Raw genomic sequence first — 458,383 nt, 5'->3', positions numbered from 1 at the left:
ACAGCATGACCGTGGCGGTGGCGCCCTGGACCAGCATCAGCCGGATGCCATCCTGCTCGCCGAGGGGAGGCAGCGACAGCGCCAGCAGGATGATGAAGGTGCCGAACAGCGCGGAGGTCGCGGCGTTCAGGAACTCGACGATGCAGGTGTCGGCGACGTCGAGGTCGCGCAGCAGCAATCCGATCTCGGCCAGAAAGCCGGGCCGGGCGCTGCCGGCGGCGACCGAATCACGGACCGGCAGAAAGGACAGGCTGAACACCGCCATCAGGCCGAACAGCGCGCTGACGAGCGCGAAGCCGACGGTGACGTTGCCGCGCGCGGCGAGCAGGGCCGCCGCGGCCGGGCCGAGGATCGACAGCCCGGCGGTCAGCGATCCGCGATACCAGCCACCGCGGGTCTCGCCTTCGCCGCGAAGGCGTTCGAGGAAGGCGCTGTTCATCGACACCATCCGGAACGGGATGCAGAGGCCGATCAGCCAGCGGCCGAGCGCCAGTGCCAGCCACGATGCCGAGAAGGGCATTGCCAGGTTGACCAGCAACGGCCCCATGCTCGCCGCGAAATAGATCGAGCGGGCCCCGTAGCGGGCGATGAGGAATCCGGCCGGCACCGTGACCAGGATCATGCCCACCGACTCCATCGCCGAAACGATGCCGACCTGGAAGGGTGAAGCGCCGAGCTGCAGCGCATAGAGCGTCGTCACCACCTTGCCGAGACCGACGGTCACGCCGCTGGTCAGCGACAGCAGGATGAAGCTGGTCATGAACCGGCGGTCGTTCACGAGCGGCCGCTCCGTGCGACGCTCGTCTCGGCCGCCTGTTGCGGCTGCGGCCAATGGCCCTCGAGCTTCAGGTCGCGCAGTGCCTCGCCGGCGAAGCGGCGATCGAGCAATTTGTCGACATCGACCTTCGATCGCACCAGGCCGTTGCGGTAGGTGTAATCGGCGACCTCGCGATAATGGCCGATCACGGCCTGATCATAGAGCGGCGAGAATCGGTCGCGCCAGCGCACCCGCGGTTCGGCATATTCGGCCTCGACGACGCTGCGGGGCGTCTCGGCCCTGGCGGCGATCTCGATCACCTTGTCGCGATTGGCGGGCAGCGACGACCAGTGGGCCGCCCGAATGTAGGCTTCGGCGACGATCCGGGCGAGCTCCGGATTGGCGTCGACGAAGTCACCGCGGCCGAACAGTTCGGCGCGCATCTTCCAATCCTCGGGCGCCTGCTTGGTCGACCAGATGATGCGGCCCACACCCTTTTGCTCGAGCAGATAGGCATCGGAGAGCAGGACGACCGCATCGACGTCGCCGGACGCCAAAGCGGCGTGGCTCGCCGGCGGGTTGATGTTGACGATCCGGAAGTCGGAGAGCTTCAGCCCGTTCTGTTCGACCAGCTTGGAGAAAGGCAGCTCCCAGGGGCGGCCGCGGTGGAGGCCGATCCTCTTGCCCTTGAGATCGGCGATGCTGCGCGCCGGCAGATCCTTGCGGGCGACGAGGTAGACGTTCTGGCCGCGACCGACCGGCACCACCAGCCGCAGATCGACTCCGCCGGAGGCGGCGATGATCGCCGGGAAGTCGCCATAGCTGGCGAAATCGATCCGCTTCGCGGCGAAGCCTTCGTTGATCATTGGGCCGCCGACAGCGGTCGGGACCGGGAACCAGGCGAGCTTGATTCCGCGCTTGGCGAGCTCGGTCTCCAGCCAGCCCTGCTGCTGGATGATCGCGGTCTGCCCCTGGTAACGCTGCTGCCCCTGATGCGGGTAGGCGATGCTGGCGATGGTGAGCGTCGTCGGGGCGGCCGATGCGGACGCCGCCGACGAGCCGGCCCCGCGGAACTGGAACGCCGCAGCCGCGCTGAGCACGAGGAGGACGAGCGCCCCGATCAGGATCGAGCGCGGCTTCATGCCGGCACGCTTTCGAGGGCGCGGATCGCAGGCTGTGTCAGCAGCTCGAGCGGACGGCGGTGGACCCAGGCGGGGACGTCGACCGGTGCGGGCAGAAAGCCGCGATCGAACAGAAAGGCGGCGAAATCCGCGAGGGCGTCGATCACCGCTGGATCGAGATCGGTCTGGAGGCGGCGGTGGAGGGTGTCGCCGCCATAAGCGGAGAGGACGAACTGCTCGGGAGAGCCGGTCTCGCGGGCGATGTAGGCAAGCGTCTCGGCCGGATGCCGCTGTGCCCACTCGCCGGCGGCCCGAACGTGGCCGAGCAGCCGGGCGGCGAGATCGGGATAGAGTTCGATCGTGGCGGCGTCCACGGTCAGCGGCCGCGGCGTCCCGTTGTTGATCCGGATCCTGGGATCGGGGTGGCAGCCGGTGTCGACGACGACATGGGCGCCGCCAAGAAATGCATATTCGTGGCCGAGCGAGCCTTTGACGTGAATGGCGTCGACGTCGCCGCGAACCAGAGCGGCGAATTCGGCGGCGTAGAGCGGCCGGCCGCTCCAGCCGCGGCGGCTGTTGGCGCCGATCCGGGTCTCGCCGTCGCCGGCGGCGGGATCGCGCGCATCGACATCCACCCACTCGACCTCGTGCTCGCCGACGCCGCCGAGCGACATGCCGGCGAGAAGCGCGCGCAGCGCCGTCGCGCGGAAGATGTCGATCTTGTCGCCGTCGCGGCGCGGCAAGGCAATGCGCCGCCCCCTGAGATCCGCCGGACTCCGGATGCCGGAGCCCGGCAAGGCAAGGATCGCCTGGCTCTCGTCGACCCAGCTAAGGCCGATTACCCTTGTGTCGGCACCGGCGGCGCGGGCCCAGATCGCCGGTACGCTGCCGCCCTGCCGGAAGCTGTGGGCGAGGTGGTGATCATAGTGGCTGGCGCGGGTCTCGGGATCGCGGCTGTCCTGGAGCGAGCGCACCGTGACACCGAGCCGATCGAAATCCTCCTCGATCACGCCCTGGTTGATGGCGATGCCGAGTGGCGTCGGAACGGGGCAGCGCGTGTACCAGATTTCGCTTGGATAGGCGGTCATGAGGGCCTCCGGTGAGCAATGGGAACGAGGGTGAGCATCAGAAGCGCGCCACGAGCGCGACGCCGTAGGTCCGCGGCTCGCCCCACTGGACGGTGTCGCCGGTGATGCCGGCGGCGGCATTGGCCTGCGGCAGCGCGTGATTGCGGTAATCGACGTCGAACAGATTGTTGACGTAGGCCGTGACGGAGAAGCGATCGCCTGGCGTGTTGTAGGTGATCCGCGCGTTGGTCAGTGTGTAACCGGGCTGGTTCAGCAGATACCGGTTCACATTGTCCTGGGGCGTGATGTAATAATATTGGAGGGACTGGTAGCGCGCGTCCGCAGCAAGCTGAATCTCGCCCGTATTCGCGAGCGGGACCGTGTAGGTCGCGGCAAGGTTCAGGGTGACGTGCGGCGAGCGGACGAATTCGGCGCCGGAGAGGTCCGCACCGCCGTTGACCACCTGCAGCGCGTCATATTCGGTGTCGAGCAGGCCGATCGCGGCGTTGAGATCGAGGCCTTCGATCGGGTGCGCGGCGATCTCGAACTCGGCGCCGTCGACATGGGCGCTCCGGGCGTTCTGCAGGTACGAGGTGGTGGCACCGCCGACCGCGCCCGGATTGGGGCCGACGACGTTGATCTGCACGTCGTCATATTCATAGTGGAAGGCGGAGGCGTTGAAGGTCAGGGCACCGTCGAACCATTCCGACTTGTAGCCGAGTTCGAACGCGTCGAGCTTCTCGGGCGCGACCACCTGCAGGGCCGCAGGCAGCTGCGCCGCGGTGTTGAAGCCGCCCGATTTCACGCCGTGGGAAAATTTGCCGTAGAGCAGATGGTTGGGCGCGACCCGCCAGGACGGCGTGATGTCGTAGGTGAAGGCGTCCCAGCTGCGCTTCAGATCGCCCGAAAAGGTGCCGGCGCCGCCGAAGCTGCCCGTATAGCTCTCCCACCAGCGCGCATAATCGCTCCAGCGGGCCGCAGCGCCGTTCGGCGACGCCCCCCGGGCGAATTGGAGCTGCTTGGTCTCGCGCGTGAAGCGGGCACCGACGTTGAGGTCGAAGCTGTCGCTGAGCGCGTAACGGGCATTGGCGAAGACCGCGCCGCTCTCCGCCTCGTGATCGTAGATGGTGCGGCTATAGGCATTGGGTGCGGTGTCGCCGGGACGCGCCGGCACCGATCCGTCCGGCAAGGTCGCGGAGGCCGCGAACGAGTCGATCTTCTCGTTGAAATAATGCAGTCCGACGATCCAGCTGAACCGGCCGGTCGGGGCCGAGGCAAGCCGCAGTTCCTGGCTCCATTGGCGGCTGACCGAATCGGTGTAGCCGCGGCTGATCTCGAGCGGGGTGTAATCGCTGTCGTTGGTGCTGGTCGTCTGATAGCGCTCGTAGCCGGTCAGCGCGGTAAGGGTCAGCCCGCCGAAATCCCAATCGAGGCGGAACAAGCCGCCGACCTGCTCGGCATCGCTATTGTCGTCGGCATTGGTGTCGACGACGTCGCGGTCCGTGGATGGGACGTAGCCGTTGCGGAGCACGCCGTTTGCAGCATAGCTGGCCGTCGCCCAATAGCCGCCGAACGTCTTGTACTTGCGGTAATGGGCGGAGACGAGCGCGGTGACGTCGCCGGCCCTGCCAAGCAGCTGACCGCGGACCACGCTGTCCTCGATCGCATTGTCCTCGTCGCCGGTGAACAGGTTCCGGTAGCGGCCGTCCTTGTTCTCGATGTGGCCCGAGATGCGGGCGGCGAGGGCGCCGGGCACCAAGGCGGCGCCGACGCCGCCCTCGATGATCTTGTCGTCGAACCGGCCGTAATCGAGCTTGACGTAATTGTCGCCCGCCGCCGGATCGAGCGAGGGCCGCTTGCTGATCACGCTGATCGCGCCGCCGGTGGTGTTCTTGCCCCACAATGTCCCTTGCGGACCGCGCAGCACTTCGACGCGTTCGACGTCGAACAGCGGCAGCCCGGTCGCGCTGGCATTGCTGATGTAAATCTCGTCTAGATAGAAGCCGACGGGATTGGCGAGATCCTGCTGCTGCTGGCCGGCGCCGACGCCGCGGATCCACCAGCGCGGACGGCCGTGCTGCTGTGCGCCCGCCGACGCATTGGGAACGTAGTTCAGCACCTCGTTGGCGGAGCGGCCGACGCCGCCGAGCGTAAAGGTGTCGCCGCCGAGCGCAGTGACCGCGGTCGGCACGTCCTGGATGCTCTGCTCGCGCTTGTTGGCGGTGATGACGATCGCAGTGCCGTAATCCGCCGTCTCGCCATCGTCGGCCGCTGCCGTCGTGTCCGCCAGCGCCAGCGCCGCAGGCTTGCTCTCCTGCGCTGCCGCTCCGCCGCTGTGAATAGCGGCGAGCGACGCTGCTCCGGCCAGGTATATTCCCTTGTGCACCAAATCTTTTCCTTGTTCCCCCGCGCCGCCGGCGCCCTTCCCGGGCAGCCGGTCGGCGAATGTTCGTGTCAGGCGGCGTCGCGCGTGCGGCGGGCGAGCTCTTCCAGCGGTTGCGGATCGACCCAGTCGGCGACATCGAAGTCGGCCTCCAGGAAGCCGTGCGCGAACAGAAAGTCCTTGAAGTCGGACAGCGCATCGACCGAGTCCGGATCGAGGAAGGTCCCGAGCTTCTGCGCGGCATCGTCGCCGTAGGCGGCATGGACCCAATCGGGCGTGGAGCCGGTCTCGCGCGCGATGTAGGCCACGGTCTCGTCGGGATGGGCGCGTGCCCAATTGCCGGCGTCGACGACGCGGGCGAGGAAGCGGGCAACGAGATCGGGACGCTCCTCGATCAGCGCGGCATCGACGGTGAGGGTACGCGGCGTGCCGTTGTTGACCCGTACTTCCGGATCCGGATGGCTGCCGAGATCGCTGATGATCCGCGCGCCGATCAGCCGCGCGGTTTCGAGGCCGAGCGCGCCCTTGACGTAGATGGCGTCGACGTCGCCGCGCAGCAGGGCCAGCGTCTCCGCCTGATAGCCGTGGCGCAGGCGCCGCCGTGCGCCGTCGCCGGTGGCGATGCCGCGCGTGCCGCTTTCCGGCGTCTCACGGCTCAGCGCGTCGACCCAGTCGACATTCTTGAGGCTGAGCCCGTCGAGGCCGAGTGCGGCATGGAAGCCGCGCAGCGCCGAGGCGCGGTTGAAGTCGATCGAGATCGGATTGACCGGCAGTCCGATGCGCAGATCGCGCAGATCGCGGGCACGGTGGATGCCGCTTTCGGGCAAGGCGAGGATCGCCTGGAACTCGTCGGTCCAGGACAGGCCGATCACCCTCGTATCGCGGCCGCGCGCCCGAGCCCAGATCGCCGGAATGTTGCCGCCCTGCCGGAACGAGCTCCGCAACGTGTGATCGAAATGCGATTCCTGGACAGCGGCGTCGCTGGTTTCCTGGATCGACTTCACAAAGATGCCGTCGGGCGCGAATTCGTCGGCGATCCAGCCGCGCTGAACGGCAATGCCGAGCGCGGTCGGGACGGGGCAGCGTGTGTACCAGAGCGTATCGGTGACGGTGGACATGGGGGCTCCTTCGCGGAAGGCGGATCCGCGGGCTGGAAAACATCGGCTGGATCATCCTCGCCGGGCGCACCCCGGCCGTCCGCCAGTTGCACTGGCGGTCGCCGGTCGGCACGCCCCAAGCGTCACGCCAAAGGCGCGGGCGCGGCGATCAGGTCAGGGGACGCGGCGCACGGCCGCGGCGCTTCAACAGCAGCGACGACAGGTTGCGGGAGAAGGAAGGCGCAAGAATGGTGCTTGCAGGCTCATCGGTGTTCCTTTCGATCTGGAAACACGAGGCCGCCCGGCTGTCCGGCAAGGGCTCGTGCGCTTTAGCATTGATGACGCGGCGCAATCTGCATTCCGTCAAAAACCGCGGGTCGCGCTCGCACCCGGAAGTGCGCGGAGCCTGACCATTGCCCTCGTTCAGCAATCACAACCTAAAAGGTAGACAATCAAAGTCAAGCGGGTTGCGACGGTCCGATCGTCTTCGTCGATGAGGCACGTACTGCACGTCGAGAAGGACCATCGCGACATCGCGTTTGGGCGGTACTGCGTGGCGACTCGGGGCTTGCGGATCAGGGGGCGGAGAGGAATTGCGTGATGCACTCGGCGGCTCTCGCCCAGGCCGGCTCCGTTTCCAGAAGGATGTGATTGCGGCTTTCAAGCTGGACGAATTCGGCACCGGGAATGGCGGCGGCCAGCCCGCGACCGGCGGCGAACGGAACCACCGAATCGTCGCGGGCGTGGAGCACCAGGGTCGGCACCCGTACCTGCGGCAGCAGCGTCTCGACGTCGATATCGCCGAACGCCCGCTGCAGGCGGACGGCATTGTCGGGCGAGGTCGAGACACGCTGCAGTTCGTTGAACCAATCCGCCTCGGCCGGCGACGCGTCGGGCAGGAACAGGGTGGTGAACATCTGGCGGTAGGCGGGATTGTTCTGACCCCAGCCCTGGCGGGTGAGGGTCAGCATCGCTTCGCGCCGATCGATCTCCTCGCGCGACCCGCGACGCTTCCACCCGATCGCATAGCCGCCGTAAAGAACGAGGCGTCGCACCCGTTGCGGATGGCGCACCGTATAGGCAATCGACACGCTGCAGCCCTGCGATACCGCAAACAGATCGAAGCGCTTGAGCCCCGCGGCGTCGACGACGCTGGCGAGATCGTCAACGAAGGCATCGAAGGAGATGTCGGCGGCGTTCCAATCGGACAAGCCGTTGCCGCGCTCGTCATAACGGACGATGCGGCGATCCCTGCCGAGTTCGCGAATCCAGTGGCGCCAGAGCGGGCTTTCCCAATCATGTTCGAGATGGTTGAGCCAGTTGGCCGTCTTGACCAGAGGCGGCCCGTCGCCCGCAATCGAGTAAGCGAGGCCGGTGCCGTCGGATGCCGTGCAGAATTTGACGTGCTGAACCGGTGTCGGCGGCTCCGGTTCGACGGCCGTCGGAGCGCTGCGCAGGGCCGGCGGCACCGGCATCTCGGCCTCACCCAGCTTCTTGCTGCCGAGCGCACGCTGCTGATCGGCCTCCGTGCGGCGGCCGAGCCGATCGAGCAGATCGATCAGCGCGACCCGGGCGAGCGCGTCATAGGGATCGAGGCTGGTCCACAGCCGGGCGAGGACAAGCGCGCGGTCGGGGTCGATCGGGCGCTGGACGAGCTCGCGCAGCAAGGCGACGAAGCGCGTCCGCGCATCTTCCCGCATCGCCACCAGCCAGGACTGGTAGTCGTCACAGCGGGGCAGCTCGAGCCCCTCGAGGAAATCGCCCCAGGCGACCGTCGCCGCTTCCAACACCGGCGTGTCGATCTTCCGCAGATCCGCGGCGGCGAGGTCGCGCAAAGTGCGCCAGTCGACCGACAAGGCGCTGCAATCGATGCCGACTTCCTCGCGATCGGCGATCAGACGGCAGCCATGCTCGTCGTCGATCAGCCCGCGCAGCTTGGACAGGCTCCAGCGCAACGCGCCGCGGGGATCGTCCGGCACCTCCCAGAACATCTCGCACAGGCGCTCGCGGCGGACGCTGCGGTCGGACGCGGCAAGATAGCCGAGCAGGGCGCGAGTCTTCTTGGAGGCCGGGAGGGCTACCGGCTCTCCCGCCCGCTCGAGGGCCATCGTCCCTAGCAGATGCAGGGAGAGCGTCGCCTGCGACCCGGTCGCCATCGTGGAAATTTACCAGACACGGCCGTCCACGACAATTCACACGCGCATTCCAACGCCCCCTTCCACGCCGGGGGTGCAGATGCGGGGCAAGAGGGAAAGGCGGTGAGCAAGACGATGAGTATCAGAGTGAGCAGCATGACGGCGAGCATCGTGGCCGGGATCCTGGCGGTGATGTTCAGCACGATCGCAATGACCGGCGCGGCAGGGCCGTTCGCCTGACGGCGATTTCCACCCACCAAGGTTCAGCAGGAGCGTTCCATGTACCGGAGCTTCACCTACGACGCCATTCTCGCCTCCTCGCAGCGCGCCGCGTGGCGCATCGAGGATGTCATTCCCGAGGGCGCGGCGCTCGATTTCGGGCGGCCCTTCCTGCCCGAAGCGCTCGCCCGCACTGCGGCCGCGCCGGGCCTCTCGGCAGATGCACGGCAGGTGCTCAACCACATCCGCGCGCACGAATATCTCGGCATGTTCGAATTAGTCGAGGAATTCATCCTTCCGTTCATCCTCGACCATGTTCGCGCCGATCTGAGCCTCGACGACAACCGCACCCGCGCCTTGCTTCAGTTCGCCGGCGAGGAGGCCAAGCACATTCAGCTGTTCAAGCGCTTCCATCACGCCTTCGTCCGCGATTTCGGCAGCAACTGCGCGATGATCGGGCCGAGCGAGGCGATTTCCGCCGAGGTGCTCCGCCATCATCCGCTCGGCATCGCGCTGTTCATCCTTCAGCTCGAATGGATGACCCAGGCCCATTATCTCGACAGCATCCGCGACGATACGGATCTCGATCCGCTGATGAAGAGCCTGCTCCGCCACCACTGGATGGAGGAGGCGCAGCATGCCCGGCTCGACACCTTGATGGTCGAAGCCATGGCCGAGGCGCTGCCGCCCGAGGAGATTGCGCGCGCGTTCGACGAATATCTGGAGATCGTCGCCTTCGTCGATGCCGGCCTCGGCACCCAGGCGAAACTCAACCTCGAAGCGCTGGCAAGGGCCACCGGACGCAGCGTCTCCGAGTTCGACCGGAACGATCTGCGAGCGCAGCAACATCAATCGTCGCGCTGGACCTTCCTCGGCTCAGGAATGGCGCATGCGAACTTCCAGGCCACCCTCGCGCGCATCTCACCGAGCGCCCGCGCGAAGCTCGACCGGATCGCACCACTCTACCGATGACCCCCAGCCCAGGAGACGTGACATGACCGACACGATGTTCAAGAGCCGCGTCAACGGCCTCGATCTTTCCGCTTTGGAAGAGATGGTCGACGACGTTCGCGCGGATCCCGCCAGGGGCATCGTTCGCTTCAAGGTGAAGACCCGCTGGACCGGCCAGACCCGGAGCGAGACGATCGTCGAGGGCTATGAGCTTGGCGGCGCGCAGATCGGTCGCCGCTTCAAGGTCGTGGCCGACGAGCCTTCCGAACTGATGGGCCAGAACAGCGCGCCCAATCCGCAGGAATTGCTGATGACCGCGCTCAACGCCTGCATGATGGTCGGCTACGTCGCCAATGCGGCGCTGCGCGGCATCGAGCTCGACATGCTGGAGATCGACACCGAGGGCCAGCTCGATCTGCGCGGCTTTCTCGGGCTCGATGAAAGCGTTGCGCCCGGTTACCGCCAGCTCGATTATACGGTCCGGATCGGTGGCCCCGCAACGGCGGAACAGTTCGAGGACATCCACCAGGCGGTGATGAAGACGTCGCCCAACTTCTTCAACCTGAACCAGCCGATCTGCATGAAGGGCAGGCTCGAGATCGTCTGACTTCGGGGGCGTCCGAAACCGGGTCGGCCTGGGAGAGCCGGCCCGCGGCATGATCCGGCCGGTGACGCACCATCAAGCGTCCGGTTTGCGATCGCGGCGTTTGTGCCTACATGAAGAACAGGCATGGAGTTGGAGAAGGCGTGAATTTGGCCGCGACACGGCGCAGATGGATGATGGCGTTCTGGCTGCTGCTGGCGTCGATCCTTGCGCATGCCTTGCTGCCGGTCGGCTCGCCGCTCGCGCGGACCAGTGGATCCGCGTTCAGCGCCTCCACCGCCGATGTGTCGCTCGGCGCCTCGCGCGACGAAGCTCTGGCCGAGGCGATCGTGGTCAGCCGATCGCCGGACGGCGATGGCTTCGGCCCCGCCGCCCTGCTCCTGCTGGCGGCGGGGCTGGTCCTCGGAAGCAGGTTCGGACGCCGCGCGGCGCCGTATTCCGCTTGCCGCGCTACCGCCCCGCTGGCCGCGTCTCCCAGGCAATCGTTCGACGCGCGCGCGCCGCCGCGAGTCTGATCCGATCGGGCCGACGGCCCGCATCCTCCACAACATTCGCACGCGCTGCCTGAAGGCTTCCGTTCCGGTCGCCTGCTTGCGGGCGCCGCGCGTGCGACATTCGGATCAGACACATGGAACAGACAATGCGTAAACACGGCCTCGCCGCCGATCCCGAGCGGCTGCACCACGTTCAGGACCTCCTGGCCAATTACCCGCAGATCAGCGCGGAGGAGCGCGGCGAAGTGCTGCACTATCTGCGCAAGGCACCAGCGCTCGATGCCGGGCTGCTCACCGGCATCGACGCGATCCGGCCGCAGCTCGATCAGTTCCGCGCCGATCATCGGCAGCAACTCGGCCTGCAGCGGCGGGACTATATCGTCATCGCCGTCGTTCTGCTGGGGGTCGCGATGATCTGCGCACTGCTTTGGGATGCCGGGATCGGCTGAGGCTGGGCGCGGCGGCGCGCATTCGGACGATGCGTGCCGCCGTGCTCGTCAGGGAGGATTTTCATGCCCCATCATACGCCGCTCATCGGCACCATCGTCGCCGGCCTGGTGGTCGCGTTTTTCCTGGGCGCGCTGGCGCATCGCCTCAAAGTCTCGCCGATCGCCGGTTACCTGCTCGCCGGGGTCGTCGTCGGTCCGTTCACCCCCGGCTTCGTCGCCGATGCGGGCCTTGCTGCCGAGCTTGCCGAAATCGGAGTCATCCTGCTGATGTTCGGCGTCGGCCTCCATTTCTCGCTTCGCGATCTGCTCGCGGTGAAGAACATCGCCCTGCCCGGTGCGATCGTTCAGATCGCTGCGGCGACTCTGATGGGCATGGCTCTCGCCTGGTCTCTGGGCTGGTCGCCATTTGCCGGCTTCGTCTTCGGCCTCGCTTTGTCGGTGGCGAGCACCGTGGTCCTGCTCCGGGCCTTGCAGGGGCGCAACCTGATCGACACCGAGCGCGGCCGGATCGCGGTCGGCTGGCTGATCGTCGAAGACCTGGCCATGGTCCTCGCCCTCGTCCTGCTGCCGGCGATCGCCGGCGCGGCGGCGGGCACCCAAAGTTCCGGTGCGGTCGTGCTGTCGATGCTGGAGACCTTGCTCAAGGTCACCGGCTTCGTCGCCCTGATGCTGATCGTCGGGCGGCGGGTCATCCCCTGGGCGCTGCATTGGGTTGTGCACACCGGATCGCGTGAGCTGTTCCGGCTGGCCGTGCTCGCGATCGCGCTCGGCGTCGCGTTCGGCGCGGCTTTGGTGTTCGGCGTGTCGTTCGCGCTCGGCGCGTTCTTCGCCGGCATGATCCTGGGTGAGACCGAACTCAGCCGCCGCGCCACCGAAGAGACGCTGCCGCTGCGCGACGCCTTCGCGGTTCTGTTCTTCGTTTCGGTGGGAATGCTGTTCGATCCTTCGGTGCTGATCGAGCAGCCCGGACCCTTGATGGCAACGGTCGCCATCATCGTGCTCGGCAAGTCGCTCGCCGCCTTCCTGATCGTCCGCGCGTTCGGCCATGGCCGCGAAACGGCAATCGCAGTCTCCGCCAGCCTCGCCCAAATCGGCGAATTCTCGTTCATCCTCGCCGGGCTCGGAAGCGAGCTCGGAATCCTTCCGCAGGAAGGGCGGGATCTGATCCTTGCCGGCGCGATCCTGTCGATCCTGCTGAACCCGTTCCTGTTCGCGCTGGTCGGCGCGCGCGGCAAGAGCCGGCAGGGGGCGTCGCAGGCGGTCCGGCTGGAGGCGGAGCGTGGCCGCCAGGCGCGCCGCGAGGAGCATGTCCTGCTGGTCGGCTACGGCCGCGTCGGCAAGCTCATCGCCGCGATCCTGCAGGAGGAGCAGCGGGCATTCATCCTGATCGAGGACCAGCCCGACGTCGCCCGCGCCGCCCGTGCGGCGGGAATCGAAACGATCGTCGGCAATGCGACGGATCGCGACGTGTTGCGGGGCGCCGGCGTCGAGGACGCATCGAAGCTGCTGATCGCGATTCCCGAAGGCTTCGAAGGCGGCGTCGTTGCGGAGACGGCCCGCCGGCTCAGCCCCGATCTCCCGATCATCGCCCGTGCCCATTCCGACGAAGAAGTGGCGCTGCTCGCGCGGGTCGGCGCCCGGCACGTCGTCATGGGCGAGCGCGAGATCGCGACGCGGATGGTCGCGCTCGCGCGCGAGTTGCGGGGCGAGGCGGGCGCGGAGGCCGCCGCCTGAATGTGGCGGCGCGGCGGAACGTCCGCCGCGCTGCCGGCCCTTAATGGCTGTTCGCGGCCTTGTCGTCGTGATCGCCGACTTTCACGTCCACATCGACCCCGTCGGCGAGATCGTCAGCCTTGTCGCCGATCTTGTCGCCGGCCTTTTCGAGCTCGCCGCCCGCCTTGTCGAGCGCGTTGCCGGCGGCGTCTGCACCGGCTTCAAGCGTGTTGCCCGCGTCGTCTGCAATTGTTTCGACCGTGTTGCCGAGCGAATCCGCCGAGCTCTCGACGGCGGCTTCCGTCTTGTTGTCGACGTTGACGTTGCACGCGCCGAGGAAGCCGAAGCTCAGGATTGTTGCCGAGGTGAGAATGCGCCGCATCGCTGTGCTCCACTATGAACGAGGGTGCACTTGGTAGAGGGCGACTTGGGAGCGGGCAAGCGGTCGGGCAGGCGCGTGCACGTCGCGCAACCGCGATGAACATAGTTGCATTTGCGAACTCACCGAGCCGCACCATCTTTGGGAGGCTTCGTTCGAAGCTGTGACAATTCGAAGGTTTACGCCATGAAGAAGATGATTCCGCTCGCGCTCGCCGCTGCCACCCTGGTCGCCGTTCCGGCGCAAGCCCAGACCTCGGCCGCGAACTTTGCGGGCCCCCGAGTCGGCGCGGTGATCGGCGTTGCCGATGACGATCTGCTCGGCACCGACACGTTCACCTACGGCGCCAATGTCGGCTATGATTACGATCTCGGCAATGCGATCGTCGGGATCACAGGCGAGTATCAGAATAGCGACGACACCGGTCGCGACCTCGCGATTGTCGCGCGCGCCGGTGCGCCGGTCGGCAGCAAGGCCTTGCTCTACGGCCTCGCCGGCTATTCGAACCTCGGTACCGGAACCGGCACTCATCTCGACGGCGTGCGCGTCGGCGCCGGCGTCGAGGTTGCGGTGAGCCCCAACGTGTTCGTCAACCTCGAGCAGCGTTATTCGAATTACGAGGCCGGCGTCGACGGTTTCCAGACGGTCGCCGGGCTCGGCTTCCGCTTCTAACCTTCATACCCTCGAACCGGAGGCGCGGGAGCTCGGCTTCCGCGCCTTCGGCTTTCAGACCGGTGCGCGCAGCAGCGCGCGCACGCCGGAATGGGCCGGGTCGAAGGCGAGTTCGGCGTCAAGGCTCTTCACCATCGCCTTGATCAGCTTGGTGCCGAGGCCGGTGCCCTTGATCGATCCGTCCGTCGGCAGCCCCGCGCCGTCATCCTCGACGCTGAGCAGGAATTCATGCTCGCTCTCGCGGGAAAGCCGAATGCGCACCTCGCCCTCGGCAAGCGGCGCATAGGCATATTTGCAGGCGTTGCTGACCAGCTCGTTGACGATGACGCCGAGCGACACCGCACGGTCTGCGGTAAGGCGCACCGGATCGGCGCCCAGCGTCAGCCGCCGCGGCGCGTGCGGCGTCGACCAGGTCTGCTCGAGCTCGGCGACCAAGGCATGCAGATATTCGTCCATCGAGACGAACTCGACATCGCCCGACGAGTAGAGCCGGCGATGGACGTGGGCGATCGCCTGGACCCGCTGCTGGGTCTCCTGCAGTGCCTGCTGGGCTGCCCCGTCCTTCAGCAGGGAGGCTTGCATGTGGACGAAGGCCGAGACGAGCTGAAGGCTGTTCGCGACGCGGTGGTTGACCTCGCGCAGCAGGGTTTCGAGCCGCGCATTGCTCGCACGCAGCTCTTCCTCCACTTTTTCCTTGGCGCTGCGCAGGTGGACGCGCTCGATCGCCTGGGTGAAGGTACTTGCGAGCAGGTCGAAGAAATCGTCGCCGATCGATTTGACGACGTAATCCGCCGCTCCCGCCTTCAGCGCGGCGACGGCGACCCGGGTCTCGTCGGTTCCGGTGACGTAGACCACCGGCGGGCAATCGGGGACCGCCTTGAGCGCGGCGAGGGTGGCAAGGCCGTCCTGGCCCGGCATGTAGTGGTCGATGGCGATCAGATCGTAATCGCCCTCGCGGACCATCGCGACCCCGTCGAAGCCGTTGGCGGCGAGGCCGACCTCGAAGCCGCGCCGGCGCAGCGCGCGCTGGACCAGTCGCCGAAGACCTTCGTCGTCGTCGATGTAGAGGATCTTGGGTGGCGCCGTGTCGCTCAAGCGTGTTCGTCCACGTCGGGCACCTGGATCACGGACAGGAACAGCCCCAGCTGACGGATCGCATCGGCGAAATTCTCGTAATTCACCGGCTTGGTGATGTAGACGTTGCAGCCCAGATCGTAGCAACGCTGGATCTCGACCTTGTCGTCGGTGGTGGTGAGCACGACCACCGGTGTGCGCCGCAGCGGCCCTTCGCTCTTGATCCGGGCGAGGATGTCGGTGCCGCTCATGTCGGGCAGGTTGAGATCGAGCAGGACCAGGGCCGGCCCGTTCTTCGCCGGGCCCTCGGGCGCCTCGAACAGGTAGTGAAGGGCGGAGGTGCCGTCGGTGAAGTGGCGGATCGAATTGGAGATTCCGGCACGCCGGATGTTCTTCTCGATCAGGCGGGCATGGCCCTCGTCGTCCTCAATCATGACGATGTTTACCGGATGATGTTCGGTCATGCTGCGATGGTCCCCGCCTCGAGTTTGATCGGCACTGAAAGCCGGAAGGTGGCGCCATGGTCAAGCTGCGATCGCACGTCGATCACGCCGCCGAGGCGATAGGCGAGGGCGCGGACATGGGCGAGGCCGATGCCCTCGCCGGGCTGGTCCTGGGCGCCCGACCGACGGAACAGGTCGAAGATACGCTCGTGATCCCTCGGATCGATGCCGCGGCCATTGTCGGACACTTCGAACACGACCCGTGCGCCTTCGCGATGACCGCCGATCCGCACGATGCCGGGGCGGCCGGGCTTCAGATATTTCACCGCATTTTCAACCAGGTTGGAGAGGATCTGATCGATCGCGACGCGATCGCTGACAACGTCCGGGAGCGGGCCCGCGCTGATCTCGGCACCGGCGTCGGCGGCGCGCTGGTGGAGGTTGTCGATGATCCCTTGAACGAGCGCGTTCATGTCGAGCGGCTCGGGGGTCAGCGCCCGGCGTCCTTCCCGCGAGAGGCGAAGAATGGCATTGATCAGCCGGTCCATCTTCTGGGTCGAGGTGCGGATGAAGCCGATCGCCTCGGGAAGATCCTCGCGCACCGCCAGCCTTGTGTCTTGCGGTACCAGATCGGGTTGTTCTTCTTCCACCTTCTCGATCCAGCCGCCGATCGTCTGGCGGGCAGCGTCGAGCTCGGCCGTGAACCCCATCACGTTGACCAGGGGCGAGCGCAGATCGTGCGAGACGATGTAGGCGAAACGCTGGATCTCCTGGTTCGCGCGCTGCAATTCGCTGGTTCGCTCCTGGACGAGGACTTCCAGATCGCCGTTCAGACGGCGCAATTCGTTCCGCGAGGCGGTAAGCTGGCCGGTATAGCGGCGCATGGTGGCGAGGGTGACCGCGGCGACGAGGATCAGCAGCAATCCGGCGACCGTCAGTACGGTGTAGAAAGTCGCGAGGGTGGCGCGCTGACGCTCGTTGCGCAGCCGCAGCAACGCGCGCTCGTCCCCGCGCATGGTCTGGGCGATCGCCCGTATCTGACGGGTGAGGGCAACCCCTGGATCTTTGTTGAAGTTCGCGAAATCGGCCGTGCGACCGGCGCTCACTTGCTGGATGGTCTGCGTCTGGAGAAGTTGCTGACGGCGCAGCAGCGCGCGAAGACGTTCGGCTCGCGCCTGCTGGCGCGGGTTGTCGGCGGTCACCTTGGCAATGTCCTCCGCCAAAGCAGGCAGGCCTGCCGAGGCGCGCACGAAGATGGTCCGGAACGCCTGGTCCCCCGACAGCAGATAACCGCGCCGGCCGGTTTCGGCGCGCTCGACCAGCGTGGCGAAGTCGCTGATCTTCGCGTCGACGAGCAGGGTATGCTCGACCGCGGCCGCATTGTCCTGGTTGCGGCCCTGAAGCCATGCCGCGGCCGCAGCGGCGAGCAGCAGGGCCGCGAAGCCGAGCGCGAGCATCGGGGCAAGCACGCGGGCGACGCCGCGCTCCGCATTTTCGGGGACGAGTGGCATGCGCCGTTCCTAGAGCCTGATCGTGCGCCAACGCAAATCCCCTGGAGACGGAGCGGCTTAGCCGGCACCGCTTGACGGTGCTTGTCGCCGCCCCCGCGCCCGCTAAGGGAAGGCGCGCGACGTCCGTCCCGGCCGCTGCCGTCACCGTCTGCGAGGAGCCGAGGGCTGAGCTTCGATCTGCACTTCTTCCTGTTCGCCGTTCCGGCGGTGATCCTGATCGGATTGGCCAAGGGCGGTTTCTCCGGCCTGGGCGCCCTCGGAACGCCGTTGATGGCGCTCGGCACCGACGATCCGGTCAAAGCGGCGGCGATCCTGCTGCCGATCCTGATCGCGCAGGACGTCGTCGGCGTTGCCGCCTTCCGCAAGAGCTGGGATGGCTGGATCCTGCTGGTCATGCTGCCGGGCGCGATCGTCGGGATCGTGCTCGGCTACGTTCTTGCCGCGGCGGTGTCGTCTTCCGCGGTGATGGCATGCCTTGGCGCCGTGTCGATCCTGTTCGGCGCCTACCGTTTGTGGGCCGAACGCGGTGGGCGGATCGCCGCGTCGTCCACCTCTCCGGCCTGGGTGGGGGCGCTGTTCGGAGTCGCCACCGGCTTCACCAGCCAGATTGCCCATGCCGGCGGGCCGCCGTTCCAGATGTGGGTGATGCCGCGCAAATTGCCGCGCGACGTGTTCGTCGGCACCTCGGCCATCTTCTTTGCAGTGGTCAACTGGATCAAGGTGCCAGCCTATCTCGCGCTCGGCCAGTTCACCACGGCCAATGCGATTACCGCGGGGATCCTGCTGCCGCTGGCGATCCTGTCCAGCCTCGCCGGCGTCAAGCTGGTGCGCCGGGTCTCGCCGGAGCGCTTCTACACCATCGTCTATTGGCTGCTGATCGCCGCCGGCACCAAGCTGCTGCTCGACGGGTTCGGCATTGTCTGACCAGCCATCGCCCTCTTCTTGTGCTTAGCTGCTTACTGCGCCGAAACGACCGGCCGGCAAGGCGGCCTGATGCGCGAAACCGAGGCTCCGGGGGAACATGTCGGCCGCCTTCGCCGTATTAGTCGGGACATGAACAGTCGGCAGGCCGCGCCTTTGTCTCTGCGTCTCATTGAAGACTCTCACCTTGTCTTCGCTCAGGCACGGCTCACCCCGCAGACATGTTTCCCCGGTGGGTTCTAACCCCACCTATCCTTCGAAAAGAGGAGAATAAGATGAACATCAAGACGATTATGCTCACCGCCTCCTTGCTCGCGACCAGCGGAATGGCGGCTGCGCAAGGCAATGCTCCGGCCGCGGGGCAGCAGGGCGCCCCGCAGACGACTCCCGCCCAGCCGACCGCCGAACCGGGCACGGCCCAGGCGACTCCGGATGCCTCGAAGTCGACCACCACGTCGACCACGACCACGACGACCAGCCAGGACAGCGTCACCACCGGCGCCAGCGCGGCCGCCGATCAGGTGACGCTCGCCACCGCCGCCGACGTCACCGCCGGCGCCAAGGTCTTCGACCAGTCGGGTGGCGCGGTCGGAACGATCGAATCGGCCAACGCGCAGGGCGCGGTGGTCTCGACCGGATCGGCGCGGGTCCAGATCCCGCTCGGCAGCTTCGGCAAGAACAGCAGCGGTCTGGTGATTTCCACCAGCAAGGCCGATCTCGAAGCCGCCGCCGCCAAGGCGACGCCGAAGAAGTAAAGCTCCCAGCAGGGACGTGGACGCGGTGCCGGGCACCGCGTCCACTTTGCCATCGAGACGGGGGCGCGGTGCCAGGCACCGCGCCCCCTTTGCCATTCGGGAGGCGCGGTGCCCGGAACCGCGCCTCCATTGCCGTTCAGGGGATCAGCGCGCGCCGCCCCAGCTGTAGGTGAGGGCCAAGCCGCCCGAGAGCTGATCTCTCTTGCCATAGGCCCGGACCACCGGCGAGCGGCCGGCGTCGTCGATCAGCCGATCATATTTGGCATAGCTGTAGATGCCCCAATTCCGGCTTACCTGGAACAGCAGCCCGGCGGTGCCGCCGACGGCCTGCACACCGCCGTCGGGATCGTAGAGCGGCAGCCCGGTGGCGACGCTCTCGCGTGGGTTCACGCCGAAATAGGCCTGGTTGTAGGTCTTGTCGGAGAAGGTGACCCGCGGCCCGATCGAGAACAAATAACGATCACCATCGCGCAGGACGAAATCGGCGCCCGCGGTTCCTACCCAGCCGTCATGCCCGCCGATGCCGCGGCGGCCATCGATGCGGAGGCGGAAATTGGGCGCGACGTAAAACTGGGCGAAGGCACCGGCCTCGAAGGTGGTGTTGACCTTGTCGACCGGGGCACCGACCTTGCTCGGCTTGCGCTTGCCTTCGATGTTGACCGACGGGCCGATCTCGAAGGTGCCGCTCTTGATCAGCCCCATTCCGATCGCCTCGTCCGGCGCCTCGAACTCGAACTGATCGTCGCGGGTGTAGGAGAAATCGATCAGCGGCCGCACGCTGTGATCGTCCGAGCCCGGAAAGCTCGGCACCAGTTGCGCGCCGAGGCCGACGCGATAGCGCCGGGGCGGCTTGCTGTCCTGCGTGCTGGCACCGTCCTGGGCGGCGGCCGGTGCGGAGGTTAGCAGGAGCGGAAGGAGGAGTGCGGCGGCGGCTGCCGTCGTTCGGCGTATCGTCATTGCGTCGGAACCCCTGAAGCGTGTTCATGCCGTCTAGCCGGAAGCGGCCTTGAAGGCGATGGGACATTATGCCGTTCCGGTTCGATCCGGATCGGCGTCAGCCGCTGGAACACGCGACGGCGCATTCGGTTCATCTCCGTAATTATTTCTCCTCGGGGTGAGGCTTCAGGGCATCATGGCCGCGGGGCGGGCGCAGAGCCCATCGGATGTTGGGCCAAGGCCATACGCCGACCTCCATTCACCTCGGGCCAATCGAGCCGCCGTGCAGCCGACCGCTTGCACGCGTGGGGCGCGGCGAAATGGGCGTCCTCGCTGCCGGGTGCGTACCGTAGCGGCGAGCCGGGCATTGCCCGGGTTCGCATGTGTCCCGGTGGCTGGAAGCCTGATCGAGGTTAGTGCAGGATTGCCGCATTCGCCGGAGACTGCCGCCATGCCGAGGGACGACCGCCCTTATTATCTGGCGCGCGCGGAGTGGGAGCTCACCCGCGCGCGGGCCTCAGAGCATCCCGATGCGGCGCGTGCCCACGCTCTCCTGGCAGGCTATTATTTCGACCGCGTCTTCGGCGATCCGCCGGCAGACGGGGACGCCGGGCAACCGGGCGCGGCCGAATAGGTCAGCCGCGCTCCACGCGGCAGGCGAAGCAGCCGCGGCGCGCATGGTGCAGGTGGAGAAAGGCGACCTCGTCGCGCCCAAGATAGCGCGCGATGGTTCGGGTGAGCGCCTCTCCTTCGGCGACTTCGGCGTCGATCATCATCTCGGCATGATCGTAGGCGCGGACCGAATAGAGCCGTGAGACCATGTCCGGCGGCAGGTCGGTGCCCGCATAAGCGCCGCCGTCACCCTCGCGAACGAAGATCGGCCCCGACGAACGATAGGGTGTCTCGCCGGCAAGATGCTGGTGGGTGAGCAGCAGCACCGTGTCGCCGGGCTCGGCATCGCGCAGCGTGATCCTGCAGGGAAAGCCGGGCTTCGAATCGGCGACGATCCGAATCGCGCCATGCCGCGCCAGCACCTCGTCCGGGAGACCGAACAATTTCCGAAACGGGGCGGGTTCGAGGCCGAGATAGCGTGCTTGCATGATGTGCTCCTGTTGCGATCCAACCGCGCTTAGACGCGCCAAGCCAATCATCCGTCCCGTCGCTTGCGGCCGAACTCGACACCGCGGGGCGGCACGATAAAGGCGGCATTCGGTACAGCCGGAGGGCGGATGATGGACTCGAATCGTTACGTGTTGTTCGGGGTCAAAGGGTGGGGGTCGGCGATCACCGAAGCCCAGCTCGAGCTGTGTCAGGCGCCCTACGAACTGGTCGAGGTCGACGGCTTCGACACGCCGAGCGCCGCGCGGGACCGGCTGCTGGCCTATAATCCGCTCGCCCAGGTTCCCACCTTGGTGCTGCCGGACGGAGTGGTGATGCGGGAAAGCGCGGCGATTGCCCTGCTGCTGTCGGAGCGGCATCCGCAGGCGGGTCTCGCACCCCCGACAGGGAGCGCCGAACGGCCGTTCTTCCTGCGCTGGCTGGTCTGGCTCGTGGCCAACGTCTACCCGACCTTCACCTTCGCCGATTATCCCGAGCGCTGGGTCCGCTCCGAGCGCGAGGACTTCGCGCAGGCCGTCGGTGCCTACCGCCGCAGATTGTGGCAGCAGCTCGAGGCCGAGCTTGGGGAGGGACCCTGGACACTCGGTGAACGCTTCTCGGTTCTCGACGTCTATCTGGGGGTGATGACGCATTGGCGGCCGCGTCGCGCCTGGTTCGCCCAGAACTGCCGGCGCATTCACGCCATCGCGCTTGGCACCGATGCCCATCCCGTGCTCGGCCCGGTGCTGCAGCGGAACTTCGGAGACGCCTGAGCTCAGCCGGGCCCGGCGGCCGCTGCCTTCTCGATCAGCGGCCGCCAGTCCTCGGCGACCGGCAGTCCGAAGGTGGAGCCCAGCGCGCGCTCGATCCCGTCGGTGTCGAGCTGGATCTGCTCGGCCGCGTCTCCGGGGCGTCGGATCGTCAGCCGGCCGTCCAGGAGCGTGAAGCGTGCCTCCGGAGTCGTCTTCGCGGCGATCAGCCGATGGCGGAAGTGCGAGCTCGGGTGGGCCGACGTGAACCAGTTTCCGACTTCATAATCCGCAGATGCCGCCGGTATCGGCTGGAGCTCGTAGAGCGACTCCCAACGCGTACCCAGATGGGCCTGAAGCAGCAGTGCCGGTCCGAACGCGAACAGGCGAAACGGACCGTGCGCGGTCTCCTGCGGACCCATCACGTCCATGCGGAGCGGTGCCGGAGGGACGTTGCCGCCGAAGCCGACGTCGACGAGCCAGGGTATTCCTTCGATCGTCACCCGAAGCGCCATGTGGGTGAGCGGGCGCGGCGGATCGCCGGGCGGCAATTGCCATCGGACGCGCGCGATTAGCCCTTCGACTTCGAAGCCGAACGCCTGGAGGACGCGACGGAAAAGGTCGTTCTGCTCGAAACAATAGCCGCCGCGCCGCCCACCGATCAGCTTGGCATCGACGGCGGCAGGCGCGATGTCGATGCCGCGATCGAGCAGGACATCGATCGCTTCGAACGGTATCGACGCGATGTGATGCGCCTGCAGCGCGCGAAGCGTCTCAAGTGTCGGCACAATTGGTGCGGAATAGCCGATCCGCGCGCAATAAGCGGCAAGGTCGACCGGCACGGGATCAGGGTGCCTGATCGCGGTCAAGATCCGATGGCTGGCATCGGACGCCGAAATTTCGAGCAGTGGCAGATCCGGCCTGGCGTTGCGGAGCGCCGCCCGCAGCGGGTCACCGGCGGCCCCCGCCAGACCTCCGCCAAGAGCAACGAGATCGAAGGCCTGCACATCGAATTGCCGTATCTGACCCTCCAGGGTGCCGACCGCGTCGACCTCCGCATCGCGAAGCTCCTGCAAAACCACATCGAGTACCGCCTGGCTGCGTCCGACGAGCAGAATTCGAGCTCCGCCGGTATGCCTCTTCATCATGCGGCCTCCGAATATGGCGTTGTAAGGCGGGCGGCGCGGAGCGCCTCGGCCCACCAGAGGAGCCGTTCGAGCAGGATCGTCATGGTCCGCTCGGCGCGTGCGGGCTCACGCAGGCGACCGACGGCATCGAACTGCTCCCAAGCGAAGGGAAAGCTCAGGCTGTCGCGCAGCCCGACCGCGTGAAGCTCCGCGAAGACGGCGCGGAGATGCTCGATCGCTCGGAGCCCGCCCGAGCCCCCGCCGTAGGAAACGAATGCCACCGGCTTGGCATGCCATTCTGCGGAGACGCTGTCGATGAGCGCCTTGAGCGGGGCTGGGTAGGAATGATTGTATTCGGGGGTGACGATGATGAAGCAATCGGCCTCGGCGATCCGGGCGCGCAGCGCATCAAGATCCGCGAGGGTCGTGTCGAGAGGATCGATCGCGAGAACTTCGAAATCTCCGGCGGCTTCGACCCGCTCGCCCACCCATCGGGCGACTCGGTCGCAAAAGCGGCCGGGCCGCGTGCTGCCGTAGATCACGCCGACCTTGATCAGTGTCTGCATCGTCTCGCTCCTTGCGAATCATCGGGAAGCCTGTTCATAGAACCTCAAGATAAGTTGAGGTCAAGCGATGGCGCGCATCCGCCCCGAAGATCATGGCAGGAGCTTGACGGTCGGCGCAGTCGCCGCGCGCAGCGGCGTTGCGGTGTCCACCCTCCATTTCTACGAAAGCCGCAAGCTGATCCATGGCTGGCGCAGCAGCGGCAACCAGCGCCGCTACGGCCGCGACGTGCTCCGGCGGATCGCCATCATCAAGATTGCCCAGCGCGTCGGCATCCCGCTCGCCGAAATCAAGGATGCGCTCGCTGGGCTTCCCGACGGCCGCACGCCGACAGCCGCGGATTGGCGCGCGCTGTCCGAGCGCTGGCGCGCCGATCTCGACCGGCGCATCGCGCAGCTCACGGATCTGCGCGACAAGATCGACGGCTGCATCGGCTGCGGATGCTTGTCGATCTCGGCCTGCCCGCTGCGCAATCCGGGTGATGTCCTCTCCGAAACCGGCACCGGCGCGGTGTTGCTGGACCGGGATGAGCCTGGATCGGCCATGCCGGCGGGGTGAGGGGCGCGGCGTCCGTGCGACCGACAGGTATGCTGGTGCGACATGGCGCGTGGTGCCGAGTCGTCCGCTCGTCTAAGCGATGCGTTCAGTATCCAATCAAGGCCTCGAAGTGAGTAGTTTTCTGTTTAGTCGCCAGCCGCCCAAAGATCAGCCCGCAACCCAGAAGCGCCACAACGGCGTGCCGCCGCAACAGGATGTCGCCGCAGCGCTGCGCGGGATGATCGAAGTCCAGTCGATCACCACCTCCGCAATCTTCGCCATGCTGGTCAGCAAGGGCGTGCTCACGTCGGAGGAAGCGGCCGGCTACATGGCGCAGATCGCAGGCGTGCTCGAGCGGGACGTGGCCGCCCCGGCCGGCCCGCAGGCCGGCGCCATGCTCGATCGCTACGGCCAGGCGCTGGTCGCGGCCGGCGACTGACCGGACGGGCCCGCGCCCGTGCGGGTCCTCAGTCCGGCATCACCTCGGTAAGCGTGCACTCGACCTTGTAGTCGCTGCCGAAGCGGGCTTCGACGCGCTGGCCGGGCCGCGCGTCGTGAACGCCGCTGACCGCACCCGACGAGATCCATTGGCCCGGCTGCAGCGCGATGCCGCGCTTCGCCATCAGCTCGAACAGGAAGCGGGCCGCGCCGACCGCGCCGCTGGGGAAGTTGACCGCCTTGCCGGTGCCGACCGAGATGCCGTCGATGAAGGTTTCGACTTCCCAGCTCTCGAAGCCGCTGCTCCGCCAGTTCGGGATCTCGGCACCGATGACCAGGCCGTTATTGTTGCCGAAATCGGAAATGACGGCGGGCGGTCCGATGCGGTTGATCGGCTCCAGCGGCGAGCTGGCGACTTCGATGCCGACATGGACGGCATCGATCAGATCGGCCGTCTCCTGAAGGGTGAAGCGGCTCTGACCTTGTGGCGGCGTACGGCCGATGCGGAGCAGGAACTCGGCCTCTCCCGCGGCGAAGCCTTCGGCAAAGACCGGCATCGACGGCGCGGCACCGTCGGTGCCGCCGAGCTCGCTTGCAAAGATCGGGCCCGCGAGACGGTCGGCTCCGTAGACGTCGTCGAGCGGTGCGTTGATCCGTCCGACCTTCCAGCCGATGATCGGCTTGTTCCAGGCGGCGATCGCCTCGTCCTGAACCCGGTAAGCCGCGTCCAGCGTGTCGGGAAGGATCCCGGGATAATCGGTCAGACCGGAAGCGGCGCGACGCGCCGCAAGGAACCGGCCGGCAATGTCCGCCGGGGCATCGGAAATAAGGGTCACAGGCTCACTCTCGCTTCTATTTTGCGCAAGCGTATTGGAAACCGGTGTCATACGCAACCGTCAGCGATTGTGAAGCCTGTTCCGGCACAGCGAAGGTCAGACCGGAACGGGCTGCGAGTGTTCGGCATGCCTCTCAACCATAAGCGACGACTTCATATTCGATGCCGTCATAATCGAGAAAGTAGAAGCGTCGGCCCGGCGCGTAATCGGCATGGGCGAAGGGCTGAAGGCCGGCGGCGCTGACTCGCCCCTCAACCGCATCAAGATCGTCGACGACGATCCCGATATGGTTGAGCGGCCGGCCCTTGGCGAAGTCCTCCGGGCCGTATTGTTCGCGATCGCCGGTGTAGAGAGCGACATAATGATCCTCCGAGCCGACATGGATGCTGCGGCCGCCGTCGCGCGCGGGCCCCGACCAGCGGATCCGCCAGCCGAACAGATCGCTCATCAGCGCGGCGACTCGTTCGGGATCGGTGACGGTCACGTTGACGTGCTCGATGCGTGGCGAGGTCATCTTATCCTCCTTTGTGATCAAGCCTGAGTGTTCGGGGCGGCGCGCCAGGGGAACAGCGCCCGCAAGGCGGGATCGCGCAGCCACAGGCCACCCCACATGATCAGACCGAGATAGGTGCCGAACAATGTGTGGCTGATCATCGGGCTGCCGACCCGCAGATGCGATGCAATGGCACCGCCGAGCAGGCCCATCATGAGCACGGCGCCAAGGATCGCGGTACGTGGGATCAGGTAGAGGATGAGGCAAGCGAGTTCGATCGCGCCGATCAGCAGCAGATGACGATCATTCCAGCCGGCGACGGCCAGCGCCTCCCGGGCGACGTCGAGCTGGAGCAGCTTCGGAGTCACTGACGCGAGCAGCATGAACGTAGCGAACAACCCGGTAAGCGCCCACCCGATCCGGACCTTTGTCTTCTCCGCCATCGCCCCAATCCTTTTGCCAGCTCCACTCCCGGGTTGAGAATGGTGGTACATCGCTTATCTTGATGTCGAGATATCGGAGAATTATCTTGACGTCAAGACAAGTGCCTGTCGCTGAAGAGGACCATGTCGGCTTGCGCAGGCGGCAATGGGCTCGTGAGCTTCTGGACGCCGACACCAGGGGCATGGCGGTGCTCGGCCGGGCACGCTGGATCACGTTGGCGGCGCGGCCCGCCATCGAAAGCGTGTTCGCGCGCCACCAACTCGACACCGGCGAGTTCGACGTGCTGTCGACCCTGCTTCGTGCGGGCGCGCCCTACCGGCTGCGGCCGACCGACTTGTACCGATCGCTGATGATCTCGTCGGGCGGGCTGACCGACCGTCTAGCGCGGCTGGAGAAAGCGGGGCTGATCGAGAGGGTGACCGCGGAGAAGGACGGGCGCAGCCTGCCCGTTCAACTGACGGACGAGGGCAAACGGCGCGCCGAAGCGGCGTTCCGGGACGACATGCGCGTCGAGGCAGAGCTTCTTGGAGCGCTCAGCGAGGACGAGCAGCTGATGCTGGCGAGCCTGCTGGCCAAGCTCGCCGCATCCCTTATGAAATCTGTCGGGTGAAGGTCTTTTCCGTGCAGCCCGTCAGGCCGCTGCGCGAAGCGCGGCGGCCTTGCGGGCGCGGTGGCGGATCGTATCGGGATCGGCGGGACCCGCCGGCACCAGCCAACTGCCGCCCACGCAGGCGACCGCGTTAAGGGCCAGCCAGTCGGGCGCGGTCTCGAGGGTAATCCCGCCGGTCGGGCAGAAGCGCACGCCGCCGAACACGGCCGAGAAGCCCTTCAGCGCCGGGATACCCCCGGAGCTCATCGCCGGAAAGAATTTGAGACGGGTGAAGCCGAAGTCGAGCGCCCGCATGATGTCGCCGGCGGTGGCGACACCCGGCAGCAGCGGCACCGGCGAATCCTGAACGGCGCGGCCGAGCGTCTTGGTGAGGCCCGGCGATACGATGAATTCCGAGCCGGCCTCGACCGCCTGATCGAACTGCTTCGGGTTGAGCACCGTGCCCGCGCCGACGATGGCGCCTTCGACCTCCTTCATCGCCCGGATCGCATCCAAAGCCGCCGGGGTCCGCATCGTCACTTCGAGTACCGGCAGGCCGCCGTCGACGAGCGCACGGGCGATCGGAAGCGCGTCCTCGACACGATCGATCACTAGCACCGGAATGACGGGTGCTGCGGCCATGATGCGGTCGATGTCGGACACTCTGGTGACTCCTTCTGGTTCAGGCGATCGGCGCCAGCCGCGCGCGTGGACCTTCCTGGCGCATGGCGGCGACCGCGCTTAGCACGGCTTCGCGGAACGTCGAGTCCCCGGCAAGCTCCGCCGGGAAGACCTGGTCGAGCGCGAGCAGCCGTTCTGCTGCATCTTCCCCCACGCCGACCTCGGCCAGCCGAGGGGCGAGCGGATCGACGATCGCCGCGCCGGCGCGGGCCTGGCGCTGGACGAACAGGATCCACGCGGCGATCGGCACCGCAAGCCGTTCGACGCTGCGGCCGGCCCTGCGCGCGTCCGCGATCGTGTCGAGCAGGCGATAGGGGAGCTTCTGCGAACCGTCCCAGGCGATCTGGGCGAGCTTGTGACCGATCGCCGGATTGCGGAAGCGACCCAGGATCTCGCCCGCATAGGACTGGAGGTCGAGCGGCGACGGCTCTAGCGAGGGAATGATGTCGGTGCGGATCAGCGCTTCGACGAAACCCGACAATTCTGCATCGGCCATCGCATCGGCGACGGTTTCGTGGCCGATCAGCAGGCCCAGATACGCGAGGCTCGAGTGGGCGCCGTTCAGGATGCGGAGCTTGGCCCGCTCCCAAGCACCGACATCCTCCGCCAGAACCACCCCGACCGACTCGAAATCGGGCAAACCCTCCGGCAGGACGTCTTCGATCACCCAAAAGGTATAGGCTTCGCGGCTGACCGGAACGGCGTCTTCATAGCCGATCTCCGCGGCGACCCGGGCGCGAAGGCGATCGTCCGTTGCAGGCGTAATCGAATCCACCATCGTGTCCGGGAATACCGCTTCCGCTTCGATCCAGCGGGCGAGGCTTGGATCCAGCCGCTCGGCATAAGCCAGCAATGCTGCGCGCAGCTTCTTCCCGTTCGACACCATGTTGTCGCAGCAGAGCGGCGTGAAGGCGGGCAGGCCCGCCTCACGGCGATCCTTGAAGCCGAGGAACAGCCAGCCGACGATGCTCACCGGATCTTCCGGCGCGGCAAGATCGTGAATGATGTCGGGATGCGCGAAATCGAGGATCCCGTCGCCGGCGAGGCAATAGCCCTTTTCGGTGACCGTGCTCGACACGATGCGCACGCCCGGATCACGCAGCAGAGCGCGCACGGCGCGGCTCTCCCCCGGGCCGAAGAAGCGGTTGTGCGCGCGCAAGGTCCGGAACTGCGTCTCCGCATCGAGGATCGCCAGCGTGTACCGTCCGTCCTGCGCCTTCAGCGCCGCGACCGTGCCGGGCGAACGCAGCGCCACCGCAGCGATGCCCCAGCGCGGATCGGCCGCAAGGATCGAGTCGATGTAAGCGGCCTGATGGGCGCGGTGAAACGCGCCTGGGCCGAAATGAACAATTCCAGTCTGCATGGTGTCGCCATAAGGCGCAGCCGTCACAGCGTCACGCCCCGTTTCCAGATCGCGATCTCGCGCTCTCCGTTGCGCTCGGCGGCCGTTTCCGCGCCACCTGCGATCGCGACGATGCGATCAAGAAGGGCGTCCGCGGCACGATCGACACCATTGGTCAGCACCTGTCCGGCATCGAAGTCGATCCAGCCGCGCTTGCGCTGGGCGAGATCCGAATTGGAGGCGATCTTCACGGTCGGCACCGGGAAGCCGAGCGGGGTGCCACGCCCGGTCGTGAACAGGATCACGGTCGCGCCGGCGGCGGCGAGGGCGGTCGACGACACCGCGTCGTTGCCAGGGGCTTCCAGCAGGGTGAGGCCCTTGCGACGGACACGCTCGCCATAGCGGAGGACATCTTCCAGAGCGCTGCGGCCGGCCTTCTGCACGGCGCCGAGCGATTTCTCCTCGAGCGTGGTGATGCCGCCGGCGATGTTGCCCGGCGACGGGTTCTCGGAGACCGGCTCGCCATGGGCGAGGAAGTAGCGCTTGAAGTCGTTGACCACGCCGACGATCGCATCGAAGACATGCTCGTCCCGGGCGCGCGCCATCAACAGCCGCTCGGCTCCGAAGATCTCGGGAATTTCGCTGAGGATCGCGGCGCCGCCGGCGCCGACCACGCGATCGGCCATCCGGCCGACCAGGGGGTTGGCGGTGAGGCCGGAGAAGCCGTCGGAGCCGCCGCACTTGAGGCCGAGCACGAGCTCGGACAGCGGCACCTCCTGCCGGGTCGACAATGCGGCGGTGGCGACCAGCGCGTCGACCAAAGCCAGCCCTTCCTCGATCTCGTCCTCGGCACTTTGCGCACGCAGGGTGCGGATGCGGCCGCGAAGCGGTTCCGGCACTTCCGCAAGCAGGCTGTCGAGCTGGTTCGATTCGCAACCAAGGCCGACCAGAAGGACGCCGCCCGCATTGGGATGGCAGGCGAGTGCGGCCAGGATTCTGCGGGTGGCGCCGAGATCGTCGCCGAGCTGGGAGCAGCCGAAGGGATGGGCGAAGGCATGGACGCCGTCGATCGTCGCAGCATGACGGGCATGGGCGATGGCAGCGATCTTCTCGGCGGTGCGGCCGACGCAGCCGACCGTCGGCAGGATCCAGATCTCGTTGCGGGTGCCGACGCGGCCGTCGGCGCGCCGATAGCCGAGGAAGGTCCTGGGAGCGCCGGGCGCCACCGGCTGTTCCCGGAACGGCGCGTAGGAATAGCCTTCGACGCCGGCTAGCTGGGTCGAGACATTGTGGTCGTGAACGTGGTCGCCGGCGCGAACGGGCGCACGCAGCGCACCGATGGGCCAGCCGAACTTGTGTACCTCCGCACCCGCGTCGAGATCGCGCAGCGCAAGCTTGTGCCCGAACGGGATCGCCTCGCGAACGTCGATGACCTCGCCTTCGACCTCCAGCCGTTCGCCAGGCGCGAGCGGGCGCAAGGCGGTCGCGACATCGTCCCGCGGGTCGAGACGCAGAAGGGCGCGGGTCTGCGCCGGCGTGGCAAGAAGGCTGGAGTGGCTCATTCGATTTGCGTCACCTGGAAACCGGTGTCACATATTCGCTCCCAAGCCCATGGGCAAGGTGCGGGCGCTTTTGGCCTTTTGGCTGGGGCCGAAGCTCCGCTAAGGATGAGAAAAGGGGAGGGCTCTTTGAGCAGCAAGACGGACGACACGCCATTCGGGCGGCGCGGCACGGGCAAGCCGACGATCAACGACGTCGCGCGCCTGTCGGGCGTGTCCAAGAAGACGGTCAGCCGGGTCATCAATCGCTCTCCCTTGCTCAACGACGAGACCCGCAAGCGCGTGCTCGAAGTGATCAGCGACCTCGGCTACGTGCCCAACCCGCAGGCCCGCGCTCTGGCATTGCGGACCAACTTCCTGATCGGGCTGATCCACGACAATCCCAACGCGCAGATGGTGCTGAATGTCCAGCAGGGCATATTGGAGGCGCTGCAGGGCACCGACTTCGAGATGATCGTCAGGCCGGTCGATCGCGGCTCGGCCGCGATGCTCGACGACGTCCGCCATTTTCTCGAGCGCCAGCGGCTCTACGGCGTCATCCTGTTGCCGCCGATCTCCGAAAATGACGCGCTCGCCAAATTGTGCGACGAAGTCGGTTGCCGCTACGTGCGAATGGGCTCGGCCGAGCTCGACGACCCCGATCACATGGTCGCGTCCAACGACCGCGAGGCGGTGCGCGCCGCCACCGCCTATCTGATCGAGCAGGGGCACAAGGCGATCGGGCTGATTGCCGGTCCGCACGGCTTCCGCTCCGCGACGGAGCGCCGGCAGGGCTTCGAGGATGCGCTCGCTCAGGCCAAGATCAAGCTGCCGCGAAGCCTGATCGCCGAGGGCAATTACACGTTCGCGTCCGGCCTCGCCGCGGCCGAGAAACTCCTGGATCTGTCGCCGCGGCCGACCGCGATCTTCGCCTCGAACGACGAGATGGGCGCTGCCGTCGTTCACGCCGCACGCCAGCGCGGCATCGACGTGCCGGGTCAGCTTTCGGTGATCGGCTTCGACGATACGCCGATCTCAGCCCATATATGGCCGCCGTTGACCACCGTGCGCTGGCCGATCGTCTCGATGGCGCGCTCGGCGGCGCTGAAATTGCTGGTGTCGGTGGGAGAGGCGGCGGACGATGTTTCGGAGCCGTCGATGTTCCTGTCGACGCTGGTGAAGCGGGCCTCGGTGGCGCCGCCGGGCAAGTAAGTTCCGGCGGACGCGGGGGAAGGAATGCAGGGCCACCCCCAACCCTCCACGAAGTCGTGGAGGGGAGAAGACGCTGATGTGTTCATTAAGTCGCGGCAGGCACCAACGGCACCGGCTTCGCTCCCCTCCACGCCTTCGTGAAGGGGCCGGGGGCGGCCCTTCTGCCTCTCTTGTCCGTGAGGCCTCTGCCGTTCGCGCGATGCTCTTCGGTTGAAGACAAAGTGCCTCCCCTTCCTCGACGGACTCGCATTCGCGCCTTCATCGCGTTACCAGCGACGGGCCCTTGCACTGCTTCCTGACACCGGTTACCGGAGGATCCAGGTGGCAGCGAGATCACCCCAAGCGTTTAGGAAAGCGATGCCCAGGCCCCTCACGCTCCATCCCGACCGGCTCTTTCCCGCCGATCCCGCGACCCGCGACGTCGCCCGTGCGCTCTATGCCGAGATCGCCGACCTGCCGATCGTCAGCCCGCACGGCCACACCGATCCCTCCTGGTTCGCCGGCAACGCGAACTGGACCAATCCAACCGAGCTTCTGCTCTCGCCCGACCATTATCTCTATCGCATGCTCTACAGCCAGGGCGTGTCGCTGGAGGCGCTCGGCGTACCGAGCCGATCGGGCCCGTCTTCGGCCGATCCGCGCGAGGCATGGCGGCTGTTCGCATCGCATTATTACCTGTTCCGCGGCACGCCGTCGCGGGTCTGGCTCGACCATGTCTTCGCCGACGTGTTCGGCCTCGACGTCGCGCTCGAGCCATCGACCGCGGATTTCTATTACGATCATCTGAACGCCGCGCTGGCGACCCCAGGTTTCCGGCCGCGCGCCCTGTTCGAGCGGTTCAACATCGAACTGCTCGCGACCACTGAGGGGCCGCACGAGGATCTCGTCCACCATGCGGCGATCCGTCAGTCCGGATGGGCAGGCCGGGTGGTGACCACCTATCGCCCCGATGCGGTGATCGATCCCGAGCATGAGGAATTCGAGGTTGCGCTGAAGCGCTTCGCTGACCTGTCCGGAGAGGACGTGCTGAGCTGGACCGGCTATCTCGCCGCCCATCGTAAGCGCCGCGCCGATTTTCGCGCCGCCGGCGCCACCGCGACCGATCACGGCCATCCGACCGCCCGTACCGCCGATCTGCCCCAGGCCGAGAAGGAAACGTTGTTCGGCCGGATCGTCGGCGGCAGATGGTCGGCGGACGATGCCGAGCTGTTCCGCGCCCAGATGCTCACCGAAATGGCGGCGATGAGCATCGAGGACGGCATGGTGATGCAGATCCATCCGGGATCGTGCCGCAACCACAATCGCCGCCTGCACCAGACCCATGGCCGCGACAAGGGCGCCGACATCCCGACCAGGACCGATTACGTCCATGCCCTGAAGCCGTTGCTCGACCGCTTCGGCAACGAGACCCGGCTGTCGATCATCCTCTTCACCCTGGACGAGAGCGTCTATGCGCGCGAGCTCGCGCCGCTTGCCGGCCATTATCCGTGCCTCAAGCTGGGCCCGTCCTGGTGGTTCCACGACAGCCCCGAAGGCATGCGCCGCTTCCGCGAAATGACGACGGAGACGGCCGGTTTCTACAACACGGTCGGCTTCAACGACGACACCCGCGCCTTTCTGTCGATCCCGGCGCGCCACGACGTCGCCCGCCGGGTCGACTGCGCCTTCCTCGCCCGGCTGGTCGCGGAGCATCGCCTCCTCGACTGGGAAGCGGCCGAGCTCGCTCATGAGCTGACCTACGGTCTCGTCCGCCGCGCCTATCGGCTCGACCAGGTCCAGGCGGCGGCGGCGTGAGCGCCCAGTTCGACACCGTTTCGCCCGCCGCCGCGCGGGCCTGAATTCCACGTTTCAACGGAGATACTCATGTTCGACCGCACCTATTACGCCACCCACCCCGACATGATGGAGTGCGTGTCCAATGACGAGCTGCGTGACCGCTACCTGATCCCGGGCCTGTTCCGGGAAGGCGAGTGCGTGCTCAACTACACCCACGCCGACCGGTTCGTGATCGGCGGCGTGGCCGTCGGCACCGCCGACGTCACGCTGCCGGCGCAGACCGAGCCGGCCTCGGCCGCCGGCCACCCGTTCCTGGAGCGCCGCGAACTCGCCATCGTCAATGTCGGTAAGACGACCGGCACCGTCACCGTGGACGGCGAGGCGTTCGAACTCGGCAACAAGGATTGCCTGTACGTCACGATGGGCGCCAAGGACGTCGTCTTCTCGGGCCAGGGTGCGCGTTTCTACCTCGCTTCGTGCCCGGCGCATAAGGCGTTCCAGACCCGCAAGCTCGGCATTGCCGACGCCAATGCGCTGGAGCGCGGCAGCCTCGAGGAATCGAACGAGCGCACGATCTTCCAGCTCGTCATCCCCGGCGTCTGCGACAGCGCCCAGCTGGTGATGGGCCTGACCGTGCTGAAGCCGGGCTCCGTCTGGAACACGATGCCGCCGCACATTCACGAGCGCCGCAGCGAGATCTATTTCTACTTCGAGCTCGATGGCGAGAACGACCGGGTCATGCACTTCATGGGTGAGGGCGAGGCGATGCGGCACATCGTGCTCGCCAACGAGGAAGCGGTGATCAGCCCGCCCTGGTCGATCCACATGGGCGCCGGCACCAAGGCCTATGCCTTCATCTGGGCGATGGCCGGCGAGAACCAGGATTATACCGACATGAACGTCCTCGACATCTGCCAGCTGGCGTAAGCTCTCCACCAAGGCTCAACTTCCGTTCGGGCTGAGCCTGTCGAAGCCATCCCTTCCATGCTTCCCAAAAGAGTAAGGAAGGCCCTTCGACGGGCTCAGGGCGAACGGTGCAGGGAATCAAGCAGTGACCAATCCTTTCGATCTTACCGGGCGGGTCGCCGTCGTCACCGGTGCCAATACCGGCATCGGTCAGGGCATCGCGCTCGCGCTCGCGCAGGCCGGAGCCGACGTCGCGCTGGTCGGCCGCTCCAGCGCCGACGAGACGGCGGAGCTGGTTCGCGGTGCCGGCCGGCGCGCAATCCTGGTCAAGGCGGATCTCTCGACCACCGCGCCGGTGCAGGACGTCGTCGACCAGACCCTGGCCGAACTCGGCGGCCTCGACATCCTGGTCAACAATGCCGGGATCATCCGCCGCGCCGACGCCGTCGATTTCACCGAGGAGGACTGGGATGCGGTGATCGACACCAATTTGAAGTCGGTCTTCTTTCTCTGTCAGGCGGCCGGACGGCACATGATCGGCCAGGGCCGCGGCAAGATCATCAACATCGCCTCGATGCTGAGCTTCCAGGGCGGCATTCGCGTGCCGAGCTACACCGCGTCCAAATCGGGCGTTGCGGGCCTCACCAAATTGCTCGCCAACGAATGGGCGCCAAAGGGCATCAACGTCAACGCGATCGCGCCCGGCTATATCGCCACCAACAACACGGCGGCGCTGCAGGCGGACGAGAATCGCAACCGTCAGATCATGGAGCGGATTCCGGCGGCGCGCTGGGGCGACCCGTCCGATCTCGGCGGCGCGGCGGTGTTCCTTTCCTCCTCGGCGTCGGACTATGTTCAGGGCCATGTTCTCGCCGTCGACGGCGGCTGGCTGGCGCGATGAGCGGCGGCCGGGTCGTCTGCTTCGGCGAGATGCTGCTGCGGCTGAGCGCGCCCGGCCGCGAGCTGCTGCTGCAGAGCCCGAAGCTGGACGTGGTCATCGGCGGCGCCGAGGCCAATGTCGCGGTAGGCCTTGCCTCGCTTGGACACAGCGCCGCGATGGTAAGCCGGGTTCCCGACAATGCGCTTGGCGAGGCGGTGCGCGGCTATCTCCGGCGCTACGGGGTCGATGCCTCCGAGGTGACCACCGGTCCCGGCCGTCTCGGCCTCTATTTCCTGGCCCCCGGCGCGGGCCTGCGCGCATCCGAAATCGTCTACGACCGCGAGGCCAGCAGCTTCGCCATGTCGAGCGCGAGCGATTTCGACTGGGATCGGCTGCTTGACGGCGCTGCCTTGTTCCACATTTCCGGAATTACTCCGGCGCTTGGGCCCCAATCGGCCGAGATGGCGGTCGCGGCGGCCGAGGCTGCGGCCGCGCGCGGTGTGCCGATTTCGTTCGACGGCAATTACCGCGCGCAATTGTGGCAGCGCTGGCCAAGCGACCCGCGGACCATCCTGACCCGGCTGGTGAACAAGGCCGAGATCCTGTTCGGCAATCATCGCGACATCTCGCTGCTGCTCGGCGAGGAGTTCAGCGGCGAGGGTGCCGACCGGCGCCGCGAGGCGGCCGAAGCCGCGTTCGGGGCCTTTCCGAACCTGCGCCTGATCGCCTCCACCGCGCGTCACGTCGTCGACGCCGACACCCATCGCATCGCGGCGCGGATCGACGCCCGCGACGGCGCAGCGCAGACCGACGAAGTCGCGGTCTCCGGCATCGTCGACAGGATCGGCGGCGGCGACGCCTTTGCCGCCGGCGTGCTGCACGGCGTATTGACCGGCCGCGATCTTGACTGGACGGTACGCTCCGGGCTGGCGGTGACGGCGCTGAAGCACAGCCTGCCAGGCGATGCGAGCCTGTTCACCCCCCGCGACATCGAATCGTTCCTCGCCGGCGAGCTCGACGTTCGCCGCTGATCCACGGGAGTAAGCCATGATCGACCGACGCACGATGATCGGCGCCGGCGCGCTGCTCGGCGCCGCGGGCTTGCTGCCAGCCGCAGCGGGGGCCGCGGCCAAGGCGCCGGTGGTTACGACGCGCCAGGGGCGGCTGCGGGGACGGCTGGAGGGCGGGCTCGCCGTGTTCCGCGGCATACGATACGGTCGTGCCGAGCGCTTCAAGGCGCCGACCGCCGTGCCGCCGAGCCGCGACATCGTCGACGCGCTCGCCTTCGGCCCCTCGGCACCGCAGCGCGGCACGCGCTACGCGCCGGCGAGCGAGGATTGCCTGTTCCTCAACGTCTGGACTCCCGAAGCGAAGGCCGGCGGCAAGCGTCCGGTGCTCGTCTACATCCATGGCGGCGCCTATTCGTCGGGCAGCGTCGTCGATCCGCTCAACGACGGCCGTCATCTCGCCGCCCGCGGTGACGCGGTGGTGGTGACCGTCAACCACCGGCTGAATGCGCTCGGCTATCTGTATCTGGCGCGGCTCGATCCGAATTATCCGGACAGCGGCAATCTCGGCCAGCTCGATCTGATCCTCGCGCTGATCTGGATCCGCGACAATATCGCGGCCTTCGGCGGCGATCCCGGCCGCGTTCTGGTGTTCGGCCAATCCGGCGGCGGCGCCAAAATCGCGACGATGATGGGCATGCCGGCGGCGCGGGGCCTGTTCCACCGCGCGATCACGATGAGCGGTCAGCAGGTCACCGCGTCCGGCCCTCTCAACGCAACCGCGCGCGCGCGGGCCTATCTCGATGCGCTGAAGGCAACGCCCGCGGATCTGGCGGCGATGCCGCTCGAGCGGCTGATCGAAGGGCTGGGCGCGACCGATCCGATCCTCGGTGGCGGCGTCTATTTCGGGCCGGTGCTCGACATGAAGTGGCTCACCCGTCACCCGTTCTGGCCCGATGCCAATCCCCAGTCGAATGGGGTTCCGATGATGCTCGGCAATACGCGCGACGAGACGCGCGCCTTCATCGATCCGAAAGGGCCGAAGCTCGCCGGGCTCGACTGGTCGAACCTCGCTGAGCGAATGACGCCGGAGCTGCGCATGGACCTTCCGCCCGAATGGATCGTCGCCCAATACCGTGCCCGCTTCCCGGACTGGTCGCCGGAACGGGTGTTCTACGCCGCCACGACCGCCGGGCGCAGCTGGCCGGGCCAAGTCATCGAGGCGGACGTGCGCGCCGCCGCGGACACGCCGACCTGGGTCTATCAGGTCGACTATCAATCACCGGTCGAACCCTGGCGCGGCGCGCCGCATACGATCGACATCCCGCTCTCGTTCGGGACGCTGGACGCCGAAGGCTCGATCACCGGCACCGGGGCCGATGCGCGTGCGGTGAGCGAACGGATGATGGACGCCTTCCTGGCCTTCGCGCGTTCCGGCGATCCGAAGCACCCGGGTCTTGAGCAATGGCCACGTTATCGCCTTCCCGCGCGTTCGACGATGGTGTTCGACATCGCGACCCGCGCCATCGATGACCCCCGCAAATGGGAGCGCGAGCTATTCGCGCGGGTGCCCTACATCCAGCCCGGCACCTGACCGCCGGACGAAAGGCTTGACCTCTGTCTGCGCCGGGCTGATGTTACCGGTGTCAGAGCCCGCGAAGGTGCCTGGGAGAGGATCATGATCGCAACGCCCTCGCGCCGCGAGATTCTTCACTATGCCGGCGCTGGTACCGCCGCGGCGATGCTGCCCGCTGGGGCCTTTGCCGCCGCGACCGATCCATGGCGCCGAGCGCGCGACATCGCCGCGCGCGTGCGTCCGCCGACCTTCCGGTCGCGCACGTTCGACATCGTCCGGCACGGCGCCAGGGGAGACGGCCGGACGCTCTGCACCGCCGCGATCGCTTCGGCGATCGATGCCTGCGCCAAGGCGGGCGGTGGCCGCGTGCTGGTGCCGGCTGGACGTTTCCTGACCGGCGCGGTCCACCTGAGGTCGAACGTCGAGCTCCATCTCGCCGACGACGCGACGCTCGCCTTCAGCACCGACCCTGCCGATTACCCGATGGTGTTCACCCGCTGGGAGGGGATCGAGCTGATCAACTACTCGCCCTTCGTCTACGCGCATGGGCAGAGCAACATCGCGCTCACCGGCCGGGGCACGCTCGACGGGCAGGCCGACGCGCAGAATTGGTGGTCGTGGAAGGGAAAGTGGGGCGGCACGATCGATCACGGCTGGCGCGAGGGCATGCCGGACCAGCGCAAGGCGCGGGCGATCCTGTTCCAGATGGCCGAGAACGGTGTGCCGGTGGAGAAAAGGCGGTTCGGCGACGGTCATTACCTCCGGCCCGCTTTCGTGCAGCCTTATGCCTGCGAGAACGTGCTGATCGAGGGCGTGCGGCTGATCAACTCGCCCTTCTGGAACATCCATCCGGTGCTCTGTCGCAACATCGTTCTTCGCGGCGTCCGCGTTGAGGGGCACGGCCCCAACAATGACGGCTGCGATCCGGAATCGGTCGATCACATGCTGATCGAGGGCTGCACGTTCGACACGGGCGACGACTGCATCGCGGTCAATTCCGGCCGCAATGCCGACGGGCGCCGCCTCGCGACGCCCTCGCAGAACATCCTGATCCGCAACTGCCACATGAAGGAGGGGCATGGCGGCGTCGTCGTCGGCAGCCAGATTTCGGGTGCCGCGCGCTGGGTGTTCGCCGAGAAGTGCCGGATGGACAGTCCGGATCTCTGGTATGCGATCCGCTTCAAGAACAACGCGCTGCGGGGCGGGCTGCTCGAGAATTTCCATTATCGCGATCTCGATGTCGGCGAGGTCGGCCGCGCCGCGATCGCCTGCGACTTCAATTACGAGGAAGGCGCCGACGGCCCGTTCAAGCCGCAATTGCGCAACATCGTCGTCGAGCGGCTGCGCGCGCGCAAGGCGGTACGGGTGATCGACTCGCAGGGCCTTCCCGGCGCGCCCGTCGAGGGCATTACCCTGCGGGACTGCGCCTTCGACGGTGTGACGGAGAAAAGCATCGTTCGCCACACGAGCGGCCTTCGCCTGGAAAGGGTGCGGATCAACGGCCGGGCTGTCGACCGGCTGGAGACCGTCTGAGCGGGACGAGTGTTGCCGGCGCGCCGCACCGGCCGGGTCTCTTCATCGTCGGCCTTGACAGGCGCGCGGCACCGTTTCAGTTAGTGTCTGGATGACACCGGTTACTTAGTCGGGTCACACGGAGGGCGACCACGGCAGCAATAGCCGGGCGCTTCGCGGAAGAGGATGGTCGGAGGTCCAATCCCCAAGCCCCTCGCTCGCGCCGTATGGCACCAGCAGACGCGTCCGCGCGCCGCTTCGAGACACCGGTGTCAGCAATGGACAAGCGCCGGCCCGCGCGGCTGCGTGCACATGGAGGGAGAGACACATGCGCGATCGTCACATCGGCTCGAGAATGCGGGGCCTGCTCGGCGCCGCGTCGCTGCTCGCCATCGCCGGTTTTGCGGCGCCGGCCGGGGCGCAGGATGCTGCCGCGGATGGTCAGGCGACGGCGACAGGCTCCCAGACGGTGGACAGCGCCGATGTCGGCGAGCAGGCCGCGGACGCGGCGCCGGACGAGGAGGGCATCGTCGTCACCGGCTTCCGCCGCTCGCTCGCGGAGGCGCTGAACGTCAAGCGCGAGAGCGTCACCGCGGTGGATGCGATCGTCGCCGAGGACATCGCCAAGTTCCCCGATCAGAACCTTGCCGAATCGCTGCAGCGCATTCCGGGCATCTCGATCCAGCGCGACGCCGGCGAGGGCCGGGCGATCACCGTGCGCGGTCTCGGTGCGCAATTCACCCGGGTCCGGGTCAATGGCCTCGAAACGGTGGCGACCTCGACAGATGGCGCCAGCGCCAACCGTGACCGCGCCTTCGATTTCAACGTATTCGCGTCGGAGCTGTTCAACTCGATCGTCGTGCACAAGACCGCGGAGGCTTCGCTCGACGAGGGATCGCTGGGCGCGGTGGTCGATCTCAACACCGGCAATCCGCTCGGCGGCAAGGCCGGCTTCACCGTGGTCGGCTCAGCTCAGGGCAGTTACAACACGCTGAGCAAGGATCTCGGGCCGCGTCTCGCCGGCCTCCTGTCCTGGAAGAACGATGCGGGGACACTCGGCCTCGCCGTGTCTGCGGCCTATCAGGAAAACCGTACGCTGGAGCTCGGAAACAATACGGTTCGCTGGGTGCAGACGCCGTTCGACTCCGTGAACGGCACGCCCTGTTTCTACACCAGCGCAACCAGCACGACCCCGGTCCCCAATAGAGGGGGAGTCTATCCGGTCGGACGCAACGCCACGTGTGACTCGGCGGCGCTGGCCTTCCACCCTCGCATTCCCCGCTACGGCCAGGTCGAGCATCGCCGCGAGCGTCTCGGCATCACCGGCAGCATTCAGTGGGCGCCGAGCGATGCCACCAAGATTTCGCTCGACGGCCTGTATTCGAAGTTCAAGGCGGATCGCGAGGAGAATTGGGGCGAGGTCCTGTTCCGCTCGAACGAGCGTTCGATCGACGTCGTCAACGCGGTCATCGATCCCGAGACCAACAATTTGGTCAGCGGCACGTTCAACGATGCCTGGGTCCGCACCGAACATTATCTGAGAAAGTCGCAGACCGAATTCTACCAGGTTGGGGCGACGTGGGACCAGGACGTCTCCGACACGTTCCGCTTCACCCTGCTCGGCGGCATGTCGAAATCCGACGCATCGATCCCGGTCGAGACCACCTTCGTCTTCGACGATCGTGACGCGCAGGGTTATTCCTACGACTACACCGACTCCCGTCATCCGGTGCTGAGCTTCGGCACCAGCGTCACCGATCCGGCGAACTTCCAGCTGGCGGAGATCCGCGATCGTCCTTCGGACACCGTCAACAAGTTCCGCACCGTGAACCTGCGCACCGAGTGGGACGTGGCCGACGGCTTCACCGTGAAGAGCGGCGCCGTGTATCGCCGCTTCAGCTTCGATACCGAGGGCTTCACCCGCGATACGGTGGTCTGCGGCAATGGCGGCGTCGACCGCGTCCTCGGCACGCTCGCCTGCTCGCCGAGCACGGCCTTCGGCCCGACTGCGATCTACGGCTTCCCGGCCGCCAATCTCGGCGAGATCTTCCAGCTCCGCCGTGCGGGCCAGCCGGACGGCACCACGACCGAGTGGCTGGTGCCGAACCTCGATGCCGCGGCCGATTTCACCAAGCTCTACAGCCGTACTCCGGCAATCGATCCCGGCAACACCCGCAGCGTCGTCGAAAAGGTCACCGGCGGCTACCTCCAGTTCGACTTCAAGGGCGACATCGCCGGCCTTCGCTACGCCGCCAATGCCGGCGTCCGTTACGTCCACACCGATCAGGTCTCGCGCGGCCTGACCAGCGGCGCCGAAGTCGAGATCGAGCGCAGCTACGACGATTGGCTGCCGGCCGCGAACATCGCCTTCTTCCCGACCGACAACATCATCGTCCGCGCCGCGGTGTCCAACGTGATCACCCGGCCATCGCTCGGCAACCTGACGCCCGGCGGGTCGGTGGACGGCTTCAACTATCGCGTGAACTTCGGCAATCCGTTCCTCGATCCGTTCCGTGCCACCGCCTACGATCTTGCCTTCGAATATTATTTTGCGCCGCAGTCGATCTTCTCGGTCGCATTGTTCAAGAAGGATGTGCAGAGTTTCCCGGTGGCGTCGACGATCACGGGCACGTTCGCGTCGACCGGTCTGCCGCTCAGCGTCATCCCGCCGAGCTCGCCTGCCGCGATCAACCCGGAAGGGCAGCCTTGGACGATCAACACGATCATCAATGGCACGGGCGCCAAGTTGAAGGGGGTCGAGCTGTCGCTCCAGGCGCCGTTCCGCTTCCTTCCCGGAATCCTCAAGAATTTCGGCGGGATCGTCAACGCAACCTTCGTCGACTCCAGTGCGGATTACGGCCTTACGGGCCCGGTCGTGGTGCCGAACGGCGCGAACGTGCCCGTCACGCGGGAGGGAACCCTGTACGGGCTGTCGAAGCGCGCCTACAATGGAACGCTCTACTACGAAGACAGCAAGTTCAGCGCCCGCGTTTCAGCCAGCTATCGCAGCGGCTACCTCGACGGGGGCAGCGCCACCGGCAACCTGTTCGAGGGCTACAACTCGACGATCAACGTCGACGCCTCGATCCGCTACAAGATCACCGATCAGGTCGAACTCTCGCTTGAGGGCATCAACCTGACGGACGATTATCGCGATCGCTTCACCGACGAGGATGCGAACCGCAATTACGAGTACAACCATTTCGGCCGAACCATCCAGTTCGGCGCCCGTTTCAAGCTCTAAGGCCTGACAACACATGATCCTCAAGGCGCGCTTCCTCGCTCTCGCTCTGCTTGCCAGTGTTTCGCTCGCCCCTGCGCCGGGGGCGGCGCAGAGCCGGCCCGAAATCGAGAAGGCGATGAAGCGCGCTACCACCTTCATGGTCGAGAAGGCGTCCAGCCACGGCGGCTATGTCTGGTCCTATCTGCCCGACATGTCGCGGCGCTGGGGCGAGATCGAGGCGACGCCCAACATGATCTGGGTGCAGCCGCCGGGCACCGCGACGATGGGCCATCTTTTCCTCGATGCTTATCATGCGACGGGCGACGACTATTATTATCAGGCGGCGGAAAAGGTCGCCGGCGCCCTTGTCCGTGGCCAACACCGCTCCGGTGGCTGGCATTACTTCATCGATTTCGGCGGGCCGGCGGCGACCAGGCACTGGTACGAGACTATCGGCAAGAATGCCTGGCGGATGGAGGAATTCCAGCATTACGCGGACAATTCCACGTTCGACGACATGGGCACCTCCGAGGCCGCGCAATTCCTGCTGCGCATCTACCTCGAGAAGCAGGATCCGAAATACCGGCCGGCGCTGGAAAAGGCGGTCAATTTCGTGCTCGAGAGCCAATATCCCGTCGGCGGCTGGCCGCAGCGCTGGCCCTTCGATCCCAATTATCCCGGCTACCAGAGCTACATCACGTTCAACGACGAAGTCGCCGCGGAGAACGTCAAGTTCCTGCTGATGGCCTATCAGCATCTCGGCGACACCCGGGTGCTGGATGCGATCACGCGCGGGATGAACGTCTATCTACTCACCCAGCAGCCGGCGCCGCAAGCCGGTTGGGGGCTGCAATATACGCTCGACCTCAAGCCGGCCGCGGCGAGGACCTACGAGCCCAATGCGCTGCATACCGCATCGACCGCCGACAATGTCGAGCAGTTGATGAACTTCTATCGGATGACCGGCGACGGCCGGTTCCTCTCCCGCATTCCCGAGGCGCTCGACTGGCTCGACAGCGTTCGCCTTCCCGACAGCCAAGGCAAGGGCAATCGCCGCTTCCCGACGTTCGTCGAGATCGGCACCAACAAGCCGATCTATGTCCACCGCCGCGGCTCGAACGTGGTCAACGGCGAATATTATTGGGATTATAGTCCCGAGGCGACGCTCGGCCACTATTCGGCGTTCCGCTCTATCGACGTTCCCCGCCTGCGACAGGAATATGAAGCGCTGAAGGCGTTGCCCGTCGCCGAGGCGACGAAGGATTCGCCTCTGCTGGCGGCCAATGCGGCACCGCTGCCGCGCTTTTTCGTCAGCGGCGGAATGGTCGGCTCCGATCTCAACGCGGGCTCGGTAACGGCGACGCCGCGGGACCTGATCCGCTCGCTCAACAGCCAGGGCTGGTGGCCGACCCCGCTCAAGGCGACGAGCAACCCGTATAAGGGCGACGGTTCAGCGACGCCCGCGCCCGGCGACTTCCGCTCGACCCATGTCGGCGACGACACCGACACGTCGCCCTACACGACCGACCATCCGGTGACCGGCATCTCCACCGCCACCTACATGGCCAACATGGTCAAGCTGATGGGCGCGCTCGGCACGCAGCGCTGACCAGAGGACGGCTACGGCTTCGGCGCGGCCGTTCTCTGCTCGAGCGGGTAGGAGACGATCAGCGCCAGCGGCGCGTCGCCCAACTGGCGAATACCGACATTGGCGCCGTCGTACAGATAGGCGGTCATCCCCGGGATCAGCCGCGCCTTGACCCCGTCCGATTCGACCTCGCCCTCGCCGGAGAGGACGTAATAGACTTCGTCATGCGCGATCGGGTGGAGCCCGATCGCGGCGCCCTTGTGAAGGACGCGCTTCCTGAACTCCATCTTGCGCGCCGGTGCGGCGTCGCTGATCCGGTAGGCCGTGCTCATCCCGATCGCGCCGTGCGGCGGCGCTTCCTCGCGCACGACCTTGCGTTCGTCGATCACCACCATCGGCGGCGCTGCCGCCAGCGCGAGTGCCAGGATCAGCATGCGTCTCTCCTCGATTGGTCACCAAATTAGCCTCGACGGTAACCGTTGTCATAAGGATGTGCGACCGTCTAGGCGGCGGCGCGTTGGACGGCTGCCGAACATCATGACCGAAGGAAGATCGCCTTGAAACGAGTTCCGCTCCTGATCGCCGCCGCCCTCGCGGCCAGCCCGGCAGCGGCCGAGACGCTCGGGGCCAATCTCGAGCATTTCGATTATCCCTATCCGGTACGCTGGTTCGACACGGAATCGCAGGGCGGCGCGGTGCGCATGGCCTATTTGGACGTCGCGCCGACCGCCGCGGCGAACGGGCGCACCATCGTGCTTCTCCACGGCAAGAATTTCTGTGCCGCGACCTGGGGAGAGACGGCCCGCGCGCTGGCCGCCACCGGCTACCGGGTGATCGTTCCCGATCAGATCGGCTTCTGCAAATCCTCGAAGCCCGCCGGCTACCAATATAGCTTCCACAGCCTCGCCGAGCTGACCAGGCGACTGCTCGATCGCGCCGGGGCCGGCGCCGTCACCCTGATCGGGCATTCGACCGGCGGCATGCTGGCGGTGCGCTTCGCCCTGCTGCACCCGGACCGTGTGTCGCAGCTGGTGCTGGTCAATCCGCTGGGGCTCAACGATACGCTCGCCGAAGGCGTGCCTTATGCCGATCTCGGTACGCTGCGTGCGGAAGAGGCGAAGACCGACGCCAGATCGATCAAGGCCTATCAGCTGCGCAATTATTACCATGGCGAATGGCGGCCGGCCTATGATCGCTGGGTGGCGATGCTCGCCGGCCAATATGCGAGCCCGAACGGCGACATCGTCCGCGAGGCACAGGCGCGGCTGTCCGACATGATCCAGACCCAACCGGTGGCGGCGGAGCTGCCGCGGCTGACGATGCCGACGGCGCTGATCATCGGCCAGCGCGACCTCACCGCCTTTCGCGGCGGCACCGCACCGGATCCGGCACAGGTCCGCACTGTACCGCAGGCGGCGGAGGATGCGGTGAAGCACATCCCCGGCGCCCGCCTCGTCCGTCTGGACGGGCTCGGACACTCACCGCAGGTTGAGGACCCTGCGCGCTTTCAGCGCGCTCTGGCCGAGGTGCTTGCGCCCAGATAGCCCCTGCGTGCCGCCCAGGCCAGGAACAGGTCGGGCCAGGCGGCGGCGGGAAGGTCCTTGGTCTGGCGGATGCCGAAGCCGTGCCCGCCTTCCTCGAAATAATGGGTTTCCACTGGGACCTTGGCGGCCCGAAGCGCAGCCGCGTACAGGAAGCTGTTCTCGATCGGCACGCCGCCATCGTCATAGGCATGGACGAGGAAGGCCGGCGGGGTGTCGGCGCGTACCTGCAGATAGGGCGAGTAAGCGGCGATCTGCTGCGGCGTTGGTGACGCCCCGAGCAGCTCCTTGCGCGAGCCGGCATGGACGTGCGGCTCTGCCATGGCGATCACCGGATAGAGGAGCAGCGAGAAATCGGGTTTGGCGGAGACGGTGTCGAGCCGATCCACGGGCTGATAGACCTGGTAATGCGCGCCCGTGGACAGCCAGGCGGCGAGGTGACCGCCGGCGGAGGCGCCGAGCACGCCCACCCGCTTCGGATCGATGCCGAATTCGGCGGCGCGGCCGCGGATGATGCGGAGCGCGCGCTGCGCATCCTGCAGCGGCGCGTCGTGGCCGGCGGTCCAGCCATCGGCGGGCAGGCGGTAGAGCAGCACGAAACAGGTGATGCCCGCCTTGCTGAACGGCAGCGCGATCTCGGTTCCTTCCTTGTCGAGCACCGAATAGCGATAGCCGCCGCCGGGGATCAGCAGCATCGCAGCGCCGTTCGGCTTGGCGGGCCGATAGACCATCATCCGCGGGTCGCGGGTGTAGGCGGCGAAGCGATCGTGATAATCGGGGGAGGTGCTGCGCTCGGTCACCTCCGGAGTGACGGTCACGCGGTCTTCACCCGGCGCGCCGTTCGGCCACAAGTGGATCGTCTCGCCCGGATCGGGCGGGCGGCGATCGCTGCCCCCCTGCGCACGGGCGGTTCCTGCCGCTGCCAATCCCGCCATTCCCAATGCCATTGCGCCTCGCCGGTCGATCTTCATGCCGAACCCTTTTCCCGTGTTCCCCTGCGCTGTGGCGTCGCCGTGCGTTACGATCAAGCGCGGGTTGAGCGATGCCGGCCGGCGGGGTAGCAAGGCAGGATGAGCGCAGGCACGATCCGGGTGGGCATAGGCGGTTGGGACTACGAGCCCTGGCGCGAGACCTTCTATCCCCCCAAACTCGCCAAGACGAAGCAGCTCGAATATGCGGCGCAGCACGTCACCGCGATCGAGATCAACGCCACCTATTACAAGTTGCAGTCGCCGGCGTCGTACGAGAAGTGGGCCAAGGCGGTGCCCGACGGCTTCAAGTTCGCGCTGAAGGGCTCGCGTTATTGCAGCAATCGCCGCGTGCTCGGCGAGAGCGGCGAGGGCATCGAGCGCTTCTGCAATCAGGGCTTCACCGAATTGGGCGACAAGCTCGGTCCGATCGTCTGGCAGCTGATGGCGACCAAGAAATTCGATCCGGACGATTTCCGTGCCTTTCTCGATCTGCTGCCGCGCAAGGTCGCCGGCGTTACCTTGCAGCACGCCGTGGAGCCGCGCCACGAGAGCTTCCGCGATCCCGCCTTCGTCGCGATGATGCGGGAGGCCGGAGTCGCGATCGTGTTCGGGGACGGCGAGGAATTCCCCTGCGTTCCCGATCTCAGCGGCGACCTCGTCTACGCCCGCCTGCTCGGCGCCCGCAGCGACGAACCGCAGGGTTATGCGCCGGCGGAGCTCGATCGCTGGGCCGAGGTGGCGCGGGGCTGGGCCGGCGGCACCTGTCCGCCCGATTATCCCTACAGCGCCAAGGAGCCGGCGGCAGGGCCGCGCGATGTCTACGTGTTCATGATCAACGGCGCCAAGGAGCGTGCGCCCGCCGCCGCGATGGCGCTGCTCGAGCGGCTCTGACGCGGCCGCCAGGCCGGGGAACCTGATGAATCCGCTGTTCGCCAACACGCCGACCTCGATCTTCGCCGCGATGTCGACGCTCGCCGTCGAACACGGCGCGGTCAATCTCGGCCAGGGCTTTCCCGATTTCGGCTGGCCGGACGATGTCGTCGGCCGCGCCGCCGACGCGCTGTTGCACGAGTCCAATCAATATGCGCCGATGCTCGGCCTGCCGATGCTGCGCGAAGCGGTTGCGACGCACTATCGCGCCCATCAGCGGCTGGAGATTGCGCCAGCCGACGTCACCGTGACCTCCGGTGCGACCGAGGCGCTGGCGGCGGCGATCCTAGCCTTGGTGGAGCCGGGCGACGAGGTTTTGCTCTTCCAGCCGCTCTACGATGCCTATCTGCCGATGGTGCTGCGCGCCGGCGGGGTTCCCCGCTTCATCCGTCTGGCACCGCCCGATTGGCGGATCACGGAAGCGGCGCTGGCGGCTGCCTTCACGCCGCGCACCCGCCTGGTCATCTTCAACAACCCTCACAATCCGAGTGCGCGGGTGTTCGACGAGACCGAACTCGGCCTGCTTGCCGCAGCCTGCGTGCGCCACGATGCGGTCGCGCTGACGGACGAGGTGTGGGAACATGTCGTCTTCGACGGCCGCACACTGCGGCCACTGGCGTCGCTGCCGGGCATGGCGGAGCGCACGGTGAAGGTCGGTTCCGCGGGCAAGATCTTTTCGCTGACCGGCTGGAAGGTCGGCTGGATCGTGGCACCGCCCGATCTCGCCGTGCCGATCTCCAAGGCGCACCAGTTCCTTGCCTATGCGACGCCGCCCAATCTCCAGGCGGCGGTTGGCTACGGCCTTGGCAAGGACATGACGACCTTCGAGACGATGCGCCGGACCTTCGCCGCGTCGCGTGACGACCTCGTCGCCCGATTGACCGCCGGCGGCTTCAGCCTGCTTCCGGCGGAGGGCACCTACTTCGTCTGCGTCGACCTGCCCGCCTCCGGCATCGCGCTCGACGATGCGAGCTTCTGCGATCGGATCGTCCGCGACTTCCGGGTCGCGGCGATCCCGCTGTCGCCTTTCTACGCCGAGGATCCGGTGACCAGCATCATCCGTTTGTGCTTCGCCAAGAAGCCGGAGACGATCGCCGCAGGCGCCGACGCCCTGATCGCGGCCCGCGCCGCGCTCGCCTGATCTCTTCGGCTCTGCGGCCGACGATCTGCTCTGTTTCGGACCAATCCCCTTATTCTTGGCAGGCGCCTTCGTCGTCTATCTTGCCCCGGCCCGGCTGCCGATCGCCGCCAGGGCAGGGGGGAATCATGGTCAAGCAACGCGCATGTCTCTGGCTTGCAGGCGCCGCCGCCTGCGCTTTTGCCTGGGGGGCGCCGGCCGCGGCGCAGGACGACGATCGCCTCGTCGTCAATCCGCCTGAGCTCGGTGCCGCGCCGGACGCGCCGTCCAAATTGCTGTTGTCGCAGCCCGGCCTCGCCGGCGGCAAGGAGCGGCTGCTCAACCTCGACATCGTCTACCGCGACGGCGAGATCTTCAACCCGGCGACCGGGGCATGGGACAAGGTACATCTGCGCGCCTACGCCGATCCGACCGATCCGCCGCCGCCGCCTCGCGCAGCGTTCGTGTCGCCGATGATCGTCGCCGCGCCGGGGGAAACGGTACGGATCGCGCTCAACAACCGATTGCCGGCCGATGCGAGCTGCGCCACCGGCGACCACCACATCAACATTCCGCACTGCTTCAACGGCACCAATCTGCACAGCCACGGCCTGTGGGTGAACCCGTCCGGCAACGGCGACAACGTGCTGCTGTCGATCAACCCCGGCGTCAAATTCCAATATGAATACAACATCCCGGCCGATCATCCGGCGGGCACCTTCTGGTACCATACCCATCGCCACGGCTCGACCGCGCTGCAGGTGTCGAGCGGCATGGCCGGCGCGCTGATCATTCGCGGCGACCGGCCCCCGACATCACAGGCGAACGGCGACCTTGATACGCTGCTCAGGGACATGAAGGAGCAGGTCCTCGTCTTTCAGCAGATCCAATATTATTGCCTGAATGATCCAGCCCAGCGCGACACCAAGGCCAACGAGACCTATGATTGCCCTGCCGGACAGGCTGGACGGATCGAGAGCTATGCGCCCTTCGGGCCGGGCAGCTGGGCCGCATCCGGCCGTTTCACCAGCATCAACGGCGAAGTGCTGCCGACCATCGCCGCCGCGCAGGGCGAGATCCAGCGCTGGCGGATGATCCATGGCGGCGTCCGCGACACCATCGCCCTGCAATTCCGTGCCCTGAAACCCGGCGTGGCTCGGCCGGACCGTCTCGCCGCGCCGCAGATGGACGCCTGGGTGAAGCAGAACTGCACCGGCGCGCCGGTGCCCTACCAACTGGTCGCGGCCGACGGGTTGACCATGGCGGCGGCGCAGGAGACCAGACTCGCGACGTTCCAGCCCGGCTATCGCTTCGACGCGCTCGTTACGCTGCCGGAGTCCCGCGACTATTGCGCGTTGGACATCGAGACTCCCGAAGCCGGCAGCGTCGGCAATGACGACGTGCCGCAGCGTCTGCTCGGCATCGTCTCGGTCCGCCCCGGCACGGCCACCGGCGGTGACATCCGGGGTTACGTGCAGAAGGCGCTGATCGACCGCGCGCGGCGCCTGATGCCCCCCGACGTGCGGGACGGCGTCATCGCCGATCTCGCCGCCGACCTACGCTTTTCGCGGTTCGTCCCGCACCCCGATGTCGGCGACAAGGAGGTGACGGGCTACCAGAACCTCACCTTCAACATCGACGTCAGCACCCAGAGCACGATGTTCGAGGTCGGCAGCCAGGATTATGAGCCGCGTCCCTACGATCCGAACCGGGTCGACCGCCAGCTCAACCTGGGCGCGGTCGAGCAATGGTCGCTGCAATCGCAATTCGTCAGCCACCCCTTCCACATTCACGTCAATCCGTTCCAGATCGTCTCGATCCTCGATCCCAACGGCAAGGACGTGAGCGTGCCCGGCGCAGTCGACGACATCGGCGGCAAGCCGGCCGACCCGCAATATCCGGGGCTGAAAGGTGTCTGGAAGGACACGCTCATGATCAAGAGCCTGCTGCCCGGCTCCAGCGTCGGCAAGGCAGGCGGCGTCTACACGATCACCGTGCGCACCCGCTATCAGCGCTACATCGGCGAATTCGTGCTCCACTGTCACATCCTCGATCACGAGGATCAGGGCATGATGCAGAACGTCGCGATCGTGCTGCCCGCGGGCGAGGTCGGCGCGCCCGGCAACCAGCTGCAGGACCAGGGACCGGGCCATCATTAGGGTCCGGTCCCTGGGCGACCGGACCTGGCGGGCGTCACGCGCGACCGCCTCGATCCTCGTCGCCGGAGCTCCGCCGCGATGCCGCGGCCCGAAACAAGCCGGCCGAGATCAGCCAGAGTGCGGCCAGCCCTGCGCTGATAAGCGCGCCATGGCGGTCAGCGGGTAGACCGCCGAGCGCGATTGCAAGATGCGCTGCGGCTGCGGCGAGCATCGTCCGGGCCATTCCAGCCGCCCGCATCCGGCTCGCGATCGTGCCGAGGAGAGCGATGGCGATCGGCGCCAGGAACAGAAGGTTGTAGCGATTGTCCTCATCGCCGATCATGCCGACCGCGGCATTGGCCCACAGGATCAAGAAGGCTGCGGCAAGCGCCATCCCAGCCGCAGCCCGGTAGACGAGATCGCGCGATCGCCACACCGCCAGTTCGAGGATCAGGCCGGTGCCGCCTAGAAGCAGGCCCGCCAACAAGAAGTCGCCGGTCGTCCAGTTCACCTCCGCGCTGAACCGCATCGCCAGCATCGGCAGGATCAGGAGCAACCCTGCAAGGCTCCAGGCGGCCAGCCGCCAGGGATTCACGCGCCGCGTAGCGGCCAGATCGAATTCGCTCGTCATCCTCTGTCTCCATGCTTGTCGATCGTCCCGATGGACGCCGGACCGGGTGATCGGCATGAGCAAGTGGTGAGCTTTCGCTGAAATCGACATGTGCAGGGTGCGGCGTGGCGACAGCGGCTTCCGGCGCATGCTAGCCAGACCGGCCATGGCCCCGAACAGCTTCCAATTCGATCGCTTCCTCCTCGATCCCGGTAATCGCCGGCTCTTGCAGGAAGGCGTGCCGGTCGAACTCAACGCGCGCTATCTCGACGCGTTGATCCTGCTCGTCGGCGAGGCGGGTAAACTTATTTCGAAAGACCGCTTCCTCGATCAGGTCTGGCGCGGGGTGCCGGTGACCGACGAGGCGCTCACCCAATGCATTCGTACGCTGCGGCGGCAGCTCGGCGACGACGCGATCCGGCCGCGGTTCATCGAGACCGTGCCGAAGCATGGCTATCGCTTCATCGCTGAGGTCGCGACCGTCGAAGACGCGCCGGAGGCTGCCGTGCACGAGCAGGCAGAGGATGGCGATCGCGCAATGACGATCCGGGATGGACTGCTGCTCGCCGGTGCCGGGTCGATCGGGGCGGGCCTTGCGGGGGTGATCGGCGGTTTCGCCTACGGCTTCGCCGGTGCAGCGCAGCCGCTCGCGCCCGGAACGGGGGCCGCGTCGGTGCTGCTCGTGCTCCTGTGGCTGACCATTGCCGCGGCGCTGATGGGCGGAGCCGGCGTGAGCTGCGGGATCGCCGGCGCTCAAGTCTTCGGTGGTCCGCGCTGGAGCATTGTCGGAGGTGCACTGGGCGGCATGATCGTCGGCGGACTCGTCAAGCTGCTCGGCATCGACGGGTTCAACCTCTTGCTCGGCCGCGCGCCTGGCGACATCGCCGGCGGAGTCGAGGGCCTGCTGCTCGGCGGTGCGGTCGGCGTCGGCGCCTGGGCGGAATCGCGGAGCGGCACCGCGTCCGCGTTCCGGCGCAGCATCGCCATTGCCGCGGTGGCCGGTGGTGCCGGCGGCCTGCTGGTCGCGCTCTGCGGCGGTCACCTAATGGCCGGAAGCCTCGATCTGCTCGCGCAGGCTTTTCCGGGGTCGCGGCTGAGGCTGGATGCGCTCGGCCGCCTGTTCGGGGAAAGCGGTTTCGGCACGATCGCCCGCGTCGTCACCGCCACGGGCGAAGGCGCGCTGTTCGGCGCCGGGATCGTCGGTGCAATGGCGCTGGCACGCAGGAATCTCGGCTGCGCGTAGCGCTTTATGAGCCTTCGCGACTTGGGATCTGCTGGCTTTCGTCTTCGGCGGCGGCTTCGAACTTGCATCCTTGTTTCGCCCCCACGTCCGGCGGCGCGAGCCTCAGGCCAGGGCGGACTTGAAGGGAAGAGCCCCGTCCGGCTCTGCAACCGCCTGCGCAAAGGCGATCCCGGCCGCGGTGAGCCGATAGGCGTGGCGGGCGGGGCGGCCCGGCTGGGCCGGCGCGCGCCATTCCGCTTCGACCAGTCCCTGGTCCGTCATCCGCATCAGCAGCGGATAGAGGGTCCCCGAAAGCAGGCCGGTTTCCTTCATCAGATCATAGCCATGCCGCCATTGCTGCGACTGCGCCGCCAGCGCCTCCAGAAGGGCGAGCATCTGCTTGGATGGCCGGCGGTTGCGAGGCATGACCTCACACAACCTATGTAGACTTGCGAGTCAAGGCGCCGGGAGCCGGAGGTTGGTCGCCCCCTTCATTCGGCCGTCCCGCGGGCAAGACTGGCAGCGGCGGCCAAGTCGAGGCCGTTTGCAAGTGGATCGGCATGGCGATGGGCAAGCTGCCATCGGTCTCCGGCACGGGTATAGACGAGCGTCACCCGCAATGCCCAGGGTTGCGCGGGAAGGCCGCCGACCTGGACGTGGGTGCGCTCGATCAGCACGAGCACGATCATGCCATCGGTTGCGTAGCTTTCGACGAGTTCCTGTTCGAAGGTGCCATTCCGGAAGAAGCGGCCGATGCGATCCCAATCCTCCCGGGTGAGGTCTCGCCCGCGGCTTGGGCTGCCGCCGAACGGCGACATCAAGGTGAAGTCGTCTGACAGCGCGACGATCGCGCGATGACGATCGACGTCGCCCCGCATCAGCGCCGCATTGGCCTCGGCCGTGTCGGCGGCGAGACGCGCCACCTCTTCGGCCAGCAATGCTTGGGGGCGATCCGATGCACTCGGCGACGTGCACGCCGCCAGCGTTGCCGCACCTGCGGCGGCTGCGACAAGGGATTTCGACGACATGATCTGCGCTCCTTCTTCCGCCGGCTTTGTGCACGGGCAGCGTGGGAGCGAGCGTTGGAGTGCGCGTGTGAAATGCGGTTGCGGGGATTTCGGGCAGTTACCACGCTCGCCCAAAGGAACGCCGGGCGACGCGCAAGTGCAAAGGTGCGGCGAATCCCTAGGAGACGCTGCCATTCAGGACATCGTGGACCTGTAGGCGGGGAAACACCGTCTCGAGCGGCTTCGTATCGGGAAGCACATAGACGTAGCCGCCCTTCTTCAGGAACAAGGGCCGAAGCGTCTTGCTGTAGAAGGCGTTCGGCACGTTGATGCAGCCGAAGGTGATGCGATTGTCGTCGGGCGCGGGCGACAGCATGCGCTCCCGCCGCCGCTCCTTCTTCTTGGTGTCGGGGGGAATCGGGTGGAGGGCAACCGACGTGGCGTAATCGACCCACAGCACCTTCTGGCGCCCGGCCGCGACTCCGAACTTGGCAAGGAATCGGCCGGCCGGCGTGGTCTTTTCCGCAGGGCCGATCTCGGCAAGGCTCTTGCTGCCGATGCCGGGTGTCGCCTCGTCGCCGGTGGCGACTCCGACCAGCACCGGAACTGCGCCGAGCGACTTGCCCTTGGCATCGAACAGAAGCAGCGAGGCCGCCTGCTTGTCAATGATCGCATAGGGCAACGCTCTGTTGTCCCGCGAGGTAGCGATCCAGTCGGCAACCCGGGTCGTAGCCATGGAAGGACGCACGATCGTCTGGGCAGCTTCGGCGGCGTGGCGCGCCGGTGCAGGGCGCGATGGACGCGCCGCTCCGACTGCGGCCGAGGACACGAACAGGGACAGGGACAGGATAATCCCGGCAAGAGCCGGAAGATGGTGAATCATCTCGTTAGGCGCTCAAAAATTGGCCGTCGCCAATCAGTGCGACGGCCAATGCAGAAAATCGAACTGTGCTGCGGTGCCGGCTCAGTTGCGCGGCCGCTTCCGCTGCGCCTCGATCATGCGCTGCTCGATGCCGTCGACGCGGGCATTGAGCTGCTCGAGACGTTGGCCGTTATTCTGCGCCTGGCCGGAGGCGGCCCGCGCCTCGGCCAAAGCCGCCTTCGCGGTGCCGTCGGTCTCCTGAAGCCGTGACTCGAGCCCATCGACGCGCTGGTTCACGGTCGCGACCTGTTCGCGCACGAACCCCTTGGTGGCGCAGCCACCGAGCCCAACGGCACCGACCAGAACCATCATCGCAGGGGCAAGTTTCTTCACGGACGCCGACATCGCATTCTCCTCATGGTTAACGATCTCGCGACACAAGCCGAGGGTCGGCGTCGTAACAATATGATTCTGTTCGGCTGTGCATCGGCTCCGGTGAGTGGAAGATGCTGCCGAGCCGCGCGGCGCTTGCCCTCCGCCCATGCGCATCCTAGCCTCGGGCATGGACATGCTCCCGTGGGACGCAGCGGACGGGCCTGCGCCGGCACCGGTGCCGCCAGGCACGATCGTCCGAGACTTGGCCGCGCGCGGCGTCGCCGCCCCACCGGGCTACGCCGAATATGCCGCGGCGAACGGCGGCAAGCGCTTTCCATCGGGCCGGAACTTCGTTCGCGGCAAGATGGGCGGCGAGCCGATCGGGCTTGCCACCGTCCTGCACTTCGACCCACGCCAGCCGCGCCGATGGGCGGCGGACATCTGGGAGCAGACCGAAGACGAGCTCGGCCCCAAACTGATCCCGATCGCCACCACCTATCATGCCGGCCTCGTCTGCCTGGACTATCGCAGGGGCGAGTCGCCGGGGGTGGTCAGCTTTGATTTCGAAGCCATGGCGGGCCGCAAGATCCTTGTGCTCGCTGACAGCTTCGAAGACTTCCTCTTCCGGATCGGACCGAGAGACGCCCCAGACTAGCGGGGCGCCGGCGGCACGATCAGCCGTCGCGATTGCCGGTCGTGCGTTCGAACTCCGATTTCAGCATGTCATGATCCTCCTGCGCCAGGGCACGCACCTGCGCCTGGATCTGGTCGGCGCGCCCGGCCACCTCCCGTGCGATCGAGGTCCGATGGGCGTCGCACCATCCGGATCGGCTGCCTTCCAGCACGCCTTCCCGATCGATGCCGCGGGCAAGACGAACGCCCGCGCCAGATTGCGCCTCGCGCCTGAGGTCGATGTCCGCCCGCCAAAGGCAGCGAAGGGTTGACGGCGTGCCGGCCTTGGTGACCGAGCCGATCTGCCGGGTCACCAGCGAAACCTGGCCTCGATAGTGGATTTCGAGGCTGCGGCCGGAATGGTCCAGGCGCGTGCGATGCTCGGTGACTGGAATCGCAGGCACATCGGCCATAGCGCTCAGGGTGAGGGCCAGAATGAAGCTCATGAACATCTCCTGTTACGGATCTGTGGTCGATGGAGACCAGTCGATGCGCCGCGCTTGGCCAAGCACCGCCGGCTCCGCAACGCTGAGGAAGCGGCGGAAACACTTTGTCACAAACGGGCAAGGATCGGAGCCGCGCGCGGCTCTCGTCAGTGCCCCTGGTGCGGGGGCAGCGACAGGCGCCACTTGATCGCGGCGGCGCGCACGATGAAGCCTGTGATCGCTCCGGCCAGAGCGGGCAGCGGCGCCGCCAGCCCGGCAACGGTCAGTGCGGTGAACAGTCCCGCAGCGACGAGGGCGGCCGTGACATAGAGCTCGTGCCGCATCAGGATCGACGGGACGCCCGCGGTGATGTCCCGGATCACACCGCCGATGCATGCGGTGACGATGCCGGCGGTTGCGGCGGAGATCGGTGCCATCCCATAGTGCAGCGCCTTGGCCGCGCCGTAGACGGCGTAAGCCGCCAGGCCGACCGCGTCGAACCACTCGAGCGCACGTTCCGGCCACCAGCGCAGCGGGATTGCCCAGGCGCAGAGCGCGACCGCCAGGCACAGGATGACGGGGGTGGAATCCTGCATCCAGAAAACGGGCGCGTCGATCAGGACATCGCGCAGGGTGCCGCCGCCGGTGGCGGTGATCAGCGCGAAGAAGGCGGCACCGACGAAGTCCAGGCGCTTGCGGGCGGCGGCAAGCGCGCCGGACGCCGCGAACACCGACAGGCCGGCGATATCCAGCCACGGCAGAAAGGTCTCGAGCAACGGCGGCATATCTTCCGCATAGAAGGCTCGCGGGTGGCCGTCACGCTCTGCGCATGATGCGCTTCGGCAACGCAGCGTTATCGCTCGGTCAGCGCCCGCTGCGTGACCTGCCTCTCAAGGATCGGTTTCCCGTTCAGGACAAAGCCGCCTTGCGCAGAGCGCGTGATCAGGATCGGTGAGCCCCCGCGCCGAGCCCGGATCGTCGCGCGCGCGACAAGCGGTGTGGTCACGACGTATCGCGGCTCGCCGGGGGTCAGCGGGAACAGGCCGAGGGTGGACCAGATGTACCAGGCGGACATCGTTCCGGCGTCGTCGTCCATGCCGTCTGCAAAGCCTTGCGGGGCGAGCGCGAAGCTCTTGCCGATCCAGGGCTGGGGGCGCACGCCGGCATTGGTGTAACGGTGCGGCACCGGTTCCTCGACGTAGCGGCGGACGATGCGGTCGGTCGCGGCGCGGTCGCCCATCCAGGCGTAGAGATAGGGGACATGGAGATCGGGCTGGTTGGTGATGTTGAACAGATTGTCGCCGAAGAAGCGGTCGAGTTCGGGCTTCAGCCGGGGCCCGAGCGTCTGTGCGATCCAGTCGAGATCGAACACCGGCGCCCAGCGGTACTGCGCGAGCGTGCCCTGGTAGAGGCCGCGGGCCTGGACCACGTCGGCATCGGCACCGAGATCGCGAAACGTCGCTTGCCACATGGCGCGATAGCCGAGCGCCTGCGCGCGGAAGCGCGACGCTGTTGCCATGTCGCCTAGGTCGGAGGCGAGCTCGGCGATTGCCCAATCATCATAAGCGGCCTCGATCTGCTCGTCGGGCGTGGCGCGGGCAAGCGTGGCGCTCTCGAGGATCATGCCGTGCAGGGCTGCCTGGGCATCGAAGCCGGTAAGCCCCTTCCGGTAGAAATCGAGCAGGGCGATGCCGGCATGCTCGGTGCGGACGGTGAGGAAGGGCTCATGCGGAGTGGCCCAGCGCTGCTTGCCCGATCGATAGAGCCGGACGAGCGAGCGGGCGATCTGGGTGGCGCGCTCCGGATCGACCAGGGCAAGCAGCGGCATCTGGGTGCGGTAATTGTCCCACAACGCCCAGCTCGCATAATGCTGTTCGCCCTGGGGCAGCTGCATGATCGCGCCGTCGCTGCCGCGGAAGCGCCCGTCGGGATCGGCGATCGCGACCGGCGCCTGCATCACCCGGAACAAGGATGTGTAGAACAAGGCCTGCTGCGCCCGCGGCGCATCGATCGCGATGCGGCCGAGCGCATCGTCCCAGCCGGCGCGCGTCGCCTGCGCGATCGCCTCGAAGCTGCGCGCTCCGAGCTCGGTGTCGCGGACTGCGGCGGCCGCCTGGCGATCGACCGATGACAGGCCGGTGCGCACTTCGATCCTGTCGCCGCCGCGGACGGCGAGGAGCAGCTGTGCGCTTCCCGTACCGCCCTGCCATACACCGCTGAGCGGCTTGCCATTGAGGGTGACACGGCTCGCCGAGTGGAGGTGGTAGGCGCCCTTGTCGCAGACGGTGCCGGCGGAGAAGCTCGCCCGCACCTCGCCGTGCCTTGCGGCATCCCAGCGCGCGGCGATGCGCTTCGAATAACCCTGGTCGAAGGCGAGGCCGAGGGCGACTCGTCCGGCGCGCGGCACGGTGAAGCGGATCACGCCCGCGCCACGTGTGGCCGTCATCTCGGCGAGGATGCCGTCGGCATAAGTGACGCGGTAATAGCCGGCATGTGCCCGCTCGCGTTCCTTGTCGATCGTCGCCAGCGGCGCTGCGCCTGCATAATCGAGCGACACCCGAACGTCGCCGCCGGCACCGCTGCAGCCGACGCCGACCGCCCGCGTGTGCGAGAAGCCGGCAAGCCGGGTGGCGGCGAAGTCGTAGCCGGCATGGTTGGCCGGGCTGGTGTCGGGGCCGAGCTGCACCATGCCGAAGGGCGCCACCGCCGACGGGCTGAGCTGGCCGAAATCCGCAAGCGTCCCGACGAACGGATCGACCAGCCGAGCAAGATCGCGCGCCGATGCCGCCGCGGGCGCGAGAAGGACGAGGGCGAGCGCGAACAGGCGCGGGACGAGGCGCGTCATGGGTCGAGCGGGTCCGCGGCCTCGACGTGGAAGGCGACGGGGGAGGGGATGAAGGAAAGACTGAACGGGTTGGGACCCGGGCCTATCGTGCCCGGCTGAATTCCCATTTCGCGCAGATTGCGCGCGGCAAGATCGGGCGCGCCGATGTAGCGAATTGTCTTGTCGTCGGAGACGATCAGCGCCGCTCGGTCTGCGGGGACGCCGGCCGCGAGCAGCAGGCGGGCGCAATTGCGCAAATTGGTGGTGGTGTGGCGCGCATGCGGCTCGATGAGGATGCGATCGGCCGGGATATGGTGCTGCTCGATCAGCAGCCGCCTCATCTCGACCGCTTCGTTGAACGGGGTGCGGTTCGGGTGGACGTTGCCGCCCGAGACGATGATGAACGGGGCCAGCCCCTGCGCGAACAACTCCGCCGCGATGCGCATGCGGACATGCCCCATCACCCCAGTGCGCGACTGCGCATCCTCCGGGCCGTGCCCGAAGACGAGCAGGGCAGTGTACGGAAACTTCTGCCAAGGCGTCGTGCCGAGCGCGCGAACCGCCGCTTCGTTGTCGCCGCCGAGCAAAGGTCGATAGCTGCCCGCATCGGTGCGCTCGTTCATCTGCATCAGCCCGACCGCGTAGCGAAGCGCGGGATCGAAGACCAGGTCGCCCTCCCGCTTCAACGTCGCCGTGGCAATGCCATGCGAACCGAGCACGGTTGCGAAATCCGGTGAAAGGGGATCGAAGATCATCGCATCGATCTTGGAATAAAGCGGCGCTTCGCCCCTCGCATAGACCGCGATCACGCGGTTGATCGCCGCGGCAGCATCCGTCCAGGCCGCCGCGATGAATGCTGGATCATCGAGCGCTGCGTGGCGCGCGAACCGGCCCGAGCGGCGCATCGGTTCTGCGAGAGCCGCTGCGAGCCGGCGATCTTTCGACAGCAGGCGCAGGCGGGCGTCGACGATCGTCACATCCGCCTTCGTCCAAAGCCAGGGATCGGCGAGGCAGTGCGGTGTCGGCGTGCAGGCGTCGCCCGGCAATCGGGCGGCACGCTCGGCCGCAAGCTTGCGCAGCACGGGGTCGCGGCGGAGCGCCTCGGCCCAGCCATTCGCGGTGCGCATCATCGCGAACAGCGGAAACACCCGCGTCTCCAGCGTGTCGGGGAAGGGGGCGGCATAGCCCGCCGAATCCTGTGCAGGCGCCGCGACCGGGATGGCCGCGACACCGAGCAGGAACGTGAGCAGCGGGCGTGCCGCCTTGCGCATCGTCACCAGCTGCGGCTGACGATCAGGCGGAAATTGCGCCCGAACAGGGGCCGGCCGTAGATCGCGTCGCTGGCGCCCTGGCCGCCGAGCTGGTCGGTGCGGGGATTGCCCTCCGTCAGCCCCTTGGCGTTGGTGAGATTGTCGCCAACCGCCTGGATCCGCCACGGGCCCCGGGTCAGCGACGCGCTGGCCCCGAACGTCTGGTAGGCGGGCAGCGCCGTCAGATTGAACAGATCGACGTAGCGGCGGCCGACCCATTCGAAGCGGCCGGCAATCTCGAGTTCGCCATCGCCGACCGGGACATGCACGGCCGGCCGTAAATTGCCGAAGAACTTGGCTTCGCGGATGATCTGGTTGCCGTTGACCGCGCTCGGATCGGCCCCCGCGCTGTTCTCGAGCTTGCGATATTCGGGATCGGCCCAGGTGACCGAGCCCGTCAGATCGAACCAGCGCGTCGGCGCGATCCGGCCGTCGATTTCGACACCCTTGGCAACCGCCTCGCCGATGAACGGTACCGCCTGATCGTTGCGGCCGGTCACCGGATTGAAGGCGACGAACGAAGCGTTGAACGGATCGAACTTGGTGTAGAAGCCGGTGAGATAGAGATAGTTCGGGCCGAAATTGGCCTTAAGGCCGAGCTCGATCTGACGTGCCTTGGTCTTGACAATGGTGGGCGCGGTGCTCGTCGTCACGCCGATCTGCGGCGGCACTTCGAGATTGGAGATGCGACCGTAGGCCCCGAAATTGCCGGTGAAATCGTAGTTGAGGCCGGCCGTCCAGTTGGTTGCGGAGGGTTTGAGCTGGCGCGCGATGACCGCGCCGGTGAATGCTCGAGTGGTGTTGTCGGCAAGCGTGGTCGGATCGCCGAGATTGGCTTCCTTCGACAGCAGGGCGTAGCCGTCATAATCATACCATTCCCGCCGGATGCCCGCGTCGAGGCGCAGGCCGCGCGTGATCTCCCAGGTATCGTTGGCGTAGAGCGCGATCATCCTGGCGTCGCCGTCGCCCTGGTTAAGCGTGGTGGTGTAGCGCAGCACGCCGTCCTGGGTGACAGAGCCGAGCACCGCGCCGGTGGCGGAATAAGCAACCAGATCGATCAAACGCGGACGGCTCTGCACTTCGACCAGCATGTCCTGATACACCTGCAGGCTCGAAACACCGTAGGCCGATCCGTAGACGCCGACGCGAACGTCGTGGCTGCCGATCCCGGTTTCGAACTTGCGGGTGACGCTGAGATCGGCCTGGCCCGAATAGAAATCGGCTTCCACCGCGCGATATTGGCCGGACATGATCAGCCCGGATGCGGATGAGGGATCGTAGGCGGTCGCGCCGTTCGTGCCGGCGAGCGCATAGCCCAGCCGCGCGACGTTGGCGCCGAATGCGGTGCGCGCAGCGGCGAGATAGCCGGCGGCGAAGGTGTTGGCGTCAGCCGGGTTGGTGGTCGAATAGAACGCGTCGAAGCTGCTCTTGCCCTTGGTGTAGCCGACCTTGGCCGAGGTCAGCCAGCCGCCGAAATCGCCCTCCCAGTCGAAGCCGAGATTGAAGAAGCGCATGTGGCGGCCGTCGGCAAGATCGCGGTTCAGGGTCTGCAGCTGGTTGGTGCCGTCCAGATATTTGATGGTGACGTCGCGGAGCGCCGGCGAGTTCAAGGTGCCCTTGTGGTAATCGATGTACGGATCGAGCGAGACGTCGGGGTTGCGCGGATCGGCGGTGGGGATCGGCAGATAGAAGAGATTGTGATCGTTGACGTACATCGCCGAGATCTTGACGAAGCCGTTCTCCAGATCCTGCTTGAAATTGGCGCGGATCTGGCCGCCCTTGTCGCTGGCGAAGCCCGGATCGCGATAGCCGTCATGGTGCCGCAGGAATCCGCCGATGGCGAAATAGCTGTTGTCGTCGACCGGACCGGCCTGCATCAGATCGAGCCGGTAGAGGCCGGTGTCGCCGAGGGTGAGCTGGGCCCGGCCGCGCGGCGTCGCATCGCCCGTGACGGTGATGTTGTTGGCGATCGCCGCAGCGCTGCTGGCGAAGATCGGTGCCGGGCCGCCGCGGACAATCTCGACTCGTTCGGTCATCAGATCGAAGCGGTTCATGCCCTCGCCCGAGTTGAAGAAGGCGCCGTCGATCTCGTGGTAAAGCGGCAGCCCGTCCTGCTGGAAGATCAGATAGCCGCGATCGGTCGGGATGCCGCGGACCCGGGTGATGTTCTGGACCTCGCCGCCGGTCGCTTCGACCTGGATGCCGGGAACGGTGCCGAGCAGGTCGGCGTAGTTTTTCGGCGCGATCCGCAGCACGTCGTCCTGCTTCAAGGAATTGACCGCATAGGAAACGTCGAAGCGGCGCTGCGCCCGTGCCGTGCCGGTGATCACGATCTCGCCTTCGTCCACGGCCTCGTCCGACGCGGTCGCGGCGGTAGCGCCAGCCTCCGCATGCTGCGCCGCTGCGTCCTGGGCCGCAGCCACGGCCGGGAGCGTCGCGGCGAGCGCGCAGGCGGAGAGGAGAAGCGAACGGACGTGAGAGACGCGCATGGAATACCCCTTTTGATTTTGCCCGCGACTAGGTCCCGTTTGTGACGGGTTGGTGACTGAACCGCACAGATCCGGCATGACCGTATTCATCCCGTGCAAGCAAGGGCTCATCGAAACAGGGGCGCGGCGGGACCTGGATCGTGCAATGACGATATCCGCTTGGCGCTGCAGGAGGAATGTGTCTTGTTTTTCGACCGACCCCACGGACATTCGAGCCTTATCCTTGCTTCAGCGGCCGCAATGCTGGCTCTTGCGAGCCCGGCGGCGGCGCAGGATTTGGGGGGAGCGCTGGATCTGGGGCAATTGGGCGCGGACATCGGCGTCAACAACGCCATTCGCGCCAACGTCGCGCGCTCCCGCCCCGCGACCCGGCCGGTGCGGATCGTGCCTGGGACGGAGACGCAGCTCAGCTTTCGGCCGTCGCTGGAGCAGCGCCGCAAGAACCTCGCGCAGTTCGTCGCAAGGTCGCGGGCGCGAGATGCGGAGGGCGCGGCGCGGATGGAGGCGCTGTTTGCGTCCGGCGACGTGATCGGCCGGATCAATGGCCAGCTCGGCACCTACGGCTTCCGCACCAACCACGTCGCCGACGCATATGCGGCCTGGTGGATCAATGCGTGGCTCGCTTCGCGCGGGCGCACCGACGATCCGACCCGCGCCCAGATCGACGCGGTGCGGGCGCAGGCCGCCGACGCCATGCGGGCACTGCCGCAACTGGCGCGCGCAAGCGATGCGACCAAGCAGGAGATGGCCGAGGCCTATCTGGTGCAGACCGCGCTGATCGGATCCGCCCTCGACGCTGCCAACGGCAATCCCGAGCGGATGCGCCAGGTTGCGGCGGCGGTGCGCCAGGCCGCCCGTGCGGCCGGGCTCGACCTGGCCGCCATGAACCTCACCGATCGGGGTTTCGTACCGCGCTAGGCCGTCGCTACCTCGAGTGGCGTCGGCCGCAATGCCGTCTTTACCGCAGCCAACGCTCCGCCTTATCGTCGCTGCAAATCGGCAGCCAGGAGCCCGCCATGTGTGAACGCGACCAGATCGAAGAGTGGAATGATGGCAGGCCATCCGACTGGAGCGTCAATCGGCGGCAGTTCGGGATCGCCGGCCTGGGTGTGCTGGCCGCCTGCGCGTCCGGATCCGTCGCCGATGCGGCCGGTGGTCTTGCTGAGGACCGTGTGCGGGTGACGACGCCGGACGGGACCATGGACGCGTTCTTCGTCCGTCCGGCGAAGGGGCGGCATCCTGCGATCCTGACCTGGCCCGACATCGCCGGTCTCCGCGAAGCGTTCGAGGTCATGGCACGGCGTCTGTCCGGGCAGGGCTATGCCGTGCTGGTGGTCAATCCTTATTATCGGTCCGTGCCGGCGCCGCAGTTTCCCGATTTCGCGCAATTCCGTGCCCAGGGCGGGTTCGAGAAAGTGGGGCCTTGGCGTGCCGCTTTGACGGCCGACGCGGTCCAGCGCGATGCCAAAGCGGCGATCGCCTGGCTCGACGCGCGGTCGGAGGTCGACACGAAACGCGGTGTCGGCACGCACGGTTATTGCATGGGCGGACCCTTCACGGTGTGGACAGCCGCTGCAGTGCCGGGGCGAGTCCGCGCGGCGGCGTCGCTTCACGGCGGAGGGCTGGTCAAGGCCGACGATCCGCAAAGCCCGCATGCGCTGCTCGCCAAGACGCAGGCAGGCTATCTGTTCGCGATCGGTCAGGACGACGACGCCAAGGCGCCCGACGTGAAGACGGCGCTACGCGATGCGGCGGCGGCGGCCGGCCGATCGGCCGAAGTGGAGGTGTACGCCGCCAACCATGGCTGGACGGTGCTCGACAGCCCTTCCTACGAGGCGAAGGCGGCCGAGCGCGCCTGGGAGCGGATGAGCGCTCTGTTCAAGACCCTGTAGCGATCGCTCTCTCCGGAACGGGAGCATGGGGCGAACTACGACCGGAGAGGGGTACTTGCAATCATATGCATGCTTGTGTATATGCACGTTCATGCACATAGACGCTTTCCAGACCTTGGCCGATCCGACCCGTCGCAGGGTCGTCGACGCGCTCAGCGGCGGCGAGCGGCAGGTCAACGACATCGTCGCCGAGATTGGCATTCACCAATCCGGCGTCTCCCGCCACCTGCGCATCCTTCATGAAGCTGGCTTCGTGACGGTGCGGGCGGATGGGCAGCGGCGCCTTTATGCGCTGAAGCCGGACCGCTTCCACGAGCTGGACGAATGGCTCGCCAAATATCGAACGCTCTGGGAGGCGCGGCTGGACCGCTTCGGCGCCGCCCTCGCGCGTCAGCAGCATCGCAAATCCAAAGGGAGTTCCGGGAATGACTGACCAGATCGAGTCGAGCCTCGTCGTCGAGCGCACCTATGCGGCCACCGTCGAGGAGTTGTGGACGCTGTGGACGACCAAGGAAGGGTTCGAATCCTGGTGGGGTCCGGAGCAGTTCCGCGCCGACGTCCACACCATCGAGCCGCGTCCCGGCGGCGCGCTCCACTACGACATGGTTGCCGACACGCCTGAGGCGATCGCCGCCATGGAGCGCATGAACGCGCCGACCTCGCAGCCCTGTCGGGGCGCGTTCACCACGTTCGAGCCCTATCACCGGCTGGTTCTCACCCAGCTCATCGACTTCCTTCCCGGGGTCGAGCCCTATGACAGCAGGATCGCCGTCGATTTCTTTCCCGGTGCCGAGGGCCATGTGCGCATGGTGGTGACGTTGAGCCAGATGCACGATGCGGCAACCAGCGCGATGCAAAGGGAAGGCTTTACCAGCCAGCTTTCGAAGCTGGACCGACGTTACGGGCAGCGGGCATAGTCGCCATCTCGTGGTCGCCGATCGCGTCCGTTCGCAATGGAAGCCAAGGAATGCTGCTGTTCCTGTCCGTTGTCGCGTTGCTGGAATGGTCGAGCGGGAATGCGGTGCCGCCGCCTTCGCCACGGGATCCGGAGATCATGGTCACCGGCCAGCGGCTGAAGCGGATTCGTGTCGAAACCCGGCGGGATCCCAAGACCGGCATGGTCCGCTGCAGGGTGAAGCGGACAAGCGGCGATCCCGCGCTCGATGGACGGGTCTGCGACGCCGTGCTCACCTGTGCCAGGGTCGCGCGCAAGCCGAGCGATATGGAAGCATGCGTCACGCCGCGGCTGGCCGCGATCGGCAATCCTTCGAAGCCGCAAGCCGACGCGCCGGATTGAACGGGCGCCGGGTATAGTTGCTTGCCCCCGCCGCCCCCAGCGCATAGGACCTCTTCATTACCTTTCTAGAACCATTGAGGATCCTGATGCGCGTATCGCCCACTCGTCTTCTGTCGCTCGCTTCGGGCGCCGCGCTGGCGCTGGCCGTCCCGGCCGGCGCGCAGACCCTGCCGGCGATCTTTCCGCAGCCGGTTTCGGCGAAGCTAACGGGCAACGACCTCGCACTCGGCAGGAAAGTGGTCTTGGTGCACGCCGGCAGGCCGGACACCGAGGCCGACGCCCTCGTGCGCCGGATCCTGACCGGTGCCGGCGTCGAGCGGATCGAGACGGCCAGCCGGTTGCCCGCCCGGCTCGACGGCACCTATGTGGTGCTCGGCACCGGCGATACCGCCCTGGTGAGGAGCGCCCTGGCGCGCACCGGGACTGCGCTCCCGTCCCAGGACGAAGGTTATGCGCTCGCCAGCCGTGCGCTTGACGGCGGCACGCTGATCCTGCTCGCCGGCAAGGATGGGGATGGGCTCTATCATGCCGCCCAGACGCTGCGGCAGATCGTGCGCGGCCCGGCCGTACCGGCGCTCGACGTCATCGACTACCCTGCGATGCCCGTGCGCGGCACGATCGAGGGCTTTTACGGCAAGCCCTGGTCGATGGCCGAGCGCGCGTCGCACATCGGCTTTCTCGCCGAGATGAAGGCAAATACCTACATCTACAGCCCCAAGGACGAGCCGTTCGCGCGCGACCGCTGGCGCGAGGATTACCCGGCCGAAACGCTGAAGGCCCTCGGCGGGCTGGTCGACACGGCCAACCGCCAGCACGTCACCTTCGTCTACGCGATCTCGCCCGGACCCTCGATCTGCTATTCGAGCGCGGCCGATCTCGAGGCGATCCGCCGCAAGTTCAAGGCGCTGCGCGGTATCGGCGTGCGGAGCTTCTACGTCGCGCTCGACGATATCGAATATACCAAGTGGAACTGTCCCGGCGACGAAGCCGCGTTCGGCGCGCCCGGAGAGGCGGCGGCGGCAAGCGCGCAGGCGCGCCTGCTGAACGCGGTCCAGGCCGATCTGGTCGCCGCCGACGATCACGGCTCGCTGATCATGGTGCCGACCGAATATTACAACGTGACCGAGAGCCCCTACAAGGCGACGTTGCGCAAGGAACTCGATCCGCGCGTGGTGGTGCAGTGGACCGGCACCGACGTCGTGCCGCCGGCGATCTCCGTCGGCGACGCCCGTGCTGCGACGAAGGCGTTCGGCCGCAAGACCCTGCTCTGGGACAATTATCCGGTCAACGATTACGGCCAGTCTGCCGGCCGATTGCTGCTCGCACCTTATGCGCGGCGCGAGGCCGGCCTGTCGGCGGACCTCAGCGGCATCGTCTCCAACCCGATGAACCAGGAAGCGGCGAGCCGCCCGGCGGTGATGGGGCTGGTCGCCTTCGCCTGGAACGATCGCGGCTACGATGCCGATCGGACCTGGCAAGCGTCGGCGCGCTACCTGGCCAACGGCGATCCGCAGGTCACCGCCGCCTTGCTCGCCTTTTTCGACACGCAGCATCTCGCGCCGACCTTCGGCACCCAGCCGTGGCAGCCGCAAGCGCCCCGCCTAAAGGCGCTGATCGATCGCACCCGCGATGCCTTGGCGCTCGGCGATGCCGCCACCCAGGCCGACGCACTCGCGGCACTGGGGACTGCGGCGGACAGGCTGGCGACCGCTCCCGATCTGATCCGGGCCGGAGTCACCGTTCCGGGCTTCGTCGCACAGTCGGCCCCCTGGCTGGAGGCAACCGCGCTCTGGGGTCGCGCGCTGCAATTGACTGTCAGCGGCCTGGCCGCGGCCTTGGACGACGCCGGCGGCGGCGACACGGCCGGCCGCTTCTTCACGGAAGCTCAACGGCTCGCTGCCCAGGCGGCTGCGATCCAGCCAATCCCGGGCGCGGTTCGTCCGGAAGGACCGATCAAAGTCGCCGACGGCGTCTTGGACGTCTTCATCCAAGACGCACCAAACCTGGTTCTCGCGACCGGTAGGGCGGATTGAGGAGCGCTCCTAACCCCGCGCCTCCTGCCAATGCGGGTAAGTGACATAGGCGGTCACCGCTCCCTCCGCATGTGAGCGGATGGTGACCGCCTGGCCCTTGGGCATGTGCACGATTTCGCCTGGCCCGGCGGTAACGGTGCCGGTCTCGCTCGTGACCGACAGCTGTCCTTCGAGGACGATCATGACGTCGTCGACGGCCATGGTCTCGTCGAGGCGCTGATCGGGCCCGTAGCGGCCGAAGCCGATCGTGATCGGCGCACCGTCGCGCTGATCGATCACATTGCCGGCGAACACGTCCCCGCTCTGTCCTGGCGAGCGCTCGAACTTTGCGTCGGAAGTGGCGAATTTGCGAACGGCCATCCTGGTGTCTCCGTATCGATGATGTGCCGGTCGACGCGCGAACAGCGTGCGCGGTTCAACCAGCGATCGATCATCTGTGCGGACGGTGAGATCAGCGTCAGGGATGACGTAGAAGGGATTGGGCGCGTGTGGACGTGATGGGCGCCTGCTCTTATCATCATGGCAGAGCCGCAACGGAGCGCGAATGTGCTGAACGAGGTGCCTGCCGCCAGCGGGGTCGGTCTTCGCCTGAGCAAGGGTGAGTGCCTCCGACTGATCGACATCGACGGTGGGCAGACCGGCGATCTCGTCGCTTTTTCGACCGACGGCGGCGAGCGGCTGTCGAGCGGGCGCAGCTTCGATTATCAGGGAACCGTCCGGCTCTCCGTAGGAGACCAATTGTGGTCCGACCGGAGCCGGCCGATGATGACCATCGTTGCTGACGAGATCGGCCGCCACGACATGTTCTACGCCGCCTGCACGCGCGAGATGTATGCGCTCCAGCACGGCCTCGAGGATCATCCCAATTGCCATGACAATCTGGTTGCGGCTCTGTCTGGGCTCGGGATCGACCCGCACCCGCTGCCGCAGACGTTCAACTTCTTCCTGAACGTCGAGATCGACGCGGCAGGCCGGCTGGCGATCGTCCCACCGCACTCCCGGCCCGGCGCCGAAATGATGTTTCGGGCCGAGATGGATCTGCTGGTGGCGCTCTCCGCCTGTCCGTCGAGCACCTGCAATGGCGGTGCCGAACCACGGCCGGTCGGATATGAAGTGCTCGCCGCCCCTTCCGGGCTCGAACACAGCAGCGAGGATGCAAGCCGCTGAGTCCGCGATGATTGACGCCCTCGAACAGCCGACGACGGTCGCATCGCTCCCGCGTGACTGCTCAGCTTGGCGGAGCCGAGATCGTCAAGGTGGAAAGCATTGCGCTGGCGAGCGTCGGGTTGGTGCGGGCCTGAGCCAGGGCGGTGGCGAGTTGCGGGCGGACGCCGCGCCACGCATAATTGCGGCACGCCGATTCCACCATGAAGGTGCCCGCGGGGGTGCAGACGAAGCCGACCGCGTTGCTCACCCGTCGCATCAACCTGCGCTCGCCATCTGTTGTGGTGATGTCGAGATCGCGAAAGCTGACGATGCGGGTCAGGCGCCCGTCCTCGTCGACGATCGTACGATGTCCGGTGACGACGACCGGTGCTGCGAAGGCGGGGGATGCCGCTGCGGTGAGGAGGCCGAGGGCGCAAAGCAAAGAGAGGCTTTTCATGTCGTTTCTCCGCGACCCGAACCTGGGCCGCATCCTGCCCGGTGCGCCGAACCGCAGCCGCGCGCACCCCGGGTTCGACAAGCCCCGGCAGCGCATCGATGAAGCACTGGTTACGCCGACGAGAGCATGCTTTTCGCCGATGAACGGCAGGGAGGAAATGCGCCGCGACGACTCGCCGTCGCGCGCAGCACGGACGGCGCTTCCACGGCGACCGATCGCTGGTTAGGCTCCCCGCACCCGAGAAAGGATGAACATGCACAAATCCATCTGGTTACGAGCCGCCGCTGTCCTGACCGTCGCCATGCCGATTGGCGCGCCGCTGGCGGCGCAGGCCGCACGGGAGGCCGCCCAGGCCGCACCCGCGGCGGAGGATGCGAGGCTCTATGCCTTTCTCGACGGCGAATTCACCGAGGAGCTGCGCCAGCGGCCGCAGCTGGCGACGCAATTGGGCCTCAAGGAAGGTCAGGATCGGCTTGACGACATCAGCGATGCCGGGGCGCGGCGGCTGCTGGAGTGGCGTCGCGGCAGCGTCGCGCGGATGAAGGCGCAGTTCGATCGTGCCAAGCTCTCGCCTTCTGCCCAGACCAATTACGACATCTGGGCTCTGGAGCTCGATCGGGCCGAGCTCGCGTACCGCATCCGCAGCTATGCGCCACCTTTCTACTCGTTTCTCTATTCGGCGCACGCACGGCTACCGGATTTCCTGATCAACACGCATAACGTGCAGGAGCCGGCCGACATGCGCGCCTATGCGGCGCGCCTGCGCGCAATTCCGGCGGTACTCGACGAAGCGATCAGGCAGAGCGACGCGTCGGCCGCGACCGGGGTGCGCGTGCCTAAATTTCAGGTGGAAAGGCTGATCGCCGGCAGCCGTGCCATCGTCGCCGGAGCCCCGTTTGACGACGGCGCCGCATCGCCCTTGTGGGCCGACGCCCAGGCCAAGGTGAGCAAGCTGCAGACGGGCGGCAAGGTTTCGCCTGAGGAAGCGCAGACGCTGCTCGCCGACACCAGGGCGGCCTTGCTGTCGCTGAAGCCCGCCTATGCGCGGGTGATCGCCTGGGGCGAGGCCGCCTTGCCGAATGCGCCGAGCGGCCGTGTCGGTGCGATCTCCCTGCCGGGCGGCACCGATTATTATGCTGCCGCGCTGAAGCTCAACACCACCACCGATCTCACCGCAGCACAGATCCATCGGATCGGCCGAGACGAGGTCAAGAGGATCGAGGGGGAGCAGGATGCCCTCGCGCGGCAAGGCGGCTTCAAGGATCGGAATGCTTATTATGCCGAGCTGGAACGGCTCTACCCGCCGCAGCCATGGACCGATGCCCTCCGCGCCGATTACCTGCGCAACGCCAATGCCGCGATCGCACGCAACCGCACGTTGCTGCCCAAATATTTCGGCTTGCTGCCCGAACATCGCATGGAAGTGGTCCGCGAGCCGTCCTTCAGCGAGGTCGCAGGCGGTGCGGCTCATGCCGCGGCGCCGAGCCCGGACGGCGCCCGCCCTGGCCGAGTCTATGTCCACCTGCTTGGGGTCACCAGCGATCCTTCGCCCGCGGCGACGGTCGATCTGATGTGCCACGAGGGCGTTCCTGGTCACGTCATGCAGGGCGACATCCAGGTGCGGCAGAGCGCCGGGCCCAAATTCCGGCAGTCGGCCCGCTACGTTGCCTTCGGTGAAGGCTGGGCCCTCTATGCCGAGGCCCTGTGCAAGGAGATGGGCGCGTATCCCGATCTCGCCAGCGATTTCATGCGTCTCGATGCCGAGCTGTTCCGGGCGGCACGCCTGGTCGTCGACACCGGTATTCATGCCCAGGGTTGGACCGAGCAGCAGGCGATCGACTATATGGTCGCATCGGGCCGCGCCTCGCCCGACCAGGCGCAGTCGGAGGTGCGGCGCTACATCACCCTCCCGGGCCAGGCGACCGGCTACAAGATCGGCATGCTCAAGATCATGGAGCTTCGGCAGAAGGCCGAGCGCAAGCTCGGTGCCAAGTTCGACATCAAGAGATTCCACGATCTCCTGATCGGATCCGGTTCGCTGCCGCTGTCCATCCTCGAACGCCAGGTCGATGCCTGGATCGCCGCGCGCATGTAAGTCCGCGCAGCGATCAGGCTTTACCCTGCCGGGAGCAGCAGCGACAGATCCGCGCGGCTTGGTTCGACGAACATGTCCACGGGTGCCGGCGCGTTGAAGATGGTCACGCATTCGGCGCCGCGCCAGAGCTCGGCAACACCGTCGGACGCCATCTTCGAAGACCGTCTGATTGCGTCCAGATCATCGGCGGCGCTGAGAATGTCGGCACGTTCGATATGATCGTGCTTGTAGTGGAACAGGCGATAATCGGGCACGCGGCGCTCTCCGGGGTTGGCCGCGTGCTAGACCAAAGCAGCGTCGGCCGAAGCATGGCCATTGTGCCGTGTGTTCGGCCGGAATGCGGGGGCGCGGCTTTCCGCCGCGCCCCGCCTCAATCCTTCCGGCGCGCGTCCAGCAGCTCCGACAAAGCCTGCGAGGCTGCGATCGCGCGGGAAGCCCGCCGTGACGGTGGTCAGATAGACGATCTCCTTCAACTCCGCTTCGGAGACACCCGCATTGAGGGCGTAGCCGGCATGGACCTTGAGGAATTGGGGCTCGCCCATCGCGGCAAAGGCCGCGACGGCGGCGAGCTGGCGGGTGCGATTGTCGAGCCCCGGCCGCGCCCAGACATCGCCGAGGGCAAAGCCGCGCGTCGCGTCGGCGAGGAACGGGAAGTCGCGCCGCATTCGCTCCAGCAACGGCTGCGGTGCGCCGCGGTTGAGGCTGCGGATCACCGCATCCCCGCGCTCGAGACGCGGATCAGCGCTTTGCGCCGCCGCTGCGGCGGGGAGCGCTGCGGCCAGCGAAAGCGCCGTGGCCGCCTGGCAGAGAAATCGAGATTTCATAACAGCCTCCTTCAGCCCGCGGTTGGCCGGACGACGATGTCGCTGACGTCGACATCCTCGGGCTGCTCGATCGCGTAACGGACCGCGCGGGCGATCGCATCGGGCTTCAGTGCGATCGCGCGGTAGCTGCGCATCGCCTCGGCCGCGGTCGGGTCGGTGATCGTGTTGGCGAGCTCGCTCTCGACCACGCCCGGATAGATGCAGGTGACGCGGATCCGGTCATTCTCCTGCCGGAGCCCTTCCGAGATTGCGCGGACGGCATATTTGGTGCCGCAATAGACGGCTGCGGTGGGCACCACCGACAACGCGCCGATCGACGCCATGTTGATGATGTGGCCGCTGCCCCGCGCCGTCATCTCCGGAAGCACCGCGGCAATGCCGTAGAGCACGCCCTTGATGTTGACGTCGACCATGCGGTCCCATTCGTCGACCTTGAGCGAAGCCATCGGCGAGAGCGGCATCACGCCGGCATTATTGACGATAACGTCGATCCGGCCGAAGCGTTCGCGCGCGGCGTCGGCGAAGGCGGCGACGCTGACGCGGTCGGTGACGTCGAGCGGGCGAACCAGGGCATCGCCGCCTTCGCTCCCGATCTCGGCGGCGAGCGCCTCCAGGAGATCGGTGCGGCGGGCGCCAAGAACGAGCTTGGCACCAGCCGCACCAAGCTCGCGCGCGATCCCGGCGCCGATCCCGCTCGAGGCGCCAGTGACGAGAATGACTTTGTCGAGTCTCATGGCGAATGTCCTTTCTTCCACATGGAGGGCGGCGCTGCGGCCGTGTCGGGAAGATGGACGCTCGTGATCGTGAGGATAAGCCGCCGAATGGCGGATTGTCCGGTAAGGTCAGCTAACCAAATGTCTCAAGCAGTGGACGGTATTGCACGTTCAGTGCAGGTGTACTATGTCCATAAAACACCTTGGGAGCTCTATGCATGAAAACGTCGAAACTGGTTCGCAAGCTTGGCCGCAAACTGGCGAAGAAGCTCGCGGGAGAGGTCGCGCGCAAGCTCCACCGGAAAGCCGCGGCGTTCCGCTGACCGATATCCGTGGTCAACCAGATAAGCGCGAGCGCCCGGCGCTACCCGGCGTAACGGGCTTCGAGCAGATCGAGTTCGCGGATCAGCTTGCGCGAGACCTCGGTGCCGAGCTCACGGCGCTGGCGCATTTCGAAGATCGCCGCGCGCTCGGCGCGGACGGCAGCGAGGCGGAGTTCGCGCTCGATCCGCCACAGCTCGCGCCGTTCCTCTCTGGGCGCCTGCTCCAGCCGATCGAGACGGAGCCGATAGAGGTCCATGATCTCTGCAGCGACCGTGACGTAGACGTCGGCATCCGCACGGCCCGTAGCCATGTCGTGCTCCACCCGCTCGATCTCCGCGATGGCCGCGCGGGCGGCGGCAGTGCGGGCGCGATCTTCCTCACCCACCGCTTGCGGTTCGGCAGGCATCTTCAGGTCGCGCAGCAGCCAGGGCAGGCTCACGCTGGCGACCAGCAGCGACGTGATGATCACGCCCATGGCGAGCAGGATGGCGAGATCGCGTGCGGGAAACGGAGCGCCGTCGTTCAGCGTCAGCGGCAAGGTCAGGACGCCGGCGAGGGTGATCGCGCCGCGAACGCCCGCGCACGACATCGCCGCGACGATCTTCCAGTCCGGACGGGTGCCGCGCTCGCCCCGTCGCAGCAAGGTGAAGCGGAACGAGATCCACACCCATAAAAAGCGCAGCGCCGCCAGAGCGAGCGTGATCGCGACGACATAGACTCCCAGCCACCAGGGCGTGTGATGGCCGGTCAGACGGACGGTCTCGGCGGCGCCGGCGAGGATGAGCGGCAGCTGTTCGCCGAGCAGCACGAAGATGGTACCGTTGGCGGCGAACTGGATGATGTCCCAGACGGTGCTGCGCCGGATCCGGGTCGTCGCCAGCGCCTGGCCGCGGCCTTCGACCCAGCCCATCGTCAGGCCTGCCGAGACGGCTGCGAGGATCCCCGAACAGTGGAGATGTTCGGCAAGCAGGTAGGCGCCGAATGGAATCAGCAGGCTGATCAGGATCTGCGAGGCGCTTTCCTCGCCGAGACGCCGGCTCACCCAGTCCTTCGCCCTGGCTGCGCCCCAGGTCAGCCCCGCGCCGACGGCGATGCCGCCTGCCGCCAGCCAGAGGAAATTCAGGGCGGCATCGTGCAGCGAAAAAGCGCCGGTAAGCGCGGCGGCGATGGCGAAGCGAAGGCAGACGAGCCCGGAGGCATCGTTGAGCAGGGACTCGCCTTCGAGGATGTGCATCATGCGCTTGGGAATGGGGACACGCTGGGCGATCGCCGACACCGCGATCGGATCGGTCGGCGACACGACGGCGGCGAGGGCGAAGGCGACCGCCAGCGGCATTGCCGGCACCATCCAGTGGATGAACAGGCCCATGCCGACCACGGTGAACAGTACCAGGCCCAGCGCCAGCTCGACGATGGTGACCGCGTCCTTGAACATCTCCTCGCGCGGAATCCGCCAGCCATCCAGGAACAGCAAGGGCGGCAGGAACAGCAGGAAGAAGATTTCGGGGTCGAGAGTCACGCGCCAGTCGGCGACCGTGCCGATCACCGCACCCAAGGCGATCTGCACCAGGGGGCGCGGCAGGTTGATCGGCAGCAACCGCGAGACGATGCCGCTGAGCACCACCGCGAGCAGCAGCATGAGGACGATGGTGATGGTTTCCAGCGATATCTCTCCGGTACGGATCAGTCGCTGCCGGTTCTAGGCAGCCGCCTCGGCTCGCGCCAACCCCCTCATGGCGACGCGGCCAATGTTTCGCATGAGATCCGCTCATGGCTCCGCCGAGAATTGATGCTTTGCGCGGCGTCGGCGGACCCGGCCAAACTGCTGGCTTGCAGACGGGCCGCCCAGGTCTTCATCGCGCATCGCAGGGGGATCTGTCGTTGGACGGGCAGGGGTGGAGGGCGTTCGGATGGGGGGCAATGCTCGGTTGCGCCGCGCTCGGCAGCAGCATTGCGACGGCGCAGGGCCCGGCGCAACGCGCCGCCGGCAAGCCGCCAGCGCCGGATCCGAAGCCTGGAGCCGTAGCGGACAAGGCGGAGGAGCGGATCCTGGTCTCGGGGCGGCGCCCACCGGTGGTTCGAACGCCCGATGGGACACGCTACGATACGCGCGACAATGCCCAGGGGCAGTCGGGAAGCGCCGCCGATCTGCTCAACACGGTCCCGTCGGTCAGTGTCTCGGCCGACGGAAACGTCACCGTGCGCGGCGACGGCAACGTTCAGATACGGGTCGATGGCCGTCCCTCGGCCGGGCTCAACGGCGACAGCCGCGCCGACATGCTTCAGGGGATATCGGGCAGTGCCATCGCCAGCGTCGAGGTGATCACCAACCCTTCGGCCAAATTCGGTGCCGAGGGCGGCACCATCCTCAACATCGTCCTGAAGCGCGGCGGGAAGCAGGGCCTGCATGGCAGCGCCAGGGTCAATGTCGGGGATCGCGGCAGGAAGAATGCGGCGGTCGGTGTCGAACATGGCGCAGGCAAGCTGTCTGCGACGTTCAACGGCAGCCTTCGCGACGAGGTACGGCTCACCCGCGTCGACGACGACCGGCGACTGCTGGATGCGGACGGACGCATCAGCCGGCGCTACGTGACTTCGGCGCGCTACACGCCGACCCATGCCCGCGCCGCCAGCGCCGACGGAAGCGTGCGCTATGCTGTCAGCGACACTGCAGATCTCGCCGCGGATTTCACGGTCTGGACGGGCAGTCCGAAGAACAGGGTGTATGAGACGCACCGGGATTATCTCGGCGGAGATGAGCCTGTTGCGCTGTACGACCGGGTGCGCCGCGGCACCTATGTCGGCAACAATCTCGAGTTCGGCCTCTCCTACAGCGATCGAGGGACTGGCGGAGGTCCGACCCTCAGTCTGACCGGTCAGCACAGCCGCACGTCGCTCCGCGCCGACCGTCCGTTCACGACCTTCTACCGGATCCCGCCATCACCACCGACCGGAGAGCGGGTCTTCAACCATTCGCGCGGCGGTACCGATCGCCTGGCGATCGATCATGAGCGCCCGTTCGGCTCGAGCCTGCGGGTCGGGCTCGGCGGAGAGTGGAAGCGCGAGCGCAGTCGGTTGGAGAACGGCCGGGCTGCCTTCGATCCCAGCGGGCAAAGCCCGCCGGCTGCCTTGCCGCTGAGCCGGTTCGATGCACGCCAGCGCAGCGCCGCGCTCTACGCTACGCTGCAATTTCGGACCGGCGCCTGGACGTTGCAGGCCGGCGAGCGCTTCGAGCGGCTCGGAATCGATGTCGCGGTAGTCGGTGGGGATAGTGTCGAACGCGATCTCGCCGGCTTCAACCATAGCGCTTCCGTGACGCGCGAGATGGGCGACGACCGGCTGGTGCTGCGCCTGTCGCGAAGCCGTCAGAGGTTCGATCCGCGGGACCTCAATCCCAATCTCGTCATTGTGGACGCGCAGAACCGATCAATCGGCAATCCGGCGCTGCTGCCCCAGATCGTCACCAGCGGCGAGGTGGAATATGGCCTGAATCGAGGAAGCCTCGACGCGACGGCGACCCTCTACGCCCGTCGCACCGGCGACCTGATCGTCGACGAGACCGTTTTCCTGCCGAACAACGTCGCCTTGACCACCAAGGGCAATGGCGGCCGCTCGCAGGCGGTCGGTGGACAATTGGTCGTCTCGGACGCGGTCGGCAAGACGCTCAAATATTCGGTCACCGGGAACGTCTTCTGCGCGGAGCTTCCCGCTTTCGATCCGAGCGACGAACCGCGCCGATCGAAGCTCTCCTACACCCTGCAGGCGACGCTGGATTGGGACGCGACGACGCGCGACAAGATCCATCTCGATGCCAACCTGCAGAGCGGCACTCTGGTCGCGCAGGGGGTGCGCACCGGCACGGGCGCGGTCAATCTGGTCTGGCGCCATCGTCTCTCGCCGCAATGGACGATATCGCTGACCGCGCAGGGCCTCGTCCGCGACATCCGCGTGCGCACCATTCTGCACACGCCGACCGCGATCGGAATCAACGACCGGAGCAATGGCGCCCGGGCGCTGCTCGTCGGGATCGCGTGGACGCCGTGAACGCCCGCCGTTGGCAGTGCGCGGATCAGCCCGCTTGCGAGTGCCGGTAGAGACGGACGTGGTCGATCAGCGCGCGCAGCTTGGGGGCGAGATTGCGCCGGTCGGGGAAGTAGAGGAAGAAGCCGGGGAAAGCGGGGCAGAAATCGTCGAGCAGGGCGATCAGGTCGCCGCGGCCAAGCCACGGGCGGAAGGTCTCCTCCATGCCGCAGGTGAGGCCGCCGCCGGCGACCGCGGTGCGGATCATCATGCCCATGTCGTTGGTGGTGATCCGCGGCCGAACGTCGACGTCGAAGTCGCGCCCGTCTTCGCTGAATTCCCAGCGATAGGGCGCAACCTCCGGCGCCGGGCGCCAGCCGATGCAGACATGTTCGACGAGGTCGCGTGGGTGGGAGGGCGTGCCGTACCGTTCGAGATAGCGGGGGGCGCCGACCACCAACTGCCGCTGGTCGCCGGAAACGGGCACCGCGACCATGTCGTTGGCGAGCACTTCGCCCAGGCGGACGCCGGCGTCGAAGCCCCGGGAGACGATGTCGAACTCCTCGTCGGTCACGGTCACGTCGATCTGGATGCCGGGATTGGCCGCGGCGAAGGTCGCGATCAGCGGCCCCGACAGGAAACTCTCGGCGATCGACGAGACCGCCAGCCGCAGCAGCCCGCTCGGGCGCCCGTCGCGTTCGACGGCCATCGCCATCGCCGCGGCGACCTCGCCCACCGCCGGAGCGAGCCGATCGAACAATGCGCGGCCCGCCTCGGTCAGGCTGACGCTGCGGGTGGTGCGCTGGACGAGCGCGGTGCCGAGCCGGTTCTCGAGCGCGCGCACCGCCTGGCTGATCGCCGAACGGGAAACGCCGATCCGTTCGGCGGCGGCGCGGAAACTGCGAGTTTCGGCGACGGCGAGAAAGGCGGTGATGCCGGAAAAGTCCTGGATCATGAGGACGCGTAACGGCGCGGCCGCCGATCGACAAGATGATCGGGAGCGTGGACGGGTGTGGCGCTATTTTGTTGATGTCCCCGATTTCGCGCGCACAGGTCAGCGGGTCGGGGTGGCGGTGCCTGTGCCGGTGCCAGTCGCGCTACCGGTGCTGCCGGTGCTGCCGGTACTGCCGGTACTGACGGTGCTGCCGGCGCTGCCGGCGCTGCCGGTGCTGCCGGTACTGCCGGTGCTGCCGGCGCTGCCGGTGCTGCCGGTACTGCCGGTGCTGCCGGCGCTGCCGGTACTGCCGGTACTGCCGATGCTACCAGTGCTGCCGGCGCTGCCGGTGCTACCAGTGCTACCGGTGCTACCAGTGCTACCCGTGGTTCCAGTGCTGCCGGGGCGGGCGGGTAGGGGCGGCATCGCCGGGGGCGGAGGCGGTGTGTGGAGGGCGGTGTTGAGGTTGCCCGAACGGGCGCTGCGATCGGCGGCGCGGGCGCCGGCGGCGGCGGTCCGTTCGGCGCTGGCGCGGGCGGATTCCGCTTCGGGGTTGAGGGCGTTGACCCGGATGCGCTCCTGCTCCGGACCCCCGGCCAGGCGATCGAGCGCGACATAATCGGTGCGGAAGATCAGTTCCACCGCACTGTCGAGATCGACCGAGGTGTTCATCTCCTCGTTGGTCTGGACCCGCTCGGTGCTGACATAGCCGATCGTGTTCTGCATCTTGGCTTCCGCACCCCAGATGCCGACCTTGCCGTTCACTCCGACTTCGGTGGTGTTGCGCATGTCGAACTGGGATCCGCGATCCTCGGCCGCGGCACTGCTCGCATCGATGTGGAAGCGCATCGAGGCGTTGAGCCGGCCGCTCTCGATGACGATCCGCTGAAGCCCCATCTGGATCATGGTGGCGAGCAGCTGCTGGCGGCCGCGCGCCAGTACCTGGCGGGCGAGCGGAACGAGCGCTTCGGGGTTGCCGCCGGAGATGCTCTCCCCCTCCGGAAGTTCGAAGGCCGCGCGCAACGCCGCCTCGCTGGGCGGGCTGGCGCCGGGGCGCAGGACGAGCCGGGTCGCGGCGTCGCGCTCGGCCTGGACTTCGGCCTGGCGTTGCCGCCGCTCCTCCGGGTCGAGGCCGGAGAGATCTTCCGGTTCCTCGTCTTCGGCGCCTTCGATCGCGTAGGCGGTCGGGAATCGGTCGGCGATCCAGGCGCGCGCGCCGGCGATACCGACATTGGCGTCGGCAAACCCCTCGGTGGTCTGGGCGACGTTGCGGATGAGATCGACGAAGGCAGTCATCTGCTGCTGGTTCGAATCGTTCATCGCCTTGAACACGCCGGTGATCAGTTCGGTGACGAAGCGCGGGAACGAGACCGCGTTGAGCACCGCCTGGGTGGTTCCGGCAAGGCGATTGGTGGCGACACCGGAGAATTCGGACCCTGCGTTGAGCGCGGCTGCTGCAGGGCGCCGTGTTGCCGGCGTCCGGGCAAGCTCGTCATTGGCGAGCGCGGCCGAGCCGATCTTGACCAGCGAACCGGCGAGATCCCGCCGCGTTTCGGGATCGAGCGCGCTGAATCCCTGTTGCGCGGCAAGCAGCGACCGGACGCCGTGACGAACCTCGTTCCGTACGGCGGGCGCGTCCGCGCGCCTCGGCCGAGGAGGCGAGAGAGGCACCGCAGCGGCCATGTCAGGCGCCGAGAGCCGACCAGGGCGAGGCTGCAGGGGCGGGCGGGCGCGCAGGTTCGGCAGCAGGACCTTTGCTCTGCGCCTCGCCGATGTCGAGCGTCGCCTCGATCCAGTCGATCGCCGAACCGACCACCGGATGGCCGATCTCGACCAGCGGACCGCGACCGCCGATCTGATCCGAGATTTCGGCGAGCCAGGAGACCACGATCATCCCCGCCTTGCCGCGGCGTATATAGGGCGCCGCCGGGCTGAAGCTTTTGTGGGCGATCCGGGCGATGCCGCCGACCACCCCCCAGAGGTCACGCGCCGCGAACGCGCCGCGGAGGCTTGAATGGCCGACGATCGCGAACGCGTCCTTTAATGTGGTCACCACTTCGTTCGCGACGAAAGCGGTGCTGCCGCTGCTCGCCTCTCCGAGATTGGCGATCAGTGCGCGCGCGCCGGCGCGCACCCGTGCCTGCTGGGCAAGGCCGCCATAAGGATCGCCCGAGCCCAGCTCGTCCAGTTTGTAGAGCGCCTCGCAGAGCTCGAGCATGCGATCCTCGAACTGGAAATTGCGATCGGCGTCGGCCGCGACCGGGCTCGACGAGGTGCCGAACAGCCGCGAGAAGAAGGCGTTGCGCTCGGCTTCCGAAATTCGGTCGTTGCGGGCGCGCCACCAGGCCGCCACCAGGCCCTCGGCCGCGCCGAGATCGACCTGCAATGCGCCGGTCGCGGCGAGGCCGGCGAGGGTCTCGACGGCGGGGATGATTCCGGCCGGTTCGAGATCGGCGGCGAGGTACAGGGTCGCGAGCGCGCGGAGCTGGGCCTTGTCGATGCGGGCGGCGACGGGATCGGGGATGTCGATGTCGCCGAGCTCGTCGAGGGCGAAGGCAAGCCCGGGCGCGGTCGCCTCGGCGACCAGCCGTGCGCCGAGGCCGAGTGCCGAAGCGACGAGAGCGTCGGCAACCGGCGCGATGAGAGCCCCGGCCATGGCTCAGCCACCTCCGGCGGCGGGCGGCGGCGTGTTGGGGTTGTAGGGCGTGCTGTTGCCCTGGATCACCGACATCATCTGCGGCGTCGCCATCTTGTCCATCGGCAGATAGTCGCTTTTGAAATTGACCCGGACTTCGCCCGACAGCTTGGCCTTCACCTCGGCCTTCGACTCGCTGTTCTCGTCCAGCGCCGAGCCGACGGTGGCGACATGTTCCTGTTCGCCCTCGAACGAGGCGGAGGCGCTGTAGGGCGTGTACCAGCTGCCATATTCGGCGTTGATCTTCTCCTTGTACTTCTGCGACTCCCGATCGTGCATCGATGCGGTGTAGTGGCGCTTGGCCTTGTCGCTCGCGCGCATGTCGAAGACGACCTTGGCGGTGATCGACCCGTCGGTGACGACGATCCGGTTGATGCCCAGCATCACCATCGACGAGAGCAATTGCTGGCGCGATTTCGCCATCTGCAGGCGGGCTGCGGTTACCAGGCGAAGCTCGGCATTGGCATCGCTGAGGTCGGTAACCGGAGGATTGATGTTCATCTCGCGGCTGATCTCTGCGAGCCGGACCGCCGCGTTGTCGCCATTGGCCTGCAAACGGGGCGGCGGCTGCTCGGCGCCCTCCTCGTCGGCAAAGCCGTCGGCGGTGGTGCCGACGTCAACCGAGAGCACATCGGGATAGGCGTCGGCAAGGTAATCGCGGCCGGCCGCTTCGCCGATATTGTCGCGCATGAACTGGTCGGTGGTCTTGGCGACGTTGGCGATCAGCTCGCCATAAGCCCGCATCTGCTCGATCGAGCTCTCGACGATCGCCTGGAACACGTTCTTGATCAGGCCGCCGACGAACTTCGGAAAATCGACCTTCTGGACCATCTCGCCGAATTGCTCGACGCCCTGGCGCACCGCACCGGCCTCGAAGTCCTTGCCGGCGAAGCCAGGGCTCTTCGCGAGCTGGCGCTTGGTCGCTTCGGTCGCGCTTTCGTCCAGCGCCCGCGCCGCCGGGGCCGCTGCAAGGGCACCCGACCGCGGCAGCTCGCCGTTCGCCTCCCGCTCGGCGATCTCCGCCTGCACACCTCCCGGGTCCGTCATGTAGGAGAGGACGTGGACGGTGTCCGCCGCGATCCGCTTCCGCTCCTCGTCGGGCAGCCCGAGGAAGGCGGGGATCGCGGTCAGCAGCCGGCGCACCTCCGGCCGGGTCGCATCCAGCGCCTCGGCGCTGGTGGTCGGCGGCGGATTGGGCCGGGAGGAAAGATGGGAGGAGGCCATGCTGCGTCTCCCTTATCCTGCCGTGGTCGGCGCGGGTGCAGCGGCCGGCGCCGCCGCCGGCGTCGCGGGCGCGGTTCTCGCGCTCGGCACGACGTTGGGATCGGCCGGCGTCGCATTGCCCTGGATGGCCGCGATCATCTGCGGCGTTGCCATCTTGTCGAGTGGCAGATAGTCGCTCTTGAAGTTCACGTCGACGGCGCCGGAGAGCTGGATCTTGGTCTGCATCGCCGCATTGGAGGCTTCCGAGGCGGCCGTCTGGGCGGTGATGATCGGCTTGTTCTCATATTTATACTCGCCCTTGGCATAGTAGCTCGCGTCGTAGTCGCGGCTGTCCTTGCTCCGGCTCGAGGTGACGTCGCCGCCGGAATCATATTTGCCCTCGCCGGCATAGGTGGTCTGGACGTTGCCATATTTGTCGCGGGCGAGATCGACGGCGCTGGCGCTGCGACGCATCGCATAGCTGTCCTGCGCCTTGACGTCGTAGATGATCTTGGCACTGATCTTGCCGTCGGTGACGACGATCCGGTTGATCCCCATCAGTACGATGCTGGCCATCAGCTGCTGCCGCTGGCGGGCAAGCTGCATGCGCGCCTGTTCGATGATCGCGCGCTCGGCATTGGCGTCGCTGAGATCCAGGCTCTTGATCTGCCCGTCGGCGAATTCCAGCTTGTTGTTGACCTTCTTCAGCGCCTCGGACTCGTCGACCCCCTCGCGCAACTGGAGGCGTGGTCCGGGCTCATCCGACATGTCGTCGAAGCCGATCTCGAACAGATCGGGGAATTGGTCGACCATATGGTCGCGCCCCTGATTTTCGGAGACGTTGTCGTCCATGAACTGCTTGAGCGAGGTCGCCACCGCCGCGACCATCTTCTGATAGGCTTCCATCTGCTGGATCGAGCTGTCGGTAATCGACTGGAACACGCCCTGAATCAGGCCGGACACGAAGGTCGGGAACTTGACCTGGTTGAGCAGTTCGCCGGCGACCTTGGCGCCCTCCCGCGCGGCATTGGCTTTGAACCCGCCATCGCCGATCGCGTCCACCGCGGACTTGCGCTGGTCCCAGCTCGCCTCGCTCGCCGATTTGTCGGCCAGGCTCTGCGCCGGGGTGCCGAGGCCGCCCGGGATGCGGTTGCCCTCGATGCCTTCGGGGCGGGCGAGATAGTCGGCGATCAAGGCCGTGTTGCGCGCTATGTCCTGCTGGTCGGCCGGCGACATCCTGCGGAACGCCTCCGACTGGGTAAGCAGGCCGGCGACGCTCTGCCGGACCTCCGGCGCGGGCTGCGGCGGCAGAGGGCTCGGCGGGGGCTGGCGGGTGGGTGCTGCGGCGTACATGTCTGAAGCCCTTCGGCTCGGGGTGAGGGGGCGCGTTGATCAGGCGGCCCTGGCGACGGCCTCTGGCAGCTCGAACTCGATCGGGCGCAGATAGAGGCTGACTCGCGGCGGCGAGTTGGCGTCGGTCCGGAGGCTGACGATCGAGAAGCGTCCGGGCCAGTGCGCATCTTCCGGCGTGAACGCGCTCATCCACCGTTCCAGCGCGGCGAGCCCGCGCGGGCGCTCGGCGAGGCCCATGGTGAGCAGGCTGAGAAAGCTCGGTGGAACGTCTGGGATGGCCGAGAGGAGCACGTAGATCTCGAAATCCGGCCCCTGCGGCGTGTCTCCGAACGCGAGCAGGGCGCCATGTTCGGGCAGCTCGAAGCGTCCGCCGAGCACGAGCCCGATCAGCTGCATGATGCCGGGCAGGCGATGACCGAGGCCGAGCGCGTCGAGCACCGGCTGCAGATCGGCGAGCTTCAGGGCTTCGGTGCAGGCGAAGGTGAGCCGCTGCCCGCCCATGTCACGCTGGGCGGAGAGGGTGGTGAACAGGGGCTTCAGCCCGGGGACCAGCTGCAGCGCCGGCATGACGATGCGGTGGAGGCCGACCGGCAGATTGTCGATCCGACCGGAGCCGCCCGGCAGCTCGTAATAGACTTTGGACGCGTAGAGGCCGTTGCGGTCGAAGCTCGAGCCGAAGAAGGCGCCGTAATCGAGATTGCCGCCGCTGGCGAAACCGCGGAACGGCTCGCTCGCACGGTCGAACCAGTAGAGCGGACCGGTTCCAAGGAAGTTGCCGATCAGGCGCCGCATCTCGTGGGTCGAGGCATCGCGGCGGTCGATCGAACCCGCTTCCGGCGGAAGCGGCTCGATGGTGAAGCGGAGGTTGTTCGGCTGGGTCTCCGAAAAGCTCGGCTCGAACGGCGCCGCCATCGGCATCAGCGCATTGTTGCGATAGCGCGGATCGTCGGCCGGATATTGGAAGGTGCGCATCAACAGGTCGCGCGACGGGGCGAACGGATCGGCGGTGCCGAGCGACTGGGCTGCCGATCGCAGCCGGCGCTCGACTCTCGCCACCATTGGCTCGCTTTGTGTCTGGAACCGCATTGGATTTCTCCTGGAAGGGATGAGGCGGAGCGGGTGCGTCAATAGGCGCCGGCTTTGGCTCCGTTCCTCGCAAAGGCCGATTGCGACTCCCGCCCGAGACCGAGGCCGATGTCGCCGATGCCGTCGAGCATGTCGCGGGCGAGCGCGGGGATCGGGATCGGCTTGGAGGTCATTTGCGGAGCCTCCCGCGGCTGCGCCATTTCCTCGATCCGGCTGTCGCTGGTGGCGGTGTCCGCCAGCCACAATTCGCAGGCATTGACCAGGTCGTAATCGGTCGGGTTGCGAGTCGCCTTGTGGTTCTCGGCGACATCGGGGTTGCGCACCTGATCGATGTCGATCAGCGGGCCGGTCGTGCGGTTGATCCGGGCGACGTTGTTGGCCAGCCAGGCCGTGATGATCGTACCGCAGGTCGCCAGCGTGCGATAGCGCGAGCTCGTCTTGGCGCCGCCGAGTTCGTAGGTCGCGACCTGATCGACCACCTGCCACATGTCGCGCGCGCCGTAGGAGCCGCGGATCTCGGGATCCTGGAGCAATTCGATCATGAACTTGATCTGCGACTGCACTTCGCGCGCGGCGAAATGGGCCATGCCGTAGCCGTGCAGGGAGAGATTCGCGGCGAGGTCGCGTGCCGCCTTGCGCACCTGCTGATGGCTGATCGGGCTCGGCGTCGCCGAGCGGAGCAGGGTATCGACCTCGTTCTGGCGGATAAAGGACGAGACCGATGAGACGAAGCGCAGCCAGAGATCGTTGAACTCGCTGTTGATCATCCCGTTTGGATTGCCGCCGGGAATGCCAAGCGTGATCGCGGCGAAGTTGCGCCGCTCCTGCTCGCTCATCCGATTGGGCGCCTCCCGCCAGTAGCGGTAGAGCGCCTTGCCGGCGCGGCCGGGGCCGATCGGCAGCATGCCCTGCTGGAACTGCTCGACGATCCGATCGACGACCTGGAACACCTTCAATTCGTCGAACATCGCCGAAACGATCATCGGTCCCATCGCCCGCACATTCTCGGCGATGATATTCTCGTCGACGATCTCCTCGAGATCGGGGAGATCGATGACGCTGTCGCCGATTTCGTCGTCGCCACCGACATTCTGAACCCGATCGAGCGCCTCGTTGACCTTGCGGCGGAGCTGCGGCTCGTCGTCGCCGACATTGGCGTCGGCAAGGCCGCGCATGACCCGCGCGAACTCTTCCGCGCCGCATTGCGGGTCGGCACCGCGACGGCCGTCGGGATCGCCCTCGATCGCCAGGATGGTGAGCACCTTCTCGGCCAGCGGGAAGTAACTGCGCGCTTCGCCGAGCGCGCGGAAGAATTCGCGGGTGAAGGTCCGCGAATTGGGATGCCGCGTATCGGGGTAGAGGGTCGCGCCGTTGCCCTTCGTGCCGGCAGCAACGGTCGCGCCGGTGCGATTGGTAGACTGCGGCACGACCCTCACCGGCGGCGCCTCGGCCGCTTCGAGCATCAGCAGACCGATGCTCAGGCCGACAAGGGTAATGTCGGGATCGCCGGGATAGGGATATTCGCCGCTTCCGCTCGAGGAACTCGCAGCCTTGGTCTGGCTGCTCTGCGCCTCGGCGGTGTTGGGCTGGTCGAAGATCAGCCGTCCGTTCTTGTGCGAACGCAGTTCGGGCGCCAGCATCGCCTGCTCGTTGAGCAAGGTCCGCGCGGCGACGAACAGCGGATCGCAAACTTCGACGGCCTTGTTGTTGTTGCGCTCGCTCTTGCCGATCTCGTCGATGATCGCTTCGGCGCGCGCCTTCTCCGCCGCTTCCGCCTTGCTCAACGGACGCTTCTTCTCGACGGCCGTCAGCCGGGCAACCGTGTTGATCAGTTCGTCGAAGGCCGAGGACTCGCGCCGTGCGACATCTCGAAAATGGATTCGGCTATCGATGCTTGCCATGATGGTATCTCCTTGGAAAATCGGGGTCCGTGTGAGTCAGCGACAGGATAAGGGGTCAGCCGTCATCGGCGCCTCCCTCGGCGTCCGCCCCGTCTCCCAGAGCGCGGTCGATTTCCTCGTCGAGCGCCGCAAGCGCGGCCGCGGCATCGAGGATGCCGGCGCCGCAGCCGCCGCTGTCTCCGGCCGCGAACGGCTGCGCGGTCCGCATCAGGATGTCGCGCACGGTCAGTGCGTCGATCGGCCGGGCGCGGCGGTGGCTGCGCGCCACCAGCAGGGCCGCGGCGCCGGCGACGAACGGCGCCGCGAAGCTGGTGCCGGTGGCATGCTGATAGCCTTCGAGCGCCGTGGTATAGACCTGCTCGCCGGGCGCGCAGAGCGCGACATGATCGCCGCGGGTGCTGAAGCTCGCCGGCCGGCGTTCCGCATCGACCGCGCCGATGGCGAGCACACCCGGGTAAGCGGCCGGCCAGAAACGCGCTTCCTTGCCGTTATTGCCGCTCGCTGCGACCAGGATGCAGCCGCGGGCGAGCGCATAATCGATGACGTCGGCATGCGGCTTCGGACTGCGCGGGCTGAGCGCGGCATCGTCGGTGCCGAAGCTCATGTTGATCACCTTGGCGCCGAGGTCGACGGCGAGCTTCATCGCCATGTCGAGATCGCTGATCGCCCCCAGGCCGACGGCACTCGTCCGCCCGGGCAGGCGTGCGGCGGCAAGCGCCCGAAGCGGAACGATGCGGCAGCACCCCCCCAGCCCGGCGGGCATCGCCCGTCCGTCGGCGGCGATGATGCCGGCGCAGCCCATCCCGTGGCCGACGAAACGGTCCTCCGGATTGCCGTCGTTGCGGCGGTGGTCGCCGAGCAGCTCGACGCCGGCAGCGATGTCGCCGCTTTCGAGCCGGACGGTGTCGTAGCCGGCGCGGAAGGTGCGGGCGAACTCCGCATGATCCTTGCCGATACCGCTGTCGACCAGCCCGACGACGACGCCGTCGTCGCCCGGCTCGATCGCATGCGCCTCTGCCATGCGGACCATACGGCGCAGCGCCTCGCCGCGGTCTTCGGCACGGCCGACCGGCGTTGCGACCTCGAACGGAGTCACCGAGACATAATTCGGACTCGCGCTCTCGACGATGCTGATCTGTCCCAGCGCCTCGCACATGCTCCCGATCGGCGTGCCGGCGGGCACCCGCAGCACCAGGGTGCGGGCCATGCCGGTGGTCTGCTCGACGGCGTCATAGCCCTTGTGCGCCTGGCCAGCGGCGATCGGCGCATGGGCAGAGGCGAACAATCGGGCGGCGCGAAAGCCACCGGCGCGTTCGGAAATGATCCTGTCGATCGCACCGCCGTCGATCGAGGTCGCGGCGGGAAGGATGTTTCGGGCGACGTCCCGCACCGCCGGGATCTGCTCGGGTGCTTCGCCCAGCGCGAGCTTGAGCACGAGGCTGGTCGGCAGGCTGTATTGCCGCTCGCCTGGGGCTGCCCATGGCGTCGCGAGAGCGCGGATCGTCATTGCCACGTCTCCTGCCGCGAAGTGGGTGGAGCGATCCGGTCCGTCACCGCCGCCACCGTCACTGATGGCGGCGGCGCAAAGGCGGTTAGGTCGAAACTCATCGCGCTCGCGAGCGTGGGGGACGGTTCGACCGACAATTCGCCGGCCCATTGACCCTCGCCGGGTGCCAGCAGCAGCTCGCCCGGGGCCGAAGACAGGATCGACACCGGCCGGTCGCCGATCCGAACCTGGGGCGGCGCCCCGCGCCGGATCAGATTGCGCCCGGTGACGCGGATCAGCGGCGGCGTGTCGCCATCCCCCGGTGCCGTGCGCACCGGCTCGACCCGCTGCACCAACGGTGCCGATGCGCGCTCGAGCGCCTTGCGCAGTCGCTCGACCGGAAGGTTGGTGACCCGGCCGATGCTGCGGACGGTGCCTTTCTCCTCGGCCTCCTGAAATTGGCGCACGGTGCGAACGCCGGCCCATTCGAGCCGCTTGCGCTCGTCGGGCGTGAGTTCGTCGGCAAGCTCGTCGAGACTGTCCTCGTCCGGACCCTCCGCCAGCGCGATGGCATTCTCCTCGATCGCTGGACGGGTAATTGCGGTGAAGACCAGGTGAAAGACGCTGGCCTCCTTCTCGCCGGCGCCGGCCGGGCGGATCCGGATCTCGCTGTCGGCAAACTCGACATGGGCGCGCAGATCGAGATTGATGTCCTTGATCGCGAAGGTCAGGGGCAGGTTGAGGTTGCGCGCCTTGATCGCCATCGCCGCCTGGGCGTTGTCGAGCTGGCTCTGCACCGCCTGAATGAAATCTTCGAGCCGCAGGGTGACGTCGCGGGTCATGGCGTCGCCTCCGCCGGCACCGCGTGCCACTCGATCTGCAGCCGCGCCGGATCGGGATCGAAATCGGTGCGGGTTCGGAACAGCGGAACGTCGCCGATCACGATCGGGCCTTCGGCGGAGAGGACGAGGCGAAGATCGATCGGCAGGTCGATCGAGAGCGATCTGGCCCGCACGAAGGGGCTGTCGACGAAATCCGTCACGCCTGCGGCAAGATCGCCGAGCAGTTCGCCAAGAGCGCGGCGTCCGTTCATGGCGTCGATCCTGGGGTAACGAAGGGTGCGGGAGCAGCGACCACCGGCACAGGTGCCGCGACGACCGGCACAGGTGCCGCAACCGGCAAGGCCGCGGGCTGGGGCGGTGCCGCGACCGGGGCCGGCGCTGCGGCGGCGCGGCGGGGAGTCCGGCTGTGGCGCTCGAGCAGGCTGCGCTGCGCCTCGTCGACGAAGCGGTCGAGCGGCAGGAAGTCGGAGGCGAAGTTGATCTTCACGTCGCCGAACAATTCGGCCTTGAGTTCACTGTCCGATTGCGCGTTGACGCCGACCGTCGAAACCTTGGTGATCGCGCCTTCGCTGGCGCGGGCACCCCAGGTCGAACCGCCGCTGGTCGGATCGTTGGAGGTCGCATATTGGACCGCAGCGCGATCCGCCGCGGCGGCGCGGAAGCGCAGCCGTGCGCCGATCGAGCCGTCCTTGATGACGACTCGCTGCATGCCCATCAGCACCATGGTCGAGAGGGTAGAGAGGCGCTGCTGGGCCAACCGCTCGCGCGCCTGCGGCAGGATCGAGTCCTCGAGCAGGTCGGCGGTGAGCTCGTTGCCATCCTCCCCGAAATCCGAGAGCCAGCCGGGCATCGCCGCCTCGTCGCTGCCCGGCTGGACGAGAGGGGCGAGCCGGAACTCGCCGCCATCGTCAACCAGGGTGACGTCGCGCGGATATTGCTCGACCAGCCAGCCCCGCGCCTGTCCCGCCGTGACGTTCTCCTGCGCGAACTGGTCGAGCGGCTTCGACACCGCGGCGACCAGATCCGCATAGGCCTCCATCTGCTTGATCGAGGAATCGACGATCGCGTCGAAGGTGCCGTGGACGAGCGAGGCGACGAAAGCCGGGAAGTCGATTTCGTCGGAGAGCGCGCCGGCGCGGCGGCCGAGCGCATCGGTCGCTTTCTCCTTCGGCGCGGTCGACTGCTGACCGTTATCTCCGCCGAACGGCGACGGCTCCTGCGGCTGCCCGGGCGCGACGATCTCGCGTCCGAACGCGTCGCGGGCGAGCGCCATCGCCGGGGCGTGTCCATTGCCCCTGGCGGTCGGTGGCGGCGGGATGTAGCGGGTCATCGTCCGGGTCCTGCGCGGCGATCAGACGAATGCCGGCCGGCGAGACTGCGCCGCAGCCGGTGCGCCCCGGGACGGCGCGGCGGGCGTTTCCTCGTGCCGCACCTGGTGACGTCCGTCCCCGCCGAGCGTGACGATGCTGACCGCCACCTGGTCCTCGTCGCCCGGCCGGGAGAAGGTGGTGGTGATCCGCACCAGGAGCTCCGTCCGGTTCGGATCCGGATTGCCCGGCTCGATCTCGGCGCGGATGGTTGCGGTCCAGCCGTCCAGCATCTGCGGCTCGACCGGCGACAGGGTGATGTTGCCGACACCGCCGTCCTCATATTGCCAGTCGATCGCGATACCCGCCTTGGTGGTGCCGCTCGGCCCCGCAATATAGGGCCAGTCGTCGACGACGACCCGCTGGCCAGGCAGCGGCGGGATGCCGGAGCCGCCGGCCAGGGCATTGGCCGGACGGGCGATGCCGCCGAGCGCGGGCAGATCGTAACGTACCCCCGCTTTGTCCTCGACGGATCGGGTCAGCGAGGTGCCGAAGCCGAGACGGTCATCGTCGGCGGCATGGCCGTTGCGGCCGGCATCGAGACCCTGGGCGTAGCCTGCCGAGACGGCGCTGCCGCGGTTCGGGACGTTGCCGAAGGTGCCGCCGCTGTGGAGCAGCTGGATCCTGTCGATGTCGCCGGCCGCCTCGAACTCGGCGGCGAACGCGTCGTAGGTCATGATGTAGCGGCTGCCGGTGCTGTGGCCCGCGCCATGCGGGCCCGGCGCGCCCGGTGTTCCGACCACGCGATCCCACGGATCGGTGATCCGGACGAAATAGCGCCCGTTCTCGCGATACATTCCGGTGACGACGATGGCGTGCACGCCGGGGACCTTGGCCGTCACCCAGATCGGTCCGTTCGCCTCCAGGATCTGGCAGAAGCCCTCGGGCGTGTAGCAGGCGTTCGGGTGGACGACGAGGCCGATGGCATCGGCGAAGCGGCGCTTGTCCTCCGGCGCGAGCCCGCCTGTCAGCGAGGAATCCATCCCATTGTAGCGCGCGATCAGCGTCGGATCGACCGACTGACGATCGCGCCATCCGACGACCATCGCGGCCGCGGTCGCCCAGCAGCTCATGTCGGTCGGCTGGGCGATCTGCTGGACGTCGTCCCAATTGATCGTCCAGTCGTCGGCATCGAGCGCGGCCGCGGCGGCGCCCGAACGATAGCGGTCGGCACGGGTCCAGTCGCTGCGTGCGGAAAGGCCCTGGGCGTAGCCTGCGGCGGCGGCATTGCCGCGGTTGATCGTGTGGCCGTGCGTTCCACCGGTGTGGAGGAGCTGCGCGAACTCGGTGTCGCCTGCCGCTTCGAACTCGAGCGCGAACGCCTCGTAGGGCATGATATACTGGCTGCCGGTGACGTGGGTCGGCGGCGCATCCCCGCGGCGGCCGGCGGCATCGACCACGCGATCCCAGGGATCGGTGATCCGCACATAATGTTGCCCGTTTTCCCGGTACATTCCGGTGACGACGATGGCGTGGAGGAAGGGCACCTTGGCGGCGACCCACACCGGGCCGTTGGCCTCGATGATGGCGCGGAAGCCATCGGGTGTGTAGCAGGCGTTCGGGTGGACGGTGAAGCCGATCGCCTGCGCGAAGCGCGCCGCGCTCGACGGCGGAAGGCCGTTCTGGACCGAGAGATTGTCGAACTGGGCGATGCTGTCGATCGACACCGATTGGCGCCGCCGCCAGCCGTCGATCATCGCGGCGGCGGTTGCCCAGCAGCTCATGTTGGTGGGCTGCGGGACCAGATAGACCTCGTCCCAGTTGATCGACCAATCGTCGGCATCGAGCCCGCGTGCGGCCGGCCGTGCCGTGCTCGGAGCGGCGAGGCCCTGGGCGGCGGCGCCGGCACGGCTCGGAACCGCGATCCAGCTGGTGCTGATCTCACGATCGGTCGGCGCGACCAGGCTGTCCGGCCCGTTGCCGGCCGCCACCGGATCGTAGGTGTAGATCTGGCGTTCGTTGACGTAGAGTTCGTGGGCGGGGAAGCCGTCGTGATCGCCGACGACCATGACCTCGACGCCATTGGCGCCGCGCTTCAGGTAGATCGACACATCGGCGTCGATGTCGGGCGACGGCCAGACCAGAGGGAGCGCGCCGGCCATGCGAATGGTGACGACGGCGCTGTTGCTGGTCATCGCCAGGATGCTTCGCTGAGTCGTTCCGGCACCCTGGTAGATGCGCAGATTGTCGTCGCTGACCTGAAGCGTGCTGCGGCGGCTGGGGGTGAGCCCGGCCTGCTTGTCCAGCCACCAGTCCGGTTTGCCTTCGACATGATAGGTGTAGCTGGAATCGTAGGCCGTCGATTCCCCCCAATGACGATTGACGGTGCGCAGGTTGGAGATGCCCCCGGCTGCGTCCAGCGTGAGCGTGGCGGTGATCTCCGCCCGGCTGCTGCCGCGGTCGTAGCTGAAGCCCCGACCATCGCCGCCGAAGTCCTCGCCGCCGATCAGGCTCGGCAGGCCGATCCGGCCGGGATCGTAATCGGACGCCGGGCCCTTGATGATCGGCGAGGGGATGAAGGCGCGATACTTGATCTCCACCGTGTCTCCGCCTGCATCGAGCGCGGCTGCGGCGGCGGGATCGAGCGCAGCCATGGCGAAGCCGAGCTGGCCTGCGACGGCGTGCTGCACGCTGGTGAAGACGTCGACCGGGGACAGGCCGGCACCGACGCCGGCCTGCAGGGTGACGCCCTGGAAGGCACGATTGCCGTCGAACAGCGCCGCTGCGCCCCCCGTGATGCCCTCGCCACCCGAAATGCCTGCCGTATAGCTGACGCCGCTAAAGGCACTGACGCCGCCCCGGAGGATAGTGACCTGCAGGTTGAGCCCGATCGAGGCGATCCAGCCCGCGGTGACTTCGAACTGGCCGTAGACGCCCATCACGTTGCCGGGCGCGAAGATCAGGCCGCAGCCGAGCCCAGCACCGCCGAGCAGTCCGGCGCCGACCGACGGCCCGATGCCGATCGCGAGCCCGCCGGCCTCGGCTGCGGCGCGTGCCATCAGTACGAACGGCATCATTGCAGGGTTGGCGGCAAGCATTGCCTGGATGGCGATGCTGCGCAGTTGCGAGACCGTGTCCACCGGCGGCGCGGTGATCGGCTGCTGGTTGCTGGAAACGCTGATCGTCCCCGCATCGAGCGACACGGCGCGCAGGCGCGGCTCGCGGTAGCCGAGGCCCTGCCCGCTCGCGGGAGCCGGTAGAGACGCGGCGTAGCAGGCCGCGACCAGCTGCATGTATCGGTCCCAATCCCAGGCGCCGTTCGGGCAGGCGGTGTGGCTGGTGCCGGGATGCGCCTCGTTGTGGCCGATGATCGTCTGCCGATCCGGAACAAGGGCGTAACGCCGGCACAGATCGGCGACGAGGGCGGCGGATGCCTGATATTCCGCGTCGCTCGGGGGCAGATGGGGCAGGGTGACAGAGCCGTAGCTGGCGCCGCCCTGCTTTACCGCGACATGTTCGATGCCGATGCTGCGCCGATTGGCGCCCATCGCGTGCCAGGCGGTATCCGCCTCGGCGACGAACTGGATGACCTCGCCATTCTGGGCGACCAGATAATGAGCGCTGCTGTTGGCATCAGGACGGGTGAAGTGGCTGACGGTGCTGCCGGTGGTGTTGGCATCGGTGATGTGGATGACGATCCGGTCGATCGCCTGCCCGCTACGCCCGGGGTTGAACGCCGGCGACGGTGCGATCCGGGTCGTTCCCGCATAATCGGCGGCGTTGAGCGCGAGCGTGCCGGCTGCGGCACTGACAGAGACGTCTTCCTCGCTATAGGCCGGCCCCTCGATGCCCATCGACTCCGGATCGACCTCGAGGCCACGGGAATAGCTTTGGGCTGCCGTTGCAGGAGGCTCGACGTGCGGGGAAGGGGCTGCCGTCGCGGGTGGATTGCTCGACAGCGGCGGCAGCGGTCCGAAGCCGTCGTCATAAGGGACGTCGGCGGGCGCGGGGCCAGTCGCGGCCGGGGACGGTGCGGTCGGACGGGCAGTCTGCGTCGGCTGCTGAACCGGGCGCATCCCAGGTTGCGCCCGGTCGCCGGCCCATTCGAGCACCGCGTTCGACCCGCCATAAGCCTCACCGCCGCCGCGGCGTGCCGGGTACATCCGCACCCGGCGCAGTGAGCGATCGGTAAGGCCGCTCAGCGAAACGTAGGGGCTGCTCGCCGTCGGCAGCACGTCGACGGTCCAATCGTTGGCAGCGGGCGGAGTCGCGGTGGCGAGGCCGAACCAGAGCTGGCTGGCGGTGACGAAGCGGGCGAGCACGTCGGGCGGCACGACATAGACGGCCTCGCCGCGCGACACCGACAGCAGGCCATGCTCGCGGCTGGAGTAGAAAGTCGACGGACTGCGCCCCTCCCGCCTGGTGAACAGGGCCGGATCGGTCGCAAGCACCACCTCGGCAGCGCGAGGCGGATTGTCCGTGCGGATCGTGAAGCCCAACATGGGAAAGCGGTCCGTGACGTCCAGGCGGGTGGGGCGGAGCTGCGCAACCATGGGTCTACCTCTCGTTTGAATCGGGCTTGCCCGGGGTGCGGGCGGGATCGGCGATGGCGCGGCGTCGCGCATCGATCGCACGGCGTTCGAATTCGCTTGGGTTGGTGAGCTCGAAGTCGGCGCCGTCTTCCGCGTCCGCGGCAAGGTCCGGGATCGGCTCGAAAGCATCTTCGAACTGGTCGACGGAGCGGGCGAGCAAGCGGGCAAGCAGCTTGGCATGGACCGGGCTGACGGCGATGCGGCTCATCAGCCGGAATTCGCCGCTTTCCGGTGTGACCTGGCCGGCATCGAGCAGAAACTCGAACGCATTGTGGCCCACTTCGAAATAATTGGCGTAGCAGGCGAGCGGCGGCCGGACACGCACCGCGATCCCGTCACCATCATCGGGGATGTCGATCGGATCGCTTCGCCCTGTCGCCACGTGCCTGCCTCATTGCTCGACGCTGCCGCCAATACGGAGCAAGAGCCGGGCCAATTTGCCAAGTATCTGCAAAGTCTGGTAAAAGCCGGATCGCACGGGCTCCGCCAATGTCACACGGTACAGGTTGGGCCGTACCATGTGACAGCCGATCAGGCCGCCGGCTCGGGCGCTGTCAGATCGTATTTGGCGAGACGACGGTAGAGCGTCATCCGCGACCAGTTCATCTGCCGCGCGGCCTCCACCTTGTTCCAGTTGGTGTCGCGAAGTACCGCGATCAGCCGCTCGCGCTCGGGCTCCTGCGGCATCCTCTTGCCGGCGAACAACCGTCGGTAGGCCGGTGGCAGATCATCGAGGCGCAGGGCGCCGCCGCGGGGAGGATCGACGAACACGGCCTCCACCATGTTGCGGAGCTCGCGAACGTTGCCCGGCCAGCGGTAGCGCCGCATCAAGTCGAGCAGAGCGGAATCGGGGCGGCCGACCCGCAATGCCTGGCGGCGGTTCTGATCGTCGATGAAATGGGCGACGATTGGCGCGATGTCCTCGGGCCGCTCGCGCAGGGGCGGAAGCTCGATCCGGGCGACGTTCAGGCGGTAGAAGAGGTCGGCGCGGAAGGCCCGCCGCTCGACGAGTTCCTCAAGGCATTCGTTGCTTGCGGCGACCACGCGAACGTCGACCGGCCGCGGGCGAACGCCGCCGATCGGATGGATGCATCGATCCTCGAGGACGCGCAGCAGCTTCGCCTGGCCGGCGAGCGTCATCTCGCTGATTTCGTCCAGGAACAGGGTCCCTTTGTCGGCCTGGGCGAACCGCCCGGCGAATGCGCTGTGGGCGCCGGTGAACGCACCCCGTTCGTGGCCGAACAGCTCGGACTCGATCATGGTCTCAGGGATGGCCGCGCAATTCACCGCGACGAAGGGGCCTGCGGCGCGACGGCCAAGCCGGTGCACGGCGGACGCGACGCGTTCCTTGCCGGTACCGGTCTCACCGGTGACCAGCACGGTCGCATCGCTCCGTGCCAGTTTGCCGAGATAGCGGCGCAGCTCGTGGATCTCGGCGCTGGAGCCGAACAGGCCGTCGCTTCCAGCCATGTCCCACCCCTGGTCCAAAGCCAAACCCCTCCTTGTGGAGCGTCGCGATCCTGCAAGCACGCAAGTGCGCAGCTCGCGGAAGCGGTCCACGGTACACGTCAGGATTTTTCGAGTTCTTCGTCGGTATTTAGCGTGATTCCACGGCCCGGCTTGGTCCATGAAAGCTCGAACGGTGGATAAGGCTACTCTCTCTTGCCCGAGTCGGCAAGATGAGTGACCAGCGTCCGCCAGTCCATGCCTGTCGCGATTGAGAACGAGTTCGTTTCATCCGCTTACCCGCTAGCAGCTCGAACCCGTATCAACTCTCGAATAGCTGATGATACGCTTGGTCCGATCCGGAGATTTTTCTTTTGCCGGATTGTCGGGGCATGCTGGAGATGTTCAGCGTGCGTTCGCTCCGCCGGAAAGGTCCGGCCTGCGAAAGAGGCCGATCAACCGGGCGTGCCAGGAGAGCCGGGGCGGCGCCGGCGGCGACCAATCCGGTTGCGGACGCCGCGCCGGCTTGCGCGTGTAGAGCTGCAGTTGCGGCGGCAGGGTTTCGCGGAGAACCAGCTTCTCGCGGCCGCGAACGACATCTTCGGCTTCTGCCAGCGCGCGGACCAGATCGTCCTCCCGAAACGGCTTGGCAAGGCAACCGATGGCCAGATCCGGGAGCGGAAAGCTGGGGACCGTACCGGTGATGAAGAGACACAGCACGCCCAGATCGTGGAGCTTCGAGGCAACGTTGAAGCCGCTGCAGCTGTTGGCGAGTTGCAGATCGACGAGCGCAAGGTCCGGCCGATGCGCTTCGGCGGCGGCGAGTGCGCTCGCAAGATCGTCCGCCATGGCCGCGACCTTGTAGCGCGGGTTGAGTTCGACGAGTTGCTGCAAGGTCAGAGCGAGTTGCCGTTCGTCCTCGACGATGATGAGCTTCAGCACCTGCATCCTCCCCGCAAGTCCGCGTCTGGACTTGGGGCAGAGCTTCGCGCGAACGCGAACAGGAAGCGACGGCGCGGGAGCCGATTTGCGGCGAGCGAAACGAATTGTGGGCCAAGCCGTTGCGCAGGCGTGCCGATTCCGCGCTTGCGGTGCCGGGCGCACGCCTCGACAGCGATGCTCGCCGGCTGGTAGGGGCGGCGCTCCACCTCCGGAGCGCCCCGTTGACCCTCCAGTCTGCCGCAGAAGCCGCATCCCTGTTCGCCCGGCTCGGCATCGATCCGGTATCGGGCGACCTCGCGTCGCACTCGCCGATCGACGGGGCCGAGATCGGCCGCGTCGCCGCCGCTTCGGCCGCCGAGGTCGAGGCTGCGGTCGAACGTGCGCATGCCGCCTTCGGCGCCTGGCGCAGCGTGCCACCGCCTCGCCGCGGCGAACTCGTCCGCCTGTTCGGCGCGGTGCTGCGCGAGGAGAAGGAGAGCCTGGGCCGTCTGGTCAGCCTCGAGGCGGGCAAGATCCTGCAGGAGGGGCTGGGCGAAGTGCAGGAGATGATCGACATCTGCGATTTCGCGGTCGGCCTCTCCCGCCAGCTCTACGGCCTCACCATCGCCACCGAGCGCCCCGGCCACCGCATGATGGAGACCTGGCACCCGCTCGGTGTCGTCGGCGTGATCTCCGCCTTCAACTTTCCGGTCGCGGTCTGGGCCTGGAATGCCTGTCTCGCCTTCGTCTGCGGCGACGCCGTGGTGTGGAAGCCGTCGGAGAAGACGCCGCTCACCGCGGTTGCGGTGCAGGCCTTGTTCGCGCGCGCGGCGGCACGCTTCGGCGATGCCCCCGAAAATCTCAGCCAGGTGGTGCACGGTGGGCGCGAGGCCGGCGCGGCTTTGGTCGATCACCCGAAGATCGCGTTGCTGTCTGCGACCGGGTCGACACGGATGGGGCGCGAGGTCGCGCCGCGGGTAGCGGCGCGCTTCGGACGCACCCTGCTCGAACTCGGCGGCAACAACGGCATGGTGGTCGCGCCGACCGCCGATCTGGCACTCGCGGAGCGCGCGATCACCTTCGCCGCGGTCGGCACCGCCGGGCAGCGTTGCACGACCCTCCGGCGGCTGTTCGTCCACGACGACATCTACGACCGCCTCGTTCCCCGGCTGCAACAGATCTGGGCGGGCGTCCCGGTCGGCAATCCGCTCGAGGACGCGGTCCTGGTCGGCCCGTTGATCGATCGCGGATCCTACGAAGCCATGCAGGCGGCGCTTGCCCGCGCCCGTGCCGAGGGCGGCTCCGTGCAAGGGGGCGAGCGCCTGGGGGGCAAGGGCCGAGCTTATTATGTGCGCCCGGCGATCGTGGAGATGCCGGAGCAGACCCCGGTGACGCTGACCGAGACGTTCGCGCCGATTCTGTACGTGATGCGCTATTCGGGCCTCGATGAGGCGATCGCGGCCCATAACGCGGCGCCCCAGGGCCTCGCCTCGTCGATCTTCACCAACGACATTCGCGAAGCCGAGACATTCCTTTCCGCCGCCGGATCGGATTGCGGCATCGTCAACGTCAATATCGGCCCCTCCGGCGCCGAGATCGGCGGCGCGTTCGGCGGCGAGAAGGAAACGGGCGGCGGCCGCGAGAGCGGCTCGGATGCGTGGCGGACCTACATGCGCCGCGCCACCAACACGATCAATTACAGCCGCGACCTGCCGCTTGCGCAGGGCATCAACTTCAACATGCCCTGATGCCGAGCCTGGCCATGCTGACGCCCGATCCGGGCGATCTCCATCATGAATCGCGATGGGCGGAGGTGGTCGAGGCCAATTCCGCGCCTTTGCGCGCGGTCGGCTTCACCGTCGAACAGCGGACCTGGACCGATGCCGGGGATCTCGGCGCCTTCGATCTTGTTCTCCCTCTTCTGGCCTGGGGCTACCCGCGCGCGCATCAGCGCTGGCTGCAGGCGGTACGCGGCTGGTCGGAAGCCGGTATCCGCCTGCATAATCCTGCGTCGGTGCTGATCTGGAATTCCGACAAGCTCTATCTGGGGCGTCTCGCCGAGCGCGGCGTGCCGGTGGTGCCGACCCTTTATGCGAACCGGCTGACGCCGGAGCTGCTTGCCGAGGCCACGCAGCGTTTCGGCAGCGAGAGGCTGGTGGCCAAGCCGCAAATTTCGGCCGGCGCCTGGCAGACGATCCGCTGGTCGTCCGGCGAGCCCCTAGATGGTGGCCCAACGGGCCCCGCAATGGTTCAGCCCTACCTTCCTCAGATCGAAACCGAGGGCGAAGTGTCGCTGTTATATTTCGGCGGCCGCTTCAGCCATGCCATCGCCAAGCGCCCCCAGCCGGGCGACTTTCGAGTGCAGCCCGAATATGACGGGATCATCACCGTGCATGCGCCGACTGCCGCGGAGCACGCGGCGGCAGAGGCGGTGCTCGCTGCGATCGAGGAGCCGTTGCTCTATGCGCGAGTCGATCTCGTCGGGGGGGCGCAGGCACCGATGTTGATCGAGATGGAGCTGATCGAACCCGATCTCTATCTCGGCTACGATCCGGCGAAGGGCGCGCTGTTCGCAAAGGCTGCCAGGGAACTGATTGCGGGCTGAGCCCTTGTTGGCCCATGGGCCACGTCATCCTCCTCGGCGATTCGATCTTCGACAATGGCGTCTACGTTCCGGGTGAACCCGACGTGGTGCAGCAGCTGCGCGCGAAGCTGCCCTTCTCGTGGCAAGCCAGCCTCCTCGCCGTGGATGGCGCCGTAACCGGCAATATCCTCTCGCAGCTGACGCGACTTCCCGCCGATGCCGGGCATCTGGTGGTGAGTGCGGGCGGCAACGATGCGCTGGGCGCGTCGCACGTCCTTGGCCAGAGCGTCGGCAGCGTCGCCGAAGCGGTGTCGCTGCTGGAGGTGGCGCAGAGCCGATTTGCGGCCGACTATGCGGCCATGGCCGACGCCGTGCTCGCCCGCGGACTGCCCACCGCCTTCTGCACGATCTACGACACGCCGCCGTCCGCGCCCGATCACCGCATCGTCCGCACCGCGCTTGCCGTGTTCAACGACGTCATTACCCGGACGGCCTTCGCACGCGGCGCCACCCTGATCGATCTGCGGCTGATCTGCGATCGTGACGAGGATTACGCAAACCCGATCGAGCCTTCCGCGGCGGGCGGCAACAAGATCGCGTCCGCCATTGCCCGTTTCGCTTCGGGAACCTTCGCTGCCGACGCTCGCTGTCGCGTCGTCGCTTCGGCGGCCTGACCGCCGAGGCCCCGGCGCGTGTTGCCTGGGGGAATGCGCCTCCCGATTGCGTGCGATCCAGCGGGAGAAGTTCCGATGAATACACGTACGTTCGCTCTCGTCTTCGGCATCATCTTCCTGCTCGTCGGCGTCGGCGGTTTCATTCCCGGACTGACGACGGCTGCGAGCCCCGATCCTGGTCTGAGCGTCGTGCACGGCTATGGCCACGAACTCGGCCTGTTTCCGGTCAACACGCTGCACAATATCGTTCATCTGATCTTCGGGGTCTGGGGCCTTGCCGCCTCGCGGGCTCTTGGCGCCGGCCGTGCCTATGCGAAGGGTGTCGCAATCATCTACGCCTTGTTCACGGTCATGGGGCTGGTTCCCGGCCTTCACACCACGTTCGGTCTGGTGCCTCTCTACGGCGCCGACGTGATCCTCCATCTGCTGCTCGCCGCGATCGCCGGTTATTTCGGTTTCGTCCGCAACGATGCGGTCATTACGGATCGGGCTTGAAGCAGGGGGCGAGACACCTACCTCTCGCTGAGCCGACTATGAACATTGGCCCGAACTCTCTTGGTTCGGGCCGATTTATTTTTGTTTTTCAACGCCTGTTCGGTTCTTGATGACGAAGGCCGCTCAGGGTAAAGGACGAATGCCGAGGGGACGCGGTGCCGCCACCAGATGTGCGGCCGTCCATCGCTATTAGGGAAAATAGCCCATGTATCGCAGTATCTGCTTGCCGCTTGTCCTGTTGTCGACGGCTGCCGCCGGCCTCGCCCAGACCGCGCCCGTCCCGACCCCTGGAACGGCCCTGCCGGCGGCAAGGATTCCGGCCGCTCCCGCGCCCGGTGCAGCCGCGGCAGTTCCGGTGGCACCGATGGCGGTGCCGGCGGCGCCGGTGCTCGCAGCGGAATGGAAGCGCAAGCAGGCGCAGGAACTGCTCACCTTTATCGAGGAGATCGATGGCGAAGGGCTCGATCCGTCCGATTACAATCCCGGCCGTCTTCGCCAGGCGATCGATGCCAAGAGCGACGACCTCAGCACGATCGCGACCGACACCTTCCTCAAGGTGGCGTCCGATCTGATGTTCGGTCACGTCCGCGGCGCCGCCAGGATCGACTGGTTCGTGCAGGACGACAGCTGGACGGTGTACGATCAGCAGAGTTTGCTAACCCGCGCCACGGCCGGCGAGACGGTGAGCGACACCTTGCGCTCGCTGCTGCCGACCCACCCGCAATATGCGGCGCTCAAGGCCGCGCTCGACAAGCATCAGGGTGCCGCCCGCGACAAGATCCGCACCAATCTCGATCGCTGGCGCTGGCTGCCGCGCGATCTCGGCCAGAAATACGTGATCGTCAACGTGCCGGCCTATACGGTGGCGTTGGTGGAAGGCGGCCGCACGCTCGATCGTCGCCGGGCCGTTGCCGGTGCGGTCAAGACGCCGACTCCGTCGCTCAACGCAACGATCACGGGCGCGATTTTCAACCCGTGGTGGGAGGTGCCGGCCAGCATCTCGCGCGAAGTCGGCGGCAAAAAGGGTTATGTCTCCGTGAAGCTGCCGGGCGGCGGGGTCCGTTACCGCCAGCCGCCGGGACCATCCAACGCGCTCGGCCGGGTGAAGCTGGTGATGGGCAATCCGCATGCCATCTACCTGCACGACACCAACGCCAAGAATCTGTTCAACAAGCAGGCGCGCGCCTATAGCCATGGCTGCATCCGCACCGAGGATGCAGTCGGTTTCGCCGCCACTCTGCTCGACGGCACCGAGTGGAGCCGGGACAAGGTCGCGGCGACGGTGAAGTCCGGCAAGACGGTGCAGGCGAATGTCGCGACCCCGATCCCGGTGTACATCGTCTACTTCTCGGTCGCTGCGACCGACGAGGGTGAGCTTGCCCGGTATGACGATATGTATACCCGCGATGCCAAGGTCCTCGCGGCGCTGAACGATCGGCCGACGTCGGCGTCGCTCGCGTCCAACTGATCCGGCTATTCTGCTTCAAGAAAAGGGCATGCCACTCCGGTGGCGTGCCCTTTTGCTTGTGCGCGATCGGTGGTCACCAGCCGCATGACGGTCACGGCCACAGCCGCCGTTCGGTCGCGGACGAGCGCAAGCAGCTGATAATGCACGGGAAGTCGGATCCGGGATCCTGCTGCCGCGTTTGCGGAGTTCCTCGCATGCCTGAAAGCCTCTCATGACCACCCCCCAAATGCTTGCCTTCGCCGTTCTCGGGGGGATGATGCTGCTCTTCGTCTGGGGCCGGATCCGTTTCGATCTGGTCGCGATACTCGCGCTCCTCACCTGCCTCGCCGTCGGCATCGTCAAGCCGAAGGAGGCGTTCACCGGCTTTTCCGACGACATCGTGATCATCGTCGCGTCGGCGCTCGTCATCTCGGCGGCGGTCGAGCGGTCGGGCGTGATCGAGGTGGTGCTGTCCAGGCTCGCAGGCGGCACCACCCGTTTCGGCACCCAGCTCAGCCTGCTGGTCGGCTCCGTCACGATCCTGTCGGCCCTGGTCAAGAATATCGGAGCGCTGGCGATGATGATGCCGGCCGCGTTCCAGATGGCCAAGAAATCGAACAGCTCGCCATCCTGCATGCTGATGCCCATGTCGTTCGGTTCGCTGCTCGGCGGACTCATCACGTTTGTCGGCACCTCTCCCAACATCATCGTCAGCCGGGTCCGCGAGGAGATGACCGGGCAGCCTTTCTCGATGTTCGACTACACGCCGGTGGGTCTCGGCCTCGCCGCCGCCGGCTTCCTGTTTCTGCGGTTCGGATACCGGCTGCTGCCGGCCGGGCGGCGCGCCGCACCGACCATGGGCGAGGCGCTCGACATCGAAGATTATGCGACGGAGGCCGAGGTGCCGGCGCGATCGGCAGCGGAAGGGCTCACCGTCGGGCAGTTCCGCGACATGGTCGAAGGCGAGATCGCCGTCACCGGCATTCACCGGTACGACGGCCGCAGCGCCATGCCGCTGCCGGATGCAGTGATCAGCGCCGGGGACATTCTCACTTTGAAAGGCGATCCGGACGCACTCGAGCGGGCAATCTCGGTCGCCGGGCTCGAACTGGAAGGGCAGCATCGCCAGGCGGCGGCGACGCGCGGTTCTTCCAACGTGGGGGTGATCGAGGCGGTGGTCGGCCGCGACAGTGTTCTTGCCGGCCAGGCCGCAGGCAGGATGGCGCTGCACGAACGGCACGGCGTCAATCTGATCGCGGTATCGCGCCGCGGGGAACGGATCACGGCGCGGCTGCGCGACATCGTGCTGTGTCCCGGCGACGTGATCGTGCTGCAGGGGCCGCTCGACACGTTGCCGGAGCGGTTGCGCGAGCTTGGCTGCCTGCCACTGGCCGAGCGCCAGCTGCGCCTCGGCGCCGCCCGCCGCGGCCTGATTCCGATCGCCATCCTTGCAGTCGCGATGGCTTTGACCGCGCTCGGCGTGCTGCCGGTGGCCATCGCCTTCTTCGGAGCGGCCGCATTGATCATGCTGGCCGGGGCGCTGCCGGCGCGAGAGGCTTACGAGCGGATCGAGTGGCCGATCCTGATCATGATCGGTGCCCTGATCCCGGTGTCCGACTCGCTGCGCACCACCGGCGCGACCGATCTGATCGCCCACTGGCTCTCCGCCGCCGCGGCGACCTTGCCCGCCTGGGGGGCGGTCGGGCTGATCCTGGTGGCAGCCATGGCGGTCACGCCGTTCCTCAACAATGCGGCGACGGTGCTGGTGATGGCGCCGATCGCCGCCACCTTCGCCAGCGGGCTCGGCTACAGGCCGGAGGCGTTCCTGATGGCGGTGGCGGTCGGCGCCGGCTCCGACTTCCTCACGCCGATCGGCCATCAATGCAACACGCTGGTGATGGGGCCCGGTGGCTATCGGTTCAGCGATTATGCGCGCCTGGGCGCTCCGCTCAGCCTGATGGTGGTGATCGTAGGAGTGCCGTTGATACTCGCAGTGTGGCCGCTGCGGTGAAGTGGGGCTTCACCGGTGGTGAAGCCCCGCCAGATCAAAAGCGCATGCCGACGCCGACCTTCAGCTGGTCGCGCGCGACATCGTGGCCGAGATCACCCTCGTCATAATCGGTCCTGAGATACTCGGCCTTGGCATAGAAGCTGGCGAAGGCCACCTCCGCACCCGCGCCGAAATGGATGCCGCGCTGGGTATCGCTGCCTGCGCGATCGGCGTCGGGATCGGTGACGTCGGTATAGACGCTCTTGAAGCGGCCGCTCGAATAGCCGACCTTGCCGTAGGCGAGGATCGGGCCTCCGATCTTGAACCCGGCGCGGGCGCCGAGCGCGTAATTGCGCTTCGCCTTGTAGCAGAATTCATCGGATCCGAAGACGGAGTCGCACCCGTCGACGTTCGGAAAGTCGACGCCGACATAGGGGCCGACCACCGCGGAACCGAGGTCGAGATCGTAGCCTGCTTCAAGCCCGAACGAGACGTCGTCCTGCTTGCGGCTGAACGGCGTGGTGCCGTTGTCCAGATCGGCCTTGACCGAATCCTTGGCCCGGCCTGCGGTTACCTCCGCGCGAAGGCCCGAGAAATCGGCCGCCGCGGCCGGTGCGGCGGTGAGAAGAGCGGCCGCCGTGGCTGCCAACATGATGCGAAACGTCATTGCATGACCCCTTGTCGCGCGGAATGCTGTTCCGCGTCTTGATTCCCTGTTTGATGCGATACCCGCCCCCGGGCGCGCCTGCGCTAGAGGGGCGAAGCTGTCCCTCCGATTTACGGCGCGCCGCGCGACGTCCAGCCGTTGGCGGAGCAAGGCTAACCGCCGCTTGATCCCGTGTCGAAACATGCCATGATGATGGGCTCTCGGGGAGGACCGCATGTTTGCACGTGGGGCGAAAACGGGTCGCGAATTCTCGTTCATCGGGCCGGACGTGACGGTGACCGGCAACATCGTCACCGACGGTCGACTCCATGTCGACGGCACCGTCACCGGCGACATACGATGCGGGTCTCTGACCCAGGGAAGCAGTGGCGCGGTCCACGGCAACATCGTCGCGGAGGAAGCTGAGCTTGCGGGGCTTGTCGATGGGGCGGTCGAGGCAGGCACCCTGACCCTGGCCGCCTCGGCGCGGATCACCGGGGATGTGCTCTACGAAACGGTCGGAATCGCCGCCGGTGCGCAGGTGGAAGGGCGCTTCCGCCGCCGCAAGGGACCGTCCGACCACGGCGCCAGTGCGGCGCGGGAAGAGGGGCTCCGGGCGATTTCGCCGCCACCCTCGGCAATGGCCGAGCGCGCCAGCGGCGGGGAACGGCCCGTTCGGCAGCCCACGCGACGGTCGGCGCCGCGCCGGCCGGAGCCTGCCGAATTGTTCGCGCACTCGGCCGATCCGACCCCGCAGATCGAGGCCGCCGAATAGGAACCTGCATCCCGCAGCCTTCGTTGGCCTTCCATGCACGATCGTGGAGGACGACATGAATTCGGATGAGACTAAGAGCAGCGGCGCGACCTCCGATGGGCTCAGCGGCGGCTCCGGCGGCGGAACGGCTGGAACCGGTGGGTTCGACGTCGGCGCGGGGACCGGCGTCGGTGCGGGCGCCACAGGCGTCGCGACTGGCGACCAGGATGATACCGGCGGTCTGACCCTCGGCGCAGACACCGGGAGCGGCGGCGAGGGGCAGGGACAGGAGCTTGCCAACCAGCTCGGCGGCCGTGGCGACGGCGGGGCCACTGGAGCCGGCATGACCGGCGCCGGATCCGCTACCGGCGACGCGAGCGCGATGCGCAGTGAGGGCTCGGCCGCCGATGGGAATGCCGGCGGAGTCGATGCGGGTTCGCCGGGCGGAATGGGCGGGGTGCGCGCGACCGGCGGCACCGGTTCGGGGCGTCCCCCGGGCGGCGTCAGTCCCGTGCAGATCGAGCAGGAAACACGCAGCAAGAGCTGAGGCTTGCGCCGACGCGGTGGCACCGGCGTTCAACAGGGTGAAGCCGGTGTAAACCGTGCGGAGCAACCATGCGCTAACCGGCTTTCGGCTAGCGCGTGGACATGGAAAGAGGCCGATCGGACTGGCGACGGGCAGGACTTGCGCTCGCGATCCTGCTCGTGGCGCCGCTGATCGGTGGCGCCACCGGACGGCTGACCAGCCTGGAGCCGCGTTTGCTCGCCGCCCACAATCAGGAGCGGGCCGCCGCCGGTTTGCCGCCTCTGCTGTGGGACGATGCGCTCGCCGCCGATGCCGGCGCCTGGGGCGAGACGCTAGCGCAAGTGGACGACATCGAACATTCGCCGGACGATCCCGACGACCCGGATCCGCAAGGCGAGAATTTGTGGCTCGGAACCCGCGGCTATTATGCGCCGGAAGCGATGGTCGGGATGTGGATCGAGGAGAAGAAGCATTACCGGCCGGGAATCTTCCCCGCAAACAGCCGCACCGGCAACCTCGACGATGTCGGCCACTACACGCAGCTGATGTGGCGGGATACCGATCGGGTAGGGTGCGCATTGGCCGAGACGGACGACAACGAGATTTTGGTCTGCCGATATCTCACCGCCGGCAATGTCGAAGGCGAACGCCCGTTCTGAGGAAGAGCAAGATTTCAGCGGGTTGAGCATCGATCGTGCGGGTGGCAATGCCGCCTCATGCGGCCGCGCAGCATCCTCATCTTCGAGCGACTGTTCCTCGCCAGTCTCGCTATCGGGCTGGTCCAGGCATGGCTCGGATGGGACGCTCTTGTCGGCCGCGCCGCGGCCGACGGGCACGGGCTGGGGATGGTCCTGACCCTGCTCGGCCTCACCTTCTTCACGCTTGCCGGCCTTGCCCTTCTGGTCTCCCGCGGCCGTCAGGCTTCGGCCAAATGGGTCCTTACCCTGCTCTGCGCGCTCGGGCTTCCGCTGGTTCTGGCGAGCCTGCGGCGGGGAAGCATCGTCGGCTCGCACCCGCTCGCGCTTGTTCAGGCCGGGCTGCAGGTGGCGAGCTTGCTGCCCTTGTTCACAGGCGAAGCACGAAGGTGGCTTGCCAGCGGACGGTTCTGACTGCGACGCGCTCGGGTAGTGTCCACCCCGATGGCGTGACCGGACCTTTCGGCTAGTTACCGCCCGAAATGCCCAGCCAGCCGAGAGGCGGAGGCAATTCGTCCGCACTGTAGAAGAGCTGAAGAACGCGGCGGCGGCGTGTCGTCAGGTTCCGCTCGGACGCGTGAAGGACGAGCGAGGCATAGACCCAGATGTCGCCCGCCGTGGCGAGGCAGGCTGTGGTTCCGCATGCCGCGACCGTTCGGGCGATTGCGCCCTCCGGGATCAGGCCGATCTTGTGGGAGCCGGGTGCGATCAGCAACGGCGCGCTGTCCTCACCCACGGGATCGAGATGGATCCGGAGCGTCAGCATGCGCTGGAGCAGTGCGATCGGCGGCACGACATGATGGATGCCGTGCTTCAGGGGCCAGGCCGAATAGCCCGCCGCCTCTCCGCGCGCCCGGACGGCGATGGTCCGGTCCTGATGCCAGCCCGGCGACCAGTTTCGCGCCGGATCCTTGTCGAACAGCATGGCCCGCACCGGACGGGCGGCGCTGCCCAGATACTCCGCCGCGATCGCGTTCGGAACGGTCAGAAAATCGTCGAGCTCAGTGGCCTTGCCCAAACGCGCGCCCGGGCGACTGCCGAGCAGATCCCGCGTCACCCTTGCAAGCGCATCCAATTGGCCGATCGGCAACGCCCCTGCACGACGCTCCGCACCTTCCCGGCCGAGTTTCATGAAGGCCGGCTTAGGCGAATTGGGTTCGCGGGAGAAGTACGCCGCCGCCTTGTTCCACACGCCTCGTTACTTGGCCGAACCGACTTTCAGCTTCGGGGTTGCCGGAGCGTGCCCTCGCGCAAAAGCGTTAATTTGGTGCCGCGTAGGTTGCGTAGGTGTCGCTTGCGCCGGCGAGATAGTCGGCGGCCTGGAGCTTGGCATTCTCCTCCGCTTCCGCCCGCTTGCTGCCTGTGGCGACATCGTAGTCGACCAGAGACTTGACCAGCGCGGCTTCCTCCGTCGCGCAGCTCGATTTCGCCTCTGCGGCGAAGGCATCGCTGCTCATTTTGTCGGCGGTTTTTGCCTTGATCACCTTCTGAAGGCACATGCTGTAGGCCTTGCGGGCCTGGACGGACGCGCCGGGGCTGGCGGGTGCGGCGGCGAGCGCGAGCACGGTTACAAGTGTAATCGAAATCATCGTCGACTCCAATCACTTAGGGCTCTGATCCTGCGAGATTGAAACAATGCGAACGAAAAAGAAAGCGGCGATTTGCGACGTGCGGGAGTCGGCATTTCGGCACGCACCCGGCAGCGCGCGGCACATGTCCTGTACCCTTCCGGCAGCCGGCCGATGCGCCAGCTCCTGCTGACCGGGCACCGGCACCCGATCCGCACCAGCCCACGGACCCAAGGGCCAAGTAATTCTGAAGTCATGGAAATTCGGCCGATCCCGGTCGCTCCGTGCAGTCCGCATGTGGTGCAATTCTGCAACAGTTCCAAAGTGGTTCAAAAAATTTGTTCCCGGCATGAAACCAAGCCCGTAGGCTCTCGTTTGAGGGGCCGTCTGACGAGAGGCTTACACGGCCAAAATCGTGGTGCGGCTTTTCGGCAACAAGGGTGGGGATAAGCGTGCTTGCACGGAAACTCCGCTTACCGTAATGAGATCAGTGTCGTTCCCGTTGGGACGCAATAGAGAAGGGGAAGATTATGCGGAAGCTCGCCATCGCAGTGGCGCTTTCATCGACCTTGCTCGCAACACCAGCACTTGCGCGCGATGGCGCCTGGTATGTTGGCGGCGAGTTCGGTGGAATGATCGTCGAGGATATGGACGTCGATATCGGTGCAACCGAAGACGCCATGACCCTCGACCATGAATATGGCTACGACGGCGGCGTCTTCGTAGGTTACGACCTCGGCGGTTTCCGCCTCGAGGGCGAAGTGTCCTACAAGAAGGCCGACATCGAAAGCTTCGACACCCGGATCGCCCTCCCCGGCGAAAATCCGCGGTCGTTCCCGGGCAGCCGTGACTCCGCCGGTGGCAGCACCAGCGCGCTCAGCTTCATGCTGAACGGCATGCTCGACTTCGGCGACGATGACGGCCTCAGCGGCTTCGTCGGCGGCGGTGGCGGTATCGCCCGCGTCAAGGTGAACAACGCTCGCGTCTTCGACAACAGCGCGCCGTTCCTCGACGATTCGGACTCGAAGTTCGCGTGGCAGGTGTTCGCCGGTGTCCGTCAGGCGATCAGCGACAACATCGACGTGACCTTGAAGTACAAGTTCTTCAACGTCGACAACGTCCGTATGGTGGCTTTCAACGGCGCCGACGCGGAAGCCCGCTTCCGGTCGCACAGCCTGCTCGGCGGCATCACCTTCAACTTCGGCGCTCCGCCGCCGCCCCCGCCGCCGCCGCCGCCGCCGCCTCCGCCGCCGCCGCCTCCTCCGCCCCCGCCGCCGCCGCCTCCGCCTGCGCCGGTCATCCCGGGACCGTTCATGGTCTTCTTCGACTGGGATAAGGCCGACATCACGCCGCAGGCTGCTGCGATCCTGGACAACGCGGCCGCTGCCTACCAGCAGGGTGGTTCGGCGACTGTCACGCTCGCCGGTCACGCCGATCGTTCGGGTTCGGACCAGTACAACGTCGGTCTGTCGCAGCGTCGTGCCGCGAACGTCCGCTCCTACCTCGCCGGTCGTGGCGTGCCGGAAGGCTCGATCACCAGCGAAGCGTTCGGCGAAAGCCGTCCGCTCGTCGAGACCGCCGATGGTGTGCGCGAACCGCAGAACCGTCGCGTGGAAATCAACTTCGGCGCCGGCTCCGGCTGGTAAGAAGAGCTTCCGCCTTCGGGTGGAAGACGCGAAAATTGGAGCCGGTCCCGCAAGGGGCCGGCTTCTTTTTTGGATGGGTCATTCGCCAGTCCGGCGATGGCTCTTCCCGCTGCGAGCGGGGAAAAGCGCTTGTGAGCGTCGAGCCGCCTGCGATAAGCGATCCCGAATTCTTCACTCTCATCCTGTCTGGGGACATCCATGCGTATCGCCATGATCGGGACCGGCTATGTCGGTCTTGTGTCCGGAGCCTGCTTTTCCGATTTCGGCCACGACGTCGTCTGCGTCGACAAGGATGAGTCGAAGATCGAGGCGCTCAATCGCGGGATCATGCCGATCTACGAGCCCGGCCTCGATCGTCTGGTCGCAAGCAACGTGCGCGGTGGCCGGCTGAGCTTCACCACAGACCTGAAGACGGGCGTCGACGGCGCCGATGCGATCTTCATCGCCGTCGGCACCCCGTCGCGCCGCGGCGATGGTCATGCCGATCTGAGCTATGTCTTCGGCGCCGCCCGCGAGATCGCGGAGGCGCTCACCGGGCCGGCGGCGATCGTTACCAAGTCTACAGTTCCGGTCGGCACCGGGGACGAGGTCGAGCGGATCCTGCGCGAAGTGCGCCCCGACGCGCAGGCGTGGGTGGTCTCAAACCCTGAATTCCTGCGCGAAGGCGCCGCGATCGAGGACTTCAAGCGTCCGGATCGCATCGTCGTTGGTACCGAGGCCGAAGAAGCGGCGGAAATCCTCCGCGAGGTCTATCGTCCGCTCTACCTCAACAAGGCGCCTCTGCTGTTCACCAGCCGCCGCACCGCCGAACTCATCAAATATGCGGCAAACGCGTTCCTGGCGACCAAGATCACCTTCATCAACGAGATCGCCGACCTGTGCGAAGTGGTCGGCGCGGACGTCCAGCAAGTATCCCGCGGCATCGGTCTCGACAACCGCATCGGCGCGAAGTTCCTCCACGCCGGACCCGGTTATGGCGGATCGTGCTTTCCCAAGGATACATTGGCGCTGCTCAAGACTGCCGAGGACAATGACGCTCCACTGCGCATCGTCGAATCCGTGGTGGCGGTGAACGATGCCCGCAAGCGGGCGATGGGCCGCAAGGTCATTCAGGCACTCGGCGGCGACGCGCGCGGCGCAGTGGTCGCGCTGCTCGGGCTGACCTTCAAGCCCAACACGGACGACATGCGCGATGCGCCATCGCTCAGCATCGTGCAGGCGCTCCAGGATGCCGGTGCCACCGTGCGCGGCTTCGATCCGGAAGGGATCGAACAGGCCCGTCCGTTGATGGCCAACGTCGATTTCTTCGACAACCCCTATGAAGCGGCCGCAGACGCCGATGCGGTCGTGCTGGTCACCGAGTGGGATGTGCTGCGTGCGCTCGATCTGGGGCGGCTCGCACGCACGATGAAGCAACCGATCCTCGTCGATCTGCGCAACATCTATCCGACTCAGGATCTCGAACAAGCAGGCCTGCGCGGCTATTCCGTCGGGCGGCCGCAGCGCGCTTGACCGGCGGCGAAACCGCGCGGCCGCCAGGGTCGTTGCAACCAGATGAACTGAGGGAGATGGAATGATGAAGCACGGTCTCTGGCTCGCGCTGCCCCTGCTGGCGCTCGGCGCCTGTGCCACCGGCGGCGAAGACGACGCCGTCTCTGCGGGCTCCGCCGCAACCCGTACGGCGGCCGCCGAGCTGCGCAACGCGTCCGGTGCAGGCGTTGCCCGTGCAAGCGTTGAGGAACTCGAGGACTCGGTTCGCGTCCGGGTCGAAGCGAGCGGCCTTCCGCAGGGCGCCTATGGCGTTCACGTCCACACCACGGGCGCCTGCGACGCACCCGCGTTCACCACTGCCGGACCGCACTGGAATCCGACCGGGCAGCAGCATGGCAAGGACAACCCGCAAGGCATGCATAAGGGCGATCTGCCGAACCTGCTGGTCGGCGCTGACGGAACCGGCAGCTTCGAATACACGATTGCGGGCGCCTCGCTCTCCGGCGGGCCCAACCCGATGCTCGACGCCGACGGCGCCGCCGTTGTCGTGCATCAGAGTGCCGACGACTACCGCACCGACCCTTCCGGCAATTCGGGCAACCGGATCGCCTGCGGCGTGCTCGGCTGATGTCGGGGCGAGCCGGGTGGCGTCGCCGCGACCCCGGCTCAAGCCTGCAGCCAGCGCGGCAGCCAGGCAGTTCGCTGCGCTCCCGTGCGCGGCCTTGACTCGAGCGCGATGCTCGTCTGACGCAGCTCGTCCCCACGGGCGAGCATGTCCCTGAGTTCCTCGAAGCCGATCGGTCGGTTTCGGTTCTCGACCGTGCCGAGGATCTCCCAATCGGGCTTGCCCTTGATCAGATCGCGGACGTCGTTTTCGAACCAGAAATCGACGTCCGCCCGCGCCATTTCGAACCGTCCGTCGTGGAGGTCTCGGTAGTAAACCGGCGTGCTTTCGGTCGGCACGCATATCAGCTGGACGGCAAAGCGGGGCGTGTCGCTTCGATTGTCGGACGATCCGTGGATGAGGCCGTCATCGAAGATGACTCCGGTGCCCGCCTGGAGCGACAGCGTTTCGACCAGCCCGGAAGCCCAGAGCTCCGCCTGCATTTCACGTAGATAGGAAGGCGTATCCGGGCTCTGCACGTGGGGCAGGATCTTGTGGCTGCCGGGAACGACCGCAATCGCGCCATTGTGCGCCGACACGTCGGTGAGCGGGCACCAGATGGAAAGGCTGGTCTCGTCCAGATCGGTGGTGATGGGCCAATTCTGATGCAGGTCGAATGCGCCCCGGCCGGGCGGCTTCACGTAGAAGTTGCACTGGACGATCCGGAATTCGATCAGGGCCCGTTCGACATACGCCGCGAAGAAGCGGCGCACCAGGACGAAGGCGCTCCGCCGATAGTCGCGATTGCCGTCGAGGAAGGAGCAATGGTAGCTTGCCAGCCGGAAGTTCGGCTCCCGAGGATCGAAAGCATCGTTCGGCCGCAGCGCGGCGGCCGCCGTGGCAAGCGCCGTCACCTCAGCCGGAGTGAGCATCGGCATGGTAACGAAGCCGTTGCGGACGAACTCTGCCTGAGCGGCCGGATCGCGCAGGAGCGCCCGTCGCGCGGGAGCCGATTTCGACGCCTCGCAATGCTCGATCATGATCGCGTGCTCCCCCCGGTCAACGCAGCAATCTACCGGCGCATTGAACCACGCCGGGAGGGCGCGAGGCAAGGCTTCGCTTAGTCGAACCCGGTTGTGAGGAAACGCTTCGCTTAGTCGAACCCGGATGCGAGGAAACGCTCGGCGAACGCGACGTGCAGCGCGACGCCCTTCGCCATCACCGCCTCATCGATCCGCATGCGAGTGTTGTGAAGCGGCGGATTGGCGGCGGGATCGGTGCCCTCGGCAGCGACCCCGAGCAGCGCCATCGCGCCGGGGATCTCGCGGAGGACATAGGCGAAATCCTCGGCTCCCATCACCGGCGCGGCAAGCTCCATCCAGCCGCCGCCGGTGCCGTCGAGGGCGCCGGCGCATTCGCGCACCAGCGCGATCGCACGGGCGTCGTTCATCGTCACCGGATAGCCTTCCTTGATCCGGATCTCGCCGGTCATGTCGTGGGCCGCGGCGACATGCTCGACGATCCGCCGAAACGCTGTCTGCTCGGTCAGGCGGCGCTGCTGCGAGAGGGTGCGCAAGGTGCCGAGCAGGTGGACGCTGCCGGCGATGACGTTGTGCGCGGTTCCCGCCTCGATCCGGGTAATCGACAGGATCGCGGGATCGGTCGGCGGCACCGTGCGGGCGATGTGCGCCTGCACCGCCATCACGATCTCGCAGGCGACCGGGATCGGATCGAGGCTGTCGTGCGGCATCGCCGCGTGCCCGCCCTTGCCGGTGACCGTCGCCTCGATCATGTCGGCGGACGCGAGCAGGGGCCCGGTGCGCGTGGCGACGGCGCCGTTGGGCAGGGTCGGCCAGATGTGCAGCGCGAAGGCTGCGTCAGGCCGCCGGCCGGGGAGGACATCGTCGATCAACCCGTCCTCGATCATGAAGCGGGCGCCGTGATGGCCCTCCTCGCCGGGCTGGAACATGAAGGCGACCGTTCCCGGCAGCTGCTCCTGGCGCGCGGACAGAGCCCGGGCGGCGCCGACCAGCATGGCGGTGTGCGCGTCATGGCCGCAGGCGTGCATCATGCCGGCATTGCGCGACGCGAAGGCAAGGCCGGTCGCCTCTTCCATGGCCAGCGCATCCATGTCGCCGCGCAACAGCACCGAGCGGCCGTTGTCGGCGCCCCCGCGAAGAATGGCGACGAGGCCGCTGGTTGACGGCCCCTCCCGGATCTCCAGCGGCAAGCCGGCGAGCGCCGCCTTGATCTTGTCGGCCGTCCGGCGGCAGTTCAGCCCGAGCTCGGGATCTGCATGGATAGCGCGCCGCAGCGCGATCACGTCATCGAGCTCCGCCTTGCCGGCCGCCAACCAATCGTTCGAGTCCATCATCTCACCTCGCCGGAGACGCTACAGCGGACGGGCGCCGATGGCGAGGTTCGCGCAATCACCGACGAACGACCCGCGCTCGCCAAGTGGTGATGAACTCCGGATTGCCCCGGCACTCCCCCATCTCGGACTGCTCGACCAGCCGGAAGCGGCTTCCGTCCCAAACGAAGCTTTGAGTGATTCCGCAATCACCGATGCCACGTCCCTTGGCGTAGCTGGTGAGCACTCCGTCCTCGAACCCGCCGTTGACGACGTCGGGGATTCCGGTCTGCTCGTCGATCGGACCCATGCCGGAGGCCACGTCCATGCGGGCGGGCTCGGTCGACTTGCCGTCTGTGACGAACAAGGCTGCGATCAGATTGTAGGCTCCCGCGGAGCAAGGCAGAACGATCAGCGACTTGCCGTCGCCGAGCGCCGATATTTCCGGATCCTGGGAGACGCCCACCCCTTCGAGGTCGCAGCCGGCGCGCTTGCGGAGAGCCGCGAGTGCGGCCTTGGTGAGCGTCGCCGCCGTGCCCCCCGGCTTGGGCGAGACGACCACCGGCAGCGGCGGTGCGGCCGGCACGGCCTCGGCCGGCTTTGGACCCAGGGCGGCGAGGGCAGTCGTGCCGCCCACGCGACCCTGCCTGTCGTCCATGTACCGCAAGGCCGCCGCCGCGCCTTTGAGGCTCAGCGTCGCGATCGTGGTTCCGGCCGCGTCGCGCACAACGAGGCGGGTGCCATTCACCATCTGCGACGCCAGCCGCTGAGCGTCGGCGCCGCCGACGCCGCCCTTGGCCGCCCGGATGCTCGGAGCGGAACCGTCGATCGCAAGCGAGACGTCGCCCGCATCCTCCCCCTGTGCCGACAGATCCAGAGAGATCGCGCCCTTTGGTCCAGGTTCCCGCGTGAGCGTCACCATCATGTCGGGAAATTCCCCGTCTTCGGGGGCGAGCGAGGCCATGGTGCACGACAGACCGTTGTCGCAGCCCACCGTCCAGTCGCCGAAGGAACGCAACGCGCCCGGCTTCGCCGGTGTGCGGCTGTCGGTGTCCGGGGCGGGCGGTGGCGCTGCCGTCCGGGCCGCCGCCGCCGGGCTCGACGGTGCCGCATCGATGGACGTGCTCGCATTGGCGGTCTCGTCGCCGCCGCTCGTGCAGGCGGCGAGCAGCAGGACGGTAGGGATCAGCAGGTTTCTGGGCATCGGGCGCCTCTCTGTGCGGGACGAAAGCCGCGTGCAAGCGCCGATGCGGCAGAGCGGGCGCACGCAGGGACGGTGGCGTGTCGAATCGGCGAGGGCGGCTCGGCCAGGCTTCAGATCGTCTCTCCGGCGGCGCGTGCCCGCTCGACCTTGGTCGCCTCGAGGTCGGCGATCCGGCGCGAGGCGAACCACAGGCCGAGCAGGGTCAAGGGCGGCATCACGAACAGGCAGGCGATGCCGCTGCCCAGGCCCCCGGTCAGCATCGACATCTTGCCGGCGAAATAGGGACCGAGCGCAAGGCCGACCATGGTCGTGCCGAGGATGTAGGTCGCGCCCGCGGTCGCCCGCATCCGTGGCAAGACGAGGTCCTGGAGGGTTGCCACTGCCGCCCCGACCCAGGCCGACGAGAACATCTGGGCGAGCGGGGTCACGACATAGAGCGCGCCGAGGCTGTCGGTGCTCAGCATGAACGCGACGAGCGGAACCGGAAGCACCACGCTCAACATGTTGACGAACAGGCGCCCGCGTGGATCGCGCTGCCGCCACAGGTCCGATACGTAGCCGCCCAGGATCACGCCGGCGGCCGCGGCAAAGGCGGAGGACCAGCCGATGATCAGGCCGACCTCTTCCTTGGCCGTCATCCCGGTGATGAACTGCGCGTGGGCGAGCGGACCGGCATAGAATGTCGCCTCGACATAAGGCGGCAGCCAGAAGGCGGTGGCATAGGTGACGAAGGAGATGCTTCCGAACGCTATCGTCAGGAGCACCACGGTCGGCGTCCCCCAGATCAGACGATGTACCGGACGATCGCGGGCCTTGAGCGACTGGATCCAGGAGAAGACCGAATAGATGCCCAGGCCATAGGCGCTCCATTGCGGCCAATCGCCGGTCAGTCGGATGAGGCCGTAGGCCACGGCGACGACGAGTGCCAGCATTGCGAGGTTGATCTTGAGCGCGCCCGGTATGCGCGACACGCTGATCAGGGTCAGCGGCGGCAGGATGGCTGCGAGCTCCCGCCCGAATTCGCTCCAGGCGTTGGGACGGACGACCGGTTGGGACAGGCCGTCGGAGGCGCCGCGCAGCGGCTCGCGCAGGCTCAGCACCCACAGCGCCAGAAGCAGGCCGGGCAATCCGACGGCGAGAAAGGCCGCCTGCCAGCCGGCCAGGCCGAGCGGTGCCGTCGCGGGATCAGGATAGGCGTGGCTCCAGCGGCTGACGATCAGCCCGCCGATTGGCAGACTGAGCGCGCCACCGATATAGAGGCCGCTCGAGTAGATGGAGAGAGCGGTCGCGCGCCGTTCCTTGGGAAAGCTGTCGGAGATCATCGAGTAGGCGGCCGGGGAGGCGCTCGCCTCGCCGATCCCAACCCCGATCCGTGCCGTCGCCAGCATACCGAACGTCGTCGCGAAGCCGGAAAAGGCAGTCATCGACGACCAAAGGGCGAGACCGATCGCCATCAGCCGGCCGCGATACCAGCTGTCGGCAAGGCGGCCGAGCGGAATCCCGAACAGGGCATAGAAGACGGCGAAGGCAGTGCCGTAGAGGAAGCCGATCTGGGCGTCGGACACGCCGAGATCGCGCTTGATGTCGCCGACCAGGATGGAAAGGATCTGCCGGTCGATGAAGTTGATCACGTAGACCAGGACCAGCACGAACAAGGCGTACCAGGCATAGGCGCCGACTCCGGGGCGGGAAGGCGCCGTCGAAGGTGGTGCGCCCGGGGTATCGGCTGCCTCTGAAGCCATGTCCTCGCCCTCGTTGTTATTGTCTGATCACATGGCTAGCACAGCGGCGCGTATTGGCAACAAGGCTGGGCCGCATGCGAATTCTCTTCGTCTGTCTCGGCAACATCTGTCGTTCGCCGCTGGCCGAAGCGGCCTTCCGGCGCGAGGCCGAGCGGCTCGGGCTCGACGTCGAGATCGATTCCGCCGGGACCGGCGACTGGCATGTCGGACGTCCTCCGGATCCGCGTTCGATCGCGGTCGCGGCCCGGAACGGCGTCGATATCGGCGGCCTGCGGGCACGGCAGGTCTCGCCCGCCGACTTCGACCGCTTCGATCATATCGTCGCACTCGATCGCGAGAACCTCGCCAATCTGCGCCGGATGCAGGCTCCGGGCTCACGCGCGCACCTGTCGCTTTTACTCGATCACGTACCCGGGCGTGAGGGCGAGGCGGTCGCCGATCCGTATTACGGCGAGGATGCGCATTTCGATCTGGCGTGGAGCGACGCCGTCGCCGGTGCGCAGGGCCTGGCGCGTTCGCTCAAGGCGCGGGCGTGAGCTTCTTCGCCCGCCGCGTGGCGACGCTCACCGGTCTGTCCGAAGACCGTCTGGAGCATCTCGCCGGCGGCGATCTCTCGGAAGTGCTGCTGGTGCGTCGTCTCGACGGGCGGATCAGCGTCGCCAAGGGCAGTCCCGCCGTCGGCACCGAGGCAACGATGCTGCGTGCGATCGCCGGCGCCGGTGTGCCGGCGCCGCATGTGGAGGGCGAGCTCGCCGGCGTGCTGATGATCGAGCATGTCGACAACGACCGGGTGTTCAGCCCCTCGGCCTGGCGTTCGCTCGGAGCGGCGCTGCGGCAGCTCCACGATCATCTCGGAGAGGCGTATGGCTGGCCGGTCGATTATGCGCTCGGCACGGTCTCGCTCGACAACCGTCAGGGGCAGGATTGGCCCGCTTTCTGGCTCGATCAGCGGCTGAAGGCGACCGCCGCCGTGCTCGATCGCCCGTGGCGCGAGCGGATCGCAGCGGTCGGGCCGCGGCTCGCCGGGATCCTGCCCGCCGCGCCGCCGCCATCGCTGCTGCACGGCGACCTCTGGACCGGCAACATCCTCGTATCCGGCGGCAGGCTCGCCGCCCTGATCGATCCGGCCTGTTATCATGGCCACGCCGAAGTCGACCTCGCCATGCTGACCCTGTTCGACACGCCGGATGCGGCCTTCTGGCAGGCCTATGGCAGCCCGCCGGAGGGCTGGCCGGAGCGGCAGGCGGCCTACCAGCTGTTTCCGGCGCTGGTCCATCTGCGCCTGTTCGGCGGCAGCTACGGCAATCTGGTCGAGCGGCTGCTCGGCCGGATCGAAGCCTGATCGCGCGGAGCCGAGAGCAACTTTCGCACCTCAGGTCGGAGTTGAACGCTGCAACCTGAGGTGAGCAGGCTCCAGGGGATAGCGGGCGAGGACGTCATAGGTCGCGCCGTCCGGGCCGAGACTGCTTTCGTACAGGCGGAAATCGTCGACCGCGAAAGGCGCGCTCGAGACTCCGCCGGCGCTCTCGATCAGCGGCTGCACCGGGCCGCCGCCGCGGCTCATCCGGGCGAGTGTGATATGGGGGGTGTAGGCGCGCCGCTCCGGCTCCAATCCGGCGCGGGAGATCGCCTGATCGACCTTCTTGTGGAGCGCTTTCAGATCGTCGTGGGGGGTGACGCCTGCCCACAGCGCGGTCGGTGCGCCCCGCCGGTCGAACGCGCCTAGGCCGCTCAGCGCGATTTCGAAGCGCGGATGGCGGACCGCCTCAAGCGCGGCATGGATATCCTCGGCAACGCGGCGATCGACCTCGCCGATGAAGCGCAAGGTGAGGTGGATCTGGTCGTCCGATTGCCACCGGGCGCCGCGCACGCCGCCCATCAACGCCAGCAACTGGCTGCGGATCGGCGCCGGCGGCCGGATCGCGACGAACAGGCGGATCATGACGGCGCGATAGCGCGATGGGGGACGCCTGCGAACCGGTTTTCCTTGAACCGCGAGCCAAACAACACGATATTGGCGGGCAACGGCGACTGGTCGCCGTCAAAGGAGAGAGTTTCCAATGGCTAATGGATTTGACCCGCGCGGGACCGCAGCGCCGTTCGGCGCTACGACGGCCGGCCGCGACAGCGTCGCCTTCGACGCGGGCCTGCGGTCCTATATGCTGTCCGTTTACAATTACATGGCGTCCGGTGTCCTGCTGACCGGCATCGTCGCTTACGCCGCCGCCATGACCGGTGTTGCCCAGCAGATTTTCTACGGGGGCGGCATTCTCAGATACGTCGTTCTATTCGCCCCGTTGATAATGGTCTTCTTCCTGGCGGCGCGCCTTAGCCGCATGTCGCTGGGGGGGCTTCAAGCGTTCTACTGGTCGTTTGCGACTGTGATGGGCCTTTCCATGTCGATCATCCCGCTGCTCTACAGCGGCACCTCGATCGCGGCGACGTTCTTTGCCACCTCGGCTGCCTTCGTTTCGCTGAGCCTTTGGGGCTACACGACGAAAAAGGATCTTTCCGGCTTCGGTACATTCCTGCTTATGGGCTTGGTCGGGCTTCTCGTTGCGATGGTGATCAATATCTTCCTGCGCTCGGACACGATGAGCCTGGTAATCAGCGCGGTGGGTGTGCTGCTGTTCGCAGGCCTCACCGCCTACGACACGCAGAAGATCAAGAGCATCTACTTCCAGGTGCAAGGCAGCGATATGCTCGGCAAGACCGCCATCCTCGGCGCGCTCAACCTGTATCTGGACTTCATCAACATGTTCCAGTTCCTGCTCAGCTTCCTCGGCAGCCGCGACTAAGCGACCCAGCCGAAGTCACAAATGAAAGGCCCGGCGGCAACGCCGGGCCTTTTTTTCATTGGTCGGCATCTGCTCGGTGGATCAGGAGGCCTGCTGCGGCGATTGCTGCACCTGGGCCATCAGGGCGTCGTCGAGCGCGGCGGCGCGCTTGGCGGCCGGGCGTTCGGCGATGCGCGCATGATATTCCTCGAACGCCGGACGCTTCTCGATCGTGCCGAACATCATGCCCCAACCGATCTGGGCGCCGAGATAAAGGTCGGCGGCGGTGAATTGCTCGCCGCAAAGGTAGGGGCTGGCGCTGCGTGCCGCGCTCTCCAGGGCGTCGAGCACATCCTCGAACCGGCCGTAGCCGGCATTGGCCGCGCGTTCGGGCGGCGCGAGCAGGCCGAGCGACTTGGCGGTGACCGCGGCCTCGACCGGACCGGCGCCGAAGAACAGCCAGCGATAATAAGGCCCGCGCATGGCGTTTCCCGGCGGCGGCGCCAGCCCCGCGTCCGGGAAGGCATCGGCGAGATAGGCGCAGATCGCCGCCGCTTCCGTCACCACCGTGTCGCCATGCTTGATCGCCGGCACCTTGCCCATCGGATTGACCGCCAGATAGTCGGCATCCTTCATCGTCGTCCCATAGTCGAGCACCACCGTCTCGTAGCTGCAGCCGACTTCCTCCAGCATCCAGCGCGCGATCCGGCCGCGCGACATCGGGTTGGTATAGAGGGTGAGAGTCTCGGTCATCTGTTGCTCCCCTTGCTGTCCGGGCCGATTCTACGGGCCCATCCTCGACGTGCAAAGCGCCCGTCCGCTCCATTCGGACGGAACACGCGCAATTCGCGTGCGCCCTACCGTGGATCGATCTGCTCTATCACGAACAAAGCATGAACGTAAGAGTGTTCAAGGCCATTTGATGGATCGGCGTCAGAAGCGCCCCTTCCGGGAGATACCCGTGCCTCAGGCGGCGGTGGATGCGGGAGGGAGCGCCGTCATTCGGATCAGTCATCTGCAGGAGCGATTTGGGCAGGGAGCCGGATCGCGCCAGGCGACCCGGCCCCAGCCGGAGCTCAGAAGCTGAGCCGTGCTGTGAGTCTGACGTCGCGTCCCGCCAGCGGTGCCACGTCCTTGAGGAAGCTCGCATGGCGGCGGGCATCGACGTCGAAGATGTTGTTCGCCGACACGGTCAGGCTCGTGCCGGGATGCTGGGCGAGCGGCTGCCAGGACACGGACGCGTTGACCAGGGTGAAGCCGGCGGTCGGCGTTTCGAGCGGTGCGAGCCGATCCTGTTCGTCGGTCCACTCGATCTCGGCCCGTGCCTGCAGGCGCTCGGACTGCGCCTCGATGCCGCCGAGGAGCCGCAGCGGCGGGATTCGAGGCGCGGGACCGACGGAGTCAATCGTCGCCCGGACGTAATCTGCGACGCCGTCCAGATTCACGGCGAAGCCGCCGACCCGCGCGACGCGCAACGATCCTTCGAATTCGATCCCGAAATAACGCGCATCGGCCTGGCCGATCTGGAAGACCGGGAGACCATCCTCGACCGCCCCGGTGCGCGCTTCGTAGATATAATCGTCGAACCAGCTGCGGAAGACCGAGGCCGAGAGGCTGTAGCCGTCGCCCTGCGCGCTCAACGTCCCTTCCAGGCCCCAGCTTTTCTCCTGCGAGAGATCCGGGTCACCGACTTCGAAGGCCTGGGTGCCGGCATGCGGGCCGTTGGCGAACAATTCCTCGGCCGAAGGAGCCCGCTGGCTGTGCGATCCGTTCACACCCAGGCGCAGACCGGGCGCGATCTCGTAGCTGGCGCCCGCCGAGCCCGACCATGAATCGAAGCTGCGCCTCTCCGCCTCGTTGCCGAGATCGGCATCCGCCTCGGCACTGACCTTCTGATGCTCGTAGCGAGCCCCCACTTCGGCCCGGAAGCGGCCGGAGCGATAATTCTGCAAGGTGAACAGGCCGAACTGGCTGGTGCGGCTTTCCGGCAGGAACTTCTCTTCGCCGATCACGTCGAGGTGGCGCCGGAAATATTGGGCGCCGAAACCGCCACCCCAGCCGCCGCGCTGCGATTGCACGAGTTCCACCCGGCCCTCGGCGCCTTTGGTCAGGAAGGTCGTGCCGATTTCGCCGGTGTCCTCCAGCTCGTCGTGCCGGTAATCCGAATAACCGCCGCGAACGCGGACCTGGTCGACGAAGCCGCTGCCGGTGTCGATCTCGGCACGCCCGTCCACCCGGGTCTGTTTGATGTCGATGCGCGGCGCTTCAGGCTCTTCCTGGGGATCGAGCGAATAACGGATCGGCACACCGTAGAGGCTGTCATAGCGATTGATCGAGAAGCCGACATTGTTCTCGCCCGAGATCCAGGCAGCGCCGAGCGCGACGTCTGAGGTTTCGGCGGCGGTGTTCGGCAGCTTGCCCTTCAGGTCGGCCAGCGCGCGGATCGCGGGATCGCCGCTGGCCGCGGCCTCGCTGCGCAGGGCGCGCGCAAGCACATGGCCGCCGATTTCAAGATCGTCGGTGTTCGAATAATTGCCGTCGGCGTGGAGGACGAAGCTGCCGCCGAGAGGAACGTCGATGGTCGCGTTAGCCGAGCGTTCGTTGGCCGCCGATCCATAGGTGAGGATGCCATCGACATGGGCCGCCTCGTCCGGAACGCGTCGCGGGATCCGCGCGTCGATGACGTTGACGACGCCGCCGATCGCGGAGGAACCGAACAGCAGGGCAGCGGGGCCGCGCAGCACCTCGATCCGCTCGGCGGTCAGCGGATTGACCGCAACCGCATGATCGACACTTGTGTTCGAGGCATCGAGGCTGCCGATGCCGTCGGTGAGGACGCGCACCCGCTCGCCCTGAAAGCCGCGGAGCACGGGACGGGACGCGTTCGGGCCGAAGGCCGTGGCGCTGACCCCGGGCTGACGCGCAAGGGTCTCGCCGATCGTCGGCCTGAGGTCCCGGGTGAGTTCCGCGCCGGTGACGACCGAAGTGCCGGAGAGGATGTCCTCACGGTTGCGGCGAAAACCGGTGACGACGATTTCCTGGGCATGATCGGCATGCGCGGTCGCGGCGCTTTCGTTCACCGCGGCGACGGCTGTGGAAGCGGCCGGGCCGGAGGGCTGCTGTGCATCATCCTGAGCGGCGGCATTGGTCTGGGCGAGGGCCAGGCCGGGGAGCAGGGCCGAGGCGGCGCCTGCGAGAAGGGCGGTACGGAGCATGTCGGTATCTCTTTCGTGCGGATAAGGTGCATCGAAGCTCGAGGCGCGCACGGCGGCGCACCCGCAGGCCCGGCCGCGCGCGGCGGGGCCGATGATCGTCCGGTCCTCGAAAGACGGCGCCTACGGAGTGCTTCCGTGACGCGACGTGTCGGTTAGACCGGGCGCCGATCGCCCAGTGGCGGTCGCAACAAGGGCGTGATGCTGGTGCCGATCAGCCGCGCCTCGTGCCCCAGCCCGGACGGAACCGCGCCGGCGACACGGAGGGGTGGGGCATAGGATCCGCGCGGCAGCATGTCCGCGGCCCAGGCTGCCATGTTCGTGCCGGTCCGCTGCGCCTTCTTGGCGGCCAGCTTCGCGGAATCTTCTTCCGCCTTCGCAGCGCCCGCGACAGCGGAGTCCCGGCTCCGGTGAGCGAGAATATGGTCCTGGACATTGTGGTGCCGGCAGACAGCGGCCGCATAGGACATGCCGTGGCCGATCACGAGCGTGATGATCATCAGCAGGGTCAGGAGACGCGGCACGGACGGATGTGTAACGTCATATCATAACTGCTGCAAGTTGCACATCGCTGCTCCGGAGATCGGAGCGACGCCCGGCAGCCGTTCAGGCGTCCCGGGCCTCCGGCGCGTGGGGTGAGGATCGCAGCGCGAGTGCGATGGCGAGTCGCGCGAACAGGGGGATCGTGATCAGCACCGGCTGGGCGTAGATTGGCGCGACGAAGCTCGTCACCAGAGCGAGCAGGGCGCCGCAGATGACGCCCCAGCCGCGCGCGCGGACTGCGGCCAATTGCACGGGGTCGGCATCGGACCCGGCATAAGGACGGCCGGTGACCTTGCGGATCAGGAACAGGTTGAGCAGGCCGGTCGCCAACAGCAGCGCGTTGTACAGAACGGTGGGAACGACCTCGCCATAATTCCCGCTCATATACGCGGTTGCGAACGGCATCAGCACGATCGCGCACAGCATCGCCAGATTGGGCAGTACGAGGCCCGGCGCATAGTGGCAGGCGAGGCCGAACGCGCGGTGGTGACCGGCCCAGAACGCCCCGATCACGGCGAAGCTCACGAAGAAGCCGGTGAAGCTCGGGAACAGTTCGGCGAGGGCCCGCACGTGGGCGGCGCTGTCGGCACCATGCGGGAGGTGCGGCACGTGGATCTCGATGATCAGCAACGTCATCGCGATCGCGAACACCGCGTCCGAGAAAAAGGTCAGGCGCTCGAGCAGCGCCGGCGGCCCGACATGCGCGGCAAGGCCGTCCGAACTATCCGGTTGCACGATGTCCCCCTTTCACCCTTCCACTGCGGCGGTCTGCCCGAAAGCGCATGGCATTGCCAGCCGCTCTTGCGCTTGGTTCAGAGCTTGAGTGACGCCGATGGTCTGATCCGACAGGATCAGGCTCTATGCGGCTGCTGAGTCGAGGCCTTCGATGATCGCCTGCACCAGCGGGCTCCCGAAGAATGCGGTCAGCACCGGCGACAAAGCGATCAGCGCCTTGATCAGCGATGGTCGCAGCAGCAGGTTGCCGGCCGATCGCCAGGTCGATCCGGACAGCGCGCCTCGTGAGGGCGGGAAGCGCCGGCGCGGGGTCATGAAAGCCCGGGAAAAGATCAGCGCGAGCGCAAGGACGATGCTGTCCAGTGCCGCATAAAAGAAGCTGAGCGCCGTCATCGCTTGTGCGAGGACCGGACTGCCACCGGGCGTCGCTCGGGCTACCGCATGGATGGGCCAGCTGGCGAAGACGATGTCGGTGAGCGTGATCGCCGATAAGGTGATGCCGCCGGCCGCGAGCAGGCGCAAGATGACGTGGTCCCGCGCCAGCCGCGCTCGATAGCTTTCAGGGCGAACGCTCATCCGGCTTGCGGAGGTGATGATGAGCATGCTGCCCAGGACGAAGATGGCGGCGGTTTGACGGAGGATGTTGAGCAGGATCTTGAGCCGCAGGAGCGCTCCGATCCAGTCCCCGTCCGGCCAGTCCCAGACCTCGCCGAACCCGATCTTCGTCGCGTTTCCGCACAGAAAACCGCGGCTTACCGGGATGTGCGGGTGGGGCGCGCCGCAGGTGAGGATGCGGGGCAGCTCGACCATCGTCATTTTGCTGTCGAACGACAGCCAGGCGGCTCCAAGCGAGATGCAGGTCAAGAAGAGCAGTGACGCGAATGCCGGGCGGCGCGACAAATAGCGTCTTAGAAGCCCAGCCGAAGCCAATATGATGGCGAGCGCGACGGCACCTGCGAGCAGCGCGATTGCGGCCCAGTATAGCGTATGAGGAAGATCAGCGGGCGAGAAGGGGGCAGGCGGCGATGTCTCCAACGATCCGGGGTCGAGCGCATGCAGGAGGATCGGAGTCAATCTGCTGCTTGCCAGTGCATAGAACAGGAAGATCGACACAAACGCGGACAGGCAGGCGAGCATGGATCTCGCCTGATTTCGTCCAAGATTGCTGCTCTCGCCTGCCATCTTTGCTCCTCGTCACCAAGGCTGCACCGTGCATCGGTATTGATGCAAGCCACTCTTTGCCCCGCTTTGGAGGGATACTATCCGACCGCCGGTTTTGATCGTGGCGGCTGATCGGGGCCATCGCTTATGAGCCACATTGGGGAGTAGAGAGCGTTGCGATGTCTGCTGCAGCCCCGCCCCACGGTTCAACAGGCGTTCAGCCCTCCACCTGAAGATCGCTTCAACCCATTGGAGGAACCGATGCGTCTTCTTGCGTTTGCGGTGCCGTTCATGCTCCTCTGTTCCGCCGCGCAGGCGGCGCCCGGAGCCAGTGAGATCGATCGTGGCCGGGTTGAGACGGAGGCGGACGCGGCGCTTGCCTCGATGGTCGATCCTGCGGGGTCGGGCGCCGCCGTCCTGATCGCGCAAGGCGAGGCGATCCTCTACCGCAATGCGCACGGTATGGCGGATGTCGCGCTCGGCGTCCCACTGACCCCGGACCACGTCTTTCGCATTGCTTCCATCACCAAGACGTTCACGGCGGGCCTGATCGTACACATGGTCGAGCGCGGTGAATTGTCTCTGGATGCGCCAGCCGGCGATTATCTCCCCGATCTCGGCCTCGACCGGAGGATCACGGTGCGGCAGCTCTTGAGCCACACCGCGGGCATTGCCGATACAGACGTGCCGCCTTTGCCGCCCTTCGGTCCCGGCGAGATCCAAATCGAGGCACAGCTTAGGCGGATCGCTGCCCGGCCGCTGCTGTTCGTCCCCGGAGGCGATCAACGTTATTCGAATGCCGGCTATGTGCTGCTCGGCGGCATTATCGAGCGTCGCTCGGGCCAGCGTTGGGAGGCGGCGCTGCAGGATCGACTGTTCCGACCGCTCAGCCTTCTGCACACCGGCTACGCAGATGCGGCGACGATCGTTCCGGGACGAGTTGCGGGCTATTCTGGCGAGCCGGGTGCACTCCGCAATGCCGATCCGGGGAACGTGTCGGGCCCGAAGACCGCAGGGGCACTGCACTCGACCCTGGACGATCTACGAACATGGTTCAGCGCCCTTGCCCACGGACAGGTGGTGCGCGCACCGTATTTCGCCGCAATGACCACCCCCGCGCGCGCCTCCGCGGCGGTGCAGGATCGCTACGGCCTCGGCCTCGCTTTGTGGCGGGTCAGGGGCGAGGAGGTGATCGGGCACACCGGTCAGATCGGCGGCGGCGCCTCTGCTCTGATCCATATCCCATCGCGTGACACGGTCATCGCGGTGCTGGCGAACAATGACAGCTTCGATGCGCAAACTCTGGCACGCCGGCTTGCCGCCATCGTAATCGGCAGACCCTATCCGATCGCGCGCCCGGCCCTCCTCTCGGCGGAGTCGCTCGCGTCGCTGGCGGGGACCTACGGGGACGATGCGCGAAACAGGCGTACGCTCGCCGTCACCGGTCATGCTCTCACGTTGGTACGGCCGGACCGCCCGCCCATCCCGATGATCGTCGATGGGGACGGCAAGCTACGCTTCGTTACCGACGATCTGAGCTATTTCGAGCCGATCCGTGATCGCCGCGGCCACGTCGTGCGGCTCGACCTCTATTCGCGCGGTGAGGGACCGCCGGTCGCATACCCCAGGCAGGTTCTGCGCGGCGACACGGCTGTGGACCGTTGACGGCCCGCGCAGAGGCCAAGTCATTGCCCAGAGATGCGGTCGAGGGCAGCACGAAATACGGATCGCCAGCGCCGTCGCCGCCGATGCTGCTGCGTTGCAGGCGGATCGGCCGCCTTGCGTTCGGCCAGCACGGCCGCGGCAACGGCGTTCACCAGCGGCCCCGGGCCGGACAGGGTTAGACCCATGTAGGTCTCGCGTTCGACGAGGAGGCTGGCATCACCGAGCTTCCACAGCACCGACGACCAGGATTGCGTGCCGGCGAGCCCGCCATGTCTGGAGATCGGTTGCGCGCCGATCCGCTCCAGCATGGCCTCGACGTCGGCGAGCAGCGGCTCGTCCCATTCGTCGCCGAGCACGACCGCGATCTCCGACGATCCCTCCAGTGCCGTCATTTCGCGACGCAAGCGGCCGGGCGTTTCAATCGCCCTTCGGGCCGAGATAATCGGGTCCGTAGACCGCCTTGCGCAAGTCGCGGTGGAGCGTGCCGTCGAAAGGTACGGTCTGAACGAAAAAGACGGCGGTGAGCTTGTTGGCGGGATCGACCCAGAACAGAGTGGAGGCCATTCCGTCCCAGAAGAATTCGCCGAGCGCGCCGCGGCTTTCCTGAGCATCCTTGGGCTGGCCGGTTCGGACGAAGAAATCGATTCCGAAGCCGCCATTGCCCTTGCCCGGCAGCCACAAGCGGTCGGTGACACGCGGATCGAGCTGGTCGGTCGCCATCAGCTTCACCGTCGACGGCTTGAGAATGCGGACGCCGTCGAGGCTGCCGCCGTTAAGCAGCATTCGGGCAAAGCGCATGTAATCGTCGACCGTCGAAGCAAGACCGGCACCGCCCATGGTGAGCGCCTTCGGGGCGAAGTTCATCCGGCGGTTGTCGGTATCGGGAACGCGGTCGAGCGTCCCGCCCGGCTTCTTGGCGTAGACCGCAGCGAGCCGCCCGAACCGTGCTTCCGGCTGGGTCCAGCCGGTCTCGCGCATGCCGAGCGGCTGCAGGACGTGGGCCTGGACATAATCCTCGAAGCGCTGACCGGAGAGTTTCTCGACGAGCAGGGCCTGAACGTCGACGGCGGCGCTGTAATGCCAGCGTGTGCCCGGTTCGAACAGCAAGGGCACCTGCGCCAGCCGTCGCCCGAGCTCGGCGAGATCGATGTCGAGCTTCAGCGGTATCGGATCGAGCCGATCGAATTCCTGCTCGGGGAAGCTCGGGCCCGGGCCGTAGCCGAAGCCGGCGGTGTGGCGGAGAATGTCGCGGATCAGGATCGGCCGGTCGGGCGCCTTCAGGATCGGCTTGCCGGCGGCGTCGGTACCCGCGAACACCTTGGTTTCGCCGAATTCCGGGAGATAGCGGGCGAGGGGGTCGTCGAGGCCGAACTTGCCCTGCTCCCACAGCTGCATCAGCGCCACGCCGGTCACCGGCTTGGTCATCGAAAAGATTTGAGCAAGCGTGTCTCGGGCCATGGGCCGCTTCGCCTCGCGATCGGCAAAGCCGGACGTTCCGAAATAGACTTCGCGGCCATCCTGGAACAGCAGCGCCGAGACACCCGAGGCGCGCCCGCTCGCGACCATGTCGGCGAGGGTGCGATCGATGCGCGCCTTGTCGATCCTGATTGCGGACGCGGCGGCGGCGCTCGTCGGCGTGGCAGCAACGAGCGTGGTCGGGGCGAGGAGCAACGACAATCCCGCGGCAGCCGCCAAAATTCGTGACATCATTCCCTCCCCAACGGTATTCTTGAAAAAGGCTTAGCGGCCGAACTTCCGGCTGTGAAGCAGGCGCTCTTCCGGACTCCGATCATCGGACACCGCGGAGAATCGTCGGTTCGCAGCCGTGCTTGAGCACGGCTGGACGGCAGAGGTTTTTGGGCATCTGCTTTTCGTCGCGATGCTTTAGGCTGCCGTCATGTCCGAAGGCCTTGCCCCCGACACAGCCGTTGCCAAGCTGCATGCGACATTCGCGCGCCGCGACACGCCCGAAGCCGTGGCGGCCATCATCGGCCGATCCCTGCCGCCCGCAATCGCCGCACGCTTCGCGGCCATGATTGCTGCCAGGGTGGCGGTCTCCCACGCGCAGAGGTTCGGGTGGTCGTCCATGCCCTCGGTGTTCGAGGCACCGGCAGGTTCGGCGGCGAGGTTCGACAGGGCGCGACAACTCGCCCTGCTGTTCCTTGGCGCAGAGTTTCCTGCCGGCGACGACGCTGAAGCGATTGCGGGCCTGGTCGCCGAAATGAACGCGCTGATCGGCAAGCGCCCGGGCGCGGCGGGCTTCAAGGCGGATCGGCTGAGTCGTTCGCAGCGGTCGGATTGCGGATTGCCGCTGTCGCGCCGGCGCTACGACAAGCTGTTTCGGCTGGCGGGCCGGCTCGAAGCCAAGCTGGTGACGTTGCGGGCGGAGGAGGCCAAGCACCGGTTGCTGCTCGTCGCCAGAGCCGGGCTCGCACCCGAACTCGGCATCGAGCAGCTCCGGGGCAGCCTGCCGACGGCTGCGTTCGTCGCTTATTATGCCGCGCGCCTGAAGCTTCGCAGCGAGTTCACCATCGATGGTCAGCAAAAGCCTTTCGACGATCTCGCCGCGGAATTGCTGCACTGGTGTGAGGAGGATCCGGGCACGGACTGGTACGCCATCGCGCACGTGTTTCCGCGGGCCGACGTGCTGGCACGCCTCACCGAGCGGCAGAAAGGCATACTTCTCGGCCGCTGGTTCGCGATCCTGATCGAGCTCGCCGGCCGGCTGGAGGAGACATGGCGCCGGAGCGACATCGATCTTGCCACCATGATCGTCCGGCGGGGCAACGATTCCAGTACCTGGAACCTGTTCGCCGCCGCCTGGAACCGCGCCCGCGAGCATTGGATCGCGCTGGTGGAAGCGCTCGGCATGGAGGCCGTCCTGGACGAAATGTTGCCCGGCAAGGTCATGCGCTTGATGGCGGCGGATGTCGCCGCGTGGCATCGCATGGACGGCGGCGATGTCCATCCCGACACCAAGGTCTGGCGCGAATTGCCCAAGCCCTGGGCGGTCCTGCGCTCGGAGATACGCTGCACCCGCGCAACGATCGAGGCCGCGTGCGCCCGCGCGCGCCTCGACCCCGTCGCGAGCGGATGGTCGGCGGCGCGGCAACGGACGATGGTGCAGACCTTTCGTCCGACGCCCGAACTCGTCCACGGCGTGGATGTCGGCAATCCCTATCTCGCCCGTCTCTTGAAGCGCCTGGGAGTATTCAGCGGCAAGCCGATGCGCACCGACCGGCTGTCCGATCTGGAGCAGGGTTGACCGCGGGGCATGATCGCGCGACACAAAGGTGCCACCCGGTAGCTCAGTGGCAGAGCGGTCGGCTCGTTCTCCGACTGGACGCTGGTTCGAGCCCAGCCCGGGTGGCAAACTTCAGACGCTGGACCATGATCGTCTGAGCTGAAAGCGCTTCGCATTTCTACTGAAGGCGTGAATCTTGCTCCAGGAGCGCAACGGCCGGCGCGCCTCAGCCGTGGCGCGCCATCGCCGGAGCTTCGCTGCGGAATATCCGGCGGATGCCTTCCCCGGCGAGGATGGCCACGGCCCCGACCCCGTAGGCGACGAAATCGATCGGGTCGAACCCGGTGCCGAGCACCACCCGGGCGATCGCATTTCCATGCAGCCCGAGGGTGCCGAGCAGATCCAGAAACTGGGCGATCTCCACAACTATCGCGATCAACAGGGCGAGCGCCGTTGCGGTGCGCACGCGGATGCGGAACGCCGCCCGCAGCGCCAGATAAACGAGCAAGACGGCAAGGCTGTCGCCGCCATGAGGGCGAACGATCGTATCGCGAACGCCGAGCGCGATCACCAGTTCGAGTCCCAATATCGCCACAGCCGCGGCTGCATATCCTGTTCTGCGGCTCGGCATCAGGAAACGAACTCCACAGTATGACCCGCCGCATGCTGAGACGGTGGCGCTGGGGCGATCCGGCCGCTTCGCTGCCCACGCGCCCCGCTCGGGCTACGGTGGAGAGGTCAGTCGAGCGGCGTGTCCGCGCGCTCGACGCGATTGTCCACGCCTGAAACATCGCGCCGGATCTCGTCCGACGAGAAATAGCGGACGTCCTGGTCGGACCCGGCCACGACCAGCGCGCCACCGGGCGCGAGATTGACGCTGACCTTGTTGCCGGTGCCGGAAATGTCGATCGCGGCGCAGGTCCCGGTCAATCTCACCACGTGGCCGCTGCCGGCGACGATCACCGTGCGGCCCTTGCACGGCAAGGTCGCCTTGTGGCCGACTCCGGCAATGTCGATCGTGGTCGCGGTCACCTCAATCGGCCCGACGCCGCCGGTCTGGGCCGAACCGAACAGAAGCAGCAATGGCGCAAACAGCATGGAATCTCCTTCGTCAGGGGCGAAACGCCCGCCCGCGGCCGCGACTTCGCACGGGTCACGGGCTTCGTACAGACAGTTGGCGCGATGAGGCTGCTCGCCGCGACCGAATTGACCGTAAATACGGTGGTTTTTCGGTGCAGACATCCCGTCGTAACCGGACCTGATTTCTCGGGGACGCATGCACCAATGCGTCCCGCTCCGCGACCGAGAGCTGGATCGACGCCGCGGGCCACGAGGCGGTCGCGGCGGGGCGGGCAGTGATATGCTGGTCCTCGGCCTTCAAACAAGGGCTGCCGCGCCCCCTAGCCGAGGAACCGCTCGCGGCCTTGATGGCTCTCGGCGGAGTTCGAGGCGCGGCAGATGAGAACATAGAGGAAACATGTGTGTTCGTCAATGATCCCGCGACGTGAGAAGGCGCCTTCCGCGCGACGCGTCCATCAGCTTTGAACGAGGTGTCGCTCGGCATTTGCGGAGACCAGGACTACCGGGTTCTAATTGCTTGCACAGCGACCGCCAGCAACCAATCCCAGCTTTGGTCAACCGAAGGGGCTCTTCAGGATGAAACAGTTCATCGCGATCGTCGCCGCAGGCTGCGTCGCATGCGCCACCACCGGCGCTCCTTCGGGCCTGGCCGCCGATTACGATGTTCGGTCAATCTTGTCGGCCTTCCAAGCGGGTACGGCTCCCCAAGGGCGCCCTGTCTCCGTTTCGGGATACCTGACCTTCGGCGACGACAAGCACAATCTTTGGGCGAGCGAAAAGGATTGTCGGGACCTGCGAGAGGCGGTGCCGCCGCCGGGCGATCCGGCATGGCGCAGGTGCGTCGCGCTTGCGGATTACGGGCGGTTCAGGAGCAAGCTCCTGAAGAATGACGGCAAAAGCGTGGTTATCACGGGCACATTGGTTCGCCACGTTCCGGATCCGGACGAGATCAATCTCGGCGCCTGCAGCGATCTGCAGATTTCCCTTGGAGGCGAGGTGGCGCGGGTCGCCGCGCCGTAGTGGTACAAAGGTTCGTGCGGCGCTTACCGGAAGCAGAACATCGTTCGTCTTCCAGAGGGAACGATGCAATGGCTCGACTACCGCGCGGCCGATCTCGTTTCGGCAAGCAGGGCCTGCATCTCAGCCACGGTCATCTTCGACAGCGCGTCGCCGGCGGCGTCGCTCGCCTGCCGATCGCCGTTGCCTTCGCCGACGATCGTGTAGCCGCCATCCCTGCCCGGCTTGAGGAAGAAGTAGAAGGGCGAGGCCGGATTACCCGGGGCGGAGACGACCACCATCGACAATTTGTCCGCGCAGCTGAGCACGATCCAGTCCGTGCCGCCGAAGCGCCTTTGCACGCGCCCTGTTTCGCACGCCATCGGCGGCGCTTCTGGAGGCTTGGACGGCGCGTTGCTGCCGCCGCTCGGCAAGGCCTGCGCGATCAGGAGGACCAAACCTGGTGTCAGCATCAGGGTCTTGCTCCTGCTCTCGCACCTCATCTGACTATCGTCGCAAATCGAACATAGCCTGCTCCCTACGCTGAAGCTATGCAAGCGCTGTCATGCTCAAGCGGCCGCAGCGCCGAAGCAGGGGAGAGGCGATGCGTGGTCGAAACTTGATCGTCGTGGCGGGACTTGCCGCGGGCTGTGCGCTTGTGGGATCGGAGGTCCGAGCGCAGCCCGCTCCCAATCCCGTGCCGCTCGCCGCCGATGCGAGCGAGTTCGCGCGACATTTCGCGCCGCCCGGCACGACGGCCGGCGCGCCGGACGCGGACGGGTTCATCCGCCGCTGGCTGCTGCTGGAGCCGATCGACAAGCCCAATCGCAGCAATGCCGGCTTCACCGGCAGCTATGTCCGCGAAGCGCTCGCACCGCCCGCTTTCGCGGGCAACCTCCTGAACGTGCCGCGGGACGGCAGCGTCGTGACGGCGGGCGAGCCGCTCCGCTGGCACGCGCTCGATTCCCGGTCGTTCGACGTTCGCCTGTTCAATTTCGCCCAGGGCCTCGGCAAGCGGACCTATGGCGTGATCTTCTGGGCCGCGACCGTGATCGACAGCCCCGTCGAGCGCCGGAACGTCCGGATGGCACTCGGCTCCAACTCCGCCTCGATCTGGTGGCTCAACGGCAAGGAGGCGGCAGGTCTGTTCGACGACCGGCGGATGGTAATGGACGATGTCGTCTCGCCGCGCCTGACCCTGCGCAAGGGCCGCAACGTCGTCTGGGGCGCGGTGATCAACGGGCCGGGGCTCAGTGATTTCTGCGTCCGCTTCCTCGACGATCAGGGCGCGCCGATCCGCGGCCTTGCGGTGCGAACCCGATGATGGTGCGCGTCATCGGTGCAGGCGGAAAGCAAGAAGGGGTGGGTATGAAGTTCAAACCTGCAGTGGCTGCGTGCCTGGCGCTTGGCCTGTCGGCGGTGCCTGCCTCGGCGCAACTCGCCGGCAAGCCCTTCATCCACGATCCGTCGACGATCGTGGAATCCGGTGGACGCTATTATACGTTCGGAACGCGGGCGGGCGGTCTCGTCTCGGACGACGGCTGGACCTGGCTGCCAGGACCGGTCCGCCCCGGCGGCGGCCTCGCGCCCGACGTGATCAAGATCGGCGATCGCTATTATGTCGCTTATGCGGTCGGCGGCGGCGGCATGAACGGCGGCCATGCGAGCCAGATCAAGGTCATGTGGACCCGGTCGCTCGACCCTAAGTCCCCGGATTTCGAGTATCACGACGTCGGCGTGGTCGCGTCGAGCGACGGCCGCGAAAATGCGGACGCGATCGATCCCGCCTTTCTGCTCGCGGGTGCGCGACTGTGGCTGAGCTATGGAACCTATTTCGGTTTCATCCGCATCGTCGAGCTTGATCCTGCCACCGGCGCGCGCCGGGCCGGCAGCGCGCCGACCGACATCGCGATCGACATGGAGGCGACCGCGCTCCTGTACCGCGACGGTTATTATTATCTGCTCGGCACCCACGGCACCTGCTGCGACGGGCCCAATTCCACCTACAACATCCGGGTCGGCCGCTCCCGCGACGTGCTCGGCCCCTATGTCGATCGGATGGGTATTCCTCTCCTGAAAGGCGGCGGCACGCTGGTCGCCGCCGCGCACGGCCGCGGCATCGGACCGGGCCATTTCGGCCTGATCCAGCTCGGCGACGGCGTCGAGAAATTCTCGATGCATTACGAGGCCGACATGCAGCGTAGCGGCCGCAGCGTGCTCGCGGTCGAGCCCTTGCGGTGGCAGGACGGCTGGCCGGTTGCCGGCGAGAACGTGCGCCTCGGTACCTACGAGATCCAGTCGGCGCGCAGCGGCAATGCGCTCGAACTCGCGGTCGACTTCAAGCGGATCGACTTCGATTCCCGCCGCAGCTTCATGGCCTCGCCCGACGACCCGGTCCAGCCGATCCCGTCGCAATCTCTTGCGGAGGATATGAAGGGGTGGCCCGCGGGAACAGTCGGCGTCGATCTTGCCGCCTACATGGTGCGGCCGCACCAGCATTGGACGGTGACTCCGGTGGCGGAAGCGGGCGGCTTTTTCGGCGCGCCTTATTACCGGATCAGCATCGCCGGGACCGAGCGCACCTTGGCAGCCGCGGCCAATGGCGAGGTCGAGGCGGTGCCCCGCTTCACGGGCGCGGACGCGCAGTTATGGCGGATCGACCAGCTTACCAACGGCCGTTACCGGATCATGCCGAAGACCGGGACGGCGGCCGGCAAGGATGCGGCGCTGATCGCGATCGGCGCGAGCACGCCGACACTGGCGCGCTTCGATCCGGCGAACGACGCCGGGCAGTGGAGCTTCCGTCTGCCCTGAGCCGGTTCCCGGTTCGGGTCAGGCGAAATCGCCTAGCCGTGCTGCCTCTTCCTCCGCCTCCTCGGCCCTGTTCGGGAGCGTCGCCGAAGGATGAGGGGTCTCGCTCTCGATGTCGAGCGCGCCCGACATGTCCTTCTGATCAGGCTCGTTGCCAGGCTTCGGATGTGTGGTCATGTTGCGTCTCCTTTGCCGTCCCAACGCACAAGCCGGCGCGAGGGGCCGCAACTCGTCCGGAGGCGAAGGCAGTCAAGCTGAGCACGCGGCGCGCCGGTTGCGCTGGAGATTTGCTGGACGCTCAGCGTGCCCGGAAGGACGTTCAGCAGCGGGCCTCTGCGCTCGATGCGGGCGCGATCCTCAGGCGGCGCTTGCCGAAATAGCTGAGATCCATGAGGATTTTCACACGCTCGCCCTGTCGGGAATAGACGGCCTGATCGCCTTTCCGATCGTTGCCGGTGAAACATTCCTTCCACCCGGTCTTCTTCAAGCTCTCGCTGACGGCGAGGAAGGCATCCTGGTCTCGATCGTGCCAGAGCGTGACTTGCGCAAAGCCCTTGCTCCCGGCCGATCCGCCCAGATCGACGGCGGCATTGAACGGACCCTTGCCCTCAAACGTCACGCCTCGACGGAAGCAGCGCAGGCTGGTCGTATCCTCGATGCATCCGCCGAACCCGGCGTAACGGGCATCGGAGAGGCTGCCGCTGACCGGCAGATCGCCGAAGGCAAGATGTGGAGGAGGAGGTTCATACTCGCCGCAGGACGTTGCCGCTGCGAACAGGCAAAGTGCGGCGGTGCGGACAAACCAGAATCGGACCTTCTCCCCGCCCGGCGCAGAAGCGGCCTCGTGAACGCCACTCGACATCTATGGTCCCCCTGATCGCGCGTGCGGTTCATGGGCCGGATTCTTCCCGCATCACCTCGAGCCGCGTCGCAGTCACCCCTCGCACTCGAGGGTAGCGTGCAGCGAATGGATGTAAAGACTTGCCACGCGCAGACCCCTGGCAGGACTGCGCGTCGGCATAGGAATGGGTGTGGCGATGTCCGGCAAGACTCGCGCCTGCGGTGCCGACGATGTTCGAGCCGGCAATCCTGCGCTGGTGTACCTCCGGAAGCTTACCCCATGCGTGCCCGCGCGATCCGCTCGAGCACCGTCAGGGGCATTGCGCCGAGCGTCAGCACGCGGTGAAATTGCTTCGGATCCCAGCCGGAGCCCGCCCTGATACGCGCCTCGTCGCGTAGGCGCGTCCAGACGGTGTGGCCGATCTTGTAGCTGCACGCCTGTCCGGGCCAGACCATATAGCGATCGATCTCGCCCTGGCCGCGTCCCCGGGCGATGCCGGTGGTGGCGAGGAAGTAATCGGTCGCCTTCTCGCGGCTCCAGCGCTTGGCGTGCATGCCGCTGTCCACGACGAGGCGGGTGGCGCGAAACAGCAAGGACTGGAGGTAGCCGACCTGGCCCAGCGGATCGCCTTCGTACATCCCCATCTCGTCGGCGAGCTGCTCCGAATAGAGCGCCCAGCCCTCGGTATAGCCCGAATAGCCGCCGCGGCGCCTGATCAGCGGAATGTCGTCGCTCTCCAGCGCCGACATCACCTGAAGATGGTGGCCGGGCACGCCCTCGTGATAGCTGAGGGTGGCAAGGCCGAATTTGGGCCGGTCGAAGGTGTCGCGCAGGTTGATGAAATAGATGGCCGGGCGGGAGCCGTCGAGCGAGGCGGCCTCGTAATAGCCGCCGGGCGCGCCGGCCTGGATCGCTTCGGGAACGCGGCGGACTTCCACCGGCGCCCGCGGCAGCACGGCGAATTGCTCGGGCAGGCGCTTCTCCATCGCCTTTATCTGTCCGCGCAGTGCCTCCAGCAGGGCTTCCCGACCGGGATCGGTGTTGGGAAAGAGCTGGTCGGGACGCTGGTTGAGCGCGACCAGCCGCTCGCCGACGCTGCCCTGGGTCATGCTCTGCGCCTTAAGGATCCCGTCGATGCGGCCCTGGATTTCCGCAACCTGGTCGAGGCCGAGGCGGTGGATCTCGTCGCCGGTCAGCTCGGTGGTGGTCGCGGCGCTGGCCGCGGCGGCGTAGAAGGCTTCGCCGTCGGGCAGGCGCCAGACGCCGGCATCGTGCACCGCCTTGGCGCGAAGCTCGGTGACCAGCGCGCGCTGGCGGTCGAGCGCCGGGAACACGCGCTCGGCCATCAATTTCTCCACCGCGGCGGCACGCTCGGGCGGCAGGCCCGCAGCCTTGAGCTTGGCGGCAAGATCGGTGACCGGCCGGCTCCGTGCGGCGGGGACGTCGCGCGCCTGGCCGAGCTGTTTCAACGTGGTGTCGAGGATGTAATCGGGCGCGAACACGCCCTTCGCCGCATCGGCGCGCTGGCGCTCGGTCTCTTGGTCGATCGCACCGGCAAAGGCCTCGATCCGCGCGACATAGGCATCGGCGTCGGCGGCATTGCGCACTTCATGGGTGTTGGCGAGGAAATCGGGCACGTCGCGATAGGCGCCGGAAAGCTGAGACAGGATGTAGGGGGCGTAGCGGCCGAGCGTGTCGCCATAGCCGAAGCGCTCGCCGGCAATGGCGCGGGTGAGGCTGTATTCGACGATCTCGACGTCGAGTTTGGACGCTTCGCTCAGAGCGGCGCGATCGACCGTGCGCAGCTGGGCCAGCTCGGCCTTGGTGCGGGCGAGCTGGCGCCCGGCGCCAGCGCGGGAGAGATCGGACAGCTTGCCTCTGAGCGGCGCGCGGGCGCCGGTGTCGAGCCCGAGCGAGGTCGCCTCCTCGGGAGATTCGTCGAGCCGCGCGTAGAAGAATTCGTCGAGCAACGCGCGGAGCTTCGCATCGGCACCGCTCGCCTTGCCGCCTTGCGCCCGGGCCATGACCGGCCATGCCGCAACGAGCCCGACCATCGCTGCGGAAGACAGGAACTGGCGGCGGTGCATGGCAGGACTCCGGAAAGGGGCAGGAGGTCGGTTTGTAGCTGGCGGGACGGGGTTTTCAATCGGAGTGGTCAAGCCGGACGTAGTTCGGTGATCTCGAGCGGGCGAGTGGCGCCGCCAAAGAAAAAGCCTCCCCCGCATGCGCGGGAGAGGCCTTTTCGTTCAATGGAGCTGCAGAGGCGTGCGGCTTACGCCTGCTCGGCCTTCCCCTCCTCGGCGCTGCCTTCGGCCGGAGCGTCCTGTTCGCCTTCGGCCTTCTTGCCCTTGCGCTTGGAGGGCTTGGGCGGGGCCGGGATGATCTCGAACGAGGGCGCATTGTCCTTGATCGTGACCTTGACCTCGCCGCCGTGGACGAGCTTGCCGAAGAGCAGTTCCTCGGCGAGCGGCTGCTTGATCTTCTCCTGGACGAGGCGGCCCATCGGGCGTGCGCCGTACATCTTGTCGTAGCCGCGCGCGGTCAGCCATTTGCGCGCTTCCTCGTCGAGATCGATGTGGACGTTGCGGTCCGCCAGCTGCAGCTCGAGCTGGAGGATGAACTTGTCCACCACGCGGGCGACGACCTCGGTGGGGAGGTAGTCGAACGGCACGATCGCGTCGAGGCGGTTGCGGAATTCCGGGGTGAACATCCGCTTGATTGCTTCCTCGTCCTCACCCTCGCGGGTGACGTTGCCGAAGCCGACGCCCTCGCGCGCCATGTCGCTGGCGCCCGCATTGGTCGTCATGATCAGGATGACGTTGCGGAAATCGACCGTCTTGCCGTGGTGATCGGTGAGCTTGCCGTTGTCCATCACCTGCAGCAGGATGTTGAACAGATCCGGATGCGCCTTTTCGATCTCGTCGAGCAGCAGCACGGAGTGCGGATGCTGATCGACCGCGTCGGTCAAGAGGCCGCCCTGATCGTAGCCGACATAGCCCGGAGGCGCGCCGATCAGCCGGCTGACCGAGTGACGCTCCATATATTCGGACATGTCGAAGCGCTGCAGCGGGATGCCCATGATCGTCGCCAGCTGGCGCGCCACCTCGGTCTTGCCGACGCCGGTCGGGCCGGAGAAGAGGTAGTTGCCGATCGGCTTGTCGGGATCGCGAAGGCCGGCCCGGCTGAGCTTGATCGCCGAGGAAAGGACCTCGATCGCCCGGTTCTGGCCGAACACCACCCGCTTCAGATCGCGCTCGAGATGCTCCAGCGTCTTCTTGTCGTCGGACGACACGCTCTTGGCCGGAATTCGCGCCATCGTCGAGATGACCGTCTCGATTTCCTTAGTGGTGATCGTCTTTTTGCGCTTGGACGGCGGCACCAGCATCTGCATCGCGCCGACCTCGTCGATCACGTCGATCGCCTTGTCCGGCAGCTTGCGGTCGTTGATGTAGCGCGCCGAGAGCTCGACCGCCGCCTTGATCGCGTCGGGCGTGTACTTGACGTTGTGATGCTCCTCGAAAGCAGTCCGGAGCCCGGCCAGGATCTTCACCGTATCCTCGATCGTCGGCTCGTTGACGTCGATCTTCTGGAAGCGGCGGAGGAGGGCGCGGTCCTTCTCGAAATGGTTCCGGAACTCCTTGTAGGTGGTCGATCCGATGCAGCGGATCGTCCCGCCCGACAGGGCCGGCTTCAACAGGTTGGACGCGTCCATCGCGCCGCCGGACGTGGCACCGGCGCCGATCACGGTATGGATCTCGTCGATGAACAGGATGGCGTGCGGCAGCTTCTCGAGCTCCGTCACCACCGCCTTCAGACGCTCCTCGAAATCGCCGCGATAGCGGGTGCCGGCGAGCAGGGCCCCCATGTCGAGCGAATAGATGACGGCTTCCTTGAGGACATCCGGCACCTCGCCCTCGATGATCTTGCGCGCCAGGCCTTCCGCGATCGCGGTCTTGCCGACGCCGGGATCACCGACATAGAGCGGGTTGTTCTTCGACCGACGGCAGAGGATCTGGACGGTGCGGTCGACTTCGGGTCCGCGGCCGATCAGCGGATCGACACGGCCGTTCTGCGCCTTCTCGTTCAGGTTGACGGTGAACTGCTTCAAGGCGGATTCGGACTTCTTCTTGCCCTCCTCCTGTTTGGTCTCCTCGGCACCCTTGACCTCGGTCGGCTCGGCCGCGGTCTCGCCCTTGCCGACGCCGTGGCTGATGTAGCTGACCGCGTCGAGCCGGCTCATGTCCTGCTGTTGCAGGAAATAGACCGCGTAGGATTCGCGCTCGGAGAAGAGGGCGACCAGCACGTTGGCGCCGGTGACCTCGTCACGGCCGGACGACTGGACGTGGAGAATGGCGCGCTGGACGACGCGCTGGAAGCCGCTGGTTGGCGAAGGATCGGTATCGCCTTCGACCTTGAGCGCTTCCAGTTCGTTGTCGAGATACATGCGCACGGCTTCGCGAAGCTCGTTCAAATCGACGCCGCATGCCTTCATGACTCGGCTGGCATGGGTATCCTCGATGAGCGCGAGAAGCAGGTGCTCGAGCGTCGCATATTCGTGCTTGCGGCCGCTCGCTTCGGCGAGCGCCGTATGCAGGGTTTGCTCGAGTTCGCGGGCAAATGACGGCATTAGCTACTCCTACTGGCCCGCCCCGAACGGAAGGGCCGTTTGCCCTGATGTTGGGTCTCTCCCGGCCCGATCAAGCGCGTGTCTGAAAAAGCTGGCGGATCACCAATATGTTCCAGCGAAGGTTTCATTTTCTGAAAAGCGAATCCGCATTTGCGCGATGATCGACGGCGGCGGCGATCTTGGCCCGCACCCGGGCGATTTCGCCTTCGAGAATGGCGATGCGCGCGTGCAGCTCGTCGACCGAGAGGGGATCGAGATCCTGCTTGACCAGCAGGACCAGCGGGTCACCGGGTTTGTCCGGGAAGAGCTCGTCGAGGTCCATGGCGCCAGGTTCCGTTGCCCGCCGCCGGCTGTCAACCGCAGCCTCTTGCGCCGGCGCGCTTTCGCGGCGACCGTGGCGCCATGACCACGTTCCCCCCGCACATGACTGCCATCGACCCCGCCGAGGCCGGCGGCCCCGAATTGCTCGTCCCCGTTCAGCGGCCGCTGCCGCGCGCCGCGCCCGGCGAGGTGCTGATCCGAGTCGCCGCCGCCGGCGTCAACCGCCCCGACGTCGTCCAGCGCCAGGGCTTCTATCCGCCGCCGCCGGGCGCGCCGTCGATTCCGGGGCTGGAGATTGCCGGCGAGGTGGCGGCGCTCGGCGAGGGGGTGGCGCCGGCCATGCTCGGTATGAAGGTGTGCGCCCTGGTTTCGGGCGGCGGCTATGCCGAATATTGCGCGGCGCCGGCGGGGCAGTGCCTGCCGGTGCCGGCGAGCCTGTCGCTGATCGAGGCCGCGGCACTTCCCGAAACCTTCTTCACCGTGTGGAGCAACGTCTTCCAGCGCGGTGCAGCGCAGGCCGGCGAGACGATCCTCGTTCACGGCGGCACCAGCGGCATCGGCACCACCGCGATCCTGCTCGGCAGAGCGCTTGGGCTGAACGTGATCGTCACCGCCGGCAGCGCTGCCAAATGCGCACGGGCGCTGGAGATCGGGGCGGCCCATGCCATCGACTATCGCGCGCAGGATTTCGTCGCCGAGGTCAAGACGCTGACCGGGGGGCGCGGCGTCGACCTCGTCCTCGACATGGTCGGCGGCGATTACGTGCCGCGGAACCTCGCCTGCCTGGCCGAGGACGGCCGCCACGTCTCGATCGCCGCCCAGCGCGGCGCCGACGCGCAGATCCCGCTCTGGCCGATCATGCGCAAGCGGCTGACCCTGACCGGCTCGACGCTGCGCGCCCGCGATGCCGCCTTCAAGGCCGGGATCGCCGGAGAATTGCGGGCCCGGGTCTGGCCGCTGATCGAAAGCGGCGAGCTCCGCCCGATCATCGACGGCGACTTTCCGCTCACCGAGGCCGCCGACGCGCACCGGCGAATGGAAGCGGGCGATCATGTCGGCAAGATCGTGCTGACGGTCGCATGACCGCAGCGGCGCGCTAGGCCCGCGAGCGGGGATGCTGTCGCGAATGCGCTTTTCGGGCGTGTGGCGCGATTATCAGGCTCGGGCGCTCGAGGAGTTCGATCGCCATGCCGCCGACCGGCGGCTGCACGTCGTCGCCGCACCAGGATCGGGCAAGACGGTGCTCGGGCTCGAACTGATGCGCCGCCTCGGCCAGCCGGCGCTCGTGCTCGCACCGACCCGGACGATCCGCGATCAATGGTGCAGCCGGCTCGTCCCCCATTTCCTGCCCGAGCCGCCGCAGCCGGGCGAGCTGTCGAGCGATCTCGCTGCGCCCGGCGCCATGACGGTGGCCACCTACCAGGCGCTGCACGCCCTGTGGACAGATGCGGAGGACGGCCGCTTCGCCGCGCTGGTCACGCGGCTCGAGGCGATCGGGCCGGTGTCGCTCCTGCTCGACGAGGCGCATCATCTGCGGCGGGAATGGTGGAACGCGCTCCAGGCGCTGGTCGATGCGTTGCCGGGGGCCCATCTCGTCGCCCTGACCGCGACACCACCCTATGATGCGCCGCATGCGGAATGGGCGCGCTACGAGGCGCTATGCGGCCCGATCGACCTCGAAATCGGCGTGCCGGAGCTGGTCCGCAACGGAGACCTCTGTCCGCACCAGGATCATGTCGTCGTGTCCCGGCCCGACGCGGACACGCTCGCCTTGCTCGACCGCCGCCGCAAAGGATTCGCCGCCCTCGTTGCCGAACTCCGCTCGGACGCGCCGTTCCTCGACGGACTCGAACGGCATCCCTGGCTCACCGATCCCAGGCGCAATCTGGAGCCGATCCTCGAGGCACCCGAGATGCTGTCGGCGGTCATGGTCCATCTCGCCGCGGCCCGGCGGCCGTTGCCGCGGGCGCCGCTGGATCTGCTCGGCGCCAGCCGCCGGACGCTGCCGGCGCCGTCGTTATTCTGGCTGGAGGTGCTGCTCGACGGCCTGCTGTACCGCCATCGCGACGCCTTCCCGATGACGCGCGAGCGCCGGACCGCGATCAAGGCGGCGCTGGAGCCGCTCGGCCTGATCGAAGGCGGCAGGGTGCGTCTGCGCGAGGGCCGCAGCCTATTCAGACGGATGGCGGCAAGCCTGGCCAAGCTCGACAGCATCGTCGACATTGCCCGGCGCGAGGCCGAGTGCCTCGGCGAAGGGCTTCGGCTGGTCGTGCTGAGCGACCATGTCCGCGCCGCCGATCTGCCGCGCAGCCGCAGCGCACGCCTCGCGCCCGCCAAGCTCGGCGTCGTGCCGATCTTCGAGGCGCTGCGCCGCGCGCGCATCGGCCGCCAGCCGATCGGGGTGCTGACCGGCGGCCTTGTCATCCTGCCCAGCGCGGCGGCGATGGCGCTGCGCACGCAGGCCCGCCGGCGCGGCCTCGCCGATGCGCTGATCGCAGCGCACCCGATCCTCGCCTGTCCCGGCTTCTTCCGGATAAGCGCGTCGGGCGCCGCCGAGGCCGTGCTGGTCGATCTGGTCACCACGTTGTTCTGCACGGGCGAGATCAGGATCCTGGTCGGCACCCAGGCTCTGCTCGGCGAAGGCTGGGACGCGCCGGCGGTGAACAGCCTGGTGCTCGCCAGCAACAGTGCCGCCTTCATGCTCTCCAACCAGATGCGCGGCCGGGCGATCCGCATCGATCCGGCATGCCCCGGCAAGGTCGCCAATATCTGGCATCTGGCGACGGTGGAGGCGTTGCCGAGCGCCTGGGGGACGCTCCGTCGCCGGCTCGACTGGGGTCGGCTCGACGACGGTGACGAGCCAGGCTCGGATCTCGACCTGCTCGATCGCCGCTTTCGAGCGTTCGAGGGAGTCGCCAATTGGGGGCCGCAGATCCTGAGCGGCCTGGAGCGGCTTGGCCTACCCGATCCGGACCCTGAGGCGTGGAACGCGCGCAGCTTCGCGATCGCGGGCGATCGGCCGGGGATCCGGGCGCGCTGGGAAAGATCGCTGGGTGAGGCGGCGCCACATGCGCATGTCCGCGAGATCGTGGCGCCGCGTTACGCGCCCCGTGTGCTCGCCTGGCGCGACACTCTGCGCTGGCTCGGAATCACCGCCGCAGCGAGCGGCGCCCTTGCCGCGGCCGACGCGCTGCGTGGTATCGACGGGCTCGGCGGGATTGGCGCGGCCGCAATGGCCGCGGCCGGCGCCGGCGCGCTCGCCGCCGCTCCGAACCTGCTCCGCGCCGCCTGGCTGCTGATTCGTAACGGTTCGCTCGAAGGCAGCCTCGAACAGGTTGCGCGCGCCGTGCTGGAGGCGCTCAACGCGGCCGAACTGGTCTCGGATGACGAGGCCGAATGCGCCCGTTTCGAGATCCGGCGCAGCTTGGCCGGCCGCCACGTCGTCGTCGTCCACGGCGTCTCCCGCGCAACCGAGCATGTCCTGATCGAGGCGATGGCCGAGATCCTCGGGCCAGTGCGCAATCCGCGCTATCTGCTGGTCCGGCGCAGCTGGCTTTGGGGGCGGCAGCGGGCTGATTATCACGCCGTTCCTGCCGCGCTGGCGCGCCGCAAGGAATGGGCCGAGCAATTCCACACCCTGTGGGTCCGCCGGGTCGGCAGTTCGCGGCTCGTCTTCGCCCGTACGGCGGAGGGCCGTTTGCTGCTGCTCCGGGCACGGGTGCAAGCCTTTGCCGCGGGTTTCCAGCGCCGGGTGGATCGTCAATCCGCCTGGCTATGATCTCGGCGCATGGACAAGGCCGAAACGATCGGCGAAAGAGGCGGCGGGGACCACAAGCAGAGCACGGGTAGGCAGCCCGTCTTCCGCGGCCGGATCACGGCCGAGGCGGCTCCGCGCGACCCGAAGGAATGCCTTGATGACCGACACCCTCGTTCTCCACGAATATGCCAATTCCGGAAATTGCTACAAGATCAGGCTCACCGCCGCCCTGCTCGGGCTGCCGCTCGAACGGCGCGAGTACGACATCCTCAAGGGCGAAACGCGAACGCCCGAATTCCTGCGCGACGTGAACGCCAACGGCCGGATCCCGGTGCTGCAGATCGGCGACCGCGCGCTTCCCGAAAGCAATGCCGCCTGCTTCTACCTCGCCGACGGTTCGGCGCTCGTGCCGGACCACCGCTTCGACCGCGCCGACATGCTGCGCTGGATGTTCTTCGAACAATATAATCACGAGCCGAACGTCGCCACCTTGCGCTTCTGGCTGGCCTATGTCGGCGAGGCGGCGCTCAGCGACGCGCAGCGGGCGCTGATCCCGGCCAAGCGGGTGGCGGGCGAGGCGGCGCTGACGCTGATGGACGACCATCTCGCCTCTCGCGCCTTCTTCGTCGGTGACCGGCTCACCCTCGCCGACATCGCCCTTTACGCCTACACCCATGTCGCCGAAGAGGGCGGGTTCGATCTCGGCGCCTATCCGGATCTGGGCGCCTGGCTCGCGCGGGTGAAGGCGACGCCCGGTTATGTCGGGATTGCCGAATAGGCTTTCTATTTGCCCCTCCACGACATCGTGGAGGGGATAACCGCATTGATCCGCATCCATCCGGAGCGATGCGCCGTGTGAATCACGGCCGTACGATCCGAAGCGGGCGGCGCCTGGGTTCCCTTCAGTCGCTGGAATCCCGCACGGCGTCGATGAACAGCAAGCCGCCGACGACGAGTGCCACGCCGGCGCCGATCCCGATCCAGCCGAGCGTGGAGACACCAGACTTGCGCTCGCCGTCGAAGCGGAGCGGCTTGCCGGCGGCGGCGAGTTCAAAATGGCCGCGACCGGTGAAGCCGAGTTCGAGTCCGGCCGCGAGGGCAGTGGCTCCGGTCTCCCGTTCGCGCTGGGTCGGGGCGAGCGCGACTCCGAAGCGAGGGGCATCGCGGGCGCCGAGCGGCACGCGCAATCGCGCCCCGGCAAAGGCGCCGCGTTGCAGCGTCGACCGGGCTGGGTCGATCAGCTCGGCGGCGAGAAGCGGCTCGGCGGCGAGCAGGCCAACGAGCAGGCAGAAGCCGATCTTCGCTGTCATATCGAAACTCCCCTTGTTGTTTGCAGCAGCCTCATCCGGCTTCCGGGCGGAAACATGATCCGATTGCGGCAATGCTGCGGCGGAGGACGCCGGAAAGGGCAAATCGGCGGCAAGGCAGCCCAATCTCCTTGCCCTTGCCCCCTCGGTGGACTAGATGATCGGGCATGTTCGGCCGCTCCGGGAAGGGGCGGCCCTTATTGTTTGTGGAGACGACACGTGGCCCAGCCGCTCATGCCCCATGCGACCGCGTCCTGGCTGGTCGACAACAGTTCGCTGACGTTCGAGCAGATCGCCGACTTTTGCGGGCTGCACATCCTCGAAGTGCAGGCGATCGCCGACGACACCGCCGCGACCAAGCTGACCGGGCGCGATCCGGTGCGCGCCGGCGAGCTCACCCTGGAAGAGATTGCGCGCGGGCAGGACGATCCCGATTACCGCCTGCGCATCCACAAGGAGCCGGATCCGACCCGCCGCACCAAGGGGCCGCGCTACACGCCGGTGTCGAAGCGGCAGGACAAGCCGGACGGAATCGCCTGGATCATCCGCAACCATCCCGAAATCTCGGACGGCGCGATCTCCAAGCTGATCGGCACCACCCGCACGACGATCGCGGCGATCCGTGATCGCAGCCACTGGAACATTGCCAACATCCAGCCCAAGGATCCGGTGACGCTGGGCCTCTGCTCGCAGCGCGAACTCGATGCCTTCGTGGCAAAGGCCGCCAAGCAGGCCGGGATCGAGCAGCCGCAGACCGATGCGACGCTCGACGGCGATCGCGCCGCTTTGATCTCCGAGCTGCGCCGCGAGCGCGATGCGCTCGCTCGCGATGCCGAAGCCGCGCATGCCGCCGAGGATAACGGCCTGGGCTTCGTCGATCCGTTCAAGAGCTGAGCCCGGGAGCCCCGGCGGCCGCAATCAATGACCGACGCTTCGCCCGAGCCGCAGGCGCCCGACGTCTCGCTGGTCGGCTCGGACGAACCCTACACGCACAAGCAACTCACCTATCCATTGGGGCGGCGTGTCCCTGACGGCGGTGACCTGATCCCGATCGCGCCCGGCATCGGCTGGGCGCGGCTGCCGGTGCCCGGCTCCCTCAAGCATATCAACATCTGGGTGCTCGAAGACGGCGACGGCGTCGCTCTGGTCGACACCGGGCTCGATATTCCCGAATGCCGCGAGGCGTGGGAAGCCCTGCTCGGCGGCCCGCTGGCCGGGCGGGCGATCACGCGGGTGATCGTCACCCATTTCCACCCCGACCATGTCGGCCTCGCGGGCTGGCTGTGCGAGCGGTTTGCGGTTCCCTTGTGGATGACGCGGGGCGAGTGGCTGTACGCGCGCATGCTCGCGATCGACGTCCGCGACGCGCCGCCGCCCGAGGCGGAGTCCTTCTGGCGCGCGGCCGGTTGGGACGAAGAGCGGATCGCGGCGGAGCGCGCCCGCGGCTGGGGCCGGTTCGCGTCGGTGGTGTCGCCGGTGCCGGTCGGCTTCGTCCGGATCGCCGACGGCGACAGCGTCCGGATCGGCGATCGAACGTGGCGAGCGGTGATCGGCTCCGGCCATTGTCCCGAACATCTGTGCCTTGTCGACGAGGATGCCAAAGTGCTGATCGCCGGCGACCAAGTGCTCCCCAAGATCACGTCGAACGTCTCGCTCGGCCTCAGCGAGCCCGAGGCGGATCCGCTCGGCGAGTGGCTCGCGTCGATCGAGAAGATGCGCGCCCTGTCCGGCGACCTGCTCGTCCTGCCGTCGCATGGCGAGCCGTTCACCGGCCTGCACGCCCGGCTCGACGCGCTCGAGTTCGGGCATCGCGACCGGCTCGATGCGCTGCACGCCCGCTTGTCCGAGCCGCGGCGCGCGGTGGACTGTTTCGGCACCCTGTTCGCGCGGCGGATCGAGGACAAGGTGTACGGTCTCGCCACCGGCGAGGCGCTGGCGCACCTGCGCTACCTCGAGGTCGACGGGCGGGCGACGCGGGAAATGGTCGACGGCGTCGCCTGGTGGCGAGCGCTCTCGTCCTTGCTCTAGCGCGGCCGGAACCAGCCGCCGTCGCTCATCCAGTCGGCGAGGCGATCGGGCCAGTGCAGGATCGAGATCCGCTCCGATTTGGTGCCGAGATTGAAGCCGTGGTCGGTGTCGGCGAACATGTGGAGTTCGGCCGAAACGCCGGCGGCGTTCAGCTGCGAATAGAGGGTGAGCGCGGGCGGGGCACAGCAGCCGTCGAGGCTGCCGGCGGCGATGAAGGCGGGCGGCGCGCCCTTCGGCTGTTTCGCCGGGGTGCCGAGCGGGCCCGGATAGATCAGGATCTGGAAATCGGGGCGGGCGCTGACTCGGTCGACCGCGTCGCGCGGCGGCGAGGCGGGCAACGGGTTGTCCGCGACCAGGGAGACGAGCTCGCCGCCGGCCGAGAAACCCATGACGCCGATGCGGGCTGGATCGACGCCGTAATCGGCGGCGTGGCTGCGCACGTAACGGATTGCGCGGGCGAGATCCGCCGTCGCCTCGCGCTCGACCGCGTACGCGGAGCCTGGCTCGCGGGCGAGGCGGTATTTGAGCACGAACGTGGTGATGCCGTAGCGGTTGAGCGCCTTGGCGGGTGCCATGCCCTCGTTCACCCAGACCAGCATGTGGTGGCCGCCGCCGGGCACGACGATCACCGCGCTGCCGTTGGCGTGGCTGGCAGCGGCGGGAAACACCGTCAGCGAAGGCGCGTGAACGTTGTGGACATAGGTGTTCTCGATCCGCTCGGCCTCGCCGCGATGTGCTTCCGAGCCGGGTGCACCGTCGGGCCAGAGCGGCACGGAGATGGGCTCGGCAGTCTGCGCCACCGCGGGCGCCAAGGGCAGCAACAAAGCGACAAGCGCGGCGAGGGATGACGGCTTCACGAACACTCTCCAGCAAACGGCCAGAAGGTGATCGAGCGAGGCTCGCGGCTTGGCCATTACGACCTTGGTCGCACATGATGGTGGAGCCGTCGACCGCTACAGTTTCGGCGAGACACGGGAGACGATGGATGAAGGCTTGGGCGGCGACGATCGCGTTGGTGCTGGTACCCGCACCGTTGATGGCCAAGTCCACCTCCGTCTATCTGACCAGGCCCGACGATCCGCGCGCGATCACGGTCGAGGGGATCGGCGACGGCAAGGCCGACGACAGTGCGGCGCTGCAGCGGGCGATCGACCGCGCCGCCGAGGGCGGCCATGGCGGCATCGTCTTCCTGCCCTCCGGCCGTTACCGGATATCGCGGACAATCTTCGTTCGGCCGGCGGTGCGGATCTTCGGCGTCGGCAAGACCCGACCCGTGATCCTGCTCGGCGACAACACGCCCGGCTTCGGATCGGGTGTGGCGACCATGGTGAGCTTCACCGGCGAGGACCAGTATCGGGTCGGCAAGGTCGCGGTGCCGCCGCCGACCAGCGTGCCGTTCGATCCCAACGTCTACGACGCAACATCGAGCACTTTCTATTCGGCGCTTTCCAACGTCGATTTCGAGATCGGCGACGGCAATGCCGGCGCCACGGCGGTGCGTTTCCGGGTCGCCCAGCACGGCTATCTCAGGCACATCGATTTCCACATCGGCTCGGGCTTCGCCGGCGTCTATCAGGCCGGCAACGAATTCGAGAATCTGCGCTTCTACGGCGGTCGCTACGGCATCGTCTCCGAAAAGACCTCGCCGGCCTGGCAGTTCACTCTGATTGATTCCGAGTTCGACGGCCAGCGCGACGCCGCGATCCGTGAGCATGAGGTCGACCTCACCCTCGTCAACGTCGCGATCAAGAACGTGCCGGTCGGGATCGAGATCGACCGTGGTTACAGCGACTCGCTGTGGGGCAAGGACGTGCGGTTCGAGAACGTGTCGCGCGCCGGGGTGGTGATCAGCAACGAGGGCAGCGTGTTCACCCAGGTCGGCTTCGACAATGCACTGGCACGCGGCACGCCGACCTTCGCCCGCTTCCGCGACAGCGGCAAGGCTCTGGCTGGGCCGGGCGCCAGCTACCGCGTGTCGAACTTCAGCTATGGCCTGAAGCTGCCCGCGCTCGGCACCGTCGGCGATTACGCGACCGAGTTTCAGGCGGCGCCCCTTGGCAAGCTGCCGGCGCGGCGCGCGCCCGCGATCCGGACGCTGCCGCCGGTGGCGCAATGGGCCAATGTCCGCGATCTCGGCGCCAAGGGCGACGACGCCACGGACGACACCAAGGCGTTGCAGCGCGCGATCGACACCCACCGAGTCATCTATCTCCCGATGGGCCGCTATCGGGTGACCGATACGCTGAAACTGCGACCCGACACGGTGCTGGTCTCGCTCCATCCGAGCCTCACTCACATCTACCTGCCTGACGAGACCCCGGCCTATATGGGAGTCGGCGGACCCAAGGCGCTCATCGAGAGTGCGAAAGGCGGCAATGCCCTGGTCTCCGGCATCGGCCTGTGGACCGGCGGCATCAATACCCGCGCCACCGCCTTGCTGTGGCGGGCCGGCGAGAAATCGGAGGTCAACGACGTCAAGATCCAGGGCGGCGGCGGCACCGTGCTCGGGCCGGGCAGCCCGATCGGCTATGGCGATCCGCGCGCCCATTTCGACGGCCAGCATCCGAGCATCTGGGTGACCGACGGTGGCGGCGGCACCTTCACCGCCATCTGGTCGCCGAACACGCTCGCGCAATCGGGCTTCCACGTCACCGACACCAAGACCCCAGGGTACGTCTACCAGCTCTCGGCAGAGCATCATTACCGGGCCGAGATCGTGCTCGATGGAGTCGAGAATTGGGAGTTCCTCGCGCCGCAGACCGAGCAGGAGGTGCGCGACGGCGTCGACGCGATCTCGACCGAGATTCGCAATTCCCGCAACATCCTGTTCGCCAATTATCACGGCTACCGGGTCACCCGCTCGATCAAGCCGATGGATGCGGCGGTGAAACTCTACAATTCGGGCGCGATCCGTTTCCGCAACGTCCATGTCAATGCGGAGAGCGGCTTTGCCAGCTGCGATGCCAAGGGCTGCGGCACCTACACGCGTGCCAGCAAATATCCGTTCGAGAATGCGATCAAGGACATGACCCGTCAGCAGGAGGTGCGGGAGCGCGAATTCGCCTGGCTCGACGTACCGGCGGCGCCGGCGCAGGCGGCGACCGCACCGGCGATCCCGATCACGCCGGGCGTCGAGAAGCTGGCGGACGGCTTCTATTCGATCGCCGGCGGGGCGACGGACGACAAGGGCCGGCTCTATTTCATCGATCGCTTCTTCCAGCGCATCCACCGCTGGTCGCGCGAGAAGGGCTTGGAGATCGTCGCCGACGCGCCGCTCGACCCGATCAACCTGGCGGTCGCCCGCTCCGGCGACCTGCTCGTCCTGGCGTCGGCCGGGCCCGACGCCAGCGTCTACAGCATCGATCCCGACTTGCCGGCGGAGGTGAAGGCGATCGCGCCAACGCCGACGAGAGCGCGCCGCGACGCCGCGACCCTGCTGCCGGTCAACATCTGGAACAATGGCGAATTCCGCGACCAGCTCGATCCCAAAACTTACGAATTCACCACTCTGGCCGAGATGTTCGCGCGCGACATCGGCCGTCCCAAGACGCAGGAATATGTCTCGCCCGACGGCTCGCTGGTGCTGCCCGCGTTCCGCGTGTGGAATCAGGGGCCGCTCGATCATCTCGGCTGGCGCTGGTCGGACACGCTCGACGCCTACGGCCTCGTGCCGGCGAAGGCCGGCGAGCGGGTGTTCGTTACCAACGGTTCGGAGAACAAGACCTATAGCGGCCTCATCGGCGACGGTGGCAGCCTCACCGACCTCAAGGTGTTTGCGGAGCGGGGCGGCGAGAGCGTCGCGCGAGACGCAGCAGGCAACGTCTATGTCGCGAACGGCCAGGTCTTCGTCTACGCGCCGGACGGCAGCCTGATCCGGCGGATCGATACGCCGGAACGGCCCCTGCAATTGGTGGTGGGCGGGACCGACGGACGAACCCTGTTCATCCTCAGCCACCATGCCTTGTACGCGATCGCCCTGTGAGGGCGGTCGCCGCGAGCCTCAGTTGCTTGCCGTGAGCGCGTGCGCGGCGAGCGCCACCTGGGTGCGGTTGCGGACGTTGAGCTTGCGCATCAGCGCCGTCATGTGCGCTTTCACCGTCGCCTCGGCGATGCCGAGATCATAAGCGATCTGCTTGTTGAGCAGGCCCGAATGAACGCCGTGCAGCACCTTCAACTGGGTCGGGGTGAGCGTGGCGATGGCCGCGACATTGCCCTGCGGAGCGGGACCGGACTCGGAAAACCCTTGCATGTCATCCTCCCTCCTCCGGCCGTAGCCGGGGTGCACCGCCAGGCACGAGCGAACATGCCGCCCGGCGGTCCATTGTCGGTCCAATCGTTCCGCTTTTCCCGGAATCAGTTGGACAGGTAAGCACTATGATCCCTCCCTCGAGGGTGAATCAAGCCCATTTTTGTTGTGAGACCCTACGAACCTGTCGTACAGGTTTCGCGGAACTCAGGAAATTGGTCGTGCCGCATAGCAAAGCCTTGAAGCAAGGAGAAATACGCCGGTGAGCGCGGACGATTTCCGGCTGGTCGGGGCCGCCCTGTGCGGCATCTTTCTTGCCGTGCTGCTGATCGTGCGCGGCCGGCTCCACCCGTTCGTCGGCCTGCTCTGCGGCGCCTTCACGGTCGGCCTGGTCGCCGGCGTGCCGATGGCCGACACCGCCAAGGCGGTACAGAAAGGGGTCGGCGACATCCTCGGCGGAACCGGGCTGGTGGTTGCGCTCGGCCTGTCGCTGGGTGCGATGCTCCAGCTGTCGGGCGCCGCAGCGGCGCTCGCAACCACGGGCCTGCGGCTGACCGGGCCGCGGGCGGCGCCGTGGGCCAGCCTCGGCATCGCCATCGTCATCGGGCTGCCGCTGTTCTTCGAAACCGGGCTGGTGCTGCTGCTGCCGATCGTCGCGGCGGCGGCGGCGGCGCTGCCGGATGGCGAGGGCAAGGACCGGGCGCGACTGGGGCTGATGCTGCCGGCGCTGGCCGGTCTTTCGGTGGTCCATGCCCTGGTCCCGCCGCATCCCGGTCCGCTGCTGGCAGTGGAGGCGATCGGCGCCGATCTGGGCATGACGATGCTCTATGGCATCCTGATCGCGATCCCCACCGCGGCTATTGCCGGCCCGGCGCTCGCCCTGGTGACCGCACGCGGCGTTCGGCTGACGCCGCCCGCGATCGAGGGACCGGCGATGGTCGGAACCCCGCCGCGGCGCGATCTCGCGCTGCTGATCGTGCTGCTGCCTGTGGTGCTGATCGCCGCGGGGGCGCTCGGCCCGCTGGTGCCGGCGCTTGCGGGCTCCGCCTGGCTCGCGGCCGCGAGCAATCCGGTGATGGCTCTGCTGATAACCAACCTGGTCGCGCTGCCGATCCTGTTCGGACGGCGGCTGCGCGATGCGACGATCCAGGACGCGATCTGGTCCGAGACGATGGCGGCGGCGGGCACGACCCTGCTCGCGATCGGTGCCGGCGGTGCGTTGAAGCAGGTGCTGGTGACCGCAGGGCTCTCGGATCTGCTCGCCCGCCTTGCGTCGCTGCAGGCAATCTCGCCCTTGCTGCTCGGCTGGCTGGTCGCGGTCGGGATCCGGCTCGCCACCGGATCGGCGACAGTGGCGACGATCACCGCCGTCGGCGTGATGCCCGGCGTGGTGGCCGCGAGCGGCGCCTCGCCCGAGCTGGTGGTGCTCGCGATCGGCGCCGGATCGGTCTTCTTCAGCCACGTCAACGATCCCGGCTTCTGGCTGGTCAAGGGCTATCTCGGCACCAGCACGCCCGACACGTTCCGCACCTGGTCGATGCTCGAAACCGCCATCTCCGTGGTCGGGCTCGCCATGGTGATGGCAGCGAGCTATTTTGTCGGGTGATGGTCAGGTCTTCGAACACGCCGCGACGCGCATGCTGCCGATGAACGAGGGCAGGCTGGCGGACCGCGCCTATACAGGCATCGTCCAGATCATCAACGACGACAATCTTGCCGCCGGCGACCGGCTGCCGTCGGAATCGCGGCTCGCCGAAATGTTCGGGATGTCGCGGACGATCGTGCGCGAGGCGCTGGTGCGGCTCGCCTCGGACGGCATCACGGAGGCGCGCCGTGGCGCTGGCTCCTACGTCAAGCGGCGGCCGTCGGAGCGGCTCGGCGCGCACATGCCGATGGCGGAGCTCGCCGCGACTCTCGGCACCTATGAAGTGCGTTTCGTGCTGGAGGCGGAGGCGGCGCGGCTGGCGGCGCAGCGCCGGTCGAGCGAGCAGCTGGCCTGCATCGAGGGCCATCTCGCCGATCTGCGCGCCGCCTTGCTGTCCAGCGCGCCCGCGCACGAGGAGGATTGGCTTCTCCACCGCGCGATCGCCGAAGCCACCGCCAACACCGCCTTCGTCTCGATCTTCGACCATCTGCATGACGAGGTCGAGAAGATCCTCAAGGCCGGAGTCGACATTTCGCGGGCGCGGCCGCCGGAGGTGATCGCGGCGATGATGGGCGAGCATGACGCGATCGTCGATGCGATCCGCGCCCAGGACGGCGACGGCGCCGCCCTGGCGATGCGCTGGCACCTGTCGCAGGGCCGCAAGCGACTGATGCCCTAAAGCGAGTGCGCGGCGATCTCGGTCCGGGCCCAGGCAGTCACCCGCTCGGCGAGGCGTTCGGGCGGCAGCGCGGCGTCGAGGGTCAAGGCGGCTTCGTCGGCGCCGGGGCGTTCGAGGATCGCGAACTGGCTGTCGAGCAGACTGGCCGGCATATAATGTTCGGGGCGCTGCCCGAGGCGTCGGATGAGTTCGGCGGGTTCGGCTTCGAGCAGCACGAAGCGCATCGGCGCCCTGGCGGCGCAGGCGAGCCGCTCCCGGTAGACACGCTTCAGCGCCGAGCAGGCGACCACGCTCATCCCGTCCGCGCGCAAGGCGTCTCCGGCGGCAGCGCCGAGGCGGTCGAGCCACGGCCAGCGATCATCGTCGCCGAGCGGCTGGCCGGCCCGCATCTTCGCGACGCTTTCGGGAAGGTGGTAGCTGTCGCCTTCGAGGAACGGGCAATCGAATTCTGCGGCAAGGCGTGCGCCCAGCGTCGACTTGCCGCAGCCGCTGACGCCCATGACGACGATGGCGAGCGGCGGCAAATCTCTTCTTCCGTGCGGTGGCTGCACCCAATCCCCCAGATCGTCCGAGCCTTCGCAGCCCGGTTCGTCCCTATCGGCCCGGCGGCCGATCTGGCCATTACGACCATGGTCGGAGTGGCCGGTCGACGCCGCAAGTCCTATTCCCGTCCCATCAACAGCGCAGAGTAACCGGTTCGTGACTCCCAGACTGATCGCCGCCTTGCTGCTCGCGGGCGCCGCGTTGCCAGCGCTTGCCGCACCGCCCTCGAGCTTCACCGCCATTCCCGCCGATCCGCGCGCGGTGACCGTCAATGCCGTCGGCGACGGCAAGGCGGACGACGGCGCGGCGATCCAGGCGGCGATCAACGCGGCCGAAGCGAAAGGCGGCGGCGGCATCGTCTTCCTGCCGTCGGGCCGATACCGGATCGGCAGGACGATCTTCGTCTGGCCGGGCGTGCGCGTGTTCGGCACCGGCAAGACTCGGCCTACCATCCTGCTCGGGGCGGCCACGCCCGGTTTCCAGCAGGGCGTCGGATCGATGCTGTTCTTCACCGGCAATCGCCCGGGCGGCGCCGCGCCCGGGCCGGGGGGCGTGGTCGCGCCGGCGCGGGTGCCGGTGCCGCCGCCGACCAGCGTGCCGTTCAACCCCGAAATCGCCGACGCCAATAGCGGCACCTTCTACTCGGCCCTGTCCAACGTCGATTTCGAGATCGGCGAAGGCAATCCGGCGGCGACGGCGGTGCGCTTCCACACCGCCCAGCACGCCTTCCTCAGCCACATCGACTTCCGCCTGGGATCTGCGCTCGCCGGCATCTACCAGGCCGGCAATGTCGGGCAGGATCTTCGCTTCTTCGGCGGCCGCTATGGGATCCTCACCGAGAAGCCCTCGGCGGCCTGGCAATATACGTTGCTCGATTCCGAGTTCGACGGCCAGCGCGATGCCGCGATCCGCGAGCACGAAGCCGGGCTCACCCTCGTCAACACACGGTTCCGCAACGTCCCCGTCGGCATCGAAATCGACGAAGGCTATGGCGACTGGCTGTGGGGCAAGGACGTCCGCTTCGAGAATGTCGCCCGCGCCGGCGTGATCATCAGCAACGAGGGCAACGCCTACACCCAGGTCGGCTTCGACAATGCGGTGGCGAGCGGCACGCCGGTGTTCGCGCGCTTCCGTGACAGCGGCAGGACGGTGGCGGGGCCGGCGGCCCGCTACCGCGTCAAGGAATTCACCTATGGCCTGACGGTGCCGGCGATCGGCCAGACCGGCCGCTTCGAGACCCGGATGGACGCTGCGCCGCTGCGCGCGCTGCCCGCCCGCCGCGCCCCTGCGATCCGCGCATTGCCGGGGACGGCTTCATGGGCGAACGTCCGCGATCTCGGCATCAAGGGGGACGGCAGCAGCGACGACACTGCGGCCCTCCAGCGCGCGATCGACACCCACCGGGTGCTCTATTTCCCGGCCGGTTTTTATCGGGTCAGCGACCGGCTGACCCTGCGTCCCGACAGCGTGCTGATCGGCCTGCACCCGAGCCTCACCCGGATCACGCTTGCCGACGACAGCCCGGCCTATCGCGGCATCGGCAGCCCACGGGCGCTGCTCGAGAGCGCCAAAGGCGGCACGGCGATCGTCTCCGGGCTCGGCCTCGACACCGGCGGGATCAACCCGCGCGCGACCGCGCTGCTGTGGCGGGCCGGCGAAACGTCGCTGGTCGACGACGTCCGCTTCCTCGGCGGGCACGGCACCAACGCCGCCGACGGCAGCCGCATCGATCCGTACAACGCCAATCACACCGCCGATCCCGATCCGCGCAAGCGCTGGGACGGGCAATATAGCAGCTTGTGGGTGACCGACGGCGGCGGCGGCACCTTCAACAATCTGTGGACGCCCAACACCTTCGCCCAATCGGGCATGTTCGTGTCGAACACCAGCACGCCCGGCTTCGTCTACGAGATGTCGGCCGAGCACCATGCCCGCGCCGAGATCGTGCTCGACGGCGTTCGCAATTGGGAATTCCTGGCGCCGCAGACCGAGGAAGAAGCGGGGGAGAGCCGCAACGCGGTGTCGCTGGAAGTGCGCAATTCGCGCGACATCCTGTTCGCCAATTATCACGGCTACCGAGTCACACGATCGCTGCAGCCGGCACCGGCCGCGGTGCGGCTCTACAATTCGACCGACATCCGCTTCCGCAATGTCCACGTCAATGCGGAGAGCGGCTTCGCCACCTGTGACGCAAATGGCTGCGGCACCTATTTGCGGGCGAGCAAATATCCGTACGAGAATGCGATCCAGGACATGACCAGCGGCCTGGAGGTGCGCGAGCGCGAATTCGCGCGTCTCGACGTCGCCGCGGCGCCGCCGCCGCCTGCGACACCTAGCCTGGTGCCGGTGCGCAAGCTCGGTGGCGGCTTCGCCTCCCTCGGCGGCGGCGCGGTGGACGGCGCGGGCAAGCTCTATTTCATCGATCGCCCGTTCCAGCGCATCCACGGCTGGTCGGAGGATCAAGGGCTGTCGATCGTCGCCGACGCCCCTCTCGATCCGGTTAATCTCGCCGTCGACCGTTCCGGCGATCTGCTGGTCCTGTCTTCCGACGGGCCGGAGGCGAGCGTCTACAGCATCGATCCCGACAGGCCGGATAAGGTGACGGTAATCGCGCCGACGCCGGTCTCGCCCAAGGCCGAGCGGCAGATCGCGCTGCCCGCCAGCTTCTGGAACAATGGCGAGTTCCGCGATCAATATGATCCGGCCCGCGATCGCTTCACCACCCTCGCCGAGATGTTCGCCCGCGATGCGGCGACGCCCAAGCCCCGCGAATATGTGTCGCCCGACGGCAGCGTCGCTCTGCCCGCGTTCCGAGTCTGGCAGCAGGGGCCGAGCAATTTCCTCGGCTGGCGCTTCTCGGACACGCTCGACACCTATGGCTTCGTCGGCGGCAAGGTGGGCGACCGCGTGTTCGTCAGCAACAGCTCGGAGGATCGCACCTATAGTGCCCTGCTCGGCGCCGGGGGCGCGCTGACCGATCTCAAGCCCTTCGCCAGCCGGGGCGGCGAGAGCGTCGCCACCGGCGCGAACGGGCGGGTCTATGTCGCCAACGGCCAGATCTTCGTCTTCACTGCCGACGGCCGCGAGGCGGGCCGGATCGACGTGCCCGAACGGCCGCTGCAACTGCTGTTCGGTGGCGCTGGCGGACGCACATTGTTCATCCTCACACACCACGGTTTGTACGCGGCAGAACCATGAGCGGAGGGCTGGCGGCGACGGCGATCAGGTGAAGCTGGTCACCGCCCAGGCATAAGCGCGGATCCGCCAGCCTTGCTCCTCACGCGCCATTAGGAACGACCAGCCGCCATGCTCGGTGAACGGCATGCCGTCGCGCAGGCCGGTCCAGGCTGTCGGCAGGGTGAAGAAGGCCTGGTCCTCCGTCTCGCCATAATCCTGCGCCGGACCGAAGGCATGGCGGAGCTGCTCCAGTTTGCCGACATGTTCGGCCATCAACTCGCGCCAGCGGCTTACGCCCGCGCGTCCTCGAAACAGATGCGGCGGGAAGTTTTCGAGGATGGTCACGTCGTCGCTGTCGGAAAACACGCTCCACAGCATCGCTTCATTTCGGGTCTCGAGGAAACGCGCGAGCGCTTCGGGCGCCGCCATCATCGCCGGATCCGGATCGTGCGCCATCTTCACTCCGTCTTCTGTGCGCCGAGAAGGCCGAGACCGGATGCTCCGGCGAAGGACCGCGCGCGTCAAGCGGCGCCGGGTTGACCGGAGGAAATGCCGCCGCCAATGCTCTGCGCCATGTCCGACCAGAATGACGCCATTTCCGAACTCTCCTTCGAAGCCGCGCTGAAGCGGCTCGAGGAGATCGTACGCCGCCTGGAGAGCGGCGACGCCTCGCTCGACGAGTCGATCCAGCTTTATGGCGAGGGCGATCGGCTCCGGCAGCAATGCGAGGCACGGCTGCAGGCGGCGCAGGCCCGGATCGAGAAGATCCAGATCGGCCGCGACGGTCAGCCGGCGGGCACCGCGCCGTTCGATCCGGCCTGAGACTCCCGCCATGGCCGACAGCCTCCTCGCGCCGGCATTCGACCGGATCCGGTCGGAGATCGACACCCTGTTCGATGCTCTGCTGGCGGTGCCGCCCGATCCGCGTGCGCGCTTGTTCGAGGCGATGCGCTATGCGGCAATGGGCGCTGGCAAGAGGCTGCGGCCCCTGCTCGTCACCGCATCGGCAGGCCTGTTCCATGTCGACCGGCAGCGGGCGCTGCGGGTCGGCGCCGCGGTCGAGGCGATCCACGTCTACTCGCTGATCCACGACGATCTGCCGTGCATGGACGACGACGACATCCGCCGCGGCAAGCCGACCCTGCACAAGGCCTATGACGAGGCGACCGCGGTGCTCGCCGGCGACAGCCTGCATGCGCTCGCTTTCGAGATCCTGGGCGACGAGGCGACCCACGAAGACCCGTTTGTCCGCTCCGAGCTGATCGGCGAACTCGCCCGTGCCGCGGGGCCGTCGGGCATGGCCGGCGGGCAGATGATGGACATGGTCGCCGCCGAGAGCGCGCTCGATCTCAGCGCCGTCACCCGTCTCCAACAGCTGAAGACCGGCGCGTTGATCGGCTTCTGTCTCGAAGCAGGGGCGATCATGGGCCGGGTGCCGCCGGAAGGCCGCACCAAGCTGCGCGGCTATGCCCGCGATGTCGGGCTCGCCTTCCAGATCGCCGACGATCTGCTCGACGAGGAAGGCGAGGAGGAGAAGATCGGCAAGAAGGTCGGCAAGGATCGCGACCAGGGCAAGGAAACGTTCGTCACCCTGCTCGGACGCGACCGCGCCCGTCAGCAGGCGAAGCTGCTGGTCTCGCAAGGGATCGAATATCTGGCGAGCTACGGCGCCGAGGCGGACCTGCTGCGGGCGATCGCCCGCTTCGCGGTCGAACGCGATCACTGACGCCGGCCTTCGACAAATCGCGCAGATCCGGCTAGATCACCGCGGTGCAGCGGGAGGAACCATGAGAATAGGCGTCTATCCGGGCACGTTCGATCCGATCACGCTCGGCCATATCGATATCATCCGCCGCGGCGCGAAACTCGTCGATCGCCTGGTCATCGGAGTGACCACCAATCCGTCCAAGTCGCCGATGTTCACGGTGGAGGAGCGGATCGCGATGGTGCGGCGCGAGCTTGCCGACATGGATGGCGCCATCTCGGTGGTCTCGTTCGACTCCCTGCTGATGGATTTCGCCGAGCGGCAGGGCGCCTCGATGATCGTTCGCGGCCTGCGCGCCGTCGCCGACTTCGAGTATGAGTATCAGATGGCGGGTATGAACCAGCAGCTGAACGCGGACATCGAGACCGTGTTTCTGATGGCGGACGTGTCGCTGCAGCCGATCGCGTCACGGCTGGTTAAGGAGATCGCGCTCTATGGTGGGGACATCGGCAAGTTCGTGACTGCGTGCGTTGCGGTGGACGTCGCCGCGCGGGTCGAGAAGCTCGGCCGCAAAGGCTCTTGATCCTCGCCGCCCCCAGCGGCACAATGCGAGACACCCGGGGAAAATGAAATTCATGCGTATCAAGGCACTTATCGCCCTGTTGATGGGCTTTTTCTTTGCGAGCGCGCTGGCCGCGCAGCAACCGGCGGCAACGCCGTTCGTGCCGCCGCCGCTCGATCCGGAAAACACTCTGGTGCTCGATCTGTCGACCGGGGGCCGTGTTACCATTCAGCTGCGGCCGGACGTCGCGCCCGGCCATGTCGAGCGGTACAAGACGCTCGTCCGCCGGGGCTTCTATAACGGCCTGGCTTTTCACCGCGTCATCGACGGCTTCATGGCGCAGGGCGGCGACCCCAAGGGCGACGGCAGCGGCGGTTCCGATCTTCCGGATCTCAAGGCCGAGTTCAACGCGCTGCCGCACGTCCGGGGCGCGGTTTCCGCCGCCCGCACCGACGCGCCGGACACCGCCAACAGCCAGTTCTTCATCATGTTCGCGCCGCGCTTCAGCCTCGACAACAAATATACGGTGTTCGGCCGGGTGGTATCGGGTATGAACTATGTCGATGCGATCGAGCGCGGCGAGCCGCCGATGAACCCGTCGCGGATCATCAAGGCGTCGATCGGCGCCGACAATGTCGCGCCGCCGACGCCGGCCGAGGTCGCCGCGGTGATGGCGGCGCACCAGCCGGCGGCGCCCGCCGGGCCGACCTTGCTGCCGATTCAGGGCGGTGCCGCGGCGCCCGCGCCCGCACCGGCGACCGAGGCGCAGCCGGCGCCTGCACAAGGCACCCCCAAGCAGCAATAATGTGCGCGTCGATCTCTTCGATTTCGAGCTTCCGCCCGAGCGGATTGCACTAAGGCCGGCGGAACCGCGCGACAGCGCGCGGCTTCTGCTGGTCCGTCCCGATGGCCTCGCCGACCATAGTGTCGCGGACCTGCCGCAGCTACTGCGGCCCGGCGACGTTCTGGTCTTCAACGACACCAGGGTGATTCCCGCCCAGCTCGAAGGGCGGCGCGGCGATGCCCGGATCGGCGCGACGCTCCACAAGCGGGAAGGGCTGCGCGACTGGCGGGCCTTCGTCCGCAACGCAAAACGGGTGCGCGACGGCGACCGGATCGATTTCGGCGCGGGAGTCACCGCGCTTGCGGGGGAAAAGGCCGAAGACGGATCGATCCTGCTCTCCTTCGACGGCGAAGAGCCGGTCGAGCTCCTGCTCGAACGGGCGGGCCGGATGCCGCTGCCGCCGTACATCGCCGCCAGGCGCGAGGCCGACGCCCGCGACGTCGAAGATTACCAGACGATGTTCGCGCGCGAGAAAGGGGCAGTCGCCGCGCCGACGGCCGCACTCCACTTCACGCCCGCGCTGATCGACGCGCTCGGCCGGCGCGGCATCGCCCACGAAACGCTCACCCTGCACGTCGGCGCCGGCACTTTCCTGCCGGTCAAGGCCGACGACACCGACGATCATCGCATGCACAGCGAATGGGGCCGGATCGACGCCGCCGCCGCCGAGCGGCTCAACGCCGCGCGGGCCGAAGGCGGGCGGATCATCGCGGTGGGGACGACGTCGCTCCGCCTGCTCGAAAGCGCCACCGGCGAGGACGGCATCGTCCGCCCGTTCGAGGGCGATACCGCGATCTTCATCACGCCGGGCTACCGCTTCCGCGCGATCGGCGGCCTGCTCACCAACTTCCATCTGCCGCGATCGACGCTGTTCATGCTGGTTTCGGCTTTGATGGGGCGGGAGACGATGCAAGCCGCTTATGCGCATGCAATCAAGGGAGGATACCGCTTCTACTCGTACGGGGATGCGTCGCTTCTCCTGCCGTGAGCGCATCGCTCCATCTCCTCCTCGGAACGGGAGGCACGCTCGCCGGTTGAAGCGCCCGACCCTGTTCGAGGACGAAGCGCCATGCCCGACATTTCCGACGCCAGGATACTGATCATCGCCACCAACGGCTTCGAGGATTCGGAGCTTATGGACCCATTGAACACGCTGAAGCAGAAAGGTGCGGCGGTGACGCTTGCTTCGCTGTCCCGCGACGAGATCGAGGGCGACAAGGGTGCGCGGATCGCGCCGGACGTGGAGATCGGCGATGTCGACGGTGGCGCGTTCGACGCCCTGCTCCTGCCCGGAGGAACCAAGAACCCCGACAAATTGCGCACCGAGCAGGCCGTCATCTCGATGGTGCGGCAATTCGTCGAGGCGGGGAAGCCGGTCGCTGCCATATGTCACGGCCCGTGACTTCTGGCCGAGGCCGACGTGATCCGCGGGCGCACGCTGACCAGCTGGCCTTCGATTCGAACCGACCTCAGGAACGCCGGCGCGAACGTCGTCGACCAGGAAGTCGCCCGCGACGGCAATCTCGTCACCAGCCGCAAGCCGGATGACATCCCCGCTTTCACCCGGGAATTCATCAACCTGGTCGAAGCTGCCGACGCGCCGCTCGCGACGGCCTGACTCTCATTTCCTCCACACGTCGGACAGAGCAGACCATGTCGAAGCTCAGCGCGGACGAACGGGACCACCTCGGGAAGGGCGCTTTCGCCTTTCCCGAGACGCGCAAGGAACCGCTGGAAAATGCCAGCCACGTGCGCAATGCGATCGCTCGGTTCAACCAGGTGAAGGGCGTCAGCGATGCGGACCGTGATGCGGCCTGGAAAAGGATCAGGACGGCAGCGGCGAAGTTCGGAGTCGAGGTAAGCGAGACGGACTGGCGCGAGATCGGACGCAAGTAATCGCCGGTGTCGCGGCTCAGGTGCTCGGCCGTGCCAGCGAATCGAGCATCGCGCTGATGTGGCCGCGCATGTTCGGGTCGCGAGTCATTTCGAGGAGGGCACTGAGGCTTCCCCGGGCGGCCGAGGCGTCGTTGCCGACCAGTTCGAGCCGGGCCTTCTCCCACCAGGCATGGCTGTTGGCGGGCGCGACTACGGTCATTCGCTCGAACAGGACGAGGGCACGCTCCGGATCGCCGGCGGCTTCGGCGCGCGTCGCCTCGTTCATCAGCAGGCGAACCAGCATCGACCGGTTCGACATCGGCGCGAGATGCTCGGCGGACGGGCTCACGTCGGCGCCGAGCACGTGCGAGAGAAGGGTGGTGAGGCGGTCGGCGTTGACGATGGTGCCGCCATTGAACGGGTCGATCAGCAGGGGGGCGGTATCGGGGCCGATCCGAACCAACACATGGCCGGGCGTGTTGAGGGCGTCGGCGGGCCAGCCGATCCGCCTCGCAAGGCCGACATAGAGGATCGAGAGGCTGATGGGCATTCCGCGACGGCGGTCGATGACCCGGATCATGTCGACATTCTGGCGATCGTCATACTTCTCGCGATCGCCGTCGAATTCGTAGCTGGCGCCGATCACTTCGGCGAGCGCCAGCGCCTGTTCGGGCGCGCTCGCCGCGCCGGCCCCGACGTCCGCGAGCTCTTCGGCAATTTCGGAAAGGATGTCGAAATAGGGATCGAGCTCGACTCCGGGATGATCGAGAGCGGCAAGCTCCAGCGCGGCGATCTCGGGCGCGATCAGCTCTTCATCGACGAGCCCGAGATGCGCGATTTCGAAGTTCATGCGGGTTGGACGCCCGGAACCCGGAGGGGTTCCGAGCGGCCGCTTTCAGCGCGGCAGTGTGCGGGTTCCGGTCACCCGCACCCGCGCCTTCGTTCCCGCCACCGCAGGCAGGCCCGGTCGCGAAACCGGCTGGCCGCCGCCCACCCAAAGTTCGACATCGCCCGGTGTCACCTTGCGCACGCCCTTGTCGTCGACGACGCTGAGCGCCCGATCGTCGAGGGTGAAGCTTATCGTGCGGGTCTCGCCTCGCTTGATCGGCACGCGCTGAAAGCCCTGAAGGGCGCGGATCGGCGTCCCGGCCTGACCCGCCCGCGAGACGTAGAGCTGAACGACCTCGTCGCCATCGACCGCGCCGTCATTGGTGACGTCCGCGGTCACCGTCAACGGCGTGCCCGCAGCGACGGACGCGGCGCTGGTCCTGAGATTGGCGTAACGAAAGCGCGTGTAGCTGAGCCCGTGGCCGAACGGGTAAAGCGGCTCGCCGGCGAAATAGCGATAGGTCCGTCCCGCCATGCGATAGTCGGCGAAGGCCGGAAGCTGGTCGACCGATCTGTAGAAGGTCACCGGCAGGCGGCCGGCGGGGCTGAAATCGCCGGCGAGCAATCCGGCGACGGCATGGCCACCTTCGCCGCCCGGATACCAGGCCTCGACGATGGCGGGCACATTCTTGTCGGCCCAGTTCACGCCGAGCGCGCTGCCGTTCATCAGCACCAATACGACCGGTTTGCCAACCGCCTGAACCCGCTCAAGCAATTTCTGCTGAGGTGCGGGGAGATCGATGCTGGTCCGGTCGCCACCGGCGAAACCCGCTGCGGCGATCTTCATCTCCTCGCCTTCCACCCGCGCGGTTAGACCGCCGGCGAATACGACGAGATCGGCATTGCGCGCCGCGGCTATAGCCTTGTCGCCATTCTCGCTCGGCGGGCTCCACAGCAATCTCTGGCGGCCGCGCACGCCGCGCTGGAAAGCCTCGACCCGTATCGGATAGCTCTTGCCGGCCTCGAGACGGATGGTGCCATCGGCGATCGAAGGCGCGTCGCCGACCCCCCACTCGTCGACCACGGCGGTATCCCCGATGAACACCCGATAGCCATTGTCGCTGGCGACGCGGAAGCGATGCTCGCCGCTCTCGGTCGGCGTGATGGTTCCGGTCCAGCGGATCGAGCTTTCGCGATCGCCGCGCCATTCGAACACGGCATTGGGATCGGTGCGGGTCTCGGTCGGCGCGCCCTCCAGATTGACGCCGCGGAAGACCTCGGCCTTCAAGCCGCGGGTGCCGCAGCCTGCATCGGTGCAGAAGATGGCGTCGGGAACCGGCGGTGAGGCCGGGCCGACGAGGCCCGTGCCCTCGACGAAGTCGATCCGCGCGTCCGGGAAGCGGGCGCGGAGGCCGGCCAGCACCGTGACGGGGGCCGAAGGGGTGCCGTTGTAATTGCCGACCAATGCGTCGACATTGTCGGCATTGGGTCCGATCACGGCGATCCGCTTGGGCGCCTGCTTCAACGGCAGCAGGCCGTCATTCTTGAGCAGCACCATCGAGGCTTGCGCCATCTTCAGCGCCATCGCGCGATGCTCGGGCGTGTCGTTCTGCTCGGGACCGATGTTCGCGAACGGGCGGGATGCCGGCGGGTCGAAGAGGCCAAGCCGGATCCGCGCTTCGAACAGTCGCCGCAGCGCCTGATCGACCACCGCTTCGGGCAACTGGCCGGAGCGGACGGCGGCGACGATATGCTCGGGCTCGGTGCTCATGTTGTTGCGATAGTCGCCGCAGATAAGGTCCATGCCCGCCTTGAAGCCGGCCGCGACGCCTTCCTCGGGCGTTTTTGTGTAACGAAGGCTGTCTTCGCGGAAGATGTTGGCGGCGGCTCCGCAATCGGAAACGACGAAGCCCTTGAAGCCCCAGTCCCTTCGCAACCTGGTGTCGAGCAGATCCTGGCTGGCGCAGGCCGGAACACCGCCGACGGCATTGTAGGCGCACATCACCGAATAGACCTGCCCTTCGGTGACGGTCGCGCGGAAAGCGGGCAGATAGGTGTCCTCAAGATCGTGCGGGGAGGGGTGGACATCCTCGCGGTGACGGTTCGATTCGGGGCCGCTGTGCACTGCAAAGTGTTTGGAGGTGGCGATCGTCTTGAAGAGATTGGGATCGTCGCCCTGGAGACCCCGGATGAAGGCGATGCCGATGCGCGAGGTCAGGTACGGATCCTCGCCATAGGTTTCCTGACCGCGCCCCCAGCGCGGATCGCGGAAGATGTTGATGTTCGGAGACCAGACGGTGAGGCCGCGATACCAGTCGGTGCCGCCGTCGGGATGAACGCGTTCCGCATATTTGGCACGAAATTCGGTGCTGATCACGTCGCCGACCGATTGCATCAGCGGCGCATCCCAGGAGGCCGCCATACCGATCGCCTGCGGGAATACGGTGGCGACGCCGGCACGGGCGACGCCGTGCAACCCCTCGTTCCACCAATTATATTCCGGTACGCCGAGCCTCGGGATGGCAGGGGCGGTATGACCGAGCTGGCGTGCTTTCTCCTCCAGCGTCATGCGCGAGACGATGTCGGCCGCACGTTGCTCCACGCGGAGCGCAGGGTTGCGGAAGGGCAGGTTCGCCGGCGCGGCGGCTGGGGCGGCGGTGGATTGCGCAATCGCCGCCGCCGGCCGGGCTGCGGTGGCGAGCAGGGCAATTGCGATCAGAAGCTTGCGACTCACGGACATCCTCCCTCTGTCTATTTTTGAGGAGCATAAGTCAGAAATGTTAGCGTTACCAGATCCGCGGAGGGCTGCACATTGCGCGTTCATGCGTCATGCCATGTTGCACATGGTGGGATTGTCGGTCACTTTGTGAAATGGAATGGCGGTTGCGTGAATGACCGGCCTCGGAGAGGGATGCGACATGACTGAGGAAGCAGACGATCTCGGCCTCGGCCGGCGTGAGGTGATGGCCGGCATGGCCGGCGGGGCGGCGATCGCCTCGATCCCGTCTGCGCCGGCACGGGCGGCGACAGGCGGCCGGCGCTTCGTGCAGGTCGGCTGCGGCAGCCGCGCCCGCATGTTCCAGGAGGCGATCTGGGGACCGCACAAGACGACCAGCAGCCTGGTCGCAATCTGCGACACCAATCCGGGCCGACTCGCTTATGCCGCCCGCCGCGCCGCCGCCGCCGGAGCGCCGGCGCCGCAAACCTATCTGGCCGCCGATTTCACCAGGATGCTCAAGGAGCACCGCCCGGACGCGGTGATCGTCACCGTGCCGGACGCCTATCACGTCGATTATATCGTCGGCGCGCTCGACGCCGGCATCGACGTGATCACCGAAAAGCCGATGACCACGGACGCCGCCAAAGCGCAGGCAATCTTGGACGCGGTGAAGCGGAGCGGCCGCCATGTGCGGGTAACGTTCAATTACCGCTATGCGCCGTTCCGCACGCAGGTGAAGGAATTGCTGATGGCGGGCGAGATCGGCGACGTGCTGTCTGTCGATTTCACCTGGCTGCTCAACACCGTCCATGGCGCCGATTATTTTCGCCGCTGGCACAGCAACAAGGCGATTTCGGGCGGCCTGATGGTGCACAAGGCGACCCACCATTTTGATCTCGTCAATTGGTGGCTGTCCGACGTTCCGGCGACGGTGAACGCGACCGGCAAAAGGCAATTCTACACGCCCGAGATGGCGCGGCGGATGGGCCTCGACGGGCCGCATCAGCGCTGTCGCACCTGCCCGGAAAAGGCCGAATGCAACTTCTACCTCGATATCGCCGCGGATCCCGGGCTGAAGGCGCTCTATGTCGATAACGAGCGCTATGACGGCTACTTCCGGGATCAGTGCGTCTGGCGGCCCGAGATCAGTATCGAGGACACGATGAACGTGATCGTCGGCTACGAAGGCGGCGCGACCTTGTCCTACAGCCTCAACGCCTTCAACGCCTGGGAGGGCTATCATGTCGCCTTCAACGGCACCAAGGGGCGGCTCGAGCACAATGTCGTCGAGAAGGCCTATGTCGCCGGCGCGACGATGACTCAGGGCGAGAGCGACGAGGATGCGGTCACCACCCGGATCGTGCCGCTTCGCGGCGCGCCGCGCACGATCAAGCCGCGCACCGGCGAAGGCGGCCATGGCGGCGGCGACGCGGTGATGCTTACCGACCTGTTTGATCCTGCGGCGCCCGCCGACCCCTTGCTGCGCGCCGCCGACGAGCGCGGCGGCGCCTGCTCGATCCTGATCGGAATCGCCGCCAACCAATGTTTCAAGACCGGCAAGGAGGTGAAGATCGCCGAGCTGGTGAGCGGCCTTCGCCGGCCCGATCTGCCGGCGATGCCGAGCCACGGTCAGCCGGTGCCGATGCCGCCGCGGGTGGTCCGCTGAGACCAAGCGCGGAGACGCCCATGGAACATCGGTAGAGAAGGTTAACAGCTTCCGGCGCGGCCCTAAGGCAATTTCCCTAGTCCGGCATAGAGCGGGACTTAAGGCCTGATCCCTACCGTCTTTTTGTTGGGTAGGGGTGGGATGACGAAGCGGGATTCAGAGCTGCCGGCGACGGTTGCCGCACGGGATGCGGATGTACCTTCGTTCCATGACGGACGCGGCGGCAGTGCGCCTGCGTCGGCCGAGGACCCGGTGCGTCTGATCTCCAGGCTCAAGCTCGAAGCCGCGGTGCTCGCACTGATGCTGATCACGTTCGCGGCCATCCAGTTCCAGGAACTCTTCACCGCGAAGCACCTGTCGTACACGCCGGACAATCCCGCGGCCTATGCGGCTTATTCCTACACCGATGCGCCAAGCCAGGGCACATCGACGATCACGTTGGACAAGACCAGGGCCATGCGCTGGTCGTGCGAGCTCCGGTCCGGCTACCAATATCCATTTTGCGGCTACGGTCTGCTGTTCGACAAGACGGGGCGCGGCGAAGGGCTCGACTTCTCGAGATATCAGAAGATCTCGCTCAGCTTCCGCTATTCCGGCCCGGCAGCCAAGATGCGGATCGCCTTCATCAATTCCGATCCGCGGCATAGCAGTGCCGGGAGCAAGCCGAACCAGATGGAGTTCGCAGTCCGCCAGGGACAGCAGACGGTGACGCTCGATCTCGGCGAGATCTTCGTCGCCGAATGGTGGGCGGCGGCAAACAAGCTGTCCAAGGAATTGGCCGAACCGAAGATCGACAACGTCACTGCGATCGAAGTTCAGCCCGGATCGGATGCTAGGGTCGGCCACCATGAATTCGAGGTCGAGAGCATCAAGCTCCAGGGCCGGCAGATTTCGCAGGCGCAATATTATCTGGTGCTGCTCGGCCTGTGGATCCTGCTGATCGGCGCGTTCCTGATCCATCGCTTCTTCCAGGTGCGGCGGGGTTTCGAGACCCGACACCAGCGCCAGGTTCAGGAGAGCCGCGAGCTTGCGGCAGCCAAGGCGATGGCGGAAAGCGCCAGCGCCGCCAAATCCGCCTTTCTCGCCAACATGAGCCACGAGCTGCGCACGCCGCTCAACGCCATCCTCGGCTACGCCCAATTGCTCGAGCGCGAGACGCTGGACGCGCGGCAGACTGTCGCGGCCCAGACCATTCACCAGAGCGGAACCCATCTGCTCACCCTGATCAACGACATCCTCGATCTGTCCAAGATCGAAGCGGGCAGGCTCGAACTGGTGCCGGGACGCTTCGATCTCCACGCCTGTCTCGCCGGCATCGCCAACATGATGCGGATCCGCGCCGAAGAGAAAGGATTGGGCTTCGTCTGCGCGATCGACGACGGGGTGCCTCACATCGTGACCGGGGACCAGAAGCGCCTTCGCCAGGTGCTGATCAATCTGCTCGGCAATGCTGTCAAGTTCACCAGCCGGGGCCAGGTCTCACTTGCGATCGGGGCAGAGGCACTGGACGGCGGTCGCGTCCAGCTGCGCATCGAAATCCGCGACACCGGCATCGGCATGGCGGCAGAGCATCTGCCGCGTATCTTCGATGCGTTCGAACAGGTCGGCGGCGCCGAGCAGCGCGCCGGCGGCACCGGCCTGGGGCTCAGCATCACCAAGCAGATCGTGGAGCTGATGGGCGGCCGGATCGCGGTCGAGAGTCGCCTGGGCGAAGGGAGCCGCTTCTGGTTCGAGATCGAGCTCGAGAGCGTCGCAGCGCTCGCCGCGCCAAGTGCTGTCGAGCCGCAGGCGCTCACCGGCTATGTGGGCAGCCGCCGGCGGATCCTCGTCATCGACGACGACGGCGCCAATCGCCGGCTGCTGGTGACGACGCTGGCGGAACTCGGCTTCGATACCGACGAGGCTGCCGACGGTGGCGAGGGTATCGACGTCGCGGCCGCGTGCCGGCCCGATCTGGTGCTGACCGGCCTCAAGATGCCGGTCCATGACGGCTATGAGGTCGCTCGCCGCCTCAGGGATGCCGCCCCCGGCCTGCCGGTCATCGTGTTTTCGGCAACGGCAGACCGCGAAGCGCCCGCCAGCGCGCGCGCGGCAGGCGCGGCGGCCTTCCTGCACACCCCGGTCAGCGCGGCCGACCTCCAGGAGGCGATTGCACCCTTGCTCGATCTGCACTGGACCCGCGGCGTCATCGTCGACGCCGTGGCAGCGGCCGAGCAGGCGATGGTACCGCCGGAAGCGACCCAGCTGGAGGTGCTGCTGCAGCTTGCCCGCGCCGGCAACATGCGCGCGATCCGCAAATTCGCCGACGAGCTGGGCGAGAGCGATCCTCGCCATCGCGCCTTCGCCGATCGGCTCAGGAGCCTCGCCGCGGCCTACCAGTCTCCGGCGATCCTCGATCTCGTCTCCCACCATCTGAACACGCGTCAGGCAGCCTGAACATGCAGCACAATCCCGTCATTGCCGCGAGCGGACGTACCATCCTTCTCGTCGACGACAATCCGGTGAACCTTGGCGTCGCCGTCGATCATCTCGAGCAGCACGGATTCGAGATCGCCGTCGCGCTCGGCGGCGAGGAGGCGCTTGAGCGCGCATCCTTCCTGCAGCCCGATCTGATCCTGCTCGACGTGATGATGCCCGGCATCGATGGCTTCGAGACCTGCTGGCGGCTCAAGCAGAACCCGGAGACGCAGGCGATTCCGGTGATCTTCATGACGGCGCTCGCCGACGTCGCCGACAAGGTGCAGGCATTCGGCGCGGGCGGAGTCGATTATGTCAGCAAGCCTTTCCAGGTGGAGGAGTTGCTGGCACGGGTGAACACCCATCTGGCGCTGCGCTGCGCTCAACAGCAATTGGCGACGCGCAACCAGGCGCTGCAGGCCGAAATCGACGCACGCCGCGCCGTCGAACAGGCGCTCGTCGCCTCGGAGTCGCGATATCGTCGCCTATTCGAGACGGCGAACGACGGCATTCTTCTGCTTGATTGCAGGTCGCGGGCGATCACCGACGCCAATCCCGCGATGGCGCGGATGCTCGGCCGGCTGCCCGACGAACTGATCGGCCGCCGCCTGGCCGACGTTCCGGGCTTCGAGAGGATCGGGGTTTCGCCGACGGCCGTGGAGGACCTGCGCAAGGCCCGATTCCTGCATTATGGCGACTGGGCGCTGCAGCCGGCGAGCGGGGCTCCGATCGACGTCGAAGTGATCGGATCCTTCTATCAGGACGTCAACAGCGACATCGTCCAGCTGAACTTCCGTGACATTCGCGAGCGCAAGGAAGCCGAGGCACGGATTCGTTATCTCGCCCATCACGACGCGCTGACCGGACTGCCGAACCGCACCATGCTCGCCGACCGGCTGGGAGTCGCGATCGCGCATGCGCGGCGTGACGGTGAGATGGTCGGCGTGCTGATGCTCGACCTCGATCATTTCAAGACGATCAACGACTCGCTCGGCCACCATGTCGGCGACGAACTGCTCGAGGCGGTCGCGTCGCGTCTGCGCGGCTGCCTGCGCGAAAGCGACACTGCGGCCCGTCTCGGCGGCGACGAATTCGTGATCGCACTGTCGAGCCTTGCCGAAGCGGGAGACGCCGAGCGGGTCGCCGAGAAGGTGCTCGCCGCAATCGCCGAACCGTTTTTGATCGACGGACGCAGCCTTCATGTCGGCACCAGCATCGGCATCAGCTTCTTCCCGGGGGACGGCGAGGATGCCGGCGCGCTGCTGCAAGCGGCGGACACCGCCATGTACGCGGCCAAGGAAAACGGCCGCGCCGGCTACAAGATCTTCAGCAAGGAGCTGAGCAGCGCCGCTCAGCGCTGGCATACCCTGTCCAACGACGTCCACGGCGCCCTCGCCCGCGGCGAGTTCGCGCTTCACTACCAGCCGCAGATTGCGATCGAGGACGGCGTACTGACCGGGGTCGAGGCGCTGCTGCGCTGGCATCATCCGACCGAAGGATTGGTTTCGCCCGCCTTGTTCATTCCCCTGCTCGAGGAGCGCGGCCTGATCGTGGAGGTCGGCCGCTGGGTGCTCGAGACGGCGTGCCGCCAATGCGCCGCCTGGCATGCCGAGGGGCGGCCGCCGCTGCGCATCGCCGTCAATCTTTCCGCCCAGCAATTCTACCGCGGCGACATCGTCGCCACCGTGAACGAGGCGCTGCGAGTCGCCGGCCTCGCTCCGCAGTGGCTGGAGCTGGAGCTGACCGAGAGCCTCACCCTCGACGAGACCGATACCACGTTGCGGATCATGCAGGATCTGAAGGCGCTCGGCGTCACCTTGTCCCTCGACGATTTCGGCACCGGATGGTCCTCGCTCTCCTACCTGCGCCGATTTCCTCTCGATCGGATCAAGATCGACCGCTCCTTCGTGCGCGATCTCACCACCCATTCGAGCACGGCCGCGATCGTCCACTCGATCCTCAGCCTGGCGCGCAACCTCGGCCTCGATTGCGTCGCCGAGGGAGTCGAGACGCGCGAGCAGCTCAGCCATCTTCAGCGCGAGCTCTGCTCCGAATTCCAGGGCTTTCTGTTCAGCGAGGCGGTGCCGGCCGAAGATCTGTCGAAATTGTTGCGGCTGCTGCGGAGCGGCGGTTCGCTTGCGACCGCGACGATCCTGCCGAAACTGGAGCGTCTGCCCGCCTGACGGGGATCAGGCGTCGGCGGGGCGCCGCCTGCTCGACAGCGCCAGCGCGACGAGGCTGATCAGGGCGGCGGCGCTGATGTAGAGTCCGGCGAAGAACAGGCCGCCGCGCTCCGCGAGCCATTGTGCCGCAACCGGCGCCAGGCCGCCGCCGAGGATGCCGCCGATGTTGAAGGTGAGCGACGCGCCGGTATAGCGCACGCGCGCCGGAAACAGCTCGGGCAGGAAGGCGCCGAGCGGCCCGTAGACAAAGCCCATGGCGAGCAGAGCCAGGGCGAGGAACAGGCCGACCAGGAACAGCGAGCCGCCGCCGAACAACGGACCCATCAGCAGGCCGACGACCACCGAGGCCAGGCAGCCGCCGATCAGCACGGCGCGCGGGGACCAGCGATCCGAAGCACTGCCCGCAAGCGCGATGCCGCCGGCCATGAACAGGATCGCGACGAGCTGGACGCCGAGGAATGCCTCCTTGTCGTGGCCGAGCGTCTTGGTGCCGTAGCCGAGCGCGAAGGTGGTGGTGAGATAGAATATCGCAAAGCAGGCGACGACGGAGAACGTGCCGGCCAGGGTCGCGCGGAGATGGTCGCGGAACAACTCGGCCATCGGCACGGACGGCGGCGGGGCCTCGGCAAGCGCGGCGGCGAAAGCCGGAGTCTCGGTCAGCTTCAGCCGGATCCAGAGGCCTAGCCCGACCAGGATGGCGCTGAGCAGGAACGGAATGCGCCAGCCCCAGGCGGTGAACTGGGCATCGTCGAGCACCGCGCCCAGGATCAGGAACAGGCCGTTGGCGGCGAGGAAGCCGACCGGTGCGCCCAGTTGCGGGAACATGCCGAAGCGGCCGCGATAGCCGGGCGGTGCATTCTCTACCGCGAGCAGGGCGGCGCCGCCCCATTCGCCGCCGAGGCCGAAGCCTTGGCCGAAGCGCAGCAGGCAGAGCAGGAACGGAGCAAGCCAGCCGGCGGTCTGATAGGTCGGCAGAAAGGCGATCAGCAGGGTCGATCCGCCCATCAGCAGCAAAGAGGCGACCAAGGTCGATTTGCGCCCGATCCGATCTCCGAAATGGCCGAAGACGCTTGCCCCGACCGGACGCGCAATGAACGCGACGCCCAGGCTGGCATAAGACAGAAGCAACTGGATCGAAGGCTCGCTCGCGGGGAAGAACAGGGGCCCGAACACCAGGGCGGCGGCGGTGGCGTAGATGTAGAAATCGTAGAATTCCACGGCGGTGCCGACCAGGCTCGCCGTCAGCACCCGGCCGCTGCCCCGATAGCCGCGCGTCATGAAGTCCCCCGTTTCATGTCTACCATCGTTCGAGCCCGACCAGGCGTGCCGCCTCGGCGCGCTGCGCCGGAGGCACCATGAAGCGGAATTCCGACAGATAGTTTTCGTGCGCGCTAGGATCGCTGGCCGCCGGCGGTGCGATACAGGCGAGGTAGGCAGCGTCGCGGCCGCCGAGGCCGAGCTGCTTCAGCCGCGCGATCAGTGCCAGCGCCTCCGGATCGTCTCGGCTTGGAACGAAGACTTCCAACTCTTTTCCTCCCGCCTCAGTCGAAGATGCCGGCGACCTGCATCGCCGCTTCGATCTCTTGCGCCACGGCATCGCTAACTCCGACCAGCGGCGGCCTGATCTCGGCCAGGATCCGGCCCAGTCGCTGCAGCGCCCATTTGGGCCCCGCCGGGTTGGGATCGAGAAACAGGGCACGGTGGAGCGGCATCAGCCGATCCTGCAAGGCGAGCGCGGCGGCGAAATCGCCGGCCAGGCACGCCGCCTGAAATTCGGCGCACAGCCGAGGCGCGACGTTGGCGGTGACCGAGATGCAGCCATGACCGCCATGCGCCATATAGCCGAGGGCCGTGCCGTCCTCGCCCGACAGCAGGTTGAATGCCTTGCCGCAGGCAAGCCGCTCGAGCGAGGGACGGTTGAGGTTCATCGTCGCGTCCTTGACGCCGACGACGTTGGCGCAATCCTCGAAGATGCGCTTCATCGTCTCGACCGAGATGTCGACGACGCTTCGCGGCGGGATGTTGTAGACGACGATCGGGATCCCGACCTTGCCATCGATCGCGCGAAAATGCTGGTACAAGCCTTCCTGGCTCGGCTTGTTGTAATAGGGGGCGACGATCAGCAACCCGTTGGCGCCGGCCGCTTCGGCATGGCGCGACAATTCGATCGCCTCTTCGGTGCTGTTCGATCCGGCACCGGCGATCACCGGCACGCGGCCCGCCGCCGCTTCGATGACCAACTCGACGACGCGGTGATGCTCCGGATGGGTGAGCGTCGGAGATTCGCCGGTGGTGCCGCAAGGAACGAGTCCGTTCGACCCTTGCTGGATCTGCCATTCGACCAGATCCTGCAGCGCTTTTTCGTCGATCTTGCCCTCCCGGAATGGCGTGACGAGGGCGGTGATCGATCCGGTAAACACGGTCAGTTCCTTCGAGTCTTGCATCTGACGAATTGGGATCCCGAAATCGGGCTGCGCCTGCCGATATCCGATTGTCGCCGGAGCCGTAAGGGCTTCCGCAGGGTGGCTCAACTTTTTCATGCGGATGGCCTGGTTGCCCAATTCCTGGTGGTGGCCCCCACGCCCGGGCCGGCGTTCAGGCGGTCGAATGGCGATCTATGTGGACTGACCGCGGCCAAGCCGATGGGGATCTTGCTGCGACGAACGTGTCGTTGAGCAATCCGCTGCCGGGCCAAAGCCCATCAGGATGGTAGCAGCGGCGACATAATTCCTCGCAAATATTCCGGCTTGGAGAAGATCATCTCCAATATGGACAGGAGTTCGTGTTCCGACTGGCGAGCCCAGACGAAACGTGCGACGTGTCGGATCGGGGGGAGAATCGTGACCGGGGGAGTCGCTGAACATGCCCGTGGCATGGCCGCTGCCGGAAGAGCAGCGGCGGAATGCCGCGACCGCTGGGACACCGCCCCGTCGCCACGAACCCGATCGCGCGTCCTGCACATCTGCACAATTCTTGTCCTGACCGGGACAGCGATGCGCGGCGATGCCTATGCCGGCAGTGTCGCTGCGCCTAGCTCCGCGGACCGGCAGTTGGCAGCCTTCGATCGCGCACATCCACAGTGTCAGCTGTGGACTGATTGGCAAAGAATGTGTTCCCGGACGGGTCCGCACGGGGCGACTGTGTGCACAAGGGATCCGGACCAGCCGGTTGCACCCTCAACACCGTTCTGCGTCGCTGGCGATGGCTCGGCTCTTCCGCGGCCTACGCCTGCCGAGCGCGCGTCGCACAAGCGCTTCTGCCGCAATTCGAGCTCCGAAGGCGCTGCCGCGCCTCTTGGCCTCTGCGTTGGGGACGAGGAACGGCCTTTCAACGGCCGCCGAGTTGCCGCGCGCCAGCACGCATGGTGCGGAATGTGGGCTGACGCCGTTTACAATCCGGTTTGCCGGTCCCGTGCGATGGATGCGCCAGGCGTTCCCGAATGCGGAGCGCGGGCCGGCCGCGGACCGACTCCGCCCGGCAAGCTCATCTGCGTCAAACGCATCGTGCCAGAGTGGTGCGAAGCCGCAGCCATGCTCGGAGACGGGCCGGAATATCCATTTGGCGGCGAATACGCTGGTCCTGGTTACGTGATCGGTGATGCGACGGTTGTTGGAGTTTACTGCAGCAAGAGGCGGTAATCATGGCTGGATTCGTTACACTTCTCTCCCCGGATAAAGCAGGCAATGTCAATCCGACATCCTACGGTCACGGATCCGGATGGTATATTGGCGACAATCTCATTCTTACAGCAGGTCATGTAATCTACACATTTAACGAGGCGGTTGGTATTCCAAATCGTCGGATGATGACTCTCGATCCGGGTGAGACAAATAATGTCTCCGGACACGAAACCTATCGCATTCAAAGCTGGCAGTTGGAAAACTACGAAGCCACTTATCTATCCGTTGCGAACTCCGTCTATCCGACGCTGCCAACACCGCCTGCGGGGCGGACGATCGGGCAATTTATCGGTGCGCATCGCTCGATTACCCCTTCTGACCGCCAATTCGTCGCAGGCAATGATAGCGTCGGGAAGAATGATGCTGGTGTCGTTGTCTTCCTCGACAGTGCAGATGCCTATTCTTCGTCAATGGGGATGACCACCACGACCGACACTATTCGGCTTTCTCGTCGGGGCGCGACCAGCTCGAACAACGATGGAACCCTGAGCGGTTCGGGAGGAAGCTTTACCTACAGCGGACCGGCGCAGCCGGGTGACAGCGGCAGCGCGGTGCTAATGCACTTCGACAGCAAGCGCTTCATCCTGGGCAGCATCATGACGATCACGGATACGGCCGGCTCCGGCTTCTCGGGACCGGCGCACGGACTGCTGTTCACGCCGCAGAACTTTTCCGATCTGATGCGCCATCTTGAAGGCTCGCAGTCCGGCGACGTGACGCAACAGGAGCCGACCAACCTCATCGTCGGCAGCGATGCGGGCCAGACGGCCAGCGGTTCGTATCGGCCAGATATCGTTCTGGGACGAGGCGGCGACGACACGATCAACGATGGCGACGCGATCGGCGATGCCGTATTTGCCAACGATCAGCTCTTCGGGGGCGCCGGCAAGGACAGCTTCACCCTCGGGGCAGGCAGCGATCTGGTGCATGGCGGTGATCACCGCATTTATCCTGGCGCCACGGCACGGCTTACCATCGAAGACGATGGCGAGGACAGCGTCTCCTATTCGGCCGAGACTCACGCCATCAAGGTCAAGATCGTCGTGACCAGCCAAGGCGACCAGACATATCGCACCACAACTGACTTTGCCAAATCCGTTTTCGTAGAGACAACGCGGGACAGCAAGACCGACACGCTGATTTCGATCGAGAAGATTACCGCCACCGAAAAGACCGATGTCGTGGAGATCAAGTCGTTGACAGCCGATCCGTTGGCGGGAAACGACAACAAGGGAGGGCTAGCCGAGATTGACCTCGCGGCACACCCCGACGGCGCCGGCAAAGGCGATCTCGTAGACATGAAGGAGATGACCGCGGCGGTTAAGGGAGACCTGGCCAGCGGACGTTTCGAGCTGAAGAGCGACTCGTCGATCGGCCTCAAGATCGTCAATGCTGAGCGCATCGAGGGCGGCAAGGGCGCGGACGAGCTCAGCGGGAACGATCAGAAGAACGAGATCAAGGGCAATGACGGCGACGATGTCCTGAAGGGTGCCCAGGGCGAGGACAAACTCGAAGGCGGTGCCGGGATCGACACCATCACCGGGGGCGCGGATGCCGACGAACTGATCGGCGGGGCCGGCGACGACATCCTCGATGGGGCGGACGGCGACACTGCCGGCGACAAGCTGGACGGCGGTGCTGACAACGATACCTTCAAGACCAACAATGGCGACAGCATCGTCGACCTCGACCAAGGCGACATCGTCATGCTCGGCGGGAAGACGCTTGCCGGCGGCGAGCGCGAGAAGCCGCCCGCCGACCCCTGTGCCCCAACTCCGCCGAACCAAGAGGACGACGAGTCCGGCACCTACGAGAGCTCGGACGGAACCATCTACGTCTACAACAAGGCCGCCGGAACACTCACGGTGACCAGCAACGGTGAGAGCATCACCATCAACGGCTTCAGCAACGGGGAAGCCGGCATCCGGCTGAAGGAGACCCGTCCGGACCAGCAGCAGGCCGAATGCCAACGTGACCCGCTGATCATCGATCTGAACGGCGACCGGGAATTGGTCGAGGAATTGTACGACAGCCGCGCCTATTTCGATCTCGACAATGATGGCTTCGCGGAGCACGTCGCCTGGGCACTACCCGAAGACGGACTGCTGGCGCTCGACCGGAACGGCGACGGACGGATCAGCAGCGGCGCGGAGCTGTTTGGTACCGGTCGGACGACGAGCCACGGCAACCGGCCCGAGCAGGACGGGACTGACGGCTTCACCGAACTTTCCAAGCTCGACACCAACCGAGACAAGGTGATCGATTCGTCCGACGCGCAATATGGCGAGCTGCGCATCTGGCAGGATGCGGACGGCGATGCGGTCACCGATGCCGGAGAGCTCAAGAGTCTTGCCGAGCTCGGCATCGTTTCGATCAGCCTGAAGACGCAGGCATCGAACGACATCGACTGCGGATGCGACGGCACCGAGGTCGTCTCGATGTCGACGGTAGCGCGTGCCGACGGCAGCACGCTCGGAATCTACGACGCCTTTCTGTCGATCGACCAATATGACACGCGCGAAGTCGGCCCCGCGGCGGTGAGCGCGGCAGCATCGGCGCTGCCGCAGCTGCTCGGATCGGGCCAGCTCAGCGATCTTCGCGTGGCGATGAGCTGCGATCCGGCCTTGCTCGAGATGGTGCAGAGTCTTTCGCAGCTGACGCCGGATCATGCCGGCGAGCTTTTCGGCAGGGTGGAGCAAATCCTGCTGCGCTGGACCGGTGCCGACGCGGTCGCGATCGACAGCCGCGGCCCGAACATCAACGCGCGCTGGCTTTCGGCGATCGAGACAATCACCGGCAGCCCGTTCGAGCAGGCTATCATCGGGCACAATCCGCGCCAGGATGCTGCGTCGATGCTTGGTCGGGAATGGCAGGAGTGGGTTGTCGAAACCGCTGCCAAGCTGCTCGGCCAAATCGATCTTGGAAGTGCGCTCACCCCCGGCCTCAGCTTCGCCGCGGCGGCCTTCTTCGTCGCCGACGAAGGCACCAGCCTCGACCAGCTGATGGAGGCGGTCGCCGCAGGTGCCTCGGCGCAGACCGCGCAGGCAGCTTCCTATTGGCACGTCATGCTCGAGATCGTCTCGCGCTACGCACCGGAGCTTGGTGTGACCCGAGCAGCGATCGACTCGGCAGCCAAAGTCTATATCGATGCCGCCGGGGTGCCCTTCGATGTCGCCGCGTTGCGCGCCGCCTTCGTCGGAGGTGCCTCGTCGGGCGCGATCAGCGGTACCCACAGCGGGTTCGGCCTCGACGGGCACGATCTCATCGTGGCGCTCCCCGGGGTCACCCGCTTGAACGGCGGTTCCGGCGACGACGCCTATCTGCTCGGCAGCGTGCCGGCCAACGTCCGTATCACCGACGCAAGCGGCGACGACGCGCTCTATCTCGATGTCCTGCCCGAGGATGTGAGCCTCATCTTTACGGCCGCCGGCGGGACATTGCGGGTCTCGGTGGTTTCGGATGCCGGCACCTATGCCAATTTCGATCTGTCGCTGGCGGGGGGCGGAATATCGGCCGCGATCGAGCATCTGGTCTTTGCCGATGGACGAGTTCGTAACGTCGTCGACGGTAATACGATCGTCACGGCGGACGGCGGCATGATCGTGTTCGGGCGGCGCGACGCGGGCTCGATACTGGCCGGCGGCACCGGTGCCGACATCCTGATGGGCTTCGGGAAGGATGACGAATATCGGGTGGGACCTGCGAGCGGCAGCGATGTCGTCGACGATCTTGGACTCGGCGACAGTTTCGACACGCTGGTGATCGACGCGCCGCGCTCCGACGTCGTGTTCGGACTGGTTGGGGACGGCACCGGACAGGATCTGGTTCTGCGCTTCCTGTCTACCGGCGCCGAAATCGTGATCCGCGAACAGCGGTTCGGCGAGGATCCGCGGATCGACAGTTTCCGCTTCTCGGACGGAACGGTCTTGTCCGCTGCCGAGGTCGACACGATCGTCAATACCGGTACCGACGCGGGCGAAACCCTTCTCGGCTCCAGTCGGAACGACGTCATCGATGGCGGTCGTGGCGACGACCTTCTCCGCGGCGGTGCGGGAATCGATACCTATTTGTTCGGGGCGGACAGCGGCGCCGATCGGATCCAGGAGACCGATTTCGGCAACCGGATCGTGCTTGCCGAGGGGATCGCGCTGGAGGATCTCGTCTTCGCGCGCGGGGGAAGCACCGGTCTGGATCTGCTGGTACGGATCGTTGGAAGCGAGGCATCGGTCGCCATAGAGAACGGCTTGCGCCATCCTTATGTAACCGAATTCGTGCTTGGTGACGGCACCGTGGTCGGGATCAACGAGGTGCTCGAGATCCTCACCGGCGGAGTCGCCGGGCAGCTGACGGGAACGGATCGGGACGACGAGATCTACGGGGACATCACCGCCGAGGTGCTCGATGGCGGGGACGGCGACGACCGGCTCGACGGCAGCGGCGGCGATGACATCTACGTGTTCAGCAGCGGCCGAGACCAAATCTACGATAGCTGGCTGAGCTTCGACAGCATACTCGCACCGGTCGGAGCATCGGTCGGCGACCTGAGGATTTTCCGATCCAACGGCAATCTCGAGATCCGCTTCGCCGGCTTCGACGGCAGCATGATCCTCCACAACGACTTCACCTATGACGGCGATCCGGATGCCGAAGACCAATATGGCGACGTCGAGGCAATCCTGTTCCGCAACGGCACCAGCGTCGGCATCGTCGGCGAGCGCACCGTCGGCACCGCCGGAAACGACGTCCTGTTCGATATCACCTATTCCGATCGTACCTATCTGCCGGGCACCGGCGACGACCTGATCCTCGCCGGCATGGGCGACGACCTTTTCCGCTTGGAGGAGGGGTTCGGCGATGTGCTGATCTCCGATCTCAGCGGCGACGACACGATCGAGTTCGCCGCGGCCGGGATCACCCAATCTGATCTGGTCGTGACCCGGAGCGGATTCGACATCGTCATCCGAATCGCGGGCGCGGCGGGCAGCGTGACTGTCGAGAACCAGCTCTTGCCGCGCTGGCTCGACTATGGCGGCAGCGGCATCGAGATGATTGCATTGGCCGACGGCACTTCTCTCGATCGCAACGACCTTATCGAGATGCTGTCCACCGCCACTGCCGGCGACGACTGGATTGCGGCCGGTGAGCGTGACGGCGGTGCAGGTGACGACGTCCTGGTCGGCAGCGACGATTCGGACAGCTACGTTTTCGGCATCGGCTATGGCCACGACGTCATTCGTGACTTCGGATACGATCAGGAAGAAGATTATTCCTGGGGCCGCGACATCGACGTCGTCACGTTCAAGGATCTTAGCCGAGACGACGTGACCTTCACGCGCGCATCCGGCGATCCGCACTCGATCCTGGTGACGATCGTCGCCACGGGCGAGACGCTGCTGATCGATCGCACGCCGTTCGACGGCCATCCCGCCGATCCGGGCAGTCATTATTACATGATCGAGCGGTTCGACTTTGCGGATGGAACCAGCCTGAGCAGCCGCGAGGTCCGGCAACAAGTCCTCGATGCCGACCGGACAGGCGGCGACGACACCATCGTCGGCCTCGGTATCGATACGATCGTCGATGCGGGTCCCGGCAACGATGTGGTGGCAATCCATTCGGGTGGTGCCGTCGTGCTCGCGACAGGTGGCGGCGACGATATCGTCTATTCCGCGGACAGCTGGGACAGCGTCGATCTTTACGTACGCGGTGCGACTCCCGAAACACTTCGCATCCGCCCGGTCTCGGAAGCGGGTGGCGTCAAGGGCGACCATCTCCGGTTCGAATTGCCCGACGGGAGCTCCGTCACCTTCCTCCATGGTGCCTGGATCAACAACGCGCCGCAGCTCGCTGCGGTCGCGGATGCCGGCCGGCTTTCGATCGTCGACATCATCTTCGAAGACGGCACCCGGATCTTTTACGATCACGAGCTTGGCCTGCTGATCCCCGGACGAACCACGGGCACTGCTGGGGATGATGCACTCACCGGATCGGACGAGGACGGCAACACGACCAACGACGTCTTCGTCCCCGGCACGGGCGACGACCTCATCGTCGGGCGGGGCGGCACGGACACGATCAGGTTCGGGGTCGGCGACGGCCATGATGAGGTCATCCCCGAGTGGAAGGAAGGCACCCGCTACGGAATCGAGATGCTGCCGGCGGCAACGCTCGAGGATCTCACCTTCCGCCTTGCCGAAGATGATCCAAGAATGCTCGTCATCGGCTTCGCCGATGCGCCGGACACGATCCGGATCGCCCGTGAGGCCCTGGTCTCGATCGGCTTCATCGATGGCCGCACCTTGCTGTTCCAGGACCCGACGGAGTCTCTGTGGGTCTATTCGGGCGACACGGTGGAGCCAGGCGCAGGCAATGACGAGATCACCAGTTCGTCGGGAGGCGTCACCTTGGTGATCGGGCGCGGAGACGGGGCCGACCGCTTCTCCGACTGGATGTTCGACACTCTGATCGGCGGCGACGCGACCGGGCGCGACTGGACTGGCAACACGCTCGTCCTGGAAGGCGCGGAACAGACCGCGGACCTGATCTTTGCCCGAGACGGCGCCAGCGAGGATCTGGTCGTGATCTTCCGCGACACCGGCGATCGGGTCATCATTCACAACCAGTTCGCAGGATCGGGGGATCCCGACGACACCAGCCGGCTCGAGGCAGTCGTCACCGCCTTCGTCCTCGACGATGGCACGCTGTTGTCCTGGGCGGACGTGCAGGCGCTGATCGAGGACATCGATCCCGAGACGATACCGGTTCTTCCCGATCCGAATTTGCTCTATTTCGATCCAAGTCTGCTCTTCGTCGCGCCGACGGACGGTTCGGAAACCCTCTACGTCGACGGCAATGGCACCATCGACAGCCTGGGCGGCGAGGATCGCGTGATCGCCGTCGGCGCGTCCGCAACCTTCCTTTGGGGCGCAGAGGACGGGGACGATCATTTCAGCGCGGCAACCGGTACGGTGTCGGTGTGGGACGGCAATCGGGTCGTGCTCGATGACATGAACGGGCCGCAGGACATCGGCCTGTTCCGCAGCGAGTCGGGGACGGACCTCATCATCCTCAACCGGGCGACGGGAGAGCGGCTGACGATCGAAAACCAATTCGTCACGCGCACTTCGGCGCCGGAAGACGACGGCGGGGCAACCGTCACCATGTTCGAGTTCGGCAGTGGACTCGTCATGACTTGGCAGGAGCTATACCGGCTGGTCGAGGGCATCGACTTCGACGGCGACAATGTGATCGTCGGCGATACAGGGGGGGGAACGTTGGATGGAGGCGCCGGCAGCGATATGCTGGTCGGCGGCCCCGGCGACGACATCTATCTGTTCGATCGTGCCTATGATGAAGATCGCGTACGCGATGCCGGGGGCACGGACATCGTGCAGTTCGGCCCTGGCGTCGGGGTCTCGGACGTGTTCTTCAGCCGAACGGGGGCCGCTGGCGGCGACCTGCTGATCGAAGTCATGGGCCTCGATCGGCTCGCCCTCACCGTCGAGGGCCAGTTCTCGACCGCGATGGCAAAGATCGAGACCTTCGTCTTCGCGGGCGGCGATCGGCTGAGTTGGTCCGACGTACAGCAGATCGTGCTGCGCAACGAGTCGACGACGATGGCGGATACGATCAACGGTTTTGCCTCGCCTGATTTCATTGCTGGAGACGAAGGCAATGATGTTCTGCGCGGAGGCGGCGGCGACGACCACATCGAGGGTGGCGTGGGACGGGATACCGCCGTCTATGCAGGACTGAGGTCGGACTACGATATCGAGATCGCCTTGGACGGCACCGTGACGGTCAGCGATCTCGCCGGCGTCGAGGGGCTCGATACGCTCATCGGCGTGGAGCAGCTTCGCTTTCTCGGCGAGGGCGCGGGTGCGCCCGTGCTGGACCTGACAGCGCCGAACCGAAACCCCGTTGCGGCGACCCTGTCGCTGAGCGGCATTGAGGATCAACTGTTCAGCATCCCGCTCGGCACTCTGCTCGCCCAGCTGTCGGATGCAGACGGTGACCCGATGCACATCACTGGGATCAGCGGGACGACCGGAGGAAGCGCCTGGATCGGTCTCGACGGCAACGTTCATTTCCGTCCGGACGCCGATTTCACCGGTGTTGCGACGATCAGCTACCAAATTGCCGATCCGAATGGCGGCTGGAGCATCGGCAAGATTCAAGTGGCGCTTGCCGCCGTCAACGATGCTCCTCGCGTCGGCGCGTTGCCTGCGGTGCTGGAGGTTACCGAAGACGCTCCGGCGCAGGCCGTGGTGACTGTCGGGGCCGTAGATCCGGATGGCGATCCGCTTCACTACAGCATCATCGAAGGCAATGAAGCAGGGCTGTTCACGATCGACGCGGGCGGCGTCGTGCGGACTGTCCGGCCTGCGGGAGATGCGGATGTCGGCGCATTGCAACTGCGGATCGAGATCAGCGATGGACATGGCGGGAGCGCGAGCCTGGTCGTTCCGGTCGTAATCGTCGGGACGAACGATGCGCCGGAGACTGCCGGCGACAGCATTGCAGCCGTGGAGGACGGCGCGGTCGTAACCGGCCAACTCGCTGCCAGCGATGGTGATGGCAACGGAGGGCTCGTATTCAGCGCGGCGGGTGAGGCTGCGGGCTTCGTGCTGGAGGCAGACGGAAGCTGGAGCTTCGATCCCTCGGACCCCGCCTATCAGGATCTCGGTGCCGGCGAGACGCGTGTGATCACCTTGCCCTATTCTGTTTCTGATCCCCTGGGCGTGCAGGTGACGTCTGCGGTCCTGATTACGGTGAGCGGAACCAACGACGTTCCTGCTTTCACTGCGGTTCCGGCAGAGGTCATTCAGCTGTTCGAGGATTCCGCCCCCGCGGTGATCGCCGGCTGGGGCGCCTTCGATGCCGACGGGGACACGCTGGTGTTCACGATCGTCAGCGGCAACGATGGTGGATTGTTCAGGATCGATCCGTCCGGTGGTCTCACGACGACTCGGCCGTCTACTGACGCCGATGTTGGTCTCCACACGCTCCAGCTGCAGGTTTCGGATGCGCAGGGCGGAACGGCGATCGCCGACATCGTTGTCGACGTCATCAACGTCAACGACGTTCCGGTCGCGCAACCGGCAAGCGCCGAGGCGGTGGAGGACCATGCTCCCGTCAGCGGCGCCTTGCAGGCGGTCGATCAGGATCGCGATGCCACGCTCACCTTTTCGCTGCTCACGCCGGTGGCCGGGCTCGCGCTGACCGGGCAGGGAGACTGGAGCTTCGATCCGGCGGACGCCGCTTATCAGGCGCTCGCCGCCGGGCAGACCCATTTGGTGGTTGCCGATTATCACGTGGTCGACGAGCATGGCGCCGCGTCGACGTCGACCCTTTCGATCACGGTGACCGGTGCAAATGATGTGCCGACGGCAATTCTCGCAGCCGACAGCAGCCTGAGCACGGCGGAAGATGCTGCTCCAGCCATCGTCGCGCAGATCGCCGCGAGCGACGTCGATGGCGACACGCTGCTCTTCTCGATCGTAGACGGCAATCGCGACGGCCTCTTCGTCGTCGATGCGCAAGGCCGGATCTCGACGGCACGGAGCCCGGGCGACAACGATGTCGGGACCCACATTCTACGCGTTGCCGTTGCCGATCCGTCCGGGAGCCACAGCTCGGTCGATGTCGCGGTCGCGATAGCGAACGTCAATGACGCTCCCGTGCTGACGGCGGCGCTGGCGGACCAGAGCTGGACCAGCGGCGCGGCCGCAATCTACCAAGTGCCGGCGGGCAGCTTCAGAGACGCTGACGGGGATCCTCTGATGCTTTCGGCACGGCTCTCCGACGGCAACGCCCTGCCGAATTGGCTGACCTTCGACCCGGCTACCGGTACCCTCAGAGGCACTCCGCCGGCCGGAGCCGCGCCGCTTTCGGTTCGGATTACCGCGAGTGATGGACAGGCGAGCGTGTTCGACGATCTTGCGATCGCCGTCAGCGGCGGCAACCACGGCAGCAACGGGGGCTTCAACTTCCACAGCGTCAACAGCTGGTACGATCCTCGCTGGGGCGGGGGGTATAACGTCACCTTCCGCTACACTGTGCAACCCGATGCTATCGTCGATGGTCACCTGAAAATGTGGGACATCGTCGCCGATTACGATGGCGCAGGCGCCGTTGCCGGCGGCTGGATCTCCGGCTTCAACGGGCCTACCAATCAAACGCTGATCGCTGGCGGCGACGGTTTGGTCTTCTCGACGGTCGGAACCGGCTATCAGCCGGACCTCAAGGCTGGCGACACCTTCTACTTGACCTTGCGGGTCGATGGAGCCGCATTCAAGGCAAGCGATTTCGGCTTCACGATCTTCGATCGGGATCCGGCGCCGAACATCGCGGATGCAGGCGACGCACGCCTGACTGCCGCTTCGACGATCTCGTGGGGAGGGATGCTCGTCCAATCGGCGACGATCCGCAACATATCTCAGGCGCCGATCGATGATTGGAGCGTCGTGCTCGACGTGCCTGACGGGGTCGAACTGAACCTGGCTTCCCTGTGGGGTGCCACTGCCTCCCGGCTCCCCAACGGCGACATCCGGTTCGAGGCAGTGGATTGGAACGACGAAATCGCCGTCAGCGACCTTGCGACGTTCGGCTTCGTCGCAGCCTATAGCGGTGCCGGCACGCTCGCCTTCGACTCCTCGAGCTTCCATTTCGCATGATCGGCAGGCGATCGCCCGGAACGATCCATACCGGCCGCTTCACGTTGCGGCCGCTTGCGGACAAGGAACTACCGGCGCTGCGGCGCTGGCTGGCCGACGAGCGGGTGGCGGGCGGGCTTGCCCAGTCCGCCCGAGATGTCGGCGAGCGCGGCGCCCGTGCCTTCCTCGCCGGCTTCGACAACCGCGAGTCGTTCGCGCTGGCGATCGTCCGGAACGAAGACGGCGCGGCGCTCGGCTTCTACACTCTCAAGGTGGATTGGCGGCACCTGACCCTCACCATCACCCTGGTTGTCGGAGAGGCTGAGGCGCTGGAACAGGCGGTGGCTGCCGAAACGGCGCGAGCGATCGTGGACTGGGCATTTTCGTCGGGTGGCCTCGAGAAGGTAATCGCTCTGGTTGCAGAGACGAACACGGTCGTCGCAGGCTGGTTGGGAACGCGAATGCAGTTGGAGGGGCGCCTTCGGGACGAAATTCGGGCGGAAGCGACCGGCCGCCGGGTCACCTTGCTTCGCTTCGGCCTGCTCAAGAGCGACTGGGCCAAAGTCCGCGCACGGTCCGTACACCGACAGGCAGAACGAGGATTCCCACTTGCCGATGCGCCGCAGCGCGGAGGGAGTTGATCGCTGAAGTCTCGGCGCGGGTTGCGCCACCATTCCAGAGCAAGGCGCAAGGGAGGATCTGATGGGCGAGCAGGCGATGAACAAATATCTGGTGGGCGCTGGCCGCCCGATCATCATCGCGACGTTGGTCGCGGGTACGCTCGACATCCTTTCCGCCTTCGTCTTCGCCGGGGTGGCCGGCATGACCCCGCTGCAGGTGCTCCGCTTCGTCGCCAGCGGCCCGTTCGGAGACGCGCCGACGGCGACGCCGGGCTGGGCCGCAGTCGGTCTTGCGGTCCATTATGCGATCATGGCCTGCATGGCCGCGGCTTATGTGCTGATCGCGCCGCGGATCCCGGCGCTGATGCGCCACCCGATCGTGGCGGGGATCGCCTACGGCTTCCTGCTGTGGATCATCATGTACTGGATCGTGCGCCCGCTGCGTTTCCCGGAACTGCCGCTGCCGAACACGCTCTACGGAATCGCCAATGCCTTGTTCTCGCACTGCATCCTGGTCGGCATCCCGATCGCGCTGATCGCAAAACGCTACGCCGTCCCGCGCTAGCGGCATCGGCCGCGGCGTGGCATGCCCAGGCCATGCCGACGATCCTGCTGCTCATTCTCTCCAACGTTTTCATGACCGCCGCCTGGTACTGGCACCTGCGCGGCGGCATGGACAAGCCGATCCTGCTCGTCATCCTGATCAGCTGGGGCCTCGCCCTGGTCGAATATTGCCTTGCGGTACCGGCGAACCGGATCGGCTATGCCGGCGGCTGGTCGGCGGCGCAGCTCAAGATCACCCAGGAGGCGATCGCCTTGATCATCTTCGGCGGTTTCATGGTGCTGTTCCTCGGCGAGCCGCTCCACTGGCGCCACGCCGCCGCCTTTCTCTGCATCATGGCGGCGGTCGGCTTTCTGTTCACCGGCAAATAGACGTCACTCGGCCGTCTGACGGCAGCTCGGCTGCGATCCTGCCTTGCCGAACAGGTCCAGAGGCACCGCCTCCGCCATCGCCTTGTAGCCGGCCAGGGAGGGATGAAGGTGGTCGCCGGAATCGAGATCGGGTCGGAGGCGCAGCGGATCGGCCGGATCGCGCATGACCTTGTCGAAATCGATTACCGCGTCGAAGTGGCGGCGAATCCAGTCGTTCACCGCCTGACGCGCCGCCTCGCTTGCGGCGGTGGATCGGTAATAGTCCGAGCCGCCATAGGGCATGATGGTGGCGCCGATCGCGCGAACGCCGCGGGCCCGCGCGGTTGCCACGATTTGCGAATAAGCGACGATCATGCGATCGGCGAGGTCTCGATAGGCAGCGGCATCGCCGCCGTCCCGACCGAGCGTGCCGAGATCGTTGACGCCCTCGAGTACGACCACGTGGCTGACCCCCGGCTGCGCGATGGCGCGCTCGAACCGCGCCATCGCGTTGGGGCCGAGGCCGTCGGCGAGCAATCGGTTGCCACCGATGCCGTGGTTCAGGACCGCGACGCGGCCGTGTTTCTGCTGCAGGCGCCGGGCGAGATGGTCCGGCCAGCGCAGATCGGTGTCCGGCTGGACGCCATAGCCGTCGGTGATCGAGTCGCCGAGCGTGACGATTGCCGACGATCCCGGCCGTGCATCAACCTCGACGGCGGCAAGCTGATACCAATGGGTGACGCTCTTCGCGCCGGGGAGGTCGGCCGCTCCGGCCGCGTTGCCGCGGGCGAGATACGATGTCGCCCGCGAGCCGGGGTGACTCGTCTGCTGCGCCGGCGCCTGCGGCAGGAAGAGCGAGACGGCGAGATGCGCGAGGGACGGAACCGCGAGATCGACCGGATCAGACAGATATTCGGCGCCTGCCGGAATAGTGATCGTGCTGCGCCCGGCGAACCGCAACACCATTCCGCCCGGCTGGAGGCGCGGGCTCGCCGGGTCCGCGCTGAGCGCGACATGGGCCGCGCCGATCAACAGCGGCGCCGTGCCATGGAGATTGGAGATACGGACCCGAACGGCTTCGCCGCCGACGCTGACGCGGACGATCTGACGCAAGGTGGCATCGGTAAGATCCGCGGCGGGGAGGGCGTTGCGCTCCTCCGGCACCTGCTGCGCACTCGCCCAGGTCGGCAGCCAGCAGCGCCCGGCCGCCTGCGCGGGCACGGCGCCGGCGAGCAGCAGCCCCAACAGAACCGGTGTGCGCCCCGCCATCTTACCCACATCTCTCTCCCTCGCGCCTCTTCTGGCAATCAAGTGGGGGCGCGATCAAGCAGTCTTGAAGGAAGACGCGCGTCCGTTGGCGGAGTCATGATGCGGAGAGCTGCGCGTGATCCTGCACCGTTGCGGTGGGCGCCGCCGGCGTCAGAGCCTTGCGGGTGGCGAGGGGTTCCGGGGTGCGGATCGACCGGGCGAGGCCGAGCGCCTGGAGCAGAAGGATGAAGCGGTAGGCCCAGTCGCTCTGCCCCGGGTACAGGCCGATCCGCGCCGAGTCGGGAAAGGCATGATGGTTGTTGTGCCATGCCTCGCCCATTGTCGGGATCGCGGCCCAGGGCACGTCGTGGGCCTGGACGCCGGCATCGTCGACGAGCCAGGTCTGCGGCCCGATGCGGTGGGCAAGATGGCCGACGAACCAGTGGCCCGTTACCGACGCGGTGATCCGGGCGCAGATGCCCCAGGCCACCCAACTCCAGCCGCCCGCGACGAAGAGAAGGAAGGCGATCGGCACCTGCTGCAGCATCCAGGTCCGCTCCAGAAAGACATAGAAGGAATCGCGTCCGATCCGGCCGAGGTCGAAGCGGGGCGGCTGCGCCAGTTGCAGCCGGCAGTGCATCTGCCACCAGGCGTCGATCAGCATCGGCCGGCGATGCGCAAGATAATCGTGGCAGACCGGCTGGCGCTGCGCCCAGTCCCGCAGATCGTGTGTCCGCACCATCCAGAAGGGTCCGCTGATCCCCACCGCGGTACCGACCCAGACAAGGATGCGCTCGAGCCAGAGCGGGCATTCGAAGCTGCCGTGGATCAGGCGCCGGTGGAAGCCGACGGAGTGGCCGAGCAGCAGGCCGGCCCCGGTGGTCAGCAGGAACATCAGGAATGCGCCCCAGGTGAACAGCGGCAGCGCGAGCGCCAAGGTCGCGAGCAACATGGTGCCGTTCCATAACGAGTGAAGCGGATCCCAGCGCACCATCCCGGCCGATGCATCGGCATCCTCAGCGACAAGCGAGTTCACGGCATGAGGATCGTTCGATTCATCCATCGCAAGCTCCTAAGAAATTAAGTGATAACTTAATCACTGCACCTCTCGAGCTTGCAAGTGATTAAGTCAATCCTTAAATGAGCCGCATGCAGCGTGTTTTCGAAGCCCTCTCCTCGACCGTTCGCCGGAAGATCCTTGCCTATCTTGCTCACGCCGATCTGACGGCGGGTGAGATCGCCGCCCGCTTCGATATCTCGAAGTCGGCAGTTTCGCAGCATCTCTCGGTTCTCGAAAATGCGGGGCTCGTCACCAGCGAGAAGAAAGGTCAGTTCGTTCACTATCGACTGGTGCCGGAAAGCGTGGCCAACACGCTGAATTCCTATCTTCAGCAGGTTTGCCCGGTATCGGGCCCGCTCAAGAAAGAGAGCGCCGCCATCGCCGCGTCCCGGACCGACCCGGACGAAGACGCCGGCTGATCGGATCGCCTGCGCATCGCCACGGCCGTGCGGCAGCTGCAGGGTGGCTAATCTCCAGGCTTTCGGCATAGACGGTGCTTCGGCCGGATCTCGCGATGCATCGGGAACCGCCGACGCGGCTTCAGGGAGAATGAGCGGTGGCATTGGTCAAGACCTCGCAAGTGGCAGGACGAGGGCGGCGCAAGCGTGCCGCCGCCGCACAAGAACCGCAGGCGGCGACGTCCGCGGCCTTGTCGCAGCCTGCAGCGGAGCCGGCACGTGCGGCTCCGAGGGCGCGGGGGTCGCGGGCTGCGCCGAGCGATCGCCGTCAGCTCGCCGCCGAGCGGATCGGTGCGGCAAGCGAGGAACTGGCCAGCGGCATCACCGAGGCGTCTGCAGCCGCCGAGCAACTGCGCCGGGCAATGGAGCAGATTGCGAGCGGCGCCGAGGAGGCCGCAGGCGCGTCGTCCCAGTCGCTCGCGGCGGTGACACATCTCAGCGCGGAGTTCGCGGGCGCGCGCGCCGATGCCGAAGCGGCCCAGCGTAGCGCCGACGCTCTGCAGACCGTGATCGCCGAAAGCTCGGCCGCGATTCTCGAATCCACGGTCGCAATCCGCGCCAATGCGACACGCCAGCGCGCCTCGGCCGATCTCGCCGAAACGCTCGAGCGCCAGGCCGGACAGATCGGCGCGATCACGGAAACGGTCAGCGAAGTTGCCGATCAGACCAACCTTCTCGCCCTCAACGCCGCGATCGAGGCGGCGCGAGCCGGCGAGCATGGCCGCGGCTTTGCGGTGGTGGCCGACGAAGTTCGGGCGCTTGCCGAGAGTTCGGAGCAGAGCGCGTCCGAGATTCGCGACGCAGCGGGTGAAATCGCATCGTCGGTGCGCGATGTCGCCGCCCGGATCCAGGCCGCATCGGCTGCGGCCACGGCGCAGATCGACGCCGGCACCGCAGCCACCGAGCGACTGGGCGTGATCCGCACGGACATGGCGCAGCTCGCCGCCGGGGCTCAGGCGATCCTCATTTCGGCCGTGGAGGCGGAAGGCGCCGCGCGCGAGGCGCAGCGGGCGGCCGAGCAGGTCGCGAGCGCTGCGGAAGAGCAGGCGGCCGCCGCAGCCGAGGCGCAGCGCGCGATCGACCAGCAAACCCAGTCGGTCGATCAAAGCCAGCAGGCGGCGCACGCGCTCGCCGAACTGGCGTCGGTGCTGCAGGCGGGCACGGGCAGCAGCGCCGAAACCGAACAGATCGCCTCGGCCGCCGAGGAGCTTTCGGCGACGGTGCAGGAACTCTCGGGCGCCGCCACGCAGATCATGGCCGCGGTCGAGCAGATCAGCCGCGGCGCCGAGATCCAGGGGGCGACGACCTTGCAGGCGACCGGCGCGATGAACCAGATCGAGCGCACCGCGGAGGCGAGCCGCGAGCGGGCGCAGGAAGCCGTCGACCGCGCCGGCGCAATGGGGGCCTCGCTCGCCGGCAGTCGCCAGGAAGTCGAGGGTTTGATCGACGGGGTGGCGGCCGCTCTGCGAGAAACGCAGGACGTGGGGGCGCTGGTAACCGGGCTCGATCAATCCTGCCGTCGTGTCGAAAAGATGATCGAGAACGTCACGTTGCTCGCGCTGCAGACCAACATGCTGGCGGTCAGCGGCTCGGTCGAAGCGGCGCGTGCCGGCGACGCCGGGGCGGGTTTCGCGATCGTCTCCGGCGACATTCGCGCGCTCGCACGGGAATCGGCTGCCAATGCGGGACGCGCCCGTGACATGGTCGAGACCATGCGCGACCAGATCGGCGCGATCCGGCGCGATCTCGAGCAGATTGCTTCGGTCGCCGAGAGCGAGAGCGGTCGCAACGCGCTCATCTCCGAGCGCCTGGCGGCGATGGAGGATCAAGTCGGCACCCTCGGCGCCGGCGGGGCGGCGATCGTGGGCCGCACCGACACGATCCTTCGCGCGGTACAGGACGTGGTCAGCGGCACCCGCCAGATCGCCGCGGTGGCCGAACAATCGTCATCGGCCGCCGCGCAGGCCGCCGCCGCCGCCCGGCAGCAGGCGCATGGCGCCGAGGATCTTGCCGCGGCGATCGAGGATATCGCCTCTCTCGCCGACGAGCTCAATCGATCCGGCCGCTGAGGATGGCGACCGGCGCCCAGGCTCTGACCTTCGTCGTCGCAGGCGAGCGCCTGGCCATTCCGGCGGGCGAGATCGCCGAAGTGATCCGTGCCCCGGCAGTGTCGCGGGTGCCGCTCGCGCCGCCGAGCCTGGCAGGAATCGCCAACCTGCGCGGCGCAGTCATTCCGATCGTCTCGCTCGCGGCCTTGCTCGGCAGCGCCGACGCCCGGCGCGGGGAAAGGGTGATCGTGCTCGGGGGGGGCTCGCCGGTCGGCCTGTTCGTCGATCATGTCTCGGCGCTGGTGCCGCTGGAAAGCGCACGTGCCGGCGACGACTCGATACGCCTGCTCGACCTCGGTCCGCTGCTGGACGGTGCCTTTTCGGAAGCGCGGGGAGGCGGCCGCCGGTCGGCGCGGCACGCGGCGGCTGCGGTTGCTGCCGTCCCCCCGGTTGCGGAGCGCGCCTTTTTCAGCTTCGAGATCGCCGAACAGGAGTTCGCGCTGCCTCTGGAGAGCGTGTTCGAAGTCATCGCGCTGCCCGACACGATCGCTGCCGTTCCGGAGACCGATGCCGCGATGGCGGGCGTGATCACGGTGCGAAATCGGCTGCTGCCGCTGCTCTGGCTACCGGTGCTGCTTGGACTACAGGCGCGGCCCTCCGACGAGCGCCGCGTCGTCGTCGCGGCGCTGGGCGGTACGCGTGCGGGGCTGATCGTCGATCGGGTGAAGGCCATCGTCCGCCTGCCGGACGCGGACGTCGATCCGGTACCGCCGGTGCTGACGCGTGGCCGTCAGGAGGCGCAGGTGCGGGCAATCGGGCGACTGGAAGGCGGCAAGAGGCTGATCTCGATCCTGTCGGCCGAGCATCTTTTGAAAGAGTCGGCTGCGAACCGTCTGCGCGATTCGCCGGTCGAGGAGGAGGTTGATATGGCCGAGGCGGAGAAAGGTGCCGTCGAACAGTTCGTCGTCTTCACGCTCGGCGACGAAGCCTACGGGCTGCCGATCGACAGCGTGGTCGAAGTCGTCCGCGTGCCGGAGCGGCTGACGCGGCTGCCGAAGGCGCCCGCGTTCGTCGAAGGCATCCTGAACCTGCGCGGCAAGATCGTCCCGATCATCGATCAGCGGCGGCGGTTCGAGGCTGCAGGGCAAGCCGAGACGCGCGGCCGTATCGTCATCGTCCGCATCGGCGACACCGAGGCCGGCTTCGTCGTCGACGATGTTTCCGAAGTGCTTCGGGTCCAACGGGATCATATTCGCGCCGCGCCGGAGATCGGGTCGGGCCGGATCATCGATCGCATTGCCAATATCGAGGCGGAAGGCCGGATGGTGCTGATGGTGGATCCGCAGGAACTGCTCGAAAAGGCCGAGCAGGATCTTCTCGCGGAAATGCGGAAGGGCGCCGTGACTCCTTCATGATCCGGCTGCTGATCGTCGATGATTCGCCGCTGATGCGGCGTCTGCTCGGAAGCATCTTCGAGGCGGAAGGCGACTTCGTCGTCGGCATGGCGCGGGACGGCGCCGAGGCGATCGAGTTGCTCCCGACCTTCGCGCCCGATGTCGTCACGCTCGACATCAACATGCCCCGCATGGACGGCCTGACCTGTCTCGATCGGATCATGATCGAGCGGCCCTGCCCGGTGGTGATGTTCTCTTCGATGACTGATGAGGGTGCGGCCGAAACAATGGAGGCGCTCCATCTGGGCGCGGTCGATTTCATTCCCAAGCCGGAAGGCGCGGTTTCGCTGGCGATCGACACGCTTGCGCCCCGTCTGGTCGAGAAGGTCCGCGCCGCCGCCGCCGCCCGGCTGAAGCCGAGTCTTCGCCTGCGCGACCGAGTCCGCGCCAGGACCGGGCTGGCCCGCTGGACGCCCCCGCGCGAGGCGCCTTCGCCGGTGCCGCCGAGGCCCGTCCCCAGGGCGGTTCCCGGCGGAAAGACGGCCGAGGGGCTGGTGCTGGTCGGCACCTCGACCGGAGGTCCGCAGGCCCTCGATGCCCTGCTCACCACATTGCCACCGGACTTTTCCTGGCCGATCCTGGTCGCCCAGCACATGCCCGCCTCTTTCACCGGCGCACTGGCGCGGCGTCTCGATACCATTTGTGCGCTGCCGGTGACTGAAGTGTTGGCACCCACGCAGATCCAAAGCGGACACATCTATATCGCCCGCGGCGATGCCGATATGATCGTGCGGCGGCAGGGTCGAGGCCTGATCGCGGCCGCGGCACCGTCGGATCCGGGCCATCGCTGGCATCCGAGCGTCGATCGGCTGGTGCGGAGCGCACTCGCCGCGGTGCCTGCCGACCGGCTCGTCGGCGTGCTGATGACCGGCATGGGCAATGACGGCGCGGCGGCCATGACCGCGCTCAGGGCGCAGGGCGGGCGCACGCTCGCCGAGGCGGAGGAGAGCGCGGTCGTCTGGGGAATGCCCGGCGAGCTGGTGAGAGCGGGCGGCGCCGACATCGTTGCGCCGCTCGACATGCTCGGCAAGCATCTGGTCGACACGGTGCGATCCCGATGACGGGGGAAGCGCCCGTACTGACGCCGGTGGAGCTCAACGCGCTTTCCGAGTTCGTCTACAAGCGCACCGGGATGCTCTTCGAGGAGAAGAAGCGTTATTATATCGATCGCCGCATCGCCGAGCGCATGGACGCGACCGGAAGCCGCGACTTCGCCGATTATCAGGTGCGGCTGCGATCCGACCCCGGCGAGGCGCAGTCGCTGATCAACAGCTTCACCGTCAACGAGACCTATTTCTACCGCGAAGAGCATCAACTGCGCTGCCTCAGCCGCTCGATCCTGCCCGAGGTGGTCCGCAGCCATCGGCCCGGCGATCTCGTCCGGATCTGGTCGCTGCCCTGCTCGACCGGCGAGGAGCCCTATTCGATCGCGCTGTGGCTGCTGGAGAATTGGGCGATGGTCGACGTCTACAATATCGAGATCGTCGGCTCGGACATCGACACCCAGGCGATCGCTGCAGCGCTTCGCGGCCGCTACACCAATCGCTCGATTGCGAAGCTGCCGCAGGAAGTCCTCGATGCTTATTTCGAGCCGGAGGTGCGCGGCAGGCGGGAAATCATCCAGGATCTCAAGGAATCGGTGAAGTTCACCGCCACCAACCTCAACGATCGTGCGTCCGTGCTGACCCAGGGCAGGTTCGACGTCATCTTCTGCCGCAATCTCCTCATCTATTTCGATGAGGAATCACGACGGACCGCGGCCGCGCATCTCTATGAGGCACTCAATCCCGGCGGTTACCTCTGCCTTGGCCATACCGAGTCGATGAGCCGGATCTCCGATGCCTTCGAGATGCGCCGATTCGACGATGCGATCGTCTACAGGCGCAGTTGATGGACGAGCTGTTCGAGCAATTCCTGATGGAAGGGCGCGAGCTTATCGCGCGCGCGACGGAGGATCTGCTTGCGCTCGAGGCCGGGCAGGAGGTCCGCACGCGCATCGACAGCGCTTTCCGTGCCGTCCATACGCTGAAGGGCTCGGTCGCGATCTTCGATCTGGCACCGATGGCGGCTATGCTCCACGCCGCCGAGGATTTGCTTGGGGCTGCACGGGCTGCGTCGCTCGACGACTCAGCGATCCGTGCGCTGCTCGCCTGTCTGGATTGCTGCGATCGGTGGTTGGATGCCCTTGAAGCCTCCGGAACCCTGCCGCCGGACGCGCAGGAGGAAGCGGCTCGGCTCGCCAACCAGCTCGCGGCGCGCGTGGGGAGAAATGCCGCTCCGCGTTCGGCCGCGAGTGCGGACGACAGGCCACGCTGGCTCGTAGGGCTGCTCGCCGATTGCGATTCGCAAATAGCGGCAACGGGCGAACATGATCTCGCGGCGCTGCGCTACACGCCGCGCCCCGATTGCTTCTTCGCCGGGGATGACCCCCTCGCTCTGGTCGCGTCCATTCCGGGTCTGATCGCACTGCGTGTGGAGGCCCGAGATTCCTGGCCAGCGCTCGCCGACTTCGATCCTTATCTTTGCAACCTGGAGATCGAAGCGCTTTGCACCGGATCGGCCGACGCGCTTCGTCAGCTGTTCAGGTTCCTGCCGGATCAGGTCGAGATCTTCGATGTCGCGCCCCGGAGAGCCGCTGCCGTCCCGGATCTCGAAGCCGCGGTGCCCGCTGCGGACGGCGGCGAACGGACGCTCCGGGTGGAAACGGGGCAGATCGATCGCCTGCTCGATCTGATCGGGGAACTCGTCGTCGCCAAGAACAGGTTCGGCCATCTCGCCGCCGAACTTGAACGCGGCGCCGATCCCGTGACCCTTGCCCCGGCGATGCGCACGGTCGCGGCAGCCACGGATCGGCTCGTTGCCGACATGCACGGAACCGTGATGCGGGTCCGTCTCGTCGCTATGACCCGGCTGTTCCGGCGGATTTCCCGCATGGTCCGGGAGATTGGCGATCGGCTCCACCGCGATCTCGAACTCGTTGTTACCGGCGAGGAAACGCGGGTCGACAAGGCGCTTGCCGATGCCCTTTTCGAACCGCTGCTTCACCTTGTGCGCAATGCGATAGATCACGGTATCGAAACCGCCGAAGCCCGCGCCGAGGCAGGCAAGGCGCCGCGCGCACGGCTTGGCCTCGTGGCGCGCAATGCCGGGGATCAGATCGTCATCGAAGTGACCGACGACGGCGCCGGCATCGATCCGGAGCGGCTGCGGCGGGTCGCGGCAGAGCGTGCGCTGGTTTCGCTAGCAGAGGCCGATGCGCTAGATGATGCCGCCGCCCTGCAGCTTATCTTCGCGCCGGGTTTCTCGACCGCGGCGGATGTGACCGATATCTCAGGCCGCGGCGTCGGCATGGACGCGGTTCGCGCCGCGATCGAGTCGCTGGGCGGGCGTGTGTCGGTGGCGAGTAAGATGGGAACCGGAACGACGGTGACCCTCCGCTTGCCGGCAACGGCCGCGCTGACGACGATCCTCGTCGTCCGCTGCGGCGGAGAAGGCTTCGCCGTGCCGATCGATGGCGTGGCCGAGACGATCCGCATCCAACGCGATGCGGTGAGGCCGGTCGGCGTCGGGCGCGCGTTCGTGCTGCGCAACCGTACATTGCCCTTGCTCTCGCTTGCCGAACTGCTCGGCCTCCCGGCCGAAGAATCCGGGAGCGATCTCAAGGTCTTGGTCGCGAATACGGGACAGGGGCAGGTCGGCCTAGCGGTCGATGACTTCGGAGACAGGATTGACGTGATCCTGCGGCCGATGACCGGTCTTCTCGCCAATCTGCCCTTTGTCTCGGGAACGACGTTGCTCGGCGACGGCAGCGTCATCCTGGTTCTCGATCTGGCGGAGGTGATCGGATGAGCATCGCGCTTCGTGACGGCGTCATTCATTTCGAGGGTCGCTGCGGTATCGAGGAGGCCGAGGCCCTGCTCGGCCATTTGTCGGTGCCGGGCGTCCGAGTCGATCTGGATGCCTGTGAGCATCTCCACACCGCCTTGCTTCAGGCGCTGATGGCGTCGGGTGTCCCGGTTCAAGGCAAGCCCTGCGGTTTCATCGCGGACTGGGTGCTCCCGCTCCTGAGCGAAGCCGCGGCGCCCAGTGATACGGGATAAAGTCCATTTTCCCATCGCATTGCACTACGCATCTGCATTAGGAAGCGGATCGGCTCGGCCTTGGCTGGACCGGTCCTTCCAATCTGGTGCAGAAAGACTCCATGGCCGTAAACGTTCTCGTCGTCGATGACAGCAAGCTTGCGCGGATCAATGCCGGCAAGGCGTTGACCCAGCTCCAGCCGGAATGGCGGCGCATCGAAGCTGCGAACGCGGCGCAAGCTCTGGAGGTCGTCGCTGCGGAAGAGGTCGACATCGCCCTGATCGACTTCAACATGGAAGACAAGGATGGGCTGGCGCTCGCCGCGGAACTGCGGGAGGCGTACCCCAACATGCCGATCGCCATCATCACCGCCAACATTCAGGACGAGATCATCGCGCGGGCGCGGGCGCTCAACGCCTCGTTCGTCGCCAAGCCGCTGACATCGGAGGGGCTGCAGGGCTTCATCTCCGGGGCGGCGCTGCGTCTCAAGTCGGCGGGTAAGTGATCGTGAGCGGCATCGAGCTGACCGAGCTCGAGCAGGACGCGCTCACCGAAATCGTCAACATCGGGGTCAGCCGCGCTGCCGCCTCGCTCCGCAAGATGGTGGGAAAGCAGGTTCTGCTGTCCGTACCCGCGGTCGAGATCGTCACCCGCGAGCGCGCCGCAAGCCTGCTCGGGCAGAGAGAAAGCAACGATCTCGTCGCGGTGCGGCAAAGCTTCGCGGGGGCCTTCTCCGGTCGTGCGATGCTGATCTTTCCCGAAGACAACAGCCTGGAATTGGTCCGTGCCGTCACGGGCGACGAAATGTCGCCCGAGGATGTCGTCGCAATCGAGGACGAAGCGCTTGCCGAGACCGGCAACGTCATCCTCAACGGGTGCCTGGCGACGATGGCGAACATGCTGCGACGCCCGCTCACCATGTCCATACCCGTGGTGTGCAGAGGCCCGGGGCGCGACCTGTTCGAGTGTGAGCCGGACAGCGGCGAAGAGGGCCTGGTGCTGTTCCTGTACATCAACTTCTCGGTGCGCGAGCGCGACCTGCGCGGCTACATCGCGATGATGATGGACATGCCGTCGCTGACCACCCTCAAGGACCTGCTCGGCCAGTTCATCGTCGAAGTGGTCGGCGAGGCGCCTGCCGGCGGGGACGAAGCGCTTGGCTGAATCCGGGCCCGGCCTCACCACCCTGTTCGGGGCGGCCGCGGCGAGCGGACTCCGCGAGCCCGGCATGCTGGCCGATCTTGGCGAGAGGCTGAACGTGTCGTTGGCGGCGGCAGGCGCCGCCGGAGCCTGGGATTGGGACATAGAGGCCCGTCTGCTCTACTTCGATCCGCGGCTGGCAGCGCTCTATGGGGTCGATGCCGATCGGGCCGCCGCAGGGCTGCCGACCGAGACGTTCTTCGCAGCCATCGACCCGAGCGACGCGCCCCGTATCCGTATCGCCGTCGCCGGCATGCTCCATGGCGCCGAAGTCTTTCTCAAGACCTATCGCCTGATCGGCGATGACGGCGTCGTGCGCTGGGTTGAGGCGCACGGCCGCTGTCATTATGATGCCAATGAGCGTCCGATCCGCTTCTCTGGGATCCTGATCGACGTCACCGCGCGCCGGCGGATCGAAGAGCGGCTTCGCATTGCACAGAGCGCCGGCGGAGTCGGCACGTTCGAGCACGTTCCAGGCTTCGGCACGGCCTCCGTCTCGGAACAATTCTGCCGCCTGTTGGGCCTCCATTCCGCGGCCGTGCTCCCCGTTGCCACCATCAACGCCTGCGTCGAGCAGGGTGAATTGCTCGACGCCGAGGATCATCCCGGCTCGGCGGTTGAATATGCCGAGATCCGCATTCGCCGTGCCGACGATCGGGAATATCGCTGGATTGCGCGGCGCGGCGAGGCAATCCGCGACAATGAGGGCGCCGGCATGCGCCACGTCGGCGTCATCTACGACATCACCGAGTCGCGACGCGCCCAGGAGCAGCTCCGAGAGCTCAACGAGACGCTCGAAGCCCGTGTCGAAGAGGAGATTGCCAGCCGCAAGGAGGCCGAGGATGCGCTCCGCCAGTCCCAGAAGATGGAGGCGGTGGGGCAGCTGACCGGTGGCATCGCCCACGATTTCAACAATCTGCTGACGGTGATCATCGGCAATCTCGACATGGCGATGCGCCGCATGAGCCCGGAGGCGGACGACCGGATCTCCCGCGCGCTCGGCAATGCTCTCAAGAGCTCGGAACGCGCGGCGTCGCTCACCCAGCGGCTGCTCGCCTTTTCGCGCCGGCAGCCGCTCGATCCCAAGCGCGTTCATCTCGGGCGCTTGCTCGAGGGCATGAACGATCTGCTCACGCGGACCCTCGGCGAGCGGATACTTTTCGGTACCCGGATTGCGCCCGATCTGTGGCGGGTCGAAGTCGACGCCAATCAGCTTGAAAACGCGATCCTGAACCTCGTCGTGAACGCGCGAGATGCCATGGACGGCAGCGGCCGGCTGACCATCGTCGCCGCCAACGAGCGCGTGATGGCTCCGGCGGCGCACATGGCGATCGACGCGGGCGAATATGTCGCCATCTCAATCACCGACACCGGATCGGGGATGGACGAGGCCACCATCGGGCGCGCCTTCGATCCCTTCTTCACCACCAAGGAGGTCGGCAAAGGCACCGGACTCGGCCTGTCGATGGTCTATGGCTTCGTTCACCAGTCCGGCGGCGACGTCGAGATCCGTTCGGTGGTCGGCGAGGGTACGACGATCCGCATCCTGTTGCCGCGGCTGCACGGTGCCCATGGCGATGGGGAGGAGCAGCCGGCGCCCGAGGCAAGACAGGGCCGGCTGAGCGAGACCATTCTGGTCGTCGAGGACGATGAGGACGTCCGGGCCTATGCGGTCGAGAGCCTGACCGAGCTCGGCTATGCCGTGCTCGAGGCGCGGGATGCTCACCATGCCATGGATGTGCTGCGTCATAGCGGCAAGTCTATCGCCTTGGTGCTGACCGACGTGATCATGCCCGGCATGACAGGCCGCGAACTCGCCGAGCGCGCCCAGGTGTTCTCGCCGGGCCTGCGCATCCTCTACATGTCGGGCTACCCGCGCGACGTCATCGTTCGCGACGGTCGGCTGGAGAGCGGCGTCGATCTGCTGCCCAAACCCTTCACCTATCAGGCGCTCGCCGCCAAGGTTCGCGAGATGCTCGACGATTGACCGTTCGGCGGGGCCGGGTTGAACGCGGTTGCCGCCCCGCCTAAGGCCCATTCCCCGTGACCACATCCCGCTTTTCCTTCTCGATCGCCGCGACCGACGGCGCCGCCCGCACCGGTAAAATCTCGATGCTGCGCGGCGAAATCCGCACGCCCGCCTTCATGCCGGTCGGCACGGCGGCCACCGTCAAGGCGATGAAGCCGGCCGACGTCCGTGCTGCGGGCGCCGACATCATCCTCGGCAACACCTATCACCTGATGCTGCGGCCCGGCGCGGAGCGGGTCGCGCGGCTCGGCGGCCTCCACAACTTCATGAAATGGGACCGTCCGATCCTGACCGACAGCGGCGGCTATCAGGTGATGAGCCTGTCCGAACTCACCAAGAAGAGCGAGGACGGAGTCCGCTTCAAGAGTCATCTCGACGGCTCCGCCCACATGATCACGCCCGAGCGATCGATGGAGATCCAGCGCCTGCTCGGCAGCGATATCGTCATGGCGTTCGACGAATGCACCTCCTATCCGGCGACCCGCGACGAGGCGGCGGCGTCGATGGAGCGCTCGATGCGCTGGGCCAGACGCTCGCGCGACGGGTTCGATTCGGGCGAGGACCATGCCGCGCGCGCCGCCCTGTTCGGGATTCAGCAGGGTGCGATGGAGGAGGATCTCCGCAAGATCTCGGCCGAGAAGCTGATCGAGATCGGCTTCGATGGCTATGCCGTCGGCGGCCTTGCCGTCGGCGAGGGTCAGGAGATCATGTTCCGCACCCTCGATTTCGCCGCGCCAATGCTGCCGGCGGACCGTCCGCGCTACCTGATGGGCGTCGGCAAGCCCGACGACATCGTCGGCGCGGTCGAGCGTGGGATCGACATGTTCGATTGCGTGCTGCCGACGCGGTCCGGCCGCACCGGCCAGGCCTTCACCCGCAGCGGACCGATCAACATCAAGAATGCCCGCTTCGGCGAGGACGAGACCCCGCTCGATCCCGAATGCGGCTGCCCGGTCTGCGATACCTGGTCGCGCGCCTATATCCATCATCTCGTCCGGGCCGGCGAAATCCTCGGCGCCATGCTGATGACCGAGCACAACATCCATTTCTACCAGGCCTTGATGGCGGATCTTCGCGGCGCGATCGCAGAGCAGCGACTGACCCCTTTCGCCGACGATTTCCGCGCGCGCTATCTCCGCCGCTGATCGAAGCCTGACGTCGGTTTGTCCCGGCACGGTTGCAAAAGGAAGGGCGCCCGCCCATTTTCCTGGCTTCAGCGGGTGTGGATTTGTCCGAGTCTGCGGCTTTGGCGCGAAGCTGTTGCGCCGCGGCCAGGCTTGCCACCTGCAGATGCGGGGACTAAAGGGCCCGACCTTTCTGGAGTAGTGGATGCTGTCGTCGACTGCCGCATTGCCTGCCCTCGAGGTACCAGCTTCTTCGAAGCGGGCCTGGCCGGCGGCGATTCTGCTCGCACTCGCCGCTCTTCTTTGGCTCATCGCGGGATTTAGCCTCACCCCGGCCGAGCAGACGCGCAACGTTCCGCACGCCAGCATTCCAGGCGCGAAGCCGCACATTCCGGGGCTCGGCGTCCCGCCCGAGCCGGAGCCGATGCGGTTCCGTGACGTCGCGCCGCAGGATGCGCTAGCGATCAACTCCGCGGTTCCGGTCTCCACCCTGCCTAACCCCGCGGCGCGACCCTTCGGCGTCAGCTTCGCAACCCCCGTCGACCGGCTGCGCGCCCTCGAATGCCTGACTGCCGCCGTCTATTACGAAGCCGCGACGGAGCCGGTGGACGGCCAGCGTGCAGTCGCACAGGTGGTGCTGAACCGGGTCCGTCACCCGGCCTATCCGCGTACCGTTTGCGGCGTCGTGTTTCAGGGTTCGGAGCGTGCGACCGGTTGCCAGTTCACCTTCACCTGCGACGGTGCGATCCGGCGGACTCCGATGGCCGTGCTATGGGCCCGTGCGCGGAAGGTCGCCGAGGAGGCGCTTGCGGGCAAGGTGTATGCGCCGGTCGGCTGGGCGACCCATTATCACACCAACTGGGTCGTGCCCTATTGGAGCTCAAGCCTGACCAAGCTTGCCAATGTCGGCACCCACATTTTCTACCGCTGGGAAGGTGGCTGGGGCCGCCCGCCCGCCTTCCGCTTCCGTGCCGCGGGGCTCGAGCCGCAGATCGCGCTGATGCGGCATCTGACTTCCGATCCGTCGAGCCTCGCCGGGGCGGTCGAGCCGACCACCGACGAAGCCGCGGCGCTCGCTGCCGCTGAGGCGGCCGCCAAGGGGGAGCTTCCGCCGGGTGTGGTTCCCGCGTCTGCGACGGGATCGCTGACCTCGGACATCAGCAAGCGCCAGGTTATTCGCCGCTATGAGCCGATGACTCGCGAGGCCGCGACCGACGCCGCACTCGCCCGCGGCGGCGAGCCCGCAAGCGCGAGCCTGCACTGGGCCTTGTCCGGGCTGCCTTCGCCCCCCACCGGCGGGAAGCCGGCAGCCGCAACAGCTCCGGCAAAGGCCGAGGCTGCACCCGCGGCACCGAAATGCCTCGAGGGCGTCCGAAAGCTGCCGAGCGCCACGCAGGGGACAGCCCAACCCCAGGCCTGCTGATCAGCCTTCGTTGAGACTCCGGAGCTGGAAGCGCTGGAGCTTGCCGGTCGCGGTTTTCGGCAGTCCTGTGACGAAGGCGATCTCGCGGGGATATTTGTAGGGCGCGATCGTCGCCTTGACATGGGCCTGCAGCGCGGCGGCGAGATCCGCTCCGGCGTGGTGGCCCGGCGCAACGACGACGAACGCCTTCACCTTCTGGCCGCGCTCCTCGCATGGTACGCCGATCACTGCGCATTCCTGCACCGCGGGATGCGCATAGAGCGCATTCTCGACCTCCGGTGCGCCGATATTGTAGCCGGCCGAGACGATCATGTCGTCGGATCGCGCGATGTACCAGAAGTAGCCGTCTTCGTCGGTCCGGTAGGTGTCGCCGGTGACGTTCCAGCCGTCCTGCACGTACAGGCGTTGACGGTCGTCGTCGAGGTAGCGGCAGCCGGTCGGGCCCTTGACCGCGAGCCTGCCGGTTCCCGCCGCAAGCGGCCGTCCGTCGGGATCGAGCACGCAGGCCTGGTAGCCCGGCACCGCCTTGCCGGTCGCGCCTGCACGGATCGCGTCTCCCGCTGCGGAGATGAAGACATGCATCATCTCGGTGGCGCCGATGCCGTCGACGATGCGAAGGCCGGTCGCTGCGTGCCAGGCGTCCGAAGTGGCGGCAGGAAGATGCTCGCCGGCCGAGACGCAGGTGCGAAGCGACGATAGCCGCCGCCCGCCCGGCAGGCCGAGCATCGCCTTGTAGGCGGTCGGGGCCGTCGCAAGCGTGGTGACACGGTGCCGTTCGATCGCTTCGAGCATGGCAGCGGGGCTCGGTTGGCCGATCGTCACCGCGGTGCCGCCGAAGCGCCAAGGGAAGATCAGCAGCATGCCGAGGCCGAACGTGAAGGCGATCGGTGCCGAGCAGGCCCAGCGATCCTGGGGGCGTGGCTGCAGGATGTGCCGTGCGAAGCTGTCCGCCGATGCCAGGATATCGCGGTGAAAGTGGATGCAGCCCTTGGGCTTGCCGGTGGTTCCCGAGGTGAAGGCGATCAGGGCAACGTCGTCCCGCCAGGTGCCGACGGCCTCGAAGCCGGATGCGGCCTGCGCCAGCCGGGCCTCGAACGGGCCGCCTCCGTGATCGCCCTGGTAGACGAGCGTGGAGCGTAGCACATCATTGTGATCCGCAGCCGCGGCGAAGTCGTCGAGGCAATGCGCATCGACGATGGCGTGGCTGATCCGGGCGCGCTCCAGGATGGTTCGCAACTCGCCCGGACGCAGGATCGGCATGGTGGCGACGACGATGCCGCCGGCCTTGAGCACGCCGAGCCAGCAGGCGAAGAGCATTGCGCCATTGGGGCCGCGCAGGAGGACGCGATTGCCCGGAACCAGCCCTTCCTCTTCCACCAGCAGCCGGGCGATGCGATCGGAGAGCCTGCGCATGTCGCCATAGGTCCACGCGCCCTGGTCGTTCACCACCGCGACTGCGTCGTCGGCGCCGCTGGCGATCAGCGTCACCGCGGCGTTGAGGCGCTCGGGATAGCGAAGCTCGGGCAGCGTGAACAGGAAGTCGGGCTGATGCTCCGGTGGCGGCAGGCGATCCCGCACGAACGTGTCGAGATGCGCCGTCGGCGCCATCAGTCGGGCACCACCGCGATCGTCTCGATCTCGATCCGGGCATAATCCTCGACGAGGCGAGAGACTTGGACGACCGCCATCGCAGGATAATGCTTGCCCATGATGTCGCGCCAGGCAGCGCCGATCGCCGGCAGGCTCTGGCGGTAATCCTCGCAGCTGGTGATGTAGCAGGTCATCCGAACGACATGTTCGGCCCGCGCGCCGTCTTCGGCGAGGATGGCGAGCGTGTTGCGCAGCACCTGGGCGAACTGTCCGGCGAGATCGTGGGCGGCGAAGCGTTCCGCCGAATCCCAGCCGACGACGCCCGCGGTGAAGATCAACCGCCCCCGCGTCGAGATCCCGTTGGAATAGCCCTTGGGCCGCGGCCAGCCGGGGGGCAGGAGAGTCTTCATGGCCGATGCTCCGCAAGATGAGCGCGCGCGATCACGATCTTCTGCACTTCCGATGCGCCTTCGTAGATGCGCAGCGCCCGGATCTCGCGGTAGAGACGCTCGACCGGGTTGCCGCGCGTGACGCCCAGGCCGCCGAAGATCTGCACCGCCTTGTCGATCACCGCCTGCGCGCTGTCGGTTGCGTGGAGCTTGGCCAGAGCCGCTTCGCGGCTGTTGCGCTGTTGCCGAACGTCGCGCAGCCAGGCGGCGCGATAGACGAGCAAGGCGGAGGTCTCGACGTCGAGCACCATCTCGGCGAGCTTCGATTGGGTGATCGGGTTGTCGGCGAGCATGCCGCCGCCGAGCCGCCGCGACAACGCTCGCATGGTCGCCTCGGCAAGGGCGCGCCGGGCGAAGCCGAGCGCCGCCGCGCCAACGGTGGTGCGGAAAATGTCGAGTGTCGCCATCGCCTGCGCGAAGCCTCGGCCAAGCTCCCCGAGCAGCGCTTCGGCGGGCAGGGGCATCGCCGAGAAGCGCAGGGTGGCCAGCGGGTGCGGTGCGATGACGTCGATCCGCTCGCTGTCGTCGAGGCCAGGACTGTCGCGATCGACCAGGAAGGCGGAAATGCCTTTGGCGCCGGGCGCTTCTCCGGTGCGGGCGAACAGGACATAATAATCGGCGATGCCGCCGTTGGAGATGAAGGTCTTGGCACCGTCGACGATCCAGCCGTCCTTCGTCGCGGTCGCTGCCGTTTCGATCGCGGCGACATCGGAGCCGGATTCGGGTTCGGTCAGGGCGAACGCCGCGATCTTGTCTCCCCGCGCCACGGCAGGGAGATAGGCGCTCTTCTGCGCGTCCGTGCCGAACAGGCTGATCGTGCCCGATCCGAGCCCCTGCATCGCGAACGCAAAGTCGGCGAGCCCGGAATGGCGCGCCAGCGTTTCGCGGATCAAGGCAAGCGAGCGCACGTCGAGCTGCTCGTGCATCCCGCCTTGAGCGGCGGGAACGCAGTAGCGCAGCCACCCGGCCGCCCCGAGCTTGGCAACGAGGCCGCGGCAGGCGGAGTCGACGTCGGCCGCCTCGCCCTCGTCGCCGAGTTCGGCCGCGCACCAGCCCTCGAGCTCTTGCCCCAGCGCGCGGTGCGCATCGTCGAAGAACGGCCAGTCGAGGAAGGATCGGTCTGCCCTCATTTGGGTCACCTCTCCCTTCGAGGGAGGGGCTGGGGGTGGGTTGCGCCCGAACCCCCTCGATGGGGGTCAGGACGCCCATAGCCCCTCGGCGGCATCGAGCCGCCTCGGTGCTGACCCACCCCCTTCCCCTCCCTTGAAGGGAGGGGTGATCTCAGGACATCAATCACCCCGGAACTCCGGATTTCGTTTCGCCGCGAAGGCTTCGAAGGCGCGGCGGAAGTCGTTGGTGGCCATGCAGATCGCCTGCGCCTGGGCTTCCATCTCGATCGCCGTTTCCAGGCTGACATTCCATTCGAGGTTGAGCTGGGTCTTGGTGATGCCGTGGGCGAAGCTCGGGCCGGCGGCGAGGCTTCGCGCGACGGTGCCCGCCTCTTCGAGCAAGCAATCGCGCGGCACCAGCCGGTTGAAGAAGCCCCAGCGCTCGCCTTCCTCGGCGGTCATTACCCGCCCCGTGAACAGCAATTCGCTCGCACGGCCCTGGCCGATGATGCGCGGCAGGATCGCGCAGGCGCCCATGTCGCAGCCGGCGAGGCCGACTCGGGTGAACAGAAAGGCGGTCTTCGTCTCCGGGGTGGCGAGACGGAGGTCCGAGGCCATCGCGACGATCGCACCGGCGCCGACGCAGATGCCGTCGGCGGCCGCGACGATCGGTTGTGGACAGGCGCGCATCGCCTTGACGAGGTCGCCGGTCATGCGGGTGAAATCCAGCAACTCCGGGATCGCCATCTCCGTCAGCGGACCGATGATCTCATGGACATCGCCGCCAGAGCTGAAATTGCCGCCGGCGCCGGCGATCACCACGGCCCTGACGTCCCGGGCGGGGACCAGCGCCCGGAAGGTGTCGCGAAGCTCGGCATAGCTCTCGAAGGTGAGCGGATTCTTGCGCTCGGGCCGGTTGAGCGTGATCGTCGCCACCCCCGCGTCGAACGTCCACAGAAAGTGCGCCGGGGCGAATCTGGCCGGATCGAAACTCACATCACTTCTCCCCCGGCGACCGCGATCGTCTGGCCATTGATCGAGCCGCTCGTCGGCAGGCACAGCCAGAGCACCGCGGCAGCGACTTCCTCGGGCGTGACCAGCCGGCCCTGCGGGTTGAACCGGGTCAGCTCCGCGCGTGCCTGATCGGGGCTGCGCCCGGTCTTGCCGGCGATGTTGGCGACGGCCTCTTCGACGATGTCGGTGGCGGTGAAGCCGGGGCAGACCGCATTTGCGGTCAGTCCGGTTGCCGCAAATTCGGTCGCGAGCGCACGCATAAGGCCGACGGCGCCGTGCTTCGCGGCGACATAGGGCGCGGTATAGGCATAGCCCTTGAGCCCCGCCGTCGAGGCGATGGTGACGATGCGGCCGTTCTGCGCCGCCTTCACGTCCTCGAGCGCCGCCTGGCAGCAGAAGAAGAGGGCATCGAGGTTCACCGCCAGCGCGCCGCGCCAGGATTCTTCGCTGAGCCTGGCGAAGGGTGCCACCTGTACCGCACCGGCATTGTTGACCAGGATGGTGACCGGGCCATGGGCCTCGCGCGCCGCAGCGAAAGCGCGGTCGACCTGCGTGCGCAGGGTGACGTCGGCGGCGGCGGTCGCGACGTAGGCTCCGGTGCTGCGGAGCGAGTCGGCCGTCGCCTCAAGTCGGTCCGACCGGCGGCCGACGAGGGTGAGACTGGCGCCTTCCGCTGCGAGCGCGGCGGCGATCGCGGCGCCGATGCCGGTGCCGCCGCCGGTAATCAGGGCATGGTGGTTGAGGAGCCTCACCGCCCTCACCCTCCCACTCCCCAAATAGGAGAGGGAACGCGCAAACACCTCTCCCTGCAGGGGAGAGGGAGGGGCCCGCCCGGCGTCAGCCGGGTGGGAGGGTGAGGGCCATTACTCACGCATCCCGCGCCAGATTGCGCGCGAGCTGTGCCATGCCCGGCAGATAGGGCGGCGGTACAGCGACGCCGCGATAGCCGTGGCCGGCGGCGGCGCGCAGGGTCCACATCGGGTCGACGAGATGCGGACGGGCAAGGGCGACCAGGTCGGCACGTCCTGCGGCAAGGATGGAGTTGACGTGGTCGGGCTCGTAGATGTTGCCGACCGCGATCGTCGCCACTTGGCCTTCGTTGCGGATTCGGTCGGCGAACGGGGTCTGGAACATCCGGCCGTAGACCGGCTGGCAATCGGCCCAGGTCTGGCCGGCGGAGACGTCGATCAGATCTGCGCCGGCCTCCGCGAAGGCGCGGCCGATCGCGACCGCTTCGGCGGGGGTGACGCCCTGATCGCCCATCCAGTCGTTGGCGGAGATACGCACCGCCATCGGCTTGGCGGCCGGCCACGCGGCGCGCATGGCGGCGAACACCTCCAGCGGGAAGCGCAGCCGATTGGCGAGGCTGCCGCCATAAGCGTCGGTGCGGCGATTGGTCAGCGGCGTGATGAAGCTCGACAGCAAATAGCCGTGCGCGCAGTGAAGCTCGACCATGTCGAAGCCAGCCTTGAGCCCGCGCAGGGTAGCCGCGACGAATTGATCCCGAACCAGGTCCATGTCGTCGCGGGTCATTGGTCGCGGTACCTGATTGGCGGCACTCCACGGCACGTCCGACGCCGCGATCACCGGCCAATTGCCGCCGTCGAGCGGTACGTCATAGCCTTCCCAGCCGACCCGGGTGGAGCCTTTCGGTCCGGAATGGCCGAGCTGCAGGCAGAATTTGGCGCGGCTGTTGACGTGGACGAAATCGACGATGCGCTGCCATGCGGCGACATGTTCGGGCGCGTAGAGGCCCGCGCAGCCCGGGCTGATCCGCCCCTCCGCCGAGACGCAGGTCATTTCCGTGTAGACGAGGCCGGCGCCGCCTTGCGCACGGCAGCCATAATGGACGAGGTGAAAGTCGCCGACGGTCCCCTCCCTCGCCGAATAGGTCGCCATCGGCGACACCACGATGCGGTTGTCCAGCCGCATGTCGCGCAGCGCATAGGGGGCGAACATCGGCGGCGCGGGATCGTTGACGGGGACTCCGACGGCCCGTGCCTGGAACCAGCGCTCGACGGCCTCCAGCCAGCGCGGGTCGCGCAGGCGCAGATTTTCGTGGCTGACCCTCTGCGAGCGGGTGAGCAGAGAATAAGCGAATTGTATCGGCTCGAACGGCAGATAACGTTCGATCGTCTCGAACCATTCGGTGGAATTGCGGGCGCTGTTCTGCAGCTTCAGCACCTCGACGCTGCGCTCCGCCTGATATTCGGCGAGCGCCGCCCCGCGTGACAGGCCGGGACGGTTCAGCACCTCGGCCAATTTGATTGCGTCCTCGAGCGCGAGCTTGGTGCCCGACCCGATCGAGAAATGCGCGGTATGCGCCGCGTCGCCGAGCAGGATCAGATTGCCGTACGACCAGCGTTCGCAGGTGATCCGGCGAAAGTTCAGCCACGCCTGCGGACCCGGCAGCTGCCGCGCGTTCGACAGCAACCTGTGCCCGTCCAGGTGCCGCGCGAACAGCGCTTCGCAGAGCGCGGTGGCGGCATCCTGATCCATCTCGTCGAGGCCGAGCCCGGCCCATGTCTCCGGCGCCATTTCGACGATGAAGGTCGATTGACCGTCGGCGAAGCGATAGGCGTGCGCCCATACCCAGCCGGCCTCGCTCTGCTCGAACGCGAAGGTGAAGGCGTCGAACACGCGGCTGGTGCCGAACCAGAAGAATTTGTTGCGGCGGATGTCGATATCGGCGCCGAATTCCTCGGCATGAAGCCCGCGCACGCGGCTGTTGGCGCCGTCGGCGGCAATGACGAGATCATGGTCGCGCCAGGCTTCGAGATCGGGCGCAGCCTCGTGCCCGAAATGAAGGCGCACGCCGAGACTGCGGGCGCGGTCCTGCAGGATGGCGAGCAGACGCTTGCGGCCGATGCCGATGAAGCCGTGTCCGGAGGAGCGGATGGTCTCACCGTGAACGTGGACTTCGATATCGTCCCAATGGGCGAATTCGCTGCGGATCACGGCACCCGAAACGGGATCGTTCGCCATCAGATTGCCGACGGTCTGATCGGAGAAGACGACGCCCCAGCCGAACGTGTCGTCGGAACGGTTGCGTTCGAACAGGTCGATGTCGTGCGCGGGATCGCGCAGCTTCATCGATATCGCGAAATAGAGCCCGGCAGGTCCTCCGCCGAGGCACGCGATCCGCATCCAACGCTCCTTTTCGCCAAGGGGTAGAGCGGCGATGCCGAGGTGGCAAGGGCAGGCCGTCAGTCTCGTCCGGATCGTGCCGGCTCGCCCCAGACGATGCCGCGGCCGTCGGTGGCCACGTAGACCCGCCCGAAGCGGCGCGGATCGCCCGAAATGGCGCGGAAGCGCAGGCCCCATTGATGGGCGTCATCGTTGATCCGGGTCCACGATGCGCCGCCGTCGAGTGAGCGCCAGATGCCGCGACGGCCATGATTGGCGCCGATCGCGTACAAAGCGGGATCCTGTGCGCCCTCGGCCGCACGGCCGAGCCCGAATTTTTCCACGACCATCCCGGCACGCGTCGCCGCACGGAAGCTGCCGCCCGCGTCGTCGCTGCGCCACAGCCGTCCGCCCAGATTGAACCAGAGCGCACCGGCGCGGCCCGGAACCGCGACCATCGGCCATTGATCCTCGCGGCCGCGAATGCGCGCGTGGCCGAGGTCGGCGGGCAGGCCGCGTGCCGGCGCCGGCACGAAGCTGCGGCCGGCATCGCGGCTGACGAAGATCCGTCCGCCGGCGAAATCGATGGCGTAAAAGAGCTTCGGATCGGCCTTGTCGGCGATCGCCCGTGCCCCGGGCGGGAGGCCCGACGCCGCCGCCCAGGTGCGGCCGCGATCGCTGGTGACCATCGCGATCGGCGTGCCGACAATGAAGGTCGAACCGTCCGCGGCGACGTCGATCGGCGCGTCGCCGCGAAGATCGTAGCGGCGCGGCGGCTCGGCGCCGACCGCGATCGGCGGAACGCGAAGGGGCTCCCAGGTGCGGCCGCCATCCTCGGAAACGCCGAGCGAGGCGCCGCTCTGCGGCTGTTCGGCGTGGAGCGTGCCGCTCCGCACGACCACCTGCGGCTTCAGGCCGGCATAATCGAGATTGTTGGTATTGGTCAGCCGGGGGACGAGGTGCATCGCCCGCGGCGCGACGTCGAGCCGCTCGTGGACAAAGCCGGCGAGATCGCCGAAGCCCGAGATCAGCGGCGCACCGCCGGTAGGGCTGATCAAAGTGATCACCGCAGTCTGCTCGATGCCGTTTACCCATGGGCGCCACGTCATCGTGCCTGCGCCGCTGCTCGCCTGTCTGTTGCGGTAGACGGTCGCTCCGGTGGTGTAGGCGAGGGTCCCGCCATCGAACGGATCGATGGCAAGGCCGGCGGTCCAGTGGCCGAACTCGGCTTCGGCCTTGCCCCAGGCGAGCCAGGGCGTCTCGGCGATGTCGCGGCGGCTGCGCTCCCGCAGGCTGGTCCAGCTCCGCCCGTCATCCTCGCTGAGCCAGATGGTGTCGCCCGCGTGCCAGCGATCGACGCTCGACACGGCGAGCCGGCCGGCACGCCGCGGATCGGCGCTCAGCCCCATATAGCCGCCTTCGGCAGAGGCGCTGCGGTCCGGCGTGATGTCGCGCCAGCCGGCGGTCGCCAGATCGAACGTCCACACCAAGCCGCCGGCGATGCCGTTGGGGCCGATTCCGGTCGAGCAGGCGACGAAGAGCCTGCCATACGCGATGTCGGCCTTGACCGGCAGCATGCCCTCTGGCGGGCCGCCGGCGACGCGCTGCCAGCTTTGGCCCCCGTCGGCGGAGCGGTAGATGCCGGCGGCACCCGGATCGGCTACGCCGGCAAAGACGTTTCGTGACGCGAGATCGAAGACGACGAACGCGATGCCGGCGTGGGTCTCGCGCCGCGCGCTCGGCGCGCCGAGACCCGGATGCGGGAAGCCCGTCACCTTCGCCCAGCGGCGTCCCGCGTCGTCGCTGCGCCACAGCCCGTCGTGGCGCGAGCCGAACAGCAGGCTGGAGGTGCGGTGGGGATCGATTGCGAGCCGCTCACCGAGCCCTCGGCCGTCCTCGTTGCCGCCCATCTTGAACGGCACCGGCACGATCTCCCAGGTCTTGCCCCGGTCGGCCGAGCGCCAGATCGCCGCGTCGCCCCAATGGCCCATGCCGGCGGCGAGATAGACCTTCTCGGGATCGATCGGATCGGCGGCGATGCTCTCGATGCCCATATAGCTGCCCACCGCATTGCCGTCCTGCAGCGGCAGCCATGTCCGCGCCGCATCGTCCCAGCGATAGGCGCCGCCCATATCGGTGCGAAGGTAGGCGAGGCCCTTCTCCGCGCGGCTGAAGACGATGTTCGGGGCGAAGCCGCCGGCGCCGACCTTGACGTTGCGCCACTGATAGGCGGTGGTGCCCGATGCCGCAGTTGCGCTCGAGCCGGGCATGGCGAGCACGATCGCGACGCCGGCGATCAGGCACCGAACCATCGATCCCGAACGCATCGTCGTCAGCAGGGGTCGGAAGCGCGTGCGCAGGCGGCGGCGGTGCCGGCCGCGGGGAGGGTGAGCGCCTTGCGGATGGCCGCATCCGCAATCGGCGCGAACGCCGCGTAGCCGGCCTCGGTCGGGTGAACGCCGTCATACGCAAGGCCGTCGCGGAAGCCGAGGCCGCTGCGGGTGGCGCTCCAGTAATCGGCATAGACCGCGCCGGCGCGTCGGGCATAGGCCTTGATCCAGCGATTGAGCCGCTCGATGCGAACGCCCGGATTCAGGCCGGGCTTCCACGGAAAATCCGCGGCCGGCGGGATCGACGCGAGCACCACGCGGATGCCGTGCGCCTGGGCAAGCTCGGTCATCGATCGGATATTGTCCTGGATCTGTGCGTCGCTCGTGGTCCCGGTGTTGCCGGCGACGTCGTTGGTCCCGGCCATGATGTGGACGACCCGCGGCTTCAGCGCGATCACGTCCTGACGCATCCGCACCAGCATCTGCGGCGTCGTCTGGCCACTGATGCCGCGGCCGATCCGGCCCGGTGTGAAGAAGGCGGGCATCTTCGACACCCAGCCTTCGGTGATAGAATCGCCGAGGAAGACGACCCGTTGCTGGCCGGCGCCGAGCGTCAAGGCGGCATTGGCGTCGCGATAGCGGGCAAGATAGGCCCAGTCGCTGTGGGTCCGTTCCTCGGCTTCCTTGGCCCAGCGCGCGCGTTGCTCGGCGGTGGGCTCGCTCTGCGCCTGGCTGCACGCCACCGACGGGAGGAAAAAGGCCGTCAACACAATCGCTTTCCACCGCACGCTTGCTCTCCTTCGCTGCGATCGCTCCACAATGAACACCTAAACGCCTGTCGGGACGCTGGCCAGAATAAATAAGATAAAAAGGTTTGCGCGATCCGGCGACTTTGATACCGCCGTGGATATGGGCGCTCCAACCACGTGAACACCAGCGGGGCGCGATCTGCCAGGGAGGATGAGAATGCCGACGCGATCGTCTCGATGGATTAGGGCCGCCGCGGCATTGGCGATCCTCGCCGCCGCCAGCCCCGCGGCCGCCCAGGATCGCTCGACTCCCCGGATCGAGACTCGCAACGGCAAGCATGCGCTGATCGTCGACGGCGCGCCGTATCTGATGCTTGGAGCCCAGGCGCACAACAGCAGCAACTACCCGGCCATGCTGCCAACAGTGTGGCCGGTGATCCGCCGGATCCATGCCAACACGCTCGAAATTCCGGTGGCCTGGGAGCAGATCGAGCCCAAGGAGGGGCAATTCGATTTCTCCTGGCTCGACGTGCTGCTGCGCGAAGCGAGGCAGAACGACGTCCGCCTCGTTCTGCTCTGGTTCGCGACCTGGAAGAATACCGGCGCGAGCTATGCGCCGATGTGGGTGAAGACCGATCCGAAGCGCTTTCCGCACATGATCAAGGCCGACGGCAGCCCGCATTACGTGCTGTCCCCGCACTCGCGTACCAATCTAGAAGCCGACAAGAAGGCCTTCGTCCGGCTGATGCAGTATCTGAAGGACAATGATCCGCAGAATACGGTGATCATGGTCCAGCCCGAAAACGAGCTCGGCAGCTACGGCCTGATGCGCGACCACGCCCCGGAGCCGCGGAAGCTGTTCGAAGGGCAGGTTCCCGCCGAACTGGTGAAGAAGCTCGGCAAGCGTCCGGGAACGTGGCGTCAGCTGTTCGGGGAAGGCCTCGACGAGCAGGCGTTCACGACCTGGCACATGGCGCGCTATGTCGACGAAATCGCGGCGGCCGGGAAGCGGGTGAAGCCGTTGCCGATGTACGTCAATGCATCGCTCGGTGATCCGTTCGACGCGAAGTCCGCCGCCAACTCGGCGACCGGCGGCCCGCAATGGAACGTGATCGACATCTGGAAGGCGGCAGCGCCCAGCGTCGATGCGACGGCGCCCGATATCTACAATCGCGATCAGAAGGCGGTGATCGCCTATCTCGACCATTATGCCCGGGCCGACAATGCGCTGCTGGTTCCCGAGATCGGCAATGCCGCGGAGTATGCGCGCTTCTTCTGGCCGACCCTCGGGCGTGGCGGGATCGGCTTCGCGCCGTTCGGCATGGATGCGAGCGGCTATTCCAACTACCCGCTCGGCGCGAAGGTGCTCGACGAGGAGACGCTCGAAGCGTTCGGCTCCAAATATCGCCTGTTCGCTCCGATCGCTCGGCAATGGGCGCGCATCGCCAGCACCAGCCCGACCTGGGGCGTCGCCAAGGGCGCGGACTCGGCGGATCAGTCGGGCGTGCTCGGACGCTGGCGGATCACCGCCCAGTTCGAGCTTTGGGAATTCGGCGAGCGCGACGCGCCCTGGCTGAAAGCCGATCCGCATCCGACCAAGGGCAAGCCGGTCGGCGGCATGGTCGCGGCGCAGACAGGACCCGACGAGTTCATCATTGCCGGCAGCGACGTGCGGGTCCGCTTCGGCCTCGACAAGGCGGCGGCAGGCGAGAGCGGAGCGGTGTTGAGGGTCGAGGAAGGCAGTTTCGCACCCGACGGCCAATGGCAGATGCGCCGGGTGCTGAATGGCGATCAGACCGATTACGGCATCAATTTCACCGGAACCCCGATGTTGCTTCGGGTGGCGCTCGGCACCACGCGCAACTGATCCTCACGCGGACGTGTCCGGCTGCGGCTATGTCAGGCCGCGGCCGTAGACGCGGATGCCGGGGACGAAGTCGCCGGGGCGGTGTTCCGGAATGGTGAGCCTCAGCGCATCCGCCTCGCGCCGGAACGTCAGCGGCCGCCCGTCCATCGTCTCCACCCGCTCGATCACCGCCTCCGGGAGGGCACGGCCGCCGAGCGAGGCGATTGCGCGGTCGCCTTCCGGCCAATCGAGGAAGAAGGCGTTGAGCACGCCGCGCCCGACGGTGAAGCGCACATCCTCGGCGGTGAAGGGCTTGGCCTCGCCTTCGTTCTGCATGCCGACCGGCGGCTTGGTCGGACCTTCGCCGAAGCTGCGCCACGGCCGCGTGCCGTAGATCGCATCGCCGTTCAGGGCGAACCAGCCGGCGAGATCGCCGAGGATCCTTTCTTCCTCCTCGTCGATCGAGCCGTCGCCGCGCTGGGGAATCGACAACATCAGATTGCCGTTCTTGGAAACGACGTCGCACAGGCGCTGGACCACGCTCTTGGCGCTCATATAGCCTTTGCGCTCGTAGAGCGGCCGGTCGTAATGCCAACTGCCGATGCAGGTGTCGGTCTGCCACGGCAGCGGCTGGATGTCCGCCATGAAGCCGCGCTCGACATCCTCGACGATGGCATGGCGCTGGAAGGGCGACAGCCGCTTGGCGGTGAGCACGACGTCGATCTTGCCATGCCAGTCCAGGCTGCGATTGTAGTAATCGGCTGCGGCATCGATCCCGGTCTGCCCGAAAGGGAGCCGGTAATCGTCGAAATAGACCATGTCGGGCCGGTATTTGGCGACCAGATCCTGCTGGCGGAGCAGCCATTTGGCGACGAACGCCGGGTTCTGAGCCGGTGCGTGCTCCATCCACTGGCCATCGCGCGCATCGTGCCAGGCGTTCATGTCGGCGATGCTGTCGATCCCCCCGGGCGGCGCGAAGGCGGGGCCGGTGTAGAGCTCTTGCGGATCCAGCCCCTCCCAGAAGGTACCGCGGCCATCCGCCTTGCGGAGGCGAAAGGCATCGTACCGGACTCCCTTCATCGGCCCTTCCGCGTCGTAGCCATAAGCGGTCTGCCACCAATGCCAGGCATGGCTGCTGTGATTGCTGACCGCGAAGCGCATGCCGGCTTCGCGTGCGATCCGCGCCCAGGTGCCGACGATGTCACGCTTCGGTCCTACCCGCAGGCTGTTCCAGGCGTGGTGGGCGCTGTCGAAATTGTCGAGGTTGTCGTGGTGATTGGCCATCGACATGAAGTAGCGCGCGCCTGCCTTGCGATAGAGCGCCATCAGAGCCTCGGGCTGCCAGGCTTCTGCCCGCCACTTGCCGATCAGATCGATGAAGCCGATTTTCGAGGGATGGCCGTAGGTGCGAAGGTGGTGATCGTAGAAGCGGTTGCCCTGGATATACATCTGGCGCCCATACCAGTCGCCGAACTCCGGCACGCATTGCGGGCCCCAGTGCGACCAGATCCCGAACTTGGCGTCCCTGAACCAGTCGGGAGTGCGATAGGCGGCCGCCAGCGCCTGCCAATCGGCGGTGATCGGCGGCGACGCGCTGCCGATGGACGGCGCCAGCATCGCGGTCGCCGCGCCGCTGCGAAGGAGGTCACGTCGGGAAAGCATCGCCGGCTCCATGTCACGGTTGATCGCCGCTTTACTGTTGCGAAGCCAAGCCATTGCAATCTATGTTAACGATAACAAGTCAAAAGAGAGGATGTCGCGATGAGGGTCAGTCCTCGGGCGGAAGAATGTTCGGCGGCGCCATCGGCGACGCGGCCGGCGGTGCCCGCATGAGCGAGGCGCTCGCACGGGATCCGCGGCGCGGGCGCAGGCCCGCTAGCCGCAATCTCACCCACGAACTGCGCGAAACGCTTGGCCAGGCGATCGTCGGAGAACGCTTCGAAGGGCCGTTCCCGACCGAGTTCGAGCTCGCCAAGCAGCACGGCCTCAGCCGCTCGGTAACCCGCGAAGCGGTGAAGATGCTCACCGCCAAGGGCCTGCTGAGCGCGCGCCGCCGCGTCGGCACCGTGATCGAGCCGCGCGAGCGCTGGAATTTGCTCGATCCCGACGTGCTGCGCTGGCTGCTTCAGCGTGAATTCTCGCTCGAGCTGCTCAAGCATTTCACCGAGCTCCGGCTCGCGATCGAGCCGACCGCCGCGCGGCTCGCGGCGATCAACGGGTCCGATGCCGCAATCGCCCGGATCGCCGAAGGGCTCGAAACGATGGCGGCGGCCGAAAACGGCGTCGGCAGCGCGCTCGACGCCGACATCGATTTCCACATCGCCATCCTCGGCGCCGCCGGCAACCCGTTCTACCTGCAGTTCGAGGAGCTGATCCGGACCGCGCTCAGCCGTTCGATCGCGTTCACCAATCGCTACGGCGGCACCGCCAATCTCAAGGAACATGGCGACGTGCTGCGCGCCATCGCCGCACACGATGCGGACGCAGCCGATCGGGCGATGCGGCTGCTGATCGACAATGTGCTGGCGCTGATCGGGCGAGCCTCGGCGGAAGGTTTCGGGACGGAATAAGCCCCGGCCCGAAGTTCGATTCTGGCTCGGGTACCGGATGTGCCGGAGCGGGCAGGCAGCACTTCGCCTTGCGGGCAATGTCCCGCGCTACGCCTTGCGACGAAAAGCGCCGCCGACCGGCGAGGCGCCCGTCTCAGCCATGCACGGCGACCTCACGAACCTCGCACGGGACGACCTCGATCGTGACGTGCGCGAGGTGATCGATGTTCCTCAGCAAGGCCTTGTAGTGTGCAGGCGGTCGTGGATGGTGAGTCAGCACCGACACGATCAGGGCAAGATGGCCGGTTCCGACCTGCCACAGGTGCAGATCGATGATGCGGTTGTCGGCATCGGCTTCGAGCTTGGCGCGAATGCGGTCCGCGGTCCGCTGGCTCGCCTCGACATCGAGCAGCACCCGGCCCGAGCCGCGGATCAGCCCCCACGACCACCACAGGATCACGCCCGCGCCGACGATTCCGATCACCGGATCCAGCCAGAACAGTCCAAGCCAGCTTCCGCCCGCGAGCGCCAGGATTGCGAGCAGCGAGGTCATTGCGTCGGCCAGGACGTGGACGTAGGCGGCACGGAGATTGTGATCGTGGTGGTGGTGGCCGGGCTCGCCGTAATCGTGATGATCGTGATCTTCTTCCCCAACTTCGCCGGAGTCGTGGTGGTGGTGATCGCCGCCGAGCAGGGCTGCGCTGGCGAGATTGACGATCAGGCCGATCGCGGCGACGATCATCGCTTCCGAATATTCGATGCGCAGCGGCGTCAGCAGGCGCTGTGCGGATTCGTACGCCATTGCCAGCGCGATCAGGCCGAGCACGATGGCGCTGGCGAAACCGGCAAGCGGGCCGACCTTGCCGGTGCCGAAGCTGAACCGCCGATCGTGCGCGTGGCGACGCGCGAAGCGGTAGGCGAATGCGGCGAGGCCGATCGCCGCCGCGTGGCTTCCCATGTGCCAGCCGTCGGCTAGGAGCGCCATCGAGCCGGTGAGCGCGCCGCCGATGATCTCCGCGAGCATCATCACCACCGTCAGGCCGACGACGAGCAGCGTGCGGCGCTCGCTGCGCCGAGTGTCCTCCTGGCCGAACCGGTGGCTGTGGGCGAGATCGGCGTCGGGGAGATGGTTATGCACGATCGGATCCGTTGTATGGCGCTGATGCTTCAATGTCCGAAGGCCGGATCGCGTTCAATCTCGTGCAGGCGCCGACCCGTACCCCCCTCCCGATGCCTCCCTCCCGCCGCGTCGCAGCGAAGCCCTAAGCATTTTGCCATTGCCGCATGTTCGGAGTAGGATCGTTTCGCCAATGAGCAACCAAGGGGGAATGCCATGGAATGGGCTACGCTGCCGTTCAAGAAGTTTGCTGATTTCAACGGCCGGTCGCGCCGAAAGGAATATTGGAGCTTTGTCTTGCTCTATGTCGTGTGCCTGGTCGCGGCCATCATCGTCGAAGGCGTGCTGGGCATGTCGGGTGCGGTGGGCGGAGTCTATGGGCCGCTGTCCGCGCTGCTAATACTGGTGTTCTTTGTTCCCGCGTTGGCGGTCTCCGTACGGCGGCTTCATGATACCGACCGTTCCGGCTGGTGGGTGCTGATATCCATCATTCCTCTCATCGGCGGCCTGGTCCTGCTCGTCTTCACGGTCATGGAAGGCACGCGTGGCCCGAATCGCTTCGGGGCGGATCCCAAGGGTTTCGACGCCGAAAGTGCTGCCGCCGTCTTCTGATCTACCGGGGTGGAGCCGGCGAGGAACTTGCCGGCTCCGGTCCCATAAGCGGACGCTGACGTCCGTTGGTCCGCCGGCGCTTCGTCGCGGAAGCGGCGAAGCGATTTGACCGGTGGAGAGGATCCTGCGCCGGCTTGGCCTTTCGGACTCGCACCGTCACCGGGTGGCGGCGTGGGCGCAGCGCATGGATTGGGGATTTCTCGGTGCCGCGGCGGCCCTGCTGCTCGGTATCCTGCTCGCCCTCCATTATCTGCGCTGATCGGGCCGCGTGATCGCGGTTAATTGTTTGGGAAGGTCGGGATGGCAAAAAGGCATTGCGCGGCCGCCACCGGTTGGCCGCCTTCACGCTGAGAGACTTTTTCAACCCCGGTTATCGAGCGTAGCAATGAGCCTGACGCGGCTGGTGAATGGATTCGGTCGAGGAGGACGCCCAGCCGATCCGGCGTCGCGTGCGCTCGCCGAACGCCTCGATCCGGAGCTTGCGGTACGGCTCGTCAGCAGCTTCGAGGCGCAGGGCAGCGGCTGGTTCTGGGAAACCGATCGCGCCGGTCGGCTCGTCTATCTTTCGGACAAGGCGGCGCGCTTCCTGGACGAGACGGAGCAGCCGGCGGTAGGCCGGCTGCTGATCGACCTGTTCGAGGTCAGCGATGCGCTGGATGGATCCGAACGAACGCTCAATTTCCATCTCACCGCACGAACCTCGTTTGCGGGGTTCGAGGTGCGTACCCGAACCGGGGGTACCGAGCGGATCTGGACGATCTCCGGCCGTCCCCACATCGACGAACTCGGACAATTTCGCGGCTTCGTCGGTCATGGCGCCGATCTGACGGCGGAAAGACGATCCGACGCCGAGATCAAGCGGCTGGCCCTTTCCGATTCCCTTACCGGGCTTGCCAACCGTGCGCGGATGCGGACGTCGCTCGATCAGATCATCCTTCAGCTCGAGCGCAACCACCGACCCGTGGCGCTGTTCATGCTGGATCTCGATCGCTTCAAGGCGGTCAACGACACGCTAGGTCACCAGACCGGCGACGCGCTGCTCAAGGTCGTCGCGCAGCGGCTGGAAAGCTGCGTTGCCGACAAGGGACTGGTCGGCCGCCTGGGGGGCGACGAATTCCAGGTGATCGTCACCAATTACGGCAATCGCTCGGACCTGGAAGACCTCGCCCATCGCATCATCTCGTCGCTGTCCCAGCCATATTTCATCAGCGGCAGCAACATCTCGATCGGCTGCTCGGTCGGCATTGCGGTGGCGCCGGACGACGGCAGCGATTCCGAGATCCTGATCCGCAATGCCGATCTTTCGCTCTATGACGCGAAGGCGGAAGGAAGGGGGCGGCACAGCTTCTTCCGCGCCGAATTGCTGCGGCAGGCGCAAACCCGCAAGATACTGGAGGACGATCTTCGTCAGGCGCTCGATCGCGGCGAATTGTGGATCGCCTACCAGCCGGTGGTCAGCACCGCCACCAAGGCGGTAGTCGGCTACGAAGCGCTGCTGCGCTGGAATCATCCGCGGCTCGGACCGGTGTCTCCGGCCGAATTCATTCCGATTGCCGAGGATTCCGGGCTGATCGATCCGATCGGCGAATGGGTGCTCCGCACCGCCTGCGCAACTGCGGCGCGATGGCCGCGGCCGGTGCGCATCGCGATCAACGTCTCGCCGGTGCAGTTCGCCCGACAGGCGTTGCCTGCGATCGTCGCCAGCGCGCTCGCCAGCTCCGGGCTGGATCCCGATCTCCTGGAACTCGAGATCACCGAGAGCATCTTCCTCAACGAGGACAGCTCAACGGAGCGGATGCTCCGCGGCCTGAAGCAGATGGGTCTGCGCCTGGTGCTGGACGATTTCGGCACCGGCTATTCGTCTCTCGCCTATTTGAAAAAGGCGCCGTTCGACAAGATCAAGATCGATCAGTCCTTCGTCAGAGGCGCAGCGCTGGATCCGCGCAATGCGGCGATCATCCGCGCGGTGGTCGCGATCGCCGACACATTGCGCCTCGAGACGACGGCGGAGGGCGTCGAGACCCAGGACGAGATCGAACTGATCGCGCGGCTCGGCTGCTCGCACATTCAGGGTTTCGTTTACGGCCGTCCTGTCGATGGCGAGACGGTCGCCGCATCGCTTGCGAAGAGCGGCGAGGCCAGTGCCGTCGGGCTCAAGACCAGCCGTCTTACGCGTCAGAAATTGCTGCGCTCGACTCGGTTGGAACTTGGCGGCCGTTTCCACCAGGCCCGGATCCGCGATATCTCCGCGAAGGGGCTGATGATCGACGGGTTCGATGTCGCGCTGACCATCGGCGCCGCGCTGCGGGTGGAGATATCGGACGCGCGTTTCGTCCCCGTGCTCGTGCGCTGGACAAAGGATGGCCGCGCCGGCCTGGAGTTCACCGAAGCCGTCGATCTCAGCGCGCCGACGCCTCGTGCACGCCGCTTCTGATCGCACGGACACTCGGTAAATCTGTTAACACGAAGGCGCTCGTCATCGGAAGCGACAGCGACTCATCAGGGAAAGGGGATCATGCGCAACGATCTGCTGCTGCTCACGCCGCTGGCACGCTTCGGCGATGCAGGGCTGCTGTTGCTGAGGCTGGTGACCGGCGCGTTCCTGATCTGGCAAAGCCACGACAATGTGTTCAGCGCCGAACGCATGGCGGAGTTCGAGACGTTCCTCGCCCGCTTCGGCTTTGCCGCGCCGTCGCTGATGGCGCCGTTGTGCGTCTATGCGCAATTCGGCTGCGGGATCCTGCTCGTTTTCGGCCTCCTCACCCGATGGGCGGGCCTGATAACCACCTTCGTTTTCGTGATCGCTTGCGCGATGGTGCATTGGGAGCAGGATTTTCCGGGTTGGTGGCCCGCCTTGATCCTCGTTTTCCTGGGTCTCCTGTTCGCAACACTCGGCGCCGGACGCTACGCGATCGATCACCGGCTCGAGAAACGGTGAAGGCCGAAGCGCGAACGCTTCGGCCTCCCTGTTCACACGATCGAGGGCGCGCGTCGCGCCGCCTCGCGCGTCTTAGAAGTGGAAGACGACGCCGGCCATCGGCCGGATGCTGTCGAAGTCATACGTCTCGGCCTGCAGGCGAAGCCGCACGCCGCTGTTGCCGGTGATTCCGCCGAGGCCGATGTCCTTGGGGCCGACTTCGACGCCGAGACCATAGACCCAATCCTTCTGGTCGCTGTAGCCGCGCTTGCCCTCGACCCACTGATAGCCGCCCGAGGCGAAGATCATGCCGCTGTCGCCGGCCCGCACGCCCAGACGGCCGCGGACGCCATATTCCCAATCGATGTCACCGCTGACGCCCTTGGAGGCATTGCCTTCGACGCCGACGAAGACGGGCCCGAGCGGCACGTTCACGCCGCCGATGCCGCTGACCAGGGCGCCTTCGGGGCCGCTGTCACCGGGCAGGCTGCCGAACTCGCTGCGGCGATCGAAATCATGATAGCCGCCGAGCACGCCGACATAGGGCTCGATGCCGAAGGCCGGGCTGCCGTCGGGCGCGGCTTCGTCCGACGCGACGTCCTGCGCCGAAGCCGCAGCCGGGATGGCGACCGCGCACATGGCGGCGAGAAGCAATTTCTTCATGTTCTACTCCAGTTGGTTCGGACGCCGCCCCTCTGGTGGGCCGCCCGTCGCGCCGTAGAACATCCTCCCGCGCAGTTGGTTGCATAAAAAAACTTTTTCTTTTCGCAGGTGCAACAAAGTCGGGATCGGGAGATCGATCAGCCCGTGACGACGCTCTCCAGTCCGAGCCATTCGGCCATCAGCCGAAGCTCCGCCTCGAGCCGCGCACCGGTTTCGGCGGGGGCGCCGGGCTCGAGGCTGATCTTGCGGACGAGCAGCCGCGAGCCCTGACGATCGGACTTGAGGTCGACCCGCGCGACCAGTTGCTCATCCATCAGGAAGGGCAGCACGTAATAGCCGTGCACCCGCTTCTCCGCGGGCGTGTAGATTTCGATCCGATAGCGAAACCCGAACAGACGCTCGGTCCGGGCGCGTTCCCAGACCAGCGGATCGAAAGGCGCGAGCAGCGCCTGGCCCTCGATCCGTCGGGGACGCCGCGCATCCTTGTGGAGAAAGGCAGGCTGGCGCCAACCGGCGACCGTCACCGGCTGTAATGTCCCCTCGTCGACCAGGGCGGCGACGGCGGGGCGGCCGGTTTCGGGGCTCAACCGGAAATAGTCGCGTAGATCTCCCGCGGTCGCGATGCCGAGGGCACGCGCAGATCGCTCGATCAACTGCCGCTGCGCTTCGGCTTCGCTCGGCGTCTCCATCGTCAGGATCGCCGCCGGAATCACGCGTTCCGGAAGATCATAGACTCGCTCGAAATTGCCGCGGCGCGTGCGCGTGGTGACGTGGCCGGCCCAGAACAGCCATTCGAGGGCCACCTTGCCCTCGCCCCATTCCCACCAACCGCCACGCCCCTTGCCATTGTCGAAATCCGAGGCGGCCAGCGGCCCTTCGCTCCGGATCCGGGCGAGCACCGCCTCGGCCTCGGCACGACGCTCGCGCGCGAAGCTGCGCATGCTCTTCCAGCCGGACTCGCCGCGGTCGGCGGCGGCCATCCGCCAGCGCAGCAGCGGCTGCAGGGACAGGGGCAGCAGGCTTGCTTCGTGTGCCCAATATTCGAACAGCCTGCGCTCCCGCTTCGCACCCCAGGCGGCACGATCGAGCAGGTCTCGATCGTAGCAGCCGAGCCGCGAGAATGCTGGCAGATAATGGGCGCGTGCGACCACGTTGACACTGTCGATCTGGTGGAGCGACAGGCGCTCGACGGTGCGGGCGAGGTCGCGCGGGCCGACCTTTGCGGGACGGGGAGCCCCGAAGCCCTGGGCGGCAAGGGCTATGCGCCGGGCCGTCGGGAGCGAGATGGTGTCGATCGAAGCCATGTCGCCACGGATGGCAGAGACCCCCCGGGTCGTGCAACCGAGGCGGGAGCAAACCCGCATCCGCAGGATTATGCGAGATACGGCGTCAAACCGTAAGGCGCATCCCTCGGGTGCATTTCAGCGCGTCCAGACCTGGCGAACGGTATCCCAGCCGCGATCGGTCAGCTTGTAGCCCTTCTCCCCCACCGCCGGGCGAGAGCTCGGCCCTTCGCTGGCCAGGCCCTCGTCCAGAAGGTGGCGAAGCGTTCGTTCGGGCACGGAATGGGCGACGAACGGCTCATATCGATCGAGGGCGAAGGCGATGGTCCGCAAGCTCCGCTTCTCCGCCGGGCTGAGCCCATTCGCCGTGTCCATCGAATCCTCCGATCCAGGTCAGCGCATACTGACCCGGATCGCCGTTGCGGACAATGCCGGCAAGGCCGGGCTGCCCCGGTCAGAAGTTGAAGCGAACGCCGCCGGTGAAGCGACGACCGAACCGCTCCCATTCCAGCGAGTAGAACGATTCCCGCACGTAGCGGCGACCGGCGCCGTTCAGCAGGTTGGACGCATCGACATAGACTTCGAAGTTCGGAGTCACCGCGTAACGGGCGGAGAAATCGAGCTCGTCGTCGCTCGCCCAGAATTGGTTGCCGCCGTCGGCATCGGCGCCGAGTGCGTCGAGCCATTCGGTGCGCTTCTGATAGTTAAGGCGCAGGGAGAGCCCGTATTTCTCGTAATAGCCGCCGATGTTGAACACGACGTCCGATGTGCCCGGCAGTTGCACGTGCCCGCCGTCCGGCGTTTCCGCCTTGCTCCAGTTCAAGGTGACGTTCGCCGACACGCCGAAGCCGCCCAGCCACGAGGGCAGGCCAAGCTGCTCCGTATACGGCTCGAGCTGCTGCTGGATCGCACCTTCGAACCCATAGATGTGGCCGCTGCCGCCGTTGGTGATGGTGCCGAACGTATATTGCGAGCGATCGACCCCGCCGCTGTTGAGCACGTCCAGCCCGAAGGTGCGGGTGTCGTCGAACAGCACGTCCTTCACCTTCTTGTAGAAGGCGCCGAGCATGAAATAGCCCTGCGGCTGCATGTACCATTCGAAATAGGTGTCGATCCCGTAGGCGCGTTCTGGTTTGGCCTCCGGATTGCCGCCCGACACCGTCTGATTGGCATCGTCGTAGGTGAAGTTGGGCCGCAGCTGATCATAGTCCGGCCGCGCCGCGCCGCTGTTGAACGACAGGCGCAGCTTCTTGTCGGCGGCGACGTCGAAGTTCAGGTGCAGGCTGGGGAAGAGCAGGGTGTAATCGTTCTCGACCTCGATCGGGGTGGATGCGCCGCCGAGGGTCACGAACGCGCGGCCGCGATTCTTGACATGCTCGACCCGCACGCCGCCGAGAACGCTGCCCCAATCGTAGCCGATCCGGCCCATCGCGTAGCCGGCGAAGATCTGCTCGCGCACATTGTAGAAATTGGCGAGCAGCGGCACGTAGTCGGCGATCGTATCGGCCAGCTTCACATTGTCGCGCATCGCGTCGATGTCGAAATAGCGGAACGTGTAGCCGAGCGGGATTTCGCCCTTGAACGGCGTGTCGAGCGACACCGGCGCGAAGCTGGTCGGGATGCCGAGCGTGGCCGCCTGGGCGCCGGTGATCGACAATTGCGCTTCGTTCGCTTCCTTGGTGCGCTGATCGAACTGGCCGCCGATGGTGATCCGGCCCTCGCCGCCGAACAAGGGGAGCTGGCGGGAGAGATCGATTTTGGCGGTATAGGCCTTGGTGACGTCGACGAAGTCGCTCGAGGTCAGCGACGTCAGGGTGCGGCTGAAATCGTCGATCGCGGTCACGGGAGCGCCGGCGCTGAACAGGCCGCCGCTGCTCAGCGTGCGGAACAATTGCACACGGGCGAGCTGCGGATCGGTGAAATCATAGGCCACGGTCGGCCGCGCCGTGCGCGTCGACGGGCTGTCGTAGCGCGCTTCGCCGACCACCGAGCGATCGTCCTTGGCCCGGGTATAGTTCAGCCGCCAGCCGAGCGCCCATTCGTTGTCGGCGCCGAATTCGTGGTCGCCGCCGAGCGTGTTGGTGAAGATCGACTGTTCGAACGCACGCAGGGTGGCGCGCTGGTTGATGTCGATGCCGTAGACGCTGCCCTTCAGCGGCGTGTTGCCGATGCAGATGTCCGCATAGCCGCTGTTGGTGGCGGAACTCGCCGGCGCCACCGTACAGGCGGGGCTCGCCGGACGGGTAAGGTCGCTCTGGCGGTCGTCGAGGTCGAAGATGTAATTGTCACGCGCTTCGTCGTCGGTGAAGGCGGTGAAGATCGATTGCAGGAAGATGCGATGGCCTTCGGTCGGCTTCCAGTCGAGCCGCCCCGAATAGGAATAATTCTTCCGGGTCAGGCGGTAGAGCTTGTTCTCCGTCTCGCGGCCCCAGATCCGATCCGCATTGCCGGGCTGCCGATCCTGGCTGACCTGTTCCCAGTCCGTCTCGAAATTGTCGGTGACCATGTCGCGCTGATAGTAGCTTCCGGACACGAGCATGCCGATTTCGCCGATGCCGGTGTCGAATCGGTTGGAGAGGACGAGCTGTCCCTCATATTCCTGGCGATCGCCCAGTTCGACATAGCCGCCGCCGAGTTTGCCGGCGACATGGAAGCCGGGATAATCGAACGCCGACCGGGTCTTGACGTCGACATTGCCGGCGACGGTCTCGCCGGTCATGTCGGGGGTCACGGCCTTGCGAACGACGATCTGCGAGGCGATCGCCGAGGGGATGCTGTCGTAGCGCGTGTCGCGGCCTTCCGGGCTGACGATCGAAATGCCGTCGATCGACAGGGTGGTCCAGTTGATCGGCGCGCCGCGCAGGCTGATGTAGCGGGCCTGCCCCTGGTCGCGCTGCACGGCGACGCCGGGAAGGCGGCCGGCGGCCTGGGCGATGTTCTGATCGGGGAGGCGACCGACCGAGTCCGAAGCGGCCACGGTGACGAGCGAATCCGAATTGCGCTGCACGGCAAGCGCTGCAGCCTCGGATTCGGCGATCGGGCGGCGGCCGGTGATGACCAGGGCTTCGCCGGCATCATCGGCGGCGGCGATGTCTGCCTCGACCACGGCATCCGCGGTCGTTTCCGAACCTGCCGCAGCGGCGGCGACTTCGTCGTTCGCGGCAAGAGCCGGAGCGGCGAGCGCGGACAATGCGCAGCCGGCGAGACAGAACAGTTTCAGTTTCATGATGCCCCCAAGGCGATGTGTGTAATGGATCTGACAAAAAGCCGGGGTAACCGGCTCTCGACACGCCTTTAGGAGCCGCCTGTGACCGCCTCTTTTCGATCTTGTTTCAGTTCCGTGACGGCGCTTGGAGCGCTGCTGGCGGGCGGATGTGCCGCTTCACCTGCGGAAGTTCCGATTGCGCAGCGCATTGCCAATGCCGCGCCGGCGGTGACGGTGCAGGCCGCCGGGGAGACCGCACCGGTCGGCACCGCCGCCGCCGATGCCGCCGACGATCCCGCCATCTGGCGCAATCCGGCAGATCCCGCCGCCAGCCTGATCGTCGGCACCGACAAGAAGGCGGGAGTCTATGTCTACGGGCTCGACGGCAAGGTCCGCGACTTCAGCGATGCCGGTCTCGTCAACAACGTCGATCTTCGTGCCGACGTGACGATCGGCGGCAGCCGTGGCATTCTCGTTGCGGCGAGTGACCGCAATGATCCGGCTGCGGCGCGGATCGCGCTCTTCTCGCTCGATCCCGCGACGGCCAGGCTGACCTCGCTCGGCAAGGTCGAGGCGGGAGCGGGCGAAGCCTATGGCATTTGCCTGTTCCGCGATGCGGCCGGCCTCTATGCCTTCGCGGTGCTGAAGGACGGCACGATCAACCAGGTCCGGCTCGATCTTCAAGGCGCGGCGCCGACTGCGACGATCGTTCGATCGATGAAGCTCGGCACGCAGTCGGAAGGCTGCGCCGCCGACGAGCGCACCGGGCGTCTCTATGTCGCGGAGGAGGATGTCGGCCTCTGGCGCTTCGACGCCGCCGCCGGTGGATCGACCAGCCTGGTCAGGATCGCCGCTGCGGACGGTCGCAACATCGTCGCCGATGCCGAAGGCGTGGCGCTGGCGCCGATCGGCGACCGTGGCGGCTATGTCGTCGTCTCGAGCCAGGGCGACAATGCCTACACGCTCTACCGGCTCGAGGATGATTCCTATGTCGGACGTTTCCGGATTGCGCCGGGGACGTTCGGATCGACCGAAGAAACGGACGGCATCGATCTCGCTCTGGGCGATTTCGGCCCTGCTTACCCCGGCGGCCTGTTCGTCGCCCAGGATGGCGCCAACGCTCCCGCCGCGCAGAATTTCAAGCTGGTGCCCTGGTCGGCGATCGCCAGGGCACTCGGCCTCCCCGACTGAGCGGTCGTGCGCGCCTGCCGGTCAGGCGCGCACCGTCTCCCAGGGGCCGGTGATCGCCAGCGTTTTACCGGGACGATAGGCATTGACGAACAGGGTGCGTCCGTCCGGTGCGAAGCAGGCGCCGGCAAGCTCGGTTTCGGCAAGCAGCCGGGCGATCGTGTAGACCTGGCCGTCGGGGGTGACGCCACGCAGGTAATTGCGGTCGCTGCTGTCTCGATCCTCGCACACGATCAGGTGGTTCCAGGGCGAGACGGTGAGATTGTCGCCATAATCCATCACCGTCGAGCGGGTGGATTCGAGGAAGAGCTGCAGCATTCCGGGCGCGCTGCGTTCGCCCGGTCCGCCCTCGTGCTCGCTGGGCCGGTAGCACATGATCTGGCCGATCCTGGCCGCGCCGCCCGAAGTGCAGGTGAAGAACAGCTCGCCGCGGCCGAGATGGATGCCTTCACCACGTGCGAAGATTGCCGCGCCGGCGGCGGCGCCGCGTTGGCGCAGATCGTCCTTCGGGCTGTCGGTTTCTTCGAGATCGAGCCAGCGGACCGGGCGGCTGCTGCGCGGCGCGAAGAGCTTGCTCTGCCAGTTACGGCTGTCTTGCGGTGCGTCCGCAAAGGCCAGCGCCTGCAGGCGACCGCCCTCGACCAGGGCGCCTTTCCGGTTCGGGAGGAAGCGGTAGAAGAGCCCGTCTTCGCGATCCTCGGTAAGATAGACGATGCCGGTGCGCGGATCGACCGCCGCCGCCTCATGGCGGTACCGGCCGAGGCCGGTGAGCGGCACCGGATCCACGAGCGCGCGTGCATCGGCCGGCACTTCGAACACCCAGCCATGCGTGCGGTCGACCTCGGGCGCCTTGAGGTTGGTTTCCTCGCAGCTGAGCCAGCTTCCCCACGGCGTCGCTCCGCCGGCGCAATTGACCGCGGTTCCCGCCAGGCTGAGATGGACAGTGCTGCGCTTCCCCCGTTTCGGATCGTAGACGATCGTCGAGGTGCCGCCCGGCAGCGGCCGACCGTCGGCATCGCGCCCGAAGAACGGTCTGGCGGCGAGCGCCGCTTCGAGCCGCGCCAGCCCGCCTGTCGGCCCGAGGGCTGTGTCGCCGGGACTGAGCTCGTGATTGCGGACGAGGGCGACCTTGCCGCCGTCGAGCGCGAAACAGGCCATTCCGTCGAATTTGTCGGGCGTGACGAAGCCGTCGTCCATCCTCTCGCCGGCCGACGAAATCACCCGGTAGGAAAAGCCCTTCGGCAGGTCGAGCAGACCGGCACGATCGGGGACGAGCGGACCGTAGCCGGCGACCTCGCTCTCATACCCCTCGTCCCGCACGGCGGCGCGGGCGAGGCCGGTAAATGCCAGGGAAGCGAGGCCAAGACGGGCGAAGTCACGACGGGCAATCTGCATGCAGCCTCCTACCTAGCCTCTGGCGTGGCTGCATGACCGGATTGTTACGGTGCGGGAGGTGGCGTGCCGTGACGGGAGCGAAAGGCCTGCTCCGCTGGAAAGTCCGGCGGAGCAGGCTCTTCTTTAGAGGTCGATCAGGATTTGCGGCCGCGTTCGTACGTCTGCACGCATTTGTCGGTTACGGCAGACGAGCAGGCGGGATAGGATTGCTGATCGCCGACCGTTTGGCCGGTGGCGGGGTCGAGCAGCGGGCCGCCCATCGCGGTACCGGTGCTGGTGCCGTTATAGCCCGCCGGCACCATAGCGGCCGCCGAAATCACGCGAATGCCGCGGGCGTCCCGTTCCGGGTTCGCATTGTGCGGTTCCACCATCTGGCCGGCTGCGGCTACGCTGGTTTCCATCGGCGCGGTCTGCATGCTCATGTCGCCCGTCGGCGCAGCGTCTGCGGCCGTCGCCCCGGTCTGCCAGCTGGTGTCCGCGTTCGTGGTCGCGCTTGTGTCGGTGCCATTGGTCTGGGCCAGGGCGGCACCGCTGAGCAGCAGCGCCATCGTGAAAGCAGCAGCTTTCATGTCTTCACTCCATCCGTGGTTCAGGTTCGCGGCAGACGGCGGGCGCTAGGCCCGCGTTCCGGCCGCATTGACGGACAAGAAACGGCTCGATGCGGAGGTTGCTCCGTCATCCAGGCTCATCTCCGCATCGGGCACAGATGAGTCGTGGCACGGCTGCGATGGGCTGCGCGCCGCCTCACAAACGGATCAGCGTGATCGTCGGCATGGTCGCCGCGATCATGCTTGGCGGGACGAGGGTCGCTGCGCCGAAGTTGGCGACGTAAAGCACCGAACTCGGCCACTTCAGCTCGTAGGACCACGCGTTGCCGGCCGATGTCGCGAAATAGCCCGGGGGCGCCGGGTTGGGCGTTCCCGGTCCGCTGTTACCAAGCGGGGAGTTGATCGCGATCACGTAGGCGTTGTTGCCGTCGCTGCCGGCAGGGCCGCCGATGAAGCCGAACATCGCCGGATTGCCGTCCTCCTGCTGGAAGCCCAATTGCATGTAGCCGCCGGTCGTGGCCCCTTGCGCGGCCTGGCCCGCGGCGATCTGAACGCCCGGAGGTCCGATCGGCAGCGTTTCCGGAGTGGGGCCGATGCCAGGCCCGAATGCCTCGACGCCGATCGGCGTATCGGAACCGACGCTGATGTTGGTGAGGGTAAGATTGTTGCCTTGCCAATTATCGACCAGCACGGTCGGGGCAAGGGCGAGGGCCGGGGCGACGAGGATGGTCGGCGCGCTCGATCCGCTGGTCCAAGCGAGCTTGCCCTCGCTATTGCGCAGCGATCGGTTGATATAGGCCAGCATCATCGATCCGTTCGGCGTCTGCGGCATCGACACGCTGTCATATTGTTGGAGGGTCACCGGGTCGCCGTCCCAGGGCGCGGTGCTCTCCGGCCGGCCGAGAAGCGCATAAGCCGGGTTCGAGGCCGCGCCTTCGCCCGCCGTTTCGCAGACGAGGTGCGTCAATACGTCCCGGCGTGACGGCATGTCGAACCGCCTTCGATGCTATAGCGCTATCATCGTCGCCGACATTGTCGCAGCGGCAATCGGCGACAGGTTGACGACATAGACGGTCGCGCTGCTCCAGTTGAACTGGAAATCGTATCGGTTCGAACCGGTCGTCGCATAATAACCTGGCGGCGGCGGGTTGCCGGTGTCCGGGCCCGTCTCCCCTGTGGGAGAATTGATGGCGATCACATAGGCGTTGGTGTCGCCCTGCTGGCTCGGCGGCCCGCCGACGATACCGACGATGCTGAGGTTGCCCGTCGATGCGACGAATCGCAGCAGCATCGATCGAGGCTGCGAGGTCCCTTGCGCGGCCTGGGTGACCCCGAGGGTGATCGCCTGATTGAGCGGCAGCGGACCGGGCACCGCGCCGACGATGCCGGGCCCGAATGCCTGGACCATGATAGGGGTCGCCGGCGCAAGGCTGGTGTTGGTCACCTTGATGTTGTTCGCCTGCCAATTGTTCACGGTCAGGCTCAACATCTGGATCAGCGCCGGCACCGGCAGGAATTGCGGCGTGCCGCCGCCCGAGCTCAGGGCCAGCTCGCCCTGGTTGTTCTGCTTCGCCTGGTTGAGATAGCTGAGGATCAGCGACCCGTTCGGGGTCTGCGGCATGCTCGCATATTGGCCCTGCTGCAAGACGATGCGGGCACCGTTCCAATTCTCCGTACCCAGCACGGTGAGCGCGTCGTCGTCGCATCGATCGCTCCCGCGGCGCTGTCCGTGGTGGCTGCGCTTCGATGCCTTGCCTGCGTAGGGGCCTGGTCCGTCGTCCTCACCTGTCGCCATCGCGGTTGCTCCAATCGGGACAGTGCGGTCCGACCGCACGGAGCCGGGCCCGGATCGATCCGGGCCCGGCGTTGCGGCAATCAGAGACCGATCAGGTTCAGGGTGACGGCCGCCGAGGTCGAGGGAGACATGTTGGCGATGTAGATCACCGACGTGCTCCAGTTGAACTGGAAGTCGTAGGAATTACCCGACACCGCCTTGGTATAGCCCTGGCCCTCGCCGGGAGTGGACGAGTTGAGCGCGAACACATAGGCATTGCTGCCACCCGTGCTCGGGCCGCCGATGACCGCGATGATTGCAAGGTCGCCGGTGTTGGACTGCATGCGCAGCAGCATGTTGCGCGGCGCGGTGACGCCGGTCGCGACCGAGGTCGCGCTCGGCTGCGGGCTGAGCTTGAACGGAGTGCCGTTGGTGACCGTGATCGGCGTCTGGCCCGGCAGGCCGGGGCCGAATGCTTCGACCCAGATCGGCGTGGCCGTATTCTGGCTGATATTGTTGACGGTAAGATTGTTCGCCTGCCAGTTGCTGACCAGGATGGTCGGCTGCTGGAGAAGGGCTGGCACGTCGAGTATCTGCGGCTGGCCGCCGCCCGAGGTCAGCGAGAGCGAGCCGTCATTGTTCTGCGTCGCCTTGTTCTGATAGGCGAAAACCGTCGATCCGTTAGGAGTCTGCGGCATCAGCAAGGTGTCGCTCAGCGGCTGGATGGTGGTCGGCGAGCCGTCCCAGGTGGTGGTCGCACCAACCGGCTCCAGCGCACCCAAAGTGCTCAGCGTGTCCGAAGAATAGTCGTTCATGTGATGTCTCCGAAAAGAAGGATCCTTGTGGAAGGTCGCGGTCTTCGATCGTCAGTTCCCAATCCCCATTCATGCTCCTCTTGCAGTTGATCAGACGGCGTCGATGTCGGTGAGGGCGAGCTCGAGGCTGGTGAAGCGGAGCACCGGCGTGTCGACCCCGCTCAGCGCTGCGTAAAGCGTGGCATCGAACACGAGCTTGGCGCCCGGCGGCTCCGACTGGCTGCCGTAGATGATCGCATTCTGCGTCGCCCAGGCATCGATCGCCTGCGCGAACAGCGACGCGAAATCGCCGAGCTGTGCCGGATCGCCGCCGTCGATGTCGAAGCTGCGCGCCATCACCACGGGGACGAGCGGGCTCGGCGACGTGGCGTCGAAGTCGGTGCCGCTGACGGCCGCCAGCGGGAAGCGGAGAGCACAGCTCATCTTCATCCGGCGGGAGGCTCCAGCGGTCGCGCCCGCCGCCTGATAGGCCTCGAGAAGCGCCGTCGATTGCTCCGGATCAGCGAGCAGGTTTGCCAGGATGGTGTAGACTCGCTGGCACAGGCTCGCCGCCGTGGCCGACGGGCAGGATGGCCCGGTGCCGAGGTTCGGCAAGGTGGCGACATCGATCGGCGCCACCACGTCGATGAACGGTGTCACGGGCTGGCTCGGCCGCACCTGGGCTGTCTTGTAGATGAACTTGGGCACGACCTCCCATTCCTGCTGGTCGGCGCCTTCGAGGCTGATCAGGTTGCGTTCCACCTGAACCGCCGCCAGCGCGTTCTCGGCGGCGAGCACGTTGAGATCGTTGGCGGTCACCTGCTGCACGACGCCGAGCCGGCCGAGCGGCGCGTTGGGCACCACGACCTGGAGAGCGGTCGACGACGTTGTCGAGGTCTGGCCCGGATAGGGCTGGAGCGTTGCCGAGGCGGGATCTAGCGCGGACAGGGACAGGCTCACGCCGGCGAAGCTCGATTCCCCCTGCGCGGCCGGCCAGGTCAGCATGATCGTCTGGGTGGTGCCTTCGCCTGCGTCGGTGATGACATAGCTGTCGGTGACCTGGGTGAGGGGCGCGGTCGCAAGCGCGCTCGGCAACGGGTTCCACGTAGAATTTGCCGTGACCTCGACGACGGAGTCGGCGAGGGCCTGCACCGCGTCTTTCCAATTGGGATCGGTGGGGACCTGCAGCACCGGGCGGATCGCATCGATCACCGCGTTTGCCCGCGCCAGCGCGCCGAACAGGTCGAAGACCGTGATACCGCCGCCGGCGCCCACCGCCCGGTTGGACGGAGGCGCGGCGACGCTGAGATCCGTATTGTAGGTGATCGCGCTGTTGATCCGGTCCTGCGCGGCCAGGAACGCCTGGTAGACGTAGGAATAATCCCACTGCGAATGCGCAGCGATCGGATTGGCGCTGACGGTCGTGCCGTCCGGCACGCTCCAGCCCTGCCGCACCATGGTCGGCGGAGTCGGATACTGGCGGAACACCACCGGAATGTCGGTCAGCACGCCGTCCGGCCCGATATGCGGCGGCTGGCCCGGCGCATAAGGATCGATGAGCTGCAGCCACAGCGACGGCCGGGCCTCACCCTCCGCGCCGGGCGGGGCGAGGAAATATTGGAGATTGGTGATGTTGAACCGCAGATCCATCGTAACGATCGCGCGGTCCGCGACATCAGGCGTGCCGTAGAGGAAGGTGAGCGGGCTGGTGCCGCTGGTGCTGATCGCCACGTGCGCGGTCGACAGACCGGAATTCTGCCGGGTCGCCGAGAAACCGCCCTTGCCGGTGCCGTTCTGCGTCGCGACGGTGAATTGCCCAGCATCGGCAGTGGCCACCGTGTAGATGCCGTCCGGAGGCGCGGTGGTGCCGGTATCGGGGGTGAACACCATCAGCACCCGGTCGCCGACCGACAGCGAGGATGCGGACGGGCTCGTCGCGGTCAGCTCCGCGCCTGCCCAGGCGTATCGGCCGACGATGATCGCTTCGACCTGGCCGAACAATTCGATCATCTGGTCCGCTGCCGGGGACACCGACTGGTTCCAGGCCACATCATATTGGACGATCGTGTCGACCGCATGGGCCGTCATCAGCGAAGCGCGCATCTGCTGCTCGAACACGTCGCGGGCGACGATCCGCTGGTCATCGCTGCCGCTGAACGGCGAGGTCGGGTCGAACAGCCAGTCGACTTCGTACGTCGAATATTTGTGGGCGAGGGTCTCCCGGCCGCGGGCGATCGCGTCATAGGCCGCGCGCGCCTGCTCGAACGCCTGAGCGGCCGAGGCCGGGCCGAGGATGGTGTCGACGGTCTGGAAGAAGGCACGGTTATACTGATCTAGATCGATGTCGACGAACAGCCGCTGCGCCGGCAGCTGCGGGAGCGTCGAGGCGAGCGTCGGTAGCGGCACGTTGGCCGTGTTGAGCACATTGTCGAGAGGCTTGGGCGACAGATAGCGCGGGCCGCTGTCCTTGGCGGTGCCGATCCCGATGTCGAGCATCGCCGCCTGCGCTGCCCACAGGGTCTGCGCCCCGGTCGGGCCGGCGCCGGTCGAACCGTCGGTCGCCAAGCCCTGGCTCCGCAGCCGGTTGCGGGCGCGAAAGGTGCTCGACTGCAATGCCGGCGGCTGAGCGGCGTCGGTGCCGGTCAGCCCGACGGCGAGCTTCTGCGCCGGAAAGGCGACGACGAAATCGGCCGCAAAGGCGGAAAGGTTGCCGGACTCTCCCGTTTCGGGTGCCAGACTGGTCGCGACATTCTGCGCCGACGGCAGCAGGATCGTGCCGCCGTCCTTGATGTAGGGTGAGATCAGGTCGGGATCGCGCTGGATGCCGAACAGCATTGCCAGGGGGAAGAGCGGCGGCAAGTCTCCGCTTCCTGTCACGGTCAGCGTGATCCGCACCGGATCGGGGAAGGACGCGGTCGATTTCGGCGCCAGCCAGGCGGCGAGGCCCGCTACCATGGCGACGATCTTCGCGCTGTCGTCGGTGCCGAGGCGGAACGGCACGAGATTGCCGTCCTTGTCGATCGCCAGACTGGTCTCGACGTAGAAGGACACGCCCGGTCCGGTGATCTGGTCGCCGATGGTCAGGAAGTGGGCACGGGCTGCCGCGCGCTCGTCATCCGACATGTCGGTGAACGCCGTGCACGTCGGCTCCAGGGTCAGCGAGACTTGGTTCGCCGCAGGCCCGCCGGTGCCCGCGAAATCGTAGCGGGAGACGATCCCTGTCCACTGATCGAGGGGGATGATCGGATCGAAATACAGGTTGGTGTCCGAATAGCTGCCCGGCGTCGGCATTTGGTTGCCGAATGCATCGTTGGTGAAGAAGGACAAGGTGAACGGCTTGGCGATGCTGGCGTAGCGATCGCTGACGCCGGACTGCTGATTGGCTTCGGCGACATTGTAGAGGGGAGCGATGATCCGGTAGTCGCTGTCGGGATCGCCTTCGTTGGGCCGCTGCGGCTGGATCGGTGCCGACAGATAGCTCTGGATGAAGCCGTCGGTCTTCTCGATCCGGTAGGTGACCAGGCTATAGAGGGCGTTCAGGGCTGCCGGGGCAGCACCCAGCGTCCCGAGCAGCGCATGGATCTCGTCATCCTCGCAGAGGCCGGACGCCCGTGCCGCGGCGATCGCGTCGCTGCGCGAGATCGGGGCGGCCTCGGCGATGTTGGCGCGCGCTGCGATCGATGCCGTCGCGCTGAGCTGGGTCACTGCATCGGAGCGGGACAGGGTCACGCCGAACGTACCTGCGGAGGTCGCTGCATAGCGGATCGCCAGGGAGGGATCGGTTGCTTCCGCATAATAAACCAGGCCGGGCTGCGTGTTCGCCAGCACCACCGCATTGTGATAGGGCGCGATGGCCAATGGCGAGGCGAGGCTGTTCGCCTCCGCCGCCGCAGTGTAGCGCAGCAGCAGGGTGATCTGGCCGACGCCCTTGACGAACAAGGGCCCGGGCAGCGACGCCCCGGCGCTGTCCTGGTACCGCAGATAATAACCGGACGCGTTGGTCACGGTCGCCTGCTGGACGATCTGCAGGAAGCCGTAACCGCCGTCGGCGGTGAGATCCGCGGTGGCCCCGACCGCCACCCCCGTCGGCAGCGGCGCTGCCTCGCGGACTGCCTGCACTTGCGGCGGCTGTGACACCGAACTGGTGTTGGTGCGCAGGACGAACACCGAATTGGGATCGCAGGTCGCCGAAGACAGGCCTGCGGCGCCCGCCGCCTGCTGATACAGGATTTCGATCGAGGCGATCGGGCGGTCGCCGGCGCGCAGATCGTCGAGGATCCGGCCGAGCAGAGCCTCGTCCGACTGGCTGGCGCCGGACAGCGCGAACACGTCGTCGAGCGGCTTGCCGTCGGCCCCGGGTATCTGGCGCACGGTGAGGCCGATACTCGTCACGAACGCGACATCGCCGGCCGGCACGGGTGTGCCGTCGGGCAGATACGGGCCGTCGGCGGCGCGGGACGCGACGACGGCGGCGATCGGCACCTTACCCTCCGCGAGCTGCAGCCGCAGCAGGCTCGGCGGGAACGGCTGCAGGCTGAGCGCGGCGCCCGAGGCCGGCGTCCAGACGATCGCACTCTCGAACGCGAACGATTGCGGCCCCAATTGGGTGAAGTCGATCGGCACGGGCGCGCCGGGTTGGGTCACCGCTCCGGCCGTGAGGCCGTAATAAGCGGATATGCTCGGCTTGGTCAGCGTGAAGGGCGCAGCATTGGGGGCCCAGCTCTTGCTGGCATCCGGGGTGGAGCTGGATCCGAGCGAGGGATTGGAAAGGATGATCGTGTAGGAGGCGCCGTTCGCGAAGTCGCCGATCGGGAACTCCTGCCACAGCAAGGCGAAAAGCGGGTTGGTGTCCTGCACGGGCAGGCCGCCCGGAAGCGTCAGGCCGGACGTCTTCGGCAGGCGAATGCCGGCGCGCATGCTGCTGCTCATCTGCCCGGCGAGCTGCTGGAACAGGGATTGCGATTGCGGGGTCGGCGCCCCGGCGGCGGCGCTGAACAGGCTGTCGAGCTTGGCCTCGGTCAGCCCCTGATTCTGCATCGTCACCAGCAATTGATGGACGGCGCCGCGGATCAGCCCCTTGAAATAGTCGAGGAAGATCTCGACCGGCAGCGGCGTTTCGGCGGTCGGGTCGCCGATCGTCGGCGGAGTCGGCGTTTGATCGACGAACAGCTGATTGAAATAGGCATCGACCTCCAGCAGGTAGCTGGCCGGCACCGGGTTCTTCGACTGGAAGACATAGGAGAGCTCGTCCGGATCGGCGCCGACACTGCGGCCGTCGGTCGCGAGCTGCAGGAAGGGCGGCATCGGGAATGCCGTCGCCTGGGTGGAACCGCCGGGCTGCGCGAGCGTGCCGGCGAAATTGCCGAGCTGGGCGAGCAGGTCGCCATAGCCGATCCAGCCGGTCAGCAGATCGGGATCGCTGTCGATCGAGCGCAGGCCCGGTTTCTGGGGCGCCGGGTCTTCCAGCGTGACGATCGAGTCATAGCTGTCGAGCTCGAGCGCATGCATCAATGCGAAGGTGGCGAGCTGGGTGGTCACCGCCTCGAACGGCTTGAACGCCGAATAAGGCGGATTCTGCGGCGGCGCCGGATCATATTCGATGCCGAGCGAAACCGCGAGCCAGGGCAGGCCGGCATCGGCGGCGTTGGCGAAGACCACCGTCACTTCCGGCAGATAGAGCAACGGCAGGGCCGCCGGCAGGCCGGGGCAGAGGCCGATCGGCTGCGGCGCCGCCAGCCTGCGCGCGGCGCGGTAGCTTGCCAGCAGGGCTGTCTTGGCAGTGCTCGATCCCGCGAGTTGCCATTCGAAGCGGAACGACGCCTTGAAGCTGAAGCTGATCGTCACCTTGAACAGGAACAGATTGATCTCGACCTTGACGCTGACGCTGACGCTCGCTTCGATGTAGAGCAGGATCGAGCCGTCGCCGCCGCCCGGCGCCTTTGGCTCGTAGGTCAGGATCAGGCCGATGCTGGCCTGCAGACGCACGTTGACGCTGGCCTTGATGATGACGAAGTCGACGGAGCCGTAGAGCTCGCCGATGATCCCGATCTGTCCCTGGAGCGACAGCGCATCCGGCGTGCGGAAGATGTCGCCGCCGCTGGTGAGATAGCCGGCGGCGCCCTGGATGATGCCGAAGAAGGTGACGCTGACTCCGGCCTTGAGCGGTCCGGCGACGAAGTCCTTGCCGACGCCAAGCCGAAGCGCGAAGCCGAAGGCGGCGATCGATTCGTACGTGCCCTTGAACACGTCGGGATCGGTCGCCGAACTGAGGCTTGCGATGTAGAAGCCGCCCGATCCGGTGACCGGCACAGGCCCGGCCTGGGCCTGGACGCGGAAGCAGACGCTCCAGTCGTCGCCGTTGGGGAAGCCGAGATCGACCTTCCAATTGCCGTTGGTGTAGATGTTGATGCTGATCGTCGGCAGCGTCACCGAGGCGACGCCGACCTGGAAGGTGCGCAGCGTGTCCGGCAGGGCGATGGTGATCGCGTACAGGCCGATCTCGTCGGTGACCTTGGTGTAGGTAATCTCGAACGAGAAACCCTTGCCCGCGCCGCCGATCAGCGAGATCTGCAGAGCGTAGAATGGCGTGACGTCGTAGAAGACGGTGCCGATCTGGATCAGCTTGAGCAGAGTGAAGTCGGCGACGAAAATCCACCGTCCATTCGGGTGATAGATTTCGGCGAACTCCTTGTCCTTCAGATTGTCCCAGAAGGTCGTCTGCATGTAGTCTAGGAACTCGGCGTAACTGGTCGGCGGATCGGTCGGATCGGGGCCGACGCGCTGGCCCAGGCCGACATAATTGAGCTCGAAGACGCCGCCTTCGTCCGCATTCGCTGCGCCTTCGAACATCTGAACCGCGCGCCGGCTTTGCGGACGTGCGGCAAGAAGAGTGCCGGTGTCGTTGCCGCCTTCGCCGCCGCCGCCGTCCCCGCCCTCACCGCCAGTGTCGCCGCCGCCGCCGCCGTCCTCGCCCTTGTTGTAGGCGCCGATCCAGCCGATCTGGTCTGCGCCCTCGGTCGGCGCGAACAGGCCGATGCTGATCGTTCCCGACGGCGGCACCCGGGTGCCGAGCACGTCGATGAAGCAATCCTGCAGGCCGAGTACCAGCATCTTCGGATCGGAATCGGTGGCGTAGAGCAGGGTGAATTGCTCAATCGAGATGGTCAGCACGCCCTGGATCTTGATCTCGAGCTTGCCGTCGACCTGGGGCAGTTGCACGCCGAAGGCGAGGCCGCCGCCCTGGGCGGGGTTCAACCAGCCGATCACCATGCTGAACTGGAAGGCGGAAAGCGAGCCGACGAGGCCGCCCAATGAGCCGAGATCGAGATCGAAGACCAACGCGTAATTGAACCGATCCTGCAGCGTGATCCCGTTTTCCTTGAGGCCGGCGATGTCCGACAGCGAGTAATAATCGATGCTGTCGATGCTCTGGCCGTCACCGGTCGCGTAGAGGAAGGATTTGAGCTTGAACGGGATCAGGCTGAGCAGGCTGTTGTCGCCCTCCTTCTTCTCGGTCGCGCCGAGATCGAGCCGGAGATTGCCGGGCGAGAAGCTCAGCGCGAGATTGGCGGTGGATGGCTGGCCCGCTTGCGGAATGGTGAGATCGAAGCCGACATTGATGCCGAGGTCCGAGAATTCCAGTTTCTCGAACGAGAAGATGTCGAGCACTTTCAGCTCGTTGAACTCGATATAGCCCCAGATGCCGAAATGCGACGAGATGTGGGTGGTGACCGAGTCGTTCGCGTCGGCGCTCACAACCGGGGTCTCGTCGTCGAACGAGAATTGCAATTTCGTGAGGGTGATAGACTTCAGATATTTGTTGTTCGGCTCGCCATCCTTGTCGGTGAAATCGTACACGAACTCGCCTTGCGCGACGAAGGAGTAGATCCCCTCTCCGGAATTGCTGTCGTCGCCGCTGGTGCTGTGGGCCTGGTAGGAGCCGATGATTGTGATCGTATTGCCTGCGTCCGGTTCGCCGGCTGCGGCCGTGTCGCCGCCATCCTGGTTGACCCCGGTTTCGAACAGGCTGTTTATCGTCAGGTTCAGCTGACAGGCGAAGCTGCGCAGCTCCGAATTGGTGAAGAGGGCGCGGAGGAACTCGACCTCGAAGCCGTAATCGACGTCGATCGCGAGCGCGTCGGACGCAGTCTCCGCTTTCTCATAGTCGACGAGCGCGAAAGTCGCGCTTTGCGCCAGCGTCGGCGTCGATTGATCGGGATCGGTGTTGTTGATCGCGACACCGACATGGTGAACCCGGAAGCCAGGAATTCCGGGATCCTTCATCCCGCCGAGCACCGCGCGGATCGCGCCGGGCAGCGTCTCCAGCTGCATGTTGCAATTGACCGCCAGCACGCCGCTGAACGCCGGATCGGTGACGACTTCGTAGAAATTGTAATAAAGCGAATCGGTATCGGGCTCGCTGGCGCCGTCCGGGAACACCGCGTTCCGGGCATCGGCGATCAATTTCTGGAGATAGGTTTGCGCGTCCTCGGCGGTGAAGTCGCCGCTGTTGAACACGTCGGGGCTCGACCATAGCCGGATATCGTCGACCAGATCCTCGATAGAGGAATCCGGATAGAATTTCATCAGGAAGATCGGCGGGGTCCCATCCGGCGCGGCGAGGCCACCGGGGGACAGATCGAAGGTCCAGTCGCCGATCGTCAGCTTGCTGTCGGCAAAGCCGAACAAGGCGCCCGGATCGGCGCTGATCACGGTGAAGATCTGGTTTTGCTGAACCGCCTGGACGATCTCCGGGCCCATGTCGTCGAAGGCCAGCAGGCCGGCGGCGCTGATCGCCATCTGCAGCTGGGTCCAGGTCGCCGGCGTTCCGGAGATACCGGCGAGCATTCCCTGCGGCGTCATCGCGATCGTGGTGCCGTCGCCGGCCAGGGCCGCCGGCACCGGCCGGCGCAGCGCCGCGCCCGATTGCGGCTTGGCGGTGAGATAGGCGCGAGAGCGCTTCGGGTTCAGCGCCTCGGTCTCCATCGCAAGATAGTCGCCGAGCTTGAGGTTGGGATCGGTTGCGAAGGCAAGGCCGCCATAAGGCACGAACGGTGTCGCCGGCGATTGCTGCGCGGCGGTCCAGGAATCGATCGGCAGGAAATCGAGCAGATGGACCTTGAGGCCCGATTGCGGCGCCTCGCCCGCAAGGAGAGCCGATTGCGTGCTCGCCTGGGCATAAAGCGGCGCGCTCTGCGGCTGCGACACGTACGCCCCGGTCTGGGTGACGATCCGCGCGTAGGAGGTCGTCGCCGCGTCGTTCAGATAGGCGGGTGCGTTGGCAACGTCGTTGCCGGTCGGGATCCGGTAGGCGGGTTGCGCCGGGACGAACTCCAGGCGGTCCGCGGTGCCAGCCGTGGCGACGTCGAGAAATTCGGTACCGGTGAGGCCGCACAGCAATCGGGTGCCCGCATCCGCTCCGGCATCTTGTGCGCCGGCATCGAGCGGCGCTTCATCGGCGGAGAGAGAGACGCCGAATTGTCCTGCCGGCGTCAGATAATAATAATCGCTGTCGCCGGTCGATTGCACCGGCCGGCCGGCGAAGACGAACCGCGCGGTCGTGGCGAGGCTGCCGTTGCCGGGCCGAAAATAGACGGGCTTGCCGTTGACGCTGCTGTAATTGGTGCCGATCACCGCATCCTGGAACTGGAAGAAGCTGCGCAGCGGATCGAGCGGCGCGAGCACGTCCAGCGTCACCAGGAAGGTGAATGGCGCATCGGCGGCACCGGCCGAGCGGAACAGGGGGTAAGTGAGCGCGCCGATCAGGCCGCCGCCCACCGGCGGGGTGAAGTACATCATCCCCGCCTCGAACTGCTTCAGATCGTTGGTGGTGAGCTTGAACGGCAAGGCAAGGGTGCCGGCGAGATCACCGGTGACCGGCAACGCGGCATATTGGCCGCTGCTGTAATAAGGCACTGCGCTCCCGCTCGGCGGGGTCGCGGTCAGCACGAAGATGTCCGGCGTGCCGTCGGTGTTGTCGATCCGGAACGCGCTGCTTGCATCGTCGAAGCCGATCGTCGGATTGCCGCCGAGCAGGCTCGGGGTCACCGTCAGGGTGACGCTCTGGCGAAAGGCGAGGCCGAACGGCTGATTGACGACCGGAGCGCCGCCGCTCCAATCCAGTGCGATCAGCACCGGCGCATCGTCGCCGAACCAGCCGAGCTGGCTCTGGTAATTGGCTGCGAACGCGGCGCGGGCAGTGGCGGCGAAGCCGTCCCAGTCGCGCGTTGCGGAGGGCGCGAAGAAAGCGAAATAGCCGGCATCGTTGAGCTGAAGCCAGCTCGCTTGGCTCAGGTCGAAGCTTGGATCCTGCCGCTGTGCATCCTTGAAAAGGAAGGCTATTCTGGCAAGATCCGGCGCTGCAGCCAAATAGACGCCACTCGGCTGTCGCGAAAACGTAACCATGCCCCAACCCTCCCTTTGGGACAGACGGCGTCAAGCAGCCTGTCGTCCCCCCGATGCGGAAGTGAAGCAATGGTAGGATGTGCGTTAAAATCGAACAAGAACGATTAAGTCTAGAGTCGACGGACAATAACCATTTTGGAGACTGTTTGGATCAAGTGTATCGTGTCAGAGGCATCCGCGGGATATTTTCTGTCTCAAATCAGCATGTAGGCGGAAAACACGTCGCGTGCTCGGACGCCATCTTGCTGATGTGAGTGGCCTGCGGCGAACGCTGCCGGATAGATCGGATCCCAGGCAAGTTCACGATCCGGTTACGGAAGTTACCGTTGCTTTAACCAATCCTCAACCTTGGCCGCCTTATGCGAGGATCGGCTTTCGGGAGTGGGTTGAGACATGGGGCATTCGGTCGACGTTGCGATCATCGGGGCCGGGCCGGCAGGGCTCACGGCGGCTTATCAGCTGACGAAGAAGGGCTATTCGGTCGTCGTGATCGAAAAGGACCCGGTCTATGTCGGCGGGATCAGTCGCACCGTCGAGCATCGGGGCTTCCGCTTCGACATCGGCGGCCATCGCTTCTTTTCCAAGTCGAAGGAAGTGGTCGACCTCTGGAACGAGATCCTGCCCGACGATTTCATCGTCCGGCCGCGGATGAGCCGCATCTATTATGAGGGCCGCTTCTATTCCTATCCGCTGCGTGCGTTCGAGGCGCTGTGGAACCTGGGCATCTGGCGCTCGACCCTGTGCATGGCCTCGTTCGCCAGGTCGAAGCTGTTTCCCAACAAGCAGGTGAACTCGTTCGAGGATTGGACGGTCAATCAGTTCGGCCGCAAATTGTTCTCGATCTTCTTCAAGGCCTATACCGAGAAGGTGTGGGGGATGGCCTGCAGCGACATCTCGGCCGACTGGGCCTCGCAGCGGATCAAGGGGCTGAGCCTCGGCGGCGCCGTGCTGGACGGCCTGAAGCGCTCGCTCGGCCTCAACCGCCGGCCCAATGACGGCATGGAGACCAAGACCCTGCTCGAAAGCTTCCGCTATCCCAGGAAGGGCCCGGGCATGATGTGGGAAGCGGCGCGCGATTTCGTCGTCGCCGGCGGAAACCGGGTGCTGATGGGGCACCATCTCCAGCAGCTCTCGCAGGATGGCGCCACCGGCCGCTGGCGGGTCGCGGCGAGCGATGCGGACGGCGAGACGGTGATCCTCGATGCCGCCCACGTCATCTCCTCGGCACCGATGCGCGAGCTCGCCACCCGCATCCATCCTCTGCCCGAGAGCCTGCCGGCGGCGGCAGACCTCAAATATCGCGATTTCCTCACCGTCGCGTTGATGATCCGCTCCGAGGACCTGTTCCCCGACAACTGGATCTACATTCACGACAGCAAGGTGAAGGTCGGCCGCATCCAGAATTTCCGCAGCTGGTCGCCCGAAATGGTGCCGGATCCCGAGCTTGCCTGCGTCGGCCTCGAATATTTCTGCTTCGAGGGCGATGGCATTTGGAGCATGGACGATGCCGATCTCGTCGAACTCGCCAGGCACGAGATGGGCGTGCTCGGCCTGTGCGATCCGGCCGCGATCGAAGGCGGCCAGGTGGTGCGCCAGGAAAAGGCCTATCCGGTCTATGACGACGTCTACAAGGACAATGTCGAGGCGATGCGCAGCGAGCTTGAGCGTCTCTACCCGACCCTGCACCTCGTCGGCCGCAACGGCATGCACCGCTACAACAATCAGGACCATGCGATGATGACGGCCATGCTCACCGTCCGCAACATCGAGGCGGGAACCCGCGTCTACGACGTCTGGGCGGTCAACGAGGATGCCGAATATCACGAATCCGGCCACGAAGGCGAAGCCGACGGCCGCAACGCCGCACTCGCCTCCGAGCGGCTGGTGCCGCGGCGATTGGCCGCCTGAGGCCGAGGGGCCGTTCGGATGAGCAATGCAGAAGTCTCCCGCGCTCCGGCGACACGACCGATTATCGGGCTGCCGATCATCGGGTTGCTGGTCGCATGGATCCTGGTCTGCGCCTTTGCATTGTGGTTGCGCGTGGACGCCATTCGCGGCTTCTGGTTGATCGATGCCGACGATCACCTCCGCCTGGTTCAGGTGCGGGACTGGATGGCGGGTCAGAGCTGGTTCGACGTCACCCAATACCGGTTCGAGCCACCCGCTGGGGCCTCGATGCACTGGTCGCGACTGGTCGACCTGCCCTTGGCGGCGGGGATCGGGTTGCTGACGCCTCTTCTGGGCAGCGTCGAAGCCGAGAGGGTGACTCTGATCATGGTTCCCTTGCTGTTGCTCGGGCTCACCATGGTCTTCGTCTTCATGATCGCACGACGGGTTATGGGGGGCGGGGGTGCCGTGCTCGCCGCCGCGTTGATCTCGATCGCGCCGCCGGTCCTGCTTCAGCTGCTGCCACTGCGCATCGATCACCATGGCTGGCAACTCGCCATGGCGGCGCTTGCCCTCCTCGGTCTCCTGTTGCGCGACGCACGCGTCTCGGGGGGCGTAGGCGGTCTCGCCATGGCGACGTGGATGCACGTGTCGATCGAGGCGCTCCCGCTTGCGGTTGCGGCAGGCGCGATCCTCGGCATCCGCTACATCCGCGCCGCGAGCGAGAGGGAGCGGTTGTACGCCTATCTCGCCGCTCTCCTCGCCGGATCCTTGCTGCTGTTCGCCGCCACGCACCTGCCGACCCGCTGGTGGGCGCCTTATTGCGACGCGGTCTCGCCGGTCTATCTGCTGCCCCTGGCCTCGGCCACGATCATCGTTCTGGCAGGAAGCCGGCTGCCCTGGTTGGACCGCTGGCCGGCGCGGGCGCTTCTGCTTGGCGGCGCGGCGGCGATCGCCGGGGGAGTTCTTCTCGGGGTGAATCCGTCCTGCGCGGCAAGTCCGTTCGCGACCCTCCACCCGCTCGTCTACCGTTATTGGTATCTGAACGTTGCGGAAGGGCTGCCAATCTGGCGGCAGCCGCTCAGTCAGGCGGCGATGCTGCTCTGGCTGCCGCTGGTCGGCGGGTTCGGAACCGCGCTCGCGTTGCGCAACGCCGGGGATGACGAGGGCCGCCGCAACTGGCTCACCATCGGCCTCCTGCTCGCTGCCGCGTTTCTGGTGTCGCTGTCCGTCTTTCGGGCAGGCGGCGTGAGCCAGCTCTACGCTCTGCCGGGATGCGCCTATTTCATCATCCATTTCGTTCGGCGCGCGCAACGGTCGACGCGTCCGCTGGTGCGGGTGGTGGTGAGCGCGGCCGTCGTGTTGCTACCGCTGCCGGTCATGCCCGCGGCCGCGATCAAGGCCTTTCAGCCGGGGACCGGGGCGGCCGACAAGGAATGGAACGAGTGCGCCGATGCGCGGCAGCTGCGTCCACTCGCATCGATGCCGAAGGCCCGCTTCCTGGCGCCGCTCAACATCGGTCCGGCATTGCTGCACTACACCCGGCACGCAACCATCGCGGGAAGTTACCATCGCAGCAACCTGGCGATACGGGACATGATGGTTGCGTTCATGAGCCCGCCCGAGCAGGCCGAAAAGATCGTCAGGGCACGCGGCCTCGATCATGTGCTGATCTGCACAACCGGGGCCGAGGCGCCCATGTATGGCAAGGACCGGCGGAACAGCCTCATCGCCCGGCTTCTCCGCGGACAAACGCCCCAATGGCTGGAGCCCGTGCCGCTTCATGCGAAAGGCGGCGTTCGGGTGTGGCGCGTGCGGCCTGTAGCCGTCATCGCTCTCACCCGCTACCCAGACCAGCAACGAGTCCAGCGGGTTCATTCTTCAAGGCTCGACAGAAGGACGACCTTGCGTCCGGAGCGCCTTTACCACCGGCGGTAAACAGCGGATCTCCCAGACCCGCAAAGCAACTTCACATCGCGTCAGACAGATCGCTAATCTGCACCCCCGCCCCACCGTTAACCGAAACGAGGTCCCCAACGAAGCCGCCCTACATGTAGCTGGTCACGGGGAAGCGCCGTCGGAAGCTGCGGCTGCCAGATTTGGTGGGACGGGTGAGAAACTGCACGAAGATGCCCAACGGTGGTGTACCTCCTCGGTGTACCGCAGGGAGGCCAAGAACCGCAGAAATGGCTGATTCTCGAGGAAACTCAAGGTCGTAATGACCCTATGGTGCCGGGTGTCGGACTCGAACCGACGACCTACCGCTTACAAGGCGGTTGCTCTACCAGCTGAGCTAACCCGGCGCGGGCTTCCCATGCGCAAAATTGGCGCAAAGGTCCAGTCTTGGAAAGCGCAGGAGGCGCCTGGATGCGCGAGAGCCGCGTTGCCATCCCGCCCCCTTGGCGCAGCGACCCTGCGCAGCGCATTAGCAATGCGTGCCTCCTGGCTCGGCGCGAAGGAAATGGGCTAGGCCCGACGCTGCCGAGGCGGTCGTGAAATCATCGTCATGGTGGCGAAAGCAAAAGCCGCTAGGGATCTTCCGGAGGTCCTGCTTCGCTTGAAGCGCTCCAACCCAGTGAGGCGTACCCAATGCTCCCGATCTACACGGCGATGAAGCTCAATGCCGCGGCGCTCGATCTGTTCGCGACCGGCCTGCGCTCGGCCGAGACGATGCTCGCCGCCGACGCGGTGATCCGCACGCGCAGCCGGATGATCGGCGACGCGGCGGCAGCGCCGCACAAGGGCGATTACCGAGAGCTGTCGCGGATGGTGCCGGAGAAAGTGGCGGCGTTCGGCGCTGCCGGCGACGTGCTCGCCGCCGAGTGGCGGATCTGGCAGCAGGAAGTGGGCGCGCTCGCCGCCACTGCCGAGCCGACGATCGACACCTTCTTCCGCTGGACCGACGCGATGACCCGTCTGTGGGCCGCACCCGGCGCGGCGTTGCGGCCGGTGCACGCGGCGGCGACCGCCAATGCGCGCCGGCTCGGCAAGCGCACGCGCCGCCGCTAAGCAGGATCGAATTTCGATTGCACGGCCTGGCCGTCGACCGCTTACAAGACCCCGAAGGTCCAGCCCTCCGTCCGCGCCAGCTCCGGCGTGAGTTGGGTGGGGTGCCAGTAGAGCCGGTCGTCGGCGATTGCGCGAAGGCCCGCCGCGGCGATCAGCACGTCGGTCTGATGGTCGCTCGGATCGGCGACGAGCCGGGCCGGGCGGCTGCCGAGCCCCTTCATTGCAAGGTTGAGGTCCACGCGCGTGCGCACCTTGCGGCCGCTGAGGCCGGCAAGGCGAATGAAGGCGCGGGTGTATATCTCGACGACGACGCTGCCGTCGCGAGGCACGTCCTCCATCGGCCTGTCCTGAGCGAAGTCGAAGGGCCATATCGGCACTTTTCCTTCGAGCCGGTGCAGCAGCCGCATGCCCGCATAGCTCGCCTTCGCGACCTGCGCGGCCCCGATCGCGTCGTAGAGGGTGGAGGCCTTGCCGCCGCCGGTGGCGTTGAACGCATGTTCGCAGACTCGGTGATGGAGGAATTCCGCCTTCACCCCGTCCGCGGCGCCGAAATAGAAATGGCGGCGGTGATGCTGTTCCATGAAGCTTGCCGCGCCGAGATCCTCGTCTTCGCAGAGCCGGTCGACATAGGCCCAGAGCGACCTGGCATCGGCTGGCACCGCAGTCTCCCCAGGGAAATAGGCGCCACGCTCGGCGATTGGCGGCGCCGCGCTGAAGTCGAAGCCGTAGAGTGTAGGCATTTCGGCGGCTGTTTCGGTCAGCCAGCCGAGCACTTCGGTGCGCGACCAGACGTGATCCGGCCGCACCAGACGCGGCGCCTTGTCGCCGCGCTCGCACCAGGCGATGGCGATGCCTTTGTGCTTGCGGCCCTTGGCGCCCGACCAGTCGATCGCGGCGAAGCGGGCGAAGCGGCTCAGGGACGCTCTCCGAAGGCGGTGCGCTGCGCCTTGGTGGCCCGATCCCACCAGGCGCGCGTGATCAACGCTTCGATGCGCTCGCGTGCGGGGCTGCCGAAGCGGACCAGCACCGCCGGCCAGCCGCGATAATGGTCGGTCTCCCAGAAGGTGTCCGGATCGGTTTCGATCAGGATCTCCTTCTCGGGAACCGCTACCGAAATCGCGAAGCTGTCCGGTTCGCGGCCCGGATAGACGAAGCCCTTGCCGCGCAGCTTGACTGCGGGACGCCCATAGGAGGTTCCCATCTCCGTCTCGGGCAGGGTCAGCGCAAAGGCGGCGACCTCGTCCCAGCTGCGGAATGGCGCGCTCATTTGAGCGCGGCGAGCACGTCGAGGATGAAGGCGCTCTGATCGAAGGCGGTACCCGGGCCGTCATAGCCGCGCCGCACGATGACGATCTTCCGCGATGGGATCACGGCCAGATACTGGCCGCGATTGCCCTGCGCGATGATGGCGTCTTCGGGAAGGCCGAGTTCCTTCGGGAAGGTCCAGAAGGAGGCGCCATAGCCATAGCCCGACGCCGGCTGGGCCGGGCCGTGGCGCGAGACATAGGCGCCCCAGCCCTCCGGCAGGATCCGCGCGCCGTTCCACACGCCGCCATTCTGGTAGAGAAGGCCAAGCCGGGCGAGATCGCGCGCGGTCGTCCAGACCTGCGAGGAGAGGATGAAATTGCCCTGCCAATCGGTCTCCGGAATGGTCCGGGTCATACCGATCTTCCAGAACAGGCTCTCGAACGGAAAGGCGAGCGCCCGGTCGCCGTCGCCGAGCTTGGCGCGGAGGCCTCGCACGGCGAGCAGAATATCGTTGTTGGCGTAGCGGAAACGCGTATTCGCCGGCGCCTCGATCGGCCAGGCGGTGACGTCCTCGGTCACGGTCGAGCCGCCGAAATAGACGGCGTCGGTGCGGTTCCCGGCAGTGTCGCTGTGGAGGCCGCTGGCCATCCGCAGCAAGCTGTCGGTGGTGATCGCCGCGCGCGGATCGCCGGGCGCCTGCCATTCGGGAACCGGTGCAGGGGCGTTGACGTCGAACAGGCCTTGCTGAACGGCGGCGCCGATGACGCTGCCGGCAATGCTCTTGGCGACCGACCAGGTGCGCTGCGGCATGTGCATGTCGAAGTCGCCGCGATAGCGCTCGGCCACGATGCGGCCGTCCTGGACGACCACGACAGCGGTGGTCTCGCTGCCCTGACCGTAGCTGCGCCGGTCGAAGGCGGCCGCGACGGCCTTGGAAAGCGCAGCCGCATCGCCCCTCGGCTTGGCCACGGCGCCCCGGTCGCCGTCCGGCCAGGCGCGCGCGTCGGCGCGGTCGACGGCGGGGTTCTCGGCCAGGCGGGGCAGGCGGGCCGCGGCTTCCGCGGCGGCGCCGATCGGCAGCTGGGCGCAGCCGAGATGCGGCCGCCAGGCGGCGATGCGGGGCGGCAGCGCCGGATCGAAGCTGACGCTGACCGTCTTCGCCGCTTTGTCGATCTTCGTCTCGAGCGACGGGATGATCGGCTCCAGCTCGGGATAGATGCGCTTCAGGTCGTCCGCGGCGACGATCGCCTCGCTCTGACCGGCGTTGAAGATGTCGGAGCACAGGAACGCGGCCTTGTAGCCGGCGGCGAGCGCGCGGGTGTAGCGGTCCTGGGCGGCGGCCGGGGCGGCGAAGAGCGCGCCCAGCACCAGAATCTTAGCTGCGAATCTCAGCACGTCTCTCCTCCCACCAGGCCATGCGCTCGGCGATCCTCTTCTCGAAGCCCCGGTCGACGGGACGGTAGAATTCCTGCTTCTGCATCTCTTCCGGCCAATAATCGTCGCCCGAAAAGCCGCCTTCGGCATCATGGTCATATTGGTAGCCCTTGCCGTAGCCGACATCCTTCATCAGCCTTGTCGGCGCGTTGAGGATGGTCTTCGGCGGCATCAGCGAGCCGGTCTCCTTCGCGCTCCGCCACGCCGCTTTCTGCGCGACATAGGCGGCGTTCGATTTGGGCGCGGTCGCGCAATAGAGACAGGCCTGGACGATGGCGAGTTCGCCCTCGGGGGAGCCGAGGAAATCATAGGCGTCCTTGGCGGCCAAGCATTGAACCAGCGCCTGCGGATCGGCGAGGCCGATATCTTCGGAGGCGAAGCGGACGAGGCGGCGGAGCACGTAGAGCGGCTCCTCGCCGGCGGTCAGCATCCGCGCAAGATAATAGAGTGCGGCCTGCGGATCGGAGCCTCGAAGGGATTTGTGGAGCGCCGAGATGAGGTTGTAATGGCCCTCGCGATCCTTGTCGTAGACCGCCACCCGCCGCTGCAGCAGCGCCGACAGCGCGGCCGGGTCGAGCGGTGCGTCGAGCTGTATCGAGAACAGGGTCTCCGCCTGGTTGAGGAGGAACCGGCCGTCGCCATCGGCGGTGGCGACCAGCGCGTCGCGCGCTTCCGGCGTCAGCGGCAGCGGCCGGCCGATCAGCGCCTCGGCGCGGTCGAGCAATTGCCCGAGTGCCTGGGCATCGAGGCGATTGAGGATCAGCACCTGCGCCCGCGACAGCAAGGCGGCGTTCAGTTCGAAGGATGGGTTCTCGGTGGTTGCGCCGACCAGCACGACGGTGCCATTCTCGACATAAGGGAGGAAGCCGTCCTGCTGGGCGCGATTGAAGCGGTGGATCTCGTCGACGAAGAGCAGGGTCTGCCTGCCGATGCGCGCATGGTCACGGGCTTCGGCGAACACCTTCTTCAGATCCGCAACGCCTGAGAACACTGCGGAAATGGCGACGAAGCGCAGGCCGACGGCGTCGGCGAGGAGGCGCGAAATGGTGGTCTTGCCGGTGCCGGGCGGTCCCCAGAAGATGATCGAGGCAAGCCGCCCGGCGGCGACCATCCGTCCGATCGCGCCGTCTGGCCCGGTCAGATGCTCCTGGCCGACCACCTCGTCCAGGCTGCGCGGGCGCAGCCGGTCGGCGAGCGGCGCCGTGTCCGGCACCGCAGCCGGAGCGGAAGGTGGTTCATCATGCGCGAAAAGATCGGCCACTGCGGCTCCCTAGAGCATCGTGGCGAAAGGTGGCTACGCTTTTCCGGTGCCAGCGAGATCCTCCCCGGGACTGGGAGGGGACCGCCGAAGGTGGTGAAGGGGGCATGAGACCCACGTCAACGGGTGCAGTCCGGCACTGAGCGGGTCTCCGAACCTCCTCCTAGCACCGCCTGTCGGCGGTGGTCCCTCTTCCGCGAGCAGGGAGAATCCGGACAGCCGCCGGAGCGCCGGTTCCGTAAACAGCTATCCTCCCTTTCCGCGCTGCGCACGCTCGCCACGCGACCATGCGCAAAGAAGCGCCCCGGGAGATACGCACCCGGGGCGCATAGATCGCGGAAAGGGAGAAATCGCGATCTTAGTGCTGGTTGACCTTCACGTCGGCGTCGTCGATCGCCTCTTCCTGGGCCTGCCCATTTTCGCGGATCGCGTCGGCATTGGCTTCGAGCGAGTCCGCAGCCGCTTCGTTGGTGGTGTTGTCGGCCACCGCTTCGATGTTGTCGGCAACGGCATCCGCATTGTCTGCAACGTTGTCGCCGAGGCTGTCGTCGCCCTTGCCGCCGCACGCGGCGAGAGCGAGGAGGCTGGCGCCGACTGCGGCTTTGAGCATGAACTTCATTCAATGTCCCCTTTTCTCTGGGTCTCGTTCCAAAAGGACGCCCCAGCCGGTGCAAGAGCTGGGGCGTCCGCTAGGGAGCCCCGCGTGACCGGGTAGGGCTCGTTGCGGTAACGTACTAACATGTATCAGGTTCCATCCCCTGTCCAGAGGGGCTGTCCGGGGAACGATGTGGCGGAAATTAAAGGAGAATGTTCGGGAACTCTGCTGCTGCTCATGCGTCAGGAAAGGCCATTGGCGTTGTACGAGGCGTCGTAGCGTTGGAGAGGCGCATGCCAACCTACCCCGCAAGGGTCATTCCCGGCGAAGAAGGACTCGTCCTCGTGACCTTCCCCGACGTCCCGGAGGCGGTGGTCTGCGCCGAGGGCGAGCAGGCTGCGCTCGAGCGCGCGCCGGAGGTGCTCGACGTCGTTCTGTCGGGCTATGCCGCAGAGGCGCGGCCGATACCGGAGCCGTCCGATATTTGCGGCGCGCCGATGGTCAGCACGGACAAGTTCGGCCGCAGGGTCGGCCCGCTCTGGTGACCACCGGCGTTCAACGGATCGCGGCCAGATCGATCCCCTTCGTTTCCTTCGCCAGCAATGCGCTGACGCCGCTGATCAGGCAGGCGGCGGCGACGTAGATCGCCACCGGCGTCGCCGATCCCGTTTCCTGATACAGCGCCAGCGCGATGATCGGTGCGAGCGATCCGGCCACGATCGAGGTCAGCTGGTAGGCGATCGAGACTCCGGAATAGCGGATCCGCGTCGGAAACAGTTCGGAAATGAAGGCGGCCTGCGGGCCGTACATCGCGCCGTGGAGGACGAGGGCGATCGCGATCGCGGCGACGATCAGGGCCATGTTGCCGCTCGCCAGCATCGGGAAGAACTGGAAGCTGAACAATGCGAGGCCAAGGCCGCCGAACGCATAGACCGGTCGCCGCCCGATCCGATCGGAGGCCCAGGAGAATAGGGGAATGGTGAGGAAGTGGACGACCGCCCCGGCCAAGGTGGCGTTGAGGGCGGTGCCGCGATCGAGCCGGGCGACTTCGGTCAGATAGGTCACCGAAAAGGCGGTGATGATGTAGTAGGAGATGTTTTCGCCGAGGCGCAGGCCTGCGCCGATCAGCACGCTGCGCGGGCGCGCGCGGAACACTTCCAGCGCGGGCACCTTGAGCGGCGACGTGTCCGCGTCGAGTGCGTCGCGGAAGGTGGCGCTTTCCGCGATCGAGATCCGGATCCACCACCCGACGACGACCAGCAATGCCGAGAGCAGGAAAGGCAGGCGCCAGCCCCAGTCGGCGAATTCGGCCTCGCTCTGGAAGGCGGTGAGCAGGGCGAGCACGGCCACGGCGAGCAGATTGCCGGCAGGCACGCCCGCCTGCGGCCAGCTCGCCCAGAAGCCCCGCCGCGCCGCATCGCCATGTTCGGCCGCGAGCAGCACCGCGCCGCCCCATTCGCCTCCGACTGCGAAACCCTGGACGAGGCGGAGCAGGACGAGGGCGAGCGGCGCCCAGACGCCGATGCTCTGATAGGTCGGGAGCAGTCCGATGAGGGTGGTGGCGACACCCATCAGGATGAGGCTCAGCATCAGCAATTTCTTGCGGCCGATACGGTCGCCGAAATGGCCGAAGACGATGCCGCCGATCGGCCGCGCGACGAAGCCGAGCGCGTAGGTGGTGAAGGCGAGCAGGGTGCCGGTCAACGGCTCGAAGGTCGGGAAGAACAAGCGATTGAAGATGATCGCCGCGGCATAATTGTAGAGAAAGAAATCATACCATTCGATGGTGGTGCCGATCAGGCTCGCCGCCACCACCCGCTTCAGCGGAGTCGCTCCCGCCTGCGTCGCCATCCTCGCCCCTCCGTATCGTCATTGCGGGCGAGGCTAGACCGGTCGCGGCGTTCGACTCAAGCGTTCACCGCTCCGGCGCGTAGGCGCGCAGGAAGGTATCGAGCGCGGCCTCAACCTCCTCGGCGATGGTGCCGTTGGACGCTGCATCCACCCCCCAGACGCGCTTGGGATAGACGCGGGCCTGAAGCAGGGCGACCAGTTGCTGGGCGGCGAGCAGCGGATCGGCCCTGCGCAGCTCGCCGCGCGCCATAGCGTCCTCCAGATAACCGGCGAGGCGCTGATGGGTCTGCTTCGGCGCCCGTTCGTAGAAGATGCGGCCGATTTCCGGAAATCGCTCGACCTCGCTTGCGATGATCCGGTGGAGCCGCAGGGTGTCGGGACGGGTGAGCTTGCCGAGCAAAGCGGTCGAGAAGGTGCGCAGCGTGTCTTCGATGGTTCCGGACGGCGACAGGGTGGCGATCAGGGCCTCACGAAAACGCCCGATCTCGGCCTCGAGCACCGCCGCGAACAACGCCTCCTTGGACGGGAAATAGCTCCACAAGGTGGTTTTCGAACCGCCGAGGGCGCCGGCGATCGCCGACATCGATGTCGCCGCATAGCCTTCCTTGAGGAAGGACTCGCGGGCCACGTCCAGGATCGCCTGCTCGCGCTCCTGCCGGCGGATTTCGCGGCGGGTGGGGGGTCCGTTCATAACGATACTATATGGTACGATTTCGTCTTGACAAGAGCGCATGGGATGCCATTTAGCAGTCGTACCATCTAGTACGGTTCCTTATGCCCTCCACATCCTTCGCCACTCCGGCGCTCCTCGCCGCCTTCCTGCTTGCCGGCTGCGCCTCGGTGCCCAGGCTCGGCGATCCGCCCGCCCTGCGCGCGTCGTCCTCGCTCGCAACCACGCAGAGCTTGGCCGGGCCGGTTGCGCCATGGCCGGACCGCGCCTGGTGGGCTGGTTATGGCGATCCCCAGCTGACCGGCCTGATGGACGAAGCGCTCGCCGGATCGCCGACGCTCGAGGCCGCCGCCGCACGGGTGCGCGCGGCGCAGGCGATCGTTCGCCAGACCGCCGGGGGGGCCGATCTGTCGGGCAGCGTCGAGGGCAGCGTCGCTGCCACTAAGCAGAGCGAGAATATGGGCATTCCGCCCGAATTCGTGCCGAGCGGCGTCTTGTCGACCGGCCGGGTCGCGCTCAATCTCGGCGTTGATCTTGATCTCTGGGGTCGCAACCGGGCCGCGCTCGCTGCCGCGACGTCCGATGCCGAGGCCGCCCGGGTCGATGCGGAAGCATCGCGGCTGGTGCTCACAACCGCGCTCGGTGCGGCTTATGTCGATCTCGCCCGCCAGTTCGCCCTCCGCGATGTTGCGGCCGAGGCGGTCCGCGTCCGCGAGCAAAGCGCGGAGCTCGTTCGTCAGCGGGCCGGCGCCGGGCTGAACACGAGCGGCGAGCGCAGCCAGAGCGCCTCGAACGTTCGTGCCGCTCGGGAATCGTTGCAGGAGGCGGACGAGCAGATCGCACTCACCCGTAACCGCATCGCCGCTCTGCTCGGTGCCGGTCCCGATCGTGGCGCCGCGCTCACCCGTCCGGCCGTGGCCGCTCTGCATCCGGTCGGCGTTCCCGCCAATCTTGCGCTCGAGCTCGTCGGCCGCCGGCCGGACATCGTCTCGGCGCGCCTGCGGGCGGACGCGGAAGCGAGCCGGATCAAGGTTGCGCGCGCCGATTTCTATCCCAACGTCAATCTCTCGGGCGTGATCGGCCTCCAGGCGCTCGGCCTCGGCAATCTGATCGATACCGGCTCGACCTTCGGCGATGCCGGCCCGGCGATCAGTCTGCCCCTGTTCAACCAGGGCACGCTCGGCGGCCGCTACGAGGCGGCGCGGGCGCGGTATGACGAGGCGGTGGCGAGCTATAACGACACGCTGACCACCGCCTTGCGCGAAGTCGCCGATGCGGTGACCAGCCAGCGCGCGCTCACCGGGCGCCTCGCCGAAGCGCGGGCGGCGCTTGCCGATGCGGAGCAGGCCTATGCGGCCGCCCGCAGCCGCTATCAGGCGGGGCTCACCACCCGCATCGACCTGCTCTCGGCCGAAGACGCATTGCTGCCGCGGCGGCAGGTCGTCGCCGAGCTGGAGGCACGGGCGCTGAGCCTCGATGTCGCTTTGGTGCGGGCGCTCGGCGGTGGATTTGGGCGAAGCTGATCTTTCGATGGACGAGACGATGACGAACGAAGAGCAAGTTGGGGATCAGGCGGGCACGGGCCGCAAGGCGCTGCGCAAGAAGCTGCTCACCGGTATCGGCGGCGCGGTCGCGCTCGCCGCAGTCGCTTATGGCGGCTGGTCGGTGTTCGGGCCCGACGACGTCTCCACCGACAACGCCTATGTTGGCGCCGACGTCGCGCAGGTGACCCCGCTGGTCGGCGGTGCCGTGCAGGCGGTCAACGTCTCCGACACCCAGACGGTTCGCGCCGGCGACCTCCTCGTCGTGATCGACGATGCAGACGCCCGCAACAGCCTTGCCGAGGCCGAGGCGCAGCTCGCCCAGGCGCAGAACCGCTTCGGCCAGACCAGCGCCACCGGCGGCGCGCTCGCCGCCCAGGTCACCGCGCGCGAGGCCGACATCGTCCGCGCCCGCGCCCAGCTCGCTGCGGCGGAGGCCGACTGGCGCAAGGCGCAGACCGATCTGGCGCGCCGCCGCAGCGTCGGCAACAGCGGCGCCGTCTCCGGGCAGGAGATCACCGACGCGGTCAAGGCCGAGGCCGCCGCGCGTGCTGACGTCGCCGCCGCCCGCGCCACGGTGCAGCAGGCGATCGCCGCGCGCACCGCCGCCCAGGGCGAGGTGCGCGCCAACCGCGCCGTCGCGGGCGGCACCAACGCCGGCGCCAATCCCGAAGTCACCGCCGCCCGGGTGAAGGTCGAGCAGGCGAAGCTCGCGCTCGCCCGCACCCGCATCCGCGCGCCGATCGACGGCGTGGTCGCGCGACGCCAGGTTCAGGTCGGCCAGCAGCTCGCCCCGGGCGCGCAGATCATGACCATCGTTCCGCTCGCCAAGGTCTATGTCGACGCGAACTTCAAGGAAGGTCAGCTGCGCGGCGTCCGCGTCGGCCAGCCGGTGCGCCTGACCTCCGATCTTTATGGCGATGACGTCGTCTATCATGGCCGCGTCGCCGGATTCGCCGGTGGCACCGGCTCCGCTTTCTCGCTCATTCCCGCCCAGAATGCGACCGGCAACTGGATCAAGGTGGTCCAGCGCGTGCCGGTTCGTATCTCGCTCGATCCGGCCGAGCTCAAGGCGCATCCGCTCCGCGTCGGCCTGTCGATGGACGCCGAGATCGACCTTTCGGCGAAGAGCTGAACGGATGGCCGGCAAGCCCGATGATGCGCGGCCGCTGACCGGAGTCCGGCTGCTGCTCGCCGGCTTCACGCTGGCGGTCGCCAATTTCATGGTGGTCCTCGACACCACCATCGCCAACGTCTCGGTGCCGCACATTGCCGGCGGCCTCGGCATCGCACCGTCGCAGGGCGTGTGGGTGATCACCTCCTATGCGGTCGCCGAGGCGGTGGTGGTGCCTCTGACCGGCTGGCTCGCCCAGCGCTTCGGCGCGGTGCGCAGCTTCGCCTTCGCGCTCGCCGGCTTTGCCTGCTTTTCGCTGCTCTGCGGCCTGTCGAGTTCGCTCACCATGCTGGTCGCCTGCCGGATCGGCCAGGGGCTGTGCGGCGGTCCGCTGATGCCGCTGTCGCAGACTCTGCTGCTGCGCATCTTCCCGCCCGAAAAGCGTGCCCAGGCGATGGGCATGTGGGCGATGACCACGGTGGTCGGGCCGATCGCCGGGCCGATCCTCGGCGGCTGGATCAGCGACAATTGGTCCTGGCCGTGGGTGTTCTTCATCAATCTGCCGGTCGCCGCCGTCGCCGTGTTCGCGGTGCTGCGCCTGCTCGGCAGCGCCGAAACCGCCACCCAGAAGCAGCCGATCGACACCATCGGGCTCGGCCTGCTCATCCTCTGGGTCGGGGCGCTGCAGCTGATGCTGGATCTCGGCCGCGAGCATGACTGGTTCGCCTCGGGGATGATCGTCACCCTCGGCATCGTCGCGGTGATCGGCTTCCTCGTCTTCATCGCCTGGGAACTGACCGAGGAGCATCCCGCCGTTGACCTCAAGGTGCTGCGGCATCGCGGGTTCAGTTTCAGCGTGCTTGCGCTCGCCTTCACCTTCGCGACCTTCTTCGCCAGCGTCGTGATCCTGCCGCAATGGCTGCAGACCTCGCTGGGCTACACCGCAACCGAAGCCGGGCACATCACCGCCTTGAACGGCGTGTTCGCGCTCGTCCTCTCGCCCGTCGTCGCGCGCCTCGTCAACAAGGTCGATCCACGCGCGCTCGTGTGCTTCGGGATCAGCTGGCTGGCGATGACGTCGCTGCTCCGCACCCAGTGGAACAGCGGCGCCGATTTCTGGACGCTGGCACTGCCGCAATTGCTGCAGGGGATCGGCATGCCCTTCTTCTTCGTGCCGCTGACCACCTTGGCGCTCGGCGCCGTGGAGCCGCGCGAGACCGCCTCGGCGGCGGGATTGATGAGCTTCCTGCGCACCCTCGCCGCGGCCTTCGGCACCTCGGTCGCGGCGACGTTCTGGGAAAATCAGGCGCACGGCAACCGCGCGGAACTGGTCGGCGAGCTCCACGACACGGCCGGCACCGTCGATCGCCTCCGCCACGCCGGTTTCAGCGAGGGGCAGGCCTGGGGCATGATCGAGCGGCTGCTCGATCAGGAAAGCCTGATGCTCGCCACAAACCATCTGTTCATGGTCGCCGCCTGCTTCTTCGCCGTGGCCGCAGCGATCATCTGGCTGGTGCCCAAGCCGCGTGGCGCCGTGCCGATGGGCGCGGCGCACTGAGGGAGAGCCTGCTCCCCGCGGCATGACGGTTGTCCCCTCCGGCGCTCAGGCCGGCCGTGGTCCCCACAGGATCACCGCCGCACCGGCAAGGCACAATGCCGTGCCGAGGCCATCCCAGCGATCCGGTCGTACCCCTTCGGCGAGCCACAGCCAGAGCAAGGCGGAGAGGATGTAGATGCCGCCATAGGCTGCATAGGTGCGCCCGGCATGGTCCGCGTCGACCCGCGTCAGGAGGAAGGCGAACAGGCACAGCGAGGCGACCCCCGGCACCAGCCACCAGGGCGATTTGCCGAGCTTCAGCCAGGCCCAGAAGGCAAAGCAGCCGGCAATCTCGGCGAGTGCGGCCGCGACATAAGCAAGGACGGTCATCCCGCCGGTCTGGCAGATCGGCGCCCTCGCCGTCGAGGGTGAGGTCGTCATCGTGGACCTTCAAAACGAATACGCGTCGCGGTTCCATCGGCGGTCTCCGGTCGGCGTGGCATCGGCGGCGCCGCTTTTCCATTGCGTATCAAGTGCATGGTCGCGACACATGATCGCCTGCCATGTCAATGCGGCAGTCGCCATCCTCGCAGTCGAGGGCAGAGCAGTCGCCGTCGGCAAAAAAAGCGCGTCGCCGGGCGGCAGGATGAAGATTCTCTTTCCACAATGAGGATGCGGCTCGTTCTTCGCAGGCCGTCGGCTGGGGCAGCGGTCTGGCCCTCGGTCTCTGAACGGGACTGCCTTCTTGATGGGGGAATGAATGGCATTTTCTGTGAACACCAACACCGGTGCGATGGCGGCTCTGCAGAGCCTCAACGCGACCAACAAGGGCCTGGACCAGGTTCAGAGCCGCATCAACACCGGCCTCAAGGTGTCGTCCACCAAGGATGATTCCGCGTCCTACACGATCGCGCAGACCTTGCGCGGCGACCAGGGCGGACTGCAGGCGGTGAGCTCCTCGCTATCGCGCGCCAAGAGCGTGACCGACGTCGCAGTTGCCGGTGCGGAATCGATCTCCGACATCGTCAATCAGATGAAGCAGAAGGCCAAGCAGGCTTCGGACGACGGCATCGATTCCGAGAGCCGGATCGCGATCAACAAGGATTTCGAAGCGCTTCGCGACCAGATCAAGACGATCGTGGATTCCTCGACGTTCAACGGCACCAACCTGCTCAAGGCTTCGGGCGGCACGGTCACCGCGCTCAAGTCGATCATCGACGCCGACAGCGCTTCCGGCACCTACACGCCGGACCAGCTCTCGGTCTCCAACCTCGAGCTCGATCTCGGCAAGTCCGGCGGCACCTTCGAGAAGCTGACCACCGGCAGCAAGATCGATACCGCGGCCGACGCCAAGACGATGGTCGCCAATCTCGAGATCATCGGCAAGAATCTGAACGGCAAGCTCAGCACCCTGGGTGCTGCGTCGCGCGCGATCGATGCGCAGGCCTCCTACACGAGCAAGCTCTCCGATGTCGTCGAGAGCGGCATCGGCAGCCTCGTCGACGCTGATCTCGCCAAGGAATCGGCGCGTCTGCAGGGTCTCCAGGTCAAGCAGCAGCTCGGCGTTCAGGCGCTGTCGATCGCCAACCAGGCGCCGCAGTCGATTACTTCGCTGTTCCGCTAAGGCCGCCTCGCGGGCCTTCAAGGTTCGCGCTGACGAAGGCAGGGGCCGGAGCGGGCGACCGCTCCGGCCCTTGTCGTGTCCCGCCTGCCTTACCCGCCGGCCCCTCCACACTGGCCGTGTGTTCCAATGCGTGTCGAAAGGCGATGCTTTAGCCTGTCAGCCGTGCGAAAGCGCTCAGAAATGGGGCGAGGAGAAGCGCGATGAGGCGGATGACGTGGCTGTTGGCGGGTTCGTTGGCATGCACCGCGGCGCTGCCCGCCTCAGCCCAGACCTGGACCGCCGACAACGGCGATGGCACGTTCACCAATCCGCTCTTCTATGACGAATTTTCCGATCCCGATCTGATCCGGGTCGGCGACGATTATTATCTGACCGGCACGACCATGCACGTCATGCCGGGGCTGCCGATCCTGCACTCGCGCGATCTCGTCAACTGGCGGCTGCTCGGCTACGCCTTCGACCGGATGGATCTCGGCCCCGACATGCGGCTCGAAAGCGGCAAGAGCATGTACGGGCAGGGCATATGGGCGCCGAGCTTCCGCTATCATAACGGCACCTTCTACATCTTCTCGAACATCAACGGGCACACCACCCAGGTCTTCCGCGCGACCAATCCCGCGGGTCCGTGGACCCGAACTCCGATGAAGCGCTCGCTCCACGATCTCGGCGTGCTGTTCGATGATGACGGCAAGGTCTATGTCGTCTGGGGCTATCGGGAGGTGCGGATGGCGCAGCTCAACGCGGCGTTGGACGACATCGTGCCGGGCACCGAGCGGGTGATCATCCGCGCAGACCAGGGGATGGGCGAAGGCGCCCATCTCTACAAGATCGAGGGCCGCTACTACATCACCAGCGCCTGGTATTCCGGGCGGATGCGCATGCCGATGGCGCGCGCCGACGCACCCTACGGCCCGTACGAGGTCAACCATGCCGTCAGCCTCGACGAGGGCTGGGGGAGCGCGGTCGGATACCGGCACCGGGGGGAGCCCAAGCCGCCGTTCGACATCGTGCCGCCGACGACGACGCCGGGCCGCAACGTCCTTCACCAGGGCGGCTTCGTCCAGACGCCGCAGGGCGAATATTGGGGTTTTTCGATGACCGACTTCAATTCGCTGGGGCGGCTGACCGGGCTGTCGCCGGTGACATGGCAAGACGGCTGGCCCTATTTCGGATTGCCCGGTAACCTCGGTCGCACGCCGCGGACCTGGATCAAGCCCGCGACCGGGGTAAACCAGCGGCCGTTCGCCCCTTATGTGCGCAACGATGATTTCTCCGGGCCGCACTTGGCGCCGGTCTGGCAGTGGAACCACCTTCCCGACGACACACGCTGGTCGCTGCGGGAACGGCGCGGAATGCTGCGTCTGCACACCCTTCCGGCCAGCGACCTTATGTCGGCGCGCAACTCGCTCACCCAGCGGGCGATCGGTCCGCAATCCTCCCCGACGACACTGCTTGAAACCAGGGGGCTTCGGGACGGGGACGTCGCCGGACTGGCTTTGCTCGGGCTGCCGTGGCGCACGCTCGGCGTGCGCCGGGACGGAAGCACGATGACCATCGAATTCCGCGACCAGCAAGGCGAGAAGACCATCCGGCTCCCCTTTGCCGGGCAGCGTATCTGGCTTCGTGCGGACTGCGATTACCTTACCGAGCAGGCGCATTTCTCCTACAGCCTCGACGGCCGGCGCTTCGCGCCGATCGGCGCGCCGTTCGCGATGGCGTTTCAACTGCGCACCTTCCAGGGCATCCGCTACGCGCTGTTTGCCTTCAACGAACGTGGGCGGCCTGGGGGCTATGCCGATTTCGATAGCTTCGCGGTTGCCGAACCCAATGCGAAGGGGCTGATGCGCCCCCTTCCGAAAGACCGGTTGGTGACGCTTGCGCTACAGGGCTCCGCCTTGAGCCTGAGCGCGCAGGAAGGCTCCATCATCGCGGCGAGCGGCGCAGAGGCAACTCGCTTCCGGGTTCGCGACATGGGCGCGGGGCGCGTGACGCTCTCGCTCGGCGACGCGCATCTCTCGATCAACGGGACTGGCGATGCCTGGCTCAAGCCCGGAGCGGCGGGCGCAAGCGAGACGTTCCAGTGGATGGAGACGGTCTATGGCGAGCCGATGTTGCTGTCGCTGGCCACCCACCGCTACCTCACCGTTGATCCGCTGAGCGGGCAGGTCTCCGCAACCAGCCCCGGCGCACGCGCCGACCGCGCCGATCATGCGCGGTTCGTGGTCACCGAGATCGGCGACCCGAAGCCGTAGAGGACGGGCGGAAGCACGACGGGCGCAAAGGAGATGGCGGCGCTCGACCGGCGGTGGCGCATCCCGCCCACTTGCTATATGCTTGTTCTGGGGAACAGATAGGGGAGGCGACATGGCCACGCTGACGGCGGCACGCGGGCAGGACGACCGCTTCTTCCTCACGCTTTCGATCGCGATGGCGCTCACCATCGTCGCCGGCTTCTCGCTGCAACTCGCCATGGGCCGCTCGAGCTTCGCATCACCGATCCATGTCCACGTCCATGCCTTGCTGTTCTTCGGCTGGGTGACGCTCTACGTCGCGCAGAACGTGCTGGTGACGCGGGGATCGATTGCGCTCCACCGCCGGCTCGGCTGGCTCGGCGCAGGCTGGGCGGCGGCGATGGTCATCGTCGGCATCTTCACCACCGCTACGATGGTGCGGAACGGCACAGCGCCCTTCTTCTTCGAGCCCGCCTATTTCCTGCTGATGAACTCGCTGAGCATCCTCTGCTTCGGTGGCCTCACCACTGCGGCGATCCTGCTCCGCCGCCGCACCGAATGGCACCGGCGGCTGCACGTCTGCGGCATGGCGATGCTGACCGGACCCGCCTTCGGCCGGTTGTTGCCGATGCCTTTGCTGATCCCTTATGCCGGCTGGGCGGTGTTTGCGGCGCTCCTGCTCTGGCCGATGCTGGGCCTCGCCGCCGACCGCAGCCGCCGTGGCCGCGTCCACCCGGCCTGGTGGTGCGGCCTCGCCGCAATGGCTGCGACCCAGCTGGCGATGACGCTCGTCGCCCACAGCCCGCTCGGCCTCCGCCTCTATGCCGCGGTGACCGCAGGCACCCCCGGTGCCCGCGTTCCTCCGCTCGATTTCCCGCCGCCGCCTGCGGGTCCGCTGATCACCGGCCGGTAAGAGCTGCCGCGCATTTCCTCACCGGGAGGGTGAAGGAGCTTCTCGCCGGGAACCGGGTTGGTGTGGGAAGCGAGTGAGGGATCCGGGATGGACGCGACAACGGGCGGCTGCCTCTGCGGCAAGATCAGGTTGACGATCATCGGCGAGCCCTATCGGGTCGGCATCTGTCACTGTCTCGATTGCCGAAAACATCATGGCGCCCTGTTCTTTGCGGCGGCGATCTGCCCGCTCGATGCCGTCGAAATCGAGGGTGAGACGCGCGCGTATGAAGGGCGGCATTTCTGTCCCGAATGCGGGTCGTCGGTGTACGCCCGCTATGGCGACGAGATCGAGGTGCATCTCGGAGCGCTCGACGCACCCGATCGCTTCACGCCGACCTACGAGAACTGGATGATCCGGCGCGAGGCCTGGCTGCCTGCCTTCGCACTGACGAACCACTATCGGCGAAACCGGGAAGGCACGGGCCGCAGGGAAGACTGAGCGCAACGTCCGATTACATCCGAGGTCATTGCCTGCGTCGGCTCAATCGAACATTCTTCCTGTTCGCTGATCGCGAGGAATAGCCGGAGAGAGCGTTTTGACCCGACCTCATGAGGATATTGCAAGGCCCAGCCTGACAATGGCGACCGTTGTGGAACGCGTGCTGGATCGTGCCGTCCGCCGCGTCAAACGTCCAGGCAGCGTCCTTGGCATCATCGCAACCTTGCTGGTGACGAGCCAAGCCGCAGCAGCGCCGGCCGCGGAAGCCTCGAGCCGCCAACAGGCAGTCGATGTCGTACGCGAATTGCGCCGGATCGTGACGCCCGACGGTGTCGATCGCAGCCAATTCGTCCGTATCGGCGGCATCGATCAGTTCGTCAGCATTCGCAATGCAGACCGCCGCAATCCCATCCTGCTCATTCTTCATGGCGGTCCCGGGTTCCCGACGGCGCCTCTGGCGTGGTGGACCACCCGCGGCCTCGAGGAATATTTCACGGTCGTTCACTGGGATCAGCGCGGCGCCGGCAAGACCCATCTCGCCAACGGTCCGAAGGCGGTCGCGCCGACGATGAAGCCGGAACGCTTCGTCGACGACACCGAGGAACTCGCGCTCTGGCTCCGCAGGGAATTCGGCAAGGACAAGCTGTTCGTTCTCGGCACGTCCTGGGGCAGCTATGTCGGCCTGGAATTTGCGCGCCGGCGCCCGCAATGGCTCCACGCTTACATCGGCATGGGGCAATTGGCGAACAGCCCTGAAAGCGAACGGCGCGGCTATGCCGCCGCGCTCGCCGCCGCGCGAAAGGCCGGCAATGCGGAGGCGATCGCCGAACTGGAAAGGATCGCGCCCTATGCCGCTCCGGGGAGGCCGATCCCGCTCGAAGCGATCAGGATCGAGCGCAAATGGTCCGACTTCTTCGGCGGCGTCATGGCCTACCGGCCTCGTCAGGTGGACGGCATCGGCGCACGCCTGTCACCCGAATACACTGACGAGGAGGCGCGGCGAGTTTATGACGGCAACGGCTTTTCCCAGGATTTCCTGTTCAGCCCCGTCCTGACGCTGGATTTCAGCCACGTCACGCAGCTCGATTGTCCGCTCATCCTCTTCGCCGGCCGGCACGACCGTACCGTCAATTCCGAGGTCGCCAGGCAGTGGTTCGATCGCGTTCGCGCCCCCGCCAAGAGCTTCGTCTGGTTCGAGAACAGCGCCCACGAGATCATGGTCGAGGAGCCCGGCAAGTTCCTGCTCTCGCTCGTCCAGGAGGCGCGGCCGCTGGCAGCGCGGGTCGGCGACGCCGCACCTTGATCGGTGCGGCTCGGAAGGCAACATTCTGACGCGCCACACGCGATGGCACGGTGGTGGCTGGAGCAAGGCGGCAATCGCGACGGCGTGTCGGTTCAGGCGAAGGGCGTTGCGAATTCGAGGCGGATCCCGCCCGGGATGAAGACCAGGAAGTGCCGGGTCGTAGCCCCGGGCCGGATCGGCTGCGGCGCGACGTCGACGATCACGCCGGGATGCGCACGCACTCTCTCCCACGTTTCGTCCAGCGCTCCGTCGTCGGCAACGGCGAGCGAGAGGTGATGCAAGCCGATATTCGTCCGCCGATCGAAGGCGCGTGCGCTGATCGGGTCGGCCGCTCGCCACAAGGTCAGCAGGACTGCACCGTCGGAGACGAAGATCGATGGGTAGGCCGGCACGCCGCCCACCTGGTCGAAGCCGAGCGTCTCGCAGAAGAAGGCGCGCGCCGCATCGAGATCGGGCACGGTGAGGCCGATATGATGCACACCGCGGGTGAGTCTGTTCGTCATTGATTTTGCCCCTCAAGTTCGGCCAACCGCGCGCGCAGACGTTCCACCTCGGCGACCAGCGGCGCTGTCGCCGCGGCGATCTCGGCTTCGGTGAAGCGCCGGGTGATGTGCTGCGGGCAATTCCAGTCTAGGCCGATCACGTCGATCAGAAATGCACGCTCCGCCTCCGCGCTCTGGCCGCGCACGGTTACGGCATCGAGGTCCGCCGGATCGGTGCTGATCCGCGCGCGTCCGATCAGCTTCAACCGGCGGCGGTTCGGATAATCGATCAGGAACAGCGACACGCGCGGATCGGCGCTGAGGTTTGCCGCCGAGAGATATTGTCGGTTGCCGTCATAGTCGGCGAAGCCGATCCGATTGCCGGCAATGCGACGCAGGAAGCCCGCCGGTCCGCCACGATGCTGCACGTAGGGCCAGCCGTCCTCGGTCACCGATCCCATGTAAAAACTGTCGCGGGCCGCGAGGAAATCCGCCTCCCGCTCGGTGAGAAGATCGAGGGCGCCGGCTTTCGCTTCCATCCGGGCATAGGAGGCGCGGGAGCCCGCCGCCTCCTGACGCGCCCGGGCGCCGGGGCCGAACATCTCGCGGAGATAGGTTGCTGCCATGCGTCGGATGTAGACCGTTGCCGCAGCCGAGATAATGAGCGATATTTGTTGCTCACCATTTCAGATGGAGCAACAATGGATCGGTTCGACACCCTGAACGTGTTCGTCGCCGTGGCGGAGCAGCGTGGCTTCGCCGCGGCGGCGCGCACGCTTGGTATGTCGGCACCGGCTGTGACTCGTGCGGTGGCGCGGCTCGAGCGCCGCCTCGGCGTCACCTTGCTCCATCGCTCGACCCGCGCGGTGTCGCTCACCGACGAAGGCGCCGGCTTCCTCGATCGGGCGCGGCGGATCCTCGCCGATCTACGCGAGGCGGAGCAGCTTGCGATGGGCGGCCGGTCGGTTCCGGGCGGCCAGCTCTACGTCACTGCGCCCGTCGTGTTCGGGAGGCTGCATGTGCTGCCGGAAATCGAGGCTCTGCTGAGCCTGCATGAGAGACTGACCGCACGTTTGATGCTGGTCGACCGAAACGTCCGCATCGTCGAGGAAGGCATCGACGTCGCGGTCAGGATCGGCGCGCTTGCCGACAGTGCGCTGCGTGCAGTCGCGATCGGTGTCGTGCAGCCGATGGTCGTCGCCAGTCCCACTTACCTGGCGGAGAACGGAGCTCCGACGGAACCCGCGGAGTTGCGCGAGCACCGATGCATCGTCGGTAGCGGCGTGCGGGTCGGCAGCGCCTGGCCGTTCGGCGCCGACGGACGCAGGATCGTGGAGGTCGCGCCCCGCCTTACGGTGAACAGCATCGACGCCCAGATCCGCGCTGCCGAAGCGGGATTGGGCCTCACCAACCTGTTGAGCTACCAGATCGCGGACGCGCTCGCCGCCGGGCGGCTCGTCCCCGTGCTGGCCGCGCACGCGCCGCCGCCTCTGCCGGTCAGCCTGCTCTACGACGCCGCCCGCGCCGCCATGCCGTCGGTGCGGCTGTTCCTCGACGCCATGCGCGCCCGGGCGCGGCGCCAGGCGTGGGGGTGAGCGAAAGCGACCGACGCTGAGCGCTCCTGCGCCGCTTCCGACCTGGCAGCAGGATCACTCGCAGCCCGAAAGCAGCTACAGCGCGAGCAGGACCCAAAGCCGCGCGATCCTGCCGTCGACGATTTCGGCCGTATCGATCCCCGTGACCGTCGGTGCGGTGCCGGCCGTTCCGGCCTGCCAGCGCAACGAGGCCATTCCGTGGTGACCCAGGGCACTGCCTTCGGGAACGAAGCGGAAGTCGCCGCCGAACCGCGTGAGCAGGGCGCCGGCCACATCGGCGATTGCCGCGCGGCCGTGGATGATCGCATCCGGTTCGTACATTACCGGCTCTTCGGCGTAGAGTTCAGCGATCGCCGCCGCTCGCCGCGCGGGGTCCCGTTCGTTGAACACGCGCTGCAGGTTGGAGCGAAGCAGGTGATCATAGTCCGGCTCCGTTGCGGTTGCGGTGGTCGGTCCGGCATCTGACATGGGTGCGCCTTTCGGAACGCCGTGATTGGCCCGCCCGATCTTGATGGGTCCGTGCGCAAGCGGGAAGATGCCCGATAGGGTAATCCACGCCCGGCGCGTGCGGAGCCATCCAGCACCCATGGGCGGCCTGGATGCGAGCGCGCCGCCACGCGCCTTTGCAAGTAGCCGCATTCGGTGCGCGACGTCCGAGGTGGCCCGTTGCGGCTTGATCGCAACCTCTGCCCCGCCGATCCACCTTGCCATCCCGCGACGCTCGGTTACCCTCTGCCCGTGACCGTCCTGCTCCCGCCCGATGCGCCGTTGCCGCCTCCGCCGCCGCCCCAGCGACGCTATCTCGAGGCACGCAATTTCGTGATCCTCTCCCGGCGGGCGTCCGGAAGTCACCTCGCGCGCAATCTCGGCATCGGCTTCAATGAGGCCATGACACACCTGGAGCGCATGGAGCGGGCGGGCATCATCTCGCATCCGGATGACCAGGGCAGGCGAGAGGTTCTGGCCCGGGATCCCAGGTCCGGACCGACGATTCGCGACGTCGGATAACCGATTGCCGCTCAGCTTCCGCCGGTCTCGGCCGCTCGGGCGGCGACGAGGCGATCGATGTTGCGCAGGAACACCGCCAGCACCGGCGATGGATTGTCGGCGCGGTAGCCTGCCGCGATCTCGATCACCGGGCCGTTGCCGGCCAGCGGGCGGCTGACCAGCGAAGCGGGCAGCAGCGCCTGCACGTAGGCCGGCAGCAGGGTGACGCCCTTGGTCGAGGCGACCAGCGATATGCCGGTTGCGTAGCTGTCCAGATGATGGCTCGCCGCCATGGCCAAACCGCGCTCGCGGAAATAGCGCTCGACGATCCCGCGCAGGACGTGGGGCGTGTCGGAATAGCCGATGAATTCCTGCGGATCGATGGCGCGCGGATCGATCTCCCGCCGCGCTGCCAGCGGATGCTCGCGCGGCAGAATGACCGTGATCGGTTCGTGGGCGATGATCTTGTAGGTGACATCCGGCTGCGGTTCGATCCTCGAGAAGCCGAGGTCGATCTCACCGCTCTGGATCGCGGCCCCGATCGCCGGCGAGAAGTCGCTGGTCACCCGGAGATCGATCGTCTGCAGTTCGCTCCGCAGCAGATTGCTGACGTGCCGCAGCCATTCGACTTCCTGGCCGGTCAGGAAACCGACGGCGAAACTGGCCTTCGCCGGCCGCGCCGCGCGCCGCGCTGCGGCGATCGCCTCGCCCGCCTGGAGCAAGGCAAGGCGGGCATGGTCGAGGAAGGCGCGTCCGGCCGGCGTCAGCGTCACGCCGCGCGGCCCGCGCACCAGCAATTGCGCGCCGATCTCGAGCTCCAGGTCCCTGAGCTGACGGCTGAGTGACGGCTGCGACGTGTGCAGCCTCTGCTCCGCGGCGACGGTCAGGCTACCGGTCTCCGCCACGGCGACGAAATAGCGAAGGTGTCGCAGCTCCATCCGTCATGCCTTACAGGCATGGCAGCCCGACATGCAAAGTCTTTGTAGCAGCTCCGCCGCGCGGCTATCTCGATAATGTCGAGAACAGCCGACCTGCCTCCAGGTTATGGCGGGCGCCCACTGGAACGATCGCTTGCAAGCTGCGGGAACAGGTTCCCTGCGCACGCGAACGCACGCATCCGGCGGACCGTCTCAGCGAAGGGAGAGGGCGCGGCTCGGCATCACTCGCCGCCGACAGATTGACGGCGGCATTCATGAGGAGACGAACAATGACCAAGATCCTGATCGTCCTGTCCGCGGCCGACACCTGGACCCGCGCCGATGGCTCCAAATATCAAAGCGGCGTCTGGGCCGAGGAATTCGTCGTCATGGACGAGAAATTCATCGCGGAAGGCTGCACCGTCGACATCGCCACGCCGGGCGGAGTCGCGCCGAAGATCGATCCGCACAGCATGAACCCCGACGTGGTCGGCTTTGCCAACGTCGATCACTTCCGCGCCTATCTCGAGTCGATCGCAGAACGCCTCGCCCATCCCCTGGTGCTGGCCGATGTGGACGGCCGCCGCTACGACGCGATCGTCATTCCCGGCGGCCACGGTCCGGTCGAGGATCTGTACAAGGATGCCGACATGGGGCGGATCCTTGTCGAGGCGGATCGTGCCGGCATCCTGATCGCGCCGGTCTGCCACGGCCAGGCGGCCTTGCTCGCCGCCCGCGGTACTGACGGCAAATGGCTGTTCGCGGGGCGGGCGATGACCTCGTTCAGCGACGAGGAAGAGGTGGAGCTCGGCACTGCCGACAACGCGCCCTGGCTGCTTGCCGATACGCTCCGCAAATCGGGTGCGCGGTACGAGAAGGGACCGAACTGGGGCGCCCATATCGTCCGCGACGGCAACCTCCTCACCGGCCAGAACCCGGCCTCGAGCGCGCCGCTCGCCGACGCCGTGCTCGCTGCCCTGCGCTGATTTGCACTAGGCGGGCGGAATGGCGGGGTCGGTGCTTGCCGGCCCTGCCGTTCCGAGCCGAGCGGTTCAGGCGCCGATGGACACGCTCTGAAATCTTCGGCGCTTTGGTGCTATGCACTGAAGGTCTGAGACGTGCCTGCATCCGCGCGCTCGTCCGCAATCCGGCGACGCGTCTGCGCGTCGACGTCGGAGCGCATCTGCCGCAGCAGAGGGTGGCGGTCGGTGATCTGGCGCCCGTAGCTCAGGTTGAAGCGGTAATCGAAGCCTGCGGGGTTGGCACCGATCAGATGCTGCAGCATCGTCTCTATCTTGTCCAAGCCCTTGGCGATCAGGCTCTCCGGCGAGCCGCAGGACTCATAATCCTCGCACAGCGCCTCGACCCGGTGCCGAAGGTCTTCGGGGAGCGGCGCGCAAAGGTCGCGAAGCGCCGCCCGCTCGCGCGCCTTTCTGCCGTCGGCGGGCCCCTGACAGGGGGCCGGCACGTCGCCGGTAATCGCCTCGGCGAGATCGTGAACGAGGCAGAGCTGCAGCAGGCGGACGAGATTGATGCCGTCGAGATCGTCGGCCAGCAGCATGGCCAGCAGGCCGAGACGCCAGCTGTGATCGGCTGTGCTCTCCTGACGTCCGCTCGCCGTCCTGCCGCTCCGCAACGTGTCCTTCAGCGCTGCCGCCGACTGCAGGAAACAGACGATGCTCTCCAGCCGAGTCGGGTCGATGGCTTGGGCGAGGGACGGATCGGGGCGTTGGTCGCTGCTCATCCCCGGTCACTATCGCTGCCCGGGCGGGGACGAGAGGGATAAAATATTCGCGGCCGTCAGCGAACGTTGAGAAGTCGCGGTGCCTGCCGCCATTCATGCGAGAGCACCCGATCCCGCGTGGGTAAGCCTCCACTCTCCGAGGCTTGTGGGGGGCTGCGGACGAAGCTTAAGGTCCGATCGCGACCGCAACGGAGTCTTGAAGCGGATGAGAGTGCTGCTGAGCGTCCTGCCCCTTGCCGCGTTAGTCGCATCCTGCTCCACGGCGGAGGAGGCGTCGCCGCAAGCAGGCGAAACGCGTCTCTGCACCGCAGAAGAGGCGGGGGCAGTGACCGCCGCAAAGGCGGCCGAGCTGCTGAACGCGGTCGAGCAGAGCGACGGCCCCGATCGTGCCGCCGCCTGCACCCGGTTCGGCGCGGTGATCGAGGATGGGAAAAAGGCCGGCATAGCGGACACGCCCAGCTGTCGCTGGGACGATCGCAACAGCAACGGCAACCCGCGCTTCCTGATCTCCCTCCACCTGACCCAGCTCAAGGGCCAGGCGCGCAAGATGTGCAGGAACCTCGATTAGCCCGCGCCAGGACGAGTCCGGAATTTCGGCCGGATCGTGCCGCAAGGACCGCGGGGCAGGGCGCAACAGCGCCGACGCCGCCCATCTCAGGGCGAAGGGTTGCGATCGGACGTGGTCGGGGCGACAGCCGGCTTGGGCCACCACAGCGCATTGACGATCAGCCATCGCTCGCCGAAACGCCCGAGATGGAAGAAGTCGACGAACCAGGGCGTCTCGACGCGGGCGACGGCGGCATTCCCGGCGATGTCGAGCACCCGGACCGACCGCTCCCACTGCGCGCGCGGCGTCTTGAGGACGCCCTGCGCCGTCAGGGCGATCAGTTCGTCCGCGGACATCCGCCGCAATGGGAAGAGCTCGCGCGCGGTCGCGGTCTCGCGCGCCACCGCCCGCTTTGCGAGATCCGGGTGAAGCGCCTGCGCGACGCGTTTGACGTCGCCGTCGAGCTGGCCGTCCACATAGTCGCGCGCCACGCTTTCGATGGCCGCGACAGCGTGTGGGTCGAGCTCCGTCCGGGTCGCCGCCGCCGACGAGCCCGCCTGCACCGTGGCGGCCGCGATTGCGAGCGCCGTCATCCTGTTCATGCTATTTCTCCCTGCCGGTCCGGCCTGCCCTAGGGAGAGGCGGCGGGCGGGGCCGCCCCGCTGCGACCGATCGCGCCCGGGCGGCGCGCAAGCGGCAGGCGCGCGATGAAGCCGGTCCTGGCTGCGACCGGGCTGGACGCGCCGCCGCCCTCGATGCTGTACTCCCGGCGGCATGACGGACCCAATCCACCTTTCCGCCCGCACCGACCTCCGGCAGGCGATCGCGCTCACGGTCGCGACCTGGACGCTTTCGGCGATCCTTTACCTGATCCCCTATCATCTGTTCAGCGGCGTGACCTTGTACGTGTTCGTCACCGTGCTGCTCATCTGCACCCTGGGCACGACCCTGTCCGCCGCCATCTATATGGTCGTGCGCGCCACCCGGCGCCGCCACCCCGCCGCGCGTCTGGCGGCGCTCGGCATCGCCGTCTTCGCCGCCTCCGGCCTACTCGCCCTTATCGATGCCGCGACCGGCGAATGGATCGCCCGCCTCGCCGTATCGCCGCAAAGGCCGGTGCCGTTCGCGCTGCGGGCGACCAACAACTTCGTCGCCTTGGTCTGGCAGTTCGCGCTGCTCGGCGCCGCCTTCACGGTGATCGAGGCCAACAATCTGGCGCGCGACCGGGAGCGCGAGCTCGCGCTGGCGCGGGAATTGGCGAGCAAGGCCGATGCGGCGGCGAGCGCCGCCCGGCTAGCGGCCTTGCGCTACCAGCTCAACCCGCATTTCCTGTTCAACACGCTCAACGCCATTTCCTCGCTGATCGTCACGCGCGACTATGAACCCGCCGACGCGATGCTCGGCAAGTTGTCGGAATTCCTCCGCGCGACGCTGGCGGCGGCGCCCGAGGGGGTGATTTCGCTGGAGGACGAATTAGCAACGCTCCAGCATTATCTCGAGATCGAGAGCGTCCGTTTCGGCGAGCGCCTGGAGGTCGCGTTCGTCTGTCCCGCCGCGCTCAACGACGCTCTGGTGCCGAGCTTCGTGCTCCAGCCCCTGGTCGAAAATGCGGTCAAATATGGCGTCGCGCCGTCCGCCGAGCCGGTCTCGGTGCGGGTGGAGGCGACAGCCGATGGCGACACGCTGGTGATCGTCGTCGAGGATGACGCGGTCGCCGCGGACACGCCGCCAAAGCCGGGCACCGGCCTCGGCATCGCCAACATTCGCCAGCGCCTGCACACGCTCTACGGAGGCGATGCGACGCTCGAGACGGGGCGGCGCGACCGCGGCTTCGTTTCCGTCTTGCGCATGCCGCTCGCGCGGCGCCCGGCCGTCGTTCAGGAGCGTGCGGCATGAGCCGCCTTCGCGTTCTCCTCGTCGACGACGAGCCGCTGGCCCTGCGCCGTCTGGCGACCTTGTTCGATGATATCGACGACACCGAGATCGTCGGCACCGCCGCCACCGGTCGCGAGGCGGAGGCGCAGATCGGCGCGCTGAGGCCCGATCTGGTCATGCTAGACATCTCGATGCCGCAGAAAAGCGGATTGCGGGTCGCGTCCGACCTGCCCGAGGCGGAGCGGCCCGAAATCGTGTTCGTGACCGCGTTCGAGCAATATGCGCCCGACGCCTTCGAAGTCGAGGCCGCCGACTATCTGCTGAAGCCGGTGCGCTTCGATCGGCTGCGCCAGGCGGTCGGCCGTGCCCGCCGTCGCCGCGCCCTGCGCGATGCCGAAGACCGGCTCGCCGCGCTTGCGGAGACCGGCTCAGCGAAGGGCGCGGATGCGATCTGGGTTCAGGTTACCCATGGCCAGGTGCGCCTGCCGATCGATCAGATCGAATGGATCGAGGCGGCGAAGGATTACGTCCTGCTCCATACCGCCACCCGCAGCTACATCCATCGCATCTCGATGACGGCGCTGGAGGCGCTGCTCGACAGCGAGGGGCTGATGCGTGTCCACCGCTCGACCTTCATACGGCCCGCATTGGTTGCCGGAATCGAACGGCTGGGCCGCGGTCTGATCGCGCTGAAGATGGAGGACGGGGCGGTGGTGCAGGTGGGGCCCAGCTATGTCAGGGCGGTGCTGGCGCGGCTGGGCTTGGCCCGGGAACCCGGCTGAAACGGGGCCAGCGTGACCAGCGCCCCGACCGCGAGCAGCGCGACGAGCGGGGTGAGGGCGCCGAATTCGCCGACGAGCCACGGCGTCAGCGCGTCGGGCACGACCGCCGACGGCCACATCTCCTGGGCGAAGCTGTTGTGGGCGCCGTGGGCGAGCACGCACGGCCAGACGCTGCCGGAACGCAGCCGCAGCCAGGCCATGAACGCGCATAGCGGTAAAAGCATCGCGGCGAAGCAGGCGATCGAAAACCACAAAGGAGCCGTCGCACTCCGATAGTCCGCGCCGATCATCGCCGGCAGGTGATAGAGCAAGGTCACCGCCCAAGTGATCGCGGTAATCGCGGGGAGGCGATGCCGCACTGCCAGCGCGGGCACCAGATAGCCGCGCCAGCCGAGCTCCTCGCCGACCGCCGCGATCATCGCGAACAGCACGTTGACGCTCGCCAGCATCAGGAACCCCGCCAGCGGCGTGGCCGGCAGGCCCCAATTGCCGGCCGCCTTCGGCCACCAAATCATGGTGACGGTGCCGTGACCGCCGGCGATCGCGATCAGAAAGGGGATCGCGACGATCGCGAAGGTGACGCCATAGGCGATGCCGAGATAGCACGCCGGTCCAAGGCCCCAGCCGAACCCGCGCAGCGTCCGCGCGGATCGCAGCCGGGTTGCGAACGCGGCGAGAGCCGGCGTCCACATGATCGCCAACATCAGCAGCATCGCCGCCGGCCCGCGCGGGTCGCCGATCCGGATCAGGAGCAGGGTGAGCAAGACGGTCGCCGCCGCGACCAAAGCGAGGAACGGCACGATCGGGCGCTGGCCGGATCCGGCCGCAGGGTTCATGTTCATCGAAGCAACCTTGATTGAGCTGAGGAAGGGAGCAAAACGGTCCCGCTCAATAGACTTCGATCCAGCTCTCCTTGGGCAGGAACTGGTTCTGGCTTCCCCAGCAATAGAGCTTGTCGCGCTCTGCGCTGCCGGCGCCGCGATCGATGTGGAGCCGAAACCGCATGCAGCGGAAGCCGCTCTGCTTTTCCTCGCCGATCTTGGTGATCCGGCCCTTCACCACGCTGCCGGACCAGGTCCGGCTCTCGCCCGCCGCCATCGCCTCCATCATTGCGGCTACGTCGATGCCGCGCGCACCGTTCGGATTGAATGCATAGCCGTGGAAGCCCTCATTCTCGAACCCGCCTTCGCAGCCGAAGCATCGCACCCGCGCGAGTTCGTCATAGGCCTTGAACTCGGCCAGCTTGTCCGCCGGCTTGGGCAGTTCGTGCGGGTAGCGGACCGACGGGGCGCGCTGCCCCCGCGGGGCGCCTGATTGGTGCATCACGGTCGGCTGGCCGGTCTCCGCTTCCGCTGCGTCCGAGCTGGCGGCTGACGCGCTCTGCTCGGCGCATGCGATCGCGCCGTCGGCCGCCCGGCGCGCGGCGGCGCGGGCCGTGCCTTGCAGGTCTGCACCAAGATTGCCGTCGCCGCGCACCCGGCCCATCACCGATCCGAGCAGGCCGGAACCGCGTGCCGCCGAGAGCAGGCCGCCAAAGCCCTTCTTCTTCGGCGTGACCGATGGCGCCGCGCAGCCGCCGTCCTGCGCGATCGCGGGCGTGGCGAAGGACGCGGTGGCGATGCCGGCAGCGAGCGCGGCGAGCCGCAGCCTGCAATGTGATCTTTTCTGCATGGTACCTCCCGATTGTCTCGGGTGATGGATGGCGCGCCGCCGCCGCCGAATCAGCCGCAGAGGGCCGAAAGCCGCGCGCTGCGCGCCCGATCTGGACGCGTGCGACGAACGCCGCCCGCGTCGCGTCGAAAGCGCAGGGTAGGCCGTGTCCGGTGAGATGGATAAGCGGGGGCGAAGCTGCCCGCGCTCAGCGCCCGAGCTTGTCGAGCACTGGGCGCACGTAATTGGGGCCGACGGCGACCACCGCCCCGTCGGCCAGCACCAGGTTCATCAGCCAGCGCCCGTCGCGCTGCACCTCCGTGACCTTGGACAGGCGGACGAAGGCGGAGCGATGGACCCGGGTCAGTTGCTGCGGATCGATCCGCTCGGCCAGCGCCGACATAGTCGATCGATAGAGATAGCTGCGCAGCGGCGTGTGCAGCATCGCATAATCGCGCGCGGCCTCGATCCGATCGATCTGGTCGACGGGCACCCGCACCTGGCCGGTCCGGGTCGGCACCCACAGAGCATCGTCATAGGGGCTTGGCGCGGCGGCCGGCGCATGTTCGGCGGCGCGTCCGGCCTGGCGCCGGCGGGCGCGCTGAACCGCTTCGCGCAGCCGGTCGAAGCGGACCGGCTTCAGCAGATAATCGGCCGCCTCCACCTCGAACGCATCAGGCGCGAAATGCTCGAAGGCGGTGACGAACACGATTTCTGGCCGCCGGTCGAACGGCAAAGCCGCCGCCACCGCCAGGCCACTCAGCTCCGGCATTTGGATGTCGAGCATGACGAGATCGGGCGAAAGCGCGGCGATCGCCGCAGTGGCTTCGATCCCGTTGGCGGCCGTGCCCACCACCGCCACGTCGGGGATGTTGCGGAAAAAGGCGTCGAGCCGCTCGAGCGCCGGCGGCTCGTCGTCGACCAGCAGTACCCGCATCATGCGACCCGAAGATCCGGCACGTGGCGGGTGCCGAGCGGAAGCTGGACGGCGACTTCGAACCCGATCGCCGGACGGGTCGTCTCGATCGTCGCCGCGGGTCCATAGACCGATCGCAGCCGCTCCTGGACGTTGGCCAGGCCGATGCCGAAGCCGGGCGCCGCAGCCGGAACAGCGGCCGGGCCGCCGCCGTCGTCGGCGACGACGATACGGAGCTGATCGCCGACCGCCCGCCGCACCCGCACCGAGATCGTCACCGCACGGCTGGTCGGCGCCACGCCATGCTTGATCGCATTCTCGATCAGCGGCTGAAGCAGGAAGCTCGGCACCCGTGCATCGGCGAGATAGGCCGGGCAATCGACCTCGAAATCGAGCCGGTCGCGCAGCCGGAATCGCTCGATCTCCAGGTAGTCGGCAACCGAGGCGAGCTCGTCCTGGAGTGCGATCAGCGCATCCGGATGGGCCGCGAGCGTCGTCCGCAGGAACTCGGAAAGCTTGGTCAGCATGCCCTCGGCCGCATCGTTGCGGCCGGTCACGACCATCGACGAGATCGCGTTCAGCGTGTTGAACAGGAAATGCGGATTGAGCTGGTAGCGCAGCGCCGCCAACCGGGCATGGGTCGCGGCCGCTTCCGCCTGGGCGGCGGCGAGTTCCGCTCTGGCGGCCGCTTCCCGCGCCACGGCGAGCTCGCGCTCGCGGGCCTGCAGCTGTGCGTGGCCATGAAGGACGAGGTGCAAAGCGGCGGTGAAACCCAGCAGCAGGGCGAACAGGATCAGATTGCCGCTCGCGCCCAGGAGCACCGGCCGGCTCGGCGCCGCCGGCTCGAAATGCGCCATCAGCGCGCGGTCCTTCGCCGCGTCGGCCAGCGCGATCAACCCGGCCAGCACGAGCACCGCCGCCGCTAGGCCGGCCCCGCGCAGCCATGCGGACCGTGCTGCGAGCCGGCCCGCGATCCGGTAGAGAAGTGCCGACGCCGCCAGGCCGATGATCAGGGTCGATCCGATGTTGAGCAGCATCGCCGGCCGAGGCGGACCGCCGATGACGAGCAATGGGAGCAGGATGAGGCAGAGCGCGGCGGTCCACATCGCCGCGGTGAGCGCGATCGCCTGCCTGCTGACGAGTGAAATCATGAATGCATCCCCGCTGTCTCGGTCGACTATAGAGCCCTGCCGGCCGCGTGGGGGAGCATTTCCGTCGCGGGATCCGCGGTTTTCGTCGTTGCCGTCATTCGGCGATGTACCGCCATGGTGCGTCGCGGCCGTCGCGCCGCCAGATGGTGAAGAACGGCACGGAGCGCTTCCGCGCCGGATCGTTCGACCAGATCCGCCCCCAACTCAGCCCCAGATCGCCGCTCCCGGCGACCAGAACACCGTCGGGCGCCCAATGAACGGGGCTGGTCGGCGCATCGCCCATGCCGCGGGCGATGCTGGCCGCGCCCAGGGTGAAATCGGCGCCTTCACCCATGTTGATCGCATCGTCGCGGCCATATTTGGCGAAGGCCGGGCCGAGCCCGATGCGCTGCGCCTCCGCGGCGAACGCGCGCTCGGCGGCATCCAGGCTCGCTGCATCGCCGGCGTGCAATGCCGGATCGGTCTCGCGTGCGGATACGGGTTGCGGCAGCAACGGCGCGAGCGTCGCCGCGCGCGGACGGCCGGCACCTGGCACCCGTTTGAACGCGGCGATCCGCCAGCCGCTCTCCCGTCGGATCCAGTAAGCCAGATATTTCGCCGGGCGGATCGTCCCGTCAGCGGCGTGGACGCCGATATGGCCGAGCGTGAACCCGTGAAGGCCGTCGGCCGACACCCCGACGCGCAGCGGCGTCCAATCGGCCGGCCGCGCGCCGCCATCCTCCTTCTGCATGCCTGCGACCAGCGCCGCGCCGGTGGTCGGCATTTCGAGCCCGGGCATCGGCGCCACGATGCGCTCGTCGAGCAGGCCGAGCAAGGCCGCCATGCCGTCCCCGGCCGCACTTGCGGCGCCGAGCGCCCGTTCCGTCTTCGACAAAGCGTCGGCGGCAGCGCGAGGCGTGTCCTCCGGCGCCGCCGCGAGCAGAAAGGGGGCCGCCACGGCGCACAGGAGGCCGGCTCTGGCGATGGCGAACGCGGATTTGTTCTGTGTGGGCACGGTCGTCCTTTCCTGATGAACGAAGGGTGGGGTGGATCACGCACCGGCGATCGGTAAGCTGCCCGCGTCTAAGGCCGCGATGCACGCGATGAAGATCGGCGGCTCACCCCGCGATGCACCAACGCGGCCACCAAGCTCGGCTTGAGGACCGCCAGCAGCGCCTTGCACCGTGCGATCGTCAGCGGCGCCGAAAGGCCCAGCGGCTGGCGCCGCCCGAAAGGACAAATCCGTTACCGCCAGGCTGGATGTCGTATCGTTCGGTCGCGGCCGGCAGCGGCGCGCTGCCGCGGCGGCCGCAGCTGGTCGTGAAGCTGCCCGTGCCGCCCGCGATCGCGAAATCGAGCTTGGCGCCGGCCTGGCTGACCCGGCCTTGCTTCACCTGCGTGGTGGTGATCGTGCAGCCTTGCTTCTCGGCATGGCGCCTGACGATCGTCCATCGGAAGCGGCCGTCGGCGTCGACCGCCAGCGTCATCGAGCGCGCCACCGGCATCATCACCGGCTCGGTCACGATGGTGGTGCGGGTCAGGGAACCGTAGCCCGTCGAGCCGCTGAGATTGGTGCCGGCGGTGACGCCGACATTGGGCACCAGCTTGACTCGCGGCGCAAGCACCAGCTCTTTGCCATTGCTGCTCTGGCTCCAGCGTCCGGTCAGTCCTGGCGCCTGCGCGGGCAGGGCGGATGCGGCGGCGATGCTCGCAAAGGCGAGCCAGCAAAGTCGTCTCATCGAAAGCACTCCCAACGGGATGAAGGATAGCGGCCGGCCGCTCCGATCAATTCGGGCTCGACCAGCTCGCGAGAATGACCTCGCGCGCGGCATCGCCGGCATTGTGCAGCCTGATCGTCCATTCGCCCGTGGCGACCGGTCGATCGACGAACAAAGATCGGAAGGGCTGGCCTGCCTGGGGCGTCGCGGCGAGGTTCGCGCCCGCCACCCTACCCTTGTCGTCGATCAGGGTGGCTGAAACGGTGCCGGCCGCGACGAAGGTCAGGCCAAGATTGCGCGCGTCGCGGACCGGCAGCGGCATGTCGATGGTCGCGCCGGGCGCGAGTTTCACGACCTTGGCGAAATCGGGTCTGCCTGGCTCCGGAGCCTCGGGTGCATCGTCGATCAGCAGGATCCGCGGCGCGCCGCCGCCGCCGCCGCTCATGCCGGTCTGCGCTCCGGCGGCTTTCGCCTTGGCCGGGCCGATTGCCAGGCGCGGCCTGACGAAGCTGGAAAATGGCGCGGTGTCCATCATGTCGGCGTGGGACACGTCCATCTGCATGGCGTCTTCGATCTGCCAGGTCGCCGACGGCACCGAGACGACCCCGTCGCTGGGATCCATCATAGAGCAGACGCTCCGCGAGGATGTGCCGGCAAGGGCCGAGAATTGCGTGCCCTTGCGCTGGGTCACCCTGGCGTTGAACTTCGCGACTCTGCTCGGCCGCATCTCTTCGACGGCCTCGAGAGTTTGACCGACGGCTTCGAGGGCGAAGCTCATCAGGTCCGCGCAGCCCGTGCCCATGTTCGGCGTGCCGAGCATCAGGAGGCGCGTCACCTGCGGCTTGCCGTCGGAATAGCTCGGCATCCAAGTATTGATATATTGCCGACTGATCAGGCCGCCGAGCGAATGCGCGACCAGGTCGACGTGCCAGGCGTTGCGTTCCGCCTGAGCATATTCGATGTACTTCTCGACATCCTGGGCATGGTCGAAGATCGTGTCGGTGCGGCCGGTACTGCCGAATTCCTCATCGATGTCCATTCGGCCATATTCGGATTTCTCGCCGACCGGATAGGCCTTCCAATCATAGGAATGGGTGGTGGTCAGGATGTTCTGCCACGATTCCCAGATGCGCCAATCCTCCCAGGCGCCGTGGACCAGGACCAGCGGACGCGGCGCGACCTTGAGGTTGTCGGTCTGCTCGTCGACCTTCTTGCCGCGGTCCTCGAGCTCTGCGCGGATACGCTGGATCAGTCTTGGACGGCCATCGTCGAACCAGGCATAGCCCGAGCTGTCCCAGGTGAACTGGACCTCGCGCTGTTCGCCGGCAGGGACGGTGACGGACAATTCCTCCATGCCGCTGTCCGGCTTGGCGCCGTCCCATCTGTCGCCCTTATAGGTTTCCTTGAAGCGGACGGTCGCCGCTTTCTCCTCGTCCCCGTCATTGGCGACGATTGCGGTAACCCGCACGATATTGCCGTCGATCGTCGCGCGCTGCTCGGGAATCTCCTGCCAGTCGTTCCAGCGCGGAAAGCGCATGTCCTCAAACTTGAGATCGGCCAGGCGCAGCGACGGGCCGCATCGGCGCAGGTTCCAGCTCAGCGTTTCGGTGACGCCGTGGGCCGAAACGGAGTGGCTGCCGGTCAGGCGGTTGGGATCGGAACGATCGACGCGATCGTCGCCGTCGCTGCCGAAGCGAATGCCGTCGATCTTCGTCGGCGTTTCGCCGAGTGTCTGATTGGTGCCCTTTTTGGGGGTGCACTGCCCCGAATAGCTCGCGCTCGACGATCCCGAGACCGTGCCCTCGATTTCAGGCAGAACCAGGCTGACGGTGTAATGGCCATCCTCGTCCACCCCAATGCTGACATCCGTCTCGAGCCCGCTGCCCTGCGCCCGAGTTTCGCTCTTGCTGACGAACTGACCGGAAACCTGGCGACGCTCCTTGGTGTGAGGGCAAACGTCCTGGTCGTGCGCGGACTTGGTCTCGGTCGAAACCGACGCCAAGTTGATATTGGCGCGGCCGGTGCTGAGGCCCGCCTCGGGCAGCGCTCGGACCGCGATCTGCGCAGCGTAGTTAGCGTTCATCACCCAATTGGTCGTTTCCGTGCCTTTGCCCGTCACGCGCTGGACCGTCTTGTTGTCGCTGTTCGACTGGGCGCGCGTATAGTTGATCGTTCCCGCCCACCCGCGGGTACACTGGGCGGCGATCGCCGGCGTGGCCGCGCCCGACAGGATCAATCCGGCGGTCACCGCCGGCAAGCTGCGCAAACTGATCATCGTTCCCTCCGTTCGGCCAAGGCCGTTCGAAAGGGCGTTACGGGGCGGCATGGCGGCGTGCATCGCCGATGCTCCGGATCCGGATCGCCGCGCGATGGGGGCGCCGGGTCGCGACGAGGGCCGTCGATCGAACGACGGAGACCGCCTGAAATGCCCTCGGTCACGGACGAGCAGGTGCGGTCGGCGTTTACGATCGCTCGAGGGACGGCGCCGTCGCACCCGAGTCCGTTTTCGTCGTGCGCTGCCGGTTCCGGCGAAGCGTGATCGGGCTTGATCGCTGCGGCGTGGAGTCGCCGCCGCGCCGGCCGTAGCCGAAATCCGTTCGCGGCAATCCGCCGCCCGGAGATCAGCCATGACCAGGATCGGTCGCCATTGCAGTCTCGCCGCATGCGGCTTTCTCGGCGCGCTCGCCCTCGCGCAAGCCGATGCGCGGGCCTCGGACGCCCCTCCCGCCGGGACGAACCCCGTTTCAGGCGCGCTCGAAATCCTGCCCTCGGGCCATGCCGTCGTCCAAGTGAGGCTCGGCGACTCGGCGCCCAAAAGGTTCGTCCTCGACACCGCGGCCAGCATCACTGCGATCATGCCGCGGCTGCGGGCGGAGATGCCCGGCCTCGCTGCCAAGGCCGCCGATCGGCCGCTGAACGGCGCCGCCGGCCAGACCCAGGTTGAGCTTGCGTCGATCGATCGGGTGCAGGTCGGCGGGTACAGATTCGGCGAACGGCAGATGCTGCTGATGCCGCCGGGGCCGACCGACGGGCTCGGCACCGACGGCATTCTCGGGGCTGACATCATCGCCGATTACGTCGTCGCGATGGACCTGCCGGGGCGATCCTGGAGGATGGCCGCGAAGGTCGAATCCGGCATGCTCGATGGCCTCACGACGTCGATCCCGTTCGTGCTCGACGATCAGCGCGCCCCGCGCCTGACGGTGCGGATCAACGGCGTCGCGATGCCGGCCGTGCTCGACACCGGCGCGCGCGGGACCATCATCAATTGGGCGGCGGCGCACGCGATCGGCCTCACCCCGGAAAGCCCCGGACTGGTTAGGGCGTCCGACATCAAGGGCGCGACCGCCCATGCGGCGGCGAGCGTCGAAGCGCCGCTCCGCGAACTCGCGATCGGCGATGCCCGTGCCACCAGCCCCAAGGTGCGGATCGCGGACCTGTCCGTATTCAAGGTGCTCGGCTTCGCGGGGGACCAGCCTGCGGTGATCCTCGGCATCGACATGTTCGCCGATCGCCGCTTCGTGATCGACCATCCCAGCCTTCGCCTCCACATCTCGCCGCCGCTCGTCACCGCTGCGGCGCCACACGCCTGACCAGAAAGCGACATCCAGCATGAAGACGATCCTGATCCGCGGTACGGCGCTCGGTGCGCTTGCCGTCGCGACCGCCGCCATCGCGCAACAGGCGCGGCCGGCCAAGGTCGAGGCGGTCTACTGGCTTTCCGCCGACACCGTGTCGGGGATGGCGACCGGCCAGCCGGCCGGCGTCGAGAAGACTCTGCTGCTGCAGCTCGGCTCCGATCGAAGCAAGCCTGCGCCGAGCGCCGCCCATCTGCCGCCGCCGGCGCTGCAAGCCGGCGACCGTCTGCCGCTGCTCACGCCCAAGGCGGACCCGGAGGGCGAGGGACGGACCAACTACCGGCCGGGCGTGGGGGACATGCCCAAGGGACGGATGGAGCTCTACTGGGGCTGCGGCGAGGCGGCCGCGGCCGGCCAGCCCTTCGTCGTCGACTTCGCGAAGATCAGGCCCGGCAGCCCGTCGCCGTTCGGAGCGACGCCAGCGGTCAATGCGATGAACCCGCCCGCGGCCGGCCGCCATGCCACCTATGGCGAATGGCCGAACGGCCGCCGCGGCACCAACGTCCCGCCCGGCGCGTCGCTCGTCGGCGAGCATCTCGTGCAGGGCAATTACGCGCCCGACATGCGCTTCACGGTTGCCGCGGGCAACGACTTCCTCGCTCCCCTCGCGCCGCGGCACGCCGCGCTCGGCTCCGGCGCGATCAGGATCAGTTGGCCCGCGCTCGCCAACGCCCGCGGCTATATCCTGACGGTGGTCGCGGCGCGCGAGGACGGCACCACCGTCATGTGGACGTCGAGCGCCGTCCGCATGGCCGGCATGGCGCTGCCGGACTATCTTGCGCAAAGCGACATCGGCCGTCTGGTCCAGCAGCGCATCCTGCTCGGCCCCGACGCGACCGAATGCGCGATCCCGGCCGCCGTCGCAAAGGCCGCCGATGCGCCGATGCTGATGATGACCGCTTACGGTCCCGAGGGAAATTACGGCGCCCCCCGCGACGCGCCCGCCGGCTGGGCGGTCAAGCTGCGCACCAAGGCGAGCTACATGAGCGTGCTCGGCGCCGACGTCTCCGCGATGATGCGCGGTGCCGGTGAAGCCGCGGACGGGGAAGAAGCACCCGTAGCGCAGGAGCCCAAATCGAAGAAGAAGCGCGGCCTGCTGCGCGGGGCCATCGGCGGCGTGCTCGGCTTTCCCTGAACAGCAAGGTCCGGGTTCGGCAGATGGAACGCAGAATTGCAAATGTTCCAACTTGTGGCTCCGTTTCCGTGTTCAAGAACAGCGGTTCATACCGTGAAACGGGAGGCGCGCCGCGATCGGCGACGGGGACTCGTCCGATGTCGGAAGACCCGTGACTTCCGGCATATGGTCAGGCGGCACAGGCCATGGCAGATTCGGCTCATGGCACGCCCGACTTTCCACCGGCACCAATGCATCGGCGCCATGGCAGCCGCCGCGTGGCTGGTCGCCTTGCTGATGCTTTTCGGCTTCGAAATGCCGTCGCGGGCGCAGCAGGCGGGCGGCACCAATGTTGCGGTGACTTTGGTGCCCGGCGCGCAGCAGGCGCCTGTCGGCGCTTCGATCCCGCTCGCGTTCGTCATGAAGCCGAAACCGGGCTGGCACGGCTATTGGGAAAATCCGGGCGATGCGGGCGCCGAAGCGACGATCTCCTGGACGCTGCCGAAGGGCATCACCGCGTCCGATCTGCGCTATCCGGTGCCGGAGCGGCTCGTCGTTTCGGGCATCATGAACTATGTCTACGAGCACGAATATGCGCTGCTTGCCGACCTGAAGCTCGCCGCCGACGTGGCGCCAGGCACGCGGCTGCCGATCCGCGCCAGGCTCGATTTCCTCGCCTGCACCGCCGAGATCTGCGTGCCCGACAGCGCCGAAGTGTCGACGGAGATCGTTGCAGGGCCAGCGGGGCAGCCGGCGGCGATGGACAAGCGCTTCGCCGCGTTCGAGGCGGCGATGCCGAGGCCGATCGGCGCGGAAGGACGGTTCCTGGTCGAAAACGGAATGGTGCGGATCGGCGTGCCGCTGCCCGCTTCGGTGGACGTGGAGGATCCCTATTTCTTCCCGTTCGATTATGGCAGCCTCGATCACGGCGCCGCGCAGAAGGTGAGCCGCAACGGCGATCTGCTGATCGTTGAGACCAGAGCCGGCGCCAACGCGACCGGCCTCGCCGCCGTTCCGGGCCTGCTCAGTATCGGTGAGGGGCAGGGCCTGCTGGTGACGGCGAAGCCGGGGCCGGTTCCGCCGGCGGGTGTGACGGCCGATGCCGAGGCACCGGCGGCGGGCGCGGGATGGCGCGTGATCCAGGCGGCGCTCGCCGGTGCGATCCTCGGCGGCCTCCTCCTCAACGTCATGCCCTGCGTGTTTCCGATCCTGAGCCTCAAGGCGCTGAGCCTTGCCAAGGCGGGCGCCGACGAATCCTCGGCCCGGCGCGAGGCGCTCGCCTACACGGCCGGCGTGGTGCTGGTCTGCGTGGCGCTCGGCGGCATCCTGCTCGGCCTTCGCGCCGGCGGGGCCGCGGTCGGCTGGGCCTTCCAGCTCCAGGATCCGCGCGTGATCCTGATCCTGCTGCTGCTCGTCACCGCGATCGCGCTCAACCTTGCCGGCCTGTTCGAGCTCCCCGCCATCGCAAGCGGCGGCAGGCTGGCCGCCGCCGGCGGCGTCCATGGCGCCTTCTGGACCGGTGCGCTTGCCGCCTTCGTCGCGACGCCCTGCACCGGACCCTTCATGGGTGCCGCGCTCGGCGCCGCACTCGTGCTTCCGACCGCAGCCTCGCTCGCCATCTTCGCAGGGCTCGGCCTTGGCCTTGCTCTGCCCTTCCTGCTGCTCGGATTCGTTCCCGCCTTGCGGCGCAGGCTGCCCAGGCCGGGCGCCTGGATGAACCGGCTGCGGCGCATCCTTTCCGTCCCGATGTTCCTCACCGCCCTTGGCCTCGCCTGGGTGCTCGGCCGCCAGGCGGGGGTTGACGGGATGGCGCTCGGCGTCGGCGCAGCGCTCGTCCTCGGCCTCGGCTTCTGGTGGGTCGGCGTGCGGCAGGGAGGCTCACGCGCCTGGCTGCCGCTCGCGCCGGCTCTGGCTGCGGCCGCCGCCGCCATTTTCATCGTCCCGCTCGGGGTCCGTGCCGAAGTAGCGGCGCAGGGCGTCCTCGCCTCCGAACCTTTCCGCGAAGCGAGTCTCGCGGCGCTGCGGGCGGAGCGAAGGCCGGTCTTCGTCTATTTCACGGCCGATTGGTGCATCACCTGCAAGGTGAACGAGAAGGGCGCCATGGCGAGCGCGGAGGTGGCCCGTGCCTTCCAGGCGCGCAACGTCGCGGTGCTGGGGGGCGACTGGACGCGCGGCGATGCCGAGATCGGCCGCTTCCTTGCGCAGCACGGTCGCTCGGGCGTCCCCCTCTATCTCTATTATCCACCGGGCCAGGACGCGAAGATCCTGCCCCAGATCCTGACGGTCGGGGAGCTCACCGCGCTTGGAACTCCAGTCTGAAGCAGAGCCAATCTGAAGCAAAGCCAATCTGAAGCAAAGGAGGTCGTGATGAAGCATCTGATCCCACTCGCCGCCGCGTTCGTGCTTGCGGCGCCGGCTATGGCCGCGCCGCAAATCGGCAGCCCGGCGCCCAATTTCCGGCTTGTCGGGATGAATGGCCAGGCGGTGTCGCTCGATCAGTATAAGGGGAAGATCGTCGTCCTCGAATGGAACAACCCCGGATGCCCCTTTGTGAAGAAGCATTATGGCAGCGGCAACATGCAGAAGACGCAGGCCGCGGCAAGGAATGCGGGCGTCGTCTGGCTGACGATCAACTCCAGCGCGGCCGGCAAGCAGGGCCATATGGACGGCGCCGCCGCTAGGGCCTTCGTGGCCGGCCAGAAGGCCCAGCCGACCGCCTATCTGCTCGATCCTGCCGGCACCGTCGGCAGGGGCTATGGCGCGGTCACCACGCCGCACATGTACGTCATCGATAGGGCCGGAAGGCTCGTCTACGCCGGCGGCATTGACGACAAGCCGACGGCGAACCCGGCCGACGTCGCCGGCGCTCGCAACCACGTGCTCGCGGCGCTCGGCGAAGTCGCGGCCGGCAAGAAGGTCTCGGTACCGACCAGCCGCCCCTACGGCTGCAACGTCAAGTACAAGGACAGTTGAGCCTTGGGTGATGGAGAGCGGAAGCCCTGCTTCCGCTCCCCGCGTCGAGCATCTTCCCGCGTCTCGAGAGGGATCGGGATCGGTGCCCGCCACGTCCGAATCATGACTTTCGGGCTATGGCAACCCACAATGCCCTGTGGCAGAATTTGACGATGACCGGGTCCTTCAAGCGGCAGCAACACTGGATCTTCTGTATCGCGGCGCTTGCGGTCTGGGTCGCCTGGGGCTGGCCGATCCTCACCAAGTTGGCGGAAGGCGGAACGATCCGCAGCGTGACCGTGTCGCCCTTGTGGCTGGTCGCCTATCTCGTCTTCGGGAGTGCGATCCTGGGCGCGATGGGGCTGAAGCTGCGCCCGCGTCTCCACTGGGCCCTGCTGTGGCTCCAGCTCGGCTGCGTCGTTGCCATGACGCTCCTGGTTCCCTGGGCAGGGATGTCGACGTTCCTCGTGATCATCGCCTGGCAGGTCGCGATGGCAACCAGCACCGGCAGGGCCTTGGGCTGGATTGCCTTCCAGACGCTGGCGATCATCGCCGCGCTCGCCCAGGCGATCAGCCCCGATCTGTGCTGGGTCGTCACGGAGTCGCTCGCGCTGCAGGTGGTGCTGTTCCTGACGGCGACCGCGATGCGCCGGGAGGAGGAGACCGGACGCGCGCTCGCCCGGACGAACCGGGAATTGCGCTCGGCCCAGGCGATCATCGCCAACAGCGTTCGCGATGCGGAGCGCCTGCGCATCTCGCGCGAGCTGCACGATGCCTGGGGTCACGAGCTGACCGCGCTCGGGCTGCAGCTCGAGATCGCGAGTCACGTCAAGGATCCGGAGAGGGTCGATGATCATGTGGCGCAGGCGAAGAGCCTTGCCCGCGCCCTGCTCGTCAAGGTGCGCGACGTGGTCTCCGCCCTTCGCGATACCGAAGACTGCAATCTGAAGGCGGCGCTGGAAGCGCTCGCGCACAGCGTGCCCGCTCCCCGCATCCACGTCGAAATGGCGCCCGATGTGCGGGTTGGTTCCGAGCAGGCCCACGCCCTGATGCGCTGTGCCCAGGAGGCGGTGACCAATGCCGTCAGACATGCCCGGGCCGACAATCTGTGGCTCCAGGTCACGCCCGATGGCGACGGCGTGCGCCTCGTTGCGCGCGACGACGGCGGCGCGAACCCTGCTGCTGCCACGCCCGGCTCGGGCCTCCGCGGCATGCGCGAGCGGATCGAAGCGCTCGGCGGCAGACTGGCGATCCGCGCGGACCTCGGCTTCACCGTCGAAGCCTGGTTGCCTTCGGAGGTGGCGCGGATCGCATGAACCGACGGGCGTGATCCGGTGATTGTCGTCAATGACGCCGACGATCAGCCTTTGTCGCGGTCGATTGCTTCGTCTGTCGGGTCGCGAAGGCAATCCTGCAGTCGACGGCTTGGCTGATCAGCCGCCCTTCGCCATCGCCCACGCCTTGGTCGCCTCACATGTGTCCAGGGCGCGTTTGTAGGCGTCACGGCGCGTGACTCGGTCGATATAGGCCTCCTCGAGGTCTCCGTATCGAGCGTTTCCGGTTCTCCGCGCCAGCAGCAGGCCATAGACGACCGAGATGTCGGCGGCCGTGAACGCCGCGCCGGCAACATAGGGCGTCTGCGCGAGCTGCCGCGTCACCAGGCCGAGGCGACTTTCGAAGATCTGACGCGCCCAACGGATGGTCCAATTGTCCTGCTCCGCCTCCGGCGCGAGCATCTGCGTGGCGACCACCGCGTTGATCGGCATCGCCAGACCCGCCTCGCCGAGATGCAGGAACTGCTGGTAGAGAGGGAAGGAGGGATCGCGGGCCTCGGGCGCGAGAGGCGTCGGGCCGTAGCGCGCGATCAGATATTCGAGGATCGCGATCGACTCGACCATGGCGACGTCGCCATCCTGAAGCGCCGGGATGAAGCCGGCCGGGTTGATGGCCAGGAATTCCTCTTCGTGTTCGAGGCTGGCGAGAAGGTCGATCGGCCGCAGCCGATGCGGAAGGCCCATCTCCTCCAGCAGCCAGACGACCCGAAAGCCGCGGCCTTCCCCGAACACCGTGATCATGGCGGCGATCCTTCTGCTGCTTGCGGATTGCAACTGGTTGTGGAGTACAGCGACCAACCCTACTTCGCAAGCGTCAGGAGGCGAGACGGTGAAGCAGGCGGCGCGATCGGGGTGTCCGATCAACCTTACCCTCGAGATGCTGGGAGACCGCTGGAGCCTGATCGTGATCCGCGATCTGATGTTCGGCAATCGTCGTCACTATCGCGAACTGCTCAAGCGCTCCGAAGAGGGCATCGCCTCTAATATCCTCGCCGACCGGCTGAAGCGTCTCGAGGCGGCAGGTCTGGTGTCCCGGCGAGACGATCGCAGCCACAAGCAGAAGGCCATCTACAGCCTTACCGAGGGGTCGATCGCACTGGTGCCGCTGCTCGCCCATATGGGCGGATGGGGCGTGCGCCATACCACCGCCTCCAGGGAGCTTTCCGTACGGGCCGAGATCCTGGAAGAAGGCGGTCCCCCGTTGTGGGCCGCGTTCATGGAGGAGCTGCGCCATCTCCACCTCGGCGCCCCGGCACCGCGGGAGTCGGTCTTCTCCAGGCTGCAGGCCGCCTATGAGGCGGCGATGGCGGCGCCTCGGGAATGACGGTGAGGCTCAGCGTTCTCGCGGGCGGCTGTTGTGAAGGAGCAATATCAGGTTGCGCAGTCCTGCCGATCAGGCCGGCCAGGAGGGGCCTGGCCTGGTCGGCTGGTCACGCGCCGCACCGACTTCCGCTGCGGCGACGATCCGAAGCCTTTAGTCGACGGCCGCGATGGTGGCCTGACGCGCTATCAGCATCCATGTCCCGGCACGCTTCGCCCAGATGTCCGTGAAGGGCCGTTTGACGTGTTGCCCTGCGCCGGGTCCGTTCAGCGGCACCATCGTGTCGTAGCCCATCACGATGGTGATTTCGGGCTTCTCGCCGACGAAGCGGATGTGCTTCTGAAAATCCTTATAGTTCAGGAAGTCGCCTTCGATCGCGGCGATCACCTGATCCCGATGCAGGACCTCGTTGTTCGGCGCGTTTACGACGAAGTCTTCGGCCCAGACCGATTTCACGCCTTCGACGTCGTGCGATGCGATCGCCTTGCCCAACCGGCCGTAGGCGGCACCGATCTCGGGCGGGACATGGACGGCGGGGTCAGGCTGGCCCGATGCTGCCGTAACGGCGACGGCCAGAGCGAGTGTTGCGATCATCATGGATTTGCACTCCTGTAGGTAAGGGCAGCCGACCTGGAGGAATCGGGTCGAGGCGGCCCGTTGGCGTTGAGTCGTCATGCCAACGTGAACGTCGGCCGGAGGGCTGTCGTGGGCGGCGGCCTCGTCGACGAATGCCCCTGCGCCGCCGAGCGGATGAGACCTTCGCTCGGAAACCGGGCAGTCTCGCTTGCGGCGGTGGCGGAGCGCGGCTCTCCGCGCTGCCACAGGGCGCCGCCCTCAGAACGCATAACGCAGCGTCATGCCGAGGCGATTGTCCCGCCGCCCCGATGCGAACGCACCGCGATAGGTGAATGCGCCCGTCCATGCGCCGCGATGCCCGGTCAGGCTGGCTCCGACGGTCCCCACATCGGGCGCGAGGTTCACGTTGTTCCCGGCAAAGGTTGTGCCGTCCGCTGCGGCAAGGATGTAGTCCGTCCCGGCTGCGACATTCTGCCGTCGATAGCCGACCGAGATGTCGGGGATCCACTCGGTTCCGTCGGCCGAGGCGAAGCTCGCCGATACGCCGAGCGTCGCGAAGGGCGAGACGAAGGTCCGATCGAGTCCCGTCGCAGTGGTTCGAAACGTCGTCGGTATCGATCCGCTTTCGGCGAACCGTTCGCTGTCGATGTGCGAAACGATCACTCCGGCTGCCGGCGTCACGGTTACCGCGCCGACGCGCAGCGGGGCGGATAGCTGGGCCGCTGCCAGCCATTGATCCGTGCCGCGGCGCGCCTGGCTTCGGCCGACGCCGGTCGATCGGCGGGTGGTGTCGGATCCGTGTGCATAGCCGGCCATGGCAGACAGACCGAGCGGACCGAACGCGTAGGAACCGTAGGCGCTGAGCCGAACCGTGTCGGTGCTCGCCTCGCCTCCGGCCGCGGTCTCGAGTTCGATCCGCTGGTATCCCAGCGCAAGGCCGACCCGCCCGACCCGGCCGACTTGAGTGTCCGCGCCGGCCTGGATGAAGCGGCCGCGGGTCTCGAAACGCCCGGTGCCGCCACGCGCATCCGACCGGACCCAGTCGCCGCCAAACTCCCCCCATGTCCTCACCCGCTGCCCAGGGGTGAGCGCGAGATTGTAGAGCGTGTTACCGCCCCCGTCGGCTTCGGTGCGGCCCAACAACGCCATCGCATTGCCCTCGTTGGCCGATGCGAAAGCGAACGTCTGCGCGCTGTAGATTCGGGCGTCGGCGGGCGAGATGACCGTCGGCGGCGGCGACGGCGGGGGTGGAGGCGGCGCAGGCGGCGATGGGGGCGGCGGCGCCGGTGGGGCCGGAGGCGGTGGGGAGGGCGGAGGAGGTGGTGGTGGCGGAGGAGGAGGTGGTGGTGGTGGGGGCGGCGGCCCCGGATCTCCCGCGGTGAGTGTCAGGCTCGTGGTGGTGGCCGTGTAGACCACCTCTGGATTGAAGCCAGCGGGCGGGGTGGTGCCCGCGGCATTCACTATGGTGTCGAACTTCGTTCCATTAAGACCGGTACTCGAGAGGAAGGTACGCGAGCCTGCGCTATCATAGGTTCCAGGCGCCCAGGCGAACACCAATGTTCCAGCGAGATTGGCTGCGCCGCTGACCGTGACCAGATCGATGGCGTCCGGCGAGACGCCGATGACCAGCCTGCCGGTTGACGTCTGCGTGAAGCCCTCCTCGATCGCCACCCTGTTGCCTACGAAGCTGCCCGACAGATCCAGCGTGCCGTTGTTGATGAACCTCCCGCCGCTAGCCGCGTAGCCGAGGGTCGGATTGACGTTGTTGCCGACGCGCAGCGTGGAGGTGGCATCGATCACGGTGTCGAGGCTTTGAATCGAACCTGTGGCGGTCCAGTCCGTCCCTTGCGCGAAATCGATCTTGGCCCAGTTGGTCAGGTTGATGCCGCCGGTCGTGTCGCCGCCGGCAAGCACCCCGCCGCGGGCGACGACACCGTTGAGGGAAAGCGAAGCGCCGGTCCCGCCCCCGTTCAGGAACTTGACGGTTGCGAGTTGGGCGGGCGTGATGCCGGAGAGGCTGAGCGCGCTGGAATTGGCGTTGATGCCGCCGGACAGGCTGCCTCCGGTCCAGCTCAGCCGGCTTCCGTTCTGAATGGTCACGGTGCCGGTGATCGCACCGGCAGTGAGGTTGACGGTCCCGTTCGTGCCCGACACCTGAAGAGCGGTGCCCGAACCGGCGTCGATCGTTCCGCTGTTGGTGACCGTCGCTCCGAGCGCCCCGACGAAGACCATTCCGCGCACAATGCCCGCGTTGGTCACCGTGGCGGTTGCCGCGGGTGCGTTGTTCCGCCGATCGATGTTGACGTTGCCCGTGACGCTGGCACCGGATGCGATGGTCAGCGTGGTCGATTGGTCGGAGACCACGCGGATTGCCGACGGGACGAGCGCCGACGTGTCTGTGCCGGTCACCGTCCCTTTTATGTCGATCGTGACGTTGCCGACAGTGTCGGCCGAAATGCCGGTCTGCCCGCCCGAAACGGTACCGGCGACGGTGATGGTGATCGGTCTCTCGTCGGCGTTGGTGATGGCGAGGCCGATGCCTCGATCGGAGGTGATGGAGGAGGTCGCCCCGTCGCTGAACCTCCCCGGCGCACGAATCGTGATCGCGTCATTGGATCCGCTCGTCCGGATCGAGAAATCGGGCGCGGTCGTCACCGTCACGGATGCCGAGGAGGCAATGATCTGCGGATTGTCGTTGCCGCCGGCCGTCCCGGAGCAAAGATAGGTGTCGGGGGCGGACTCCGCGGAGCAGCTGGCCGCTTGCGCCTGCGCCTGCGCCGGGATCAGGGCGATCAGGCCGGAAGCTCCCGCCAGCAGAGAGGCTGCTACTCTCTTCGCGCTTTTGCTCATTGGTTGATGCCCTCTTGCTGACGAAAGTCCGCCGTCAGGCGGATTCGGCGCGAGCGCCCGCGGGCTGGCCTGCACTGCGCGACAGATTCGGAAGTATGTTTCATTTGGCGTTCGTCCCGGCTGATCGATGTGCCGGGCAGTCGCGAGTCCTGCGACCTCGAGCTAGGACTCTAACCTGATTTTATCCTGACTTTTGCTCCGGGAGGGTCGCGCCGGCGGTTCAGCGCCGACGGCATCTGCCGAAGCCTTCTTCGCACACCTCTGCTCCACGGCGATCAGCATGGAGTTGAACTCGCCGCCGCCAATCTGCACAAGCTGACGCCCATGGCAGCACCGTCTCGACCGCAATCGGAAATCGTGCTTGCCGGTATGCTGATACGCCCGGAGGCGTGCGAGGTGACGATCGGTGAAGATCGGATCCTGCTCGAGCCCCGGGTCATGCGGATGCTCGCATTGCTCGCCACGAATGCAGGCGACGTGGTTTCGAGGTCTATGCTGGTCGACCAGTGCTGGGAAGGGCGCAGCGTCAGCGAAGACGCGATCAATCGTGTGGTCTCCCGCATCCGGAAGCTCGGCGCCGAGACCGGCGCCTTCGAGCTTCAGACGCAACGCAAGGTCGGCTACCGTCTGATCCCCGCCGAAGGAGGCGTCGCGGAGCCCAAGCCCGCGCCAGGTCCGCGCTCATCCCGAACGCACAGTCGGGCGTCGATCGCGCTCGCCTGCTTGGCCGTGGTCGCATTCCTGATGGCGGGATTTGCGCTCTGGAGCGCGCGTCCCGCCGACGCCGAGGCCGATCGCTTTATTGCTGTCCATCTCATCCCGGCGAGTGCGCGGGACGCGGCGCCCGCCGGCGCGTTCGCGTCCGAACTTCGTCAGAGCCTGGCGCGGGTGCATGGGCTCAAGCTGGCGGACGCCGGAACGCCCGGATCCCCCGATCTCGTCGTCGAAGGCAGCTATGATCAATCGAGCGCACATCCCTCGGTTCTGCTGACGCTGAAGCGCGCCGACAGCGGGGAGACGATCTGGTCCGGCCGCTTCGCGAAATCCTCCTCGCTCATCCCGGAACAGCAGCGGGCGGTGGCCGCAGTCGTTCGGTACCTTGCCGTGTGGCTCAGCAACGCGATGGGCGGCAGCCGAAGCGCGCGCGAGCCGCAACGCGCGGACGTCGCGCGTCTCGTGGCCGAAGGTGCGCGGGCATGGCAGCGTGCCGGCGAGGAGCGGCAGCGCCAGAACGCCCCGGCGGCGAACCGGCTTTATGCGGAAGCGTCCGCAAAGGCGGACGCGGCCCTGGCGATCGATCCGGAATCGGCCAAAGCCCTGATGCTCCGGTACCAGGCCGATCAGATCCCGGATTTCCCGAGGCCGGGTGAAAGCCCCGCACAGTTCGAGGACCGGCGGCGCCGCGCCGATCGGGCGCTGACCCACGCGCTGATCGCGGATCCGGACGATTCCACGGTCCTCGTCGCCGCGGCGCAGGACTTCTACCGCTCCTCGAACTGGAACGATGCCGGGGCGCTCTTGCGCCGGGCCATCGCGCTCGATCCCCGATCGGCGGAAACGAACAGCTGGTACGCCTTTCATCTTGCCGTGATCGGACGCTGCGACGAAGGTCTGCGCTACGCGCGGGCTGCGGTGCGGCTCGATCCCGGATCCCTCTGGCGGGCGCGAGGCGTGCCGCGGCTGATGCAATGCGCCGGCGATCATGCGGGCGCGCTCGGAACCTATCGAACGCTGCTGCAGCGTGATCCCGGCAACGTCTCACTGGCCCGCGAAGCCTATCTGACGGCGCTCTCGACCCGCGATGCGGGCGAACTGCGTTCGGTCGCGGCGTCGATCTCAGGCGCGGCGTCCAACCGTGGGTCCGCGGCGGCGATGATCCAGCTGGTCGCGCGGGCCGACGCCGCGATCGATGCGTTGCAGGGACGCCCACGCATGCTCGAAACGCTGATCGATGCGGATCTCAAGGCCACGATCGACGGACGCAACGCGCTGGCGGCTTCCACCGAGGCCGATACCTTGTTCGCCCTTGCCTACGAATATGCCCATGCCGGCGCGTCCGGCAAGGCGCTGGCTTCCCTCACGCGCGCCCACGACATGGGCTCCACCTACCTCCCTTGGGCGATGCCGTTCGGCTCGAGCGAGTTTCCCCCACCGCTCCGTTCCGATCCTCGCTATGCGGCATTGTGGTCGAATACGCCCGGCTTGGCGAACCTGATGCGGCAGCGTGCTTCGGAGCAACAGGCGCGGCAGGCGCGCGGGCAGAGATAGCGTCGGCGAGCCTGTCTTTGGACGTTGGGCGCGCTTCCGCCCGGCACGGACGGCTTACCGTATCAGGCCGAGCTCGCGGCAGAGGCGGGTGATCTTCTGGACGCGGGCATCGCGGGCGCCAAGGCGGGCGCGAATGCTCGGCAGGTTCCGGCACCCCTCTCTTGATTGCGCAGAGATGGTGTAACGCGGGCTCTTGGCGCCCTTCGCCTGCGCGTTGATCGCTGAGTGCATCACGTTGGGAAGACTGTAGGCGGACGGATCGACATTGCCGGTATAATCCTGCGCGACCGCCGCCGACGTCAGCAGGAAGCCCGCAGAGGAAAGGATCACAGCTTTGATCATCCGCTTCGCTCCTCGAATGGCTCGCCGCATGGACATCGCCGCGATGCGGTCCTTCGGCTGAATTGCCGGTGAACGCGCGAACCGCCTCGGGGATGCGCTTCGCCTTCTTCTTGTCTGAGGAGATCCACTTCGTGGACGGATGGGAGAGGTACATCCGCACGAACGATTGCCACGCTGCCAGTGCAGTTCAGGAATGACCTCGCAGAGGCTGGTCGATCGAGCAGCAACCGGATCTCCAGCGCGTGCGCACGTTCCCGGCGCACGATCCATACCCATTCCATGCACGGCCGGAGCTGCTCGACCGTTCCGGTCTGATCCGTTGGCGATGGCTGAGCTCCGCCTGCCGCGACAAGCGCCTGTCCGTCGTCCCATCCCCCCGATCGCGGCAGAAAAGCGGAGAAGGGTGAACGCGCGACATAGCAGAGGGGCAGGGTTTCCTGGCGAAATGCAACCGTTGCACAGCAGCGACGGCGTTCGCAGTCTGCGGCTGCAACTGCCCGCGGCGATCATTTCCAACTAGCGCGCTCTATCGTGTCGGCAGCGCCGACGGACGAACGTGAAAGAGGAGACTCCCAATGTCGACAACCATGATTATCGCCGCAGCGATTTCGGCCTTCCTCATCACCACGCCCGCATTCGCGGAGGACGGAGGAAAGCCCGCGGATGGCCAGTCAGCCAGCTCAGGCGGGCGCAACGGCTCCGCCACCAGGCTACGTGGCACCTCCCGCGGCGGCGAAGCTTCCAACCGCGAAACGAGAAGCAGCCGTGTCGTGAAGCCCCGCCAACCTCGCGGCGGGTCGGAGCGCGCCCGTTGCGCCAACAATCTGAAGCAGCTTGGCCTCGGCGCGCATTGAGCAGCGCAACCAAGTGCCGAGGTCAGCCTGGAAACGCCCCGGCAGGAGTGTGGGGTAACAAGCTCCAGTTGATCGAGAGCTAGGAATGTTCTGGTCGGACCCGGGCCTGCCGACCCGGTCTGATGCCGCGCGGGCGCGGGCGTCAGACTGTGGCGCGAGAGCGGACATTGGCTGCTGCGCCCGGCAATCGCAACGGCCAGGCAGGGTGGAAAGTTGACGCTTACTGCTAAATAGTCCTGCTGCGAAAGGTATGAGAGGAGTGCCGCGCCCGCGATTGCCAGAGTTACGGAAGGCTAGAGAAGTTGGATGCGAATGCCGTATCCTGTGCCCTGGGAGGGCCGAACCCCGCGGCTCACCGCCCGCAAGACGGGCACCATAATCTCGCACCTCGGACATACGCCTGCCAATCGTCAGAACTCGATCGTGGCAGGATCACGCGTTTTCACACCGCCTCGGTCGCGCCCCGCTGTAGCACTCTGATCATGTTGGTGGTGGCGCGATCGCAAGTCCTGGCTGCGAAAGCAGACGCGGGCCGCGCGGCGCCGATCGGAACAGCGGTATCGGGTCGAATGAGCCGCCGCCACCTCCGGCCTTACCTCCGTCAGCCGTGCGCACGCGAATTCAGGTGGTGGCCGCGCTCGCCAGTCCGACGACATCGACTCTCGCGCGAAGCCGGGCGGCGAGAAGCGCAGTACCGCTCACCTTCCGCTGCACGAAGAGCGTCTCAACCTCCGGAACATGCCACGTCCTTCGGTCCTGGAGGAGCGCCGGCGCCTCCGCGCGGACGACCGGGACGAACGTCCGGTCGCCGAAGTCGAACGGCCCCGGGCGGCGCATCGCATCGTCGATCGCGGCGATGATGCGGTCGACGGCCGGCCGGTGCGCCGCAACCGCGGCCGCACCCAGGAAGCCGGTTTCGACGGCGATCTCCCGGATACGGACCCGATCATGGGCGAGCCCGGCGTCGATCAGTGCGCGGTAGGCCTGCGCCGTCGCTGCAGGCACCGCACGCGTCGCGCCGAAATCGAGCAGGACGAGCCGTTCCGTCTCGGGCTGCCATCGATAGTTGGCGAAGTTCGGGTCGGTCTGCATGAACCCGAATTCGAACAGCTCACGGAGCACCAGTTCGATCAACAGGGTCATGGTCTTGTCGCGCACGGCCTGCGGGGCACCGCCCAGGCTCTCGATCGGCTGGCCCTCGACGAAGTCCATCGCCAGCACCCGCCCCGTTGTCAGGGCGTCGTGCAGCCCGGGAATCGCATAGCGATCATCGCCTGCGAGGCGATCGGCATAGGCCCGCATCTGCGCTCCTTCGCGGAGATAGTCGGCCTCGTCCGCGAGCTGCCGTTTCGCCTCGGCCAGCAGCGGCCTGAGGTCGAGCGAAGGCGGCAGCAGATTAGAGATGCGCAGCAGCGTCGCGACATTGTCGACGTCCGCGTCGATGCTCTCGCGCACGCCGGGATATTGCACCTTGATCGCAAGCGCGCGGCCATCGTGAAGGACGGCGCGGTGGACCTGGCCGATCGATGCGGCTGCGATCGGCGCGGCATCGAAGCGGGTGAAACGGCGGCGCCAGTCGCCGCCCCATTCCATCTTCAGCACCTGATCGAGCTGATGCGGCGGCATGCGGTACGCTTGGCTGCGAAGCGTCGCCAGGATGGCGGCGAGCTCGGGCGGGAGCAGGTCGCCTGCGTCCATCGAGATCATCTGGCCGAGCTTCATCGCCGCGCCGCGCAGATGCGACAGTCGGTCGGCGACCCGCCGGGCGTTGCCCGGCGTCAGAATAAGGTCGGAGAGGCGGGGACGTTCGCCCGCCGCAAGCCGCCGCGCACCCTCGGCCATCATGCCGCCGGCCATCCCGCTGGCGAGACGTCCGAAATGTCCGAGCCGTGACAGCCTTCCGCGCGGGATGGAGCGGTCGCGAGGACCGTCGTTGTCTCTGCTCACCGGCTTACCAGTCGTGACTGCCAGGGCCGCCCTTGAACGGGCCGACGACCTGAGACGTTATCCAGCCGCCATAGAATCCGCCGGGCTGCGGCAGCACCGTCTCCCCGTCGACGCTGCTGCGGTCGAACGGCGCAGCGTAGAAGGCGACATGGTCGCGCAGCGCCTCGAACGGGGCGGTCGGCGCAGGATAGCTCCACCCCACGCGGGGCAGCATGACGCTGTCCACGATCACATCCCAATATTCGGCCGCGCCCTTCCATTCGCAAAAGGAGCTGCCCTCGGCGCGATGGAGCAGGCCAGGCGTGACGTCGGCGACCGGAATATAATAGCTCGGCGGGTGGCTGGTCTCGAGCGTGCGGACGGCGGATCGGGTGGCGGCAACGATGCGACCCCTGTGCTCGATGACGATGTGGGCGTCGGTCGCCTCGGCGATTGCGGGACGCGGGTAATCCCAGACGCTCTCCTGCCCCGGGCGGACCGGATCCGGGATCGGCCTCATGCCTGCGCCGCCTTTCCGGCGAGCCGCTGGAGGCGCGGCCGTAGCGTCAGGAACAGGAGGTATGCGCGTTCGAGCAGTGCGAGGATTCGATTCGAGTGGGCGAGTATCCCAACCGGCCGCAGCACGGGTATGGCGCGCCACATCGCCGCGAACGCCGCGGCACCGATAAGCAACTCACCGTTCTCGCAGGCGTGGAGCCGCGCCAGCAGGTCGCGCCGGTCGATCGGACACGTGGCAGGGTCCGCCGTGGCCGCATCGACGAGGTCGATCGCGCCCCGCGTGTCGAGCCTGCGCATCACGGCGATTTCGCGGCGACAGAGCGGGCAGGCGCCATCGTGCCAGACGGTGAGCTTGGTCATGAGGCGTATATGGGGAGCTCATGGCCCTGCCGCATCCGGCCCATGCGTGTTTCTTTCCGCCCGAGTGGCCACGTTGTCGACCCGAGAGCGGCTGGCGCCTTGTACGCTCGACATCCCGCAGGAATGTTCGGGATGAACTCGCAGATCGCCTTCATACGCGACGGTTCGAATTGGCCAAACCTGCTTCGCGCTCGCTGCTCCAGGCGTTTGCAACCACTTCGCTTAGCTGAAATGCGGCAGCGCTTTTGGATGCGTTCGTTCCGGCTACAACCAGCGGGACGGAGCCACGCCGACACGTTAGTCGAGAAAACCGGAATAGACCGACGCTCCCCCAACCCTGATCGCTAACGGAACCGGCTGCGCTGACCAGCCGGCCGATTTCCAGTTACCCCATCCTTGTACAGGAGCCGGAGCACTACGCTGGTCGCGAGCAAGGCGACGCCAAGCTGCAGCCACATCGATGAGTCGTCGGGAACAAGGCGCGTTGCACGATGCCGCCGATGACGACGGCAACGACGACGGCATGTCTCCGGAGAAACCAGACCACTCTTTGGACAATCGCGACGATGACGTCGAGCACTTCGATCCCTTTGAGGATGATTGCCAGGGCAGCGTGCACGGCCTTCCTCAGGGCCGATATCTCATGATTGTCAGCCCGCCTGGCGAAAGTGGACGTAGCCTGGGCGGGCGCCGGCTCCGGACCGGAACAGCTGACTCGGGTGGTAAGTCGACGCTCAACCGGGCTCGCGACGCATAAAGACGATCTGCCAATCGGCAGTCACCTGTACCCGCTCAGGAGCGTCGAGGCGAACGACCTTGTCGTCGAGTTCATGCTCTGGGAAATCGGCAATGACTTCGGCAGCGGCCGACGATGCGGACTCAAGATCCTCTTGCGACGGCTCACCGTCGATGAAGAAGCGAAGCCTGATGATTCCCTCATCGTCCTTCGCTGCGACAACTCTTAAGCTCGGCCCGACCTCCTCCCAGAGCGCGCGATTGACAGAGCAAATGAGAGAAATTCGGTTCAGGTGAGCCTCCATCGCGATCTGCTCTAAACCTGATAATGCAGCGAGCGGACAGCAGCTATGGGGCGTCGCCACGGTGTAGGGGGTTGATCCCTCCGCGGCGGCGCGATCGTCGCCTGCTTAGCGAGACCGGACTATCGCAGCGGGGCCATCGATCGCGCCGAGAACAGCCGGGGAGGGTGGAAGCCGGAATTTCAGATTCGACTGAGAGCGCGTTGGCGGCGCTCGGCAGGGATCCTTATGCTCCCTCGTTCAGTTCCGGGAGCGGATACGCAGACCCTAGAAGATATGCCTTGAAAAGAGACGCGACGTCCTCGGTCGTCAGGAGCGGTGCCCGTTCGTCCGTGATCCGCTGCCGGATTGAACGGGCACGGCTCGCTCTGACCCATCGTTCACTATTCAAGGAGTCGCTCCCGGTATCGAAATAAGGAGAATACGAGATGGATCCGGTGTGTAGTCGTACAGTCCAGAAGTCACCGTGCCGAGTTGCTTTGATGTAGTGGTTGGGACCCTCGCTCAACGTGACGGTGCCGCCGTCGACAACACGATCAATGTCGACGAGCGCATTACGGAGCTGGGCCTCGCTGCTGATCGAGATCTCGGAGAGCCCTGATAGGCTCAGCACTCCGACAGGAGGTCTCCCCTGTCTCCGGGCCGTTTCACGAACTTGGACTCTCTGTCCGTGATACCAGGCGAGGATCGCGGCTGCGATGAGCGTCCCGAATACTGCGATGCCATAAGCCTTGTATAGCCAAACAAGCACCAGGAGCAGTACGAGCGTGGCAAGCCACCGCATGTATGTGAAGGTCCCTCCCTCGTGTTCCAGCGGCATGGCCCTAGGTAACCTTCAACAACGGATGTCGGCAATGGGTCTGATCCCGCCTACCGTCCCGATCCGGCCGCGTGCCGGCGCCAACGTCAGGCTGGCGCGCGGGAGCGAACATTGGCGGTCGCCGATACCATCGCCGCCGGCGACAGCCGAACCGGGTGGAAAGGCGACATTCCTTCGGGGCATGATTGTCGTCTAAGTCCATTGCGAAGCTTGGCCTGCCGCCGGGAATCAGGCGCATGTGATCCCGGTCTCGACCTTGGTCTCCCACCGTCATCCGTTCGGGTGCATCAGGTCCGTGTCGCTTGCGGTCGATTTTCGGCGCATAGCGGACGACTGTACCGGGCGCGAACGCAATTTCGAAGGGCGCTGACCACCCGTCTCCGGACGAAGGCGGAAAGTAGTACGAGGAGCGGTAGCGTCGAGCGCATCGTGGTGACGTTCGCACCGGTGCCAGATGAGCGCAATGGCGCACGAGACGACCAGCGGTCTCGATCCGTGGCGCACGCATCACCGTCAGGCTGCCGCGCGAGCGCTGACATCGCCGTTGCGCGCCCGGCGCGCGGAACGAACCGTCGGGTGGGATGGGAAAACGGCCGCCCGGCGGTGCCCTCCAACCCGGTGCGCGCCATCGCCGCCGCATGCATTCTCTTCACTTGCGAGCATTTTCAGCACATGGTTAACGCGTGCACGGCCTTGCCCCAGGCAGGCTGCTGTAAGCGGAGTGTTTCCGATGTGTGCGTCTGAAATCGAGCACTTGTCGTTCATCGGCGTTTCGGCCGCCGCCGCGATAAGGGCCGTCCCTCCCATCGCTAGATATAAAGGTGTGCTGCGGCTGCTCGCAACACATGACTTCGGACGAAGTGCCGGGAGCGTCGGAAACGCCCGCACGCAGCATGGCGCGACCGACTCTGCGCGGGCAGCGGGCTCCCGGTTACTCGCGCCATCGTTTTCTGTACCAGCCAGATAGCAGAAAGCCACCCGCTCAGCTGCCGCTGGCCTGGTTGACGAAGATCAGTCGTGCAGCCTTGTGAAATCACGCATGGAGAAACCGAAATGTATGCGTCCTACAGCAAGGGTTTGACCTTTCACGGCGACGGGTTCGAGCCTGCGTCCACGTCTTCTCGATCGACATTGCCCGCGGATCCCGTGCTCGCAGGATCGATCGACAGGGCAAGCGGAAACGCGATTGCCTATGAAGGCGACGCAGACGCCGCTCCACTCAATATGGGCGCGCCGACTATCGCAGCGGCTGTCCCAACAAGATTCGAAGGCGTCGGACCGGTGGCCGCCCTCGAAGGTGTTCCGGTGGCGCTATTTGCCGGCGCCACCGTCTCTGCTGAAGCCGATCAGCTGAATGGCGGCCTCGGAGACTATTACGGCTACTCTCTTGTCTTTAGTGCTTCTTCCAGGGACAGTGAGTGGATTCTGGAGGGTGGAAAGTACTTTACGGTTGAGCCTGGTTTATCAGAATCTGTTTTCGATTTGATCGCTGACGGAAAGAAATTCGGCCGGGTTGCGTTGCAATACGAGCCGGATCCGTACGTGGAGTTTCCAAGAATTGCGATCGACTTCTTCAATCCGGAGGCGATAGCAACTTCTGCTCTGGTGGATGATGTGCTTCAGTCGATGCATTATCGCAACAGGAGCAACACGCCAGCCGATCAGGTTTCAACAGGGCTGGCTCTAACGTATTTTTTTCAATCCGTTGCCTACGAGGAGGTTCCGATCACGATCACTCCGGTTAACGATGCTCCCGTGAATCTCCTGCCGACGGTTCAGTTCACCAGCAAGGCGGAACAGCTGGTTTTCTCGATCGTGAACGGCAACGCGATCACCGTGTCTGATCCGGACACCGACATGCTTCAGGTGACCCTGGATGTCGCCCACGGAGCCCTGACCCTTGCCGACACCGCTGGCCTGACCTTCGTCACCGGGGACGGCCAAGGCGATGCGACAATGACGTTCCGGGGCAATTCGGCTGCGATCAACGCGGCCCTCGACGGGCTATTCTATCAGGGTGCGTTCGATTTTCACGGCGAAGATTCGCTGACGGTGACCACCGACGACCTTGGCGGCACCGGAATCGGCGGCGCGCTGACCGATCAGGATTCGATAGCGATCATCCTCACGCCGAATGACGATCTCCCCGGCACCGCCGGCAACGACACCTTGGTCGGGAGCGGCAATGCGGACAGGTTCCTGCTTCAGCAGGGCGGCGACGATCGCGCGTCCGGCGGCGCCGGCAGCGATCTCTTCGTCTTCGGGGCCAAATGGAATGCGCGAGACAGCGTCGATGGCGGCGCCGGCCGCGATACGGTGCAACTCACCGGCAAGTACGATTATCATTTCGAGGATAATCAACTCACCGGCATCGAGCGTCTGCTTCTGATCGGCGGCCCGACGGGCGTGGCGCTGAATTACCACCTAGACATGGCGGACGGAAACGTCGCGGCCGGTGCGCGACTGCTGGTCGATGCGCGGGACCTGGTGCGGACGGAAACTCTGACCTTCAACGCAGCCGCGGAGCAGGATGGTTCCTACGAAGTCTTCGGGGGCTTTGGTGGCGACATCATCACCGGCGGCGTGAAGGACGACCTGCTCTCGGGCCTGAATGGTGCGGACCGCCTCTACGGCGGAACGGGCGACGATCGGCTGAGCGGCAATTTGGGCGCCGATCTTTTAGTCGGGGGCGAGGGCGCCGACGTCTTCGTCTACCGCTCGGCCGCGGAATCGACGAGCTTTCAGTTCGACACGATCGAGGGGTTCAACCCGTCGGAAGACCGGATCGATCTGCCCTTCACCCTGACCCACGGTTGGGCCGACTTTACTGGCGCATTGAACCGGGACACGTTCAGCGCCGACATCGCCAGGAATGTCGAACTTTGGGGACCGACGAGCGTGACCTTCTTCCGGCCTGACAGCGGCGATTTCGCCGGCCGAACATTCGCCGTAATCGATGCCAATGACGACGGTGTGTACACCGCCGTGCAGGATTACGTGATCGAGTTCTCGAACCCCACGATGATGCTGCAGCCGAACATGGACATCTTCATCTGAATCGATCCGGTGGCCTGTGTGCCACCGGGTTCAATGCACTGGTACGACAGCAAAGAAATCGCCGCCCACGCCGTTAAGGAGCACGGCCCGAGCATTCGCGCGTCGCGCTTTCCGGCAGCAGCAGCGTCAAACGTGTCATCGCGTGACGTTCGCACCGGTGCTGAACGAGCGCAATGGCGGATGGGACGACCAGCGGCCTCGATCCGCAGCGCACGCACCATCGTCACCGGCGCGAAGGGCGACGTATTTTCCCGTCGCAAGCAATGGCGGCGGGAGCAACCGGAGAGGTGAGATAATGTTGAGAGACTCCCGTTGCACTGACGACTGGACTCTGATTCACTGCCCCTGAGCAAGACGGGAGGCGAGCCGATGATGGGTGAGCGTACGGTGATGCAGGAGGCGCTGTTCTACGGGTTCACCTTGGAGCGCCATGTTCCGGACGGCCACCTGCTGAGGCGTACTGACCGGTTTGTCGACCTGTCGAGCATTCGCGAGCATCTGCGACCCCATTTACAGCGAGACAAGTCGAGCCTCGATCGATCCGGAGTCAATGATCCGCATGCCGATCATCGGCTATACGCACGGGATCCGCTCCGAACGCCAACTGTGCGAGGAGGTGCACCTCATCCAAGGGTCGATCCGCGCTGTAGCGCCGTGATCCTGTCAGTGGCGGCGCGATCGTCAGCCCGCCTGGCGAAAGCGGACGTAGCCTGGGCTGGCGCCGCCTCCGGACCGGAACAACTGAATCGGGTGGAGGCTGTGTGAAAACGTGCTGATGTGATAGGATCCGGTCGATGCGAGGGAGGGCCGGATGGGGCGTTTCGTCGAGGGACAGGACCGGCGCCAAGCGGCATTTCTGCCGGAATGCTTGGACGACTATGTCGGTGCGGATAATCCGGTCAGGCTGGTCGATGCCTTCATCGACGAACTCGATCTACTTGCTTTAGGCTTCACCGGTGCCCGCCCTGCGGCAACGGGCAGACCCGCTTATCATCCGGCGACCATGCTGAAGCTGTATCTGTACGGCTATCTCAACCAGGTTCTGTCGAGCCGCCGGCTCGAGCGTGAAGCCGGACGCAATGTCGAGGCGATGTGGCTGATCGGCAAGCTGGCTCCCGATTTCAAGACGATTGCGGATTTCCGGCGCGACAATGGTGATGCGATCAAGGCGACGTGCCGCCGGTTCGTGCTGCTGTGCCGACAGATGGGCCTCCTCGCCGGCGGCGTCGTTGCCGTGGATGGATCACGGTTCAAGGCGGTGAACACGCGCGACAAGAACTTCACGCCCAACGCGGTTCGGCGCCGGATCGAACAGGTCGACGCGAGCGTCGCGCGCTATCTCGCTCAGCTCGACACGGCCGATCGTCAGGACGACGAGACTTCGGCGTTGCGCTCGGTACGGCTGAACGAACGCCTAGCCCGGCTACGCGAACAGATGCAGGCTCTGCGCGACATGGAGGCGGCGCTCGCCGACGTGCCTGACGGGCAGATCTCGCTGACCGATCCGGATGCACGTGCAATGGCCACCAATGGCAAGGGCACCGGCATGGTCGGCTACAATGTGCAAGCCGCGGTCGACACGCAGCATCACCTGATCGTCGCCCACGATGTAACCAACCTTGGCCACGACCGCTCTCAGCTCGCCAACATGGGCCGTAAGGCCAAGGCAGAGATGGACGGCGAACGCCTGACCGTGCTCGCAGACCGCGGCTATTATGGCGGCGAGGAGGTGCGCGCCTGCGAGGCCTTGGGCGCAACGCCGATCATACCCAAACCGCTCACCTCAGGGGCCAAGGCGCAAGGTCGCTACGGGAAGCAGGACTTCATCTACGACGTCGACACCGACACCTATCGCTGCCCGGCCGGCGAGACGCTGACCTACCGCTTCGACAGCGTCGAAGCCGGCAAGACGCTGCACGTCTATTGGGCAAGCTCGTGCGCCGCCTGTCCGATGAAAGCCAAGTGTACCACCGGCAAAGAGCGCCGGATCAGGAGATGGGAGCACGAGCACGTGCTCGATGCGATGCAGCAGCGCATCGACAAAATGCCCGATGCCATGCGGATCAGGCGGCAAACCGTTGAACACACGTTCGGCACCTTGAAGCAGTGGATGGGGGCCACCCACTTCCGAACCAAAGGGCTAAAAAACGTAGGAACCGAGATGAGCCTGTGCGTCCTCGCCTACAACATCAAGCGCGTGATCGCGATCCTGGGCATGCCGGCAGCGTTGGCGGCGGTCGGACGCTGACAAGCGTCACCGCGCGCGCTCACATCATCTCCGTGAAATCAGCCCGGCGGCGTTTTCACACAGCCTCGGTGGTAAGCCGACGTTCCACTCGTGGCGGAAGACGGGCTTCTTGATGCTTGAGTGCGACGCAATTCATCGATAGTTGTCCAGCCATGCTGTATAACCCGCTGACCTGTAAACTGGAGCAAGTGGTCGACCTTGCCCATGAGGATCGGGTGCTCGTTGATGCGCTTTGCTCGGAAGATGTAACGGAGGTGGGCGCAAAGCGAGACATCGTCCGCAATGGTGAAGTTCCCGACAAAGTCCATTTGATTCTTGAAGGTTGGGCAGCACGTTACACGGTGCTACCTGACGGGTCGCGCCAAATTACCGCGTTCCTGATCCCGGGCGACTTTTGCGACCTCCACGTAGACATCCTAGAGAAGATGGATCACGCCATCGGTGCACTGACGCCGTGCAGGGTCGCCCATCTCGATCCTGAAGTGCTGGAGAGGATCACCTCGGAGAGAACGGCGCTAACAAAGGGCCTGTGGAGAATGACACTGATCGACTCCGCCGTCCTTCGGGAGTGGATCGTCAACGTGGGTCGTCGCGACGCTTATGAAGCCGTCGCTCACATTCTCTGCGAGATGCACCTGCGGATGAAGGCGGTTGGCCTCGTAGAAGATGATACCTTCAGCCTCCCTATCACGCAGGAAGAGCTTGCGGACGCGACCGGCATGACAGCCGTGCACATCAATCGGACGCTCAAGAGGCTTCGTTCAGAGGGGCTGGTCGAACAGCATCATCGTGAAATGACCGTTCTCGACGTTGGCGGCTTACGCGAGGCCGGTGGCTTCAACGACGATTACCTTCACCTTCGCCAATCGCGCAGGGGAAGAGGACATCCTGCTTAGATGACCGAAACGGGTTCGTCCGCGCTGTAGCGCGGTGATCGCGCTCACGGCGGCGCGAACGTTGGCTTGGCGCGCGTAACCGGACCTTCGTCGCGGCGCCGCTCGATCGCGCCGGGAGCAGCCGGAGAGGGTGGATTCCAGACATTCTGATGACGTTCTGCTTCAGTCTGCGCCTTGCCTCGCGCATGCTGGCGCCGGAGGGAGACCTTCTCCAACAAAAATGCGTCCCTCGGAGCGGCATGATACCAAGACCTGCTCTACGCGGACTTGGCAATCCACTGTCAGCAAGCCTGCTTCCGCAAGGAGCCGTAGGTCCGTTCGTTTGCGGCCAACAAATTCAAGCCAGACTGTCGAATCCTCGACGGGACCCCTCCATTGTGCTTGAGCTTGCCACTCGAGATTGGCCGTTTTCGTCATCTCGACGCCGCACGAGCGCCATCGCGACTTGCACTGCGCCGGAGTACCGCACTCAGTGAAGACGACTTCATGCCGGCCGATTTCAAGAACTCCTGCGAAGCGCGCCTGTTCACCATACCCGGCTAGCGACGGATCGGCAGGCGTCTCCGAGACTTGCGGCGAGCAGCCCGCAAGGGGGACAAAGATAAGCCAACGTCGCATTGCGGAGCGATATACCAAAACCGGTTCCGGCGCTAATACATATGGAAATTGTTAGATCGACACTAAGATGGGGACAAAATAGCCTCTTTATGTCTGAGAAGGGTCGTTCCGCGCTGTAGGATTGCGGACGCTCCGGACCAGGAGCGAATGTCAGCCTGTCGCGCGCAACCGGACATCCGCCGCCGCGACCTTCGATGGCGCCGGTGACAGCGGAATCGGGTGGAAGGCGGACGCCTCGCGAGCCTCAGCCACAGCGAAAAGGCGAGGCCCTGCCCACGTATTTGAAGTCGTACTCGGCGACGCTGCTCCCTCCCCAATTGTCGCTCATCACTGGGTTGGAGCGGATCCACAAGGAGGTGAATCCTATGCCGGCTCGGAACGTCAGGTGCGAGTGAGGGTACTTGTCGGAAACATACCCGCCACCAGGTAGAACGTCGTGGGCATCCGGCGCAGTGAAACGGAAGCGATAACCCGCGACGATCCAATTCTCCAGCCAAGGTTTGCCTGGGCAGGACTTCGGGAAAGCGAGTAGAAAACGACTGGGTGCTTCGAAGCACGAAAATTCTGCGTCCGAGCAATCAACCAGTTCGCTCTGCCATCCGGGGCCAGCAGCACGAAGTTGCGATATGTCGATGACAATCTCTGGACGCCGCTGGATACCTGCTGGGGCTGAGGCGCACCCCGTTAGCGCTAGCAACAAACATGTGACAGTCGCTGCGTGACGCATGTCAGTTCCCTCTCAAGGTGCGATCTTGCCCGGAGAGTCGCATGTCAGCAATGGGTCGATCCCGCTGTAGGAGCCCGCGAAGGCCAGACGAGGGGCGAACGTCGGCCTGCCTCGAGAAAGCGGACGTAGGCCGCCGCGGCGCTTGCGGCCGCTTGGGACAGCCGGGCAGGGTGGAGAGCCGAAGTTCCCTACGCCCTAGGGCGCCGGAAGCATGCGGCTAGCGACCCGCCGCAGAGGCCGCCGAAGATCAAGCCCATGCCCGCGTTCACGTACCCACGAGCAGAAAAAACCTCTCGTGCCGGCGTGAGGAATAGGATGGCGAGGACCGCCCCTACGATTGCTCCCGCGAGGATCGATACGCCTCTCACCGCATCAGTCTGATCGAAATGACGAAGGTCTTCAACGGGTCGATCCGCGCTGTAGGATGGAGGACGCTCCGGACCAGGCGCGAACGTCGGCGTGTCGCGCGCAACCGGACATCGGGCGCCGCGGCCTTCGATCGCGCCGGGAACAGCCGGATCGGGTGGATTCCAGACATTCTGATGAAGCCCTGTTTCAGTCTGCGGCTTGCCTCGCACATGCTGGCGCCGCCGGGAGGCCTTCTCCAACAAAGATGCTGCCGTCGGAGGGGCATGATACCAACACCTGCTCTATGCGAACTTGGCAGTCCTGGGTCAGTAACCCTGCTTCGGTAAGAAGCCGTGGGTCCGTCCGTTTGCGGCCAACAAATTCAAGCCAGACCGTCGGCTCCTCGACGGGTCCCTTCCACTGTGCTTGAGCTTGCCACTCGCGATTTGCCCTCTCCGTCATAGCGACGCCGCACGTGCGCCATCGCGACTTGCACTCCGCCGGAGCACCGCACTCAGTGAAGTCGACATCATGCGGGCTGAAGGACAGAATACCTGCGAAGCGCGCCTGTCCACCATATCCCTCTAGCGACGTGTCGAAAGGCGTTTCCGAAGCTTGGGGCGAGCAGCCTGCAAGAAGGACGGGGAGGATGAGCCGACATCGCATTGCGGAGAGATATGCCGGGGCACGTTGCGGCGCCACTAGAATTGGCGAATGCGAGACCGACACCAACATGATAAAGGACGTACCTCAGTCGAAGGTCCGCTTTGGGTCGATCCGCGCTGTAGCCCCCTGATCCTGCCGGTGGCGGCGCGATCGTCAGCCTGCCTGGCGTAAGCGGACGTAGCCTGTTCCCGGCGCCGGGTGCCGCCGGGAACAGCCGAATCGGCTGGAAAACGGACCTAGCCGTCAGATCGAGCAAGGGGGGTGCACGCCGCACAGGCCGCGGACCCGATGGGCGCTGCGAGGCCAGTCGTCGCTGTCAACGCACCGCCGAAGCGAGGTGCTTGAAAAGAGCCGGAGCCCCTTCCCGAAAGCAGCTCTCGACGAGCAAGCCCTCCATCGGCTGAAGCAGAATGGCTCCGGCGAGGAACCAGACAACAGAGCTGATCAGGCGGCCCCAATGCGCAGTGGGCTGGTCAGAGTCGGCCTTGGGTGCACCATAGTACTCGTCTGCATGACTGTAATGGGTCGGCGCGCGTCGTAGCCCCCCGATCTGGCAAATCTAAATGCCAAGGTTAGGCTGCGGCGCGAACGCTGACTTTCGCTGCCAAGGCAGGCGATTTCACCGGGAACAGCTTAGTCGGGCGGTCTCCCGGGCATGGCGCTGTCCGGCGTGCTGTCGATGTTGCAGAAAAATCAAGTTCTAAAATCCTTGACGTCAGTTCTAAGCCATTCCCTTCGGCCAAGTAGAATAGATGACCGCGTCAACATAATTATTCCGTCCCCCAGAGTGCCGTGAGATTAAGGTATTTCCGATGAACAATCGGAACAAACACCCAGAACTTCTGAGATTCAAAGTCCCAGAAGCCCATGGGCGCCTTGATCGGGACCTCCTCGTTGCCGCTATCGATCAGCAATCTGACCTTTGTTACGCAACGCTTCCAAAGCTCATCGTCGGTTGCGCTAGCCGTTTGGACGTCACACCAGCGCCCACCGACCCTCGCGTAGCTTTGGTCCCAGTTCGCCCCTCCCGTGGTCCAGACGCCATCTTGACCCAGTGCCATCGGGCTGGGGTCCAGTGTCGGCGAGGCCACGGGTTTGGGAACAAACTCGGTTTTTCGGTGTGCGCAATCCGGCGGAACATATTTCGACAACAATGCTCGCAAATCAGAATATGCGAACAGCTCACACGCACCAAGGACTTGATCCGCGCGCAACGCCAGGAGCCTCCGCCGCAGAGGATGCTCATCGGTCCCCGAGATTGGGCCTCTCTCCTGCAAGAAAAATGGGCTGAAGACTAATGGGGTGAACATGGTCGCCGTGTTGGTGCCAGGAGCATTGGCGAAGATCTTATTCAACAAGGACTGGGATCGTCCTTCTCCTCGCCTCGGATCGGCTCCATCACGCTTTCTCACTTCATACTTGAGCAGCGTGATGCCTTGCCGCGTAACGAAGTGCGCGCCTCGAGCAGCAAGCTGGACCACCTCGTATCGGCTGGATGTTCTGAGATCGTCGATGATATGTAGTTCAGGCCCCATGTAGTCGAGTCCAAGCTCGCGGGATCCATAGGCACGCTCCTGGCAAAGGCCGCTAGACCCGCCACCCTCGTTGTCGATGATGACTGCACCTGTTCCAAATCGGGCGACCACCGGATGCTTAGGTACGTAATAGGTTCGGTCGCCCGCCGGGCTGGACCTAGCCTCGCATGCAATAGTCGCCCTGACAGAGTGGTTCTTCGCCCCCCATTCGAATTTTAGATCAAGAGAGGTGACCATCTCAGGAGGTGCGGCCTTGGAGCAGGCAGGAACCAGGAGCAGAATGAGGCTGGCCAGCAAAGACGTCTTGATATGACCAGCCCGCAGCAGGTGGTGACGCGAAGGAAGAGACCCGCGCCACCGCAGGGCGCGCGATTTTAGAAGGCTGCATACAATCGCTTGCCTCTCCTCGTCGCCTCTGATCGAAGTCGTCACCGTAGTCTCCTAGTGAGAGAGGGCTTACCGGTCTCGAGGTGATGTCCGCAAGTCGGCCCTTCCTGCCGTTCCGGCCCAATGGCTACGTCATGTTTGGGTCGCAGGCGGCTGTAGGAGCCCGGGCGATGTCGGCCAGGCGCGAACGTCCGTCTGTCGCGTGCAACCGGACGTTCGCCGCCGCGGCTCGCAATGGCGCCGGTAACAGCCGAAACGGGTGGAAAGGCGACGTTCGCAATAGGGGTGCAGCGATGCGGAAATGGTGCTGTTTAGTCCATCCGCCCGATCGTAAATTGCGCGACCCGACCGTTGTTCAACGCCACCGATACACGAACATCCGTGTTGCTGCCGTTCGGACCAACGCAGGAGTAGGTGCCTTCAAGGAGAGCAAATGGACCGCCTCTAAGCCATGGAGGGGAGTCTTCGCTGTTCAGTTCCGCAGCAGGTGGAAGTGGCTTCGTCTCTAGCGATCCCACGCGGCACGTGTTTAGCCACTTCGCCTGCGGCCGAACCTCTCTCAGGAACCGCGAGTATCTATCGCCGATGTCTCCAAGCACAATCACTGCATCCGTGGTGACCAGTGCTCTCGTGGAAGCTGGGCGATTGGCGAAGGCTTCCAGAAATGTTCGGGCTACGTGCGTTGGGTCGGAAGCCGATAGACCTGGCGAGGCCGGCGCTAACGCCGGTGCCAGTGCCAATCCTGATGCGATCACGCTGCCGACGCCGAACTTTCCCATAGCGTCTCTTCGCATCGACTCTGGATGTCCGCAATGGGTCGGAGCACGTCCTAGGCCCCCACATGCACGCGCCGGCGGCGAAGGTCAGGGTGTCGCGCAGAAGCGGACCTTCGCAGGGTCGCCTGCCATCGCGGCGGTAACAGCCGGGTGGGGTGGAAACCAGACATTCCTGATGGCAGGGATGCGCCCGTGAAGTCAATTGGCGTATGGCTCTCAGCGGCTGGTGAGTTGTTCAGTTTGGCGGTCAACTGCCCGTGACCCCATGCTCGATTTCGAGCATAGCGGCGCGGGAATGGTGAGACGTAATGATACGGTGGTAACCATGGTGATGCAGGGTTCGGAACTCACAGTCGGTCAAATGTTCAAGGAGGCACCGGAAGGACAGATCTCCACATTCGGAATGACGATCCCTGTTCCCAGCGAAGAGCGCTACTATCGAGTGCGGCAAAGTTTCGATTATCGGCCAGCGCGGCTCGACTGGGCTAACAGGCCGTCAATGGAAGCATCCCCGTGGAACGGTAGTCGGACCACCGCCCGAATTCCGCTGGCGATCCTGCCGGTTCCCGATGTCAGGTTTAAGGGATCTTCGAAGGATGTTGTAGATTTCTATCATCCCGATCAAGACGTGTTCTTCATCTCCGATGCGCTGTTCCGGCAAATCGAGCAGGTCGACCCCGCATCGCTGGAGCACGTCGAATTCTACGTTCAAGCGAAGGATGCGAAGCTGCCGTTCCACGCAGTGATGCCGCGTCGTGTCATCGAAGCGGTCGATCCGCGGCGAACCAAAGTGGTCATCAAAGACACGTCCTACGGCTTCCGAGTTGTCAAGTTTCCTGATGGTGTAGTCTTCAATGGTAACGACCTCCAAGGCGTGGCTTCATTCTCGGATATTGATGCGGGAGGCTGGTATTGGTCAAAGGACCTCGTCGACATGGTGCAGTCACGCGGAGTGCGCGGGTGTTACCTGCAATCTGTGGCCTCCGTGCCGCCGCGGGAAGTCGCCCGGCTGTAGTCCGTTAACGGCCGGCTCCGGAATACGAAGAGTTCGCCCAGCGTGGAAGCCGGTAGCTGGGCCTATGCAGCGCCCCGGGCCATTCGCAATGTCCGATTAGGGTCGCACCCGGTTGTAGGAGCTTGGCCGACCTCGGCTCGCCTCGATTGTCGGCTTTTAGTGAGCAACCGGACCTTCGCGCTCCCGTGAGAGTCGACGGTTCGCTGGACTCCGCCGAGGGACGGCCGCGTTCGTTGCGCCTGCCCGGATCTCCGAGGTAATGTCCGCTTCGGGGTTGCACAGCGGACATAAGTCGACGTGCCGCGGTATGTCCTATTTAGGGGTGCATCCGCGACGTAGCAGGCGGCGATCGCGAATGTCTCGAATGGGGGAGGAACATTAGGAGCGGAGAGGAGCGCCTTGTCGCCTAGCGGATGTGCTCGATCTTGAGGTTCTTCACTTTGACCTTCTTCCAGTCGCGATCAGCTGTCAGAGCCGGCGCGCCGAGCTGCATCGCCAACGCAAGGCAGGAGCGATCGCCGAGGCCGCGCCCAAATTCCTTTGTCTGCGCGTGCAGTGCCGCGGCGGCGTATGCGGCTTCGACGTCATGGGCGCGAGCGTCGAGGCGTAGCTCGTTCAGCAACTCGCGTACGGTAGGCTCATCCAGGCCGCTCAGGAGCAGCTCTTTGACGACCTCCTGAAGGTTGACCGCCGAGATCGCGGCACGTCCGATATGGGGCACGACCTTGTCGGCGCCCGGCTCATCCCGGACAAGCGCCAACACCGCGGATGCATCGAAGACGACCGAGGTCACTTGGATACCTTCTTCGGACCTGGAGCATCAGCGTCGCTTGTGTCCGCGAGCGCTTCCGCTTTCCGGTCGCTCAGGAAGTCATCGGTCGTACGCACCGCCTTGGCATGTTCCCGGTAAAGGGCTTGCGCGCGAGAGACACCGCGGGCGATCGGCGACAGTCGCACTTCGTCCTCCTCGATGGTGAGGATGACCTTCGTGTCCCCGTGTAGGCCCATAGCCTTCCGCACCGACAGGGGCAGGACCATACGGCCATTGCTGGCTACCTTGATGTCTATGGTTCTTATCGTCACCTGCTACGTACCTCACCCATGCCACAGCGCCTAAGGTACCGGTATGGGCCAGGTGGCACAAGATCGCACGATGCCACGTGCGGTCACGAGGCGCATGGCGGTCGCAGCGCCGTCAATATGCTCGACAGCATCGGCAAGGACGAGGTTCTGCTCGCCGAACCTCGCCGGGAGTGATCGATTGTCGTGGCAGACGCTCGCATCGGATCGAGCGGATACTGGCTTGGTCGCGACCTGCACTAGTCCTGCGATCGCATCGCAGGTTCTTCTGGACTCTCAGCGCGGCCGCGCATGGTCACGACCCCAGCTTGCACTTCGACGATGTTCGTGCTATGTTCTGCAGTTGATGGCTGCCGTTCTACGCCGTCGTGCATGCATTTCCTCTTCCGCCGGGCACAGGGCCTGTCTTTGAAGGGAGGGGACTGGATGATGAAGTCGAGTGGCGGGAGCGCGGGGTGGCCTTCCGCCGCCGTTCCTGCTTGCCTCTGTCGGCGGCCAGATCTCGCGGGAATCAAGAGACACCAGCTCGCCGCTGGTGGTGTCCCACCCGTCTCCAGCGCTTACCGCGAGAAACTTCCGTATTTACGGTCGATACGGTGCCGGCGAAATGCCAGCCGTGCGCCGGACGGAACCCCAGGTGCAATCCGGACATGAACTCGGTCCAGGCGCGCCAATGCGGGTGCCGGCGCAATCTACCTGTGAAAAACGTCCGTATTTACGGTCAATACGGTGGTCGTTCACGGCAACGGGCGAGCGGCCCGCCTGCTGCATTCGAGCGCCATCGCTCAAGCGCCGGTCTCTAGTCGCCCGGCGATCCTCCGGGCGAAGCGCGGCGCGGCGGGGCTGGTCAGGAGGAGATCGTACCAGCCCTCCGTCGCATCGAGCGACCAAAGCGGGGTCCGGGCGCTGGTGCCGGGCCAGGCGGCATGATGCGCTGCGTGCCGCGCGGCGGGTGAAACGACGAAGGCGGCGGGATCGGCGCCCTTCAGGTTGATCTGCCGTGCGCCCCGGTCCAGCTCCCACGACAGGCTGCCCGCTATCGCCGCATCGCCGGCGTCGCCGACGAAGTGGCGGTGGAAGCCGTTCGGGCCGAGCACCCAGAGATCGTAGCCGCCATCCGGCCCGTGGCTCTCCCAGACGCCGGTCAGTTGCTTGCCGCCCTCCACCGTGTAGCGGCGCGGCAGGCGTTCCAAAGCGTGGCGGTCGTAGACGTGAAAGACCGCGCCGGTTGCGCCCCGGGCGTGGAAGGTGAGGCGAAGGGTGCCGCCGGCGCGGGCTTCGCCGACGTCGAGATCGTAGGGGAGGGGGCGAGCCGGCCTGGTGCCCGGCTCTTGCCGGAGCGGCTGCGCCTTCGCGGGCGCCGCCGGGGCCACCTGACCCAGGATCGCGGCGGCCCGGCGGGCGGCGGGGCGCGGGTCGGGCAAGGCGGCCGGGCGGCCTCGATTGGGGTTGGCGAAGTCGAAAGCGGAGGTGAGGTCGCCGCAGACGGCGCGGCGCCAGGGCGAGATGTTGGGCTCGGCCACGCCGAACCGCCGTTCCAGGAAGCGGAGGACGGACGTGTGATCGAACACCTCCGAATTGACCCAGCCGCCGCGGCTCCACGGCGACACGATGTAGCAGGGTACGCGCGGGCCGAGGCCGTATGGGCGGCCGCGCAGCTCGGCGAGGTCGTCCTTGGCGTCGGCCGCGCTCGCCACGTCGTGATAGTCGCCGGCGGTGGTGACGGTCGACGCGCCGGCGAGGCCGCCCGGCGCGTCGGGGTCGCGCGAGGGCGGCGCCGGCGGCGGGACATGATCGAAGAAGCCGTCATTCTCGTCGAACATCACGAGAAGGGCGGTGCGGCCCCACACTGTCGGGTCGGCGGTGAGCGCGTCGAGCACCTCCGCGGTATAAGCGGCGCCCTGGGCCGGGCTCGACGGGCCCGGATGCTCGGAGCCGGCGGCGGTGGCGATGATCCAGGACACTTGCGGCAAGGTTCCGGCGAGCGCGTCCGCACGCAGCCTGTCGAGCCCGCGCGTGGTCAGCGCCCGCTCCCGCAGCTCCGCGTCGGCGCCGGCGGCGCGGTCCTGTGCCGCCCGATAGGCGGCGAAGCCGACCAGGGGATTGTCGGTGAAATTGTCGGCCATGTCCTGGTAGATGCGCCAGTCGATCCCGGCCGCCTGCAGCCGCTCGGGGTAGGTGGTCCACGTGTAAGGTTCGGCGGCGCCGCCGTCCCTGGGGAAGCTGTCGTGCGAATTGGCGATCGCCGGGCCGCCGTGGCGGCCGGCGGGATCGTTGGTGCCGGTCCACAGGAACAGCCGGTTGGTGTTGGTGCCGGTCTGCGCCGAGCAATGATAGGCGTCGCAGATCGTGAAGGCATCGGCGAGCGCGAACTGGAAGGGCAGATCCTCGCGGCGATAATGGCCCATCGCACGCTCGGTCTTGTGCGCCGGCCAGTCCGCCATCCGGCCCTGGTCCCAGGCGCGCTGCGCATCGGGCCAGCTGTGCGGCGTTCCCTCCATCCGCATCAGCGCCCAGTCGCTGGCGGTGGCGAGGTGGAAGGGGGCGACCCGGCGGGCCCCCGGCCCGGTGCCGGCCGCCTGCTCCCAGATTGTGCGAGCGTCGCCGGGCAGCGGTATCGGATGCGGATCGGCGAAGCCCCGCACCCCGCGCAGGGTGCCGAAATAATGGTCGAAGCTCCGATTCTCCTGCATCAGGATGACGACGTGGTCTACGTCGCGGATCGTGCCGGTGCGCACGTCAGCAGGAATGGCGAGCGCGCGGGCGATCGACGGCGGCAGAGCGGCGAGAGCGGCGGCGCCGAGGCCGCCTTTCAGCAGGGTGCGGCGGGGAATGGAGGTCATCGCCGGCGGCGTAGCAGGCGCATGTGACACTTGCCGCCGCGCTTCGCCGCGGTCCGGCGCCCCGTCACCCGCTCAGGCGAACTGGTCGGTGGCGCGGACCAGGCGATCGAGGATGCCGGGCTCGTTATAGCTGTGGCCGGCATCGGGGATGATGTGGAGCTCGGCCTCGGGCCAGGCGCGGTGCAGGTCCCAGGCAGTGACCGGCGGCGTGCAGGCATCGTAGCGTCCCTGGACGATGACGCCGGCTATGTCCCTCAGCTTGCCGGCGTCGCGGAGCAATTGCCCTTCCTCCATCCAGCCGCGATTGACCATGTAGTGGTTCTCGATCCGCGCGATCGCGACGGCGAAGCGTTCCGCGGTCACCGCCGCGACGAGGTTGGGATCGGGCATCAGCCGGACGGTCGAGCCTTCCCACGCGCTCCACGCCTTGGCGGCGGCGAGACGCGCCTCGGCATCGTCGCCGGTCAGCCGCTTGCGATAGGCCTCCACCAGATCGCCGCGCTCCTCGTCCGGGATCGGCGCGAGGAAGGCTTCCCAGGCGTCGGGAAAGATCGACGCGGCGCCGTCCTGGTAGAACCAGTCGATCTCGCGCTGGCGCATCGCGAAGATACCGCGGAGCACCAGCGCGCTGGTCCGCGTCGGATGGGTCTCGGCATAAGCGAGCGCCAGGGTCGATCCCCAGCTGCCGCCGAAGACCAGCCATTGGTCGACGCCCGCCATCTCGCGAAGCCGCTCGATATCGTCCACCAGATGCCAGGTGGTGTTCGCCTCCAGGCTCGCATGCGGGGTCGAGCGGCCGCAGCCGCGCTGGTCGAACAGCAGCACGTTCCAGCGCCGCGGATCGAACAGGCGGCGGTGATCCGGGCTGCAGCCCGCGCCGGGGCCGCCGTGCAGGAAGACGGCGGGCTTGCCCTCCGGATTGCCGCTCTGTTCCCAGTAGAGGCGATGGCCGTCGCCGACGTCGAGCATGCCCGATCGGTGCGGCTCGATCGGCGGGTAGAGGGTGCGGAGCGCGGTCAGAAGCTCATCTCCTCGTAGACCCGGGAGACGTCCCCGCCCCAGGCGCCATGATAATGATCGAGCAGCAGCTGCGCCGGACTGGTGCCGCGCTTGACGATCTCGCGCAGTGGCCCGAGGAAGCCGGTCTCGTCGTCGCCGGCGCCGTTGAGGCGTGCGCGCGCCTTGAGTCCGGCCTCGGCGATGTCGAGCACGCGGGCGCCGAGATCGCGCAGGCTCTCGCCTGACGGTGTCTTCGCCTGCAGGCCGCGCTCGGGCACCGCGTCGCGCAGCTGCTGGCGTTCCTCCAGCGACCAATGCTTGACCTCGTCCCAGGCGGCATCGAGCGCGCCCTGATCGTAGAGCAGGCCGACCCATAGAGCGGGCAGCGCGCAGATCCGGTTCCAGCGGCCGCCATCCGCGCCGCGCATCTCGAGGAAGCTCTTCAGCCGCACTTCGGGGAAGGCGGTGGAAAGATGATCGTTCCAGTCGGAAAGCTTCGGCTTCTCGCCGGGCAGGACCGACAATTCTCCCTTCAGGAAGTCGCGGAAGGAGAGGCCGGCGGCATCGATATAGGCGCCGTCGCGATAGACGAAGTACATCGGCACATCGAGCGCATAGTCGACATAGCGCTCATAGCCGAAGCCGTCCTCGAACACGAAGGGCAGCATGCCGGTGCGGGCGGGATCGGTGTCGGACCAGATGTGGCTGCGGAACGACTGGAAGCCGTTCGGCTTGCCCTCGGTGAACGGCGAATTGGCGAACAAGGCGGTGGCGAGCGGCTGCAGGGCGAGGCCGACCCGGAATTTCTGCGCCATGTCGGCTTCGCTGGCATAATCGAGATTCACTTGGATGGTGCAGGTGCGCAGCATCATGTCGAGGCCGAGCGTGCCGACCCGCGGCATGTGCCGCAGCATGATCGCATAACGCCCCTTGGGCATGGTCGGCAGCTCCGCGCGGCTCTTGTCCGGCCACATGCCGAGACCGAGGAAGCCGAGGCCGAGCCTGTCGCCGACCGCCTTCACCTGGTTGAGGTGCCGGCCCGCCTCCTGGCAGGTGAGATGAAGGTTCTCGAGCGGCGCGCCCGACAGTTCGAGCTGGCCGGCCGGCTCGAGGCTGACATTGCCGTCGGGCCCGGCGAGCGCGATGACGTTGCCGCCCTCCTCGACCGGGCTCCAGCCGAATTCGGTCATCGCCTTGAGCAGATCGCGGATTCCGCCCGGCTCGTCATAGGAGGGGGCGCGATGGTCGGCGCGGCGGTAGACGAATTTCTCATGCTCGGTGCCGATCCGCCAATCGGCCTCGGGCTTCTCGCCCTTGCGGAAGGGCGCGAGCAGGTCGTCCCGGCTCTCGATCAGCGGGTCCTGGCGGGTCGTTTCGGTGCGCGTCGTCATCGCCGCCCATCTAACGATGGTGACGCGCCCCCGCCAGCGGCTTTCAGCGGGTGGGCGATGCGGTCCAATCGCCGGCTGCCGCCATCCACACCGCCGCCGCGGCCAGCGCCGCCGTCTCGGCACGAAGGATGCGCGGGCCGAGCGCCACGCCGCGCGCCTGGGGGAGCGCCCGGATCGCGCTGCGTTCCTCGTCGGTGAAGCCGCCTTCCGGACCGATCAGGATGGCCGCGCGACCGCCGCCCGCTGCCGCCGCGGTCGCGAACGGCTCGCCTCCCGTCTCGTCGGCGAAGAACAGAATGCGGTCCGCGGGCCAGGCGCGCAGCATTGTCGTCAGTTTCTCGGGGGCGTCGAGAAATGGAAGCGCGGTGCGCTCGCATTGCTCGGCGGCCTCGATGCTGTTGGCGCGAAGGCGGTCGAGATTGACCCGGTCGACGATCGTGCGCCGGGTGACGACCGGCAGCAGCCGGGCGACTCCGAGTTCTGTCGCTTTCTCGACCAGCCAGTCGATCGGATCGCGCTTCAGCGGTGCGAACAGCAGCCAGAGGTCCGGCACCGGCTCGCGCGGGCGGAGCTGCTCGACGATGGTGAGCGTCACCCTTCTCTTGCCGGCCTCGGCGATTTCCGCCAGCCATTCGCCGGTGACGTCGTCGAACAGCTTCAGCTGCGCGCCTGGGGCGAGGCGGAGCACCTTGCCGAGATAATTGGCCGGGGCACCGTCCAGGGTGACGGCGGTGCCGGCGGCGAGCGGCGCCGCGACGAACAGCCGCGGGAGGCTCGACGGCGGCCAGGCGGGGGTTGCTCCCATCAGATGCGCTCCGTTGCTGCGGCCGCGCCGGGCGCCGGCCGATGCTTTCTCGACATTCGCCTGCTCTGGCGGCAAGTGGTCGGCCATGGCAACCACCGAGAGCGACATCGTCCCCGATTCCGAGCGCCGCGGTCTGATCGGCGGCCTGCCTGCGCCGCTCCGTCCCTATGCCTCGCTGATGCGGCTCGATCGTCCGATCGGTGCCTGGCTCCTGTTCTGGCCGGGCGCGTGGAGCGTCGCTCTGGCGGGGCTCGGCCCGAACGGACTGGCGCTGATCCTGTGGCTCGCGCTCGGCGCCTGGGCGATGCGCAGCGCCGGCTGCGTCTACAACGACATCGTCGATCGCGATCTCGACACCAAGGTCGAGCGCACCCGTCTGCGTCCGCTCGCCAGCGGCCGTGCCAGCCTCGCCGGTGCCTGGATGCTGCTGGTCGGCTTGAGCCTGATCGGCCTCGTCGTGCTGCTCCAGCTCGATCGCACCGCCCAGATCATCGCGCTCGGCAGCCTCGCGCCCGTCGCCGCCTATCCGTTCATGAAGCGGATCACCTGGTGGCCGCAGGCCTGGCTCGGCCTCGTCTTCTCCTGGGCCGCTCTGGTCGGCTGGCCGGCCGTGACCGGGGAGATCGGGACGATGCCGATCCTGCTCTACCTGGGATCGATCTGCTGGGTGATCGGCTATGACACCATCTATGCGCTGCAGGATCGGGAGGATGATGCCCTGGTCGGGGTGCGCTCCTCGGCGCTGGCGATGGGGGCGCATGCCCGGCTCGGGGTGACCCTGTTCTACCTTGCCGCTCTGCTGTTCTGGGCGGTGGCGCTCTGGCGCGAGAGGTCCGATGGTCTCGCCTTGCTCGCCTTGCTGCCGATGGCCCTGCACCTGTTTCACCAGACCCTCACGCTCAAACCTGCCGACGGCGACGACGCGCTCCACAAATTCCGCTCCAATCGCTTCGCAGGGTTGCTGATGTTCCTCGCCTGTCTGGTGGTCGGCACTTCCTAGACTTTGCGGCCTCGCCGCCCTACGTCGCGGCGATGTTGTCTCCCAAAGAAGCCGAAAGCCGCGCCGCCGATCTGGTCGAGCGCGCACGAAAGGCGGGCGCCGACGCCGCCGACGCCCTCTACGTCGCCGATTCCTCGACCGGGGTTCAGGTGCGCCTCGGCGCGCTCGAGGACGTCGAGCGGTCGGAGGGCGAGGAGATCGGCCTCAGGCTGTTCGTCGGGCGCCGCTCCGCCAGCGTCTCCTCCTCCGATCTGTCCGACGAGGCGCTCCGCGCCCTCGTCGAGCGTGCCGCTGCAATGGCGCGCGAGGCCCCGGAGGATCCCTATGCCGGCCTTGCCCCGGAGGACCGGCTGATGCGCGGCGACGGCCCGGACGTCGATGGCGACGACGGCCGCGATCCGCTGCCGACGGAATTGAAGCAGCGCGCGCTCGAGATCGAGGATGCCGCGCGCAGCGTCGCCGGCATCACGAACAGCGGCGGCGCCAGCGTCAGCGCCGGTCGCTCGGTGATCGCGCTCGCCACCAGCCACGGCTTCTGCCGCGGTTATTCGACCAGCGGCTATTCGGGCTCGGCCAGCGTCATCGCCGGCGAAGGTGCCCAAATGGAGCGCGATTACGCCCAGCACAGCACCCGTCATTATGCCGATCTCGACGCTCCGGACGCGATCGGCCGGCTCGCCGGCGAGCGTGCGGTCGCCCGCTTGAACCCGGCCAAGCTCGCCAGCGGCGCGCTGCCGGTGGTGTTCGATCCGCGCATCGGCAGCAGCCTCGTCGGCCATCTGATCGGTGCGATCACCGGCGCCGCGATCGCGCGCAAGACCTCCTTCCTGCTCGGCAAGGAAGACGAGGCGATCTTCGCCGAGGGGATCCTGATCCGCGACGATCCGCATCGCCCGCGCGGCCTGCGCTCCAAGCCGTTCGACGGCGAAGGCCTGCCGACCGCGGCCACCGATCTCGTCGCCGGCGGCCGGGTCACCAGCTGGCTGCTCGACAGCGCCTCGGCGCGGCAGCTCGGCCGGGCGCCGACCGGCCACGCCACCCGCGGCGTCGGCGGCTCGCCGGGTGCAAGCGCGACCAACGTCCACATGGCCGCGGGCACGATCCGTGTCGACGATCTGATCGGAGACATCGCGCAAGGCGTCTACGTCACCGAGCTGATCGGCCAGGGCGTCAACATGGTCACCGGCGATTATAGCCGCGGCGCCAGCGGCTTCCTGATCGAGAACGGCAAGATCGGTCCGGCGGTGTCCGAGATCACCATTGCGGGCACCCTGCTCGACATGTTCAGGCGGCTGGTGCCGGCCGACGATCTCGAATTCCGCCGCGCGGTCAACGTACCGACTCTGCGCATCGACGGCATGTTCGTCGCGGGCGCCTGATGCTCGACGCGGTCTCCCGCATCGTCCGTGAAGCCGGCCGGATCGCGGCGGCCCGCAACGGCGGCAGCTTCCGCCGCTGGGAGAAGGCGCCGGGCAATCCGGTTTGCGAGATCGACATCGAGGTCGACAATTTCCTGCGCGGCCAGCTCTCCGAGCTGGATCCGGAGGCAGGGTGGCTGTCCGAGGAAACGGTCGACGATTCCGATCGCATCGAACGCTCGCGCCTCTGGATCGTCGATCCGATCGACGGCACCCGCGACTATCTGCGCGGCCGCAGCGGCTGGGCGGTGTCGGTCGCCCTTGTCGAGGATCGAAGGCCGGTGCTGGGCGTGCTCGATGCGCCGATGCGCGGCGAGCATTGGCGGGCGGCGCGCGGGCAGGGGGCGTGGCGCAACGGCGAGCGCCTGCAGGTCAGCGGCCGCAGCAGCCTCCCCGGCGCGCGCATCCCCGCCGACCAGCTTGCCGCCGCCGATGCCGATCTGGTGCTGGTGCCAAAGCCCAATTCGATCGCGCTCCGCATGGCGCTGGTCGCGGCGGGCGAGGCGGATCTGGTCGCGACGACCAAATGGGGTTTCGAGTGGGACATCGCCGCCGCCGCCCTGATCGCCGAGGAGGCGGGCGCGCGGGCCAGCGGCGCATTCGGTCAGCCGCTCGCCTTCAACACGCCGCTCGGCAACGCCTTTGGCGTGCTCGTCGCGACGCCCGCAATCCACGCCGCGGCGGTCGAACGGCTGCGCGAGCGCGCGCTCGCCGCCGTCTGAATCGAGCTTCGTAGCGCGCTTTCCGGCTTTGGCCGCTTCACCTTTCGACTCCGCCCCGAATCAGGCGTAGTATCGCCGGGTTAGGAGAGCGACAAATGAAGCGTGTGCTGTTGTCAGCAACCGCCGCCTGCGCGGCCTTGCTCGTGTCCCCCGTGAACAGCCAGGCGCCGGTGCCCGGCATCGCTCCGCCGCCGGCCGCCCTGACGCCGCCGGCCGCCCCTACGTCGCCGCCGGCCGCCCCTACGTCGGCGCCGGCAGCGGAGGCGGTGCCGGAAGACGGCACGGTGCTCGGCTACGACGTCGATTACTTCCAGCGGATGACGGTGCCGGTGAGCATCGACGGCCGCGGCCCCTATCCCTTCGTCGTCGACACCGGCGCCGAGCGCACGGTGATCGCGCGGGAGCTCGCCAGCCTGCTCGATCTCACCAAGGGTCGGACGGCGCGGATGCACAGCATGAGCGAGGTCAGCGACATCGCCACCGTGATCATCCCCGAGCTCGAAGTGGGCGGCAAGCAGGTGCGCGAGATCCACGCGCCGGCGCTGGCGCGCCGCAATCTCGGTGCCGAGGGCATGCTCGGCGTCGACTCGCTCAAGACGCAGCGCGTGTCGTTCGATTTCGTGCGCCAGCAGATGACCGTCACGCCCTCCCAGAAGCGGCCCGAGAGCTGGTCGCGAGACGCGATCGTGATCACCGCGCGCAATCGCTTCGGCCATCTCGTGCTGGTCGATGCCGATGTCGATGGACAGAAGGTCTGGGTGATCCTCGATACCGGTTCCCAGGCGACGGTCGGCAACAGCGCCCTGCGCCGCAAGCTCGAGCAGAAGAAGCGCCTTGGCGTGACGATGCCGGTCCAGATGACCAGCGTCACCGGCGGCAAGATCATCGCCGACCAGACCGTGACCGGCAACATCCGCATCGGTGGTCTCGACATTCGGAGGATGCCGATCGCCTTTGCCGACGTGCACCCGTTCAAGAAGCTCGATCTGATGGACCGGCCGGCCTTGCTGCTCGGCATGGACGCGCTGATGCTGTTCGACCGGGTCTCGGTCGACTTCGCCAAGCGCGAGGTAAGGATGCTGAGTCCCGGCCGCTCGGAGCGGACGAACGGCACCTTGCTGGCGGCGCGGTGAGAAGGTGGGCCAGACTCCCAAGCCCTTGAACCGTTCGGCTGAGCCTGTCGAAGCCCAAACTTGCTCTTGCTCCGGCAGAATAAAGGGGCTTCGACAGGCTCAGCCCGAACGGAGCCTCACAGCGTATCAGTATTCCGCTTTAGCTTGCCGGCCGCGAGTCAGCCCGAATTCTGGATCCGCCCCACACCGAGCCGCGGAATGTCGATCTTCGGACACCGGTTCATGACCACCTTGAGCCCGGCCGCTTCGGCGCGCGCGGCGGCCTCCTCGTTGACCACGCCGATCTGCAGCCAGACCGATTTGGCGCCGGCCGCGATCGCCTCGTCGACCGCCTCGCCCGCGGCCATCGGGCGGCGGAAGATGTCGACCATGTCGATCGGCTCGCCAATCTGCGAGAGCTCGCGCCAGACATATTCGCCGTGGACGTGCTCGCCGGTGATCTGCGGATTGACCGGAAGCACCCGGTAGCCCCAATCCTGCAGGAATTTCATGACTCCGTAGCTGGGGCGATCCGGCCGATCCGACGCGCCGACCAGAGCGATCGTGCGGGTCGTCTCGAGCAGCGCCTTGATGTCGGCGTCGGCGGTGAGCGGCATGGATATCTCCGAACTGGTCCAGGGCTGCAACGCCGTGCGGCTACATCCGGTTCAATGCCTCGACGATCCGCGCCGCCAGCGTGCGGAAGATCTCGGCGTCCGCGCCTTCGCCCGCCGCCGGCGGCGTGCCTGCATCGGACGACTGCCGGATGTTGAGGGTCAGCGGCACCCGTCCGAGGAACGGGATGTCCATGACTCCCGCCGCCGCCTCGGCGCCGCCGGCGCCGAACGGATCGGAGACCTCGCCGCAATGCGGGCAGGCATAGCCGGACATGTTCTCGACGATGCCGAGCACCGGGATGTTGGTCTTGCGGAACAGGTCGATCGCTCGGGTCGCGTCGATCAGAGCGAGATCCTGCGGCGTCGACACGATCACCGCCGCGGTGGGAGTCCATTTCTGGACCAACGACAGCTGGATGTCGCCGGTGCCGGGCGGCAGATCGACGACGAGGATCTCGGTGTCGCCCCAGTCCCCCTCGATCAGCTGGCCGAGGGCGCCGGCCGCCATCGGGCCGCGCCAGGCCAGCGCCTTGCCGCCCTCGACCAGCTGCCCCAGGGAGAGCATGCGGATCCCGTTGGTCTCGACCGGAACGATCCGGTTGTCGACCGATTCGGGCTTCTCGCTGGTGCCGAGCAGGCGCGGCTGCGAGGGGCCGTAGACGTCCGCATCGACCAGGCCGACCTTCCGCCCGCCGCGGGCGAGGGCGATGGCGAGATTGGCCGAGACGGTCGACTTGCCGACCCCGCCCTTGCCGCTGCCGACGGCAAGGATGATCCGCTTCACCTTCTCCTCAGTCATCGCGATGCGCACGTCGGCGATGCCGGCCGCCCCGATCAGCCCGGCGCGGATCCGCTGCTCCAGGCCGGCACGCGCCTCTGCGGCAAGGCCGGTCGTGTCGATGACGAGGCTGGCGATACCGTCCTTCAGGCGGGCGGACTGGATGCGGCCTTCGGCATCGGCAATGCCGGCAAGGGCGGCTCGAAATTCGGCGTCGTCTTGGCTCATGACGCGCGAGATAGGCGAGCGTGCGCCGCTTGCCACTGTTTTTCCCGAGGGGCGCTACCTATAAAGGCCTTCATGAGCAAAAACTTCGGGTGGGGCGCGCGTCTCGGCGCCATGTTCAACGAGAATCGCGGCGGCCCCTGGGGTCCCTCCGGCAGCGGCGGTTCCGGATCCGGCGGCGGTGACGGCGGCGGCAGTGGTCCGCGCAGCCCGTGGGGCGAGCCGCCCCGCAAGCGCAAGCCCGGCTCCGGCCCGAGCGTCACCTCGCTCGACGACTTCCTGAAGAAGAGCCGCGAGCGCTTCGGCGGGCATCTGCCGCAGGGCGACGGCCGTCCCTACTGGCTTTACGGTCTCGCCGTCTTCGCTTTGCTGTGGCTCGCCTTCACCAGCTTCCACCGGATCGGCGAGCAGGAGCGCGGCGTCGTCACCCTGTTCGGCGCCTACACCCGCACATTGGGTCCCGGCATCGGCATCACTCTGCCCGCGCCATTCGAGAGAGTGGAGAAGGTCGATATCGCCGAGATTCGCACCGTCGACATCGGCTCGGCCGATTCGAAATCCGAGAATCTGCTGCTGACCGGTGATCAGAACATCATCGATCTTGCTTATTCCGTGCGCTGGGCGATCAAGGATCCGCAGCTTTACCTGTTCCAGATCCAGGATCCGGAAGGCACCATCCGCGAGGTCGCCGAGAGCGCGATGCGCGAGATCGTCGCTTCGGTGTCGCTCGACGAAGCGATCGGCCAGGGTCGCAGCGACATCGAGCAGCGGGTCGCGACCCGGATGCAGCAATTGCTCGACGCCTATGGCGCCGGTGTCAGCATCCAGGGCGTCGCGGTCAAGCAGTCGGATCCGCCGGCTGCGGTCAACGAGGCCTTCAAGGCGGTCACTGCCGCCCAGCAGCAGGCGCAGAGCTACATGAACGATGCCCGCGCCTATGCGCTGCAGCTGCGCAACAAGGCGCAGGGCGAAGCGGCCGCGTTCGACAAGGTCTACGGCCAGTACAAGCTCGCGCCCGAGGTCACTCGCCGGCGCATGTATTATGAGACGATGGAAAGAGTGCTCACCAAAGTGGACAAGACAATCGTCGAAGCGCCGGGCGTGAATACCTATTTGCCGCTTAACGATCTGCAACGTCGCACGCCGGCGCCGCAGGCCCAGGCGCAGGAAGGGACGCAACGATGAGCCGCGTCCTGCGCAATCCGATCGCCCTGGCGTTCGCCGCAATCGTCGCGCTGATCCTGATCGGCAGCACCTTCGCGATCATACCCGAAACCGAGCAGGCGGTGATCGTCCGCTTCGGCAAGGTCGATCGCACCGCGAATCGCTATCGCCCCGGCGAGACGTTCGGCGCGACCCGTGCCGGCCTGATCGTCCGCATCCCCTTCGTCGAGGACATCGTCCGTGTCGACAAGCGTATCCAGAGCGTCGGCATGGAGAATCAGCAGGTGCTCTCGACCGATCAGCTGCGGCTCCAGGTGGATGCGTTCGCGCGCTACCGGATCGTCGATCCACTGCGCATGTACATCACCGCCAAGCGGGCCGAGAATGTCAGCGATCAGCTGAAGCCGATCCTCGGCTCGGCGCTGCGCAACGAGCTCGGCAAGCGGCCGTCGGCGGCCTTGCTAAGCCCGGAACGGGCGCAACTGATGCAGAATATCCGCACCGCCCTCAACCGAGTCGCCGCCCAATATGGTGCGCAGGTGATCGACGTCCGCATCAAGCGCACCGATCTTCCGGAAGGCGCGCCGCTCGATGCGGCCTTCGATCGGATGCGCACGGCGCGCCAGCAGGAGGCACGCTCGATCCAGGCGCAGGGCCTGCGGGACGCGCAGCTGGTCCGCGCGGATGCCGATGCGGAAGCCGCGAGCATCTATGCCGAGGCGTTCGGCAAGGATCCCGACTTCTACGATTTCTACCGGGCGATGCAGTCCTACGAGACGACCTTCGTCAACAATGCGCAAAATCCGGACGCGGGCCGCTCCAGCGTGATTTTGTCGCCCGAGAACCAGTATTTGCGTGAATTCACGGGCCGTCGCTGAGCGGCGGCCCTATTCAATTCCGGTTCAGCCGCACCACATGATTGCGACCCAACCCTGATCACCCCGGGTTCCTGCCCGCCCGGGCAAATCTCAAGAGGAGGATTCCCATAGTGCGTTACGTTTATGGCCTGACCGCTGCCCTTCTGATCGGCGGCGCAACCGCCACTCTGACGGTCGGCCCGGTCGGCGCGCAGACCGCTCAGAACGAGCCTGCCAGCATGGCCGCTGCGGCGCCGCGGGCCGGGGCGCCGATGAGCTTCGCCGATCTCGCCGCGCGCTTGCAGCCCGCCGTGGTCAACATCTCGACCAAGCAGAGCATCCAGGTGAGCCAGTCGCGGCAGCTGCCGCCCGGCTTCGAGGAATTCTTCCGCCGCTTCGGCGCGCCGGTCCCCGAGGGCGGCGGCAGCGGCGACGAGCCCGCCACCCAGCGCGGCGGCTCGCTCGGCTCCGGATTCATCATCTCGGCCGACGGCTATGTCGTGACCAACAACCACGTCGTCTCGCCCTCGCGCACCGGCGCCACCGTCGATCAGATCACGGTGACCCTGCCGGATCGCCGGGAGTTCGAAGCGGAACTGGTCGGCCGCGATGCCGCGTCGGACCTCGCCGTGCTCAAGATCAAGGGCAGCAACCTGCCTTTCGTCCGCTTCGCCTCCGGCCCCGAAGCGGTCCGGGTCGGTGATTGGGTGGTCGCGATCGGCAATCCGTTCGGCCTGGGCGGCACCGTCACCGCGGGCATCGTCTCGGCGCTCCACCGCAACATCGGCGCCGGCATCTACGATCGCTACATCCAAACCGATGCGTCCATCAACATGGGCAATTCCGGAGGCCCGATGTTCGATCTGAACGGCAACGTGGTCGGCATCAACACCGCCCTCATTTCGCCGACCGGCGGCAATGTCGGCATCGGCTTCGCCATCCCGGCGGAGCAGGCAGCGCCGATCGTCGAATCGCTGCGCAAGGGCCAGCGCCCGCAGCGCGGCTACATCGGCGTCAGCCTGCAGGAGATTACCGAGGACATTGCCGATTCGCTGAACGTTCCGAAGAACCGGGGCGAGTTGATCCGGGGCGTGACGCCCGGCGGTGCCGCCGCGCGCGCCGGCATCCAGCAGGGCGACGTCGTGATCAGCGTCAACAACCAGCCGGTCACCCCGGATCAGTCGCTCGCCTATCTGGTCTCGAACCTCGACGTCGGCGCCAAGATCCCGATCGAGCTGATCCGCGGCGGCGAGCGCCGTACCGTCACCGTCACCGTCGGCGAGCGCCCGACCGACGAGGAACTGGCCAAGCTCAACGGCATCGAGAACGAGACTCCGGTGACGGAGCCTGCGGAATCGGAGCAGTCGACCGGCCAGAAGTCGGCGCGCGAGAGCCTGGGCGTCACCGTCCAGACCCTGACGCCGGAAATCGCGCGTTCGCTGCGCCTCAACGACGTCAACCTGCGCGGGCTCGTGGTGGCCTCGGTCAGCCCGTCGAGCGATGCGGCGAGCAAGATCCAGCAGGGCGACATCATCCTGTCGATCAACCAGCGCGCCACCCGCACGCCGGAAGAGGCCGCTGCGGCAGTCTCGGCCGCACGCGCTGCCGGCCGCAAGACGGTGCTGCTGCTGGTTCGCCGCGGCAACAATCCGCCAGCCTATATCGGCATCGCCCTCGCCGGCGCGCGCTGACCTCGGCTGAGCTTCCCGGTTCTGGGTCGGGCATTTGCCCGATCCGGGCAGGGGAACCGACATCTTCACCGAAGACGGCTTGCCGCTTCTCTCCCGACCGGGATAGGAGCGGCATTTCGTTTGTGGAGACAGGCTGTTGGCGAGTGACGCGATCCTCATCGGTGCGGCGCAAGGTCGCGCGCAGCAACTCCTTCTCTCGCGCGCCAACCGGCACGGTCTGATCGCAGGGGCGACCGGCACCGGCAAGACGGTGACCCTGCAGCGCCTGGCCGAAGGTTTCTCGGCGGCGGGCGTTCCGGTCTTCCTTGCCGACGTGAAGGGCGACCTGGCCGGCATCGCCATGCCCGGATCTTCGCAGGCGGCCACGCATGCGGCGCTCACGGCCCGTGCGGCGGAGGTGGGGCTCGCCGATTTCTCTTATGCCGGAAACCCGGTTACGTTCTGGGATCTTTACGGCCGCCAAGGCCATCCGGTTCGCACCACCGTAAGCGAGATGGGGCCGCTGCTGCTGGCGCGCCTGCTCGATCTCAACGAGACCCAGGAGGGCGTGCTGGCGATCGCTTTCCGGGTCGCCGATGAGCAGGGCTTGCTGCTCCTCAACCTTGAAGATCTGCAGGCACTGCTCGCTTACGTCGGCGAGAATGCGGCGGCGCTGACGACGCGCTACGGCAACGTCACCAAGGCTTCGGCGGGCGCCATCCAGCGGCAATTGCTGCAGTTGGAAGCTCAAGGCGGCGACCTGTTCTTCGGCGAGCCGGCGCTCGCCATCGCCGACCTCCTAGCGATCGACGAGAGTGGGCGAGGCATGATCAACCTGCTCGCCGCCGATCGGCTGATGACGAGCCCGAAGCTCTACGCCACCTTCTTGCTGTGGCTCCTGTCCGAGCTGTTCGAGGATCTTCCGGAAGTCGGCGATCTCGCCAGGCCCAAGCTCGTCTTCTTCTTCGACGAAGCCCATTTGCTGTTCGACGACGCCCCGAAGGGGTTGCTCGACACGATCGAGCAGGTCGTGCGGCTGATCCGCTCCAAGGGCGTCGGCGTTTATTTTGTCACCCAGAACCCGGCGGACATACCGGACGCGGTGGCGGCACAATTGGGCAATCGCATCCAGCACGCTCTGCGCGCCTTCACGCCCAAGGAACAGAAGGCGTTGAAGGCGGCGGCCGACGGGTTTCGCCCCAACCCGGCGATCGACGTGGCGGCCGTACTTCCCGCTCTCAAAGTCGGCGAGGCTTTAGTCTCCACCCTCGACAGCGAGGGCGCGCCGAGCCCGGTCGAACGGACCCTGATCGCACCGCCGGGCTCCCGCCTCGGGCCGCTCGAAGATCGCGAGCGTGCGCTGCTGATCGCGGCATCGCCCCTCGCCGGCAGGTATCAGGAGCCGATCGATCGGGAGAGCGCCGGCGAGATCCTGTCCGCGCGTGCCGAAGCCGCGGCAGAGGCGGCGGCCCGGGCGAAGGCGGACGCGCGGCCCACTCGGCAAGGTCGCGCCAGCCCATCCTTTCAGGACGAGATGGTTCGCGAGGTCGGCAAGGCGGTGAAGCGGCAGGTGGTCAACCGCATCGCCGGGTCGCTGGTGCGCGGCCTCCTTGGCGGCCTGTTCAAGGGGAGGTGAGAATGAGCGATACCAGAGAGGCAGCCGCGCTGCCGGAACTTACTGTCCGGGCGGTGCTGCTCGGCGGCGTGATCACGTTGCTGTTCACCGCTGCCAACGTCTATCTCGGGCTCCGGGTGGGACTGACCTTCGCCACTTCGATCCCAGCAGCGGTCATTTCGATGGCGGTGCTTCGCTGGTTTTCATCGTCGAACATCCTCGAGAACAACATCGTCCAGACGGTGGCTTCGGCCGCGGGAACCCTCGCTGCGATCTGCTTCGTGCTGCCCGGCCTCGTCATGATCGGCTGGTGGCAGGGTTTCCCCTATTGGACGACGGCGCTCGTCACCTTCCTCGGCGGCGCGCTCGGCGTGCTCTTCTCGATCCCGCTGCGGCGGGCGCTGGTCACCGACTCGCCCTTGCCCTTCCCGGAAGGTGTCGCCGCCGCGGAGGTCCTCAAGGTCGGCGAAGCCTCACGGCAAGGTGCCGAGGAGAGCAGCAAGGGGCTGATGGCGATCGTCGCCGGCTCGCTCGTCTCCTCGCTGTTCGCGCTGCTGGCGGCGATGCGGCTCACCGCGGCCGATGCAGCGGCCTTTTTCCGCTTCGGTCCTGCGGTCACCGGCTTCAATCCCGGATTTCAATTCGCCCTGCTGGGCGCCGGCCATCTCGTCGGTCTGTCGGTGGGGCTCGCCATGGGACTCGGCTTGATCATCGCCTGGGGCGTCGCGGTTCCGTTGCTCAGTGCGATGGTGCCGAACGCGGCCGCGCTGGGTGCAGAGGAACTTGCGACCGACGTGTGGGTGCACCAGGTTCGCTTCCTCGGCGCCGGCGTGATCGGGGTGGCGGCGGTCTGGACGCTGCTCAGCATCATCGGCCCGATCGTTCGCGGCCTCGCCGGCGCGATCGCCGCCTCGCGCGCCCGGCGTGCCGGGCAGGGCGCCTCGCTGGCGCTGAGCGAGCGCGACATGCCGATCTCCGCGCTCGGCCTTGGAACCGTGTTCGCGCTTCTGCCGATCGGCTGGCTGCTGGTCGCGGAACTCGGCGATGCCGCCGGCGGGCGCACCGCGGTCGTGATCGCGCTCAGCCTCGCCTTCATCCTGGTCGCCGGCGCGTTCATCGCTGCGGTGTGCGGCTACATGGCGGGCTTGATCGGGGCCTCGAACAGCCCCGTCTCGGGCATCGGCATTTTGGCGGCGATCGGCTCTTCGCTGCTGCTGCTCTTCGTCGTCGGCGCGGGCCAGGATGCCGAGGCGAGCCGTCCGCTGGTCGCTTACGCGCTGATCGTCACCGGCATCGTGTTCGGCATCACCACCATCTCCAACGACAATCTCCAGGATCTGAAGACCGGCCAGCTCGTTGGCGCGACCCCATGGCGCCAGCAGGTCGCCCTTCTGTTCGGCGTGCTGTTCGGCGCCGCGATCATCCCTCCGGTGCTGAGCCTGCTCAACGCAGGCTACGGCTTTGCGGGGGCGCCCGGCGCCGGTCCCGAGGCGCTGCCCGCGCCGCAGGCGGCCCTGATCTCGGCGATCGCGCAGGGCGTGCTCGGCGGCGCGCTCGACTGGCGGATGATCGGCTACGGCGTGTTGCTCGGCGTCGCCCTGATCATCGTCGATGCCGCACTCGGACGCGCCGGCAAGACCCGCCTGCCGCCGCTGGCGATCGGGATCGGCATCTACCTGCCGATGTCGACCACCCTGATGGTGGTGGTCGGCGCGATTGCCGGCTGGGTCTATGATCGCCGTGCCGAGCGCGCCCGTGACCCCGAAGCCGCACGTCGGATGGGTGTCCTCGCCGCGACCGGGCTGATCGTCGGCGAGAGCCTGTTCGGCGTGCTGCTCGCCGGAATCGTTGTCGGCACGGGTAGCGCGACCCCGCTGGCGATCGTCGGCGACGGCTTCCGTCCGGTCGCGGTCGGCGGTGGCGCCCTGTTGTTCGCGCTGCTGGCGTTGTGGCTGTACCGGCGGAGCGCCCGCGCTGCGGCATGAAGCCATGCGTCGCGCGCTCCGTTCGGGCTGAGCTCGTCGAAGCCCTTTTCTGCTCTTCGGGCGGTAAGGGAAGGCAAGGGCTTCGACAGGCTCAGCCCGAACGGATGTCAAAGGGACGTGTGCACGTGCTCAGCCCCGCTTTGCCTCCAGCCATTTCGTGATGTCCGGCAGGCGCTCGGTGCGGACGCGGGTGCGGTCGCGGATGCCGCCGATCGCCGTGTCGGCGGGGCGCCGCGACTCCGGGGTCAGATACCGGGTGGCATAAGCCTCGATCTTCTGAATCATCGCCGGGTCGGACGAACCGGCGCCGAGCTGGGCGATGAAGCGCGAGCGTGAGGAGATGTCGACCAGTGCCTCGACCTTCTCGCGATTGACGATCGCGAAATCGAAGGCGAGATCGGGATGTTCGCCCGAAACCGCGCTGATGATGCCGGCGCTGGTGGTGGCACCAGGCTCGTCGGTCAGCGCCAGCCTCAGCGCCCGCTGCGCCAGGGCAGGATCGCGGTTGGTGCCGAGCAGCTTGTAGAGCTGCGCCTTGACCAGGGGATTGGTCTCGGCACGCGCCTGGCTCCTCAGGCGATCCCAGCCTGCGGCATCGAGATTGCGTGCGACGACCGCCAGGATCGTACTTCGCAACGGCCCGGCCGCCGCGATCGGATCGTTGGCTGCGTAGAGACGGGAAGCCTCGTCGACCACCCCGCGGTCACCCATGCCGCCGAGCGTCGAGATCAACTCGGAGCGGAGCACTGGAGTGGTCGGCGCCTCATCCGGCTTCGCCGTCCACCCGATCCGCTTCAGCATCGGCGAGAGCTTGGCGGATGCGTATCGGGCGATCGCCGCCTGATGCGCGGCGTCGCCGTCATAGAGGCCGTAAAGCCCCTCCAGGATCGATGCCATGCGGCTGTAGACCTGCGGATTGGCGTCGGCCGGAACCGCATCGACAAGGTCGAGAGCCTCCGCAGCGGACTGGTAGCCGGCGAGGCCCAGCCCCCATTGATCCGCCAACAGGCCGATCTGATCGATGGGCGGGAGCTGCGCGAACGAGGCGGCGATCCGGTCGAGCATCGCCGGCGTGTACAGCGTCCGGTAATAGCCCGATTGACCGCTGTTCACGACCAGGGTGCCACAGCCAGGCACGTCGAACGTAGCATGGCCGCCCTCGACGAGCGCGCGCGCCGGCTTGCTGCCGAGAGTGGCGCCGATCACCGGCACCCGCCAGCTGAGCGGCGCCTTGTCAGATCGGTCGCGGCTGAATTCGCCCTGGCGCAAGGTCACGCGGGTGCTGCCTCCGCTGCATGCGGCCTGTTCGACGCGGATCAGCGGCACGCCCGGCTGGAGCGTGAAATCATGTGCGATTGCGGTGACGGGCTTGCCGGCCGCGCGCTCGATCTTCGCCGACAAATCGTCGGTGCGGGTGTTGCCGAGCTTGTGGGTGCGGATGTAATTCTGAACGCCGCGCCGCCAGGCGTCTTCGCCGACATAATCCTCCAGCATCGTGATCACCGCCTCGCCCTTCGAGTAGGTGATCGAATCGAAGGCCTGGCTGATCTGCTCGACCGTAGTCAGGCGCTGGACGACGGGATGGGTGGTGGCGACGCTGTCGAGCCCGATCGCCGCCTCGCGGCCAGCAACGATGCCGAGTTCGGGCTCCCATTCCGGGTGGAGCGCAGTGGTCGCCTTGGTCGCCATCCACGAGGCGAAGCCTTCGTTCAGCCAGAGATCGTCCCACCACGCCATCGTGACGAGATCGCCGAACCATTGATGCGCCATCTCGTGCGCGGCGACTTCGAAGATGCGCTGGCGTGCAGATTCGCTGGTGATCACTGGGTCGACGAGCAGGACCGACTCGAACGAGAAGATCGCGCCCCAATTTTCCATCGCTCCGAAGAACTGACTGCTTCCGGGACCGGCGACGTTGTCGAGCTTCGGCAACGGATAGGGCGTGCCGAAATAATTGTTGTACCAGGGGAGCAGCTTCGCCGAGCTCTCCAGGGCCCAGCGGCCCTGCTCGCCATTGCCGCGCTTGCTGACGACGCCGATCTCGGTGTTCGCCGCGGTCGTGGTGATCCGGTCGAACTCGCCGACGCCCATGAACAGCAGGTAGCTCGACATTGGCGGCGTGGTCCGGAAGGTCACCGTCTTCGTGCCGCCCGCGCGCGGCTCGACGCCGGCTTGCGGCATGTTGCTGATCACGTCCTGATCGGCGGGCGCGGTCACGCTCAGCGTGTAAAGCGTTCGATATTGCGGCTCGTCCCAGCCCGGAAAAAACCGGCGCGCGTCCGGCGCCTCGAACTGGGTGAACAAAGCGCGCTTCTTGCCCGCGCCGCTCTCATAATCGAGCGCGAACAGACCCGCCGCCTGGCTGTAGATCTTGCCGGAATAGTCGAAGCGCAGGCGGTAACGGCCCGGTTGCAGGCGCTCACCGAAGCGTACGGTCGCGGTCTGCTTGTCGGCATCGACCGACACTCGGCCGGCCGCGGGCTGGCGCGCGGTGCCGTCGCTGGACAGCGCGGCGATCTCGGCAGAGCGGAAGTCGAGATCGGCGGCGTTGACGGTCAGCGTGTCGGTCGCTTCGAGCACGTCGACGTCGATGGTGGTGATGCCGCTGAAGCGCAGGTTTTGCGCATCGGGCGTCACGGAGATCCTGTATTGGAGCGGACGCGCGTTGCGGGGAAGCTGGGTGGGGACGGTGGAGACGTCCGCGGCCGTCGGCGGAGCGGTGATCGCGGATGGCGAGGAGGCGGTGCCTGCGCAGGCGGAGAGCGAGACGGAAAGCGCGATCAAAGAGGCGGCGGCGGCAAGGCGCATCGGGCAGGCTCCGGAAAAACAGCGGTTTTTCGGCCCCTGCGCGGCACGTGCCGCGTTGTCAAATCAGTATCCGAAGACCGGCGCCACCTTATGCCCCTGCAGCACGTGTGCGCGCAGATCCTCCGGGCTCCACAGATGCTCGACTCCAAGCTCCGCCTGCTTGACCAGGTCGACGATGGCGGTGTTGACCGGCGCGCGCTTCTTCAGCCGCTTGGCAAGCCTGACCACTTCGCCGTTGAGATAATCGATCTCCGTCGTGCGTCCGGCGCGAAGATCGTCGGCCATGGACGAGCGTGCCTTCGCATCGATCTTCTGGATCTTGAGGAAGAGGTTATTGAAGATGAGGTTCGGCGCCGCAATGGCGTGGGGCAGGAGCTTCGGCGCGATCGGGCCGATCTTTGCCGGCTCGATCCCCGCGGCCGCGAGGAGATCGAGGGCTTCGACGATCGACGCTGCGACGACCCGGCGATAGTCACGCTCGCGCAATTGCTCGAGCAAGGTTCGGCCCGACAAGGCGTTGACCGCATTGTTGAGGTTGATGAGCAATTTGCCCCAGGCGATCGCGGCCATGTCGTCGGCGAGGCGCAAGGCAGCGGGCCCGCCGCCGACCTCCTGGGCGAGGACGCGGGTGCGTGGAATGTCCTGAACGACGAGCTCGCCGGCGACGCCCTTGTGGAAACGGCCATGGCCGAGATAGGCGACGTTGAACGGCACCATGGCCTGCGCGATCTCGAACCGGTCCTTCAGCACGTCCCGCAGGGCATCGACGTTGCTGACCCCGTTCTGAAAGCTGATCACCAGAGCGCCGTTCTTGCCGTGGCGCGCGATCTGCTTCGCCGCTTCGGCCGTGCCGGTGCTCTTGACGCAGAGCGCGATGATGTCGGCTTTGGCCAAAGCCTTGGGGCTGGTGGCGTAGTCGACCTGCTCGGGGTTCCGGCGAACGCGCCAGCCGGAATAATCGGTGAGCGTCAGGCCTTCGGCGGCGATCGCCGTCCCGATCGCCTCGCGGCCGACGAACCGCACAGGAAGGCCGGCGTGCGACCAGGCGCCGCCGATGAAGCAGCCGACCGACCCGGCGCCCAAGATCGCAATCGTCATCGGCTCCCGTTAGCCGCTCCGCGGAACGCTGCCTACCGCCGGAAATGGGCACTTTGTTTCAAATGCGTTTTGATGGTAGAGAACAGCTGGTGAACAAAGGCGGCTTTGCCGGCTGCCATTCTTCCTTGTTGCGTAGCCCGCTGCGTCGACCGAGCGGCTGCCTCAGCCCGATGCCGCTCGTCTCAGGACCTTCCGAGGAGAGGATGATGGCCACCCTGCTGTTTAACGTCGTGGAAGCCGTGAAGAAGGCGGTGTTGCCCGCGCCGGGCATCCCGGACGCCGAGGCCGCGATGATGCGCGGCGACATGCCGCGCGCGATCGCAATCCTCAGGCGGCTCTCCGATCAGGGCAATCCGGAAGCCGGCCGGATGCTTGCCGTTCAATATGCTTTCGGCGACCTGGAATTTCGCGATCCCGACGAGGCGCTGCGTCTGTTCCGTATCGCCGCGGAGGCGGGATCGGCAAAGGCTATGGTCCACATCGGCGAGATGCATCATGTCGGTCGCGGCGTTCCCGAAGATCCTGCCGTGGCTATCGCCTTCTACCGGCGGGCCGCCGAGCGCGGCGAGGGGCTTGGAGCCTTCCTCCTGGGGCTGACCCTGGTCGACGGCGATGCCGACGCAGTGGCGGCGGATCCGGCGGAGGGGGTGGTATGGCTCCGCCGCGCCGCGGAGGATGGAGGTGCCGATGCGACTCTGATGCTCGGCACGCTCTACAGGGACGGCCGCGGCGTCGACCGCGACTATCAGGAGGCGCTCCTCTTCTTCCGCGCCGGTGCCGCCGAGGCGAACGAGACCTGCGAACATGCCCTGGGTGCGCTCTACGACGCAGGGCTGGGCGTCGAACAGGATTCCGCCGAGGCGTTCCGCTGGTACGTGCGTGCTGCGGCGGGTGGCGACCCGGATGCCGCCGCGAGGGTCGGCTTCTGCTACGCCCTCGGCCGCGGTGTTCCGCAGGATCGGCACGTTGCAGCCTTCTACTTCGAAGCGGCCGCTGGAGACGATGATTGTGCCCCCGCGCGCGCCGCATTGCAGGTGCTGCGCGGTGAGCCAGGCGATCTCGACGAGCTGCGCGGCCGCCTGAGCGATATGCCCGGACCACCCTTCGAGTCCGCCCGCGCGTTCATTGAAGGCGTCACGATGGCGAGCCCGCTGGGACCCGTAACCCGGGAGACCGGGATCGGATATTTCACAAAGGAGTCGGAGGAGGGCAATCTGGAAGCCACCTTCCTGCTGGCGATGCTCTACGATGAAGGCAGAATGGTTCCCGAGGATCCCGATGTGGCAATGCGCCTGTTGCGGCGATGCGCTGAGGCTGGAGATGCCAATGCCGAGCGGAGCATCGGGATCATGTACCAGCACGGTCGCGGCGTGCGCGCCGACGAGGCGGAAGCGCTGCGCTGGCGCAAACGGGCGGCGGAGCATGGCAGCGCCGAAGCGATGGCGGATCTCGGCGCGATGCATCTTTACGGTGAGGACGGTCCGATCGACGTCGAGGCGGCTCTGGACTGGCTCTCCAAAGCGGCCGATGCCGGCAGCGGCAGGGGCATGACCATCCTTGGTCAGCAATATGTTCTTGGCAGGATCGTGCCGCAGGACCTGCCGCGCGGTCTTGATCTTCTGCAGCGCGCGGCGGGTCTCGGCGATGCACGTGCGATGGGCTTGCTCGGCGTGATCTGTGCGGATGGCAAAGGAGTCGAGCAGGATCTCGCCAGCGCCGAAATCTGGCTGATCAAGGCGCTCCGTGCGGGCGCGGACGATGTCGAGCAACTGCTCGAAGACGTTCGCGCCGAGCGGGCCGGCTGCATCTGACCGCCGCGATCGGGCGCAGCCGCCGGCCTGGACGCTCCCGTAATCGATCTACCTGACGTGTCGGTCAGCGGTCTGCGGGAAGCGGATGTCCAGCTGATCGGCCAGCAAGCCGCCCGCGCGATACAAGGCCTCGAGAACGGGGGCGAGGTCTCGACCCCGGTCGGTGAGCCGATAATGCTTCCGATCTCCCGCGGCATCGATGGCGACGTGTTCGACGACGCAGAGTTCGACGAGGTCCTTCAGCTTCTCGGTCAAGACCTTGTCGGAGAGGCCGCGCATGCTGTTCCGCAGCCCGCCGTACGTGAGCGGACCTTCCTTGATTCGCGCCAGGATTACCGTCTTCCACTTCCCTCCGAGCAGATCGACCGCGAGTTCCACAGGGCAGCCATAGTCTTTCCTGAAATGCTTGGTCACGGACGTCCTTACCATCTGGTGCGTTGAATTCGGTTGGCGAAGCTGCTCGCCTCGATCCGATCGACAGCGACGAGGAAGAAAGATGATCGTGGAGTATATCCGATACGCTCTGACCAAGCACCAGCCCGACCAGCTGGCCGACGCCTATGCGACGGCAGCCGAACATCTCGATCTGTCCCCGCATTGTATCGACTACGAGCTGACGCAGTGTGCCGACGATGCGAACAGCTTTATCCTTCGCATTCGCTGGCAGTCGGCCGAAGCCCATATGCAGGGTTTCCGCCGATCCGCGCACTTCCCGCCGTTCCTGGATGCAATCCGCCCCTTCGTCGGCGAGATCGTCGAAATGCGCCATTACCGGACGACGCGGATCGTTGGTACCGGGGCCGGCGTCCAAGCATAAACCGCGATAGGCCGCAGAGCGGAGCCGGGCAGCCTGGCCGATCGGGAAGCCGGATGCGGCACCATCCTCGAAACGGCAACAAGTGCCCGGCAACGTCAGGCGCCATGGAAGGCCGCGCCGGCGGGCTCCGTCAGAGGTGGGTGGCCAGGGCATGCTCAGGGTGCCGCGGCGGCGTGTCGGCAGCACTCCGTTCCTCTTTGCGACTCTCCTGAACTGGGGCAGGAGTATCTGCTCGCGGCGCGCGGTCGTCGTGATCTGCCGCGTAGCCATGCCATGCTCGCCGAGGCGATCGAAGAAGGCGATGCTCGCGCGCTCACCTATCTCGGGCTTGCACATCTCGACGGTATCGGGGTGCCGGCGGACCGCGCAAAGGCGCGGGCGTTGATCGAGCGCGCGGCGGCGGCAGGGGACGATCTTGCCGCCGAGACGCTCAGCAAGATGTGAGTGCGGTCAGCCGCGCCCGCGGTAGCTCGTCACGCCCTGATCGGGTACCCACAGGCCCTCCGGGGGAGCGCCTGTCTGCCAGAAAACGTCGATCGGGATGCCGCCGCGGGGGTACCAATAGGCCCCGATCCGAAGCCAGCGCGGCTGCATTTCCTCCACCAGCCGTTCGGCGATCCCGACAGTGACATCTTCGTGGAAGCCGCAATGGTTCCGGAAGGAATGGAGAAACAGCTTCAGCGACTTGGATTCCACGATCGTCTCGCCCGGGCAGTAATCGATCATGATGTGGGCAAAATCCGGCTGCCCGGTCACTGGGCAAAGCGAAGTGAATTCCGGCGCGGTGAAGCGCACCAGATAGAGGCGGCCGAGCCGCGGATTGGGCACGTAATCGAGCCGTGCCTCTTCGGGCGATGACGGGAGCGGGCTCGATTGGCCGAGGTGGGTCAGGTCCATGAGCGCGCCTCTAATCCTTGAAGGCGCCGCTTGGAAGTAGGTCGCATCGATGTCTGATGCGCTTCGAAGCCCTCCTTCATGCCGGCTGAAGGCCGCCAGCCGCATTCTGATGGTGGTCCCGGAGCGAAAGGCCGGCCAGTGCGGGTGATCTGCGCGACGCTCCATCCTTTTGCTCGACTTCTGACAAGAACCGCGCTTGCGATGGAAAGGCGCGGCGCGAACAGCTATGATCACGCTTCTTGTCGAGCTTGCCTGCGTTGATGTCGTCGGTGGGATGAAACTGGATCGTCACGCACAGCATGTCAGCCAGCCGATCCTCTCTGTCGAGCAAGCCCATGGCGGTTCTCGTCTTCGGCGGCAGCATCATTCTCCTCCTGCTGCTGTGGGCGGCGACGATCTCGCAGCTCGCATTCGAGCGATCGAGCGCGATTGCAGCTGCACTTCGAGAGAACCGCAACCGCGCCATCGCTTTCGAACAATATGTCACTCGAACCTTCGAAGCGGCGGATTTCGCAGCCCTGCACCTGACCGCGCATGTTCCGCCGATGCCAAAGGAAGCGGCGCCCGCTCCGCCTCGCCGCCTGTCTGATCCGGTGGCGCAGGATCCGCTATTCTCCGCGGTGATGATCGCCGATGCCGAAGGCCGGGTGCGCTTTTCCACCAGGCCTCCCGACCGGCCGGTTTCGGTGGCCTCCCGCATGCCGGTCGGAGCGGTTCAGGGCAACGGACCGGCGCGACTGTTCATCTCGGCGCCCGCCACGACAGAGGGTGCGCGCGGGCCGGTGATCGCCTTCACCCGGCCGCTGGCGCAACCGGATGGGGCGGTCTCCGGTGCGGTGATCGTCGAAATGCCGGTGGAACGGCTCGTCGATTTCACCCGAGGTGCTGCCATCCGGCCGCAGGATCTGGTGTCCGTTATCCGCCTCGATGGGATCACGCTGGCGCGGCGCCAGGGCAATATGCTCGGTTGGGGCGAGGATCTGCGCGGGCAGTTAGTGATGGAGCGTCAGATGCGGGATCCGAACGGATCCTATCTCGGACCAGCGGCGCTCGATCGGATCCGACGCTATTTCAGCCATCGGCGGCTGGAACAATATCCGGTATTCGTCACGGTCGGAATTGGCGAGGCCGATGTGTTGGCGGAGATCCGGAGCCGCTCGCGTTACTATCATTTTGGTATGGCCTTCCTTACCCTGGCCATTCTCGCCTTTGCGGCCAGCACCACGTTCGGCCTGCTACGCCGGGACCGGGCTGTGAAATCGCTTGCCGCAGCCAATCGTAAATTGCGCGAGGCGCAGCGCCTCGGTCGGATCGGCGACTGGGAATATGACGTGGCCGCCGATCGCTTCCTGTGGTCGGCGCAGATGTGCGAGATGTACGGACGAGCGGCCAAGGATGATGTCCTGACGCTCGATGCCGTGCTCGCCTATCTCGACGCGAATAGCCGGGACGGCTTCGCGGGCGCACTGGCGGCAACCATCCATCTTGCCGAACCGCATCAATGCGAGGTGCTTGTCTGGCCGAGCCCGGAGACGCCGTCACACCGCCGGCTTCTCTTCTCGCCCGTTCTCAGCCCCGAAGGGCTGGTCAGCCGGATCATCGGGACGGATCAGGACGTCACGGAGGAAAAGCTCCACGAGGCGCTTCGCGAGGATGTCGCGCATATGGCGCGAGTCGACGCCATCAACACCATGGCGGCGACGATCGCGCACGAACTCGCCCAGCCGCTGACTGCCGCCGCCAATTACCTGCTCGGTGCCAAAGCCTATGCCCGCCGGCAGGCACCAGGAGACGATGCCTTGGTACGCGGCGCTTTGGAGCAGGTCGAGGACCAGATCATGCTCACCCGCGACATCATGCGGCGCGCCCGCGACATGATCGCGAAGAAACCGGGCGGGGACGACACCGCGTTCCTCCCGGATGTCGTCCGCGACGCGATATCTCTCGTCCGGATGGCCAATGGGATCGAACGGGTGGAGATCGCCAGCACCCTGCGCGAAGATGCTCACTGGGTTGCGGCCGACAAGATCCAGTTGCAGCAGGTGCTGATCAACCTTTTGCGCAACGCCTGCGAAGCCGTGGCGTCGGTGCAAGACCCGCGCGTGACGATATCCAGCGAATGGGCGGAGAAGGGAACGATCAAGATCTGCGTGGCGGACAACGGCCCTGGCGTTCCCGCAGACCTGCTGGAAGTCTTCTCTCCCTTTTCGTCCCGCAAGCGCAGCGGTCTGGGCCTTGGCCTGTCGATCTCGCGTGCGATCATCCACAATTATGGAGGGCGGATCTGGATCGACCAGTCCCGCTCCCAGGGTGCCTTGTTGTGCTTCACCCTCCCGTCGGCCTCCCCGGACGCGAGCCTCGCCTGAAGCATCCGTGGCAAGAGATCACAAGGGTCGTGGCGCTTGTGCATCACATGACGAGCAACTCTGCAGCAGCGCGCGAGATGGTGGACACGGTTCGTACCCGTAACTAGCCTTCACGCCATTCCACCCTGCCGAGGTCGTTCCCGCACCATGAAGAAGCTCGCACCCGCTCTCCTCGCCTTGTGCCTTGCCGCCCCGCTTGCCGCCCAGGAAAACGCAGCCGGAGAAGAGCGGAAGGAGGCAGCGGCACCGACGCCGCCGCCGACGATCTCGGTCACCAAGCATAGCGGAACGTTCGGTGGGCAGCGCATCAACTACACTGCGACTGCAGGCGAGACCTATTTGAAGGCCGAGGACGGGACACCGAAAGCGAGCATATTTTCGGTCGCCTATGTCAAGGAACCGCGCGATCCGAACCGCCCCATCGCTTTTCTGTTCAACGGCGGGCCCGGATCGGGTTCCTTGTGGCTCCACATGGGCGCCTTCGGCCCCAAGCGTGTCGCCATTCCCTCTGACGCGCGTGACGACGGCGCGCCGCCCTATCCGCTGATCGACAATCCCGACAGCTTGCTCGACGTCACCGATATCGTCTTCATCGATCCGGTCGGAACCGGGTTCAGTCATCCGCTCGGCAAGACCCCGGCCAAGGACTATTGGGGCGTCACCGCCGACGCGAAATCGATCGGCGAATTCATCCGCATCTGGCTCAATGAAAACGGGCGCTGGAACTCGCCAAAGTTCCTTGGCGGTGAGAGCTACGGGACCACCCGGTCGGCCGCGGTCGTCAACGAGCTGGAGGGGCGGTACAACGACGTCTCGTTGAATGGCATCATCCTGATCTCGACCATTCTCGATTTCGGCGCCCAGGCCGGTGTTCCCGGCAACGAAATGCCGTACGTGCTGTTCCTCCCGTCGATGGCGGCAGCGGCCCATCATCACGGCAAGGCGCCAGCCGACGCCGGAACGCTCGAGCAGTTCGTCGAAGAAGCGCGGACCTTTGCCGCCGGTGATTATGCGCTCGCTTTGCTGAAAGGGCAGAAGCTGCAGGGCGAGGAGAGAGCCGCCATCCGCCGCCGCCTTGCCCGGTTCACCGGGCTGTCGGAGACATTTCTCGACCAGGCGGATCTCAGAGTGTCCGATCAGCGCTTCTACAAGGAATTGCTGCGCGACCGAGGCCTGACCATCGGTCGTCTCGACGCGCGCTACACCGGCCGCGACTACGACAATGCGGGCGAGGGGCCTGACAACGACCCGAGCTTCTACGGCATCGACGGCGGCTATACCGCGGCGCTGAACGACTGGGTTCGGGGACCGTTGAAATTCACCACCGATCGGCAATATTCGACGATCGGCGGCGTCAGCGACTGGAACTGGGATCTCCCCGGCGGCGGTGACGGCACCTATTACAAGAACGTCGCCCCCTATCTCGGCCGCGCGATGCGCGAGAATGGCGGTCTGCGCGTGTTCGTCGGCCAAGGCTATTTCGATTTTGCTACCCCGTTCTTCGGCGCCGAATACAGTTTGAGCCGAACCGGGATACCCGCCGACCGGGTGCATTTCGAATATTATGGCTCCGGACACATGATGTACGTCCGCGACGAGGACCGATCGAAGCTGAGCCGCGACATCCGTTCCTTCATCCGCAGCCGCTGAAACCCTGAGTGCAGCGAGGCCCTGCAAACTTCCGCCGGATCCTGGAGCCGACCATGCGCCTGATTCTCGCTCTTCCGCTGATGTTGGCGTCGGCCTGCGCGACCCTGCCCCAGCCGCCCAACGCCGAACAGCGTGCCGAGCGCTGGTGGGACGACGTTGCGGCGCTGGCGGATGATGGAATGGAGGGGAGGCTCACCGGCACGCCCGGCTATCAGCGGGCTGCGGATCATGTCGTCTCGCGCCTGCGCGCGATCGGCCTGGAGCCGGCCGGAACCGAAGGCTTCTTCCAGCCGGTGGCGTTCGAAGAGCAGTTCGTCGATCATGCGACCTCGCGTGCCGCGCTGGTTGCGGGCGGGACGGCGACGCCGATCGCGCTGCCCGAGGATATGATCGTCGGGCGCGGCGAGGGCCGGCGGCCGGCGCATGTCGAGGCGCCATTGGTCTTCATCGGCTACGGCCTCCACATTCCCGAAGCCGGTCATGACGACCTTGCCGGAGTCGATCTCGCGGGCAAGGTAGCCGTGGTGATCAGCGGCGGCCCCGCCAGTATCTCGGGCGCGCTCAAGGCGCATGCGCGGCGGGAGCGTACCCGCCTGCTCGCCGAACGGGGCGCAATCGGCCTGATCTCGCTGACTGCGCCCAAGGCAGTTGAAACACCTTGGGGGCGTGCGGTCGCCCAAGCCGGTCAATCCGGCATGTATTTCGCCGATCCGGCGCTTCGCGACGTCAAGGCCGACTTCTTCAGCGCGAGCTTCGCGACCGGGTCAAGCGAGAAGCTGTTTGCCGGTTCGGGCCGCAGCTTCGCCGAGATCGGCGCGCTGGCCGATGCGTCGAGCCCGCTCCCGAAGGTCACGCTTGTCCAGAGCCTGCGGGCCGACATCGCCACCCGGCACAATGCGGTGACCTCGGCCAACGTCGTCGCCCGCCTTCCCGGCAGGGATAGCCGGCTCAAGGATGAGCATGTCGTCTTTTCGGCACATCTGGATCATCTCGGCACCAGCGCCCCGATTGATGGCGACGGCCTTTACAATGGCGCGCTCGACAATGCCGCGGGCTCCGCCGCCCTGCTCGATATCGCTGCCCGCTATCACGAGACTCGTGCCCGTCCGAAGCGCTCGATGCTGTTCGTCTTCGTGACCGCCGAGGAGAAGGGCTTGCTCGGCTCGCGCTATTTCTCGCTGCGGCCGAGCGTGCCCCGGCGCTCCATCGTTGCCGATCTCAACTTCGACATGGCGCTGCCGATCTTCCCGCTGCGGACCGTGATCGCGCTCGGCGCGGAGGAGAGCAGCCTCGGTGAAGACGCCGCCGCAATCGGCGCGGCGATGGGTCTGCCGCTGGTTCCCGATCCCTGGCCGGACCGGAACAGCTTCGTCCGCTCCGATCAGTATAGCTTCATCCGCGAAGGCATTCCCTCGCTCGCGTTCAAGTTCGGTTTCGCCCGCAACACGCCCGAAGCTGAGATCGAACGGGCCTGGCGGTCGACCCGCTATCACGCGCCCTCGGACGATCTGTCGCAGCCGGTCGAGAAACTGGATGCCGTCCGCCTCAACGACTTCGTTGCGGATCTTGGCCTCCGCATCGCCGACGCGGCCGAGCGGCCGCGTTGGAGCGATCAGAGCTTCTTCCGCCGTTTCGAAAGGCGCTAGAGCGATGCGCACGGCCCTTTCCCTGATCATCGCAGCGCTGGCCGTGGCACAGGCCCATGCTGCGGAGCGAGAGGTGCGGGCGCCGTTGCTCACGCCCGGGGAAACGCGGGCGCTCGCGTCGGAACTCTCGGGCGACGGGGCGAAGCGGACCATCGAGGCGTTGTCGCTGCACCATCGCATGCGCGGATCGAAAGGCTATGCGGCCGCAGCCGATCTCGTGCTGAGCCGCTTGCGGGACCAGGGACTTTCCGACGTCGAGATGATCCGGCTGCCGGCCGACGGCAAGATCTTCTACGGCACCCAGCGCTCCCGTCCCGCCTGGAATGCGCGATCGGCGGGATTGTGGGAGCAGAGCGAGAGCCGCGGCCGATGGTCGGATGCCGTTCGCGTCGCCTCATGGGCGGATCAGCCGATCACGCTCGCGCAGGACAGCGTCAGCGGCGCCGCCGAGGCCGACCTCGTCGACGTCGGGGCCGGCAGCGATGCCGCGGACTATGCGGGCAAGGACGTTCGCGGCAAACTGGTGCTCACCGCGTCGCAGCCCGAAGCGGTGGCCCGGTTGGCCGTCACCGAGCGAGGGGCTGCCGGCATCGTCTCGTGGGCACAGAATCAGCGCACCGCCTGGTGGGGCGAGGATCAGGACCTGATCCGCTGGGGTCATCTCAGCACGTGGGCCGATCCGACCTTCGCCTTCATGGTCTCGCCGGCTCAGGCCCGGGCCTGGCAGCAGCGCATGGCGGCAGGGAAGAGGATCCGGCTTCGCGCCGCGGTGGACGCGCGACGCAGCCCGGGCGCCTATCTGATCCCCACCGCCGTGATTCCCGGCGAGGACAGGGCGCACGAGATCGTCCTGTCCTGCCATCTCGATCATCCCTCGCCCGGCGCGAACGACAATGCGAGCGGCTGTTCGGGCATTCTCCAGATCGCCCGTACGCTGCAGCGGCTGATCGCGGACGGACGTCTCAAGCGCCCCAAGCGAACGCTGCGCTTCATCTGGCCGGCGGAAATCGAGGGTACGATCGCGCTGCTCAATGCGCGCCCTGAATTCGCCCGGCGTACCTTGGCAACGATCCATCTCGACATGATCGGCGGCAACAGCGAGCTGACCAAGGGCCGGCTGATGGTGGAGGGTTCGCCGCCGAGCCTGCCGAGCTTCGTCGGCGACGTGGGCTTCGCGATCGGCCGCTGGGTCGACGGTCAGGCAAGCGCCTTTGCGGATACCGGCAGCGCCGATCTGCCGCTGCTCGCGCCGGGCGGTACCCGCAATGCGCTCGATGCAAAGATCGGCGGCTTCAGCGAGGGCAGCGACCACCAGGTGTGGGCGGAGGGAAGCTGGCGCGTGCCGGTCCTGTATGTCGCCGACTGGCCGGATCGCTACATCCACACGCAAAAGGACGTTCCGGCGAACATCGATTCCACCAAGCTGAAGCGGGCGATGTTCATCGCCGCCGGCGCCGCCTGGGTGCTCGCCAATATCGACGCCGAGAGCCGCGAGCTCGTTCAGTTGCTTTCAGCCGAAAGCCAGCAGCGCCAGGCCGAGCTGACCCGTCGCGCGATCTCGCTGTCGAAGGCGGAGTCGGCGAACCTGTGGCGCTGGAGTGGTGCCTATGAGGTCGACGTTGCGCGCTCGCTCGGGCGCTTCGGCGTGACCAGGCCGGAGCCGCGGCCCGAAGGTCGGGGAACCTCGGCGGATGCCGCCTTCATGCTCTGCTACCAGCGCAGGGCGTCGCCGAAGGGGCCGATGGACGGGTTCGGCTACAGCTGGTTCGACGATCGACTGGCCAAGGCCGGTCTGCCGAGACCCGCTCTGCTCTTGCGCCCGCCGCAATGGGAGGGGGCGAGCTTCGCCTACGAAGCCTTGAACCTCGTCGACGGGGTGAGAACAATCCAGGACATCGCCGACGATCTCTCGGCCACGGTCGGTGCCGTGCCTGTGGCGGAAGTCGCCGAGTTTCTGAAGACGCTGGAGCGACTCGGCGTTATCGAGCCGGCAAAGGGCTGAGGAGCCAGGGACCATGGAATCGCTCGTTTCGACGGAATGGCTGGCGCAAGAGCTCGGCGCGTCCGATCTCGCGATCCTCGACGCAACCCTGTTGTTGCCGGGAGATCCTCGCAATCCCCGCGCCGAGCACGCGGCGGAGCATATTCCCGGCGCCGTCTTCCTGGACCTGGAGGAGGTTTCGGACACCGCCAATCCGATTCCCCACATGCTGCCGAGCGAGGCCAAGCTCGCGAGCCGGATGCAGGCACTCGGGGTTCGCGACGGGCAGCGCGTCGTCCTCTATGACAACAGCCCGCTGCACAGCGCCGCCCGGGCCTGGTGGATGTTGCGGCTGTTCGGCGTTCGGCAGGTCGCGATCCTCGATGGCGGTTTGCAGAAGTGGAAGGCGGAAGGACGCCCGCTGGAAGGCGGGGCGCCTTCGCGCCGCCACGGTCACTTCACGCCGCGATTCCGCGGCGGCCGCGTTGCCGACAAGAGGCTGCTCCTGTCGCTGATCGGCACCGGATCCCATGAGATCGTCGATGCGCGTGGCGCCGGTCGCTTCAGCGGCGCGGAGCCGGAGCCCCGGCCTGGCATGGCGTCGGGCCACATCCCCGGATCGCGCAATCTGCCTCAAGGCAATTTGTTCAATCCCGATCAAAGCTGGAAGAGGGGGACAGCACTTCGCGCCGCCTTCGATGCCGCGGGGGTGGATCTGTCGAAGCCGATGGTCACCACGTGCGGATCGGGAGTGACCGCAGCCGTATTGCTGTTCGGAGCGCATCTGCTCGGCAAGGAGGACGTGCTGCTCTACGACGGCAGCTGGTCCGAATGGGGCGCCGACCCCGAGACACCGAAGGAAACTGGATGACCGACGCCCGCAGGCGCCGTCCCGACACGATGATCGTCGAGGGCGGCCGCAAACCCGAATGGACCACCGGCATCGTCAATCCGCCGGTGTGGCGTGCCTCGACGATGTTGTTCGACAGCGTTGCGGAGATGGAGGCGTCCAACCCGCCGCGTCATGGACGCCTGCAATATGGGCGAAACGGCACCCCCACCCAATGGGCGCTGGCCGAGGCGCTTACCGGGATCGAGCCGGGTGCCGCGGGAACCCGGCTGTTCCCGTCCGGCTCTGCCGCCGTGGCGATCGCGCTGATGGCCGTGCTGTCGCCAGGGGACGAGATCCTGATGGTCGACAGCGCCTACGCGCCGACCCGGATCTTCTGCGACACCGTGCTGAAGCCGATGGGGGTCGCGGTGACCTATTACGATCCGATGATCGGCCGCGGGATCGAGACGCTGATCGGTGATCGCACCAAGGCGATCTTCCTTGAAAGCCCGGGATCCTTGAGCTTCGAAATCCAGGACGTGCCAGGCATCTGCGAGATCGCCAAGGCGCGAGGCCTCGTCACCCTGATCGACAATACCTGGGCCACCCCCGTCTTCTTCCAGGCGCTGAGCGCCGGCGTGGATATCTCGATCCTCGCCGCGACCAAATATATCGTCGGCCACGCCGATGCGATGATCGGTACGGTGACCGCCAATGCCCGCTGGTGGCCGCGAATCGAGCGGACCAGCCAGGTTTTCGGCCAGCATGTCGGACCCGATGATGCCTATCTCGCCACGCGGGGGCTTCGGACCCTTGGCGTGCGACTCAGGCAGCATCAACAGAGTGCCCTCAAGGTCGCCCAGTGGCTGCAGGCGCAGCCGCAGGTCTCACGGATCCTGCATCCCGCCTTTGCCGATTGCCCGGGGCACGAACATTGGGTGCGGGATTTCAAGGGTGCCTCCGGCCTGTTCGCCTTCGAGCTCAAGGGCGGCGACGCGGACGCGCGCGATGCCCTGATCGACGGCCTCGAGCATTTCGGCATAGGCTATAGCTGGGGCGGGTTCGAGAGCCTGGCGACACCGGCGGATGCGGAGCGGATCCGTACGGCGTCGCGTTGGCAGGCGGAGGGTCCGCGCGTGCGGCTCCATATCGGCCTGGAAGATGTGGACGATCTGATCGAAGATCTTGCCCGGGGCCTGGCGCGTTACGGGGCGTCGGCATGAGGAGCTGGCTGGGGGGCCTGGGCGTGACCTGGCCAACCGGCTCCGACTGGATCATCGCTGCCGCGGCGATCGCCGCCGCGGCCTTCGCCTGGGTGGCAGCACATTTCCTGTCTCGGGGCCTCGGTCCTCGGCTCGCGGACTTCTTCGAACAGCGGGCCGGCGCCCGCGGAGAGACGCTGGGGCCGCGCATGTGCGATCTCAGCCGCTACCTGATCTTCGCCATTCTGATCGCAATCATCCTCAACGCGGATGCGTGGCGGCCCCTGGGCGCGATCGTTCTTGGCATCGCCATTGCGGCCGGCTGCGCGCTGTTCGTGCTCGGCATCCTTCGCGGCTTGGCAATGCCGCGGCTGGTCGCCCTGGTACTCGCCGGGGTCACCTTCGTCGCCTTGCTCACCCGCGCTGTCGGCGGCCTCAAACCGATCACCGACACGTTGAACCGGGTCGGCTTCGATGCCGGCAGCATGCGCTTCTCGCTGCTCAGCCTGATCCAGATCGCTGTGACCGTCGCGGCGCTCTACGCAATCGTGAAACTGCTCAATCGGATCGTCGGCACTTCGATCCGCAGGGCTTCGGGCTTCGATCCGACCCAGCAATTGCTCGCGCAGAAGCTCGCCTCCGTGGCGCTCGTCATCGCCGCCTTCTTCATCGGGATCGATGTGCTCGGCATCGATCTGACCGCGCTCACCGTCTTCTCCGGTGCGTTCGGCCTGGCGATCGGCTTCGGCCTCCAAAAGACGTTCGGCAATTTGATGGCGGGAATCATCCTGCTGATGGATCGATCGATCAAGCCGGGCGACGTCATCGTGATCGGCGAAGCCGTCGGCCGGATCAACAAAATCGGCGTACGCGCGGTCTCCATCGTCACCCGCGACGGCAAGGAGCATCTGATTCCGAACGAGAATCTGATGACCCAGGAAGTCGAGAACTGGTCGTATTCCAGCCGTGACGTGCGCGTGCACATCCCGGTCGGCGTCGCCTATAGCTGCGATCTGGATCTTGCGCAGAGGCTGATGGTCGAAGCTGCGGCTGCCTCGGACCGCGTGCTCGATGCGCCGGGACCGAAGGTCTGGCTGACCGGCTTCGGCGAGAATAGCGTCACTCACGACATTCTGATCTGGCTGAAGGATCCCGAAGCCGGGATCGGCAGCGTCCGATCCGAGATCCTCAACCGCCTGTGGGTTCTGTTCAAGGAAAACGGAATCGAGCTGCCGTTCCCCCAGCGCGACATCAGGGTGAAGGAATGGCCGGTGCCGCCGTCCGGCAGCGGCGCACCGAATTAGGCCGAGACGATCTCGCCGAGCCGCGACAACGCCTTGCGCAATTCGTCGGCGAGCCGCGCGGCGGCGGGTCCGGTCGGGCGTTCGGCCTCGCTGATCTTCATCAGCGCCGACACGCCCGCCGCCGCCCAGGTCGCCGTGTGGGTGGCGAGCGCATCGAACCTCTTCTGAACGATCGGCAGCGCGTTACCGTAAGCCGCGCTGACCCGGGCGGCTTCATCGAGGATGTTGGTATCGAGTCGGGTCGGGGTGCGTCCTGCGATCTCCTCGACCAGGGCGAGAACCTGACGGAGCTGGGTCACTTCGGCGCCGGCATCGGCGGCACCGGTCAGGAAGGGGGCGATCTGCGGCGTCATTGCAGCGGCCGCTTTATGCCGGCGACCGCTAAGGAATGGTCAATGCGGACGCGAAAAGGGCGGAAGCGCGCCTGCACTTCCGCCCTTTTCGAGCGAGCTGCGCGCCTCCCGGCGCGAAGCGACGGCTTATTGCGGCGTGGTGACGGTCGCGTCGCGCCCGGCACCCGACGGCGAGTTGAGGATCGTCTGGGTGGTCGCGCCCTTGTCGACGACATTTGTTCCCGGGTCGCCGGCCACCGAGCGCGCGCCGATGGCGGTGTTGGCAGTCCCGGCCTGATTGAGCAGCTGGCGCTCGGCATCGCTGCGCGGCGCCGGGCCGCCGAACAAAGCTTCGAGCGCCTGGGTGCGTGCGTCGGCGCCGGTCGGGGCCGGTTCGCCGGCGCGCGGCGGCACCAGCGAGTAATCCGGCGGGATGACCAGCGGCGCGTTGCGGGCAACCGCAAACTCGTCGGGGCGCTCGCGACCGAGGACGCCGCTCGAGCCGCAGCCGGCGAGAGCAAGGCTTCCCGCCATGACCGCGAGGGCGATGTTGATCTTACGCATGTTCACTTGTCCTCCGGGGCGGGCGTACGGTCGCGCGTCAACAGCGCGCGGACCAACAATAACAGGACGCCGATGGTAATGGCTGCATCGCCGACATTGAAGACCAAAAAGGGATGGATGTCGCCGAAATGCAGATCGGCGAAATCGACGACGTAGCCGAGCCGAATGCGATCGATGATGTTGCCGAGCGCGCCGCCGAGCACGAAGGCGAGGGCGATCGCATCGTCGCGCCGGCGTTCGCGCCACATCCAGGTCACGACGAAGATCGAGATCGCCCCCGTCATCGCCACCAGCAGCCAGCGCTCCAGCGGACTGCCCGCGGTCAGGAAGCCCATCGACACGCCGCGATTCTCGACCCAGCGCAGATCGAATATCGGCGCCAGGGTGATCACCACCTGCTGCTGCAGCTGGAGGACGTAGGTGACGATCCATTTGCTTGCCTGATCGAGCAGCAGAACGGTGGCGGCGATGGTCATACCCAGCTTGCGGTTGCGCTGTATGCGCTCCCGGTCCGCCGCACTCAGCTCAGCCATTCACCACCTCTTCGCAGCGCCCGCACAGCGCGCCTTCTTCGACGACCTCGGGCAGATAGCGCCAGCAGCGGCCGCACTTTTCCTTGTCGGTGCGCGTCACTGTCACGGCGTCTTCGCCCGTCTCGACCTTCGCCGACGAAACGATGCAGATTTCGGCGAAGTCGATCGACGCCAGGGCGGTCGCGAGCGCGTCGCTCGATACCCGGGCAACGATGTCGGCTTCGAGACTTGATCCGATCTCCTTGCCGCGGCGCAGCGGTTCGATCGCTTCGGTCACGCGCTGGCGAGTCGCTGCGATCTGCTGCCACTTGGCGTTCAGCGCGTCATCGCGCCACGCGGCATCGATCTCGGGCCATTCCAGCAGGTGGACGGAGCCGTCCTGCTGGTAACGCGTACCCCAGACTTCCTCGGTGGTGAAGCTGAGCACCGGCGCCAGCCACCGCACCAACGCGTGGAAGACCGTGTCGAGGACCGTCCGATAGGCACGGCGGGTGATCGATCCCTGCGGCAGCTTGGGTCCGATATCGCAATAGAGCACGTCCTTGCGGATATCGAAGAAGAATGCGGACAGTTCGTCGTTGGCAAAGCCGGTGAGCAGCCGCGAGTAACGATTGAACTCGAAGCCGTTCACCGCCTCCTTCAGCTCGGCGTCGATCGCCGCGAGGCGATGGAGAACCCAGCGCTCGAGCTCCGGCATCTCGGCGACGGCGACGCGCTCGCTCTCGTCGAAGTCGGCGAGAGCGCCGAGCAGGTAGCGGAAGGTGTTCCTGAGCTTGCGATAGGCGTCGCCGGTGCCCGCGAGCACTTCCTTGCCGATGCGAACATCCTCGAAATAGTCGGTCGAGGCGACCCAGAGGCGGAGGATGTCGGCGCCGCTTTCCCGGATGATCGCCAGCGGGTCGACGACGTTGCCGAGGCTTTTCGACATCTTGCGCGCATTCTGATCGAGCGCGAAGCCGTGGGTGAGGACCGCGTCGTAGGGCGCGTGGCCACGGGTGCCGCAGCTTTCGAGCAAGGACGACTGGAACCAGCCGCGATGCTGATCCGATCCTTCGATATAGAGATTGGCGCGGGTGCCTTCGCCGTAGCGCGCCTCGACGACGTAGCTGTGGGTCGATCCGGAATCGAACCAGACGTCGAGAATGTCGACGATCGGCTCATAGTCTTCGAGCCGGTAGCCGCTGCCGAGCAGGGCCTGGTGGTCGGCGCTGAACCACGCGTCGGCGCCGCCTTCGTGAAAGGCGCGGATGATGCGGGAATTGACGGCGGCGTCGCGCAGATATTCGCCGGTCTGGCGATGGACGTAGAGCGCGATCGGCACGCCCCAGGCGCGCTGGCGGCTGATCACCCAGTCCGGACGGCCCTCGACCATCGCGCTGATCCGGTTCTTCGCCTTTTCCGGCACCCAGCGGGTTTCGTCGATCGCGGAGAGAGCGATCTGACGGAGGGTCCCGTTGCCGCTGGCCCGCTGTTCCGCTGCGCTCCGATCGGCCTGAGCCTGTCGAAGGCCATCCGATTCTTGCTGCTCGGCGGAAGTCGAAGAAAGGGCTTCGACAGGCTCAGCCCGAACGGGTTTCGGACTTCCCCCTGTGCCGTCCATCGGGATGAACCATTGCGGCGTGCAGCGGAAAATGATCTTCGCCTTGGAGCGCCAGCTGTGCGGATAGGAATGGCGGAAGTCGGCAGAGGCGGCGAGCAACGCGCCGGTGTCGCGCAGGTCCGAGCAGATCGGGCCGTCGGGTGCGTTGAACTTGGGATTGATCACGCTGCCGCCGCCGGGAAGCCAGCCCCAATCCTCGCGATAGCGGCCGTCGTCCGTGACCGCGAACACCGGATCGATGCCGTGCGCCTTGCAGAGCAGGAAATCGTCCTCGCCGTGATCGGGCGACATGTGAACGAGGCCGGTGCCGGCGTCGGTCGTGACGAAGTCGCCGGCAAGCATCGGCCGCGGCCGGGCGAAGAATCCGCCGAGTGCATGCATCGGGTGGCGGACGACGGTGCCGGCGAGATCGGCGCCGCGCAGCTGTACGCCGGTCGTCTTTACCTCTTCGCCGAGGCGCGCGGCAAAGGCGCCGAGCAGGTCTTCCGCAATCAGCAGCTTGCGGCTGCCGGCTTCGACGAGGGCGTAGGTGATCTCCGGGCCATAAGCGAGAGCCTGGTTGACCGGGATCGTCCACGGTGTCGTCGTCCAGATCACCGCTTGAGCGCCGACCAGCGCGTCAACCGGGCTTTCGACGATCTCGAAGCCGACGTCGATCTGGGTCGAGGTGATCTCCTCATATTCGACTTCGGCTTCGGCGAGCGCGGTCTTTTCGACCGGCGACCACATCACGGGCTTGGCCCCGCGATAGAGCTGGCCGCTCTCGGCGAATTTGAGCAGTTCCTCGACGATCTTGGCCTCGGCCTCGAACTTCATGGTGAGATAGGGATTGTCCCACTCGCCCATCACGCCCAGGCGCTGAAACTGTTCGGCCTGGATGCCGACCCACTTCTCGGCATAGGCCCGGCATTCAGCGCGGAACTCGCGCGGCGGAACCGCATCCTTGTCGAGCTTCTTCTTGCGATATTGCTCCTCGATCTTCCACTCGATCGGCAGGCCATGACAGTCCCATCCCGGGACATAGGGCGCATCCTTGCCGAGCAGCGACTGGGAGCGGACGATGATGTCCTTGAGGATCTTGTTCATCGCATGGCCCATGTGGATGTCGCCATTGGCGTACGGCGGGCCGTCGTGGAGAATGAAGCGCTCGCGCCCGGCGCGGGCCTCGCGGAGGCGCTGATAGAGACCTTCCTCGGCCCAGCGCGAGAGGATGGCCGGCTCCTTCTGGGCAAGGCCGGCTTTCATCGGGAAATCGGTCTTCGGCAGGAAGACCGTGTCGCGCCAATCCTGCGGGGTGGTTTCGGGTTTCTCGGACATGTCGCGGTGGGACTTAGCCGCCATGCGGGCAAGCGTCTAGCGCCCGAGCGCCCGGCCCGCCTCGTAGAAATCCTCTACCCAGAGCCAGCCCCGGAAATCGCGCGGCACGTCGCCGAGCTGCTCCGCATGATCGATGCCGACGATCCGGCCGTGCTCGCGGCCGCCGATCATGATCAGCCGGCTGTTCGCATCGGCCATGCGCTTCTGGAACCGGTTCGGCCAGCCCCAGATCTTCCACTGGCCTTCGATGGGGATGAAAATGGTGGTGTTGCGGCAGCTTGCCGGGACGTAGCCGGTCCAACCGACCTTCAGATAGTCGTCAAGGCACGCGCCGTCCGACCCGCTGTCGAAGGTCCAGGCGCCCGGCGCGAGTTGCCGCATGCGTTCAAGGACCGCTCGTGCACCATGGAAAGCGTATTTGCCGTCGATCGGCATGCCCATGCGCCGGAACGCCGCGGCCAGGCGGTCGGCATCGCGGGGATCGTTGCCGGCGAAGCGGAAGACGAGCTTGGCCTGGGGCACCTCGCGCAGCACCTCCTCCGCGCTCGGCATGCCGCCGATGCCGCGGCCGCGGAGTGGGAAGGTGCGGCCGCCGTCCGCCGTATAGCCGTAGCCGATGTCGAGGGTCTTGAGCTCGGCCAGCGAACGTGCCCGAACCGGGCCGCTGCCGTTGGTGCGGCATTCGAGGACCGGATCACCGAATGCGATCATCTGCCCATCGGCGGTTGCCTGCACGTCGAGTTCCACCGCAGCACCCATGCGCGAGGCCTTGAACATCGAGGGCAGGCTGTTCTCGATATATTTGTTATCCTCTACGGGCCGGATCCGGGGCGCGGTGCAGCCGGCCGCGGAGTCGCCGTCGGACGGTTGCGCCAGGCCGTGATGCGCGATGAGGGTGAGATGGTCGCGGGGTGTCGGCGCGATCCAGGAGGCGTTGATCAGCGAAACGGCGACGGCGCAGGCGGCGATGCCGCCGCCGACCCAGCGCGAAACCCTCATGCGAGACGGCGCCTGGCCTCTGCGCAATCGGCGTCCATCTGCGCCATCAGCGCCTCCAGGCTGTCGAATTTCGCCTCGGGCCGGAGGAAGGAGATGAATTCGACTTCGAGGCGCTGTCCGTAGAGATCGCCGCTGAAGTCGAAGAAATAGGGTTCGAGCAGTTCCTTGGGGGGATCGAAGGTCGGCCGAACACCGATATTGGCGGCGCCGTTCACAACCCGGCCATCCTCCAGCCGTCCGCGCACGGCGTAGATGCCGAAGCGCGGGCGAAGGTAGGTGCCGAGCGCGAGATTGGCGGTGGGGTAACCGAGCTCCCGGCCACGCTTGTCGCCATGTTCGACCAGGCCTTCGATCGCGAACGGACGGGTCAGCAAGTGGGTGGCGGTGTCGCAATCCCCGGCTTGCAGCGCCTCGCGGATCCGGCTCGACGAGACCGGCTCGCCATCCTCGACGATCGGCCCCACCGCATCGACCGAGAAACCGAGCTCGGCGCCGGCGCGCTGCAGCAACTCGACGTTGCCGCCGCGGCCGCGACCGAAGGTGAAGTCCTCCCCGGTGACCACCCCGGCGGCGCCGATCAGGCCGAGCAGCCGTTCGCGAATGAACCCTTCCGCACTGGTCCCGGCGAGCGCGTCGTCGAAGGAGAAGACCAGCATCGCGTCGGCGCCTGCGGCCTCGAACAGGCGCTGGCGCTGATCGAGCGTGGTCAGGCGGAACGGCGCGGCGTCGGGTTTGAAGTGACGCACAGGATGCGGATCGAAGGTCGCGACCATCACCGGCCGCCCTTCGGCGCGCCCGCGCGCGACCGCGCGCCCGACCACCGCCTGGTGCCCCTCGTGAAAACCATCGAAATTGCCGAGCGCGACGATGCCCCCGCGAAGCGCCTGCGGAACCGCCGAGCCGCCGTCCAGCCGCTCCATGCGACGCCTATAGGAAAGTGCCGCGCGTCTGCCTAGCCGCGGACCAGCCGCACGAAGCTGAATGCCGGCAGCGTCCCTTCCCCCGCATGGTCTTCCCGTGCGACTTCGCGCCAGCGCGCGCCCGGCAAAGGGGCCATCCAAGTGTCGCCTTCAGCATCGAGATGCACTTCGGTGAGCTCGGCGGCCGTGGCGATCGGCTCGAACAGGGCAATGATTTCGGCGCCGCCGATCACCGTGACGAGGCTCTTACCCGCGGTAGTCAAAGCGGCCTCGACCGAGTGCACGACCTCGGCGCCATCGCCGCGCCAAGCCCGATCGCGGGTGAGGACGATGTGTCGCCGTCCCGGCAGGAGGCCTGGGAGGCTGTCGAAGGTCTTGCGGCCCATGATCATCGCGGTGTCGCGCGTGACCTGCTTGAAATGCTTGAGATCGGCCGGAATGTGCCATGGAAGGGTACCGTCCTTGCCGATCACGCCATTGTCGGCCCGAGCAACGACGATTGTGATCTCTTGGCTCACACCGCGACCTCGCCCTTGATGTGCGGGTGGGGATCATATCCGGTGATCTCGAAATCCTCATAGGCGTAGGCGTCGATCGCCTCGGGCTTGCGGGTGATGGTCAGGGTCGGCAGCGGGCGCGGTTCGCGGGTCAGCTGCAGCCGCGCCTGATCGAGGTGGTTCGAGTATAGGTGGCAGTCCCCGCCGGTCCAGACGAACACGCCCGGCTCCAGATCGCATTGCTGGGCGAGCATGTGGGTAAGCAGCGCATAGCTGGCGATGTTGAACGGGACGCCCAGGAAGACGTCGGCGCTGCGCTGGTAAAGCTGCAGGTTCAATCGGCCGTTTGCGACCTGAGTCTGGAACAGGCAGTGGCACGGCGCCAGCGCCATCTGGCCGATCTCGGCCGGGTTCCAGGCCGAGACGATCTGGCGCCGCGAGGCCGGATCCTTGCGGATCAGGGCGATCAGTTCGGCGATTTGATCGACATGCTGGCCGTTGGGCCCTTCCCAGTCGCGCCACTGCTTCCCGTAGACCGGTCCGAGATCGCCATTCTCGTCTGCCCATTCGTCCCAGATCCGCACCCGATGCTCGGTTAACCAGCCGATGTTGGTCTCGCCCCGCAGGAACCAGAGCAGCTCGATGATGATCGAGCGAAGGTGCAGCTTCTTGGTGGTGAGGAGCGGAAAGCCCTGGGACAGATCGAACCGCATCTGGTGGCCGAACACGGCCAAGGTACCGGTGCCGGTGCGGTCGTCCTGGCGAACGCCCTCGTCGAGAATGCGGGAGAGAAGCTGGAGGTAGGGAGTCATGGGCTCTGTATGGCGGCGGAGCGGCGGGTTGGGAAGCGGCGGCAGATCGGATAGTCTGGGAGGATGGAGCCGGTGATCACAACCGCTGAAGAGGCCGTTGCTGCGCTTCGCCCGCACTTCGAAAACGCCGCGCGCGAGCAGATCGTCGTCCTGTACCTTGCCGCGGATCGCCGTTTGCTCGGCGTCTCGTCTCATCCCGGCAGCACCGACTTTGCCGATCTGCCGCTGCGCGCGATAATCGCGGAGGCGCTGCGGCTGGAGGCAGCCGGCATGATCGTTGCGCACGCCCATCCGAGCGGCACGGCAAAGCCGAGCGAGGAAGACAAGGCGGCAACGGCGGTACTGGCGCGGACCGCGCGCGCGCTCGACATCCGCCTCCACGACCATCTGATCTTCGCCGGCGAGGCCTGGGCGAGTTTTCGCGGCCTAGGCCTTCTCTAGCCGCTCAGGCCGGGCAGACCGGGATTTCGGTCGGCTGCGGGCGCGGGAGTTTCGGTTCGAATTGGGCGAAATAGCTTTCGGTGTCGGCGAGGCGCTCGAAGCGGGTGAGTTCGAAGCCGAGCGAGGCGAATTCGCAGATCAGCAGCCGCGGCGGCGTGCCGTGGCGATCGGTGGCGCGGTCGGCATCGACGACGACGACGCGGCCGCCCGGTTTCATATCGTCGCGAATGTGCCAGAGGAATTCGAGCGGGGACTCGATCTCGTGGTACATGTGGATCATCAGGATCCGATCGAACGATCGCTCGGGCAGCTTGGGGTCGGCCGGCTCGCCGGTCTTCACCGCTACATTGTCGAGATTCTCACGCTGCACCCGCCGCGCGAGCCCCTCGATCGTCGCCGGCACGATGTCCTGTGCGAGCACCCGCCCTTCCTTGCCGACCAGAGGGGCAAGACGGACCGTATAATAGCCCTCGCCGGCGCCGATGTCCGCGACCGACATACCAGCACGGATATCGGCCAGCTTCATCACGGTGTCCGCTTCGCCGATGCGGTCGCGGGCATCCTCGTTCGAGAAGCGCGGCGAGACGATCGGCGAGACCGGCCGCTGCGGCTTGGGAAAGACCGGCTCCTCGGGCTGCTTCTGGCAGCCGGAAAGCAGGAGCAGACCTGCGAGGACGGGGACGATCTGCGAGGGCCCTCTGCCGCGTGGTGAGGACTCGAGGACAGGGAAGAGGCGAACCCCTTTAATCGACATCTTCCACGTCGACCTTTTCGCCGGTGACGCGCTGCGACAAGGCGGCGGCCATGAAGCGGTCGAGATCGCCGTCGAGCACGTCGGACGGCGCGGTGGAGGTCACGCCGGTGCGCAGGTCCTTGACCAGCTGATAGGGCTGCAGGACGTAGGAGCGGATCTGATGGCCCCAGCCGATGTCGGTCTTGGTCGCATTGGTCGCGTTTGCTTCCGCTTCGCGCTTCTGCAGCTCGGCCTCGTAGAGGCGGGCGCGCAGCTGGCTGTAGGCCTCGGCGCGATTCTTGTGCTGCGATCGCTGCGCCTGGCTCTGAACGACGATGCCGGACGGCAGGTGGGTGATGCGCACGGCCGAATCGGTGGTGTTGATGTGCTGGCCGCCGGCGCCCGACGCCCGGAAGGTGTCGATGCGCAATTCGCTTTCGTTGATCTCGATCTCGATATTGTCGTCGACCACCGGATAGACCCAGACCGACGCGAAGCTGGTGTGCCGGCGCGCCGAGCTGTCATAGGGGCTGATCCGGACGAGGCGGTGGACGCCGCTCTCGGTCTTGGCATAGCCATAGGCATTCTCGCCCTTGACCAACAGGGTCGCCGACTTGATCCCGGCCTGCTCGCCGGCGTGATAATCGATCAGTTCCACCTTCATGCCGTGGCGTTCGGCCCAGCGCGTGTACATGCGCTGGAGCATGCCAGCCCAGTCGTTGCTCTCGGTGCCGCCGGCGCCCGAATTGATCTCGACATAGGTGTCGTTAGCATCGGCCTCGCCGGCGAGCAGTGCCTTGACCTTGTCTTGCTCCGCGCGTTCGGCGAGCTGGGCCAGCGACTCGATCGCATCGTTGACGAGGCCTTCGTCGCCCTCCGCTTCGGCCATCTCGCTGAGCTCGATCGTATCCTCGAGCTCCTTCTCGATGCCGCGGGTCGCGCCGATCGCCTCTTCGAGACGACGGCGCTCGCGCATCACGTCCTGGGCGAGCTTGGGATCGTTCCAGAGGCTTTGATCCTCGACGCGGGCGTTGAGCTCGTCGAGCCGCGCCAGCGCGCGATCCCAGTCGAGGAAGCGGCGGAGGAGGGCGAGAGCCGACCGGATCTGGTCGACATGGGCTTGCGCTTCGGCGCGCATCGAATTTCTCCAATCACGTTTCAGGCCGCGCGTCGGCGCGGCACCGGCCTTGCGGCCAAGACTTAGTTGCGGCCCTAGTAAATGCCGCCCTGATTTGACAAGAACTCGCTGGTCGAAGGCGCCTTCGCCTGCGGTCGCGGGGCTGCCGCCCGGCGCGCCGCCCGCGGTGCCGCCGCAGTGGTGGCGACGGCCTGCGGCCCGGTTCCATAGCGCTGCAGGGTGCGGCGCGGTTCGCTCTCAGGCTTGAACGCCTCCCAGATCACCGCCGCCTTCGGATCGTCCGTCGGCCACTCGCCGAACACCTTGCGGCCGGACCGTCGATCGATCCGGACCATTCGAATGCCGGCCGGGGCGCGGAATGGCACCGGCGGGACATCCTTGAAGGCGACCTGCGCGAATTGCTTGAAGATCGGCGCCGCCAGGGTTCCGCCCTGCGCATAGCCGCCCATCGGCCGCGGGTGATCGAAACCCATGTAGATGCCCGAAACGATGTCAGGGGATCCGCCGATGAACCAGACGTTGGTCGGGCCGCTGGTGGTGCCGGTCTTGCCGAACAGCGGCCGGCCGAGATCGCGGAGCACCTGGGCGGTGCCGCGCTGAACGACGCCTTCCAGGATATGGACCATCTGATAGGCGGTCATCGCATCCATCAGCTGCTTGGTGCGAAGCGGCGGCCGGGGCATCGGCTTGCCGTTCCAGTCCGGGGCGTTGCAGCCTTCGCACGGTCTCGTGTCGGCGCGCAGGATCACCTTGCCGTTACGATCCTGGACGTAGTCGATCACCGTCGGCGTCACCTGCTTGCCGTTATTGGCGAGGATGGCGAAGGCATTGGTCATCTTGAGCACGGTGGTGTCACCCGCGCCGAGTGCGATGGAAAGGTAATTGGGAAATTCGCCGACGCCGAGAATGCGGGCGAGGCGGGTGACCTTGTCCATGCCGGTCTGGTTGGCGGTGCGCACCGTCATCAGGTTGCGCGACTGCTCGATGCCCCAGCGCATCGTCTGCGGCCCGGCGTTTCCGCCGGAGAAGTTGCGGAAGCATTTCTGCCCCAGACCCGCGCCCTGCCAGACACAGAAGGGGCCGTCGACGACGATCGACGCCGGAGTCATGCCGTTGTCGAGCGCTGCCGAATAGACGATCGGCTTGAAGGTGGAGCCCGGTTGGCGCTGCGCCTGAACAGCGCGATTGAAGTCGTCGCCCTTGGCGTCGAAGCCGCCGTGCATCGCCAGGATCCGGCCGGTCGAGACCTCCTCGACAACCATGCCGCCGCGGATTTCCGGGATCGACCGCAGCGTGTAACCGGCGCCTTCCTTCTTGACGACGATGACCATGCCCGGCCGAAGGAAGTTGAACGCGGCCGTGGCGGTGCCGCGCTTCGGCATCGAGGCGGCCGAGGCGGGGAGGCTGGCCTGGCTGCCGTCGGCGAAGCCGATGGTGGCGCTGCCGCCCGATTTGTCGAGCACGGCCGCAGCCCGCCAATCCTCATAGCCGGTGCCGATCGGCGCGCGGGCGAGCTGCGCCGCCCAATTCTTGTCGATGTCGACGGACAGGCCAGGGTCGCGCCAGCCCTTGCCGCGATCGTAGCGGACGAGGCCGTCGCGCAACGCCGTCTCCGCGGCCTTTTGCTTCGGCACGTCGAGCGAGGTGCGCACCCACAAGCCGCCCGTGTAAACGCCGTTCGGGCCCTTCTCGGTCTCGCTGCCATAGCGCTCCATCAGCTGACGACGCACTTCTTCCATGTAATAGCCGCCGAAATTGCGCACGGTGTTGCGGGCGAACTGCACGGTGCCGAGCGGCTCCCGCTGCGCCGCGTCGCGCTCGGCTGCGGAAATCTTGCCGTTGCGCTCCATCTCGGAGAGCACCCAGTTGCGGCGCTCGGTCGCCCGCTCGGCATTGCGGTTGGGATCGTAATTGCTCGGCGCCTTGGGAAGAATGGCGAGATAGGCGGACTCGGGCAAAGTGAGATCGGTGACGTCCTTGTCGAAATAGGCGCGCGCTGCGGCCTGCACGCCGTAAGCATTGCGGCCGAGGAAGATCTGATTGAGATACAGCTCCAGGATCTGCTGCTTGGTCAGAACGCTTTCGATGCGGCGTGCCAGGAAGGCTTCCTTGATCTTCCGGGTCACCGAATATTCGTCGCCGAGCAGAAGGTTCTTGGCGACCTGCTGGGTGATCGTCGATCCGCCGCGCGCCCGGGCGCCGCTGCCGACCTTGGAGACATAGTCTCCGACCGCGCCGACCAGGCCGGGATAATCGATGCCGCCATGGCTGAAGAAGGTCTTGTCCTCGGCCGAAGTGAAGGCGTCGACCAGCTGCTGCGGAAATTCGTCGTAGCTCAGTTCGACCCGGCGTTCGCGCGCAAAGGTCTGCACCGGCTCGCCGTTGATGTCGCGGACGTTGGTCGGCAGCGGCGGCTGGTAGGTGAGCAGCGATTCGGCCGACGGCAGGTCGCGGGCGAAGAGCAGCCACAGGGCGCCGTACAGAATGACCGGAAGCGCGGCGAGAATGGCGAGCATCCTCACCCACCGCCGGCTCCAGGCATTGCGGAAAAAGCCTCCGAAGCGCGCGCCTGCGTCGCGGTGGAGGGTGAAGCGGGTCGAGGTCTCGGCGGTCATGTTCGGCGAGGTACCTAGCCGATCATGATGCACGGGTGAAGCATGTCAGCGGCTTGCGGTGGCGAGCGTCCGACGAGCGAAGTGGGTTTCGATGGCGCTGTTCATCCCCAAAGCGATCTGCCGCTGTCCTTCGGGCGAGTTGATGTAGGCGACGTCGGTGCCGTTGGTGAGGTAGCCGGTCTCGAAGAGGATCGACGGAACGTCCGGCGCCTTGAGCACGATCAGCGAGGCGAAACGGTGATAATCCGGCCGGAACGGGAAATAGGCCGATGCCTCGCGGCGGAGCAGGGCGGCGAATTGCGCCGAGACGTTCATGCTGTTGCGCTGGGCGAGATCGATCAGGATGCGGTTGACTCCGGCATCCTCGACGAGCGGCGCGCCGCCGATCCGGTCGGCTTCGTTCTGCTCCTGAGCGAGCAAGGCCGCCTGACGGTCGGAGGCGACTTCGGACAGAGTGTAGATGGTTGCGCCGCGTGCGCCGTCATTGCTTGGCGCCGCGTCCGCGTGAATCGAGATGAACAGGCCGGCGCCCATGCGGCGCGCGATCTCGTAGCGGTCGCGAAGCACGATGAACCGATCGTCGTCACGGGTCAGCGCGACGCGAACCCTGCCGCCCGCGGCGAGCGCATCGCGGATCGCCCGTGCCACGGCGAGCGTCACGTCCTTTTCGTGCCGGCCCCCGAACGGAGAGGTCGCACCGGGATCCCGCCCGCCATGACCCGGATCGAGCACCACCAACGGACGGCTCGGATCGTTCGAGCCTGAGATTGCCGGCAGGGGGCCGGATGGGCTGCTGTCGCCCGAACGCTCGAGCGGAATCGTGATGGTCTCGCCCGACGGCGTTTCGCCGCCGCCACCCGAAAGGGCGGCAAACAGCGCGGAGAGCAAGGCAAGGAAGAAGGACATCGCCGTATCTGCGGCCGGCGATTGCCGCCGGTCCAGCGAAAATCACGGTCTGGCCGGTTGAAGCTGAACAACCGAGATGCTAGCAGTCAATTTCGGCACAGTGTTGAAGTGCGACCAAGCCCTTCTCATCTTGGCCGAAAGTTCTCGCGCCGGCGCACTGCGCCGGACACCCAAGGTTGACGCTGCATGAGCTTTATTTCCTTCGACTGGCTACGCCCCCTCAGGGTTACGGGCGTCGCGTCGAGGGCTGCGGGGCCGGCGATGACGACGCCCCAGGCACGAGCAGCAGACACGAACAGCCTCTTTTCAACCCGGACACAGAAAGCGCGCGCCGGATCGGCGCCGCCTTCGTCCATATTCGAACGCGCGTGCCGCGACGCCCTCAAGGCTGCGGCGCGTGCGTGGAGTGACATCAATGACAATGCGCATGCTGATCGACGCGCGCCACCACGAGGAAACCCGGGTGGCCGTCGTCAAGGGAAACCGGATCGAGGAATTTGATTTCGAATCTTCCGAGCACAAGCAGCTCAAGGGCAATATCTATCTCGCCAAGGTAACCAGGGTCGAGCCGTCGCTGCAGGCGGCGTTCGTCGACTATGGCGGAAATCGGCACGGATTCCTCGCTTTCAGCGAAATTCATCCCGATTACTACCAGATCCCCAAGGAAGATCGGGAGGCTCTGCTCCGCGAGGAGGCTGAACATGCGGCCGAGGAGGAGCGCCTGCGCGCCGCCGAGGACAGCCGCTACGAGTCGGACGAAGACGATGACGGCTTCGAGGCGGACTCCGGCCCGGTCGAAGAAATCGGCGCCGGCGGGGGCGACGAGTCGGACGTTCAGGACGATGCGGCGCCGGCCAAGCCGGAAAATGCCAGCGGTTCGGAAGAGAGTGCCGCCGACGAGCTTCGCCGGAAGCGCCAAGCGCTCCGTCGCCGCTACAAGATTCAGGACGTCATCCGGCGGCGCCAGGTGCTGCTCGTTCAGGTCGTCAAGGAAGAGCGCGGCAACAAGGGCGCTGCGCTGACCACCTACCTCTCGCTGGCCGGCCGCTATTGCGTGCTGATGCCGAACACGAGCCACGGCGGCGGCATCAGCCGCAAGATTTCCAACGGCGCCGACCGCAAGCGGCTGAAGCAGATCATGGCCGATCTCGCCTTGCCGACGTCGATGGGGCTGATCGTCCGCACCGCGGGCCTGTCGCGCACCAAGACCGAGATCAAGCGCGACTTCGATTATCTCGCCCGGCTTTGGGACGAAATCCGCGAGCGCACGCTCGGCAGCGCCGCGCCGGCGCTGATCTACGGCGACAGCGATCTGGTGAAGCGCGCCATCCGCGACATCTACAATCGCGACATCGACGAGGTGATCGTCGAGGGCGAGGACGGCTATCGCGCTGCCCGCTCGTTCATGAAGTTGCTGATGCCGAGCCACGTCAAGAAGGTGCGCGGCTATTCCGATCCGGTTCCGCTGTTCCAGCGCTTCGGGGTCGAGGACCAGCTCGCCGCCATGTACCAGCCGGTGGTGCAGCTGAAATCGGGCGGCTATCTGGTGATCAACCCGACGGAAGCCTTGGTGTCGATCGACATCAACTCCGGCCGATCGACCCGAGAACACAATATCGAGCAGACCGCCTACGCGACCAACATCGAGGCGGCGCACGAAATTGCCCGTCAGCTCCGCCTGCGCGACATGGCCGGTCTGGTGGTCATCGATTTCATCGACATGGAATCGAACGGTCATATCCGTAAGGTCGAGAAAGCGATGAAGGAGGCGCTGAAGAACGATCGCGCCCGCATTCAGGTCGGTCGTATCTCGTCCTTCGGTTTGATGGAGATGAGCCGTCAGCGCCTGCGCACCGGTGTGCTCGAAGCGTCGACCAAGCCGTGCCAGCATTGCGAGGGCACCGGCCTGATGCGAACTGCATCGTCGGCCGGCCTGTCGGCGCTGCGCATGATCGAGGACGAAGCGGGCCGCGGCCGCGGCAGCCGGATCCTGCTTCGCGCCGGCCGCGAGGCCGCGATCTACGTCCTCAACCGCAAGCGCGCGGAAATCGCCGAAGTCGAGGATCGCTATGGCGTGATCGTCGAAGTGTTGATCGAGGAAGGCCTCGAAGGCGCGCGCATGGCGGTCGAATCGCATGGCCCGCCGCCGACCGTCCGACCCCGCTTCGAGCCGATCGCTCCGCCCGTCTATGATGAGGACGAAGAGGATCTGCCCGAGGAGGAGGAAGAGGAGCTCGAGGAGGAAGCCGAGGACGAGGCTGCCGAGGAGGAGCCGCGGGAGCAACGCCGCGAGCGTGGCGAGCGTCCGGAGCGGGACGAGGGCGGCGAGCGCGGCCGCAAGCGCCGCCGGCGCCGCGGCCGCCGTGGCGGTCGCCGCAGGGAAGGCGAGGAAGGCCGCGACGAACAGGGCGAAGGCACTGGCGCGGATGCCGAGCAGCCCGAGGCGGATGATTCGATGACCGCCGAAGCGACCACGGCCGAAGCCGCTCCGGCTGCGCCGATCGAGGAAGCACCGGCTGCCGAGGAGGCACCGACCGCCGAGGAGAAGCCGAAGACGCGGCGCCGGCCGCGTGCGCGCAAGAAGGCGGACGCTGCCGATGCGCCGGAGGCGGTCGCTGCGGAAGCCGCACCGGTCGAGGCGATCGCCGCCGCCGCGGAAGTCGCGCCGGAAGCTCCGGCAGAAGCGCCTGCCGCAGAGGAAGAGGCCGCCAAGCCCAAGCGCCGCAGCCGCCGCAAGAAGGCCGACGAGGCGCAGCCCGCCGAAGCCGCTGCCGAGCCTGCCGCCGAGCCGGAAGCACCGGCCGCGAAGCGGCGGAGTCGGCGGAAGGCTGCTCCCGCCGAGGCCGCGCCGGTCGAAACGCCCGCACCCGCAGCCGCCAATGATCCGGCGGAGAGCGCCGACGAGAGCGGCGCCGAGGCGGCGGCGGCCGACGAGGGCGGCGAGTCCGCGCCGCCGCGCCGAGGCTGGTGGCAGCGCACCTTCGGCAATTGAGCGACGTCGAAGATGAGCGTCCCGTGCGAACGGGGCGCTCATCTTCCGTTCAGCGCGCGAGCGATAGGTAACCGAAATGCCTGAAGCGCACCGCAATCGGCCTTTCCTGGGTCGGACCCTCGCTCGGCTGCTGATGCTGCTGATCCTCGGCTTCACCGCCATCGCGCAGCCGGCTGCCGCCCAGTCGATCCTCCGCGATGCCGAGACCGAGGCACTCTTCAGGGAGATGTCGCGCCCGCTGATCGCTGCGGCGGGGTTGCGGCCCGAAAACGTCCAGGTCGTGATGATTCACGATCCGTCGATCAACGCCTTCGTCGCCGGCGGGCAGATCGTCTACATACATTCCGGCCTGATCGCCGCTGCCGACAGCGCCAATGAGGTCCAGGGCGTCATCGCCCACGAACTCGGCCACATTACCGGCGGCCACGTGCTTCGCTTCGGCGAGGGCGTAAAGATGGCCACGGGCATCATGATCCTGTCGCTGGTGCTGGGCGCCGCGGCGATGGCCGCGGGCGCCGGCGATGCGGGTGCCGGCATCCTTGCCGCCGGTCAGCAGGCTGCGATGGGCAAGTTCCTGGCGTTCACCCGAACCCAGGAATCCTCCGCCGACCAGGCGGGCGCCAGCTTCCTGACCAAGGCCGGAATCAGCGGCAAGGGCTCGCTGAGCTTTTTCAAGAAGCTGCAGAATCAGGAGTTCCGCTACGCCATTCCGCAGGAAGACAGCTACGCCCGCACCCACCCGCTGACCGGCGAGCGTATCCAGGCGCTCGAACAGGTCTATTCGCGAGATCCGGCCTGGGGCAAGGCGAGCGATCCAGCGCTCGAGGCGCGCTTCCAGCGGGTGAAGGCGAAGCTTGCCGGCTTCGTCGACGATCCGAAGCGGACGCTCGCCCTCTACCCCGAATACAACAAGACGGTGCAGGCGCGGTATGCCCGGGCCTATGCCTGGCACAAGACCGCCTTTCCGGAGAAGGCGCTGGGCGAGATCGACAGCCTGCTTCAGACAACGCCCGACGATCCTTATTATCTCGAGCTCCGCGGCCAGGTGCTGCTCGAATCGGGGCGGCCGGGAGAGGCGCTGGCATCGTTGCGCCGGGCGGTGCAGCGTGCCCCGAACGAGCCGCTGCTCGCCTCCTTGCTCGGCCACGCGCTGATCGCGACCGAAAAGCCGGATGCTTTCGAGGAAGCGAAGACCGTGCTCAAGTCTGCGATCAGCCGCGACAATTCCAATCCCTTCGCCTGGTATCAGCTCGGTATCGTCTATGATCGCGAAGGCGATCGCGGCCGAGCTGCTCTGGCGACGGCAGAGCGCTACAATCTGGAAAACCAGCCGCGTCTGGCGCTGGCCAACGCCGAACAGGCGCTGCATGCCATCCCCACCGGAACGATCGACTGGCTCCGTGCCCAGGATATCGCCATGGTCTCGCGCACCGCGGTAGAGACCGAGAAGAGGAAGGGAAGCGATGGCATCAAGTGAAGGCGGATCCGGCGGCCTCAAAGGCGGCCTGATCGCTGGTGTCATCGGCCTCGTCATTGGCGGTGGCGCCGTGGCTCTGTGGGCTCAAGGGAACGGCGGCGTTGGTGACCGGGCCGAAATCGAAAAGGTGGTGCACGCCTATCTGCTCGAGCATCCGGAAGTGCTGCCGGAAGCCATGGAACGGCTCCAGGAGCGCGAAGCCGGGCAGGCGGTCGCGGCCAATCGCGCCGCTTACGAGACCCCGTTTGCGGGCGCTTGGGCGGGAGCGAAGGACGCCGACGTCACCCTGGTCGAGTTCTTCGACTATAGCTGCGGCTATTGCCGGCGGAGCAACGCCGACGTGGCGCGTCTGCTTGCGGAGGACAAGAAGCTCAAGGTGGTGTGGCGCGAGTGGCCGGTGCTCGGGCCCGACAGCGAGAAGGCTGCGCAAGTGAGCCTCGCCGCCGCCAAGGCCGGCAAATTCCACCCTTATTTCGAGCGCCTCTATGGGCTGGGCCGGCCGACCGACCGCTCGATCGAACAGGCGGCGCGCGATGTCGGCGTCACTGCGCAGATGGTTCAGCAGCTCGTCTCCTCAGGCGAAGCGCGCGCGGAGCTCGGCAAGAATTACCAGCTCGCGCAGGCGGTACGCGGCAACGGCACGCCGGTCTTCGTCGTCGGCGACAAGGTACTGCACGGTGCGGTCGGCTATGACGCGCTGAAGAAGGCGATCGCGGACGCGCGGCGGAGCTGAGGCGTATCGGTCGCTGAGGTCAGCAACACCTGACGGGCCCAGACTACGAGCCAACGGCCGTCACTCTCCACTCGGCACCGGCCCTTTGAAACCCTGGGCGACGACGTACCATTCGGACGAGCCCTTGCGGCTGGCCGGCGGCTTGGCGTGTTTGACCGTGGTGAAGCGCCGCTTGAGCTCGGCGACCAGGTTGTTGTCGGCGCCGCCGGCAAGAACCTTCGCGACGAACGCTCCGCCCGGCTTCAGCACCTCGCCGGCAAATTCCAGTCCGGCTTCGACCAGCGCCATCGTGCGCAGGTGATCGGTCTGGGGATGGCCCACGGTGTTCGCAGCCATGTCGGAGAGGACGAGGTCGGCGGGGCCGCCGAGCGCTTCGCGCAACTGGTCGGGGGCTTCGTCCGCAAGGAAATCCATCTGCAGGAGGATGGCGCCGTCGATCGGATCGGCGGGCAGCAGATCGATCCCCACCACGGCGGCTCTGGGCAGGCGCTTGCGGACGACTTGAGTCCAGCCGCCGGGGGCGACGCCGAGGTCGATGACTCGCTCGGCGCCCTTCAGGAATCCGAAACGTTCGTCGAGCTCGATCAACTTGTACGCCGCGCGCGAGCGATAGCCTTCGGCCTTGGCCTGTTTGACGTAGGGATCGTTGAGCTGCCGCTCGAGCCAGCGGGTCGAGCTGATCTTGCGGCCCTTCGCGGTCTTGACCCGCGTCTTCACACCCTTGCTCACGAAACGTGCCCATCCTTCGCCATCAACGAGCGAAGAATGCCTTCGCGAATGCCGCGATCCGCAACGCCGAGCGTCTGCGCCGGCCAGATGTCCATGATCGCCTCCAGGATGGCGCAGCCGGCGACGACCAGATCGGACCGCTCGCTGCCGATGCAGGGCAAGGCGGAACGCTCCGCGTGGCTCATCTTCGACAGCATGGTGCTTACCGATCGCATCGAATCAGACGGCACCATCAGCCCGTCGACGGCACGCCGATCGTAGCTCGGCAGGGCAAGATGGACGCTGGCGAGGGTAGTGACAGTACCGCTGGTGCCCATCAGGCGGATGTTGTTGCGTTCGCTCGGAAGCAATTCCGAGAAGCGCCGGAAGGCGTGGCGAACCCGCTCCTTCATCCGTCCGTAAGCGGCCAGCCGTTCCGACGCATCCTGGAAGTTGGTACCCTCGCTCTCGGTGAGCGACACGACGCCCCAGGGTGCGCTCCACCAGCATTTGATCCGCGGGGCCGCCTCGCCGTCCGTATCGATGAGCACCAGCTCGGTCGATCCGCCGCCGATGTCGAAGATCAGGGCAGGGCCGTCGCCTGGCTCGAGAAGCCGATGGCAGCCGAGCATCGCCAGCCGCGCTTCCTCTTCCGGCGAGATGATCTCGAGGACGATGCCGGTCTCGCGGCGGACCCGCTCGACGAAGTGGCGGCCATTGGCCGCGCGGCGGCACGCCTCGGTCGCAACCGAGCGGGCGAGCGTCACGCGGCGCCGGCAGAGCTTGTCGGCGCAGACCGCGAGTGCTGCGACGGCCCGATCCTGCGCGGCATCGCTGATCCGGCCGCTTGCGGCCAGTCCTTCACCGAGGCGGACGACCCGCGAAAAGGCGTCGATCACGGTGAAGCCGTCGTCGGAAGGGCGCGCGATCAACAGTCGGCAATTGTTGGTGCCGAGATCGAGCGCGCCGTACGTATGTCTTGGTACCCTCGCGCCGAAACGCGGTGAGGGCGGTCCTCTGTCCGCCGGCGCCGGGCCTGCTGCCGGCGTGAGCGGTGCCATACCGGCCTGCTGCGCCATGCGTGAAACTCTATATTCTCTTGCGGGGCAGCGGGTGCCGCCCCTGACTTGAGGACGTGGTACAGCGCCGCCGCCGGTTCGGCAAGGCGCGGGCACCGCCGTTTCGGAGGCACTTGCCGTAGGATCACCTAAGCCGCGTTTCGGCCTTGACCGCCGAGGGGCAGCCCCCTATCTGGCGGCCCGGCGCTGCCCGATCGTCTAAAGGTAAGACTACGGACTCTGACTCCGTCAATCGAGGTTCGAATCCTCGTCGGGCATCCAGCCGCCGCTCCACCGACAGCCTGAGCGAAGACGACCGATAGCAGCCTGCTTCAGCGCTTGCCCCTCCCGTTTGCGTTGGGCATGCACGTCCTTCATGCCGGGCGGCAGAGGACGCAAGATCCAACGCGATGCTGAGTGACTTCGTACCCGACAGGCGGACCCGCTTGATCATCGTCTATCTGACGGCCGCGGCTGCCGTCGGAGCCGCTTTCGTCGTTCGCAGTGGCCTGGGCGAGATCCTGCGCGATCGCTCGCCGTTTCTCCTGTTCGTCCTTCCCGTCGTGTTCGCGGTGCTGTTGGGTGGACGAGGTCCGGGCCTGCTCTCCGGATTTCTGTCGCTCGCAGCCGGGTTCAGCTTCGTCGACGCGGCGCACCGATCGCAACCGGCGATGCTCGTCGAAGGTCTGCTGTTCGTGCTGGTCTGCGCCGGCGTGGGTTGGATCGGTGGACGCCTGGGTGAGCAAAAGCGGCTCGCGGAGGCGCACCGCATCTCTGCCGAGGCCGAGGCCCAGCGCGCGCGCGCCGCCGGCGAGGAGTTGCGCCTGCTGCTGGAGGGCGCAACCCGCTACGCGATCTTCATGGTCGATCCCGAGGGCAACGTGCTGAACTGGAACAGCGGCGCGGAGCGACTGTTCGGCTGGCGGCAGGAAGACGTGATCGGCCGCCACTGCTCGATCTTCGTTTCACAGGACGAGCCGCGCTCTCGGGCAACTGCCGAGCTCGAGACCGCACGCAACGCTGGCCGGTTCAGCGAGGAGGGTTGGTACGTTCGGGCGGACGGATCCGAGTTCCTGGCGGATGCGATGATCACGCCGCTCGAGAGCCAAGGCGGCCGCCTCACCGGCTACGCGAAGATCATCCACGACGTGACCGACCGTCGCGCGGCGGAGCGGACACTAAAGAGGCGGGAGCAGCATCTCCAATCGATCCTGGCCACCGTCCCCGACGCGATGATCGTGATCGACGACAAGGGGTTGATGATCTCGTTCAGCGCCGCGGCAGAGAAACTGTTCGGTTACGAAGAGGCGGAGGTCGTCGGCAAGAATGTCAGCATGCTGATGCCGTCGCCCGATCGGGAGCGGCACGACGCGTATATCGAGCGCTACCTGGCAACGCTGGAGCCGCACATCATTGGCATAGGCCGGATCGTAACGGGACTGCGCGCCGACGGCAGCACATTTCCAATGAAGCTGTCGGTGGGCGAGGCCCTGACGGAGGATCAGCGCCTGTTCACCGGATTCGTTCAGGATCTCACCGAGCGCAAGGACTTCGAGGCGCGTCTCGAACAGCTCAAATCCGAACTGATCCACGTCTCACGGCTGAGCGCAATGGGCACAATGGCCTCGACGCTCGCCCACGAGCTCAACCAGCCGCTGACCGCGATCGCGACCTATGGCGAAGCGGCGGGAGATTTGCTCGCAGGCTCCGATACTGCTGACAAGGAATTGCTTCGAGAAGTGTTCGGCGAGATGGCAGGGCAGGCGATCCGCGCCGGCACCATCGTCAGGCGCCTGCGCGAGTTCGTGGCGCGCGGTGACGTGTCGAAGACGGTCGAAGACCTCCCCAAGCTGATCAGCGAAGCGAGCGCCCTCGCGCTCGTCGGCAGTAAGGAGAAGGGCGTCACTGCGCACTTCGTCTATGCTCCGGATGCGAGTCCCGTGCTGGTCGATCGGGTTCAGATCCAGCAGGTGCTGATCAATCTAATGCGCAACGGCATCGAGGCCATGGACGATCGCCCGGTGCGCCGGCTGACAATCGAGACCTCATTGCTCGATCCCGAGACGGTGCAGGTGACGGTCTCGGACACAGGGTCCGGGCTCGCACCGGAAGTGGCCGAGAATCTGTTCCAGGCCTTTACCAGCACCAAGGAAGCAGGAATGGGGCTGGGACTGTCGATCTGCCGCACAATCATCGAAGCGCATGGCGGCCGCATTCGCGCCCGGGCCGCCGAAGGCGGCGGCACCCAGTTCCTGTTCACGCTGGTGCGGCCCCCGTCGCTGGAACCTGAGGGAGAAACTACGGAGTAATCCGTAGAGCCAAGCGCTGCCGCGCTGCACATAACGATGCGAATTGAACGCTGTGCGCCGCGGGAGTGTCCAACATGCTCGACCCTTGCTCTGTGTCCCGTCGACCGCGCGTGCTCCTGGTCGAGGACGATTCGGCGGTGCGGCGCGCGCTGCAGCTGATGCTTCAGGGCCAGGGCTACGACGTGCGCTCCTATCGTTCGGGGCTCGGCCTCGCGAAGGATGCAGAGGCATTGCAGGCCTTCTGCCTGGTAGCGGACCTTTGCATGCCGGAGAAAAATGCGCTGGAATTGCTGCGCGACCTGCGCGGTGCCGGCTGGGGGGGCGGTGCCATCCTGATCAGTGGCCACCTCAATGATTCCGACCGGATCCAGGCTCGTGAGGAAGGCTATGACGTCGTACTCGCCAAACCGCTTCAGGAGAATGTCTTGAAGCGTGCGGTGGCGGGGCTCGTCGCCCCTGCCGCCCGCCTTCCTTAATGCGGATGCCGAGCGCTATTTACCTCGATTCTCAATCGAGTCGCTTGGAGAGTCGCACGAGGGTCGCATCGCCCTCATAGAGACTGGCCTCGAAGCCCAGGTCGCGCTCGACGGCGATTGCCTGGCGATTGTCTCGGCTCTCGATGGAGTGAATCATCTTGATACCCCGAGCCTTGGCGTAAGCGGCGGCATGATCGAGGAGCGCCCAGCCAAGTCCCTTTTGCTTGTAGTCGGAATGGATGGCGATGGCGACTTCGGCGCTCTTGAAGCGGGAATCCGCGGCGATCATCGCGGTCGCGACGAGGACGCCGCTGGTCGTCTCGAACGCGAGCAAGTTTTCCGTCTGACTATGGTCGACGTCGACGAGCGCGGCGACGAGCGCCTTGGCTGGCCGCGGCATGCTGGTCAGAAAGCGAAAGCGAAGGTCTTCATTGGTCACATGGGTGAAGAATTCGGCAAGAGCCGCCTCATCCTCGTGCGCGGCCGGTCGAACGTCCACGCGGACCCCGCCGCGCGTCGTCAGCTCGGCGCGCCAATCGGCGAGAGTCGGGGAAGTGGGGGCGGTGCCGCCGATCGTGCGCATCATGTTCTGTCCTCACGCATGGATGAGGCTCTTCGACTCGCATCAGGCGGTGCGTGTGCGTATCCGGAATTGCCCTTATCCGTGCTCGGGCGTGCCGGCCTCGACCTGCTCTGGCGACCGTGCGACAGAGAGTTGTTCGATCGGAGGAATGCATGACTGCCCAATATGGCCTGGCCAGAGCCGAAGATCTGCAGAGCCTCGGCGGCCTTGAATTGCTGCGAAGGATGATCAACGGCAGCATCCCGGGGCCGACGATCGCACGGACCCTCGGCTTCCGGCTGGCCGAAGTCGATGATGGTCTCGCCGTGTTCGAGATGGAGGTCGGACCGCACCTCCTCAATCCGCTTGGCAGCGTCCACGGCGGTGTCGCCTTGACCCTGATCGACAGCGCGGCCGGATGCGCGCTGCATACGAGGCTGCCGGCGGGTGTCGGCTATACGAGCGTCGAGACCAAGGTGAACTTCACCCGCGCCATCCGGCCGGACACCGGCGTTCTTCGCGCAGAGGGACGGGTGGTCACCCAGGGACGGCAGATCGCCACCGCGGAAGCACGCGTGCTCTCGGCCGACGGCAAGATCGTCGCCCATGGTACCTCGACGCTGATGATACTACGGGCGCGCTGAGCAACTCCGCAAGATCGGTCAGGATCGGAGCTCCGCCTGTCGCTACCGCAGAGGCGCTACGGAGGTGCAGGTGAACGGGGACGCGGCCAAAGTCTATCGGGAGCGGATGCGTCGGGTGCTCGATCATATCGATCGAAATCTCGGCGGCGATCTCGGGCTCGATGCGCTGAGCGCCGTCGCCGCCTTTTCCAAGCACCATTTCCACCGGCAGTTTTCGGAGATGTTCGGGCTCAGCGTTCACAATTATGTCCAGCTCGCCCGGCTGAAGCGTGCGTCCTACAGTCTCGTCTACCGCGACGAGGTGCCAATCATCGAGATCGCGCTCGACAGCGGCTACGAGGCTCCGGAGGCATTCTCCCGCGCTTTTCGGGGACGGATAGGTCAGAGCCCGCGCGAATTCAGAAACCAGCCGGATTGGAGCCCTTGGCATGCGGCCTATGCGCCGTTCCACCACGCAAGGACCATCCACATGACCGATTATGCCGACGATCAGATCAGGCTCCTCGACTTTCCCGCGACGCCGGTCGCGGTCCTCGAGCATCGCGGTGATCCGCATACCATCGGAGATTCGATCCGACGCTTCATCGCCTGGCGCAAGGAGACGGGCCTGCGTCCGCCTGAAAGCGCCACATACAACATCTTGTACACCGACCCGGAAACCACCCCGCCGGATCAGTACCGTGTGGATCTGTGCGCCGAAACCAGGCGCCCGGTGACGCCGAACGCGGCTGGAGTCGTCGATGGAGAGATTGCCGGCGGACGCTGCGCCGTCCTGCGCCTGGTCGGCTCGAGTGACGATCTGCGCTCCGCAATCGCCTTCCTCTACGCGGACTGGCTACCGAGAAGCGGCGAGGAGCCGCGCGATGCACCGTTGTTCGTGCAACGGGTCCGCTTCTTCCCCGACGTGCCGGAGAATGAAGCGATCACGGACATCTTCTTGCCAATAGGCTAGCGTGGCGACAGCTTGCATGGGCTGGCGACATCGGTTCCGAGGCCGTAACGAGGTCGGTGCAGTCAACATCGCCGAGGGGGAAAGACATGGTTCGTGCGTTTCTGGTCATGGTCGCCAGTGTGGCTGTCGCCGGTTGCTCGACCGGTGAAAGGGTCGCCGCCGCCCAGAGCCAGGTTGCGCGTTTCCATTCGCTGCTGAACGCCGAGCGATATGGAGAAATCTACGATCAATCCTCGTCGGAGCTGAAGGCGGCCGGATCGAAGGAGAAATTCGTCACCTTCCTGACCGCCGTGCACCGCAAGCTTGGTGCAGCTGGCGAGGCGAGCCAGCAGGGCTTCAACGTGAACTTCACTCCGGGCGTCAGCCATGTGGCGCTGAGCTACAAGACCCGTTTCGCCAGGGGAGAGGCGGCCGAGACCTTCGTGTTCTCCAGCAATGGCGGCGCGACCAAGCTGGTCAGCTACAACATCAATTCGGAAGCACTCATCGTCGGGTAAGGGCGCCATCCCGTTGATCTTTCCTGATGGAACGGCGTTGCCGAGACGATGACCGCCACGCTCCCTCCGGCACCGACTGCCGCATCTTCGCTGTCGCCGCTTCGACACCCGGTCTTTCGCGCCGTGTGGTTCGCCAGCATGGCATCGAACTTCGGCGGCATGATCCAGTCGGTCGGCGCGTCGTGGATGATGACGTCGATCTCCCATTCGGCGGAGATGGTCGCGCTGGTGCAGGCGTCGGTGACCCTGCCGATCATGCTGCTGGCCCTGATCGCCGGCGCGCTGGCGGACACGTTCGATCGCCGCGGGATGATGCTCGCGGCGCAAGGCTTCATGCTGCTGGTCTCCGCGGCGCTCGCCCTGTGCGCCTGGACCGGGTTGATCACGCCCTGGCTGCTGCTGCTGTTCACCTTCCTGATCGGCTGCGGTACCGCACTCAACAGCCCGGCCTGGCAGGCGTCGGTCGGCGACATGATGCCGCGCTCGGAGTTGCCCGGCGCCGTCGCGCTGAACAGCATGGGATTCAATATCGCGCGCAGCCTTGGCCCGGCGCTTGGCGGGGCCATCGTCGCCGCCGCAGGCGCGGCGGCCGCCTTCGCGATCAACGCGGTGAGCTATATCGGTCTGCTGACGGTATTGTTTCGCTGGCAGCCCCAGCGGCCGCCGCGCACGCTCCCGCGGGAGACGCTCGGCTCAGCGGTTGCCGCCGGTATACGCTACGTCAGCATGTCCCCGCCGATCAAAACCGTGCTGGCGAGAAGCATGATCTTCGGCATCGCCGCCAGTGCGGTGCCCGCGCTGATGCCGCTGATCGCGCGCGATGTCGTCGCGGGGGGACCGCTCACCTACGGTTTGCTGCTCGGCAGCTTTGGTGGGGGGGCAGTGGTCGGCGCGGTCGGCAGTGCGCGCTTACGGGCTCGTACCTCGTCGGAGAGGCTGGTCCGGATTGCCTGTGCCGGCTTCGCGACCGGCGCCGGGATCGCGGCGCTGAGCCAGAATCTGCTGCTCAGCATGATCGGGCTGGTGCTGGCCGGCGGCGCCTGGGTGATGGCGTTGTCGACCTTCAACGTCACTGTCCAGTTGCGCTCGCCGCGCTGGGTCGTCGCCCGATCCCTGTCCATCTACCAGATGTGCGCTTTCGGGGGGATGGCGATCGGCAGTTGGGTATGGGGGCGGGTCGCAGAGACGACCAGCATCGAAGCGGCCCTGCTCGGCGCCGGGGCGCTCCAACTGGTCTGCGCGCTCGTCGGGTTAAAGCTGGCGCTGCCGCCAGTGACCGACATCGATCTCGATCCGCTTCGCGAGTGGACTGCACCCCAGACGGCGGTTCCGGTCGAGCCGCGCACCGGGCCGGTCGTGGTCACGATCGAGTTCCGCATTCGTCAGCGCGACGTGCCTCGCTTCCTGGCGGCAATGGCGGAGCGGCGGCGGGTTCGCCGCCGCGACGGTGCGTTGCACTGGACCCTGCTGCGCGATCTGTCCGACCGCAACGTCTGGATCGAACGCTACCATACGCCGACCTGGCTCGATTACATTCGACACAACAATCGGTTGACCAAGGACGATGCCGGCATCCCGGAGAGCCTGCGTGCGCTCCATTGCGGCGATGGACCGCCGGTGGTGCGACGGATGATCGAGCGCGAGCCGACGCGTCTGCCGGCCAGCCGCACGCCTGGTGCCCGCGAGATCGCCGAACCGCTCACCGACCCCACGCGCAGTGCCTGAGCACCAGATACCGTAGGATTCCGGGTCCTCTTCAACGATTTAGTCGCCGATCCTAGATTAGGGCCACGACGGCTTCGGTCGAAGCCCTTCCAGGACAGTGTTCGTGATTGCTTCCATGCAGGCGCTGGCGCGTGTCGCCGGTGATCGTTTCCTCATCCCCACTCTTCTCTCCCTGGCCTTGCTAACGCCGCTCGCGGCTGAGGCCCGAACCCGTCCGGCGAGCGAGTCCGCGAAGACCTTCACGCAACTGCGATCCCGGAGCCTGGAATATCGGATGAACTGGGGAGTCCGCGCCATTCGCGCCGATCGCGCCTATCTTGCCGGGGCGACCGGTAAGGGCGTCACCATCGCGCTGCTCGACACCGGAGTGGGCGGTGGCCCGGCCGATCTTCTCGCCAACGTTTCGGATCGCTCGGTCGATATGGTCGCGGACCGGCGCGCGCCGGAGTCGGTCGGGGCTCATGGCAGGCAGACGGCGAGCCTGCTCGGCGCCCGTCTGGACGGGCTCGGCGGCATGGGCGTGGCCTACGACGCGACGATCCTGTCGATCCGGGTCGATGCCGACGGCTCCTGCGCGACACGATGCCGTATTCTGGAGCGGGATCTCGCCCGCGGGATCGACTATTCCGTCGCTCAGGGCACCGACATCATCGCGCTCCCGCTCGCAGCCAAGCGCCGCCTCGCCGAGATCGAACCGGCACTCGAGCGTGCGGCAAAGGCGGGCATCCTGATCATCGCCGCAGCGGGAAATGACGGGTCGGAGCGCCCGGCCTGGCCGGCACGTTATGCGGCCGATCCGCGTTTCGGCAATGCGATCATCGTCGTCGGAGCAACCACGCCGAAGGGGGCGATTGCCACATGGTCGAGCAAGGCCGCGGGTGCGGAAGGCCGGTTCCTGGCAGCTCCCGGCGACGGTCTGATCACGAATTGCGCCGGGCGGTTCTGCAACCGGGTTTCGGGAACCTCTTTCTCGGTCTCGTATGTTGCGGGAGCCGCAGCTCTGCTGCGCGAGCTCTATCCGCGCCTGGGTGGCGCGGAGATCGCGACGATCCTGCTCGACAGCGCGGTCGACATGGGCGCGCGCGGCGACGATCCACTCACCGGTAGAGGGATGCTGGACGTAGCCCGGGCGATGCGGCTGGCGGACCAGCGGATGGCCCGGGCCGACCTGCCTCAGCGCGAGGCGACTGCCGGGCTGTAGCGGGCGAGCGCCTCACGGGCGAGATCTTCGGTCGACACGAACCGGCCGTCGGCGGTCTCGACTTCGTGATGGTGTCTGGAGGCGAGCGCCCGCTCCCATGTCGCCACGGCAAGATCGGCGCGCCCGGTCTCCATATAGACTTTGCCCAGGTTGATCAGGCGGGCGGGGTCGCGAGTTGCTGCGGCGTTGCGGGCGGTAAGCAGAGCTTCAGCCTTGTCCCAATCCGAGCGCGCGATCGCGCCGACGCCGAGGGTGCCTGGCGTGTAACCCTGCTCGATCCGAGCCATGTCGGACGAGTTCGACGCACACGCGGCGAGGGAAACGCAGCAGAAGGCTGCGAGAACGGGCATCTTCATGGGCGATCTCCACGTCCGAAAGCACGACATTACACTTTCGTGACACTTATGCGAAGACTTTGTGAAGGACGCTAGCGACCGCACCGTGGTTTCAACGGCTGCTGCGTGGCGTATCCGTCCTTAGCCTCACCCGCCTAAGGAAAACTACTAGTCTCAACGGGTTAACCATTCTCGGTCAGTCCTTGGTTACCGCAATAACGGCAGTCTTGCTCCTGGATGCCGTGGCGCATCCGTGTGGGAGGACGGAGTGACCGGGATGTCGGGGTTGGGGATGAAGTTGGCGGCGGCGACGGTGCTTGCCGGCCTTGCAATGGCACAGCCCGCCAAGGCGGACATGGGGTGCTGGAACAGCGAGCAGGCCGCGGCAGCGCGCGTGCGGGACCTCCAGTCGCGTCTGATGGTCGCCACCTTGCGCTGCAAGGCGTTCGGGATCGACGTGTTGGCGCCGTACAACAGCTTCGTGAACGTGAACCGGGACACGCTGCAGGCCGCGAACGGCGTCCTCAAGGCCCAGTTCGCTGCCGGTTTCGGCAGCGCGGGCGAGAGCGCCTATGACCGCTTCGCGACCTCGCTCGCCAATGCCTATGGTGCCGATGCGACCACCGACCAGATCTGCGCCGAGACTGCCGATGCGGCTCTGGAAGCGGCCGACGCCGCCGGAGACGTTGCGCGTCTACTCATCGTCGCGGAGCGGCTCGGCGCCGCCCCGGAACTCCCCGGCGGAGCCTGCCCTATCCGGTTCAGCGCCGCGCGGTGATCGCGCTGCCGGGGGATGTGCCGCCCGAGGAGGCGCGGGAGTGGACGGGGCGTGACTGCGGCGGCTGCTCCGTAAGCAGAGACCAGCCGTCGGGAAGATAATCTGTCGACATGTAGTAATAGAAGTTGCAGCGGCCGCGACGATCGTAGCTCGCACCCTTGACGATGCCGAAGGCGGTGCCGCCGGTGAACACCGGGCCGCCGCTGTCGCCGCCGCCGCAGGAGGGTCCGGAAACCGTCACCCACACCGGTGCGCACGGGCCGCCGCATAGGTCGCCCGGCGGCGCATAGTCGACGAGCTCGACCTCCGCGCAGCTATAGCCGCTGCGCTCGCCGCGATGGCAGACGAAATCGCCGGCGCGGGTGCTCGAGCGCTTGCGCGAAGCAACCAGAGGCCGTGCGGTGCTCTTCTTCGTGTCCGCATAGAAAAGCGGCTTCTGGGCGAGGGCGCTGACATGGAGCTGCACGTCCTGGAAGCTCCAACCCCATTGACCGCCGAAGGCGAGCTCGGTCCTGCCGCCGGCCGGATCGAAATAGGTGGCGGAATCGGGGCAGTGCGCGGCGGTGACGATCCCGGTTTCGGTACCGTTGGTGACCACGAATCCGGTGGTGCAATAACCTCGGTTGCCGGTCACCGCGTCGAGACCCTCGAGCCGGGCGCCGCCCTCGATGGAGCTGTTCCGATCCGCCCCATCGAGAACGCGGACGCGGGCGGGCAGGCGAAGTCCCTCCTTCAAGCGCCGCTCGATCTCGCCGACCCCGTAACGGTCGGCGTCGGCGCGCCGCACCATCAGCACGAATTCCCCGGTTCTCGGGTCGAGGCCCATGCCGACGGCGCTGGGCAATTGGGCGCGCACCTCGGCGGCGTGCAGCCGGACCGCCTCGACGATCTGCTCACCGGTTGCGGGGGCGCCGGTGCGGAAGACGATCGGAACGTCCATTCCGCCGGCGCGAATCACCCGATTGGGTACCGGTTCGGCGCCGGTGAGCAGGACGACGACGCGGTAGATCGGCGCATGTTCGATCGCGATGCCGGCCAGGCGAGCCGCATAAATCGAGCGGATCTCGTCGGTGACGACGACGCTATCCTCCTGCGCCAGGAGGCGGCGAATGGCGACGTCGAGCGGAACCTGGTGCTGCCGCGCATATTCGGCGGCATCCTGGGCCAGTGCCTCGGCGGGACGTTGAACGATGGTGGAGGGCGCTACGGGAGACGCTGCGACGCTCGCGTCACCGATCGACTGCGCGTGGGCCGCGCCGGCGGCGCTTAGCCCAACCGTCAGCCAGAAGGCTGCCATCAGGCGGCGGAGATGTGTCACGGGCGTTACGATTGCCTCCCCTTCCGGCGGGGCGTTTGTGCCGGAACCATGTTGGTAACACGGCGCAGCTTGCGGCAAGCTGACAATGTGGCGGGGAGGGGAGGCGAGCGAACATCGACCCGCTCCACTTCCCCCTCTCCTTCGCCGCTGTGCGGCTCTTCCTCTCCCCTGAAGGGGAGAGGTTTCGTTCATTGCTCCGGCAGGAAGTCGGGCACGGAGAGGTAGCGCTCGCCGGTGTCGTAGTTGAAGGCGAGGATGCGGGTGCCTTCCGGCACTTCCTTCAGCTTCTGGGCGACGGCGGCAAGGCTTGCGCCCGAGCTGATGCCGACGAGCGTGCCTTCCTCGCGGGCGGCGCGGCGCGCCATTTCCTTGGCGTCGTTGGCATCGACCTGGATCACGCCGTCAATCGCATCGGTGTGCAGATTGGCGGGGATGAAGCCGGCGCCGATACCTTGGATCGGATGCGGGCCGGGCTGGCCGCCGGAGATGACCGGCGACAAGGTGGGCTCGACCGCGAACACCTTGAGGTTCGGCCATTCCTTCTTGAGCACTTCGGCGCAGGCGGTGATGTGGCCGCCGGTGCCGACGCCGGTGATCAGCACGTCGATCGGCGAGTCGCGGAAGTCGTTCAGGATCTCCTGCGCGGTGGTGCGGGTGTGAACCTCGATATTGGCCGCATTCTCGAACTGCTGCGGCATCCAGCTGCCCTCGATCTCGCCGAGCAGTTCCTTGGCCCGCTCGATCGCGCCCTTCATGCCCTTCTCGCGCGGGGTGAGATCGAACTTGGCGCCGTAGGCGAGCATCAGCCGGCGGCGCTCGATGCTCATGCTCTCCGGCATCACCAGAATGAGATTGTAGCCCTTCACCGCGGCAACCATCGCCAGACCGATGCCGGTATTGCCCGAGGTCGGCTCGACGATCGTGCCGCCGGCCTTGAGCGCGCCGGAGCGCTCGGCATCCTCCACCATCGCCAGCGCGATCCGGTCCTTGATCGATCCGCCCGGATTGGACCGTTCCGACTTCACCCACACTTCGGCATTGCCGAACAGCCGGTTCAACCGGATGTGAGGAGTGTTGCCGATCGTATCGAGAATGTTCGAAGCCTTCATCGCATGTCTCCTGGCATCATGGTGATCGTGTTCGGCGCCGGATCGATCCAGGGACCGTCCCGGGCGCGCAAAGCCTCGCCGATGCGGGCGAAGAATGCGCCGCTCGCGGGGCAGCGCGCGGTCTCCCACTCCGGGTGCCATTGCACGGCGAGCAGATCGGCGCCGCAGGGACGGCTGGAGAAAGCTTCAACCAGATTGTCTTCCGCCGCGATCGCCTCGACCCGCAACCCCTGGCCGAGCCGGCCGATGCCCTGATGGTGCACCGAGTTGACGCTGATCCGCCGGTTTCCGGCCGCCGCTGCGAAGATGCCGCCTTCGGTGAGATCGACATCGTGGCGGTGGGCGAACAAGTCTTCGAATGGGATATCCCCGGCTTCGTCACGATGGTGTCCGGACAGCTGTTCCAGGCTGCCGCCGAACAGGACGTTCAGTTCCTGCAGGCCGCGGCAGATGCCGAAGACCGGGCGTCCTTCTTCGATCATGTGCGCAGCCAGAGCCATAGCGACGTCGTCGCGCTGCTCGTCTACCGGGAAATCGTCGCGGCGCCCGCCATAACGATGCGCGGCCACGTTCGAACGCGATCCGGTGAGCAGCAAGCCGTCCAGCCGCCGCGCAACCGCACGCGCGTCGAACGGATCGGAGAGTGCCGGAACGAGCAGCACCGCGGCCCCGGCGAGACGGGCGAGTGGTTCGATGAAGCGGCTCGCCACCGCCTGGATCGGCCGTCCTGCCTGCTCGTTGCAGCAAAGGACGCCGATGACCGGCCTCGCGCGCTCCGGCAGGCTGAGGTGGATCATCACGCCGCGCCCGTCAGGATGTCCCGAACCGCGTCCGCCGAGTCGCGGGTGACGGTGCCCGCGGCCGGTTGGAGAACGACGCTCCCTGGCGGGACGTCGGTCAGCAGCCAGACATTGCCGCCGATGGTGGCGCCGCGCCCGATGGTCACCCGTCCGAGGATGGTCGCACCCGCATAGATGACGACGTCGTCTTCCACGATCGGGTGCCGGGCATAGCGGTCGCGCACCGAGGGGCGGGCGGTGCCGAGCGGCGTTCGGGCGCCGAGCGTGACGTGCTGGTAGAGCCGGACGCGGGCGCCGATGATCGCGGTCTCGCCGATCACCACTCCGGTGCCGTGGTCGATGAAGAAGGATGGGCCGATCGTCGCACCGGGATGGATGTCGATGCCGGAACGCTCGTTTGCGAGCTCCGAGATGATCCGCGCGGAGATCGGCGCACCCAAAGCGTGAAGCTCGTGGGCGATGCGGTGGTGCAGCGAGGCCAGCGCTCCGGGATAGCAAATGAGGATCTCGTCGGCGCAGCGCGCGGCCGGATCGCCGAGGAAGGCCGCCTCTACGTCGCTATCGATCAGCGCCCGGATCTTCGGCACCGTTGCGGCAAAGTGCGTGACGATCGTCGCAGCCTGATCCGGATCGAACGGCACCCGGGCTTCGGGTTGCCAATAAGCGAGTTCGGCGCCGATTTCGTCGTGGAGCAGGCGAAGGCCTTCGAACATCTGCTCGCCGGCGAAGCGATCCTCTGCCTCGGCATCCCCGCGGAAACGCCCGAGCCGGCGCGGGAAGAGCGCGGCCGAGAAATGCTCCACCGCCGTCGCGAGTGCGATCCGCGATGGGAACAGGGCCGCCGGCTCCTCTGCACGATGGCCCCGGGCGGCCAGACGGAGTCTCCGCAACTCGGTCAGGGCGGCCTCGGCATGATCGAACCAGGGCAGGACGTTTGATGAAGAGGAGGCTTCGGCGACGGAGCGTGCGACCACGGATCGTTCCTCGTGTGGCGGACGCCTCCGGGTGACCGGTCGGCAAGGATGACTCGCGTGCCGCGCGGCGGACGGCATCAGCAGGAGAGATAATACTCTACTGGATCAGTTGACAAGGTTCTTCACTTTCCCTCGACGTTCCGGCGGGGCGGTTTGTCGCAGGCGTCCGACCTCAGGCCGGGTGTTTGATCCGGGCGGCGCTGCTCCGTAGCCGGTCGAGTACCTTCGGGTCGTTGATCCGACGATGGCGGGCTTCGACGAAGCTGAACAGGCCGAACAGCAACAGGCCCGCGGCGACGAGAGCATGGATCGTCGGGTTCAGCGACGCCAGCGCCTGCCCCATTCCACCCGCCTCCGACGAACGGCTTTCCCATCCGGCGCGGATCAGGAACCAGCCCATCACCAGAAACACGATGCCTCGTGCGGTGAAGCCGGCCTGGCCGAGGCGCTTGATCTGTAGACGGGAGGCCGCCTCACTATCGAGGTTGCGCAGGAAGTCGGCCCGCCATGCCTTGCTCAACTGGATGGCGCCAGTGGCAAGCAGCGCGATCCCGGCAATCAACAGCAGCATCTCGCCGCCGGGCAGATCCAGCGTCGCGGCTGCGCCCTGGCGCGTACTATCGCCGCCGGAGCCCTGGCGGGTTCCGGCGGTCATCGATGCCGCGAGAACGCACAGACCGAGATGGATGATGCCGCTGGCGGCACCGCCGGCCCGTACCGCGATCCCCTTTGCTCCGCTGCCATTGCCTTCGCTGTCATAGATTGCGTCCGATACGCGCCAGAGGCCGTAGCCGAGGAAGCCGACGGCCATGACACCGAGGAGCAGCCGCCCGAAGCCGCTGTTCAACTGTTCGAGGGCCCCGGCGCCGTCTTCGCTGCGCCCCGTGAACAAGGCGAGGATGCCGATCAGAACGTACATCACGCCGCGGGCGGCGAAGCCGATCCGCGCCAGGGCTTCCAGTCTCGGGACGCTCGGCATCGCCTGTTCCTTCCGTTCACGCTTACGGCAGCAACAAACACTGGCTGTCGGCGGCCGGTTCCGTGTCCGGAACGAAAGCTTCGTCCATAATCGTGGAGAGCGGGCGATCGCACCTTGCCTTCTCCCACGCCGCCCGCTTCACTCGGCGCATGATGCTCTCCATGCTGCTCGCGCTCGCCGCGGCCGATCCGATCTCCGCCGATCGGATCAAGGCCGACGTCCTGCAACTCTCCTCCGACGACTTCGCCGGACGCGGTCCCGGCGAAATCGGGGAGGAGAAGACGGTCGCCTATCTCGCGCAGCGCTTCGCTGCCGCCGGCCTGGAACCCGGAGGGGAGAATGGCGGCTGGTACCAGGATGTCCCGCTCGTCCGCCTGGATCGGCTCGAGGGCGCATCGATGACATTGAAGGTGAAGAACAGGGTGATCCCACTCGTCCTTGGCCGTGATGCGACATTGTCCCTGCGCAATGCCGGCGCAACCACGCTCGCCGATGCCGAACTCGTCTTCGCCGGCTTCGGCGTCGTCGACGCCGCCCGCGGCTGGAACGCGTATGAGGGCGTCGACTTGCACGGCAAGATCGCGGTCGTGCTGGCCAACGATCCCGATTTCGAGGCTGGCCGCGATCTCGGCTTCGAGGGACGGCGGATGGCCTATTCGGGCCGTGTGGGGGTGAAGTTCGAGGCTGCCGCGAAGGCCGGCGCGGCCGGGGTGCTGGTTATCCACGAAGAGGCCGCCGCAAGCTATCCGTTCGCCCAGGTCGGCAGTGGCGATGCGTTGCCGGCGATGACCTTTGCTCCCCTGGCGCCTTCGGCGATGAAGCTGACCGGATGGCTTTCGGGTGATGCCTCGCGATCGATGTTACGTTCGCTCGGCCTCGATCTGGTGCGGCTCAAGCAGGAGGCCCGCCGCCCGGATTTCCGGGCACGGCCGCTGGCCGGCGCTTCATTGTCGGCGCGGGGCGAGATCCGCGCCACTCCGTTCACCAGCCGCAACGTGATCGCGCGGCTGCCAGGCGCATCCCGGCCGGACGAACTCGTCCTGTACGGGGCGCACTGGGATGCCAACGGTCGTAACGGGCCGGACAGCAAAGGCGATCCGATCCGCAACGGCGCCATCGACAACGCCACCGGCACTGCCGAACTACTGGAGGTCGCGCGTGCCTTCGCCGCGGGGCCGCGCCCGACGCGTACGATCGTCTTCGCGGCTTGGACCGCCGAGGAAAAAGGGCTGCTCGGAGCGGACTATTATGCCTCGCACCCGCTTTACCCGCTGGCGCGGACGGCGGCGGTGATCAATCTCGATCCGCACGTGGTGCTGCCGGCCGCCCGCAACATCGAACTTATCGGAGGCGGCCGAACTCCGCTCGAAGCCGATCTGGCCCGCGTTGCCACGGCGCAGGGCCTGCGCACCGATGCCGAGCCCAATCCCGAAGCCGGCTGGTATTATCGCTCCGACCATTTCCCCTTTGCCCGGCGCGGGGTACCGGCGCTGTCCTTCCGTGCCGGGCGCGATCTGGTGCAGGGCGGCACCAGGGCGGGCGAGGCGATCGTAACGGCCTACAATGCGCGCTGCTATCACCAGCCCTGCGACTCGTTCAGCCCTGACTGGACCTTTGCGGGCACCGCGCAGGAGGCGCGAGTCGCCTTCGCTCTGGGCAGCGAACTGGCGAATAGCGCGGCGTGGCCGACCTGGAACGAAGGCGGCGAGTTCAAGCCTCTCCGCGACGAGACAACCGCGGCAAGGCGCTGACAGCGGCGGATCGCGAATCTACGGGGCGCCGGTAAGCGACCAATTAACCAGTCGCGGCTAGCGCCGGTCGTTGATGGCCGGGTTGATGATCGAGAAACGGCGGCATTCGCTGCTGACCGCGGTGGCGCTGCCCGCCGCGGCGGCGATGCTGGTGCTCGCCCTGCTGGTGGGCGCCGTGCTGAGCATGTCCGCGGCCGGCTCGGACGAGGCTGCGGTTCAGCGCCAGACCCGGCTCGCCAAGATCGGCCTTCGCCAAGGCTGGGCGGACATCCGCAAGACGCAGGAGGCCTCGACCAATTGGGACGACGCCGCCAGGCAATCGCTCGCGACGCCGCTCGACCATGACTGGATGGACCAGAATCTCGGCGTCTGGTTCTACACTTACTACAAATATGACGAAGCCTACCTGCTCGATCCCGCTGGGCGTCCGCTCTACGCCATGGTCGGGGGGAAGCGGCGTACTCCGGGTGTCTTTGCCGGTGTCTCGCAGGCGGTGCTGCCGTTCGCGGCCGATCTACACCGGCGGCTGCTGCGCGGCGACACGGCCTCGCCGGGCCCCGAACTGACGCTCAGCGCCAGCGGCCTCACCAGGATCCATGGCCGGCCCGCGATCGTCAGCGTCAAGCCGGTGGTGAGCGAGACCGGCGAGGTGGAACTCGCGCCGGGTCGCGAGCGGCTGCACGTCGTGGTGCGCTACATGGACGGGAATTTTCTCGAAACCTTGTCCACCATCTACGGCGTCGATGCGGCAAGTTTCACCACCCGCAAGACCTCCGACGCGGCATTGCAGCTGCGCGACGTGCGCGGGTCCGTCCTTGGCTACATAGAATGGGCTCCGTTCCGGCCGGGTCGCCAGGTTGCCGATCGCATGCTGCCCGCGTTGGTGGTGGCGCTGCTGCTTGTCGGTGGGGTATTGGTTTGGTTGCTCGGCCGAGGGCTTCGCTCGCGGGTCGAGCTGGAGGCGAGCCGGGCGCAGGCGCAGCATCTGGCCTTCCACGATCCGCTGACCGCATTGCCCAACCGCGCCCTGTTCGAGGACCGCTTGAATCACGCCCTCGTCGAAGCGCGCCAAGGCGGCAGTGTCGCGATCATGCTGCTCGATCTCGATCGCTTCAAGAACGTCAACGATACGCTCGGCCACCTCGCCGGCGACGCCCTTATTAAGGAATTTGGCGGGCGTTTGTCTGCGCTTCTGTCGGAGGGCGACACCATCGCGAGGCTCGGCGGTGACGAGTTCGGCATCCTGCTGACCGGCGCAGGCGCACGTGCCGAGATCGAAATCTTGTGCGCGCGGGTGCTGATGGCGGTGCACGCGCCGTTCACGGTGCTCGGGTCGGAAGCGCATGTGGGTGTCAGCATCGGCGTGGTGTTCGCGCCCGAAGCAGGCACGGACCGCACCGAATTGCTGCGCAAGGCGGACATCGCGCTCTACCGTGCCAAGGACGAGGGACGCGACTGCTATCGCATTTTCCAGCCCGGAATGGACGCCACGGTTCAACTGCGCAGCGGCATCGAGGACGATCTGCGTCGCGCCCTTGATGGGCAGGGTGAACTCTCCGTCCATTATCAGCCTCAGATCTCCGGCGCCGGCCGCCAGATCGTCGGAGTCGAGGCTTTGGCGCGGTGGAACCACCCGACTCGCGGCCCGATCGCGCCCGAGCAATTCATCCCGATCGCCGAAGCCACCGGACAGATCCGGCGGCTCGGTGCCTGGGTGATGCGCGAAGCCTGTGTCGCCTCCACCCGCTGGCCCGACATCGTCATGTCGGTGAACCTGTCGCCCGTCCAGTTCCGCTCGGGCGACCTCTTCGAAACCCTGATCGCGATCGTTCGAGAGACCGGCGCCGACGCACGGAGGATCCAGCTCGAAGTCACCGAGGGCGTTCTGCTCGATGACGACACAATGGTGCGGACCACGCTTGCGCAACTGCGCGGTGCGGGTTTCTCCGTTGCGCTCGACGATTTCGGGACCGGCTATTCGTCGCTGAGCTACCTGCGTCGGTTCGAGGTCGACAGGATCAAGATCGATCGCAGCTTCATCCACGCTCTTGGCCAGACGGTCGACTCCGCGGCGATCGTTTCCGCGGTCCTCTCGCTTGGCCAGGCGATGGGGCTGGCCGTGACGGCGGAAGGGGTGGAAACGGTGGACCAGCGGCGTTTCCTGGAAGCTGCCGGCTGCACCGAGATGCAGGGGTTCCTGTTCGCCGCGGCCATGCCGGCCGAGGAAATCGACATGTTGCTGGAGCGCCGCCGGTTCACCGACGCAGCCTGAGGCTGGACAAGTCCCCTGCGCTTGGGCGACCAAGTAGCAAAGGGGGATTGCCTTCATGATCGAATGCTCACGTCGCACGCTCGTCGGAGCGATCGCCTTGCTTGCAGCCATGCTCTCGTCGTCTGCCTTTGCCGCCGCGGAGACTGTCACCGTCAAGGCGGGCGATCGTGACCTCGTGCTCAGCGTCTGGCGGCCCGACAAGGCCAGAGCCGTAATCCTCTTCTCGCATGGCGGCGGCGGCGCGCCGGACGCTTATGAAAAGCTGATCGAGACCTGGCGCCGCGCCGACTTCCTGGTCGTGGCGCCGCTTCACACCGATTCGAAAATGCATGCGGGCGCTGATCACAGCCTGCAGTCGGCATTTGCGACCCGTATTGCGGACATCGCGGCTGCGGAAGCCTGGGCCGCTGCGGCGGCGCCGGGGCTGCCCCTGGCAGCGGCCGGTCATTCCTACGGCGCTCTGACCGCCATGATCAGCGGCGGTGCGCTGGATTCGATGGTTCATGCCAGAAGCAAGCGCGTCGGAGCCATTATTGCGCTCTCATCGCCAGGGCCCATCCCCGGCCTGATCGGCCCGGCAAGCTTCGCCACGCTCGACAAACCGTTGCTTCTGTTCACCGGCGACGCCGACACCATCCCGGGTTTCGCACCGGACTGGAAGGCGCACCTTGCGGCCTTCGAGACATCCGCGGCCGGTGCCAAATATGTCTGGATCGGCAAAGGCGCGACCCACATGCTCGCAACCGGCGACCCGACTTCGGATCGCGCCCTGGCGGATGCGGCCGCCTTGAGCGTAACCTTCCTTCAGGCACAACTGCTCGGAGACCAATCCGCGCGTGAAATCCTGAATACGCGCAAACCGACGGGCGCGGCCGAGTTCCGCAAGCGCTGAGTTCGGGGCGGGCAGCGGCCTCGTTCAGCCGAGAGTTCAGGCGGGGAGGATCTCTCGATCGCACTTCGCGGTTGCTGCCTCCACATCGACCGGTGGACACCGGAACGCGAATACGGACGTCTTCCTCGGCTCGCCGCCGGAGCGCTCGGCGATCTCATAGTTCGCGAGCGTCCGCAAGCGCCCGCGGGGGAGGCCGCGGCGCCATGGATCACCGATGAGGATTTGCGTGCCGAGCGCCGACCAGCGGTCCAGGCAAGAGGTCACGCCCGCAGCCAGATCGAAATCGTAGAACAGATCACCGACGAGGACCAACCCCGCGTCGAGCGACGCAGCCCTGGTCAGGTCTTCGTTCGCCACATCCATGTCGACTCCGTTCGCATGGGCGTTCAGCCGGGTTGCCGCGGCGGCGTAGGGATCGACGTCGACCGCTTTCACCGAGGCGGCCCCCGCCTTCGCGGCGGCGATGGCGACGAGCCCGGATCCGCAGCCGAGATCGAGCACGGTCTTTCCGGCGACCCAGGCGGGGTGGTCGAGAAGGAAGCGGGCAAGAGCGAGACCGCCGGTCCATGCGTAAGCCCAGTATGGGGTAGTGAATGCATCATCTATCGCCGCCAACCGGCCGAGACCGCTGGCGGGGACCGCCTGATGCAGCCGAATCTCGGGCACGAACGCGACCGGCTCAAGCGGTAGATTGGCCTCGATGAATTGGGTGCGTGCGGCGTGATCCACGACGATGGCTTACAGACGGGGGCTCGGGCCGAACAGGGTTTGTCGCGTTCGCCTGGAGATTGTGCGCATCATTTTCCAGCCGGTGGCTGTTGGGAGCGGGCCACGGCAGCGCGGAGTGCCACTGTTCGGCCCTGCAACTCCCGCGACTCGGCGGACGAAAGACCATCCCGGCCGTAGCGTTCGGCGAGTCGACCGATCTGGCGGGCTTCGCGGTTGAGGCGGCGCGCTTCGCCGCGGCTGATCATGCCGCTGTCGCGCGCATGATCGACACCGCTCCTGATCTCCCGCAATTCCCGGCGGACCGGCGGCGCATGCAGGCTGCTGTCACCAATGAACGGGTTAGCCGGACCGACATCCTCATAATCATGGCGCGGCGCGAACTGCGCGGTCGCCGGCATTGCGAGGCCGAGAAGAGCAAGGACAGCAAGGCGGCGCATCGATCGGCTCCAATTGCGTGAGTGGGGGATGTTCGTGCAGGGAAGCTGAACCGGTGCCGAACCGCCTAACTCCCTTGCTAGACCACGACATGTCCGCGTCGGACCGCTTGCGCCAGCAGGGCATCGAGACGGCGGGCTTCACGAACGACCGCATCCCGAGAACGCGCGCCGCCGAGCGAGAGCCGCAGCGCCTGATACGGTGCCTCGCCGTTGAAGCAGAAGCTGGAGCTCGGTGCCACTGGGAGACTGAAGCCGGCCGCCTGGGCGGTGATGTCCGCGGCGGCAAGGCGTGCGTCGAGCTTCAGCCACAGGTGATAGCCCTCAGGGCGATGTCGCACATCGACTCCGCTCAGCGAAGCGATTGCGGCGCGGCTCCGCGTTTCGGCTTCGGCACGGACGCCGCGGACCAATCGCGCGAACGTGCCGTCGGCGAGCCAATGTTTGACCAGAGCGAGATTGAGCGGCGGCGGCATGATCGCGGTTTCGTGAATGTCGCCGGCCAGCCGCGCGGCGCTGCGGAGATCGGGTGCGCGGACGAATCCGACGCGCAAACAGGGAGACAGGATCTTCGACACGCTGGTGACGTGCCAGGTGAGTTCGGGAACCAGAGCGGCGATGGGGGAAAGCGGATTTTCGGGCAGGCGACCATAAGGGTCATCCTCGATGATCCGGATGCCGAACCGCCGGGCTATGTCGGCGATCGCCTGCCGACGCGCCGAGCCCATGGTGGCGGTCGTCGGATTGTCGTTGGTCGGGATGACATAGAGTGCGGCGAGGGGCGCTCGCTTTGCCTCCCGCTCGAGCGCATCCGGCAGAATACCCTCCTCGTCCATTGCAAGCGGCACCAGCGTTGCGCCAAACCGCCGGGCAAGAGCGACAAAGCCCGGATAGGTGAACACTCCGGCAGCGATCCGATCACCGGATCCGAGCAGAATGCCGCAGACTGCGTGCAAGCCGTTCTGGGCGCCGGCCGTGACCACCACCTCGTCGGGCGACGTTCCGGCGATCGTCTTCGCCAGAAAACGTGCGGCCGCGATGCGGTCGTCCTCGCTGCCGCCGCTCGTCTGATAGTGAAGCGACGCTACGCTCTGTTCGATCATGTGCGGAATACCCGCCGCGATCGCCTCGCGCAGTAATCCGCCTTCGGGTTCCGGCGGCATGTTCATTCCGCCGGCAGCCTCGGAGGCGACAGCCCGCGGCGGCGAAGCGCCCGCTGCGGGACCTCGCACGAAGCTGCCGCGCCGTCCGTCGCTGTCGACGAGCCCACGGCGCGCTGCCTCCGCATAGGCACGTGTCACAGTGGTAAGATCGACTCCAAGCCGTTGCGCAAGTTCGCGCTGGCTCGGCAAGCGGTCACCGGCCGCGAGCCTTCCGTCGGCGACGTCCTGCGCCATCGCATCGGCGATGCGTCGATAGATCGGGCCGGAAGAGGTGGCGAGGGTAGGCGACCAGCGCATGAAGGCTTTCTTGAATTGTATGGGTAAAACGTCTACATGTATCCATGCATAACATCAACTCTGTATGGAATTTCGAGTGACCGATACGCAGGAAGCGCGCTTCGTGGATGGCCAGGGCAGGACCTGGCCGAAGCTCGACCCGCACAAGACGGGACCGTTCGGACGGTGCCCCCGCTGCGGCCAAGGTCATATTTTCCAGGGATTTCTGAAGATCCGTGCGGAATGCGAGGTCTGCGGGCTCGATTATTCCTTTGCTGAGCCTGCCGATGGTCCGGCCTTCTTCGTCCAGATGTTCACCTGCATTCCGGCCGTTCTGTGGATTCTGCTGCTGGAGATCTTCGCCAGCCCGCCTTTGTGGGTGCACATCGTCACCGGCCTGCCGTTGCTGCTGATCACGTGCGTGCTGCCGCTGCGCCCGCTCAAGGGATGGCTAGTAGCCAGCCAATTCTATTTCAAGGCGCAGGAAGGCCGGCTGGTGCGCGATTGACCAGCGTGGTCGCTTCTGCCGGCCACGAATAGTCTTTGCCGGAATTCTTCGCGACATTGCCGCGTTGCTGCCTCTCCTGAGCGTCTGTTCCGGTTCAAGCGTCGGGCTGTTCCGTTTTTGCGCGGAACCGAGGGGCGGGTGCCGTCGTATGTATCTCCGCAGCGGGGGCAAAACCTCGTTAGGGAGACACAAAGCATGAAAGCACTTCTTTTGGCGGCGAGCGCGGCATTGCTCGCGACTGCCTGTTCGTCGACGTCCGAGGACGAAACGGCCGCAGCCCCGAGCGAGGCGGCGCCCGCGGGCATGCCGGCGATGGAATATGTCGCCACCGCGGCGAGCAGCGACATGTTCGAGATTCAGTCGGGCCAGCTGGCTCTGCAGCGCTCCTGCGATCCGACGGTCCGCCAGTTCGCGCAGATGCTGGTAGACGATCACACCCGCACCACGGCCCAGATCACCCAGGCCGCTCAGACAGATGGCGTCACCCCGCCACCGCCGCAGATGATGCCGCGGCATATGGAGATGCTGCAGCGGCTGCAGGCTGCCGCTCCGGGCGGTTTCGAAAGCGCCTTCCGCAACGAGCAGATCATGGCGCACCAGGAGGCGTTGACCCTGCACCAGACCTTCTCGCAGGACGGCGACCGGCCGGCGCTTCGCACCGTCGCGTCGCAGGCGGTGCCGGTGATCCAGATGCACCTCAACCAGGCGCAAAGCCTGCCGAGCACCGCAGCGTGCGCAACACCGGCACCGGCACCGACGACGGATCGCAGGCGCGGCGAGCGCGGCTGATCGCCGGATGATGGATGGTCGGAAGACGCGGCGCTCCGCCGCGCGGAGGATTGCGCTCGCTGCAGCGCTGCTCGTCGCTTCGCACGCGGCGTTGCAGGCGCCATTGCAGGCCGCGTCGCCCTCTGTGCTCGAGGCGGAGGTCCGTTCGTCTTCCGACCGGACCGTGCGGCAGCTTTATGCGGCCCGCGGCTATGCGCCGTTGTGGACCGAGGGTTCGCGTCTGTCGGACGCCGCCGAAGCCGTGCTTGCGCGGCTCGAAACGGCGGATGCCGACGGGCTCGACCCCCGCGACTATCAGGTGCGGCGTTTGCGCAGCGCCTTCGATGATGCGAACTCTTCCAAGGGGGCGGCGCGCGCGGAAGTGCAGCTGTCGCGCGGCTTCCTGAAATATGCGCGGGATCTGCGCCGCAGCCGCGCCGCCGACATGACCTATGTCGACGCGGCCCTGATCCCGACGGCACCGTCGCCCGGAGCGACGCTCGATCGGGCGGCCGGAGCGGCGGGAAAGCCGGCCTCGCTGTCGGAGGCGCTCGGCACCCATCCTCTCTACGAGCAGCTGCGCGAGGCTTATCTTCTCTGGAGCGAGCGCTGGGGCGACTTGCCGCAAACCCGGATCGCCGAGGGACCGCCGCTGCGCAGCGGAATGCGGGGCGAGCGGGTGCAGGATCTGCGCATGCGGCTCGGGCTATCGCCTGGCGACCTGTTCGACGTCGAGACCGGTGCCGCCGTTCGCGCCTTTCAGGCCAGCCACGGGCTCGCCGGGAACGGCATCGCCGACAAGCCAACGATCGCCCTGCTGAACACCGGTCCGCGCGACTTCGCGGCCAAGCTCCGCCTCAATCTCGAGCGTGCGCGTGCGCTGCCGTCCATGGCGGATCGCTACGTCCTCGTTGACGCCGCCGCCCAGCGTTTGTGGATGTATCAGGGCGGCCGTCCGGTGGATTCGATGAAGGTGATCGTCGGCCGGGTCACCGAGCCGACACCGATGCTCGCCGCCTATATCCGTTTCGCGGTGCTGAACCCCTATTGGAACGTGCCGCCCGATCTGGTGCAGAGCCGGGTTGCGCCCAAGGTGCTTTCGCAAGGTCTCGGCTACATCCGGGCCGAGCGCTACCAGATTCTTTCCGACTGGTCCGACGACGCGAAGCCGGTGGACGCCAAGACGATCGACTGGCGTGCAGTAGCGAGAGGCGAGGTCGAAGTGCCGATGCGGCAATTGCCCGGACCGAAGAATTCGATGGGGAACATGAAGTTCATGTTCCCCAATCAGTTCGGTGTCTATCTGCACGACACACCCGACAAGCGGCTGTTCGGCGCCGCCGACCGGAAGCAGAGTGCCGGCTGCGTCCGCGTCGAGGATGCCAGGCGTCTGGCCCGCTGGCTGTTCGGTCGTGTGCCGACCGCAAAATCCGCGGCGCCCGAGCAACAGGTTCCGCTCAAGTCTCCGGTTCCGGTCTACATCACGTACCTGACCGCAGCCCCGACCGGCTCGGGCATCGCTATCCGGGAGGACATTTACGGTCGCGACGGCGAGGCGGGGCTGCGGCTTGCAGGACGGCGCTGACGCGCTCGGATCGATTGCAACATCCTCTCCCGTCGGCGGTGCCTTGCGTCGGCCTGCCTGGCGTGACACATCTTCGTGCGAGATGGGCTGCGGCGTTGGCCGCAAAGGGGGCGCATGACATTGCCGGTGGTGGAACTGGTCGATCTCGGGAAGGTCTACCGCGGCGGAAAGAACGGCGTGCAGGCCGTGAAGGGGGTGTCGATTTCCGTCGGTGCCGGCGAGGTCTACGGTTTCCTTGGCCCCAATGGTGCCGGAAAGAGCACAACCATCCGCATGTTGCTGGGATTGATCGCGCCGACGGCGGGCGAGGTGCACCTATTCGGTGAACCGCTCCGCAACAATCCGGCCGTGCTCCGGCGAGTCGGCTCCCTGGTCGACGGCGGCGCTTTCTATCCGTTCCTCTCCGGGCGGACGAACCTCCAGGTGCTGGCGAAAACGCATGGCGCCGGCGCCGATCGGATCGATGCATTGCTCGCCCAGGTCGGCCTGTCTGACGCGGCGAACCGTAAGGTGAAAGGCTACTCGACCGGGATGCGGCAACGCCTCGGCGTCGCCGCGGCCCTGCTTGGCGATCCGGAACTGGTTATCCTCGACGAACCTGTGAACGGCCTGGACGCCGCCGGTATCCAGGAGATGCGCCTGCTCATCCGCAGCCTGTCCGCCGATCACGGCAAGACGGTATTTCTGTCGAGTCACCTCCTGCACGAGGTCCAGCAGGTCTGCGACCGGGTTGCGATCATCAGCCGCGGCGAGGTGATCCGCGAGGCCACGATCCGCGACTTGCTATCGGCGGACGAGGGGCTGCGGCTGCATGCGTCACCCCTCGAACTCGCTCGCTCGGTGATCGAGGAACGATGGGCCGCGACCGCGGAGGGCGACAGCCTTCTCGTCAGCGCCACGCAGGAGGAAGCGCCGGAACTTGTTCGGCGCCTCGTCGGCGCGGGCGTCGACATCTTCGCGCTCGCGCCGGAGCGCCGCAACCTCGAGGAAGTGTTCCTCTCGATCACCCAGGAGGAGATGGCCGATGTTTGAAGCCTTCGCCGCCGAAACGCTGAAGTTCCGCCGCCATCGGGCTACCTGGTTCCTGGTCTGGATCTATCCGATCGCATGCCTGATATTGTCGGTTCTGCTGATCCTCATCGGGCTCTCGCAAGCGCGGCCGCAGGTCGTCGCGCCCGCCGCCGCCAAATGGATCGAGAGCACGGCCGCGATCTGGTACGTGCCGCCGCACATGTTCGGCCGCTATCTGATCGCAGCGTTCACCGCGTTCGTCTTTGCCGGCGAATATGGCTGGAACACGTGGAAGCTGGTGGTCCCGCACCGCGCAAGGGGCGCGCTGATCGCCGCGAAATATGGGGTGACCATCCTGTTCCTCTATGCGGCGTTCCTGCTCACCGGGCTGCTGACCTTGGCGATGGGGTGGCTCGGCGACGTGGTTCTCGGGACTCCGATCCCGGACGGGATCACGGCCTCGGCACTGGCTGAGGCGCAATATATCGGGGCGTTGAAGGCGCTGTCGCCAGTGCTCGTGACGATCGCCTATACCAGTCTCGCGGCGATACTCACCCGATCGACCATCGCCGCTTTGGTGATCGGCCTGGTCGCCGTGACTGCGGAGCAGGCCTTCCTCGGACTGTCGCCTTTGCTTGCCGTTTATGCGCCGCGGCTCGTCTGGGCCTTGTACCAGCTGCTTCCCGGCTACCATTTCGACAATCTTTCGAGCTGGCTCAGCGAAGGTGCGGCCTTTCAGGCCAGCCTTCCGGAGACGGAGCCAATTGCCTGGTCATGGATCGGCTCGCTTGCGGCGATCGCAGCATGGGTGATCGGTGTGGCGGGACTGACGTTCGTCAGCTTCAAGCGTCAAGACATCAACTGATCGACTGATCAGGCGGCCGTGCGCGACGGCGCCAAGTCGTTGATGCTGTCCGGCTTTGGCCTGTTCGGCAGCGATGCGCCCGTGCCACCGGCATGCGTGCGGCGCAGCCAGATGTCGATCGAGCGGCTGAGGTTCTCACGCGATTGCTGCTGAATGATCCGGCCGTCGAGCTCGTCCGACGAAGCAACGAGCGGGTCATGAAGCGACTTCATTTCCTTCCTTCCTTCCATCCGAGAAACCCTCCGGCCAGGACGGCTCTGCGGGAAAGAGGAAAAATGGCTGGGTGTCCGCCTGTTCGGCGTGCGAGGACCGTCCCCCAACGATCCTCCACCCAGCCTCTGCTCCACCCCCGGGAGCCGTGACCTCTCTGTCCCGCCCCGCAACTATGGCCACACGGAGGCGGTATAACTACGGCCTTTCACCGGAAATACCCGCCGTAAGAACAGGACAGATACAGGCCACCCGCCGTGTCCGTGATGAGATGTGCGCATATGTGCGCAGCGGCGGCTGGGCGTGGTCCGAGGTCGGCGGCGCGGCCGGGCTGGCGGGGTCCTCGGATTTGGGCTATCGGAGCCGCTCACTCATGGAGGGAGCGTTGATGACTGCGATTCGCAATCCGTTCTCCCGCCGAGGCCTTCGCAAAGGCTGACTTCGGTTTCGGTGCGCCGCATTGCGCACCAGCGAGTGACAACAAGAACAAGGACGCGCGGCAGCGCGGCAGCATCATGAACTCCAAGAACAAGCAGGCGTCCTCCGCACTGGGCGTCGTTCTCGCCTTCGCATGGGCGAAGTGGAAGCGGCGCCCTTGGCTCGCCGCGGCCGTGTGCGGAGCGATGTCGGCAGCGACGGTCACCGAGATCTTCGTCCCGCTGTTCGCCGGGCGGATGATCGATGCCCTCGGCGCCGGCGCCGCCGGCAGCCGGTCGGCCTGGGCCGCGTTCGTCGCGATCGCGTTGCTGGGGACGGCAATGGTGGCGCTTCGCCATCTCGCCTGGTGGGGAGTCGTGCCGTTGACTCAGGCGACTATGCGGGAGACGGCTTCCGAGGCGTTCCAGCGGGTCCAGCGGCTCTCGTCCGGTTGGCATGCGAACAGCTTCTCGGGCTCGACGGTTCGCAAGATCACACGCGGTATGTGGGCGCTCGACACCCTCAACGATGTTCTCTTGCTCGCGCTGCTGCCGTCGGTGGTGGTGCTGGTCGGCACCGTGCTGCTGCTGACCCTGCACTGGCCCGTGCTCGGACTGGTCATGACGCTCGGCGCGTTGCTCTACGGCGGCCTCACGATCATTCTGGCGACGGTGGTTCTTGCGCCCGCGGCGCGCCTGTCGAACCAGTGGGACACCCGGGTAGGCGGCGTGCTGGCCGACGCGATCGCGACCAATGCCGTCGTGAAGGCGTTCGGGGCGGAAGATCGCGAGGATCAGGGCCTGAGCCGCATCCTGCAGAAATGGAGCCGGCGGACGACCCGCACCTGGATGTTGTTCACCTGGAGCGGCACCAGCCAACTGGCCCTGCTGTGGCTGATGCGGATGGGGGTGACCGGGACTGCGCTCTGGCTGTGGTCGGCCGGGCGGGCGAGCGCGGGCGAGGTCGTCTACGTGCTGACGAGCTACCTTGTCCTCCACGGCTATCTTCGCGACATCGGCCAGCACGTTCACCAGTTTCAGCGTTCCGTAAACGAGATGGAGGAGATGGTCCGCCTGCACGACGAACCCTTCGGCGTGGCGGATCTGCCGGATGCCCGGCCGATCCGGGTCGATCGCGGAGAGATCGTCTTCGATCATGTGGCGTTCCGTTATGGTGGGCACCTGACCCCGCTGTACGAGGGGCTGAACGTGTCGATACCTGCCGGCCAACACGTCGCGCTGGTCGGGCGCTCCGGATCGGGCAAGACCACCTTCGTCAAGCTGATCCAGAGACTGCACGACGTCCGTTCGGGCGCGATCCGGATCGACGGCCAGGATATCGCAACGGTGTTGCAGACCTCGCTTCGCCGGCAGATCGCGATCGTGCCGCAGGAGCCGCTGCTGTTTCACCGCAGCCTGGCAGACAACATCGCTTATGCGAGGCCGGACGCAAGCCAGGCGGAGATCGAGCAGGCGGCATCGCTCGCCAACGCCCACGCTTTCATTTCCGCATTGCCGCAAGCCTATCGCACGCTGGTGGGTGAACGGGGCGTCAAGCTCTCCGGGGGCGAACGTCAGCGGGTCGCCCTGGCGAGGGCGTTTCTCGCCGATGCACCCATTCTGGTCCTGGACGAAGCGACGTCGAGTCTCGATTCAGACTCGGAAGCGCTGATCCAGCAGGCGATCGAACGGCTCCTCGTCGGGCGCACCGCGATCGTCATCGCCCATCGCTTGTCGACCGTGCGGGCGCTGGACCGGATCCTGGTCTTCGATCAGGGACGGATCGTGGAGGATGGGACTCATGAAGCGCTGCTGGCCCGGAAGGATGGCTCCTACCGGCGCATGTTCGAACGGCAATCGGGCTCCGGCGGCGCCGAAGAGCTGCTGAGCTAGGCTGCTACAGGCTTTCGGCAAGGACGCGCGGCGCAGGGTCCCGGTGCAGCAGGACGGCGTCGCGCCAGACCTCGACGGCCCGGCCGCGGGCGAAGCGGCGCGCGTAGGCAAGTGCGCCTTCGTCGTTGAAGAAACCGACTTGCTGTTCGACGCGGTGCGCCCCGCGTTCCTGGAAGCAGAGCCTGTACAGAGGCATGGCGTCTCACTCCATCTCTCGGACAGACGAAGTTGCACCGCTCACGTCGCCGAGTCCATGGGGAGGAAGGCCGCGCGCTTGCGGACCGCCTGTGACTTGCAACGGTCCGGCGTATCGGCTTCTTTGCGGCCGTCGTCGCTGCTAACAGGTTCGGGCCGGCGACACGGACGACACAGGAGAGTTGAATGCGCAAACTGGCGCTCGCCGCCCTCATGCTTGCCGCGACCGGCTGCGCGGCGACGTCGGGTGACAGGGAGATTGCAGGCCCTTCGACACCGGACTCAGGCTACGATCTGGCTGCGTCGCGGGCCCAGATCGCACGCATCGCAATGCCCGCCAACACCGCGTTTCTCAACGCGGAAGAGCGATCCGTGATCAACCTGCTCATCCAGGCGGCCGAGCTGATGAACCCGATTTATCTGCGTCAGCGGTCCGTCGGGAATCCGACCGTGCGTGCGGAGATCGAACGCAGCCGGGATCCCCGCCGGGCGCAATGGCTCGATATGTTCGATCTTCATTTCGGGCCCTGGGACACGCTTGCGGAGAATCGTCCCTTCTATGGCGATACACCACCGCCGGCGGGTGCCGGCTTCTACCCGCGCGATCTCACCAAGGAGGTGTTCGAGGCCTATCTTGCGGCCAATCCGGAGCAGAAGGAGGCCCTTATGTCGCCGTACACCGTGGTGCGGCGGCAGGGCGAGAAGCTGGTGGCGATCCCGTACAGCGTCGAATATCGGGAGTGGCTGGAGCCCGCGGCGCGGCTGCTCGAACAAGCCGCGGCCCGAACCTCGAACAGGAGCCTGCGCAACTTTCTCAGCCTCCGCGCGAAAGCGTTCCGAACCAACGATTATTACGCATCCGAGCTGGCCTGGATGGATGTCGAGAACACGCCGATCGAGGTCGTGATCGGTCCCTACGAGGTCTATACCGATACGCTCTACGGCACGAAGACCGCGTTCGAGGCTTTCGTGACGGTGCAGGACCCGAAGGAAAGCGCGGCTCTCGCCAAGTATAAGAGCCTGCTACCCGACATGGAACGGAACCTTCCCGTCGAGGAGCGCTACAAGAATTTCAACCGCCCGTTCACGTCGCCGATCCTGGTTGCCGACCAGGTGCATGGTGGTGGCGACAATGTTCCCGGCGTGCAGACCGTTGCCTTCAACCTGCCCAATGACGAGCGCGTGCGCGAGCAGAAGGGCGCCAAGAAGGTGATCCTGGCCAACGTGCTCGGCGCCAAATATGACCGGATCCTGGCACCGATGGCGTCGCTGGTGCTGGTGCCCGATCAGGCGCGGCTCGTCTCGAAGAAATATATGGAGGGGGAGACCCTCTTCCACGAGCTCTCCCATAGCCTGGGGCCGGGAACGATCATCCTGGACGGACGGCAGACCACGGTGAATGCCGAGCTCAAGGACGTCTATTCCGCGAGCGAAGAGGCCAAGGCCGACGTCATGGGGGTGTGGAACATCCTCTACCTGATGCGGCGCGGCGAGATGCCGGTGGCAGAACGCGAGCAGCTGCTCGCGACCTATTTCGCCGGGATCTTCCGCGCCGTCCGTTTCGGCGTCGACGAGGCGCACGGGCGCGGGGCCGCGATGCAGTACAGCTACCTCAAGGACAAGGGGGCGTTCGCTTGGGACGGCAAGGCGGGACGGTTCCGGGTCGACTATGACAGGCTCGAAGCGGGTCTGCGCGATCTCGTGGCCGATCTCGTGCGGTTGCAGGGCAATGGCGATTATGCGGGGACGAAGGCGTTCTTCGATCGCTACGCCAGGCTCGACGAGCATGTCGAGACGGTGCTTGCCGCGACGACCCACATCCCGACGGACATTCAGCCGGACTATCCGGATCGCGTCTGAGCGCTGCCATGTGCAGGACGGGCTGTTGCCATTCCGGGTCGGGAACATTCCGCCGGCGGAGCGGCGTGGACGGGTGGGCGTTGCCTGAACGTGAAGCTTCCAGGAGACGAGGATGGACTATCAAGCGCTGATCGAAGACGTTCTGAGCGACGTTCACGCCTATCGCGGAACCGGCAAGGTCGCGTCCTATATTCCCGTGCTCGCCCAGGCGGATCCGCACAAGTTCGGCATGGCGATCGCGCTCGAGGATGGTTCGACCTTCGTCGCGGGTGATGGCGAGGAGGCCTTCACCATCCAGAGCCTCTCCTACGTCTTCAGCCTCGCGCTTGCCCTACACCATGTGAAATCGGCCTTGTGGAACCACGTCGGCCGCGAACCGGCGGGATCCCCGGTGAACTCGATCATCCAGCTCGAGATCGAGAAGGGGAAGCCGCGCAACCCGCTGACCAGTTCCGGCGCCCTGGTGGTCTGCGACCAGCTGATCGGCCGTCGCGGACGCGAGGAGGCCTGCGCCGAACTGCTCGAATTCCTGCGCACGCGATCGGGCGCGTCCGACATCGGCATCGACGAGTCGATCGCGATGTCGGAATCACGCGCGGGTGCGTTCAACCGCAGCCTCGCTCACTTCGTGGCGGCGTTCGGAAATCTTTCCAACCCGCCGGAAGAAGTCCTCTCCCTTTACTACCGCCAGTGTTCGGTCGCGATGAGCTGCCGCCAGCTTGCCCAGGCCGGCCTGTTCCTCGCGTTCGACGGTGTCGATCCGGTGAAGGGGGAAGTGGTCTGCACGCCTTCGCGGGCGCGTCGCATCAACGCACTCATGCTGACCAGCGGCCACTATGACAATAGCGGCGATTTCGCCTTCCGCGTCGGCCTGCCCGGGAAGAGCGCGGTCAGCGGAGCGATCCTCGCGATCGTACCGCGGGTCGGAGTGGTGTCCGTGTGGTCGCCAGGCCTCAACGATGCCGGAACTTCGCTGGTGGGGGCGGTCGCGCTCGAGCGACTGGTCGAGCGAACAGGGTGGTCGATCTTCGTCTGACTCCGATCAGCTTGATCCTTGTTAATCTGATAGCAAGGAACGCGCGGCCTCTCCAAAGTGTTGATCCCGAAGAATAAACAGCCGGCCTGGAGTGGCCGCCGCTTCGGAGAACCGGGTTGAACGCGTCCTTTCTGTCTCCTTTTTCGTCGGCTTTCTCTGCGTCCATCCCTTCGTCCGTGTCCGCTCTGCCGTTCCTGTTCGTCCGCAACGATGCCCAGGACGAGGAGTGGAAGGTGAAGGCGGCGCTGGCGACGGCCGCCGCCGCGGAGCGTGCGGACGACACGCGGCGCAATACGCGCGGCCGGTTGGCCTATCTGCTGTGCGAGCTCGGCTTTCAGCTTGGCCGGCATGGGGGGGACCGGGACGCGTCCCTGCCGCTCCCCAGGCAAGAACTGTCGCGCACGCTGGATGTGCCGCTGTGCAAGGTGAAGCGGACCCTGGCGCTGCTCAGCCTCTCCCAGGTGATCCGGATCGAGGGCGACACGATGCGAATCGTCGACTGGCGCCGCCTGAGCAGCGTCGCCCAATATGATCCGGCGCGCCTGGAAGTGCACGAGGAGGAGGATGAACTCTTCGCCAGCGCAGGTGCGGGGCAGGAAGAGCCTTCGCCGCGGCTCACCGCCGCAGGGGATCCGGCCTGCTTCGTCTGACGGCTCTCACCCGTGCGCGGACGGGTCGTCGTGGCTGTGCGGGGCGGGATCGGTCGGTTGCTCTGTGAAGCCTTCGAGACCCGCCAGTTCCTCGATGTCGCGCGCGATCTCGACGGGGCTTGCCGCATAGAGATAGGTGAGCTCGGCGATCGACTTGAGCGCGTGGAGATGGATCCGCTCGTAAGAGTGGCTTGCGTCGATGCCGAATGTGATCAGCGCGGTGCGCACGTCGGCGCCGCCTTCGAGGGCCGACGCACTGTCGGAGCGATAGTAGCGAAAGACATCGCGCTGGTGCCGGATGTCGTGTTCGGCGCAGAGCCGGATGAGCTTGCGGGTGAGGTGGTAATCAAACGGTCCAACCTGGTCCGCCATGCCGATCGTCACCCCGAATTCGGCACTGTTCTGGCCGGGAGCGGTGGTGCCGTTGTCGATCGACACCATCGCCACGACATTGTCGAGCAGCACCGCCGAGGCGCCCGATCCGACCTCCTCGGTGATGGTGAAGATGAAGTGGATGTCTACGGGCACGCGCACCCGATCGTCGACCATAGCCTTCAGCGCGGCGAGCATCGCCGCGACACCGGCTTTGTCGTCCAGATGACGCGACACGATATAGCCGTTGTCGAGGAATTCGGTACCCGGGTCGATCGCAACATGATCGCCGATGTGGATGCCGAGCGCTTCGACGCTCTTGCGATCGGTGCAATCGGCATCGATGCGAAGCTCGACATGCTGCCAACCGACCGGTTGTGTGTCGATTTCCTCGTTGAAGGTGTGGCCCGATGCCTTGAGGGGCAGGATCGTGCCGCGAAACGCGCCTTCGTCGCTGAGGATGGTGCAGCGAGTGGTCTCGGCCGCGCGCGCCGACCAGGTGCCGACCGGCACGAGTTCCAGCCGGCCATTGTCCTTGATCATCTTCACGGTGGCGCCGAGCGTGTCGAGATGCGACACGATCGCGCGAGCGCCTTCCACCTCGCGTCCGCGATACAGGGCGAGGATCGCGCCGCGACGGGTGACGGAGTAGGGCACCCCCATCCTCTCCAATTCCTCGGAAAGATAGCGGACGATGGGATCGGTGTAGCCGGTTGGGCTCGGGATCGCGAGCAGCCGCCGCAACTGGTCGGCGAGATAGTCGCAATCAATGCTGGGCAGCGGCATCGGCTCTCCTGACATCGCGGGCGGCGGCCGGCATGCTCAGCGGGAACAGCAGGTCGATGAAGCGCTCGGCGGTGGGCTGAGGCTCGTGGTTGGCAAGGCCCGGCCGCTCGTTGGCCTCGATGAAAACGTAATCAGGCTCGGTGGGGTTGGGCACGATGAAATCGACTCCGACCACCGGAATGTCGATCGCACGCGCCACTTTGATCGCGGCCTCGACGAGGCGCGGGTGGACCAGTTCGGTGACGTCGTGGATGGTACCGCCGGTGTGCAGGTTCGCGGCCTTGCGGACAGCGAAGGCAACACCTTCGGCGGGGACATCGTCCAGCCGGTAGCCGGCCTTGGCGACGCAGCGCTCGGTCTCGGCATCCAGCGGAATATTGGATTCGCCGCCGGTTGCCGCAGCCCGCCGGCGCGACTGGCGCTCGATCAGCTGGCGCACCGTGTCGCGCCCATTGCCGATGACCTCCGCCGGGCGACGGATTGCAGCGGCGACAAGCTTGAAGCCGATCACGACCAGACGGAGATCGTCGCCCTTGTGGAAGCTCTCGACCAGCACCCGGTCGCTGTGCTGCCGCGCGATGCCGATCGCCTGTTCGACGCTTTCGATCGTGTCCAGATCGACGGCGACGCCGCGGCCCTGTTCGCCGCGGGCCGGTTTGACCACCAGCGATCCATATCTTTCCAGCATCGCCCTAACGGCTTCCTGGTCGTCGGCCTCGATCTCGTCGGGCACCGACACCCCGGCAGCCTCGACGATCCGCCGGGTCATCGCCTTGTCGTCGCAGATCGACAGCGCCACCGCGGTGGTCAGATCGGACAGGGACTCGCGGCAGCGGATGGTGCGGCCGCCGGAGCGCAGCTCGAACAGACCGCCATCGGCGTCGATCACCTCCACTCCGATGCCGCGGCGCCGCGCCTCGTTGATGATGATCCGGGCATAGGGATTCATCGCCTTGGCAGGATCGTTGCCGGCGAACAGCCGCTCGTTGATCACGTTGCGGCGCTTGACCGCGAAGACTGGCAGGCGGTGAAAGCCGAGCTTTTCGTACAAGGCGATCGCGCCCTTGTTGTCGTGGAGAACGGACAGATCCATCGTCGCGGCGCCGCGGGCGATATAATGTTCGGCGAGCCAGCGGATCAGAGCTTCGCCGACTCCGGGATGCGGAGTTTGCGGATCGACGGCGAGGGTCCAGAGCGACGCGCCTTTCTCCGGATCGTCGAACGCGCAGACGTGGTCGATGCCGGTGACCGTGCCGATGATGGCTCCAGTCTCCTCATCCTCCGCAACGAAATAGGTGAGCAGGCGGCCATTGGCCTGTTGCTCGAAAAAGTCCGGACGGACTTCGATCATCCTGTGCAGAGCATAAAGCCGGTTGACGCCGTCTATGTCCGTATCGGGGACCAGACGGCGCACCACGAAGCCCGAGGGGCGCCGGTCCGCGGCGCGATAGGTAGCGAGCTTCAGCCGGAAGGTGTGCGAGGGATCCAGGAAGAGTTCCGCCGGTGCGGCCGCGAGCAGGACGTGCGGATCGCTGACGTACATCGCAATGTCGCGCTGCTCCTGTCCTTCCGTTCGGATCTCGGAGAGAAGATGGTCGGCGTCCCCGAAGGTCTGCGCGAACAGGATCCGGCCCCAGCCGCAGTCGGCGAGGGCGTTCGCCCGCGGTTGTGGTCCGTGCGGGTTCTTGAGGAACGGGAACAGGCCGGGACGCGCCCGATCATCGCTGCGGCTGGCCATCAGCCCACTCCGTGCGACTGCAGCCAAAGCTCGATCAGGCCGACCTGCCAGAGCTCGGAACCGCGCAGCGGCGTGATGTGACCGGTCGGATCGGCAAACAGCATGTCGAGATAATCCCGGGAGAACAGCCCGCGTTCCCTGGCGGGCGCGCTCGACAGCGCATCGCGGACGAGTTCGAGATAGGGCCCGTCGATATATTTCAGCGCCGGAACCGGGAAATAGCCCTTGGGGCGGTCGATCACTTCTGACGGGATCACCTTCCGGGCGACCTCCTTGAGGATGCCCTTGCCGCCGCCGGCAAGCTTCAAGTCTGACGGAATGCGCGCGGCGAGCTCCGCGAGGTCGTGATCGAGGAACGGCACCCGCGCCTCGAGACCCCACGCCATCGTCATGTTGTCGACCCGTTTCACCGGATCGTCGACGAGCATGACATTGCTGTCGATCCGCAAAGCCTTCGCAACAGGATCTTCCGCTCCGGCGCGGCCGAAATGATCGCGAACGAAGTCGAGCGGCCCGGTGGCGCCGCCCCGCCACGCCGCGCCGAGATGGCGGTTCAGCGTCTCCGCGTCGCGATCGAAAAAGGCACGTGCGTAGCGGTCGACGGGATCGTCGGCTCCCGCGATCGGCGGATACCAATGATAGCCCGCGAACACCTCGTCGGCGCCCTGGCCGGACTGGACAACCTTGATGTGCTTGGCGACCTCTCGCGAGAGCAGATAGAACCCGATATTGTCATAGCTGACCATCGGCTCGGCCATCGCCTCGATTGCCCCCGGCAGCTCGCGCAGCAGGTCTTCCGACGGCACGAACAACTTGTGATGGTTGGTGCCGTAGTGGCGGGCGATCAGATCGGAATAGACGAATTCGTCGCCTTTCTCGCCATGCGCTTCCTCGAAGCCGATCGAAAAGGTGGCGAGGCCGTGCTGACCCATCTCCGCGAGCAGACCGACGATCAGGCTGGAATCGACGCCGCCGGACAGCAGGACGCCGACGGGCACATCGGCAACCATGCGCCGCTCCACTGCCGTACGCAGCGCGCTGAGCAGCATCTCCTGCCATTCGGCGTCGCTGCGGCCGGCATCGCCCGCCTGCTGGCCGAATGGCGGATCCCAGTAGAGGCGGTCTTCGAACCCGCCGTCCTCGTCATAGATGCGGACGGTCGCCGGAGGGAGCTTTCGGACGCCTTTGAGGATGGTGAGGGGCGGTGGCACGACTGCGTGCCAGCTCATGTAGAAATGCAGCGCCTCACGATCGACACTGGTGTCGACATCGCCTGCTGCGACGATCCCGGGCAGAGTGGAGGCGAAGCGGAGCCGTTCCGGCGTCGCCGAATAATAAAGCGGTTTGATGCCGAAGCGATCGCGCGCCAGGATTATTCGACCGCTCTCGCGCTCGTGGATCGCAAAGGCGAACATGCCCTTGAACCGCCGGACGCAGTCCGGGCCCCAGGCGTGCCACGCCTTAAGGATCACCTCGGTGTCGCCGCCTGAGAAGAATCGGTAGCCGAGCGTCTGCAGTTCCTGCCGCAGCGGCTGGTAATTGTAGATGCATCCATTGAACACGAGGTCGAGCCCGAGTTCGGGATCCGCCATCGGCTGAGCGGAGCGCTGCGAAAGATCGATGATCTTGAGCCGTTGGTGCCCGAAGCCGACTCGCCCGCGCATCAGCTGCCCGCAGGAATCCGGGCCTCGCCGGCGCTGGCTGTGCATCATCGTCGCAACCGCCGAGGCATCGGCGATGCCGGAGCGGAAACGGACTTCGCCGGCAATGCCGCACATCAGGCGGTCGCCTTCGATATCGAAACTATGTGGATCATTCTTCCCGGGGAAGTTGTGGCGAGGAATGATCCGTGAACGGGAATGGCGGCGAAACGATCCGCCGGTTGAGGTAGATTAGGAGGATATCCGGGCAGCTCCCACGTCGACGTCAGCCGATCGCCCGCCGACAGACGGCGTCGAGCCTTGCGAGCATCTTCGGATCGCGTGCCGAAGGTGCGGTGATCAGGGCCGCATCGAGCACGGTGTCGATCGGCGATGCTTCGCGGGTGGGCGGCAGCGCTTTGGCGAACAGTTCGACCATCGTCCGGGCACGTCCGGCATTGGCCATTAGCTGTGCGATGATCTCGGCAACCTCGACCGGCTTGTCGCCGACGCGCCAGCAATCGTAATCGGTGACCATGCCGACCAATGCATAAGGGAGTTCCGCTTCGCGGGCGAGCTTCGCTTCGGGCATGGCCGTCATTCCGATCACGTCACAGCCCCATTGCCGGTACAACTCGCTTTCTGCACGGGAGGAGAATTGCGGGCCTTCCATGGCGAGGTAGGTGCCGCCGCGGGTCACGTCCGATCCAGCCGCTTCGGCAGCGTCTGAGAGCATCGCCGACAGCCGAGGGCAGGTGGGGTCCGCCATCGACACGTGCGCGACCAGCCCGGGTCCGAAGAAACTGGAAGGCCGTCCCACGGTGCGATCGATGAACTGATCGACGACGACGAACCGGCCGGGCGGCAGCTCTTCGCGGAGCGAGCCGATTGCCGAAATGGCTACCACGTCGGTGCAGCCGGCGCGCTTCAAGGCATCGATGTTGGCACGGAAGTTGAGATCGCCTGGCGGAATCCGGTGACCGCGCCCGTGGCGGGGCAGAAACACGAATTTATGCCCATACAATCGCCCGATCAGCAACTCGTCCGAGGGTGCGTCCCACGGCGTATCCACCGCGATCCATTGCGCATCTTCCAGTGCCTCCATCTCATACAGGCCGGAGCCGCCGATGATGCCGATCGTCCATTCGCTCATGACGCTTCTGCTAGGCCGAGCAAGGGGCTCCCGGCAAGCTGTTCCCCTGGATCAACCTGCCGGCCTCCTGAAGCGAAACACGAAACGGTCGGTCTTGCCGCGGATCGCCGGGTCGAACACGTTCTTGCTGTGATCGTCGTCGGCATCGTGCAGCAGATTGCTTTCGCCGTCGAAGACGAAGCCCGCCGCTTCGAAGTCGGCGCGAACCTTGGCCGGATCGATGCGGTGCAGCTTCTCGACCACATCGCGCGTGTCGCCGGACGGACCGACGTGATCGATCACTCCGACGGCGCCGCCTGGCCGCGTCGCGGCATAGACCGCCTTGAGAAAGGCGGCCGGATCCATCCGCGGAAACTTATATTCTTCGCTCTGCCAATAGGTGTCGTGGTACACCATGTGCAGCAGGACGAAATCGAAGTCATCAGCAGGCAGCGACACGGCGTTGGCGGGGGTGAGAAAGATGCCGGCGTTGGGTACCCGCGATTTGAGCTCGGCCCAGGCGGCACGGCTCTTGTCGGTTGAGAAATTCGCTGGATTCCAGGCCAGCGCGAGGCCCTTCGGCCCGACCGCGCGGGCCATGATCTCGGTATAATAGCCCGTGCCTGCGAACAGATCGAGCGCACGGTCCCCCTCCTCGAGTCCAAGGAACCGCAAGACCTCGGCAGGTTTGCGGCTTCGATCCAATTCTCGCGCCGACGCAGGCCGTCCGCTCGCGGCAACGGCCGCTGCGATGTTTGCCGGTTTCGAGTCGCCGGGCGCCGCGGTGCACGCCAGCAGAAGCCCGGCCGTGATGAGCCCGATCCTGCGCATGATGATCCTCCCCATGTTCGATGGGATGCAGACTGATGCCGCGGCTCGCCAGAGCGATGGGCTTTGCGACAAAAGGCGTTCCCGCATCGACGGACCACCTGTGCGTAGCACCGGCATGTGGATATCCGAAGGGATGCGCTGTGGATCGGCGGGAAAGGCCTGTGGAAAAATCCTCCGCTTCGGCGGCTTTATCTGGCGATGAGGATTCGCTTTGAACGAAAAAGCAGGTTAAAAAAGGCAGCAAGGTCCGTTGCTTGGCACACTCGAACGCACAGGTTGATTGCGCCGACCAACAGGATTGCAAGCGGGGGACGTCAGCCGGTGAGCGGGAAAGCCGCTCCGAAATGGAGCAAGGCACGGCTGTCGCCGCTCGAAAACGGAGATAATCTTCGTCGAGGTAGGAGTAGCGGACGATGGGGTCGCGAGCAGGGCATGGCAGGGGTCGGCAGGAAGCCATCGTCTACGACGATGCGCCGTTCCTGCTTTTGTTCGGACACCGCCGGGCATTCGGTCGGGCGCGCGACGCCGCAGCTGCTGCCGGGTTCCGGATTGGCCGCGAGACGTCGTGCCCACTGACAGCGATCAGGTTGGCCGGCGAAATCGCAGCAGATGCCATTCTCGTCGCGGCCGACCCTGAGCCAGGCGCGACGGCGATCCACGAATTCGTCGATGCCGCAGCGGTCGACTCGGGGATGCCGATTGTCGTTTCCGGCCTGAATGCCGCAGACGTTCACCCGATATCGGCACGACGCCATGGCGCTCGGGTGTCGTTCGCTCCTGACGGGCTTAGCCTGCTGCAGAGGTTGCACCAGATCGGGGCACGCGGATCCTTGCGCTTTCACGATGCCAAGAATCATGGCGGTCCACGGCTCCAGCAACTCAGCGAGGAAGTCGGGCGGATCGCAACGATCCTCGCCTCTCTCTCGGAAGACGATCCGATCGAAGATCTGGAGCGAGACGACGGTTTGCGCATCGACGCGGCTCTGGTGCGCTCGGTCATTCGTGTTCGCAGGCTGCGGGATCATTATTTCCGCAGCGCGATGTTCGCCGATCCGGCGTGGGACATGCTGCTCGATCTCTACGCGGCAAGGTTGGAACGGCAGCGGGTTGCGGTCTCCAGCCTGTGTATCGCGGCGGCGGTGCCGGCGACCACGGCCTTGCGCTGGATCAAGACGATGACCGATCAGCGGCTGTTCGTCAGAGTCGCGGATCCGCAGGACGGCCGCCGGGTGTTCATCGAATTGTCGGATGAAGCCGCCGCCGGGCTAGAGGCTTATCTCAAGGCGGCCCAGCGCATCTGCCCGCTGATCGTCTGACCATAGCGTTGGGATAGGGGCGCCAAGCTGGTGGCGTGTGCGCCCGCTCTACAGATCCCGAACCGCCTTCAAGACCCTTCCGATGACGATGAACTCCTCCTGTCCCGGGTAGATCGTGCGGTGCGCCGTGTTGGTGGAGCAGGGCTCGAGCCGAGCAGGTTGATCCTGATATTGCTTGAACGTGGTCTCACCTGAGGCATTTCGAACCACGTAATAGCGGCGCGGTAGAAGCTCGCGCTGGGAGGGGTCGACGATCACCGCTTCGCCATCGGCGACGATCTTGTTCATCGAATCGCCCTCGACGATGACGACGAAGGAGTCGCTGCTAAGATCTCCGTCGGGGCTGGGCATGTACCCCCGGATATGCTCGAAGCCTTCGCGCCAAGCACCGGCCGACACCAGGCCGACGATCGGGAGCGGATGCGGGCGGCTTCGTTCGCCTTCACGGCCGTCCAGACCGAAGTAGCGGCGAAGGATGTTGCCCTCTTCCAGCTTCAGGTTGCGCTTGCCGCTCAGCGTCTTCGACATCTTGTCGGGCGTGATCCCGATCAGCCGGGCGAGGCCCGCCTGGTTTTCGCCACGCTCCTCCATCAGCTGCCTAAGTTGCTCGACGTTCATGACCAATCTCTCGCCAAATGTATGTGGCGATTATCGCAATAATTTGCTTGCAAAGCAAGTGCGATATTCGCAATGCTGGTGGAGGTCGATTCGGCCGACCGTGGAGGGTTCATGATGATGCGCGGGCGCAGCAAGGCGGGTCGGAAACCGAAGGCAGGGCCTCGATATGCGTGCGGTAGGCTGCGGCCTGTTCGCGACCAGGGAAACGAGCGGGTTGCCGCGCTGGCGCAGCGTTTTCGATCTTTTCAGGGCGGAAAGGCCGACCAGTGGGTGCTGACATCGGCGATCGGACGCGCGTGGGCGGTCGGCTTGCTCGATGGCCATGACGTCGACCCGTCCCTGATACGAGACGCCGGATTGAACTATGCGGCCCGCTATTGGAACTACTACCCGAGCACATCGGGCGTGGGCAGCTATGACGCGGCTGACCGGCGCGGCCGGGCCGTGTCCTGCGACGTGGCGGACCCTCGCGGCGCGGCATTCAGGCGTCTCGATCAGGCCATCGCCGCGGCGGGATCGGCCGCCTATGATGCCGTTCAAAGCATGGTCGTCGATCTCCATGCGTGGCCGCAGGACAATCCCGATTGGCTCGATCGACTGATCAACGCGCGGCTGAAGAGAGCAGGCGTGCCTGCGACCGGTCCGGAGCCGCTCGCGAGTGACCATGACCAGCTTAGACTTGCCGTCGAGGGGTTGATGATTACGATCAGGGGGGGACGGGGCTTCAGCCCCTCGCCAGTCGATAACGGTCCGGGGTACCGGAAGCCAATTTCTTGAATAACGGACGGGACACCATTTCCTTCCAGCCGCGCGCCTTTTCAGCAGCAAACAGCGTGAGGAATCTCACCTCCGGCGTGCGCAATAGCCGGCACTTCGTACTTTCCCGCAATAGCGTCCCCCAACCGAGATCGGCAATAAGCGTCGCGGCCTGTTCGTCTCTCCACCGGAAACCGGCCACGGGCCGAGGCGCTGCTCCCCATGCTGCGCCTCGGCCCGCTCGATCCATGCGGACCGACGTCGGCTAAAACGCCGAGGACTGCGTTCAACGCCCTTGCAGCAGATCGCGCGCGGCGTTGACCAGCTGGATGTAGGCGGCCCCTTCCGTCACAACATATTCGTTCTCGCCCCAGAGGAACGGCCAATCCTCCTTATTTTCCGGGAAGTCGGGCTTCAGGATCAGCACTCCCGGTACTACTCCGCCAGCGATGAAGCTGAAGTCCGCACGATTGTTGCCGTAGGCGACTTCCTTCGACTGCGTGCCGACACCGGAAACGAACGAGACGTCCGATCCAGGGTGGTTGCCGTGGATGAAGGCGAGGGCGCGGAACACCGCGTCGGGCCTGACGATGTCCGGAAATGCCTTGTGCAGAGCGTAGGTGGCGAGGCCGTAATCGAGCACGGTACCGCCGCCCGCCCAGCCGGTGGTCGTGATCGGAACCCCGTACGGATTTGCCTTTGCGATCTTGTCCGATTCCGCCGCCCAGGCGCGCACCGCCGGCTCGATGGCGGCGCGGTAGGATGACGGCATGAAGGGAATGGCCGCCACAGCCGTGGTGGCGTCGCGCGTGAAGGTCTTCGAAATGGTCGGCCAGAGAGCCTCCACGCGCTCCGCGTAAACAGGCTTGCGAGTCGCCGCGAGCAGCTCGACCGCCGCGGCAAGCTCCTCCGCCTCCAGCGGGCCGCCGGTCGTGTTGCCGTGCCGGAAGGTGTGCGGCGGATGGCCGGATTCCTCCTTCCATACCTGCTCCGCCAGCGCCAGCGCGCGGGATGCAAGCGTGTCGTCGAAGCCCTTGAGAGCGCGGCTCGCGGCGGCGAGCGCCGCGGCGGAGCCATAGTTCAAGGCCGAGGCGCGGCTGGTGAAAGCCCAACGGTCGTCCGGCGTGCCGCTCCTGCCGTTTTTCTCTTCGCCCGGCTTCAGCCTGGGATCGTAGATCAGTCCATCGGTCTTGGTCGAAGCGTCGCCGAGATGGGTATATTGGCCGACATCCGGCTCGACGATGCCGTGAATGGCGTGACCGACCGCATCGTACTGCGCGACCAGCTGCAGCGTGCCATGGCGGATCTGCTGGAGGAGGTCGGGCGCACCATCGGGCACGTGCATTTCGACCTTCCGCCGAGCCTGGTCGATCGCGGTCGTGTCGCGTGCAGGGCGGAACCGTTCCCAGCTCTCCACCATCGAGCGGATCACGGCATATTGAGTTTGAGTCCGGATGTCGAAATCGCCGGCATCGAGCCAGCCGCCGACATTGAGGCCGGGGATGTGCTCGCCGGGTGCGAACCTGGTGTCGGTGGTCGGCCCCTGCCGATAGAGATCGATATGCTCGTGATTTACGGGCGCCTGCCGTGCATCGTCCTTGTGCGGTTCGCCATGCCAGACCCGATACGCTTCGTTGACGAACATGTGGTCCATCGCAACGGGGAAGTAGACGTCTAGCGTGGGGTGCCACGCATCGTCGTAGATCGTTCCGCCGATACGAAACGGCGCCGTGCGGGTCTCGCCATATTGGAGCTGATAGAGGCCGGGCTCGCGTACCTTCGAAAAGTCGAAGCTGAGATAGCGATAGCGTAGGTAGTCCCCCCAAGGCTTCGCCGGTCCGGTCGACACCGGCACCGTCGAGCCGTCGGACGTGAGGCGGAGCAGCCGCGGCGCGAGGCGGCGACGATCGTTGCGGTCGAGTTCGATCGTTGCGATCTTGGTTTCGGACGGGGCGTAACCGAGCTGGGAGTGGCCGATCACCGGCGGCCGCAGCCAGCCAGGCGCCGACGACGCCTCGACCGTCCACTCGAGCACGCGCCCGGTGCGGCCGGAGGGCAGCAGCGAGCGCAGCACGAACCAGCCATTCTGCGCCTGGTTACGGCCGTCGAACAGCTGAATGCTTCCGTCCGAGGTGCGGACACTGACCCGGCGGGACGGATCCTCCGGCGCGAGCACGAAGGCCTTTCCGGTGGCAAGGGGGAGCGGCTCGGCGCCCGGGCCCTCGCTCCGTCCGCTCGCCGCGTTGCGCTCCGACGTCAGCATCATCGTGCCGGCCGGGTAGAGGGGGAAGGTGCCGGCCTGATCGTCGGCCATGTAGCTCTTGCGGAAATAGGCGGAGGGCAGGAATTCGAGGTTGAAGCCTGCCTTCCCCTGCAAGGCGGCAGGAAGCGCCTGCGGCAGCTCGATGCTGATCCGGAGCTGGTTGCCGCGCGGCTCCGCACGGATGGTGTAGCGGAAATCGTGTTCGGGATATTCGAGCCGTGCCTCGACGACACCGGTACGCGCGTCCGCCTTCCGGTCAACCAACCTGCCGATCGGATCCCACTGACCGGGCGTCGCAGACAGCCGGACATCGCCATTGGTGGCGGTACGCGCACCGCGCTGAATGAGCTCGACGCCGCTGATCTTGGAATCGGCGAACAGGCCATCATACCAGTTGCTGAACACCAACCAGTTGACGCCCGGGCTCTCGTAATAGCCCGCCTCGCCAAGCGACAGCCCGGCGCCCGATGTCTGCGCCTGCGCTGACGACGGCGAGAGGATCGCAGCCGTGCCTGCAAGCAGCGCGATCAACATTCCGTTACCCTTGGACACTCAACTCTCCCTGTTTATGTTTGCGCTAACATAGCCGAGCCGTCATGCTTGCCAAGCGCCTCCGGAGGAGCAGGCCGCCAGGGGAGAAGAGGATGAGGCTGAGCTTTCCGTTCGTGCTGCTGCTAGCGTTCGCGTCGGCAGCACTGGGGCAATCACCGGCGGTTCCGGTAACCATTCCCCTCTGGACGGATGGAGCGCCCGGTTCCGAGACTCGCCGCAGCGAACCGGAGCAAGCGCAGGACTATTGGATCAAGAACGTCCACAATCCCTCGGTTACGGTATTCGCGGCCGATCCTCGCCACGCCAACGGCGCGTCGGTCGTGGTCGTGCCGGGCGGGGGACATCGGATTATCGTCTGGACGAGCGAAGGCCTTGCGGTGGCGCAGGCGTTGAACCGCATGGGCATCACGGTGTTCGTATTGAAGTACCGGCTCGCTCGGGAAGAGGGGAGTCGCTACTCGATCGAAGGCGACGCACTCGGCGACCTGCGACGGGCGGTGCGCTGGGTGCGCGCGAACGCCAAGCGCTATGATCTCGATACCGATCGGGTCGGCGTCATGGGCTTTTCGGCCGGTGGGGAACTCGTCTCGATGCTTGCCGACAACAAGCCTGCGGCAGGGCTGCCGTCGCCGCGCGATGCCGTCGATCGCGAGAGCGCGCGACCCGACTTCCAGATCCAGGTTTTCCCTGGGCCGCTCGGCGTTCCTGCCAATGCAGTCGCCGGCGCACCGCCGGCGTTCATCACCGCCGGATCTCTCGACCAATGCTGCGCCGAACCGGCAGTAACCCTCTACGAGCAATTGCGGAAGGCGAGCGTACCAGCCGAGCTCCACATGTACGCCAATGCCGACCACGCCTTCAATCTGGGCGAGGCATCGAACCTGTTGTCGATCCTGCACTGGCCCGAACGTCTGCACGATTGGCTGCTGGACAGCGGCTTCCTCGACGATCGCAGCCGTCGATAGCGCCATCGGAACGGATGCCGCGGGGAGGTGGCCGGTGCCCGCTTCCGACGGGGGCGGCAAAACTTTCCGGGTGTTCCACCACGGGACGCCTGCGTGGTCCTATAAAGTGACGGTTAACGCCGTTACCGGACCATCGTGAAGGACCAGCCCCTCATGCCCCGCAGCTCGATCCTGCCGCACCAACTGCCGACCGCGCTCGACCAACATCCGGAAGCGGCCGTTCTGTCGCTCGACTGCTTCGATACGCTGCTGTGGCGCAACGTCCACCAGCCGGACGACGTGTTCGCCGATCTGGTCAAGGACGGCATCGATCCCGGCCAGCGGATCATGGGCGAGCGTCGCGCACGCACCGAGGCGCGGATCAACGACGATCGTTACGAGGTCACCTTCAACGAAATCTACGCCAAGCTGATGACCAATGCGGACGAGGGCGTCCGCAGCGCCGCGATCGCCCGCGAACTCGCCGCCGAGGCGCGGCACTGCTTCCCGTTCCGCCCCACCGTGGCGCTGATGGAGCGTGCCAAAGCCAGCGGTCTCAAGGTGGTGATCGTCTCCGACACGTATCTCGACAATGCCCAGCTCACCGAACTTCTCCGTGCCGCCGCCGGCGAGGACGTGCTTGCGCTGATCGATCGGATCTTTTGTTCGTCCGATTACGGCAAGCCAAAGGCCGCGGGCCTGTTCGTCGACGTGCTCGCCGAGCTTGGCGTGGAGCCCGGCCAAATTCTCCACCTCGGCGACAATCCGGTTGCCGACTTCGATGCTCCGATCAAGCTTGGCATATCGGCCTTGCATCTCGTCCAGTTCGACGAAGCGACGAAGGAACGGCTCCGCCTGGAAACCGTAGGCTCCTCGGTGTTCAATTCGGCCGTGCGCGGTTCGATGCCGGCCTTTCAGCCGCATCGCGCCGGCCTCTCGATAGCCCAGCCGCTGATGGAGGATCCGGTTTCCGCGCTCGGCTATGCAGCGCTCGGCCCCGTCTTTTACGGCTTCGGTCGCTGGCTGCTCGACGAAGCGGCCGAGCTGGAAGCGCGCACCGGCAAGCCGGTTCGCATGCTCTTCCTGCTTCGCGACGGCCATCTGCCGCATCTCGTGCACCAAGCGATCGCGCCGGAAGCGACGAATGCCTCGCGGGGCGAGATCAGCCGCCTCACGTCTTCGGCCGCGACGTTGACCACCGACGATGCGGTTCTGCGCTATGCCAAGGTTGCCACGCTTTCGGGCTACCCGGCCGACTACACGCTGAGCCGCCTGCTGTTCCCGCCTGCGGAGGTCAGCCGCATCATCCGTTCTCTCCCGAAGAAGGGCGATCAGGGAGAGGCGCTTCGCCGGTACCTCGCCAAGCCGCAGCAGCTGAACCAGATCACGCGCCGTTCGCGCGCATTCTGCGACCGTATGATCCAGCACGTTCGCCAGGCGACAGGAATTCAGCCCGGCGAGACGCTTATGCTGGTCGATCTGGGTTATAACGGCTCGGTTCAGAATCGCGTCGATAAGGTGCTCGCAGAGGAACTCGGCGTCCATGTTGCAGGTCGCTATCTGCTGCTCGCGGAGAATGAGGTGAGCGGCCTCGACAAAAAGGGCTTCATCGATCGTCGCCATTATGACGACCGCGCGCTCGATGCACTGGGTTCAGTGGTCGCCGTGATCGAGCAGCTTGCGACCGTGAGCCAAGGCTCCGTCGTCGACTACAATGCCGACGGCTCGCCGATCCGCCTCGAATACACGATCAGCGACTCCCAGACCCGGATCCGCGATCAGGTGCAGACGGCATGCGTCCAGTTCGCGAAAGATGTTGACGGTGCTTCCCACCGGCGGCCCGCGTCGGACGACGTCGCCTGGACCCACGGTGCCGCCGCCACCCTGATCCGCCTGATGTTCCTGCCGACCAAGCAAGAGCTCACCGTACTCGAGGCGTTCGATCACGACATCAACCTCGGCACCTCCTCGCACGTCAGATTGTTCGACCCAGAGGTCGCTGAGCGTGAACTGAAGCGCCGTGGGCCTTTCTACCTCAAGCACAGCGAGCGCATGTATCTTCCTGCGGAACTGCGCGGCCAAGGCTTTCCGCTCACCCTGATGGCGATGGCCAGTTGGCGCTTGCGGCTGGACGTCCAGCATAGTGAGTTCAGCGACCGCGACATCGCCCTGCCGGTGATGATTGCCGACGGCAATGAGCTCAGCGAGAGTATCGTCCGGGCGACGCCGACGCACGAAGGCTTCTTCGTCGCATCGATCCCGGTCGGCAACGGACGGTTCGCCATCGGCGCGCAATTCGCCAAGCAATATTCCTGGCTGCAGATAGAATCGGTGTGGTTCACGCCGACTGCGACCTTCCTCAACCCGCGGAGCATGCACGCGTCCAAGGATTATGACGCGCCCTATCATCTGGAAGGGATCGAGGAAGTCGCCCCGGGGCTGCTCAAATGCACCGAGGAAGCGGGATTCATGCTCGTGCCGCCGCCGCCCTCGCAGGCCGACGTCGTCCTGCACATCGCCTTCCGTCCGATCGCGCCGCGCGTGAAGGCGGCGGCCGATGCGCATCCGGCGGAGCCGGCATTGGTCGGCTGACCGCTCACCAACACCATTTCATCGACGATGGGGGCAGGCACGGCGCACCAGCGTTCGTGCCTGTTCTCGTTCTTTGGCGATTCCTGCCGCAGATTCAGAGGCTTGGAACAAGATCGCGGGTAAGCCGTTCAATCCGCCATGGCAGAGATAGGCTTTCCCGTCTTCTTCACCCTGATGCTCCTCGCTGGCATCTGCGCTTTAGCTGCGACGGTGGCTGCACATTGGTCGAGGATCGTGGCGGCGTTGGACGGCGATCTGATCGCCGGCCCATCTCCCGAGCGGATACTCTCGGTGCGAACCTGCGCTCCGGCAGATCTTCCTTATGTCGCGCGCCGGATGGACCGCGCCGCCGTTTCCGAGCCAGCACGGCCGGCGCCTGGGCGGCGCAAGGCTGCGTGATGGTCAGGCGGCCGGGTTCAACCTCTTGCCCATGCTGATCCGCGGCTCGCTCTCGTAACCCAGTCGCGCATAGAAATGCGCCACTGCCTCATTCTCGGCCCGCACCTGAAGATTGACCTTGGTGCAGCCAAGTGCCGCCAGTCGGATCTCAGCCGCCGAGATCATTTCCGAGGCCACACCCGTGCCCCGGTGGCTGAGCCGCACCGCGACCGAATAGAGCCAGCCGCGGTGCCCATCATAGCCGGCCATGACCGTGCCGACGACGTTGCCGGCATCCTCGGCGACGAGAAACAGTTCCGGCTGGACGGCGAGCTTGGCTGGAATGGCGATCTCGGCGCGGTTGTGCGGCGGATCGTTCGGAAACGCTTCCTGCCACAATGAGTCCACACCATTGAAGTGATGGTCCTGATAGTGCGTGATGGCGATCGACGATCTTTCAGTATGGCTCACGAGACGGCCGCTTCCAAAATCCGGATCGTGCCCTCTGCGGCGTCGATCTCGGCTTGGGCACCCACTGGAATGCTGAACTGATTGGCGACGTGGCCGATCAGCGCGCCCTGGAAAGCCGGTATTCCGAGCGGCTCGAGATGCTGTTGCAGCACCTCGGACAAAGTGAAGCCGCTATAGGAAGGGCCATTGTTGCGACAGTCCGTGCATTGGCCGAACACGACTCCGGCGAGCTTGCCGAGCACGCCGCCCAAAGACAGCTGGGTGAGCATGCGATCGATGCGATACTCGGCCTCGTCCGTATCTTCAATGAACAGGATCGCCCCGTTGAAGTCGGGAAGATAGGGCGTGCCCATAAGAGCGGTAAGCACCGTCAGGTTGCCGCCGAGCAGCCGGCCGGTGGCCCTGCCCGGGCGGAAGGTGCGGGTCCGCCACATGCGCTGGACCAGCCGGTCGTCGCTGGCCTGCGGATTGCTGTAGACCGGGGTCGCGCCGTCGAAAGCGATGCTTCGGAAGCTGTCCCACGACAATTTGCCCCAGGAGCTTGCGGCATTGGGGCCGTGAATGGTGGTGAAGCCCGCTTTTGCCGCGAACGCCATGTGCAGCGCCGTGATGTCGCTGAAGCCGATCAGCAGCTTGGGATGCGCGCGAATGCGGTCGAAATCGAGATAAGGGAGGATGCGGGCGCAGCCCCATCCGCCGCGTACTGCGAAGACGGCGCGCACGGCATCGTCGGCATACATTGCGTTGACGTCCGCGGCCCGCTCCTTGTCCTTGCCGGCAAGATAGCCGTAGCGGGCGGTGAGATGCGGCGCCGCCTTCGGCACCAGGCCCATGGCCGAGATCGTTTCCTTGACCAGCGCCAGATCGAAGGCGTCGTCGGTGAAACCGGCCGGCTCGATGAGACCGACGGTGTCGCCGGGGCGCAGGCGGGGCGGCTTGCGCAAGGAGGTCTTCGCCCCGGCCTTGTCGAGCGGGAGCGCCAAAGCGGCGGCGAGCGCGCCTAGGCCGGCGATCGCAGTGCGTCGGTCGTGCATGGATCGCACATAGAGCCGAAACGATCCCGCTCGGCAAGCCGCTTCCCGGTGCGCTACCGCGCCTCGCGCCAGTCGAAGGTGAGGGGCGCTTCGCGAAATGCGAAGCGATCCAGGTGCCGGGCGAGAACGTCCTTCAAATTCTCGAGCTGCTCGGCTGACGTCGCGTCGATGCGAACCTCCAGAGCGTTGTCCCGCGCGTCGAGAGTGGCGATCCCGTCGCCGGGAAAATCTGCGCCGCGTGCGTCCTTCGGAAAGGTCACGGTACCATGCTCAGGCGTGAACTGGACGTCCAGATTATGGGTCCAGTGCTTGCACAATTGCTGGAGGTAGCGGCTGCCGTTTGAAGTCGGCACCGACGCTGTCGCTTTGAATGTCTCGGTCATTCTCTTGTCCATGGCTGACGGAGGCACGATGCCGAGCCTCCGCCGAATCAATTCAAGTCGCGGCACGCTTCAGAGCCGCTCGATCTTCTGCGCAGTTTCGTCGAGCAGGGAGACGATCTGGTGGACCGTTTCGGGAGCGATGTCGCCCCGGCCGACGCGATGGCGCAAGACGCTCTCCAGATTTCCCATCGCCCGGCGAAGAGGCGTCCGATCGACCCGGGCGCGCTCGGCACCGAGCCCCTCCAGCCGCTGAAACAGAGCCGCCACTTCCTCCGCGCGGGCGGCGAGCTCTGCGCGCCCGGCATCGGTCGCGCCGAACAATTTGCGCGTTCCCTCCGCTTTCTCCTCGCCGATCAGGCCCATGTCGTCCAGCATCGTCAGCGTCGGGTAGATCACGCCCGCGCTCGGCGCGTAGGCGCCTGCGGTGCGCTCCTCGATGTCGCGGATCAGATCGTAGCCGTGTCGCGGTTGATCGGAGATGAGCTTGAGCAGGACCAGGCGGAGCTCGGCGCCGTCGAACATCCGTCGGCGCCGGCCTTCGCCGCGCCCGCCGAAGGGCTCACCACCGCCATGGCCCCAATGACCCCGCATTGCAAAACGCCCGCCCCGACGCTCGCCGCAACCATGCAAATGAAACATAGCGATTCCTTCATTTCGTTCCGTATTGCATCAAGATATATCTTGATAATAGCGAAATGCAAGCGGGCGGGCTACGTTTTTGCAATCCTTTTGGACACGCAGGTGCTTGAGCTCGATGGCGCGGGCATTCCGGTCCGATCGGTTAATAGGGTCCGATCGCTTGTTGCACGAGCGATGCCAGCTTCAAATCGTCCGCCAGGGAAGGGTGCCAGTCGCACCCACCGAGATCGAGCCCGTTGAACTGGATCACCTTGACGCCGGCAACCTTGTTCAGGGAGGCAGCGACAGCTTCGACGTCCGAGAAGAATTTGTCGGAGGCCATGAGGATGAAGCGTGCCTGCGGCTGACGACGGCCGAGGTCACTGATGAAGGCGGCGTAGCGCGCTCGGTAGGCAGCGCGCAGCGCCTCTTGATCCGCCCATGGTTCGCCCGCCTTCAGCGGAGTCGAAAAGTCGTTCGTTCCAAGGTTGATCACGATCACCTGTGGGCGCCACCCGGCATTGGCCGCCTCCAGGTGCGCGGGGTCGTCCGGCTTCAAGCGGGGATAGAGGGTCGGCAGACTCAGGCCGGAACTGCTGCCGCCGTAATTGCGAACGATCCCGAACCCCGAATAGGCGTTGATTCGATAATCGGCGTCGAAATGTCGTGCCACGATCGGCCCGAAAGCCTGCTGCGTGTCGGTCGTGTCATGGATCTGCTCGGGGGTGCACGTCCGCGTTGCGGAGCTATTGCCGTAGCCGACGGTGTACGAGTCGCCGATGAACTCGATCTGGCGCTTTCGAGGCCGCGTCGGCAGCGGCTTGCTGCCTGCCGCCGGAAAGAAACCGTGGAACCTGGCACCGCCGGTCTGACTCTCGGTCAGCTTCTCCAGTCGGATGCGGTGATCGCCGGAGGGAAGCCGATCGATGACGACGTCGGCCTTGCCGGGTTTTCGGAACACGCGCGTCACCTTGCCGTCGATCAGAAGGCGAAGATGCTCGGCTGGTGCGTCGAAGACGACCCGCACGGCCGTGCCGCGGAACCGACCCTCGAAGTAAACTCCGGGCCACCCGAAGGTGAAACTGCCACCCGCCTCGGCGATGACGCGGCCGCCGATCGTGACCGGCAGCCTAACTTGCGCCGGGGACGCTGCGACGAGCACGAGCAGCGGAAGAATGGAAGCCAGGGAATGCAGTCGCCGCATGACGGTCCTCGATCGAAGTCGAGGCTCAGGAGCACGACGCGCGCCGCGGCGCAAGGTCGGCACGAGCCTGCACGGGCAGGGCTAGCGCTTGGCTCAGCGGACGGCGGATCTTCTGATCTCTGCCCCGGCGGCGATACCTTCCGCCTCCGCTTGGGCGACGGCCCGCTCGATCTCAGCTGCGCTTGGCGACGGAAGTGAGGGCCCTTCGCCGGCGGTGAGAGAAGGCGTTAGAACCAGGGCGCCGGACGTCGCTCCGATCATCACCCAAAGCAACGACGCCTCGATCAGCCGGTTGAACCCGGCACCGAGTCGTTCCGCGAGGGGTGAGCGGTTGATCTCCTGAGACGAGAGATCGTCCAGCATCGTGACCATTTCATCCGTCCTTGCGTGACAGAGTCGCGCTGATCACGCGACGCCGGTGACGCCGAGGCCGGCCAAGTGGGTGGCGAAAAGGATCAGCGCAACGAGTCCGATCCCGATCGATCCTGCCCCGAGCCTGACGGCCTCCATGTTCCACCGAGTCATCGTTCCGGTTCCTTGTTGTCTGTTGTCCCCGATATGCGCCGACACCGCACGGATCGCGACGGGACATGGCGGCAATTCGCCGCATCGCGGCCGGGAAATGTGCATGCCGAGCGATCATCCATTGACGAGATGTGCGGATTTGTGCGGAAATGCGCACAAGAAAGGCGGGGGCATGCACGAAGAGTTCGATCTTGGGCAAAGCAATGCGGTGGCGACCAAGGTCCGCGAGGAATTGGCACGGCGCCGACGTTCGCGCCAATGGCTCGCGGACGAGGCCAGGATCAGCATCTCCACGCTGGAGAAGGCGCTGTCAGGCCGGCGTCCGTTCACGCTCGGAACCGTGGTTCGACTCGAGGAGGCGCTCACCACGCGCCTACGCGACGCGCCAATTGCGCCGGCGCCCCAGGCCGACAGCCGGCTCGCTCCCGAAGAGCTCGGCGCCTATGCGCGGGCGGGCGTACGATGGCTCGAGGGCCACTACCTGACCTTGCGACCGTCGATCGACGAGCCCGGTGCGATCTACGCCTACCGCACCGTCATCTCGTGGGACGACAGTCGAAACCTGCTGCAATTTGCCGAGTCGGCCCGGCTCGACAGCGATTTCACCCAGAAAGGCGTGGTCTCTTTTCCCGGATTGTCCGGGCACATCTACCTCGTCACCAGCTGGGAAGGACAATATCGCATGGCCCTCCTTTGCCGACCGGGGATCCATGGCGACATGAACGGGGTGCTGACGACGTTGGTGGTCGGATCGGGATCCCAGCTGATTCCCGCGTCAACTCCGATCACGCTGGTTCCGATCCGAGGCGATGCAGAGCCGCAGACCGGCCTCGTTCGACCCGGAATGGAGTGCCACGAGGAATACCGGACCCGGGTCGAGTGCGTCACGATCAAGCGCTACGCGGTCTTCCCGGGTCTGACGGTGCAGAATTGAACAGGGGAGCTTGCGCGCCGATTGGATAGGCCAGTTGCAGAAAATGCATTCGTGTTAGCGATCGTTGCACTTGCGACATGCATTGCTGCGATGCACAAAGAGCGGGCCTTTCAGGCATCCTCTCCTAATGAAACTTGGCCAGCCTTCGGGCTGGCCTTTTTTTTGCGGTTCGCGTAATCGCGAGTCGCTACGGCTGAGCCCAGAGAACAAAAAAATTCAGGGGACGATGTCGCCGGACAGACCGGCAAGCGGGTTCGCCGTAGCATGCCTGCCCCGATCGTCCGCAACGCCCGCACGCTGATCAGCCGACCGGGAGGAATCCGGGCGCTTCCAGGCTGCCGTAAAGGAAGATTTCCACGGCGAGGAGCAGCAGCCCGACTCCCGCGACGATCTCCACCAGACGGACACCGCGCGGGCCGAGACTGGCCTGCACGCGCGGGGACGCATAGAGCAGAACGCCCGACACGATCCAGGCAAGGTAGGCGGCCGTTCCCCAGCCTGGCCAGCGTGTCGGATCGCGAGCCACCAGGACGAGCTCCGCGGCGAGGACGGACGGCCCGGCGATGAACGGAAAGGCGAGCGGAAAGAAGAGACGGTCGCGCCGGGCGGCTTCGACCGATATGCCGCCTCCACCATAGAGCAGCCGCCGTGCTCCCATCACGGCCAGGACGAGTCCTCCGGCCGCGACGAGCAAGGGAGCGCGGCCGATCCGTTCCAGCGCTACGGTCGCCGCAGCCAGGAAGGAGGCCATGACGATGAGCGCAAGCGCCAGTTCGCGCAGGACGATCCGGCGTCGTACTGCAGGTTCGAGGAGGTGGAGTTCGGCAATGAACAAGGATGCCTTGCCGACCGGGTTGAGCGCGAACAGGATCATCAGGAAGGCGAGCAGAAGATCCATGATCAGCGCGGTCGGCTCACTGAAACTCCGAAGGGCACGCGTCCGGATCCTTGCTTGATCAGATGCCTATTGCCGCGGCACCAGCGGCATTACGCGTCGGATCGCTCGGACCATCTCTTCGCGCCCGAACGGTTTGTGGAGAAACTCGACCGCGCCACACGCACGTGCGAGGTCTTCGGAATCCTCGTCGAGCGAGCCGGTCATGACGATCACGGGCCAGTGAACGCCGCGGTCGCGCAATAGCCGAATTCCATCGATGCCGTTGGTTCCGGCCATGTGGATATCGGTCAGCACACAGCCCGGTATGAGGGTCGACACCGTAGCCAGAAACAGGTCGGCAGAGCTAAAATGGTGCACATCGAGACCGCTTGCGCGGAGAAGGGCGCCGAGCGAGAGGGCGACTGCGGGATCGTCCTCGACGAGATACAGCGTGTCCTGCTGAATGGCCGTCCCATCCCCTTGTCGATAGCCGCAGCGGCGAGAGACCGCGCAGACCGGTTTGGACCATCCGGCGGAGAAGGTCCAGTCAGAGGCAAATGCGGCGAAGCGGCCGCGGTTCCCGCGGCATGCACGCGCGAGGGTCGAAGAAGGAGCGCCGCTTCGAGCGGCGCTCCTCCCGAGGCTGGTAAATGCTCAGCCGCGGCGACCGTCCCAGTCGCGGCGCTCGAGCCGCAGCCGCTGGTGCAAGCGGTTCACCTGGTTTTCGAGCTGGGCGACTTCCTGCCGGTCGAGTCCGCCCCGGGTGAAGCGATTGTAGGTCCGCTGCAGGCTTAGGGCATCCCGGCGCAACCCGCCGGCTTCGCGCTGCGAGATGGTCTTGCGCTGGACGGCACGTGAGATCTGACGGTCGAGCTGGTTGATGTCGTTCTGGATCTGACGCTGCACGCCCGGCTGGACGCGCCAGGCCTGGGCAGAGGCAGGGGCGGCAGCGCCGGCAAGGGCGGCGACGGCAACGGCGGCGACGATGAACTTACGCATGACTTGACTCCTCGACTATGGTCCGACGCCCGAAAGCGTGAGAGGACATTTGCAACCGCGCTGTCGCGTGATTGTGCCGGTCGAGCATCGAAAATGTCGCAATTTGTATCGGATCCGGCGCGGCAAGCGGCCGCGGATCACCCGTCGATCAACACGCCGCGATAATCGGGATCTTCGAGCGCCCGCCCGGCCCCGAGCGCCACGCAGGACAGGGGATCGGCGGCAACGACCACCGGCAGGCCGGTGGCAATCGAAAGCGCCTCGTCCATACGCTGCAGCAAAGCTCCGCCTCCAGTCATGACGATGCCGCTGTCGACGATGTCGGCGGCGAGTTCCGGAGCGGTATTCTCGAGCGCGGTACGGACGGCGCTGATGATCTGCGTCACCGAGTCGGCGAGCGACTGCGCAACCTCGATCTGGCTGATCGTGATCTCCTTGGGCATGCCGGCCGCGAGATGGCGTCCGCGCACCACGAGGGTCGGTGCATTTCCAGTGGGCGGCAGCGCGGCTCCGAGGGCGATCTTGATCCGTTCGGCGGTCGCCTCGCCGATCACCAGATTATGCTTGCGGCGGACCGCATTGATGATCGCATCGTCCATCTTGTCGCCGCCGACGCGGACCGACGTGCTGTAGGCAAGACCCCGCATCGACAGGACGGCCACTTCCGTGGTGCCGCCGCCGATGTCGACGATCATCGCGCCGATCGGATCGATGACGGGCAGCCCGGCCCCGATCGCTGCGGCCATCGGCTCCTCGATCAGAGAGACTTTCGAAGCACCGGCATTGCTCGCCGCGTCGCGAATGGCGCGGCGTTCCACCGAGGTCGAACCCGACGGCACGCAGACCACGATCTCGGGACGGCGCGGCAGTCGCGAGCGGCCGCCATGCACCTTGTCGATGAAATGTTTGATCATCTGCTCGGCGACGTCGATATCGGCGATCACGCCGTCGCGCAGGGGCCGGATGGCCTGAATGCTCGCGGGCGTCTTGCCCATCATCAGCTTGGCATCGCGGCCCACCGCCTTGACGCGGCGAACCCCATCGAGAGTCTCTATCGCCACCACCGACGGCTCGTTGAGGACGATCCCGCTCTCCCGAAGGTGGACCACGGTGTTCACGGTCCCGAGATCGATCGCCATGTCGTGCGATGCGAGCCGGAGAAATCGGGGAAGCTGCATGTTCACTCGGTCCACTCAATGGGCGCATCGAAGGCCCGCACCTGCACGGCGCTTCCGCCAGGGCATGGCCCGCACGCGGCTTTCGCGCCGTCGACCGCCTATCTACGCATCCCTCCCGCTTGGCAATGCGCGGGGGCATGGGCCGGCGTCGTCAGCATCGGCGATGGCAAGGGAACGGGTAGGCGCATCGGTTCGTTTAAGTTTCAAAACAAGGAGTACCGACATGGGTGAATTCACCGATCGCCTCAAAGGCGCCGCCAATCAGACCGCAGGCAACCTCAAGCAAGGCAGCGCCAACGAGCGCGTCCGCGAGGAAGGCGCTGCGCAGGAGATGAAGGGCAAGGGCCAGGAGCTCAAGGGCAGGGTCAAAGGCGTCATCAACAGCCTCTGACCGGCCATAGGGCCGACTTTTGGGGTGTCGTCGGCATGTGCCGGTCGGGCACCCCAATTCATTTGCGGGAGGTTTCCCGGGGCCGGGGGACAATCCGGCTCTCGAGCGCCGTCGCTTCCGAGCTCAGGCGGCCTGAAGACGCAGTTGAAGCATGCTGGTGTCGAAGCCAGCCTCGCCGGGAACCGCGAGCAGCATTCGCTCCCGCTTGCGGGGGCCAACCTCGTGGCTGAGCACCGCTTCGCCGGAGCCGTTCAGCACCACCCGGTCTTCACCGGCGGCAAGCACCGCGCCGCGCAGCGTTCCCGGCGTGTAGCTGACGATGACGTCGTAGCCGCCGGGCGCGTTGCAATATTCGGCGATCTGCCCAAGCACGATCTCGCCGCCGTTGCCGGCGCCGGCCCCGACCGGAGAATGCGACACGGTGCAGTGGGTCGCGACGGTCAGGCTGAGATTGTAGCCGAAACTTTCCGCGTGGGCGCTTGGAGTCGCACTGGCGAAGAGGGTCAGGGCAGTTGCAGCGGCGAATTTACGCATCATCGTTCCACCTTCCAGCGCCGCCACAGGGCGTGTTCTGGTGGATGTAACCGCTGAACCTAACTCAACGGTTAAAGCCGTGCGACGAACGGCCCTGCGAATGCGGTTGATGGCGGAATCGCGTCCAAGTCTTTGTTATTGCGGCGCTACCGATATGGTGATGACGTCGCTGTAGACACCCGCCCGTTGCCCCGACGGGTCGCTGATCCGGAATTGCACCGGCAATGAGCTGCGGGTGAGGCCGTTGGTCGGCGGGCTGGAGATGTCGGCCTGCCCCGTCCCGAGCGCGGCGGATTGCCCGCCGAGGCTGAGCTGATAGGGCACGTACCATTCGGTGCTGCCGAGCCGCAGCCGCCCATTGTTGCGTGATTGGACGTTGAGCGAATAGCGGCGCGTGCTCTGGACCCGCAATTGTAGCGGAACCTGCGCGAGCCCCTCTTCCAATTGCCCGAGATCGACGAGGGCCTGGCCATTGTTGATTGCATAAGCACCGGAGAGGCCGAGGGTCGCCGAGGGAAGCACTTCGATGCCGAGAACGATTTGGCGGCTCGCCAGCAACCGGCCCTTGCCGTCCTCCGCCTCTACCTGCACCCGTTGATCGAAAACGCCGTCGCCCTGGAGCGCGTCTTCGGCGACCAGGAAGCGATATTGCACGACCTGCTGGCTGCGGGGAGCGACCACCACCGGACGCCGTGTCGCCGGTTGGACGGTCCTCCCGGTCCGCGGCGTCGCTTCGTAGGATCCGAACAGATCGAACAAGGCATAGGGCACGCGCCGGCCGTTGAGCGCCTGCAGGCCGAAGGGCTCCTGATCGGCCATGAAGATCGGGAAGAAGGTACAGCCGCCTTCGCCCTCGTTCGAGAAAGTCAGTTCGAACGTGCCGGAGGCTTCGCTGTTGCCGAACGGATCATATCCGCGGACCACCCAACTGCCGGCGCTGGTGTCGATCCGGAGCCGGCAATCGCCGTTGCCGGCGGCACCACTCGGCTGGGCCTGAGCTTGGGAACGCGCGGGTCCGGCGTCAAGCGTCGCGGCGGCGATGGTGCATGCCAGCAGGAACGGAAGGCTTTTCATGTCAGCACCTCAATTGGCCTTCGGCAGGGTGATCGTGCTCAACTGAACGAGGCCGTCGGATGTCTTCGGGACCTCGAATTCGAACCCTTCTGCCATACCATAAACTTCGACTCGATAGCGGCGACCCGGCAGAAGGTTGGCAATGGCGAAGCGTCCAACCGAATTGGTGAAGAACGGCACGGGGTCCGCGACCGGTTCGCCGATTGCGACAACACGTCCTCCGACGAGGGAGACGGGCTTCGCGTCGGCGAGCACGAGGGTGCCGACGGCGCTGACGAACGCATCGGTGCCGATCCGCATCGCATAGCCGCTGCGATAGGGCGGGCGGACACGCACCACGCCGGCCCCGGTGTCGTAGCCGGTGGGCGCATCCTCGACGTCGTAGCTCACCGACTGGGCGACATAGGAACTGAGGAAGTTGTTGACTGCCGCGCCGAGCGCTCCGCTTTTGCTGATATAGTCGTTCTTGGCGAGCGACTGGCCGGCGACGACTTTTCGGTTGCCGAGATTGTCGTGCGGGTAAAGAAGCATGAAGCTGTCGTTGATCCGCCGGCCCACGCCGAACTGCCCATCGGCGAAGGCGAGCGTCGTGCCGACCCGAACGGTGCTCACATTCACGCTGCCGAACGACGACAGCCCTTCTCCATAAGCGGCATGGCTGACCGACGCATCGAAGCGATTGCCGATATAGTCCGCAAAGCCCTGGGCGCTAACCTCGTCCTCCTGACGCGTGACCAGGCCGCCGAAGCCGATGCTGTTGATCTCGTTGAGATTGGATTGGGTATAGGAGAGCTGCGTGGTTTCGGTGCTGCTTTCGTGTCGCAGCTCGGCACGCCGCCGGTAATCCGGCTGGAAGGCGATCGAAACCGTGAAGCCCAGCCCGTCGCCGCGCGCGAAGCTGTTGGGGAAGCGCGCGTAATCGACGCCGGCGCGCAGAGTCCATTTTGGTGAGAAGCGATAATAAGCCGAAGCGCCTATGCGATAGCTGTCGCCCTGGTTGCCGCGGCTCGACAGGTACGAGGCGGTGACGATGCCCAGCAGCTTGTCGTTGAAGGTGCGCGAATATTGGCTGCTCAGCGACCAGGCGGTCGAGTTGATCCCCTCCGGATTGCCGAGCGTCGCGAATTTTTTCGAGAGGTAATCGGCGCGCAGCGTGAAGCCGTCGATGCGGCCGCCGCGGTCGATCAGCTGGTCGAAGGACACCCCACCGGAAAAGCCTTGTCCGACCTCGTCGGCGTTGCTGACGCCGCCGTCGAGCAGCAGGCGGCCGCCCCGGGTGAGCACGAATTGGGTCTGCCCGGTGACGGTCTGGATCCGGCGGCTGGCCTGCAGGCCGACGCCGATCGCCGGACGATCCAGGAACGCCTTTCGCCAGAAGCCGGAAAAGGCGATCGGTCCGCCGTAACTCGGCGAACGACCGAAGCTCTGGTCGGTCGGGCCGAGATAGGCGGCGAACTCGTAGTCGCCGGGATCGAGATCGATCGGATCGAGATAGGTCTGGTAGGACAGGTTCTGAACGAAGCCGCTATTGTCCCGAACTTCGATCTGAACATCGTTGCTGCCGGTGACCAGCGGCAACGAGCTGAAATCATAGGATCCGGCATCGAGCCGAAGTTCGCGATAGAGCACGCCGTTGCGCATGACGCGGACGGTCGAATCGCGCTGCAGAACGAGCTGACGATTGCCTTGCAGCACGGCCGAGCGGAAGCTGTTGAAGCGCCTCCGCTGCCGCGTGACGCCAATGCCCCCGATCTGGACGAAGCTCTGCTGGCCGCGTGTCTCGGGCGTGAGATCGCCCAGATACCAGCGCCGGAAGTCCTCGGGCTCGTCATAAACGAACCGCGCGAAATTGCGGTCGAAGCGGTAGCTGCTGTCGGACAATCCCAATTCCTGGGAGAATTGTCCGTCCCCTTCGAACACGACTCCCTTGTACCGGATCGCGCCGTTCAGAGCGACCGTCGGCGGATCGGCATTGCTGCCCTCCCAATAATAGCTCTCGATCAGATTGAGGTTGAGATAGGCGGAAAATCCGGCGGGCTGCAGCGTGATGTCGTCACGGTCGGGGCGCGGCGGCGCGAACAATTGCTCGACCGAGCGCTGCGACGGATCGATCCGGAGCACCACCACCGACAAGGTGGACGGATCATATTCGAGAGCGACCCCGGTCGCCGCAAGTTCGTCTGCGCTGAATGTCTTCCCGCTTAGCCTGCCCTTCAATGCGACAAGAGCCGAGTCGTTGAGCTGCGGCGTGATCAGCCCGACGAATATCGCCGTATCGACTACGAGCCGGTCGTCGAACGTCAAGCGCACCGGGATGTCGCCGAGCGTGCGGTTGCGGTAGGTCAGCGGCACCGTCATGTCGACGTCCCGCTCGTACGGGTTGATGTCGGGCCGACCGTGTCGGCCCATCGGGACCTGCGGCACGCCGACGGTCGGCAGCGGCACGGTTGCGGACGGGGTGGAGGCGGGGGACGGCGGCGAGGGCGTCGCCGTTACCGCGGGGCTGCCCCGCGGTGCTGGGCTTGGCAGGGGCACCGTCGCCTGTCCGAGCGCTTGACCCGCGCCAAGGGCGCTCCATGCGACCGTGCAGAGGAGGGCCGCAAGCCTCACTTCGTGAAGCTCACCTTGATCGGCTTGGCTGCGAATGGCTCGACCAGCGGCAGCTTGAAGGAGCGCTCGCCAAGGGCGGGCACATATCCGGTACCCAGAACGCGATTGAGCTCCTCGGGCTTGATGTCGATCCGCATCGCCTTGCCCTGGCTGTCGGTGCCTTCGAGGCGCCAGCCCATTCCGGCCATCATTGCGTGACGGCGGCCGCTATTCTTAAGCGTGACTTCAACGCCGGGGCCGGGCGGTGGTGCGGCGCCGCCGCCCGGAGGGGCAGGGGCCTGATATTGGATCGGCCGCGCGCCGATCGCCTCGACGTTCGGCGAAGCGCCAGGCGGGGCGACGACCACCAGCGCTTTCATGTGATAGACGATCTGAACCTGTGCGCCGTTGGCATTGGCCTGAGCCGCATCGAGGGCCACCGGAAGCTGGTTCACCGACACGTAGTAAGCGCGGGAGGCGGGCAATTCGGGCGGGCCGACCCACTGCAGACGCACGACCTGGCGGCCGTTGGTCGGGAGCACGCCCTGGGGCGGAAAGACGAGGAAATCCTCGTCGGCCGGGCTTTCCTTGATGTTGCCGCTCTCGTCGAATTCCATCCGGGTCACGCGCGTTTCGAACGCAAGCTTGCCCGGATTGAGATTCTGAATTTCGAGGCGGCCGACCGCGGCGGAGCCCCGCGTCTCCATCTCGAGCACCATCGGCGACACGCGCATGGCAAGCGCCGCAGTCGAAGCAATCACGCCGACCGCGGCGATGGTCACGGCGCGCCAGAGCGCGCGCGGAGAGATGTTGAACGCTTTCATGCCCCACCCGAACGGACGTTTACATCCGCCCCTCATGTCTTCGAATTGCTAAAGAAGGGGAAAGATTGCTCTTTCCCCTTCTCGTTCTGCGTTCGATCCGGCGATTACTGCGCCGCGAGGGTCAGCGTCAGCGTGTCGGAGTAGTTGCCGGCGACGAGGCCCTTATTCACCGGCGGTGCGGTGATCGCCATCGCGAAGGCAGAGCGCCACGCACCCTGGTTCACCGAGTTGGTGCCGGCGGTGTCGGCGACGGTCAGGCTCTGGGCAATGCCGTTGGCGGTGGTGCCCTGCGGCGTGCCGGTCCAATTGGCCTGCACGGTGTAGGGGATGTTCGCCTGGAACTGCTGCGAGTCGTAGCTGCCCGGCGCCGCGTTCTTGAGGCCCTGATTGCCGTTCAGCTTCGTCAGCGTGACGCTGTTGTTGAAGTTGCAGCCGGCCGTGGCGCTGGTGATCGCCGCAACCGCGGGGCCGACCATCTCGAAAGCGTCGCTGACATTCTCGTTATTGCCGGTGCGGACGCCGATCTGGCCGAAGTCAATCGCGGTCGCGGAACCGTTATTGCCCGCATAGAAGGAGCAATCCTTGGTCACGTTGCCGGTGAGCGCGAACGCCGTCGCGACGGTCGGGGTGGCAGTCTGGGTGTTGCCGAGCGCACCGGCATTGGCGGTGTAGCGGGTTCCGACGCCGAGGAGCATGCCTGCTTCGTTGGCAGCTGCGGCGATCGCGCCGCCGATGCCCGACGGATTGGAGATGGTGAACGGACCACCCGCATAATGGAGCTGGCTGGTCTGAGCCTGGGCGGACGTCGCGCCGAGCATTGCGGTCGCTGCAAGAGCTGCGGAGATGAACTTCTTCATGGCTATACTTCCCCATTTTATCGAAACAGCGCCCCGACGGAATGCCGGTTTGTCTGTTGCTGCGCTTCCCTAGTAGAAGAGTTGCAGCGGTTGCAAGTCAGACATCAGTAACGTGTTACTTGTGTCCGATCTTGGTACGCTAAACCGATGGCTAATTTGAGTTGCACGAAACATTGTGCGCCATCGGTGAAGTTTAAGAATCAGTTGGGCGTGATCGTGATGGTGATCGTCTCACTATAGTTCCCGGCGAGAAGTCCTGCCTCGCCGGAGGCGGTGCCAAGATTGATTGCGAGCGTCATTCCTTCCGTTGCGATTCCCTCATTGGTCGAGAAGGCCGGGCCGCTGAGCAGTTGCCGACTTTCGAATTCCTTGCTGAGGGTGGCGGCCTGTGGCCGACGGATCGGCATGCGGACGCCGATATTGTAGGGCAGCGTCCCTGCATAAGGACCCTGGCCCATCGGCATCTGGGCATGCGCAAGACCGCCATTCAGCGCCTTGATCGACATTGTGAAGGGCACGTTGCAGTCGAGCTGCAATTGCGCCGTGACGGCGAGGCCCGGCCGCGTGATGTCGCCGAAGTCCATGTCGCCGGCGCTGCCCATTGCGCAATGCTCGGCGATCCGGCCGCGCACCTCGAGATCGAGGCTCCTGACGTTGTCGATCTCCGCCGCTGCGGCAGGCGCAGCAGCGAGGATAGCGGCCAAGGCCGCGGTCGAGAGTCGCATGGACACTTTCCCCATTCCCCAAACGACGCGCAGCCCATCATCCCCCGGGCCGGCGCGGCGCCCCCATCAGCGTCTGACGAACCATTTTCGATTCGCCGTCCCCTGCTGCGGTAAACGGAGTGTTAGGGGTTTTGGCGTGATGGTCGCATCCCCAACATTGGTGAGGTTTGCGATTAGTGGCGGAAACGTCCGGAAATTTCTCGTGTCAGTCCAGATTGTTAGTGATACGTAATGATAACTGAGTGGATTTCCCGACCCGTTCGACGTTCCGTTAAGAGACAGGTCAGGATCGAGTCGTTGCGGAGAGCACGGCATGTCGTGGGCCGATGCGAAGCCGGTCGTGCGTACCCTTGCTCCGCACCGGGACAGGCGGAAGTCGTTTGCGTTTTGATCTCACGGGGGAATGATCTAGCAGGAGGACACGGGCACGCTGTGGGGGCAGCAGTCTGCAATAAGATAATGAAAACAGGGGGGGAATATGCCTGATGCCGAACCGCCTTCGGCCGTGGATCGGCCGAAAGCCGAGTTGCTGGCCTTGCGCTGGCTGGCGCTCGAAGAGACGCCGCATCTACTCGTTACCGACACGCTGATGCTCTTGTGGGCGAACGGCGCCGCGCGGTGCGCGTTCGATTCCGCCAGCGATCTCGCCTTGCGAGACGGCATCGTTTCAACGGCGCAGCGCAGCGCGCAATCGGCGCTGATGCGGTTCGTCGAGGCATGTGACGAATCGGTGTCGACCCTTTGCATCCCGTGCGAGAACGGGGGTGGCCACCTGCTGCTCCGCGCGCGTCGACTCGGATCCGATCCGGCCAATGCCAGCATCGGCATCACCTTCCATCGCAGCATCGATTTCGTCGCGCGGTTCGCAGATGTTGCGTCCGCCTTCCAGTTGACTAGGAGTGAGGACAAGGTGCTCCACAAGATGCTCGACGGCATGACCGCGGACGAGATCGCTGCCGCTATCGGGCTCTCCATCGAGACGATCCGAAGTCACATACGCAACATCTACGTGAAGGTTGGCGCGACAAGCCGGGAGGGCCTGTTCGCACGGCTTCGTGCCTTCAGGATCTGACGCGGAGACGGATAATTGTTCGCAAGTGCAGCACCGGGCTTTGTTGCGAGCGCGATACGAGATAGGGCGCTCGTGGGCAGATGGGCTGTCCCGCAGGGCACGGGCGGCAACGCGGCTGAAGCGTGCGGACGCGTGCGGCTCTGCACCCGGAGGTGGCATGAACGACTGTTGGCGCCCGATTGACGACATCCCTCCTGCGGAACGAACTTATCTGATCGCGTCGTCGGGAGCGTGCCGGGTGGCCGTGCTGGTTTGCGGGGATGGCCCCAACGGACCGTGGCGGGCCTTCATGGACCCGCATAGCGACGAGCTCCTGGCATGGCCGACGCACTGGATGGAGGTACCGCCTCTGCCCGGTCAGCCGTAAGCCGCGGCGGCGACGAGTCGCCCAAAGGGCGGTGCGCGCCGTCCTGCCCGATCAGAAAGGTGTGGAACTTCGCCGCCTTTGTGACAGAAGCGGGCATGCTCTCCTCGCAGGACCAATCCGTCGCCGCTGCGCTGCGCTCGCTCTATAAGCAATTGAGCTCCGCTCGACGCCGCAGCTTGTGGCTGTTGCTGATCGTGATGATCGGTGGCGCTGCTGCCGAAATGCTGACTTTGGGGGCGGTGCTTGCATTCCTGCAGGCCGCGGCAGATCCTGAATCCGGTCGCTGGCTCGGGCGCGTGCTTGCACCGCTGATGCAGATGACGGGTCTCCCGCTGGTTCCCTTGGCTGCAGCGCTCCTTGCCGTGGTTGCGATCTGCGCCGGCAGCCTTCGCCTGCTTCTCACCTGGCTCACGCAATGGACAGCGATGGCAGTCGGCCACGATCTCGGCACGGCAGTGTTCGGCCGCATGCTGCGCCAGCCGTACAGCCAGTACCTTCTCCGCAGCAGCAGCGAGCGCCTGAGCGGCATGGAAAAGGTGCACCGTGCGACCTTCAACCTGCTGCTGCCGACGATGCAGGGTGTGGTGGCGGCCATGCTTGCCGTCGGCATCGCGCTCTTCTTCCTGGTCATCGATCCGATCACGATCATCGTCGCCGGCGCTGCGATCACAGGCATTTACGGCGCGATCGCTTGGGCGACCGGAGGACGGCTCCGACGCAATTCCGCGATGATCGCGCGCTTGATGACGGAGCGTACGGCGGCCGTTCAGCAGGGTTTGGGCGGCATTCGAGACATCCTGCTGGAAGGGTCGCAACCGGTGTTCGAGGCGCGCTTCGCCGATCTCGATTCGCGCTATCGCCGGGGCCACGCCGTTCAGGGCTTCATCGTCAATGCGCCCCGTTATGTCGTCGAAACCACCGGGATCATCATCCTGGTCGGGATGGCGGCGGTTCTGAGCAGTCGCCCGGGGGGGCTGACGGCCGCCGTGCCTGCGCTCGGCGCGATCGCTCTCGGCGCGCAGCGACTGCTACCGCTCGCTCAGCAGGCCTATTTCGGATGGGGCCAGTGCCGGGGCAATCTCCACACCCTGATCGACGCCTTGCGCCTGTCGCAGCTACCGACCTTGGAAGGACCGCTCCAGGCCGAACCCGAACCGATGCGAGAGGGCATCGTCTTCGATCGGGTTTCCTTCAGCTATCCGGGGGGGCGCAGAGCGATCGAGGGCGTCTCGGTCAGCATTCGGGCGGGTGCGCGGATCGGGATCACCGGCCCGACCGGAAGCGGCAAGAGCAGCTTTCTCGATCTCTTCATGGGACTTCTGGACCCGGATGCGGGTGAGATACGGGTCGACGACCGACGACTCGACGCAAGCCGCCGCGCCGGATGGCAGGCCAATCTCGCCCATGTTCCGCAAACGATCTTCCTGTTGGACGACAGCATCGCGGCGAACGTGGCATTCGGGGTGGCCGCTGATCGGATCGACATGGATCGCGTCATGTGGGCCGCATCGATCGCCGAGGTCGACAGCTTCGTTCGCGATTTTCCGGAAGGCTATCAGACGATGGTGGGGGAACGGGGCGTGCGCCTGTCGGGCGGCCAGCGCCAGCGTATCGGGCTGGCGCGGGCGCTTTACCGCAACGCGGGCGTGTTGATCCTCGACGAGGCGACGAGCGCGCTGGACGAGGCGACCGAGCGGACGATCATGACGCGGCTCGCGGCCGAGCTGACCGATGTGACGTTGATCATCGTCGCGCATCGCGCAAGCTCGCTCGCTCCGGCCGAGACCATCCTCTTCTTCGAGAACGGCGTGCTGCGCGCCGAGGGAGAGAGCTTTGCCGACCATGGCCGGCGTTGAACGAGCGACCGGAAGGCACTGGCGGACGGGCAGCACGTCGGTGTGGGGGTGGATAGAAGGTGAGAGAGGCCGCCGCTAACGGCTGTTGCTCCCGTCCATCACCGCGCGCCACCAACATTCGTTGGCAAGATACCAGGCGAGCGTCGCGCGCAATCCTGCCGCGAAGCTGCGTTCCGGCGTGTAGCCGAGTTCCTTCCGGATCTTGCCGTCGTCGACCGCGTAGCGGCGGTCGTGGCCGAGCCTGTCGGCGACATGCCGCTTGAGGCATTCCGAAGCGCGTCCTTGCGCCGCGGGAGCGTCCGGAAACCGACTCGCAAGAGACGGATCGGCTTCGAACGCCGCATCGATTCCGGCGCAGACCGCGTTCACCACCGCAAGGTTGGGGAGTTCCTCGCCGCCGCCGATATTGTACGTTTGCCCCGGCCGTCCGGAGAGCAGGATGCGCTCGATGCCGCGGCAATGGTCATCGACATGCAGCCAGTCGCGCACGTTCATTCCGTCGCCGTAGATCGGAAGATCGATGCCGCGCAGACAGTTTACCACGAACAGCGGGATCAGCTTTTCCGGAAGTTGGTACGGCCCATAATTGTTCGAGCAGTGGCTGATGCTCGTCTCCAACCCATAGGTCCGTTGGTAAGCGCGGACGAGGTGATCGCTGGCCGCCTTCGATGCGGAATAAGGGGAATTGGGTGCGAACGGCGTCGTCTCGGTAAACGCCCGGTCATGGGGCCCGAGGCTGCCATAGACCTCGTCCGTCGAAACATGGTGGAAACGATGGGGCTGCCCGCTGCCTTCGTCGAGCCACACCGCCTTGGCGGCCTTGAGCAGGCTGTGGGTGCCGACGATGTTGGTATCGATAAACGCGTCCGGGCCGTCGATCGAGCGATCCACGTGGCTTTCCGCCGCGAAATTGACGATCGTGTCGATCCGGTAGCGGGCGAGCAGCGCCCGGATCGCAGGGGTATTCCGGATGTCCTCGACGAAAAGGGGGACGTCGCTCACCCCATCAAGGTTGGACCGGCTTCCGGCATAGGTCAGTGCATCGACGATGATGATTGCATCGTCCGGTCGCCGCTGCCGCCAGTGGCGAACGAAATTCGCTCCGATGAAGCCAGCACCGCCGGTGACGAGCAGGTTCGCCATCAAGGCTTTCCCGTGAGACAAGCGCGCAGGTTGGCCCGCCAATGCGGCGGGTGCGTCCCGAGAACGCCCCAGGTGGCGCTCTTGTCGAGGACCGAAAATGCGGGACGCCGAGCTTGTGTCGCATAGTCGGCACTGGCGATGGGGACGATCGGTCCAGCCCGTTCGATCAGCCCGGCCGAAACCGCTTCTTCCTCGATGGCGACCGCGAAATCGTACCAGCTCGCAATTCCGGCATCGGTGAAATGATGGATCCCGCTCGCCCCTGAATCGGCCAGGGCCCAGACAGCGGTTGCGAGCGACCTCGCCCAGGTCGGCGTACCGATCTGGTCGGCGACCACGCGCAACTCTCCACCGGCGGACATCCTCCGGAGCATGGCGGTGACGAAATTCGGTCCTTCACGATCATAGACCCACGCGGTGCGCACAATCAGCGCATCGGGACAGGCGGCGACAACGGCGAGTTCGCCGTGCCGCTTCGTGTGCCCGTAAACGCTGATCGGCCGCGCCGGAGAGTCGGCCCGGAGAGGCCGCGATGCCGTCCCGTCGAACACGAAGTCGCTGGAAAGATGCACCATCTTTGCGCCGATGGCGTGCGCGGCCTGTGCCATCCAGCCGGGCGCGTCGCCGTTGACGCGCTGGGCTGCGTCCGGTTCGCTCTCCGCGCGATCAACGGCCGTATAGCCCGCCGCATTGAATATCCACGCCGGCCGGTGCCGCGCGATCGCATCGGCGGCCGCCCCCGGATCGGAGATGTCGCAGCCATGGCGATCGAGTGCGACAAGCTCGGCTTCTGGCGGAGCGAACGCCGCAAGCGCTCGCCCGACCTGACCCGCCGCGCCGAAGATCAAGACCTTCACGAATAGACTTCGGCATCGCGCAGCAGCGGCGCGGACCGATCCTTTGCGGCGAGCAGCGGCGCCGCCGTATCAGGCAAGGGCCAGTCGATACCGACGGCCGGATCGGACCAGAGGATGCTCCGCTCGTCCTTTGGGGCATAGAAATCCGTGCACTTGTAAAGCAGCTCGGTGCCGTCCTCTAGACTCAAAAATCCGTGGGCGAAACCAGGCGGAACCCACAGCATCCGTCCATTGTCCGCGCTCAGCACGAAGCCGATCCAGCGTCCGAACGTCGCCGACGATGTGCGGATGTCGAGAGCGACGTCGAAGGCGGCGCCGCGTACCACCCGAACGAGCTTCCCCTGCGGCCGGGTAAGCTGATAATGGAGGCCCCTCAAGACACCTTTGGCCGATCCGCTGTGATTGTCCTGCACGAACTCGGCGTCGATGCCCTGCTCCTCGAAGGTTCGGCGATTCCAAGATTCGAAGAAGAAGCCACGCTCGTCCTCGAACCGCCGCGGCTCGATCAGTTTAAGGCCGCTCAGTCCGGCATCGGCAACCTTCACCGGCTGCGTCCCCCCTGCAGCAGCCCGAGCAGGTAATCGCCATAACCGCTCTTCTGCAGCGGCTCCGCGAGGCGCACGAGTTGGGCGGCGTCGATATAGCCCATCCGCCAGGCGACTTCTTCCGGACAGCAGATCTTCAGGCCTTGGCGGTCTTCGATGATCTTGGTGAAAAGGGCTGCGTCGAGGAGCGATGCGTGGGTTCCGGTGTCGAGCCACGCATAGCCAGCCCCCATGATCTCGACGTTGAGCGCGCCGGCCTCCAGGTAGAGCCTGTTGACGTCGGTAATCTCCAGTTCGCCTCGCTGCGAGGGAGCGATGACGCCGGCATATTCGATGACTCGCTCGTCGTAGAAATAGAGGCCGCTGACCGCGTAATTGGATTCGGGTCGTTGCGGCTTTTCCTCGAGCGACACCACCTTGCCGTCCTTGTCGAACGAGACCACGCCGTAGCGTTCCGGCTCGGCGACATGGTAGCCGAACACCGTCGCCCCGGACGGCCTCTGATCGGCCCGCCGCAACAGTCCCGCAAGATCGTGGCCGTAGAAGATGTTGTCGCCAAGGATGAGGGCGCTCGGGGCGCCATCCAGAAACGCCTGGCCGACCAGAAATGCGTCGGCGAGCCCGCGCGGTGTCTCTTGCACCGCGTAATGAAGATCCAGGCCCCATTGCCTGCCGTCGCCCAGAAGACGCCGGAATGCCGGCTGATCATGCGGCGTCGTGATGATCAGGATCTCCCGGATTCCCGCCAGCATGAGCACTGACAGCGGGTAATAGATCATCGGCTTGTCGTAGACGGGCATGAGCTGCTTGCTCGTGACGAAGGTAATCGGGTGCAGCCGCGTCCCCGCACCGCCGGCAAGTATCAGCCCCTTTCGCACCCAACCTCCTCACCGTCCCGACCAGCGGACGCCGTCATGGCAGCGCAAAGTCACAAAAGGCAAGCATGACCGATGCCGGCTCAAGTGGCGGCGGAGGCTGGGTTCAGCGTGAATATGGCTTTGCCGGCCAGCCACTTCTCGCCCGGTCGGGCCCAGGGCAAGGGTGTCTGGAACCGATCCATCAGACGTTCCCAGGCGAGCACGGCGGGGTTGGCACGGTCTGCCTTTGCCTTCTCGGCGGGATCGTAATTCTGACCGGTGTCCATGATCATCACCAGCCGGTTGCCCGAGCGGTAGATTTCCATCTGCTCGATGCCCGCGGCGCGGATGCTCTCCAGGATCTCGGCGGGAACGCCCCCCGGCGCATGATGCGCTTCATAGGCGGCGACGAGTTCCGGTTCGTCGACCAGATCCAGAAAGAGGACGTGACGCGACACGGGCGCTCCTGCAGTCATGTCAATTGACCCAGCCGCCGTCGATGACATGGACCGCGCCGGTGGTGAATGCGGACTCGTCGCTGGCGAGATAGAGCGCCAAGGCGGCGAGCTCCTCCGCCCGTCCGAGCCGTCCCATCGGCTGACGACCTACGAAGGCTTCGCGAGCCGCCTCATAGTCCCCGGTATCGCGGAGCCGTTGCTGGAGCGAGGGCGTGTCCACGGTTCCTGGGCAGATTGCGTTGCACCTGATGCCGTGCTGGACGAAATCGGCGGCGACGGCCTTCGTCAATCCGATCACCGCGGCTTTGGTGGCCCCATAGGCGAAGCGGTTGGGAATGCCCTTCACCGAGCTGGCGATCGACGACATGTTGACGATCGAGCCGCCGCCGCGCTCGAGCATGGCCGGCAGGAAGGCGCGGATCGTCCGGTACATGGCGGTCACGTTGATCGCGTTCGAGAATGCCCAGGCCTCCTCGTCGCAGTCGAGGATCGTGCCCGAGTGGACGAAGCCGGCGCAGTTGAACAGGATGTCCACAGGGCCCACCGCTTCTCGCAAGGCGGCCACCGCCGCCGCATCGGTAAGATCGGCGAAGTGTGGCGTGCAGCCGTCCACCGCCCTCAGCGCGTCCTGGTTGATGTCGACAGCGTGGACGATCGCCCCCTCGGCGGCGAACAATTCCGCCGAAGCGCGGCCGATGCCCTGGGCCGCCGCGGTGACCACGGCGATCTTGCCGGAGAGACGGCCGCTCACGCCGCGTGCCTCGCAGCAGCGGTGGGGAGGCATGACGGGCCTATCGGCTCGAAGGCCTTGTAGGTTAGGATGAATTCCTGGTGGCCCAAAGCTTCGGAAACGGTGCGCGCACCTCCCGCGACGGCAACGACCTCGGCGTAAATCTCATCGCCGACCTCGGCGAGGGTCGCCTCGCCGTCGAGGATCCGGCCCGCATTGACGTCCATGTCGGCGGCGAGGCGGCGTGCGGTTTCCGGATTGGCGCAGATTTTGATCACGGGCGCGATTGCGGAGCCGACCACCGAGCCGCGCCCGGTGGTGAACAAGGTGAGGTGCGCACCGCAGGCGATGAGCTCGACGATTTCGGCATTGTCGGAGATGTTCGGGAAACCCCAGCGAGGATCGCCGTCGGGAACGACGTCGAGAAGGAACAGACCTCCGGTGGGCGGAACATCGCCCGGCTTGATGATGCCGCTGATCGGCGACGAGCCCGATTTGGAATAGGCACCCATCGATTTTTCTTCGATCGTGGTCAGGCCGCCTTCGGCATTGCCTGGCGCGAAGCTGCCGAACCCCATTGCGGCATAATAGGTCTCCGCCTTGGCGACGCACGCCTCGATCGCGGCGCCGAGTTCTTGGGTGATCGCCCGCTCGGCCATGATCGTCTCGCAGCCGACGAGCTCGCCGGTCTCCTCGAAGATGCAGGTGGCGCCCTCTGCGACCAGCCGATCGAAGGCGCGGCCGACCGCCGGATTTGCGGTGATGCCGCTGGTGCCGTCGGATCCGCCGCAGATCGTACCTACGACGAGCTCGTCGATGCTCATCGGAGCTCGCGGTGTTGCATCGGCGGCGCTTCGGACCCGTTCGACTGCCTCCAGCCCTGCCTGTATCGTCGCCGCGGTGCCTCCGGCCTGCTGAATGACGAGCAACTCGACCGGACGACCGCTCGCCGCGATGACGTCCCGCAAGCCCTCGCGATCGAAGCTCTCGCAGCCCAGCGAGACGATTACCATGCCGCCCACGTTCGGGTGGTTGGCGATGGCGCGCATGATCTTGGTCGCGTAGGCATTCGGGTAGCAGCCGGGGAAGCCGATGAGATGCACGTCGGGATCGTCCGCCTTGTCGACGATGCGCCGGGCGACATGATGGGCACATTCGACGAGGTAGGCGACCGCGACCACGTTGCGGATACCCTTGCGTCCGTCGGAGCGAAGATAAGCATTGAACATCTTTATACTCTCAGGATCGAGCGCCGCTCCTGCAGGAGCGCGGGATTGGCGTTGAAGGGATCACGGTCGTGCCGTCTCGGCGGCGGGCAGAAGGAAAGGGGGCATCGGCCGTTCATGGCAGGCCGACCGGTTCGGGTCGCGGTGTGCGGACGAGCCCCTCCGTCTTCAGTGCCGTCCAGAGCGCGTCGGGGATGGGGTAAGCGAGCCGCTCCATCATCTCCTCCACTTGTTCCTCGCCGGCCAGGCCCGGGATGACGCTCGCGACGCAAGGATCGCAGAAAGGAAATCGCAGCGCCGCGACAGGGAGCGGCACATCATGGCGTTCGCACACCGCCTCGATCGCGGCGGCATTGAGCAGGACGCTCTCCGGCGGCGCGCGATAATCGTAGCGCAGGTCGCGCACGATGCGGGTGGACTGCGCGAGAATGCCGCTATTGTACGGGCCGCCGACGATCAGCTTCACGCCTTTTTGCCGGCACAGGGGCAGCAAGCGATCGAGGGCGCTTTGATCGAGCAGGGTGAAGCGGCCGGCGAGCAGAATGAAATCGAGGTCGACTCGCTCCAGCATCTCGACGCAGATCTCCGTCTCGTTGACGCCGATCCCGATCGCTCCGGCCGCGCCCTGATCGCGTAACGTCTGCATCGCCGCGTAGCCGCCGGCCAGGAAATCGCGCAGATGCCGATCGCTTTCGGGTCCGTGGGTGAGCGGGCCGAGATCGTGCGCGAGAAGGATGTCGATCCGGCTGCGTTGGAGACGACCGAGGCTCTCCTCGAAACTGCGCAGGATTGCGTCCCGTCCGTAATCGAAGCGGGGTTCGAACGGTGCCGCGTCGACGAAGCCGTGACGCTCGCCGGCAGATTGCTCGACAGGGTCGAGCAGACGGCCGACCTTGGTCGAGACGACGGCCTCTCCCTTCTGGTCGAGCACCGCCAGCGCTGCGCCAAGTCGGCTCTCGGACAGACCGAAGCCGTAATGCGGTGCGGTGTCGAAATAGCGGATCCCCGCGCGCCACGCTGCGGCGACCGTACGCAAGGCCTCGTCGTCGCTGACCGGGAGGTACAGGTTGCCGATGGCGGCACAGCCCATGCCGTAGGCCGGAAGCGAAATCCGGGTCATGCCGTCACCTGCGACTTCAACCGATACCAGCGACGGGCATTGGCCGAGAATATCCCGTCATGCGCCGCTTGCGGGACCAGTGCGACCGCTTGCGCCTGCCAGGCGGCATAATCGGAAACGGCGTTAATCACTGGCCAATCGCTTCCCCAGAGGACCCGATCCGATCCGAATAAGCCAATCAATGCGTCGACATAAGGGACGATTGCGTCCTGTCGAGCGCCTCCGCACTCGGTCAGCAGCCCGGACAGCTTCACGGCCACATGATCATGATCCGCAAGCGGGGCAATGCGTTCGCGCCATGCGGACAGACCGTTGCTATCGCCGATGCGCGGCTTGGCGGCGTGATCGACGATGATGCGGAGCGGCAGGCGGGCGGCGAGCCGCCCCAATGCGGGCAGATGCTCTTCCCGCACCAAGGCATCGAGGCTGAGGGCGGCATCCGCGACGGCGGCAAGTCCCGCTGCAAGATCGGGGTCATCGTAGTAACCTGCCGGCCGATGCTGGACCATCGGGCGAAGGCCGGCGAGCTTCGGGCACGCCGCCAGAGCCTGAACGCGGCGAGGGGCATCGGCGCCCGCGATATCCGCCCAGCCGACCACGGCTGCGATCCGGTCATCGTCCGCGGCAATCTCGAGTAGCCATTCGGTGTCGGACGCGGCTTCCTGGCTTTGGACGAGAATTGCCTCCTTGATCCCGCAGACTCCTGCCGTTGCCCAATAGTCATCGAGCACAAAGTCCCGATGGAGCGGACCGTCTGCAGCGCTTGGCCAGGTGCAGCCGTTGCGCCCCAGCCGCCAGACATGGACGTGGGTGTCGATCATGCGGCGGCCCCCGCGGACTTGCGCGCAAACAGGATCACGGCGACGAACGCGGCGCTTGGCACGAGCATGGCAAGACGGATCGTGCCGGTGAGGTCGGACAAAAGTCCCATCGCTGCGGTGAGCACCGCCCCGCCGATGATCGCCATGACGATCAGCGACGAGCCGAGCTTGGTCAAAGGTCCGAGGCCACGCAGCGACGCCGCGAAGATGGTCGGAAACATGATTGACATGAAGAAGCTGGCCAGGGTCAGCGCAACGACGCCGGCCATGCCGCCGACAACAGCGGCGACCAGTACCAAGGCCGCGTTGATGGCCGCGAACCAGGCGAGCAGACGCAAGGGATCGGTCCTTTTCATCAGCATCGTACCCGTGAACCGGCCGGCCATGAACAAGACCAGTGCGACTATGAGGAGATCGGCGGCCCGCTTTTCGGGGGTGCCGGGGAGCTCAGCCTGCACATAGCGAATGGTGTAGCTCCACAGGCCCACTTGGGCTCCCACATAGCAGAATTGCGCGAACACGCCCGACAGGTAGAGCGGACGGCGGAAGAGCTGGCGGAACGCTCCGCCGCCGCTGCCGAGATGAGACTCCCGCGAACGTCCCGCGACCGCGGGAAAACGGGTAAGGGCGATCAGCAGGGCCCAGAACAGCACGCCGAGACCGATGATCAGATACGGCGTGCGCACCGCGGCTGCTTCCTGTGCGCGCCACGCTTCGACCGCCGCGGGGCCCATCGCAGCCAACTCCTCGGGCGTTCGCTCGATACCGGAGAGAATGAAGGTACTGCCGATGACGATGCCGGCAATGGAGCCGAGCGGATTGAACGCTTGCGCGAAGTTGAGACGCCGTTCGGCATCTTCCGCGGGCCCGAGCGAAGCCACCATCGGATTGGCTGCGGTCTCGAGGAAGGCGAGCCCACCGGCGATCACGAACAAGGCCGCCAGGAAGAACAAGTAGCTCTGGGCATGAGCTGCCGGCACGAACAGGAGCGCCCCGGCGCCATACAGGCCGAGACCGAAAATTACCGCATTCTTGTAGCCGTAGCGCTGCATGAACAAGGCGGCGGGAATGGCGACCAGGAAATAGCCGAGATAGAAAGCCGACTGCACCAACCCGGATGCCAGGTCTGAGAGCGCGAACGCCTTGCGGAAATGCGGGATCAGCACATCGTTCAGATTGTTCGCCATGCCCCAGAGGAAGAACAGGCTGACGATGAGGCCCATGGCCAAGCCCCCCTTGTTCCCGCGCCCGCCGTCAGCGACCATGATCCACTCCTTGTTGCCGATCTCTATCGGATCGTCCCGACCAGGCTTATCGCAAGTAACTTTCACTTGTGGAAGGTACTTTTGCTGCTGAGAGCCCTGTGTCCGTGGCCCGCGTTACCTAGGCTGCGGGAGCCGGCGCGATGCTGGCAAGGGCAGCTTTCAACCCTGGACCTCCTGCGTTGCAGCATATGCATCTGCTGCAACGCAATATGCAGTTGCAGCCCGAAGGCGAACAGGCAATCGTCGCTTCCGAGAGGATGGCGCCCTGGAAGCTCCCGGTGACTGGAGACTTTAACATGATCGGACATCTGCTGCTCGGCGTTGCCGGTTTGTCCCTTGCCACGGCTGCTGTGGCGCAGCCGATTTCCAATCGGATTTCGGTGGACGGCGTTACTGCCGATTATACCAAGTCGGCCGACGATGCCGGTGCGCTTCATCTCGAAGGTCGGTTCGTCGAGACGCGAGAGGCCTTCCATTTCATCGTCGCGCCCGATGGCCGGGCTCACGGCAATGTGGCCGGACGCGATGTCCGCTTCCGGGTTGCCACGTCGGTGCGTGCGGCGGCAGTCGGCCAGTCGGCTCCGCGCACGGCGGCGGCCGGCCAAATCGCTCTTGCAGCGGAGCCGGCGTCGGACCGCTAAGCGACTTGCAAGCCCAACCGGGGAGAAGGTGATGGAGGAAGATGACCGCGCCTATTTCTCGCGGCGGGCCGAAGAGGAGATCAGCCGCGCTCAGGCGTCCGACACGAGGCGGCGGTGAGCGCCCACTACCGCCTCGCAGGATTTTACCTCGACCGCGTATTTGGTCCTGGTTCTCAACCTGGTCATTCGATCGACGCGATCGGCTGACAAGGTCCGAACCCAGTCTGCGTACCGGCCGCCGTGTTTCCTTAGGCGATGCGGCGGCCCTGTTTTTTCCGTGCACGCGCCGGGTTCCTCTCGGGCGCGATCCGGTGCTGATCCAGTCGCCTCGGTTTCGTTCACCCCCGCCATCATCTCTCCGGATCCCGTGGTGCGCTCCGTTCGTATGAGTGATGCCGCGCGGCTTCGGACCTTTCCTTCTTCGGTCCAGGACATGTGACGATGCGGTCCTTGCCCCAGGGGATCCGCCGAAGAGAGATTGAATGGTCGAAACGAAGATCGGAATTCGCGCACGTGACGGCTGGTTGAGGAGCTTGGTGGCCGGTTGTGCCACCATCCTGCTCGGTCTCGCATTGCTGCTCTTTCCCGCCAGCGGCCTCGATCGTTTTCTCCGAGTTTCCGGCGGCGCCTTCCTGTTGGCGGCAGCGATCGAGATACTGGCTGCGGCGGGCGGCGAACGCCGAGACGACCAAATCGCCGCGCTTGCACTCGGCGCCGGCGGGGCGCTTTCCGGATTTATGCTGCTCGCGGCCGCGGAAGCACCGCTGCACCGGCTGAACCTTCTTCTGATCGGCGCCATTGCCGTGCGCGCGATCAGCGCCGGATCGGTGGGCATGCTGATCGAGGCGCGGGGACGCGGGTGGATGCTCTGCCGGGGTCTCAGCGATGCGGCCGTGGGTATCCTGCTGGTGGTCACGATGTTTGCGGTCCTCGCCGCCCTCCCGTTCGCCAGTCTCAGCACCGGCTTCACCAAGGCGCAATCGAGCGTGTCGGCCGATCTGCGCTACTTCATTGCGGCAAGCCTCGTCTTCGCGGGCGGAAGCCAGCTGATCGTCGTCTTGTGCGAGCCGGTCACACGGCGCATCAGGGGCGGGAACGCAGTCGATTAGACCGGAGGATCGATGATCTGCAGGATGTGGAAGGGGTGGACGACGATCCAGAACGCCCCTGCCTATGAGCGTGTGGTTCGGGGCGAGGTGATACCGGGCATCGAGGCGATGAAGATACCCGGCTTCCGCCACATCGATCTGATGCGGCGCGACGCCGGCACGGAAGTCGAATTCCAAACGATCATGTGGTTCGACAGCCTGGAGGCGATCACGGCCTTCGTCGGGCCGGATGCCGAGGTGAGTCACGTCCCCGCGGCGGCGCGTGCGGTACTGACGCACTTCGACGCGCGAGCTGCCCATTTCACGGTGATCGACCGCCGCCCGCAATAAGGGGGGCTATTGTCGTTATGAGTTCAGCGCGGCAAACCCAGCGCTGCTTAGAGAAGCAGTTGCGAGACATGCCGACCTGCATTCGGGCAGCGATCACTTCCAGGACGCCAGCCGGCCGTCGAGGAAGTAGAGGGTTGCGACAAATCGCGACACTTTCCCATCCGCTCCGACAAAGCTGAGCGACCGGCGGGCTCCAGATATGTCTCAACGCTGGATGACGGCGCACCAAGGAGACAGATCATGAAGACCCTCAAGACGCTCGTTCTCGCCACCGTTGCGGCATCCGTGGTCGCGGTTCCCGTCGCCGCCGAGGCGGCGCCTTATGGCCGCCGGGACAATGGCCGGATCGAGCGGATCGAGACTAAACGTGTCGTCCAGCACGACAACGGCCGCAAGGTGGTCAAGGTGAAGCAGGTTCGCCGCGACGACCGCGTCGGTGCCCGCAGCTTCCGCAAGGGCGAGCGTTTCGACAGCCGCTATGCGCGCAACTACCGGGTGATCAACAATCCGCGTGCCTACCGGCTCTACGACGCGCCGCGCGGCTATCGCTGGGTCCAGTCGAACAATGATGCGGTGCTGGTCGCGATCACCAGCGGCATCATCGGCGCGGTGCTCGGCAACGCCTTCTGAGGCGGACCATCGGCTCGTGCACGGGGCCTCGTTGCATGACGCTTCGAGGCCCCGTGCGGTTCCTCGCGCGTGCGGGGCTGCGGCGCCGCTTACGAGCTACCCTCAGCCCTCGAGCGCCTCGAGAAGATCGTCGACAATCTCGTGCAGCGCTCCTTGAAGGTCGGGATTGCCGAGGTCGAACAGGGCGTCAGCGATCGCTTCTTCATGACGCGGCTCGAAGCCGAGGTCTTCGCGACTCTCCACCAGGCTTGCCCACGCTTCGACCTCGCCTGCGGTAAGCGTCGCCGCGGCGAAGCGGCGAACCACTGCCGCGATATGCGTGCGGCGGAGCGTCTCCACCGGCTCGTCGCTCCATTCCAGGCCGTCGAGCGCGTCGTTCAACTCCGGCAAGGGCCGATCGAAGGCAAGAAGAGATGCGAGAATGCTACGGCGATCCATGCACCCTCCTAGCATCGGCGTCCCTTCGGATGGAAGGCGGACGGGCGGAGACCTGATCCTGAGGCGCTCGGCTGCCGCACCGCGCGCGACATCTCAGGCGCAGCCTTCGACATATTGGATGCTCGGCCCGCCGGCGTGGATCGCTTCCACACGATTGTCTCCGCCAAGCTCATAGACGATCCCTCGAGCCTTGGGATCATCGACATAGTTCTCCCCTGCGCCGCCGCTCTGCCAAACCGTCAAATATGCGGCGGGCGCCGGCTCATATTTGTGTGGAGTCTCGCGCGCCGCTTCACCATAGGCATCGACAATCCGCGCCTTTGCTTCCCCGATCCCGATGCCACGGTCCGTCTTGACCGCTGCGCTCCCGGTCAGGGAAATCCGGGTCAGCCGTCCGTTCTCGACCATCACCAACAACCCACTCGGCGTCCGCACGGGATGGAACTGGTCGCACTGTTCCGGGTCGGGGCCCCCCACAGCTTTAGGATCGGAATCGGCTCCGACGCTCGCGGTGATGTCGCGCACGGTCATGCCGATTCGCAGCGGTCCCCAGCCGGTGGCGCTCAGGGCCTCGGGCTTGTGGTCCCCGCTCTGTGCAGGTCGTGTCGGCAGAGCCGCAGACGAGGTCTGCTCCGACAGCGACGGGTTCGCAGCAACCCTTGATTGCGAGTCCGGTTCGGGTGTGCCGCAACCGGCGACCACCATCGCGAGGATGAGGATCGTGCGTAGCATGGCTTTCCTTTCCGACAATCGTTCGAACGGGCCCGCATAGACATGGGTCGGCGATGTTCATCAAGTGCGTCTAACGATGAGGCTGACGCCTAAACTGCGCACCTGCTAGATCGGTGCCATGTTGCCGAAGCTGATCCCATTCGCCATCGAACATTTCGAGATCCTCTCCAGCTGGTTCGATTGTGAAGCGGACCTCGTCCGCTGGGGCGGGCCATCCCTTCGCTTTCCCTTGGCCGCGGACCAGCTCCAGGCGATGATCGACGAGGGCGAGGGGCCTCGTCCAGAGCGACTGTGCTGGATGGCGGCTTTTGGCGACACGATGGTCGGCCACGCACAGTTGGTCTTCGACTGGCGGAACGACAGCGCGCGGCTGGCACGGGTCGCGATTGCGCCGCAAACTCGTGGTCAGGGGCTTGCGGCGCCGATGCTTCGCATCGTCGTTGCACGGGCCTTCAGTTTCCCGGAGCTTCAACGACTGGAGCTGAACGTCTACGCGAACAACGTGCCGGCGATCCGCGCCTACCGACGCCTCGGCTTTGTCGCCGAGGGCACTCGACGTGCGTCGACACGCGTCGGCAACGAGCGGTGGGATACAGCGCTCATGGCCATGCTGCGGCCCGAATGGGAGCGCGCCGGTCCCCAATTATGTGACGGAGCTCCGACCGGCAGCGGGGCGTGAGCGGCACACTGACGTCTGCCGGCCCGTACGTCCGAGGCGTTTGCGATTTTCGCTTGACCGAGAGCGAGACTTGTGCGATTTCCGCAAATAGATGCTGCCCTGTTCTGCGAACGAGCCGCGCGCGAAGGAAGTACCCTGCGCCAAGATGGGGTCTGGAACCTAACATGGATCAGTCTGTTGATCGTCCGTCTGGTCTCACTACCAGGCTCTGGACGGTGGAACTGGGGCGCTTGGCGTGAGCGGGTGCCCCATTTTCTTGAAGGCCGATGTCACTCGCCTGGATGCGGCTTAGTCATCGCGTGGGTAAAGCCCGATGACCAGCCAGAGCGAGAAGCTCATGAACGCTGCCGCAAGCATGGGGCCGCGAGGATCGTAGGGTATCAGGGCGGCAGATGCGAGCATCGTGACGATGGCAGCGCCGATCGATAAAAGAGCGAGTATCCATTCGGCGCGGCGTCGTTCCATGTCTCGGGCAAGGCAACCGGATCGGACGGCAAGTCAAGCGTCTGAGACATATGTGACACCCAGATCAGGGCATCCGAGCTGATTGCCTCAGCCGTCTGAAGTGCATACCGGACTTGTTCGTTGAAATAGGATCGTGAAGAACCGGATAGATCGGCAGTCCAAGCGGGAACAAGACGCTTATTGCTGTGGACGGTCGTCCCCGATCGGGGCGGAATTGCTCCTCCAGGCGTGGATTTCACTGCAACTTCTCGCTCCGGCCGTGGTTTTGCTCCGAAAGTTTTTCC

The 458,383-nt window shown here is 66.4% G+C and carries 405 protein-coding genes, 3 tRNA genes and 2 pseudogenes (2 of these 410 cut by a window edge); 193 read left to right on the top strand and 217 right to left on the bottom strand.

Features of this window, described 5'->3' with window-relative positions:
• From ETR14_RS05525 to ETR14_RS05495, 7 genes are all read right to left on the bottom strand, one after another.
• Positions 1–778, bottom strand: partial view of an MFS transporter gene (locus ETR14_RS05525; protein WP_129383733.1) — the 5' portion only. It extends 401 nt beyond the left edge of the window; 778 of the gene's 1,179 nt are visible here — the first part of the coding sequence; it begins with the start codon at positions 776–778; its stop codon lies off the left edge, out of view.
• Entirely contained in the window at positions 775–1,899 is a 1,125-nt protein-coding gene (locus ETR14_RS05520) for an ABC transporter substrate-binding protein (RefSeq protein ID WP_129383732.1), read from the bottom strand. The genes ETR14_RS05525 and ETR14_RS05520 overlap by 4 nt, the downstream gene beginning before the upstream one ends.
• The gene (locus tag ETR14_RS05515; protein ID WP_129383731.1) at positions 1,896–2,966 is read right to left on the bottom strand and encodes an ABC transporter substrate-binding protein; all 1,071 of its coding nucleotides are present in this window, start codon (positions 2,964–2,966) and stop codon (positions 1,896–1,898) included. The genes ETR14_RS05520 and ETR14_RS05515 overlap by 4 nt, the downstream gene beginning before the upstream one ends.
• Before the next feature lie 37 nt (positions 2,967–3,003).
• Positions 3,004–5,331, bottom strand: coding sequence for a TonB-dependent receptor (locus ETR14_RS05510; RefSeq protein ID WP_243455776.1), 2,328 nt, complete (start codon positions 5,329–5,331; stop codon positions 3,004–3,006).
• A gap of 68 nt (positions 5,332–5,399) precedes the next feature.
• The gene (locus ETR14_RS05505; protein ID WP_129383729.1) at positions 5,400–6,446 is read right to left on the bottom strand and encodes an ABC transporter substrate-binding protein; all 1,047 of its coding nucleotides are present in this window, start codon (positions 6,444–6,446) and stop codon (positions 5,400–5,402) included.
• Between the two features lie 148 nt (positions 6,447–6,594).
• Positions 6,595–6,777 carry a hypothetical protein gene (locus ETR14_RS05500; RefSeq protein WP_129383728.1) on the bottom strand — a complete coding sequence of 61 codons (183 nt, stop codon included), beginning with the start codon at positions 6,775–6,777 and terminating at the stop codon, positions 6,595–6,597.
• Between the two features lie 223 nt (positions 6,778–7,000).
• Complete coding sequence (locus ETR14_RS05495) at positions 7,001–8,581, bottom strand: alpha/beta fold hydrolase (RefSeq protein ID WP_206185977.1); 1,581 nt, start codon at positions 8,579–8,581, stop codon at positions 7,001–7,003.
• Between the two features lie 258 nt (positions 8,582–8,839).
• On the opposite strand from ETR14_RS05495, the gene ETR14_RS05490 reads away from it, so the two are divergent.
• The 5 genes from ETR14_RS05490 to ybaL all read left to right on the top strand — a co-directional run bounded on the left by ETR14_RS05490 (position 8,840) and on the right by ybaL (position 13,011).
• Positions 8,840–9,751 (top strand): diiron oxygenase, encoded by a 912-nt coding sequence (locus tag ETR14_RS05490; RefSeq protein ID WP_129383727.1) that lies wholly within the window; start codon positions 8,840–8,842, stop codon positions 9,749–9,751.
• Positions 9,752–9,773: 22 nt separating this feature from the next.
• Positions 9,774–10,337: an OsmC family protein gene (locus tag ETR14_RS05485; RefSeq protein WP_129383726.1), complete on the top strand. Its 564-nt coding sequence runs from the start codon at positions 9,774–9,776 to the stop codon at positions 10,335–10,337.
• Positions 10,338–10,507: 170 nt separating this feature from the next.
• Positions 10,508–10,849: a hypothetical protein gene (locus ETR14_RS05480; protein ID WP_129383725.1), complete on the top strand. Its 342-nt coding sequence runs from the start codon at positions 10,508–10,510 to the stop codon at positions 10,847–10,849.
• Positions 10,850–10,974: 125 nt separating this feature from the next.
• Positions 10,975–11,277, top strand: coding sequence for a hypothetical protein (locus ETR14_RS05475; protein WP_129383724.1), 303 nt, complete (start codon positions 10,975–10,977; stop codon positions 11,275–11,277).
• A gap of 63 nt (positions 11,278–11,340) precedes the next feature.
• Positions 11,341–13,011: a YbaL family putative K(+) efflux transporter gene (gene ybaL, locus ETR14_RS05470; RefSeq protein ID WP_129383723.1), complete on the top strand. Its 1,671-nt coding sequence runs from the start codon at positions 11,341–11,343 to the stop codon at positions 13,009–13,011.
• Positions 13,012–13,051: 40 nt separating this feature from the next.
• Here ybaL and ETR14_RS05465 read toward each other — a convergent pair whose 3' ends face one another.
• On the bottom strand, positions 13,052–13,372 hold the full coding sequence (locus tag ETR14_RS05465) for a hypothetical protein (RefSeq protein WP_129383722.1): 321 nt from the start codon (positions 13,370–13,372) through the stop codon (positions 13,052–13,054).
• 183 nt (positions 13,373–13,555) lie between these two features.
• On the opposite strand from ETR14_RS05465, the gene ETR14_RS05460 reads away from it, so the two are divergent.
• The gene (locus ETR14_RS05460) at positions 13,556–14,041 is read left to right on the top strand and encodes an outer membrane protein (protein WP_129383721.1); all 486 of its coding nucleotides are present in this window, start codon (positions 13,556–13,558) and stop codon (positions 14,039–14,041) included.
• Between the two features lie 54 nt (positions 14,042–14,095).
• Here the strand turns inward: ETR14_RS05460 and ETR14_RS05455 are convergent, their stop codons facing one another.
• From ETR14_RS05455 to ETR14_RS05445, 3 genes are read right to left on the bottom strand one after another with little or no spacing between them, the layout of a single operon-like run.
• Positions 14,096–15,136, bottom strand: a complete 1,041-nt coding sequence (locus ETR14_RS05455; protein WP_129383720.1) for a sensor histidine kinase — start codon at positions 15,134–15,136, stop codon at positions 14,096–14,098.
• Positions 15,133–15,579 carry a response regulator gene (locus tag ETR14_RS05450; protein WP_129383719.1) on the bottom strand — a complete coding sequence of 149 codons (447 nt, stop codon included), beginning with the start codon at positions 15,577–15,579 and terminating at the stop codon, positions 15,133–15,135. The genes ETR14_RS05455 and ETR14_RS05450 overlap by 4 nt, the downstream gene beginning before the upstream one ends.
• Positions 15,576–17,069: an ATP-binding protein gene (locus tag ETR14_RS05445; RefSeq protein WP_129383718.1), complete on the bottom strand. Its 1,494-nt coding sequence runs from the start codon at positions 17,067–17,069 to the stop codon at positions 15,576–15,578. Before ETR14_RS05445 ends, ETR14_RS05450 begins: the two co-directional genes overlap by 4 nt.
• Before the next feature lie 165 nt (positions 17,070–17,234).
• Between ETR14_RS05445 and ETR14_RS05440 the strand changes: the two genes are divergently transcribed.
• Both ETR14_RS05440 and ETR14_RS05435 read left to right on the top strand, forming a co-directional pair.
• Positions 17,235–17,993 carry a sulfite exporter TauE/SafE family protein gene (locus ETR14_RS05440; protein ID WP_129391387.1) on the top strand — a complete coding sequence of 253 codons (759 nt, stop codon included), beginning with the start codon at positions 17,235–17,237 and terminating at the stop codon, positions 17,991–17,993.
• A gap of 272 nt (positions 17,994–18,265) precedes the next feature.
• Complete coding sequence (locus ETR14_RS05435; protein WP_129383717.1) at positions 18,266–18,745, top strand: hypothetical protein; 480 nt, start codon at positions 18,266–18,268, stop codon at positions 18,743–18,745.
• Positions 18,746–18,889: 144 nt separating this feature from the next.
• Here the strand turns inward: ETR14_RS05435 and ETR14_RS05430 are convergent, their stop codons facing one another.
• Positions 18,890–19,702, bottom strand: coding sequence for a MipA/OmpV family protein (locus ETR14_RS05430; protein WP_129383716.1), 813 nt, complete (start codon positions 19,700–19,702; stop codon positions 18,890–18,892).
• A 430-nt stretch (positions 19,703–20,132) separates the two neighbouring features.
• Here ETR14_RS05430 and ETR14_RS05425 point away from each other — a divergent pair, with 430 nt between their 5' ends.
• A complete protein-coding gene (locus ETR14_RS05425; RefSeq protein WP_129383715.1) occupies positions 20,133–20,315 on the top strand; it encodes a hypothetical protein in 183 nt (60 codons plus the stop codon).
• Between the two features lies 1 nt (position 20,316).
• Here ETR14_RS05425 and ETR14_RS05420 read toward each other — a convergent pair whose 3' ends face one another.
• Positions 20,317–20,781, bottom strand: coding sequence for a DUF1203 domain-containing protein (locus ETR14_RS05420; protein ID WP_129383714.1), 465 nt, complete (start codon positions 20,779–20,781; stop codon positions 20,317–20,319).
• A gap of 129 nt (positions 20,782–20,910) precedes the next feature.
• On the opposite strand from ETR14_RS05420, the gene ETR14_RS05415 reads away from it, so the two are divergent.
• Positions 20,911–21,552, top strand: coding sequence for a glutathione S-transferase family protein (locus tag ETR14_RS05415; RefSeq protein WP_129383713.1), 642 nt, complete (start codon positions 20,911–20,913; stop codon positions 21,550–21,552).
• Positions 21,553–21,554: 2 nt separating this feature from the next.
• Here the strand turns inward: ETR14_RS05415 and ETR14_RS05410 are convergent, their stop codons facing one another.
• Positions 21,555–22,676, bottom strand: a complete 1,122-nt coding sequence (locus ETR14_RS05410) for an arylamine N-acetyltransferase (RefSeq protein WP_206185976.1) — start codon at positions 22,674–22,676, stop codon at positions 21,555–21,557.
• Entirely contained in the window at positions 22,673–23,221 is a 549-nt protein-coding gene (locus ETR14_RS05405; RefSeq protein ID WP_129383712.1) for an NADPH-dependent FMN reductase, read from the bottom strand. The genes ETR14_RS05410 and ETR14_RS05405 overlap by 4 nt, the downstream gene beginning before the upstream one ends.
• 67 nt (positions 23,222–23,288) lie before the next feature.
• Here ETR14_RS05405 and soxR point away from each other — a divergent pair, with 67 nt between their 5' ends.
• Together soxR and ETR14_RS05395 are read left to right on the top strand one after the other, a co-directional pair.
• On the top strand, positions 23,289–23,777 hold the full coding sequence (gene soxR, locus ETR14_RS05400; RefSeq protein WP_129383711.1) for a redox-sensitive transcriptional activator SoxR: 489 nt from the start codon (positions 23,289–23,291) through the stop codon (positions 23,775–23,777).
• A gap of 109 nt (positions 23,778–23,886) precedes the next feature.
• Positions 23,887–24,195, top strand: coding sequence for a hypothetical protein (locus ETR14_RS05395; protein WP_129383710.1), 309 nt, complete (start codon positions 23,887–23,889; stop codon positions 24,193–24,195).
• Positions 24,196–24,223: 28 nt separating this feature from the next.
• Here ETR14_RS05395 and ETR14_RS05390 read toward each other — a convergent pair whose 3' ends face one another.
• The 3 genes from ETR14_RS05390 to ETR14_RS05380 form a co-directional block, all read right to left on the bottom strand.
• The gene (locus tag ETR14_RS05390) at positions 24,224–25,030 is read right to left on the bottom strand and encodes a 2-keto-4-pentenoate hydratase (protein WP_243455775.1); all 807 of its coding nucleotides are present in this window, start codon (positions 25,028–25,030) and stop codon (positions 24,224–24,226) included.
• A gap of 133 nt (positions 25,031–25,163) precedes the next feature.
• Positions 25,164–25,544, bottom strand: a complete 381-nt coding sequence (locus ETR14_RS05385; protein WP_129383708.1) for a VOC family protein — start codon at positions 25,542–25,544, stop codon at positions 25,164–25,166.
• Between the two features lie 17 nt (positions 25,545–25,561).
• On the bottom strand, positions 25,562–25,966 hold the full coding sequence (locus tag ETR14_RS05380; protein WP_129383707.1) for a DoxX family protein: 405 nt from the start codon (positions 25,964–25,966) through the stop codon (positions 25,562–25,564).
• 101 nt (positions 25,967–26,067) lie between these two features.
• Here ETR14_RS05380 and ETR14_RS05375 point away from each other — a divergent pair, with 101 nt between their 5' ends.
• Positions 26,068–26,577, top strand: coding sequence for a MarR family winged helix-turn-helix transcriptional regulator (locus ETR14_RS05375; protein ID WP_243455774.1), 510 nt, complete (start codon positions 26,068–26,070; stop codon positions 26,575–26,577).
• Between the two features lie 21 nt (positions 26,578–26,598).
• Here ETR14_RS05375 and eda read toward each other — a convergent pair whose 3' ends face one another.
• The 3 genes from eda to ETR14_RS05360 are packed head-to-tail and all read right to left on the bottom strand — an operon-like array spanning position 26,599 to position 30,141.
• Positions 26,599–27,198: a bifunctional 4-hydroxy-2-oxoglutarate aldolase/2-dehydro-3-deoxy-phosphogluconate aldolase gene (gene eda / locus ETR14_RS05370; protein ID WP_243455899.1), complete on the bottom strand. Its 600-nt coding sequence runs from the start codon at positions 27,196–27,198 to the stop codon at positions 26,599–26,601.
• A 40-nt stretch (positions 27,199–27,238) separates the two neighbouring features.
• A complete protein-coding gene (locus tag ETR14_RS05365; protein ID WP_129383704.1) occupies positions 27,239–28,600 on the bottom strand; it encodes a mannitol dehydrogenase family protein in 1,362 nt (453 codons plus the stop codon).
• A gap of 23 nt (positions 28,601–28,623) precedes the next feature.
• A complete protein-coding gene (locus tag ETR14_RS05360; protein WP_129383703.1) occupies positions 28,624–30,141 on the bottom strand; it encodes a UxaA family hydrolase in 1,518 nt (505 codons plus the stop codon).
• Between the two features lie 126 nt (positions 30,142–30,267).
• Here ETR14_RS05360 and ETR14_RS05355 point away from each other — a divergent pair, with 126 nt between their 5' ends.
• From ETR14_RS05355 to ETR14_RS05315, 9 genes are all read left to right on the top strand, one after another.
• Positions 30,268–31,329 (top strand): LacI family DNA-binding transcriptional regulator, encoded by a 1,062-nt coding sequence (locus ETR14_RS05355; RefSeq protein WP_243455773.1) that lies wholly within the window; start codon positions 30,268–30,270, stop codon positions 31,327–31,329.
• 357 nt (positions 31,330–31,686) lie between these two features.
• Entirely contained in the window at positions 31,687–33,123 is a 1,437-nt protein-coding gene (uxaC, locus tag ETR14_RS05350; protein WP_129383701.1) for a glucuronate isomerase, read from the top strand.
• Positions 33,124–33,192: 69 nt separating this feature from the next.
• Positions 33,193–34,032: a 5-dehydro-4-deoxy-D-glucuronate isomerase gene (gene kduI, locus ETR14_RS05345; RefSeq protein ID WP_129383700.1), complete on the top strand. Its 840-nt coding sequence runs from the start codon at positions 33,193–33,195 to the stop codon at positions 34,030–34,032.
• Positions 34,033–34,156: 124 nt separating this feature from the next.
• Positions 34,157–34,912: a 2-dehydro-3-deoxy-D-gluconate 5-dehydrogenase KduD gene (kduD, locus tag ETR14_RS05340; protein ID WP_129383699.1), complete on the top strand. Its 756-nt coding sequence runs from the start codon at positions 34,157–34,159 to the stop codon at positions 34,910–34,912.
• Positions 34,909–35,922, top strand: coding sequence for a sugar kinase (locus tag ETR14_RS05335; protein ID WP_129383698.1), 1,014 nt, complete (start codon positions 34,909–34,911; stop codon positions 35,920–35,922). Before kduD ends, ETR14_RS05335 begins: the two co-directional genes overlap by 4 nt.
• 16 nt (positions 35,923–35,938) lie before the next feature.
• On the top strand, positions 35,939–37,492 hold the full coding sequence (locus tag ETR14_RS05330) for a carboxylesterase/lipase family protein (protein WP_129383697.1): 1,554 nt from the start codon (positions 35,939–35,941) through the stop codon (positions 37,490–37,492).
• 84 nt (positions 37,493–37,576) lie between these two features.
• Positions 37,577–39,007 (top strand): glycoside hydrolase family 28 protein, encoded by a 1,431-nt coding sequence (locus tag ETR14_RS05325; protein ID WP_129383696.1) that lies wholly within the window; start codon positions 37,577–37,579, stop codon positions 39,005–39,007.
• 307 nt (positions 39,008–39,314) lie between these two features.
• On the top strand, positions 39,315–42,230 hold the full coding sequence (locus ETR14_RS05320; RefSeq protein WP_371416750.1) for a TonB-dependent receptor: 2,916 nt from the start codon (positions 39,315–39,317) through the stop codon (positions 42,228–42,230).
• A 13-nt stretch (positions 42,231–42,243) separates the two neighbouring features.
• Positions 42,244–43,818 (top strand): pectate lyase, encoded by a 1,575-nt coding sequence (locus tag ETR14_RS05315; protein WP_206185975.1) that lies wholly within the window; start codon positions 42,244–42,246, stop codon positions 43,816–43,818.
• 11 nt (positions 43,819–43,829) lie between these two features.
• Here ETR14_RS05315 and ETR14_RS05310 read toward each other — a convergent pair whose 3' ends face one another.
• Positions 43,830–44,231 carry a cupin domain-containing protein gene (locus ETR14_RS05310; protein ID WP_129383695.1) on the bottom strand — a complete coding sequence of 134 codons (402 nt, stop codon included), beginning with the start codon at positions 44,229–44,231 and terminating at the stop codon, positions 43,830–43,832.
• Between the two features lie 123 nt (positions 44,232–44,354).
• On the opposite strand from ETR14_RS05310, the gene ETR14_RS05305 reads away from it, so the two are divergent.
• A complete protein-coding gene (locus tag ETR14_RS05305; protein ID WP_129383694.1) occupies positions 44,355–45,341 on the top strand; it encodes an alpha/beta fold hydrolase in 987 nt (328 codons plus the stop codon).
• Here the strand turns inward: ETR14_RS05305 and ETR14_RS05300 are convergent.
• Positions 45,305–46,273, bottom strand: a complete 969-nt coding sequence (locus tag ETR14_RS05300) for an alpha/beta hydrolase (protein ID WP_243455772.1) — start codon at positions 46,271–46,273, stop codon at positions 45,305–45,307. The genes ETR14_RS05305 and ETR14_RS05300 overlap by 37 nt on opposite strands.
• Before the next feature lie 135 nt (positions 46,274–46,408).
• Here ETR14_RS05300 and ETR14_RS05295 point away from each other — a divergent pair, with 135 nt between their 5' ends.
• The 3 genes from ETR14_RS05295 to ETR14_RS05285 all read left to right on the top strand — a co-directional run bounded on the left by ETR14_RS05295 (position 46,409) and on the right by ETR14_RS05285 (position 50,515).
• A complete protein-coding gene (locus tag ETR14_RS05295; RefSeq protein WP_129383692.1) occupies positions 46,409–47,200 on the top strand; it encodes a DUF72 domain-containing protein in 792 nt (263 codons plus the stop codon).
• Between the two features lie 25 nt (positions 47,201–47,225).
• Positions 47,226–48,380, top strand: coding sequence for an aminotransferase (locus tag ETR14_RS05290; protein ID WP_129383691.1), 1,155 nt, complete (start codon positions 47,226–47,228; stop codon positions 48,378–48,380).
• Positions 48,381–48,505: 125 nt separating this feature from the next.
• The gene (locus tag ETR14_RS05285; protein ID WP_129383690.1) at positions 48,506–50,515 is read left to right on the top strand and encodes a multicopper oxidase family protein; all 2,010 of its coding nucleotides are present in this window, start codon (positions 48,506–48,508) and stop codon (positions 50,513–50,515) included.
• Positions 50,516–50,549: 34 nt separating this feature from the next.
• On the opposite strand, the gene ETR14_RS05280 is transcribed toward ETR14_RS05285, so the two are convergent.
• Positions 50,550–51,125, bottom strand: a complete 576-nt coding sequence (locus ETR14_RS05280; RefSeq protein WP_129383689.1) for a hypothetical protein — start codon at positions 51,123–51,125, stop codon at positions 50,550–50,552.
• Positions 51,126–51,270: 145 nt separating this feature from the next.
• Between ETR14_RS05280 and ETR14_RS05275 the strand changes: the two genes are divergently transcribed.
• Positions 51,271–52,347, top strand: a complete 1,077-nt coding sequence (locus tag ETR14_RS05275; RefSeq protein ID WP_165356325.1) for a transcriptional regulator — start codon at positions 51,271–51,273, stop codon at positions 52,345–52,347.
• Positions 52,348–52,449: 102 nt separating this feature from the next.
• On the opposite strand, the gene ETR14_RS05270 is transcribed toward ETR14_RS05275, so the two are convergent.
• The 4 genes from ETR14_RS05270 to ETR14_RS05255 all read right to left on the bottom strand — a co-directional run bounded on the left by ETR14_RS05270 (position 52,450) and on the right by ETR14_RS05255 (position 54,600).
• Positions 52,450–52,752, bottom strand: a complete 303-nt coding sequence (locus tag ETR14_RS05270; RefSeq protein WP_243455771.1) for a PadR family transcriptional regulator — start codon at positions 52,750–52,752, stop codon at positions 52,450–52,452.
• Between the two features lie 65 nt (positions 52,753–52,817).
• A complete protein-coding gene (locus ETR14_RS05265) occupies positions 52,818–53,354 on the bottom strand; it encodes a nuclear transport factor 2 family protein (protein WP_129383687.1) in 537 nt (178 codons plus the stop codon).
• Positions 53,355–53,511: 157 nt separating this feature from the next.
• Positions 53,512–54,216 (bottom strand): hypothetical protein, encoded by a 705-nt coding sequence (locus ETR14_RS05260; protein ID WP_129383686.1) that lies wholly within the window; start codon positions 54,214–54,216, stop codon positions 53,512–53,514.
• 81 nt (positions 54,217–54,297) lie between these two features.
• On the bottom strand, positions 54,298–54,600 hold the full coding sequence (locus ETR14_RS05255; protein ID WP_206185974.1) for a hypothetical protein: 303 nt from the start codon (positions 54,598–54,600) through the stop codon (positions 54,298–54,300).
• Positions 54,601–54,736: 136 nt separating this feature from the next.
• Here ETR14_RS05255 and ETR14_RS05250 point away from each other — a divergent pair, with 136 nt between their 5' ends.
• On the top strand, positions 54,737–55,225 hold the full coding sequence (locus tag ETR14_RS05250; protein ID WP_129383685.1) for an SMI1/KNR4 family protein: 489 nt from the start codon (positions 54,737–54,739) through the stop codon (positions 55,223–55,225).
• A gap of 19 nt (positions 55,226–55,244) precedes the next feature.
• Here the strand turns inward: ETR14_RS05250 and ETR14_RS05245 are convergent, their stop codons facing one another.
• The 5 genes from ETR14_RS05245 to ETR14_RS05225 form a co-directional block, all read right to left on the bottom strand.
• The gene (locus ETR14_RS05245) at positions 55,245–55,688 is read right to left on the bottom strand and encodes a hypothetical protein (RefSeq protein ID WP_129383684.1); all 444 of its coding nucleotides are present in this window, start codon (positions 55,686–55,688) and stop codon (positions 55,245–55,247) included.
• A 146-nt stretch (positions 55,689–55,834) separates the two neighbouring features.
• A complete protein-coding gene (locus tag ETR14_RS05240) occupies positions 55,835–56,452 on the bottom strand; it encodes a trimeric intracellular cation channel family protein (protein ID WP_129383683.1) in 618 nt (205 codons plus the stop codon).
• A gap of 68 nt (positions 56,453–56,520) precedes the next feature.
• Complete coding sequence (locus ETR14_RS05235) at positions 56,521–58,512, bottom strand: glycoside hydrolase domain-containing protein (protein ID WP_129383682.1); 1,992 nt, start codon at positions 58,510–58,512, stop codon at positions 56,521–56,523.
• Positions 58,509–59,762, bottom strand: coding sequence for a YdcF family protein (locus tag ETR14_RS05230; RefSeq protein ID WP_129391369.1), 1,254 nt, complete (start codon positions 59,760–59,762; stop codon positions 58,509–58,511). Before ETR14_RS05230 ends, ETR14_RS05235 begins: the two co-directional genes overlap by 4 nt.
• A gap of 2 nt (positions 59,763–59,764) precedes the next feature.
• On the bottom strand, positions 59,765–62,290 hold the full coding sequence (locus ETR14_RS05225; protein ID WP_129383681.1) for a TonB-dependent receptor: 2,526 nt from the start codon (positions 62,288–62,290) through the stop codon (positions 59,765–59,767).
• A gap of 240 nt (positions 62,291–62,530) precedes the next feature.
• On the opposite strand from ETR14_RS05225, the gene ETR14_RS05220 reads away from it, so the two are divergent.
• The 6 genes from ETR14_RS05220 (at position 62,531) to ETR14_RS05195 (ending at position 67,512) form a co-directional block, all read left to right on the top strand.
• A complete protein-coding gene (locus tag ETR14_RS05220) occupies positions 62,531–63,208 on the top strand; it encodes a DUF6683 family protein (protein ID WP_129383680.1) in 678 nt (225 codons plus the stop codon).
• Between the two features lie 98 nt (positions 63,209–63,306).
• Complete coding sequence (locus ETR14_RS05215) at positions 63,307–64,182, top strand: dienelactone hydrolase family protein (protein ID WP_129383679.1); 876 nt, start codon at positions 63,307–63,309, stop codon at positions 64,180–64,182.
• Between the two features lie 91 nt (positions 64,183–64,273).
• Entirely contained in the window at positions 64,274–64,615 is a 342-nt protein-coding gene (locus ETR14_RS05210) for a helix-turn-helix transcriptional regulator (protein ID WP_129383678.1), read from the top strand.
• Positions 64,608–65,099 carry an SRPBCC domain-containing protein gene (locus tag ETR14_RS05205; RefSeq protein ID WP_129383677.1) on the top strand — a complete coding sequence of 164 codons (492 nt, stop codon included), beginning with the start codon at positions 64,608–64,610 and terminating at the stop codon, positions 65,097–65,099. The genes ETR14_RS05210 and ETR14_RS05205 overlap by 8 nt, the downstream gene beginning before the upstream one ends.
• 50 nt (positions 65,100–65,149) lie before the next feature.
• A complete protein-coding gene (locus ETR14_RS05200) occupies positions 65,150–65,479 on the top strand; it encodes a hypothetical protein (protein WP_129383676.1) in 330 nt (109 codons plus the stop codon).
• An 86-nt stretch (positions 65,480–65,565) separates the two neighbouring features.
• Complete coding sequence (locus ETR14_RS05195) at positions 65,566–67,512, top strand: beta-N-acetylglucosaminidase domain-containing protein (protein ID WP_129383675.1); 1,947 nt, start codon at positions 65,566–65,568, stop codon at positions 67,510–67,512.
• A 9-nt stretch (positions 67,513–67,521) separates the two neighbouring features.
• On the opposite strand, the gene ETR14_RS05190 is transcribed toward ETR14_RS05195, so the two are convergent.
• Positions 67,522–67,872: an AraC family ligand binding domain-containing protein gene (locus ETR14_RS05190; RefSeq protein WP_129383674.1), complete on the bottom strand. Its 351-nt coding sequence runs from the start codon at positions 67,870–67,872 to the stop codon at positions 67,522–67,524.
• Positions 67,873–68,058: 186 nt separating this feature from the next.
• Between ETR14_RS05190 and ETR14_RS05185 the strand changes: the two genes are divergently transcribed.
• The gene (locus tag ETR14_RS05185; RefSeq protein ID WP_165356324.1) at positions 68,059–68,679 is read left to right on the top strand and encodes a DUF1989 domain-containing protein; all 621 of its coding nucleotides are present in this window, start codon (positions 68,059–68,061) and stop codon (positions 68,677–68,679) included.
• A 61-nt stretch (positions 68,680–68,740) separates the two neighbouring features.
• Here ETR14_RS05185 and ETR14_RS05180 read toward each other — a convergent pair whose 3' ends face one another.
• On the bottom strand, positions 68,741–69,115 hold the full coding sequence (locus tag ETR14_RS05180) for a UrcA family protein (RefSeq protein WP_165356323.1): 375 nt from the start codon (positions 69,113–69,115) through the stop codon (positions 68,741–68,743).
• On the opposite strand from ETR14_RS05180, the gene ETR14_RS28145 reads away from it, so the two are divergent.
• Both ETR14_RS28145 and ETR14_RS05175 read left to right on the top strand, forming a co-directional pair.
• Positions 69,114–69,341 (top strand): hypothetical protein, encoded by a 228-nt coding sequence (locus ETR14_RS28145; protein WP_165356322.1) that lies wholly within the window; start codon positions 69,114–69,116, stop codon positions 69,339–69,341. The genes ETR14_RS05180 and ETR14_RS28145 overlap by 2 nt on opposite strands.
• Positions 69,342–69,368: 27 nt before the next feature.
• Positions 69,369–71,210 carry a DUF885 family protein gene (locus ETR14_RS05175; RefSeq protein WP_129383671.1) on the top strand — a complete coding sequence of 614 codons (1,842 nt, stop codon included), beginning with the start codon at positions 69,369–69,371 and terminating at the stop codon, positions 71,208–71,210.
• A gap of 20 nt (positions 71,211–71,230) precedes the next feature.
• On the opposite strand, the gene ETR14_RS05170 is transcribed toward ETR14_RS05175, so the two are convergent.
• The 4 genes from ETR14_RS05170 to ETR14_RS05155 form a co-directional block, all read right to left on the bottom strand.
• Positions 71,231–71,464 (bottom strand): hypothetical protein, encoded by a 234-nt coding sequence (locus tag ETR14_RS05170; RefSeq protein WP_129383670.1) that lies wholly within the window; start codon positions 71,462–71,464, stop codon positions 71,231–71,233.
• Between the two features lie 27 nt (positions 71,465–71,491).
• Positions 71,492–72,034 (bottom strand): carboxymuconolactone decarboxylase family protein, encoded by a 543-nt coding sequence (locus ETR14_RS05165; RefSeq protein WP_206185973.1) that lies wholly within the window; start codon positions 72,032–72,034, stop codon positions 71,492–71,494.
• 11 nt (positions 72,035–72,045) lie between these two features.
• A complete protein-coding gene (locus ETR14_RS05160; protein ID WP_129383669.1) occupies positions 72,046–72,768 on the bottom strand; it encodes an SDR family oxidoreductase in 723 nt (240 codons plus the stop codon).
• 343 nt (positions 72,769–73,111) lie between these two features.
• A complete protein-coding gene (locus ETR14_RS05155) occupies positions 73,112–74,710 on the bottom strand; it encodes a Na+/H+ antiporter (protein WP_371416749.1) in 1,599 nt (532 codons plus the stop codon).
• A 281-nt stretch (positions 74,711–74,991) separates the two neighbouring features.
• Between ETR14_RS05155 and ETR14_RS05150 the strand changes: the two genes are divergently transcribed.
• On the top strand, positions 74,992–77,115 hold the full coding sequence (locus tag ETR14_RS05150) for a TonB-dependent receptor (RefSeq protein WP_165356321.1): 2,124 nt from the start codon (positions 74,992–74,994) through the stop codon (positions 77,113–77,115).
• Between the two features lie 25 nt (positions 77,116–77,140).
• On the opposite strand, the gene ETR14_RS05145 is transcribed toward ETR14_RS05150, so the two are convergent.
• From ETR14_RS05145 to ETR14_RS05075, 15 genes are all read right to left on the bottom strand, one after another.
• Positions 77,141–78,046, bottom strand: a complete 906-nt coding sequence (locus ETR14_RS05145; RefSeq protein WP_129383666.1) for a LysR family transcriptional regulator — start codon at positions 78,044–78,046, stop codon at positions 77,141–77,143.
• 99 nt (positions 78,047–78,145) lie between these two features.
• Entirely contained in the window at positions 78,146–79,708 is a 1,563-nt protein-coding gene (locus tag ETR14_RS28720) for a hypothetical protein (RefSeq protein ID WP_206185972.1), read from the bottom strand.
• A 1-nt stretch (position 79,709) separates the two neighbouring features.
• Complete coding sequence (locus ETR14_RS05135; protein ID WP_129383665.1) at positions 79,710–80,681, bottom strand: hypothetical protein; 972 nt, start codon at positions 80,679–80,681, stop codon at positions 79,710–79,712.
• A gap of 3 nt (positions 80,682–80,684) precedes the next feature.
• Positions 80,685–81,944, bottom strand: a complete 1,260-nt coding sequence (locus ETR14_RS05130) for a hypothetical protein (RefSeq protein ID WP_129383664.1) — start codon at positions 81,942–81,944, stop codon at positions 80,685–80,687.
• A gap of 12 nt (positions 81,945–81,956) precedes the next feature.
• Positions 81,957–83,276 carry a hypothetical protein gene (locus ETR14_RS05125; protein WP_129383663.1) on the bottom strand — a complete coding sequence of 440 codons (1,320 nt, stop codon included), beginning with the start codon at positions 83,274–83,276 and terminating at the stop codon, positions 81,957–81,959.
• Positions 83,277–83,315: 39 nt separating this feature from the next.
• On the bottom strand, positions 83,316–84,362 hold the full coding sequence (locus ETR14_RS05120) for a hypothetical protein (RefSeq protein WP_129383662.1): 1,047 nt from the start codon (positions 84,360–84,362) through the stop codon (positions 83,316–83,318).
• A gap of 38 nt (positions 84,363–84,400) precedes the next feature.
• The gene (locus ETR14_RS05115; protein WP_129383661.1) at positions 84,401–86,263 is read right to left on the bottom strand and encodes a hypothetical protein; all 1,863 of its coding nucleotides are present in this window, start codon (positions 86,261–86,263) and stop codon (positions 84,401–84,403) included.
• A gap of 55 nt (positions 86,264–86,318) precedes the next feature.
• Positions 86,319–87,770, bottom strand: coding sequence for a S8 family serine peptidase (locus tag ETR14_RS05110; protein WP_129383660.1), 1,452 nt, complete (start codon positions 87,768–87,770; stop codon positions 86,319–86,321).
• Complete coding sequence (locus ETR14_RS05105) at positions 87,767–88,591, bottom strand: hypothetical protein (protein WP_206185971.1); 825 nt, start codon at positions 88,589–88,591, stop codon at positions 87,767–87,769. Before ETR14_RS05105 ends, ETR14_RS05110 begins: the two co-directional genes overlap by 4 nt.
• Complete coding sequence (locus tag ETR14_RS05100) at positions 88,588–88,842, bottom strand: hypothetical protein (protein ID WP_129383659.1); 255 nt, start codon at positions 88,840–88,842, stop codon at positions 88,588–88,590. The genes ETR14_RS05105 and ETR14_RS05100 overlap by 4 nt, the downstream gene beginning before the upstream one ends.
• Complete coding sequence (locus tag ETR14_RS05095) at positions 88,839–89,921, bottom strand: hypothetical protein (protein WP_129383658.1); 1,083 nt, start codon at positions 89,919–89,921, stop codon at positions 88,839–88,841. The genes ETR14_RS05100 and ETR14_RS05095 overlap by 4 nt, the downstream gene beginning before the upstream one ends.
• A 21-nt stretch (positions 89,922–89,942) precedes the next feature.
• Entirely contained in the window at positions 89,943–94,451 is a 4,509-nt protein-coding gene (locus tag ETR14_RS05090; protein WP_165356320.1) for a papain-like cysteine protease family protein, read from the bottom strand.
• Between the two features lie 4 nt (positions 94,452–94,455).
• On the bottom strand, positions 94,456–94,872 hold the full coding sequence (locus tag ETR14_RS05085; protein ID WP_206185970.1) for a DUF3467 domain-containing protein: 417 nt from the start codon (positions 94,870–94,872) through the stop codon (positions 94,456–94,458).
• A 149-nt stretch (positions 94,873–95,021) separates the two neighbouring features.
• On the bottom strand, positions 95,022–95,960 hold the full coding sequence (locus ETR14_RS05080; RefSeq protein ID WP_129383656.1) for a sigma-54-dependent Fis family transcriptional regulator: 939 nt from the start codon (positions 95,958–95,960) through the stop codon (positions 95,022–95,024).
• A gap of 381 nt (positions 95,961–96,341) precedes the next feature.
• Positions 96,342–96,878, bottom strand: a complete 537-nt coding sequence (locus tag ETR14_RS05075; RefSeq protein ID WP_165356319.1) for a response regulator — start codon at positions 96,876–96,878, stop codon at positions 96,342–96,344.
• A 119-nt stretch (positions 96,879–96,997) separates the two neighbouring features.
• Between ETR14_RS05075 and ETR14_RS05070 the strand changes: the two genes are divergently transcribed.
• The 6 genes from ETR14_RS05070 to ETR14_RS05045 all read left to right on the top strand — a co-directional run bounded on the left by ETR14_RS05070 (position 96,998) and on the right by ETR14_RS05045 (position 104,068).
• Entirely contained in the window at positions 96,998–98,605 is a 1,608-nt protein-coding gene (locus ETR14_RS05070; RefSeq protein ID WP_371416748.1) for an aldehyde dehydrogenase family protein, read from the top strand.
• Positions 98,605–99,462, top strand: a complete 858-nt coding sequence (locus ETR14_RS05065) for a RimK family alpha-L-glutamate ligase (protein WP_129383653.1) — start codon at positions 98,605–98,607, stop codon at positions 99,460–99,462. Before ETR14_RS05070 ends, ETR14_RS05065 begins: the two co-directional genes overlap by 1 nt.
• 14 nt (positions 99,463–99,476) lie before the next feature.
• Positions 99,477–100,115, top strand: coding sequence for an SGNH/GDSL hydrolase family protein (locus ETR14_RS05060; protein WP_129383652.1), 639 nt, complete (start codon positions 99,477–99,479; stop codon positions 100,113–100,115).
• A 75-nt stretch (positions 100,116–100,190) separates the two neighbouring features.
• On the top strand, positions 100,191–100,610 hold the full coding sequence (locus ETR14_RS05055) for a DUF4383 domain-containing protein (protein WP_129383651.1): 420 nt from the start codon (positions 100,191–100,193) through the stop codon (positions 100,608–100,610).
• Between the two features lie 205 nt (positions 100,611–100,815).
• A complete protein-coding gene (locus ETR14_RS05050) occupies positions 100,816–102,078 on the top strand; it encodes a L,D-transpeptidase family protein (RefSeq protein WP_129383650.1) in 1,263 nt (420 codons plus the stop codon).
• A 211-nt stretch (positions 102,079–102,289) separates the two neighbouring features.
• Positions 102,290–104,068, top strand: coding sequence for an SLC13 family permease (locus ETR14_RS05045; protein WP_129383649.1), 1,779 nt, complete (start codon positions 102,290–102,292; stop codon positions 104,066–104,068).
• Positions 104,069–104,102: 34 nt separating this feature from the next.
• On the opposite strand, the gene ETR14_RS28135 is transcribed toward ETR14_RS05045, so the two are convergent.
• A complete protein-coding gene (locus ETR14_RS28135) occupies positions 104,103–104,714 on the bottom strand; it encodes an outer membrane protein (RefSeq protein WP_165356318.1) in 612 nt (203 codons plus the stop codon).
• Positions 104,715–104,928: 214 nt separating this feature from the next.
• Between ETR14_RS28135 and ETR14_RS05035 the strand changes: the two genes are divergently transcribed.
• The 4 genes from ETR14_RS05035 to ETR14_RS05020 all read left to right on the top strand — a co-directional run bounded on the left by ETR14_RS05035 (position 104,929) and on the right by ETR14_RS05020 (position 107,082).
• Entirely contained in the window at positions 104,929–105,468 is a 540-nt protein-coding gene (locus ETR14_RS05035) for a polymer-forming cytoskeletal protein (RefSeq protein WP_129383647.1), read from the top strand.
• Positions 105,469–105,523: 55 nt separating this feature from the next.
• Positions 105,524–105,994, top strand: a complete 471-nt coding sequence (locus tag ETR14_RS05030; protein WP_129383646.1) for a hypothetical protein — start codon at positions 105,524–105,526, stop codon at positions 105,992–105,994.
• A 101-nt stretch (positions 105,995–106,095) separates the two neighbouring features.
• On the top strand, positions 106,096–106,632 hold the full coding sequence (locus tag ETR14_RS05025) for a CAP domain-containing protein (protein ID WP_129383645.1): 537 nt from the start codon (positions 106,096–106,098) through the stop codon (positions 106,630–106,632).
• 57 nt (positions 106,633–106,689) lie between these two features.
• Positions 106,690–107,082 carry a hypothetical protein gene (locus ETR14_RS05020; protein ID WP_129383644.1) on the top strand — a complete coding sequence of 131 codons (393 nt, stop codon included), beginning with the start codon at positions 106,690–106,692 and terminating at the stop codon, positions 107,080–107,082.
• Positions 107,083–107,134: 52 nt separating this feature from the next.
• Here ETR14_RS05020 and ETR14_RS05015 read toward each other — a convergent pair whose 3' ends face one another.
• Both ETR14_RS05015 and ETR14_RS05010 read right to left on the bottom strand, forming a co-directional pair.
• Complete coding sequence (locus ETR14_RS05015) at positions 107,135–107,800, bottom strand: phytanoyl-CoA dioxygenase family protein (RefSeq protein ID WP_129383643.1); 666 nt, start codon at positions 107,798–107,800, stop codon at positions 107,135–107,137.
• 127 nt (positions 107,801–107,927) lie between these two features.
• The gene (locus tag ETR14_RS05010) at positions 107,928–108,257 is read right to left on the bottom strand and encodes a hypothetical protein (protein ID WP_129383642.1); all 330 of its coding nucleotides are present in this window, start codon (positions 108,255–108,257) and stop codon (positions 107,928–107,930) included.
• A gap of 509 nt (positions 108,258–108,766) precedes the next feature.
• Here ETR14_RS05010 and ETR14_RS05005 point away from each other — a divergent pair.
• The 3 genes from ETR14_RS05005 to ETR14_RS04995 all read left to right on the top strand — a co-directional run bounded on the left by ETR14_RS05005 (position 108,767) and on the right by ETR14_RS04995 (position 112,001).
• Entirely contained in the window at positions 108,767–109,882 is a 1,116-nt protein-coding gene (locus tag ETR14_RS05005) for an OmpA family protein (protein WP_129383641.1), read from the top strand.
• Positions 109,883–110,080: 198 nt separating this feature from the next.
• Positions 110,081–111,394 carry a UDP-glucose/GDP-mannose dehydrogenase family protein gene (locus ETR14_RS05000; protein WP_129383640.1) on the top strand — a complete coding sequence of 438 codons (1,314 nt, stop codon included), beginning with the start codon at positions 110,081–110,083 and terminating at the stop codon, positions 111,392–111,394.
• A 61-nt stretch (positions 111,395–111,455) separates the two neighbouring features.
• Positions 111,456–112,001 carry a superoxide dismutase family protein gene (locus ETR14_RS04995; RefSeq protein ID WP_371416747.1) on the top strand — a complete coding sequence of 182 codons (546 nt, stop codon included), beginning with the start codon at positions 111,456–111,458 and terminating at the stop codon, positions 111,999–112,001.
• Between the two features lie 38 nt (positions 112,002–112,039).
• Here ETR14_RS04995 and ETR14_RS04990 read toward each other — a convergent pair whose 3' ends face one another.
• The 4 genes from ETR14_RS04990 to ETR14_RS04975 all read right to left on the bottom strand — a co-directional run bounded on the left by ETR14_RS04990 (position 112,040) and on the right by ETR14_RS04975 (position 117,273).
• Complete coding sequence (locus tag ETR14_RS04990) at positions 112,040–113,017, bottom strand: phytanoyl-CoA dioxygenase family protein (RefSeq protein ID WP_129383639.1); 978 nt, start codon at positions 113,015–113,017, stop codon at positions 112,040–112,042.
• 113 nt (positions 113,018–113,130) lie between these two features.
• Positions 113,131–114,348 carry a M20 family metallopeptidase gene (locus ETR14_RS04985; RefSeq protein WP_129391358.1) on the bottom strand — a complete coding sequence of 406 codons (1,218 nt, stop codon included), beginning with the start codon at positions 114,346–114,348 and terminating at the stop codon, positions 113,131–113,133.
• A gap of 58 nt (positions 114,349–114,406) precedes the next feature.
• Positions 114,407–115,531 (bottom strand): DUF1176 domain-containing protein, encoded by a 1,125-nt coding sequence (locus tag ETR14_RS04980; protein ID WP_129383638.1) that lies wholly within the window; start codon positions 115,529–115,531, stop codon positions 114,407–114,409.
• Between the two features lie 110 nt (positions 115,532–115,641).
• Complete coding sequence (locus ETR14_RS04975; protein ID WP_129383637.1) at positions 115,642–117,273, bottom strand: MFS transporter; 1,632 nt, start codon at positions 117,271–117,273, stop codon at positions 115,642–115,644.
• A gap of 74 nt (positions 117,274–117,347) precedes the next feature.
• Between ETR14_RS04975 and ETR14_RS04970 the strand changes: the two genes are divergently transcribed.
• Complete coding sequence (locus ETR14_RS04970) at positions 117,348–117,809, top strand: low molecular weight protein-tyrosine-phosphatase (RefSeq protein WP_129383636.1); 462 nt, start codon at positions 117,348–117,350, stop codon at positions 117,807–117,809.
• Positions 117,806–118,615, top strand: coding sequence for a fructosamine kinase family protein (locus ETR14_RS04965; protein ID WP_206185969.1), 810 nt, complete (start codon positions 117,806–117,808; stop codon positions 118,613–118,615). Before ETR14_RS04970 ends, ETR14_RS04965 begins: the two co-directional genes overlap by 4 nt.
• Before the next feature lie 30 nt (positions 118,616–118,645).
• Here ETR14_RS04965 and thpR read toward each other — a convergent pair whose 3' ends face one another.
• Positions 118,646–119,215 carry an RNA 2',3'-cyclic phosphodiesterase gene (gene thpR / locus ETR14_RS04960; RefSeq protein ID WP_129383635.1) on the bottom strand — a complete coding sequence of 190 codons (570 nt, stop codon included), beginning with the start codon at positions 119,213–119,215 and terminating at the stop codon, positions 118,646–118,648.
• Between the two features lie 118 nt (positions 119,216–119,333).
• On the opposite strand from thpR, the gene ETR14_RS04955 reads away from it, so the two are divergent.
• Entirely contained in the window at positions 119,334–120,071 is a 738-nt protein-coding gene (locus ETR14_RS04955; protein ID WP_129383634.1) for a Bax inhibitor-1/YccA family protein, read from the top strand.
• A gap of 81 nt (positions 120,072–120,152) precedes the next feature.
• Here the strand turns inward: ETR14_RS04955 and ETR14_RS04950 are convergent, their stop codons facing one another.
• From ETR14_RS04950 to ETR14_RS04930, 5 genes are all read right to left on the bottom strand, one after another.
• Positions 120,153–120,803, bottom strand: coding sequence for a glutathione S-transferase family protein (locus tag ETR14_RS04950; protein ID WP_129383633.1), 651 nt, complete (start codon positions 120,801–120,803; stop codon positions 120,153–120,155).
• A 323-nt stretch (positions 120,804–121,126) separates the two neighbouring features.
• A complete protein-coding gene (locus tag ETR14_RS04945; protein WP_129383632.1) occupies positions 121,127–123,265 on the bottom strand; it encodes a TonB-dependent receptor in 2,139 nt (712 codons plus the stop codon).
• A 152-nt stretch (positions 123,266–123,417) separates the two neighbouring features.
• Entirely contained in the window at positions 123,418–123,786 is a 369-nt protein-coding gene (locus tag ETR14_RS04940) for a hypothetical protein (protein ID WP_129383631.1), read from the bottom strand.
• An 82-nt stretch (positions 123,787–123,868) separates the two neighbouring features.
• Positions 123,869–124,540 (bottom strand): TMEM175 family protein, encoded by a 672-nt coding sequence (locus ETR14_RS04935; protein WP_129383630.1) that lies wholly within the window; start codon positions 124,538–124,540, stop codon positions 123,869–123,871.
• Between the two features lie 123 nt (positions 124,541–124,663).
• On the bottom strand, positions 124,664–125,356 hold the full coding sequence (locus ETR14_RS04930) for a hypothetical protein (RefSeq protein WP_129383629.1): 693 nt from the start codon (positions 125,354–125,356) through the stop codon (positions 124,664–124,666).
• A gap of 606 nt (positions 125,357–125,962) precedes the next feature.
• On the opposite strand from ETR14_RS04930, the gene ETR14_RS04925 reads away from it, so the two are divergent.
• Positions 125,963–127,366 (top strand): serine hydrolase, encoded by a 1,404-nt coding sequence (locus ETR14_RS04925; RefSeq protein WP_129383628.1) that lies wholly within the window; start codon positions 125,963–125,965, stop codon positions 127,364–127,366.
• A 20-nt stretch (positions 127,367–127,386) separates the two neighbouring features.
• Here ETR14_RS04925 and ETR14_RS04920 read toward each other — a convergent pair whose 3' ends face one another.
• Entirely contained in the window at positions 127,387–127,758 is a 372-nt protein-coding gene (locus ETR14_RS04920; RefSeq protein WP_129383627.1) for a hypothetical protein, read from the bottom strand.
• Positions 127,759–127,783: 25 nt separating this feature from the next.
• Positions 127,784–129,076, bottom strand: coding sequence for a serine hydrolase (locus ETR14_RS04915; RefSeq protein WP_129383626.1), 1,293 nt, complete (start codon positions 129,074–129,076; stop codon positions 127,784–127,786).
• A gap of 187 nt (positions 129,077–129,263) precedes the next feature.
• Between ETR14_RS04915 and ETR14_RS04910 the strand changes: the two genes are divergently transcribed.
• Together ETR14_RS04910 and ETR14_RS04905 are read left to right on the top strand one after the other, a co-directional pair.
• Positions 129,264–130,631: a hypothetical protein gene (locus ETR14_RS04910; RefSeq protein ID WP_129383625.1), complete on the top strand. Its 1,368-nt coding sequence runs from the start codon at positions 129,264–129,266 to the stop codon at positions 130,629–130,631.
• Positions 130,632–130,663: 32 nt separating this feature from the next.
• Positions 130,664–130,736, top strand: a tRNA-OTHER gene (locus ETR14_RS04905).
• A 100-nt stretch (positions 130,737–130,836) separates the two neighbouring features.
• Here the strand turns inward: ETR14_RS04905 and ETR14_RS04900 are convergent.
• On the bottom strand, positions 130,837–131,205 hold the full coding sequence (locus ETR14_RS04900) for a DUF2809 domain-containing protein (RefSeq protein ID WP_165356317.1): 369 nt from the start codon (positions 131,203–131,205) through the stop codon (positions 130,837–130,839).
• A gap of 143 nt (positions 131,206–131,348) precedes the next feature.
• Positions 131,349–131,708 (bottom strand): DUF3060 domain-containing protein, encoded by a 360-nt coding sequence (locus ETR14_RS04895; RefSeq protein WP_165356316.1) that lies wholly within the window; start codon positions 131,706–131,708, stop codon positions 131,349–131,351.
• Positions 131,709–132,266: 558 nt separating this feature from the next.
• On the opposite strand from ETR14_RS04895, the gene ETR14_RS04890 reads away from it, so the two are divergent.
• A complete protein-coding gene (locus ETR14_RS04890) occupies positions 132,267–132,710 on the top strand; it encodes a hypothetical protein (protein ID WP_129383622.1) in 444 nt (147 codons plus the stop codon).
• A gap of 77 nt (positions 132,711–132,787) precedes the next feature.
• Here the strand turns inward: ETR14_RS04890 and ETR14_RS04885 are convergent, their stop codons facing one another.
• Positions 132,788–133,159, bottom strand: coding sequence for a hypothetical protein (locus ETR14_RS04885; RefSeq protein ID WP_129383621.1), 372 nt, complete (start codon positions 133,157–133,159; stop codon positions 132,788–132,790).
• A 131-nt stretch (positions 133,160–133,290) separates the two neighbouring features.
• On the opposite strand from ETR14_RS04885, the gene ETR14_RS04880 reads away from it, so the two are divergent.
• Complete coding sequence (locus ETR14_RS04880) at positions 133,291–134,010, top strand: acetylxylan esterase (RefSeq protein ID WP_129383620.1); 720 nt, start codon at positions 133,291–133,293, stop codon at positions 134,008–134,010.
• Between the two features lie 44 nt (positions 134,011–134,054).
• Positions 134,055–135,500 (top strand): family 43 glycosylhydrolase, encoded by a 1,446-nt coding sequence (locus tag ETR14_RS04875; protein ID WP_129383619.1) that lies wholly within the window; start codon positions 134,055–134,057, stop codon positions 135,498–135,500.
• Positions 135,501–135,518: 18 nt separating this feature from the next.
• On the opposite strand, the gene ETR14_RS28130 is transcribed toward ETR14_RS04875, so the two are convergent.
• The 5 genes from ETR14_RS28130 to ETR14_RS04855 all read right to left on the bottom strand — a co-directional run bounded on the left by ETR14_RS28130 (position 135,519) and on the right by ETR14_RS04855 (position 141,287).
• Positions 135,519–135,674, bottom strand: a complete 156-nt coding sequence (locus ETR14_RS28130; RefSeq protein WP_165356315.1) for a hypothetical protein — start codon at positions 135,672–135,674, stop codon at positions 135,519–135,521.
• Between the two features lie 142 nt (positions 135,675–135,816).
• The gene (locus tag ETR14_RS04870; protein ID WP_243455770.1) at positions 135,817–136,359 is read right to left on the bottom strand and encodes a hypothetical protein; all 543 of its coding nucleotides are present in this window, start codon (positions 136,357–136,359) and stop codon (positions 135,817–135,819) included.
• 251 nt (positions 136,360–136,610) lie between these two features.
• On the bottom strand, positions 136,611–138,425 hold the full coding sequence (locus ETR14_RS04865; protein ID WP_129383618.1) for a DUF885 family protein: 1,815 nt from the start codon (positions 138,423–138,425) through the stop codon (positions 136,611–136,613).
• Between the two features lie 185 nt (positions 138,426–138,610).
• The gene (gene clpA / locus ETR14_RS04860; RefSeq protein ID WP_129383617.1) at positions 138,611–140,965 is read right to left on the bottom strand and encodes an ATP-dependent Clp protease ATP-binding subunit ClpA; all 2,355 of its coding nucleotides are present in this window, start codon (positions 140,963–140,965) and stop codon (positions 138,611–138,613) included.
• A gap of 124 nt (positions 140,966–141,089) precedes the next feature.
• Positions 141,090–141,287 carry a DUF1192 domain-containing protein gene (locus ETR14_RS04855; RefSeq protein WP_129383616.1) on the bottom strand — a complete coding sequence of 66 codons (198 nt, stop codon included), beginning with the start codon at positions 141,285–141,287 and terminating at the stop codon, positions 141,090–141,092.
• A gap of 80 nt (positions 141,288–141,367) precedes the next feature.
• On the opposite strand from ETR14_RS04855, the gene ETR14_RS04850 reads away from it, so the two are divergent.
• The 3 genes from ETR14_RS04850 to ETR14_RS04840 all read left to right on the top strand — a co-directional run bounded on the left by ETR14_RS04850 (position 141,368) and on the right by ETR14_RS04840 (position 145,821).
• Positions 141,368–142,369 (top strand): NAD(P)H-quinone oxidoreductase, encoded by a 1,002-nt coding sequence (locus ETR14_RS04850; RefSeq protein WP_243455769.1) that lies wholly within the window; start codon positions 141,368–141,370, stop codon positions 142,367–142,369.
• A gap of 31 nt (positions 142,370–142,400) precedes the next feature.
• Positions 142,401–145,064: a DEAD/DEAH box helicase family protein gene (locus ETR14_RS04845; protein ID WP_129383615.1), complete on the top strand. Its 2,664-nt coding sequence runs from the start codon at positions 142,401–142,403 to the stop codon at positions 145,062–145,064.
• A gap of 136 nt (positions 145,065–145,200) precedes the next feature.
• Complete coding sequence (locus ETR14_RS04840) at positions 145,201–145,821, top strand: glutathione S-transferase family protein (RefSeq protein WP_129383614.1); 621 nt, start codon at positions 145,201–145,203, stop codon at positions 145,819–145,821.
• Positions 145,822–145,945: 124 nt separating this feature from the next.
• On the opposite strand, the gene ETR14_RS04835 is transcribed toward ETR14_RS04840, so the two are convergent.
• Positions 145,946–146,353, bottom strand: coding sequence for a hypothetical protein (locus ETR14_RS04835; RefSeq protein WP_129383613.1), 408 nt, complete (start codon positions 146,351–146,353; stop codon positions 145,946–145,948).
• Positions 146,354–146,584: 231 nt separating this feature from the next.
• On the opposite strand from ETR14_RS04835, the gene ETR14_RS04830 reads away from it, so the two are divergent.
• Positions 146,585–147,244: a DUF1013 domain-containing protein gene (locus ETR14_RS04830; RefSeq protein ID WP_206186052.1), complete on the top strand. Its 660-nt coding sequence runs from the start codon at positions 146,585–146,587 to the stop codon at positions 147,242–147,244.
• Between the two features lie 27 nt (positions 147,245–147,271).
• Positions 147,272–148,378 carry an MBL fold metallo-hydrolase gene (locus tag ETR14_RS04825; protein ID WP_129383611.1) on the top strand — a complete coding sequence of 369 codons (1,107 nt, stop codon included), beginning with the start codon at positions 147,272–147,274 and terminating at the stop codon, positions 148,376–148,378.
• On the opposite strand, the gene ETR14_RS04820 is transcribed toward ETR14_RS04825, so the two are convergent.
• Complete coding sequence (locus ETR14_RS04820; RefSeq protein ID WP_243455768.1) at positions 148,375–149,235, bottom strand: alpha/beta hydrolase; 861 nt, start codon at positions 149,233–149,235, stop codon at positions 148,375–148,377. The two genes, ETR14_RS04825 and ETR14_RS04820, sit on opposite strands and share 4 nt — an antisense overlap.
• Positions 149,236–149,363: 128 nt before the next feature.
• Here ETR14_RS04820 and ETR14_RS04815 point away from each other — a divergent pair, with 128 nt between their 5' ends.
• On the top strand, positions 149,364–152,360 hold the full coding sequence (locus ETR14_RS04815) for a glycosyl hydrolase family 28-related protein (RefSeq protein ID WP_129383609.1): 2,997 nt from the start codon (positions 149,364–149,366) through the stop codon (positions 152,358–152,360).
• 18 nt (positions 152,361–152,378) lie between these two features.
• Here the strand turns inward: ETR14_RS04815 and ETR14_RS04810 are convergent, their stop codons facing one another.
• Entirely contained in the window at positions 152,379–152,627 is a 249-nt protein-coding gene (locus tag ETR14_RS04810; RefSeq protein ID WP_129383608.1) for a response regulator transcription factor, read from the bottom strand.
• Between the two features lie 259 nt (positions 152,628–152,886).
• Between ETR14_RS04810 and ETR14_RS04805 the strand changes: the two genes are divergently transcribed.
• Together ETR14_RS04805 and ETR14_RS04800 are read left to right on the top strand one after the other, a co-directional pair.
• Positions 152,887–154,230 carry a gluconate:H+ symporter gene (locus ETR14_RS04805; protein WP_129383607.1) on the top strand — a complete coding sequence of 448 codons (1,344 nt, stop codon included), beginning with the start codon at positions 152,887–152,889 and terminating at the stop codon, positions 154,228–154,230.
• Positions 154,231–154,270: 40 nt separating this feature from the next.
• The gene (locus ETR14_RS04800; RefSeq protein ID WP_129391346.1) at positions 154,271–154,948 is read left to right on the top strand and encodes a FadR/GntR family transcriptional regulator; all 678 of its coding nucleotides are present in this window, start codon (positions 154,271–154,273) and stop codon (positions 154,946–154,948) included.
• Here ETR14_RS04800 and ETR14_RS04795 read toward each other — a convergent pair.
• Positions 154,945–155,472, bottom strand: coding sequence for a gluconokinase (locus ETR14_RS04795; protein ID WP_371416746.1), 528 nt, complete (start codon positions 155,470–155,472; stop codon positions 154,945–154,947). The two genes, ETR14_RS04800 and ETR14_RS04795, sit on opposite strands and share 4 nt — an antisense overlap.
• Positions 155,473–155,647: 175 nt before the next feature.
• On the opposite strand from ETR14_RS04795, the gene ETR14_RS04790 reads away from it, so the two are divergent.
• The gene (locus ETR14_RS04790; RefSeq protein ID WP_243455767.1) at positions 155,648–158,689 is read left to right on the top strand and encodes a glycosyl hydrolase family 28-related protein; all 3,042 of its coding nucleotides are present in this window, start codon (positions 155,648–155,650) and stop codon (positions 158,687–158,689) included.
• Positions 158,690–158,713: 24 nt separating this feature from the next.
• On the opposite strand, the gene ETR14_RS04785 is transcribed toward ETR14_RS04790, so the two are convergent.
• Complete coding sequence (locus ETR14_RS04785) at positions 158,714–159,124, bottom strand: hypothetical protein (protein ID WP_129383606.1); 411 nt, start codon at positions 159,122–159,124, stop codon at positions 158,714–158,716.
• Between the two features lie 117 nt (positions 159,125–159,241).
• Here ETR14_RS04785 and ETR14_RS04780 point away from each other — a divergent pair, with 117 nt between their 5' ends.
• The 7 genes and pseudogenes from ETR14_RS04780 to ETR14_RS04750 all read left to right on the top strand — a co-directional run bounded on the left by ETR14_RS04780 (position 159,242) and on the right by ETR14_RS04750 (position 163,675).
• Positions 159,242–159,490: an exodeoxyribonuclease VII small subunit gene (locus tag ETR14_RS04780; RefSeq protein WP_206185968.1), complete on the top strand. Its 249-nt coding sequence runs from the start codon at positions 159,242–159,244 to the stop codon at positions 159,488–159,490.
• Between the two features lie 10 nt (positions 159,491–159,500).
• Complete coding sequence (locus ETR14_RS04775) at positions 159,501–160,394, top strand: polyprenyl synthetase family protein (RefSeq protein ID WP_129383605.1); 894 nt, start codon at positions 159,501–159,503, stop codon at positions 160,392–160,394.
• Positions 160,395–160,455: 61 nt separating this feature from the next.
• Positions 160,456–160,956, top strand: a complete 501-nt coding sequence (gene coaD / locus ETR14_RS04770; protein ID WP_129383604.1) for a pantetheine-phosphate adenylyltransferase — start codon at positions 160,456–160,458, stop codon at positions 160,954–160,956.
• Between the two features lie 52 nt (positions 160,957–161,008).
• Positions 161,009–161,740 carry a peptidylprolyl isomerase gene (locus ETR14_RS04765; RefSeq protein ID WP_129383603.1) on the top strand — a complete coding sequence of 244 codons (732 nt, stop codon included), beginning with the start codon at positions 161,009–161,011 and terminating at the stop codon, positions 161,738–161,740.
• Between the two features lies 1 nt (position 161,741).
• Positions 161,742–162,767: a tRNA preQ1(34) S-adenosylmethionine ribosyltransferase-isomerase QueA gene (gene queA, locus ETR14_RS04760; RefSeq protein WP_129383602.1), complete on the top strand. Its 1,026-nt coding sequence runs from the start codon at positions 161,742–161,744 to the stop codon at positions 162,765–162,767.
• A gap of 81 nt (positions 162,768–162,848) precedes the next feature.
• A pseudogene (locus ETR14_RS04755) lies at positions 162,849–163,397 on the top strand (type 1 glutamine amidotransferase domain-containing protein).
• Between the two features lie 35 nt (positions 163,398–163,432).
• Positions 163,433–163,675 (top strand): DUF6582 domain-containing protein, encoded by a 243-nt coding sequence (locus ETR14_RS04750; RefSeq protein WP_129383601.1) that lies wholly within the window; start codon positions 163,433–163,435, stop codon positions 163,673–163,675.
• A 16-nt stretch (positions 163,676–163,691) separates the two neighbouring features.
• On the opposite strand, the gene ETR14_RS04745 is transcribed toward ETR14_RS04750, so the two are convergent.
• Together ETR14_RS04745 and ETR14_RS04740 are read right to left on the bottom strand one after the other, a co-directional pair.
• On the bottom strand, positions 163,692–164,504 hold the full coding sequence (locus ETR14_RS04745) for a SirB1 family protein (protein ID WP_129383600.1): 813 nt from the start codon (positions 164,502–164,504) through the stop codon (positions 163,692–163,694).
• Positions 164,505–164,549: 45 nt separating this feature from the next.
• Positions 164,550–167,216: a glycoside hydrolase family 3 protein gene (locus ETR14_RS04740; RefSeq protein ID WP_243455766.1), complete on the bottom strand. Its 2,667-nt coding sequence runs from the start codon at positions 167,214–167,216 to the stop codon at positions 164,550–164,552.
• A gap of 184 nt (positions 167,217–167,400) precedes the next feature.
• Between ETR14_RS04740 and ETR14_RS04735 the strand changes: the two genes are divergently transcribed.
• From ETR14_RS04735 to ETR14_RS04725, 3 genes are all read left to right on the top strand, one after another.
• Complete coding sequence (locus ETR14_RS04735) at positions 167,401–168,867, top strand: Gfo/Idh/MocA family protein (protein ID WP_129383598.1); 1,467 nt, start codon at positions 167,401–167,403, stop codon at positions 168,865–168,867.
• 141 nt (positions 168,868–169,008) lie between these two features.
• A complete protein-coding gene (locus ETR14_RS04730) occupies positions 169,009–171,303 on the top strand; it encodes an ATP-binding protein (protein WP_129383597.1) in 2,295 nt (764 codons plus the stop codon).
• A gap of 2 nt (positions 171,304–171,305) precedes the next feature.
• On the top strand, positions 171,306–173,507 hold the full coding sequence (locus ETR14_RS04725) for a bifunctional diguanylate cyclase/phosphodiesterase (protein WP_129383596.1): 2,202 nt from the start codon (positions 171,306–171,308) through the stop codon (positions 173,505–173,507).
• 6 nt (positions 173,508–173,513) lie between these two features.
• Here ETR14_RS04725 and ETR14_RS04720 read toward each other — a convergent pair whose 3' ends face one another.
• Genes ETR14_RS04720 through dapA form a run of 3 tightly spaced genes read right to left on the bottom strand, consistent with a single transcriptional unit; the run spans position 173,514 to position 175,927 of the window.
• Positions 173,514–174,785: an MFS transporter gene (locus ETR14_RS04720; protein WP_129383595.1), complete on the bottom strand. Its 1,272-nt coding sequence runs from the start codon at positions 174,783–174,785 to the stop codon at positions 173,514–173,516.
• 19 nt (positions 174,786–174,804) lie between these two features.
• On the bottom strand, positions 174,805–175,032 hold the full coding sequence (locus ETR14_RS04715) for a hypothetical protein (protein ID WP_129383594.1): 228 nt from the start codon (positions 175,030–175,032) through the stop codon (positions 174,805–174,807).
• A gap of 16 nt (positions 175,033–175,048) precedes the next feature.
• Entirely contained in the window at positions 175,049–175,927 is an 879-nt protein-coding gene (gene dapA, locus ETR14_RS04710; RefSeq protein ID WP_129391334.1) for a 4-hydroxy-tetrahydrodipicolinate synthase, read from the bottom strand.
• Positions 175,928–177,603: 1,676 nt separating this feature from the next.
• On the opposite strand from dapA, the gene ETR14_RS04705 reads away from it, so the two are divergent.
• The 4 genes from ETR14_RS04705 to ETR14_RS04690 all read left to right on the top strand — a co-directional run bounded on the left by ETR14_RS04705 (position 177,604) and on the right by ETR14_RS04690 (position 189,395).
• Complete coding sequence (locus ETR14_RS04705; RefSeq protein ID WP_165356314.1) at positions 177,604–187,863, top strand: tandem-95 repeat protein; 10,260 nt, start codon at positions 177,604–177,606, stop codon at positions 187,861–187,863.
• Positions 187,860–188,483: a GNAT family N-acetyltransferase gene (locus ETR14_RS04700; protein WP_129383592.1), complete on the top strand. Its 624-nt coding sequence runs from the start codon at positions 187,860–187,862 to the stop codon at positions 188,481–188,483. Before ETR14_RS04705 ends, ETR14_RS04700 begins: the two co-directional genes overlap by 4 nt.
• A gap of 61 nt (positions 188,484–188,544) precedes the next feature.
• The gene (locus tag ETR14_RS04695) at positions 188,545–189,027 is read left to right on the top strand and encodes a hypothetical protein (protein WP_243455765.1); all 483 of its coding nucleotides are present in this window, start codon (positions 188,545–188,547) and stop codon (positions 189,025–189,027) included.
• 32 nt (positions 189,028–189,059) lie between these two features.
• Complete coding sequence (locus ETR14_RS04690) at positions 189,060–189,395, top strand: DMT family protein (protein ID WP_129383591.1); 336 nt, start codon at positions 189,060–189,062, stop codon at positions 189,393–189,395.
• A gap of 3 nt (positions 189,396–189,398) precedes the next feature.
• On the opposite strand, the gene ETR14_RS04685 is transcribed toward ETR14_RS04690, so the two are convergent.
• A complete protein-coding gene (locus tag ETR14_RS04685) occupies positions 189,399–190,643 on the bottom strand; it encodes an SGNH/GDSL hydrolase family protein (RefSeq protein WP_129391328.1) in 1,245 nt (414 codons plus the stop codon).
• 94 nt (positions 190,644–190,737) lie between these two features.
• Positions 190,738–191,685 (bottom strand): acyl-CoA desaturase, encoded by a 948-nt coding sequence (locus tag ETR14_RS04680; RefSeq protein WP_129383590.1) that lies wholly within the window; start codon positions 191,683–191,685, stop codon positions 190,738–190,740.
• 86 nt (positions 191,686–191,771) lie between these two features.
• On the opposite strand from ETR14_RS04680, the gene ETR14_RS04675 reads away from it, so the two are divergent.
• The 12 genes from ETR14_RS04675 to ETR14_RS04620 all read left to right on the top strand — a co-directional run bounded on the left by ETR14_RS04675 (position 191,772) and on the right by ETR14_RS04620 (position 205,498).
• On the top strand, positions 191,772–192,101 hold the full coding sequence (locus ETR14_RS04675; protein WP_129383589.1) for a metalloregulator ArsR/SmtB family transcription factor: 330 nt from the start codon (positions 191,772–191,774) through the stop codon (positions 192,099–192,101).
• Positions 192,102–192,238: 137 nt separating this feature from the next.
• The gene (locus tag ETR14_RS04670; RefSeq protein ID WP_129383588.1) at positions 192,239–194,209 is read left to right on the top strand and encodes a methyl-accepting chemotaxis protein; all 1,971 of its coding nucleotides are present in this window, start codon (positions 192,239–192,241) and stop codon (positions 194,207–194,209) included.
• A gap of 2 nt (positions 194,210–194,211) precedes the next feature.
• Positions 194,212–195,603: a chemotaxis protein CheW gene (locus ETR14_RS04665; protein WP_129383587.1), complete on the top strand. Its 1,392-nt coding sequence runs from the start codon at positions 194,212–194,214 to the stop codon at positions 195,601–195,603.
• Positions 195,600–196,703: a chemotaxis-specific protein-glutamate methyltransferase CheB gene (cheB, locus tag ETR14_RS04660; protein WP_129383586.1), complete on the top strand. Its 1,104-nt coding sequence runs from the start codon at positions 195,600–195,602 to the stop codon at positions 196,701–196,703. Before ETR14_RS04665 ends, cheB begins: the two co-directional genes overlap by 4 nt.
• A complete protein-coding gene (locus tag ETR14_RS04655) occupies positions 196,700–197,533 on the top strand; it encodes a protein-glutamate O-methyltransferase CheR (protein ID WP_129383585.1) in 834 nt (277 codons plus the stop codon). Before cheB ends, ETR14_RS04655 begins: the two co-directional genes overlap by 4 nt.
• On the top strand, positions 197,533–199,491 hold the full coding sequence (locus ETR14_RS04650; protein ID WP_129383584.1) for a chemotaxis protein CheA: 1,959 nt from the start codon (positions 197,533–197,535) through the stop codon (positions 199,489–199,491). Before ETR14_RS04655 ends, ETR14_RS04650 begins: the two co-directional genes overlap by 1 nt.
• The gene (locus ETR14_RS04645) at positions 199,488–199,742 is read left to right on the top strand and encodes a hypothetical protein (protein WP_129383583.1); all 255 of its coding nucleotides are present in this window, start codon (positions 199,488–199,490) and stop codon (positions 199,740–199,742) included. Before ETR14_RS04650 ends, ETR14_RS04645 begins: the two co-directional genes overlap by 4 nt.
• A gap of 101 nt (positions 199,743–199,843) precedes the next feature.
• Positions 199,844–200,227 (top strand): response regulator transcription factor, encoded by a 384-nt coding sequence (locus ETR14_RS04640; protein WP_129383582.1) that lies wholly within the window; start codon positions 199,844–199,846, stop codon positions 200,225–200,227.
• A 2-nt stretch (positions 200,228–200,229) separates the two neighbouring features.
• On the top strand, positions 200,230–200,886 hold the full coding sequence (locus tag ETR14_RS04635; RefSeq protein ID WP_371416745.1) for a chemotaxis protein CheX: 657 nt from the start codon (positions 200,230–200,232) through the stop codon (positions 200,884–200,886).
• The gene (locus ETR14_RS04630) at positions 200,879–202,909 is read left to right on the top strand and encodes a hybrid sensor histidine kinase/response regulator (protein ID WP_243455764.1); all 2,031 of its coding nucleotides are present in this window, start codon (positions 200,879–200,881) and stop codon (positions 202,907–202,909) included. Before ETR14_RS04635 ends, ETR14_RS04630 begins: the two co-directional genes overlap by 8 nt.
• Before the next feature lie 56 nt (positions 202,910–202,965).
• Entirely contained in the window at positions 202,966–204,096 is a 1,131-nt protein-coding gene (gene tgt / locus ETR14_RS04625) for a tRNA guanosine(34) transglycosylase Tgt (protein ID WP_129383580.1), read from the top strand.
• 184 nt (positions 204,097–204,280) lie between these two features.
• Positions 204,281–205,498: a cell wall hydrolase gene (locus ETR14_RS04620; RefSeq protein WP_165356313.1), complete on the top strand. Its 1,218-nt coding sequence runs from the start codon at positions 204,281–204,283 to the stop codon at positions 205,496–205,498.
• Here ETR14_RS04620 and ETR14_RS04615 read toward each other — a convergent pair whose 3' ends face one another.
• From ETR14_RS04615 to ETR14_RS04580, 8 genes are all read right to left on the bottom strand, one after another.
• Positions 205,499–207,106, bottom strand: coding sequence for an AMP-binding protein (locus ETR14_RS04615; protein WP_129383579.1), 1,608 nt, complete (start codon positions 207,104–207,106; stop codon positions 205,499–205,501).
• A complete protein-coding gene (locus ETR14_RS04610; RefSeq protein WP_129383578.1) occupies positions 207,106–207,498 on the bottom strand; it encodes a RidA family protein in 393 nt (130 codons plus the stop codon). The genes ETR14_RS04615 and ETR14_RS04610 overlap by 1 nt, the downstream gene beginning before the upstream one ends.
• Positions 207,495–208,667 (bottom strand): acyl-CoA dehydrogenase family protein, encoded by a 1,173-nt coding sequence (locus ETR14_RS04605; protein ID WP_129383577.1) that lies wholly within the window; start codon positions 208,665–208,667, stop codon positions 207,495–207,497. Before ETR14_RS04605 ends, ETR14_RS04610 begins: the two co-directional genes overlap by 4 nt.
• A 159-nt stretch (positions 208,668–208,826) precedes the next feature.
• A complete protein-coding gene (locus tag ETR14_RS04600) occupies positions 208,827–209,642 on the bottom strand; it encodes an enoyl-CoA hydratase family protein (protein ID WP_129383576.1) in 816 nt (271 codons plus the stop codon).
• Positions 209,639–210,412 carry an SDR family NAD(P)-dependent oxidoreductase gene (locus ETR14_RS04595; RefSeq protein WP_129383575.1) on the bottom strand — a complete coding sequence of 258 codons (774 nt, stop codon included), beginning with the start codon at positions 210,410–210,412 and terminating at the stop codon, positions 209,639–209,641. The genes ETR14_RS04600 and ETR14_RS04595 overlap by 4 nt, the downstream gene beginning before the upstream one ends.
• Positions 210,413–210,527: 115 nt before the next feature.
• Positions 210,528–212,807 carry a bifunctional salicylyl-CoA 5-hydroxylase/oxidoreductase gene (locus ETR14_RS04590; protein WP_129383574.1) on the bottom strand — a complete coding sequence of 760 codons (2,280 nt, stop codon included), beginning with the start codon at positions 212,805–212,807 and terminating at the stop codon, positions 210,528–210,530.
• A gap of 59 nt (positions 212,808–212,866) precedes the next feature.
• The gene (locus ETR14_RS04585; RefSeq protein ID WP_243455763.1) at positions 212,867–215,098 is read right to left on the bottom strand and encodes a hypothetical protein; all 2,232 of its coding nucleotides are present in this window, start codon (positions 215,096–215,098) and stop codon (positions 212,867–212,869) included.
• A gap of 20 nt (positions 215,099–215,118) precedes the next feature.
• Entirely contained in the window at positions 215,119–215,886 is a 768-nt protein-coding gene (locus tag ETR14_RS04580; protein ID WP_243455762.1) for an SGNH/GDSL hydrolase family protein, read from the bottom strand.
• A gap of 196 nt (positions 215,887–216,082) precedes the next feature.
• On the opposite strand from ETR14_RS04580, the gene ETR14_RS04575 reads away from it, so the two are divergent.
• Positions 216,083–217,732, top strand: coding sequence for a DUF5597 domain-containing protein (locus ETR14_RS04575; RefSeq protein WP_206185967.1), 1,650 nt, complete (start codon positions 216,083–216,085; stop codon positions 217,730–217,732).
• Positions 217,733–217,759: 27 nt separating this feature from the next.
• Here the strand turns inward: ETR14_RS04575 and ETR14_RS04570 are convergent, their stop codons facing one another.
• Positions 217,760–219,373: an alpha-L-fucosidase gene (locus ETR14_RS04570; RefSeq protein ID WP_129383571.1), complete on the bottom strand. Its 1,614-nt coding sequence runs from the start codon at positions 219,371–219,373 to the stop codon at positions 217,760–217,762.
• A gap of 125 nt (positions 219,374–219,498) precedes the next feature.
• On the opposite strand from ETR14_RS04570, the gene ETR14_RS04565 reads away from it, so the two are divergent.
• Positions 219,499–220,281 (top strand): FadR/GntR family transcriptional regulator, encoded by a 783-nt coding sequence (locus ETR14_RS04565; protein WP_371416744.1) that lies wholly within the window; start codon positions 219,499–219,501, stop codon positions 220,279–220,281.
• A 133-nt stretch (positions 220,282–220,414) separates the two neighbouring features.
• Here the strand turns inward: ETR14_RS04565 and dmeF are convergent, their stop codons facing one another.
• Entirely contained in the window at positions 220,415–221,398 is a 984-nt protein-coding gene (dmeF, locus tag ETR14_RS04560; RefSeq protein ID WP_165356312.1) for a CDF family Co(II)/Ni(II) efflux transporter DmeF, read from the bottom strand.
• 195 nt (positions 221,399–221,593) lie between these two features.
• On the opposite strand from dmeF, the gene ETR14_RS04555 reads away from it, so the two are divergent.
• From ETR14_RS04555 to ETR14_RS04545, 4 genes are all read left to right on the top strand, one after another.
• Positions 221,594–221,989, top strand: a complete 396-nt coding sequence (locus ETR14_RS04555) for a DUF805 domain-containing protein (RefSeq protein WP_129383569.1) — start codon at positions 221,594–221,596, stop codon at positions 221,987–221,989.
• Positions 221,990–222,101: 112 nt separating this feature from the next.
• Entirely contained in the window at positions 222,102–222,248 is a 147-nt protein-coding gene (locus tag ETR14_RS28125; RefSeq protein WP_165356311.1) for a hypothetical protein, read from the top strand.
• A 126-nt stretch (positions 222,249–222,374) separates the two neighbouring features.
• Positions 222,375–224,423, top strand: a complete 2,049-nt coding sequence (locus tag ETR14_RS04550) for a bifunctional diguanylate cyclase/phosphodiesterase (RefSeq protein WP_129383568.1) — start codon at positions 222,375–222,377, stop codon at positions 224,421–224,423.
• A gap of 81 nt (positions 224,424–224,504) precedes the next feature.
• The gene (locus ETR14_RS04545; protein WP_129383567.1) at positions 224,505–224,927 is read left to right on the top strand and encodes a DoxX family protein; all 423 of its coding nucleotides are present in this window, start codon (positions 224,505–224,507) and stop codon (positions 224,925–224,927) included.
• 72 nt (positions 224,928–224,999) lie between these two features.
• On the opposite strand, the gene ETR14_RS04540 is transcribed toward ETR14_RS04545, so the two are convergent.
• From ETR14_RS04540 to ETR14_RS04525, 4 genes are all read right to left on the bottom strand, one after another.
• Positions 225,000–225,569, bottom strand: a complete 570-nt coding sequence (locus ETR14_RS04540) for an outer membrane protein (RefSeq protein WP_129383566.1) — start codon at positions 225,567–225,569, stop codon at positions 225,000–225,002.
• A 137-nt stretch (positions 225,570–225,706) separates the two neighbouring features.
• A complete protein-coding gene (locus tag ETR14_RS04535) occupies positions 225,707–226,873 on the bottom strand; it encodes a winged helix-turn-helix domain-containing protein (protein ID WP_129383565.1) in 1,167 nt (388 codons plus the stop codon).
• A gap of 117 nt (positions 226,874–226,990) precedes the next feature.
• Positions 226,991–227,227 carry a hypothetical protein gene (locus tag ETR14_RS04530; protein WP_129383564.1) on the bottom strand — a complete coding sequence of 79 codons (237 nt, stop codon included), beginning with the start codon at positions 227,225–227,227 and terminating at the stop codon, positions 226,991–226,993.
• Between the two features lie 79 nt (positions 227,228–227,306).
• Entirely contained in the window at positions 227,307–230,078 is a 2,772-nt protein-coding gene (locus tag ETR14_RS04525; protein WP_129383563.1) for a TonB-dependent receptor, read from the bottom strand.
• Positions 230,079–230,192: 114 nt separating this feature from the next.
• Here ETR14_RS04525 and ETR14_RS04520 point away from each other — a divergent pair, with 114 nt between their 5' ends.
• A complete protein-coding gene (locus tag ETR14_RS04520) occupies positions 230,193–231,248 on the top strand; it encodes a phytase (protein ID WP_129383562.1) in 1,056 nt (351 codons plus the stop codon).
• Between the two features lie 21 nt (positions 231,249–231,269).
• On the opposite strand, the gene ETR14_RS04515 is transcribed toward ETR14_RS04520, so the two are convergent.
• The 6 genes from ETR14_RS04515 to ETR14_RS04490 form a co-directional block, all read right to left on the bottom strand.
• Positions 231,270–232,640, bottom strand: a complete 1,371-nt coding sequence (locus tag ETR14_RS04515) for an alkaline phosphatase PhoX (protein WP_129383561.1) — start codon at positions 232,638–232,640, stop codon at positions 231,270–231,272.
• Positions 232,641–232,774: 134 nt separating this feature from the next.
• Positions 232,775–233,209 carry a hypothetical protein gene (locus ETR14_RS04510; protein ID WP_129383560.1) on the bottom strand — a complete coding sequence of 145 codons (435 nt, stop codon included), beginning with the start codon at positions 233,207–233,209 and terminating at the stop codon, positions 232,775–232,777.
• A 175-nt stretch (positions 233,210–233,384) separates the two neighbouring features.
• Positions 233,385–234,176, bottom strand: a complete 792-nt coding sequence (locus tag ETR14_RS04505) for a hypothetical protein (RefSeq protein WP_129383559.1) — start codon at positions 234,174–234,176, stop codon at positions 233,385–233,387.
• An 18-nt stretch (positions 234,177–234,194) separates the two neighbouring features.
• Positions 234,195–234,983 carry a hypothetical protein gene (locus ETR14_RS04500; RefSeq protein ID WP_129383558.1) on the bottom strand — a complete coding sequence of 263 codons (789 nt, stop codon included), beginning with the start codon at positions 234,981–234,983 and terminating at the stop codon, positions 234,195–234,197.
• Positions 234,984–235,063: 80 nt separating this feature from the next.
• A complete protein-coding gene (locus ETR14_RS04495; RefSeq protein ID WP_129383557.1) occupies positions 235,064–235,777 on the bottom strand; it encodes a hypothetical protein in 714 nt (237 codons plus the stop codon).
• Positions 235,778–235,867: 90 nt separating this feature from the next.
• Positions 235,868–246,160, bottom strand: coding sequence for a hypothetical protein (locus ETR14_RS04490; RefSeq protein WP_129383556.1), 10,293 nt, complete (start codon positions 246,158–246,160; stop codon positions 235,868–235,870).
• Between the two features lie 393 nt (positions 246,161–246,553).
• Here ETR14_RS04490 and ETR14_RS04485 point away from each other — a divergent pair, with 393 nt between their 5' ends.
• A complete protein-coding gene (locus ETR14_RS04485) occupies positions 246,554–248,068 on the top strand; it encodes an NAD(P)/FAD-dependent oxidoreductase (protein ID WP_129383555.1) in 1,515 nt (504 codons plus the stop codon).
• Positions 248,069–248,086: 18 nt separating this feature from the next.
• Positions 248,087–249,985, top strand: coding sequence for a hypothetical protein (locus ETR14_RS04480; RefSeq protein WP_129383554.1), 1,899 nt, complete (start codon positions 248,087–248,089; stop codon positions 249,983–249,985).
• A 289-nt stretch (positions 249,986–250,274) separates the two neighbouring features.
• Here the strand turns inward: ETR14_RS04480 and ETR14_RS04475 are convergent.
• A tRNA-Thr gene (locus ETR14_RS04475) sits at positions 250,275–250,350 on the bottom strand.
• Positions 250,351–250,636: 286 nt separating this feature from the next.
• Here ETR14_RS04475 and ETR14_RS04470 point away from each other — a divergent pair.
• Complete coding sequence (locus ETR14_RS04470; RefSeq protein WP_129383553.1) at positions 250,637–251,056, top strand: hypothetical protein; 420 nt, start codon at positions 250,637–250,639, stop codon at positions 251,054–251,056.
• Positions 251,057–251,097: 41 nt separating this feature from the next.
• On the opposite strand, the gene ETR14_RS04465 is transcribed toward ETR14_RS04470, so the two are convergent.
• From ETR14_RS04465 to ETR14_RS04445, 5 genes are all read right to left on the bottom strand, one after another.
• A complete protein-coding gene (locus tag ETR14_RS04465) occupies positions 251,098–252,021 on the bottom strand; it encodes a hypothetical protein (RefSeq protein ID WP_243455761.1) in 924 nt (307 codons plus the stop codon).
• Positions 251,970–252,323 (bottom strand): MmcQ/YjbR family DNA-binding protein, encoded by a 354-nt coding sequence (locus ETR14_RS04460; RefSeq protein WP_129383552.1) that lies wholly within the window; start codon positions 252,321–252,323, stop codon positions 251,970–251,972. Before ETR14_RS04460 ends, ETR14_RS04465 begins: the two co-directional genes overlap by 52 nt.
• Positions 252,320–253,699: a serine hydrolase gene (locus tag ETR14_RS04455; RefSeq protein WP_243455760.1), complete on the bottom strand. Its 1,380-nt coding sequence runs from the start codon at positions 253,697–253,699 to the stop codon at positions 252,320–252,322. The genes ETR14_RS04460 and ETR14_RS04455 overlap by 4 nt, the downstream gene beginning before the upstream one ends.
• The gene (locus ETR14_RS04450; protein WP_129383551.1) at positions 253,680–254,999 is read right to left on the bottom strand and encodes a replication-associated recombination protein A; all 1,320 of its coding nucleotides are present in this window, start codon (positions 254,997–254,999) and stop codon (positions 253,680–253,682) included. Before ETR14_RS04450 ends, ETR14_RS04455 begins: the two co-directional genes overlap by 20 nt.
• A 355-nt stretch (positions 255,000–255,354) precedes the next feature.
• A complete protein-coding gene (locus ETR14_RS04445) occupies positions 255,355–255,615 on the bottom strand; it encodes a hypothetical protein (RefSeq protein WP_129383550.1) in 261 nt (86 codons plus the stop codon).
• 269 nt (positions 255,616–255,884) lie between these two features.
• On the opposite strand from ETR14_RS04445, the gene ETR14_RS04440 reads away from it, so the two are divergent.
• Entirely contained in the window at positions 255,885–256,136 is a 252-nt protein-coding gene (locus ETR14_RS04440) for a type II toxin-antitoxin system HicB family antitoxin (protein WP_129383549.1), read from the top strand.
• Between the two features lie 10 nt (positions 256,137–256,146).
• Here ETR14_RS04440 and ETR14_RS04435 read toward each other — a convergent pair whose 3' ends face one another.
• Positions 256,147–257,442 (bottom strand): MFS transporter, encoded by a 1,296-nt coding sequence (locus ETR14_RS04435; RefSeq protein ID WP_129383548.1) that lies wholly within the window; start codon positions 257,440–257,442, stop codon positions 256,147–256,149.
• Positions 257,443–257,506: 64 nt separating this feature from the next.
• A complete protein-coding gene (locus ETR14_RS04430; protein ID WP_129383547.1) occupies positions 257,507–258,133 on the bottom strand; it encodes a TetR/AcrR family transcriptional regulator in 627 nt (208 codons plus the stop codon).
• An 83-nt stretch (positions 258,134–258,216) separates the two neighbouring features.
• On the opposite strand from ETR14_RS04430, the gene ETR14_RS04425 reads away from it, so the two are divergent.
• Genes ETR14_RS04425 through ETR14_RS04415 form a run of 3 tightly spaced genes read left to right on the top strand, consistent with a single transcriptional unit; the run spans position 258,217 to position 262,325 of the window.
• Positions 258,217–259,635, top strand: coding sequence for an efflux transporter outer membrane subunit (locus ETR14_RS04425; RefSeq protein ID WP_129383546.1), 1,419 nt, complete (start codon positions 258,217–258,219; stop codon positions 259,633–259,635).
• A 19-nt stretch (positions 259,636–259,654) separates the two neighbouring features.
• On the top strand, positions 259,655–260,788 hold the full coding sequence (locus ETR14_RS04420) for an efflux RND transporter periplasmic adaptor subunit (RefSeq protein WP_129383545.1): 1,134 nt from the start codon (positions 259,655–259,657) through the stop codon (positions 260,786–260,788).
• Between the two features lie 4 nt (positions 260,789–260,792).
• Positions 260,793–262,325: a DHA2 family efflux MFS transporter permease subunit gene (locus ETR14_RS04415; protein ID WP_129383544.1), complete on the top strand. Its 1,533-nt coding sequence runs from the start codon at positions 260,793–260,795 to the stop codon at positions 262,323–262,325.
• Positions 262,326–262,370: 45 nt separating this feature from the next.
• On the opposite strand, the gene ETR14_RS04410 is transcribed toward ETR14_RS04415, so the two are convergent.
• Together ETR14_RS04410 and ETR14_RS29500 are read right to left on the bottom strand one after the other, a co-directional pair.
• Positions 262,371–262,694, bottom strand: a complete 324-nt coding sequence (locus ETR14_RS04410) for a YnfA family protein (RefSeq protein WP_129391308.1) — start codon at positions 262,692–262,694, stop codon at positions 262,371–262,373.
• A gap of 60 nt (positions 262,695–262,754) precedes the next feature.
• Positions 262,755–262,889, bottom strand: a complete 135-nt coding sequence (locus ETR14_RS29500; RefSeq protein WP_256370195.1) for a hypothetical protein — start codon at positions 262,887–262,889, stop codon at positions 262,755–262,757.
• A 175-nt stretch (positions 262,890–263,064) separates the two neighbouring features.
• Between ETR14_RS29500 and ETR14_RS04405 the strand changes: the two genes are divergently transcribed.
• The 5 genes from ETR14_RS04405 (at position 263,065) to ETR14_RS04385 (ending at position 268,855) form a co-directional block, all read left to right on the top strand.
• The gene (locus tag ETR14_RS04405) at positions 263,065–263,928 is read left to right on the top strand and encodes a flagellin (RefSeq protein WP_129383543.1); all 864 of its coding nucleotides are present in this window, start codon (positions 263,065–263,067) and stop codon (positions 263,926–263,928) included.
• A gap of 200 nt (positions 263,929–264,128) precedes the next feature.
• A complete protein-coding gene (locus ETR14_RS04400; protein ID WP_206185965.1) occupies positions 264,129–266,180 on the top strand; it encodes a glycoside hydrolase 43 family protein in 2,052 nt (683 codons plus the stop codon).
• A 112-nt stretch (positions 266,181–266,292) separates the two neighbouring features.
• A complete protein-coding gene (locus tag ETR14_RS04395; protein ID WP_129383542.1) occupies positions 266,293–267,072 on the top strand; it encodes a hypothetical protein in 780 nt (259 codons plus the stop codon).
• An 87-nt stretch (positions 267,073–267,159) separates the two neighbouring features.
• A complete protein-coding gene (locus ETR14_RS04390; protein ID WP_129383541.1) occupies positions 267,160–267,552 on the top strand; it encodes a GFA family protein in 393 nt (130 codons plus the stop codon).
• A gap of 139 nt (positions 267,553–267,691) precedes the next feature.
• Positions 267,692–268,855, top strand: coding sequence for an alpha/beta fold hydrolase (locus ETR14_RS04385; protein ID WP_129383540.1), 1,164 nt, complete (start codon positions 267,692–267,694; stop codon positions 268,853–268,855).
• Positions 268,856–268,947: 92 nt separating this feature from the next.
• On the opposite strand, the gene ETR14_RS04380 is transcribed toward ETR14_RS04385, so the two are convergent.
• Together ETR14_RS04380 and ETR14_RS04375 are read right to left on the bottom strand one after the other, a co-directional pair.
• Positions 268,948–269,358 (bottom strand): VOC family protein, encoded by a 411-nt coding sequence (locus tag ETR14_RS04380; protein WP_129383539.1) that lies wholly within the window; start codon positions 269,356–269,358, stop codon positions 268,948–268,950.
• Complete coding sequence (locus ETR14_RS04375; RefSeq protein ID WP_129383538.1) at positions 269,355–269,963, bottom strand: pyridoxamine 5'-phosphate oxidase family protein; 609 nt, start codon at positions 269,961–269,963, stop codon at positions 269,355–269,357. Before ETR14_RS04375 ends, ETR14_RS04380 begins: the two co-directional genes overlap by 4 nt.
• Positions 269,964–270,038: 75 nt before the next feature.
• Here ETR14_RS04375 and ETR14_RS04370 point away from each other — a divergent pair, with 75 nt between their 5' ends.
• Positions 270,039–270,932: a LysR family transcriptional regulator gene (locus ETR14_RS04370; protein ID WP_129383537.1), complete on the top strand. Its 894-nt coding sequence runs from the start codon at positions 270,039–270,041 to the stop codon at positions 270,930–270,932.
• Between the two features lie 75 nt (positions 270,933–271,007).
• Here the strand turns inward: ETR14_RS04370 and ETR14_RS04365 are convergent, their stop codons facing one another.
• On the bottom strand, positions 271,008–271,400 hold the full coding sequence (locus ETR14_RS04365) for a nuclear transport factor 2 family protein (protein WP_129383536.1): 393 nt from the start codon (positions 271,398–271,400) through the stop codon (positions 271,008–271,010).
• 270 nt (positions 271,401–271,670) lie between these two features.
• Here ETR14_RS04365 and ETR14_RS04360 point away from each other — a divergent pair, with 270 nt between their 5' ends.
• On the top strand, positions 271,671–271,940 hold the full coding sequence (locus tag ETR14_RS04360) for a DNA translocase FtsK (RefSeq protein ID WP_165356310.1): 270 nt from the start codon (positions 271,671–271,673) through the stop codon (positions 271,938–271,940).
• Between the two features lie 11 nt (positions 271,941–271,951).
• Here ETR14_RS04360 and ETR14_RS04355 read toward each other — a convergent pair whose 3' ends face one another.
• A complete protein-coding gene (locus ETR14_RS04355; protein ID WP_129383534.1) occupies positions 271,952–272,857 on the bottom strand; it encodes a LysR substrate-binding domain-containing protein in 906 nt (301 codons plus the stop codon).
• A gap of 269 nt (positions 272,858–273,126) precedes the next feature.
• Here ETR14_RS04355 and ETR14_RS04350 point away from each other — a divergent pair, with 269 nt between their 5' ends.
• A complete protein-coding gene (locus ETR14_RS04350) occupies positions 273,127–273,822 on the top strand; it encodes a type 1 glutamine amidotransferase domain-containing protein (RefSeq protein WP_129383533.1) in 696 nt (231 codons plus the stop codon).
• A 110-nt stretch (positions 273,823–273,932) separates the two neighbouring features.
• Here ETR14_RS04350 and ETR14_RS04345 read toward each other — a convergent pair whose 3' ends face one another.
• Positions 273,933–274,580: an HD family hydrolase gene (locus ETR14_RS04345; RefSeq protein WP_129383532.1), complete on the bottom strand. Its 648-nt coding sequence runs from the start codon at positions 274,578–274,580 to the stop codon at positions 273,933–273,935.
• 325 nt (positions 274,581–274,905) lie between these two features.
• On the opposite strand from ETR14_RS04345, the gene ETR14_RS04340 reads away from it, so the two are divergent.
• Complete coding sequence (locus ETR14_RS04340) at positions 274,906–275,148, top strand: hypothetical protein (protein ID WP_165356309.1); 243 nt, start codon at positions 274,906–274,908, stop codon at positions 275,146–275,148.
• A gap of 86 nt (positions 275,149–275,234) precedes the next feature.
• Here the strand turns inward: ETR14_RS04340 and ETR14_RS04335 are convergent, their stop codons facing one another.
• Positions 275,235–275,729: a nuclear transport factor 2 family protein gene (locus ETR14_RS04335; protein ID WP_243455759.1), complete on the bottom strand. Its 495-nt coding sequence runs from the start codon at positions 275,727–275,729 to the stop codon at positions 275,235–275,237.
• A 172-nt stretch (positions 275,730–275,901) separates the two neighbouring features.
• Here ETR14_RS04335 and ETR14_RS04330 point away from each other — a divergent pair, with 172 nt between their 5' ends.
• Both ETR14_RS04330 and ETR14_RS04325 read left to right on the top strand, forming a co-directional pair.
• Positions 275,902–277,023: a sensor histidine kinase gene (locus tag ETR14_RS04330; RefSeq protein ID WP_129383530.1), complete on the top strand. Its 1,122-nt coding sequence runs from the start codon at positions 275,902–275,904 to the stop codon at positions 277,021–277,023.
• The gene (locus ETR14_RS04325; RefSeq protein WP_129383529.1) at positions 277,020–277,784 is read left to right on the top strand and encodes a LytTR family DNA-binding domain-containing protein; all 765 of its coding nucleotides are present in this window, start codon (positions 277,020–277,022) and stop codon (positions 277,782–277,784) included. The genes ETR14_RS04330 and ETR14_RS04325 overlap by 4 nt, the downstream gene beginning before the upstream one ends.
• On the opposite strand, the gene ETR14_RS04320 is transcribed toward ETR14_RS04325, so the two are convergent.
• From ETR14_RS04320 to ETR14_RS04290, 7 genes are all read right to left on the bottom strand, one after another.
• A complete protein-coding gene (locus ETR14_RS04320) occupies positions 277,733–278,626 on the bottom strand; it encodes a CPBP family intramembrane glutamic endopeptidase (protein WP_129383528.1) in 894 nt (297 codons plus the stop codon). The genes ETR14_RS04325 and ETR14_RS04320 overlap by 52 nt on opposite strands.
• A gap of 46 nt (positions 278,627–278,672) precedes the next feature.
• A complete protein-coding gene (locus ETR14_RS04315; RefSeq protein ID WP_129383527.1) occupies positions 278,673–279,455 on the bottom strand; it encodes a hypothetical protein in 783 nt (260 codons plus the stop codon).
• A gap of 187 nt (positions 279,456–279,642) precedes the next feature.
• Positions 279,643–280,374: a LytTR family DNA-binding domain-containing protein gene (locus tag ETR14_RS04310; RefSeq protein WP_243455758.1), complete on the bottom strand. Its 732-nt coding sequence runs from the start codon at positions 280,372–280,374 to the stop codon at positions 279,643–279,645.
• Positions 280,371–281,501: a sensor histidine kinase gene (locus ETR14_RS04305; protein ID WP_129383526.1), complete on the bottom strand. Its 1,131-nt coding sequence runs from the start codon at positions 281,499–281,501 to the stop codon at positions 280,371–280,373. Before ETR14_RS04305 ends, ETR14_RS04310 begins: the two co-directional genes overlap by 4 nt.
• Before the next feature lie 94 nt (positions 281,502–281,595).
• On the bottom strand, positions 281,596–282,495 hold the full coding sequence (locus tag ETR14_RS04300) for a nuclear transport factor 2 family protein (RefSeq protein WP_129383525.1): 900 nt from the start codon (positions 282,493–282,495) through the stop codon (positions 281,596–281,598).
• A gap of 178 nt (positions 282,496–282,673) precedes the next feature.
• Positions 282,674–283,219: a hypothetical protein gene (locus ETR14_RS04295; protein ID WP_129383524.1), complete on the bottom strand. Its 546-nt coding sequence runs from the start codon at positions 283,217–283,219 to the stop codon at positions 282,674–282,676.
• A 46-nt stretch (positions 283,220–283,265) separates the two neighbouring features.
• Complete coding sequence (locus ETR14_RS04290) at positions 283,266–285,473, bottom strand: triacylglycerol lipase (RefSeq protein ID WP_129383523.1); 2,208 nt, start codon at positions 285,471–285,473, stop codon at positions 283,266–283,268.
• Positions 285,474–285,825: 352 nt separating this feature from the next.
• Between ETR14_RS04290 and ETR14_RS04285 the strand changes: the two genes are divergently transcribed.
• The 5 genes from ETR14_RS04285 (at position 285,826) to ETR14_RS04265 (ending at position 292,218) form a co-directional block, all read left to right on the top strand.
• Complete coding sequence (locus tag ETR14_RS04285; RefSeq protein WP_129383522.1) at positions 285,826–286,791, top strand: retroviral-like aspartic protease family protein; 966 nt, start codon at positions 285,826–285,828, stop codon at positions 286,789–286,791.
• Positions 286,792–286,810: 19 nt separating this feature from the next.
• Positions 286,811–287,971 carry a hypothetical protein gene (locus ETR14_RS04280; RefSeq protein WP_129383521.1) on the top strand — a complete coding sequence of 387 codons (1,161 nt, stop codon included), beginning with the start codon at positions 286,811–286,813 and terminating at the stop codon, positions 287,969–287,971.
• Between the two features lie 243 nt (positions 287,972–288,214).
• Positions 288,215–290,269, top strand: a complete 2,055-nt coding sequence (locus ETR14_RS04275) for a protein-disulfide reductase DsbD (protein WP_129391296.1) — start codon at positions 288,215–288,217, stop codon at positions 290,267–290,269.
• A 48-nt stretch (positions 290,270–290,317) separates the two neighbouring features.
• The gene (locus ETR14_RS04270; protein ID WP_129383520.1) at positions 290,318–290,923 is read left to right on the top strand and encodes a thioredoxin family protein; all 606 of its coding nucleotides are present in this window, start codon (positions 290,318–290,320) and stop codon (positions 290,921–290,923) included.
• Positions 290,924–291,039: 116 nt separating this feature from the next.
• Positions 291,040–292,218, top strand: a complete 1,179-nt coding sequence (locus ETR14_RS04265; RefSeq protein ID WP_129383519.1) for a sensor histidine kinase — start codon at positions 291,040–291,042, stop codon at positions 292,216–292,218.
• 117 nt (positions 292,219–292,335) lie between these two features.
• Here ETR14_RS04265 and ETR14_RS04260 read toward each other — a convergent pair whose 3' ends face one another.
• Entirely contained in the window at positions 292,336–292,977 is a 642-nt protein-coding gene (locus ETR14_RS04260; RefSeq protein ID WP_129383518.1) for a glutathione S-transferase family protein, read from the bottom strand.
• Between the two features lie 88 nt (positions 292,978–293,065).
• Between ETR14_RS04260 and ETR14_RS04255 the strand changes: the two genes are divergently transcribed.
• Entirely contained in the window at positions 293,066–293,560 is a 495-nt protein-coding gene (locus ETR14_RS04255; RefSeq protein WP_243455756.1) for a helix-turn-helix domain-containing protein, read from the top strand.
• Between the two features lie 150 nt (positions 293,561–293,710).
• On the opposite strand, the gene ETR14_RS04250 is transcribed toward ETR14_RS04255, so the two are convergent.
• Both ETR14_RS04250 and ETR14_RS29625 read right to left on the bottom strand, forming a co-directional pair.
• Positions 293,711–294,154 carry a nuclear transport factor 2 family protein gene (locus ETR14_RS04250; RefSeq protein WP_165356308.1) on the bottom strand — a complete coding sequence of 148 codons (444 nt, stop codon included), beginning with the start codon at positions 294,152–294,154 and terminating at the stop codon, positions 293,711–293,713.
• Positions 294,155–294,391: 237 nt separating this feature from the next.
• Positions 294,392–296,983 (bottom strand): autotransporter domain-containing protein, encoded by a 2,592-nt coding sequence (locus tag ETR14_RS29625; protein WP_129383515.1) that lies wholly within the window; start codon positions 296,981–296,983, stop codon positions 294,392–294,394.
• Positions 296,984–297,379: 396 nt separating this feature from the next.
• On the opposite strand from ETR14_RS29625, the gene ETR14_RS04240 reads away from it, so the two are divergent.
• On the top strand, positions 297,380–299,251 hold the full coding sequence (locus tag ETR14_RS04240; protein ID WP_165356307.1) for a winged helix-turn-helix domain-containing protein: 1,872 nt from the start codon (positions 297,380–297,382) through the stop codon (positions 299,249–299,251).
• 54 nt (positions 299,252–299,305) lie between these two features.
• On the opposite strand, the gene ETR14_RS04235 is transcribed toward ETR14_RS04240, so the two are convergent.
• From ETR14_RS04235 to ETR14_RS04210, 6 genes are all read right to left on the bottom strand, one after another.
• Positions 299,306–299,593, bottom strand: coding sequence for a hypothetical protein (locus ETR14_RS04235; protein ID WP_129383513.1), 288 nt, complete (start codon positions 299,591–299,593; stop codon positions 299,306–299,308).
• A gap of 1,475 nt (positions 299,594–301,068) precedes the next feature.
• The gene (locus ETR14_RS04230) at positions 301,069–302,394 is read right to left on the bottom strand and encodes an AarF/ABC1/UbiB kinase family protein (RefSeq protein ID WP_243455755.1); all 1,326 of its coding nucleotides are present in this window, start codon (positions 302,392–302,394) and stop codon (positions 301,069–301,071) included.
• Positions 302,395–302,398: 4 nt separating this feature from the next.
• Positions 302,399–302,893 (bottom strand): DUF427 domain-containing protein, encoded by a 495-nt coding sequence (locus ETR14_RS04225; protein ID WP_129383512.1) that lies wholly within the window; start codon positions 302,891–302,893, stop codon positions 302,399–302,401.
• Entirely contained in the window at positions 302,890–303,252 is a 363-nt protein-coding gene (locus ETR14_RS04220) for a DUF393 domain-containing protein (protein ID WP_129383511.1), read from the bottom strand. Before ETR14_RS04220 ends, ETR14_RS04225 begins: the two co-directional genes overlap by 4 nt.
• 734 nt (positions 303,253–303,986) lie before the next feature.
• Positions 303,987–304,352 carry a hypothetical protein gene (locus ETR14_RS04215; RefSeq protein ID WP_129383510.1) on the bottom strand — a complete coding sequence of 122 codons (366 nt, stop codon included), beginning with the start codon at positions 304,350–304,352 and terminating at the stop codon, positions 303,987–303,989.
• 163 nt (positions 304,353–304,515) lie between these two features.
• On the bottom strand, positions 304,516–305,109 hold the full coding sequence (locus ETR14_RS04210; RefSeq protein ID WP_129383509.1) for a hypothetical protein: 594 nt from the start codon (positions 305,107–305,109) through the stop codon (positions 304,516–304,518).
• Between the two features lie 1,053 nt (positions 305,110–306,162).
• On the opposite strand from ETR14_RS04210, the gene ETR14_RS04205 reads away from it, so the two are divergent.
• From ETR14_RS04205 to ETR14_RS04185, 5 genes and pseudogenes are all read left to right on the top strand, one after another.
• Positions 306,163–308,166, top strand: a complete 2,004-nt coding sequence (locus ETR14_RS04205) for a M10 family metallopeptidase C-terminal domain-containing protein (protein ID WP_129383508.1) — start codon at positions 306,163–306,165, stop codon at positions 308,164–308,166.
• Between the two features lie 33 nt (positions 308,167–308,199).
• Positions 308,200–308,457 (top strand): hypothetical protein, encoded by a 258-nt coding sequence (locus ETR14_RS04200; protein ID WP_129383507.1) that lies wholly within the window; start codon positions 308,200–308,202, stop codon positions 308,455–308,457.
• A gap of 78 nt (positions 308,458–308,535) precedes the next feature.
• Positions 308,536–308,791 (top strand): annotated as a pseudogene (locus ETR14_RS04195) (transposase); the annotation flags it as partial.
• 186 nt (positions 308,792–308,977) lie between these two features.
• Positions 308,978–310,414 carry an IS1182 family transposase gene (locus ETR14_RS04190; RefSeq protein WP_129382883.1) on the top strand — a complete coding sequence of 479 codons (1,437 nt, stop codon included), beginning with the start codon at positions 308,978–308,980 and terminating at the stop codon, positions 310,412–310,414.
• A gap of 152 nt (positions 310,415–310,566) precedes the next feature.
• Positions 310,567–311,310 (top strand): Crp/Fnr family transcriptional regulator, encoded by a 744-nt coding sequence (locus ETR14_RS04185; RefSeq protein ID WP_129383506.1) that lies wholly within the window; start codon positions 310,567–310,569, stop codon positions 311,308–311,310.
• 3,129 nt (positions 311,311–314,439) lie between these two features.
• Here the strand turns inward: ETR14_RS04185 and ETR14_RS04180 are convergent.
• Positions 314,440–315,636: a hypothetical protein gene (locus tag ETR14_RS04180; RefSeq protein WP_129383505.1), complete on the bottom strand. Its 1,197-nt coding sequence runs from the start codon at positions 315,634–315,636 to the stop codon at positions 314,440–314,442.
• Between the two features lie 996 nt (positions 315,637–316,632).
• Here ETR14_RS04180 and ETR14_RS04175 point away from each other — a divergent pair.
• Positions 316,633–317,382 carry a hypothetical protein gene (locus ETR14_RS04175; RefSeq protein WP_129383504.1) on the top strand — a complete coding sequence of 250 codons (750 nt, stop codon included), beginning with the start codon at positions 316,633–316,635 and terminating at the stop codon, positions 317,380–317,382.
• A gap of 406 nt (positions 317,383–317,788) precedes the next feature.
• Here ETR14_RS04175 and ETR14_RS04170 read toward each other — a convergent pair whose 3' ends face one another.
• From ETR14_RS04170 to ETR14_RS04145, 6 genes are all read right to left on the bottom strand, one after another.
• On the bottom strand, positions 317,789–318,175 hold the full coding sequence (locus ETR14_RS04170; protein ID WP_129383503.1) for a type II toxin-antitoxin system VapC family toxin: 387 nt from the start codon (positions 318,173–318,175) through the stop codon (positions 317,789–317,791).
• A complete protein-coding gene (locus ETR14_RS04165) occupies positions 318,172–318,465 on the bottom strand; it encodes an AbrB/MazE/SpoVT family DNA-binding domain-containing protein (RefSeq protein ID WP_129383502.1) in 294 nt (97 codons plus the stop codon). Before ETR14_RS04165 ends, ETR14_RS04170 begins: the two co-directional genes overlap by 4 nt.
• Before the next feature lie 782 nt (positions 318,466–319,247).
• Positions 319,248–321,305, bottom strand: a complete 2,058-nt coding sequence (locus tag ETR14_RS04160) for a phosphocholine-specific phospholipase C (RefSeq protein ID WP_129383501.1) — start codon at positions 321,303–321,305, stop codon at positions 319,248–319,250.
• A gap of 72 nt (positions 321,306–321,377) precedes the next feature.
• Positions 321,378–322,274: a prolyl aminopeptidase gene (gene pip / locus ETR14_RS04155; protein ID WP_243455754.1), complete on the bottom strand. Its 897-nt coding sequence runs from the start codon at positions 322,272–322,274 to the stop codon at positions 321,378–321,380.
• Between the two features lie 47 nt (positions 322,275–322,321).
• Positions 322,322–323,695: a glutamate--cysteine ligase gene (locus ETR14_RS29055; RefSeq protein WP_129383499.1), complete on the bottom strand. Its 1,374-nt coding sequence runs from the start codon at positions 323,693–323,695 to the stop codon at positions 322,322–322,324.
• A gap of 43 nt (positions 323,696–323,738) precedes the next feature.
• A complete protein-coding gene (locus ETR14_RS04145; protein ID WP_129391291.1) occupies positions 323,739–324,500 on the bottom strand; it encodes a 16S rRNA (uracil(1498)-N(3))-methyltransferase in 762 nt (253 codons plus the stop codon).
• Between the two features lie 85 nt (positions 324,501–324,585).
• Here ETR14_RS04145 and ubiA point away from each other — a divergent pair, with 85 nt between their 5' ends.
• The 4 genes from ubiA to ETR14_RS04125 all read left to right on the top strand — a co-directional run bounded on the left by ubiA (position 324,586) and on the right by ETR14_RS04125 (position 328,773).
• A complete protein-coding gene (ubiA, locus tag ETR14_RS04140) occupies positions 324,586–325,500 on the top strand; it encodes a 4-hydroxybenzoate octaprenyltransferase (protein WP_129383498.1) in 915 nt (304 codons plus the stop codon).
• A gap of 32 nt (positions 325,501–325,532) precedes the next feature.
• A complete protein-coding gene (locus ETR14_RS04135) occupies positions 325,533–326,879 on the top strand; it encodes a TldD/PmbA family protein (RefSeq protein ID WP_129383497.1) in 1,347 nt (448 codons plus the stop codon).
• Positions 326,879–327,640 carry a 3'(2'),5'-bisphosphate nucleotidase CysQ gene (locus tag ETR14_RS04130; protein WP_129383496.1) on the top strand — a complete coding sequence of 254 codons (762 nt, stop codon included), beginning with the start codon at positions 326,879–326,881 and terminating at the stop codon, positions 327,638–327,640. Before ETR14_RS04135 ends, ETR14_RS04130 begins: the two co-directional genes overlap by 1 nt.
• A 95-nt stretch (positions 327,641–327,735) precedes the next feature.
• A complete protein-coding gene (locus tag ETR14_RS04125; RefSeq protein ID WP_129383495.1) occupies positions 327,736–328,773 on the top strand; it encodes a retroviral-like aspartic protease family protein in 1,038 nt (345 codons plus the stop codon).
• 158 nt (positions 328,774–328,931) lie between these two features.
• Here ETR14_RS04125 and ETR14_RS04120 read toward each other — a convergent pair whose 3' ends face one another.
• Together ETR14_RS04120 and ETR14_RS04115 are read right to left on the bottom strand one after the other, a co-directional pair.
• Complete coding sequence (locus ETR14_RS04120; protein WP_129383494.1) at positions 328,932–329,369, bottom strand: CoA-binding protein; 438 nt, start codon at positions 329,367–329,369, stop codon at positions 328,932–328,934.
• A 40-nt stretch (positions 329,370–329,409) separates the two neighbouring features.
• Positions 329,410–330,375, bottom strand: a complete 966-nt coding sequence (locus tag ETR14_RS04115) for an Mrp/NBP35 family ATP-binding protein (RefSeq protein ID WP_129383493.1) — start codon at positions 330,373–330,375, stop codon at positions 329,410–329,412.
• A gap of 72 nt (positions 330,376–330,447) precedes the next feature.
• On the opposite strand from ETR14_RS04115, the gene hflK reads away from it, so the two are divergent.
• The 5 genes from hflK (at position 330,448) to ETR14_RS04090 (ending at position 337,663) form a co-directional block, all read left to right on the top strand.
• A complete protein-coding gene (hflK, locus tag ETR14_RS04110; protein ID WP_371416743.1) occupies positions 330,448–331,557 on the top strand; it encodes an FtsH protease activity modulator HflK in 1,110 nt (369 codons plus the stop codon).
• Positions 331,554–332,414: a protease modulator HflC gene (gene hflC, locus ETR14_RS04105; RefSeq protein WP_129383492.1), complete on the top strand. Its 861-nt coding sequence runs from the start codon at positions 331,554–331,556 to the stop codon at positions 332,412–332,414. Before hflK ends, hflC begins: the two co-directional genes overlap by 4 nt.
• 110 nt (positions 332,415–332,524) lie before the next feature.
• Positions 332,525–334,084 carry a Do family serine endopeptidase gene (locus tag ETR14_RS04100; protein ID WP_129383491.1) on the top strand — a complete coding sequence of 520 codons (1,560 nt, stop codon included), beginning with the start codon at positions 332,525–332,527 and terminating at the stop codon, positions 334,082–334,084.
• A 136-nt stretch (positions 334,085–334,220) separates the two neighbouring features.
• Positions 334,221–335,699: a helicase HerA-like domain-containing protein gene (locus ETR14_RS04095; RefSeq protein ID WP_371416742.1), complete on the top strand. Its 1,479-nt coding sequence runs from the start codon at positions 334,221–334,223 to the stop codon at positions 335,697–335,699.
• 2 nt (positions 335,700–335,701) lie between these two features.
• A complete protein-coding gene (locus ETR14_RS04090) occupies positions 335,702–337,663 on the top strand; it encodes an OPT family oligopeptide transporter (RefSeq protein WP_129383489.1) in 1,962 nt (653 codons plus the stop codon).
• 129 nt (positions 337,664–337,792) lie between these two features.
• Here the strand turns inward: ETR14_RS04090 and ETR14_RS04085 are convergent, their stop codons facing one another.
• Together ETR14_RS04085 and ETR14_RS04080 are read right to left on the bottom strand one after the other, a co-directional pair.
• Complete coding sequence (locus ETR14_RS04085) at positions 337,793–340,471, bottom strand: M1 family metallopeptidase (RefSeq protein WP_129383488.1); 2,679 nt, start codon at positions 340,469–340,471, stop codon at positions 337,793–337,795.
• A gap of 63 nt (positions 340,472–340,534) precedes the next feature.
• A complete protein-coding gene (locus tag ETR14_RS04080) occupies positions 340,535–341,569 on the bottom strand; it encodes a 2-dehydropantoate 2-reductase (RefSeq protein ID WP_129383487.1) in 1,035 nt (344 codons plus the stop codon).
• A 203-nt stretch (positions 341,570–341,772) separates the two neighbouring features.
• Between ETR14_RS04080 and ETR14_RS04075 the strand changes: the two genes are divergently transcribed.
• A complete protein-coding gene (locus ETR14_RS04075) occupies positions 341,773–343,380 on the top strand; it encodes a tetratricopeptide repeat protein (RefSeq protein WP_165356306.1) in 1,608 nt (535 codons plus the stop codon).
• A 48-nt stretch (positions 343,381–343,428) separates the two neighbouring features.
• On the opposite strand, the gene ETR14_RS04070 is transcribed toward ETR14_RS04075, so the two are convergent.
• On the bottom strand, positions 343,429–343,794 hold the full coding sequence (locus ETR14_RS04070) for a helix-turn-helix domain-containing protein (RefSeq protein WP_206185964.1): 366 nt from the start codon (positions 343,792–343,794) through the stop codon (positions 343,429–343,431).
• Positions 343,795–343,876: 82 nt separating this feature from the next.
• Between ETR14_RS04070 and ETR14_RS04065 the strand changes: the two genes are divergently transcribed.
• Both ETR14_RS04065 and ETR14_RS28120 read left to right on the top strand, forming a co-directional pair.
• Positions 343,877–344,197 carry a putative quinol monooxygenase gene (locus tag ETR14_RS04065; RefSeq protein WP_129383484.1) on the top strand — a complete coding sequence of 107 codons (321 nt, stop codon included), beginning with the start codon at positions 343,877–343,879 and terminating at the stop codon, positions 344,195–344,197.
• Positions 344,198–344,470: 273 nt separating this feature from the next.
• Complete coding sequence (locus tag ETR14_RS28120; RefSeq protein ID WP_165356305.1) at positions 344,471–344,641, top strand: SEL1-like repeat protein; 171 nt, start codon at positions 344,471–344,473, stop codon at positions 344,639–344,641.
• A 6-nt stretch (positions 344,642–344,647) separates the two neighbouring features.
• On the opposite strand, the gene queF is transcribed toward ETR14_RS28120, so the two are convergent.
• Both queF and ETR14_RS04055 read right to left on the bottom strand, forming a co-directional pair.
• Positions 344,648–345,094 (bottom strand): preQ(1) synthase, encoded by a 447-nt coding sequence (gene queF / locus ETR14_RS04060; protein WP_129383483.1) that lies wholly within the window; start codon positions 345,092–345,094, stop codon positions 344,648–344,650.
• A gap of 76 nt (positions 345,095–345,170) precedes the next feature.
• Positions 345,171–345,461, bottom strand: a complete 291-nt coding sequence (locus ETR14_RS04055) for a hypothetical protein (RefSeq protein ID WP_165356304.1) — start codon at positions 345,459–345,461, stop codon at positions 345,171–345,173.
• Here ETR14_RS04055 and ETR14_RS04050 point away from each other — a divergent pair.
• The 7 genes from ETR14_RS04050 to ETR14_RS04020 all read left to right on the top strand — a co-directional run bounded on the left by ETR14_RS04050 (position 345,430) and on the right by ETR14_RS04020 (position 356,075).
• Entirely contained in the window at positions 345,430–347,460 is a 2,031-nt protein-coding gene (locus ETR14_RS04050; protein WP_165356303.1) for an ATP-binding protein, read from the top strand. The two genes, ETR14_RS04055 and ETR14_RS04050, sit on opposite strands and share 32 nt — an antisense overlap.
• A gap of 147 nt (positions 347,461–347,607) precedes the next feature.
• Positions 347,608–349,110, top strand: a complete 1,503-nt coding sequence (locus ETR14_RS04045) for a S10 family peptidase (protein ID WP_129383480.1) — start codon at positions 347,608–347,610, stop codon at positions 349,108–349,110.
• 53 nt (positions 349,111–349,163) lie between these two features.
• Complete coding sequence (locus tag ETR14_RS04040; RefSeq protein ID WP_129383479.1) at positions 349,164–350,756, top strand: M28 family metallopeptidase; 1,593 nt, start codon at positions 349,164–349,166, stop codon at positions 350,754–350,756.
• Between the two features lie 4 nt (positions 350,757–350,760).
• Positions 350,761–352,758, top strand: coding sequence for a DUF4910 domain-containing protein (locus ETR14_RS04035; RefSeq protein WP_165356302.1), 1,998 nt, complete (start codon positions 350,761–350,763; stop codon positions 352,756–352,758).
• 13 nt (positions 352,759–352,771) lie between these two features.
• Positions 352,772–353,608 (top strand): 3-mercaptopyruvate sulfurtransferase, encoded by an 837-nt coding sequence (gene sseA / locus ETR14_RS04030; RefSeq protein WP_129383477.1) that lies wholly within the window; start codon positions 352,772–352,774, stop codon positions 353,606–353,608.
• Positions 353,605–354,792: a cystathionine beta-lyase gene (metC, locus tag ETR14_RS04025; protein WP_129383476.1), complete on the top strand. Its 1,188-nt coding sequence runs from the start codon at positions 353,605–353,607 to the stop codon at positions 354,790–354,792. The genes sseA and metC overlap by 4 nt, the downstream gene beginning before the upstream one ends.
• 23 nt (positions 354,793–354,815) lie before the next feature.
• On the top strand, positions 354,816–356,075 hold the full coding sequence (locus ETR14_RS04020; RefSeq protein WP_243455753.1) for a mechanosensitive ion channel family protein: 1,260 nt from the start codon (positions 354,816–354,818) through the stop codon (positions 356,073–356,075).
• On the opposite strand, the gene ETR14_RS04015 is transcribed toward ETR14_RS04020, so the two are convergent.
• The 8 genes from ETR14_RS04015 to ETR14_RS03980 all read right to left on the bottom strand — a co-directional run bounded on the left by ETR14_RS04015 (position 356,072) and on the right by ETR14_RS03980 (position 363,649).
• The gene (locus tag ETR14_RS04015) at positions 356,072–356,428 is read right to left on the bottom strand and encodes a hypothetical protein (RefSeq protein ID WP_129383474.1); all 357 of its coding nucleotides are present in this window, start codon (positions 356,426–356,428) and stop codon (positions 356,072–356,074) included. The genes ETR14_RS04020 and ETR14_RS04015 overlap by 4 nt on opposite strands.
• A gap of 126 nt (positions 356,429–356,554) precedes the next feature.
• A complete protein-coding gene (locus ETR14_RS04010; RefSeq protein ID WP_129383473.1) occupies positions 356,555–356,971 on the bottom strand; it encodes a DUF3035 domain-containing protein in 417 nt (138 codons plus the stop codon).
• 2 nt (positions 356,972–356,973) lie between these two features.
• Entirely contained in the window at positions 356,974–357,504 is a 531-nt protein-coding gene (lspA, locus tag ETR14_RS04005; RefSeq protein ID WP_129383472.1) for a signal peptidase II, read from the bottom strand.
• Positions 357,497–360,421, bottom strand: a complete 2,925-nt coding sequence (gene ileS / locus ETR14_RS04000; RefSeq protein WP_129383471.1) for an isoleucine--tRNA ligase — start codon at positions 360,419–360,421, stop codon at positions 357,497–357,499. Before ileS ends, lspA begins: the two co-directional genes overlap by 8 nt.
• A gap of 36 nt (positions 360,422–360,457) precedes the next feature.
• Positions 360,458–361,420 carry a glycerophosphodiester phosphodiesterase family protein gene (locus tag ETR14_RS03995; protein ID WP_129383470.1) on the bottom strand — a complete coding sequence of 321 codons (963 nt, stop codon included), beginning with the start codon at positions 361,418–361,420 and terminating at the stop codon, positions 360,458–360,460.
• Positions 361,417–362,340, bottom strand: a complete 924-nt coding sequence (locus ETR14_RS03990) for a bifunctional riboflavin kinase/FAD synthetase (protein ID WP_129383469.1) — start codon at positions 362,338–362,340, stop codon at positions 361,417–361,419. Before ETR14_RS03990 ends, ETR14_RS03995 begins: the two co-directional genes overlap by 4 nt.
• A gap of 32 nt (positions 362,341–362,372) precedes the next feature.
• Entirely contained in the window at positions 362,373–362,858 is a 486-nt protein-coding gene (locus ETR14_RS03985) for a dihydrofolate reductase (protein ID WP_129383468.1), read from the bottom strand.
• The gene (locus ETR14_RS03980) at positions 362,855–363,649 is read right to left on the bottom strand and encodes a thymidylate synthase (RefSeq protein ID WP_129383467.1); all 795 of its coding nucleotides are present in this window, start codon (positions 363,647–363,649) and stop codon (positions 362,855–362,857) included. Before ETR14_RS03980 ends, ETR14_RS03985 begins: the two co-directional genes overlap by 4 nt.
• Before the next feature lie 72 nt (positions 363,650–363,721).
• Between ETR14_RS03980 and ETR14_RS03975 the strand changes: the two genes are divergently transcribed.
• A complete protein-coding gene (locus ETR14_RS03975; RefSeq protein WP_165356301.1) occupies positions 363,722–364,090 on the top strand; it encodes a JAB domain-containing protein in 369 nt (122 codons plus the stop codon).
• Positions 364,091–364,094: 4 nt separating this feature from the next.
• Here the strand turns inward: ETR14_RS03975 and ETR14_RS03970 are convergent, their stop codons facing one another.
• From ETR14_RS03970 to ETR14_RS03955, 4 genes are all read right to left on the bottom strand, one after another.
• Positions 364,095–364,844 (bottom strand): class I SAM-dependent methyltransferase, encoded by a 750-nt coding sequence (locus tag ETR14_RS03970; protein WP_129383465.1) that lies wholly within the window; start codon positions 364,842–364,844, stop codon positions 364,095–364,097.
• Complete coding sequence (gene prfB / locus ETR14_RS03965; protein WP_129383464.1) at positions 364,834–365,961, bottom strand: peptide chain release factor 2; 1,128 nt, start codon at positions 365,959–365,961, stop codon at positions 364,834–364,836. The genes ETR14_RS03970 and prfB overlap by 11 nt, the downstream gene beginning before the upstream one ends.
• Positions 365,962–366,035: 74 nt before the next feature.
• Positions 366,036–368,576: a penicillin-binding protein 1A gene (locus ETR14_RS03960; protein WP_129383463.1), complete on the bottom strand. Its 2,541-nt coding sequence runs from the start codon at positions 368,574–368,576 to the stop codon at positions 366,036–366,038.
• Positions 368,577–368,621: 45 nt separating this feature from the next.
• On the bottom strand, positions 368,622–369,482 hold the full coding sequence (locus ETR14_RS03955; RefSeq protein ID WP_129383462.1) for an N-acetylmuramoyl-L-alanine amidase: 861 nt from the start codon (positions 369,480–369,482) through the stop codon (positions 368,622–368,624).
• 415 nt (positions 369,483–369,897) lie between these two features.
• Between ETR14_RS03955 and ETR14_RS03950 the strand changes: the two genes are divergently transcribed.
• The 3 genes from ETR14_RS03950 (at position 369,898) to ETR14_RS03940 (ending at position 374,684) form a co-directional block, all read left to right on the top strand.
• A complete protein-coding gene (locus ETR14_RS03950; protein WP_129383461.1) occupies positions 369,898–372,474 on the top strand; it encodes a ribonuclease E/G in 2,577 nt (858 codons plus the stop codon).
• 76 nt (positions 372,475–372,550) lie between these two features.
• Complete coding sequence (locus ETR14_RS03945) at positions 372,551–373,951, top strand: M48 family metalloprotease (protein ID WP_206185963.1); 1,401 nt, start codon at positions 372,551–372,553, stop codon at positions 373,949–373,951.
• The gene (locus ETR14_RS03940; RefSeq protein ID WP_243455752.1) at positions 373,938–374,684 is read left to right on the top strand and encodes a DsbA family protein; all 747 of its coding nucleotides are present in this window, start codon (positions 373,938–373,940) and stop codon (positions 374,682–374,684) included. Before ETR14_RS03945 ends, ETR14_RS03940 begins: the two co-directional genes overlap by 14 nt.
• A 60-nt stretch (positions 374,685–374,744) precedes the next feature.
• Here ETR14_RS03940 and ETR14_RS03935 read toward each other — a convergent pair whose 3' ends face one another.
• A complete protein-coding gene (locus ETR14_RS03935; RefSeq protein ID WP_129383460.1) occupies positions 374,745–375,413 on the bottom strand; it encodes an RlmE family RNA methyltransferase in 669 nt (222 codons plus the stop codon).
• A complete protein-coding gene (locus ETR14_RS03930) occupies positions 375,410–376,471 on the bottom strand; it encodes a Ppx/GppA phosphatase family protein (RefSeq protein WP_129383459.1) in 1,062 nt (353 codons plus the stop codon). The genes ETR14_RS03935 and ETR14_RS03930 overlap by 4 nt, the downstream gene beginning before the upstream one ends.
• A gap of 187 nt (positions 376,472–376,658) precedes the next feature.
• Between ETR14_RS03930 and ETR14_RS03925 the strand changes: the two genes are divergently transcribed.
• The 3 genes from ETR14_RS03925 (at position 376,659) to ETR14_RS03915 (ending at position 379,235) form a co-directional block, all read left to right on the top strand.
• Positions 376,659–376,732, top strand: a tRNA-Gln gene (locus ETR14_RS03925).
• Between the two features lie 128 nt (positions 376,733–376,860).
• Entirely contained in the window at positions 376,861–378,759 is a 1,899-nt protein-coding gene (locus ETR14_RS03920) for a PAS domain S-box protein (RefSeq protein WP_129383458.1), read from the top strand.
• Positions 378,760–378,869: 110 nt separating this feature from the next.
• A complete protein-coding gene (locus tag ETR14_RS03915) occupies positions 378,870–379,235 on the top strand; it encodes a response regulator (protein WP_206185962.1) in 366 nt (121 codons plus the stop codon).
• Positions 379,236–379,266: 31 nt separating this feature from the next.
• Here the strand turns inward: ETR14_RS03915 and ETR14_RS03910 are convergent, their stop codons facing one another.
• Complete coding sequence (locus ETR14_RS03910) at positions 379,267–379,821, bottom strand: N-acetyltransferase family protein (RefSeq protein WP_371416741.1); 555 nt, start codon at positions 379,819–379,821, stop codon at positions 379,267–379,269.
• 149 nt (positions 379,822–379,970) lie between these two features.
• On the opposite strand from ETR14_RS03910, the gene ETR14_RS03905 reads away from it, so the two are divergent.
• The 5 genes from ETR14_RS03905 (at position 379,971) to ETR14_RS03885 (ending at position 384,816) form a co-directional block, all read left to right on the top strand.
• The gene (locus ETR14_RS03905; protein ID WP_129383456.1) at positions 379,971–380,441 is read left to right on the top strand and encodes a PaaI family thioesterase; all 471 of its coding nucleotides are present in this window, start codon (positions 379,971–379,973) and stop codon (positions 380,439–380,441) included.
• A gap of 70 nt (positions 380,442–380,511) precedes the next feature.
• Positions 380,512–381,393, top strand: coding sequence for a GyrI-like domain-containing protein (locus tag ETR14_RS03900; protein ID WP_243455751.1), 882 nt, complete (start codon positions 380,512–380,514; stop codon positions 381,391–381,393).
• Positions 381,394–381,479: 86 nt separating this feature from the next.
• Positions 381,480–381,890, top strand: coding sequence for a DUF4019 domain-containing protein (locus ETR14_RS03895; protein ID WP_129383455.1), 411 nt, complete (start codon positions 381,480–381,482; stop codon positions 381,888–381,890).
• Between the two features lie 48 nt (positions 381,891–381,938).
• Positions 381,939–383,615, top strand: a complete 1,677-nt coding sequence (locus ETR14_RS03890; protein ID WP_129383454.1) for an MFS transporter — start codon at positions 381,939–381,941, stop codon at positions 383,613–383,615.
• 103 nt (positions 383,616–383,718) lie between these two features.
• The gene (locus tag ETR14_RS03885; RefSeq protein ID WP_129383453.1) at positions 383,719–384,816 is read left to right on the top strand and encodes a S8 family peptidase; all 1,098 of its coding nucleotides are present in this window, start codon (positions 383,719–383,721) and stop codon (positions 384,814–384,816) included.
• On the opposite strand, the gene ETR14_RS03880 is transcribed toward ETR14_RS03885, so the two are convergent.
• Entirely contained in the window at positions 384,789–385,172 is a 384-nt protein-coding gene (locus ETR14_RS03880; RefSeq protein WP_129383452.1) for a hypothetical protein, read from the bottom strand. The two genes, ETR14_RS03885 and ETR14_RS03880, sit on opposite strands and share 28 nt — an antisense overlap.
• A gap of 256 nt (positions 385,173–385,428) precedes the next feature.
• Here ETR14_RS03880 and ETR14_RS03875 point away from each other — a divergent pair, with 256 nt between their 5' ends.
• Positions 385,429–385,929, top strand: coding sequence for a hypothetical protein (locus tag ETR14_RS03875; protein WP_129383451.1), 501 nt, complete (start codon positions 385,429–385,431; stop codon positions 385,927–385,929).
• On the opposite strand, the gene ETR14_RS03870 is transcribed toward ETR14_RS03875, so the two are convergent.
• The 5 genes from ETR14_RS03870 to ETR14_RS03850 all read right to left on the bottom strand — a co-directional run bounded on the left by ETR14_RS03870 (position 385,913) and on the right by ETR14_RS03850 (position 391,109).
• Positions 385,913–387,247 (bottom strand): hypothetical protein, encoded by a 1,335-nt coding sequence (locus ETR14_RS03870; RefSeq protein ID WP_129383450.1) that lies wholly within the window; start codon positions 387,245–387,247, stop codon positions 385,913–385,915. The genes ETR14_RS03875 and ETR14_RS03870 overlap by 17 nt on opposite strands.
• Positions 387,248–387,435: 188 nt before the next feature.
• On the bottom strand, positions 387,436–388,356 hold the full coding sequence (gene cysK / locus ETR14_RS03865) for a cysteine synthase A (protein WP_129383449.1): 921 nt from the start codon (positions 388,354–388,356) through the stop codon (positions 387,436–387,438).
• Positions 388,353–389,153 (bottom strand): gamma-glutamyl-gamma-aminobutyrate hydrolase family protein, encoded by an 801-nt coding sequence (locus ETR14_RS03860; RefSeq protein ID WP_129383448.1) that lies wholly within the window; start codon positions 389,151–389,153, stop codon positions 388,353–388,355. The genes cysK and ETR14_RS03860 overlap by 4 nt, the downstream gene beginning before the upstream one ends.
• Positions 389,153–390,130, bottom strand: a complete 978-nt coding sequence (epsC, locus tag ETR14_RS03855) for a serine O-acetyltransferase EpsC (protein ID WP_371416740.1) — start codon at positions 390,128–390,130, stop codon at positions 389,153–389,155. Before epsC ends, ETR14_RS03860 begins: the two co-directional genes overlap by 1 nt.
• A 172-nt stretch (positions 390,131–390,302) precedes the next feature.
• The gene (locus ETR14_RS03850) at positions 390,303–391,109 is read right to left on the bottom strand and encodes a DUF1206 domain-containing protein (RefSeq protein ID WP_129383446.1); all 807 of its coding nucleotides are present in this window, start codon (positions 391,107–391,109) and stop codon (positions 390,303–390,305) included.
• Between the two features lie 149 nt (positions 391,110–391,258).
• On the opposite strand from ETR14_RS03850, the gene ETR14_RS03845 reads away from it, so the two are divergent.
• From ETR14_RS03845 to ETR14_RS03835, 3 genes are all read left to right on the top strand, one after another.
• On the top strand, positions 391,259–392,860 hold the full coding sequence (locus ETR14_RS03845; RefSeq protein ID WP_129383445.1) for a M28 family peptidase: 1,602 nt from the start codon (positions 391,259–391,261) through the stop codon (positions 392,858–392,860).
• An 85-nt stretch (positions 392,861–392,945) separates the two neighbouring features.
• Positions 392,946–395,132, top strand: coding sequence for a bifunctional diguanylate cyclase/phosphodiesterase (locus tag ETR14_RS03840; protein ID WP_165356300.1), 2,187 nt, complete (start codon positions 392,946–392,948; stop codon positions 395,130–395,132).
• 55 nt (positions 395,133–395,187) lie between these two features.
• The gene (locus tag ETR14_RS03835; protein WP_129383443.1) at positions 395,188–396,024 is read left to right on the top strand and encodes an alpha/beta hydrolase; all 837 of its coding nucleotides are present in this window, start codon (positions 395,188–395,190) and stop codon (positions 396,022–396,024) included.
• Between the two features lie 36 nt (positions 396,025–396,060).
• Here ETR14_RS03835 and ETR14_RS03830 read toward each other — a convergent pair whose 3' ends face one another.
• From ETR14_RS03830 to ETR14_RS03820, 3 genes are all read right to left on the bottom strand, one after another.
• Positions 396,061–396,690 carry a methyltransferase gene (locus ETR14_RS03830; RefSeq protein ID WP_305851965.1) on the bottom strand — a complete coding sequence of 210 codons (630 nt, stop codon included), beginning with the start codon at positions 396,688–396,690 and terminating at the stop codon, positions 396,061–396,063.
• Between the two features lie 131 nt (positions 396,691–396,821).
• Positions 396,822–397,190 (bottom strand): hypothetical protein, encoded by a 369-nt coding sequence (locus ETR14_RS03825; RefSeq protein WP_129383441.1) that lies wholly within the window; start codon positions 397,188–397,190, stop codon positions 396,822–396,824.
• A 77-nt stretch (positions 397,191–397,267) separates the two neighbouring features.
• The gene (locus ETR14_RS03820) at positions 397,268–398,647 is read right to left on the bottom strand and encodes a PLP-dependent aminotransferase family protein (protein ID WP_129383440.1); all 1,380 of its coding nucleotides are present in this window, start codon (positions 398,645–398,647) and stop codon (positions 397,268–397,270) included.
• A gap of 76 nt (positions 398,648–398,723) precedes the next feature.
• On the opposite strand from ETR14_RS03820, the gene ETR14_RS03815 reads away from it, so the two are divergent.
• The 5 genes from ETR14_RS03815 (at position 398,724) to ETR14_RS03795 (ending at position 403,363) form a co-directional block, all read left to right on the top strand.
• A complete protein-coding gene (locus tag ETR14_RS03815) occupies positions 398,724–399,134 on the top strand; it encodes a DUF983 domain-containing protein (RefSeq protein ID WP_243455750.1) in 411 nt (136 codons plus the stop codon).
• Positions 399,135–399,329: 195 nt separating this feature from the next.
• On the top strand, positions 399,330–399,923 hold the full coding sequence (locus ETR14_RS03810) for a DUF4142 domain-containing protein (protein ID WP_129383438.1): 594 nt from the start codon (positions 399,330–399,332) through the stop codon (positions 399,921–399,923).
• 7 nt (positions 399,924–399,930) lie between these two features.
• Complete coding sequence (locus ETR14_RS03805) at positions 399,931–401,487, top strand: murein L,D-transpeptidase (RefSeq protein ID WP_129383437.1); 1,557 nt, start codon at positions 399,931–399,933, stop codon at positions 401,485–401,487.
• A gap of 114 nt (positions 401,488–401,601) precedes the next feature.
• A complete protein-coding gene (locus ETR14_RS03800) occupies positions 401,602–402,519 on the top strand; it encodes an ABC transporter ATP-binding protein (RefSeq protein WP_129383436.1) in 918 nt (305 codons plus the stop codon).
• Positions 402,512–403,363 carry an ABC transporter permease gene (locus ETR14_RS03795; protein ID WP_129383435.1) on the top strand — a complete coding sequence of 284 codons (852 nt, stop codon included), beginning with the start codon at positions 402,512–402,514 and terminating at the stop codon, positions 403,361–403,363. Before ETR14_RS03800 ends, ETR14_RS03795 begins: the two co-directional genes overlap by 8 nt.
• An 8-nt stretch (positions 403,364–403,371) precedes the next feature.
• Here ETR14_RS03795 and ETR14_RS03790 read toward each other — a convergent pair whose 3' ends face one another.
• Positions 403,372–403,575 carry a hypothetical protein gene (locus ETR14_RS03790; RefSeq protein ID WP_129383434.1) on the bottom strand — a complete coding sequence of 68 codons (204 nt, stop codon included), beginning with the start codon at positions 403,573–403,575 and terminating at the stop codon, positions 403,372–403,374.
• Between the two features lie 513 nt (positions 403,576–404,088).
• On the opposite strand from ETR14_RS03790, the gene ETR14_RS03785 reads away from it, so the two are divergent.
• Entirely contained in the window at positions 404,089–405,882 is a 1,794-nt protein-coding gene (locus ETR14_RS03785; protein ID WP_129383433.1) for an ABC transporter ATP-binding protein, read from the top strand.
• A 4-nt stretch (positions 405,883–405,886) separates the two neighbouring features.
• Here the strand turns inward: ETR14_RS03785 and ETR14_RS03780 are convergent, their stop codons facing one another.
• Positions 405,887–406,078 (bottom strand): hypothetical protein, encoded by a 192-nt coding sequence (locus ETR14_RS03780; protein ID WP_129383432.1) that lies wholly within the window; start codon positions 406,076–406,078, stop codon positions 405,887–405,889.
• A gap of 185 nt (positions 406,079–406,263) precedes the next feature.
• Here ETR14_RS03780 and ETR14_RS03775 point away from each other — a divergent pair, with 185 nt between their 5' ends.
• From ETR14_RS03775 to ETR14_RS03765, 3 genes are all read left to right on the top strand, one after another.
• Positions 406,264–407,937, top strand: coding sequence for a hypothetical protein (locus ETR14_RS03775; RefSeq protein ID WP_129383431.1), 1,674 nt, complete (start codon positions 406,264–406,266; stop codon positions 407,935–407,937).
• 112 nt (positions 407,938–408,049) lie between these two features.
• Positions 408,050–408,973 carry a glutaminase gene (locus tag ETR14_RS03770; RefSeq protein WP_129383430.1) on the top strand — a complete coding sequence of 308 codons (924 nt, stop codon included), beginning with the start codon at positions 408,050–408,052 and terminating at the stop codon, positions 408,971–408,973.
• 176 nt (positions 408,974–409,149) lie between these two features.
• Positions 409,150–409,623 (top strand): helix-turn-helix domain-containing protein, encoded by a 474-nt coding sequence (locus ETR14_RS03765; RefSeq protein ID WP_165356299.1) that lies wholly within the window; start codon positions 409,150–409,152, stop codon positions 409,621–409,623.
• A 6-nt stretch (positions 409,624–409,629) separates the two neighbouring features.
• Here ETR14_RS03765 and ETR14_RS03760 read toward each other — a convergent pair whose 3' ends face one another.
• From ETR14_RS03760 to ETR14_RS03740, 5 genes are all read right to left on the bottom strand, one after another.
• Complete coding sequence (locus tag ETR14_RS03760) at positions 409,630–410,781, bottom strand: osmoprotectant NAGGN system M42 family peptidase (protein ID WP_129383428.1); 1,152 nt, start codon at positions 410,779–410,781, stop codon at positions 409,630–409,632.
• On the bottom strand, positions 410,762–412,519 hold the full coding sequence (gene ngg / locus ETR14_RS03755; RefSeq protein ID WP_129383427.1) for an N-acetylglutaminylglutamine synthetase: 1,758 nt from the start codon (positions 412,517–412,519) through the stop codon (positions 410,762–410,764). The genes ETR14_RS03760 and ngg overlap by 20 nt, the downstream gene beginning before the upstream one ends.
• Entirely contained in the window at positions 412,519–414,297 is a 1,779-nt protein-coding gene (locus ETR14_RS03750; RefSeq protein WP_129383426.1) for an N-acetylglutaminylglutamine amidotransferase, read from the bottom strand. Before ETR14_RS03750 ends, ngg begins: the two co-directional genes overlap by 1 nt.
• A 148-nt stretch (positions 414,298–414,445) precedes the next feature.
• The gene (locus ETR14_RS03745) at positions 414,446–415,312 is read right to left on the bottom strand and encodes an S-methyl-5'-thioadenosine phosphorylase (protein WP_129383425.1); all 867 of its coding nucleotides are present in this window, start codon (positions 415,310–415,312) and stop codon (positions 414,446–414,448) included.
• A 51-nt stretch (positions 415,313–415,363) separates the two neighbouring features.
• Positions 415,364–415,966 carry a methyltransferase domain-containing protein gene (locus ETR14_RS03740; protein WP_243455749.1) on the bottom strand — a complete coding sequence of 201 codons (603 nt, stop codon included), beginning with the start codon at positions 415,964–415,966 and terminating at the stop codon, positions 415,364–415,366.
• A gap of 76 nt (positions 415,967–416,042) precedes the next feature.
• Here ETR14_RS03740 and ETR14_RS28115 point away from each other — a divergent pair, with 76 nt between their 5' ends.
• Positions 416,043–416,324 carry a hypothetical protein gene (locus ETR14_RS28115; protein WP_165356228.1) on the top strand — a complete coding sequence of 94 codons (282 nt, stop codon included), beginning with the start codon at positions 416,043–416,045 and terminating at the stop codon, positions 416,322–416,324.
• 211 nt (positions 416,325–416,535) lie between these two features.
• On the top strand, positions 416,536–417,438 hold the full coding sequence (locus ETR14_RS03735) for a winged helix DNA-binding protein (RefSeq protein WP_129383423.1): 903 nt from the start codon (positions 416,536–416,538) through the stop codon (positions 417,436–417,438).
• Between the two features lie 48 nt (positions 417,439–417,486).
• Here the strand turns inward: ETR14_RS03735 and ETR14_RS03730 are convergent, their stop codons facing one another.
• Entirely contained in the window at positions 417,487–418,056 is a 570-nt protein-coding gene (locus ETR14_RS03730; RefSeq protein WP_129383422.1) for a LexA family transcriptional regulator, read from the bottom strand.
• Between the two features lie 72 nt (positions 418,057–418,128).
• Here ETR14_RS03730 and ETR14_RS03725 point away from each other — a divergent pair, with 72 nt between their 5' ends.
• Positions 418,129–418,833, top strand: coding sequence for a hypothetical protein (locus tag ETR14_RS03725; protein ID WP_129383421.1), 705 nt, complete (start codon positions 418,129–418,131; stop codon positions 418,831–418,833).
• 265 nt (positions 418,834–419,098) lie between these two features.
• Here the strand turns inward: ETR14_RS03725 and ETR14_RS03720 are convergent, their stop codons facing one another.
• On the bottom strand, positions 419,099–421,627 hold the full coding sequence (locus tag ETR14_RS03720) for a glycoside hydrolase family 9 protein (RefSeq protein WP_243455748.1): 2,529 nt from the start codon (positions 421,625–421,627) through the stop codon (positions 419,099–419,101).
• 92 nt (positions 421,628–421,719) lie between these two features.
• On the opposite strand from ETR14_RS03720, the gene ETR14_RS03715 reads away from it, so the two are divergent.
• The 3 genes from ETR14_RS03715 (at position 421,720) to ETR14_RS03705 (ending at position 425,562) form a co-directional block, all read left to right on the top strand.
• Positions 421,720–422,592 carry an alpha/beta hydrolase gene (locus ETR14_RS03715; protein ID WP_129383420.1) on the top strand — a complete coding sequence of 291 codons (873 nt, stop codon included), beginning with the start codon at positions 421,720–421,722 and terminating at the stop codon, positions 422,590–422,592.
• Between the two features lie 153 nt (positions 422,593–422,745).
• A complete protein-coding gene (locus ETR14_RS03710; protein ID WP_165356298.1) occupies positions 422,746–425,163 on the top strand; it encodes an HAD family hydrolase in 2,418 nt (805 codons plus the stop codon).
• A 138-nt stretch (positions 425,164–425,301) separates the two neighbouring features.
• The gene (locus tag ETR14_RS03705) at positions 425,302–425,562 is read left to right on the top strand and encodes a hypothetical protein (RefSeq protein ID WP_129383418.1); all 261 of its coding nucleotides are present in this window, start codon (positions 425,302–425,304) and stop codon (positions 425,560–425,562) included.
• Positions 425,563–425,565: 3 nt separating this feature from the next.
• On the opposite strand, the gene ETR14_RS03700 is transcribed toward ETR14_RS03705, so the two are convergent.
• The 6 genes from ETR14_RS03700 to ETR14_RS03675 form a co-directional block, all read right to left on the bottom strand.
• The gene (locus ETR14_RS03700; protein ID WP_243455747.1) at positions 425,566–426,012 is read right to left on the bottom strand and encodes a GNAT family acetyltransferase; all 447 of its coding nucleotides are present in this window, start codon (positions 426,010–426,012) and stop codon (positions 425,566–425,568) included.
• Entirely contained in the window at positions 426,009–427,046 is a 1,038-nt protein-coding gene (locus ETR14_RS03695; RefSeq protein ID WP_129383417.1) for an LD-carboxypeptidase, read from the bottom strand. The genes ETR14_RS03700 and ETR14_RS03695 overlap by 4 nt, the downstream gene beginning before the upstream one ends.
• Positions 427,047–427,099: 53 nt before the next feature.
• Positions 427,100–427,429 carry a DUF2218 domain-containing protein gene (locus ETR14_RS03690; protein ID WP_243455746.1) on the bottom strand — a complete coding sequence of 110 codons (330 nt, stop codon included), beginning with the start codon at positions 427,427–427,429 and terminating at the stop codon, positions 427,100–427,102.
• 69 nt (positions 427,430–427,498) lie between these two features.
• The gene (locus tag ETR14_RS03685) at positions 427,499–428,020 is read right to left on the bottom strand and encodes a PadR family transcriptional regulator (protein WP_129383415.1); all 522 of its coding nucleotides are present in this window, start codon (positions 428,018–428,020) and stop codon (positions 427,499–427,501) included.
• Positions 428,021–428,210: 190 nt separating this feature from the next.
• Positions 428,211–429,251 carry an SGNH/GDSL hydrolase family protein gene (locus tag ETR14_RS03680; RefSeq protein WP_129383414.1) on the bottom strand — a complete coding sequence of 347 codons (1,041 nt, stop codon included), beginning with the start codon at positions 429,249–429,251 and terminating at the stop codon, positions 428,211–428,213.
• A gap of 93 nt (positions 429,252–429,344) precedes the next feature.
• The gene (locus ETR14_RS03675) at positions 429,345–429,623 is read right to left on the bottom strand and encodes a hypothetical protein (RefSeq protein WP_129383413.1); all 279 of its coding nucleotides are present in this window, start codon (positions 429,621–429,623) and stop codon (positions 429,345–429,347) included.
• A 325-nt stretch (positions 429,624–429,948) separates the two neighbouring features.
• Here ETR14_RS03675 and ETR14_RS03670 point away from each other — a divergent pair, with 325 nt between their 5' ends.
• On the top strand, positions 429,949–430,710 hold the full coding sequence (locus ETR14_RS03670; protein WP_129383412.1) for a helix-turn-helix transcriptional regulator: 762 nt from the start codon (positions 429,949–429,951) through the stop codon (positions 430,708–430,710).
• Positions 430,711–431,011: 301 nt separating this feature from the next.
• On the opposite strand, the gene ETR14_RS03665 is transcribed toward ETR14_RS03670, so the two are convergent.
• The 4 genes from ETR14_RS03665 to ETR14_RS03650 form a co-directional block, all read right to left on the bottom strand.
• Positions 431,012–431,608, bottom strand: coding sequence for a MarC family protein (locus tag ETR14_RS03665; RefSeq protein WP_129383411.1), 597 nt, complete (start codon positions 431,606–431,608; stop codon positions 431,012–431,014).
• A gap of 66 nt (positions 431,609–431,674) precedes the next feature.
• The gene (locus ETR14_RS03660; protein WP_243455893.1) at positions 431,675–432,037 is read right to left on the bottom strand and encodes a response regulator transcription factor; all 363 of its coding nucleotides are present in this window, start codon (positions 432,035–432,037) and stop codon (positions 431,675–431,677) included.
• A gap of 204 nt (positions 432,038–432,241) precedes the next feature.
• On the bottom strand, positions 432,242–432,586 hold the full coding sequence (locus tag ETR14_RS03655; RefSeq protein ID WP_129383409.1) for a hypothetical protein: 345 nt from the start codon (positions 432,584–432,586) through the stop codon (positions 432,242–432,244).
• 137 nt (positions 432,587–432,723) lie between these two features.
• Positions 432,724–433,764 carry a rod shape-determining protein gene (locus tag ETR14_RS03650; RefSeq protein WP_129383408.1) on the bottom strand — a complete coding sequence of 347 codons (1,041 nt, stop codon included), beginning with the start codon at positions 433,762–433,764 and terminating at the stop codon, positions 432,724–432,726.
• Positions 433,765–433,987: 223 nt separating this feature from the next.
• Between ETR14_RS03650 and ETR14_RS03645 the strand changes: the two genes are divergently transcribed.
• Positions 433,988–434,155 (top strand): CsbD family protein, encoded by a 168-nt coding sequence (locus tag ETR14_RS03645; RefSeq protein ID WP_129383407.1) that lies wholly within the window; start codon positions 433,988–433,990, stop codon positions 434,153–434,155.
• 123 nt (positions 434,156–434,278) lie between these two features.
• Here the strand turns inward: ETR14_RS03645 and ETR14_RS03640 are convergent, their stop codons facing one another.
• The 6 genes from ETR14_RS03640 to ETR14_RS03615 all read right to left on the bottom strand — a co-directional run bounded on the left by ETR14_RS03640 (position 434,279) and on the right by ETR14_RS03615 (position 440,758).
• The gene (locus ETR14_RS03640) at positions 434,279–434,692 is read right to left on the bottom strand and encodes a hypothetical protein (RefSeq protein WP_243455745.1); all 414 of its coding nucleotides are present in this window, start codon (positions 434,690–434,692) and stop codon (positions 434,279–434,281) included.
• A 132-nt stretch (positions 434,693–434,824) separates the two neighbouring features.
• On the bottom strand, positions 434,825–435,763 hold the full coding sequence (locus ETR14_RS29050; RefSeq protein ID WP_243455744.1) for a spore coat U domain-containing protein: 939 nt from the start codon (positions 435,761–435,763) through the stop codon (positions 434,825–434,827).
• 9 nt (positions 435,764–435,772) lie between these two features.
• Positions 435,773–438,208: a hypothetical protein gene (locus ETR14_RS03630; RefSeq protein WP_243455743.1), complete on the bottom strand. Its 2,436-nt coding sequence runs from the start codon at positions 438,206–438,208 to the stop codon at positions 435,773–435,775.
• Positions 438,209–438,369: 161 nt separating this feature from the next.
• Positions 438,370–439,176, bottom strand: coding sequence for a fimbria/pilus periplasmic chaperone (locus ETR14_RS03625; protein ID WP_129383406.1), 807 nt, complete (start codon positions 439,174–439,176; stop codon positions 438,370–438,372).
• Between the two features lie 104 nt (positions 439,177–439,280).
• On the bottom strand, positions 439,281–440,033 hold the full coding sequence (locus tag ETR14_RS03620) for a hypothetical protein (RefSeq protein ID WP_243455742.1): 753 nt from the start codon (positions 440,031–440,033) through the stop codon (positions 439,281–439,283).
• Positions 440,034–440,233: 200 nt separating this feature from the next.
• On the bottom strand, positions 440,234–440,758 hold the full coding sequence (locus ETR14_RS03615; protein ID WP_129383404.1) for a spore coat protein U domain-containing protein: 525 nt from the start codon (positions 440,756–440,758) through the stop codon (positions 440,234–440,236).
• A gap of 478 nt (positions 440,759–441,236) precedes the next feature.
• Between ETR14_RS03615 and ETR14_RS03610 the strand changes: the two genes are divergently transcribed.
• Both ETR14_RS03610 and ETR14_RS03605 read left to right on the top strand, forming a co-directional pair.
• Entirely contained in the window at positions 441,237–441,830 is a 594-nt protein-coding gene (locus ETR14_RS03610; protein WP_129383403.1) for a helix-turn-helix transcriptional regulator, read from the top strand.
• A 462-nt stretch (positions 441,831–442,292) separates the two neighbouring features.
• Complete coding sequence (locus ETR14_RS03605; RefSeq protein WP_165356297.1) at positions 442,293–444,053, top strand: ABC transporter ATP-binding protein; 1,761 nt, start codon at positions 442,293–442,295, stop codon at positions 444,051–444,053.
• A gap of 75 nt (positions 444,054–444,128) precedes the next feature.
• Here ETR14_RS03605 and rfbB read toward each other — a convergent pair whose 3' ends face one another.
• The 10 genes from rfbB to fucP all read right to left on the bottom strand — a co-directional run bounded on the left by rfbB (position 444,129) and on the right by fucP (position 453,075).
• Positions 444,129–445,196 (bottom strand): dTDP-glucose 4,6-dehydratase, encoded by a 1,068-nt coding sequence (gene rfbB, locus ETR14_RS03600; protein ID WP_129383401.1) that lies wholly within the window; start codon positions 445,194–445,196, stop codon positions 444,129–444,131.
• Positions 445,196–446,053, bottom strand: coding sequence for a dTDP-4-dehydrorhamnose reductase (gene rfbD, locus ETR14_RS03595; RefSeq protein ID WP_129383400.1), 858 nt, complete (start codon positions 446,051–446,053; stop codon positions 445,196–445,198). Before rfbD ends, rfbB begins: the two co-directional genes overlap by 1 nt.
• Positions 446,050–446,598: a dTDP-4-dehydrorhamnose 3,5-epimerase gene (gene rfbC, locus ETR14_RS03590; RefSeq protein ID WP_129383399.1), complete on the bottom strand. Its 549-nt coding sequence runs from the start codon at positions 446,596–446,598 to the stop codon at positions 446,050–446,052. Before rfbC ends, rfbD begins: the two co-directional genes overlap by 4 nt.
• Complete coding sequence (gene rfbA, locus ETR14_RS03585; RefSeq protein WP_129383398.1) at positions 446,595–447,476, bottom strand: glucose-1-phosphate thymidylyltransferase RfbA; 882 nt, start codon at positions 447,474–447,476, stop codon at positions 446,595–446,597. The genes rfbC and rfbA overlap by 4 nt, the downstream gene beginning before the upstream one ends.
• An 80-nt stretch (positions 447,477–447,556) precedes the next feature.
• A complete protein-coding gene (locus ETR14_RS03580) occupies positions 447,557–447,913 on the bottom strand; it encodes an L-rhamnose mutarotase (RefSeq protein ID WP_371416739.1) in 357 nt (118 codons plus the stop codon).
• A gap of 19 nt (positions 447,914–447,932) precedes the next feature.
• Complete coding sequence (locus tag ETR14_RS03575) at positions 447,933–448,697, bottom strand: SDR family oxidoreductase (protein WP_129383396.1); 765 nt, start codon at positions 448,695–448,697, stop codon at positions 447,933–447,935.
• Positions 448,661–449,872, bottom strand: coding sequence for a UxaA family hydrolase (locus tag ETR14_RS03570; protein ID WP_129383395.1), 1,212 nt, complete (start codon positions 449,870–449,872; stop codon positions 448,661–448,663). Before ETR14_RS03570 ends, ETR14_RS03575 begins: the two co-directional genes overlap by 37 nt.
• A 112-nt stretch (positions 449,873–449,984) precedes the next feature.
• Positions 449,985–450,989, bottom strand: a complete 1,005-nt coding sequence (locus tag ETR14_RS03565) for an aldo/keto reductase (RefSeq protein WP_243455741.1) — start codon at positions 450,987–450,989, stop codon at positions 449,985–449,987.
• The gene (locus ETR14_RS03560; RefSeq protein ID WP_129383394.1) at positions 450,986–451,810 is read right to left on the bottom strand and encodes an amidohydrolase; all 825 of its coding nucleotides are present in this window, start codon (positions 451,808–451,810) and stop codon (positions 450,986–450,988) included. The genes ETR14_RS03565 and ETR14_RS03560 overlap by 4 nt, the downstream gene beginning before the upstream one ends.
• Entirely contained in the window at positions 451,807–453,075 is a 1,269-nt protein-coding gene (gene fucP / locus ETR14_RS03555; RefSeq protein WP_243455740.1) for an L-fucose:H+ symporter permease, read from the bottom strand. Before fucP ends, ETR14_RS03560 begins: the two co-directional genes overlap by 4 nt.
• A gap of 296 nt (positions 453,076–453,371) precedes the next feature.
• On the opposite strand from fucP, the gene ETR14_RS03550 reads away from it, so the two are divergent.
• The 4 genes from ETR14_RS03550 to ETR14_RS03535 all read left to right on the top strand — a co-directional run bounded on the left by ETR14_RS03550 (position 453,372) and on the right by ETR14_RS03535 (position 455,785).
• Positions 453,372–453,716 (top strand): hypothetical protein, encoded by a 345-nt coding sequence (locus ETR14_RS03550; protein ID WP_129383393.1) that lies wholly within the window; start codon positions 453,372–453,374, stop codon positions 453,714–453,716.
• A 536-nt stretch (positions 453,717–454,252) separates the two neighbouring features.
• A complete protein-coding gene (locus tag ETR14_RS03545) occupies positions 454,253–454,825 on the top strand; it encodes a hypothetical protein (protein ID WP_129383392.1) in 573 nt (190 codons plus the stop codon).
• A gap of 12 nt (positions 454,826–454,837) precedes the next feature.
• The gene (locus ETR14_RS03540) at positions 454,838–455,155 is read left to right on the top strand and encodes an antibiotic biosynthesis monooxygenase (RefSeq protein WP_129383391.1); all 318 of its coding nucleotides are present in this window, start codon (positions 454,838–454,840) and stop codon (positions 455,153–455,155) included.
• Between the two features lie 240 nt (positions 455,156–455,395).
• The gene (locus ETR14_RS03535; protein ID WP_129383390.1) at positions 455,396–455,785 is read left to right on the top strand and encodes an RcnB family protein; all 390 of its coding nucleotides are present in this window, start codon (positions 455,396–455,398) and stop codon (positions 455,783–455,785) included.
• Between the two features lie 102 nt (positions 455,786–455,887).
• On the opposite strand, the gene ETR14_RS03530 is transcribed toward ETR14_RS03535, so the two are convergent.
• Together ETR14_RS03530 and ETR14_RS03525 are read right to left on the bottom strand one after the other, a co-directional pair.
• Positions 455,888–456,223 (bottom strand): hypothetical protein, encoded by a 336-nt coding sequence (locus tag ETR14_RS03530; protein ID WP_129383389.1) that lies wholly within the window; start codon positions 456,221–456,223, stop codon positions 455,888–455,890.
• Between the two features lie 93 nt (positions 456,224–456,316).
• Positions 456,317–456,955: a hypothetical protein gene (locus tag ETR14_RS03525; protein WP_129383388.1), complete on the bottom strand. Its 639-nt coding sequence runs from the start codon at positions 456,953–456,955 to the stop codon at positions 456,317–456,319.
• A gap of 118 nt (positions 456,956–457,073) precedes the next feature.
• On the opposite strand from ETR14_RS03525, the gene ETR14_RS03520 reads away from it, so the two are divergent.
• Complete coding sequence (locus ETR14_RS03520) at positions 457,074–457,634, top strand: GNAT family N-acetyltransferase (RefSeq protein ID WP_165356296.1); 561 nt, start codon at positions 457,074–457,076, stop codon at positions 457,632–457,634.
• A 288-nt stretch (positions 457,635–457,922) separates the two neighbouring features.
• On the opposite strand, the gene ETR14_RS28110 is transcribed toward ETR14_RS03520, so the two are convergent.
• Positions 457,923–458,099, bottom strand: a complete 177-nt coding sequence (locus tag ETR14_RS28110; protein ID WP_165356295.1) for a hypothetical protein — start codon at positions 458,097–458,099, stop codon at positions 457,923–457,925.
• Between the two features lie 228 nt (positions 458,100–458,327).
• On the opposite strand from ETR14_RS28110, the gene ETR14_RS03515 reads away from it, so the two are divergent.
• A protein-coding gene (locus ETR14_RS03515) for a BLUF domain-containing protein (RefSeq protein WP_165356294.1) crosses the window boundary here: on the top strand, positions 458,328–458,383 show its start. It continues 448 nt past the right edge of the window; the window shows 56 of its 504 coding nt (coding positions 1–56); it begins with the start codon at positions 458,328–458,330; its stop codon lies beyond the right edge, outside the window.

This window comes from Sphingosinicella sp. BN140058, assembly GCF_004135585.1.
Taxonomy (GTDB): Bacteria; Pseudomonadota; Alphaproteobacteria; order Sphingomonadales; family Sphingomonadaceae; genus Allosphingosinicella.
Note: the sequence above shows the minus strand (reverse complement) of the source record. Positions and strands in the feature narration are given on the sequence as shown.

Excerpts from the sequence above, each read along its gene's own strand:
- ETR14_RS05520 (WP_129383732.1), bottom strand. The coding sequence starts at position 1,899 with ATGAAGCCGCGCTCGATCCTGATCGGGGCGCTCGTCCTCCTCGTGCTC.
- ETR14_RS05515 (WP_129383731.1), bottom strand. The coding sequence starts at position 2,966 with ATGACCGCCTATCCAAGCGAAATCTGGTACACGCGCTGCCCCGTTCCG.
- ETR14_RS05505 (WP_129383729.1), bottom strand. The coding sequence starts at position 6,446 with ATGTCCACCGTCACCGATACGCTCTGGTACACACGCTGCCCCGTCCCG.
- ETR14_RS05495 (WP_206185977.1), bottom strand. The coding sequence starts at position 8,581 with ATGGCGACCGGGTCGCAGGCGACGCTCTCCCTGCATCTGCTAGGGACG.
- ETR14_RS05490 (WP_129383727.1), top strand. The coding sequence starts at position 8,840 with ATGTACCGGAGCTTCACCTACGACGCCATTCTCGCCTCCTCGCAGCGC.
- ETR14_RS05485 (WP_129383726.1), top strand. The coding sequence starts at position 9,774 with ATGACCGACACGATGTTCAAGAGCCGCGTCAACGGCCTCGATCTTTCC.
- ETR14_RS05480 (WP_129383725.1), top strand. The coding sequence starts at position 10,508 with ATGATGGCGTTCTGGCTGCTGCTGGCGTCGATCCTTGCGCATGCCTTG.
- ETR14_RS05475 (WP_129383724.1), top strand. The coding sequence starts at position 10,975 with ATGCGTAAACACGGCCTCGCCGCCGATCCCGAGCGGCTGCACCACGTT.
- ybaL (WP_129383723.1), top strand. The coding sequence starts at position 11,341 with ATGCCCCATCATACGCCGCTCATCGGCACCATCGTCGCCGGCCTGGTG.
- ETR14_RS05465 (WP_129383722.1), bottom strand. The coding sequence starts at position 13,372 with ATGCGGCGCATTCTCACCTCGGCAACAATCCTGAGCTTCGGCTTCCTC.
- ETR14_RS05460 (WP_129383721.1), top strand. The coding sequence starts at position 13,556 with ATGAAGAAGATGATTCCGCTCGCGCTCGCCGCTGCCACCCTGGTCGCC.
- ETR14_RS05450 (WP_129383719.1), bottom strand. The coding sequence starts at position 15,579 with ATGACCGAACATCATCCGGTAAACATCGTCATGATTGAGGACGACGAG.
- ETR14_RS05445 (WP_129383718.1), bottom strand. The coding sequence starts at position 17,069 with ATGCCACTCGTCCCCGAAAATGCGGAGCGCGGCGTCGCCCGCGTGCTT.
- ETR14_RS05435 (WP_129383717.1), top strand. The coding sequence starts at position 18,266 with ATGAACATCAAGACGATTATGCTCACCGCCTCCTTGCTCGCGACCAGC.
- ETR14_RS05430 (WP_129383716.1), bottom strand. The coding sequence starts at position 19,702 with ATGACGATACGCCGAACGACGGCAGCCGCCGCCGCACTCCTCCTTCCG.
- ETR14_RS05425 (WP_129383715.1), top strand. The coding sequence starts at position 20,133 with ATGCCGAGGGACGACCGCCCTTATTATCTGGCGCGCGCGGAGTGGGAG.
- ETR14_RS05420 (WP_129383714.1), bottom strand. The coding sequence starts at position 20,781 with ATGCAAGCACGCTATCTCGGCCTCGAACCCGCCCCGTTTCGGAAATTG.
- ETR14_RS05415 (WP_129383713.1), top strand. The coding sequence starts at position 20,911 with ATGATGGACTCGAATCGTTACGTGTTGTTCGGGGTCAAAGGGTGGGGG.
- ETR14_RS05410 (WP_206185976.1), bottom strand. The coding sequence starts at position 22,676 with ATGATGAAGAGGCATACCGGCGGAGCTCGAATTCTGCTCGTCGGACGC.
- ETR14_RS05405 (WP_129383712.1), bottom strand. The coding sequence starts at position 23,221 with ATGCAGACACTGATCAAGGTCGGCGTGATCTACGGCAGCACGCGGCCC.
- soxR (WP_129383711.1), top strand. The coding sequence starts at position 23,289 with ATGGCGCGCATCCGCCCCGAAGATCATGGCAGGAGCTTGACGGTCGGC.
- ETR14_RS05385 (WP_129383708.1), bottom strand. The coding sequence starts at position 25,544 with ATGACCTCGCCACGCATCGAGCACGTCAACGTGACCGTCACCGATCCC.
- ETR14_RS05380 (WP_129383707.1), bottom strand. The coding sequence starts at position 25,966 with ATGGCGGAGAAGACAAAGGTCCGGATCGGGTGGGCGCTTACCGGGTTG.
- eda (WP_243455899.1), bottom strand. The coding sequence starts at position 27,198 with ATGGCCGCAGCACCCGTCATTCCGGTGCTAGTGATCGATCGTGTCGAG.
- ETR14_RS05365 (WP_129383704.1), bottom strand. The coding sequence starts at position 28,600 with ATGCAGACTGGAATTGTTCATTTCGGCCCAGGCGCGTTTCACCGCGCC.
- ETR14_RS05360 (WP_129383703.1), bottom strand. The coding sequence starts at position 30,141 with ATGAGCCACTCCAGCCTTCTTGCCACGCCGGCGCAGACCCGCGCCCTT.
- uxaC (WP_129383701.1), top strand. The coding sequence starts at position 31,687 with ATGCCCAGGCCCCTCACGCTCCATCCCGACCGGCTCTTTCCCGCCGAT.
- kduI (WP_129383700.1), top strand. The coding sequence starts at position 33,193 with ATGTTCGACCGCACCTATTACGCCACCCACCCCGACATGATGGAGTGC.
- ETR14_RS05335 (WP_129383698.1), top strand. The coding sequence starts at position 34,909 with ATGAGCGGCGGCCGGGTCGTCTGCTTCGGCGAGATGCTGCTGCGGCTG.
- ETR14_RS05330 (WP_129383697.1), top strand. The coding sequence starts at position 35,939 with ATGATCGACCGACGCACGATGATCGGCGCCGGCGCGCTGCTCGGCGCC.
- ETR14_RS05325 (WP_129383696.1), top strand. The coding sequence starts at position 37,577 with ATGATCGCAACGCCCTCGCGCCGCGAGATTCTTCACTATGCCGGCGCT.
- ETR14_RS05320 (WP_371416750.1), top strand. The coding sequence starts at position 39,315 with ATGCGCGATCGTCACATCGGCTCGAGAATGCGGGGCCTGCTCGGCGCC.
- ETR14_RS05315 (WP_206185975.1), top strand. The coding sequence starts at position 42,244 with ATGATCCTCAAGGCGCGCTTCCTCGCTCTCGCTCTGCTTGCCAGTGTT.
- ETR14_RS05310 (WP_129383695.1), bottom strand. The coding sequence starts at position 44,231 with ATGCTGATCCTGGCACTCGCGCTGGCGGCAGCGCCGCCGATGGTGGTG.
- ETR14_RS05300 (WP_243455772.1), bottom strand. The coding sequence starts at position 46,273 with ATGGCGGGATTGGCAGCGGCAGGAACCGCCCGTGCGCAGGGGGGCAGC.
- ETR14_RS05295 (WP_129383692.1), top strand. The coding sequence starts at position 46,409 with ATGAGCGCAGGCACGATCCGGGTGGGCATAGGCGGTTGGGACTACGAG.
- ETR14_RS05290 (WP_129383691.1), top strand. The coding sequence starts at position 47,226 with ATGAATCCGCTGTTCGCCAACACGCCGACCTCGATCTTCGCCGCGATG.
- ETR14_RS05285 (WP_129383690.1), top strand. The coding sequence starts at position 48,506 with ATGGTCAAGCAACGCGCATGTCTCTGGCTTGCAGGCGCCGCCGCCTGC.
- ETR14_RS05280 (WP_129383689.1), bottom strand. The coding sequence starts at position 51,125 with ATGACGAGCGAATTCGATCTGGCCGCTACGCGGCGCGTGAATCCCTGG.
- ETR14_RS05275 (WP_165356325.1), top strand. The coding sequence starts at position 51,271 with ATGGCCCCGAACAGCTTCCAATTCGATCGCTTCCTCCTCGATCCCGGT.
- ETR14_RS05270 (WP_243455771.1), bottom strand. The coding sequence starts at position 52,752 with ATGCCTCGCAACCGCCGGCCATCCAAGCAGATGCTCGCCCTTCTGGAG.
- ETR14_RS05265 (WP_129383687.1), bottom strand. The coding sequence starts at position 53,354 with ATGTCGTCGAAATCCCTTGTCGCAGCCGCCGCAGGTGCGGCAACGCTG.
- ETR14_RS05260 (WP_129383686.1), bottom strand. The coding sequence starts at position 54,216 with ATGATTCACCATCTTCCGGCTCTTGCCGGGATTATCCTGTCCCTGTCC.
- ETR14_RS05255 (WP_206185974.1), bottom strand. The coding sequence starts at position 54,600 with ATGTCGGCGTCCGTGAAGAAACTTGCCCCTGCGATGATGGTTCTGGTC.
- ETR14_RS05250 (WP_129383685.1), top strand. The coding sequence starts at position 54,737 with ATGCGCATCCTAGCCTCGGGCATGGACATGCTCCCGTGGGACGCAGCG.
- ETR14_RS05245 (WP_129383684.1), bottom strand. The coding sequence starts at position 55,688 with ATGAGCTTCATTCTGGCCCTCACCCTGAGCGCTATGGCCGATGTGCCT.
- ETR14_RS05240 (WP_129383683.1), bottom strand. The coding sequence starts at position 56,452 with ATGCCGCCGTTGCTCGAGACCTTTCTGCCGTGGCTGGATATCGCCGGC.
- ETR14_RS05235 (WP_129383682.1), bottom strand. The coding sequence starts at position 58,512 with ATGACGCGCCTCGTCCCGCGCCTGTTCGCGCTCGCCCTCGTCCTTCTC.
- ETR14_RS05230 (WP_129391369.1), bottom strand. The coding sequence starts at position 59,762 with ATGCGCAAGGCGGCACGCCCGCTGCTCACGTTCCTGCTCGGTGTCGCG.
- ETR14_RS05225 (WP_129383681.1), bottom strand. The coding sequence starts at position 62,290 with ATGCGCGTCTCTCACGTCCGTTCGCTTCTCCTCTCCGCCTGCGCGCTC.
- ETR14_RS05220 (WP_129383680.1), top strand. The coding sequence starts at position 62,531 with ATGCTGGCTCTTGCGAGCCCGGCGGCGGCGCAGGATTTGGGGGGAGCG.
- ETR14_RS05215 (WP_129383679.1), top strand. The coding sequence starts at position 63,307 with ATGTGTGAACGCGACCAGATCGAAGAGTGGAATGATGGCAGGCCATCC.
- ETR14_RS05210 (WP_129383678.1), top strand. The coding sequence starts at position 64,274 with ATGCACATAGACGCTTTCCAGACCTTGGCCGATCCGACCCGTCGCAGG.
- ETR14_RS05205 (WP_129383677.1), top strand. The coding sequence starts at position 64,608 with ATGACTGACCAGATCGAGTCGAGCCTCGTCGTCGAGCGCACCTATGCG.
- ETR14_RS05200 (WP_129383676.1), top strand. The coding sequence starts at position 65,150 with ATGCTGCTGTTCCTGTCCGTTGTCGCGTTGCTGGAATGGTCGAGCGGG.
- ETR14_RS05195 (WP_129383675.1), top strand. The coding sequence starts at position 65,566 with ATGCGCGTATCGCCCACTCGTCTTCTGTCGCTCGCTTCGGGCGCCGCG.
- ETR14_RS05190 (WP_129383674.1), bottom strand. The coding sequence starts at position 67,872 with ATGGCCGTTCGCAAATTCGCCACTTCCGACGCAAAGTTCGAGCGCTCG.
- ETR14_RS28145 (WP_165356322.1), top strand. The coding sequence starts at position 69,114 with ATGTCGTTTCTCCGCGACCCGAACCTGGGCCGCATCCTGCCCGGTGCG.
- ETR14_RS05180 (WP_165356323.1), bottom strand. The coding sequence starts at position 69,115 with ATGAAAAGCCTCTCTTTGCTTTGCGCCCTCGGCCTCCTCACCGCAGCG.
- ETR14_RS05175 (WP_129383671.1), top strand. The coding sequence starts at position 69,369 with ATGCACAAATCCATCTGGTTACGAGCCGCCGCTGTCCTGACCGTCGCC.
- ETR14_RS05165 (WP_206185973.1), bottom strand. The coding sequence starts at position 72,034 with ATGAAATCTCGATTTCTCTGCCAGGCGGCCACGGCGCTTTCGCTGGCC.
- ETR14_RS05160 (WP_129383669.1), bottom strand. The coding sequence starts at position 72,768 with ATGAGACTCGACAAAGTCATTCTCGTCACTGGCGCCTCGAGCGGGATC.
- ETR14_RS05155 (WP_371416749.1), bottom strand. The coding sequence starts at position 74,710 with ATGCTGCTGCTCGCGGTGGTGCTCAGCGGCATCGTCTCGCGGTTGCTG.
- ETR14_RS05150 (WP_165356321.1), top strand. The coding sequence starts at position 74,992 with ATGCTCGGTTGCGCCGCGCTCGGCAGCAGCATTGCGACGGCGCAGGGC.
- ETR14_RS05145 (WP_129383666.1), bottom strand. The coding sequence starts at position 78,046 with ATGATCCAGGACTTTTCCGGCATCACCGCCTTTCTCGCCGTCGCCGAA.
- ETR14_RS28720 (WP_206185972.1), bottom strand. The coding sequence starts at position 79,708 with ATGGCCGCTGCGGTGCCTCTCTCGCCTCCTCGGCCGAGGCGCGCGGAC.
- ETR14_RS05135 (WP_129383665.1), bottom strand. The coding sequence starts at position 80,681 with ATGGCCGGGGCTCTCATCGCGCCGGTTGCCGACGCTCTCGTCGCTTCG.
- ETR14_RS05130 (WP_129383664.1), bottom strand. The coding sequence starts at position 81,944 with ATGGCCTCCTCCCATCTTTCCTCCCGGCCCAATCCGCCGCCGACCACC.
- ETR14_RS05125 (WP_129383663.1), bottom strand. The coding sequence starts at position 83,276 with ATGTACGCCGCAGCACCCACCCGCCAGCCCCCGCCGAGCCCTCTGCCG.
- ETR14_RS05120 (WP_129383662.1), bottom strand. The coding sequence starts at position 84,362 with ATGCGGTTCCAGACACAAAGCGAGCCAATGGTGGCGAGAGTCGAGCGC.
- ETR14_RS05115 (WP_129383661.1), bottom strand. The coding sequence starts at position 86,263 with ATGGCAAGCATCGATAGCCGAATCCATTTTCGAGATGTCGCACGGCGC.
- ETR14_RS05110 (WP_129383660.1), bottom strand. The coding sequence starts at position 87,770 with ATGACGATCCGCGCTCTCGCGACGCCATGGGCAGCCCCAGGCGAGCGG.
- ETR14_RS05105 (WP_206185971.1), bottom strand. The coding sequence starts at position 88,591 with ATGACCCGCGACGTCACCCTGCGGCTCGAAGATTTCATTCAGGCGGTG.
- ETR14_RS05100 (WP_129383659.1), bottom strand. The coding sequence starts at position 88,842 with ATGAACGGACGCCGCGCTCTTGGCGAACTGCTCGGCGATCTTGCCGCA.
- ETR14_RS05095 (WP_129383658.1), bottom strand. The coding sequence starts at position 89,921 with ATGACCCGCTACATCCCGCCGCCACCGACCGCCAGGGGCAATGGACAC.
- ETR14_RS05090 (WP_165356320.1), bottom strand. The coding sequence starts at position 94,451 with ATGGTTGCGCAGCTCCGCCCCACCCGCCTGGACGTCACGGACCGCTTT.
- ETR14_RS05080 (WP_129383656.1), bottom strand. The coding sequence starts at position 95,960 with ATGGCTGGAAGCGACGGCCTGTTCGGCTCCAGCGCCGAGATCCACGAG.
- ETR14_RS05065 (WP_129383653.1), top strand. The coding sequence starts at position 98,605 with ATGCCGAGCCTGGCCATGCTGACGCCCGATCCGGGCGATCTCCATCAT.
- ETR14_RS05060 (WP_129383652.1), top strand. The coding sequence starts at position 99,477 with ATGGGCCACGTCATCCTCCTCGGCGATTCGATCTTCGACAATGGCGTC.
- ETR14_RS05055 (WP_129383651.1), top strand. The coding sequence starts at position 100,191 with ATGAATACACGTACGTTCGCTCTCGTCTTCGGCATCATCTTCCTGCTC.
- ETR14_RS05050 (WP_129383650.1), top strand. The coding sequence starts at position 100,816 with ATGTATCGCAGTATCTGCTTGCCGCTTGTCCTGTTGTCGACGGCTGCC.
- ETR14_RS05045 (WP_129383649.1), top strand. The coding sequence starts at position 102,290 with ATGACCACCCCCCAAATGCTTGCCTTCGCCGTTCTCGGGGGGATGATG.
- ETR14_RS28135 (WP_165356318.1), bottom strand. The coding sequence starts at position 104,714 with ATGACGTTTCGCATCATGTTGGCAGCCACGGCGGCCGCTCTTCTCACC.
- ETR14_RS05035 (WP_129383647.1), top strand. The coding sequence starts at position 104,929 with ATGTTTGCACGTGGGGCGAAAACGGGTCGCGAATTCTCGTTCATCGGG.
- ETR14_RS05030 (WP_129383646.1), top strand. The coding sequence starts at position 105,524 with ATGAATTCGGATGAGACTAAGAGCAGCGGCGCGACCTCCGATGGGCTC.
- ETR14_RS05025 (WP_129383645.1), top strand. The coding sequence starts at position 106,096 with ATGGAAAGAGGCCGATCGGACTGGCGACGGGCAGGACTTGCGCTCGCG.
- ETR14_RS05020 (WP_129383644.1), top strand. The coding sequence starts at position 106,690 with ATGCGGCCGCGCAGCATCCTCATCTTCGAGCGACTGTTCCTCGCCAGT.
- ETR14_RS05015 (WP_129383643.1), bottom strand. The coding sequence starts at position 107,800 with ATGAAACTCGGCCGGGAAGGTGCGGAGCGTCGTGCAGGGGCGTTGCCG.
- ETR14_RS05010 (WP_129383642.1), bottom strand. The coding sequence starts at position 108,257 with ATGATTTCGATTACACTTGTAACCGTGCTCGCGCTCGCCGCCGCACCC.
- ETR14_RS05005 (WP_129383641.1), top strand. The coding sequence starts at position 108,767 with ATGCGGAAGCTCGCCATCGCAGTGGCGCTTTCATCGACCTTGCTCGCA.
- ETR14_RS05000 (WP_129383640.1), top strand. The coding sequence starts at position 110,081 with ATGCGTATCGCCATGATCGGGACCGGCTATGTCGGTCTTGTGTCCGGA.
- ETR14_RS04995 (WP_371416747.1), top strand. The coding sequence starts at position 111,456 with ATGATGAAGCACGGTCTCTGGCTCGCGCTGCCCCTGCTGGCGCTCGGC.
- ETR14_RS04990 (WP_129383639.1), bottom strand. The coding sequence starts at position 113,017 with ATGATCGAGCATTGCGAGGCGTCGAAATCGGCTCCCGCGCGACGGGCG.
- ETR14_RS04985 (WP_129391358.1), bottom strand. The coding sequence starts at position 114,348 with ATGGACTCGAACGATTGGTTGGCGGCCGGCAAGGCGGAGCTCGATGAC.
- ETR14_RS04980 (WP_129383638.1), bottom strand. The coding sequence starts at position 115,531 with ATGCCCAGAAACCTGCTGATCCCTACCGTCCTGCTGCTCGCCGCCTGC.
- ETR14_RS04975 (WP_129383637.1), bottom strand. The coding sequence starts at position 117,273 with ATGGCTTCAGAGGCAGCCGATACCCCGGGCGCACCACCTTCGACGGCG.
- ETR14_RS04970 (WP_129383636.1), top strand. The coding sequence starts at position 117,348 with ATGCGAATTCTCTTCGTCTGTCTCGGCAACATCTGTCGTTCGCCGCTG.
- thpR (WP_129383635.1), bottom strand. The coding sequence starts at position 119,215 with ATGATCCGCCTGTTCGTCGCGATCCGGCCGCCGGCGCCGATCCGCAGC.
- ETR14_RS04955 (WP_129383634.1), top strand. The coding sequence starts at position 119,334 with ATGGCTAATGGATTTGACCCGCGCGGGACCGCAGCGCCGTTCGGCGCT.
- ETR14_RS04950 (WP_129383633.1), bottom strand. The coding sequence starts at position 120,803 with ATGACCGAGACTCTCACCCTCTATACCAACCCGATGTCGCGCGGCCGG.
- ETR14_RS04945 (WP_129383632.1), bottom strand. The coding sequence starts at position 123,265 with ATGCTCCGTACCGCCCTTCTCGCAGGCGCCGCCTCGGCCCTGCTCCCC.
- ETR14_RS04930 (WP_129383629.1), bottom strand. The coding sequence starts at position 125,356 with ATGACGATGGTCGAGCTGCCCCGCATCCTCACCTGCGGCGCGCCCCAC.
- ETR14_RS04925 (WP_129383628.1), top strand. The coding sequence starts at position 125,963 with ATGCGTCTTCTTGCGTTTGCGGTGCCGTTCATGCTCCTCTGTTCCGCC.
- ETR14_RS04920 (WP_129383627.1), bottom strand. The coding sequence starts at position 127,758 with ATGACGGCACTGGAGGGATCGTCGGAGATCGCGGTCGTGCTCGGCGAC.
- ETR14_RS04915 (WP_129383626.1), bottom strand. The coding sequence starts at position 129,076 with ATGATGTCACGAATTTTGGCGGCTGCCGCGGGATTGTCGTTGCTCCTC.
- ETR14_RS04910 (WP_129383625.1), top strand. The coding sequence starts at position 129,264 with ATGTCCGAAGGCCTTGCCCCCGACACAGCCGTTGCCAAGCTGCATGCG.
- ETR14_RS04895 (WP_165356316.1), bottom strand. The coding sequence starts at position 131,708 with ATGCTGTTTGCGCCATTGCTGCTTCTGTTCGGTTCGGCCCAGACCGGC.
- ETR14_RS04890 (WP_129383622.1), top strand. The coding sequence starts at position 132,267 with ATGAAACAGTTCATCGCGATCGTCGCCGCAGGCTGCGTCGCATGCGCC.
- ETR14_RS04885 (WP_129383621.1), bottom strand. The coding sequence starts at position 133,159 with ATGCTGACACCAGGTTTGGTCCTCCTGATCGCGCAGGCCTTGCCGAGC.
- ETR14_RS04880 (WP_129383620.1), top strand. The coding sequence starts at position 133,291 with ATGCGTGGTCGAAACTTGATCGTCGTGGCGGGACTTGCCGCGGGCTGT.
- ETR14_RS04875 (WP_129383619.1), top strand. The coding sequence starts at position 134,055 with ATGAAGTTCAAACCTGCAGTGGCTGCGTGCCTGGCGCTTGGCCTGTCG.
- ETR14_RS28130 (WP_165356315.1), bottom strand. The coding sequence starts at position 135,674 with ATGACCACACATCCGAAGCCTGGCAACGAGCCTGATCAGAAGGACATG.
- ETR14_RS04870 (WP_243455770.1), bottom strand. The coding sequence starts at position 136,359 with ATGTCGAGTGGCGTTCACGAGGCCGCTTCTGCGCCGGGCGGGGAGAAG.
- ETR14_RS04865 (WP_129383618.1), bottom strand. The coding sequence starts at position 138,425 with ATGCACCGCCGCCAGTTCCTGTCTTCCGCAGCGATGGTCGGGCTCGTT.
- clpA (WP_129383617.1), bottom strand. The coding sequence starts at position 140,965 with ATGCCGTCATTTGCCCGCGAACTCGAGCAAACCCTGCATACGGCGCTC.
- ETR14_RS04855 (WP_129383616.1), bottom strand. The coding sequence starts at position 141,287 with ATGGACCTCGACGAGCTCTTCCCGGACAAACCCGGTGACCCGCTGGTC.
- ETR14_RS04850 (WP_243455769.1), top strand. The coding sequence starts at position 141,368 with ATGACCACGTTCCCCCCGCACATGACTGCCATCGACCCCGCCGAGGCC.
- ETR14_RS04845 (WP_129383615.1), top strand. The coding sequence starts at position 142,401 with ATGCTGTCGCGAATGCGCTTTTCGGGCGTGTGGCGCGATTATCAGGCT.
- ETR14_RS04840 (WP_129383614.1), top strand. The coding sequence starts at position 145,201 with ATGACCGACACCCTCGTTCTCCACGAATATGCCAATTCCGGAAATTGC.
- ETR14_RS04835 (WP_129383613.1), bottom strand. The coding sequence starts at position 146,353 with ATGACAGCGAAGATCGGCTTCTGCCTGCTCGTTGGCCTGCTCGCCGCC.
- ETR14_RS04830 (WP_206186052.1), top strand. The coding sequence starts at position 146,585 with ATGCCCCATGCGACCGCGTCCTGGCTGGTCGACAACAGTTCGCTGACG.
- ETR14_RS04825 (WP_129383611.1), top strand. The coding sequence starts at position 147,272 with ATGACCGACGCTTCGCCCGAGCCGCAGGCGCCCGACGTCTCGCTGGTC.
- ETR14_RS04815 (WP_129383609.1), top strand. The coding sequence starts at position 149,364 with ATGAAGGCTTGGGCGGCGACGATCGCGTTGGTGCTGGTACCCGCACCG.
- ETR14_RS04810 (WP_129383608.1), bottom strand. The coding sequence starts at position 152,627 with ATGCAAGGGTTTTCCGAGTCCGGTCCCGCTCCGCAGGGCAATGTCGCG.
- ETR14_RS04800 (WP_129391346.1), top strand. The coding sequence starts at position 154,271 with ATGAACGAGGGCAGGCTGGCGGACCGCGCCTATACAGGCATCGTCCAG.
- ETR14_RS04785 (WP_129383606.1), bottom strand. The coding sequence starts at position 159,124 with ATGGCGCACGATCCGGATCCGGCGATGATGGCGGCGCCCGAAGCGCTC.
- ETR14_RS04780 (WP_206185968.1), top strand. The coding sequence starts at position 159,242 with ATGTCCGACCAGAATGACGCCATTTCCGAACTCTCCTTCGAAGCCGCG.
- ETR14_RS04775 (WP_129383605.1), top strand. The coding sequence starts at position 159,501 with ATGGCCGACAGCCTCCTCGCGCCGGCATTCGACCGGATCCGGTCGGAG.
- coaD (WP_129383604.1), top strand. The coding sequence starts at position 160,456 with ATGAGAATAGGCGTCTATCCGGGCACGTTCGATCCGATCACGCTCGGC.
- ETR14_RS04765 (WP_129383603.1), top strand. The coding sequence starts at position 161,009 with ATGCGTATCAAGGCACTTATCGCCCTGTTGATGGGCTTTTTCTTTGCG.
- ETR14_RS04750 (WP_129383601.1), top strand. The coding sequence starts at position 163,433 with ATGTCGAAGCTCAGCGCGGACGAACGGGACCACCTCGGGAAGGGCGCT.
- ETR14_RS04745 (WP_129383600.1), bottom strand. The coding sequence starts at position 164,504 with ATGAACTTCGAAATCGCGCATCTCGGGCTCGTCGATGAAGAGCTGATC.
- ETR14_RS04735 (WP_129383598.1), top strand. The coding sequence starts at position 167,401 with ATGACTGAGGAAGCAGACGATCTCGGCCTCGGCCGGCGTGAGGTGATG.
- ETR14_RS04730 (WP_129383597.1), top strand. The coding sequence starts at position 169,009 with ATGACGAAGCGGGATTCAGAGCTGCCGGCGACGGTTGCCGCACGGGAT.
- ETR14_RS04725 (WP_129383596.1), top strand. The coding sequence starts at position 171,306 with ATGCAGCACAATCCCGTCATTGCCGCGAGCGGACGTACCATCCTTCTC.
- ETR14_RS04720 (WP_129383595.1), bottom strand. The coding sequence starts at position 174,785 with ATGACGCGCGGCTATCGGGGCAGCGGCCGGGTGCTGACGGCGAGCCTG.
- ETR14_RS04705 (WP_165356314.1), top strand. The coding sequence starts at position 177,604 with ATGACCACCACGACCGACACTATTCGGCTTTCTCGTCGGGGCGCGACC.
- ETR14_RS04700 (WP_129383592.1), top strand. The coding sequence starts at position 187,860 with ATGATCGGCAGGCGATCGCCCGGAACGATCCATACCGGCCGCTTCACG.
- ETR14_RS04695 (WP_243455765.1), top strand. The coding sequence starts at position 188,545 with ATGGGCGAGCAGGCGATGAACAAATATCTGGTGGGCGCTGGCCGCCCG.
- ETR14_RS04690 (WP_129383591.1), top strand. The coding sequence starts at position 189,060 with ATGCCGACGATCCTGCTGCTCATTCTCTCCAACGTTTTCATGACCGCC.
- ETR14_RS04685 (WP_129391328.1), bottom strand. The coding sequence starts at position 190,643 with ATGGCGGGGCGCACACCGGTTCTGTTGGGGCTGCTGCTCGCCGGCGCC.
- ETR14_RS04680 (WP_129383590.1), bottom strand. The coding sequence starts at position 191,685 with ATGGATGAATCGAACGATCCTCATGCCGTGAACTCGCTTGTCGCTGAG.
- ETR14_RS04675 (WP_129383589.1), top strand. The coding sequence starts at position 191,772 with ATGCAGCGTGTTTTCGAAGCCCTCTCCTCGACCGTTCGCCGGAAGATC.
- ETR14_RS04665 (WP_129383587.1), top strand. The coding sequence starts at position 194,212 with ATGGCGACCGGCGCCCAGGCTCTGACCTTCGTCGTCGCAGGCGAGCGC.
- cheB (WP_129383586.1), top strand. The coding sequence starts at position 195,600 with ATGATCCGGCTGCTGATCGTCGATGATTCGCCGCTGATGCGGCGTCTG.
- ETR14_RS04655 (WP_129383585.1), top strand. The coding sequence starts at position 196,700 with ATGACGGGGGAAGCGCCCGTACTGACGCCGGTGGAGCTCAACGCGCTT.
- ETR14_RS04650 (WP_129383584.1), top strand. The coding sequence starts at position 197,533 with ATGGACGAGCTGTTCGAGCAATTCCTGATGGAAGGGCGCGAGCTTATC.
- ETR14_RS04645 (WP_129383583.1), top strand. The coding sequence starts at position 199,488 with ATGAGCATCGCGCTTCGTGACGGCGTCATTCATTTCGAGGGTCGCTGC.
- ETR14_RS04640 (WP_129383582.1), top strand. The coding sequence starts at position 199,844 with ATGGCCGTAAACGTTCTCGTCGTCGATGACAGCAAGCTTGCGCGGATC.
- ETR14_RS04620 (WP_165356313.1), top strand. The coding sequence starts at position 204,281 with ATGCTGTCGTCGACTGCCGCATTGCCTGCCCTCGAGGTACCAGCTTCT.
- ETR14_RS04615 (WP_129383579.1), bottom strand. The coding sequence starts at position 207,106 with ATGGCGCCGACGGCGCATCTCGACACGTTCGTGCGGGATCGCCTGCCG.
- ETR14_RS04610 (WP_129383578.1), bottom strand. The coding sequence starts at position 207,498 with ATGAAGACTCTCCTGCCCCCCGGCTGGCCGCGGCCCAAGGGCTATTCC.
- ETR14_RS04605 (WP_129383577.1), bottom strand. The coding sequence starts at position 208,667 with ATGAGGGCAGACCGATCCTTCCTCGACTGGCCGTTCTTCGACGATGCG.
- ETR14_RS04590 (WP_129383574.1), bottom strand. The coding sequence starts at position 212,807 with ATGCGGATCGCGTGCCTCGGCGGAGGACCTGCCGGGCTCTATTTCGCG.
- ETR14_RS04585 (WP_243455763.1), bottom strand. The coding sequence starts at position 215,098 with ATGGTTCGGTGCCTGATCGCCGGCGTCGCGATCGTGCTCGCCATGCCC.
- ETR14_RS04575 (WP_206185967.1), top strand. The coding sequence starts at position 216,083 with ATGCCGACGCGATCGTCTCGATGGATTAGGGCCGCCGCGGCATTGGCG.
- ETR14_RS04570 (WP_129383571.1), bottom strand. The coding sequence starts at position 219,373 with ATGCTTTCCCGACGTGACCTCCTTCGCAGCGGCGCGGCGACCGCGATG.
- ETR14_RS04565 (WP_371416744.1), top strand. The coding sequence starts at position 219,499 with ATGTTCGGCGGCGCCATCGGCGACGCGGCCGGCGGTGCCCGCATGAGC.
- ETR14_RS04555 (WP_129383569.1), top strand. The coding sequence starts at position 221,594 with ATGGAATGGGCTACGCTGCCGTTCAAGAAGTTTGCTGATTTCAACGGC.
- ETR14_RS04550 (WP_129383568.1), top strand. The coding sequence starts at position 222,375 with ATGAGCCTGACGCGGCTGGTGAATGGATTCGGTCGAGGAGGACGCCCA.
- ETR14_RS04545 (WP_129383567.1), top strand. The coding sequence starts at position 224,505 with ATGCGCAACGATCTGCTGCTGCTCACGCCGCTGGCACGCTTCGGCGAT.
- ETR14_RS04540 (WP_129383566.1), bottom strand. The coding sequence starts at position 225,569 with ATGAAGAAATTGCTTCTCGCCGCCATGTGCGCGGTCGCCATCCCGGCT.
- ETR14_RS04535 (WP_129383565.1), bottom strand. The coding sequence starts at position 226,873 with ATGGCTTCGATCGACACCATCTCGCTCCCGACGGCCCGGCGCATAGCC.
- ETR14_RS04530 (WP_129383564.1), bottom strand. The coding sequence starts at position 227,227 with ATGGACACGGCGAATGGGCTCAGCCCGGCGGAGAAGCGGAGCTTGCGG.
- ETR14_RS04525 (WP_129383563.1), bottom strand. The coding sequence starts at position 230,078 with ATGAAACTGAAACTGTTCTGTCTCGCCGGCTGCGCATTGTCCGCGCTC.
- ETR14_RS04515 (WP_129383561.1), bottom strand. The coding sequence starts at position 232,640 with ATGCAGATTGCCCGTCGTGACTTCGCCCGTCTTGGCCTCGCTTCCCTG.
- ETR14_RS04510 (WP_129383560.1), bottom strand. The coding sequence starts at position 233,209 with ATGAAAGCTGCTGCTTTCACGATGGCGCTGCTGCTCAGCGGTGCCGCC.
- ETR14_RS04505 (WP_129383559.1), bottom strand. The coding sequence starts at position 234,176 with ATGCCGTCACGCCGGGACGTATTGACGCACCTCGTCTGCGAAACGGCG.
- ETR14_RS04500 (WP_129383558.1), bottom strand. The coding sequence starts at position 234,983 with ATGGCGACAGGTGAGGACGACGGACCAGGCCCCTACGCAGGCAAGGCA.
- ETR14_RS04495 (WP_129383557.1), bottom strand. The coding sequence starts at position 235,777 with ATGAACGACTATTCTTCGGACACGCTGAGCACTTTGGGTGCGCTGGAG.
- ETR14_RS04490 (WP_129383556.1), bottom strand. The coding sequence starts at position 246,160 with ATGGTTACGTTTTCGCGACAGCCGAGTGGCGTCTATTTGGCTGCAGCG.
- ETR14_RS04485 (WP_129383555.1), top strand. The coding sequence starts at position 246,554 with ATGGGGCATTCGGTCGACGTTGCGATCATCGGGGCCGGGCCGGCAGGG.
- ETR14_RS04480 (WP_129383554.1), top strand. The coding sequence starts at position 248,087 with ATGAGCAATGCAGAAGTCTCCCGCGCTCCGGCGACACGACCGATTATC.
- ETR14_RS04470 (WP_129383553.1), top strand. The coding sequence starts at position 250,637 with ATGCTCCCGATCTACACGGCGATGAAGCTCAATGCCGCGGCGCTCGAT.
- ETR14_RS04460 (WP_129383552.1), bottom strand. The coding sequence starts at position 252,323 with ATGAGCGCGCCATTCCGCAGCTGGGACGAGGTCGCCGCCTTTGCGCTG.
- ETR14_RS04445 (WP_129383550.1), bottom strand. The coding sequence starts at position 255,615 with ATGAAGTTCATGCTCAAAGCCGCAGTCGGCGCCAGCCTCCTCGCTCTC.
- ETR14_RS04440 (WP_129383549.1), top strand. The coding sequence starts at position 255,885 with ATGCCAACCTACCCCGCAAGGGTCATTCCCGGCGAAGAAGGACTCGTC.
- ETR14_RS04435 (WP_129383548.1), bottom strand. The coding sequence starts at position 257,442 with ATGGCGACGCAGGCGGGAGCGACTCCGCTGAAGCGGGTGGTGGCGGCG.
- ETR14_RS04430 (WP_129383547.1), bottom strand. The coding sequence starts at position 258,133 with ATGAACGGACCCCCCACCCGCCGCGAAATCCGCCGGCAGGAGCGCGAG.
- ETR14_RS04425 (WP_129383546.1), top strand. The coding sequence starts at position 258,217 with ATGCCCTCCACATCCTTCGCCACTCCGGCGCTCCTCGCCGCCTTCCTG.
- ETR14_RS04420 (WP_129383545.1), top strand. The coding sequence starts at position 259,655 with ATGACGAACGAAGAGCAAGTTGGGGATCAGGCGGGCACGGGCCGCAAG.
- ETR14_RS04415 (WP_129383544.1), top strand. The coding sequence starts at position 260,793 with ATGGCCGGCAAGCCCGATGATGCGCGGCCGCTGACCGGAGTCCGGCTG.
- ETR14_RS04410 (WP_129391308.1), bottom strand. The coding sequence starts at position 262,694 with ATGACCGTCCTTGCTTATGTCGCGGCCGCACTCGCCGAGATTGCCGGC.
- ETR14_RS29500 (WP_256370195.1), bottom strand. The coding sequence starts at position 262,889 with ATGGCGACTGCCGCATTGACATGGCAGGCGATCATGTGTCGCGACCAT.
- ETR14_RS04405 (WP_129383543.1), top strand. The coding sequence starts at position 263,065 with ATGGCATTTTCTGTGAACACCAACACCGGTGCGATGGCGGCTCTGCAG.
- ETR14_RS04400 (WP_206185965.1), top strand. The coding sequence starts at position 264,129 with ATGAGGCGGATGACGTGGCTGTTGGCGGGTTCGTTGGCATGCACCGCG.
- ETR14_RS04395 (WP_129383542.1), top strand. The coding sequence starts at position 266,293 with ATGGCCACGCTGACGGCGGCACGCGGGCAGGACGACCGCTTCTTCCTC.
- ETR14_RS04390 (WP_129383541.1), top strand. The coding sequence starts at position 267,160 with ATGGACGCGACAACGGGCGGCTGCCTCTGCGGCAAGATCAGGTTGACG.
- ETR14_RS04385 (WP_129383540.1), top strand. The coding sequence starts at position 267,692 with ATGGCGACCGTTGTGGAACGCGTGCTGGATCGTGCCGTCCGCCGCGTC.
- ETR14_RS04380 (WP_129383539.1), bottom strand. The coding sequence starts at position 269,358 with ATGACGAACAGACTCACCCGCGGTGTGCATCATATCGGCCTCACCGTG.
- ETR14_RS04375 (WP_129383538.1), bottom strand. The coding sequence starts at position 269,963 with ATGGCAGCAACCTATCTCCGCGAGATGTTCGGCCCCGGCGCCCGGGCG.
- ETR14_RS04370 (WP_129383537.1), top strand. The coding sequence starts at position 270,039 with ATGGATCGGTTCGACACCCTGAACGTGTTCGTCGCCGTGGCGGAGCAG.
- ETR14_RS04365 (WP_129383536.1), bottom strand. The coding sequence starts at position 271,400 with ATGTCAGATGCCGGACCGACCACCGCAACCGCAACGGAGCCGGACTAT.
- ETR14_RS04355 (WP_129383534.1), bottom strand. The coding sequence starts at position 272,857 with ATGGAGCTGCGACACCTTCGCTATTTCGTCGCCGTGGCGGAGACCGGT.
- ETR14_RS04350 (WP_129383533.1), top strand. The coding sequence starts at position 273,127 with ATGACCAAGATCCTGATCGTCCTGTCCGCGGCCGACACCTGGACCCGC.
- ETR14_RS04345 (WP_129383532.1), bottom strand. The coding sequence starts at position 274,580 with ATGAGCAGCGACCAACGCCCCGATCCGTCCCTCGCCCAAGCCATCGAC.
- ETR14_RS04335 (WP_243455759.1), bottom strand. The coding sequence starts at position 275,729 with ATGAACAGGATGACGGCGCTCGCAATCGCGGCCGCCACGGTGCAGGCG.
- ETR14_RS04330 (WP_129383530.1), top strand. The coding sequence starts at position 275,902 with ATGACGGACCCAATCCACCTTTCCGCCCGCACCGACCTCCGGCAGGCG.
- ETR14_RS04325 (WP_129383529.1), top strand. The coding sequence starts at position 277,020 with ATGAGCCGCCTTCGCGTTCTCCTCGTCGACGACGAGCCGCTGGCCCTG.
- ETR14_RS04320 (WP_129383528.1), bottom strand. The coding sequence starts at position 278,626 with ATGAACATGAACCCTGCGGCCGGATCCGGCCAGCGCCCGATCGTGCCG.
- ETR14_RS04315 (WP_129383527.1), bottom strand. The coding sequence starts at position 279,455 with ATGCAGAAAAGATCACATTGCAGGCTGCGGCTCGCCGCGCTCGCTGCC.
- ETR14_RS04310 (WP_243455758.1), bottom strand. The coding sequence starts at position 280,374 with ATGATGCGGGTACTGCTGGTCGACGACGAGCCGCCGGCGCTCGAGCGG.
- ETR14_RS04305 (WP_129383526.1), bottom strand. The coding sequence starts at position 281,501 with ATGATTTCACTCGTCAGCAGGCAGGCGATCGCGCTCACCGCGGCGATG.
- ETR14_RS04295 (WP_129383524.1), bottom strand. The coding sequence starts at position 283,219 with ATGAGACGACTTTGCTGGCTCGCCTTTGCGAGCATCGCCGCCGCATCC.
- ETR14_RS04290 (WP_129383523.1), bottom strand. The coding sequence starts at position 285,473 with ATGATCAGTTTGCGCAGCTTGCCGGCGGTGACCGCCGGATTGATCCTG.
- ETR14_RS04285 (WP_129383522.1), top strand. The coding sequence starts at position 285,826 with ATGACCAGGATCGGTCGCCATTGCAGTCTCGCCGCATGCGGCTTTCTC.
- ETR14_RS04280 (WP_129383521.1), top strand. The coding sequence starts at position 286,811 with ATGAAGACGATCCTGATCCGCGGTACGGCGCTCGGTGCGCTTGCCGTC.
- ETR14_RS04275 (WP_129391296.1), top strand. The coding sequence starts at position 288,215 with ATGGCAGCCGCCGCGTGGCTGGTCGCCTTGCTGATGCTTTTCGGCTTC.
- ETR14_RS04270 (WP_129383520.1), top strand. The coding sequence starts at position 290,318 with ATGAAGCATCTGATCCCACTCGCCGCCGCGTTCGTGCTTGCGGCGCCG.
- ETR14_RS04265 (WP_129383519.1), top strand. The coding sequence starts at position 291,040 with ATGGCAACCCACAATGCCCTGTGGCAGAATTTGACGATGACCGGGTCC.
- ETR14_RS04260 (WP_129383518.1), bottom strand. The coding sequence starts at position 292,977 with ATGATCACGGTGTTCGGGGAAGGCCGCGGCTTTCGGGTCGTCTGGCTG.
- ETR14_RS04250 (WP_165356308.1), bottom strand. The coding sequence starts at position 294,154 with ATGATGATCGCAACACTCGCTCTGGCCGTCGCCGTTACGGCAGCATCG.
- ETR14_RS29625 (WP_129383515.1), bottom strand. The coding sequence starts at position 296,983 with ATGAGCAAAAGCGCGAAGAGAGTAGCAGCCTCTCTGCTGGCGGGAGCT.
- ETR14_RS04235 (WP_129383513.1), bottom strand. The coding sequence starts at position 299,593 with ATGATCAAAGCTGTGATCCTTTCCTCTGCGGGCTTCCTGCTGACGTCG.
- ETR14_RS04225 (WP_129383512.1), bottom strand. The coding sequence starts at position 302,893 with ATGAGGCCGATCCCGGATCCGGTCCGCCCGGGGCAGGAGAGCGTCTGG.
- ETR14_RS04220 (WP_129383511.1), bottom strand. The coding sequence starts at position 303,252 with ATGACCAAGCTCACCGTCTGGCACGATGGCGCCTGCCCGCTCTGTCGC.
- ETR14_RS04210 (WP_129383509.1), bottom strand. The coding sequence starts at position 305,109 with ATGCCGCTGGAACACGAGGGAGGGACCTTCACATACATGCGGTGGCTT.
- ETR14_RS04205 (WP_129383508.1), top strand. The coding sequence starts at position 306,163 with ATGTATGCGTCCTACAGCAAGGGTTTGACCTTTCACGGCGACGGGTTC.
- ETR14_RS04200 (WP_129383507.1), top strand. The coding sequence starts at position 308,200 with ATGCACTGGTACGACAGCAAAGAAATCGCCGCCCACGCCGTTAAGGAG.
- ETR14_RS04190 (WP_129382883.1), top strand. The coding sequence starts at position 308,978 with ATGGGGCGTTTCGTCGAGGGACAGGACCGGCGCCAAGCGGCATTTCTG.
- ETR14_RS04185 (WP_129383506.1), top strand. The coding sequence starts at position 310,567 with ATGCTGTATAACCCGCTGACCTGTAAACTGGAGCAAGTGGTCGACCTT.
- ETR14_RS04175 (WP_129383504.1), top strand. The coding sequence starts at position 316,633 with ATGCTCGATTTCGAGCATAGCGGCGCGGGAATGGTGAGACGTAATGAT.
- ETR14_RS04160 (WP_129383501.1), bottom strand. The coding sequence starts at position 321,305 with ATGACCTCCATTCCCCGCCGCACCCTGCTGAAAGGCGGCCTCGGCGCC.
- pip (WP_243455754.1), bottom strand. The coding sequence starts at position 322,274 with ATGCTCGACGTCGGCGACGGCCATCGCCTCTACTGGGAACAGAGCGGC.
- ETR14_RS29055 (WP_129383499.1), bottom strand. The coding sequence starts at position 323,695 with ATGACGACGCGCACCGAAACGACCCGCCAGGACCCGCTGATCGAGAGC.
- ETR14_RS04145 (WP_129391291.1), bottom strand. The coding sequence starts at position 324,500 with ATGGGAGCAACCCCCGCCTGGCCGCCGTCGAGCCTCCCGCGGCTGTTC.
- ubiA (WP_129383498.1), top strand. The coding sequence starts at position 324,586 with ATGGCAACCACCGAGAGCGACATCGTCCCCGATTCCGAGCGCCGCGGT.
- ETR14_RS04135 (WP_129383497.1), top strand. The coding sequence starts at position 325,533 with ATGTTGTCTCCCAAAGAAGCCGAAAGCCGCGCCGCCGATCTGGTCGAG.
- ETR14_RS04130 (WP_129383496.1), top strand. The coding sequence starts at position 326,879 with ATGCTCGACGCGGTCTCCCGCATCGTCCGTGAAGCCGGCCGGATCGCG.
- ETR14_RS04125 (WP_129383495.1), top strand. The coding sequence starts at position 327,736 with ATGAAGCGTGTGCTGTTGTCAGCAACCGCCGCCTGCGCGGCCTTGCTC.
- ETR14_RS04120 (WP_129383494.1), bottom strand. The coding sequence starts at position 329,369 with ATGCCGCTCACCGCCGACGCCGACATCAAGGCGCTGCTCGAGACGACC.
- ETR14_RS04115 (WP_129383493.1), bottom strand. The coding sequence starts at position 330,375 with ATGAGCCAAGACGACGCCGAATTTCGAGCCGCCCTTGCCGGCATTGCC.
- hflK (WP_371416743.1), top strand. The coding sequence starts at position 330,448 with ATGAGCAAAAACTTCGGGTGGGGCGCGCGTCTCGGCGCCATGTTCAAC.
- hflC (WP_129383492.1), top strand. The coding sequence starts at position 331,554 with ATGAGCCGCGTCCTGCGCAATCCGATCGCCCTGGCGTTCGCCGCAATC.
- ETR14_RS04090 (WP_129383489.1), top strand. The coding sequence starts at position 335,702 with ATGAGCGATACCAGAGAGGCAGCCGCGCTGCCGGAACTTACTGTCCGG.
- ETR14_RS04085 (WP_129383488.1), bottom strand. The coding sequence starts at position 340,471 with ATGCGCCTTGCCGCCGCCGCCTCTTTGATCGCGCTTTCCGTCTCGCTC.
- ETR14_RS04080 (WP_129383487.1), bottom strand. The coding sequence starts at position 341,569 with ATGACGATTGCGATCTTGGGCGCCGGGTCGGTCGGCTGCTTCATCGGC.
- ETR14_RS04075 (WP_165356306.1), top strand. The coding sequence starts at position 341,773 with ATGATGGCCACCCTGCTGTTTAACGTCGTGGAAGCCGTGAAGAAGGCG.
- ETR14_RS04065 (WP_129383484.1), top strand. The coding sequence starts at position 343,877 with ATGATCGTGGAGTATATCCGATACGCTCTGACCAAGCACCAGCCCGAC.
- ETR14_RS28120 (WP_165356305.1), top strand. The coding sequence starts at position 344,471 with ATGCTCGCCGAGGCGATCGAAGAAGGCGATGCTCGCGCGCTCACCTAT.
- queF (WP_129383483.1), bottom strand. The coding sequence starts at position 345,094 with ATGGACCTGACCCACCTCGGCCAATCGAGCCCGCTCCCGTCATCGCCC.
- ETR14_RS04050 (WP_165356303.1), top strand. The coding sequence starts at position 345,430 with ATGGCGGTTCTCGTCTTCGGCGGCAGCATCATTCTCCTCCTGCTGCTG.
- ETR14_RS04055 (WP_165356304.1), bottom strand. The coding sequence starts at position 345,461 with ATGATGCTGCCGCCGAAGACGAGAACCGCCATGGGCTTGCTCGACAGA.
- ETR14_RS04045 (WP_129383480.1), top strand. The coding sequence starts at position 347,608 with ATGAAGAAGCTCGCACCCGCTCTCCTCGCCTTGTGCCTTGCCGCCCCG.
- ETR14_RS04040 (WP_129383479.1), top strand. The coding sequence starts at position 349,164 with ATGCGCCTGATTCTCGCTCTTCCGCTGATGTTGGCGTCGGCCTGCGCG.
- ETR14_RS04035 (WP_165356302.1), top strand. The coding sequence starts at position 350,761 with ATGCGCACGGCCCTTTCCCTGATCATCGCAGCGCTGGCCGTGGCACAG.
- sseA (WP_129383477.1), top strand. The coding sequence starts at position 352,772 with ATGGAATCGCTCGTTTCGACGGAATGGCTGGCGCAAGAGCTCGGCGCG.
- metC (WP_129383476.1), top strand. The coding sequence starts at position 353,605 with ATGACCGACGCCCGCAGGCGCCGTCCCGACACGATGATCGTCGAGGGC.
- ETR14_RS04015 (WP_129383474.1), bottom strand. The coding sequence starts at position 356,428 with ATGACGCCGCAGATCGCCCCCTTCCTGACCGGTGCCGCCGATGCCGGC.
- ETR14_RS04010 (WP_129383473.1), bottom strand. The coding sequence starts at position 356,971 with ATGCGTAAGATCAACATCGCCCTCGCGGTCATGGCGGGAAGCCTTGCT.
- lspA (WP_129383472.1), bottom strand. The coding sequence starts at position 357,504 with ATGGCTGAGCTGAGTGCGGCGGACCGGGAGCGCATACAGCGCAACCGC.
- ileS (WP_129383471.1), bottom strand. The coding sequence starts at position 360,421 with ATGTCCGAGAAACCCGAAACCACCCCGCAGGATTGGCGCGACACGGTC.
- ETR14_RS03995 (WP_129383470.1), bottom strand. The coding sequence starts at position 361,420 with ATGAGGGTTTCGCGCTGGGTCGGCGGCGGCATCGCCGCCTGCGCCGTC.
- ETR14_RS03990 (WP_129383469.1), bottom strand. The coding sequence starts at position 362,340 with ATGGAGCGGCTGGACGGCGGCTCGGCGGTTCCGCAGGCGCTTCGCGGG.
- ETR14_RS03980 (WP_129383467.1), bottom strand. The coding sequence starts at position 363,649 with ATGACTCCCTACCTCCAGCTTCTCTCCCGCATTCTCGACGAGGGCGTT.
- ETR14_RS03970 (WP_129383465.1), bottom strand. The coding sequence starts at position 364,844 with ATGTCGATTAAAGGGGTTCGCCTCTTCCCTGTCCTCGAGTCCTCACCA.
- prfB (WP_129383464.1), bottom strand. The coding sequence starts at position 365,961 with ATGCGCGCCGAAGCGCAAGCCCATGTCGACCAGATCCGGTCGGCTCTC.
- ETR14_RS03960 (WP_129383463.1), bottom strand. The coding sequence starts at position 368,576 with ATGACCGCCGAGACCTCGACCCGCTTCACCCTCCACCGCGACGCAGGC.
- ETR14_RS03955 (WP_129383462.1), bottom strand. The coding sequence starts at position 369,482 with ATGTCCTTCTTCCTTGCCTTGCTCTCCGCGCTGTTTGCCGCCCTTTCG.
- ETR14_RS03950 (WP_129383461.1), top strand. The coding sequence starts at position 369,898 with ATGACAATGCGCATGCTGATCGACGCGCGCCACCACGAGGAAACCCGG.
- ETR14_RS03945 (WP_206185963.1), top strand. The coding sequence starts at position 372,551 with ATGCCTGAAGCGCACCGCAATCGGCCTTTCCTGGGTCGGACCCTCGCT.
- ETR14_RS03940 (WP_243455752.1), top strand. The coding sequence starts at position 373,938 with ATGGCATCAAGTGAAGGCGGATCCGGCGGCCTCAAAGGCGGCCTGATC.
- ETR14_RS03930 (WP_129383459.1), bottom strand. The coding sequence starts at position 376,471 with ATGGCGCAGCAGGCCGGTATGGCACCGCTCACGCCGGCAGCAGGCCCG.
- ETR14_RS03920 (WP_129383458.1), top strand. The coding sequence starts at position 376,861 with ATGCTGAGTGACTTCGTACCCGACAGGCGGACCCGCTTGATCATCGTC.
- ETR14_RS03910 (WP_371416741.1), bottom strand. The coding sequence starts at position 379,821 with ATGATGCGCACGATCGGCGGCACCGCCCCCACTTCCCCGACTCTCGCC.
- ETR14_RS03905 (WP_129383456.1), top strand. The coding sequence starts at position 379,971 with ATGACTGCCCAATATGGCCTGGCCAGAGCCGAAGATCTGCAGAGCCTC.
- ETR14_RS03895 (WP_129383455.1), top strand. The coding sequence starts at position 381,480 with ATGGTTCGTGCGTTTCTGGTCATGGTCGCCAGTGTGGCTGTCGCCGGT.
- ETR14_RS03890 (WP_129383454.1), top strand. The coding sequence starts at position 381,939 with ATGACCGCCACGCTCCCTCCGGCACCGACTGCCGCATCTTCGCTGTCG.
- ETR14_RS03880 (WP_129383452.1), bottom strand. The coding sequence starts at position 385,172 with ATGAAGATGCCCGTTCTCGCAGCCTTCTGCTGCGTTTCCCTCGCCGCG.
- ETR14_RS03875 (WP_129383451.1), top strand. The coding sequence starts at position 385,429 with ATGTCGGGGTTGGGGATGAAGTTGGCGGCGGCGACGGTGCTTGCCGGC.
- cysK (WP_129383449.1), bottom strand. The coding sequence starts at position 388,356 with ATGAAGGCTTCGAACATTCTCGATACGATCGGCAACACTCCTCACATC.
- ETR14_RS03860 (WP_129383448.1), bottom strand. The coding sequence starts at position 389,153 with ATGATCCACCTCAGCCTGCCGGAGCGCGCGAGGCCGGTCATCGGCGTC.
- ETR14_RS03850 (WP_129383446.1), bottom strand. The coding sequence starts at position 391,109 with ATGCCGAGCGTCCCGAGACTGGAAGCCCTGGCGCGGATCGGCTTCGCC.
- ETR14_RS03845 (WP_129383445.1), top strand. The coding sequence starts at position 391,259 with ATGATGCTCTCCATGCTGCTCGCGCTCGCCGCGGCCGATCCGATCTCC.
- ETR14_RS03840 (WP_165356300.1), top strand. The coding sequence starts at position 392,946 with ATGATCGAGAAACGGCGGCATTCGCTGCTGACCGCGGTGGCGCTGCCC.
- ETR14_RS03835 (WP_129383443.1), top strand. The coding sequence starts at position 395,188 with ATGATCGAATGCTCACGTCGCACGCTCGTCGGAGCGATCGCCTTGCTT.
- ETR14_RS03825 (WP_129383441.1), bottom strand. The coding sequence starts at position 397,190 with ATGCGCCGCCTTGCTGTCCTTGCTCTTCTCGGCCTCGCAATGCCGGCG.
- ETR14_RS03820 (WP_129383440.1), bottom strand. The coding sequence starts at position 398,647 with ATGCGCTGGTCGCCTACCCTCGCCACCTCTTCCGGCCCGATCTATCGA.
- ETR14_RS03810 (WP_129383438.1), top strand. The coding sequence starts at position 399,330 with ATGAAAGCACTTCTTTTGGCGGCGAGCGCGGCATTGCTCGCGACTGCC.
- ETR14_RS03805 (WP_129383437.1), top strand. The coding sequence starts at position 399,931 with ATGATGGATGGTCGGAAGACGCGGCGCTCCGCCGCGCGGAGGATTGCG.
- ETR14_RS03800 (WP_129383436.1), top strand. The coding sequence starts at position 401,602 with ATGACATTGCCGGTGGTGGAACTGGTCGATCTCGGGAAGGTCTACCGC.
- ETR14_RS03795 (WP_129383435.1), top strand. The coding sequence starts at position 402,512 with ATGTTTGAAGCCTTCGCCGCCGAAACGCTGAAGTTCCGCCGCCATCGG.
- ETR14_RS03790 (WP_129383434.1), bottom strand. The coding sequence starts at position 403,575 with ATGAAGTCGCTTCATGACCCGCTCGTTGCTTCGTCGGACGAGCTCGAC.
- ETR14_RS03785 (WP_129383433.1), top strand. The coding sequence starts at position 404,089 with ATGAACTCCAAGAACAAGCAGGCGTCCTCCGCACTGGGCGTCGTTCTC.
- ETR14_RS03780 (WP_129383432.1), bottom strand. The coding sequence starts at position 406,078 with ATGCCTCTGTACAGGCTCTGCTTCCAGGAACGCGGGGCGCACCGCGTC.
- ETR14_RS03775 (WP_129383431.1), top strand. The coding sequence starts at position 406,264 with ATGCGCAAACTGGCGCTCGCCGCCCTCATGCTTGCCGCGACCGGCTGC.
- ETR14_RS03770 (WP_129383430.1), top strand. The coding sequence starts at position 408,050 with ATGGACTATCAAGCGCTGATCGAAGACGTTCTGAGCGACGTTCACGCC.
- ETR14_RS03760 (WP_129383428.1), bottom strand. The coding sequence starts at position 410,781 with ATGCCGCTGCCCAGCATTGATTGCGACTATCTCGCCGACCAGTTGCGG.
- ngg (WP_129383427.1), bottom strand. The coding sequence starts at position 412,519 with ATGGCCAGCCGCAGCGATGATCGGGCGCGTCCCGGCCTGTTCCCGTTC.
- ETR14_RS03750 (WP_129383426.1), bottom strand. The coding sequence starts at position 414,297 with ATGTGCGGCATTGCCGGCGAAGTCCGTTTCCGCTCCGGCATCGCCGAT.
- ETR14_RS03745 (WP_129383425.1), bottom strand. The coding sequence starts at position 415,312 with ATGAGCGAATGGACGATCGGCATCATCGGCGGCTCCGGCCTGTATGAG.
- ETR14_RS28115 (WP_165356228.1), top strand. The coding sequence starts at position 416,043 with ATGTTTGCCGGTTTCGAGTCGCCGGGCGCCGCGGTGCACGCCAGCAGA.
- ETR14_RS03735 (WP_129383423.1), top strand. The coding sequence starts at position 416,536 with ATGGGGTCGCGAGCAGGGCATGGCAGGGGTCGGCAGGAAGCCATCGTC.
- ETR14_RS03730 (WP_129383422.1), bottom strand. The coding sequence starts at position 418,056 with ATGAACGTCGAGCAACTTAGGCAGCTGATGGAGGAGCGTGGCGAAAAC.
- ETR14_RS03725 (WP_129383421.1), top strand. The coding sequence starts at position 418,129 with ATGCTGGTGGAGGTCGATTCGGCCGACCGTGGAGGGTTCATGATGATG.
- ETR14_RS03715 (WP_129383420.1), top strand. The coding sequence starts at position 421,720 with ATGAGGCTGAGCTTTCCGTTCGTGCTGCTGCTAGCGTTCGCGTCGGCA.
- ETR14_RS03710 (WP_165356298.1), top strand. The coding sequence starts at position 422,746 with ATGCCCCGCAGCTCGATCCTGCCGCACCAACTGCCGACCGCGCTCGAC.
- ETR14_RS03705 (WP_129383418.1), top strand. The coding sequence starts at position 425,302 with ATGGCAGAGATAGGCTTTCCCGTCTTCTTCACCCTGATGCTCCTCGCT.
- ETR14_RS03695 (WP_129383417.1), bottom strand. The coding sequence starts at position 427,046 with ATGCACGACCGACGCACTGCGATCGCCGGCCTAGGCGCGCTCGCCGCC.
- ETR14_RS03690 (WP_243455746.1), bottom strand. The coding sequence starts at position 427,429 with ATGACCGAGACATTCAAAGCGACAGCGTCGGTGCCGACTTCAAACGGC.
- ETR14_RS03685 (WP_129383415.1), bottom strand. The coding sequence starts at position 428,020 with ATGCGGGGTCATTGGGGCCATGGCGGTGGTGAGCCCTTCGGCGGGCGC.
- ETR14_RS03680 (WP_129383414.1), bottom strand. The coding sequence starts at position 429,251 with ATGCGGCGACTGCATTCCCTGGCTTCCATTCTTCCGCTGCTCGTGCTC.
- ETR14_RS03675 (WP_129383413.1), bottom strand. The coding sequence starts at position 429,623 with ATGGTCACGATGCTGGACGATCTCTCGTCTCAGGAGATCAACCGCTCA.
- ETR14_RS03670 (WP_129383412.1), top strand. The coding sequence starts at position 429,949 with ATGCACGAAGAGTTCGATCTTGGGCAAAGCAATGCGGTGGCGACCAAG.
- ETR14_RS03665 (WP_129383411.1), bottom strand. The coding sequence starts at position 431,608 with ATGGATCTTCTGCTCGCCTTCCTGATGATCCTGTTCGCGCTCAACCCG.
- ETR14_RS03655 (WP_129383409.1), bottom strand. The coding sequence starts at position 432,586 with ATGCGTAAGTTCATCGTCGCCGCCGTTGCCGTCGCCGCCCTTGCCGGC.
- ETR14_RS03650 (WP_129383408.1), bottom strand. The coding sequence starts at position 433,764 with ATGCAGCTTCCCCGATTTCTCCGGCTCGCATCGCACGACATGGCGATC.
- ETR14_RS03645 (WP_129383407.1), top strand. The coding sequence starts at position 433,988 with ATGGGTGAATTCACCGATCGCCTCAAAGGCGCCGCCAATCAGACCGCA.
- ETR14_RS03640 (WP_243455745.1), bottom strand. The coding sequence starts at position 434,692 with ATGATGCGTAAATTCGCCGCTGCAACTGCCCTGACCCTCTTCGCCAGT.
- ETR14_RS29050 (WP_243455744.1), bottom strand. The coding sequence starts at position 435,763 with ATGAAAAGCCTTCCGTTCCTGCTGGCATGCACCATCGCCGCCGCGACG.
- ETR14_RS03625 (WP_129383406.1), bottom strand. The coding sequence starts at position 439,176 with ATGAAAGCGTTCAACATCTCTCCGCGCGCGCTCTGGCGCGCCGTGACC.
- ETR14_RS03620 (WP_243455742.1), bottom strand. The coding sequence starts at position 440,033 with ATGAAGAAGTTCATCTCCGCAGCTCTTGCAGCGACCGCAATGCTCGGC.
- ETR14_RS03615 (WP_129383404.1), bottom strand. The coding sequence starts at position 440,758 with ATGCGACTCTCGACCGCGGCCTTGGCCGCTATCCTCGCTGCTGCGCCT.
- ETR14_RS03610 (WP_129383403.1), top strand. The coding sequence starts at position 441,237 with ATGCCTGATGCCGAACCGCCTTCGGCCGTGGATCGGCCGAAAGCCGAG.
- ETR14_RS03605 (WP_165356297.1), top strand. The coding sequence starts at position 442,293 with ATGCTCTCCTCGCAGGACCAATCCGTCGCCGCTGCGCTGCGCTCGCTC.
- rfbB (WP_129383401.1), bottom strand. The coding sequence starts at position 445,196 with ATGGCGAACCTGCTCGTCACCGGCGGTGCTGGCTTCATCGGAGCGAAT.
- ETR14_RS03575 (WP_129383396.1), bottom strand. The coding sequence starts at position 448,697 with ATGCCTCCCCACCGCTGCTGCGAGGCACGCGGCGTGAGCGGCCGTCTC.
- ETR14_RS03570 (WP_129383395.1), bottom strand. The coding sequence starts at position 449,872 with ATGTTCAATGCTTATCTTCGCTCCGACGGACGCAAGGGTATCCGCAAC.
- ETR14_RS03565 (WP_243455741.1), bottom strand. The coding sequence starts at position 450,989 with ATGACCCGGATTTCGCTTCCGGCCTACGGCATGGGCTGTGCCGCCATC.
- ETR14_RS03560 (WP_129383394.1), bottom strand. The coding sequence starts at position 451,810 with ATGATCGACACCCACGTCCATGTCTGGCGGCTGGGGCGCAACGGCTGC.
- fucP (WP_243455740.1), bottom strand. The coding sequence starts at position 453,075 with ATGGTCGCTGACGGCGGGCGCGGGAACAAGGGGGGCTTGGCCATGGGC.
- ETR14_RS03550 (WP_129383393.1), top strand. The coding sequence starts at position 453,372 with ATGATCGGACATCTGCTGCTCGGCGTTGCCGGTTTGTCCCTTGCCACG.
- ETR14_RS03540 (WP_129383391.1), top strand. The coding sequence starts at position 454,838 with ATGATCTGCAGGATGTGGAAGGGGTGGACGACGATCCAGAACGCCCCT.
- ETR14_RS03535 (WP_129383390.1), top strand. The coding sequence starts at position 455,396 with ATGAAGACCCTCAAGACGCTCGTTCTCGCCACCGTTGCGGCATCCGTG.
- ETR14_RS03530 (WP_129383389.1), bottom strand. The coding sequence starts at position 456,223 with ATGGATCGCCGTAGCATTCTCGCATCTCTTCTTGCCTTCGATCGGCCC.
- ETR14_RS03525 (WP_129383388.1), bottom strand. The coding sequence starts at position 456,955 with ATGCTACGCACGATCCTCATCCTCGCGATGGTGGTCGCCGGTTGCGGC.
- ETR14_RS03520 (WP_165356296.1), top strand. The coding sequence starts at position 457,074 with ATGTTGCCGAAGCTGATCCCATTCGCCATCGAACATTTCGAGATCCTC.
- ETR14_RS28110 (WP_165356295.1), bottom strand. The coding sequence starts at position 458,099 with ATGGAACGACGCCGCGCCGAATGGATACTCGCTCTTTTATCGATCGGC.